Raw genomic sequence first — 461,373 nt, forward strand, 5'->3', positions numbered from 1 at the left:
GTTAAGTTCAGCAGCGATTATTCCCTCGGTAACGCCCTGGTGACACCCGACTTCCAGGATGAATATGGTCAGGGCCTCAATGGCGACTTCACCCACTTCCGCGCCGCCGATGGCAAAGTATATACGATGGAACAGGCCAGGGCACAGGGTTTAAAAGGCATCCCCAAAATGAGCGCCGGCCGCGACAGGATCGCCCGCAGCAGCTGGGGCCCTAAAATGGAGGGACAACAATATGAGGACCAGTGGGGCAACATACTCTCCCTTACACCACAACCCAACACCTATCAGCATTTCTTCAATCAGGAAAAACAATTCGTCAATAATATCAGCGCCGAAGGCGGCAACGATAAAGTCAACTACCGCTTCTCCTATTCCAATACACACGTAGACGGCTATGTCCCCAAAAATACGCTGGACCGTAATACCTTCACCCTTCGTACACAAGCCAACATCACACCGAAGCTCCAGCTGGATGCCAAACTGAACTATATTTCACAGAAAGGTAAAAACCGGCCAACCCTCTCCGACGCGTCCGACAACCCGGCCTACCTGTTTATCAGCCAGCCACGCAGCATGCCGATGTACATCCTGGCAGACTATGCCTGGACCACCAATGATGTGGCCAAACAATTCGGCTACAGCGGCGTAACACCAGGCCTCGAAAAAACCTATGCCACCAACAGTTCCACAGCCAACCCCTACTGGACCATCAACAAAACCTACAATGCTGACCAGCGCGACAGAGTACTAGGTATGCTCCGCCTGTCTTACGACTTCACCAACTGGCTGAAACTCACCGCCCGCGGAGGCACCGACTTCTATACAGAACAACGCCTGCGTTACCGCGCCAAAGGCACCTATCAGAGTCAGAACCGTAACGGTGACATAGAAGAAAGGGTGATCCGTGTAAGAGAAGATAACTACGACCTGTTACTCAACGCCAACCTGCCACTCAACAAAGACTTTACACTGGGACTGAACGCTGGTACCAGTCATCAGAAAAAATTCTATCGCATGACCGGCAATACCGGCAAGGAATTTATCGTGCCCGACCTCCATGTAATCAACAATACCCTCACCAACTCCTATCTCTTTGACCTGCAGGAGTCTGAGATCAATTCTGTATATGGCTTCGGTCAGCTGGCCTTCCGTAACTACTGGTTCCTGGATTTCTCCGCCAGAAACGACTGGTCTTCTACCCTTTCTCCCCAAAACAATTCTTTCTTCTATCCTTCTGTCAGCACCAGTCTTATTATGACTGACCTCCTCAATATCAAAAGCAATGTAGTCAACTACTGGAAGCTCAGAGGTTCACTGGCACAGGCAGGCAGCTCCGGCAATCCCTATCAGCTCACCGGCACCTATAGCCTTGATCAGTTTACACACGGCGGGCAGCCACTGGGATATTTTACCTCCGTAATCCCCGACCCCAACCTCAAAAACGAACTGACCACCTCCGCAGAATTCGGTACCGATCTCCGGATGCTGAATAATCGTTTAGGCGTCAGCTTTACATACTATAACGCCACTACGAAAAATCAGATCCTGGACGTACCACTCCCTCCCTCCAGCAAATTCGAAGCCCGCCGTATCAATGCCGGCGAGATTCGCAACAGAGGCATAGAAGTGTCTGTCAGCGGTACTCCGCTGAAACTGCACAACGGCTTCACCTGGGAAAGTGCCTTCAACTTCTCCCGTAACCGTAACGAAGTGGTGTCCCTCACCACCGGCGTGGAAACCTTTGTGCTGGGCAGTGACCGCGGCATCAACATAATCGCCGCTCCCGGCAAACCCTTTGGTACCATGATCGGTACGGGCTTCGCCTGGCTTAAAGACGAACACGGTAACCGACTCATAGACCCGGCCACCGGCCTTCCACTCCGTACCCAGGGACGGCAGCTGACAGAACTGGGCAATGCACTTCCTGACTGGACAGGTGGATTCACCAACACCTTCCGCTATAAAGGTTTTACCCTCAACACCCTCGTCGATATCCGTCAGGGTGGTATGGTATACTCCCAGAGCAACCGTGAAGAGCTGATCTATGGCACCACCAAAAGAACACTGGCAGGCCGCGACGGCAGCTATGTAGCCAGTGGCGTAATTGCAGCCAAAGACAATAACGGTAACTGGGTAAGCACCGGCAAACAAAACACCATGACCGTAAAAGCACAAGACTACTGGAACGTGGTAGCCAGTGATAAAGAAAACGTAGTATCGGAAGAAATGATGAACGACGCCAGTTATATTGCGATGCGCGAAATAAGCCTCAGCTATCAACTGCCGGCCAGCATGCTGACGGGTAAAATCGTTAAGCGGATCGGTATAGGCATCTATGGCAGAAACCTGTTTTACTTCCAGCGCAAAACAGATGGATTCTCTCCCGAGGCTTCAGGCTTCAATGTCAACAATTCCTCTCTCGGCCTGGAATCTACTGCACTGCCCATGATGCGGAACTTTGGCATCAACCTGAGCCTGGACTTATAATCAGTTGGTCTTTTAAAAAGTAAACAGATGAAAAAACGTACCTTTTCCATATATGCCGCACTGCTGACAGGTAGTCTGACGCTTGGCAGCTGCACCAAAAATTTTAACGAGCTGAATACGCCGCCGACTTCCGTAACCAATATCGATGCGGCCATCCTGCTGTCTAAAGTTCAAAAAGATGCTGCCTTCGCCGAAGGCACGGAAACCGCCAACATACAGGTGGGTTCCTGGGTACAATATTGGGCCGGCGGCCTTGTAGCGCCTACCTCCCGCTACATACAGCAACCCGACAACAACATGTGGGCGACGCACTATACATGGCTGCGCAATCTCGGCCAGATACGCAACCAGGCCCTCAAAGGCAGAGAAAACGATCCCAGTGGCCGTACCAAACTGGCCATCGCCCGTATCCTGGAGATATTTATATGGCAAAGGCTCACCGACCTGTTTGGCGATGTCCCTTTCTCCCAAACAACCGAAGATGCCGGTAATGTCAATAATAAACCAGTATACGACAGCCAGGAATCCATCTACAAACAGCTGATCTCCGATCTGGATGCCGCGATCTCCCAACTGAATGCCAGTGATGTTTCCTATGGTAATGCAGACTTCTATTATAAAGGCAATGCAGACAGCTGGAAAAAATTTGGCAATGCACTCAAACTTCGTTTAGGCATGCGCCTCAAATATGTGGCTCCGCAGCTGGCCGAAAAAACCGTGCGTGAAGCCATGAGCGCCCCGCTGTTTACCGACAATAAAGATAACGCTGCCGTACCTACGTTTAATGATGCGCAAACCACCAACGCCCATCCCATACTGGCACAGTTTATCACCGGCAGCCCTGATCTCCGTTATCTTGCCAGTGCCTTTGTAAGTACACTCAACAACAAAAAAGATCCGCGGCTCACGTTGATAGCTGCTCCCACCGTCAATTCCAAAAACAGTGGGACACCGGTATACCGTGGCATAGGAGTTGCCCTCACCGACGCACTGCTGGCTGGTGTTATCAAAGACGACTACTCTACCGCTGCTACCACCACCTACTTCAACAGAACACTGACCACTCCTATTCCCTGCTATGTACTTACCTATGCCGACGTGTGTTTCTTCAAGGCGGAAGCAGCCTTGATGGGTTGGGGCGCCACACCTGCTGATGCAGAGAAATATTACCAGGATGGTATCAAAGCAGCCATGGCCATGCAACCTTATAATATCACCAGTATACCACAGTCTTACATCGACGCTGAGTTTTCGCTGGCTGGCCTCACTCCCGAACAACAGCTGGAAAAAATCATGACCCAAAAATGGATACAGTTGTTTGGCCGCGATTATGAAGCCTTCGCTGAATGGCGCCGCACCGGTTATCCCGTGCTTACACCCGGACCCAACCCCGGCTCTACGAATGGTACCATTCCCCGCAGGGCTGTATATTCCTCACTGGAAACGCTGCTCAACGCAGACAACTATCAGCAGGCATTAAAAGGATTATCCAAAGGAGATACTTATCTGTCTAAAGTGTGGTGGGATAAAAAATAGGAAATACGGAATACGTATTGAAAAAACGGGACAAGCCTATTATGCAAAAGGCTTGTCCCGTTTTTCTATTTTTAATTTGAAATTTTAGCCCTCTTAATATCCGGATTGTTTGAAGAAGTTAGTCACGGCGGTGCTATCGCTATAGTTGAGCGTTATGATTTCGCGGATGGCTTTGGGTTTATCTTTTTGCTGATTGTAATAGGATTTGCAGATGGTATATCCTACATAGTAGCCCAGATCACCTACTGGTGTATTTTCAGAGGCGGAGTTGTAGAGCCAGTTGTCCCAGGAAGGACTGAGCATTTCGGATTTGAAGCGTTCACGGATGGCCTTATCATTTTTAGGCCCGTATTCCATATAGGGCAGTGGTATCTTTTGGCCGGTCACCAGCTCAGTAATAAAATCACAGGCCCCTTCACAGATCGCCTGTGACAGCAGGTTGTAGCCATAGCATCGCTGCTGCGTGTGTACGTACTCGTGAATATTCAGCAATACAGCACTTTTGATGGGGTTGGTTTTAAAATAATTGCCCAGAAACTTCTGCATGCCTGGTGAGAACTCCGATATATCAATAGTGGAGTCGCCTGTGAGCATTTCACTACCGATAAGCACCATACTGTCTTTGGTGGTACCGCCGGAACGAAGCGCTCCTATGGTGAAATAAATTTGCGCCGGTTTCAGTTCAGGATACAGCTTCTTCAGTTTAGCGATGCTGGGCCCAAACTGCGGCGCCAGTGTTTTTACCTTATAAGTGTTGGCCCTGATGGAATTCCAGAACTTAGGATAATTGCGTATCACTTTCAGATAATAAGTATCCGTATAATTTTTAACTTTTCTGAAACCAGCCAGTCCTGGCGTTCCTTTTTCAATGTATAGTTTATCGAGATATTCCAGCTGTTTCAGGCTATCATTGGTGCTACGGATACTGTCATACGCGTTCCAGAAGTTATCAACATCTGAAGTAAAAACAGTTGGCGCTTGTCGCTGTGCAGATGCAGCGGAGATACAAAGTCCTGCTACGAGCAGAGATAGGATATACTTCATACAATAAGATTACAGCGTATAAGATACAAAATAAACCTACTACCGCTGTCGTCTCATGCTAAAAAGATTGTCCGGTAACGGTATCCATCCCTTCCAGAAAAGGTACTGTCCCATCCAGCTGAACAGGCAACTGTTTGCCATTGGACAACAGGTATACATAACGATTGCCTTTACGACATAACAACGGATATGGAATCACGGCTGAAGTAGCATAGGGATTCGCTGACAAGTCCAGCATTATGCTGGTAAACTTATCCTGACTGACAGGTTTGCCGGTTGCATCTAATACTACAAACTGGCGTTGTGTTTCGGCCAGGAAGCCTGTGCCTTTTTCGCCGATGAATATTTTATCATAGATAACCGGCAGCAATATCTTTCCTTGTCTGTCTGCAAGTCCCTGTATATAACCATAACGGCTATCCGGAGCTGCTTTGAACAATTTGAGATAAGTACTGTCTTCAATGTCTGACAGATAGCTGTTTTCGTCGTAGTCATATTCTACCGGAGTGATCAGCTTACCGGTAGTATCCACATAACCATATTTCAACTGTTCAAGACCATTGACTGTTATATACTTTTTGAGCAGCAATATCTGCCCTGTTTTCACTCCTGCCGCTCCATCGTAAATAAACGGTACTACCTCCTGACCGCTGACATTGATCAAACCTACTTTTCCGTTTTTCACCACCGGCGCAATCCCGTTGATGAAAGGCTGTATAGACACTGTCTGGCTGGTATCCCAATCGTATTTTTTATGCATCGGGAAAGGGGCTGATATTACTTTGGCAGATGTAATATTCCATAGGAAAGAATTTTTTCCATCAGACACGATCAATAAACCCGGGGCACCGGATGGGGAAACTTCTGTATATGGCCAGGTGGTGATCTTAGCATTGGACAGCGCAAACAGTTCAAAATGCTGAATGGAATCCACTTCTGATGTCAGCAGGCACTGGTCTTTATTAAGCGTTGTTATATCTGCATAAGTGGCTGGCAACAGTTCTTTTCCCTGCAGGTCATACAGTCCGTAAATGTACTGATCGTTCTTATGAAGGGTTACTTTGAACAGATTGCTGTCCGGCCCGAAAACATCCACATCATAATATCTGGCAGGAACGATTTCCTGTTGGGCAGCAACGTCATAAACGCCAGTACCCTCCTGTGTTTTCACAGACAGCAGCTTATCGGATATAAAGGAATAACTATCATAACGGACAGGCAGGAAAAGCGTAGCATCCGGTTTGTACAAGCCGGTCTTTTGCTGATAGGTCACCTCCAGCAGCCCGCGGGTCTCCAGCGCTCGTACTTCATGGAACGCTGGCTCCACCAGCTTTCCGTTGGCCGGATTGTAAAAACCATAAAGCGCTTTCCGTTTCAGGCTGAACAGCTGCTCCTTGTCGCCAGTGGCTGTGTTGACCGCCATGCCGGAGATATCGTTATAACCTTGTTTCAGCAAGGGTTTTCCGGTACTGTCATATACGTTGTACAGTCCGTCCTGTGCAGCTATAAAATAATCACCGGCACAGGTCACGCCATCTTCAAAGACAGGTGGAGCAACGACACGGCCGCTTTCTGTTACCACGCCGGTTTTACGATCCTTGGTAAAAGTCAGGAAAGGGCCACTGGTAAAGGTACCGTAGGGATCGGAGATATCTTCATATAAAAAATCCAGCACTACCTTCCCCTGTTTGTTGATCAGGCCAAAGTATCCGTTTTTCTTCAGCCTCAGCAGCCCATTGCCCACTATTTCCATATCGCTGTACTCCGGTGACGCATATACTTTTTTCAGGGGAATGTTAACGATCACTGCTTTTCCCTTTTGCTGAAAACTACATACCCATTCATCGCTTCGCATCATGGAATGACTATGCTGAAACTCAAAAGGGACCAGTATTTCATGACGGGAACTAACGATACCCCACTTCCCGTTTTTTTGTGCATATACATAATCGCTTTTGCTGCCGCAGCCTCCGCAAAAGTCAATAGCATCATAGATAGCGGGGATGACCAGCTTCTTTTGACTGACACTGTAAACACCCCATTTACCTTGTTGTTTTACATCAAAGCGGTCATCATCCAGTATACCGGCATCTTCAAACATCATGGGCAATAACAGTTTCCCCCAGGTGTCCGCATAGGTCATCTTTCCCTGCTGATAAAGGGCCAGATAGGTTTTCCATTTCACTTCGATTTTATCATACAATGGTTTTAATACCCATTTTCCCTGATCGTCTACCACGCCCACTTTGTGGTTGCTGCTCACGATCGCCATCTGTCTGTTTTCATTTTCATGAACAGATTGAAACCCGTTTCGCTGATCGGTAATACTATCCACCGGATGAAAGGTTTCGATGATCTTATCAAAAGCGCGTGCACCTGTGGTATCGATATACCAGTTTTTTCCTTTGTTGGCAATACGGGCAAAACCGTTCACAAAAACAGATCCCTGTTGAGCCAGTAATGTATTGCCGGTCAGCAACAGGCCGCATAAAATAGATATTGCCGGTTTCATGTGCACTGATTTTTAGTTATCGTAACCTTTTTTCTTTTTTGATTTTACCGGCAGTTCTTTTCCATCTTTATCAAGATAAAAATACCATTCACCCTGTTTCACGAACAATGGAAAGATGTCTCCGCCCCAGTCTCTGTTTTTGTCCAGTTCATCGTATACTACAGGGATCACTGTTTTACCGTAAACATCTACCATACCGTTTTTATCGCCCTTTGTGACATCAAACAGCTGAATACCTCTATTGTAGCGGATTTCGTCGTACTCCAGCGGCAACACTTCTTTTCCTGCGGCATTCAGCACACCTTTTTTGCCATTGCGGGTCACCACATAAAAAGTGGTGTCATAAATACGGTTTATATCTTCATATTCAATCGGAAGAAACATTGTACCATCCTTACGCAACAGCCCCAGTTTCCCATCCTTTTTGATCTGCAGCAACTCATCTTCAAAGGAGGCGATATCATCCAGCACTACCGGATATACTTCTTCCTTCTTCGCGTTAATGATGCCATAATGATCATCTTTTTTTCCAACAACGGCCAGTCCGTTATAAAAATCACCCACATAGGCGTAGTCCTCAAATACAAGTGGTTTGCCGGTGCTGTCTACAAAAAGGTTTTCCCGGGAATATCCTCTCACCTTGAGCAGTCCGTTGCTGAACTGAAGCGGTGAATTTTTCCGGTCTTTGGGCATCAGCAGCCGGTTGTAGTTATTCGAATTAAACTCCCAGTATTTATTTTCGTAGAGGATGTTGCCTGCTTTATCTGTCAACAGCGTGTTGCCTTCATTGTTAGTATAACGTTTCTCTACGATCCTGTTGGCTGCTACGGCATCGTAGAATCCATACGGTGTCATGGGCCGGAGTATATTGCCTGACTTATCGGCCAGCGCAGAAGAATCCCCGGCTGACAGATGAAGCATTTCAGCATTTTGCCAGCGGATTTCGGAGTAACGGACAGGGACCACCATTTTGCCGGCAGCCACATTGTAAACACCTACCTTCTCTCCTTTCATCACACCTATAAAATTATTTTTATCATCTCCTGCGTAATCATCGTCATAGCCACCATTCTGGCTTCGTTCTGTAGAAAGTCCATCAAACTGTGCAGGCAGCAGCAGATGACCGGAGAGGTCAGCCAGGCCACATTTTCCGTTTTTCACCACCGCCACGTAGGTTTTACCGTAATAAGGCAGGATCTTAATATCAGTGTATTCGAAAGGGAATAACTGTTTGCCGGTATCATTGTACAAAGCTGCAGTCTTCGCTTTTTTTACGAGCAGGCAATAAGGGCCATTAGCAGCGGTAACAGCAGCAGGAGCCGCATTGTATACACCATCGCCTTTGGCATCCAGCAGGGCAATCTCATCATTTTCAACCGGGATGATTTCTTTCCCTGAAGCATCCACTACTCCACATTTATTTCCTTTCCATACCAGCAGGATATGACCTAATCGCTGTGTGCGGGTATATTGCGGAGGTACTTTCATCACGCCATCAGTTGTCTGGAGGAAGCCGATCTTTCCCTGGACAGTTACGCCTACCAGCTCTTTTGAAGGCCCTCGGCTGAAATCATCATAGAGGGCTTCCGTGACCACTTTGCCCTGTTTGTTCATCAGCCCGCATTTGCCGGCAGTGGTGAAATAGCTGAACAGGTCAGTGTCTTCCTCGCCCAATCCTCTGAAGTCCTTGTATCCCGGAGGCACAATAATGGTACCGTCTTCCAGCGCCAGGCCTATGCGGCCCTGCTCTTTGATCTCAATGACGTTATCGATCACATAACTTTTGTGAATATCTTCATACCGGGGTGCCTGCAGCAGTTTGCCGGTTTTCATATCACAAAAGCCGTACAGACCATTTTGTTTCACTTTAAACGTGCGGGGAGTAAGGGCATCAATCTCATTGTATTCTATAGGACATAATACATTGCCCATGCTGTCTACCGCGCCGGTTTTACCGTTTAGCCGCACGGTGATGAAGCAGTAGTTTTTCTCCGGATGTTCCTTGTCTTTTTCATCGAGGATGTTTACCTCATCATATTTAAACGGGGCGATGATCGTACCCTGATTGTTGATGGCACCGTAGGCATCATGTTTTACCGCTACTACGGTATGAAAGTAGCCGATGCGTTCTACCTTGTCTACCATTATTTTGCCGCTGCGATGCAGGAACTGCGGCTGCCGGTTGACCATGACCGTGGCAAATTCTCCGTCAAAACCATCGATGTAGTCTGCGGTGGCCGGAGCCTGGGCGAAGGCAGTACCGGCTATCAGGAGCCATGCTCCTACGCCAAGGGCTATACGTATTCCTTTCTTCATATACAAAAGGGCTAAAACAGTTGATTATTTTACAGGGTTGCGAAGCACTACCAGGTTGCCTTCCAGCGTTACCGCAGCGGCCAGGCCATCGTGAAAGTCCACGACCTCTTCAAACTGAGGAGTGATCACCATTTTACCGCCGGCGTCGAGGAATCCCCATTCGTTGCCAATCCGAACAGCCAGCAAACCGTCGGAGAAGCGCAGATGGGAGTCTACGATGCAGTGGTCTGCCGTGTCGCACAACGGGACTTTGACAGGAGTGCGGCCATCGGTATTTAAAATATAAATATAGCCATCACGGTTACCTTCTGCTTTACCATTTACCTGTACAAAAAAGATTCCGTTAGAGATCTCATAGGGTTGTCCTCCAAACTGTGCGGGTATCACTATTTTACCTGCTTTGTTCATCATGCCCCAATCTCTATCCTGCTGAAAGGGCGCCCATCCATTCATAAAATCTCCCAGCCCGTCTACATCAACGGTAAACAACAATTTGCCGGTGGTATCGATTATACCGTAGGCATATTCGGGCTCTCCTTCCGGAAGCCTGTTGTATATACGGGCCAGCTCATCGTTGCCGGACAGGGTATCTCTTTTTTTGATCCCGCTGGCCACTACGGCCACACCGTCGGAGAAATCACGGGCATGGGGATAAACAGGCGGTATGATCCATTTACCGGTAGTGTCTGTATAGCCGTACAGGTTACCCCGGCGCACCAGCAGCAGTCCGTTATGAAAAGAATGTGGATTGGGTTTTATTTCATTATAGACGCCGCTATATATTTTGTCTATCAGCGTATCTATGCGAACAAAAGAGCTGTCCAGTGCGGTTTTACCCTGACGATCGATATATTCCCAGGTGCCGTTTTTATTGACAGCGGCACGGTTGCTGGAGAAGTCGCGGGCTTCTTCATAGCGGCAGGGTATCACCAGTTTGCCGGTCCTGTCGATATAACCGTATAGGGTATGATCATCGAAGGACTGCCCTACTACCGCCATGCCTTCACTGAAATCGCCGGCTTCCCCGAAAACGGGCTGTATCACCAGCTGCCCGGAGGTATTGATATATCCGTGTTTGCCGCCGGCTACGCGCGTTCTCGCCAGTCCTTCCGAAAAGGTTCCGATAGTTCGTATATGCTTGTCCGGTGTAAAAGCGGTTTGTGGTCCCTGGGCAAACGCTGACATGACAACAAGCAGGCAAATGAGCAGGATAACAATGTTTCTCATCAGATAGGTCTGGTTAGATCAATGGTGCAAAGATGACAAACTTTACGTGATCCGACCAAATTTTACAGATTACATCACATCTACAATCCTTGAAAAAAAGTATCTACAAAACATATACAAGCGCTTGCAAAACCAGTCTGGTAGCTGATTACCTCCTTGTCAACGGTGACAGTACCCGCCCCATTATCCGTTGAAGCACACTCTGGTCGGCTGTCATAATTTCAGCGGTACCGGTCAGCACCGGCTGGGATGGTATCTCCTGGCCGGTGGTAGAGCGCATGCCCTGTGAGAGCCGGATGTCTACGCGGAAGGAGCTGTCGTTTACCGCTACGGCTTCCGCTGTCACAGTACCCGGCAGCAGTCCATAGGTGTCGGCAGGATAGGCGGCCAGCCGCAGCATCACCGGCTGCCCAGTTTTCACACGCCAGGCCTCTGCTGCCGGAATATTGCCCTGTACGACCAGGGCCTGCGCGCCCGGCGTGATCCTCACCTGGAGCGGCAGCACATCCGGATAACGGAAATATCCGGCCCATACAAAGGCTCCCACAATCAGTACACCAATCAGGCTGATACCACTGCGGATGATCCAGGGAGGCATTTTACCCATGATCTCCTGCACCTCTTCGCTCCGTACCTCCGCTAGAGAAGCATGTACAGGATGCCCGTTTAATGGTTTAATGCTATGGTCCCAATAGTTGTTTTCAGGCATATGCTTATCCTCCCAGTTCCAGTTGATTTTTTACCAGTTCAAAATAATTGCCTTTCAGGGCCGTCAGGGAAGCATGTGTTCCCGATTCCACGATACGTCCTTTTTCCAGTACGATGATCTGATCGGCGTTCTTAACGGTACTCAGGCGATGCGCGATAACGACCACCGTTTTGCCCTGGAAGAACTTTTCCAGGTTATCCATGATCACAAGTTCGTTGTTGGCATCGAGGGCGCTGGTAGCTTCATCAAAGAAAAGGTAACGCGGATTTTTATAGATGGCGCGTGCTATCTGTATCCGTTGTTTCTGACCGGCGCTGATACCACTGCCGGCGTTACCGATTTTAGTCTGATAACCCATTGGCAGGTCTTCGATGAAACCGCGGATGTTGGCCATTTCCGCAGCATGCACCAGCTTTTCCTTGTCCATTTGCTCGTCGCTGATGGCGATATTTTTAGCGATGCTGCCAGAGAAGATAAAGCCATCCTGCATAACGTTGCCACACTGACGACGCCACCACTTGGGCGAAAGGCGCTGCAGGTCTTCCTCCCCCACCAATATCTGTCCGCTGGTAGGCTCATAAAACTGTAACAGCAGTTTCATGAGCGTGGTTTTACCGCTGCCGCTGGTACCTACGATAGCGGTCACCTTTCCTTCCGGTATTACCAGGTCGATATCTTTCAGTACAAACGGTGACTTGGCGCCACCATATTGAAACGATACATCCTGCAGCACAATATCGCCGTTGTTTTTAGACTGGGGAATGATCTGTTCCTGATTTTCTTCTTCCTGACGGTTGTGTATCTCTCCCAGCCTGTCGAGGCTCATTTTGGCATCCTGGGCCGACTGTACGAAGGCCAGCAGCTGGTCCAGCGGGCTGTTCATCTGCCCGATGATATAACTCACGGAGAGCATCATGCCCAGTGTGAGATGGCCGTTCATTACTTCACGGGCGCTGATAAAAGAGATCAGGATATTTTTCAGCTGGTTGAAGAATACGGACCCCAGCTGCTGATACTGGCCGAGGGCCAGACTTTTTACATTGATCCGGTACAGACCTGCCTGCACATGTTCCCATTCCCAGCGCCGCGCCGTTTCACAGTTGTTCAGTTTTATCTCCTGCATGCCGGTGATCAGTTCAAAGAGAATGTTCTCATTATCACTCATCCGCTGAAAGCGTCTGTAATCAAGGGCTTTACGGCGGCGCAGGAAAAAGAATATCCAGGTGATGGCGGCCACGCTGAACAGTACAAACACCAGCAGTATTTTGAGGCTGTACACGGCCAGCACGATGGTAAACACAAACAGGTTTACAAATGAAAACAGTGTGGAGAGCGTGGTACCGGTGAGGAAGTTCTGAATACGGGTATGGTCACCGATACGCTGATGAATATCTCCGATCATTTTGCTGTCGAAAAAGCGGATAGGCAGTTTCATGAGCTTGATGAGGAAATCGGAGATAATGTTGATGTTGATACGGCTGTTCATATGCAGCAGTATCCAGCTTCGTATCATTTCGATAGCGGTGCTGCCGGCAAAGACCAGCAGCTGAGAGATCAGTATCAGGTATACGAATTGAGTATTGTGCCGGTTGATGCCATAGTCTACCAGGCTTTGCGTCAGGAAGGGTGTCACCAGCGAGAGCATACTGGCCAGGGTGAGGCCCAGGAAAAGCTGCGCCACATACTTGCGGTAAGGACGCAGATAATTGAAAAGAAAACGGAAACCGGTGGCGGCCCTGGCGGGGGCCGGCTGCCGGTGGAAACTTTCGGTAGGCTCCAGCATCAGTACCACACCGGTTTGCTGGTTGCCCTGCCAGCATCGCTGGAAGGTCTCCCGGTCAACTTTTACCAGACCATGACCAGGATCTGCTACCAGTATCTTATCGTTCTTCTTATCCCGGTTATAGTTCTGTGGTGGTAATACCACAAAATGCTGCTGGTTCCAGTGCAGGATACAGGGCAGCTCTACGCTTTCATCGAGTTGTTCGAAAGTGATCTTGACAGCGTTGGTGCGGAAACCGATTTTTTCCGCAGCTTCGCTGATACCCAGCAGGCTTACGCCTTCACGGGTAATATTGGCCAGCTCCCGCAGATGGTCCAGCGGGTAGTCACGACCGTAGTGTTTCGCCACCATCCTCAGACAGGTGGGGCCACAGTCCATTGCGTCCAGTTGTCTGTAACAAGTAAATGCCATTATTTAAGCGTTGCTTCCATAGCCAGTTGAGATAAGTAATATTTTTCCAGGAAATGATACAGTACCATTTCGTGTTTACGTTGTTTGGCAACGAATATCCTGTTCAGGAACATGTGTATGTGACTGGCGAGGATATCAAAATAGCGGGCGTCGTTGTTGTACTGTTCCCGTATCTGTCTGGCCAGCGGCACGTTGATCTCCGAGCGTTGCCGGAAGAAGACCACGGCTTCTGTGATTTCGTTGCTTTCATCATTTTCTGCACGCAGGAAAGATGCAATCTCCTGTTGATGTTTACGGTATTTGTCGTTGAGTGGTTTATGCAACAGTTTGGCGCCACCGAATTCGGCGGTAAATCCTTCCCGCAGGCTTGCCAGCAGCGACTTTCTTTCCGCCGGTGTCAGCCCGAAATCTTCCAGCAGCATGTCTGTACCGCGCAGGGCCAGTTTCCAGCGATAATGTTCACCGTCCTCTCCTTCCAGCATGCTGACGATGCCGACTACAGCACGGCTGTCGGCACTAAACAGCTGTTCACTCAGATGGATGGTGGAAGCGCCGTAGCGTTCTATTTCCCTGATATAGGTATCGCATACAATTTTAGATACCTGGCCACTGTGGATGAGCGGTTGCAGCGCCGTTTCTATGCGGTGCAGGATCTCATCGTTATTGGAAGGCCGGCCGCTGTTGAGGAAACGCAGGCGGATATGTGGCTGCGGATCACTATACCGCAGGAAAAAGAAATCTTCAAAAAGGCCATCTTCCTGCCATTCCGGAATATGTTGCGCAAAATAGCCCGCCAGCAGTTCTTCTGCTATGCGATAACCACAATATACTTTCACGAACATCCATTCACTGCCTGGCGCAAAACTGCGGACCGGCAGAGAGGCTGGCACCACAGCCGGTGCGGCGGCAGTCTGAGCAGCCGGACGAGCCTTGTCTGCAGCCTTCACATTACGGAGTGGCAGCAGTAACTCATGCGCATATACGTTGTTTTCCGTATCGCACACAATACCACCGGCATCTTCCAGCAAATACTCCTTGAGTTTTACAGAAGATCCTTTTTTAACCTGATCGATCAGCAGCTGTACTGCCACCGGTTGTGTAAGGTCTATCAGCAACTCGTTATCCGCTTCTGCCAGCAGCACTTTTGACGGTACGCCATACTGTTGGCAGTATTGTTCAAAGAATTTCATATTGGCAGTGGTATCATCACCCAGATGTTCCACATCTTTAGCTGTCAGCGTCCAGTATGCCTTGCTGAGGATGATGTTTTTATATACTACGCGGGGCAGGCGTTTACGGGATCCCAGCACGCCCCAGTCCCAATATACAGCAGAGTTACCGGACTGGTGCTGCAGATCGCACAAAAATTTATAGACAGGCAGGCTGTTGAAGGTATAGTTATGTGCAGAGCTCAGACGTGGTATCACGCGTTTGTTGAGCCTTTTGCTTCTGAGAACGACTTCATTTTGTCTTACGGATACCATCAGATCGGAGATGGGGATCTGGTGGGCTTCCGGAATACCTGCTACTCCGACATATGGAATTTCATAAGGGCGAAGTGCAGGCCGTATCAGCACATTAGCGGCACGGGCTTCAGGAAAGTGCACCACTTCCGCCAGGATCAGGTCGGGATAGGCAGCAGCTTCCTCCTCCAGGATATCTTTTACTTTGGAGGCCAGCTGCGAATCACCGCTACAGAAGCGGCCGAGCAGATTAGCTGCAGAAGGACCGCCCATAGAGTTGAGTGCGAAGCGGTATTCTCCTTTGTCGGCGGCTGCTGCGGAAGGTGCGTGCAGGCTGCCGAAGAGGTAGCAGCTCCGTGCCATCTCTACGGTTTCGTGGTCACCCAGTTTCTTCAGGTCTTCTTCAGTGATGGTCACCTCTTGTAATCCTTGTTGCAGGGCCTGTTCGTATTTATCGAGACTGAGCTGCTGCAGGAGAGACCAGGTGACTGTATTATTTTCAGTACCGGCACCACCCATCACATCTTCCACGAAGGGTGCGTGTACAGCGTTTTCAATACCGGAGCCGTAACCGATACCGGTTTCTCCGTCCAGTACCAGGTTGAGTGGCACTTCCTGCGATTCATACCGTTCCTGGAAACGGCTCACGAAGGAAGCCATTTCGGAATGTCCTTTCGGGAAACCGTGGCAGAGTGCCAGCAGTTGATTGATCTGGGTTACGATATCGTTGACCAGTGGTTCTCCCAGTTCACAATGCTGTGCTGTTTTAAACAGGTCTACCTGTAGCAGGTCTTTGGGAATGCTGATGGGGAAAGCTGTTTCACACAGCTGATGGATGGAGGCCAGGCGGGAACGTTCGTAGTCCTGCTCCTGCAGCAGCTTTTGCAGGGCTAGCAGAGACTCACGAAATTCGCTGGCATCAGGGATAGACAAAAGCCTTTCGGTCAGGGATTGCAGGTTATCATCGCCTGTAATACGGGGTTCTGTTTCAGCGATGAGCAACTGCGAGTCGATCAGTTCCCGTACAAAGGCAGCGGCTTCCTCCTCTGTGATGGAAGCGTCTTCCTCCAGGATCAGCTGCACGATCTGCGCTATCGTCATGCCTGCAGTGGCTTCTGTAATGATCTTTGTCATGAATACGGAGTCTTCCACTGCGGTGAGCAGGTACTTGCGCCGGTTGTTGACAATAGTATATTCCGCGTAGCGGTATTTATCACCGCTTTTATAAAGACTGTTGTTGGGGTAATAACGAAGGGCGTCGCTAACAGCAGGCTGCTGGCTGATATGGGTACTGATGCGGGTATAGTAGTCCATATCCAGGCGTACAAACTGCCGGGCATCTTTCATAGGATGGAGCTGCAGCCAGGTGGTTTCGCCCATGGTGCCGGTGGTACATCCGGCGAAGAGGCCATAGGGGGTGCTTCGGGTACAGGCACGTACCCAGTATTTGTACAGTGATTTACGCAGCTTGTCGGTTTTTTTCCGGTTAAACGATGCCGGGTCGCTGAGGAATCTTTCCAGCTCCTTCAGCAGGTCGCCAGAGGCGATGCACAGGGCATAGAGGAATAAAGGGTTCCTGTCTGCCAGTTCCTGCAAATTGTCCTGTAACACTTCGCTGTACCTGTTGACATCGTACAGCGGACTTCTTAATAGGAAAAATCCTGTATGCGATAATGCCATAATAGTTGTTCCTTTAACGGGTGATCATAAAATTTCAGGAGAGCAGGAAACACTCATCCCATGGTAATGGGGTTGTATTTAATTGTGATAACATTGTCAATCCTACTCCGCTGCTGCCATCGAGCAGGTCCCAGCAGTAATCCCACTGCTTGTCTTTTCCCTGCCACACTCTGATGCCATGCTGACTGCCATCTTCACAAAAGGTTATTCTTTCCATCGCTTTCTGCTGCCAGTGGTTGGCACATTCCAGGAAAGCAGTATCATTTGTCTCGAACCAGAATTTACGGTAAAAAGCAGCAATGCCACCGGAACCATGACAGAAGCAGTTGTCCATTATGCCTGCAGATTCATCTGTATTGCGGCGGGCACTATAGTGCATGATTTCCAGCGCTTCGTCTGTCCATCTTTTTTCGCCGAACACTTTACCACAGTGCCAGAGCGCCATCGCTACGTTCAGGTCGCCGTAGCACCATGACAATCTGCTGCCCACGGATTTTCCATCCAGGATGGCGGGATACAGGGCATGCAGGGAGGTATCATCATAGGTATTTTTATGCCGCAGAATAAAGGTGATGCTTTCTGTGATCAGCTGGCGGCACAACGGTTGCGCGATACCAGCCTGATATATTTTAGCCAGGATAATGAGCAGGGAGCAGGTGCCGTGAGCGAGACTGAAGGAGTCTGTATAAATACCTTCCGGCTGATCATGTGTATAAAAGAAGGGCAGGCTTCTTCCTTTATCAGTAACCACACTTTTGTCCCACAGGCGTTGTACGAACTGTTCGAGATGCTCCCTTACATCGGGGCGGCTGGTAAAGCCCAGCAGGAAATTGCACATACCGGAGCTACCATGCAGGAAATCGAAGTGGAGATGGTCGCTGTGGAAGGAACTCTGGGAGATGGTGGCCGTTACAAAATCGGTAGCAAGATCATTGATATCCATTTCCAGGAACCCGTGACGGCTCAGGTGTTCGAGCAGCCAGAAAGGGCCGGTGTGGCCATTGCAGAAGGAATAGTTATCGCCGATTTCCGGTGTATATTCAGCATACAGTTCTTCCAGCAGCGCAGCAGCATTGTCGGCCTCGGTGTCGGCATATTGTTCGTAATAAAACATAAACAACAAGGCGCCCCAGGGACCTTTGAACAAACTGTTGGCATATTCCGATAAAAACCTACGTTCCCGTAGTGCGGGAATCATATCGTTATACAGACTTTTTAACTGTGTTTCGATGTTATTCATTGGCTGCGATATTTAAAGTGTGCAACAGGGAAAGATCGTGCTCTCCCTGTTGGGAATACGGAAACAGAAGAATGCTCATGCAAAACTATCCCCCTGTATGTCCGCAGGTTGCCGCTGTTGTACCATTATGGTATCTGGCAGCAAGTTGCGTTAGGACTAGGTCTGGTAGCCCTGCAGGAAGATATTGCGCGGGTATCTTCGGTGCAGGTAAGATACAATGTGTTAATACCGCCTACCAGTTGATGTTGCTGGGTAGCATTCAAAGCTGCTACTGTTTCCTTGTTGAGCAGCAGTTTTCTGCCCAGGTCAATTTTTTTCTTTTTCATGATTCAGAAAGTGGTTGAAAATCCTCCCCTGTCTATAGCCGTGGGGCGGTTGTTCGGCTGTTACAGCCCAGGACTTAAGTCCTGGGCTGGTATTGTTATTAACGGGTCCAGACACATCCTTCCGGACAGGTAACTTCATCTGTTTCCACGCAGCAGGAGCTAAACCAGGTGATCGGTACACCCCCGGCCAGTTTGGATTGCTCCTGTGGATTTAAGGTTACAATCTTGTCTTTTTTAAGCAGCAGTTTTTTGTTGAGCTGAATTTTTTTCTTTTTCATAATTGTGAATTTTAAAGGACATCATTTTCCGGTGCCCTGATTATAAAAAGAATACAGGTCGCAGTGAGAATTAAAAGTGTTATTGATATCAGCAAACTTCACAGTGGGAAACATCCGATGGGACACAGCAGATGGTAGTTCTGGTCAAAGGCATTCCACCGGCTATTTTGGATTGTTGTTCCGGATTCAGTTCAACAATCGCATTTTTTTTCAGGTACAGCTTTTTACTGAGTTTGATTTTTGTCTTTTTCATAATAGGGGATTTTCAGGCAGACATACTTATCCTGTTAGCTATAGGATCACAGCTGGAAGCGGGCATATCTACGGTTTAGAAAAAGGGCATTACATTAGTGAATCTCAGATACATTGAGGAGTAAGTGTAACACAGATATCACAAGTTTCACCACAGGAAAGACAAGTTATAAAACGTGTTACAGGTATTGCGCCACCTTCAACAACAGCTTGCTGCTGTGCGTTCAGTGTGACAATGGTAGATTTGTTCAGAGACAGTTTTTTGTCCAGGGAGATTTTTTTCTTTCTCATAACAGGGTTTGTTTACGGGTTAAATGTTTAAAATGCATGGTGGTAACTATCGTTGATGCCAGGTTAACAGCTATCAAACTGATGATAGTGAATGTTTTTACATGCACACCTGATCTGGCTTGGCGTGTGTTTCACAAGTAGCCCATGGATCCCAGGTAATACCACTACAGAATTGGGTATTGACACCACCTTTCAGACCGTTTTTCTGTTGTTCGGAAAGAGAAGCGATGGTTTCTTTGTGGAGTGACAGTTTTTTCTCCAGTGAAATTTTTTTCTTTTTCATAAACTATAGTTTTCATAATATCCTCCCCTGTCTTTAACCAAGCGGTAGCGCCCTGGGGCGGTTGTTCAGCGTACATTCTTAGTGATGGGAATATGATGGTCCGGATTTATGTAAAGTTGAACATAGACATAGTGACAGGTCATTTTGAGCTTTTAAGGCTATTGAAGATAGGAATTTTATCAAGAAAAAAAAATTTTACCTGAGAATGATAAGTTTGGTAAAATTAACCTGTTAAAACGGCACCGACTACACGAATTTTAGCCATCTTTTCAGCGTCCGGCGACGAACAGACGGCGTATCGAAAACGAACAGTTAGTGCCGGGTGATATGTGCAAGTATTTGTTTTTCAAGAATATAAAATATGGCATCTTCTTGGTATCTCACACCGAAACAGCATTACGCATGTTCCTCAATTATCTGAAAATTGCCTGCAGACAGCTACTCAAAAACACCTCCTTTTCCCTGATCAATATATCCGGGCTGGCCATCGGTATGGCTGCCTGCATGTTACTGCTGCTCTACCTCCGGAGTGAATTATCCTTTGACCGTCACCATCAGCACAGCAAGGACTTGTATCTGATCAACAGTGAAGCCACTGTGGCTACCGGCGCCAGAGAAGAATACCCCATGTTGTCGGCACCTTATGCAGAAGCCATCCGGTCGGCCTACCCCGAAGTAGCCGATGTAGCCCGGTTGTATACTATGGAAGATAAAACCCTGTTACAGGTAAAAGCTGCAGGCCGGCCGGTACAGGCCATTTACGAAAGCAGAGGATGTCAGGCAGATCCCTCCTTCTTCCGGCTTTTTTCTTATCAGTTCCTGGAAGGCGATGCCAGCCGTGCTTTAACAGAAACCAACAGCATCGTGCTTTCAGCAGAAACAGCTACCAAACTTTTCGGAGAGGCGCCGGCGTTAAACCAGACGGTGATACTCAGCAATGGCACTGCCTATAAGGTAACCGGCGTATACAAGGCCGAAAGCAGCCGTTCCCATATCGATGCCAGTTTCTTTATTCCATTGTCTGCTGGATGGATGGGCGATTTCCTGCGGTCTTCTCAATCCTTCTCCACCAACAATATTTTCTATACTTATCTGCGGCTGCAACCCGGCACCGATGCACCCGCACTAGATAAAAAACTGGTCGCCTTTATGCAGCGTATTGCCGGCAAAGACATGAGAGAAGCCGGTTTCAGCAAACGCCTCTTTCTCTTGCCCGTCAGCTCACTCCATCTCTATAGCGGACTTCGCAATATCGTCACGCCTACCAACAGCATGCTGTATCTGTATGTAATGGCCTCCATCGCTCTGCTGATACTGATCATCGCCTGCGTCAACTTTATGAACCTGTCTACTGCCCGTTCCTTGCGGAGGGCAACGGAAGTGGGTATACGAAAATCGCTGGGTGCCGGCAAAGGAGCACTGATCAAACAATTTCTGGGAGAATCCTCCCTGCTGGCATTCCTGTCGCTGCTGCTGGCCATCATCCTGGTGATGGCTGCCCTCCCACTTTTTAATACCATCACCGGCAAAAACATCTCCGGTAGCGTATTGCTCTCTCCTTCTGTAGCAGCCATCTTCCCCGGCATAGCCCTGATCACCGGTTTGCTGGCTGGCAGTTATCCGGCTTTTTACCTCTCAGCCTTTAAACCGGTAGACACTTTAAAAGGCAGATATACCAACCGTATCTCCGTAGCCTCTCTGCGGCGCGGACTCGTGGTAGTGCAGTTTGTTATTGCCATCGGACTGATACTCGCCACCCTGGTGATCCATGATCAGATGCAGTTCCTGCGCCAGCAGCCACTGGGCTTTGCTCAAGACCGGCAGATCGTTATCCCCCTGCGCAGTGAAGCCGCCCAAAATGCGTACAACAGCCTGCGTCAACAGATATTACGGAACCCGCAGGTAAAAGACGCGGCCGGTACCCTGTTCTATCCCGGCATCCGGAATAACATGGACTTCAGCCTTTACCGTCCGGACCAAACCGTCAAAGATATCCAACAGGTAAGCATCAACTGGATAGCTCCGGAATTCCTCCATACGATGGACTTTCAGCTGGTCAGTGGCCGTTTCTTTGCCAGCGGTACCATGGCCGATACCAGCCAGCGGCTGATCGTCAACGAAGCCACCCTGCGTAAACTGGCCATCCCGGTAGCCAGCGCTGTCGGACAACGGCTTAACTTCAACTGGCAGGGCCAGATTTTATCGTATGAAATCATCGGCGTGGTGAAAGACTTTCACTTCGAAGACCTTCATCATCCCATACAGCCCTATGCTTTTCTGATGGCACCACATCATCATTTCAACTATCTCATGGTACACAGCAACACAGCCAGCATGAAGCACATCATTGCCTCACTGGAAGACAGCTGGAAGACATTGCTGCCGGAAGAACCTTTTGAATATTCCTTCCTGGATGAAGATTTCCAGCGTAACTATGATGCGGAAAAAAACACCTCCCATCTGCTGACTTACTTTACTTTCATCGCCATCTTCGTTTCCTGTCTGGGTCTCTTCGGACTGGCTGCATTTGATGCCCAACAAAGGACTAAAGAAATCGGTATCCGCAAAGTACTGGGCGCTTCTGCTTTGAGTATTACCGCCCTGTTATCGAAGGACTTCCTGAAACCGGTGCTGCTGGCCTTTCTCATCGTCAGCCCATTGGCCTACCTGGGCATGCAGGAGTGGCTCAACAACTTCGCTTACCATACCCATATTAGTGGTGGCACCTTCCTCGCAGCAGGTGCACTGGCCTTTCTCACCGCGCTGCTGACAGTGAGCGCACAAGCCATCAAAGCTTCTCTGACAGACCCTGCACGCAGCCTCCGGACTGAATAATGAATGATATAAAAACAACAAAGCAGCAAAGAACCGATGAGCGTTCTTTGCTGCTTTGTTATTTAAATCTTTTTTGCGTGCGTTATTTCCAGGCATTACGCAGAAAGCGCAGCCAGTTGCCATGCATGACATTTTCAATGTCAGCGGCGGTATATCCCCGTTTGGAAAGCAATACCGGCAGGGATTGCAGGTCAGCAATTGTTTCCAGGTCATAGGGACACTGTTCTTTTCCGAAGGCTCCATCGAGATCGGAGCCGATGCCTACGTGAAGGGAATTACCAGCGATCTGGCAGATATGATCCAGATGATCGACCATCTTTTCGAGGTTACAGTTCATCGTTTCAGGGGTGGACTGGAACCGGATCCAGCCCGGCACCATCATCCAGGCGTCGAGTGCACCACCGATCACTGCGCCTTTCTGTATCAGCGTTTTGATCATGTCGTCACTGAACTGGCGGTTATGGTTTACCAGTGTGCGGCAGTTGTTGTGGCTGGCCCATACAGGGCCGTTGAAGAGGTCCATGGCATCCCAGAAGGCATCGTCGCAGAGGTGGGTAGCATCCAGTATGATATTGAGCTTTTCCATTTCCTTCAACAGCTGGCGCCCCTGTTCATTGAGATGACCGGTAGCATCGGTGCCGTTGGCATAACGTCCGGGCCCGTAATGCGCAGGACCTACAGCACGCAATCCAGCGTGATAAGCCCTTTCCAGGTGTCCTACGGTTACGAGTGAATCGGCGCCTTCGAGGCTGAGTATATAACCAATCCGTTTTTTATCGTTGGGAGTACCATCATTCCAATAAGCCAGGTGTTGTTCCAACCCCTGTTTATCTTTAATCATGATTATCTCTCCTGCTTCTTCCATGGCTTTATACCAGGCCAGCTGGCCCTGTGTCTGTGACCAGGCCTGCTGCGGAGAATACCATCCCGGCAGGTTGTTGTCCGGCGCTACGTAACGGGCTATCTGAGTGGCCACTACCAGGCCTATATTTCCTTTTCTCAGTTCCGGGAAAGACACGACGCCTTTACCGCGGTCGGGTTTATCGTTTTGTCCGGCTTCCCTGCTACGGATGGCGTCAACAGGCAGCTGCAGGTCCCTGTTCCATTCCATAGCATTCATGCTAAGATCCAGGTGTGCATCGATCGTAAACATAATGTGTCAAATTAGCGAACTATTCTTCCGGACGGGCCGTTGAGCATCAGTTCTGTTACTTCCTGTTTATTGATAAGTGCCCAGTCGCCATGGATGCTTTGTTTGAGCGTACCACAGGCGGTGGCAAAGTCGATGGTCTGTTGCGGCGGATAATTGTTCATCATGCCAAACAGGATGCCTGCTGTAAAGGCATCGCCGGTGCCGATCTGGTCGGTGACCTGCGGGATGGTAAACCCTTCTGCAAAATAATACTGTTCATCCTTGGCCAGTGCGCCGAAGTAGACCATCTGATTGCCCTGTACCTTGCGGAAACTCATGGCCAGTGTTTTCAGACGGGGCATATGCCGGCGCAGCTGTTCATGGCATTGCTGAAACCTTTGTTCCAGCGGCAGCTGTTTGTCTGTTTCAATATTATAATACACGTTTACGGCATCCAGGTCAGCCACAGTCAGATCGCTGTGTTGTAATAAAGCTGGCATGACGGCAGACGGATGTTGTCCGTATTTCCAGAGTGTGGCACGGTAATTAAAATCCGAAGAGATGGTAAGCCCCGCATCAAGTGCTGCTTCCAGCGCTTCCCTGCAGACAGCGGCACTACTGGCAGATAAAGCGGCGGCCACACCAGACCAGTGAAACACATCCACTTCCTCCAGCAACGGCTGCCAGGCGATATCCCCGGGTTGCAGCGTGGCAAAAGAAGAACCAGCCCTGTCATAGATCACACGTCCGGGACGAATACCATTGCCCGATTCTGTAAAATATAAACCCAGCCTGTCTCCTCCATACTGTATCTTTCCGGTACCGACACCATGGCTTTTCAGCAGTTGTATCCCTGTAGCGGCAAGGTCATTATCCGGCACACGGGTGATATATTCCGCTTGCATGCCCAGGCGCGACAACAGCACACATACATTGGCTTCCGCACCGGCATAGTAAGGAATATATCCGTCCGACTGACTGAAACGTTTTCCTGTATTACTGTGAAGTCTTAACAGAAATTCTCCGAAAGCCGCCAACCGGACTGCTGTTTTTCCATCCCGCTTTTGCATGATCCATAATTTAAGGGAAAGATAATATTTTCCCTGTCATCTGCATCCGCTGCAGATGATATTAATACAATTCAAACAAGGCTTCTATCTCCACCGGAATATTGTCAGGCAGTGATCCAAAGCCTACAGCGCTTCTTACGCCGATACCGTTTTCTTCACCCCAGATTGCAGCAAACAACTCACTGCAACCATTGATGATATAGGGATGACGCTCAAATTCCGGTGTACAGTTGACCATGCCCAATACCTTGATCACTCTTTTTACTTTGTCGAGGCTACCCACATGTGTTTTGATGGTAGACAACATAGTTAACCCTACCTGTCTGGCAGCGAGTTTGCCCGCTTCCATATCCAGCTCCCGTCCTATACGGCCGATGATCAGCGACTTATCGGATTGTACCGGACCATGACCTGACAGGTACAGATATTTACCATCTATCAGATAAGGTTTATAAACGCCCAGTGGTGTTGGTGCGGGTGGCAGTTCCAACCCTAATGACGCTAATTTTTCTTCTGCTTTGTTTTCCATATGTACTGGTTTAAAATTGTTTTAACCTGTGATGAGTATATTAAGTGCCAATACTCCCAGCAGTCCCACGATGCCTACTATTGTTTCCATCACGGACCATGAAAGGAGTGTATTTTTTATGCTGATGTTGAAATATTCTCTGAACATCCAGAAACCGGCATCGTTGACATGTGAAAACATCAGACTGCCGGCGCCAACAGACAATACCATCAGATTGGGGTCTACCTGCCCGGCGGCAACGAGTGGCGCCATCATGCCGGCAGCCGTAATACCCGCAACGGTAGCCGATCCTATACAGGCCCGTATCACGGCAGCCATCAGCCAACCCAATACCAGCACTGGTATATGCCAGGAACGCATAGCCACTGCAATCTGTTCACTCACCCCGCTGTCCGCCAGCACCTGCTTTAAAGCACCAGCACCGGCAATAATCAGCATCACCATGACGATGTCTTTTACGGCCTCCGAATAAATGCCCATCACTACCTTTATCGGGCGACGCTGAAACACACCCAGTGAAAAAGTGGCTACCAGCAGACAGAATAACATCACCACCGGCGCATCACCTGCAAACACCAGAAAACTGTGCATCCCAGTGCCCTGACGGGTCAGATGTTGCAGCCCCGTCATCAGTATCAGCAGCAATACCGGCAGCAGTGCAGTGATAAAGCTGTTGGCTGCACCTGGCATCATTGCAGGTTCGTTGTCAGTAGTCTGAAAAAGTGATGAAGGCTCTGCCGGCATTTTTTTCAGATAGCGGGCAAACAAAGGGCCGGCCACCAGTAAAGCCGGAATAGCTACTACCAGCCCATATATGAGCGTCAATCCCATGTCTGCATGAAACTGCGTGACCAGCGCTACCGGTGAAGGATGCGGCGGGAGAAACCCATGCGTGATAGATAAAGCCGCCAGCGTTGGTAAACCGATGTATACCGCCGGCAGCTTATATTGGTAGACCACAGAAAAGATCAAAGGAACCAGCAACACAAAACCCACGCCATAATAAAGTGGTATGCCGATGATAAATCCGGCTATCAGCAAGGCCCATTGTATATAGCGGGTGCCAAACAAACGAATCAGACTACCGGCTATACAACGGGCAGCCCCGCTTTCCGCCACCAGCTTGCCCAGCATAGCACCCAGGGTGATGATGATCAGCAGCCCTCCCATCGTATCACCGATCCCTTTCTGCAGGGAAGCCGTGATTTTGGCAACAGGCATGCCCAGCCACCAGCCCGCCAGCGCCGAAACAATCAGGAAAGCCAGAAAGGCATTGAACCTGGCCAGCGTCACCAGTACAATCAGTACCAGGATGCATAAAACAACGATCAGAAATGCCATGTCGTCAAAATTGTAATGCTAACGTGGAAAAGTTATGTACGACAGCATTTAGTTAACAATAATTTCGTCAGCCAGCAACATACTGTTGCCGCCGGCACCGTAGCCTCCGGCAGGGATAACACCTTTGTTGACAGCGGTCACTTTTATATATCTTGCCTGTACCGGCCTGATGGATAAACGTATTTGATTGATACCATTCACCGGGAAACTATCTGCCACGGCTACACGCTCATAATGTTTTCCGTCTGCAGACACTTCAAACGAAAGGCTGGCCGGCTCCCACATACGCTGCCAGTGATAGTTGAGCACATTGGCGCCCAGCAGCTTTATTTCCTGCTTACTACCCAGGTCAATAAACGCATGCAGATCTCTGGCCGAGAAACCCAGCCACTGCTGATCATTAAAACGATGGGTACCTGCTATACCATTCACCAGCGTAGTAGCATCACCGTTATGTTTTGTATTGGGCGGCTGCTGCAGTGTGATCAGCGCGCCGGTAGATTTATATATCTCAAAAGGCTGATGGAACAAACGCCCTACGGGCTTGCCCTGTACGAAAAGCATGGCCTGAAGGGTACAGCTGCGGGTCAGCAGTATACGGCCCTTGTAAGCCGGACTGGCTGCCACCGGTGTACTGCCATCTGTGGTATAACGGATAGTAGCCCCCTTCAGCTGTGAACGCAATGATACATACAGCTTTCCTTTTGCAAGGCTGTCCAGTGCATAATTAATCTCATGCCAGGTCGTATAGCCGTTGCCGGTAAGGGCTTCCAGCCGCCGGGTAAACTGATCGTAGTTCCGCACCTGCATAGGTGACCAGGCTCTTTCGGCCATTGCCTGCAGACGGGGATAAATCATATAGTTGGCATGTTCAGGTGTAGAAAGATATTCGCTCCAGATCTCTCCCTGTATGCCTGAAATATAGGGCAACAACGCAGTATCGCCTGCTGCTTTCAAGGGTTCATAGGCATACACTTCCTCCAACGGCGTATAACCGCCGGCAGCTGTTTTTTCTTCGGGATATAAAGACTGATAATGATCGAAATACAACTCATCTTCCGGTGTCATGATCACTTGCTGTTGCTGCTTAGCAGCCGATACAGCGCCCTCCACCCCTCTCCAGCTCATCACTACCGCACCCGGTGCCAGGCCACCCTCCAGTATCTCGTCCCAGCCAATAATACGACGACCTTTACTACGTACATAATCGCTGATACGACGGATAAAATAACTCTGCAAGGCCGCTTCATCAGGCAGGTGCTGGGCTTTCATGCGCTGCTGACAGGCGGCGCATTGTTTCCATTTCACCTTGGGGCATTCATCCCCACCTATATGGATATACGTAGAAGGAAACAGGGCGATCACTTCATCCAGCACATCCTGGAGGAAAATAAAGGTGCTGTCTTTTCCCGCACAGAACACATCATCGAAAACACCCCAGAACTCAGCTGTTTTGTAAGGTCCGCCGGTACATCCCAGTGAAGGGTAGGCAGCCAGTGCGGCCAGTGCATGCCCCGGCATTTCTATTTCCGGTATCACATTGATATGTCTGGCTGCGGCATAGGCAATCACTTCTTTGATCTGTTCCTGCGTATAGTAGCCACCGTATCTTTTGCCATCGAAGCGATGAGGCAGTTCCTTCTTATGCCCGATCATGGTTTGTGCGCGCCAGGCGGACACTGATTGCAAAGCGGGATACTTTTTTATTTCCATCCGCCATCCCTGATCATCGGTAAGATGCCAGTGGAAGTTGTTGATCTTGTAAAACGCCAGCTGATCGATGAACTGTTTGACAAAATCCACCGAAAAAAAATGCCGGCCCACATCCAGGTGCATGCCCCGGTATGCAAAACGGGGATAGTCGGTGATAACAGCTCCCGGCACTACCAGCCCTCCTGCGGTGGCAGGGTGCCACAGCTGGCGCAGGGTAGCGATACCATGGCCTATACCGGCCGCATCATGCGCCGTGAGTTTTATCTGCGGAGCGCTGATGTTCAGCAGATAACCTTCCGGCTGTTTTACCTGCACGGTATCCAGCGACAGAATAATAGCAGCCTGACGATTAGCAGATGGCCGGTTGACGGCTGCACCTATGTATTCCCGCAACAGGGCGGCTTCTTTTTCCAGACCTGCCATAGCCTTTATTTCCGCGTTGGCAGTAATAAAAGCGCTGCTGGACGTCCAGGAAGCTGCCACCGGCAAAGGAATCAGGGCCGCCGGTGAGGCGACCCGATTCTTTTGTGCGAAGAGGCATGTATGAACCGTTATGAATACAGAAAAAAGGAAAATGCGTCTCATACTATTTATCCCACCACATTCTGGTTGTTAATAAATCCGGACCCTGTCTTTTCACGGCATCGTTGTAGTTAGTGCCGTTGATACCCTGTTCTGTCTGGGAATAAGGCAGTCTGCGCGGGATAGTGCCGTTGGTAACATTACCGGTGTATTTCACAGGTACCAGTACCGGATAACCGGTACGTCTCCAGTTGGCATAGGCTTCCTGTTCATCGAGCAGCAGGGCAGCCCAGAACTGCGTATGGATCTGTTCCATCTGCTGATCGAAAGTTCCGCCGGTATTGAGTGCGTGCTCTGCTACATACTGATCGATCCTTGCGGGCGCGATCACGCCGGCAGCACCAAACTGGCCCCAGTTGCGGAGTGCCGCGGTAACGCCGTTGTTGTACAGCTGAGCCACATCGCCGGTGCCCCAGCCACGCAGCGCTACTTCACTGAGCAGGAAGTTCATTTCGGCGTTAGTCATCACCAGTAAGGGAGAGCTGTAGTTGAGGATGGTAGCCGGATTGGGCTCAGAGTAAGAAGCCGGGTTGGCTGGTTTTACATCAGAACCGTTGGCCATTCCTTTCTGCAGGGCTGCAGTTGTGTCGGGTGCACCGTTGGTCCACACTACAGATACTACGCCCAGGCGTGGGTCATTATTATTTTTCAGGAAGTCGATAAACGTTTTGCTGAATTTGCCCCATTCCTGATTACTGGCTCCTTTGGAACTGGTAGTATAGTCCTGATTTACCAGTTCAAAAGCAATGGGATTGTTGTTATAGGTCTGTGGTCCGTTGGAGTATCTCATAACAGCAATGTCTGCTGCATCGGTGATCACACCGCCGGCAATGGCTTTCTGGGCCCAGTCTTTGGCGACCACCTTAGTGCTGGTAGCACGCGTGGTACGCATCGCCAGACGCAGCATGAGGGAGTAACCAAATTTTTTCCACTGGGCGATATTGCCTTTGTAGATCAGGTCGGCGTTGCCATAGGTAGGCTTGGAAGGATCAAATGCTTTGATAGCTTCGTCCACTTCTTTCAGCAGGCCGGCATAAATGTCTTCCTGCGGATCGTATTTAGGCTGAAACAGATCATATTTACCGCGGTTAGCTTCGCTGTAAGGCACGTCTCCATACAGGTCGGTGATACGCTGCATGATCAGCGCTCTCCAGATACGGGCTACGGAGAGTTTGTTGACGTTCTCCGGTCCTTTGGCCGCTTCTATGATTTCTGCCAGTGTGGTAACCGTATTCGTATATACGTTACGGTAATAAAAGCTCTGGTAAAAATCATTAACGGCATATTTATCGCCGGCGCCTGAACCAGCGATCTCCTTGGCGATGGCAAAGTGCTGGATATAGGTACCGCAATGCAGGTAAGAGGCGAAGAAGTAGGCGCGGTCCAGCGGCAGGTTGCCTTTCAGCAGACTTTGTGTGAACAGCAGATCGACATTAGGCTTTTCGGAAGCGTTGGGATTGACGTTGAGCGCTTCAAAACCCTTGTCACAGGAAGACAATCCCAGTACAGCCCCTAAAAGAAGAATGAATTTATATCTGGCAATACGTTGCATGAGCTTACAATTTTTAAGAATGAACTAAAGTTTTACCTGCAGGTTGACGCCATAGCTCCGGGTACGGGGCACGCCGAACATTTCAAAGCCTTGTGCATTGGAGTTGCTGAAGGTTGATTCCGGATCGATATTGGGCGCATTCTTATACAGGAAAAACAGATTCCTGGCTACGAAGGACACAGTGGCTGACTGCAGTCTGGCGAAGGAGAACACTTTCGCCGGAACATTATAGCTCAGTACCACCTGACGCAGTTTGATGAAGCTGGCATCGTATACAAATTTCTCAGAGAGATTTTTGAAGTTATCGTAATACTGTTGTAAACCGGTAGCGTAGGTAAAGGTTTTGCTGAAAGGTTTACCATCCTGATCAACACCATTTACCGTAAGACCATCTTCCCTGCCCGGCAGTGTGATCTTGTTGAGACCAAAACGGGTAGCATACAAGTTGGTAGCGGAATACACATGACCACCAAATTTACCGTCTATCAGGAAACTCAGGTTAAAGCGTTTATAGGTAAAGTTGTTGGTGATACCCGCAGAGAAAGGAGATACACCGGTGCCGAGGTCAGTGAGCGCCGTACGCATTTCATAGCCGGTATTTTTATCATACACGGTATTGCCGGCTGCATCTTTCAGCACTTTAAAGCCTTTGATGGTGCTGTATGGTTTTCCGATCTCCGCAAAAATATAGGCGTAACTGTTAACGCTCACATCGAGCTGAAGGCTGTTGATACCTTCCGTGAGTTTCACCACTTCATTTTTATTGTAGGCCATGTTGTAACTCAGGTCCCAGGAGAAGTCCTTCTTTTTGATGGGAACACCGGTGAGCAATACTTCGATGCCTTTGTTGCTCATTTCGCCTACGTTGAGGATGGCGAAGTTATAGCCGGAAGCCGGGGAGATAGCAGCCTGCATGATATCGTTGGTGGTTTTGCGGCTGTATACGGTAATGTCGGCAGACAGGCGATTGTTGAGCATGCGTGCTTCGATACCGGCTTCAAAGGTAGTAGAGAGCAAAGGTTTCAGGTTAGGGTTGGGTGCCTGGAACAGTCCGGAGCCGACACCCTGAGGGGTGGTTGGGGTGGGCGTTTGCAGGGGCTGTCCGAGGTGGCCGCCACCAGACAAAACGGAATAGGTCTGTCTGAGGATGTAAGGCTGCGGAGTGGCGCCGCCTACCTGAGCCCAGGAGGTGCGTACTTTGGCGTAGTTCATCCAGGAAGGCATTTTAATGGCTTCAGACAGGAGGAAGCTGGCGCCTACGGAAGGATAGAAGATATTGTTGTTGTGCGTTGACAAGGTAGAGAACCAGTCGTTACGGCCGGTGGCAGTGATAAACAACATATCTCTGAAAGACAGGTCCACAGAGCCGAAGAGCGAGTTGGTCGCCTGGCGCTGGTTGACATTAGTGGTATTCAGGCTTACCACATTGGAAGGATCATAAAAGCCGGGTGCGAAGAAGTCGGTACCATTGAGGTTCACGGCATCGGAGATGGTTTTGCGTCTGTTACCTCCGGCCATGGCGGTAAGACCGAAATCGCGGCTCAGTTTGCCCTGGTAGTTGATGGTCAGTTCACCGTTAGTTTCGGTGCTGATGGTGTTGTACTGCTGGTATAGGCCTTTTGGAGCGAAGAGTGTTCCGGTAGGCACTATACCAACATAATTGATGTTCAGATAATCATGGCTTACACGACCGCGTACGAACAGGTTGTCCAGCAGGTTGTATTTGATGCTGGCATTACCGATAAAACGTTTGCGGTCATCGTTGTTACGAAAGCGGTTAGCTACAAAGTAAGGGTTGGAGGCAAAACCCGAAGGGTTCCACTCTACTTCCTTGTCATCGGCGTTATAGCCGGGATTGAGATTGCGGATGTCAACAGTGTTGGCCATCATGTAGGTACCCCAGTTGACATTACCAGGCGCGTCAGAAACGCTGCTTCTGTTTTTGGCCTTCTCGATGTTGTACTGAGCATAAGCCTCTATGGTAAGGCGTTTGCTGAGGTTGGAGAAGATGCTGACAGAACCGATTTTTTTGTTGAGTGACTGATTAGGCACCAGACTATGGTTGTTCATATCGGAGAGGGATACACGATATTTTGTGTTTTCGTTGCCTCCGGAGAAAGCCAGTGTGTTGGTGAAAGTGTTGCCGGTTTTATAGAAATTTTTGATGTTGTTTTTCTGGGCTACATAAGGACGTGCTACGCCATCGAACTGCACAACATCGCTGCCATCAATTTTAGGGCCCCAGGAGAGGCGGCCGGCGGCGATAGCTTTGGATTGGCTGGCGGGTTTAATACCATTTTCACCGGAGCCGTATTCGTATTGCCAGTCAGGGATGATGGCAGGTGTCTCTACGGTGAAGGTGGTGTTGTAATCTACGCCAATGCCTTTCTGGGTAACGCCTTTTTTGGTGGTGATGAGGATCACACCGTTGGAAGCTCGGGCACCATAGAGGGCGGCAGCGGGACCACCTTTCAGTACGGTGATGGTTTCGATATCGTCGGGATTGATGCCTGCGATACCATCGCCGCGGTCGTAGTTGAGACCGTTGGAAGCACCGCTGATCACGGCGCTTTGGGTGGTGTTGTCGATAGGCATGCCGTTGACTACATACAGTGGCTGGTTATCGCCGTTGAGGGAGCCGTTGCCACGGATGATTACGCGGCTGGAGCCACCGGGGCCGCTGGCGAGGCTGGAGGCGTTCACGCCGGCTATCTTACCGGTGAGAGCGTCTGCCACGTTGATTTCGCGGGCCTGGGTGAAGTCACTGCCTTTTACTTCTGTAACAGCATAGGCCAGTGCCTTTTTTTCCTTTTTGATGCCGAGAGCGGTGACTACCAGTTCTCCAAGGGCTTTGGTGTTGGTTTCCAGGTGGATGCTGATGTTGGATTGTCCTCTCGTTACTTTTACTTCTTTTCTTTCGAAGCCTACAAAAGTGACGGCGATTGTAAGTTCGCCGGTGAAGGTGGCTGGTATTTTAACGGAGAATTTACCTGTTTCGTCGGTCAGGGCACCGATGCCTTTGGCACCAACGAGTGAGACGGAGGCTCCGATAATTTTCTGACCGTCGGCTGCGCTGGTGACGGTACCGGATATCAGGTCAGACTGGGCATAGCTACATACAGAAAATAACAGGCCTAATAGTGGCAGGAATATCTTCGGTAAGGAGGCCACTCTTATGATATTTTTCATCATGTGGTTTGGTTGATAGTTCTTCAAATAATGCGGAAATTACGGGGTTAAAAATAGCTATTCCTGCCAAAACTGCAAATAATTCGCAAAATTTATTTGCAAATAATGCAAAAAACTATCTTCACAAATCTTTAATTTCTCTCTAAAAAACTACCAATCAATCATTTAATATTATCAAATTCTGCAACAAAAATTATTTTTCGCTCCAAAAGTGCAAAATTGTCTCTGATCTTCTATTTTTGTCCTCAACCCATGTTATGGCATGCAAAAAAGACCCATCGCATTTTTTGCATATACAGTTTTTTTTGTCTATCATCACCTTTTGAATTTATCAGATGCTATGGATAGTATGAATACACAGGACCATGTTCCTCCGGTTTCCCTCACAAAAAAATCCAGGAAACAACTCATCATACAACAAGTGAATATTCACACCCGGATCACTTACAGTGAACTGGTAAGTCTGATTAATGTCTCTGAAGATACCATCCGCCGTGATGTCAACGAACTGGCCGATGACGGGGAAGTAGTGAAGATCAAAGGCGGCGCCATGTCTATCGCCTACCACTACGGCCATGAATCCGAAACCTATGCGCAGAATAACAAACTGGTCATCGCTGAAAAAACGCTGCAGCTGCTGCGTGACGACATGATTGTACTCATCGGCGGCGGCACCACCATCCGTGAGTTCATCAAAAAAATACCGCCCACCCTGCGCGCCACCTTTATCACCGTCAATGTGCTCTCCGCAGTAGAACTGCTGGACAAGCCCATGATCAAAACCATCGTGATAGGCGGACAAATATCTGCCTACAGCCAGATGACTGTGAGCGGCGAAGTATTTGAATACCTCTCCAACATCAAAGCTGACCTCTGCATCATCGGCACCAATGCCATCGATCCTGTCAACGGCCTCACCGATGCCGACTGGGAAACCATCCAGGTGAAAAAAGCCATGATCAAAGCAGCCGACAAAGTGGCCATCCTCGCCATCAGCGAAAAACTCAACACCTCCATGAAAATGAAAATCGCTGACCTGCAGGACATCCACTATCTCATCACCGAATTGCCCGCCGGCAGCGAAGCCCTGCAGGGATATAAAACCAAAGGCCTGCAGATACTGTAAAAAATATGACTACTTTTATGGGATAACATATCCCTACGTGAAATACATCAATTCTATTGAACTCCTCGGCCTTGCCTCCACCCTGTAGTACGGGCACGGTTACACGATACTTCTTTTTTTTTAAAATATAACCCCAACGTCTGTACGCAATCCTCGCGGCGGTCAGGATTTATTATGCCCCCTTACTGTTCTTCGCTAACGGTGCCGTGTATACGCAGTTACATCCATGACATTTTAATGACACACTACTCAACATAACCCTTTCTCTCAATAGTCATTTGTTATATGAATTTTTTGTTATCTTATATTGATTATCAATATATTAAAAACAAATACTGCGATCACATAACAAAACAATAATCATACTTTTATCACTATTTTTAGAAAAAATATGACAATCATAAGAATATCTGGATATTTTTTAAGAATTTAGCGCTTACCTTTAAAATTATAAAAATGAGTAAAATACCCGCTACCTTATTTGACAAAGTATGGGATTCACATGCGGTCAGGAAAATTGAAGACGGTCCTGATGTGTTGTTTATAGACCGTCACTTTATCCATGAAGTGACCAGCCCGGTAGCCTTCCTGGGATTAGAAAACAGGGGACTGCAGGTGATGTTCCCGGAAAAAACCTTTGCCACTGCGGATCACAATACACCTACCATCAATCAGCATCTTCCGGTACAGGACCCGCTGTCGGCCAACCAGCTGAAAGCCCTGGAAACCAATACCGCCAAATACGGCATCTCCCACTGGGGCCTGGGTAATCCCCGCAACGGTATCGTACACGTAGTAGGACCGGAAAACGGTATCACCCTGCCCGGTATGACCATCGTATGTGGAGACTCCCACACCTCCACCCACGGCGCCTTTGGAGCCATCGCCTTCGGCATCGGCACCTCAGAAGTGGAAATGGTCCTCTCCTCCCAGTGCATTATGCAGCAGAAACCAAAGAAAATGCGTATAACCGTTACCGGTACCACCGGCAAAGGTATTACGCCCAAAGATGTGACCCTCTACATCATCTCCCGCCTCACCGCTGCCGGCGCCACCGGCTACTTCGTGGAATATGCCGGTGAAGTGTTTGAAAAGATGAGCATGGAAGGCCGCATGACTGTTTGCAATATGAGTATCGAAATGGGCGCCCGTGGCGGTATCATCGCTCCGGATGAAACCACCTTCGCGTATATCAAAGGCCGCGAAAAAGCACCGCAGGGACAAGCCTGGGATAACGCTCTCGCCTATTGGAAAACATTAAAAACAGACGAAGGTTCCACCTTCGATATGGAATATACTTTTGATGCCAGTGAGATAGAACCGATGATCACCTATGGCACCAACCCCGGTATGGGCCTGGGTATCACCCAACGCATCCCTACCGCCCAGGCTGCCGGCGGCAGTGAAGCCAGCTATACAAAATCATTGCAGTACATGGGCTTCAGCGAAGAAGAACCCATGTTAGGTAAAAAAGTGGATTATGTATTTATCGGCAGCTGTACCAACGGCCGCATAGAAGACTTCCGCGCTTTTGCCTCCATCGTGAAAGGCCGCCGCAAAGCAGATCATGTGACCGCCTGGATCGTGCCCGGATCACATATTGTAGAACAACAGATCAAAGAAGAAGGTATCCTTGATATCCTGACCGCTGCCGGTTTTCAGTTGCGCCAGCCAGGCTGCTCCGCCTGCCTCGCCATGAACGACGACAAAGTGCCCGCCGGCAAGTATGCTGTCAGCACCAGCAACCGCAACTTCGAAGGCCGCCAGGGACCCGGATCCCGCACCTTGCTGGCCAGTCCGCTTGTTGCCGCTGCCGCCGCTGTCACCGGTGTTGTAACCGATCCGCGTGAACTGATCTAATCACTTCTTCATCTTTAACTACTAGCAAAAACATCATGGCTTACGATAAATTTACCGTACTGAAAAGCGCTGCTGTACCCATGCCCATCGAAAACGTGGACACCGACCAGATCATCCCCGCCCGCTTTCTCAAAGCAACAGAGCGCACCGGATTTGGCGACAACCTGTTCCGCGACTGGCGCTATAATACAGACGGCACTCCCAAACCGGACTTTGTACTCAACAACCCGATCTATTCCGGTAAAATACTGGTGGCCGGCAAAAACTTCGGCAGTGGCTCCAGTCGCGAACATGCTGCCTGGGCTATCTACGACTACGGCTTCCGCTGCGTAGTGTCCAGCTTCTTCGCCGATATCTTCAAAAACAACTCCCTGAACATCGGTATCCTGCCAGTACAGGTGAGCCCGGAATTCCTGCATAAGATATTTACCGCCATAGAAGCCGATCCCCAAACCGAACTGGTCATCGACCTGCCTGCTCAAACCATCACTATCACCGCTACCGGTGAAAACACGCAGTTCGATATCAACAGCTACAAAAAACACAACATGACCAACGGCTTTGATGACATCGACTACCTCCAGGCCATGAAAGATGATATACAGGCTTTTGCCGCAAAGAGTATGTATTAACCCCATAATTATTTGCTTTATGCCAGTACCGCAGCGATATGTTGAAATAATGGACACCACCCTCCGCGACGGTGAACAAACCAGCGGCGTCTCTTTTTCTCCCTCGGAAAAACTAACCATTGCCCAGCTTTTATTAACAGAAGTAAAAGTCGACAGGATTGAAATTGCCTCCGCCCGCGTTTCGGAAGGTGAATTTGCGGCGGTAAAGGCCATTACCCAATGGGCTGAGGCAAATGGTTTTATCAATAAAGTAGAAGTACTCACCTTCGTTGATGGCGATGTATCTGTTGAGTGGATGCTGCAGTCCGGCGCCAGGGTCATGAACCTGCTCACAAAAGGTTCTCTCAATCATCTCACCCATCAGCTGAAGAAAAAACCGGCAGAACACTTCGCGGAAGTAGGCGCCGTGATTGCCCTTGCCAGAAAAAACGGACTGGAGTGCAATGTATACCTGGAAGACTGGAGCAACGGCATGCGCCACTCCAGCGACTACGTATACCAGTACCTCGACTTCCTGCAGCACCAGCCTGTCAAACGCATCATGCTGCCCGACACGCTCGGCGTACTCACACCCGCAGAAGTCAGCCAATACATCAGTGCCATCGTGCAACGTTATCCGCAGCTGCACTTCGATTTCCATGCACACAATGATTATGATCTCGGCACCGCCAACGTACTGGAAGGCGTGAAAGCCGGTGCTCACGGCATACACCTTACCATCAACGGTATGGGTGAAAGAGCAGGCAACGCCCCGCTGGCCAGCGCCATCGCTGTGCTCAACGACTTCATGCCCGAAATCAAAACAGCCGTGTCAGAAAAATCATTATACAGTGCCAGCAAACTAGTGGAAACATTCTCCGGCATCCGCATCCCGGCTAATAAACCAGTAGTAGGCGCCAACGTTTTCACACAAACAGCCGGCATACACGCCGATGGCGACAAAAAGAACAAACTGTATTTCAGTGACCTGATGCCCGAACGCTTCGGCCGCCAGCGCCTCTACGCCCTTGGCAAAACAAGCGGCAAGGCCAACATTGAAAATAATCTTCAGCAGCTGGGTATCCAGCTCTCTGATGCCAACCTCAAAAAGGTTACCCAGCGCATCATTGAACTGGGCGATAAAAAAGAAGTGCTCACACAGGCCGACCTGCCCTACATCATCTCTGATATTCTCGACAGCAGCCGGATAGAGGAAAAGGTGAAAATAGAAAACTATGTGCTCTCCCATTCCAAAAACCTCCACCCTTCTGTCACCCTGAAAATATCAGTGGAAGGAGAACTCTTCGAAGAACACTCCCAGGGCGATGGTCAGTATGATGCCTTCATGAATGCACTCAAAAAGGTATACAAAAAGAAAAAACGGGAACTGCCTGCACTCACAGACTACTCTGTTCACATCCCTCCCGGCGGTAAAAGCGACGCTTTATGCGAAACCATTATCACCTGGAACTTCCAGAATAAGGAGTTCAAAACAAGAGGACTGGACAGCGACCAGACCGTGTCTGCCATAAAGGCCACCCAGAAAATGCTCAACCTGATCTGATCAATCATCATTTTATTATCAACAGATGGCAACTAAACATATTTTAATTGTTCCCGGAGACGGAATAGGACAGGAAGTAACCGCAGTAGGTAAAAAAGTGCTGGACAAAATCGCAGCGCGATTCGGACACACTTTCACATATGACGAAGCACTGGTAGGACATGCTGCCATCGAGGCTACCGGCAACCCGTTGCCCGATGAATCGCTGGCCAAAATGCGGGCCTCAGATGCCGTGCTCTTTGGCGCTGTAGGCCATCCCAAATACGATAATGACCCTTCCGCCAAAGTAAGGCCGGAACAAGGTCTGCTTCGCATGCGCAAGGAACTGGGATTATACGCCAATCTGCGCCCTATCAAATTATTCGACGAACTACTCGACGCCTCCAGCATCAAACCGGAAATACTGAAAGGCGCTGACATCCTCTTCTTCCGTGAATTGACCGGCGACATCTACTTCGGCGAGAAAGGCAGAAAAAACGACGGTGACACCGCCTTCGATATCGCGGAATACAGCCGCTTTGAAGTGGAACGTATTGCCCGCAAAGCTTTTGAAGCCGCCCGTACCCGACGCAAAAAACTCTGCTCCGTCGATAAAGCCAATGTCATCGAAACATCCCGGCTCTGGAGGGAAGTCATACAGAAAATAGCACCTGAATATCCTGATGTGGAAGTAGAACATCAGTTCGTAGATGCTACCGCCATGCTGCTTATCAAAGATCCCCGCCGCTTCGATGTGGTAGTTACGGCCAACCTCTTCGGCGATATCCTCACCGATGAAGCCTCACAGATAGCAGGCTCCATGGGCATGCTCGCCTCCGCCTCCATCGGCGATGGCACCGGCGTATACGAGCCCATCCACGGCTCCGCCCACGACATCACCGGCAAAGGTGTAGCCAACCCACTGGCTTCCATACTCTCAGCTGCATTACTGCTCGATATCTCCTTCGGCATGAAGGCAGAATCCAACGCTGTTATACACGCTGTAGACCAGGTACTGAAAGCCGGCTTCCGCACCCGCGACATCGCCAACCCGCAAACACCCGCCCACATGATCAAAGGCACAGATGCCATCGGTGAAGAAGTACTGAAACAGCTGTAAGATATCATCAGAAAATAAAAGCAGCGAAGACCGAACGATCTTCGCTGCTTTTTTGTTTTCTTACGTATCTTCATAATTATAACCTTCAACACATTTCTTATGGGACCACTCATCATTAAAGCTTCTATTCAGATAGCCAAACCTGCACACGAAGTTTACGAAGCAATTGTTGACCCGAAAAAGATGAGCGGCTATTTTATCGCCACAGGCAGCGGCCGCATGGAAGAAGGACAAACACTCACATGGAAATTTCCGGAATTCAGTGAAGAGCTCGACGTGTTTGTCACCCAAAGCAACCCGGACCAACAGGTGACTTTTGAATGGCAAGGCTCTCCCAAACAACGCACCACCACAAACATCACCCTGTCTGCAGGCAAAAATGGCAGCACCCTGGTAAAAATCACAGAAAGTGAAATGCCGGCCAATGAAGATGGTATTACCTGGCTCAGACAAAACACAGAAGGATGGGCTAATTTCCTCGCCTGCCTCAAAGCATACCTGGAATATAATATCAACCTGAGAAAAGGTGCGTTTGATTTTATGACAGCGTAAATATGCAGCTTACGATATACTACCCTGTCAGTCCTAATGTTTTGCGAACAAATTTTTTCTGTTTTTTTCTTAATTCAGTGTTCGCACTAATATTATGGGCTTTTTCCTTCTCCACCAGTTTAAACCAGTGCATAGCCGGGATCATATTATTGGAATGCAGTTCAAGCCTGATGAATAACTCTTCATTAGGCCACTCCTTCCTGTGGATCAGGCGACTCAAACGCGTTTCATCCAGGCTTATTTCCTGCGCAAATTCTTTTTGCTTTTTTTGAATAGCCTGGATATACATAGAGAGAAAATAACCAAAATTAAGCTTGTCCAGAAATTTATCTGCAGCAACTGCATCTTCCATTTGAAACTTGATTTGAAGTAATCTGGACATCAAATGATCTTCCCAGGTCATTTTACTCCTTTTTTCCTTTATGTAGGCTGACAGCTCTCTATCTGCTGCTGCTTTTTCCTCATCTGTAAGCCCATGTGGGAATATATAGGCATCTGCTATTTCTTCATCTGTAAGCCCTTGAAGAAAAGGATATTTCTTCGACAACTCTCTGCTTGCCTCATATTTTTTTTTCATTATTTATTGATTCAGATATTCATGAATTAATGTTCTTGATGCTGTACCATCGACCACCAAATATCTTCCCAAAGGGACAAAACCGCATTTAAAAATATAGTGTGCTACCAGTTTTGTTTTGGGCATCAGCGAAACGAATCCATCAAATCCTAATCTAAAAGATTCTCTGCATGCATACGCTATCAGACAACCGGCAACCCTGTCAAACTCTTTATTCGTCCCAATGTTCTCATCTGACAATTCCAATAACCGGATATCCAGCCTTTGTTCCAGAGAAATAACAGCAATGGACATCAAACCCAATAATCTATCTTCCGGTATCACTGTAAGTTTAAAAATCCCGCGCTGCCATTCCTTCGACCAGTCAAATGAAAATCTTTCCAGAGAACCTTCAAACAATTCTCTCCAGTGTAATAAGGAGATATTTTTACTTTGGGATTAATGATAAGACAAGCAAGGTGAAACAAAGTGGTATCTAATCCACTGGGGAAATTCGTCTGACAGGAAAAACAGCATACTAACAGCCTTTATACATCGATACCAGCCATCCAACATCATGGACCCTTACTACCAGTAAGTAGTCAAAGAAAAATTAAAAGAAGTTTGTTGAATGGTCAGAATTCATAAAAAACTAATTCTCTAAAATATCAAGAGCGGAAAAAAAGAACCTATATTTATGAACTCATTATTTCCCAGAAAAACCATCTCAAAAAAACGCTCACAGATATGCGTGCAATCAAAGTTTCCAACGTTGTATTATTGGCTGTAGTGGCCGCATTGCTATTTATTCCATTCCTCGGGCGGGTGCACCTGTTCGACTGGGATGAGATCAATTTCGCCGAATGTGCCCGGGAAATGATCAAACTGGATGATTACTCACGCATTTACGTCAATTTCAAACCTTTCTGGGAAAAGCCTCCCATGTTCTTCTGGATGCAGAGTACAGCCATGAAGCTGTTTGGCATCAATGAATTTGCCTCCCGCCTTCCCAATGCGCTATGCGGTATCGTTACCCTGGTAACATTGTTCCTGATCGGGTCCAGGCTGTACGACCGGAAATTCGGTATCCTCTGGGCACTGGCTTACGGCGGATCATTGTTTCCAAACATGTATTTCAAATCAGGCATCATTGATCCCTGGTTCAATCTCTTTACTTTCGTTTCCCTGTATTATTTCATTCTTTATCATTGGAAACGGAATGACTATGATAAACCTGGTCTTAACAGGACACCACTGTTCTATGCCGTATGGTCCGGCCTGTTCATGGGACTGGCCATCCTCACCAAAGGGCAGGTAGCGCTGATGGTATTCCTGCTGGTGCTGGGTGTGTACTTTATCTGGAACCGTTTCAGGTTCTTCTTTGGCTGGGGTCATGCACTGCTGTTCCTGGTGGTAGCCACGGCAGTATCCTGTACCTGGTATGGATGGGAGACCTGGAAGAATGGTCCCTGGTTCATCACCGAGTTCCTGAAGTACCAGTACCGGCTCTTCACGACCCATGATGCAGGACAGGCGGGCTTTTTCGGCTACCACTATGTAGTGATCCTGATAGGCTGCTTCCCTTCCTCCATCTTTGCCATCCCTTCTTTCTTCAAAACTACGGCCAGCAGCCGTTATGACAAAGATTTCAAACGCTGGATGGTGATACTTTTCTGGGTAGTGACGATCCTCTTTTCCATTGTACAGTCCCGTATCATCCACTATTCATCGCTGGCCTGGTTCCCGGTCACCTTCCTGGCGGCCTACACCTTCTATAAATGGGATCTGAAAGAGATGCCGTATAAAAAATATATAGGCGTTCTCGTTACCATCCTGGGTGTGCTGGTGGCTGTAGCTTTATTGGGAGTAACACTGGTGGCCCTGAACCTGAAAAAAATCATCCCCTATGTGAAAGATCCTTTTGCACAGGCCAATATGGCTGCTGACGTACATTGGAGCGGCTGGGAAGGCGCGGTAGGCACCCTGATGGTCATTACGCTGATTGTAGGCGTAATGATGCTCCGCAAACAACGCTTCACCCAGGCTGCCTGGACTTATTTTGGCGGCACAGCCCTGGTGATCTTCCTGGCTGCGGCCATCATTGTGCCCAAGGTAGAACGCTACTCACAGGGTGCGGCCATCGACTTCTTTGAGGCCAGACAGGGAGAAGACTGTTATGTGACCGTACTGGGCTACTGGAGTTATGCCCCCTTCTTCTATACCCATAAGGAAAAACCCGCCAATGAAAATGCCTACAGCGAAGAATGGCTACTGAAGGGCGATATCGATAAACCAGCCTATTTCGTTACCAAAATAGACCGTGTAGAAGGATACCTGCAACATGCTGGTATACTGGAGTTATACCGGAAGAATGGATTTGTGTTTCTGAAGCGGGAAAAAGTAACAAAGTAAAAGGATTCCAAACCTACAATGCAAAAGGACCGAAGCGAAGAATACTGATATCTTCACTTCGGTCCTTTTAGTATGGATACTTTATTTTTTTCTGGAGAAGAACCGCAGCACACTGCTCACCAATTTATCATTGGAGCCCAGCCAGCCTTTGATCTCCGTATAAACGGCTACCATGGCATTATCCAGTTTCACCATCAGTTTTTTGGAGCCTTCACCCGGACGGGCCATATAATGGGTAGCTCTGCGAAAAGGTTTATCTTCCTCCGTATAATAATACAAAGCGATAGACCTCCTGAAAGCGTCTTCCGGGCAGGTCATTGGCTCCGGATGCCCATGGTAGGAGTCCGCATCTGTATTGAAGATCACGCAGCGGTTGAAAACGGGCAATACTTTTCTTTTGCAGGCCTTCATGTCCCGGTCCCATAGTTCCAGCTTACCACCCCACTCTTCTTCCCAGTCCTTGTTCAGGTATACCAGTACGTTCACCCTGCGTTGCCAATGCCGGTGATGGGGATGCACCGTAAAATCGGCATGGATGTTTAGGAATCCTCCCCTCCTGGACTGATGAATGCCTCCACCTTCCAGGAAGTCATCTTTTATCAGGTTCTTGATACCTGTCAGTTCACTAAGGAATTGCAGGAACTCCGGCGAATTTAGTTCATGGATGGTTTTTCTGATGGTCGCCGGCAGCATGTCCAGCTTGTTCAGCCCTTTCTTACGCTCATTGTAGTGTGTGTAATTGATCCAACCATCTGACTCATTCAGCTTGTTAAACTCATCAACACACTCATCCAACACCTCCGGGTCCAGGAAATTCTCTAAAACAATATGTGGGTAAGGGTTCGCCCCTTGGTACGATTGACTCAACTCCGACAACTGGCCATTCCATTTCTCAGAGTCAAAAATCTGTGTAGTGGTTTGTGCAAACTGCATCTCGGAAAATATTTAAAGAGGAATATGTAAATATAAGGTAATTCATTTGATACTCCACCCAAACATATTCCAAAATGCAGACTGATAACATAGCCCTTTTCAGCTATACTTTCAGGAATACGTCCTGCAGCACTTCTTCGGCCAGTGCAGGTTGATACAACAACTTTAACGCCGTAGTATATACGTTGCGGCATAAAAAAGCGGAGAACAGGATATGCTCCTGTTCCCCGCTTTGACTATATATATTATCATTAATGAATACCCAGTTCCCTGAGCACATTGTTGACAATCCGGTCGCATCTGATAAGATGGAACGGAAATACATCGTTTTTGTAGAAATTGGCAACATGTTCCCGCAGCATCATTTTGGCCCTGATCTGCCGTACTTTTACATTGACCTTCGAAATATTAAGCACCTGACTGGTTTCTGCTACGTTCAGCTGCTCTATTTCCCGTAATACAAACACGGCCCGGTATTTCTCCGGGATGCTCAGCAGTGCCTTTTCCAGCACTTTACCCAATTCTTTGTTAATAACTGTGTCCACCGGCGTTTCTTTTGTTTTAGGGGTGTCCGGATGATGTTCCATACCCGAGATATCTTCGCCGACAACGTTTTTCCCTTTTTTTAGATACTGGCTGCATTCATTGATCAGAATCCTTTTCAGCCAGGTCCCGAAGGCAGATTCCTGCCGGAATTTGTCCAGATGCTGATAAGCATTGATATAGGTGGTCTGCATCACATCTTCCACATCCATGTCATTATTCAGAAAAGACATCCCAATCCTGAACAGGCTGGTATTGTGGCGACGCATCAGTTGCTCAAACAACCTTTTTTCTCCAGCCAGCACCCTGGCAATGATTTCATTGTCTGTAAGCGTGTCAATAGGCGAAATGATACTCATTGAAGTCGGTTATTAGATGAATAAAGTCTGAATAAGTTACAAAAAAAGTCCACATTTTGTAACCTTTCCTGAAATCTGTACTCTAATCCATATCACCAGGCATAAAGTGCCTGGCTTAACCCAATTAACCTAAATGAGCAAAAATCGAAACAATGACCGTAGGCCAGACTTTTCAGATGACAGGAACTGCATTCCCGGCTCTGACGCATCAGCGTATACAGGAGCTCAAACAGACCCCCAGAGGTCAACTTATCATGAACGAAACTTTTGCCGCCTTCCCGGAACTGGTAAAATCCATGACCAGCTCCCTGCAGGAAGGGCTATCCCGCTATGAAGAGACACGTAAAAGAGAAGGACGTAGTCCGGACCAGCAGCAAACCCTGGCTGCACTGATAGAAGACTATCAGTTCCTGGAATTCGCCCAGCATATTATGTTTATCAAATGGCGGGAAGAAAAAAAGCGTTTTCTGCCCGGTAGTTACCAGGCCAACTAACTGATGCTGTTTTATTCGGCTGTAGCAGCCAACATTATCCCGGAGTTCAGACGGTCCGCAGCATGTACAGGTCTGCATAATCAAAATGCAGGGTATGGTACACCTCAAAGCCGTTTTTCTCGTACCATTGCACGTTTTCCGACATGGATGTTTCGAGGTAGACAGGGCGCCCGCTATGGGCCACCACCTCCCGAAGCAGTTGACGGCCAATGCCCTGACGCTGTGTTCCGGGCATGACACCGATAAACCAGAGATAGTTCATCTTCCCCATAGGATATTTTGCCTTGATAAGCGCCTCCCGGCTGCTTACCTTACGGATATTGCCTGGCCCGATCGCGGCCATCACCAGTCGCAGGTCCTGCAGAATTGTCTTGAGCGTGGTCCTTTTTCGTTCAGGCTGCAAGGTTAGGGCACAGGCCTTCCTGTCGTCCGAATCACTGAAAACAATTTAGCGTAAAACACCCGGACCCTTGTATTAAATCCTGACACTTTTTATTACTTTTGCCGCATCATGAGACAATAATTAAACACATACGGCGGCTCCCGCCTCTTTATCCTGGCCCTCTCCCATTGCCTGGCTTCTTTTCATGACTATTTCCAAACCTATAATTATTATCATCCAACACATGAAATCCGTATATCCGTCTCGTTTATTCTTCGTTATCCTTGTTGTTGTAATTGATACTGCCGGTTTTGGTCTGATATTTCCGGTACTTCCACAGCTGATCAGTGATCTGCTTCATGCAAATATCAGTACAGCCGCCAGGTATGGTGGATGGCTGGCTTTTGCCTATGCTGTGATGCAATTTATTTTCGCGCCGGTGCTGGGCAACTTAAGTGATCACTATGGCAGGCGCCCTGTTTTACTGTTGTCTTTGTTAGGCTTTTCCATTGACTGCCTCTTTCTTGCCTTTGCGCCTAACATTGTGTGGCTCTTCGTTGGCAGGGCCATCGCCGGTATTACCGGTGCCAGTTATGCAGTGGCATCCGCCTGTGTGGCCGATATCAGCACTGATGAGAACAGAACCCGCCACTATGGACTGATCAACGCCGCTTTCGGACTGGGTTTTATCATTGGTCCGGCTATAGGCGGCGCCCTGGGACAGTTTGGCACTCATACCCCGTTTATAGTGGCGGCAGCTATGAGCTTCGCCAATTTTATATTCGGTTATTTCTTTTTTCCGGAGTCGCTGGACAAAACCCTGCGCCGGCAGTTTGACTGGAAGAGAGCCAACCCATTGGGTGCGCTGCGACAGTTGTCGCGCTTCCCCCTGGTAAAATCGCTGATACTTTCCATGATCTTTATATCTATCGCCACGCATAGCATGGAAAGTGTGTGGGCTTTCTTCACCATAGAAAAATTCCGGTGGAGCAATCAGCTGATAGGTTATTCCCTCGCATTCGTCGGTTTACTTTCTATCCTATCACAAACATGGTTGGTAAACAAACTCACTCCCGTGTTGAATGATAAGCAGCTGGCTGTTATGGGGCTGTTGCTGATGACCACCGGTTATCTGCTGTTTGCTTTCACTGCCTGGGAATGGGTGCTTTTCCCGGCATTGATCATCTACATCGCAGGCAGTGTACAAGGTACTGCGATGCAGAGCATTATGGCGGCCACTATGCCAGACAATGAACAGGGAGAACTGCAAGGCGCCCTCGGCAGCCTGATGGGACTGACCACGCTGATTGCACCACCTCTGATGACCAACAGTTTTGCCTGGGCTACCCGTAGCACAGCACCTGTGTACTTTCCGGGCATGCCGTATCTGATGGCCGCTCTCATGACGATCATCAGTCTGGTGTTATTACTAAGAGCTTTCGCGCGCAGGAAGATCAGCCGGTAAGGCCGGATGAATGGTGGCTGATATGATACAATCCATCACTTTCTCTGCCCGGCAGTTGTTGAGGCCTGCACCCCAGCAGGCATTAAATTCCAGGACAAACCAGCCCGTCTGCGGGTTACAGGCAATATCAACAATCACGGCAGCTGGCAGCTGATGACCGTATTCCCGGACAAAAGCGGTTAAGAACAAGGCTCCTGCTGTAAGGTCGGCCCCTCCTTCATATAAGGCGAGGTCGATCAGTTGTTCGTTCAACACAAAACCACGGGCTTCAGCTGTGATAGGCTCCACGACTGCAGCCATCATCACCGCTTCATCTTCCGGCAGTCCGGCTGTTGCCTGGCGGAAGTCTTCCAATGTTGTGAAGATGCCTGCCAGGAATATTTTAGGAACCACCGGTTTAATAAAAACCGGGAAGGCTGTTGCGCTGATTTGCCCTACAGTGCTGAGGGTAATTTGTCGTTGGGTCCATTGATGGTCTAAGGTGGCAATGAGCGTATCGTCCGGAGAAAGGAGCGCTACTCCGTATATCTGGGCCAGCACAAATGCAAAGGCCTGATTGCCATAGATAGCAATCTTGCTGCGGGTCAGTTCTTCATCTTTTATCCAGTATTTACCCAGTCTTTTAACTTGTCCGCCTCTATGGGTCCAGGCGGCCACTATCTGTTCAAATTCAATGTCCGTTTTTTCAGGGATCAGCAGTATTGTGTTGTTCATAGGATGTTAATGCCAGGGGAAAATACAACAAACGTCTTCATCTCCCAAACAACTATTCAATAATTTAATTGAATAGTTGTTTTTTAGTACCTTTAACTGTTAATACGGAACTGTGGCAGTTAGCTGCCGCTACCATAAAGTGATGAGATGAGTTATCTAAAAAATACTTTCCGCGAAGTCAGCAATCCGCAGGATTTTAAGGAGGAATACCTATCCAGTCCGGATCATTCTTTTTGTGATTCCTGCAGTCATACCGGCGGCAGGCAGACCAGTAATTTTCTGGAGATCGCAACACTGGAACAACTCAAGCAACTACATAAGCAGTCATCCTTCAGCAGTACCCGGCGGAAATTTTATACTGCCGTACTCCTGACAGCGGGCAGCGCCCGGGAAACCATCGGCTCCCACACCTATACCTTTAGCGCCGGCATGCTGTACTTTATCCCGGAGTACCAGCTGCATACCATCCATCACTGGAGCGAAGACATCCGGGGCTACCACTGCATATTTGATGCAGACTACTTTCTGTTATGTCTGAAAAACCAGGTGAGGCTGAATGAATATCCGTTTTTTCAGCATGGTCATCCTCCTTTTATTGATTTATCCCAGGAAGAAATGGAAGGGATGGTGGGCCTCTTTCAGAAACTGCAGGCAGAATACTGTCAGCGTCAGCATTTCAATGATGATCTGTTAGTACGTCTGTACCTCAACGTGTTGCTGATAGAAGCAGAGAGAGCTTACAGGTCTCACGAAAACAAAGTCACTACCCCGTTGCCAAGGAAAGAGCAGCTGGTAGCATCTTTCAAAAATCTGGTCTCCCGCCACTATATGGAATGGAAGCAGGTAACGGACTATGCCCGGTTATTATACGTCCACCCTCACTATCTGAATGATACTATTAAAGAGATCACTGGTAGTCCGGCCAGCAGTTTCATTCATCATCAACTGATAACGGAAGCCAAGGCACAACTCATTCAGAGCAATGAGAGCATTGCCGGTATTGCAGCGCATCTGAACTTTGCAGACCAGTCCTATTTCGGTCGTTTTTTCAGGAAACATACGGGTATCACACCAGCGCAGTATCGCCAGCAGCATCGTCACCATGCCTCCTGATAAAAGCTGTCGTTTGTACCAAAAGTCCAGCGGATCGTGTCATTTTTCCGGTAATGTCTGTCCTAATTTTGTTGGTATAAAATGATAAGATATGAGTCAGCAAACAACAGGAGATTCACCTACCTTATTACAGTTTTTTGCGACCTGGTGCCGTCCCTGTAAAGTATTATCCCCGATAGTGGATGCCATCGAAACAAAGATGAGCGCTCAGCTGCAGGTGGCCCGCGTGAATATTGATGAGGAAGAGGGCCTCACTTCCCGTTTTCAGATTATGGCAGTGCCCACGCTGGTGCTGATGAAAAATAACCAGGAAATATGGCGGCATACAGGCGTATTGTCTGAAAGTAACCTAAAGACAGCGCTGGAATCAGCGCTGTCGGCTCATCCATAAAGTATAATGGTTGGTTTGGTTTTTAAAAAGCATAAGATAAGGTGGTTTATCAGGAGGCCGTTGGTAGCGGCCTCCTTTCTTTTACCGCCAATAGCCATGCCCATAGTGATGATGATAATAAGGGCGGTGATAATAGCCTGGCCTGTCATGTACCACCAGACACCCGCTCAACCCAGAGATCAATACTATCGCTATAATGAGAAATTTTAACATTTTCATGATCGTAAGCTTTTGAATAGTTGTGATGTGTTGGCGGAGCCCCTAACCCTGCAGCAGTTTGGGTTCCTGTGAGTATAGATGATAAAAGCGTGCCAGAATGGGGTGAGAAGTGTTATATAGTGTTAAGAGCGCGTACTACAGAAATATGCTAGTCCACAAACCTGTAACCGGTTAAGATAATGATGCGTTTAAACAGAAAAGCCGCAATAACATTGCGGCTTTCTATACAACCATTCTATGAAACTTATAACAATACTATTCCCTGTTTATGGTAACCACTTCATATCTTCCTGGCCTATCAACAACATTTGCTTTCCATTAAAGCTTAAATTACTACTGTTGGCACTTTTCAAAACACCAGTGCCCTGCTCAACAGCATCAAAGAGCTCCTTCGATACACAAATCTTCAACACCTGATGAGGTTGCAACTGAAATTCGAAATAGGGATTATAACTACTTCTTGATAGGGAGGGTATTTCTGAAATTGAATCAATTTTAATTTTGATAAAATAGTTTGTTAGATCGCAATTTTCACAATTGATCTTCTCTATAACGCTACCCTTAAACATAATTTTGTTGATAAAAGCCCGGCTCCTATTAAATCTCATTTCAGCCTGCTCACTGATCGCCTTACTATAATCTATAAGACTACAACCGTTGAAAAACACAACCAAGGGAAAAGCAAGAATAAGGGCAGTTTTATAATTCATATTTACGTTGTTTAATTCTCATGTATCCTTCACGACATGCTATATACTCAAACATCTCCACCTCAGAAAAAATTTGGCCAATGCCACAAAAATACACATCTTGGCACTTTGTTAAATAACCCGTCCACAACGAACCTGAGCGGAAAATAAAAAATATTCGAGATGTCGCACCGTATCTATCTGTACAACTTCAACAACACGGAAAACCATGCCATTCCTGAAGCCCGTGAAAACGGTATCCTGGACCAGCTTTTACCTGTTATCGGTGGCAATGGCAACGATAACCTGATGATGATGGAATGGAAATATGAATTTCCTTTTTTTCTCCATCCTTTGTTTGCCGGCGATCCTTACCTCGGAACACCGTTATACAATGGAGATAGCGGCGGCCTCTATGCGGACGGTCCTGCTGGTATCCGTGCCCCCCGTGCCTTCTACGATTTTATGGACCAACATGCGGATATACTGACCGATGATCCTGTAAACTTCCGTGAGCAAAAAGAAAAAATCTTCCACTTCCTCGATACAAAAGCCTGCTACAACAGCTTTCATCTTGATGCCTGGGATGTGTTTAACATAGACGACGAGCCTCATGCAGAACAGGCAGGCGAATTATTGTCACTTATACAGGAAACCAACGAGTGTATACAAGCTGCTATTAACGCCAACGACCCTGCGCTGCTCAATGAATGCCCGGATGTACGCAAAAATCCTTATGGATTTAAATCTTTCCGGCAGTTTTTCAGCAACAACGTATATGGGTCTGGGTGGGAAGTGATACAGTCAGGATATTATGCTGATGATGAAGAGGAGAAAGAAGATGAGCAGCAGACTTTCACAGAAAACGGCATGATGGGCCTGAAAGACAAAGCAGGGAATATCATCATACCGGCCCAATATGAAGAAGTATTTGTTTTCCCGGGCAATGAAACACTAGCGGTTGTGAAACGGGATGGAAAATACGCCGCCCTGGATGCAGCGGGACAACTAAAACTACCTTTTGATTTCCATTCCGATATGGAGATAACGTATCTGGATGATATGCCGCTACTCAACGCCCGTCATCTTTCCGGCGTATTACATTTTTATGCTCCCTCCTTTGCCAGAATAGGCGATGACAACACGATCCGGGTAGAGTGGACAGGTACCTTCAACCATTCACCGCTACTGCGCACTATACAGGAACAACAATCCGGCAAAAAGAAAATACAGCTGCATGGTCTTGCTACCTCTGAAGGCCAACAGCTGTTGCCCACTGTTTACCAGGAGATCGCACCGGGCCTGGAAGATGGAGTGATTGTCCGTCAGCAGGGCAAATACGGCGTATATTCCGCCTCAAAAGGATGGATACTGGAAATGGGCTTCGATCGTATCAATCATGTCTATCCCAACGCCTATATCATTACAAAAGATAAAAAGGAAGGGCTTTATTTTATTGGTCAGCCACTGGTGCCACCTGCATATCAGGTTGTTGTTTCCGATGTCATCTGGCATGGTGATGATAAATGGGAAACATTGGCCATTAATACTGATGCAGCCTTCCGCATCGATTCCAAAGGACATATCACACCACTGGCACCCACCGACATTGCGGTCCAGATAGGCCCGGATATGCGTTACCGTTATAATGAAAAAGAATTGGCTATGCTCACCGCTCTGGCCGGCGATGCCATCCCCGCCGACCTGCTGTACCAGAAAGGATTTGAGGCATTCGACAAACAACGGTACGAAGAAGCCATCCGGTACTACAAAATGGCGGCCGACAAAGGCAGCGGAGATGCTATGAACGATCTTGGTTATCTGTATGAAACAGCAGAAGGGCATATCGATGCAACCATTGCTTTCGATTGGTACTCCCGTGGCGTACAGGTCGGATCACCGCATGCAGCCAACGGACTGGCCAACTGCTATCAGCATGGCAACGGCACCGCCCCCGACATCCGCAAAGCCATTGACCTGTACGAAACAGCCGCTGCGCATCATGTTCCGCATGCGTATTATAACCTTGCGATGCTTTATTATAAAGGCGAAAAAGTGCCACAGGACTATGATAAAGCATTGCGGCATTTTATATATGCCAGTAGGTTTGGTTATGATTGTTATAACTACGTAGGTTATCTTTTTGAAGAGAAAGAAGATTACAACAACGCCTTTGATGCCTACAAAAGCGGTGTCAAAAACAAAGACGGTTATTGTGCCTACCAGCTCGCCAGGCTGTATGAGCTGGGCCTTGGCTGTAAAGCCGATCCACGCAAAGCCCTTAACTATTACCTCAAAGCCGTGGAACTGGGTGAAGATAATGCCCATCTGGAACTGCACCGCTTATACCTTTACAACGATATCGTAAAAGACGAAGCCAAAGCCCGCGAGCATGAACAGCTGGCACGGGATGCAGGGCTCGATGTCTCCTGACAGCTGCGTCAGGCTTGTATATAAGGCCATTACACTGTATCTTGTGCGGATTCTTTACCGATCCCGGAGGAAAACATGGAAACAGGAACAATGATAACCGAGCAAGTGCAGCCAGCGAAATCGCCTGCCAACAGACAACATTTTGAGATCCTTGACGGGCTCAGAGGAATAGCCGCTGTAGTAGTGGTGATATTCCATTTTATGGAAGTCGTGTTTCCCGATTACAGTAAAAACTTTGCAGGACGTGGATTTCTGGCAGTAGATTTCTTTTTCTGCCTGTCGGGGTTTGTGATCGCATACGCCTACGATGATCGTATGGCGAAGATGAGTATCAAAGACTTTTTCCGGGCCAGGCTGATACGTCTGCATCCACTGGTGATACTGGGCACTGTCATGGGTTTGATCACTTTCCTGTTTGATCCTTTTATGGCTCCGCCCGCGGCCTATGGCTTCGGTAAAACCGCACTGATCCTGCTCACTTCTTTTCTGCTGATACCTTTTCCGGTAATGCCGGAACGGTATTTTAACCTGTTCAGTTTTAACGCACCTTCCTGGTCTTTATTCTGGGAATATGTGGCCAACATTTTCTATGGACTGATACTCTGGAGAGTGAACCGTTATGTGCTGATGGTGCTGGCCTTTGTGGCCGCAATAGCGCTGGGATTTACAGCATATCGCGCCGGTAATCTGATGGGCGGATGGGGGAAAGATTCTTTTACAGATGGCTGTGCACGGCTCTCTTACTCTTTCCTGGCGGGGATGCTGATATATCGTTTCCGGCTGATCATCCGGAGCCGGCTGGGATTTCCGGGTCTTACACTGTTGTTACTCATCGCGCTCTTTCTCCCTTATTTTCCTAATAACTGGGCAGTGGAACTGTTCGTCGTGTTGTTTTATTTTCCGTTGCTGATCTCCCTGGGTGCAGGAGCCAGACTGGTATCCTCACTGCAACGCCTATGTGTTTTTTCCGGAAAGATATCCTACCCATTATACATGACACATTATGGTTTCATCTGGATTTTTGCACACTACCTGGAAACCTGCAAACCAGACCAGACCACACTAACCCTTGTCATTACAGCTTCCGTTGTAATCCTTATTGGCATTGGCTGGGGCGCTATGAAGCTGTTTGATGAACCCATAAGAAACTATCTTAAACGTAAGTGGTAATATATCAGCCATTTTGCACATAACATCAATGTGTTATTCTGTTTAGCGTAGCTTTTTTCTATATTTGGTGTGTCACATACTTAAAAGACCAAAATCTGATATCATTTTCCTTAATGCCCAATAATTCTTAATACCCTATAATTATTAATTAATGAGTTGTTTGGGGACCGAATCTATACTGAGATTAGCAAGTAACAAATATCGTATTTAAAATAAATGTGCTGTTGCTAAGGCCTGGCCAAAGAGAGATTCATTCATCTGATTTAAACCAAAATCTGGACAACCTATGATGAAAGCGTTATTCGGTGCGTCGTAGTAAACTTAGTTTCCTGCACATTTCAATGGAATAATTGCCCAACATACACACTGTCATCATTCAGGCCCTACCTGGCCTGCAGTACTTTTTTTGCCATTTACACAACGTTCCTAGTGAGTGATCAATAACCAGGGGCAGCGGATCCATCTGCCTTTTATTTTCATTACTAACCTCGGAATCATGTACCCGTAAATGGTTGGGGAATTCTTGTCTTTAACAGTTAACTAGGAATAATCAAATCTAAATTGCTCATGAAAAATTTGCTACTCTCATGGCTGCTCATGGCCAGCTGTATTGTGCATGCTTATGCCCAAACACGAACAATCACCGGTAAAGTTACAGATGAAAAAGATGGTTCACCATTACCCGGTGTAACGGTAACCATCGTAGGTACCAAAGTGGGTACCATGACGGGACCTGACGGATCCTACAGGATACAGGCAGGTGAAAATGCCACCTTAAGTTTCTCCTCTATCGGTTATCTTAACCAGGATATATCCACCAAAGGTAAAACAAGGGTGGATGTAGCATTACGCATCGACTCCAAAGGATTACAGGAAGTAATCATAACAGGTGTGGGTGCCGCCACCGATAGAAGGAAAGTAGCGATCTCCGTAGAATCATTGTCGGGGAAAGACCTTCCTAAAGTACCGGCGGCATCTATTGACCAGGCACTGGTTGGTAAAATTGCCGGTGCACAGATATCTTCTGTATCCGGACAACCCGGTCAGCAGGCACAGATCCTCCTTCGTGGTATCAACACTCTGGGAGAAACCCAGCCAATGATACTCCTGGATGGTGTGCAGATAAGCGCCAGCAACAGTACGAACGGTTCAGGCAGTAACCTCTCTTCCAGGTTGTCAGATCTGGACCTTTCCAACATTGAAAGAGTAGAAGTTGTGCAGGGTTCCGCTGCTGCTACCATCTATGGCGCACAGGGCGCCAACGGTGTGATCCAGCTCTTCTCCAAAAAAGGTTCACGCGCGGGTAAAGTGAATGTCAACTTCAGCTCCAGGGCCAGCTTTGACAATGTACTGAAAGGAAACTTCAAACAAATATCCAAACATTACTATCCTACCGACAGTGAAGGATACATCATTGATCCTTCCGGTAAAAGGATCAAACCAGATTACCGGGGAGTATGGACACAACCCAACAGAGACATCACTCCTACTACCGAGACCAATAAAGAATTTAAAGAACCCTTATATGATCACGTTGATCAGATATTCAAAAAAAATGCTCCTACCTACAATAACAGTATCAATGTTTCCGGTGGCCGGGAAGGTTATGATTTTGCGTTGAACCTCTCCAATCTCAAACAAAAAAGTGTTATCAACGGGGATTACGAAAGGACCAACCTGTCCCTGAACCTGGGCGCAGACATTCTGTCCAACCTGAAGATCCGCACCACTACACAGCTCATCACCTCTAAAAATACAACCGGAGGCATCACGGGGCAGAATAATATATACAGCGGTCTGGGTACCGCAATGTCTTCCTATCCATTCGAAGACCTGCTGTTTAAGGACTCTTTAGGTAATTACCCTTTCAACTCTATTCTGTCCAGCAACTCAGTATTCCCTTATTATTCCTTCCAGAACAGGACCTATGAGGCTAAAACCAGCCGTATTATACAGGGCATCGATCTGAATTACCAACCTGTCAAATACCTGGAAATAAATTATAAATATGGAATTGACTATTCCCGTTATGATTTCTCTGACTTCATTCACAACCAGGAAAAAACACTGACTCCCGGTAAAGGTTTAGATCCGTTTAATGGTAAACTGGTATACGACCGGGATAATGAAACCATTCAGAATTCCTTGCTGACCCTCTTCCTGAGAACAGATTTTCAACGCGATTTCAACTGGTCGCTGCCCATCCAGACGACTACACAGGTAGCCTACGACTGGCGTAAAAAAATGTATGGCAACATACGTATGGAAGGTGTTGGTTTTGCACCTTTCCCTCCCTTTACTTTCGCCAATGCAGCTTCCAAAACAAATGATGAAACACAGGAAGAATTTGTCACCTATGGCTACCTGATCAATCAAAGGTTTGATTATGGTAATCTGTTCGGTATCTCTGGTGGCGTAAGGGTAGACTACTCTTCCGCATTCGGCAGAGGCAGCAAGCCATTCTCCTTCGGCCGTGCGGATGCCTACTTCAGACTGGGAGAATTATTAAAAATACCCAGCATATATGACTTCAAAATCAGAGGCGCCTATGGTGCTGCAGGTACTCAGCCCGGTGTATATGACAGGCAGATCACCCTCGATAAGGGAGCCATTGGAGATGCCAATTATCTGAGCCTGAGAAATGACCTTAAAAACCCTGACCTTACCGTAGAAACCTCCAAAGAAACGGAAGTAGGTATTGACTTTGGTATCGAATTAAGTAAAGGAGCCTGGTTAAGAAAACTGGCCTTCCATCCTACCTACTGGACCAGAAGCTCCGGCAGCGTTATCCGTTCTCTTGACGTTCCCCCTTCTACTGGCGCCAGCGGCATCATAACCAATGCACTGACCCTGAAATCCAATGGTTTCCAGTTCTCACTGGACCTGGACGTACTGGAAAGCAAAAAATGGTACTGGAACTTTGGTGTAAGATTTGGCAAACAACGCTCTATTGTTGATTACATCTCCAATCATAGACCGATTACAATCGGCGGGTCCGGTGAAGGTCAGTTTGTGCTGAAAGAAGGAGAAAGCGTAGGTGCGTTCTATGGAGTAACACCGCTCACCAGCCTCGACCAGCTCCCCAGTACTGCAGTGAAAGGTAATTATGAAGTAGGGCCTAATGGATACGTGGTGAACAAAACTTCCAAAGCCGTTATGTTTGGTACTGAGAACAAGAAAATAGGTGACCCTACACCTAAATTCAACATGAGCTTCTCCAACACCGTTACCTTCAACAGTCAGATTACCCTCTCCTTCCAGGTTGACTGGGTCTATGGCGGCGATGTATACAACCAAACCCGTCAATGGCTGTATGCAGACAAAATCAGCAGCGATTTCGAAAAGCCCGTTACAATCAACGGCCAGACAGGTGCTTATGTAGCTTATTATAACAGCCTCTATAACACCAACACTACCAACTCTGTGTTCGTAGAAGACGGTTCCTTCGTAAGACTGCGTGACCTTTCCCTCAACTACAGACTGGATAAATACCTGACCAATAAATTCATCAGCAATGCCCAGATAAGCCTTTCCGGCAGAAACCTCTTCACTGTCAGTAACTATTCCGGCCTCGACCCGGAAGCCAGTTCCAGGGTAAACAACCCGCTTAGAAGAGGTATCGATGTATATTCCTTCCCTAACATCAGGTCTGTACAGATTGGTCTTACGTTCGGTTTCTAACACACAAAAAATTTCGATCATGAAGAAAGTATTTCTCGCAATATTATCAGCATCCCTCTTTTTAAGTTGCAATAAAAAGAGTCTTGACCTGGTAGATCCTAACGCACCCAACCCTGCTGTACTAAAAACAGAAGAGGGATTGATCAGGGGAGCCCTTGGCATATACAGTAAATTCGGTCTTGAATTCTGGTGGCTGACCCTCGCCAATCATGATATTATGGGTGACAGCTACACTATCAGCGCCGGTAACTTCTCCTGGAGATGGGTAAACCAGGTATCTAAAATCACCTTATCTAACGGGACTGTGCTGACCCCACCCCAGGGCGGTTCTCAGAGTACTGAACTTAAAAACCGTAATGACCGTTCATTTGGTGGTGACAATGCCTTCTACAATGAATGGTACTCGCTTTACCTGGTTAACAATCAGGCTAACCTCATGCTGGACGTTACCTCACAAAATGATCTGGTGATGAGTGGTAGTGCCTATGCACAGGCCACCAAAAAAGCACTGATACGTGCTTTTGCCTACTGGTGGAAAGGCTTTGTCTACTCCAGAATCGGCTCTATGTACATCGCCGGTATACAGGCGGATAAATTTGTAGATGGTACCTTACTTAGCCATGATTTCATTACCCATGACGCAGTGGTGAAATTAGGTAACGACAACTTTGATGCCTGTGTCGCTGAGTTGAACAAAGTAACCAATATTGATGCATACAATGCGCTGTTCAAACGTCTCATTCCTGACTTCACCACCAGCGGCAAAGGCGGCATCATCAGCCCTGACGCATGGAAAAGACAAATTGCCACCTATAAAGCCAGAAATCTGCTCGCGAACAAAAAGGTAGCGCAGATGACTGCTGCAGACTGGAACACTGTTTTAACACTGGCCACTGCAGGTCTTGCAAAAGATGACAAAATCTTCACTATGCGCAGCGCAGACGTAAACGATCTGGTGTCTATTACAGCCTGGTCTCCATACAGATTACAGGTAGGTTGGGCTAACCTCAGCGAACGCCTTGTACAGGACTTCAAAGCCGGCGATAAACGTTACGACCGCAACATTGATGGTCCGTACGCACCTTATGGCAACGAAAGGAACAGAGGCGCGCAATATGCTACCAGATGGTACCTCTTTGAGATTTCCGATGGTGGCGACTGGGCTTCTACCACCACCGGCCTGGCCGAACTGCCTGTTGCCTGCACCTACGAAGAAAATGAACTGATGCTGGCCGAAGCCAATATCCACCTGGGCAATATCGACGAAGGCTTAAAACATGTAGACAACGTACGCGACTACCAGAACTCCGGACTCGCTCACGTATCTGGTACAGGTCTTACTCAAACAGACGCCCTTGAAGAGCTGCGTATCGAAAGAAGAATCGGCCTTTTCCTGAAAAACGTGGCCTTCTATGATGCCAGAAGATGGGGTATTACTGCACCTGCTGCACAAGGTGGTGGCCGTAAAAACGCATGGGTTGTAAAACCTGACAACAAACTGGATCAGAATGCAACCATCGAGTATAACTACCTCGACTACTGGGATGTACCGATGAACGAGCTGGACTTCAACACACCCAGCAGCACTTCCGCACCGGTGAAATCCAACTAAAACTATACAACAGACAAATAAGAACGGGGCAGCCTTCCAGCTGCCCCGTTTTTATTCGTGGAGCCTTCCAGCATGGTGGTTGAATTGGGTAAGTACGTTAACAATTTATTAAGTGGCCGAAGACAGATTGGGCCCAATACCATATCCTACAAAATCAACGAGGTAAATATATCCTTGTGCCTTAGCTGCTTCAGACCACTTATCAGCATAACTGGCTTGGTTCTCCTGATCATATTTACAGGTGTCTTCATACGTCCAGACAACAACCTCACTAACCACATAACCATTTAACGTAATAAGGTCCCCAACTAAACCAGCCTTGGAAGACAGCTCCCCAATAACCCTGTTGGTACTGTCAAGGCATAGTTGATATATGCTAAATGTATTACCATTGGCATATCGGTCTACTCTTCGTATACTAACACTGTCACCGCTTTTCACATGCTCGTTGATATATTCATTAATTCCCTGGCTAAAATTGAATGCAGTAGCAGCCCAGCCAATCTTCAGTTTTTGAATACCTGGCGGCATTGGTTTACCTAAGCGGGTAGTATCCGTTTCCGGCAACAGATATTGCCTATTTGCGATCAGTGCCCATTCTCTGTGATATCTGAAAACAAGCAACCTATACCGAGCTCTGGTAAAGGCAACAAACTGCAGTCTTTTCTCTTCTTCCAGCTGTTGCATAAGTTCTGCCGGTAAAATGTTTGTTTGGGCAACCAGCGGCAGATTGGAGAAAGACGGAGGAATCAATACGGCATCAAACTCGAGCCCTTTTACTTTATGCATTGTAGTCAATACTATCTCTGTTTCATGAAGTGCCTCATTCACTTCGTCAATATATTTTTCATATATGCGATATAGTTGTCCATCATCTTTATGAGTAAGTTCACTGATAAAATCAACCAGTTCATCAAATAGTGTATACTCGTCCTGCTCCGCCAGAAATTCCAGTACTATTGCATGAATTACCCGCAGATAAAAATGGTTCCAGCCAGGATACTGTTTAATAAGATCCTGAATGAAATTACCGATATCATACTTAAAACCGGCAGCAATCTCCAAGCCGGACTTACTCCGGATATAAGCCATCACAGCATGGCATTCCCGGATACGGCTAAACTCATAGGGCAGGGCACCCTGAATACGTATTCTGACATGGGGAAGATTTAATTCCTTTACTTTTTGATATCCTCTAAATACTTCATTATTGGTTCTGAATAAAATCGCAATCTGTCTGTATTCCTTACCGGCAACTTTTTCTGCCAGTAATACCGGTATTTTTGACCACCAGGTTATTTTCTCTTTAGTAGTATCTATCAATTCCACATAATTAGTCATAAACCCTGCGTCGGGTATCCTGGTAGGTCTTGGGATCAGGTTCCGGTACTCCTCATTCAGGGATAACATACTGCTGGCGGTATGTAGAATATCGGGATAGGATCGGTGATTATCATTCAGGTAAAAGAGAACAGGTGAAAAAATCTTATTAAACCGGGTATAATATGGCCATGGTCCCATCTCTCCTCCATCCTTTATCCTTTCATACCCATAAATGCTTTGATTCGGATCTCCGATAATAAATAAATAAGCACGGGTATGTTTATACAACTGTTCCAGCAGATTAATCCTTACGTTGTTAATATCCTGAAACTCATCCACCAGTATATATTTCAGCTCACTCATCTGGCTCATCACCAAGCCCGCTGACTGCCTCAGCTTTTCCAGAAGAACATCCTCCCACTGATCAAATGGTTTTCCTTCCAGCTCTTCCCGACAATATCGTTTAGCCAGTCCGTGGAAGGTGAAGATCTTCAAACGCCTGGCTAAACGACCATAACCCAAGGCGTTAAATAGTTTCCCCAACCGTTCCTTCAACTCTGAAACGACTGCTCTATTATAAGCCAGTACCAGTATTTCTTCTGGCTTAATTCCAATATGGTGTACCAGTTTTGCAACCCTTAGTGTGAGTGTATGCGTTTTTCCCGTACCTGGACCAGCCATTACATTAACATGTTGTTTCACCTCCGTATCATAGACAGCTTTCTGTTCTGCATTCAATTTTTTTTCTTCCAACAGAATAGCATCTCCGCGCCATTTTTTGAGTAATGGATCGTTGGGAGGCAATGCTGATTGCAATAACTGTAACAGGCTTTCCAACGAATTACAAGCAAAATAACCTTTGATAAACTGGTCGTGCTGGCTTCTATCCAGGTCCTTCATTACCTGCAGGGCTATCAACTTCAGTTCCCGGATCTTCTTAGTTGTTTCAAATTCGTCAAACACCTTTTTATCATCTGACTGAAGGTCTTTTTCCCGGATATCTTCCACCGACTTCAGATATACTTCGATACCAGAGGGCATCAATCCCTCTGCCCTAATATAGCCGGCTACAGACAGAATATACAACAGGTCGGAGAGGTACTGAACATGTTGTTCAATACCTAATTTGGCGATTATATCCGCCCAATTGAACGTCTTCATGTTTAGATCGAAAGCACCTGTTGCAACCTCATCCACCAGTTTCATACAATCAGCTTCCATCATTTTTAAGCGGCTAACCCATTCTTCCTTCTTATGGTAACCATTAAAGACAGACTGGCGTATACTGATCTTTCTTGCAGCATCCGGTTCTTTATCCATCAGTGTCTCATGCCTCGTTTTTTTCAACAGCTGAATGATGGAAAAAGCATGTCTGACTCTTTTTTTACGGATATCTGTGATATATTTTTCTTTCTCCTTTTTGATAGCCTCTTCCTGTTCCTTCTGTGACCAGGGCAGTTTCTCATCTCCTATTTCTTCTTCCAGCACTTCCCGGAGCATTATATCCAGTTCATCACCATCAAAAATCCTTGCACTGATAGCAGGTACTTGTTGCATGACGCATTTGGCCAGCGCAAACATTGCCCGCAATGCAGGATATTTCCTTTCACGGCTTTGTTGTTTACGACAATAAATAATTTCTTCCTTACGTAATTTTGTAGGCTCGATAACAGCCATTTCAGCCATCATGATTAGTTTTGCCTGATGGGCTCTCAACAGAGAACCGAAAAGGCGCTCCAATCCCATTCCTGAGGTGCTTCTCAATGCAGATATAGCTATCCGTATTTCTTTCTGATCCGGATCTATCTGTTGTTCCATATATAGCTGTAGCAGTGCCTTGCAGATATTCACCACTTCCTTATCCGGACAATCTCTCAACCTTTCCTGAAGCGTATTAATCGGTTCTACTTTAAATGACAGATGTGTAACAGTAAGATACCCAAGGCTGATTCGTTGTAAACGCTCCAGCCAGTGCAGTGCCAAACGAAATCTGGTATCCAGGTCTTCTCCGGTTTTCCCCTTTAAATTGCCATAGAGGTTGAGCGGCACAGCAACTGGTTTGTCCGTATCGGATCTCAGGTTTCTGAACTGGGCAATATAACTTTCCAACAGCATTTTAATCTCTATTACCTCATGCCAGGAAATAGTACTTTCGAGCAACTGGTCCTTTAATCTGGGGAAATCATCAGGGGCTGTCAGGCAAATTGTTTTAATGGGTCGGTCTGTATTATTGAATCCTGCCGCACTACGCTGTTGCTCATTTCTGCCGGCGCGACCTATCTCCTGTAAAAAATCTTCGAAGGTACCCGGAGGAGAGTAATGTGTAACAAAATGAATATTCGGGATATCCATTCCCATCCCGAATGCTTTGGTGGCAAATAACAGAACGATGTCTCCGTTTTTAAACTGTTCATAGCTGCTCTTCCTTTCCTCAGCATCCATACCTGCATGGAAACTTCCTACTTTATGAGCATAATTACAGTTTTCCCCCATTACCTTTTTCAGGATATCCGGCATTTGTTCGGCAGCCTCCTCTGTTCCCTTTCTGCTTTTCACAAAAATAATAGCTCTGCTTTTCTCCGGATTAAACTCGCCCTGCTCCAGATATTTTGCTATCTGATACAAGCGCTCATTCTCTTCCCGTACATGTCTGAACTCCATTTTTATATGGTCTCTTACCGGATTATAACTTTTTTCAGTGCCTTGTACCGCTGTGATACCTGGCATTAACCGGCTAATCTGTTCAAATACCTGTTCGGAGATGGTAGCAGAAAAAAGAAGCTTTCGCAGGGAGAAGTCAGCCCCAAAACCTGCTATCTTTCGCCCTGCATTCAGATAGTCAGGACGGAACTCCTGCCCCCACTGCGAAATACAATGTGCCTCATCAAAAACAGCATATTCCAGTCCTTCATCCACTGACAAACGGGTTAGCAAACAATTCTCAAAAGCGCGTGACCGGAAACGTTCCGGCGTAATGTACAGCAAAGCTATCTCACCTCCAGCCACCCGCCTGTAAATGCTTCTGATTTCCGCTTGTGACTTATCACCACTGATAAAATCCACATTACTATAAAATCCCATCTCCCATAGATTTTCTACCTGATCCTGCATTAAAGCTCTCAGTGGACTAACCACCAACGACAATTTACAGGTAAAAGCAGACCGAAACAAAGCTGGTCCCTGAAACAGTAATGATTTGCCAGCTCCGGTGGGTAGGGAAATCAGTAAATCTTTTTCCGCCGGCAGAATATCATTCAAACAGGGGTGCTGATAGGAGTGCCACTGATAAGGCTCTCCTCCACCTTCCGGCATCAGGAAAATATATCGGAGTACCTCTTTGGCTTCCTCCACATCGAAATCCGCCATTGCATTCTGATGCACAGGAGGGAAAAAATATGCAGCTGCAGCTATCTGTGCTTTATATTCTGTATCACTATGCCACAGAGGCAAATCTATCTTACCTGTTTTTAGATCCTTTTCAATATCATGGTAGTCAGACAACCTTGCATCGAGCATGTATAAGCCCGATTCCGGGTGGTTTTCAATAATCATGCTGTAGTATAAATCAATCAGTGGCCGGTAACTACTAATCAAATCAGATAATGCGGGGCCTTTCTGATCCATTTTGAGTCCCCACTGGAAATCATCCTTGTTATTATTAGTATCTCCTATAGGATACACTCTTCTCAGCATCTGATACTTTTCCTGGAGTAGGAAACTGTCCCAGATAAAGTAAAGAGGGCCCTGATAATTGGAGCTAATCACCTTTTCCAGTTCTCTGAGCGTTGCAATCAACAATTTATGGGAAGATTTGTGCATATGCAGTATTTCCAGTTGCCGGCCCAGAGAGGCGTTGTTATCCGGAATAAAGTATCCCATTTTCCGTGCATATGCCTGTAACTGGGGTAACTCCAGATAATCATTTAAAAGGAGCACGAAACTTTTACCTGCATTCGTAACGACCAATCCTTCCAGTATCTTGAACTGATAGGTCCAATACAATTGCCGATATAACGACTCCGGGTTTACCCTTGCCTGTTCCGCGAGTTGATTGGCCGTCCCGTTACTTCTGACTACAAAAGCATGGGCCTTATCAGACGACTCATCAGTCCAGGAAATATTTTTGAGATTCTTGACAGGTAAAGATTTCAGGAAGGCATCTATATTCAGGTTACACCATACTTTTAACTTGCCCTTACCTATCTTCTCCAACCACATATTATGCATATAGGCAGGAAAATCCTGTATACCCAATAATCCGGCCTGCTCCTTTTCCAGGGCTGCAAAGCTTTTTCCACCCGATAGTTGTAACCATACTGATTCCTTTTTTAGTTTATCATAAATGGTTGCAAAGTCGAAATCATCTCCCAGCTGTTGTTTAAATACATGCCAGTGTAATTCAGTACCCACTATGATCACCTCCAGATCTGGAAACAAATCCAACCGGGCGCTCAATTCAGCCGTATCCAGCAGGGAAATACAGGTTATCGAGGCTTCATTTTCCCCCTGGTCGGAAAGACACAACATCATCGCCTGATCCTCTTTAAGCATTGTCCTGATGGCTATCGGCAAACGTTTATAATAAGGCTTGTTTTTCCCTGCACACTGCCTGACATATTGTAACAGCACACCTGTCAACCATGCGCCTTTTTCTCCGTTAGTCACAATACGCTCTTCGGATAAGCACATCCATCCCCCATTATCTCCCAGTCCGAAATGTAGGTTGAAATGACTCTCCAATGTCTCATGTAATAACGCTGGTGCGACAAGTATCTTGTTAGCGGGTGTTTCCAACGCTTTCTTCAATTTCTTAAAAGTACCATCTGGTATATGCAGCTGCTGAGTAGACGGACGGAAAAACGCATCTGATCTCTTCCCGGCAATATCCGTGTCAGTCTGCTGCCATTTGTTTAGCGCCCGCCATTCATTTATCAGCGCAATACATTGAGAGGGCAGGTATGGTATCACATATTCAGCATCTTCCTTTTTTAAAGTAAGGATACGCAATACCTGATTAAGAAATAATAATTGCGTATGTCTTGCATCTTCTATAGCCGTGTGCGTAGTTTTCAGCGCATAGCTGGATCTTCGTGCGTGAAGCAGCATTTCTATTTTTAATGTATCCCAAACAGCCTCCACATTGGGACTAGCGCCATACGATCGAAGTATGGGCAGATCAAACTGTGTTATATTATGTCCTACAATTAATCTTTGTGTAGTATTAATAGTAGTTGTTAAAGCCTGTATAGCCAGCTCCAGCTGCTGAAAATTCTGGTGACTATAACTCCCTTCCTCTGTTTCCCAAGCCACCTCTGAAATTCTTTCTCCATCAGATTCCAGGTCAAACACCAGGTAACCGGTCTGTAGAAGCTCCTGTTTTAAATTCCTGATAAGGTAATTCTCATATGCAGCAGCCAATACAGCATCATTCTGATAAAAATGATGTAATTGGCCATCAGGCAATGTTTCAATAAATGCGGTGACAGGACCGGCTGTGACCAGGAGTTTCAGCAATACCTGTTGTAAGGTTGCCTGGTCAAGGCTTTGTACAATATCATAACGCCATATGTCTACTTCAGGCTGGCTGGATATGACTGGTAGATTTTCCATAAATCCGCTGTACCAACAGGCAAAACTTAGCTTATTAAACGACAGTAACCAGGGATCCAGCACCTCTTTCGGGATGTTGGCCACTATGCTACTCACTGACAGCAGTAAAACTTCCATCGGCTTTTCCTGCAACTTGTTTAGTGCAATGGAAATGAGTTCTTCTGTCTTATGCTCGTCCAACAGGGGTTGTAATATCTCTATCAGCAAGGCAATATCATCCTTACGATCCTGTGGCTCCGACACATATTTCATCAGCAGTCTATGACCATAATCCTTGATCAGTGCAAGTGCACATGGTCCTTTGTGTACAAGCTTCCAGGTTCCCAAACCAAACATTGGCTCAACTTCCGCCATGATAAAGCCAGGTTCTGTAATACCTTCCAGGCCAACCACCTGCTCCCATTGCCTTTCAATCAGTAAGGAGGCAGTCGAACGATGATCAATAAATAATGGAAGAACAGTATTGATATGATTAGCATAATTTTTTCCACTCAGTGTTTTATGCTGGTATACTAACAACTGACCCTTTCGCAGCCCTTTTTTCAGTCCTGTTCTATCAATAAAGTGTCCATTACCACTGAGGAATGATTTTTCCGACACCTCATTAAATGCTTTAAAAGGAATAACATATCCATGGGTTTGGGCTTCATCAATAAATTTTACAATGCCGGTTGTTTGTTGGTCATGATCTTTAATTTCTTCTCTCTTTTGGGATAAAGTAGCGTTATGATCTGTTGCTGTCCGGTTTCTGCGAGCTGGCAGTTGGGGAAGTTCTATTTTGCCCAACACTTTCGGAGACAGGCCCGGGGAATAGAAATTGCTGAATTTATGCTGCCAGGACTTTCTTTCTGAAGAGGCCAATCCTTCCGCACCTTCTTTCAGCAATAATCGGAAGAGTGCCAGTAATTTCTGCGGAACCACATTATCTACTACAGTAAACATAGATAATTCAAGGCCCAATCTTTCCAGGTGGCTTTGCAGATCGCCAACAGGGATGTTCTCCTCGTTTAGAATCTCTTCTAATTCCATCAGGGTAGCTGTTTGGGTTATGTAATAAGGCTAATGAGATTTCATAGGTTTTGGGTAAGCTGCTACTATACTTTCCATTAAGACTAATATACAATTATTTGTAACACAAGTTTCCTTTGCGGTTTTAAGGTCTCTTATATCTGGTCTTGACAAGTTTATTCCGTACTCAAACGCTATCTGCGCGACTCGATATTTGAATCAACTATTTGATCCGGACATACCTTTAGGAGAACTGAATGAAGAGGAGCTATTTTCATATTTAAATTAATTATAAATTATAATTTAATAAGCAGTAACGATAAAAAAAGTATCATATTGATTCCGTCATTCTCCATCTTACATACAGAATTTTCAATAATAATCCCTAACTTCACTATATGAAAAACGGTGATCTTACTATTCCACTAAAGGAACTTGCCACAATCCGGACCGGGCAAACGTTCAAGACAGCACCACAACCTACGGAACATGGCGACCTGAGTGTTTTGCTACCAAGGGACTTATCAGATGGTAAAATCGTTATTCCTCCTATCATGATAAACAGTGGGGAGGTTCCTGCATTGAACAATCATCTCCTGAAAAAAGATGATGTACTGATTGTCAATAAGGGGTCCAGGTTCGGATCATTCCTTTATTCCAATAGTCCCGCATTTGCCATTGCCACCTCTTCTTTTTTTGTTATCACCCCAGGGCCGGATTTACAGGCTAGCTATCTATACTGGTATCTGAATCAGCCTCCAGCAAGACATTACCTGACTCAACATGCAGCAGCCAGTACTACAATACCTTCTTTTACCAAACCAGTGTTGGCCAATCTCCCCATTCCCATTGTACCGGTAGAAGAACAGGAACATCTGGCAAGTGTATTCAGGGAGTTTCAGCAGGAAAGGGATTTATTAAGTATGCTCATGAAAAACAGGGAGCAGTTGTGTGACAGCTATATCTGGGAACGTATAAAAAAACCTGCATGAACAAAGCGATATCAAAAATAGTCAATGCGCTATATTATCACTATTACAGTCGCGGAGGTGACAGGACGTCTTTTTTTGATTTTACCCTATCTCTTACCGCCTGGAAAATCCTTTCTGATTATCAAGCAAGGATTACTACCGATAATAGTGATCATAATAATATCCCGTATATACCAGAGCAATATCGTTTTTCTTTTGTCATGCAGCAGACTATTGAAAAAACGCAGCAAAGTAAAATAACTGAAACTATTGAAAAGCTGGAACAGTTGCTTCCTCCATCCATGAAAGGGCTACTAGCCCTCGAGCACAAGGAAAACAATCATTTTACTATACATGATTGGTCCTCCTTCCGCCAGCTCTGGCTGGACCTCGCAGATCAGCTGGACAATGTAGCTTTACAGGAAAGAGCAGGCTGTATTACTTCTGCACTTGATATATTAATAACAGGTCCCGAATTAATAAGAACTCCAAAGGAATTAGGGTCAATGATGGCTGCATTACTGAACCCTGCTGAAAATACAACCGTGTTAGATCCTTTTTGCAGGACCGGAGACTTGCTGGAAGCAGTCCAAAAACAGACCCAAAATACAGCCATTATTTCAGGCATTACTGAATCCTCGTTTCTCCGTAAGTGGTCTGCAGTACGGCTCCTTTCCGATCTGCGTGAGGATGTAAATATCTATCCGACTACACTCACAGAGAGCCCTTTCGAGCATTTAAAATTTGACTTCATCATTACTAACCCCCCGTTTGGTATATCTGAACAACTCTTCGGCCGTGTAAACAGACATTTTAAAAGAGAATGGACATCCCTTCTGGAACAAGCAAGCAGGAGTGACATGTCGTTAGCCATCCAGGTACTGAATAGTTTATCGCCAAATGGGAAGGCCGCCATCATCCTTCCGGCCGTATTTTTATCCGGCATGGGGGTATTCAATGAATTCCGGAAACTTATCATTGAAAAAAATATTTTAGATGCAGTAATAAATCTTCCACCTGGCATATTCCCACGTAGCGGTGTAACCACAGCCATTCTTCTGTTCAATAAAAACAGGCACCATGATAAAGTATTTCTCTTTAATGCCGCAACAGATAGCATTAGCAGCTCCGGCTCCCTAAGGTCAGTACAGCTGAATTCAGAGACTACCAATAAATTTATCAGCCAGTTTCTTTCTCAGGATTTTACCCAAAATCCGCATGCAGTAGTCATCAGTACACAGGAAATTACTGCCCAAAAATATGAGCTTCGGTATTCGGCTTACAGAGATCTTCCATACGAGCAGATATTAGAAGACGGAAAATCTGTGAACCAGCTACTGGAGGAATCCCGTGATCTGGAAGAACAACTGAAACAAGCGCGGCGACGCATAGCTTCATTATTAAAGAAACATTAACTCCTATTCTTCTTAATAAAATATATGGCAAAACTGAAAGTCAAGGATATTGAGGGAGAAGCCACAGACATTGATTTTCTTTTCAAAAACAGTAACTGCGATCTCGCCAGTTACTTAGGAGCATCGCCTGCTACCAAGGTAAAAGGAAGATGGCTCTGGATAACAGTAGTCTTATTCATCCTGCTGGCCTGCTGTGCTTCTCTGAATCTCTTTAGTGGATATTATAAACAAACAAGCACTATTGGTTTGTTTTTCCTCTGGTCACTAATCATTTTCTTTATTCACTATAATCACAGGAAATGGTCGCTTACCAGCATTTGTTTTGCAGGAGGATTAATCGTGATATTATTGGCCCTCAAGGTTCATAGCGCAGAACAAATAGCTGAAAAACTGGAAAACATGGCGACCAAAAAATATGATAAACACTAAGCATTTAAAATCAATCCTGTAATTCATTTTGACTTATCTTTAACCCACTATGTTTGAACAGATTGACAAATTTGCAGATCAGTGTATTACCCTCACACCACAGGAAAGGGAGTTGTTTCATTCACTGCTGAAGTTCAGGCGGGTGAGAAAACGTACTTATCTGTTACAGGAAGGAGAGATATGCGACTTTGAAGCATATATCGTGAAAGGGTGCATCCGTACTTATTATTTAAGCGATGATGGCACGGAAACGATTTTGTCCTTTGCTATAGAAGACTGGTGGGTGAGCGATCTGTACAGCTTTACGGAGCAGAAGCCCTCCAATATGTTTATTGAAACTATTGAAGACTGTGAGCTGCTGATCATTGACCACAAAAGTAAAAATGAACTTTACCAGAAGATACCCAAATTTGAAACACTGTTCCGCCTGTTAGTGCAACGATCACTTTTTGCTTTACAGCGGCGCTTTCACAGCCTTGTTTCCCAGACGGCGGAACAGCGTTACCTTGCATTTGTTGAAAAGTACCCGCAGATTGTACAGCGGGTACCTCAAAACCAGATTGCCCGGTATCTGGGCGTATCACCAGAATTTTTAAGTAAGGTGAGAAGTGGTATTCAGAAGAAGAAATAAACATCTTCCTTATCTGAATACCAGTTCATTCGCCAGGTCTATTTCATCGCGGATAATGGTGTGTCCCATGTTATCGTATATCCTTTCGGTCACAGCTGCACCCATACTTCTTAATATGCCGGTGGTATCTTTCACCCGCTCTACCGGCACATGAAAATCAGGATTGCTGGTGCCGATAAAAACAGGCGTGCCCTCAAAAGTTCCCTGGTAATTTTCAGGATAGATTTTATCACCGATTAGTCCACCGGTGAATGCAACAGCACCACCGTACTTCCCGGCATTCCTTGTTATAAACTCCAGCGTCAGACAAGCTCCCTGAGAGAATCCCAGGAAATAAATATCTTCCTGCCGGATGCCTTCTCTCTGTATATCTGCCACCAGTTTCTTCAGTATGTCCAATGCTGAAGACAACCAGGGTTCATTTTGCGCCGGAGGCGCCAGAAAAGACTGCGGGTACCAGCTATGGTTGGTGGCCTGAGGGGCCAGCAAAGCATAATCAGCCACATTCAGATGACCGGAAAGGCCCAGGATATCTTCTGCGGAAGCTCCCCTTCCATGAATCATTATCAGTGCTTTTTTAGCCGTTGCCAGCTCCGCTCCTGCTGTTACAATATTTTCCTTATGCATGATCAAGCTTCTTTTTCTGTTAGTGTAATGGAGGCAACACTTTTTCAATATCGGTCCTCATCGGCTCATACTGTTTGGGCAATTTCAGGTTGCGGCCTAGTTCTGCCAGTGGTTCATCTACAGTAAAACCTGGGTTGTCTGTTGCTATTTCAAAAAGCACGCCTCCTGGTTCTCTGAAATACAAAGAGAAGAAGTAGTCTCTGTCGATCTGTGGTGTAATCTGTAATCCTTTGGCATGCACTTTTTCCCGGTATTTCATTTGTATCTCATTGTTGGCTACCCTGAAAGCCACATGGTGGTTGGTTCCTGCAGCATTATGACCACGGTCTCCGTTCGGTAATTCCAGCAGATCAATCACAGCGGCGTTTTCAACGGCGTCGGTAATAAAACGATACCGGTTGCCTTCCTGTGATAATAAACGGTAACCGAATATATCTGTCAGTATTTTGGCGGTAGGATCTATTCTTTTTAAAGACAAGGTAGTGCTGTGAAATCCTTTAGTAGCCACATCCTGTTTTACATCTGCTGTCTCCCATCCTTTCCGGCTATCGGCTGTCTGAGGTACCAGCAATGAGAGGTTTAATCCGTCAGGGTCAGTAAAGGGCAATAATGTCTCTCCAAATCTTTCCTGTGCTTCAGTGAAAGAAACATTAAAACGGGTAAAACGGTCTTTCCAGAAATCGAGGCTTCCGTCCGGTACAGCGTAGGCTATTTCTGTAGCCATCCCTGTGCCATTGCTGCCTTGTCCGATTCCTTCCCAGGGGAAGAAAGTGAGGATGGTACCCGGTGTACCATTTTCATCACCATAATAAAAGTGATAGGTACCGGGATCATCAAAGTTGACGGTCTTCTTCACCATTCTCAGACCTAATACTTTGGTATAAAAATCATAATTACGTTGTGCATCGCCTGCAATAGCAGTAATGTGGTGCAGGCCTAATATCTGTTCTTTCATGTTTATCTGTTTTTTTATTTTTTATCAAATACGGCACGCAGTTCATTTTCAAGCAAACCGCTGCCGCCTCCGAAATGTCGTATCAGTTTTGCGTCCGGGTTGGATATGGTCATTACCTGATTTAAAGCGGCTTCATCATCTTCTGTAACACCCACACAAAGCAACACCACATCATAAAAACCCGATTGTAGTTTTAACATGCCATCTTCCCTGGACATAGCAACAGTTCCCTGCCAGTTGCCATGGCTATCTATCAGCCGGCTCACCACTTTCATAATAGGCTCATCATAACCAATTGCCAGTATCCTGATTGTATTATCCATAAGCAGATTAATTTTTAAGATGATTAAAATTCCATGGGTACTTCCATGAGTAACAATTCAGCCTTCTCTGTCAGCGATTGAACAGCTATCTCCGTAGTGTCCCAAATGCCCAGCCCATCCCGCGCTGAAAGCTCTTTACCCGCTATGAGGAAGTTGCCAGCGATCACAAAAGCATACACGCCGTTACCATTTTTATGCGTCTGATAAGTGAACTGTGTATCCTTATCAAAGGTTCCGATACTAAACCAGGTATCCTGGCGGATGGTGGCTGTATCTGTTTCCTCGCCTGGTTTTATAAACGCATACAGTTTGTTTTCCTGTGCCCGGGGCAAAGTGATCTGTGTATATTTTGGTGTAGTATTCAGCGTTTCCGGGTATACCCATATCTGTAAAAACTTCGCAGGCTCCGTATCACTGTTGTTATACTCACTGTGAAACAAGCCACTACCAGTGCTCATGACCTGTACCTGTCCGGCAGCAACCACCTTTTTATTACCGGCGGTATCTTCGTGCCGCAGTGCACCTTCCAGTGGAAGGCTGATGATCTCCATATTATCATGCGGATGTGATCCAAATCCTTTCCCTGCTGCCACTATATCATCATTCAATACCCGCAAGGCGCCGAAGTTCATTCGCTTGGGATTGTAATAATCCGCGAAACTGAAGGTCTTTTTGCTATCGAGCCATTCAAAATGGTCATGACCGCGACTTTCGTTCTTATGCAAAATATGTTGTGCCATAGGTGAAATGTTTATGCTACAAAGTTCAGTCATCCTTCGTTTCCGGCCGATGAACTATGTTAAGAAACAGACTTAACATAGATTAAGAAAATGGAGCCTGGTAAAACAAGACGGCCTGAAAATTTCAGGCCGTTCAATCAAACGATTATGCCAGTGCTTTCTTTAATTCACTTCCCACCATTAACATAGCACTACGCGTGCCAGGTATGGTGGCCAGCGGATTGAGCAGTCCCCAGTCGTGGATCATGCCATTGTATCTCATGGCTGTAACTGCTACCCCTGCCTCATCCATCTTGCGGGCATATGCCTCTCCTTCATCTCTCAGTACATCATTTCCGGCCGTAAGCACCACTGCCGGCGGCAGCCCTTTCAGCTGCTCATGGGTAGCCTGTAACGGGGACGCATATATTTGCCGGCGTTCTTTTTCATCTGTGATATAGTTGTCCCAGAACCATTTCATCATGTTTTTAGTCAGGAATCTGCCGGTAGCAAATTCCTGGTAGGAATCGGTGTTAAAATTGGCATCCGTTACCGGCCACATGAGAACCTGTAGTTTAATAGCCGGCCCTTTCATTTCATTGGCCTTCAGTGCGATGACGGCCGCCATATTACCGCCTACGCTGTTGCCCACTACAGCCAGCCTTTTGCTGTCCACACCAATTTCACCGCCTTGGGTGGCCACCCACTGCGTAGCGGCAAAAGCCTGATTGATGGCCACCGGATAATGTGCCTCCGGAGACGGGGTGTAATCAACGAATACAGCGGCTGCTTCTGAAGCCACTACCAGGTCCCGCACCAGGCGCTGATGTGTCGGGAAATCACCCAGTACCCAGCCTCCGCCATGGAAGAACATAAACACCGGCAGTATCCCTGTTTTACCTTGTGGCTTTACAATATGGAGCTTGACCGTTTGGCCGCCATGGGTAATGTTTTTTTCAGAGACTTCGACGCCTGACAGATCTACCTGTATGGATGATTGCGCACCTGTTAAAACGGCTCTGGCATCTACAGGAGACAGTTGTTCTATCGGTTTGCCATCACCGGCATTCAATGCATTCAGGAAGGCTTTGGTATTACTTTCTATCCGCGGATCAGTAGCCGGATCAAGCGGAGTGGCCGGCGCAACGGGGATGGTGGTTTGGTTTTGCATGTCTGATTATTTTAGCTGGTTAGCAATTTTTTTTCTGCTGTTTAACCTACCTGATAACGGTTTTAGATATGATTCGGTTTATTAATTCAATGGGCATGGCTTTTGCTGCAATGGCATCCAAAAAATCCAGATATATAGCGCTATGGAAGAAAAGCACATTTTTTATACAGAAGGCGATGACCCTGCCATGCTCGGGGCTTTTAAAAAAGCTCAGGAAACCTTTAAATACTGCTGGCGGGAGCTATCCTGGGAGTCCCGCAGGATTGTGCCTGCACTGGACTTCGCTTGCGTTAAAGTAGCCTTTTCGGAAGAAACAGATATTCCCGGCAAACCCATCGTTGAATATATGTGGGTAAACGAGATCAGTTTTGACGGAGAGACTGTCCGCGGTGTATTGATCAACGAACCAGACAGATTACAAAACGTAAAGAACGGTGATTATATAGAAGCCCCGTTATCCCGCATCTGCGACTGGCTGCTGGCCACCGAAGGCAGAAGTTATGGAGGTTTTACCGTTCAACTGCTGCGCGCCGGGATGAGCCTTGAAGAACGGCAGCAACATGATGAAGCATGGGATCTCGATTTTGGCGATTATAACGATATACTGATCGTACGCGGTCAAAAAGAACACCCCGACAACCTGACAGAACATCCCATGAGCGTGAATATGAAAGACAGCTTCATCAGCTTTCTGCAGCAGCACCCCAATGAGATCACCCAGCAGGATGATGCCGGATACACCCTCCTGCATAAAGAAACCATCGCCGGCAACAAAACAATAGTAGAAGCACTGCTGGAAGCCGGTGCCGATAAAAATGCAAAGACCCTCCATGGGAAAACAGCCCTGGACTTTGCCCGGCAGCTGAACTGGGAACATATCATTCCATTGCTCAGCCACTGATAAGTTCATTCTTTACCTGTCCGGTTCCCGGACAGGTAAATTTCATATTAAATTAATACTTCAGTAATAATTAATTAACCATTTTTGTAAGGCCAGTATATTCCCTTTTAAGCCTGCAAACTATGAGATTACTAATTATTGAGGACGAAAAACCACTTACCAAAAGCATCCATAGTTATCTGTTGCAAAGCAATTTTTTATGTGATGCTGCCTACAGTTTTCCCGAAGGAAAAGACAAGCTGGACACCTGTTCCTATGATTGTATCGTTTTAGATATCTCCCTGCCGGGAGGCAGCGGTCTGGAGCTTCTGCAGCACATGAAGCGACGTAATGTCTCATCCGGCGTGATCATCATCTCTGCCAGAAATTCGCTGGATGATAAAATAACCGGACTGGAAATGGGTGGAGATGATTACCTCACCAAACCCTTTCACCTCGCAGAACTGACCGCCCGCATCAACTCCATCATCCGAAGAAAAAGCTTTGAAGGCAACAACATCATCTCCTTCGACAAACTAACTGTTAACATCCTCGACAAAACAGTAAAAATCGGTTCTGAAGAAATTCATCTCACCAAAAAGGAATACAAGCTGCTGTTATATTTTATCAGTAACCGAAATCGTATTGTCACCAAAGAAGCCATCGCAGACCATCTGTGGGAAGACTATGCCACACTGGGATACAGCTTCGACTTCATCTATTCCCACATTAAAAACCTCCGGAAAAAACTCATGGACAAAGGCTGTCCGGACTATATCAAAGCACTCTATGGCATGGGATACAAGTTTGTGGAAGAAAACCTGACAGCATGAAGCTGATCGTACATTACAACCGTCACAATTTTTTCTTCCTGACTTTACTGTTTGTTCTTTCAGGTATTGCCAGTTATGTTTTAACCAAAAGCGTGCTGCTCAATGAACTGGACGAAAGCCTGGAAGACACGATGGACAAGGTCAACAGCTATATACAAACCCATCACACATTACCACCATCCACCACCTACGACAATCTGTTGATTTCTGCAGAACCCGCCAACAGCCCCGTGAACAAGCCTTACCTGCTCAACGCCAGTGAACCGATCAGCGTGAAAGGCAAAAAACACATAGGCCGCACCCTGGTTTTTTCTGTCAGCCTCGATCATCAGCGTTACAGGATCATCATCAGTAAGCCGCTTGAAGGAATAAAACATATCACAAAGACCGTCGTATTGATCACCATGACAATGATCCTGTTGTTGATAGTGATCCTGGCCGTTGTTAACCGCTATTTTGTTTCCAGGCTATGGCGGCCCTTTTACAGCACCCTGAACAGCCTGAAAAATTTCAGGCTGAACAACCATCAATCTGTGGAGTTCAAAAAAAGTAATATTGATGAATTCAGTATTATGAATGAACACCTGCAGCTGGTAACCACTAATGCCAGTAAAGAATACCACTTACTGAAAGAATTCACGGAGAATGCTTCCCACGAATTCCAGACTCCGCTGGCTATCATTCGCTCCAAACTCGATGTACTGATACAACAGGACAACTTCACAGAAACGCAGATAGAACTGCTGGCAGAAGCCTACAGTGCCGTCACCAGGCTGTCCGGATTAAGTCAGTCGTTGTTGCTGCTGACCAAAATCGAGAACAACCAGTTCAGCAATCAGCAGGACATTGCATTACACGAAACGATACAGCGGAAAGCCAGCCAGTTTGAAGAAATCTGGGAAGACAGTGAAATTTCGTATAGCCTTCAGGTATGCCACGCTTATATCAAAATGAATGCAGACCTGCTGGAAATACTGCTGAATAATATATTCAGCAATGCCACCCGACATAATAAACCAGGCGGCAACATTGCCATCTCGCTGGATACAAAGGTTGTCAGCATCTCCAATACCGGAACAGATACCGCCCTCGACAGAGAAAAGGTTTTTTCCAGGTTTTATAAAAATACCGTTAACAACGAAAATAACGGGCTTGGACTGTCTATTGTACGGCAGATATGTATCTCCTCCCAGATATCCCCTTCCTACGAGTATAGAGACGGGATGCATCATTTTTCCTTTAACTGGTAAAACTCCCTGCTACAGAAAGCTTCCAGAATTGCCTGCTAATTTGCAGCGTATAATCATGGTAATTTTTATGTCCTTAAGAAAAATAGTGCTGTCAGCAATACTGTTGCTTTTTATTCAATTCAGCTTTGCACAGGTTTCAACATCACTGAAAGTGATCGTACAGGATGCCGGCGGTCACCAGCCACTGGACAGGGCTACTATTATACTGACTGCAGCGGATACTCAAAAAAACTATGCCACCACTTTTACAGATAGTACCGGCATTGCAATACTGGAACACATTCCGGCAGCCACCTATCGCCTTACGGTGGGTTATGCCGGTTATGAGCCCTATCAGGAGCTGGTGACCATCCATACCACTGATAAAGGCATCCTTGAAAAAGCCATACAGCTGCGCTCCGGCAGCAAAACCCTCAACGCCGTTGAGGTAACCGGTAAAAAACAACTGGTCGAAAACAAAATAGACCGTTTGGTTTATAACGTAGACCGCGATGTAACTTCACAGGGAGGCATGGTAACAGATGTACTCAGGAAGATTCCCCAGGTAACGGTAGACGCCTCCGGCAACGTAGAACTGCTGGGCAATCCCAGCGTTCAGTTTCTGATTAACGGTAAGCCCTCTACGATTTTCGGGACCAGTATTGCCGACGCCCTGCAAACCATTCCGGCCTCGCAGATCCAGAGCATAGAAGTGATGTCGAGCCCCGGATCTAAGTACGACGCAAAAGGAACCGGCGGCATCATCAACATCATCCTCATAAGAAACAAAACACAGGGCTTCAGTGGCAGCGTAAATGCTACCGCAGGCAGCAGGCTGGAAAACGGATCTGTCAATCTTTACTATAAAGCCAATAACCTGTCTGTATCCGGTTATTTCAACGGTAGCGCGCAGCTAAGCTCCCAAACCCGGACCACAACAGACCGAAATGCTACCGACTCTTTTTCCACCAACAAATACTACCTGCAACAAAATGGTGTAAATGATTTTCACCGCAACAGCTACCAGACCGGACTGGGAGTAGAATGGGATCCTACAGCTAAAGACAATATTTCCTTCTCCCTTAGCTACAATCATTTTGGCAACAGCAACGAAGGAGTGATTCAACAATATGATAATACAAGAGATATCAACGGCCGCTTGCTGGAAGAAACAGCCAGCATCAGGAATGCCCTCTCCAAAGTAAACAACGGCTCTCTGGACCTTTCTCTTGACTACCGGCATAAGTTCAAAAGAGATAAACAGCAGTTATCCATTGTACTCTACAGCAGCAACGGTAATAATCAGACATCGTATTCTCAGACCCAGCATGGTATCAATGATCAAAATATATTTTCCGGCTCAGGCAGTCACAACCCGGGTACTGACCGGCTATACAGCTGGGCCATTGACTATGCACAACCCGTTACCGCTAATTTTCTGCTGGAGGCTGGTTTGAAGTCAGAGATGGAAACACTTTCCAGTAGTGCAGCGGTCCTCTCCTTTAATCCGGCTGATGGCGGATGGGCACCCGATGATAAACAGTCCTATACTTCCGTTTTTAAACGTCAGGTGTATGCTGGATATGTTTCCGGGAGTATGAACCTGTTTCAGTATTTAAATGTGCTGGCGGGCTTCCGCTGGGAATACACCACCAACCACGCTACCTACGATAAAGCAGGCCAGACTGCTATCCCTGATTACAGCAATGCAGGCCCATCCCTCACCATAGCACATACCTTTAAAAATCAGCAAACGCTTTCCTTTAGTTATGCCTATCGTCTGGAGCGCCCTGATTACCGGGACTTAAACCCATTCGTGAATCTCGCCGATCCGCATAACATCACGATGGGCAACCCTTTCCTGAAACCAGAGATCGGGAATGATTTTAAACTCGCCTATAACCGGAATTTTAATAACGATAATAATTTGAACATCGTGTTGTTATACACACATAATAGTCCGGATATAAAATCCTATACCACCTTTCATCCGGAGTATACCTTTGGCGATGCCGTATATAACAACGTGAACGTAACACAAAGAGACAATATCGCATCCGAGACGAGGATAGGCACCAATATCTCCGGCACCATAGCCCTGGGCCGTATTATTACCATCAGGCCTAATGTGCAGCTGTACAGGCGGGAAACCAATAATATCCATACCAGCCCTTCCAGGATGAGTGGTTTTGAATACCGGATGAACCTGAACACCAGCTGGCAGATCACGAAAGACCTGATTGCAGAAGCTTTTGGTAATTATAAATCAGGGATAAGATGGCAGGGCCGTCAGGCAGACTTTCTCTCCTATACGTTCGCTGTTAAAAAACAGCTGTTTAATAATAAGGGCAGTATCGGCATCGTGGCCGCCAATCCCTTTGCCCCGTATCTGAAACAGCGGACTATTCAGGAAACCACTAATTTAAACGCTACGAGCCTGTTGTATATTCCGTACCGGTCTTTTGGGGTCAACTTCATGTATAAGTTCGGGAAAATAAAGGTGTCCAAATCAAAGGATGCGGAAAACTTTTTAACTAAACCACCGGTAGAGAACTAGTCCCAGGCGCTTTTCCGCTGTTTGGCTGCACTGTATGCATTAAAAAAGGATGACATGGGTCTTTTGGCTATTAGTGCAATATCTGGTAATTTTACAAGCTACAAAGATATGAGCATGAGAATAGCTATCAATGGTTTTGGGCGTATCGGCAGGATGTCTTTACGTATACTACTGCAGAAAACAGGAATTGAAGTAATCGCAATAAATGATCTGGCAGATATTCCGACACTGGCACACCTTTACATGTACGACTCCGTACATGGTCAGTATCAGGGAAGTGTAGAGGCCACCGCCGATTCTCTGATTATTGACGGGAAACCGATCCGTATTTTATCAGAACGTGATCCGCTGAAATTGCCCTGGGCAGACATGGATATCGATCTGGTACTTGAAGCGACAGGTAAATTTACCAGCAGGAAAGCTGCAGAACAGCATCTGCAGGCTGGCGCAAGGCAGGTCATTGTGTCAGCGCCTTCACCGGACAAAGATATTCCTACTATTGTATTGGGCGTGAACGACCATTTAATAGATCTTACTTCACCGGTATTGTCTAATGCATCCTGCACCACGAACAATGTGGCGCCTATGGTAAAAGTGTTAGATGACAACTGGGGTATCAAAGATGGTTACATTACCACCGTTCATTCCATGACAGGAGATCAGAACCTGCATGATGCGCCACATAGGGATCTCCGCAGAGCACGGGCTGCATCAGCATCTATTATTCCTACCAGTACAGGCGCGGCAAAAGCCATCACCTCTATATTTCCACATCTGGAAGGTAAAATGGGCGGCGCAGGCATACGCGTACCGGTTTTAAATGGCTCGCTGACTGATTTCACGTGCATCCTGAAAAAACAACCCGGAAGCGTGGCCGAGATCAATGCCAAATTCAAGGAAGCTGCTGCCACTTCCATGAAAGGTGTACTGAAATATACAGAAGCGCCTATCGTATCCATAGATGTCGTAGATAATCCTTATTCCTGCACCTTCGATGCTTTACTGACCTCCATCGTAGGGGACCTGGTGAAAGTGGTAGGCTGGTACGATAACGAATTCGGATATTCCAACCGCCTCGCGGATTTAGTAGTACGTATTGCTGAATTGAAACATCAGGAGACAACCATCTAGCGGATACAGCCGCCTGCAATAAAAAAGAAAAGGGGGATCTCCTATGTTTGTAAAAACAAGGAGATCCCCTCTTCTTTTAAGCTGTATTTATTTGGTGATGGTAAAATTATCTACTTCTTTTCCTTCTTCCGACAACTGTCTGAATATGATTTTATTTCCATCTACATCCGCTACTGTAAAGGAGTGTGTGCTGGAGATAAATTTGTAGGTGAACTTCTGCCAGGAATCAGTATCCTCCTGTTGATCTTCATTATACAGTTCCTGGCCGCCGGCACCGGTTACCAGATAGATGATGCCATTGGCTTTGGTTTGCGATTGCCCGTTGAAGTTTTTATCCAGCTGCCATTTTCCGGTCACTACCCTACCACGGATGGTTTTGTTGTCTTTGCCACCTACCAGTAAAGTACCTTTTTTATCCGGCCTGAAATGCATGGGGAAACTGCGCTGATAATTATGTACGTGACCATTTAACACCACATCCACACTACCAGCTTCCAGTACGGGAGACAACAAACGCATCTGTTGCTGTTCAAAATGGTCTCTGGAGGAGCTAAACCCCGGATGATGAAACACTACTATCTTCCAAACAGCATCTGTAGCTGATTTCAGGTCATTGGCCACCCATTTCAACAGCGTACTGTCGGTCCAGTCAACATAGGTATCGGAATCAATGAAAGTCCAGTGTGTATTTCCGTAATTGAAGGAGAAATTGCCCATTACAGGATATGCTTTGCCCGCGGCGGTTTCGAAGGCTTTTTTGTTTTCAGGAGTTGCTTTGATCAACGGCACCACCGGCCCCCCTTCTGCGCCCTGCAGACCGTTCAGCGGCTGGTCCCAGAAACTATAATAGGCCAGGGCATCGGGGTAACTGTTAAGATCCCGGGTATCACCGTCATGGTTGCCTAAAGCCGCTACAAAAGGAATGGAACGCATCAGCGGAGCGCCTTCGCTGCTGATGGTATCTGCATTGTACACCGGCCAGAATTTGGTGCGGTATTCAGATATCAGTCCTCTTTCATACACAATATCTCCTGGTACTACCACCAGATCGGGATTCACGCCGTATGCCTGCTGCGCCAGTGTTTTAGCACTGGAGGTGCCGGCACCGATATCACCGAAGGCCACGAAGCGGTAAGGCTGGCCTTTTTCCTTAGGTGCTTTGCCCTGGGCAGTAAATACTACTTTTTTATTTTTTAACACCCGATAATTAAAGCTGTTGCCTGCAGTGAGACCAGCGAAAAGTGTTCTGTATACAAAATGAGTGTTCACATTCGCCACTGCTACTCTGGTAGCTTCCGATCTGGCTGCTTTCTGCCAGCTGGCAGCAGCGGCTGTTTTATACTCCACCTCCCAGTTAGTAGTACTGTCGGCGCTATGCCATAACAGTTCCAGCGAAGTGGCCGAAGGCTGGTACCCTATCTGCAGGTATGGTGGTGTAATAAAGGATTGGTTTGTTTGTGCGTTGATTTCTTTGGTGAGAAGAAATAAACCAAAAAATAAACAATACGTCTTCTTCAACATTATGATTCGCGGTTTTTTAGATTAGTGTTTGTTGCCATAGCCGTTAAACTGATAACATCCCATATCTTTTCCCGGCGGGGTGATTTCGGTAGCACCATAGATAGGATCTACCGGCACATCAGCCCTGGGAGAGAATCCGGTAAAACCTTTACCGATGCAAGGCGAAGTGGGTTTCAGTCTGAAATCATATTTACCTACAAAAGAAATATCTCTCAGGTTAAGACCAGCAGGCAAAGGGCAGGGACCATTCACAAACTGCGGGTTATTGGCCCCGAGTATTGCGGGATTGGCTGCATAGGTAGCACCGGGCGTCCAGTTGGCTGGCAGGAAGGAAGCCGGAGCCGGGAAGTCAGTAGCAGGCGCTTTACTGATACATACACTGATCGCCTGTGTAGGATAAATGCTGTTGGCAACAGACAAAGAATCAGTATACGTATAGTTGTAACCGTAGCGCAGGTTAGCCGTATCGGCGATAGGGTTTTGTACCACCCTCAGACCGAATTTACAGTTAATGATCAGGTTGTTGTAAGCCATTCCCCCGGCACCTTCTTCAAAGTTGATAGAGCCGCCGCGTCCTGCTGACGATCTTCTGTAGCCACAGTTCACGATGGTGTTATTGTACATCCGCATGTTACTGTTAGGCACACCCGCAATGGCACCGGCATTGGAAAGTTTGGGGCCGTTGGTTGCCATACCGATGCAGAGGTTATAGGCAAAATCGCCTCTTAAGCCGGCTTTGCCATTCATGGCTTCTCCACCGGTGTATCCGCATTTCTCAAAAGTATTTCGCATGATAGACACCTTACCACCTAAGATTCTGAGTGGATCGTCTACACTGCCGTATATCCAGGAGTCTTCCATTACAAACACACCGTGAGGATTCTGGAAAAACAGCGGATAGGGACTGGTGTAAATCTGCCGGATGCCGCTGGCCGCGGGGATCGCGGCACCACCAAACTCAATACGGGTCCATTTGATGACCATCAGCGGACAGGTAGGGCCGCCGATGATACCTACCCATTTACCGCGAAGAGCCGGGTCCTGGTTGGGGTCTGCACCATAGGTATCCGTTTTGGTAATACCCGGATAGGTAATCAGATTGGGCTTTTCCTGGGTACCCAATGAAATAAGTGTTCCTCTGACACCTAATCCATAGTTCCCTGTAAACTTGATCGTTACTCCTTCCTGGATGATAAGGGTATCTTTTTCATTGATGAAGATATCACCACATACCGTATAGGTCTTACCCGCCAGCATAGTCCCTTTTACTGCGTTGTTCAAAGGATCTGATCCAAGGCATACCGCATCACTTACCGGGGAAGCTATCGCCTGCGGCGCTTTGTACAGGTCTTTGGTATCTGCCACTTTATTGCATGCCGCAGTACACGCCAATAAGCCCAGAAGAGAAACGATACTGAATATATTATGCTTCATACTGCTTTTTTTAAAGTTTGTATCTGAAACCAAATAAAAACGATGTTTTGTAATAGTCTTTCTGCACAACAATCTTATCATCCGGAGTTGACTGCTGGCTTAATGGCACGCTGGTTTTCTGCAGATAGTTGTTGTAAGGGAGATGCATACTGGTGATAGAAGGTGTGTTGGTCAGGTTATTGATTTTTCCATAGAAAGTCAGTTTTCTATAGATCCTTTGTTCAAAGGAAAGGTCCAGCTGGGTGGTGGGCTGTAGCCAGTAATGCAGGCCGGCATAGGTGTTCAGGATAGCGAGCCTTTCACCGGTATATACTACTGCCACCTGCAGGTCTGTTCCTGTTTGGGTGTTTTTATACAACAAAGACAGGTTGCCGATATGATTTGCCTGTCCCTGCATAGGCCTGGTTTCTGATATGTATTTATCGGTGATGCCTAACTGCGGATCTCTGTATTTATACAGCATACTGTCGTTGGTAATACGGGAATGGGTATACGTATAGTTGGCTGAGATACCGAAAGAACCGATGTATTTGATGAATACCGCTTCAAACCCATAGTTGGTAGCCGCCGTTCCAATGTTAACCGGTTTAAACACCTGGGTATTGTAGCCAAACTTCCTTACAGAAAGTTCGATGGGGTCATCGATTTTTTTATAGAACACGCCCAGCAGGAGCTGGTCTGCTTTACCGGGGAAGAGCTCATAACGGAAGTCGAAGTTATGTGCAGTGGAATGTTGCAGTCCTTCCGGGTTTCCTCTTTCCTTAAACAGTTCATAGTTATCAGGACCATCCGGTATCAGTTCGGAAAACTGAGGTCTGGCAATGGCTTTGTAATAAGAAAGACGCAGTGTTTGATTACGGAACAGCTGATATTTAAGCTGCAGGCTGGGTAAAAGGTCGGTGTAGGAAATGGTACCGTCTTTATAATCCGCGGTGGTCGGCAGTTGTGTATTGTATTGTTGTTGGGTATGTTCTACCCTTACACCGCCCAATGCTTCCAGCTGATGTGTAAGCTGCCATTTGCCCTGCAGGTAAGCTGCAGAAACATCTTCGCTGAACGTATAGTTGTTGCCGTTCAGTTGTGCAGTAGCATCAGAGCCGATGAAGGTAAACCTGGCAGCATCAATGGTCGTGAACAGTTGATTGTTTCCTGAGATGCGCAGCGGGTTCAGGGAATAGTAATTGTAGAAATTATCACGGTGTTTATTCCGGTATAAGGCACCTGCCTTCAGTTCAAAAAACCGGTTCAGTAATTTTGTTTCTTTGGTATAGTTGGCATAAAAGGAAAGGTCCCTGTCGCTGTTTTGCATCCAGCTGCGGTTCATGGCGTTTAAAATATCCTCACCTGCCAGTTGCACTTTGCTGCCGGTCCTGTCAACACTTAATCCGCCATGGGAAAAGGAGGTCTGATCAGGGATACTGTTTTTGGCGATGGAGTATGCTGCGGACCAGTCTATTTTACTGGTGCCGGTTATCTGGTGCTCACCTTGTAAAGTGGCGTTGTAAATGGACTGATACTGCCAGGTGGTCCTGTAAGAGTATGAGAGTGTTTGGTTAATGGCATTGGTCGTATCATACGATTCTCTTACCTGTTTATCATCCAGGTTGACATAGGTGGAGAAAAGGGAAATTTTGTTTCTCTGGTTGAACCGGTAGTCTACCTTACCGCTGACGCCTATACGCTGTGTACGGGTAGAATATTTCCGCTCCCTCAGAAATTCAAAGGATGGGATGTTGTCCACATTGGGCGTGGTAGCAGTGGTAAATACGGAAGTGGCGGTACCTCTGTACTGATTCTGATAACTGCCGGATAAAATAACGCCCAGTTCTTTATTTTTACCAAAGCGGTTACCGATAGTAAGACCAGCTGTGGTATTGATGGGGGTTGATTTAGGGGTATAGTTCATATGTCCCAGCGGGAACTCGGATTCATTGGCAACATAGGCGGGCCCGTTGATCTGGTTGGGCGACCTTTTATTCATGGTGCTGCTGGAGAAGGATTGAAAAGGCTGCTCGCCGAAGATGTTGTTATAACCGCCTGAAAAATTCACCTGCAGCAGTTTGGTCGCAGGAGCATCTTTCATGACCAGGTTGATGGTACCTCCGATGGCATCACCTTCCATAGAGGGCGTCAGGCTTTTGCTGACTTCCAGCCGCTCCAGCAGTTCGGAGGGGAAAAGGTCCAGCGGAATGAAGCGGCTTTTATTATCCGGACTGGGTATTTTAATATTATTGACAAGGGTATTGATATATCGTTTGTCCATCCCGCGTATGATAGGATAACGTCCTTCTCCTGAGCTTCCTTTTTCGATGGTCACACCGCTGACTCTTTGCAGCGCATTAGCGACTGTAATATCAGGCAGCAGTTGCAGTGTTTTGGAAGACAGGATATTGACCACCTGGTTGGCGTTTTGTTCCAGGTGTCTGGCTCCCGACTCATCATTCCTGGAGCTGCCTACCACCGTGATTCCTGAAAGCTCGCTGTGCAAAGGTTTTGCAAGGATGTCCACCACTTCTATATCATTATCCGATTTGATATGCACAGGGCCTGCCTTAGCCACTGAATAACCGATATAGGTGGCCATCAGCTCATAACTACCGGGTTTCAGGTTTTTAAAATGAAAGGAGCCATCCAGCTTCACGATGGCCTTGCCGGAAAGACCTTTTAAAATGACGGTGGCACCTACTAAGGGTTCGCCGGTTACTGCATCTGTTACCCGGCCTTTAATCACTTGCGAATAAGCCTGAAGGGTGAAGGATACAAGAAATGCTGAAAAAATTAGTTTTGTAAATTTTTTTGCAGTGGCCATATGTTGATTTTAACACTGCAAATGTGTAGAGTTATTACCTCAGAATATAGTGGGGACAAAGGATTTCACGTAAACATAATCAATTCATCATGCTTCGTTAACAATTTCTCCAGAATGTTTCCAGAATTTAAATATAGATAGTCATCCAGGACATTTTATGGGCTAAAGGAGGTTTGTATAGGCAAAAATATAGCAAAGGCTTCAAATCATCAATCGTGAAGCCTTTGCTATAATTTTTTGTGGTGTTATATAGATTCCTAAACAGGCATTCCTATTTGAAGAAATTGTTCACATCTGTAGAATACCCTACCAGGAACATAAAATGTCCATCCGCATAATGCGTCGATTTAAACCAGTTTAGTTTAAAGTACACCCCACCTTTATTGGTATAGGAAGGGATTTTATTTGGGTTGAAGAAAATGTTAAGCTCTCCTTTGATAAAATCGTCCTTATTCTCGGACAACATTTTTGCACGGGCAAGATCCTTCACATCATAGTCTCCAGTGACGGATTTCATGTACAGGTTGAAGGGCCGTAACCCAAACGAATAGCCCACATGCAGATCAAACCCGAACTGCGAGATCGGAGTGAACCGGATACGGGATTCCAGCATCCATGAGTAAGAGTATACCGCTTTGGAATAGATGGAATCCACTCCCTTTGCAGGATCTCTCAAAGTAGCGTTACTACCCATGAGTAAAAAGCCTCCATTCAGTTCAAATACACTCCGTAGCTTTTTATTGTCCCAGGCAATGAGATTCACCATCGGATTTAATTGCAAAAAGGAATTGCGTAATAAATCGAGGTTTTTAAAATAGTTTTTATTAGCAGAGATTGTATCCTTCCTGCCACCAGTAGTATCTATACGCATAATTTCACTTACCCTGACCGTTTCCATAGCTCCATCTCCCTGTTTAAAAAGGTTCAGACCAAATGTAACAGGCATGTATACATTTTTTAAAACGCCCCAACCTTTACAGAAGTTTCCTTTGTTAACGTAGTGGTTAAAATACAATTCTGTTATAAGGTTTTTGTTACCGTTATTCTGGTTAAATGCCAGTATATCGAGGAAAGCCGAAGCCGAAAAATAATCCAGCAGTTGCTTTTTTTCAATGAGCTGTGAGGCTTTGGCGGGGTCGTCCGGAATAAAAGTGTATTCTTTATCTTTGATCTCATACTTAATAACCCCCTTCGGAGGCGGCCCAACCTGAAACAGTTTTCCGTAACAAAGATGGTATTTCTGTCCCTGATGGTCAAAGGAGATAGTGCCTGAACCGTCTATCAGAGAACGAAGCGTTATCCCATAATTATCATTGGAGATGAGTGGGGTCTTTTCTCCATTCATCCGCCCGGTAATATCCACCTGATAAATACGGTCTTTCTGTATTTCCAGATGAACCGAGTCTACTTCCAATACATTGACATTACTTACCAATGACTGGCTTTGTGCCATATTGCAGTTAAATTTCCGGTTACCAGCATATACCTCTATCCTCTTATTGACTGTCAGTTTAGCGGCATAGCCACTTTCACTGGCTATCTGAGAGATTTTATCATCATACTTTTTCTGGAACTGTTCTATTATCTCACTTTCTTTCTTTGTTGCAGCCCGCTGATGAATGGCTGCCTGGAGATCACGATAATACAGTTCAACAGCAGCTTGTACGTTATTTCTGCAATCGCTGCTCATATCCTTTAATACAGCCTCTACAAAGGCAGCTTCCAGGTCTGTGTTTTTAAATATCGTATCCTTCTTCCTGGCAGTCTGCAGGAAATAAATCACCTGCCGAAAACTATCCGCGATGGCAGCCGGATAAGTATATGCTCCAAGGACAAAAGACTGGTCGCAGGTAAACTTCCGCTCAGGTATTATCAACTGTTCCTGTTCCTGCTGTTCTTGTTTTTCTTCCTCTCTGGCTGCTTTTGTCCGTACTGGTTGTGGCGTTCCTTTCGATACTGCTCCCTTGATGGTATAAAGCCTACTGCAATTATTGCATGGCAAGGGCGAGATGGCCAACGTATCTCCTTTCAATACATTATAAGTTGCATCCGGAATTCCGGTGATGGTGGTAGAATCCGCTACTGTATTCCGAATATATAATCTCTGTGATGGTAACAGATAGATATCCGGCACGCTGAAATCACCCTTATATTTTTCCGTAATGGCCATAATTTGCGGTAACGCAGCCAGGTAGACCTTCACAGCCGCCACCTCAAACTCATAGGTATCCCCCGTTTTTTTAATGATGTTGCGTGGATCACCTGTTGCCGGAGTTACCGATAACGTATATACGTCATTTAGGAGAAACAACCCTACATCACCAACTCCCTCAACGGTCACTTTTTCCAGGATCTGCACCTTCTCATTAAAATACAGATTGACAACAGATTTTGAGATCCTTTTAGCCTCCTTATCCATCTTTGCAGGATGCATACCAGCCAAACGTTTGCCCAACTCTTGTAATACCTGATTAAAGACAAATTTTTCGCAGTCATCAGCGAAGGCAATCTTTTCAGTTTCAGAGGATTTCTTAACAATTGGTATGGAACCACTATCCGCCTCCACTGTCATCTTTCCTTTAGCGTAAGTAATATCGAATCTAACACTGTCTGATCCAAGTCTAACATGGTATAGCTGGGCATAGACCGTGCTACAGGGAACTAAAAAGAGCATCATCAGCAGGATAGCTCTCAGGGGTTTGGCACTCATCATATAGGGACAAAAAATTGAATAAAAAAATATATTCAATAACCGTACAGTTGACAGTTAATACATTAAACATCAGGAATTACTCAGAACAACACTTCATGCCACTAAAAACAGGAGGAAACAGACATAGGGATTTGCTCGGTTGATTTAATGCCAGTTCATTGGTAATAAACATCTATTCACCTGATAACGAACTTCGTAAAATTTTATGAGAGATGCAAATATTTTTCAAAATTGTGCGGCGGTTGTTTTCATTTCTTCGTCAATTTGTATCTCAAGTGTGTTGTCAGGTTTGATGGTATTACTTCTACAATTTGAATATCATATTTGTCTTTGTCAATGCCGTCAAACAGTCGGATACCACTTCCTAAAAAAAGAGGGGCAATGTGAATGCAAAATTCGTCCACCAGCCCTGAATTGAGGAATTGTTGAATAGTATTCGCACCACCTTGTATTCTTATGTCCTTTCCTTTGGCTGATTGTCTTGCTTTTTCCAATGCACTTTGTATTCCGTCGTTGATGAAATAAAAAGTTGTTGTCCCCTTTTGAACCCAGGGCTCCCGTTTTTCGTGTGTCAGAACATAAACATCTGCTTTGTATAAATCTTCTGCCCAATGGACTTCGCCTTCTTCAAACATTCGTTTTCCCATAATGTAAGAACCTGTTCTAGCAAACACATCATCAATTAACTTACTGTCTGCACCGTATTCTTCACCGCCTTCCATATTGATGTTTTTCCAAAATGCTTTTTGTTTATACATCCAGTTATGAATTGCAGGTCCATTGTTGCCCATTGGGTTGCCAGGACTTCTGTTATCGCCTGCGAAAAAGCCATCAAGTGATATTCCGCTGTCAAAGATAATCTTGCTCATAATTTTTAACGTGTTGTGTTTAGTAGGATATGTTAATAAAAAAACCGGCAGGTGAGTGACTAAAAAGATATTGTGCGGTTGTCTATTTAAGGGACTAAACAGACATACAACAATGTACAACATCCAGACGAATTTCGGTAAATCCTATCGTATGTGCAAACAGTACGCATCAGAAAATGCCGGGCCGTATAAACGAAGAAGCCGTCTCAAAAATGAGACGGCTTCTTCGTACAGGAAAAATGTTTAATTAGATACAAAGAATCTGGGGGGTAGTCTCTGTTAAACAACCTGCATTAGGTAACCAGGTAGGGCAACCATAGGTGGTACGTGCCCCGCCTATTATTTCATGTTGTTGTCCCTGGTTCAGCAGGCTAATAGTTTCTTTTTGGATGAACAATTTTTTGGTTAAGGACAGTTTTTTCTTTTTCATGTTTGTGGATTTGTGGGTTTGGTGATTATTGAAGGTGACAATAAATATCAGAAGGGTTTGGCATAACGACAATTTCTTACAGGATGCTGAAGGTAGGAACATTGACAGCAAAATAACCGCAGTGACATTTTTTGTATTGATTGGCAAACCTGACAGTATCATTCAGTTCTCCGGATGATACGTTATTAACAAATAACATGTTTTATCGATTTTTCCTGATTGCGTAAATCAATTTCCCGCTTCGCAAATGCTACTCTTTTACCGCGGTATACTTTTACACTCAAAAAGAAAAAAAGCCGATGAAACAATTCTATCTGCGCCCGCGGGTAAAACAAGTACTGCTGTTTTTGATGGTCCTGTTAGCCGCCCGGAGCCAGGCAACAGCGGGAGACATACTGTCCGCAATCAAAGGAAAAGTAATGACTTCAGATGGCTTACCTGCACCATACGTTACCGTTAGAATAGATCATTCCAACCATGGCGCGCTCACCGATGCCAATGGTGAATTTGTCATCAAAAAAATAAAACCCGGGAAATACACGCTGGTCATCTCTTTGATAGGATACGAGAAAGTCATTCAGGAGGTGGAAGTAGAAACCGATAAAATTTCCCAGGTAGCCATCAGCCTGGGTGCTTCAGGCCAGCAAATGAAAGAAGTGACCATTGTAGGAGACTATAATAAATATACAGTGCTGACTCCTTCCAATTCATTGCGGTTAAATGCTCCTTTGGTAGAAATACCACAGAGTATTGCAGAAGTTTCCAGAGAAGTACTGGCCGACCAGCAGATCTATAACATGCAGGAGGGCGTGACCAGGAATGTGAGCGGCGCCTCCCGTCTGGGCCACTGGGATATGTATTCCAACATACAAATCCGTGGTTCCCGTGCCAATTCACTCCGCAATGGCATGAATGTGTTTATCAGCTCCTGGAGCCCGCTTACGGAAGATATGAGCATGGTAGACCGTATCGAGTTTATTAAAGGCCCTGCAGGGTTTATGATGTCCAACGGAGAACCCGGTGGCATGTACAACGTAGTCACCAAAAAACCTACCGGTGTGAGTCAGGGTGAAGTCACCTTATCCCTGGGCAGTTACGATAACTACCGCACCACCCTTGATCTGGATGGCAAACTATCCAAAAACGGTGCATTGCTTTATCGCCTCAACCTGGCCGGTGAAATGAAAAACGGCTGGCGTGATTTTGACTATACCAACCGCTACAGCATCTCCCCCGTATTAAAATATCTGATAGACGAAAAAAACAGTATCACCCTGGAATACAACCTGCAGTACATGCAACTACCGGTTATCGGTGGAAACTATTCCTTCTCCAAACGTGGTTATGGAGACCTGCCCGTTAACTTCACTACCATCGAAGGTAACATGGCCCCTACTAAAATCAACGACAACAGTGTCATGGCCTTTTATGAACACAAATTTACTCCGGATTGGAAACTAACTGCCCAGTTCGGATTCTTCCACTATAAACAGATTGGTCAAAGCATGTGGCCTTCCGGGTTTTCCATCAAGGACAATGACAGTCTGCTTCAACGCAACATCAGCATCTGGGATGCACTGGGCCTGAATAAAACAGCGCAGGTGTTTGTAAATGGTACTATCCGTACAGGAGCTGTCACCCACAATATCCTTGGTGGTGTAGATATGAAGTACAGTAATTATTACGCAGACTGGGCACAGGGCGCCACCTTCGGCAATGTCCCTTTCAATATCTACAAACCCAACCATAGTGCCGTTACTCAGCCTAAATGGGACCGTTCCGCGGATATCCGTACCCGTGGTGTTCAATACAACTATGGCTACAATGCAGTATACCTCCAGGATCAGATCGGCTTTTTCAACGATCAGCTGCGTGTAACCCTGGCCGGTAGATATACCACCAACAATGTGGTGAGCCCTTACGATGGCACCAACAAAGACAGCAAATTCACGCCCCGCTTTGGTATCAGCTATTCTCTTGACAGACACAGTGCTGTTTACGGCGTATATGATGTGAGCTTTATTCAGAATCCCGGCCTCGACTGGCAGAAAAAAACCTTCGATCCGATGACGGGTGACAATATTGAATTCGGTGTTAAACGGGATTGGTTCAACGGTCGCTTTACCTCTTCTGTTGCCATCTATCAGATCACTAAAAACAATGTGCTGACAACCGACCTTGAACACAGAGATCCCACTTCCAACCAGTTTATATACAGCCGCCAGAACGGCCAGCAGCGCATTAAAGGCCTGGAAGCCGATTTCCAGGGAGAAGTGGTAAAAGGTCTTAACCTGGTGCTTAACTATGCCTATACCGACGGCATCGTCTCCAAAGACGCAGACGCCAAACTGGTAGGCAACTATGTTCCGGGTATAGCCAAACATATACAGAACACCTGGCTCACCTACACCATCGGAAACGGCGCCTTAAAAGGACTCCGTGCCAATATCGGCTATCAGTACCAGATCGGACGTGTTGCAGGTCAAGTATATGATAAAAGTGAGAACTTCCTGCCCGATTACTTCAGAATGGATGCCGGGCTGGCATATACCGTGAATAAATTCAGCATCAATATGCTGGTCAACAATGTGCTCAACGCATACCTCTACACCGGAGCCCCCTCCGACGATAACTACGGAAACAAAATCTATTACTGGCAAACAGAACCCGGTCGTAACGTGAGAATGAGCCTTGGATATCGCTTTTAATCTTAAATCCTGAAAATAATATGAAAAAACTATTTTTCTCTGCAATGTTATGCTGCTGCATGTATACCGTTTTCGGGCATGCACTCTGGATCGAAACAGCTGTCTACGGCCGTAAGGGACAAGCCCAGGAAGTAAAAATATTCCTGGGAGAATATGCCGACAATGAACGCGACTCCCTACAGCACTGGTTCAGCAACATGAAGGCATTCAACCTTTACCTGATCGATCCTTCCGGTAAAAAACAGCAACTGGAATGCACACCGGCAGGTAATCATTTTAAAGCCACCTTTACACCCGCCACCGATGGCGCCTATATTCTGTACATCGACCACACCGTTCAGGAAATATACGGTGGAAGCAAGATTCATTATTATGCTCAGGGTATTGTCCAGGTAAACAATAACAACAAAGGGGTAAACAACCTGAAAGAAAACGACTTTGTACTGCTGACCAGCGGACCAGCCACTAAAAAGGTGAATGTAGCTGAAAAAGTATCCCTGCAGCATAAAACAAAAAACACGCTGCCTAAAGCGGAACTGACCATCCAATCACCCACCGGCTGGACTAAAAAAATAAAAGGTGAGTCCGGAGAGGCGTTTACGTATGTACCGGCCTGGAACGGAAGATACTTACTGGAAGGCACTTTCACAGAAGATGAAAAAGGAGAACACGGAGGAAAACCTTATGAACGCGTATGGCATTGCATTACCTATTGTAAGGATGTAATTAAATAATCTGTATGCCGTTTAAGAAGACTATCCTACAGATACACCGCTGGCTCGGACTTAGGTCCGGGCTGGTTGTTTTTATACTGGGCTAGTTTTATCAGCATTATGAACAGTACAGACTCGACCCGTATTATACTGGCAGATGCTCAACCCGTTTACAGAGAAGGAATTAAAAGTTTGTTGGCAGATCTTCAAAAGAACTACAGGGTAGAAGAGGCAGGCAACAGTAAAGAACTACGGCCTGCCCTTCTTTCTTTTCACCCGGATATACTCATTCTGGATTATGATCCTGTATACTTTGATGCTGATGAACTACTCAATACCCTGTCTGTTATCCCGGAATGCAAGGTGATCCTCATATCCAGCCAGAAGAAAAAAACGGACCTCTTCAAACTGCTCGACAGTAACGTTTATTGCGTACTGACCAAAGAGTGCAGGAAAATAGATGTCCGCCAGGCCATCATCGGCGCCATTCAGGGCGAAAAGTTCTTCTGTACCTTTGCCCTCGACTTATTACTGGCAGACAGAAAAAGCACACCCACCATTCCTACCTTCCCTCCGGAAGGCTTATCTGTCAGGGAAACAGACATCATCCGGCAGATAGCCAGCGGAAAATCCAATAAGGAAATCGCCGGCGTCATGCATCTGAGCCAACATACCATTCATTCGCATCGCAGAAATATCATGCGGAAACTACAGCTGCATTCTGCCGTTGAACTGTGCAACTATGCGCTCGAATCCGGTATCGTTAAACGCTCCCCATAAGCCATGCCATAGCCACATCACATAAACGGACAAGCCCGGAAGGAGCTTGTCCGTTTTTTTTCCCCTACTGTCATACTGCCGCATTTTATACCATGATCATGGTAATCAGGATACTGTTTCCTACCAGCTTTTTACCAGTTCTAGGCGATTGATAACGTTATCGGGCACACGTACTTTTAACACCCTGCTATCAATTAAATGAAAATGTTATGAACAGAATGATCTATAACTTTGCGGCTGTTGGTGTTGGCCCTTTTAACCTCGGACTGGCGTGCCTTACCCATTCCATTCCTGACCTGAATGGAATATTTCTCGATAAAAGACCTGAATTTAACTGGCATCCCGGTATGCTCATGCAGGACACCACGCTGCAGGTTCCTTTCCTTGCAGACCATGTTACCATGGCAGATCCTACCAATCCCTTCAGCTTTCTCAACTACCTGAAAGAACAGGGACGCATATACGCTTTTTACATACGGGAAAATTTCAAAATACTTAGAAATGAATACAACCAGTACTGCCAATGGGCTATCCGTAAACTACCGGAAGTCCATTTCAATACAACGGTAAAAAGAATTGATTATGATGAAACCGAAAATATTTACCTGCTGACCTGTACAACGCCCACCAGCAACAATGTGGTGATAAAGGCCAGGAAGCTCGTACTGGGCACCGGCACTGTACCTTATGTGCCCGCCAACTGTAAAAGTTTCATGCATCAGGCAGTGCATTCCGCCAACTATCTTCCCAACAAACAGGCACTGCAATCCAAAAGATCCATCACCATTGTTGGCAGTGGACAAAGCGCAGCAGAAATTTACATGGACCTGCTGCAGGACATCGACACCTATGGTTATTCCCTGCACTGGATCACCCGCTCGCCAAGGTTCTACCCGCTGGAATACAGCAAACTCACCCTGGAGATGACTTCTCCGGAATATGTTGATTACTTCCATAGTCTTCCCCAACACAAAAGAGATCACCTGCTGCAGCATCAGAAACATCTCTACAAGGGTATCAACGATGACCTGATCGCGGCCATCTTTGATACCATCTATGCTAAAAAACTGGTATCGGATATCGATATCTCCCTGCGCACCAATGCAGACCTGCGGGAAATATCATACGATGACAACACTGATTCATTCAGACTTACATTTTTCCAGGAAGAAGAAGAAAAACATTATCTCCATCAGACCTCCGGACTGGTACTGGCCACAGGTTATACTTACCAGATCCCTGATTTTATGGAGCCTGTCATGCATAAAATAAAGCTGGATGACAGCGGACGTTATGCCGTCAACAGAAACTACACGATAGACACCAACGGCCATGAAATTTTTGTTCAGAATGCTGAACTGCATACCCATGGCTTTGTAACGCCCGACCTGGGAATGGGCTGCTACCGCAACGCCTGTATTATCAGAGAGATGCTGGGCCGTGAAGTATACCCGATTGAAAAAAGGATTGCCTTCCAGCAGTTTGCGGTGAGTGCCAGAGAGGTATTTAGTTATTGAATTATTTAGTTATTGAGTTTGAGATTTGAACAACGTGATCATGAAAAAAGCAACAGCCCCCATACACATCATGCCTGTCTATCAGGATAACAGTCATCCACTGGGGCTCGCAGAGCTGTGGCCCATGGACCTCACACACGATACGCCGGAGATCTTTCAATGGGTAACACAGCCATATGCCCGCTACTGGGGCATGACTGATAAATCATACAAACAGGTATTAGCAGAATACACCACCATCTGCCACAACGAACATGCCGCAGCGCTGACAGGGAAGATCAATAGCAAAACAGCATTCCTCTGCGAGTACTACGATCCTGCACATGACCCTATCGGCAGTCATTACGATCCCGAGCCCGGCGATGTAGGCATGCATATCCTATTGGGCCCTCCCGAACAACGCATCCCTGGCTTCTCCTGGCAGGTATTCTCCATCGTCATGGACTTTCTGTTTGAAAATCCATATCACGACAGAGTAGTGGTAGAACCGGATATCCATAACGAAAAAATCCATCGGCTTAATAAACGCGCCGGCTTTACTTATGTAAAGGAAATACAGCTACCTCACAAAACCGCTGCCCTGGCTTTCTGTACCAGGTCGCAATACTTTCATGCAAAGAAAAACAACTGAACATGTATAACAACGAAACCATCCTTCACACCCCCGAACAGGTGATCAGCCATCTGCAGCCAGCTATCTGGGCCCGTGTCAACAGACTGCATGTCGCTAAAATCATCAGCGAGTTTTCGCATGAACTGCTGCTGCAGCCGGAATGGATCAGCGACGAACAGGAATGGTCCCATTACCAGCTGCAGGTACCTGAATCAGCCATCACTTATTTTTTCCGGGCCAGCATACTCCACCTTCATCACTGGTCCATTGACCAGGAAAGTATCCGTAAAGTAAACAACGGCCAGGAACAGCCACTGGACAGCCTCCTGCTGATACAGGAATTCAGCAGCCTGCTGAACATCAGTCCGGAAAACCTCCCGGCCTACCTGGAAGAAATTACCAGCACCCTTAACGGCAGCGCCTATATGATGAGCCAGTCCAGGCCCTCCATAGAAGCCCTTGTACAATCGGGTTACCAGGACTTCGAGCATGCCATGACCTCCGGCCATCCCTGCTTCGTAGCCAATAATGGCCGCATAGGCTTTGATGCCCACGACTACAGGAAATACGCGCCCGAAGCTGATCAGCCCATACAACTCATTTGGCTGGCAGGCCACAAAAGCAGAACCCTCTATAATGCCGTGGATGAGCTTCCGTACAATAAACTGATAGAAGATGAACTGGGAACAGCAGTACTGGCAGCATTCAGGAAAAAACTCACTGATAAAGGGCTTTCTGCAGATGACTATTTTTTCATCCCCGTACATCCCTGGCAGTGGTACAACAAGCTGGCCATCATCTGCGCCCCCGATCTTGCCAACCAGCATCTGGTATGCCTCGGTTACAGCCCGGATCAGTTCAATGTGCAGCAGTCCATCCGCACTTTCTATAATCTCACCCATCCGGAAAAACACTATACAAAGACAGCGCTTTCCATTCTGAATATGGGTTTTGTTCGCGGGCTCACCCCCTACTACATGGACAGCACCCCTCCTATTACCAGCTGGATACGCCAGTATGTAGGAGCAGATCCTTATCTGAAACAATGCGGCTTTCACCTGCTATGCGAAGTGGCCACCGTAGGCTACCGTAATCTGTATTACGAGCCTTTCGGCAAACAGGTGCCTTACAATAAAATGCTGGCAGGTTTGTGGAGAGAAAGTCCGGCTAAAGTACTGCAACCCGGTGAACAGCTGATGACTATGGCAGCCCTCCTGCACACTGAGTTTGACGGCAAAGCCTTGTTACCCGCACTGATAGCTGCATCCGGCCTTTCTGTACAGGCATGGCTGCAATGTTATCTGCGTGTTTATCTTACGCCCCTGCTCCACTGCTTTTATGAACACGATCTGGTGTTTATGCCGCATGGCGAAAACCTTATTCTGGTGCTGAAAAACCATATACCGGTAAAAGCCATCATGAAAGATATCACGGAAGAAATCAGCGTATTCCGTATGAATACCGATATCCCGGAGAAGGGAAGACGTATATGCGTCACCGTTCCAGAAGAGTTGAAAATACTCAGTATCCTCACGGATGTATTTGACTGTTTCTTTCGCTTCCTGAATAATATCCTGGTAACAACATGTGATTATCCGGAAGATGCGTTCTGGCAACAGGTCGCCGACTGCGTATATGCGTACCAGGCAGATCATCCGCAGCATGCAGATAAATTTGAACGATACGATATGTTTATGCCGGAATTTATGCTTTCCTGCCTGAACCGGCTGCAGCTGCGCAATCATTATCAGATGGTAGACCTGGCCGATCCGGCTGGCAGTCTGCAACTGGCCGGCATGTTGCAGAATCCTATCGCGCCGTTTAAACGTCCCGCTATCTCCACCGTATTAACCAACGCTCAGGGCGGGATATAACGTACTACCTCTTCTCTTAAACCATAAAACGACGCTATGACACTCCCGCTGCTACTGGGGAAAATAACGAGCACCTTCAGTTACATTGTGCTCGGACTTGTGATACTGGAATGGATAATACTCGTGGTGACCAAAAAGATGGAAAGCAACCGGGAAGGATGGGTCAATGTGCTCTCTTATGTGCTGGACAGTTTCCCTTACTTCTTCCTGGGTAAGTTCATCATTTTTGGTACGATGATGTGGATGTATCAACACCGCCTCTTCACAGCCGGCTATGCCTGGTACGTCTGGATACTGGCTTACCTCTCGTATGATTTTATGTTCTGGCTGGTGCATTATCTGGGACATAAGGTAAGGTTCTTCTGGTGTATACACGGCGTTCACCATACCGCAGAAGAAATGAAACTGACAGTAGCCGTGCGGGGTTCTTTTCTGGGATTTCTTCATATGCCCCTCACCGTTATAGGACTACCGATATTGGGTTTTGATCCGTTTATGATTTTTATATGTGAAGCGATTGCAAGGCTCTATGGGCTGTATGAACATGTGAATGATCATTTTGATGATATAGCCGGTAAACAGCGATGGCTGGAGTTTCTTTTTATCACGCCCTCCGTACACAGAGTACATCATGCCAAAAACCCCATCTATCTCGACAGGAACTATGGCGAAACCTTCTCCATATGGGACAGGATCTTCCGCACCTTTCAGACAGAGATAGACCAGGTTAAACCGGTATACGGCCTGCTGAATGAACATATCAACAGCAAAAACCTCTTACAGGTACAACTACTGTTGTGGCGCGACCTCTGGACCGATATAAAACACGCCCCAGGAGTCAAAAACAAACTCCTGTACCTGATAATGCCTCCCGGCTGGAACCATACCGATGGCGGCAAAATGGCCGCCCAATACCGCGCAGAAGGCCGGAAAGCCCTGCAGGAAGAAAAGAAGAAAAAAAATAATACATATGCATACTGATCAGACTATTTTCGCCGCTTCCGTTCCTGCGACAAGCAGCTCCAATAAATTACTGAAAGATATTTTTTATCAGGAAACAGGCGCCGAATACTTCCAGGCAGTGGAAAAAGCCCGTGAAAAAGTGATAGACTTCCTGTACAATACCAGACAGCCTTTTAGCGGTATTAAGCCCGCAACCATCCGGGATGCTGTATACAGCATCAACCTCGATACCCCGCTGACTGACTATGATGAGCTGCTGACAGAAGTCAATGAAATCTTTATCAAACACGCAACAGCCTTCCATCTGCCTCAATACATTGCTCATCTCAACTGCCCGGTGGTGATCCCGGCACTGGCAGCGGAGGTGATCATCAGTGCCATCAATTCCTCACAGGACACTTATGACCAGAGCGCCGGCGGAACGTTTATCGAGCGAAGACTCATCGACTGGACGGCCCGCGAAATAGGCTACACCAATGCCGATGGCATATTCACCTCTGGTGGCACACAATCCAATCTGATGGGACTTCTGCTGGCCCGTGATCACTTTGCCGTCAATACCCTCGGACATTCGATCAAAAAAGACGGACTTCCTCCACAGGCACAGCGGTTCAGGATTTTTGCTTCCGACAAAGCACATTTCAGTAACCTGAAAAATGCGGCCCTGCTGGGGTTGGGAGAACAGGCCATTGTGAAAATACAAACAGACAAACGTTTTCGCATGGATGCACAAGCCCTGAAAGCCGCCATCGAGGAACAGCTCAGTCAGGGTAACATACCCGTGGCCATTGTGGCTACCGCCGGCACTACCGATTTCGGGAACATCGATCCGCTGAAATCCATCGCTGCCATCGCTGCAGAATACCGGTTATGGATGCACGTAGATGCCGCCTACGGCTGCGGACTACTGCTCTCCAACAAACATCGCCGCCTCCTCGATGGTATAGCACTCGCAGACTCCATTACGATAGACTACCATAAATCCTTCTTCCAACCTATCAGCAGCAGCGCCCTTCTTGTAAAAAACAAATCAACCCTCGAGCTCGTAAAACATCATGCGGATTACCTCAACCCTGAAGAACAGGATTATGACGAACTGCCTGCACAAGTCAACAAATCGATCACCCAAATCACCCGCCGCTTCGATGCGCTGAAACTCTGGTGCACCCTGCGGATCATGGGCAAACACAAACTCGGCATATATACCGATATGATGATCGATACGGCTGCCGCTACTGCAGCCCTCCTCCAACAGGACCCCGACTTTGATCTGCTCAGTAGTTCAGATCTGGGCATACTGGTATTCCGCTTTAAACCGGGCTCCGTGAAAACAGATTTGTCGGCCCTGAACCAGGCAATTAAAAAATCACTCTTCTTTGAAGGCAGCTTCATAGTGGCCGGTACCAAAGTAGACGGGAATTTTTATCTGAAATTCACCATCCTCAACCCTGTTACCACAGTAGCGGATATACGTAAAATACTCGAGGCCATTAAATCCAGAGGATATAGTCTGATAGAAGGGGAATAAAGAAGAAACATTTGCCAATAGGGAACGGGGCTTTTCAAGGACCGGTTCCCTTTTAAATTTAAAAGCCTCCAGGTAACTAAACCTGAAGGCTTTGGCGTCATCATATCCACTAATCACACGCTAATGATTTCTGCCTCTGCGCAGGCCCTTCTCCCCTGTTCCTTCTTCCATCTCTTTCTCATTATCACCGCTGGAACGCAATGTTCCAAACTTCCAGCTGAAGGTCACAGAGAAAGACCGGTTGTAATACCAGGAGGTGGTGTTACTGTTAAAAGAAGGTGCTGTGGCAGTACTACGTTGCAGGAATGATTGCTGGAAAGGGTTGTTGATGCTCAGCGTGACACCGGCTTTTTTATTCCAGAACTCCTTGCGGGCAGAAAAGCGATAGGTGTAGTTGACTGTAGTCCGCCCCTGAAGGGTAACATACCCATTGCTGTAATCTCCCGAAAGCTGCAGTGTAAAATCTTTCGGTAGCTCATAAGCACTGTTGATGCTGATTGAATAAAAGCTGGCGTCATTCCCGATGTTAAGGGCTTTGCTTTTGAACCATACATGGTAGAACTCTGCTCCTAAGGTCGTGGTCCAGCTTTTATTAAACTGCAGGCCGGTAAAGATATTACCACCCAAACGCCTGTTGGAGGCGATGTTTTGCGGCGTTGTACGGGAGATACCCAGACTGTCCACTGTTCTCAGCGATTCAATCGAGTTACTATTGGAATGGAAGTAAAGACTCGAATTCAGATTAAAACCGGAAGGGGCCGTGTAATTGTGTACCAGTTCCAGCATCCGGTTTATTTCGGGCCTTAGCTCCGGGTTACCGAAGGTCAGGTTGCGGGGATCACTGGCATTGACATAAGGATTAAGGTCCCAGATCCAGGGCCGGCGGATACGTTCGGTGTAACTCAGCTTCAGGTCATGGATATCGTTGAGCCTTTTGTTGATCATGACGCTGGAAACAAGGTTATTGAACCGATTCCGGAAAGATGGTTGTGAGCCTTTAAAATCCCCACCGAGGCTGGTATGCTCGTAACGCCCTCCCAGCCTGAACTGCCAGTCCTTCCGGGTTTTGATTCTGAGGTTCAGGTAGGCCGCTGCAATATCCTGAAAATAAGACATGGCATTGGCACGGCTTGGATCTTCTATCAGCTCTGCGCCGCCGGGGGTATCCCGGTTGTTAAAAACAGTATAGTCACTGTTGGAATTGCTTTTACTGTAGCGGCCACCCATTTCCAGCAGATGATTACCGGCATGGTCCAGTGGCTGCACATAATCGGCCTGAAAACTGAAGTCTTTGCTATAGCTTGTATTAGGACTTATTTCCCGGAAATAGTGTCTTCCGGAAAGATCGAACTGGTCTGTCAGATAATTGGCTTGCTCATTGGCCGTGCTATACTGAGTGATCAACTGCAGTTCCTGCGCAGGACGTTTGAATTTTTTCTGGTAGTTCAATGAAAACTCCGTGTAGTTCACTTTTCCGTTCTGATCACTGTACTGGTTATACGCAGTTACTCCTTTCTTATCTGAATAAAGGCTGTTGATCTGGCTTTCAGTGGGCCAATTGACATTCCAGTAGGATACGTTGGCACCAATTTTCTGGGAAGAGTCTATGCGGTATTCCACTCCCAGTCCACCAAAACCACCTTTAGTCTTTTGTGTTTCGTCATTCCCTTGAGTGAGGTGGCCAATGGAGATCCCGTCAGACAAGGAGGTCCTATCCAGGTCAGTAACCGTCCGGGCTTTCTCCATACCACCTTCCAGGTTAAGGTTAACACTGAACTTCCCTTTGGTCATGTTCAGGTTACCGTTTACCATTTGCTCCAGGTTTCCGGCGCTCAGGTCAATGCTGCCACCGGTACCATTCATTTTCTTTTTAGTGGTGATGTTAATCACGCCGGCAGCGCCTTCCGCTTCATATTTGGCAGAAGGGGAAGTGATCACTTCTATCGATTCTATAGAACTGGCAGGGATCATTTTCAGCGCCTCTTTCAGATTCCTGGCGAGCAGACCGGAAGGAAGTCCGTTCAACAAAATTTTAATATTTCCATTCCCCCTCAACTTTATCTCCCCTTCAGGGCTAACGGTAATCATGGGTGCTTTACGCAGCACATCTTCAGCAGAACCAGACTTGTTACCGATATCTGATACTGCATTATAGATCAGCTTATCACCCATACTCTGGATGATGGGTTTCTTTCCATTCACCACCACTTCATTCAGTACCCCTGTCCTCGCTGCCAGATAAATCCGGCCCAGATCAGCCCGGCCGGCAACAGGAACAATTACCGAGCTATAGGTATTGTACCCGATATAGGTGATGTGCAATATCAAACCAGTCTTTTCCGGTGCTTTCAGCAAAAAACTGCCTTTGTCATCCGTTAGGGTAGATTGAATGACCTTCTTATCGGTTTGGGTGACTACTACCGTTGCAAATGGAATGGGTGCTTTTGTTAATGAGTCTGCCAAGGCGCCCTTGATGGTAATAGTTTTTGAGGTAGTCTGACCGTGGGTTAAAGTGCCGGTCAGTAGTAGCATGGTTATAAATACGATCCTAAAGATTCTTAAATTTAACATCTCAGCTTATAATTGATAGATAAAAAACAGCCCAAATAAAGGCCAGTATTCAGACCTGCTGAAATTTAAATGAGCAACCGGGAGGTTTAAATGACCAACTCAGTTCATCATTAATTCTTGCCGGCCGGATAGAAAAATCGTTTCTTTGAAAGGTATAAATGAAAGGCTAATGGACATCGTTGAAAAGGAGAAGTGGTATCACAAGAATATTTTCGTGGAGCTGGTATTTTTTTTATCCATGTATGTATTGACCATGCTGCATGAGATGATGCAGATAGATACATTCATCGGTTTTAGCAAAGGATTGGTCTTCTTTCTGATTTTATATGCCCAGGCACAACTTCATCGGTTCTTTATTTTCCCGCTGTTCCTCGACAAGAGATACCTCCGATATGCACTATTCAGCCTGGCATTCACCATACTCGGGGCGATCACCCTTTTTTTACCTGACTATTACTGGATAGATCCTGAGCTCTATCAAAACACCGCCGTTCTTCTGTCACTCATCTACTGTTGTGCACTGTGCATCATCAGCACCACTACCATCATGTCTTTTTTCCTGATCCGTAAGTATTCCATAGAACTGAGAAAAAGACATGAAGCACAGTTACTGCTCAATGAAATGAATATTAAGCTGCTGCACGCACAGATGAACCCGCACTTTTTCTTCAACACGTTCAATAACCTGTACGGCGTGAGTCTCACTGAGCCACAACGGGTACCGGAACTGATTCTCAAGTTATCTAACCTCATGCGCTATCAGTTGGAAAACGGCAGAAAAACGAATGTCAGCATCTGTGAAGAAGTCAATTTCATTGAAAACTATATTATCATGGAGAAAGAGCGTATCGGCAAACGTTGCGAGATCGCTTTCAGGTTTCCAAAACTGAGTGATCCCATCTGTCAGCACAGGATTGCCCCCATGCTGCTTATTACCCTGGTAGAAAACGCGTTTAAACACAGCCTGACGATCACTAACAAATGGTTTGTGCATATTGATATCACCGTCACCAATAACACTTTAAAACTACACATCGTCAATTCCATAGCAGATGAATCGCTTAAAACCTATTCCACCGGTATCGGTTTGGTGAACATCAGCGAACGAATGGAATTATTATATAAAGGAAGATATCATTTTGAAACATCTTCCACAACACAGGAATACAGGACCTGTCTTACCTTAAAACTAAACCCATACTGAGATGACAGCACCGTTGAAGTGTATTATCATAGATGATGAAGAAGGCGGCCACCTGGTATTGGAGTATTACCTGAAATCCTTCAGCAGCCTTGCCCTCAGCGCATCCTTCTATAATGCAATTGAGGCCATGGAATATCTCCATAAAACACCGGTAGATCTGATATTTCTGGATATCAATATGCCCGGTATAACGGGCATGGATATGCTGGAAGCTATGTCAGACCCGCCACTGGTAGTACTTACCACCGCTTATAGTGAATACGCCCTACAAAGTTATAAATATCAGGTTGTAGACTATCTGGTCAAACCCATTGACCTGCCGCGGTTCACAGCTGCCGTCCACAAAGTATTCAAACGATACAGGCCGGTAAATGCTATCCAGCCAGAGGCTCCTGTCACCGCTGCCCCACCTTCTTCTCTGATGTTAAAAGTAGACGGGGAAATTATCAGGATACAACTGGAGCATATCACACATGTGCAGAGCTGGGGCAACTATGTAAAGGTGCATACCGTAGACAAGGTTTATTTAAGTCCGATGACCACTACGGAAATTGAGCAGAAACTGGACAAACAACGATTTAAAAGGATACATAAGTCCTATATCATTGCACTGGAGCATATTCAGAAAATAACTTACGGAGAACTACACCTCGACAATGGCACCATTTTACCAATTGGTAATACCTACCGCAGGGATCTGATGGAGCATTTCCGGTAAACATGTCAACTGCAGCATATTTGCAGCATCGGATAGTTATTTTTGTACCGGTAAAATCATTCTGTATGAAACCAGTATTCTTTATCCTATCTCTGCTTTTTTCAACGATGGCATTCTCTCAAAACGTACAACTGGTGAACCCTGCTACCCTGGCCACTCCTAAAGGATACTCCCATGCAGCGGTCATCGACCTGGGTCATTGTAAAATGGTCATCACCTCCGGACAGGTAGGCCTGGACGCCAAAGGTAATCTGGCCGGCAAAGATGTGGCCGCACAAACAACACAGATCTTTCTCAATCTCAAAAATATATTGGAAGAAGCCGGCGGCACCCTCAACGATATTGTCAAATTCGGCTATTTCCTGACAGATGTAAAACAGATACAGGCCGTGCGGGATGTACGGGATAAATTTATTAATACCGCGAATCCGCCAGCCAGCACGCTCGTTGAAGTCAGTAAATTATTCAGGGAGGATGTACTGGTAGAGATTGAGGCAACGGCTATTATTCCTAAAAAGTAGGCGGGCAATAGGGAAGTTACCCTAAAAAACCTATCAATTAATTTTCAAAACCAAACACATAATTATTATTTTAAATTTATTATCGTAAGATAAAATCATCGTACGATGATTTTATCTTACGATGATTTCATCTTATATTTGGTCAAAAGTCCATGCGTGTTCCTTACCCCTTATTACCAACACTCGGAACAATCCCCGATGACCAGATTCCTTGCAGGGAAGATGACATTACCAAGCTACTCAGGCTCTTAAAATCACAAAGCGTTTCTGTTGAAGAAATGCGCCGGATGGGTAAATCACTTATGCTCATCAAAATGGCCTACCTCTGTAACCACGGTAAATTGCCTGATGAATTCAAACGACACAACTTTAAAGCCCGTTACATGTCTTTCCAGGGCAGACAAGACCTCGGACAGGTTATTGATCTGATCATGAATAGCCTTAAAGAATTCAAAGAATGGTATCAACTCGATTTTAGGAAAACCTACAAATTTTTAAGAGATTTATTAGATGGAGTCTCTGTGGATGCTTTAGGATCAACGTTTTCTGTTACATTGCCGGAGTTCCGCAAATCCTGGAAAGAAATTCTTTTTAAAGCACTTGACGAAATCGCAGAGGCACAGGAAAAAACAAAGGGCATATTAATACTGATCTTTGATGAGTTACCCATCATGTTATGGGAGTGGTATAAGGAAGGCAAACACAGAGATGCGTTAGAATTGCTTGACATTCTCCGGGAAAGAAGACAGCATTTAGAGAAACGAGGCATTCGCTTTGTTTACTGTGGCTCTATCGGAATTAAGGTTGTGCTCAGTACCTTCCGGAGTGAATTTAAATACACCGGCGAACCAACAAACGAAATGGTTGAATTTACATTAAATCCGTTTTCGAAAGCCGATCATCAGTTCTTATGTGAATGCATTTTACTATCGGGTTTTGAGGTAACTGAGGAAGCAAAAGAAAATTGTTTAACCCTCCTGTATGAATTGACCAATGGTCTGCCATTTTATACCTGTCATCTGTTCAATATCATTCAAACGGATTTTGACTACTCACTTTCTACGGCAACGATCAAGCAAGCATACGAACTGATTATAAACGACACCAAATATCATGGTGCATTCAAGCAATTGGAAGAACGCCTCCAGATCTATTATACAACAGACATCGCGAAATCGATGCAAAAAATATTAACCGTACTGACAATGGAGGACGATTATATAAGAGAGGACCAACTGCTGACAAAAGTCAACATTGAAGATGAACAGAAGTTTAAAGAAGCCGTCTCCACCCTTTATGGGGATCACTACCTCTCACGGGTAATTTCGGATGGCAAACGTACCTATAAGTTCAGATTTCAAATTTTTAAGGAATGGTGGAGAATAAACATAGCGTAAACACAGTTTTATCGTTTGGTGCAAAGAGTGTGAACCCTGACATTCTTGAGCAGTTGTTAGTTGGAAGAAGTGATGCCGCTAATTATTTATTCAATGCAGTAAAAGCTATTGCAGAATATGGAAATAACCAACAGATACTGGTTATTGGTCAACGAGGTATGGGAAAAACCCACCTGATCCGCATCCTTTATCATCGTTGCCAGGAATATATAACTCAGAATAAATTAGCTGTGGCCTATTTTTCAGAAGAAGAATATGGCGTATCCAATTATTTCGACTTCCTGATCAGAATACTGTATGCCTTTATTCGTTGGGACGAAACCAACCAGGATTTTCTGAAGGCTAAACTGGAAATATTACAAAACACCCCAGACACAAGACAAACAGCTTTAGCGGAGCAGATTATTGATGAATACCGGGGTGAGCGTCCATTACTTATTCTGACAGAAAACTTCGGTGATATACTCAATGATATTGGGCTGACCGAACAAGGTAAACTGCGAGCCTGGTTATACACCCATAAACGTATAAACATTATCGCCACCAATCAATCCATCAGTGATGATTTTGATCGGGAAGACCGACCTTTCTATGGTTTCTTTAATCTGTACTACCTGAAACCACTTTCCTTCAAGGATTCGCTAAACTATCTGGTGTCATTGGCTAAGCTGGATGATCGTTCGGATGTTGTTAAACACCTTAAAAACAAAGGAAAATCACAGGTACGCGCAATCCATCAACTCGTTAAAGGAAACCACCGCCTGCTGGTTACCTTCTATCAGTTTTTGAAAAGTGATACCCTTGCGAAGTTATCCAACCATTTTCTCAAGACCATCAACGATCTTAAACCTTACTACGAAACTTTTATCCGCTACCTTCCCCCACAACAGCAGAAGATTCTTCGCTACGTTGCTTTAGCACGGGAGCCGCAGCAAGGCACCAGCATTCAAAAGCATTGTTTTATAGATCAAAGTTCCCTCAGCAAGCAATTGAGTGAGTTAGTAAGGAAGCGGCTATTGGAGAGCATACCCAACCCAAATGACAAACGAAACCGCCTTTATGATATTAATGAACCATTATTACGCATTAGCATTGAGGTTGGAGAACATCGCGAAGGCATCACTGCTCTCTTTGTTGACTTTCTGGCATTGTATTATGATGAATCGGAACTACAAAACAAAATATCCAGATTTAGCGACCTTTTAAAGGATTGTGGAAACACTGAACAGCAAAGGGAATTCCAGTATGAGATCATTGCAATTGAAAAAGCCATTAAGAAAAAACATAAGAGCATTGCTAAAAGTGTAGAACCAATACTTAATCAAGCACTCTTAGCATTAAGAGCAGGGCAAATAGAAGACGCCGAGCAACAAATCAATACAGCCTTACAAAAACATAATCACCCCATTATGGAAGCTATGCTCGGAATCTTTTTGGCTTGTGTGGGCAAAAACTTCGAAGCGAATGAAACATTCAAGAGAATTCCGCATGATTTATTAGTGCAAACCCAGGCCTATGCCATTTGGGGCACTGCATTGGCTATCCTTTCAATAGACAATGACGATGTTACACTATTTGAAGAAAGCCAGAAAAAATTTGAACTGGCTGATATCAAATCAGATGAGTACAAAAACATTCATTACGTATTGGGGAAAGCCTTGATTCATTTTGGGGAGAAACAGGACAATAAAGAAAAAATTTGGAATGGCATAACAGAGTTATCAATAGCAGCTGATCTTGAACAAGGAAAAAACACTTTCCATCGTCTATATTTTGCTAATCAATTATTAATTTGGTCAATAAAAGAGGAAGACAGAGAAAGTACTATTAAAGCCGACGAATTATTTAGTCAATTAACATTCATTGATCCCCAAAACTCTGAAATCTACACTAGCTGGGGATGTTTGTTATCTTTTGCAAATGCTTTATATCCCAGGCAGAAATTTGGAGATAAAGCATTCCACGAAAAATTCAGTATTTTAACTCCTGCAGAAAGATTGATAACATGGAAACAACTTGCGAGGTTTGGTATTCTTTCTCTCCTGAAAAAACTTTCTGGTCTATTTATCGCTGACTTCGCAGAATTACCTGAAGAAATGGCGCCAGTTGCAGTTGGCTGGATTACCAATATTTTAGCAAACAGAAACCTCTCTTTAACAAAGGATGATATAAAAAAAACAAGAACAATCGTCAATAAAATTTATCCATTATACGCTGAAATAAAGCTTATGGAAACCTTTATCAATACCTACGAATCGGTGAAACTGGATAATGATCAGAGTGCCATATTTAAGCTTCCAAAGGAACAACGGGAATTCTTTGAGAATGAAATATTAAACAGAAACAAATTATCGGATTTATCATAACATTTGACACAACGGATAATACCTAACTCAATACACTGGCTTATCCATGCAGGAAATACTAAGGCAACATATAGAAAAGATTGTACCACTGACGGATGGTGAATTTGCATTTGTACACACTCACTTCACCATAAAAAATTTCAGAAAACGCGAATTCATTATTCAGAAAGGAGAAAGAGTCAGGTATGCTTATTTCATTATATCCGGGCTGGTAAAACTGGTATACGACGATGAATCGGGTAACCAGCATATCGTTTCCTTTGCAATGGAAGACTGGTGGGAAAGTGATTTTCTGGCTTACTTCACGCAAACCAAAGCCACCTTGTCTTTACAATGTATCGAAGACACCACGGCGTACTGCCTTTCATTGGATGACTATCGGCAATTATGTGCGGGCCTTCATAAGATGGAACATTTTTTCCTGTGGAAAGCCAATGCCGGCCACATTGCATCGCAACAGCGCATCTTGTCATTCCTGACCTCCAACGCCAAGGAGCGTTATGAACAATTACTTAAACGATACCCTTCGCTTTTTCAAAGAGTGTCTAAAACCCTGCTGGCTTCCTATCTGGGCGTTTCGCGGGAAACCCTCAGCAGACTTAGGCGTTCTTCTTAACCGTTTCATAATTGTGATGTTTGTCACACTAAAAAAATATGCACAGTCCTCATCTTTGCCGGGTACATTTTTTCACTTAAAAACAGACAAATGGAAAAGCGGATAATTAATCCCTGGCAATGGCAGGACCAGCGCAGTTATGTTCAGGCGGTAGAAATAAAACAGGCTGCAGCAACACTCTATTGCTCAGGACAGGCAGCAGTAGACGCCACCGGACGATCCAGTACCGCCGATATGAGATCTCAGCTCATCGAAGCCCTGCAAAACCTGGAACAGGTAATCACTGAATCCGGCTACGAATGCCAGGGTATTGTGCGGTTAAATATTTACAGCACTTCCACTGCAGAACTTTTTACCTGCTTTGATGTTTTTCAGGATTGGATAGCTAAACATGGCATCAAACAAGCATCCAGCGTACTGGAAGTAAAAGGTCTTTTTGAAACATTAAACGTCGAACTGGAAGCTACTGTGGTGAAGTGATTTCGGGAGATGATACAACAAAGGCCTGGTTTTCTTTACCAGGTCTTTGTTTTGGAGACTCATTAATTTATCTGCAGCCTGCTTGCAGGTGCGTACAAAATTCATAAAATGATGGAGCGATTAAAATAGCATCATCAGGATGATCGCTCTCTTCCCATCTTATTAATTTAATAAGCCCTGTTTGAAGATCCAGCCAATAGTCATTATCACTACCATCACCAGCAAAAGGAACATGGGACTTACAAAAATCCTTTAAAGCCGAAGAGTAATTTGCTTTTCGTTCCCATACCACATTCATTGCCTGAAGAAAAGGGGAATCGTCGCCAGGATATCGGGGTATAAAGTGGAATGACTCTACTTCTACAGAAGTATATCCATCTTTGGACACATCATAAAAATGATCTCTATAAATCCTGCATCCCTTTCTAAAGTATCCACCATTGCAGGCAAGATAAAACTTCAAAAAATCAGCGTTACCCTCAAACTCTTCGGGGAACAAGGTATTTATTTGTGCGGGGGTAAGCGGCTCCCAACAATCTTCAAACAGCAGTTCTTCTTTAAAAAATGGGATATCCCGTATCATGGAGGATGCTTTTAATCCTGGAAAATACGTCTTTTATCTAATTTCCATAAAGATACCCTCCTTAGTAAAAGAATTGCTCCAGTATGATTTGACCGTCTTTCACTTCATACAGCATGATCTCGTTCATCTGTATTCTTCCGTGTGGTTCCACAGTTATATCCGTCTCTCTCGTTACCACAAAATGATTACCGGTTACCAGTGGTTCGCTTGTATAAGCACGATGGACCGCAGTGATCCGTTGTACGAAGTCTTCGCCTTTTTTACGAACAGCGGCTTTACCTTCCGCATATCCCATGTACGGTGAGCCGGGAGGGTCTATGCTCTTCACATTTTCCGCAAAAAATTCGTCCTGTATCTCAAACCATTTTTCTTGCTGGGCCAGTTCATGGAAGCGGGCTGCCACTTCCTGTGTAGTCAGTACTTTTTGGGATGTTGTTATCATTGTTCTATTTTTTTGTTGGGGTGAGATAATAATTAACGGGGATCTCCTGTTCCGCTTTCACAAAATGATTTCAGGCTTTTCATAAATATTGCCCAGTCATAACTGCAACCGGCAAATGTATCTGTTACTGTTTTCCAGTCTCCATGAGTAAACCGCAAGACGGTGTTTCCGTTCTTTTCTTCCAGATCAAAAGACACATGTGTCCCCACCCATTCTTCAATGGAATCGATACACTCCCATTTCACCTTTTGGTTGGGGGATAGATCCGTTACTTTCATTTCGTTCCGGAACTGGCCAAAAGTAAATATGTTCACAAACCCTACCGCAGGCTGTGCGGTTGTTTGTTTACACCACCATGATTCAATGCCTTCCTGGGTGGTAATGGCATTGTAAACCTTGTCCGGACTGGTTTTTATCACTAATTTATGTTTGATATCTGCCATGACGCTCTTGATTTTATTGTGAGATATTATTAACAAAACTATGGTTTAAATATTTCGCTGACACGTGGCTAAATGGACATTATTACAGGGTGATCCGGACAAAAAATCCTGGGTCAGTGCAATCCGGTATCATCGGAGATAAACGATATATTATCGTTTCAAAACGCGGACACAACACGTTTGTATTTTATTATTATTGTCATTATCTTGGATAATTGTTACAAATACCTTTAATAAGCTATGGGGGAGCCTGTAGATGAAGCACGACAAACCGGTACACCGGCACAGCATGATGCAGCAGCGCTTGAACCTGTATTTAAAGCGTGTTATGCTGCATTGCTGGCCTATGCCTGTAAGTATGTGACCCGGGAAACCGCAGAAGATATTATTCAGGATGTTTTTATACAATTATACCGGAAGGGCCCCTCTCTTTCTATCAGCACCAGCATCAGGAGTTATCTTTTCCGCAGCGTACATAATGGTTGCCTTGATTATATCAGGCAGCAGGCCGTACATCAGCGTTATGTGAATGCCACCATTCCCGGGCTCAGTGAAGCGGAGCTGGACTATTTCAGTCCTGACGGCCCCCGGCAAAGTCTGCTCCAACAAGATAACCTGGCAGCCAGTGTATGGCAGGCCATAGAGGCCCTGCCTCCCAAATGCCGTGAAGTGGTGAAACTGCGTTACCAGCAGGGTCTCAAAACCGGTGAAATATCAGCAGCAATGGGCATCTCGGCACGTACCGTAGAAACACAGCTGTACAAAGCCATCAAACAACTGCGCGGACTCATACGCAAAGCCAACACTTTCCTCTCCTCCATTACGCTGTTTTAAGGAGCGCTTATATTAACTTTCTCTTCCGGTAAAAAAAATTTAGAAAAAACAGTACGTAGTTTTTATCCCTTTCTCGTCTAAATTATATGAAATGGCACCTAATAATACTAACGGGTTGGATTACACGATATTAATAAAGTTTATCGATGGCCAGGCCAGCCCTGCGGAAACCGCTGAGGTGGCCGCCTGGCTGGAAGCCGCTCCCGGCAACCGTGAGCTGTATTTCCAGGTCAAAGATATACTGGACCAGCTGCGTGTGTCAGAAGTGACCCGGGAAGAAACGGATCAACGCTGGCTGCAGATAGCGGCTCAACTACAGCAGTCCACAGACGTAGCTACCCCGGTACGGCGCCTGCACTGGCTGAAATACGCAGCGGTATTACTGGTGCTGGTGATCGCAGGAGGGATAACCGCCTACGTGCTGACAAAACAGCCCGGGCAGCAGCCCCTCATCACCCTGGTATCACAGAAGCCAACCGTACAGCACATTGTGCTGCCCGACAGCACCCGCATCTGGGTAAAGCCAGGCAGCTCCCTGCAGTACCGCAACGTAAAAGACGGTCTGCGTGAACTGTGGCTGAACGGCAGCGGATACTTTGAAGTAGTGAAAAATACAGCAACGCCTTTCAAAATACATACTCCCGGTATCACCGTAATAGTATTGGGAACCTCATTTACAGTGAACGATGATCAACTCAGCACCAACGTAATAGTCAACACCGGAATGGTAAAAGCCAGCGCCCACAGCCGGGAAATGCTGGTACGGCCCGGACAAAGAGTAACAGTAATCAACAACCAGCTTCAGATGGATAGCGTTAATGCACAACTGTTTGCTGCCTGGAAAGACGGTGATTATAAATTTGAAAACACCTCCATGGAGGAAATCAAAGAATTATTGCAGATCAACTACGGGTATCATGTAGAAATATTACAGCCGCAAAAACTCCGGAATACAAGCATCAGCGGCCGCGTACTGATAACAGATGAACTAAGCTTATGCAAGTCGCTGGCAGGTATGCTGGAAGCCGATGTCAGAAAAGATAGTAACCGGATCATTATTCAACCAAAATAAAAATCGCGCTCAAAACAAAACCAGACTTTAGCAACATCATTTTTTAAGCAGAAAAAAAATATCCGGAAAATCCCGATCGCCGCAGGTCATCCTGCGGGAACAGTGACTTTGTTTTTTCTGATGGAAAGGAATCTTTTCCTGTGGGCTAATGTGCGCCCGGGAAATAATCCTTCAGTATTCATATACCACTTTATGTAGTCTTTAACCTAAATTTTATCCGTTATGAAATTTGGATCTCTACGGCTTTGCCTGAAGGGAATGGCCGGCCTATGCCTGTTACTGGGCATTACAGCATCCTCGTCGCAGGCACAGGATGCCGTGACCAGCGTCCCGGAACAGTATTTCCAGCAACACCGCAAACATATCCCCGCCGATACCGGGCCCGCCAGCCAGGTCATATCCCTGAAAGACGCACTGGAAAAAGTTTATACCAAATACCAGCTGCGTATAGCCATGAATGAAAAATATGCAAAGAATATTTTTCTGCCGGATAAACTCCTCAACACCGGCGCTTCCGCTGCCATCGCCTCTTTACAAAAGATACTCCAGTCATACGACCTCACCCTCAGCATGACCGGTCCCTCACAATATATCATTACACCTGCCGAACCACGCCCCGCCCCTGTTCACAAACCAGCGGTCAAAGTAAAGGTTTCAGGCACGGTGAAAGACAAACTCGGCGCGCCGCTGGTAGGCGTCACCGTTAAAATAATAAGGACGCCTACAGGTACCACCACCAACGACAAAGGTTTCTATGAACTGGACGTAGAACCGACTGACACCCTCGAATTTTCATACATCGGCTATCAGGCGCAACAGATCAGTGTCCGCAACAGAGTAGACATCAATGTGGAGATGTTGGCCAAAGAAGGAGGGCTCAATGAAGTGGTGGTGGTAGGCTTCGGCGCACAGAAAAAGATCAGCCTCGTAGGTGCACAGTCCACCATCAAACCGGAAGAACTGAAGCTGCCGGTGAGAAGCCTGACCAACGCCCTGGGCGGCCGCCTGGCCGGCGTCGTGGCCGTTCAGCGCAGCGGTGAACCCGGCTACGATGGATCTGATATATGGATACGCGGTATCTCCACTTTCGGCTCCAGCCCGCGCGGACCACTCATCATCGTTGACGGTGTGCCAGACCGCAGCATCAACGACCTCGACCCCGAAGATGTGGAAAGCTTTACCGTCCTGAAAGACGCTTCCGCCACCGCTGTATACGGCACCCGTGGCGCCAACGGTGTTATCCTCGTCAATACCAAAGCAGGGCGCCCTGGCAAACCTCAGATCAACATAGAACTTAACCAGGCCGTTACCAAATTCACACAGCTGCCCAAATTCGTAGATGCGCCCACGTTCATGCGTCTCTACAACGAAGGGCTCACCATGCGCGGAAGAACACCCCTCTACACAGAAGACAGGATACAAAAACATATCAGCGGCGAAGACCCCGACCTCTATCCCAACGTAGACTGGTTCAAGGTACTGTTCAATGAATACGGCCAGAACAGAAGAGCCAACCTCAATGTGCGTGGCGGCTCCGAGTTCGCCACCTATTATATATCAGCCGGGTACTACTCTGAAGTAGGTCTGCTGAAACGCGACAACATACAATCCTACAATTCATCCATCAAACTGGACCGCTACAACTTCACCACCAATGTAGACGCCAACATCACCAAAACAACCAAACTGGAACTGGGCGTCAACGGCTTTATCATCAATAGTAACTACCCCGGTATCGGCACAGGTGCCCTGTTTAATCTCGCTACCCAGGTACCTCCACACCTGATACCGCCGCAATATTCCAACGGACAATGGCCCAAGATCCCCGGTGGCAGCTACCCCAGTCCGTACCGCAACCTTACCCAGTCAGGCTACGCGACCGAATACCGCAACACTATCCGTTCCAACATCAGGTTAAGGCAGCAGCTCGACTTCCTGCTGAAAGGACTCTCCTTCACCAGCATGTTTGCATTTGACTCTTACAGCTGGAATAATCTCAACAGAAAGAGGGAAGTGCAGACCTACTACGCTACCGGCCGTGACTCTGCCGGCAACCTGCTCACCAGGATTGTTGATCCCGGCTCCAATGTACTGGGCTTCGAGGTTTTAAGAGGCGGTGACCGCCGCTTTTATACAGAAACAGCGCTGAACTATGCACGAAAATTCGGTGACCACGACGTATCTGCGTTACTGTTATATAATCAGTCTGACTATGTTGATGCAGATGCCGGTGATCTTATCAGCTCTATTCCCTTTCGTGTAAGAGGTCTCAGCGGCAGGGCCACCTATGGCTATAAGAGCCGTTATTTTGCGGAAGCCAACTTCGGATACAACGGCTCCGAAAACTTCACGCCCAGAAAACGCTACGGCCTCTTCCCCTCCTTTGGTGCAGGCTGGGTAGTATCCAATGAAAACTTTTTTGCACCACTCAGCAATGTGATCTCCTACCTTAAGCTGCGCTATACCTATGGGTTGTCAGGCAACAGCAACACCGGGTCCCGTTTCCTCTTCCTTACACGGATAAAGAGTGATAACAACCTGGGCTATACGTTTGGCGTCCCCGGCAACACCACTTCCTACGGTGGTTTGCAGGAAGATCAGATCGGATCGGAGGTGAGCTGGGAAACAGGCAAGCGGCAGAACCTTGGTATCGAAATAAAAGCATTTCGGGATGAACTGTCACTGATTGTGGAACTGTTCAACGAACGCAGAACAGGCATCCTGCTGCGGCAATACGACATTCCCTATTCTTCGGGCTATACCACCGATAATATTCCTTACCGTAATATCGGGATCACGGAAAACAAAGGGATTGATATCACACTCGACTACAACAAGTCATTTTCCAAAAACTACTGGGTGGCCTTCAGGGGTAACTTCAATTTCAACATCAACAAAAACATATATGACGGTCTTCCGCCCTGGCAGTATCCCTGGCTCGACCGCACCGGCCACACCATCGATCAGCGTTTCGGATATGTGGCATTGGGTCTCTTCACCGATTCAGCAGATATCGCCAAATCTCCCAAACAATCAGGAGATGTACGTCCCGGAGATATCAAATATGCGGACCTTAACGGTGATGGCATCATCAACAGTTTCGATCAAAAGGCAATCGGCTATGGCCCTGTGCCCCGCATTGTATATGGTCTCAACTTCAGCGTGGGAGCCAAAGGCTTCGACCTCAGCCTCTTCTTCCAGGGTGTAGCTATGGTGGATTTTATGTATAGCGGCGGTCATGGTACCAACCCCTTCTATGAAGGTCCTACTATCGGGAACCTATATACGGCAGCCACCGACCGCTGGACACCCGATAATCCCAACAACAGGCCTTTCTATCCACGTATGTCTACCCGCCAGGATATCACTACTAACTATTACGAAAGCACATGGTGGCTCAAACGCGCCGATTATATCCGCCTGAAAAGTGCCGAGCTGGGATACACCTTCAGCATGAAGAAACTGCAGCGATACGGCCTCAAAAACCTGCGCGCCTATGTTAACGGCACCAACCTGTTCACCATCTCGCCCTGGAAGATCTGGGACCCTGAACTGGGCGACGGCAGAGGCACCGCATACCCTAACACCACTTCGTACAACTTCGGCATCCGCGCCAGTTTCAAATAAAACATAACATCATGACTCATTCATACCACAAACATATACTACTGTTCCTCCTGCTGTTATTGTCTGCTGCCGGTTGCAAAAAAGGCTACCTGGATACTGTACCCGACAATATCACCACGCTGAAGGACGTATTCACCAACCGCGCCATGACAGAACAATGGCTTGCCAGGCTGTATAACCCCATGCCCGATATGTGGAACCAGCCTTACAGCGTTCCCTGGACCGGACAATGCGACGAAGCCGACTATGCCTGGGTGCAGCCTGGCATCAACTCCGGTGCTATCACACCCGACAATGCCAGCCCCTCCTACTGGAACAGCTATTACCAGACCATCCGGCAGGCAGCCATCTTCCTGCAGAATGCCGATCAGAACCAGGAGATCAAAGCCTTGCCCGGTGGTGACAGACTTTTAAAACAATACAAGGCTGAAGCCCGCTTCCTCAGAGCCTACTACTACTGGCTGCTGATGCGCCAGTACGGCCCTGTAGTGCTGATGGGTGAAACACCCAGGCTGCCTGAAGATAATTTTCAGATACCCCGCAGCACCTGGGATGAATGTGCGGCATATGTGCTCTCCGAAATGGACAAAGCCTTCCCCGATGTGCCGGTACAACATGTGAACCCGGTAGATCCCACCCAGGCTGATGTAACACAAACCGGGCGTATCACACAGCCCATCATCCTGGCCGTAAAATCACAGATATTACTGTATCACGCCAGCCCGTTGTTTAATGGCAACACCGAACTCGCTTCCTTTAAAAATACGGATGGTACCACGTTGTTTAATCAGTCGTATGACAAGGAGAGATGGAAAAAAGCTGCTGATGCGGCCAAAGCCGTTATAGATCTTAACCGCTGGGAATTATACACGGTGGCTGATCCGGATCCTTTCCGTGCCGCGTTCCTCTCCTGCCGCAACCTCTTCTTCGATGGCTGGCAGAAAGAAGCCATATGGATACGTACCTCCTCCGCCCATGTAAGCAACTGGGAACGACACTGCTCTCCGCGCTGCGCCAACGGCCAGGGCTGGAACGGTATTGCCGTCACACAGGAACAGGTGGATATTTTCAGAACGGCCAACGGCAAAGCCATCAGTGATAACAGCAGCGGCTATACGGAGGATGGTTTTACGGGTAGCGCCACACCCTATTATGTGAGCGGAACCTATAACATGTATACCAACCGCGAACCACGCTTTTATGTAGATGTGACCTTCAATGGTGCTGTAGTACCGGTGGTGCCTGAGTCGGGGCAGACAAGGGTCGAGTTCTTCTTCACCGGCAACTCCGGCAAGAACGGCGCCCCGCGTGACTGGCCCTCTACCGGCTATACCGCCCGCAAGAACATCCATCCCAATACTGATTTCCGGACAGGCAGAAATTTTTCAAGACCGGCTATGATGATACGACTTGGTGAGATTTATCTCAACTACGCCGAAGCCCTCAATGAGTACGAGCCCGGCAATCCTGACATCCTCAAATACCTCAACAAAATCCGTAACAGAGGCGGGCTCCCTGATATGCAGCCAGGTTTATCGCAGGAGGAAATGCGCAGACAGATACGCCTGGAACGCCGTATAGAGCTGATGTTTGAAGGCCACCGCTACTGGGACGTCCGCCGCTGGAAAGTGGCCAATGACCCCGACCAGCACCAGGGCGGCGCATTTCACGGCATGAACATAGAAAAAGGAACATCCCTCTCCGATCCGGAATTTCATAAAAGGATCGTGTCTTTCACCAGAGCAAACTGGCAGAACAAATTTTATTTCTATCCCATTCCCCAGAGCGAAATAGACCGAAACAAGGTACTGATGCAGTTCCCGGGCTACTAATAAAACGATAAAGCCGCCTGAATCATACGATCAGGCGGCTTTATTAAATAACTTAGCGTGTATGGATCAGATTCCTTTATCCTGAAATTCAGCAGGAATATTATAACGACCCTTTTTATAGGGCACCATAATTCTGTCCAGTGGCGTATTTCCTCCCATACAACTACCCGGAAAAATCACGAGGTCATAATTTTCCTGCTGGCCGGAATGCTGTAGTACCCATTTATTATTACTGCATTTTTGTATACCATTGCCAGCATCATAAGCATTTTGCGTAACAATATTCATTACCGGAAACAGCTTCTCCTCCTGAAATGCAATCATATCATCCCAGGAAACACTGCTTCCCATATGCGTGATGCCGCCGGATACTACGATACCGGTGGTATGCGTTCCTATCCTGATAAGCTTATCGAAAGAACCGGAATTGCCATACATTCCTCCCCCGCCGGCGTTCAGCAGATACGCAGCGGTTTGCCAGTGTCCATCTGTTTTTTTGAAAGCCCATACATCAACCCAGCCTGAAAACGGTGCTCCACCGCTCTTTCCTCTGTTGGTGAATATAGCTACACAGTAGGTATTATTATCCTGCTGAAAGTACAGGATGGAGTCAAGGTTACGCTCTATCTTTTCTGCGGCGCCTCCACCAATTCCTATTTCTGTGGATACGGTATCGTATACTTTTTTAGTCAGGCTTTCAATATTCCCGGCCAGAAAATCGGTTTGAACAGGCAGTAAACTCAGTTCTCCGGAATAGGCCGTTCCTATTGCAGTCCGCATATACCGCCACAGGTCATCATATGTTTTTGCGGTGCTTAATTTATCCAGAAACTGTTTTACCAGGCGGCCGGTTTTGGTATCACCATGCTGTTGTATAAACGAGAGATATTCAGCCTTATTCTCCGGATACAGTGAACCAAGATCATCCCGATGATCAAATGATGGAGTGTTATCTTCCCCGAAAAGATAATCATAGCAATAACGTTCATGAAGCTCCCTGGCCTCTGCAACAAAGATGCTGTTGGGATGAGTATCCAGGAACTTTTCCCAGTTAAGGGCTCTCTTTCCAATCAGATTGAATGAAACGATCAGTCCCGCATCTGCACTGTATAGCACCGTATCTTCATCGGCTTGTAGCTGCAGGAACATACTATAATCAGCAGGCAGGGAGGTCTTGAATAAATGTGTATAGAAAGAAGGCTCGATACGCAGTTCCGTATACCCTTCTCCGATGCCCCATGGTTCAATACCCGCTGTGGCCAGCAGTTGAATACGTTGCTGTACCTTGGCAGGCGGCACCACGGCCTTCTTTGCTTCCGAGTAATAGTTGACATATTCATCCAGCCATTTAGCTTCATTGCCGGAAATCCCTGCCAGTGCAGTGTCTACATAAAGTGCAAGCGAACGATAAAGTTTGGCGGCCGTTTCCGCATTTATACCCGGCAGCTGAGCAGCAATGGCTTGTCTCTTGCTGACGATGGCTGACACATAAGCTTCGGTAGACAAGGCCGGAATATCCACAGCCTTTTTCGCCGGCCCTGAATCCGTATGGGCTGCGTTTACTCCTTGTTGTTTGTTACCCGGCTTTTTATTACCAAAATTGCATGCTGTCAGCAATATAACAGGAATTAAGAAAACAGTTATTTCCTTTCTGAGGTCCATCAATATATTCTTCATAGAATGAATAAAAAATTAATATAATCCGAGCCGAAGATAATGTAAAAGGACTATTTGTGAAACTAATAAACTGTCTTGTATCACTAAAAAGCCGCATAGATCATACAATCTATGCGGCTTTTTCTCATCTGTACAATCAATCACATATACTACAAGGTAGTTTTCGTAAACCTGAATGCCATTGTGTACTGGGCATCATCATCCACCATATTGCCATTCATCACATAGATCTTATTGGTCTCCAGCTCCGAGAGCCACTTTGTTACATACGTAGTGCCATCATAATAGGTGATATTGCCATGAGGATGGAATCTGAAATCCCCAAGATGATCATCAGAGGAAAACTGGTCCCATTCGAACAGTTCCAGCACCATCTCATTATCCAATACGGTCATCGGCGGCAGATTGATATCCGCAAACACCGCAACTGATCCACGACGCATCACGGTATACTTAGAGGATACAGGCCATATTTTCGTTCCGTTTTTTTTGATATAACATTGGTCATCACTGCCTCCACTGGACACCGCATGGCAAATCAGCTGCACAATAGAAATATGGTAAGAGGCCCGATCCACAGGTGGTTCCGGCAGCGGAGGCGCAGGTAGTGCCCAGGCTTCCATTTTTTGAAAGTAATTGGTATACAGCTCCATGGCTTTGACAGACTCTTCTACGAAATAGGTGAATTCTGACAGCGTAGCCGGATAACAAGGGTAATAATTCTGAGATCCGATACTAAAAGCCTTTTTATCCACCATAATTACTTTGGCATGATTGGAGATTCCCGGCTGACCTGCGGCCAATCCCCAGGTAGAAGCAGAGGGAAAAGAGCGGACACTCAGGTTGTTCAACAGCAGGGTGATTTCTGATCCTGTCTTACCGGTAATTTTGTTTCGCACCTTATCAATAACTTCTGCCGGTGGATCGCCCTTATAAGCTCCTCCGGAAGGATCAGACATAAAAATGGTGATATGAACACCTCTCTTGAGGGCCTCTGCGAGGGAAGTGAGAAAGTCATCCGGCCAATAACGCGGATAAATAGGATCGTGGCTCAATGCCTGGGCAGAAATATAAATAGTTTCCGTTGCTGCATCAAGCAAAGCTATCAACGCCTTATCACTGGCGGCAGCTCCGGCAGCGGTCCCCTCCTCGCGTCCTGCAGAGAGTATAGGCACCCCTGTTCCGGATTTTCTCGAAGGATCGTCAGCCGGCTCGCTGTAAAAATTATTAAAAAGACGAGGAGGAGGTACAGCCGCCTCCGCCCGGGCACGCGTTGAGGGTGCTACATAAGACGCAGCATCATCAATCCAGTAATCCCCATGCGAATTAACCTGCAAAAACCACAGATTATCTGCAAAATGATGCGCATCAACGGCTGCCTTACCAGAAGATAGCTTCATGGAAACATCCAGTACAGGATTTTCTCCCAAATAAGGACCAGCCCACATATTATGCCCTCCTACTAAAGCGCGCTCACCATCTACCGCTATTATCTTTGCGTGGTTCCAGGTAATTAAAGGAACGGATGAAGTATAAGCAATATAGATTTTCATCCTGGAATTAGTGAAGGAGGGAATATCCCGGATAAGTTCCCCTAGTACATCAGCCGCAGGTTTATACGGTCCGGTGCCCTTAATCCAGTGAGTCTCGCCCAGCCATCCCAGCGGCTCACCAAACAAAAACCTGATTGTAATATTTCGTGCCTCCGGTTTGAGGCTCAAATAAGTAATTGCGTTACGGATAGCAGCTAAAAATTCGCCACTGGGTGTATCATCCTTTCTTAACAGACTGAGGATATCAATAAAATTATTACCGGAAATTATTAATTTATACATCTCCTCATAAATGCGGCGGGAGTGGCCAGCGTGAAGCCTGAGCGGTGTACCGCCCGGGGCGTTGACCGAAGAGATCAGAGAAACACAAGGATGTCTGGGATCAGGCGCAGATCCATCACATGGCTTTAAACTAAAATCATTGGCGCCCGCCTGCGGGATAGACATCTCAAAGTCACTGTACCTCCCGAAAGCATTTTCAGGGGTGGCAATGAGCCAGTCGTCGGGTAATATGTTGTTGAAAGAGTAATCCCAGGTAGTTCCTCTCTTGGAAAGCACATCCCTTGTCAATTTACCGGCAATCTGTTTCAGATATACCGTATCATTTAGTGTTTTGGTTTCACCAAGGCCAGACAATGCAACATGTGGATCATGAGGCACTACTGCCCATGACGGAGGAATAACCTGGGTATCTTCAAGAAGAGAAAAAACAGGCAGGTCATCTTTTATCGTTAAAACATGATCGGACTCTGAATGCCAGAAAGAAAGGGTCTTATTATCATCGCTCAAAATCGGACAAAGGTGGGTTGCCTGATTGATATTATCGACCAGTGTAATGGGCTGATCAGTCCCGACCATTCTAATGTATTTGCCGCCTACCGATAAGACATAACCCGCATGAACAGAGGAAGGATTCGGAGCAGACACCCATGCAATGGCAGAGGGATCTGATACTTCTCCCCATGCAAGATTATTGTTGCTGGCATATAAAACCCTATTGCCGGATTTCAAATAAAAATGACGCCCAAGTGCCAGATAAGCCATCTGCAAAATTCTGGCAGGCCAGAGCGGCATTTTAAAAACCTGCTGTATGCCATCCCAGCCAGGAGCATCCTGTCCCGCCAACAAGATCGCCTTTCGGCCATGTATTCCACTGGTAGCCCGGTCCCAGGGTCGTGTCAGTAGTCTTCCATCAGCCATATGCCGGATGAAAAAAGTCTGCGGACCGGTAAAGACCGGCATGTAAACAGAAGCATCTTTAGGATCAGCAGATGTATTCAAACAGTTTGAACGCTCATAAGACCCCATATTTGAGACATAACGATTATCAACATAAATTTTGTACCCTTTGGTATAATCGTTCTGGTCAACTGCAATGAAGCGGAAACGAGCCCACCCTTCCGGGGTAAGATACGATCTCGGCGGATTAGGGTCCTCGCGACTGCGCGTATTTGCAGAAAGCTGCAATGATGAACGATCCCGGTCGGAAAAGGTCAGGGGAAATTCGGCGCGCGCAAAAAACTTGTGCCAGTCTTTCATGGACCTATCGATTTTTTGAGTTTGGGGCATTTTTACATTAGTTTAAGTTATAGATAAGATTAAAACCCGTTTTAGCCTTTAGCGAATCAGAAGTGGTTGTAAGATTCATCTTAGTTATCCACCTGATATGTTTCTTAGGAACGTTCCTGACTGTTTTCCTATTGTAGTTTTCAGTCAAAATTTGTGTTGATTGAGTTGGTTAATTCATGCTGCCCGGCTTTTCCTGCGCATCCGATGTATCTTTTGATAAACTTCCGGCAAAAAATCCCGATTGTGTTAAAACTAATCCCGATAGTACAAATAAAGGAAGCGGATGTAGCTGAAATTTATCAGAAAAAAACAATGAAAGCAATCATCATAGGCGGCGGCATGGCCGGATTAATGGCAGCATACACCCTCGCTGATTTTTATGACGAAATCACCATTATTGAGCGGGACAAAGTTTCTGCATCTCCGGATCCAAGGCCAGGAACACCACAGGCCCGTCATCCGCATCATCTTACTCCCAAAGGAAGGATGATCCTGGAGCAATTATTTCCCGGGTTGAATGAAACACTGTTAAAGCATGGCGCTCATAACAGCAAAGGAAAGGAAATACTGTTTGACTACCCTTTTGGTCATATCAATCTTCAAACGCCAACTGATGATGCTGTCTGCAGCAGATCAATGCTGGAATGGCATATCCGGCAACATGTTCAGCGCCTGGTAAATGTCGTTTTTTTAAACAGCGTGACAGTGACTGATTTAAAATTTGCATCACAGGAAAACAGGATTTGTGGCATCACAGGAAGAGGAGAACAGCAGCAGCATGTTGAGATCAGTGCGGACCTTGTAGTATTTGCAGGAGGCTATCATTCCCATCTGCCGGACTGGTTAAAACGTTACGGATATGAAGTGCCGCAACCAGAGATACTGACCACTGATTTAGGATATAGTACCCGTCACTATTCCGTTCCAGGTGAACAGGTACCGCACTGGGACCTGTTACATATAGAGAAGAAAAAGAACGACAACGGCCCAACCTGCGTAGTTTCTTTCATGGAAGGCGAGGTTATGGAAATCATTCTTGGCAACATAGGAGGCCTTTATCCACCTACCACCGCGGAAGCATTTGAACAGGAATTAAGCAGATTGGACAACGATGTTCTCTCAGATATACTAAGAACGGCCATTCCATTGGAAGCCCCGCGAGGATACCGGATGAAGCAGGTTTTCCGGCAGCATTATGAAAAAATGCCAGACTGGCCGGCAGGACTGCTGGTAATAGGCGATGCATTATGCAGTTTTGATCCAATATATGGAACTGGCATAACCGTAGCAGCCATGCAGGCAGAAACGCTGCAAACAATGTTAAGGGAAAACCAGCTGCAGCCCATCCCTGATTTTGAGGTAAACTACCTGAAAGCAGTACAGCATATTATTGAGCCGGCATGGTGGATCAATGCTGTCTCGGATCTCAGACATCCGGCTGTTCAGCACATCTATTCAGAGCCGCTGAAAGATATAGCGTTTGCACAGGCATTCCTGGACAAGGTCATTGAATTTGCAGTTGAACAAAAGCAATTAGAGATATTTGGCCTGATGTGGCTTGTAAGCACTTCCTTTTACCCTCCTCATGAACTCTTCAATAAAAAAATGTACCAGTTGCTCCAGGATGCGGGCTATGGAGGCGTATGGGAGCAAATGACCAGAGAGGAACAATTTAGCGCCTAAAATTTTTATGAATTTGAATATTCATAAAACTACCTCCAAAAAGTATATTACTTTTTGGAGGTAGTTTACTATTTTTCATCAAAGGCTTTCCACGCTGAATACCAGTATGCTGGACTGTATTATGGATGAAGGGGACTGGTCAACGTCCGGCACCACATACAGATAAAGCCAGTAGCTACCTTTAGGGATTCCTGTCAACTGGTATTGCACTACTTTTTTATCTGCATCGGTTATTTCTCTGATGCCAATGTCAACGGGTGTGTAGTCTTCTCTATGTTCAAGCTGCCTCATATTTTTCTCATCCACTATTTCCGGATACAGCAGTTTTCCTGTTGCTGCAGCATAATTGCTGATGGTCAGGGTCTGGTTTCGGGCAACTAATTTCATTTCCTTCGGAAAATCCTTTCCTGCTACTTTGAAATAATCAATAGAGATATATGGATAACTAAGGAATGTTTGTTTATCCGGTGTTTTATCCAGTAAACTCCATCTGGCACTATTGGGGAAATGGTCACATATGAACTGTTCAGGCGGGGTCAAAAAATAATCATATTTGTTACCCGGCCGTTGAAGGCTGCCCCAGGAAACGTCCATAAGATACCATTTGTTATTTAGCTGTATTGCATTCCAGGCATGCAGGTCTGTACCCAGGTTTGGGCCGAATTTTCCAAGACCAGTAACTATTTCACACGGAATATGGGCCAGGAGACACATTTCTTTCACCAGTTCCGAAAAATTCTGGCATATGCCTTTACGGTCAGTCAGTGTCATCAACGGAGATTTCTCATTAAGGTATGTTTTGCTAATGAAAGCTTGCATATCATATTTGATATTCTCCGTTACCCAATCATAAATTGCCCTGGCCTTCAGCTGGTTGTTGTTAAGGCCAGGCGTAAGTTGGTTCACCAGTTCTGCCACAGAAGAAAAATGACGGCCTTTAAGCGCTAGTGCGGTACTATCTGCACCAGTATAATCAGGTTGCTGAGCAACTGCCAGTGCAGATAATACACAACTACATAACAATATAAAAAGGGTCTTTTTCATGTCTATTGTATTCTTACGTTATAGTTATTTTGTCGTGAACCTGGATTGAGCCTGATAATCACGTTCAATCTAGTCTGGCGGCAGATCATATTTGCGATCAGCTGCAATTGGGCATTCAGGTTCGAAGATGGGGCCAGTAAAAATACCCCTAAAATAAACTGCCTTGTATCACTGTCGGCGCCACCGTTGGTTGAAACAGTCCAACAATCGTAAAAGGCTGTTTGGTACTGGCATGTATATTTTGTGTGGTCCCCAGGAAGAAATGCAGATCGGTGCTCCTGGCATATTCCTGCAGATATTTCTTTTTCACCTCTTTGAGCGCTTTCAGCTCTTTTCCGCTGCCATGCTGCTTTTTCAGGATTTTCCAATACAGGGATGCCAGCTGCCAGTCCTCCACCGGTAAGGTGATCTCTTCATTTCTCTTATCGGTAAATCGGAAGGAAAATTTATAGGGCAGCTTTTCCATTACGGCAAAAGGATCTTCCGGCTGTTCAAACACCCTGCCGCTGTTTTTCTCTTCCTGTAATTTCTCCAGCCGGGTAGCGTCCCATTCCCGCTCTGTTTCCTCTATCACAAAATCGAGTATACGTAACGGTTTGAATACCGCCAGGGAAGTGAAAAAGGCTTCGTGTTTTGCTTCCATCGCCAATGTAGACAGGTCACGATATACAGTCTTCAGCACAATGGCTTTCCGTTCGCTCCAATGATCTTCGGTACCCAGATGCCCTATCTTTTTCACCGGTTCGTCTACCGTTACCGGCCGGAAACTCTCCAGTCTGAAATCCCTGGTGTTGCGCTCTACATCCAGTTCCACCCAGTCATACAGCTGATATTGTTCTTCGTAAGTCTTTTTTGAAAAGGGAATGGGATATATTCTGATAAAAGTACCATCCTCTCTGAACCCGGCGATGCTAAGCTGTTCATCATAATGGGAAGATGTAGTAGGGTAACTTTTAATAGTGATCAAAACTTTCGTCAAGGGCATGCGCAATATGATTTATAAAATATCTGAATACAATGGTTTCGTTTAGTGTATTAATTTTTCATTATGAATCTTCAAAACTAAGATTAATCGTTGATAATACAATAGATCGGCTTTATACAAAAAGAAAATGGGACAAGCCTCTTTACAAAAAAGCTTGTCCCATTTGTGAACGTATCTTAGGTTAGCTCATATCAGCAGATTTGGGGTTTATCTTACTCATCGCTCTTTCTGCTATGGCGGTTATTGTCAGCGATGGATTAACGCCGGGATTGGAGGAAATCATAGCTCCATCACAAACAAACATATTCTCATATCCGAAGACATGGTTATCCTTATCGATTACTCCTTCTGTACTATCACGTCCCATTACAGCCCCTCCCAGCAAATGAGCCGTGGAAGGGATGCCCAGTAATGCTTCTGTACTTAACATGTAGGGTTTCCCTTCCAGTTTCTGTCCATACCGGTTCGCAAACGCACCGACCATTGGCATAAAGGGAGTAGGCTTTGTTCCCTTCCTTAAAACAGATTTTAACCCCAGCCAGCCGCGTTTCAACCGGAGAGACTGTTCACCCTGTTGCATAAAAAGCAGTGCCTGCGTGCGTTTGCCAAAATCATCCACAAACAGGGTCTTTAAATTTATCCATGGATATCTGAGCAGGTCGACAAGTATCTGCCCTACTCTTCCTGCAAACGTATTGCTATGGGTAAAAGGTAATAAAAAAAGACGCCAGGCACCTGAGCCTTTATTATACCGGAAAGGCTCCACATAAGTAGTCTCATCCAGCCTAAGAACAGATCCGATAGCCACGCCCCTGGAAAGGTCCTTGTTCTGTTTATAATTGACCATGGCAACGATACTCTCATTATTGGTGCGGACACCTTCCCCTACCATGGATGATAACCGGGGCAACGAAGTGTTTTTTAGTTTCAGCAATAGGTTTACTGTTCCCAGCACCCCTCCGGCAAATATGACTGCATGTGAAGTTATTGTTTGCCGGCGGCCCTTTGTTTTAAACTTCACCTCATACCCCGTAGCTCCATTTGCGCCATCCAAAGGGACGACATCGTATGCCTCCGTCTCCGCCAATATTTCAACTCCCGCTTGCTGTGCCAGGTACAGGTAATTTTTATCCAGTGAATTTTTGGCATTATGCCGGCAGCCTATAAGACAGCCACCACAAAAAGTACATCCTGAACGATCGGGACCAAGGCCATTAAAATAGGGATCTTTTACCTGCCTCCCGGGTTCTCCTAAGAATATACCAACTTCCGTATGGCTGAAATGCTCCTCTCTTCCCATTTCTGCCGCCAGGTCCTTCATAATATGATCGCCGGTTTCCAACCGTGGATTAAGTGCACTTCCCAACATACGCCTGGCTGTTGTATAAAATGGCTTTAGCTCCTGTTCCCATTCAGCCAGCCCCTGCCAGTGACCGGAATAAAAGAATCCCGTAGGAGGCATTGGTAACGCTGCCGCATACACGAGTGAGCCACCTCCAACGCCCACACCATGCATTACAGCAACGTGTCGAAAGAAAGAGATCCTGAATGCCCCACGGAATTTCAGCAATGGAGCCCACAGCCATTTACGGAGATCCCAGTTCGTTTTGGGAAAATCCTTCTCCTTAAACCGCCTTCCCTTTTCAATGACAAGCACCCTATACCCCTTCTCCGCAAGCCGCAATGCGCTGACAGAGCCGCCGAAGCCGCTGCCAATGATCACATAATCGTATTGTAATGACATGATTTACAAATTAGATCCATCATCAAGATAGACAATACGACTGCGGTCATAGAAACACCGTAAACGGGAGATTTCAGCCTTTGCACCAACAAAAAAGGACGTCTTAAGAGACGTCCCGGTTTTTCTGTGGCGATTATTAACACATGTATGATTAAGCTTGTCTTAAGCGGGAGAAAGCCTGCGGGATCTCAGATAAACTGCTGTCCGGTTCAGGTACGGAAACAAAAGTATCAGCACCAGCGTCAAAACAATTAAACACGACATCAATTCATAATAATCCATAGCGAAACGTATCTGGCCTTGTGTATTCACAGCATTCACCAGTATTTTGTCCGAGGCCCGCATGGCTTTTCCTGCCACCATTCCCTTTGCTTCCAGTTTATGCGCCTGCATACGCAGGGTCTGCCTGACGACCGGGTCCAGTTTGGTAAGATGATCCTGAAATGCGTTGTAATGCCTGCTCTTTCCGAATAACTCAAAGAAATTAATTAATCCGATACTTACGCAAAAGCCCAGATAACGCACCGCCAGACATACCGCTGAAGCCGAAGCCCCCATAACTGTTGGAACAGAAGAAATGGCATATACTATAGTCGGCACCATAATCAGGCCCACACCAAGACCCTGTGCCAACAATGGTAAATAGTAATTAAATTCATCTGCCTGCACATCAAACAGAAAATACATACGGATATGAAACCCCAGCAACAACAGAAACCCAGGCACCCAGATATACCTTATATGTTTCTTCTGCAGAATCAGGGCACAGGCAATAATAACACCCAGTACCAGTCCTGCGATATTGAGCACATTCATATACGAAACATGCATGGGGTCAAACTTCAGCACAACGGCATAAAAAGTATTTGTAATTCCGGATGCAAAACGGCAGATATACATAATAAAAAGCACCAGCAAGCCTACCTTGAAATTCCGGTACCGGAATATCTTCAGGTGTACATAAGGCCGGCGCAGGTGTCGTTGCCTCACGACATAAATCAACAACAACACCACGATTGCAATAACGCTATAGCGTATACGCTGATCTTCCAGCCAGTAATATTCCTGTCCGTAAATCATGATATAACCGAAGAGACTGAGCATAATACTGTACAGGGAAAAGCTCTGCCAGTCCAGATTATAGAGCGGGAACCGGACATTGAGCCTCACCCCGTTCATCGTTATCAGCAAGAGACACAAACATGGCAGATAGGCAAACACTGCAGCCTTGTACACCGCATTAAAATCAACTGCATCGATCAGGTCTGCTGTTACCAGGTTATTGAAAGGCACGGCACAGAGCAGAAATCCAAAGAATACAGAAAAACTGATTTCTCTGGCCCGTTCACTTCTCAATCGGGTAAACATCAATGACAAAGAGAGATTGACGGTACATGCGAACAACATACCCTGGATAAAACGTATTGGCAGAAATATGTGGAGATCGTTGGTCAGATAACAGATATAACAGGTCAGTATCTGCAAAAAGGTAAATACAATAAAGTACTCCTTCGCTGCCATATATACGAAAAACCGGCGTTCCAGGCTATAAAAGCCTACATATCCCGCATAGAACAACGCCACCGCAAATTGTATATCCGCCGGCTCACCGCCATAATATCCTGCAGCCGCATTGATATTGGCCATGGGCAGGAAAAATATCACGATGGAAGGCAATATCAGCAGGAACAGCATGATCTTGATCAGCCATTCCGGTGTCCACGGCCTGAATATGGGAATGGAATTATCCATGATGCTGTTTTTTAGGCAGAAAGACATTCACATTCATCCCTACCTTGAGACGGTCAATATCCTTTCTGTCGCCATCCACCCGTATACGCACGGGTATACGCTGAACAATCTTTACATAGTTACCGGTAGAGTTATCCGGAGGTAACAGGGAAAAACTGGAGCCGGTAGCTGGGGACAGGGAGATGACTGTTCCTTTGAATTGTTCATCGGGGAAAGCATCCGCCACAATATTAACAGTATCGCCTACACGCATATGGGACACCTGTGTTTCCTTATAGTTGGCCACTACCCATTTATCTGTCTCATTATTTACGATATATGCCAGTGTTTCTCCAGCATCGATCATTTGCCCCGGTTCCACTGTTCTGCGGCCCATACGGCCGTCGTAGGCTGCTCTAACCACCGTATATTCCACATCCAGGTTATGACGGTCCAACAAAGCCCGGAGCCTCGTAATCTCTGCTTCCACTACCAGCTTTTCTGCACGGGCATCTGTTATACGGGAAGTAGCTGCTTCAAAATTTTCACGGGCGGATTTATAATCACTGTTATTGATATCCAGCGTTGCCTGTACGTTTTCCAGCTGCTGTTTCGTAGCTGCTTCATCAGCATACATTTCCTTGTAACGTTTGTATTCCAGCTCCTGCTTCCATACGCGGGCTTTAGCACCATCGATCTGGGAACTGGCAGCACTGGCTGTTTTCTCCAGTGTGTGAATATTACTTTCCAGCACCTGCAGCTGGGCTTCTGATTTACGTATAGACGCCACCGTTTGGTCAGACTGCAGGGTATACTCTCTGTTGTCTATGACCAGCAGCGTATCTCCTTTTTTCACGACCTGGTTTTCCTCAAACCTTACCGCAACGATAAAGCCGCCGGCCCTTGCTATGACAGGGTTTACATATTCCTGTACCTGGGCATCATTGGTTTGTTCATACAGATACCAGGAGCGGATAGTGAGCAATCCCCATGCGGCCAGTGCGAGGACAATAATACCGGCCATCCAGCCTGTGATCCTGGTGATCAGTCTGTCTGTGACTAAATGTTTCTTTTTCATTTTGATTATAGCGTACCTGTGATATGCTGGAGTAAGTAGTATTTATTTTGGGAGAGAATCTTTGCCGATGCCAGTTCAAAGCGGGTTTGAAGCAGCTGTACATCTGCATCCAGGAGATCTGTCACGAGGGATGCCTGATGAAAATAAGCGCTTTTAATGATACGGGCATTTTCTTCCGCACGGGTTACATTGGTAGTGGCAACATCAATCTGCACCAAGGATTCCCTGTAACGAAGAAATGCTTCTTTCACCTGTTGACGTACCTTATCTTCTGTATCCTTATGTGTTTCTTCTTCCTTCTCCAGTTCCAGTTTTGCCGCACTCACCTTATGCATATTGTGATACAGGGAAGATATGGGAAAGGACACCTTTACCCCGCCTATGCCCACAGAATACCAACTGGGATTATACGGATACAGGAATATCTGCGGATTGGCATACCAGAAATCCCCGTACAGGCCTACCTTTGGGCGTACATTGGCACGTACCTGCTGCAGGTGAATCCGGCTGAGATCTGTTTGCTGTTCCGAAATATGATATATATAGGAATGATGAAGCGCAGCAGCGAGATAGTCTTTGTAAGACTCCGTATCCGGTGCCATCACCGCATAATCCGGGTGAAGCGGTTTGTCGTCTGGTTCTCCCAGTATAATATTCAGTTTCTGATTTGCGATGAGAATATCATTTTCAACCTTTACCAGGGTGAGCTTGCGTTTGGAGAGGTCCAGCTCTACACGGAGCACATCACTTTTCAGCACCGTTCCGTTACGATGAAATGTTTTGATTTCCGCCAGTTGTTTCTCCTGGTCAGCTATATCGCTCAGGATCAGTTCCCTGAAAATCTGTGCCTGCTGTAAATCCAGGAACAGCGCAGCCGTCTGATAACGTATCTGGGAAACAGATTCCTCCTGACGGATACCCGAGAGCTGATGCAGGACTTTATCCTCTTCAATTTTCAGGTTTAACTTATTCCCATTGTAGATGTTGAGATAAAAATCAGCGCTGGCTTTGTAGAGCGTGTGAATGACTTCATGCTGACTGGTAGGTTTGGAGAAGATACCATTACCATAGATGGGAATATTAGTCGCTTTTTCTGCGCTGCCCATTACTCCCAGTTCCGGTAGTCTTTCCATCTTCGCATCTTTTACTTCTTCTCCGGCGATGTCCGTAGCTTTCTTTTTGATGGCGATTGTGCGGCTGTAGGCTTCTGCTTTCTGCCAGGCTTCCGGCAATGTAATTTTCAGGGTATCATTTACTGCCGTTGTGTGCTCCTGTGCGAAAACGCTTAATGAATGAATTGCCAGGAATAGCCCCATGGCAATAATCCGATGTTTGTGATTCATAAAAAACAGATATCTATCATCAATATCCGGGTGCAAAATTATTACAGGATACAATTTGTCATTTCAGATAAATAGTCAATCTTTTCATCATTCCAGCCAATTTAAATTTTTACCTTTGACGCAGGACAAAAAATGTGAGTTATGGGTCTGATTGCTTCATTACCAGAGATTAATAAACAGCGGAATGCGGTATTTGTCATGCATGAGAAGTCGGAGAAGCTGATTCCGTTACATAAGCATAATAAAGGACAGTTGAGTTATGTGGAGGGAGGCATCGCCTATATTACGATAAATTATAAGACATATGTAGTACCTGCCAGGTATTTTTTCTGGATACCACAGGGAGTGCCGCATATTTTGCGGATAGGCTATTCCGCGACCGTCCTGCGATCCCTGTATTTCTATTCACATGATGACGATTCAGATCCGTTTTACACGCAGCTCGGTATTTACCCCGCCAGTGAGCTGCTGATACAGATGATTAATTACACGGAGCGCTGGGATGGCTATCATGTAACGCGTAAGGATTATAATTTCGAGTTCCTGGTTTCACTGAAAAAGCTGCTGCCACAGCTGAACAACAAGGCATTGCCCATCATTCTGCCCACCACTGATGATGAGCAGATGCAGCATATTATTAAATACCTGGAGAAAAATATAGGGGAACGATTGACCCTGGAGAGTGTGAGCAAACACTTCAATATCAGCCAGCGCACCATGTCACGGCTGTTTCAGTCGGCCTTACAGATTTCCTTTCTGCAGTTTCTGAAAACGCTGAGGATGGTAAAGGCGATAGAGATGATATTGAAGACATCACGTCCGGTGAGTGATATAGCCTACGCCGTAGGATATACCTCTGTCAGCTCTTTCAGCGATACCTTCCAGGAATTTACGCATTCACGGCCTACAGATTTCCGGAAAAACTAAACGCAAACGAATATGAACAACATTGGCAACACCATCGCCGGACTTGAACTCGCCCAAATCGGCTGGGTGGTCCCGGACATTCACGCTGCGGTAAAATTCCTTATGAACGCCTTGGGCATTGCCGGCTTTCCCCCACCGGAACATATCCGCGCGCAGGATCTGGATATGACCTACTATGGCAAGGTTGTGGCTGGTGAATGGCTCACCACTCAGACTTATAACGGAGGCACCTTCATCGAATTGGTCCAGCCTGTTTCCGGCCAAAGCATGTTCCACGACTATCTCACCCGGTACCCTGCAGGCGGAACACAGCACCTTGCTTTCCGTTTGCCGGTAAGTGATTTCGAGAGGGTCACCCATGAACTGCGTGCACAGGGGTATGCAGTCATCAGCGAAGTGGACCACCCCATTGCCCGAATGGCTTTCTTCGACACCTACCAAACGCTGGGCGTTGCTACGGAGATTATGGGCATCACGCCGGAAGGATGGATCGCCCTCGAACAATGCAAAAGGCACGATAAAGATTAAGAACAAATCACATATAAAATTTTATTATGTATAAAATAATGCGGAACTCATCCCGTTAAACTAATTTTTTTATTTAAATTCGGTCAGATCATGATTGTCATAGGCATTTAATTGTTTATTCAAACCCTCCAATAACTACGATAAACATGTTATGTAACTATCCTCAAAATACAGACTGGTGGTAACTTTCCTTCACCATTCATTTTCTTCAGCACTGTAATTTCAAGCACGGAAACTATCTTAATGAGATGAGATCTTACCTCCGCTCATTGTTTTTAATCTGAATAACAATACTTCCTGATCATTTCCTAACAAACTAAATCTATCACTATGACAGAACAAAGACAACCCCTTGGTCCTGATGTAATGGCCGGCGACCCTAATTGTCCCATTTCCATCACTCCTCAGAGTGGAATCCTCAATTATCCGGGCAGTGTATCTAATAGCAATATCGCAGATGCACAAAATGCCATTGGCCAGCTGACATTTGCTGATGTATGGAGACTACCTCCATTCAGGATAGAGTTCGGCACTGTATACCTGGATGTAAGGGGAGCTATTGCTGGCGGCGGCCGTACCTGGCAGATAGATATCAATGGCATGAACGGCAGTTCGACCATTGCCAATATCATTGTGCAGGGCAATCTGGCGACAGCCTCCACGGATGAAAGACGACAGTACGTACAACGGATGGTGCGCAGAGCGCTGGAGGAGAGTCTGTCTAACAGAAACATCATGGATGTGAATGGCCCCTGCAGATAGCGATTCCCCGGATGATCCATCCGCTTTTCTCAAAAATTGAAGCGGTTGCCTCAAAAAGTCATTTGAGGCAACCGCTAGTTCAAAGGACCTTTAGCAGGCGCTTAGTTTGTCATATGCATACTTGAAGACGATACAATTTCAACGTCAGCAAATCTCCATGCTTCATCAAATGCCGACTTTACTTTTTGTGCCTCATCGTTTTTTTTCTGAGCGATTAACGAATGGTATAGCCCTATCAACGCCCATCCGTTCTTTTTCCATGTTTGCAGATCCTTCCGGTAAACGCTTTCCGCTTCATTGTATTTCCCGGCATCCAGGAGTGCTGCGCCCAGGTAATGCCTGACAGAAAAAAACCAGTCAGGCGGTTCATTATAATTCAGATTGTCTTCTATGGCTACCGCTTCTTTAAGCAAAGAAATGGAGACATCCGGATGTTGTTGTTTTGCAGCTATTCCGGCAGACAATACCTTCACGGCTATTTGCACCAAATCAGCCGTGGTATTTATATCCCAAACAGTAAGGTGTTGAAGTGCAGAGTCGGCAGCCAATGTCCGCAGGGTGTCCAGCTCTTTTTGTGCGTCGGGTATCCTGTTCTTTCCCACAAATGCCATACCCCGTGCGTAATGCCGGATTGCCTGCGGATACACCAGATCTTCTGCCGGCGCAGGGATAGAAAGAATAGTATCCCACATTCCAAATTTCACCGCAATGTAATATGGTATAGTATAGTAATGCTGTAAGGTGCCCCATCGGGGCAAACGCATGATATCGGCTGCTGTATGTTCCTGCAGTTTTTTTGCGGCCTTCCATGCCAGCGCAGAATTGCCTTCAAGCGTAGCCAGCGCCGCCAGAAAATGATAATTATGCGGATAATAGGCAAGCGGATACGCCCCCTGCGCATGGCAGGCAACCGTGTAACTACTGTCTACTTCCACAGCATGTATATTAGAAAGGGTGCCTGAATGATAGTCGCCGGTATTAATATAAATATGTGAAGGCATATGAACCAAATGCCCGGCTCCGGGCACCAATGTATCCAGCAATCGGGCGCTTGCCAGTGCTTTTTCAGGAGTGGCAGATGCCTCCAGCGCATGAATATAGAAATGATGTGCCCCCGGATGTCTGGGGTTAATTTTGATCAGGTGTTCCAGCACCGCAAGCAATTCAGGCGTCCAGGCATGGGGCTTCTTTGTTTTCTTTTCATACAAATCCCATGGATGAATATCCATCATTGCCTCAGCATACAACGCTCCAATATCAGGGTCGGTCGGATATTGACCATATACTTTCTTCATGGCCGCTGCATAGGCCATATCCAGGGGCTTTCGATCTGATGGAGCAGGCATTTCATAGCGGGAAGCCAGTGCATGGATAAGTGCCTTTTCCTTTTGAGTGCACGGTGCAGATAGTGACTTTGCTTTAACAGCCGCCTCATAGGCGCGCTGAAAATTATCTTCTTCCATGCCTGCATTGTAATTAGGACCCAGCACATAAGCATATCCCCAATATGCCATGGCACAGGTAGCATCCAACCGTGTGGCTTCGTAAAAAGACCGCGCCGCTTCTGCATGATTAAAGCCATAAAGCAACATCATTCCCTGGTTAAAATATTCCTGCGCCTCCTTGTTGTTTGTTGAAATCCTGAAATTTATACCTTTTAATCCTTCCAACTTAGGCGCCTTTTTACCTGAAGTATACCAGTCCTTGTCTGTTATCCTGGAGGTATAGCAGAGAATATCCGGTGATTTTTTACCGGTTACCTGTGTTCCCCTTGTTTTTGTGCTGTTATGGCATGCAACGAGGAAGATAATTGAGATAAATGTTAGATAGTTTGGTTTCATTAGAAGCTTATTTTGGTTGAATTACTATTTCATAAGCTCCACATTACTTTGAACGTACTACTACAGAATAGGTATCGCGTGTTTTTAGCCCATACTAATTTACAAAATTGATTGTAAAAATGAAATATTAACGGATGAACGCAAATTTCCGATGGAGAACCGTGTCGCAAAGATTTTGGGCGATACGAGTGATGATGACCCCGGCTATGAAGCATAGCTGGGGCTATGGTTTGGACATCACACTATAGCTGCACGAATTTCGGCGCATGGCCAATAAAAGGGATAAATTCGTTCAGTACCCATTCAGTACTAAGTTTGAGATAGCTGGTAGTGGTGCCATCACTGCAACCGTACCATTCCTCCGCAAGAACATCCCTGTCAATCACCAGCTGTACATTCAATTGCTTATCCAGCATCAGGCTGAAGACAGTAACAGCACCAACATCTGTCCCAAGTATGGAATTGAGCAATTCCACAGGCGCAAAGGACAAACGGGAAATCTCCAGTTCTGCACTCAGATCACTTGTTTTAAAAGGCTTTTCTGCAGTGGTAACTACTAAATAGAAGTTTGTTTGCTGACGATTACAGAGAAAAAGTGTTTTTACCGTTTTCACGTTCAGTCTTTGATCTATCCTGACGCAGTCTTCCATAGTGATCGCAGGATCAGTATCTACCCTTTCATATTTTACTTCTTTTTCCCTGAACATTTCATACACCATCCGCTGCAATGGTGTTTTGAACTCAGATGGCTCGGTTTCTTTTATCTCACTAACAAAAAACATATCAATACTATTTCTCAATATTTAATTTACTACCATGTAGCGCCTGTAATTTATTATCATTTTGAGTAAAAAGCTAATTAACCTGTTTATGTATACTCTTCGGAATATTTAAGCAATTTCAAAATAATCCCGCATTTGTTCCATTTAAAGCCTATCTTTAATATAATTACCATCACATTAGGCTACTGCCTCGGCTTCTTCTGATTTAGTCTGGATAACTCCTCTTCTTCCTCAGTCTTCGCTTTTCCAGCTGCCGTATTTTTCATATTTAAAGTTTTACCCTTATGAACCTTTTTGTTGGCAATTTAAGTGGCCAGACAACTGAGCAACAGTTAACAGCCCTGTTTTCTCCATTTGGTATTGTACAAAATGTTAAAGTAATTATTGACAATTACACCGGCCGTTCCAAAGGATTTGGGTTCGTAGAGATGCCGGATGACGCTCATGCAGAGCGCGCTATCCGGAATCTGAACGGCACTTCCGTTGACGCGCAGACTATCGTTGTCAATGAAGCAAGGCCAAAAACGGAAAGGGATCGTTTTCCCAGGACAAGATATTAAGACATTATTTTACATAAATCTTTTATCTCCGATAAGAGATTTGTGTTGGAATCCTGCCTTGTATGGTTTCTGAAAAGGAACTGTACTTTTTTCTATTGTGTTCAGTCTGGTATTATATCGATGTCAAAGGGATGGTGATACACATGGGAAATGATAATGATAACAGCTCTGCCATTAGAAAAGCTTCTGAATACAGAAGCTTGAGTGGCCAGATAGAGAATAATCACGCAATAATGCGATTTAACTAAAACGAAGTAATTATGAGTGAATCTTTTTCAAAAAAAGAAAACAGAAAAAAGAAAGTCAGAGCGAAAGAAGACAAGATGCAAAAAAAGATGGAACGGAAAACCAACAATAATAAAGGCAAGAGTCTGGAAGATATGCTGGCTTACGTGGATGAAGATGGAAACCTGAGCTCCGTACCTCCCAAAGAAACTAAAAGAGCAGAAATAGATTCAAAAGACATCCGGATTGGCGCTACTCCCCGGCCTCCGGAAGATACCACCAGAACAGGAGTTGTTAATTTCTTTAATACCACAAAAGGATTTGGATTTATAACTGATGACAAATCCAGAGAAAGTATATTCTTTCATATCAACGATATATCAGAGCCTGTAAAGGAGAGAGATAAGGTACATTTTATACGGGAAAAAACTCCGAGAGGTTACAGTGCAATTGCTGTAGGAAAGGCTGATTCCAGGACAAAAAATTCCTGACAAAGGAATTATTGGAGATGCAGCCTTTATTGAAATACATCTACAGAAGCCAGTTAACAACATTGCAGCCAGCGGGAATTACTTTTACAGTGCTGCGCATAAATGTTGTTAACTGACTTACGTATTGCGTTTTTAGGCAACAGTCATCTCCTTCCTTGGATTATGTGTCAGCCTGATAACCTTTAAATAAGACAATAACCGGATGATATGATATACCGGATCCACCTCAAACCAACGCCGTCCGAAATTCACAGAAGATGGATGCTTATGGTGATTATTATGATAAGATTCTCCCAGCATCAATACATCCACAAACAAGAGGTTCATGGCTGTATTTCGTAACTTGAAATTGATATAACCATATTTGTGTGCAAACCAGTTAACTATCGCTCCGTGAAATGCACCCATCGACACTACAATTGGCAACAACAAATACTGATATGGATTTGTAGCAAACACAACAAAAAACAATACATAAGCTGCAACCCATAACAATCTGGAAAGACTACTGTTGGCAAACTTGTCAAACCAGATCCACTTTGGCAGATTCCTGGTGTACCGTGCCTCCACTTCCACTCTATTATGGAGAATCTGCTGATATACTGTTCTTGTACCCCACATCATCGAAAATATGTTGGACGAATTTGATGGCGAATGCGGATCCAACTCCGTATCTGTATGCGCATGGTGCAGCCTGTGCATAATAGCATAAGCCCTGGGACTCATATATGATGAGCCTTGTGTGATATAGGTAAATAAAAAGAAAAACTTTTCCCATCCTTTACTCATGGTAAACGCGCCATGAGCGGCATATCTATGTTGAAAGAAAGTCTGAGAGAACAATGAAAGATACCAAATGGTAGCAAAAAAAATAAAGATGGCCATATTTGAAATTTTTAAAAGAAGCGAGGAATAAATCTCAAATATGTCAATAGAATAAATGGAAATATAAAGCGCTACCCAGTGAGTAAGGTTATAAAAGTAGTCTTTTACTTGTTAACAAAATGGTAAATGGTGGTTATCCATGGCAAATATGCTCGCTGACCGAACATGCCATCTCTTACTAGTCAATTAAATTTTGATCTTTTAAAAAGTCAAAAATCAATTTATGACACTATCTCAAAAACTGTGTAAATCATAAAAATCGGGGTTTCGCTCCGATTTTTTAATTTTAAAGCATATACAGTTTTATGAAGACAGAAGATTTTTTATCAGACGACTTTCTGAAGCAGTTTAAAACAGCAGATCAGCTAAATAATTTCCTGGCCCAGATTCAGAAGCGGGGCATTGAAAAGATGCTGGAAGGTGAATTGGATAGCCATTTAGGCTATGATGAGCATGAGCCAAATGAAAGCGAAAATAGCCGTAATGGATACGGTAAAAAGAAGATTAAGACCTGCTATGGTGAATCTGAAATAAAAGTTCCCAGGGATCGTGATGCCAGTTTTAACCCTATGATCGTACCTAAACGGGAAGGCATGGTTCAGGGCCTTGAAGAGATAATAGTGTCTTTTTATGCCAAGGGGATGAGCGTGTCTGACATAGAAGAGCAAATAAGAGAAGCCTATAAATTTGACGTTTCGACGGCCACGATCAGCCGCATCACCAGCCGTGTGACCGAAGATATTGTCGCCTGGCAAAACCGGCCTTTAGAACCAGTTTATCTCATCGCCTGGATGGATGGCATTGTGTTCAAGGTACGGGAGAACAGCAAAGTAGTGAACAAAACCATCTATATCGCTGTGGGCCTAAAGCGGGATGGCCTCAAAGAAGTCCTGGGAATGTGGCTGGGGAAGAATGAATCAGCTGCCTATTGGATGACTGTACTTACAGATCTGAAGGCCCGTGGCCTGGAAGATATTCTAATAACGGCCACGGATAATCTTAATGGCTTTACTCAGACCATCAAATCGGTGTTCCCACAGTCTGCTACTCAGGTTTGTGTCGTACACCAGATACGCAACAGCTGCCGTTATGTAGTCTGGAAAGATAAAAAGGAGTTTACTACGGACATGAAAGATGTTTATGCAGCACCAACCAGACAAGCTGCCATGGCGGCTCTTGACGCCCTTGATGCTAAATGGAGTACAAAGTATGCATACGCCATCAAAAGCTGGCGCGAAAACTGGGAAGACCTCACTGTCTTTTTTGACTTCCCCATGGAGATCAGACAGATCATCTACACGACCAATCTCATCGAAAATCTGAACGGTAAAATTAGAAAATATACCAAAAACAAGCTATCCTTCCCTACTGACGAAGCTGTCCTTAAATCTGTATACCTGGCTTTGCGGGAAGTGTCAAAAAAATGGACCATGCCCATTAGAAACTGGGGCATGATCCTAAATCAGTTTTTAACTATTTTTGATAAAAGGGTGAGAATCTAACCTTTAATTTGATCCCCGATTTTTAAGTTTACACACTTATTGAAATAGTCCCCAATTTATCAACTTCAGAGATTTTCTCTTTATCGGAATATTTTAACCATTTGAAATTTTCTATTTCTGAACATTCTTTTAACGCTCCTTTGTAATTTGCCGTGTAGCAGGTCATTTTCACATAAACACCATCCGGGTGACTGTCTGCCTGCGCTTCAAATGTTCCTATAAATTTTAGCGTTTTCGCTTCAAGTTCAACACTAAGTTCTTCTAAAATTTCGCGACATAATGCTTGTTCATCATTTTCTCCATGTTCTCTTTTTCCACCTGGAATATAATACTTCTGTTTTCCGAGAGATTTTGTAGATAATATTGACTTATTTTTAATTTCTATCCAAGCGAGTTTATCAATTATTTTCATATAATTCTTTCTAATGTAAAATAAAAACGCCTTGTAATTTAACAACAATTACCTTTCATCAAACAGATTTTTATACTGGTCTACTTTCGCATATTGAGCTTTGCAGTGAATCATGCATTTATATTTTCAAAAGACCCATATCTCGTGAGAAGAGCATATTATCAACAACAAAACGTGATACCTGCTTTCCACTGATATCACGTTCTGCTGTAAGCTCGCTCTTAATATGCCTTGCTCAAGGCTTCATTCAGTTTCTGAACGGTTGTGTCCTGACTTGGCCTTGGGGCGTTGTTATCAAATATTTTTCCATCTCTGCCAATAATAATATAATGCGGAACACCACTAATATTAAATGCCTGGCCTACCTGACTTCTAAATCCGCCGGTGGACAAAACATGTACGCCTTCAATTTTGTCTTCTGCAATCGCCTTTTTCCATAGCGTTTCCCGATCATCAATACTTACATAAAGAAAAACCACGTCTTTATTGTCTTTAAACCGGGCATGCAATTTAGGGCTACCTTCTTTCATTTCATATCTGCAGGGACTGCACCAGCTGGCCCAGAAATCCATGTATACTACTTTACCGGCGAAATCTTTTAGCGTCACATCTCTACCATTCACATCCTTGAGGGTGAAAAACGGCGGCACGCGGCCTACGTTTGTTTTGGTAAACCTGTTGTAAGTATCCAACATCGACTTAGCATCTTCGGCGGTGGCATATTGCGCTACATATTGGTCCACCAGTGGTTTAAATACCTCCACGTCTTTGCTCCTGTCAAGTCCTCCTTCCAGTAGGGTACGTAAAGTAATACTACGGATCCTGCCTGTGTAGTTTTTTTCTATCACATGATACTTAAATGCTGTTCGCTCCTCTCTGGACATGGTACTGTCTATGGCTTTCAGGGATTTCAGCTCTTGTAACATCAGGAAATCCAGATAGCTCTGCGTAATAAAACCCAGGTACGCCCGATTAGACAGTAACTGATCATCCACGGTGATATTGTTGGCCAGGCTCCAGTAATTATCCGGAATAGCGGCCGATAATTTCCGTTCTCCGAAATTTTTTAAGTGAAAAGGCAGAAAGAGATCTCTGGATCGTTTCGTGTATAAAAAGTTAATCGACTGCTCCTTAAACTGATAAAGACTTCCTGTACCACATCCTGGGCAACCTGTTCCTGCTGAATAATGTCATAGGCTGTCTGGTACAGCTTTTTCCAATAACGCTTATACAGCTCAGCAAAGGCCTGCTCATCATCGGCCTTCACCAATGCAATCATCTCAATATCACTGAGGCTTGAAAAAGTGGTCATAAGGTTATCTACCCTTAAGTTTAGTTAAAATCAACTTCAATATTATAGATTATAATTGAAACGCAGGTATTCGAAGTTTAAATACGCCACAGCCCTTCGCTGCAGATGACGATACTCCTGGTAACCAAATACAACGTGACCGTATACCTTTGTTGTAACACCTGCCGGCATATCTTTCAAATTGAGACTGGTCCAGTCCTGACTACAAACTAAATTAGATCAAAACCAATTCCAGCTTTAAAAGCTCCAATTTTGTTTCAACTTCACCTATCTGACTCCACTTAACATTAGTCAAACACAATACGGACAAGCACTTCAGGACAGTGTAGGTTAGCATAATTTATTCATTATTCTGCCTACCTTTTCTTTACAAAACTTTACGACAAAAAACAGAAAAGCCTTGTAGAATCTGATTCTACAAGGCTTGAATTACCTAAGAGTATTTCTCTTTACTCTTGGCGGTGATCCCGCTGGTACAAATCACCATTGAATTCATTATGATGATCCAAAAAGATTTATTAGATCTTAGTTAGGGTATCACTGTTTTTACCGGGAGGTAGCGCCATCATGGCCAGTATTTTATTCCCTTTAAGAATCATCATGATGCCATAGGCCGTGGTTGCAGATGCACACCCGATGCTTATGACCGGTGTTGTCACATATGTTGGATATCCTTTGCTGAGCAATACAAATCCTACTATAGCAACCATGCAAACAAATACCCCCATAAAGTAATCAAACTTACGATTAAACACTTTTGCTAAAGGGAAAAAATGTATGCCAACAATTAATGCAATGCCAGGGATGAACCAGTTATCATGACCGGTATTTGCCAATACATTTTTCATTACTAATATTCCAACACCCTCGGCTATAAAAATAATAGTAAACCTTTTGCTCTTGGTTTTCTCATCGCCATTTACAACAACAGGTTCTTCGGGTAATTTTTTAGCCGTGGAATGAAACTTTGCATAAAAAACTAAACCCAATAAAACTATCAGGGTAAACAAGACTCCTATAAGCCAATAATCTCGACCATACAGTGTTACCTCACCAATTATCATCCACCCTATAGTAAATATAATCATAAATGATAATCCACCTAAAACACTTTCAAGCTGGCTTTTGGGGCTATTCGCCATTGTCGGATAACTCATTGTAAATATTTAAATTATTAATAATTCTCATAAATATAATGAGAAAAGAAAAATCTCACACCATTACCATGTTTCTCCACTTCCTTCCGTATGCGGAGTCCAGACAACTAACCTATATTTGCTGCTTACAAACAGTAGTATATGTCAGTACCAAACGAACTGGAATTCATTGCTCACAAATGGTTCGAAGCCTTCAATGAACATGACCTGGAAAAATTATTATCCCTGTACCACGATAATGCGATACATTACAGCCCGAAGTTGAAAATTCGGCAGCCAGCTACGGGCGGCCTTATCAAAGGCAAGGAGGCACTCCGTGCCTGGTGGCAGGATTCTTTTGAGCGATATCCTCACCTGCAATATACCTTGCATACGTTAATCGCCAATCAGGACCGGGTATTTATGGAATATCTCCGTCAGGTGCCCGACGAAGAGGATCTGCTGGTAGGAGAAGTACTGGAGATAAAAGACGGCATCATTACTTCTTCCAGAGTGTATCACGGGTAGGCGGTTAAGGAATATAGGGGCCTCCCGGTTCGCCCCATCCCCCAGCTTGGCATGGGTTGTTCTTCGTTCATTTTCAGCTCCGTTTCGTTGGAGTTGACAACGGCAATACGGGTGCCCCATTCCAGATAGCCCACAAAGGCGGAGCGGAATTCAGGATCATCGAGCAGATTCATTTCATCGGCCGTTTCCACTAGCAGCTGTACCCATCTTTTACGATGCTGTTCTGTAAGATGCTTCCCAATTGTTTTTGTATCATCTTAAAATGTGAGTTCTTTCGTACTGTAACTTAGTCCTAAAACCATTTACTGATAAGCATCTACCAGAAAAATGGATACACTAAAATTAAAACTGTTTTATGTATCCTTTTTTGTATCCTTTCAAATTCGTTTGATATGGTTTACCTTTCTATGGTACAAACAGAAAAGCCGCTTAAATCCTACGATTCAAGCGGCTTTAATATGCTTTGATTTTTTTGTTGTGATCCCGCTGGGACAAAACTCGAACCTTTTTATGTTTGATTTACGAAAATTGGCCGAAATGCGCTAATTCTCCCCAAGAACAGGGCAGCCCCTTTTGCATGCGCCTTTCGCCAGCTTAGTAAATTATTTCCCAGGCCAACCACGCAGAACTGGTAAGCCGACGGTGTACCAGGTTATTGCTTGAACCTTTCGCAAATACATCAATCGTTTGACCATCTATGCTAACAGCTGCGGGCTGTGAGGTAATGTATCCCCCGAGATCTTCCCAGGCAGACCATCCCTGCGAGACAGTATAACTTTTGTGTAGCAGATTGTTGTTGGCCCCTTTGGCGAAAACATTCATGCTCTGCGCATTCTTGCTCACCAATACAGGCGCAGTAGAAATTGTTCCGCCCAAATCTTCCCAGGCAGACCATCCCTGGTTAACGTTATACCATTTGTGCAACAGGTTATTCGCGGCCCCCCGGGCAAACACGTCTATCGTCCACCGGTCTTTGGCAATAGCAGCCGGGGCGGAGGTAAGGCTGCCACCAAAATTCTCCCAGGCAGACCAGCCCTCGTTAGCCGCCTGGTTGATGTCCCACCACTTATGATAAAGTGCATTGTCCTGGCCGGTGGCAAATACGTCTATCGTTCCCACATCTTTGCTGACAGCAGTGGGCGAGTATTTCAGATTACCGCCGAAGTTCCTCCAGGCGGCCCATCCCTGTGAAGTACTGGACCACTTTTGATAAAGGTTATTGTCGGTGCCGATGGCAAAAACATCGACCGTTTGTGCGTCCCTGGAAAGCGTGGCTGGCTGGGACGCGAATGCACCACCGAAATCGCTCCAGGGGAGCCAACCTCCAGTGTTACCATTCCAAACGGATCTATCCCACCAGCGGTAATACAATTTGTTGTCGGTGCCAACTGTAAAGAGATCGATCGAATTCTGATCTTTGGCAGAAGCAACGGGAACCTGTGCAATGTTGCCACCAAGGTCTTGCCAGGTAGACCATCCGAAGGCTTCGCTATACCATTTATGAATAACATTATTGGTGGCCCCGATGGCATATATATTGATCAAATTGCCCCCACTGGCGGGGACGACTTTGGCCGACGGTGCAGAAGTAATGGTGGCAGGGGGATTGGCGCCATACAAATAGTTCAGGGCAATCATATCGTTCGCATTGAACGGGCGGTTTACACCGTTGCCAATACAAGCCAACATCCAGCTGTTGGGATCTTCAGCAGTCGGCGTTCCGGGAATGTTGACGGCACCCATATCACCACCACCTTCATTGGGTTGGCTGGAATAGTAACAACTGTAATTGCGGTTAAAATAATCCGTGTGTCTGAACCCGATACAGTGCCCGATTTCATGTGCAATGACGGTGGCCAGGTATGCCTGATCAGGAGAATTGCCGATATTGGATGCACTCAGCACAATTGGACTTGGAGGGTTGCCACTCCCATCCGGAAAGCCGGCAGACCTTCCCAGTACCCCCGCAGGCAACGCGCCGTTCTGGATATCGATCTGGCCACCGCTGCCCACCCTTATAAAGGAGAGCCTCATCCCCAGAGCATTATACCGTGCAATAGCATCGTCAACCGCCGCAGTATAAACAGTGGGCAGGTTGGTCACAGAAATAGTGATGACCCGAGAGGCACCAGTGGTGATCAATTTAAAGGTATTATACTGTTCCGTTTTAGCGATACGCAATTTGGGAGATTGCGGCATGCTTTCGAGGTCTTTGTCTGGAAGGAAGATATCACCTTCTACTACGTAACCGCCGGCTATCTTCACTACACCATTGGTGTTGAAGCCCATCGCCTTGATCCGGTCGAGCCGATCGGTGGTAATCTCACTCCCGGGATCTTCGCGAGCGGCGTCTTTTTTACAGGAATAAAAAAACAGGGATAGAAATAGAAATGAACTGAGTAGGACACTCATGCAGATTTTCAATGGAATTTTCATACGTTCGGTTTTTTATCGGGTTAAAAATTAGTTGAAAGCTTCCCTCAGACTGTATCGGTTTTAACTAAAGTATCAAATAGTTTGTTTCTGATGTTGATAAAGAAAGTTCATTGGGGGACTTGTATCCCAATGCCTGTTGGGGTCCAGACAGGCATCAATTGTGATACTCAGTACTTCTCTGTTGTAGTCATCGATGATATTAAATGACCTGAATGTAACACCACTGCTGAGGGTATCATGCATAAAATCCATGGGCCAGGCTACATTCGGCTTTATAGGCTACAGTAAATACTCCATTATTCTTGCAGGCAGTCGTTTTTTATATTTACACCTCATATTCAATTCCATCTCTGTATAAACGCGGTAAACCCGCTTATGATTCCATTTGTGATTCAGATTAAGCAGTTAATGATGCGGACATATCCTACCAACTTACGTTTATCCGCAGGCGTTAAAGCTTTTAACTTACTGCCCAGAATATTTAAACTTCCACTAATAAAAAGCCCCTTGGCTTATGCCTTAATCCCCGCAAATATTGGCTACTGATTTGCCGGATTCCTGCTCATTAAAAATGTTGATACACAAATCAAGTAATTTTGATAGGGGAACAATGCTCAATAAATATACGGAATTGAAGAGCTGGTATCTAAAACTAATTTGCTGTTTCTTTAAACCTTAACACGAATATTTCGTATCTCAGCAAATGCTTGTTAAGCTATATAAAGTGCGGGAAGAAAAAAGAGGTTATACAATCTAAACTTGACTAAACGCTCGACTAAAAAAGCAAAACCTGCGACTAGCGCAGGTTTTAGAAGTTGTTTGTGATCCCGCTGGGACTCGAACCCAGGACCCATACATTAAAAGTGTATTGCTCTACCAACTGAGCTACGGAATCTTTAACACCCCGTTTGTTTAACGGAGTGCAAAGATAGGAATAATTATATTTCTTCCAAATTCTTTTGTAAAAAAATTTACTATTTCCCTGTAAACACCACCTTGTAGCGGATCAGCGGGTCATCTTTTTCCTGTTGATCGAAGACGTGGAGCATGTAATAATTACCGGCTACCCAGTCATTGACGGCATTATCATAGTAGGGACTTCCGGGATTTCCGCTCTGTCCGCCGGGATAGATGCCATAGGCTTCTGTTTTATCGGAGAGCTGCACCACCATGCGCCAGGAAGGGCCATGGGTCTTTTGTGTAGCGTTTACGATATGGCGGCCGCCACCGGTGTTCAGGTTCATGGCACTGAAAGCGGGGATGGCGCGGGAGAGGTGACGGATATCTGTACCACGGGATCTGCCCAGCTCCAGTTTGCCGGCTTTGTTCAGCTTGGCCAGCTCTTTGATACTGGTAGCAAACGCGCCCTGCATCAGCCCCGACAGCGTTTCTTTCTGTGGTGTGTTGATATTGTCCACGAAATGTACGGCGCTGTCGCGGAGTAACATCTGAAGGACAGTGGTAGCCTGTGGCCAGGCGAGCACGGAAGAATCTTTAGGCGTCAGCTCATCCCGGAAAATAGTATCGGAGAGATGTTCCCAGAAGTTATTGAAGATGGTAGCTGCTTTGCTATCGGCGCTGCTTACGCAGTTCCATTGCGAGAGCAGTTGCCAGTAAGGCTGTTCAGCTGCGGTGAGCGCTGCCGTATCTAAGTGTTTGCGGATAAGCGGCATGGCGGCGGCGGCAAACAGGTTTTTACTATCGTTCTGCAGCGTCATCATGTCCTGCGGAGTGATCTGGTTCATTTCACCGAGGCGGTTGTTGATACGTTCTCCGCGGAAAAGATCGAATTCACCGTACAGGGCATAAGGATAGGTATTGTCTGTAGGACGCTGATTAGCGGAGCTGACAAAACCACGTTCCGGATTTTTGATATGAGGAACTTCGGCACGAGGGATATATCCTTGCCAGGCGTAGGTGCTGTCGCTGCCCGGCATAATCCATTTACCCTGGTCTTTCCAGCGTAAGGGGAACTGACCATTATGCCAGATACCGATATCACCTTGTTTATCGGCAAATACGAAGTTCTGGGCAGGGCAGGTATAGTGTTGCAGCGCCGCTACATAATCATCGTAATTACGGGCTTTATTGAGTTTATAGAAGGCCACCAGTTCATTGGAAGAGTCCAGTGCTTTCCAGCGCATAGCAAGGAAAGGCTCATGGGAGGCTTTTTCCGGCCAGGTGTTGTCAAATACAACAGGTCCGAAAACCGTATAGGCTACGGTATCATAGATGGGTGCCCTTCCTCTAACCTTGATGGTTTCCACTCTCAGCTCAGCAGGACGATAAGTACCGTTGAACAGATATTCTTTTTTACCATTGCGGAACTGCATACGGTAATAGTCTTTTACATCTTCTTCTCCGTTGGTAACGCCCCAGGCGATATGATCGTTGAAGCCGATGATAACACCGGGAGCTCCGGGCAGCGAGGCACCGTAAACGTTCATATCAGGAGTATGTATCTGTATTTCGTACCAAAGTGAAGGGAGGCTCAGGCCCAGATGCGGATCACTGCAGAGGATGGGAGCACCGGAGCGTGTTTTGCTGCCGGCCACAGCCCAGTTGTTACTACCATTTTCCGGATTGGGTTTGTCCATCTTAAACTTCATATAGGAAGCATCGATGGCCAGCACACTATCAGGAGGAGCTACTGCTTTAGCGGAAGGAGCCGGAAAAGCAGTCCCTTTAGGGATGATAGGGTACAGCGTATCCTGAAAGTCGGGATACAACAGGTTAAAATCGGCCATGGAAAAGAGACGGCGGGCATTGGTAAACTCCAGGTCGTCGCAGAAGCCCGCCAGGTCGGCAGACATATATTTCAACAGCAGTGCCGATTTGATCACATCCCATTTTTCAGGTTTATAATCCAGTATCTTATATTCTACCGGTAAGGTAGCGGGGGTGAGTTGTGCAATGAAGGCATTGATACCATCAGCATAGGAATGGATAGCTGTGCGTGTAGCGGGGTCAGACTCCATCACGGCGACAGCTTTTTCTGCACCATAGATCATTCCGTCGCGGCGTTTGCCCCTGTCATACCTGATCAATCCAGGGCCCAATATCTCCGACAGGCGGCCTGCGGAGGCAAAGGCCTGCAACTCCATCTGCCAGAGGCGATCGCGCGCTGTCACATATCCCTGCACGTAATACGCGTCGGCTTCATTGTCTGCAAATATATGTGGTACAGCACGGTCATCGTACCAAACTTCCACTTTGCCCGTCAAACCGGGTAATACCATCGTTTCATGCGGCCGCTCTCCGATCACTTCGGCATTCTGCCAGAAGCCGGTCTGCGGACTCAATAATTTACCCATCGGGGGTAACTGGCCAAATTTGGTGCTGAACACATAGGAGAGTGACAACGTAACGGCGGCGGTTATAACAGCTGGGATGATTCTCATAAATAAATAGTAGCTCGGATGTATATGTAAAATACATCATTTTTCGTATCAACGAGCTTAACGCAATAAGACTTTTATCAACAGCTCAATTTCCACTGCGGTATTAAAACAGTGGATGACAATCCGCAGCCGCTCCTGCCCTTTAGGCACCGTAGGATGCAGGATGGCACGCACGTCCAGCCCCGCGGACTGTAACATGGCTGCTATAGTACGGGTATTTTCATTGCCTCCGGTGATCACCACCTGGATCGGTGTTTCGCTGGGGAGTAACGCCAACGGACCTACGCCCTCACGAAACTGTTTTATCCGCGCCGACAGTTCCGCCCTCGCATCGTCCATATAGGGGAACAAACTGTAACCGGCCTGAATGGCGGCAATGGCTGTTGGCGGCAACGCTGTGGAATAAATAAGCGACCGGGAGAAATTGATCAGATAATCACGTAAGGTGGATGAGCCCAACACTACCGCACCATGACAGCCCACCGCCTTGCCAAACGTATGCAAACGGGCAAAACAGGCATCTTCCAGCCCCAGCGCCTGCACCAGCCCTGCCCCCCGTTCTCCTACCACCCCCGTGGCATGCGCCTCATCGACGATCAGATGTGCGCCATATTCCTGGCACAAAGACACAATAGCCGCCAGCGGCGCCATATCCCCGTCCATGGAATACACCGACTCTACCGCCACAAAGCAATTACCACTGGCATTGTTGATCTTCTTCCGCAGGTCTTCCATATCGTTATGCCGAAACGAATAGGTCTGTGCATGTGACAAGCGCATACCATCACGGATAGAAGCATGTACCAGCTGGTCATACACCACGGTGTCCCCTTTCTGAGGCACACAGGAGAAAAGTCCCAGGTTGGCATCATAACCGGAATTATATATCAAAGCGGCATCAGCCTGGTGAAAAGCGGCCAGGTCTGCCTCTACATCGTTGATCCATTGATAATTGCCGGCCAGCAAACGGGAACCGGTACTGCCATGCGCAGCCGGACGCTCCTGCATGAGCACATGGACCTTCTCCTGTAAAGCCGCGCTACGCGCCAGTCCCAGATAATCATTGGAACAAAAATCAATGAGGTTGCCCTGCAAACGCAACTCCCGGAAAGCATGCTGTTCCCGCCGCTGCCGCAATGGTTGCAGCAAAAAGGGTTCTGGACTTCTGTGCATAAACGAATGAGCTTTTAGCAATTTAACTGATTCAATACTATCTTCGCACGACAAAAATAACCAATACCTGAAAGTTAAAACATGAGTAAAGTATCCATACTCGGATTAAAATTACCTACTGATCCCCGTTGGGTCAACCTCGCAGCGATCTCACTGCAGGACATCCTAACGGACCATGCCTACTGTGAGCAAAAAGCCGCCTCCTCCGCTATATCCCTCATCCAGCGCAATCCTGAAAGAGAAAGGCTGGTACAGGAACTGGCACCTATCGTTACGGAAGAATGGGGACACTTCAGACAAGTACTCGCCGAACTGAAAAAAAGAGGACTGCAGCTGGGCAAACAACGAAAAGATGAGTATGTAAACGCACTCATGGACAACCGCAGCAAAGGCGGACATGCCGATGATGCCTTTCTCGACGCGCTACTGATCTTCGCCCTCATAGAAGCCCGCAGCTGCGAACGTTTCCGTCTGCTCAGCGAAGGACTCGAAGATGAATACCTGCGCGAGTTCTACCGCCGCTTTATGATCTCCGAAGCAGGACACTACCGCCTGTTCATCGATCTGGCCAACGAATACTTCCCGGAAGAAAAGGTCCGCAAAAGATGGGAAGAATGGCTGAAGATGGAAGCTGAAATACTGAAAAACATTGAAGTCCGCGGTGACCGGATGCATTAATATTTTTTTATTTTTTTATTTTGGGATTTAAGAAAGCGAAATCCCAAAATAAAAAAATAAGAAAATCGTAATTCAAAAGTTAAATCCCATGTTCACATAAAACTTCAGTTTCCCCGACTGATCACTATACATCATCGTTGCCTCTATAGGTCCCAGCCGGCTGCTATACCCCGCTCCCAACCCATAGCCGCTCAGCATCTTGTATTTATCTCCCTTATCCAGTACATCCCTTCCATAAAGGGCCACCCCTACTCTGGGCATCGCATAAATATTTCTTATCACTTCATACTGCCAGGCCGTCTGCACCGCCGCCACTTTAGGAGAAATAACTTCTCCCTCAAACAACCCAATCAGCGGTATCTGATTGCGGATTACATTATTCATACCACCCACCACAAAACCACTGACTACCGATTCATTATAGTTGAAATTCCATCCCAGGTTAGCATCAAATTCAAGAGCCGATTTATGCCCTACAGGGATATAATACTTTGCGGTCACCAGCAGCCGCTGATAATCATTAAAACGGATACCGGCACTATCCAGGTCCAGTGGTACCCCATCGTTACTAACGTTGATGCCTGAATGCTGATTATAGATATACCCTCCTTCTATGTTCAACAGAAACCCTTTGGTAGGATAGACTTTCTGGTTGAGGGAATTAACACCAAAGAAAGCGTATGTATTGAGCTGATTGGTGCTGCCTCTTACCTCCACAAACGGCGAGAACTGGGGTTTATACTTGATATATTCCCAGCGGGAACCGGCACCGAAAGCCATCGTGCTACCCAGCGAGTACTGCAGGTTAATATCTACGTTAGCGTATTTGTTGCGAAAGGGCTGCATTTTGCTGAGATCTTCATTATAGAAGGTAAGCCCTGTATTTTCATAATAGGCTCCCAAACCAAATCCAAAGCTGCGGCTGCGTCCCAGGTATTTAAAGTATTGCGCTGCCAGCCGCGGGTTTTCGCTGATGGCCACGCTCACGAATGAACGGGAATTGGGTATGATAAAATTGCGCTGGGTAAGGTTGAGGATAGCGCTGGCCCCTGTGAGCGTATTATAGTTGAGCGCAAACTTAACATAGGTCAGCGGATTCTCTTCTGCTGTGATATCCATCCTAAACTTACCATATCCTTCGGGCTGCAGGTTGTAGGTGATCAGTTTATAAAAGCGGGTGCCATATACCCGGCGGATGGCTTCACGCAGCTGAGCACTGGAATAACAGCCGTCAGGTTTGATATGCAGCCTTTGTAAAAAAAACTTTTCATCGGAATGTACCAGCCCCGACACATGGATACTGCTCAATTCAACATCAGCGGCAAAAGGCAAACGGCTGGCCACAAACGGGCCTTCGGGCTGCAGTGCATTGAGCGAATCAGCCAGCTGTTTGAATACCGGGTACATCTCCCGCCCCTTGCGCTTCCCGATTTCTATGATGGAGTCCACACTGCCGAAAGCCGCTGCTGAATAGTTTTCCAGCTCTTTATGGATCGGGATGTAGATATCACATTGTTTACGGGCCTTTTCGAAGTCGATAGCATCTTTATAAAACCCCAGCTGGTAAAGGATATCGAAGGGCGTTACCAGTTGATCCGCTTTACGGAGACCTCCACTTACATTAGATCCGATGACGATGTCGGCGCCCATTTCCTTAGCGGTGATAACAGGGAAGTTACGTACCACGCCACCGTCCACTAGTTTGCGGTCACCTATTTTCACGGCAGTGAAAATAGAAGGGATGGCCATACTGGCACGCATACTCGTAACAATTTCACCGCTGTCGAGCGTAACGATCTGGCCCGTAGCCACATCGGTGGCAATACATTTAAAGGGGATATTAAACTGAGAGAAATCTTTTTTATCTTTTACGGGCCAGCTTAACCGGGCCAGCTCCAGCCACAGCGCTTCGCCGGAGATCACGCCAGAAGCCAGTTTGGGCTTGCCATATTCAAAGGGGATCTCGATAATGTATTTGTTGTATTCGTTTTTTTCTTCGTAGGAAACATCCGTGAGTACCGGTTGGTTGGTGAAAAGACTGTTCCAGTCGAGCCTGCGGGCCACTGCTTCTATACTGTCTGCTGAATAGCCCATCGCATACAGCGCCCCAACGATACTTCCCATACTCGTGCCCGTTAGATAATCTATCCGGAGGCCTGCACTATCGATCGCTTCGAGGATACCGATATGGGCCAGGCCTTTGGCGCCGCCACCACTAAGGGTAAGCCCTATTTTCGGCCTGACAGTACCGGCATGCTGTGCCTGTAAACCAGGTGGGAAAATAAACTGGCTAAGTATCAATACAAAAATAAGTCTGCTGAAATACGATAACGGTCCTTGATTCATCTTTTCTTTATTAATTGGGCTACTTACTTAAAGATAAGGCTTTATTCCTTTCAGGAATCCGGCAGCAGGACTTGCACCTGTAATAATTATTCCCTATCTTTTTCGCTTCAATGTTAATAACCCAAAAGCCCAATCGCTTAAAAAATCTCGAAATGCAACAATCCGGAACCAAAAACATCTGGCAGGTCATTATGGCCTCCTCGGCAGGCACACTGATAGAATGGTACGACTTCTACATTTTCGGCAGCCTGTCGGCTATTATCTCTGAAAAATTTTTCCCACCCAGCAACCCAGAGCTGGCCTACATTGCTACCCTGGCCACTTTTGCAGTAGGATTTATCGTTAGACCTTTCGGTGCCATCGTATTTGGCCGTCTGGGCGACCTGGTAGGCCGGAAATACACTTTCCTACTTACCCTGCTTATCATGGGTGGTTCCACCTTCGCCATCGGCCTGATACCCAGTTATCATACCATCGGTGTACTGGCACCCATGCTGGTATTAATATTACGCTTGTTACAGGGCCTCGCCCTTGGCGGTGAATACGGCGGCGCAGCCACCTATGTAGCAGAACATTCGCCCAATGACCGCCGCGGATATTACACCAGTTTTATTCAGACCACCGCTACACTGGGGCTGTTCGTATCTCTGGGAGTCATCCTCATCACCCGCTCAGTGATGACCACGGAAGACTTCAACAACTACGGCTGGCGTATTCCTTTCCTGCTCTCCGTTTTCCTGGTGATCATGTCTTATTACATCCGGAAACGACTGCAGGAATCACCGCTGTTTGTACAAATGAAAAAAGAAGGGAAAACTTCCGCCAATCCCATCAAGGAAAGTTTTGGCAACAAGGAAAACCTGAAACTGGTGCTCATTGCGCTCTTTGGCGCAGCCATGGGCCAGGGCGTGGTATGGTATACCGGCCAGTTTTATGCACTTTCCTTTTTGCAGAAGACGATGAACATCGAGTTTGTACAGTCCAATATTATCATTGCCATCGCACTGTTACTGGGTACACCGCTGTTTATCTATTTTGGCTGGCTGTCTGACCGTATCGGCCGTAAAAAGATCATGCTCGCCGGCATGCTGGTGGCCGCACTGGCCTACTTTCCCATCTATAAAGCCATGGATACGATCGGGGATATAAAACAAAAAACGGAACAAACGGAACTGTTTAAAATAGAAAGTACTCAGTCTAAAAGTGAATCCGGGCAGTTTGTACCGCACACTACCCGCGTGCATAGTTATACTGACGGTAGTATTCTCAGGCAAAGTGAAGGCAAATTGGAGTTAACGGTCAGCAAAAAGAATATGGCCATACTGGTGTTCCTGATATTTATACAGGTGGTGTTTGTGACGATGGTATATGCGCCCATCGCCGCTTTCCTGGTAGAGATGTTCCCTACCAGAATACGGTATACGTCCATGTCGCTGCCGTATCATATCGGCAACGGCGTATTCGGCGGACTGCTGCCTACCATCTCCACCATCATGGTCACCAATACCGGCAATCACCTGGCAGGACTCATTTATCCTATAGCCGTGGCCGTTATCTGTTTCCTGATTGGCCTGATATATATCAAGGACAACAAAGGAAATGATTTATGATTTTTTGATTTCTTGATTTAGGGATTTGAAATGCAGCGAACGTGGTTCCGCCAAAATTTCTAAATCAAAAAATCACAAATTTCCAAAATGATGCAGGAGGTCTTCCCAGTACAGGTGAGGATGTGCCTGCATCAGTTGTTTTACCTTGTCTGCATAGGTGCGCAGAAACTGCTGATGCTGACTGCTTTCCGGGTTAAGCGGCCGGTGTTGTGCGGCCCTGTTCACTTCTGCGATGGTATGCAGCAGTGGCTGGCTGCTGCCATGTACGGCCGCTTTCACCACATGCTCCCATACATAGTTGACAGCTGTTTCATTAGGATGCACCATATCATCTTTATAAAAACGATAATCGCGCAGGTCGTCGATCACCAGTTCATACGCCGGAAAATACCAGAGCCGGGCAAACTTATTGACCATATGATGTACCGCCTGTAGCAATACAGCTTTGCTCAGATTGTTTTCCACCACGCCATCGCGTATATACCGCACCGGACTAACGGTGAAGAGTATATTTAGTTTTTTGTTACGGAAAAACAGCCGGTGCATCACATTATCGAGGGCAGACACCACCTCTTCCACGGTGAGCAGGCGTTTGTGAAAACTGGCTGCCGGCACTTTATGGCAGTTGCCTACCAGCTGATTACCTTCTTTCAGGAAATAGGCATGGGCCGATCCCAGTGTGAGTATCAACCAGTCGGCCTGTTCGATGTTCCGGATAGCCTCCTGCTGGGCAGTATTGATCTGTTCCAGTGTTGCTTCGGGCGTAAGGCCGGAGAAACGGCTGTGATGGTCCCAGCTATGCCAGGTATCCTGATGCTGGAAGAGATCATCTTTTGTATAGATTTTTCCGTCGAGATAAGACGTGATCGCCCTGGTAAGGCTCAACGGATTGAAGAGGATACCATGAGGATTGATGAGGGTGTTAAACCGGTGCTCATGCAGTTTGGCGCCTATTTCTTCCGCAAAACAGGAGCCCATGAGCAATATTTTGTCGCTGTAATGAATACCCGGTTCGATCGCATCTACCGGGAAGTTCAGATGGAATTGCATGTCTTAGTCTTTAAAAACCACGTCAGCCAGCTGCTGTGCCGTGCGCAGGGCGGTCATATCGAGGGTAAGCGGCTCCTGACGCTGCTGACAGAACCAGATCATATTTTCGGTAGCCAGATTGCCTACCAGTTCATCTTTGGCCATAGGACATCCTCCGATGCCTTTGATGGCACTATCGAACCGGCGACAACCCTGGTCCCAGGCAGCCTGCACTTTCTCTTCCCAGTTATGCGGGGCAGAATGAAAATGCGCACCGATCTCTACGCCGGGATAAGCCGGTATCAGGTGTTTGAACAGGCTGGAGATAATGTCCGGACTGGCCACACCTACAGTATCGGCCAGTGAGATGGTGGTAATGTCCATCTTCACCAGTTCATCCACCCAGCGCAGCACGATCTCAGGGCTGTAGGGATCATCGTAAGGGTTGCCAAAACCCATGGAGATATACACTACCAGCTCTTTGCTGTTTTTGATACACAGCTCCTGCATGGTCTGCACCTGCTCCAGTGATTCGGCAATGGTTTTATTCGTGTTTCTCAGCTGAAAGGTTTCGGACACGGAGAAAGGGAAGCCCAGATAGTTGATTTCGTCATATACAACGGCTTCTTCAGCACCCCGTACATTGGCTACAATAGCCAGCAGTTTGCTACGGGTGGCCGACAGGTCCAGCTGTGCCAGCACTTCTTTGGTATCTGCCAGTTGCGGAATGGCTTTGGGAGATACAAAACTGCCAAAGTCCAGGGTATCAAAACCTACCTTCAGCAAGGCCTGCAGATACTCCACCTTCTCTGCCGTGCTGATCATCCGGTGCCAGCCCTGCATGGCATCACGCGGACATTCGATTAGTTTCAGCATAAAAAACGGGTTTAAATCATATCGTTCTTTGTTTCATCGCTTCGTACAAAATAATCCCTGCAGCTACAGACACGTTGAAAGATTCAAAATTGCCGGCCATAGGAATACGGAACAACACATCAGAAGCTTTGATCAGTGCCGGATACACACCTTTGTCTTCAGAACCCATGATCACGGCTACCGGTTCTTTCAGGTCACAGTCATACAGTTTGATTTCTGTTTCCATTTCACTGGCCAGTACCTTGATACCATTGAGATGCAGGGTATCGATTGCCTTCAGCAGGCTGTTGACACGGCAGATGGCAATTTTTTCCAGGGCGCCGGCAGAAGATTTCATCGCTTCTTCGTTGAGGGCGGCAATACCTTTATCAGGAATGATAATGGCCTGGGCACCGCAACAAACGGCACTGCGGGCGATGGCACCGATGTTCCGCACGTCGGTGATACCATCGAGGATCAGGAAAAGCGGTGTTTCTCCCTGTTCGGTCACATGAGAAATTACATCCTGCAGATCCAGATAAGTCACTTGTCCGGTGAGGGCAATAACGCCCTGATGATTGGCCTGGGTCAGTCCGTTCAGCTTCTCTACCGGCACTACATTAATCGGAATATTGTTGGCAGCAGCCTGCTCTTTGATTTGTGGGATAATATCACCAGTGGCACTGCGAAGCATATAGATACGCTCAATCGGCTTGCCACTGTTGAGGGCTTCCATTACCGGCTGGCGGCCGATAATCAGCGAAGACTGTTTGGGTCGGGGGCTGGCGAACCGTTTAGGGCCGCCGCCAGATTTTCTTTCTCCTTTGAAAGCGTTGAATTTTCTTTCCATTTGCTGCAAAGAAACGCTTTTTCTATTAAACACGTATTAAACCAGCTCCCCTTCCAGCAGCATCAGCTTTATTTTCTGAATAGCCGCTACCGAAAGAGAATCAGTAATATCAAAGTTTTTAACCATCTGATAGGCTTCTTCAAAAGGAAGCTTTTTCACCATCAGCTGTTCCGTGTCTTCCGGCTCTGCTGTCCGTTGTTCCAGCTCCCTGGCCAGAAAGACCACACCGGTTTCATCAGTGACAGAGTTGGACAATGCGATTTCACAGATCACCTCCCAGTGGTTGGCCACCAGTCCGGTTTCTTCCAGCAGCTCCCGCTTAGCGGTGTCCAGCGGATATTCGCCCAGCGGACCACCACCTTCCGGTATCTCCCAGCTGAACTTTTTCAATGGGAAACGGTACTGGCCCACCAGATAGATGTTGTGTTGCGCATCCAGCGCCACCACACCGATAGCCAGATTTTTGAAATGGACAACACCGTAGATACCAGGGCCACCAGCCGGGTTCAGCCCTTCATTGTGTACCACACGGATCCATTTGTTTTCATATGTTACCTCGCTGGAGTGAATGATCCAGGGGTTCTTTGTAATATCCATCCTGCAAAGAAAAGGAAAATTGCCTGCAACCTACAGGGCATGATAAAAGTAGTAGGAAGTGGCATCTTTTTTAAAACCTTTGGATGCGTATAACTTCTGCGCACCGGTATTAGCCACATATGTCTGCAACATCAGCCACGCCGCATCTGTTTTGCGACCGTGGTCAATAGCAGCATCTACCAGCGCCCCACCGGCACCTTTGCCCCGGTGTTCTTCCAATACATACACATCATTCAGTAACCAACCCCGCTTCATGCCCAATGAAGTAAACAACGGGTACAACTGCGCAAATCCGATAATCTCATCTCCTTCAAACACCACAAAAATAACACTGTCACCCAACTTTATCCTATCACTCACAAATGCCAGCGCTCCTTTAAAATCAGGCACCTGGTCGAAATAACTGCGGTAAGCATCAAATAATACGGCCACTTCATTTGTATGCATCGCCGATGCCTGAATGACTTCCATATGCTATTATTTATTTTTCGAGAGAACCAGATTAAATTTACTTCATTTCATCATACAAAAAAAAGATGCTCATCCGGTAAACACCGGGGCGAGCATCGGACTTAACTTCTACCTTAAATATTTATTGCAATTGCTTATTCTTGTTGATGGCGTCATTGACAAGATATACGCCTCCAATCGTTACCAGGCTACAGAAACCCATCAGCCAGGTAAGATTTTCCTTCAGCAATACCCATCCCAGCAATACCGCCACAATAGGATTGATATAAGCGTATACTGATGCCAGTGACGGCGGCAAATTATTCAGTGTATATACATAGGCCGAATAACTGAGGAGAGACCCCACCAGAATGAGATACAACAGGCTTTCCCACAACTCTGTGGTAAAACTGCCCGCATCAAAATGTTGCCCCATAAACACGGTTGCAACAAGCAACATCATGATGCCACTGAACAACATCTGAAATCCTGCGCCAAATAGATAATTCACTCCCAGCGCCCATTTAGCCGTCAGCACCGATCCCAGCGCCCAGCAAATACAGGCGAAGATGGACAGCATGATACCAAAGCGGAAATCCGGATTGACCAAACTCGACAAATAATTGTAGAAGATACCTGCCACTCCGGCCAAACCCAGCAGCATCCCCACAATCAGCTGTATGCTGATACGGGTTTTCTTCACCAGGAAATAACTGAAGATAGTGATCCAGATAGGTACGGTAGCGCTGATAATGGCGCCCAGCCCACTGGGTATGTATTGCATGGCCCAGGTCATCAAACCATTACTGCCGCACAACATCAACAGCCCCATCACAAACAGTTTGGACAACACAATTTTTTCCGGCAGCTTATAGCCCTTCAGCATAAAGAAGGCCGTGAGCAGAAACCCTGCTGTGGCCTGCCTGATACCAGCCAGCATGATACCATGAATATGGCGCACCCCAATTCTTGAAGCCAGGTAGGTGGTGCCCCAGAAAATACTTACAATGGCCAGCGCTATATAAGCATTTGTATTTGACTTACGCATATGTATGTTGATTCAAAATCGTATCTGCTATTTCCTTCATCGCCCGATAAGCAATCTGCACATCATCTCCGGTTGTTCTCCAGTTCACCAGCGCCGCTCTGATGGCCGGCTGACCAGCATATACGGTGCGTGTCATACATACCACACCGGTAGCATTCAGCGCCTCTAAAAACTGGTTAACCATTGTTTCCTGTACATCCGCCGTTACGTTTAACGTAAAACACACTACACATAACCTGACCGGTGAAAGCAGGCGGAAATCCGGATTACCCGAAATCAGCTCTCCCAGCTGTCGTGCCAGCATCACATTGTTGTCTACAATCTGCCGGTATCCTTCTTTGCCATAGGCCATCAGGGAAAACCAGGCTGGCAGCGCCCTCTGACGACGTGAGTTTTCTGGTCCGTAGTTGATGAAGTTGAAGTTGGCTGCCGGATCGCCCAGATAGGCAGCACCCGCATTCTGGAACACTTCTACCTGCAGGGAAGGATGCCTTGAAAATATCATCGCCGAATCATACGGCACGTTCAGCCATTTATGTGCATCGATGGTGATGGAATCAGCATGCTCCCAGCCATTCAGCAGGTGGCGGTGTTCTTCGCTGCAGGCTGCAAATCCACCAAAGGCCGCATCTACGTGTAGCCAGAAAGGGTATCGTTGTTTCAGTTCCACCACAGCGGCGATATCATCAAAATCCACTGTATTCACCGTGCCTGCACTGGCCACAAAGATGACCGGTTGCCCTTCTCTCGATGCGAGGAAAGATTCCAGCGCCGCCACGTCTATACTTTCTCTTCCTGGCAGTGCCGGTATTTTCACTATGTTATTACGCCCCAAACCCAGCATAGACATGGATTTGGCGGTACTGGAATGTGGCACACAGGAAACTACCTGCAGGTCCTGCAGTCCGGCCATTCCATCTCTGCCGATGTCTACACCCCGTTGTTTACCCAACCATTGCCGTCCCATTGCCAGACCGGTAAAGTTAGCCATGGTGGCTCCTGTCACGAAACTTCCCAGAAACTCCTCCGGCAAGCCGAAGAGCTGTTTCAGAAAAGCGATGGTTTCCGTTTCTATTGTAAATGTGGCTGAGCCTTTATCTGCTGCGTTGAGGTCCACGGCGGCTGTCAGCCAGTCACCCATCAGGGCTGCCGGCGTAACACCTCCCGTCACAAAGCCCCAGTAGCGCGGACCTGCCGACGCTGTGAGGGCATCACCATACTGTTGCCGGAACAATTCCAGCGCCTCAGCACCTCCCACCCCTTCTTCGGGCATCACCGGCCGCATATCCACCTGCGTTACCTTATCTGCCGCCAATTCATCTAGCGAGGATAAAAATTTACTGCTGAATTCTTTTGTCAACTGTAACAGTAGGTCCGTATGTTTCAAATCATCCTGAAGCTTCGTCATGTGCGGCGGTTTAATTTGGAAAGGATAGGTTTCATCGTTTTCAAAGGTCAAAATTGCACATAAATAAATTCACAAAACAGATTCAGTTTTGTGTTTTTTGAGCATATCAGATTTTTTCTCCCAGGGCTGAAGCCCTGGGCTATAATAGAGGCTATTTGTGAGGATATCTGTGTTTGTGATGTTTGGATGGAGTTTTTTATTTATTTTAAGACCAAACAGTTAACTCCAATGAGCCATTGTTATACCCAACTGAATTTGCAAATTGTATTTGCAGTGAAATATCGTGCTAGCCTTATAGCAGACAGCTTTAAACATGAACTGTACAGATATATGGCCGCTAATATCAACAACAGGTCGCATCATTGTATGGTCATTAACGGAATGCCCGACCATATCCATATATTTCTTCGGATGCATCCTTCAGAATCGCTATCCTCATTGATGCAGATCATTAAAGGGAGTTCATCAAGATGGATCAATGCAAAATATTATCCTCAACAAACCTTTAAATGGCAGGACGGTTATAGTGCTTTTTCGTATTCCCAATCACAAGTACCCATCGTTATCCGGTATATTCAAAACCAGGAAAAACATCACCAGAAACAACCATTTCTCGATGAATACAAAACAATACTCAATAAATTCAACATCCCATACGACCCCGAAAACACCTTTCAAGCGCCCCAGGGCTGAAGCCCTGGGCTATAATTGATGCCAGTCCATATTAAAAGCCCAGTGCCTCTGATAATAATCCTGGGCTTCCGTTCCAACATAGCCCAGGGCATCTAATATAGCCCAGGGCTTTAGCCCTGGGAAAATAAATCAAGCCGTTCGTGGTTCAGCAGCCAGCGTTTGCGCCATAATCCGCCGGCGTATCCAACAAGGGTGCCGTTGCTGCCGATAACACGGTGGCAAGGCACAATGATGGCCAGCTGGTTTTTGCCGTTGGTGGTGCCTACTGCGCGGATGCTTTTGGGATTGCCGATACGGCGGGCCAGTTGCAAATATGAAATCGTCTGACCAAATGGAATGCGTGTGAGTTGTTCCCATACGGTCTGCTGGAAATCGGTGCCAGGTTGTTGAATGGGTACGTCAAATACTTTGCGGTCTCCGGCAAAGTATTCATGCAGCTGCTGTGCACAGTCGAGCACCAGATGCGGAGGTTGCGGAAAAGCTGTTTCCGGTTCTTCCGTAAAGGAAACAGCCTGTATAAAATCATCGGTGCCGCTGATCAGCAGCGGCCCTACGGGAGTGTCTATACGAAGATGAGCCAGTTCCATATTATGATTGAATGGGAGATAATAAGGAGCGCCACAGATAAAAGGTGGCGTAAGCGGCATGTTGATGCCATGAACGTGTGTATTGTTGTAATTCGGCCATAGAAGGTTTGGCAGGGAGTCCAAGCCGGTGGCGGATGGCATTCTGTAAACCCACATCTTCCAGCAGCAAAGCCTGAGGAAACCGGCTGTATTTCATCAGCACATAGTTGGCCGACCAGTTACCGATTCCTTTCAGGGCTACCAGCCTGTCACGGGCTTCTTCGTAGCTAAGTGAAGCCAGTAGCTGCTCTGACAATTCACCGCTGGCCATAACTTTGGCTGTTTCAACAAGATACAACGCTTTACTGCGGGAAAACTGCATCGGAGCGAGATCGGCAGGTGATAATGCGGCGATGACCGCCGGATGCGGGTACAGATAGTAGTCCGTTCCGGCTACAGATTGATGGAAGCCAAAAGCCTGAATGAACCGCTGTCTTAGTGTATAAGCGAAAGACAGGTTGATCTGCTGCCCGATGATAGGCCAGCTGATCGCTTCAAAGAGGTCAGGCATGCCGACCAGCCGCAACCCGCGGTAATCAGCGGCCAGACCGTTGAGCAACGGGTCTGTCAATGTATAGTCATAAAAAGGTTGCAGGTCTGCGTCGAGGTGAAGCCAGCGAGTCACAAACAGCCGTATGTCATCTTCCTGAAATATACTATTCACAGGTGCCAGCACTGTGGCCAACAAGTGATCTGGCCTGGTGCCCGGTTCAACTTCTATTACCACCGGTTCTCCATCTGCCAGCACCATCCGGCGTAATTTTCCGTCTGTAATGTAGTGAAGGCATTCTTTGTCTGATCTGCCCAGAAAATGAAGGCATTCCTGAAAGGAAAAGTTGGCCGGATCATTCACTGCAATCTTTATCTTTTGCCTGGTCATACAACAAAAGTACATAAACACATAAATGCAACAAGCCCGAATCTTGCTATTTAACAAATCAGCTATCCGGATATTGCAGGCCCGTAAAGCAATATCCGGATAACCTTTCAGGCTCAGTCAGGCTGGGTGCGGGAAGTCACCACGATCCTGTTCCAGGCATTGATCACTACAATGCCCATGGTGATCATAGCTACCTCTTCTTTTGTAAAAATGGCGGTAGCAGCTTCATATACCTCATCAGGTACATGGGTGCTGGCCAACAGGGTCACGGATTCTGTCAGAGCCAGTGCAGCCCGCTCCTGGTCTGTATAGAATGGTGCTTCCCTCCAGGCATTCAGACAGTAGATGCGCTGCTCTGTTTCTCCCGCGGCCCTGGCTTCACGCGTATGCATATTGATGCAATAGGCACAGCCATTGATCTGTGATGCCCTTATCTTGATCAGTTTGTATAATTTTTCATCGATGCTGCTGTTACGCATAGCTCCTTCCAGTGCCAGCATTGCATGAAAGCCTTCCGGAAAAAGCTGGGATATATCCATTCTGGGTTCCATCATACTGATTTAAAAACGATAAAAGAATTGTTCCCGGATGATTTTGTTGTCCTGCACTTCGTATACGATAATTTCGTTGCGACTGCGACGGCCCGTCATGCCTTTGATGGTCAGCTCCGAATGAAACTGCACCGCAAAAAAACCATCTGCCACTACCGGATCTGATATCTCCAGCAGATGGATCGTTTCAATATTATCCAGGAAAGCTTTTTCCTTAGCCATGATGGCGGCCTGACCACGGGTGATTCTGCCGTCGGCTTCTATGTTGACTGCCTCTTCGTGTAACAAGGTAGATTGTGCTTCCAGGAATTTCCAGTCCCGGCAAAGTGTTACCAGCTGTTGCGCCAGTTGGTGAATAGGTCCGTTCATATGATCAGTATTTGCCTGACAAAATAATCACAAAAAACCGCACCAGAACAGATACAGAATTATGTAATTTTGACCATAACAGATTTTTTTTAAGAAGATGAACACCAGGAAAGATTTTTTATACCTGCAGCTGGCAGACCGGATAGAAGCACTGATCAGCAACGGCACTTATGCGATTGGCGATAAACTGCCGTCGGTGCGTAGTCTGCATGAAGAACATGGTGTCAGTATCAGTACGGCCCTGCAGGTATATCTTCATCTGGAGCGAAAAGGATGGGTAGAGGCCAGGGAGAAATCCGGGTACTACGTTCATTATTCCCGGGAAACCATGCCCAGGCTACCGAAAGTGTCTGATCCGGCCAAAACCGCGTCTATCGTCAATATCAGCGGACGGGTGGCCATCGTACGCCATACCACCGGACGCAAAGGCATGATATCACTCATTGGTGCTTCACCACATCTTTCCCTGCTGCCGGTGAACAAACTGAACAAAGCATTGCGGCAGGCGGCCCGGGAAGAGAAAACAACGTATATCCCTTATGGTGATATCGACGGGCATCTGCCTTTGCGCCGGCATATTGCCCGGCAGTCGCTCGCCTGGGGCGGCAGCGTAGCTGCAGACGACATGGTGGTTACTAATGGCGCCATTGAAGCGATCTCCATCTGCCTGCGGACAATAGCCAAAGCCGGCGACACCATTGCCATTGAATCACCGACCTTCTTCGGTTTGCTGCAGGCTATCGAAAACCTGGGCATGAAAGCGCTCGAGATACCCACCGATCCTGTCACCGGCATCAGCCTGGACCACCTGGAAGATGCTTTCCGCAGAAAAAAAGTGACTGCCTGCCTGTTTGTTAGCAACTACAGCAATCCCCTGGGCAGCCTTATTCCGGATGATGCTAAAAAACAGCTGGCGCGGATGATTGAGAAATATAATATTCCGCTGATTGAAGATGATGTGTATGGTGATCTGCATTTTAATCCCGAAAGGCCGCGGGCTATTAAAAGTTATGACCGCGCCGACCTCGTGTTGTATTGTTCTTCGTATTCCAAAAATATTGCTGCCGGTCTGCGGGTAGGCTGGATCATCAACCGGCGCTATCATGACCGGCTGGCGCAGATGAAGTTCATGTCTTCCGCAGGTACGGGCCTGTTACCGCAGCTGGTATTCACCAGGTTCCTGGATCAGCAGCGGATGGACCTGCATCTGAAACCATTACGACAGGCCCTGCATGTGCAAACGTTACAGATGACCAGGGCCATACAGCAGTATTTCCCGGCCGATACCCGGCTTACCCGTCCCCAGGGCGGTATGAGCCTCTGGGCAGTGTTACCGAAGAAGGTCGACAGCTGGGCACTGCACCGGCAGGCCCTTGACCATCACATTACCTTCACGCCGGGAACCCTCTTTTCCAGCCAGGAAAAATACAATCACTGTCTGCGGCTTTCCAATGCCAACCCGCTGGATGACGACCAGACCTGGGCTATACAGATGCTGGGCAAACTGATACAAAAACAGCTCGATTCCGGCAGTTAAATATCAGATTACATTCCGTATTTTTGGACCATATCAGATTTTTACGGATATGATTAAGACAGCCGACCATCTCTACCTGCAGGTAGCCGATAGAATAGAGCAGATGATAGAAAAAGACGTCATGAAAATGGGCGAAAAACTACCATCTGTGCGTGTGCTCAGCAAACAGCAGGGCATCAGCCTCACTACTGCCTTCCAGGCTTACTATCATCTGGAGTCCAAAGGACTCATTGAATCAAGGCCCAAGTCGGGGTATTATATCTGCCGCAACAAACGGCATCTGGCCCCCATGCCCGGCACCTGTGCGCCTGTGCGCAAACCGGTCAGCGACGTGACGGTCAGCGATATCGTGCTGGAAGTGTTTAACCACCGCTCCGACGACAGCATCCTGAAGTTTTCGGTAGCCACGCTGCCATCTACACTATTGCCCTCGGCCAAAATGGCTAAAGCGGTAGTACAGGCTATGCGCGACCTCGACGGCAACGGTCTTGGTTACGAAGCGTTGCAGGGCAATGAACTGTTACGTGGTCAGATAGCCCGGCTGTCGCTCGGATGGGGCGAAGTATGTACACCTGACGATATCGTCACCACCCATGGTTGTATGGATGCCCTCACTCTCTGTCTTACCGCCACCACACAGCCCGGCGATACCATCGCACTGGAAAGCCCCTCCTATTACGGTGCCCTGCAACTGGCAGAAGGACTGGGCCTCAAAGTACTGGAAGTACCGACCAATCCTATTACCGGTGTAGACCTCGATTATCTCGACAAAGCCATTCCCCGCCATAAAATCAAAGCCTGTCTTTTTGTGACCAATTTTCACAACCCGCTGGGCTGTTGTATGCCGGATAAAAACAAGCAGGAACTGGTACGCATTGTAGAGAAGTATGATATTGCACTGATAGAAGATGATATCTACGGAGATCTTTATTTCGGAAAACAACGGCCGACCAACTGTAAAACATTCGATAAACACGGACATGTACTGCTCTGCAACTCCCTGTCAAAATCAGTAGCACCGGGCTACCGCGTAGGCTGGACCATGCCCGGTAAATACAAAGACAAGGTACTGCGCATGAAACATCATCATGCAATATCCTGCACTACGCTTACCCATGCGGCCGCAGGACATTTCCTGGAGATAGGCCGCTATGAGTTCCATCTGCGTAATCTGCGTAAGATGCTGCATACCCAGAGCCTGCGCTATTCACAGGCCATCTGCGAATATTTTCCTGAAAGCACGCGCGTTAGCCGGCCACAAGGTGGTTGTGTATTATGGGTGGAACTGGAAGAACATATCAATACCTTCGAACTGTTTCAACAAACTTTAAAACATAAAATCAGCTTCTGCCCTGGGCGTCTCTTTTCGCTGCAAAACCGCTACAACAACTGTTTGCGTATCAGCTATGGTAATCCCTGGAGCAAACAGGTGGATGAAGGCCTTAAAACAATCGGTAAACTGATCCGTAAAATGAACTAGGAGAGATTAAAAACATTGCTGCCGGACACTGGTATCTACCAGCATCCGGCAAGCAAAGAATTGGGTTTTACAATTCAATGGCAACCTGTAACTTAACAACTGTAAATCAAAATATCTGAAAAATCTGAACTGCTGGTTTTTACAGGATTAAACCGGTTTGGATGATTACCGGACTGTTGATCATTAATTCTTCTATTCTTCTTTTAAAACCTGTAATCATCTAAACCAGTCTAACCCTGAAGCCCTGGGTGGACCATTAATCCACCATCTATAGTATATTCTCCGCCGGTAATAAACCTTGCTTCATCTGATACGAGGAAGGACACCAGACTGGCCACTTCTGTTGCCTCTCCCAATCTTCCCAGCGGAATACTGGCCGTCATTTTATTTCTGATAGCGCCGGCCTCTTCATGGCTGACGCCTATTTTTTCAATTAAAGGCGTATCTATGGGTCCTGCGTTGATCGCATTCACCGTGATTTTGCGGGGAGCCAGCTCTCTGGCCAGTGTTCTGGATATCGCGTTGAGCGCAGCCTTGCTGGCTGCCAGCACTGTTGTCCCCGGCATGCCGGCGTAGGCGTTAATGGCTGAAAGAAAAACAATACTGCCGCCATCATTCAATAAAGGAAGTAACTGTTGCGCAGTGAAAAAAGCCCCTTTAAAATTAACGTCGATGACTTCATCAAACAGCTCTGGCGTCACACCTTCAAAAGGCGCAAATTTTGCAACACCTGCGTTGATAAACAGAATGTCTACTTTGCCATAACGACTACGCGCATATTCTGCCAGCTTTTTCGTGTCTTCCAGGCTGGACTGGTCTGCTGTAAACCCTTCCGCCGGAAATCCCAGTTCGTGTACGGCCCGTTGTACCGCTCCAGGATTACGACCCGTTATCAATACCTTTGCTCCCTTCGACAAAAATTCCGCTGCTGTTGCATATCCTATTCCGCTATTACCACCCGTGATAATAGCAATCTTGTTTTTAAGCTGGTCCATGCCTAATTAAGTGTAATTGATTTATTTAAAAGTATCAATATTTCAAGATAAAAAAATAGAGATGCCCGTCTCTACTTATTTATTTATTTAAAAACATCGATGTGTCAGCCGATAAAAAAAGCTGTTTGCGTCCAATAGGTCTGCACTCAGCTCAACTGCAAAAAGAACAACGATAATTGTTTCATCATCTCTTTATTAATGGTCAGCTCAACTATACGGCCATTCTTTACAGAATTCAATACACCGCTGTCCACCAGAATCTTTACGTGATGCGAAACTGTAGGCTGTGACAAAGAACAAAGACAACAAACATCACCGCATACTATGCTGCCCTTTTGGGCAATTTCCATAATAATTGATAATCTGTGTTTATCGGCTATGGCATTTGCTGCTTTTTCTATAATTCCCACATCCATGACACAAAAATAATACTTTTTTTGAAACATCGAAATTTTTCAATGATTTTTTATTCTGCCGCCTCCGCTTTGGCTGCCAGCCGGTTTCGCCGGTATGCCGCCGGACTCACCCCATAATATTTCTTAAACAGCCTGCTAAGGTGGCTTTCATCTGTAAATCCCAGTTCATCAGCAATCTCTCCAATAGTCAGTCCGCTGTTCTCCATCCTTAACTGCACCAGCTTCAGCTTGTAGGAGATAATAAACTGCTGTACACTCTCCCCTGTCTGCTTCTTGAAAAACTCACCGATATAATTCAATGACAGATTAAATTTCGATGCCATTACCTCCAGCTTCAGCTGATCCGGATGATAGATCTGTTGCCGGATATAGGAAATCATCCGTCCTATCAGCGGCTCCTTGTCCTCTTTATCTGTAACACCCACCTCTTCAGATACATTCCGCGCAATAATATTCAGCAGCAAAGACACATAATGCTGGAGATTGGTTTCATAATAAGAACACCTCGACTCAAACTCCTGCGCCATATTAGCGATAAGGGCTGTGATCATCTTGCAGTCATTCACATGTTTTACCAGAATAGGCTGATGCCTGTTGTGATGAAAGAAAACATATTCCAGCTGCTTCAGCCACTCCCCAATCCGGTGGCGCTCTTCAGCCGAATGTTGTTTCTCCAGAAAATGATCCGAAAAACGTACAGAAGTAAAACGCGTAGGTGTCTCTGCTTCAAAACCCCGGCAGTCGCGTGGTGTGAACAATATAATGCTACCCGGCTTGTAGGGGAAACGGTTCTGATTGATCACCCGTACACCATGTCCTTCTTTAATATGTATGATCTCAAAAAAATAATATATCAGCGGGCGGGAGGTCCACTCACTCATGTCTGCCTCAAACAATTCAAAAGGCATATGTAAATTTCGTTGTCCCATAGCCTCCAAAATTACAATAGAATCCCCGAATTATACCTGCTGCACCTTTTCAGGTGCTCTTAATTTTGTGTTATAAAGATTAAAGACATGAAATTACTGGAACCAATTGCCGCCCCCACCCTCCGCTTAAACAACAGAATTGTAATGGCTCCTATGAGCAGACGCAGAGTGACAGGAGAGGGTGTTCCCGGAGAATTAATGAAAACTTATTACAGCCAGCGCGCCAGCGCCGGGCTGATCATAGCCGAGAGCACCGTGATAAGCCCCAACGGCATGGGCATTTCACGCCTCCCCGGCATCTACAGCAAAGCACAGATAGAAGGTTGGAAAAAAGTAACCACTGCAGTACATCAGCAGAACGGAAAAATATTTCTGCAGCTGGTACATGCCGGCAGAATTGCCCATGCACTCAACATCCCCGGTGGCGCTTCTCCCGTGGCACCTTCCGCCATTGCAGCTGCCGGTACTATCAGCACCCCGGCCGGCGTACAGCCGTTACCGGTACCCGCAGCATTATCTCCGGAAGATACAGAAGAGATTTACAACATACATCTGCAGGCAGCCAAAAACGCATTGGAAGCAGGTTTCGACGGTATAGAAATACATGCTGCTCATGGATATCTGCTGGAACAGTTTATTCATCCGGCCTCCAATCAGCGTAATGATGAATATGGCGGCAGCATTGAAAACAGAAGCCGGCTACTGCTTCGTATCACGGAAGGAATCATCGGCATAGCCGGCGCAGACCGGGTCGGTATTCGTTTCTCTCCATTCGCTTCTCTCAATGGACTTTCTGCTTATGAAGAAGAAACCGCTACCTATCTTTATCTTGCCGCTAAACTTAACAAGATGAATATCCGCTATATTCATCTGTCTGATCAGTCTACCAACGGCCACCCTCCTATTCCTCCTGCTTTCATTTCCCTGCTGCGGGAACAGTTTCATCAATGGCTGATACTCGCCGGTGGTTATGATACCGATAGTGCAACAGCAGCGATGCAACGTTTTAACAACGATCTTATTGCATTCGGCAGACCTTTTATCTCCAATCCTGACCTCGTGGAACGTATCGCACAACGGCTACCATTCGCACCTGCAGACAAATCCACCTTTTATGAAGGAGAAGAAAAAGGATTCATTGACTACCCATTTCTGACACCTGCGCAAAAGTTGTAACTGGCATTTTTTTACTTATCTTTACGAGATTGCGTTGTTACATTACGTAACAACGCATTGCTTATATGCCAAACAAATCATTGCCCATGTATTTCATGAAAAATCGCTATTTATTTCCTATTTCTTTTCTGGCCATCGTTGCCTGCCATGAAACCAAAACACCTGTTGAAAGTACTGATGCAGCACCTCCTGCACAGGAAGCGGCTAAAGCCGGCAATGCCACCACCGCATCCAATACCTTACAGATCACAGAACCATGTGCTGTCTTTTATGCTCCAGACAGCATCAAACTGGAAAAAATAAAAAAGGAAAATGGAGAAGAAGCATTTTACACCATCACAGATGACAACCTGAATTACTTTGCCGATTCCAATATTTTCCTTGAAAGCAAAGGCGTAAAAACCGTTACCGCTCAAAAAGGAAAAATATCTTTTACATCCAAAGATGGTAAAACCACCACCATCAACCTCAACGACGAAAAATACACCTGGGAGGTTTTTCTGTTCAACGGCAAAACCGTTACCAATGCTGATATTTCAGACATTGAAAATGAATATGAAAAATATATGAAACCATAGAAATTTTGATATTTTGTTATTTAGCTATTTTGATATTTTGAATAACGAGATCCCAAAATATCAAAATAGCTAAATAACAAAATATCAAAATAAAACATATCCCAGCGTAACAGCCACATATTGCCGATAAGCCTTCAACTGCTCCTTATTCCCCGGATCTTCTATCAATGTGACCAGCCCTCGTACATATCTTACATCAATACTGATCTTTTTTCTGAACGTATAACCGGCACCGATAGTAAACCCAATATCATTTTTAGTAGCATATCCGCTTTGCATACTGCCATTGCCATAATTGTCCGCCCTCAGCAGTATACCGGAGTAAGGCCCGGCAAACAATTCCGCATTGGCCATACGAAATGCCGCACTGATCGGAAAAATATCCAGCCTTGACTGGTCTTTGTTAATGGCCGCCCATACATCATGTTTTAATACAAAATGCCGACTAATTGGCGACACCGCGCTCAAACCGGCTACCAGTCCGGTTTTATTTGTCATTGAAACGCTGTCTCTTTCTTTTCCGTATACACCAGGTAACTGTACACCGGCTTTTACCTGCAGGGAGAAAGATGATATGTCCTGTGCTGCGGCACAAAACACCATACAGATCAATAAAAAAGTGCTGCAAATTTTTTTCATAAAATCAGAATTGAATATCCCAGATAGCTGCAGCCCTTTCCAGTTCTACCAGTGCTGTAGCATGACTATATACACTTTCATAATATTGTTGCTGTACATCGTTATAGGTACGTTGTGCATTCAGTACCTCCAGCAGGGAGGTTTCTCCCCGCTGATAACTGTAACGCCGTCCTTCCAGCACCTTTTTGGCTTCTTCCAGCAGCCCGCTGTCAAACTGATGCAGCTGATGGCCCGCACCCAGATAACTGAAATAGGCGGTAGTTACTTCCGTTTGTACCTGCAACAATGTTTGCCGGTATACCGTTTCCTGTTGTTTCACACCCGCATTGGCAGCCATCAGATCTCCCTTGTTGCGGTTGGAAAACTTCAGCGGCAGGCTGATGCCCGCGGAAACGGTATTCATAGACGGTGTAGGGGCTACCACGTTAGTAACCTGTGTAGCATTATTGACTCCGAGATTAAGCCCCAGATCAATGATACGGGCGGCTTTCGCCAGTTGTAGTGTTTTTACCGATACGTCCTTCTGACGCAGTGCCGCCAGCAGATCAGCCCTTTCATCCTGCGCTTTTGTCACCAGCTCCGGCAGAGCGTAAGCACGCTCAAAACGGCTCACATCCCCCACCGGCGCCACCAGGGTATCCCCCCGATAGGTGCCCATCAGATTGTGCAGCTGCACAAAGGCTGTTTTCATATCTGCTTCCACACCATAAGCCTCATTCAACAGCATGCCCGCTTCAATACGCGACTGACGGGCATCTGTTTCAGTGATAAGGCCTGCTTTAAAACGGATACTGTCGGCCTGCGCCAGCTGTTGCATATAACGATAGGCTTCCATCTTAATTTCGTATAGCCGTTGCTGTTGCATAGCGGTCAGAAAGGCTATGGTAGCATCCGCGCGCAGATTACGGAAATAATCTTCCAGCAGATGCCGGGTTACTTCCTGCTCACTTCTGGCCAGATTGATGCGGGCACGTCTTTTACCGCCCAGCTCCAGCGTGTAACTGATACCACTACTGAGCCCGTATCCTTGCTGCATTCTACGCTGACCATTATCAAATGCGCCGGCACTGATTTCCGGGTCAGGAAATACTTTAGCCATCAGTACATTGGCAGCGGCAATGTCCATATTGAATTTTTCTGCGGCATAGCCCAGGTTGTGCTGTCCCACACCGGACAGATAAGTGGCAAAGTCCAGCTGTTTTTCCTGTGCAACAGCCATAAGACCACTCAGCAGTAATAGTGGCAGCAGCCATCTCCTCTTCATAAAAATTATTTTATTTCGTTAACAGCTTTTTTCTCAGTCAGGTAATACAATGCCGGCAGGGCATACAACGTGATAAGCGTGGAACAGAGCAGCCCATATACAATCACGGTAGCCAAAGGCCGCTGCACATCCGAGCCTATGCCAGTGGCCAACGATGCCGGCAACAATCCCAGCATGGCCACGGTGGCGGTCATCAGCACCGGCCTGAAACGGTCCCTGGCAGCCTGTATCACCGCCTCTTTCAGGGAAGCCATCTCTTTACGCAGCTGGTTCATATGCGATACCATCAACACGCCATTTTGTATGGCCACGCCAAACAAAGCGATAAAACCCACTGCTGACGATACGTTCAGCGTCATGCCCCGCACATTCAGCGCCAGCATGCCCCCAAACAGCGCCAGCGGGACAATAGAGAGGATAAGTGCAGACTGACGCGCCACACCGAAGGCTCCATACAACAACACAAACATCAGCCCCAGTGCTACTGGTACAATGATAGCAAGCCTGCTGTAGGCACGGTTTTTATTTTCAAACTGTCCACCCCAGGCAATCGTGGTTTTGTCCTTATCGTATTTTACATCTTTCTCTATCCGTTCCTGTGCGGTGCGCAGAAAGGTGGTGAGGTCTGTGCCGCGCAGATTCAACCGCACTGTTAGATGACGCCTCCCCATTTCACGGGTGATGGTACTCTCACCAGTGGCCAGCTGCACTTTGGCTACCTGCGACAGCGGTATCTTCACACCATCACCATTGGTCAGCATCAGATTCCCGATCTTCTCAGGCGTATTGCGGGCATCTTCCTGATAGCGACAGCTGATATCATACACCCTGTCGCCCACAAACACCTGTGCGACTGCTTTTCCCCCGATTGCAGTCTCTATCAGCTCAGCCACATCGGCGATATTGAGGCCATAGCGGGCGATGGCTGCCCTGTCGGCCTGTATCTGCAGCTGCGGCAGTGGCGGCTCCTGATCGATGGCCAGGTCCACCGCACCAGGTACGTGAGACAACGTGGCCATCACGACCTCGGCTGTACGCCGTGTTTCCTGAAAATCCTTACCATAGACTTTCACTACCAGTTCACTGTGCGCACCGGCAATTTTATCCATTACGCCGTCAATCATCGGCTGACTAAAGCCCACTGTATAACCTGGCATGGTAGCGTAATCCGCTGCCAGCTCATTAATGAGGTCCTGCTTGTTTTTACCGGAAGGCCATTCCTTGTAGGGCAGCAGGCCAATGGAACATTCATAGTGGGAAGGTGTGAACGGATCCGTACCATCATCATTACGACCGGTTTGTGTCATCATATAAGTCACTTCCGGATGCTGCATGGTGCGAATACGCAGACTGTCCGCCATCTCTCTGGCCTTAGCCAGCGACACGCCCGGCGGCAGCTGCACCTGCAACCAGATAGAGCCTTCATCCAGTGGTGGCAGGAAATCTTTGCCTACCGTGATGGTCAGCCCTGCGGCCGCCACCAGTACCACCGCCAGCGGTACAAACACTTTACGCGGATGCTCCATGATTTTTTCCATCCGGCGCTGGTAAACGCTGGTCAGCTTCTCCAGCCAACGATTGTGATACAATTTCTGAGGCTTACGGTAAAGCATATACGCCAGACCGGGAATCAGCAGCAAAGCCACCGCCAGAGACCCCAAAAGCGCATAACCTACTGTAAAAGCCATCGGCGTGAACAACTTCTTCTCTACCCGTTCAAAAGCAAACAACGGCAGGTAAGCGGTGATAATGATCAACGTAGCAAAAAATACAGGTCGGGCCACCGATTGCGCCTTCTTCATAAAACTTTGTTCTTCCAGCATCTCCAGCGGATGATCTTCCCTTTGCCGCAGCATCGTTTCCGCCATCACAATCGCACCATCCACGATGATACCAAAGTCTATCGCTCCCAGCGACAACAGGTTAGCAGGGATATGCGTGAAATGCATCAGGATAAAGGCAAACAACAGGCTCAGCGGAATAGTGACTGCTACCAGCAAAGCAGCACGCCAGCTGCCCAGGAAAATGATCAGCACCAGCACTACCAATGCCATTCCTTCCAATAGTGTATGCGACACCGTATTCAACGTAGTATTGACCAGCGCAGTTCTGTCGAGGAAGGGATGTATTTTGACACCTGCCGGCAGCAGGCCGTTGTTCAACTCATCTACGGCTTTGTGTACGCCGTCCAGCACCACGGAAGGGTTCTGGCCTTTCAGCAACAATACAATCCCCTCAATGCTTTCGCTATAGTGACGCTCATGGTCTGTAAAGCCCAGTACTCCTTTTCTTTCGAGATTACCATAACGCAGCTGACCGATATCCTGCAGAAACAAAGGCACACCCTGAGGCGACTGTATAACGGTATGGCCTATATCATCCAGTGATTTCAGCAGACCGATACCTCTTACCACATAGCCCAGATCACCGCGCTGGAGCACACTGCCGCCGCTGTTGCTGTTGTTATTATTAATGGCCGCTGTCACCGTACCCAATGGAAGATGGTACTGTTCCAGTTTTTTAGGGTCCAGCTCCACCTGGTATTGCGTGGTAATGCCGCCGAAATTGGTCACGTCGGCCACGCCTGTTACCTGTTTGATTCTGGGGATGATCACCCAGTTTTGCAGATCGGTGAGTGCACGCAGGTCTGCGCTGTCACTTTCGATGATATACCGGTATATTTCTCCTATCGGCGATGTAAGCGGGTCCAGGCCGGGCTTGGCGCCATAAGGGAGGGTCACATCATCCAGTCTCTCCTTGATACGCTGCCTTGCCCAGTAGTCGTCTATACCATCATTGAACACAATAGTGATCATAGACAAGCCAAAGGTGGAGCGGGAACGCATCACATGCATGCCCGGCATGCCGTTGAGCGCACGTTCCAGCGGAATCGTAATCTGTTGTTCTACTTCTTCTGCAGCCAGTCCGGGTACCTGTGTGACCACCTGTGAGGTAACATCAGCAATATCAGGATAGGCTTCCACGGCCAGCTGCTGCCAGCTGTAATATCCTCCTGCGGCGAGTAACACAAATAGGGTTACCATCAGCCAACGTTTCTGTATAGCTGTATTCATCAATTGTTTCATAAGCCTCTTATTTTACTGCTGAGAGATAGAAGGCGCCATCACCTATTATTTTATTCTGCGGCTTCAGACCATTGCGGATAATGAGCTGCTGCCCTTTGGTTTCACCGGTGACGACTTTCCGGCGGACATAGGTACCAGGGGCTACTTCAGCAAACACATAACTTGAATTATTGTCCTGCATCACCGCGCGCGCAGGCACTGCTATTACTTTCTCCGGCGCATCCTGAAAGTTGACGCTGGCATACATACCCGGTTTCAGCTGATGGGCAGGATTATCGCAGATCATCAGCACTTCCGCTGCCCTTGTTTCTTCATTGATAACACGGCTTACATGAAACACCTTTCCACTGAAAGCAGTATCTGGTAATGCAGTCACCTCCATATTCACGGCATCGCCTTCGTGGATAAAACGGAGGTCCTTCTCCTTCACCTGTCCTGCAATCCACACCTGCGACAGCTGCGCCACAACAGCCACTGCACCATCTTCCGCCTTCAGGAACTGTCCGTTGACCAGCTTATTACTGATCACTTCCCCACCGATAGGAGACCTTACGACCAGAGGTTGACCCAGCACCTGCTGCTGAGGATCTATATTAAATACTTTCAGTGCCGCGGCTGCATTCTCCAGCTCCTGCCGCTGCACAGCCAGGTTGGTATTGGCTTCTTCCAGATCGCGAGCAGCGCCTACACCATGCTGATGCAGGTCCTGCTGCCTTTTCTGTGCCAGTACGGCCTGTTCATACAACTGGCGGGCCTGGAACCAGGCCTTCTGCGCATCATAAAAATCGGGCGAGGAAATTGCAAACAAAGGGGAGCCAGCATGTACCTTATCACCCAAACGCACATACGATTTTACCACCCTGCCGGCAAAAGGCGGGGCAATCTCCGCATAGTTATTGGGAATAGCCTTTACGATACCAGCCGTCAGCAATTGCAGCTGATAAGGGGCTTCCGTTATCGTATGCAGGTGTATTTTGGCCGACAACGGAGAAGCGGCTGGCACAATGATAGTATCTCCTCTGCCTTCAAATGTTACGATTTCTTTTCCTTTGTCCGGATGGTGACAGGACGCAGTGATCAACACCACGCCGCAAGCTGCAGTGAACCTTTTCATGACGATATTTTTTTCGTGTATCTGTTACAGTTAACCGTAACCGCGGCAAAAGTATAAACAGCCCGTGGATGCAGCCGTTAGAAAGGATTTAGAATATTATTAGAAACATATTAGAGCCCCAGGGCTGAAGCCCTGGGCTAAGTTTGATTGCGGGATAATGTGGAGGCTAAGCGGGCCTGGACTAATATAAGCCCCAGCTAATGCAGGCACGAGACAATAATGTAAAAGCAAAACACTGTCCAAAACAATATTAACCCAAGCCTGATACAAGAACGAAACAAAAATGTAAAGCCCCGCACCGGCCTCTACAAATATAGCCCAGGGCTTCAGCCCTGGGGCTAAATATGCGGCAATTCCAGCGTAAATGTAGTGCCACTCCCAGGCTTGGATACTACGCTGATATTGCCTTTATGCAGCCGGATGATTTTAAGCGCAAGTGAAAGACCGATACCATTACCATCAGCATAAGGACGGTTATGGCCTCTGTAAAAAGGGGTGAAGATATGAGGCAGATCTTCTTTGGCAATGCCAATGCCTTCATCGGTGAAACGCAGGATAGCATGGCCTTTAAACCAGGTGACGGTAACAGTGGTTTCGGGCGGACGGGAGAATTTACAGCCGTTTTCAAGGAGGTTGATAAATGCCACTTTCAACAGGTATTCGTTACCATTCACAGACACTACATCATCATCATCGGTATCTTCTTCAAACACCACATTGATCTTATATTCGGGGTGTGCCTGCAGGATATCGCCACGGGCATCCATCAGCACTTCATCGAGACGTATTTCACGGAAATTGATTTCTGTGGGGTCGTAGCTGGCCTTGGCCAGGTCTAGCAGACTGTTGGACAGCTTCACCAGCCGCTGTGCATCGGTGATGGCATGACGCATGGACTGACGGTATTCCTCTGCCGGTCGCTCACGGGAAGCGGTGATCTCCAGTTCGGCCATCATAGCGGTGAGCGGCGTGCGCAACTCATGGGATATATTGGAAACAAATTGTTTCTGAGCATCAAAAGATTGTTCCAGTCGGTCCAGCATCCGGTTGAAGGTCTGTGCCAGTTCTGCGATTTCATCTTTCCCTTCTGCGCCTCTCAGCCGAAGGTCAAGGTTGGTAGCGGTAATTTCTTCTACCTTATCCACCATATCAGATACCGGTTTCAGGGCCTGATGTGAGAAAAACTGGGCTGCCAGGAATACAAACACTACAGCCACCAGAAAGGTAATCACCAGCGTCCAGAAGAGATGTTGCAGCTGCCCCAGGCCGTATTCATCCTGGGCTGCGGCGGTGACAATATAGGGCGTTCCGTTATGGTTGAACAGGAATCCTACCACCTGCAGCGGACCTTCATGAAAGGCGATCTGCCGCTGTTCAATGATCTCACGGATCATCTGTTTGGTTTCCTTTACCTTGTCTATGTCTACAGCATCGTGATATAACAGGTGAAAGGCCGTATCATAGACGGCGACCTCCTCCTGGGAGCGGGAACCGCCAGCATTCTTATAGATCAGTTGTAATACTTCAGGGCTTATTTTGGCGTCGAGGAGCAGGTTGGCCTTGGTAATAGCCTGCTGTTGCAGGTTTTTGTAATACTCTTCTTCACGGTCCTGGGAGTACGAAATATACACCACCCATGCAAATACCAGCAGCAGCGCTGCGATCATACCGGTAAATAAGAGGGTCAGCCTGTTACGGATCTTCATGGTCAGCCAGCTTTAAAAATGAATCCCATACCGGGTTTGGTATGGATCAGTTTTACTTCAAATGCCTTGTCTACTTTTTTACGGAGATAGTTAATATAAACATCGATGAAATTGGTGCCGGTATCGAAATGGGTTTCCCATACATTCTCTGCGATCTCGGCTCTGGACAGCACTCTTTCCTTGTTTTGCAGCATGTATTCCAGCAGGCGAAACTCTTTGGGTGTGAGGTTGATCTCCATACCGTTGCGGGTCACACTTTTGGTTTGCAGGTCCATTTCCAGGTCTGCATAACGTAATACGGCTGCTTGTGGCGTTACTACGCCATGGTTACGTTTTAGCAGGGCGCGGATACGCACCAGCAGCTCCCGCAGGTCGAAGGGTTTTACGAGGTAGTCATCAGCGCCGGCATCGAAACCTTCTACTTTATCGTCGGTGGTACCGAGTGCTGTCAGCATGAGGATGGGAATAGAGGGCAGGGCCGCTCTGACTGCGCGGCTCAGCTCCAGGCCATTGATACGGGGCAATACGATATCGGTGATGACCAGATCGAAGCCACCGCCCAATGCCAGTTTAAGTCCCGCTTCACCATCCCAGGCCAGTGTTACGGTATAGCCCTGTTCTTCCAGCCCGCGCCGGATCAGTGTTCCAACGCGTTCTTCATCTTCTATGACTAAAATTTTCATGATGCAGAAAAGTCAAAGCTATCCATTTTTTCCTTTTCTACCGTACAAAATAGTCCCAGGCAGCTTTGCCGATGGAGGCGATAGTACGTTCACGGGTTTCCTGGTCAGCATAGGAGTCTTTTATGAAGATGGTGATAATCAGGTGTTTTCCGTCGGGCAGCGTGATGATACCGGCATCATTAGTGGCGCGGGTAAGGCCGTCCACAGTCCCTGAAGTGCCTGTTTTATGCGCCACCACGGTGCCTTTGGGCAACTGGGCTTTCAGTCTTCTGGCACCGGGTCCTGAATTCACGAGGATGTCCAACAGATAACGATAGCTGCTGTCTGATAAAACATGGCCGGTATAGAATTTTTTAAACAGGGCTGTCATCGCTTCTGGTGTAGACCAGTTCCGGTACTGCATCGGTTCATTGGGCACCTGTACCTGTTCTGTCAGTGCAATCTGCATATCTTTGATCCCGAGGCGGTGCACATATTTGTCTGCTACCTTTACGCCGCCGATGATACGCAATAATACGTCGCAGGCAGAACCATCGCTTTCGGCCACATTGTAACGGAGCAGCTCCGTTATAGACACGTCTATATTACCGGCAGGATGTTCATCTCTGAGCGGACTGTGTCCCATTTTAGGGATATAGTCTGAAGGCAGTACCCGTATCTGCTGATGCATAGAGAGCTTTCCCTTGTCTACTTCGTCCAGTACCGCCATGGCTATCGGGAACTTATACACGCTTTGCATGGGGAATCGCATCTTACTGTTCAATCCCACGGTCTCTCCTGTTTCCAGTATGGTGGCACATACGCCTACTGTGCCTTTGGAGCCGGCAGCGATTTCTTCAAATTTTTTCGTCAGTGGTTGCTGGGTCATGGCAACAAGTGGGCCCAAAAGTACTGCAATGAACAGTGACAAACGTTGGTAAATCATAAATAAATTAAGATAAACTATATATGTAAAAGGATATACAAATATATAAAAAGCGGATCGGCGTAATCCCTTGATTTCATGGTTATTTATCATGCAAGCTCACAATTTTGACAGATGACTGCAGCATCCGGCATTTTGCGCTTAGAATTTAGCTTTACAGATATTATTTTTATCCTCAAAAAGAAAGGCTTTGAGTAAACCAATATTAGTTATAAAATTCGGTACGGCGTCTATCACACATGGCAATGGTGATCTGGACGAGACCGTTATAGCAGGCATAGCGCGGCAGGTAGCCGAGTTGCATCAGCAGTATCATATCGTGCTGGTATCTTCCGGAGCGGTAGCTGCCGGCAAACAATATCTAACACAATATAGTGGCACGATCAGCGAACGTAAGGCTGCCGCCGCTATCGGCAACCCCTTGCTGCTGAGTAAATACAGCCGTTACTTTGCACCCTACAATATTGCAGTGGCACAGAGCTTATGTGAAAGGCAGCATTTCTCCAACAGGGATCAGTTTCTGCAACTGAAACGCACCTACGAAGAATTATGGGCCAGCAACATTATTCCCATCGCCAATGAGAACGATGTGGTGAGCAGCCTGGAGCTGAAGTTTTCTGACAACGATGAGCTGGCCACGCTGATTGCTGTGGGCTTCGGGGCGTCACTGCTGTTGTTCAGTACCAGCGTGGCAGGTGTACTGGACCGCAACGGACAGGTAGTACCACAGATAGATGTAATCGATAAATCCGCCCTTTCCCTGGCCGACAAGGAAAAATCCGCGCTGGGCCTGGGTGGTATGGTATCCAAGCTTACCTTTGCACGCCTGGCCACCCGTATGGGCATCCGTGTAGTGATTTTCGGTATTCGTACTACTGACGGTATCCTCAATGCTATAGCTGGCAAAACAGGCACCTTATGTCTCCCACAGCCGTGCAGCATGCCCGCACGCAGAAAATGGCTGGCCAGCGGTAGTCTGGTGACCGGCAGGATACAGATAGATGCCGGCGCACAGGAAGCAATCGAAAAACGCCATAGTCTGCTCGCAGTGGGTGTTAAAGAGGTACTGGAGAAATTTGAGTGCGGAGAAGTGATAGAGATCGTCAACGAAGAAAAGATCGCCATTGCTGTGGGCAGGACCAAAATATCATCCGACGTACTGGAAAATAATCATAAGGCACAGAATATTGAAGTGGCGCATGCCGATGACATTGTGCTGTTATAAATGTAATATATCATGACTATTCAACCCCTCCTCGAAAAAGCCCGACAGGCCACGGAATCCATCCGCACCCTGCCGGACGCGCAGAAACAGGCACTGCTGCAACATCTGTCACGGTCACTTACCGAAAACATTCCGGCTATCATCGCCGCCAATAAAAAAGATCTGGACCTGATGCCGGACGAAGACCCTAAAAAAGATCGTCTGCTGCTCAACGCCCAACGTATCCGCAGCCTCGCTGCCAGCCTCAACGATATCGCCCGTCTCCCTGACCCGGTCAACCAGCTGCTGCTGGAAAACCACCTGGAAAACGGATTGCTGGTACAGAAAAAAACCGTCCCCCTCGGCGTTGTAGGCGTCATCTACGAATCACGCCCCAACGTAACCGTTGACGTGGCCGCCCTCTGTATCCGCTCCGGCAACGTATGCGTGCTGCGCGGTGGCTCCGATGCCATTCATACCAACACTTGCCTGGTGGCGCTCATACAGGACGCCCTACGCCAGTTTGATGCCGACGAAAACACAGTACAACTGTTGCCTCCCGATCGTGCCCTGGTAACAGAAATGCTCACCGCCGTCAAATACATCGACATCATCATCCCCCGCGGCTCCCAGCAGCTAATAGACTTTGTACGTGCCAATTCCCGCGTGCCCGTAATAGAAACCGGCGCCGGTGTATGTCATACCTACGTGGAACGTTCCGCCAACCTCGAACAGGCCGCTGCCATCGTCACCAATGCCAAAGTATCCAGGCCTTCCGTTTGCAACGCACTCGACACCGTACTGGTGGATACCGCCGTGGCAGCCGACTTCATCGCATTGCTGGCACCACAGCTGGCCGCTTATAATGTAGACATATATGCGGAACCGTTAGCCTACGCCCTGCTGGAGGCCAACCACTACCCTCACCTTCATCCCGCCAGTACAGAAGACTTCGGCCGGGAATTCCTGTCACTCAAATGTTCCATCAAAGTGGTGCCCAATACAGCAGCCGCATTGGAACATATCCAGGAATATTCCTCCCGACACTCCGAAGCCATCATCTCCCGCGACCCGATCGTGAGCGAACAATTCCTCAACACCGTAGATGCCGCCGCCGTATATGTCAACGCCTCCACCCGTTTCACCGATGGTGGCGTATTTGGCCTGGGCGCCGAAATAGGCATCTCCACACAAAAACTTCACGCCAGAGGCCCGTTTGCGCTCGAAAAACTGGTAACGGAGAAATGGTTTGTATATGGCAGCGGCCAAACCAGACTGTGATTCATATGATGCCGCTGATTTTCCTGATGCGCGGAGATTAGTAGGAGGATAAAAATGAAACAGCCATTGATCAAGAGATCAATGGCTGTTTCACTTTTACCAAAAACATCAACGGATGTGTTAATCTCCTCTTCTATCTACGTCCATCAGGAACATCAGTAGTATCAGCATTCATCACAGTTATGGTTTGATGACTTTAATGGTCATCCTGTCATACAATCCATGTGTGATATCAATCAGATAGATACCTGCAGGCAAACCGGACAGGTTCTCCATCTGCAGTCTGTTCATTCCTTTTGTTACCTGGATTCTCTGTTCTTTCTTAACATGTCCGTCGAGACCATACAAACGTAAAGTACCAGGTCCTTCAAAGGTAGACTGGAAGCTGATATTGATCCTGTCTGAGAAAGGATTGGTAGCGATCAGAGAAGGTGTTTCCGTGTTCATCTTCTGCAATGTGGCTGTTCCTCCGCTTATCTTCACGGTATAATCTTCCACTTCTCCCTGGTAACTATCCACACCGCAGGGTTTTACATTGCTGCCATATCCCATTCTCACGCGCATCAGTGTAGCGCCGGTTTTAGCATTGGCCGGTACGGTGATCGTTTGTGTAAATGGACCAGTGCCGCGTTTAACAAATACTTTCTCCGTGGTATCATTCAGTTGTTTATCTCCATTCCAGTCTATCCAGGCGGCTACGGAAATATCAGGCCAGTATTCGATGCCGAGGTTGATCTGCAGCTGATAGGATTGTCCGGCAGTGACATTGGCGGATTGGGCGGTAAAGTCCCTGTAGCCGTCCCATTGTGAACTGTTGTCCAGGTTAGCCAGCCGTACCCTTGTGATGGTATTGTAATTCAGCGCGGTGCTGGCGGTACAGTAATCCTGTACATGCACAACGGAATCAGCCGGAGCTGTAACAGTATCTTTTTGTCCGGCTTTGATGCTGGCACCGGGTTGAGTATTGTAGGCATAATCCATTAAAGTATATGCGTCACCGTTAGCATTCACTTTAAAACGGAACCAGCCATAGTGTATTTCACCGTAAGTGGTAAACGAGAACCCTGCATAACCGGTTTGGCCTTTCCAGACGGTGTAGTTGGTTGTATTCAGGTTATGCTCATCCGGGAAATCACCGCCGACTCTAAAGTTGGATGCGTTACTGATGACGGTGCCTGGCGTCAGCAACGAAATATTTTTAGTAGTACCCTGACATACCATCGGTTTCCGATAGGTTTCAAACCGCAGTCTTCCGCTATCAGACCAAAGGCCAAAGGTAGCCTCCGCAATATTATCTACCCGGAATGGGAACCAGGTATTGGTACCATTAATGGTGTATAACGTATCATTTACATCTATGTATTTAATTCCGTACGGATCGCGGAAGCTGATGCCCAGCTGATTCTGGCTGCCGTCAACTGCCTGTTGAACAGTGAAGGCAGCGGGAAGAATATTAACCGTGATATTGGTGTTGTTGGCAGCAGCATGATTCGTTGCCTTACCAGTAAAGTACAGGCGCGCTGTGGTACCATCTATCGCCGCCAGCTGTACATTGAGGCCGGCAGGCACATTACTCACCGTATAATGTACATTGTTGGTAAAGTTACCGGAGTTGATGGCGAATGTGTTTCCAAGCAGGCTTAGTTTCAGTGTGTCCCCAATACTGCCGTCATTGGCAGCCCCCTCCCGGAACTGGGACCCTGACCATGAAAGGATAGGATTACCCGGATCTCCGGCTTTAATACCAGCATTCGGCGCCTGGTTCCAGGCATAATCCTTAATAGTGTAACTACTTCCATCCGCAGCCACACTAATGCGCATCCAGCCATAGCGGGGCTTTCCGGCCAATGTGAATTTAAGTCCTACAAAAGCGGTTTTCCCGGCCCACTTGGTATAAGTGCTGCTGTAAATATCATGTTCGTCCGGGAACTGGCCACCAGCCACGAAGTTGGAAGCATCACCAATGATGGTGTTGGCCACCAGCGGCGAGATATTACGGGAATTCCCTTCACATACAGCTGACTTCTGGTAGGTTTCTAACCGCAGTTTATTGTTGTCGTACCAACCTCCGAATGCGGCATCTCCCACATTATTAAAGGTAAAATACGTCCAGTTATTGGTACTGTTAACCAAAATATCCGGGATGTCGGCGTAAACGATTTTATAAGGATCGAGGTAACGTATGCCAAATGCAAGGCCGGTACGGTAGAGTGTAGCCACGCCGCCCTGAATAGCTGCATTCAGGAAGGTAACTTTTACACTGTCTGTATTATTGGTTACTGCATGTTGGGTAGCCTGTCCTGTGAATGATAATAAAGCCGTAGTGTTATTCAGTACCTGGATAGCCACGGATAAACCAGCCGGAACATTCTGTGTGGTGAAGTGAGTGCCGGCCACCAGATTTCCGCTACTCATTGTAAAACCGCCACCACCCAGTATCTTCAGCGTATCCACTATTGGAAGGGCTCCATTATTGGCATCACTTTCAAAAAAGAGATTAAAAGCAGGTACAATCCGCTTCATGGAATCGGGCAACAGCGTGGCCGCCAGATTGGCTGCAGACCATAGGTTGCTGCGTTGCGCCACATTACTGTTGAGTGCTGCCATCATCCTGTCTCGCTGACCAATGGTAAACATTTTCGGACAGGAAGAATAGTCCATGTAATTTTCTGTATTGGCTACCACTCCGCACCAGTTGGCATTCAGATTACATCCGCCAAAATTGGATTGGGTAGGTGGTGTATCATCCACCTCATCACCAGGAGCATCACAACCATTTTCAAAAGTATGTTGCAGGTTCAGGAAGTGGCCTACTTCATGCGAAAGTACCCGTTTCATATTAGGTTGTCCGTTTTCAGAGCTTCCTACACCCGGGGCACCGAGGTATCTCCAGTTGTATACCACACCATCCAGATGATTGGAAGCTACCCAGTCGTCCGGAAGATAGGTCCAGCCTGAATTATTAAATACTCCTTTTTGTTCTACTTCGCTCACGATCCATATGTTCAGGTATTTTTCGCCCGGCCAGTAGGAAATACTTTTCACCGCAGCGCCGGAACCATCGGGAGAACGACCATCCAGGTCATTATAGTGATAGGTAACACCATTGGTAGGATTACCCTGCGGGTCAATATCCGCCAAACGGAAAGTAATATGCAGATTGGCTGCCAGCCCGATAAAGCGGGGATCGATGGATGAATAATCTGCGTTCAGGAGGTTATAATCCTGATTAAGAATATCAATCGCAGAACGTATCTGGTCCATCGTTACTTTATACGGATTAGCTGCATCATTAACATGGAATACCACCGGAATAGTATACTGTGTTGGTGCAGATGCCTGTGCTAACCGTTGCTGTTTCATGTTAGCGATAAATTTACGGATATTGACTTCCTGACTGGCAGCTGCTTTCAGGGAAGCAGGATGTTTTTTATACAACTCCTGCATGGCACGGGAAGCCGAACAGTGGTCAGGCAACGGTGCAAGCACCTTGTTTTGAGCTATAGCTCCCATGGTGATGACCAGGCATAGCAATAGCATCATTATCTTTCGTGATAAATGTAGCATATAAATGTTTTAATGTGGAAACTGGAAGAATGAGTTAAACAATAAACAAACAGCTGCCAATGGCAGCAAAATCAGGGATCACCTGAGAAGAGGGAAGAGCTATTTCATAAAATGGTTTTAGTGATAAAAATGGTTAATCAGGATAACATTGCCAGGCACTAAGTACCTGGAAAGCATAGGAAATACAAGTATTGTGGCATTGATTCGTTGTGGTTGATATGACAGGCGTTAATTCATTTGTTGTGCTCTTGGTAAAAACAGCAATTGCTATCACGAATTTAAAAGAGCGTGGGCTAAGTAGCTACCCTGAAATTGATTACTTCTTCCCGGATATTAACCAGGTAGTTTTGTAGGACTCCAAACTTATCCTAAAAAAACGTGTAGCCATTGACAACATCAATGGCTACACGTTTTTAAATATTCGTATTATTATCCACACCCACCACAGTTATGCAACGGTAATGGCTGAACTGAGATATACATCCTGAATAGCATTCAGCAGGGCAACGCCTTCATTCATAGGCCGTTGGAATGCTTTGCGGCCGGAGATAAGGCCTGCACCACCAGCTCTTTTGTTGATTACAGCAGATCTTACTGCATCTGCCAGATCTGCCTCTCCCTGTGAGGCACCGCCTGAATTAATAAGTCCCATGCGCCCCATATAGCAGTTGGCCACCTGGTACCGGCAAAGGTCTATCGGATTGGTGGTGGTGAGTTCGGTATAAATACGTTCATCCAGTTTACCATAGGAGGAGCTGCCGGTATTGAGGGCTTTGTAGCCACCGTTTACTTCCGGCAGTTTCTGTTTGATGATATCCGCCTGTATAGTGACACCCAGGTGATTGGCTTGTCCGGTGAGATCGGCAGCCAGATGATAGTCTACATCCTTTTTAAAAGCTTCATTACGAAGATAACACCAGAGGATGGTGGCCATGCCCAGCTCATGGGCCAGTTCAAAAGCCTGCGACACTTCCACCAGCTGGCGGTCGGCGTTATCGGAACCAAAATAGATAGTTGCCCCAACGGCTGCTGCGCCCAGGTTCCAGGCTTCCTGCACGGTACCGTACATTACCTGATCTGCTTTGTTAGGATAGGTAAGCAGTTCGTTATGATTGATTTTTACGATGAAGGGAATACGATGCGCATACGTGCGGGATACGGCTGCCAATACGCCAAATGTAGAGGCAACAGCATTACAACCACCTTCTATGGCTAGTTTCACAATGTTTTCCGGATCGAAGTAAGCGGGGTTCTTAGCAAAAGATGCGCCTGCACTATGTTCCACACCCTGATCTACTGGCAGGATAGACATATAACCCGTTCCGGCGAGGCGGCCGGAATTAAACAACTGTCCCAAACTACGCAATACCTGCGGGTTGCGGCTGGAAGGCTGATAAATTCGGTTAACGGTATCCGGACCGGGAAGATGCAGTAAATCTCTGGAGATGGTTTTACTTTCGTGTTGTAAAAGTATATCGCTATCTTTACCTAGCAACTCGCTGATTTTTTCCAAGGATAACATAACAGATTCTTTTTTGGTTAGATTAAATGTAAGGATTTAATCCTGCACAAAAACGTAGCCAGGAAAATTCTGAGACTTTCACTTCTACCGCATTATCCACTTAAAAGTAGTCATTAGATGAAAACAGTTTTTATGACCGGCGTCACCGGCTATATCGGCGGCTCAGTAGCGGCCAGGCTGATCAAAGCCGGCTACAGGGTAAACGGACTGGCAAGAAATGAAAAGGACTTTCCCGCATTAATATCAGCCGGTATACAACCGGTAGTCGGCACGCTGGATGATGAAGCCGTTATTGCCTCCGCAGCAGCATCTGCTGACGCAGTCATCAACACCGCTTCGGCAGACAACCCTTATGTAGTGGCCACTATCCTGGAAGCACTGGCCGGCACCGATAAAAAGTTTATCCATACATCAGGCTCCAGCATTGCAGGCGACAAAGCAAAAGGAGCCTATGCCATTATCGAACCATTTACCTTCATCCCTAAAAATCCAAGACTGGAAAAAGCTGCCCGTGTAGCGATAGACAGGGCCGTACTCGCCGCTGGCGGACATTATATGGTCATCTGCCCTACTATGATTTATGGTACCGGTATGGGCATCAAAAAAGAATCTGCACAGGTACCTATGCTTACCGAAGCCGCCAGAGCAACCGCTTGCGGCGTATACATCGGCACCGGTGAAAACCGCTGGTCCAACGTACACATAGAAGACCTGGCCAACTTATACCTGCTGGTATTGGAACAGGCCCCTTCCGGTAGTTTCTATTATGCCGAAAACGGTATCAACTCACTGAAGGAAATAGCTGCTGCCATCAGCAAATCGCTGGGCTTCGGTGGTAAAACAAAACCACTCTCCATCGAAGAGGCCATCACGTTATGGGGAATGGAAGGCGCCCACTTCGGGCTGGGGTCCAACAGCATCGTATCGGCAGTGGCCGCACGCAGCCTGGGCTGGCTACCCTTGCACAACAACCTGCTGTCTACTATTGTGAAGACTGAACATGATTAATATCAATAAGCCCGGGGAGTCTCTTTCTCCGGTCCCTCCTCCCGCTCTTCTGAAACAGTCTCCGTTCCTTCAAATGCACCGCCGGAACCATCATGAATAATCGTTTCAGGGGCTGATGGCTGTGTCTCAGGGTCTATAGGCCTGGAATCGTTCTCTGCTGGTATGATCATCATTTCCATATAGCAAAAATATGAAATATCCTTTGGTTTCCCACAGCAGCTGAATATACCACCATTGTTGTTTATCTTTGCTCCCCGAAAAAACAAAGCAAATATATGGTGACCCGTATCGCAATTATCCGTCATGGCTGTACATCCTGGAACAAAGCCGGCCGCCTGCAAGGGTATTCAGACATCCCCCTCGATGATGAAGGGCTGTCACAGGCACGCAAACTGGGACAACGCCTGGCCAGCGAACAATGGGACGTCGTATGTTCCAGCCACCTGATTCGCGCCCGCCAGACAGCTGCTATCGTAGCCGAAGAACTGGGCATAGACAGCATATGGCAGGATATCCGTATCGGTGAGGCCGGAGGCGGCCAGGCCGAAGGGACCACCGAAGCCGAACGCCTCGCCAAATGGGGACCCGACTGGAAACAAATGGACCTTGGCATGGAACCCAATACCAACGTGCTGGAAAGAGGTATGTCCTTTCTGGAAGACCTCATCACTACCGAAGAAGGCAAACAAATCGTGCTCATCACCCATGGCAGCTTTATCCGCCAGCTGCTCGCCTACCTGCTCCCGGAGATGCCACCACCGCCTCCTATGGGCAACACCTCCGTTACCCGGCTGGAATATGCCAACGGTGAATGGACCTGCAATCTGTTTAACAGCGTGACACACCTGGAAGAAGTGTAAACACTGTTATTTTATAGTGTGCTGCTTAATCCATGTTGCCATAAAAGCCAGTACATCAGGAGCAATGGTTTCTTCTATCTCTTCATATTCAGAGACAGACCCTGTTTTTGCATGCTGAAAGAGATGGTTTTTCCCCTCAAAAAGTTTAATGGTCACCTGTTTGTTGCCTCCCGCACGCAAAGCCTTTTCTATACGCTTCAGCTGCGAAGGCAGTACCTGTATATCTCTACTGCCATTCATGGCCAGCACCGGGCATTTTACCTGTTTAACAATGGCTGCCTGGTCACGGACAAAATCAGCACGACGAGGAACAGATAAAAAATTGAAGAACTCTTCTACATGCAGGGGCTGCGAAAGCTCCATGATGGTGCGGTCTTTGGCCGAAAGTTTTGCCACTTCCCGGTCCAGCTCCAGCAAACGGGCCGCTATCTTCAATTTGGCAATGCTGTCATTGGATTCTGTTTTAATCACATTAAAAACTGCTTCCAGCACTTTCCGGTTTGTTTCGATACCCTGAGGAGTAGCACCATGCAGTCTACCCATTGCTTCACAACCTTCATAATAACCGACTTCCGCAGGGCAGGCACTGCCAGCCATCAGTACAGCAAAAGCCACTTCAGGAGAAAGGGCTGCAATAGGGGCTATTTCTCCGCCCAGACTATGCCCTATCAGGCCCACCGCTTGCGGATTGATTTCACTTCTTGTTTGTAGATACTGTACACCCGCTACTGCATCAGCTGCAAGATCTTCATTAGTGGCCGATTCGTAATCACCAGTACTTTGACCCACACCCCGGTCGTCCACTCTCAGTACAGCAATACCCGCACGGGTGAGGTAATCTGCCAGTACAAGAAATACTTTATGCGTAAAGATAGTTTCGTTACGGTCGTTGGGGCCGGAACCAGAGATAAGCACCACTGCCGGAAAACGACTGCCCGCAGGAGGTAAGCTGAGCGTGCCTGCCAGCGATACGCCTGCAGCTTTATTAGTGAATACAACTTCCTCTTCCCGGTATGGCAGGGGCGGAATAGGCTCCTGTGGCCTTCTCAGCTTGGGCACCGGCAGCGCGGCGGTTTTAGTAAGATTCAATGTGAACTTACGCTTATCATTCATCACCAGAAAACCTGCGATCGTACTATCATTTACCAGATGTCCCTCAAAGTGTGTACTCAGTGTTGGAATATCCATTTGTAAATCCTTACCTGTAACACGGAGGTTTTCTACTTTTATATTGAAGTTCTTCTGATTAATGATGTGCATGAGTGAGTTCAGCCTGCCTTGCATATCTTCAAAGATTTCAAAGGCTACCTGCGGCGGATCTGCTTCTTCCAGTTTTAGCGTACCTATCCAAACACCTTTTACATTTTGCGCCTGCAGAGAGAAAGAGATAGTAACAAGCAACAACAATAATAATGTGCAATTCGATTTCATGTTTTTTTCCACAAACTTAGCTGCCCTCCGCGCATCAATGGTGGCTAATCCGCAAACAACACGCTCCGATATTTACAAAGAGGCATTCTTACTTTCAATGCAGTTCACATAAGAAAAACATATGTTCATCAATTCTTCAAAAGAAATAACAGGAATACCATTATTTTCATCACCCATATGCAGCACTTGAAAAAAAGACGGATTGAAATAGCCATTCATATTGCCATCTGGATAGGCGGCTATTTGTTTTTTGCGCTGGTAGCCAATACCATTGGCGTTTTCAGCAATACACAACAAACACTTTTTTATCCGCTGACAATTGGAACACTGATCAATGCAGTCCTGTTTTATACGGCCGCATTGGTTGTAATTCCCAGGTATGCGGCCGCAAAAAGAATAAAAATGCTGATATTATTGCTGATATTACTTTTTACCGGTATTACCTTCCTGAAGTCCGTCATCGATTTTCTCTTTTTTTCCAGTATTGTATCCACAGAAAAAGAACCATTCATTGAACAGATAGCCATTAATGCCATATTTGATTTTATTCTGCTCAGCATGGCCATGGCATACGGTTTTATCCGTACATGGCTGAAGAAGGAAGCGCAACAACAGGTGATACTGCAGGAAAAGCTGATGACAGAACTGAATTTTCTGAAGGCACAAATCAACCCGCACTTTCTTTTCAACACATTAAATACAGCTTATGCCAGTGCTACCTTGTATGGAGATGAACGCACTGCCGGCATTATAGATAAACTGAGTTACCTGATCCGGTACATGTTGTACGAAAGCAATGAAGACCGGGTCCCACTACAGCAGGAAATCGGATACCTGGAAAATTTAATTGAGCTGCAGCAACATCGGCTCTCCGACGAAATCAATGCTGATATCAGGTTCCAGCATCATGTGGACAATCAGCATTATATTGCTCCGCTGCTGTTACTGCCCTTTGTGGAGAATGCTTTCAAACACGGCATCCGGCTGGATGACCCTTCTTATATTCACATAATGTTGCAGGTGGCTGAAAACAAATTACTGTTCTCTGTAAAAAACAGTATGGGTGCTGTGCCTATGACGGAGCCGCATATCGGTGGTGTAGGACTTGATAACGTAAAAAAAAGACTGGCTTTGCTGTATCCATCCAGCCACCAGCTGCATATCCGTCAGGATGATCAACACTTTGACATATTGCTGGAGATAAAACTGAATACCCATGAAATGTATAGTGGTAGATGATGAGCCTTTTGCCCTGGCCCTTACACAGCGATATATCGAACAAACACCGCTGCTGCAATTGTCGGGCAGATTTACCAACCCATACAAGGCTATGGACTATCTATTGCGGGAAGAAGTGGATCTTTTATTCCTCGATATTAATATGCCGGGCTTATCCGGCATGCATTTGCTGGCGTCATTGCCTGTACCGCCCATGGTGATTTTCACAACTGCCTATCCCGAATTTGGTGCGGAAAGTTATGACTACAATGCACTCGACTACCTGTTAAAACCCATCAACTATCCGCGTTTTCTCAAAGCTGTCAATAAAGCTATTGCAGCAACGAACACCAAACCCGCCAACACCAGACCTTCAGAGGAAATAATCATTAAAAGCGGGCAGCAACTACACAGAATAAAAACAGATACCATTCTGTACATAGAAGCCGCCGGGAACTATATGTGCTTTCATACACAAGAGAAGAAACTACTCGCCCTGATGAATATGAGTGAACTGCTGGAATTATTGCCTGCACAGGATTTCATCAGAATACACAAATCATATGTCATATCCCTGCCTCATGTAACCATGTATGAAAAAAATATGGTGAGCTTACAACAGGTATCATTACCGGTAGGCATGACCTACCGGCAACAGTTTCTGGATCGGTTGAATAAAAAATAAATTACCATTTATTTCTGATAGGCTGTTTTGGGATAAATCATCTTAAATGCATTATACACCGATTGATGCATCATGGTAGCATGTACTTCATCCGGTAAATAATCATAAAACACGGTCGTCTCCGCACCTCCGTATTTTTTCAGCAGATCACGCAAAGCGACTGCATCCTCATGCATGATAATGTTTTCATCCTTGTTACAGGCGCCGATGTATACATTTACCTTCGTTTTGTTTTTTGCTGCCAATAGTGCGGGGGCTTCCTTTAAAAGTAATTCATTTCCCCACCAGAGGCTTGGGCTCATGATGACATAGGTATCAAAAAGGTCTCTATGCTTCAGCAGGATCTCTGTAGCCAGCAACCCCGCAAAAGACTCTCCGATAACAGTTTTATGATGATTGGTTTTGTAATTTCCATCAATATAAGGCTGCAGTTCTGTGGCAATAAATTTGATATAATTGGCAGACCCACCGTAACTTGGCAGCTGCTCTTTTTTAAATCCCATCTTCTTTAAAAAATCCAGATTTTCAACAGCAAAGGAACAATCTCTTCTCCGGTCGGTATTTTCAATGCCTACCACAATTGATTTGGGGAAACGATTGATCCAGGGTTGTGTATTAAACCGAATGATACCGGTGATATGAAAAAAATCTTCTTCAACCCCACCATCAATAATATAAATAACCGGATACTGCGTAGTATCGTTGGGGTTATATCCTTCCGGCAAATAGATATTTATCTTTCTCTTCTCATTTAAAACCTTCGATTGAATTTCCTTGCTGTGGCCGATGACGATGGCATTTTCGGACTGCGCAAAAGAGAAAGTGCTGATGAATAATAACAGAATGATGATACTTCTTTTCATTGATTAATAGTTATTTCTTTCAGAATGTATGGATGCTAAAGTAATTGAATTTACTGTATCTTACATCATTACCCATCTACCTGAAAGTGATATAAAATATAAAATCAAAAAAGCCGCTACCTTACCTGTCAGTTATGATATCCGGACCATCGTGTCTGTATTGGGCAACGGCACCGGTCTCACCGCCCAGGATACAGTACCGTTTGCATTATGGTGCGCCGCCCATCATCTTGACAACTTCGAAGAAGCTATCTGGACCGCCGTTAGCGGGCTTGGCGACAGAGACACTATTGCAGCCATCGTCGGCAGTATTGTTGTTTTATATGCTCCGGAAAATACAGTCCCCGAAGAGTGGACTCAACGTGTGGAAAAGTTCGACACCTCCATGTTCTACAAATAGTCTATCTGCCTGAAACATAAGCTGGCAGGTTCTTCCCCCCAAATTAACCATAACAAAACGGAAGGATGCCTTGTTATTTATAACGTCACAACGATAGTACTCTCAAACACATGCATTTCTTCACCTCAAAATTTTTCATCATGGCAACTGCAGTTAAAACCGATACTATTTACGACACCAAATGGTCATTGGCCACCCTCGAAGGCAGGCCCGTTAATAACAACGACGACCCAATGATGGGCCCGGAAATGCCATTCTTTATCATATCACAGGAAGGGGTATTGCAGGGCCGGTTTGGTCCGGCTCCAATAGCTGGTAATTCCAGGGTCACAGGCAATGACATTGAATTTATGGTAATTTACCCCAGAATATGGGCGGGTGATATCATTATGCGTTTACTGAGTTATATGCATTCTGTCACCAGATTTACGCTCAATGACAGCGAACTAAAGCTGTATAGCGAAGACATGGAATTAGCTACTTTTAAAGCTGTTTAATAACAGAAAAATCCAGTGCCTGTACTTTGTCATCAGTCACTGGATTTTTACTAAAAATAACTATGTCATCTTATGCCAATTTTATCCAGCGTATAATGCTCTCCGTTAATCCCTCTCTCAGGCAAACATTTAATTTTATTTGAATTTTTTTTATGTATCTTGTATAGATCATTGGTAGTTATGATCCGCTCATCCAATAGCAGCAGGGAGGAAGAAATTCTCCGCGGACTGCAGCAGGGAGGCCCCCGAAGACGCTCTTATGAAGAGCAGTTGTACCTGTTGTTTTATTACTTCATCCGTGAAGGGGTGCGTAAATATCGCCTCAACGAGGAAGACAGTGCCAGTGCCTATTCAGACACTATTATCAGTGTGATAGATAATATCGTATATAACCGCTTTGAAGGCAGATCTTCCCTTAAATCATATATTTATCAGATTTTTTCCAATAAATGTGTTGACCTTAAAAGAAAAACTACGACTAATAAAGAAAGGGTTCATCAAACACATGATCTGGATACATTCATTACCATGTTACCGGACAATGCCCGTAATGTAGTACAACAGCTGATAGATAACAGCAATCATTCTCTGCTGGAGAAAAAAATGCAGGAAATAGGCGAGAAATGTAAACAGCTGCTACTGCTTTTTGAAGATGGTTATAGCGACCGGGATATAGCCACTATGCTGGAATACAACTCGGCCGATGTTGCCAAAGTAAGCCGGCGCAGATGCATGGAAAAACTGAAAGAAAAAATGCTCCCTTTTAATCAATACTATGAGTGATCTGGATTATATAGAAGATTACTTTACCGGTGTCTTATCACCGGAAGAGCGGCAGGTGTTTGAACAACGCTGTGCTGCCGAACAGACATTTGCCCGGGAAGTAGCTTTTTATCTGAGTAGCCGCACCCTGCTAAAGCAACAGCTCCACGAACAAAAACAACAGCAGTTTAAAGCGATAACACCTGCCCGCCCAAAAGTGAGACGGTTCCCGGCTTATCTCGCAGCTGCAGCTGTTTTGGCCGGCATACTGCTTGCCAGCTGGTGGCTCTTTATCAAACCGCCTTCCACTCAGCAGCTATCCGCCACCTATATCAGTGAGCACCTGCAGCAACTCAGTGTAACCATGCAGGGTAGTCCTGATAGCCTGCAAATGGGCATCACCGCCTATAACAACAAAGCCTACGACCACGCCGAAAAAATATTCCTATCGCTCACCACACAGGAAGCCAGCGCCCCCGACGCTGTGAAATACCTGGGCCTCCTGTACCTCGTGACCAAAAAATATGATCCCGCTATCGTGCAGTTCGACCGGTTGATACAATACCCCATTTATGCCAACCCCGGGCCCTTTTATAAAGCACTGGCACTGCTGCAACGCGCCCTTCCGGGCGATGAACAACAGGCCGTAGCGCTGCTGCAGAAAGTACGCGACAACCAATTGCCCGGCAACCAACAAGCTATTGAATGGCTTAAACATATATAATCATGACATCTCGAAAGATGAACCCCTTCTTCTGGATTCTGGCAGTGATCATCCTGCTGATTATTATTCTATTGCTCCGGTACTGTAAAAGTCCGGCCACCCCTGGAAATCCCGGCTCACCTGCCGATGCTCCCCGTCATTATACCGATCAGTTGGTGGTCTTCTTTAAACACCGGCCCTCAGCCGCCGCATTAACCACCATCAAAACAAAAATGAAGGAAAACGGGATAGACACCTCCGCTATCACCACCCAACATTGTGATAACTGCGGAGACGCTGAAATAGAACTGTGGCAAGCCCCTAAAATCGAAACATATGCCAATGCAGACCCCGTAAAAGGCGGCGCCAGCACCGGCACCAACAGTAATGGCGTTGGAGAAGACAGTCTCGCTTACTATACCCAGAACTATATCATCAGCTCTCCACCTGATATGCCCACCAAAACCCGGCGCGATTCCCTCTACATAAGACGCGGTACCGGCTCAGGCCCCTCACATAAAAATGATACCATAAAAGTGGCTATCCTGGATACCGGAATAGATCCCTACCTGATGAACTTCCCTGAATTTTTCTGGAAGAACCCCGGAGAAACGCCAGCCAACGGCAAAGACGATGAAGGCAACTGTCTCGCCGATGATATCAATGGCTGGAACTTTGTAGCCCATAACAATGTCCTCACCGACGATAGCTACAATGGCCATGGAACACATATAGCCTTGTTCATCCTCAACGAATTACGCCGCAGCAACACCAACACACTGCAGCTGATGACGCTGAAAACACACGACCATAAAGCCGAAGGAAGCCTGTTTAATATCGTATGCGCACTCCTCTATGCAGCTAATAATGGTGCCAATGTTATTAATGCCAGCTGGGGATTTTATAGTCAGAATGCACCCTGGCATCCGCTGGATTCCGTTATCACACAACTGCTTGCAGAAAAAGGAATCCTCTTCATTACCGCTGCCGGCAATAAAATGGCAGCCGCAGATGACAGCGCCGTAAAAGCCGGTATACCGCTGGCCGCATTACGCAACCTGGATATACATCATTTCTACCCGGCATGTATAGGCGGCAGAAAAAACAACATACTAGTAGTGACTACCACCGTAGATTCAATGGTAAGTCCCACTCAGAACCATTCCCAACAATACGTTGACCTGGGTGTACAGGCAGATACACTGGAAAGTGGCTTCCTCAAATTCCAGGTACCATTTATAACCGGACAACCGGTATTCGTGTCCGGCTCCTCTTTTGCCACCGCTATCGCTACCGGCAAAATCGCCGCCAACTGCTCGCCGGCATTGTTTAAAGGTGGACTGGAAAAAACAACATTTATCGACTCCCTCGGCGCAGACGTATTGCAGTCTGTCAAACTAATGCAAAAAGGACAAGTGAATCAGGGAAGATATATCAAACATCAATAAGGCATGTTATCCCCCCGGCAGATAACGATCATCCTGAAAATATGCTGCAGGCAACTGTTAACACTCAGTTGCCTGCTCTGCTATTGTTATGCCTGGTCTCAATGCCCCGCTGCGACTACCTTCATGGAAAAAATTACCACCATTGAACAAAGCAGCGACCCCAACACCGTAAAAATCCGGCAGCTGGATTCCCTGCGAACGCTTTGTCTGCATTGTTTTCCACAGAAAGACAGCATCTATGCCCGCATCGTTCACCGGATGGGTAACCTCTACCACCTCGAAGGCAACTGGACTCCCGCCATCGCCTATACGAAAGAAGCGATAGCAATAAACAGCAGTGGAAAAGGTGCCAGCACTGCCTTTCTGGCCAACAGTTATTTCAACCTGGGACTGTTTTACAACAAACTTTATCTTTACCCCGAATCACATCGCTACTACGATAGCTGCATCCTCATCGGAACGAAGTATCCCGAAAAAACCGCCATCGCACTGATTGCCGCTGAAGCCAAAGCCTTCTCGTTATATGAAAACGGTAATTACCAGCAGGCTATCGCCACCTCCGAGCTGGGCATACTACTGTCCAGAAACAGACAGGATACCTTGTCGGAAATGATTTTGCTGGCGCAGAAAGCACAGGCCTTGGTAGCTATAGATGATACCTCCGCCGGCACCACCATGAGAAGAGCTTTACAACTGTTACCCACCAACGCTTTACCAGCTCACCAGGTAACCTGTTATACCATTTATGCCAGCATCCTGGGAAAAGAAAAACAGTATAAAGCAGCACTCTCCTATTATCAGCATGCACTGCAGGTAAACCGCACACAACAAAGATGGAATCAATGTGCCCTCAACCTGATCGATATCGGCAACCTATGGGCGGATGATCTCAAAGAAACAACCAAAGCCATCAGCTACTACCACGAAGGCATCGGGTTTGCCCAAAAATCCGGTGACCCTTATCTGCTGGCAGGCGTATACAACAACATCGGCACCGCCTACTGGAAACAACATCAGTACAAAAAAGCACTCGATTATTATCAGCAGGGGCTGAACACCCTCCCCATTCACTTTACAGCTACAGGCCTGGAAAACAACCCCGGTTATGCTCAATTGCGCGAGGCAGGCAATGATTATTTTGTATACACCCTGCTGGCCAACAAAGGCGAATCATTGTTGGCATTATATCATTCCACAAAAAATAACAGCTGGCTACGTGCTGCCCTTGCAGCGTTCCAGGCAGCAGATATGTCGGTAGACCTGATGCGCTGGAAACAATATGGAGAGCCCACCTACCTTTTTTGGAGAAACCGTACCCGGAAAATGTACCAGCAGGCCATCGAAACCTGCTACCTGCTGCAGGATGCACCCGCAGCGCTTCGATTTTTCGAAAAAAGCAGGGCGGTATTACTGAATGATAAATTAAATGAACTGGGCGCCCGTAAATATTTATCGCCGGCAGATCTGGCGCAGGAACAGGAATTACGGATACTGACTGTATCCTTACAGCAGCAGCTGGACGCAGCAGCACCCAACACACCTGCCCATGAAACCCTGTACCAGCAACTACTGAGTGCACGCAATGCACTGGAACGCTTTATACGAAATCTTGAAAAACAACATCCGGCATACTATCAATATAAATATGATACCGCAGTAGTAACAGTAACGGATATACAAAAAAAATTACTCTCAGAGGGTACCACCCTGTTAACCTATTTTACAGGAGACAGCACTGCCTTTGTACTCAGTATTTCTACCAACAGTTACCGGTTGCTGAAAACCGACTTTCATAGCAAGGAGGTACAGGAACTACTGCAGCTCTGCACCCATTCATCTCTGCTGGAAACACAGCATCAGCGGTACCTCCGGCTGGCGCACCAGTTGTATAAACAGCTGTTTGCGCCGTTGCAGCTTTCTGACCGCAGTGTGATCATCTCTCCCGATGAATATCTTCTCCCCTTTGAAATATTACAATCCGACAGTACAAATCCAGGTAGTTACCTCCTGAAACAATATGCTTTCAGTTACACCTATGCAGCCGCCTCTCTCCTGAAAGGCCGGCAGGAAAGAACAGCAGGCGCTCATACCCTGCTGGGCATTGCCCCGGTACAATATGCGGACTATCTGCAGCAGTCACCGCTGCAGGGGGCAGATCAATCATTACGCAGGATTGGTAAAAATTATGATGATATGCTGGGACTGTACACGCAGCATGCCAGCCGGCAGCAATTCCTTGAACAGCTGCCCCGTAGTAGTATTGTACAGCTATATTCCCATGCCAGTGCCGGCGGCGCAGACAAAGATCCTGTACTATACCTGGCCGATTCTGCTCTCTACCTGCCGGAGATACAACTGATGCATAACCCTGTCACAGCCCTCATTATCCTATCTACCTGCGAAGGCGGCGTAGGCAGGCAGGCCCGTGGGGAAGGTGTACTCAGCCTCGCCCGCGGATTTGCACTCACCGGCATCCCAGCCATTGTGACCACTTTATGGCAGGTAGATAATGAAGCCACCTATGCACTCACAGAAAATTTCCACCATTTTCTGCAACAGGGCATGCGAAAGGATGTTGCTCTCCAGCAAGCCAAACTACTATTTCTGAAAAACAATGATAACGGCAAACGGCTACCCTATTTCTGGGCTGCCAGCATCCTGATAGGAGATACTACCCCAATACCCACTGTTACCTCCCAGCGTAACGGACACACGTTTATTTACATGGTGGCCGCCATGGTAGCCATTCTAGTGTCCATCTTCCTGATTTTTAAAAAAAACAGGTAAACGTTGTTTCCCTTTTTTCTTCCTACTCCGACTAATACTATTAACCGGCATTCCGGATATATTATTTACACTCCAAAAAAATTACAATGGAAAATGTTAGCACTTTAGAAAATCTACAGTTCTCCTTGCAGCGCCAGGTATTATCATTCGTAAAGATCCTGATAGATAAATACCCTGACCCCGATGATAATGGCCCCTATGGTCCTTATGGCCCTGTGATCCGTGGCATATTCGGCCACGCATTTTATGCCGGCCATACTGCTGCACATGGTACTCACATTGCACACAGTGGCATCTCCTATGCACGTGCCATTGCCTCCAATGTCATCAACAACGCTCAGGTAATTCATTACAGCAGTCCGCAGTCAGTGTCCAAATTCATGGACGATGTGGTGGATGATCTTTGCCCAAGGCCTAAAAAGCCACGTCCAAAATTCGATGCGCTCGATTATCTGGTGATAGGTTATGAATTAATGACCGCAGCAGAAAACGCCCAGGTAGAAACATTAAAACGTGCCTTTCATTCATCCGCCAATATACTGATCAAAGCCGGTCTGGACCAGCTCTCCCAGTAATTTATCTCAATCGTAAAAGTTAATTAAAATGAGAAGTTTATTCATCTCATGCGTACTCCTCATGGGTATTATCGCCCTTTCACTCAACAGTTGTAAGAAAGGCAATGATGGGCCCGTAGGACCCGCCGGACCTGCAGGGGCTACTGGTCCGGCAGGACCGGCCGGCAGCGCCAATGTCATCTATTCTCCATGGGTAGCCACCGCTACATGGACCGCTTCTACCACCTCCACAGGCACCGGTAAAAAAACCTTCTATTTCGACATAAACGCTCCCAAGGTGACCCAGGATGTCATCGATAAAGGAGTCGTGCTTGTATATATGAAGTTTATAGCGGATCCCGACGGAGCCGGAATAGCAAAACTGCTGCCCAGTATATACTATAACATTGGCGGAGCAGACGTCCAATATCGCTTCCAGTATGGCTTATTCCTGAACATCGTCAGAGTGATCTGTGATGTTGTCCCCAATGGCATTCCCGCCAACACCAACATGGTACGGTATGTAATTATACCCGGTGGAGTAACCGGCGCACGTACCGCTGCCACCGATTATAGCAAAATGAGCTATGAAAAGGTGTGTAGATTATATAATATACCGAATTAACACCCGGACTGAAAAATTGAAGCCGCCTCTCCATCAGAGAGACGGCTTCCCGTTTTAACTAATTACTATATAGCGGCTCCACCAGCCCTGCTGAACAGCCGGAACAGGTATTAACAGCCGTATTTCGTTTTTTGATATGCCGGTAAAGCAGGTAATTCCTGTTATTAATATCCACTCCCTTTTTGATCAGCATGTCTATGGCTGTCACACCATAGGCCTGTTCTTCGGGCAACAGGTGTTGCAGCATGCGCGCTATTTCAGGGAACGGATTCTCTTCCTTAATCAATGCATAAATATGCTTACCCCTGCTTGTTAACGGGTTCCCGTCACCGCAATGCATTGCATACATCGTACTGGTGGATAATTCATTGACCAGGTCGTCCAGTGTTTTCTCTGATCTGTATATCCTGTTTCGTAACCGCAGGAACGTAGATGCACCCACACTATCATATTGATAAAGCCGGAGATGCTTAGGGGCATCTTTGTAATCAGATGCGTTTCCCCACAGGTCCTCACAATTATAGGCCGTCAACATAAATATGGAATCATTTTTCATCAGCACATTTATAAAATAGTTCATCCGCCAGTAAGACACCTGATAACGGATATGATAAAAGCCCACATCCAGTGGTCTATAAATATTTCGTACCACCTGGCTTCTGGAAGGCATATAATGCTTCAGCAACGTGTCCAGCCGTTTAGTCAGGCCGGCTACCGACCTCTCTTCGTTTACGATCAGCGCCAGTTTATTAAACTCAGCCTGCTGGCTCGTCTGCCCGTAGGTTTTGCCAACACAACAAAACACCAATAGTAATAGGATCATCCGGATGATTGGCATAGGGAAACGATTTAGTGCCCTTAAGGTAATTATTTTTCCCTTTTACCGGAGGATGATTGTAGGTAGATGCTTTCCCATTTTCTTTTACCGGATGATGATTATTGAGAGATGATTATAGAGAATTTTCTTTACCGGAGGATGACTACAGAGAGGTGCTTTCCCATTTTCTTCTACCGGATGATGATTGTTGAGAGATGACTATAGAGAATTTTCTTTATCGGAGGATGACTGTAGAGAGATGCTTTCCCATTTTCTTCTACCGGATGATGATTGTTGAGAGACACTCCCCCACTGTTTTTATTTTTTTGGTAGATAAAAATTTCCGCAATAATTTTGTAAGGTAAACTTATTAGTTTATCTACATAACATAAATATGAACACATTAGCAACAGCATCCTCACTACGAACCTGCATTTCTCACCTTACCAAACGGCTGCGCAAGCAGGTGTATTCTACCGTAGAACTGTCTTTCAGTGAAATGACTGTCATGTCTCATGTTTACCACCAGGGACCACTATTTCCTTCTGAACTGGCGGAATTGGTGAAAGTAAAAAACCAGTCCATGTCACAGATGCTCAACAACCTGGAAGCGGAAACACTCATCGTCCGCACGCCTTCTGAAGACGACAAGCGGAAAGTGCTGGTGTCCATTACTGCCAAAGGGAAAAAGATGGTGGAGAAAACACGGTCCGAGCGAGACGAATGGCTGGCCATCGCCATCAACAACACCCTCACCGAAAAAGAAAAAAAGATGCTGGCAGAAGTGTTACCCCTGCTCAGCAAAATAGCAGACTATAAATAAAACAACGGACCATGATAACCCGTATCGACAAAAACACCGCCCTGGCGCTCATCGACCTCCAGATGGGCGTCATCAGCATGACTACAGCACACCCTATGGCCGGCATCGTACACAATGCCGCCCTGCTGGCGGCTGCCTTCCGTAAAGCCGGACTGCCAGTCGTAATAGTACATGTAAACCCGATAGGCTCTCCCGCCATGATGGTAAGAGCTGACGTCAGTACCATGTCTAAAGATCCCGCCGTACAAAAACAACAGCTGGAGGCTATGACTGCCGGCGGATTCTTCAACATCGTGCCGGAAATCAATGTACAACCGGAAGACATCCGTATCACTAAAACCACCTGGAACGCCTTTGCGCACACACCACTGCTCAGCATTCTGCAGGAGAAAAACATCACCGGTATTGTACTGGCAGGTGTTTCTACCAGCATCGGCGTGGAAAGCACCGCCAGAACAGCCAACGAAAACGGACTTAACATCACCTTTGCCACCGACGCCATGACCGACACCCAGCTTGCATGCCACGAAAACAGCCTGCAGTACATCTTCCCACGCATCGGAGAAACAGGCACCACCGCAGACATTCTGCATCATCTGACAGTAAGTGAAAAATAAAGATCGTATATCCGTTAAGTTTATGCTGCCGCTGGTACTCGGCACCATGATGAACCCACTTAACTCTACCATGCTGGCAACAGCGCTCACCACCATCTGCCAGTCATTCGGCAGAAACATCAGCGACGGAGCCCTGCTCATCACACCGCAGTACCTCACTTCCACCATCGGTCTACCGCTGATGGGAAGACTGGCAGACATCTACAGTCCCAGGAAAATAAACCAACTCGGCTTTCTGCTGGTGCTGATGGCCGGCATAACCGGCACCTTCGCACCATCCTTCAACTGGCTCATCGTCTCCAGGGTAATACTGGGTCTGGGCACCTCCGCCGCCTACCCTTCAGCCATGGCGCTGGTCAATAAAAAATACGCAGATGAAGGCCGGGCAGTACCCGGCACTGTACTCGGCATCATCTCCGTATCAGGGCTGGGCAGTATGGCGCTGGGACCTGTACTGGGTGGACTGCTCTCGCAAACACTGGGCTGGAAAGGTATCTTCTTCATCAACATTCCCTGGGTATTGGTATCCCTCTGGCTGGCCCGTGCATTACCAGATACCCCACCTGCAGAACCGATCAGCATACGCCAGCTGCCCGCCAGACTGGATGCTCCCGGAATCCTGCTTTTCAGCGGTACCTTATTAACACTGTTACTGTTGTTACTGAGTCCTGCCTTTTCCTGGAGTGGCACAGGCCTGCTGTTGGCGCTGTTGTTATCACTCGTCATATGGGAGCGACGGCAAAACAACCCATTCATAGATGTACGCCTGTTTGCCCGGCAACCATCTCTGTTAATGGTGTATATCAGTTCCATGGCCGCCAGTTACGTCATGTACCTGCTGTTATTTTCATTGCCGCAATGGATGGAAAGCGTGAAGCATATTTCTCCTGCCCACACCGGCCTCTTGTTATTGCCTATGTCACTGGCATCCGCGGCAGCAGGATTGATCATCTCCCGGTATGAAAGCCTGCTCCTGAAAAATGTGGCTGGTATCCTGTGTACGGCGATGACCTGCACAGCTTTGTTTGCAGTTCACGCAGACATATCTCTTTACCTGCTCACCGGCATCACCCTGCTGGTTGGGCTATCCACCGGTATCAACCCTATTGCCAACCAGGCCTCGTTGTATGCAGAAGCACCTCCCGGACAAATAGGCATATCCTTCGGATTATACCGCACCTTCGGTTATCTGGGGGCCATACTTTCCGGCTCACAGCTGAAAACACTATACCGACAGGGAATCACAGACAGCAGCTTTCACCTGATGGCATGGTTTGCCGTTGCCAGCTGTGTGTTGATGATCCTGCTCTTCATCCCGTCGATAGCCCGCAAAAAACAGCTGGCAGCCGGGGTCCTGCGATAAATGTTTTTATGCCGCAAGTTTGGCGTATTAGCCCCCCGTTGAAACGATTCAGAACCTGTAAGTTTGTAGTCTCAAACATATCCTATGAGAAAGCTGAAACTACAGATGCAGGTGAGCATCGATGGTTTTGTTGCCGGCCCCAACGGAGAAATGGATTGGACCACCTCCGACTGGGACGATGAACTGAAAAACTATGTGATGGAGCTCACAGCCCCGGTAGACCTCATCCTTATCGGCCGTAAGCTGGCCGACCACTTCATTCCTACCTGGGCGGCCCGTGCCGGTGATCCTGATGTGGCCGACATCTTCACCCATAAAATGAATGATACGGAAAAGGTGGTCTTCTCCCGAACACAAACAGAACATGGCTGGAAAAACACCGTCCTGATCAATGAAAATCTGGAAGAAGAAATCAACCGGCTGAAAAGATCTCCCGGAGGAGACATCATCACCTATGGCGGTAGTAGTATGGCCTCGAGTCTTATAACCCGCAACCTCATCGATGAATACCATCTTTTCGTCAATCCTGCTGCTCTGGGAAAAGGCTTGCCCATCTTCCATCTGCTGGGACAAAAGTTATCCATGAAACTGGTCAGTGCCACCTCATTTACGTGCGGCATCGTGGCGCTCTGCTATCAGCCGCAGCACCAGGGGTAGATCTTCCTCCCTGTCGGCAGTAACAAAATCAGGCTGTACACCGGTCCGCTCCCAGGAAATATCTGTCCCGGGAAATACCGGTGCAGCAACAGCTACAGACAGGAAAAAATCATTTCCGGCAGGATACCATTCGTTCATATGTGCAGCCCCGGCTGTGCGCTGCCCTACTACCACCGCCCGTTTCAGCCGCTGCATGGTAAATGGGAAAGCTTCTGCTGCAGAAGCGGTTCTGCCATTGACGAGCACATACAAAGGTTGTTCGTACTTATATTCCGGGCCGGCCGTCACTGCTTTCTCCTGCGTCACAGCTCCTTCCCTTTTCTTCACTTCCAGTAAAGGCGTGCCTTCCGGCACAAAACAGCCTTCCAGCACTAATCCCATATCGCTGCCCCCGCCGCCATTATCACGCAGGTCCAGCACCAGTGCCTGCGTATGCCGCAACAGCTCCATCGCTGCCTTTAACAGCACAATACTCTTCGGGGAAAGATTTATTTCCGACAAACGCAGATACCCCACACCACCCGGCAGGATTTTTATCTCCTGAAAACCATAGTTGTTCTTCTCCGCCCTTTCTCCATAATAAAACGGGTCTGGTAAACTATCCGTATTGCCTTTGGGAGCCTGCAGGTCTTTCACCACCGCAGGATCATACCGCAGGTAGATATGCCCGTCTTTCACGGTTTGCTGCAACAAAGCAGTTACTCCATTGGAAAAAGATTTTACGCTGTCAATAGCAGCATACGCCCGGTCTTTGCCTGCCTTTAACAAGGCCGCAGACAATAACTTCCCTTTGTCGGGGTATACATAATGTTGCTCCATTAATTGTGCGGAACGGACCAGGACCTCCCGTTGCTGTTTTTCAGACAGTGTTTGTGCAGATGCAGTCGATAAGCACAGGCATAGGCTTACAAAGCATGGTAATATTCTCATTTAGATAGCATTGAAATCACAAAACTATCACATGCCTGTGAGGAAAAATTGTATGAGATTAGCGTAACCTCCTTTCATAATTTCCGGAACGCTCCCGGGCGGTAACCGGTGTACTGCCTGAAGCTGCGGATGAAATGACTCTGGTCGTAGAAGCCGCATTGAAAGGCGATATCGGTCAATGAATTTTCTTTATTACGTACGAGTGCCAGTGATTGTGCCACTTTTATTTTCCGGAGATATTCTCCCAGCGTACAATGAAAATACAGCGGGAAATACCTGGACACCGTTACCGGATGCACACCCGCCTGTGCTGACAGGGAGGCCAGCGTAAAGGGAGTATCCCATTGGTCCTGCAACAGCTCCCTGATGCGGATAGCCCATGCCGGCAAACCTTTACCCGGACGCCCTGGCCTTCCCCATAAACTGAGCAGGGATGTATCTCCCAGCGTATCTTCCTCCATGCTGCATGCGTGATACAACTTCAGCACAGCCAGTTGCAGGTCATGCTCCGCAATAGTTTCCCAGGTCATTTCCAGTAAATCATAGGTTTTGAAAAAGGTGGGCTCCAGTTCCAGGTTAAGGTTACGGGAAGGATGCAGCGTGTGCAGGTTACGGTGTACTTCACCAGCAGCATAACGAAGCAGCTGTCCAGGCAGGGCTTCCTGCTGCCGGTACCGGCGGTGCTCAAGATTACCACCTTCCAGGATGAGCGAACAATGTGGATTGGCATGATGATGCCATTCTTCCGATACACGGGAGGTATATACAGTTTCCGACAGCATGATGCCGGAGAGGTGGTAGTTGGCTTTGCTGACACCCAGAAAGGCACCGGTACCCAGTTGGTCCATACAGGTTGTGTTTTAAAAGATTTAGCGGGCGCCGGCTTCCTTATTATATTTTTGGCGGTAGTCGACCGGCAGCATCCCTGTGAGTTTTTTAAAAGTAGCCCCGAAAGCTTTGCTGTCTGACATCACTTCATTGACGTTCATGGTGTTTGTTTCCAGTTTCCTTTTGACAGCCTCCATGTGTACCGGTGGCTTGCCAGCCTCTTCCAATAAGCTGTTGACACCGGCTAGTATCATGTAATGGTTTGCAATACTGGCCACTACGGCATCATGGAGCACATCACAGGAAATATTTAAGCATTGATAAAGTTAAGGAAGTAAAGAGTCGCAAACAAACCTCTTAAATATCATTAAACCACCCGATCCGATTACAGGTGGTAGAGTAATTTTGAATCACCCAAACTATCATTTATGAAAACCAGACCTGGAGCAACAGCCGGCAGGTGAAGGAGAATCTGCAGCGTATTGTGGGTATACTGAAAGCACCGTGTCAGGGGCCGGAGAAAAATATTCTGGTGTATGGCAGCGGGCGGTTGGTGGGTGCATTGATACAGGAGGAGCTGGTCGACGAGTATCAATTGTGGGTGCATCCGGTAGTGTTAGGCAAGGGTGTTCCGTTGTTCCGGAATGAGCAGATGAGGGTGATGCTCGAGTTCCAACAGATGCAAACTTTAAAGTCGGGCGTGATCTGGTTCCGTTTTTTTGTTAACAAAAATCTGTCGCCAGCCGGGGGATAACTCTGGCTGGCGATCCTCATTTATCAGCCATGGTGGCCAATTTTTCATTTATTAGCTTGCTTGTTTCCTCATTTATAGTTTATTAATAAACCACTCTTCATTTTCGGATTAACAATTGCCTTACAACCGCTCAATTTTGGTACTCGTTCCTAGGGTAAAGTGGCACTCAAAAATTTATTCCTGCCACCAAATTATTTTCTTGATATGACGTACACAGAATTAAGTGATAGTGATTTGGTTGCCGGTTATAACAAGGGCAATGTTGGTTGTTTTAATGAGATCTACAATCGTTATTGGGCCATATTATACCGGCATGCGCTGCGGATGTTGCATGACGAATGTGCTTCGCAGGATGTTGTCCAGGAGACATTCCATTCGCTGATCCGGCATGGGAATATTCAGGAAACGATTCCGCTTCGTCTATTATTATATACGACTATCCGGAACCGGATCATTAATGACTACCGGCGGGGAAAGGTGAGGGAGAAATACCTGGCGTCGCTGCGCGCACATACGCCGGTATCTGATTGTACGGATAATCAGGTGCGGGAGCGGGAGTTGCAGCGGCTGATAGAGGCAGAGATATCCAGGTTGCCGGAGCGGATGCGGCTGACATTTGAATTGAGCCGTAAACAGCATTTCGATTACAAAACGATTGCGGAGCAAACGCGTACCTCTACAGAGACGGTGCGTAAGCAGATTCATAATGCGATTCGTATTCTGCGTACGAAGCTCAGTTACTTCTAGGCGGGAATTTCCGAACCAATTGTAAATAAAAAATGCATTGAGCGGGAAAAGTTAAAGATTTGATAATTTAAATGCAACTGTCCTTTAACATACGTGTAGTATAAGTAAGTGAGTGAATGCAAAGATAAAAAGATAAATCGAATCCCAGTTGTTGAGATGAAACAATGTGAATGTATACCATCTAACTTAAACTTTGTATGAGCGACCAGGAAACCAAGGATTTATTAGATCGTGTAGAGCGAGGTGATTGCACACCGGAAGAAAAGGCGCTGGTGGAAGACTGGTACCTTGAGCTTTGTCGGCAGCAGGAACCAGTAGCATATAATGTGGATTACTCCCGGATCAAGAAAGAGATCTGGCATAAGCTGAAGATAGGCAATGGTAAATCACCGGACGCATGGTATCTGATGGCCGCTGCAGTTGTTTTTATGTCAGTATTATCCTATACAAGGTACATGCAGCAACACACCCGGATCCCTGTACAGGAGAAGCTGATGGCCGCGATACGGCCAGGCAGCAACAAAGCTACCCTTACCCTTTCCGATGGAAGCAGGATCAACCTTGATGAGGCAGGAGGCACTATCAATGCCGCACCAGGCATTACCGTTCAACAGAACAAAAAAGGATCATTGAATTATTATATCACCACCAGGCAACCATTAAAACTATCGGAAGACCAGCCTGTGTACAATACGATTACCACCCCTCGGGGCGGTCAGTACCAGGTGGTCCTTCCAGATGGCAGCAGGGTTTTTCTAAACGCTGAGAGCACTATCACCTTCCCTGTACCTTTTACAGGGCCTATACGCCGGGTCCAATTAAATGGTGAAGCTTATTTTGAAGTGGCCAAGAATCGTCAGCAACCTTTTGTAGTCTCCAGCCAAAAACAAAACATTAAGGTGACCGGCACACATTTCAATGTATGCTGCTATCTAAACCAGCCTGATATTACTACACTTGCAGAGGGCAGCGTAGAAATATCCCCGCTCCATTCATCCGCGACCCGCCCACTTAAGCCTGGTCAGCAAGCTATCCTTACAGAGAACAAATTCGAAGTGAAGGAAGTAGACACCGATGATGCAACAGCCTGGAAAGATGGTCTGTTTGTGTTCAACGGTACTCCGATAAAAGAAGTTCTAAAACAGATTGGCAGATGGTATGATGTGGATTTTTCCGACAGCAACCTTCCCAATAGAAGATTCGACGCCGAAATTCCCAGGAGCCTTAACCTCCTGCAAGTAATCAGAATTATAGAAGTGAGCAGCAGACTCAAATTCAGGATCGACGGAAGGAAGGTCTCCGTTCAATAATCAACCAGTATTAACAGTCAAAAATCTATACAGCACAGAACAATCTAAACACAAAAAAACCGGAAGTGCGGGAACACTGCCGGTACGGTCAAACTTTATAAAAATCTTGCTCGTAACAATCATCTTATAACCTTCAACCTTACAAAGATATGGATTATAATGTACCCATCAAGGTGGGAACGGGTTTTTCTTTGCAGAAAATCCCCTCCCTGCTGAGCCGTCACGCGCTAAAAATCATAGTGACTATGAAAATAATCGCATTACTCTTTTTATTCAACCTCCAGGTCACCGCCAGCGTATACTCCCAGCGGATATCCCTTACCGCCAGCAATACACCCCTCCGGGACGTATTACAATCCATCCGCAAACAGAGCGGTTACTCCTTCTTCGTGGAATCGGATAACCTCCGCGACTCCAAGCCGGTCAACCTCGACCTCCAGGAAACCTCTATCACCGCCGCCCTCGAAAAAGTCTTCGAGAACCAACCCTTCTCCTATACTATAGAGAATAAAGTTATTGTTGTCACCCGCAAACGTGATAACCTCTCCGCCACCGATTTCCTCACCTTCAACAACGGCGGTCCAGATTCACTGAAGGTAGTCCATATACAAGGTATGGTTAAGGATGACAAAGGGCAACCGCTGGTGGGCGTGAGCATTCGCGTGAAAGGCGGTGGTACAGGCACTGTTACCAATGTGGATGGGAATTATAATCTGAAGACAAATGCAGCTGCGACTTTGATATTTAGTTATATCGGTTATCTGACGAAAGAGATCAAAGCTTCACAGGGGGAGGTTGATGTGGTATTGCAACAGTTGAATACGGCACTGGATCAGGTGCAGGTGATTGCATATGGTACGACGACGAAACGCTTAAGTACAGGAAACCAAATAACAATAAATGCAGAAACTATTGAGAGACAGCCTGTATCCAACCCCTTACTAGCCTTACAAGGCAGAACACCAGGAGTGTTTATAAAGCAAACAACAGGTTTATCAGCTGGTAATGTAAACATCAATGTTCAAGGCATTAATAGCTTAACTCAAGGTACCGCCCCATTCTTTGTAATTGATGGTGTCCCATATACCCCTAAAAACCTTTTACCTACTTTAATGGGAACAGGGATTACAGGCGGGGGCGGGGGAAGTACGCTTGGCTATATTAATCCTAACGACATAGAGAGTATTACAATATTAAAGGATGCAGATGCAACTTCTATTTATGGATCAAGAGCGGCAAATGGAGCCATTATAATTACGACTAAAAAAGGGAAAGCAGGAAATACAAAAGTAGATCTCGACCTTCAAACAGGATGGAGCACTGTTCCTAAACAAACTAAAATGCTAAATACCAGTGACTATATAGCACTCAGAAAGGAGGGCAAAAAAAATGATAATGCTCCTATCCTCCCCTCAGATTATGATATCAACGGTGTGTGGGACACGACAAGAAATACAAACTGGCAAAAAGAATTAATAGGTGGCACAGCTAGCTTTACAAATCTTCAGGGGTCAATATCCGGAGGTGGACTTAATACACAATTTCTTGTAAGTGGGGGATATCTCAAAGAAACCACTGTATTTCCCGGAGACCTGGCTGATACCAAAGCCAATGTACATGCAAACATAAGTCACATATCCGAGAATCAAAAGTTCAAATATGGCCTAACAATTACCTACCTACAGGACAAAAATAATATGGCTACCTCTGATTTATCCAGCTATGCATTTTCACTTCCCCCGGATGCACCGGCTTTATATAATTCAGATGGCTCATTAAATTGGGGGTTAATTCCAGGCACTTCATCATATAGTTTTGTCAACCCACTAAGCTATTTAAAACGACAATATAAAGGTACCAGTAACAATCTTATTGGTAACTCAAGTATAGGCTATACTATTATACCGGGACTGGAGATAAGAACCTCATTAGGATATAACCGTCTTCAATCAGATGAAACAACCATAATACCACAATCATCATATGATCCAAGCGCAACCTTTAATGGAAGAATGTCTAATGCAGCAAACAAATCAATCACCTCCTGGATAATAGAACCACAGATTGAATATAGAAAAGCTTTAAAATTCGGCCAGTTCAATTTCCTATTAGGAAGCACAGTGAATGAAATAAAAAGCTATGCCCTCGCGATCTCAGGATCCGGCTTTGCAAATGATGCACAATTGATGAATCTACAGGCAGCTCCGGTTCTTTCAATTTCTTCAGCATTACAATCTGACTACAGATACTGTGCATTCTTTGGAAGATTTAACTATATCTATAACAATAAATACATATTAACGCTAGCTGCCAGAAGGGACGGCAGTAGCAGGTTTGGATCTGTAAACAGGTTCGCTAACTTTTACTCTATTGCAGGTGCCTGGGTATTCAGTGAAGAGAATATAGTAAAAAACATGCTTCCAAAACTAAGTTACGGAAAACTAAGAGTTTCATATGGCACAACAGGAAACGATCAGATAGGCGATTATAAATACTTAACGTTATACAACAGTGTAACAACCAATATACCATATCAGCAGACAGTTGGACTGGCACCAACAGGGCATGCCAACCCATACCTTCAATGGGAGCTGACGAAAAAACTAAACTTCGGATTGGATCTGGGTTTTTTAAACAATAGAATACTCCTTACTGCAAACTATTATTACAACACATCAAACAATCAACTCATCTCTTATCCGCTTGGATACATCACAGGATTTCCCCTTATAAATAAAAACATAAATGCAACTATTAAGAATACCGGAGTAGAACTTCAATTAGAGGCGACACCGGTAAAAAACCAATCATTCAACTGGAGCACCTCAATAAACTTTACTGTTGCAAAAAATAAACTAACCAGATTTGATGATCTGGCGACGAGTACTTTAGCAGCATCTTATATGATAGGCCAGCCTGTTAATATTGCATTAGTCTACCCATTCCTGGGAGTAAACCCAGCGACTGGATTCTATCAATATCTCAGTAAAGACGGGAAAGCAACAAGTGACCCGAATTACAATACAGATCGCGTCAAACCAATAAACCTCAATCCTAAATGGTTTGGTGGCTTTTCCAACACACTAACATACAAGAACATATCATTAGACTTAATGTTCCAATTTATGAACCTAACAAATACCAGCGACAAAATGACATTTCTGGGAATACCAGGATCTTCAGTCGGAACACCGGCACTGATAGCCGATCGCTGGCATAATCCGGGAGATCAAGCGCAATACCAAAAAGCGACACTCAATCAACGTACAGCCTATAATGCACTTTTATATAGCGAAGCCAGGTACGCAGACGCCTCTTATCTAAGATTAAAAAATGTGTCGCTAAGTTATAAGCTCCCAAAAAACTGGACACGGAAGGTCAAAATATCCTCAGCAACAATCTTCGTTAATGGTCAAAACATTTTCACCATTACCAATTTCTATGGTCCGGATCCTGAAACCGGCACTTTCTCAACGCTACCACCATTGCGAACAGTAACAATTGGAGGACACATTTCTTTCTAAACTAAAACAGAAAAAATGACACAAAAAAAATACATCACTATTATTCTGGTATTTATTTCCGTCCATATATTTTTCTTTTCAAGTTGTAAGAAATTCCTGGACGTAGGTGCACCCGACACAAGCATGAATGCTGAAAACGTATACCAATACGACAATACAGCGACAGCAGTATTAACTGGTTTATATGCCAAAATGATGAGTGGCGATTTTACCAGCGGAGGTATAACTTCTATATCCCTCCTAACTGACTTATCCGCAGATAACTTAGTACTTTTTGATTTCAACAAAATTGACTATTTACCATATTATCAAAACTCTTTAAGCGCTGATTACTTCAATGCAGTACTAATTGGGAACTATTTTATTAACTTCTATCCCAGAATTTATACTATTAATGCAGCTATAGAAGGAGTCAATAAATCACAATCACTTACCCCCTCAGTAAAGCAAAGAGTACTCGGAGAGGCATACTTCTTAAGAGCATTTTATTATTTCTATCTTGTCAACATTTACGGGGAAATCCCATTGGCCTTAACCACTGATTATACTATAACAGGCATCCTCCCAAAATCATCAACAAAACAAGTTTACAATCAAATATATTCTGATTTACAAAGCTCAATTAACTTACTTGACGACAACTACGTTGACGCCTCGCTTATAAAAACTACTACTGAAAGGGTGCGTCCCAATAAGTCAACTGCAATAGCTTTATTGGCAAGGGCTGCATTATTCAGCAACGATTATCCTACTGCAGAATCATCAGCAACTCTGCTAATCGACAAGAAAAATCTCTATGACACGTTACCTTTAAATCAGGTTTTTAAGAAAAACAGCAAAGAAACTATCTGGTCTCTGCAACCTGTCAAAACCGGATATAATACTGATGAGGGAGCAACCTTCCTACTTACAAGTGCACCTGCAGCAGGAACCCCAAAGGTCTTTTACGCATCTGCATCTTTAATGAAAAGCTTCGAACAAAACGACAACAGAAAATCAGCCTGGACAGGAAGTGTAACATCTGGCGGTATTACATATCCATTTGCTGCCAAATATAAAATAGATGCCAATACCAGCAGCGTATCTGAGTACAATATCGTATTTCGAATATCGGAGCAATATCTAATCAGATCGGAGGCGAGAGCACAGCAAAATAATATCACAGGAGCGCTATCTGATCTAAACATCATCCGTAATCGCGCTGGCCTTCCACTCTTTAACACCAATGACATCAACCAGTTGAAAAATGCAATACTTAAAGAACGCAGGGTTGAACTATTTACAGAATGGGGACACCGATGGATGGATTTAAAACGCAGCAACACTATAGACAATGTCATGTCTGCAGAGGAAATATCCAAAGGCGGGAACTGGGCAACGTATAAGGCGCTATATCCTATACCTAACTCAGAAATAATTAAAGACAAAAACCTTACACAAAATCCAGGATACTAAAACGCCCATAACAACATTAAACTTACAGATCAATGAGAATTCACAGGAAAATATTACTGGCAATAGGCATATTTCTGTCACTCCGCTCAGAAGCCCAAACATCCAATAATATAACATTCAGGAATTATGACAACTGGAAAGAAATCCAAAATATAGCCAGGAAAGAAAATAAACTAATATTCCTTGATGTATACGCCACCTGGTGCGTTCCATGCAAAAAAATGGAACAAGAGGTATATACAGTAGATTCTGTCCATAAATATATAAACGACGAATTCCTATCTGTCAAAATTCAAATTGACAGCAATAAGAATGACAATACCGAAATCCAAAAAATGTATGGACTAGCATCAATGATAAAATCAAGCTACTTCATACCAGCTGTTCCTACTTTCCTATTCTTCGACTCAAATGGAAACCTGATATATCAGGATCAAGGTTACAAATCAGCTACGGCGTTAGTAAAACTTTGTAAAACAGCTAAAACCTCATCAGAGGCTTTAACTGCCAAGCTTGCAAAGTTTCATCAAAACAAACTAACCGACGATGAATTACTTTCATTAGCACAATCTCTCAAGTCACTAAAACAGGATACACTCGCATTAAAAGTAGCAGCAAAATACAAGTCACTCTATATTGACAAATCCGATCCCGAAAAGGTCCTCCCCAAAGCGATGACAATAATTAATGACTTTCTGATTCTTTTCGGGAAAAAAGATTTAATAATAGAATACCTATATCAAAACCAATTACATTCGGATAGTTTGCTAAAAGCGAGAGGCTTTTCAAGAGCTGTTTTGGATATGATAGTACGAAGAGACATAATTGGTCCCGCGCTAGTAAATAGTAAAAAAAGTCCTTCCTGGAATGAAATAAGCAGGAAAGTAGCATCTGAATGGGATAAAGACATTGCAGACCGAACAATACTTGAAAGTAAGATCGCCTGGCATTTACAGCACAATAACTGGGATAGTATTTCCAAATATCAGGTAGAGAAACTAGACAGGAATGGAATCCCTGCTGATCCTTTTTCACTAATCGAAATCAATCGGATAGCCTGGGAGGTCATATTTAAACATAGTAAGGATAAAAAAATGCTCGAAAAAACAGCTGGATATATGAAACAGATAACAGCTAATAATCCAACAGTTTTCGCCTTCATGGATACTTATGCAAACTTGCTATACAAACTTGGAAAAACAGAAGAAGCGATGTTAATCGAAGAAAAAGTAATAAACCTGGCAGAAAAAACAAAAGATACCGAGACAATTGATTCTTACAAAGAAACATTTAAAAAAATGAAAAACGGAGTCTCCACATGGGATTGATATTTAACGCATATAATGCCTTCATAAATAAGATCAAATTTCTATATTCACACACCATATCATCTGTCTCCATTAACTCTCATAAACCGAAAGAAAAGTGGCTTAAACTCGTGTCTAAACACCAGAAAACAATACTACCTTCATAAGTTTATCAGGGCCATCTAAACAAGGAAAAACATATTAATACAATCGTCAACAAATTACACAATGGATAAATATACTAAACTGATTATCAACTGCAACAAAGATGCAGTTTACAAAATCTATACTACATATTTCGTATATTCAACCAGAGTTTAATTTAAACTATTCTTCATGAAAAAAGTACTCCTGTCTTCCCTCATAATTTTCCAGTCAATCTTTTCAAATGCACAAAAACCACCCATTAATATCGAAAGTTATAAAAGCTGGAACTATGTAACTTATGGGAATATAAGTAATAATGGCAAGTACGTATTTTATTCCATTGTCAACTTACCAGTTGGAAAAAATACTTTAGTCATTCAATCAACAAGTAGCGATTTTGAAAAAAAATTCATTGATTTTTCAGCCCCATCATTCTCCGATGATAGCAAAACAGTAGCAGGGAAAATTTTAGACACCCTAATAATATTTGATCTTGAAAAAAAACAGGTTCGAAAAATACCAGGTGTTCAAAGTTATTTTTTTTTCGACAGTGATGGTGTTAAAGGTATAATATACAAGTCTAAATATAAAAACAGGCTAACACTGGAATTAGCTAATGGGAAACTGCTAAAAGAAATTGATTCCGTAAAACAATTTATCATCAGCCCAAACAAAAGTTCGATAATAATTGATCAACAACAACCCAATGCGGCTGTAAGTAGGGTAAGTTTTCTATCTCTAAAGGACCAAAAATCAGGTGAAATATATCATGACACTGGTAGCGTATCCAATTTTTTGTTTTCGAACCGCTGCGATCAAATGGCTTTTATCACTCGCAACCAGTCAAAACGTGAGATCTGGGTTTACAATTTTATGGAGAAGAAAGCGAAAGTATTAATAAACAGCAAAAATATAGACAATCAGTTGATCATATCAGGTGATAAATTCTGGCGTTTTAGTCCCAATGACAGCCTGATCATCTTTACCCTTACGGAACCTGACAGAAAAAAAAATGAATCCAGCAACCCTGAAATATGGTCGTATAAAGACCTATACCTGTCAAGCTATTTTAAAGGATCTTCACTCCTGGGTTTTAAAAATTTCACCCCAAGAAATTATTTATCCGCTATTTCAATAAAGGATGCGAAATTTAAGAAATTACTAAATCCAGGAGAAGAAATAGATGACATAAGTTTTAGTGACAAAGAAAGCCCTTTCTTCGTTTACAAATACAACTTTAATCTGGATACAAATGCATATTATTTATACAACTTCAGCTATGGTTTGTGCGATATTAATACCGGAGAAAAATATCCTATAGATAGTAACTGCCGAAGCAAAGTTACAAACTTCGCCTTTTCATCAGATCATAGATATTTAGTCTATTATAAAGCTGAAACCAGACAATACTATTCTCACAATACAAAAACGCATGAAGAAATATGCCTTAGTAAAAAAGTGGGAACCCTATTAATTGACAAAAACTGTACAGATTTAGCACATCCGGAAAATTATCCTACGGAAGTAGTAGGTTGGATTCAAGACCAGAATCAGGTTCTAATCAGTGATTCCTATGATATATGGGCATTTGATTTAGCAGGGAAAGAAGAGCCTGTCAACCTAACACAAGGCTTTGGAAAAAAAAACAATACAAGCATCTATCCCATTGAAAATAAAAAAAATGGATATGAAAAAAACATTCGTCGCTATAATTCAAAGGATAAAATGACTTTAAAGTCATTTAACTGGGACACAAAAGAAATGGGTTTTCATTCAATGTCCCTTAAAAAACCGTGGGGAATGGTCTTTCTCTCAAAACAATCCAATTCAATAGGACAAGGTTTATTCTATAACTATGAAGGGATTGGATCAATCGAATTGTGTGAATCTCAAAACCATAATGGATATCTAATCAAAAAAGGAACATGTGAAGATGCCCCCAATTACTTCTACAGCAAAGATCTCAGGCAATTCAAAAGACTATCAAATCAGCAACCGCAGGAAAAATACAACTGGATGACATCTGAACTTCATACCTACCAGGATAGTGTTGGGAACAAATGTCAGGGGGTTCTTTACAAACCAGAGAATTTCAATCCTTCTAAAAAGTATCCAATTATCATAAACTACTATAGCAACTACAGCAATCGTTTAAATGTATTCTTTGATCCTGATATTACCGGAGAGTATGCAGAAGTTGCTTACTGGGTAAGCAATGGGTATATCGTTTATCGACCTGACATATATTTGTTTCCCGAAAAACCTGGTGAAGGAGTGTTACAATCACTATATGCAGCACTAAACCACTTATCTACCTATTCATTCATAAATTTAAAAAAAGTTGCCCTGACAGGATCAAGCCTTGGAGGATGGGAAACTAATTACGCCATCACCCACCTCAAATGGCCGATAACTGCCGCAGTATCAGAAGCCGGGGTCAGTGATTTTGTAGCTTTTACATTTACTATAGGCAGAAATGGCACTGATAGATTTTCATTTACTGAAAATGGTATTTTCAAATCGAAAAAATCAATTGAGAATTGTCCAGATATTTATACTGAGAATTCTCCTTTATATTCAGCTCAAAATATCAGCACGCCTCTACTATTATTACATAACCCTCTTGACAGGCAAGTTGAAGTATATCAAAGTCAGGCATTATTTATACAATTAAGAAAATTAGGGAAACCGGTATGGTTTTTATCATATGAAGGAGAGGATCATGGAATGAGAAATCTGGAAAGTATAACAGATTATAAAAAGAAGAAGTACGAATTCATGGATTATTTTTTAAAGGATTACCCGGAACCCAATTGGATGATGAGCCATATTAATTCTACGGACTGAGATTGGCCTGAAAATCTTCCATGGTTTTAATAAAGAATTAATCGTTAAATATAATTGGCGTATTAAGTAAATCGCCTGGCATGCATAATTGCTGAAGATCAGAGCGCAACCTGTATTGGAAATATAAAGAATTGCAGATCACACCAGGCATTAAAACATAAGTCTTCTATCGATTTTCTCTATCAGCATCAGAAAACAAACTGCTTCTCAACTTTTCAGAAGCCACCGAATTTGAAGGGGATACTTCAGAAATCTTTCTCTTTTAATTACATTCTCACATACTTTTTGCAACAACAAAGGAGCCGAAGGAAGAAAAACTTCCATCGGCTCCACATTACACCATTACATTGGTTAGATGGTGGTATAAAGAGTGAAAACATCAGGACAAGGCAGACCCTTATCGAGAGTTGCAAAAGTAGTAGTTATTGGATGTCCATTAGGCTGAAGAGTAGCATTAACAGCTACAACACAACCTTGTTCAGGATGTAAAGTATCGATAACATATACTTTAGCATTAATATCTGCCTGAGCAGCAGCAAAAGCACCACATACTGCAACTACAGCAACAGCTGATAACAATTTTACTTTTTTCATGATTGAAAATTTTGAAGGAAATTAATAATTACCTACTCTTTTATCGGGGTTTTCGGCTTCTCCCCTTCCAATCACGATTATCTTAGGTACCATCAAACAACCGAGATTAGAATATTGTGCATTTCTTATTTCAAGAAAAAACTAGCGGGAACGAAACTATTAACAAACAGCGTCTTACAAAGTGAGCACCAAGAATCCAAGAAAACAAAAACGGACAATAATAACTTGAGTAAAATAGTTCACCAGCCAGAGGTTTCACTTCAGGTTCCTCCAGATGCTCCTTAAAAGTATCAAGGTATATAATAAGGTACATCGCACACCCACCGATGAAATGAAAAGCCCTATTTGTAAAATCCAATACTGGACCTAAGCTAACCATAAACCGTATTATCAGTACCCATTGCAATAATCATCCTGGCCATAGCGATTTCACTCTAGTCAAAACATTACTGTCCAGGGAAACATTCATTCCAAATTTATTTCTGACATACTTTTCCAATAATAAAGGAGAAAAGCATTGATCAGCTCCACATTATACCACTACATTGATTAGAGAGTGGCATAAAGGCGATAAACATCAGGACACCACCCCCACTTATCTAAAGTTGCAAAAGTAGTGGTAATCAGAGATAAATTGGGTTGAAGGGTAGCATTAACAGCTACAAAACAACCTAGCTCAGGACGTAAAGGATCAATAATATATACCTTAGCATTAACATCTGCCTGGGCAGCAGCAAAAGCACCACATAATGCAACTACAGCAACGACTGATAACAATTTTACCTTTTTCATGATTGAAAATTTTGAAGGAAATCAATAATTACCTACTCTTTTATTGGGGTTATCTTAGATACACTTAAATAAGCGAAATTCAGAGCATGGTACACTTCTTATTTCAATAAAAAATAATTACTGCGAACGAAACCATCAATTAATAGCTTTCAAAATGATCTTTGCATCAACAGCTGAAGTAAAAACTTCCTTAAGGCCATGATTACTATAAACCGCTGTATGAGGCACCACATTAATACGATAGAGCGACAAGTACGAAGCCAGAGTATCTCTACCAATATGAACATTAGGATACTGATCAAGATTAAAAGTCTTCTCAAATACCTTTATATCATTAACCGAAGCTATACTTAAAAAACAGAACTGCGTCTTACCAAAATCATCTAAACTTTTCACAATGCTTTCTGTTTCCTTTTTGCAAAACGGGCAATACGGGTCAAAAAAAACAAAAACAACTGAGGAATATTTTGACAAGGACTTAGTATTCATTACAGTAGCCCCATCTAACATCAGAAGATCCACTGATGGAATACTATCTCCGATTTTTACTTTGAGTCCCTCCTTCAATCCATGGCTGCCAGATTGACCACAATAGCAAAAAAAAGCAACAACGATTAACACCCAAGCATATTTCATAGCAAAAAATTAGAACTGAAAGAAAATATTCCCCTAAGAAACAAGAGATTTATCCTTACTATCAGGCGCCTTTAATACATAGTCCAACAACATCAGATTAAAAATAAAACAGAGCATAAAAGGGAATACCTGAAACCTTAATGCAACAGGAGAGGCATAAACACTGAATAATAAATTAATTATCCAAAAAGCAGTCACGAGCATCCAAACCTGAAAGAACCCATTTCCTGATCTTCTTCCGCCAAAAATCAAAAAAACTATACTCATCATAACAAAAATCACATTTGTCGCTCCCACAATAATTGGATAATAGTTTAATACATTAACCTGTTTACCACTAGCCTTTGCACTTATCTTCGTAGACGAGTACCCAAACCAATGTACAGCTACCGGCCTAACAGTATCAATACCGCTATTATAAGCACCTAAGAATTCAATCGGGGGGGCATAATACTTCAAGAAATTAATACATAAATATTTTTTCACAAAAGTGGCAGGATACATTTTAATTAACTCTCTTCCATATGCCTCATAATAAGGTCCCATTTGCGCCCACCTTTTTTGATCACTTATAGTAGAATCATTCTTATATTTTTCGGCCATGTAAATTCGCAATGGGGACTTAGGTGACCACATATAGAGCGTCCCAGCCATGATCATCTCTTCAGGATGTCTGTACCATATTTTTGTGCTATCAAAATAGTTACGAACATCTTTATCTAACTCAGCAAATTTAGCAGGGACCTTTTTACGATCTGCAGAGTCAATAAATTTATACGCATACATCGCATTATTAGCCAACTGCCAGCCGGAAAAGGGAGAAAACTGGGCCTTCCCGGAGAAATTTTTATATTGAAGAGAAGTAAACAGCACAAACACCCCAATCAGTGATCCAGCCACCCCAATCCCTACCAGCTTAAGTTTAAGATGATCCCTTTTTAGAAAGAACGCAAACAGCGAAATAAGAGGGTAAAACAAAGCATTATATCTTACCAAAAACGAAATGGTTACGATCAATGCATGTACAAAAATCAACCACCAGGAAGGACGGTGTAATATCCATATTAAAAGAGTCAACCAACACAAACTTAAACCTAGGAAAATAATATCGCTACTGACATAGTTTGCCAAATATAGAATGACCGGATTCAAAGTCATCAACCCAACTGTCAAAATAAATATCCATTTATAGGGCGGATAAAAATAAAATAAACTAAGTATAAGCAGCAATGCATTAAGCTGTACAAACAAGTACTGAAAAACTACCAATGTTGTATCATCAGAAGAAAATACACTAAACAATCTTAAAAACTTCGGATACCCTATGGGATAAGTATCAATTTTCAAATTATTTGCGGCACTAACTATATATGCATATGAATCTCCATTAATAAATCCAGCGAACGGATAATAATATTTAAATAGTCCAACAAGAAACAACATAGAAAGAATACATACAACAACAACAGACCTATTGAATTTATTCTTCCATATAAAACTACCAAATGAAACTGAATCAGACATTCTTGTAATTTTTGAGGATTCAAATCTTTCTTCCATAAATAAGGAGGTCTTAATACTAATAATGAATTTTATAAAAAAGTAGCATCTAATACCACAGGAAATTACATTATCAGAGTATGTTATTTTAAACAAAGATGATAGGAAAAATTGGCCTTCACCAAATAGGTAAGATTACAATATCCATAAATCTACATTATGTCATAGATAGAATTGCAATTATTTTCAGGAAAAAGACTTTAGAATTCAAACAAAAAGGGCTTCATAACTATACATGGAATACCAGACCACAACATCCAACTACACACATCCTTAAAGGCATTTCAACTTATACAATATTACACAACTACTAAACAGCCACCAACATTAATCAAGCAACAGAAACCGTTATTCAACAACTAAAAACGAATAACATGAGGTATTAATTCAGTTTAACGGCAAAAGTCTCGATTCGACCCAACAGTCGGATTAAAATACGAGGCAGCCGATGGTTTGTTGTCCGGCCGCTCTTCTTTATCTGTAAAGATACCCTTCCAAAGAAATACTTATCTGTATATGTTCCATTACGACTATATTCGTTTATCCTGGCATCAAGGTTATCCCACAGCTATTCCAGTATGTTGTAGATTTTCTTACGAAATAAAATCGTTAAAGAATTCATCCTAGATGATCCAGTTAAATCATTCACAGATACCGTTTGCCTGTGAACTTCTTTTGGTCCTGTTATCATCGACCTCCTCCAGAGCAAGACAGAGCCGGCATTCATGAATAAGTTACTGAACATATCTCATTCCAGGGTAACAACCTAAGCTTTAGTGAGGGTTAGTCTATTTCTTTCTGACATACTTTTTGTAATAAAGGAGCCAAAGGAAGAAAATCAGCCACCGACTCAACATTAGACCAATACATTGATCATATTGTGCTATAGAGAGTAACAAGCTGACAAGGATCACCCGGTATCAGAGTGGCAAAAGTAATAGTCAATGGTGATCCATTTGGCAGAAGAGTAGCGTTAATAATTAAGAAACAACCCTGATCAGGACGGCCGGGATCCTTAACATATACTCTGGCATTAACATCTGCCTGAGCGGCAGCAAAAGCACCACACAATGCGCCTACAGCAACAACTGACAACAATTTTACTTTTTTCATGAGTGAAAATTTAGAAGAAAATTTATTTACAAAGCAGTTTAGCCGAAATGATGCTAAAAAACAGAATTACACTTTATTCCAAAGTACCTCTTAAGAAATCTTTCACTTCTAATTTCTTTCTGACAAACTTTTTTGCAATAAAGGAGCCGAAGGAAGAAAACCTTTCGTCGGCCCAACATTACACTATCACATTGATTAGATAGTGGTATAAAGAGTGAAAATATCAGGACACTCAGCACTCCGATCCAGAGTTGCAAAAGTAGTAGTAAATGGTGATCCATTTGGCGCCAGAGTAGCGTTAACGCTTATAGAACAGTTAGTCCTTTCAGGATGCAGAGGATCCCCAACCCATACTTTAGCATTAATATCTGCTTGAGCAGCAGCAAAAGCACCACACAATGCCACTACAGCAACATCTGATAACAATTTTACCTTTTTCATGATTGAAAATTTTAAAGGAAATTAATAATACCTACTCTTTTATTGGAATTTCCGGTTTCTCCCTTCCTAAACACAATAATCTTAGGTACCATCAAACAACCGAAATTCAGAATATTTTGATTTTTCTATTTTAATAAAAAACAATCACTGCAAACGAAACCATTATTTAAAGGCTTTAAAATAGCTTTACATCAACAGCTGAAGTAAAAACTTCGTTAAAGCCACAATTAGTATAAACCGCTGTATAAGGCACTACATTAACACAAAAAATCATCCAGTATGAAACAATATTATCTCCACCGATATAAACACTAGTACACAGGATTAAAGTCATTCTAAAGCACCTTATATCATTAACTGAATCTATACTAAAAAAACAACTACACTTTCGCAAATATTACTCCCAAAGAATTTTTTCACTTTTAATTTCTTCTCAACATGTTTCTTACTACATATAGGGCCGAAGGAAGAAAACCTTCCATCGGCCCAACATTGCACTATCACATTAATTAGATAGTGGTATAAAGACTGAAAGTCTCAGGACATTCAGCATTCTGATCCAAAGTTGCAAAAGTAGTAGTAAATGGCAATCCACTTGGCAGAAGAGTAGCATTAATGCTTACAGGACAGTTAGTCCTTTCAGGATGTGCAGCATCCCTAATCCACACTCTAGCATTAATATCTGCATGAGCAGCAGCAAAAGCACCACACAATGCAACTACAGCAACAGCTGATAACAATTTTACTTTTTTCATGATTGAAAATTTTGAAGAAAATTAATAATTACCTACTCTTTTATTGGGGTTTTCGGCTTCTCCCTTTCTAATCACGATTATCTTAGGTACCATTAAACAAGCGTGATTCAGAATATTGTGATTTTTCTATTTCAATAAAAATCAATTACTGCAAATGAAACTATCAATTACCTGCCTGCAAACCGGCTTCTCGCCAACAGTTGAAGTAAACACTTATTTAGGACCGTGATTAGTATAAAACACCGCATAAGGCACTACATTAATACAACAGATCAATAAGTATGAAGCAAAAGTATCTCTACCATTATGAACATTAGGCCACGGGGCTAAAGTCCATTCCGAAGCACCTTATATCACCAACCAAGTCTATACTTAAAAAAAACTGTACTTAATCAAACCCCTCTTCCTAAATAATATTTCACTTCTAATTTCTTCCTGACACACTTTTTCAACAAAGAATCCCAAGGAACAAATCCTTCCATCGACCCCGTACTATTACATTGATTAGATAGTAGTATAAAATGTGTAAAGATCAAGGCACTCAGCATTCCGATCCAGAGTTGCATAAGTAACAGTAAAAAATGACCCATTGGGCAACAGAGTAGCATTGACACCTATGGGACACACTGGCACATCAGAATGCATAGGATCCCTAACATACACACGAGAATTAACATCTGCCTGAGATGCAGCAAAAGCACCACACAATACCACTACGACAACCGCTGATAAGAATTTTACCTTCCTCATTATTGAATTTTTTAATAGAATTAATAATCACCTACTCTCTTATTGAAACTTTCGAACTCTCCCTTCCCACAACTACTGCCCTTGATAGTACATCCATGCTAATAGTTTTAAAGGGTCAATAAAAATCGAATACACTTAAAACCAATCCTAACTGCAAGATTAAATCATAGCTATTTCACATCAGGAATTAGGACACAAATGCCTGATGAATTCTCTGAAACAACACCATAAAACAGATTACTTTTCTACCCTTTCAATAAAGCAACCAAAGCAACTTTTTGCCACAACATTTCTGACCACCTAGAATCAAGTCGTAGTATAAACACTATGAATCTCCTCACAAGACGACCCAAACATAACACTGGCATAAGTAACAGTAATAGGCATAGAAAAACCAGTAAGTGTGGCATTAATAGAAAGTATACAATTAAAATTCCAAGGACTATCCGGATCCCTAACATAGACTCTGCTATTCGGGTCAGCACTAATGGTAGTAGTTGTAATAACTACGGTTAAAACAGCGACTGACAACAAAAACACTAATTTTCTTTTCATAATTATGCAATTTAACAGTGAGGGATATTTTGCTCCTTTTCATTACTCATTAAAAAACTATCATCATCAATGAAAGAAAGGCCTAACAAGAAGCATAGTCAATAACTTCAAGGATTACATGAACTCCGAATATAAACTTAAACTATCACTAATTATTAACAGTAAAATATCAGTAAGAAAACCATAAATAGAACTATCTAAATCTGAAAGAAACGGCTCTTATAGCCAGCTCCTATCAAATATTATATACAGAATCACTACCTTCATTGGAAATAGTTAACACAAGTTTATTTTCATTGCAACTTATACTCTCCCGGCCTCTCCTGAAACACTCTATAGAACGCCCGTGCAAAACTTCCGGAAGTACTATACCCCAGCGTTATTGCCACCTCTTTCACCTGATGATTGTCATCTAACAATGTCTTTGCATAGTTCATTGCCTTCTCCAGTTGGTATTGATAAATAGTAGTTTGGTAGAGAATTTTGAATCCTTTTGTAAGTTTGCTTTCACTAAGACCTGAATAACTGACCAGGTGTTGTATATCTATTCTTTTTGGGGGTTCTTCGTCGATAAATGCTTTGGTCTTAATAATAGCTTTCTCCTGGAACTTTGTAAGTTTCATCAATTATGGTTATGAGGGTATTGGCAATAAGTCCGCGATGAGCGTTACTCTAAAGTCTAGCTATAAATCGCAATTAAAAGTTAACACTTTTTTCGTTTATTTTCAACAATCGACACAACTTTTTTAAGCAACCATTTCCGCCTGCATTATAGTCGCACAAAGCGTTTTATCAAACAAATCACACAGCAAAAATAAGGCAGAAAGAGCCCCCTCTTTCACCATAAACAGAGAACAAAGCCATATTGCTCGACATATAGGACTACAGACAATATGTCTTTCTTAGTCGATAGGATCTAACACTGGAGTATAGCTTCTTTCCGTATATTCGTACAAGTACTGTTTGGATAAAACCGGGCATATGCAGACCCGCAACACATTCCCAGTGACTACGTACACTTCCTGATGAAGCCTGACTAATTATACATGGCGTGCTGACTTACGGATCATCATGAGCGACCAACCATATATGCAGGTTGTATATTATCCTCTTTTATTACCAACAGAAAGAAACTTCAGGGAACCCAACAAATCTTAAATATCATTATGTAATCCAAAAAAACTTCATTTAGTTAGGAAAACTTATAACCTAACAAAAAACAATACCACAAAAGGAAAATTTTAACGAGCATCTCCTAAATACAACTTATACAATTACTACAATACTTTTAGCCCGATCTTGTTTGCAAGCCTCATCGCCAACCATTTTATTCCTAATTTATGAAACTGTGGACCACCTTGGCATATGACTTTCCGAATACAGCCATAAAACGCTGATCAAAAAATGTACTATTTCGGTAAAAATCAGCTCCCCTTGCATACGGAACTATAGACATAGCTACTTTTCCGCTAAAGCAGTTGCTCTGGCAACAACTAGAAGACAGCGCGGTAGGGTTACAATCCAACACACTACCTCCTCAGTAATCTATATTGGTGATTGCACCGGCCGAATAGTTACCAACCAGGTCGTTCGCCAAGACATCATCCGGCAAACATCAAAGTCCTTTCAGCAACTTCCATAAAAAATCCCCCGGCACCAACCGGGGGATCTCCCTATTACCAGCAACTATTTTTAATAAACATTATTAATCGTCAGCTCATAGGTGTCTTTTGCATCCGCGATACCGCCCTGGACGACTACTTTTTTTGTAAGCGTAGCACCGGCAGGCATACTGATATGATACTTTCCGTTGCTGTCTTTGGTGACGTCCACAGTAACTGCGGAGGCGCCACCGGCAAAAGCGTAGAGCACAGCACCGGTGTTCACTGCTGTACCAATAGTGCAGCTGATGCTGATGATTTTTGCTGCGGGGCTGGCCACCATCATTTCGGTATTGCCGAGGGTATACTTTCCTTCACCCAGGTTGCTGTAGAAGGTGATGGTGAGGGCGCTGCCGGAGAAAACGCCGTAGCTTCCACCGGTACCTACGGTGCTGGCTGCAATGGCGGTAATGGTGTTACCGTTGCCGCTGGGCCCGGATGTCTGGGAGGATGTTCCTCTCACATAAGTGTAGGCGCCCATTTTCCAGCTGCCATCTCCGTTGGGTGCGGTATCACGCTTTTTTTACTGCAGGAAAATAAAAAGGTAGATAACAATACGAGTAAGAATGGTAAGACTTTTTTCATCGTGAATATTTGGGCTAAAATTTTTCCGGGATATGGGTATAAAAGAAAAAAGCCCCGCTGTTTTGCAACAACTGAGCTTAAAGCTTAGCGGAGAGTCAGGGATTCGAACCCCGGGACCTGTTACAGTCAACAGTTTTCAAGACTGCCGCAATCGACCGCTCTGCCAACTCTCCAGTGGCGCAAATGTATAAAAGGAAATGATTTAAAAAAAATTTTCTGCCCGGTTTTTTAAAAAATTTTCTACCCGGATCATCCGCCCCTGCTAATAAATAGCGGCTAAAACACAACCAACACAGCCATGGTAGCCGATTTGGCCATGACCACATTTTTATCCTTATATAGCAATCTGAATTACAGTCAATTATCTCCGAATGGCCGGTAACCACCCATTTATAGCTATTAGCAGGCGAATGCTGGCATTTTCATTTTCCTTAAATTTAGCGGATGAACAACATATTCTTTGAAGGACCTGTATTATGGTCGCAAATAGACGCCAATATGCACCTGCGTCACTCCGCCTATGCAGACTTTGCAGCACAGGCGAGGCTGGCCCTGCTGGATAAAGTGGGCATGGATGCCAAACAATTTTTGAAACTGCAGCTGGGGCCTATCCTGTTCCGTGAGGAACTGTTATACCTCCGCGAAATAAACCCGAATGACACAGTAAAGGTTTCTTGTGAGATGACCAAATGCAGACCCGACGGCTCCCGCTGGTCTATCCGCCACGAAATATTCCGGGGCGATGGCACCAAATCAGCGGTTGTCAATGTAGACGGTGCCTGGATAGATACCCGCCACCGCAAACTGGGCACACTCCCACCCGAGCTGATGGAAAAATTCAAAGCCATCCCCCGCAGCGAGGATTTTGTGGAAATCACTTCATAATCTTTCAAGGATAAAAGTTACCCTGGCGGCAATGCTGGCTTTAGGGACTACCAGCAGCTCATAGCCGCTGGCAGTATATGCCGCAGTCATGGCCTCGTAAGTGGACACTGCGGTAGCATAATCCTGCTGCCGCTCCGTATCCCTCTGGTAGATCTCTTCCCAGGGTGGAAAGATAAATACTCGCTGGTTATACCGCAGCTGTACGGCATATTGCAGTAATGCTGCCGGCACCGGCAGCTGCTCCAGCCTGGAATAACCTACCAGGTCGGGAATGCCGCGGTCCAAAAACACCGGCCTATCGCTGGTTGTTACTGATTCAAAGTCCTGCAACGCTGTACTGAGCATCCTGTCGCGGAACAATACCTTATCTACCCAAGGCAACGCCCGCCCTCCACTAGCCATCTGTTCCTGTATAATCTGCCTGCCGGATTCCGGCACTACCGGATACCCCAATTCCTCTAAGGCTGTAATCACCGATGTTTTGCCCGCACCAGGGCCACCGGTAAATACATACCCGTTTCGTTTAGTCATAAATAAATGATGAATTAAAGAGAGAGAGACGACTCCAAAGGTAAAAAATAATCGCTACAATATCACCCATATTAGCCCAGGGCTTAAGCCCTGGGAACAAAAATAAAGGGAAACAAACAATGGACGAACATCAATCATCTCTAGATGATAGCTTTGGGGAACAATAATGGAAACAATTGGGGAACAAATAACGGTGAGTTAAAAACAACAGACGGGTGGGTCCTTGCTGCTCCACGTTCTTTAGTAAATACCCGGTTTACCGGATGTTACCGGTTTGGCACTGGAAAACTGACGGTCTGATTCCAGCGCTCTGATAAAGGGCAGATCGTTTTGCAGATATGCTCTGGAAGACTGTTCCAGATAGTTGTCCATTTGAAAAAATTTAGCGGCTCTGGTAGCGCCCAGCAGCTTGTTCATCCGTCGGAAATAACGCATCTGCAGTCGGCCAAATTCAAGATCATTATTAATCAGTTGTTTGGTCAGACTATTCATCTTCTTTTCATCAAGACAGGTGAATTCTTCGTTGTACATTTTCAGTAAAGCAATACGTTCAGTCAGCCAGGGACGTTTTTCATCTTCGTACTCCAGGAAAGCGGCAGTAAAAGCTTTTTGTTCTACAGGTGAGATCTGCAGGAACTCATCAAATAATGCACCTTTGTCTTTTCCAAAGATCTTTGTAACCAGATCGGGCTCGCTATACACCACTGAGTCGGCGAAGGATGGCGATGAGGTTTGGGAGAAGGATTCCAGTCCTGCTATGAGGACCATCAACAAACAAATCGACTTTTTCATGTTACCTGGATTTTTTTAGTGTTATCGGCAATAACTGCACGCCCGCTGCGAAACGTCCATTTCTCAGGTGGTTTTTCATATTGTAACAAATGCACATCTCGACAAATATCCCTGTTCCGTACGTACCTACGGCTGGTATATTCCTAGCGTTGCGGCTGCAGTAGTTATTTAACAATATCTCATTTAAATTTCTTGAAGATGTACCGACTGTATCTGTCAGAACACCGGCCCTTGAGGATGGCAATCAGTTATGAAGATGTAAAAGAAGACAAGGTTACGAAGGTAAGTAGAATAACAATACAAATGAACAAATAGTTTCGGAGAAAAAAAATAAAAAAATAAAAAAGCGATAAGCCCGGCAGTGCCCGACTTATCGCTTTTTTCTTATAATAAGAGCCTTAGTTTTTCATGAATAAAGCATGCGCTTCTCTTGTCCAGAGCTGATAATCTTCCAGGTGAATTCCCAGCTTTTCATCCCGCACTACTTCCTTATATTCTCTGCAATCCCAGTACCCTTTTGCCAATGACTGAATACTGCTGAGGGTGCTGATTTCGGTAGAACTGTACTCCTCCGGATAACTTCTGTAATTACCGATTGCCAGTCCCTGTATTTCACTTTTTACTGCTTGCAATGTTTGTCTAGCCATGGTTAAAATTTTTTAGTACGATGGCTTGAAACAAAAATGAAGCCTTTTATAGCCAGATCTGCGGTTTTAAGATTTTCTTATCATAAAATTTTGTTAAGGAGTCCTAACACAACAGACTGCTATAATAAAATCGACTTTAGATACACCTTCCCATAATCACCCCAATCCTTGAGGGCTTTGGTAATGACATCCTTCAGACCCGTGTTGCTTACCCTATTGCCTTTCACAGATGGTTTCAGGCTTTCCGGCTTCACTTCATCCACCAGCACTTTGGTGGCGAACCAGGTAACATGTTCATGAGGCAACGCCAGCCCCAGTATCATTCCAGGCAAACCAGTAAAGGATTCCGGACCGCCAGGTGTAACAATCCCATCGGTATAAAAAGCCACTACATAAATAGAATCCATAATCACAGCATTGGCCCTTCTGCAGTCAAATCCAGCGATCTTCCGTGTTTCGTCTGTGATCTTCCAGCGTATGTTCCTGGTAGAATCATCCTGCAGAAACAACTTGTCAAACACCTTCTTCTGGGAGATACTGTGCTGCTGACCAAGATCCGTATAAATAATATTTTCCTCAGCAGGCCATTCCCGTTGTTTGAAGTTATCTTCCACTTCACGGCCGGGCTTATAATAGGTGATATTACCGGAGAAATAAAGATCGAAATAGGAAGTCTTGAATTTAGGCATCTGTTTTTTCTGCATTTCGCGCCAACTGGCACTTTCTTCTCCAGACAACATCTCGTCCAGCAGCGAGTGTATATTCTGCCGTTTTTCAAATTCTATTCTTCCTTTATCCAGAAAGATGGTATGTTGTGCCTGTGCTGCACTGCAGAGCAATAAGCAGATATATAAGAGCAGTTTTTTCATAAGCTTAATTTTTTGCAACGGCACCACCACCGGCTTTGTTAAAGTTCCAGGTGAGCGTTACCAGACCATAACGACCGATCGTGGAATAAGTGTTCTGGGTAATAAAGTTACTGTTGACAGACCGACTGAAACCAATGTTCTGGTTAAGCATATCATTTACCGACACATTCACTTCCAATGCATCTTTTTTGCCAAACTTCTTGTTCACACTGGCATTCCAGATAAAGGCATTGTTATTACCGGTAAACACTGCTGTTTGCTGACGGATGTTGTAATTGATTTCAGAACGCAACTCAAACTTTAGTGGCAGGAATATATTGGCGGAATAACCGATGTGGCCACTCCAGTAATTGGTGCTGATACTACGTTGTACAGAAGATTTGCTGGTATTATAGGTAACATCTGCTGCGAGAAATTGATCATACTTTTTTTCCTTACTGGTATATGCATTGAGTCCCAGCGTAGAATTCAGGCTGCGGGTGATGTTCAGCTGATGATCAATGTAGTTGGCATTGCGGTAATAGTAACTCCGCAGATAATAACCAAGATTGATTTTACTCACCTTCCATCCCATGTTGAGGTTCATGCCGGCATTTTCATTACCATCAATATTAACGATCTGTGTTAACCGTTTGCCTTTGGCATCGATGGTAGCCGACTCACCGAAAGCATTGCTGATAGTGCTATAGAACACACTCACCCACAGGTTTCGGTCGGTTATTACCTGGTAGTCACTGTAGGCGATCCTGAAACTATTATTGAAAGAGGGCTTCAGACCGGGGTTACCGACACGCACGTCCTGATCATCTTCATTGGAGCGCAATGGCTGCAACTGAAACATACTGGGCTGTTGCGTATTACCGTTATAGTTGAATGTAAAACGACGCCGCTGATGAAAAATGTATCTGAAGCTGGCAGAGGGAAACCAGTTCACAAAGTTCCGGTCATTTGTGGAGTGAAGGTACCGGTCTTCCTGACGATAGCTGGTGAGTCCAATATTGTTACCCACATTGATGCGCACCTTTTTACCGATGAAAACATAAGCCAGCCCTCCTTTATGTGTCAGCATGTTAAAAGTATAATTATTGCTGAACGCAGAATCCTGTAATTCATATTTGCCAGGAGTGCTCATATTAAAAGAGGTACGGTCCGACCGGCTGTTCGTGATGTTAACGCCATAGTTCACCACCAGACTGGACAATTTCGATAAGGGCTCCGTATAGGTAACATTACCAATCACATTAAGGCTTTCACCGTTAAATACTTTCCGTTGATCGGTCAGATGGGTGGAGTCTATTGTAGCATTGTCGTAGTATGCTGTAAAAGAATACAGATATCCGTCACCGTTATTACGGGAATAGTTTTCAGACAGGTTAACAGAGATGGTACGTCCTTTCTTCTTCAGCTTCTTACGCCACAGCAGGTTACTGTTCAGCTCCCGGGTATCATCTGTTGTAGTGAGCCTGCGGCTGTTACGGTTCACCAGGGCACTGTCACCATCAAGGAACTCCGACTGGAAAATGCTGTTGCTTTTTTTATTGTTTAACCCTCCGTTGAAATCGAATTTGATGGACGAGGAAGAATCCAGCTGCACCTCATACCTACCGTCCATCCGGTGGCGAAGGAGATGATTGTTGAAATGTTCTTTCATGTTGCGGTAGCTGGAAGCATTGTTGGGTAACAGGTTTTTGGTGGCGGTGGTATTATCTCCATCCATAAACAGCTGCATAAACTTATAATTGCCGTTGATGCTCTTATTATCCTGATCCCATTTATTGTTGTAGTGCAGGCCGCCGGTTTGTACCAGCGGATATCCTTTACCGTCATATTTGCCATCCCACCCCACAAATTCCTCGTTGGCGCCACTGAAATAGATATCGCCTGAAGGATCTGCCACGGCATTGTCGGCCATACTCTGTCCATATTTATCCTGTTCCTGCCAGGTGAGTCCCGTTTTGCCAGTATTGGACACGATACCATAGGCAGCCATCTTCATCTTCTTTTTAAACATATTGATCATGGCCTGGCTATCGTGAAATCCCTGCGGACCAGCACCGGCAGCCACTTTGCCGAAGTAGCCGTTTTTCTTGCCATCTTTCAGTTTCAGGTTCAGTGTTTTGGAGGTCTGACCATCATCCACACCGGTAAAAGCAGCCTGATCGCTTTTCTTATCGTACAGCTGTACTTTATCTACCATATCAGCACGGATGTTTTTGGTAACCAGTGTAGGGTCATCTCCAAAAAACTCTTCTCCATCTACCAATACTTTCTTGACGGTCTCACCCTGGGCAGTAATCTGGCCTTTATTATCCACCTGGATACCTGGCAGTTTCTTCAACAGCTCTTCCACAGTGGCATTGGCTTGTGTTTTATAGCTGTCTGCGTTAAACTCGGTGGTATCCCCTTTAATCTTGATGGCAGCCACTTTCTGCTGGATCACTACCTCCTGCAATAGTCTGGATCGGAGTGTCAGCATGATCTTGCCATAATCTACCACGCTGGTATCAGATAACGTTATCGGCTCTACGTAGTCAGCGAAAGCGGGATACGTGATCATGAGGAGATATTTGCCCGCCTTCAGGTTATCCAGTTTAAATTTACCCGACTCACTGGTACGGGTATACCGGTACAGGACAGAGTCCTTTGCATGAAGAAGGGCTACTACCGTGTTGGGGAGTTGGACGTGATTCAATGTGTCAGTCACATGGCCGCCGACAGTTGCGTGCTGGGCCTTACACAGGCCGATAGCGGTCATACAAATAATGAATGCCAATAGTTTTTTCATCGTGGGCTGCTACGGGTTTGGTACTAGATGCTAGGGCAGCCAAATTCCACAATAAAAATGGAAAATAATATATGCCATCTGATAAACATCTGTTAAATACAAAGCCTATTTATCTTGTCCCAGGGCTAAAGCCCTGGGCTATATTGGTGGGGGTTAGCACGGGGGCTTTTAGCAGGCAAAGGGTATTTATTAGCTTGTAGTTATGGCTGGAAGAATACCCTGAGATAAAATCTAATCCAGTCCATTACTTTAACTTAAACCCCCTGTGTTAATAAAAGCCTCCGTGCTAACCCCCACCAATATAGCCCAGGACTTTAGTCCTGGGAAATTTGTATATTAAGCATCATGGAGCAACAAATATTAAGAAGCAGCCAATGGTTTGCCCGGGAAGGCAAAGATGGTTTTATATATCGCGCATGGTTGAAGAAACAGGGTATTCCGGCCCACGAGCTGGAAGGGAAACCTATAATTGGCATCTGTAATACCTGGTCTGAACTAACGCCCTGTAACTCCCATTTCAGGGAGCTGGCGGAATCAGTAAAACGGGGTGTTATAGAGGCGGGTGGTTATCCGCTGGAGTTTCCGGTGATGTCGCTGGGGGAGACGCTGATCAAGCCTACTGCGATGCTGTATCGCAACCTGGTGAGCATGGATGTGGAGGAATCCGTACGGGCCAACCCGTTAGACGGGGTGGTTTTGCTTTGTGGTTGTGATAAGACTACGCCTGCGCTGGTGATGGGAGCCTGTAGTGTCAATCTGCCTACGATAGTGGTGTCAGGGGGTGCGATGCTAACGGGCAGGCATATGGGAAGAAGTATTGGTACCAGTGATATATGGCGGTTCAGCGAAGAATTGCGTTCCGGGAAGATGACCAGCGAGGAACTGGCAATGGCGGAGGCAGGCATGTGCAGAAGCGACGGGCACTGTGCCGTAATGGGCACTGCGTCCACTATGGCTTGTATGGTGGAGGCGCTGGGGCTGTCGCTGCCACAAAACGCAGCCATTCCGGCACCGGATGCGGCCCGCAAAGTACTGGCGCATCTGTCGGGCATGGAGATCGTGAAGATGGTACGGACCAATCGGCGACCGTCAGATATCCTTACCAGTGAGGCTTTTGAAAATGCTATTATGGTTAACGCCGCCATCGGTGGATCAACCAATTTTGTAGTGCATTTGCTGGCTATAGCCGGACGTATAGGCGTTGATGTGACCCTGGAAGATATTGACCGTTGGTCCGCCAACATTCCCCTGCTGGCCAATCTCCAGCCGTCGGGACTGTATTTTATGGAAGACATGTATTATGCCGGCGGACTGCCGGCGGTGATGAATGCCCTGCTTCCTCATCTACACAAAGACTGTCTGACCGCTAATGGCAACACTATTGGTGACAACTACCGCCATGCAGTGAGCTATAATAAAGAGGTCATCACCTCTCTCGATACACCCTTCAACAATGTATCCGGTATTGTGGTCCTGAAAGGTAATATCTGCGAGCAGGGCGCAGTACTCAAGCCATCAGCGGCCACTCCTCGGCTGATGCAGCATACCGGCAGAGCGGTGGTCTTTGAAGATATAGACGACTACAAACGCCGCATCGATGACCCTCAGCTGGAAGTAGATGAAAACAGTGTGCTGGCGCTGAAAAACGTAGGCCCCAAAGGATATCCGGGCATGCCGGAGGTAGGCAATATGGGTCTGCCAGCCAAACTGCTGGCCAAAGGGGTTACCGATATGGTCAGGATCTCAGACGGCCGTATGAGCGGCACCGGCTTTGGCACGGTAGTGCTGCATGTATCTCCGGAAGCCGCAGCCGGCGGTACATTGGCCATTCTGCAGGATGGTGATATGATCACGCTCGACGTAGCCGGACGGACACTCAACGCGGCTATTTCTCCTGAAGAAATCGCCAGAAGAAAAGCAACCTGGCAACCGGCCTATCCGGTAGTACAGCGGGGTTATGTACAGCTCTATCAGCAACATGTGGAACAGGCCCACCTGGGCGCCGACCTTGATTTTCTGAAAGGAAGTTCCGGTAGCGATGTGGCCCGGGATTCTCACTAAATAAATATTCCCGTTATGAAAACAGCACAAAAAGTGGCCATCGTGACCGGCGCAGGCCAGGGTATTGGATTTGAAATATGCCGTCAACTGGCAGCAGCCGGCACTGCAGTCATTTTAAATGATATGGATGCCACACTTGCTCAACAGGCCGCGCAGACTATTACGGTTGAAAATGGCCAGTGCACTGCCTTACCCGGCGATGCCAGCGACTTCCTGTTTATACAGCAAATGGTAAACACCGCCGTTACACAATACGGCCGCCTTGATATTGTTATCGCCAATGCCGGCATCACACTATTCGGCGACTTCTTCACCTATACACCGGAAGCCTTCAACCGCGTGATGCAGGTGAACCTGGCAGGCACCTTTTTCCTGGCACAGGCAGCCGCCAACCAAATGAAAAAACAACAACAGGGTGGCGCTATACTTTTCACCTCCTCTGTAACCGGCCACCAGGCACATAAAGACCTTGCTGCCTATGGTATGAGCAAGGCAGCCATTGAAATGCTTGCTAAAAACCTGGTGATTGAATTGTCGCCCTTTAAGATCACTGTCAATACGATTGCACCGGGGGCCACGCTCACAGAACGGACCTTATCCGAACCTGGCTATGCCGATACCTGGTCGAGGCTGACACCGATGGGCAGACCCGCCTATACAGCCGATATAGCCCAGGCTGCGCTGTTCCTCGTTTCTGACCAGGCCAGGCATATTACCGGTCAAAGCCTCGTGATCGATGGCGGCTGGACCAGCACCAGTCCGCAACCCTAAGCAGGCATCAGTATCCTACCGCAATCAGGTCCATCAGCTCTTCCGCAGAAAGGCGGCCAGACTGATCGCTGCCTTCCAGCAGCCGGTCGGCCAGATCACGTTTGTTATGATGCAGGGCGATGATTTTTTCTTCGATAGTTTGCCGGGCAACCAGGCGGTAGATGGTAACAGGTCTTGTTTGCCCGATACGATGTGCACGGTCAGAGGCCTGTTCTTCAATGGCAGGATTCCACCAGGGGTCCATATGAACCACATAATCGGCTGCGGTGAGGTTAAGCCCTACCCCACCGGCTTTCAGGCTGATCAGGAACAGCTGCCCTTTGCCTGCCTGAAAATCCTTTACACGCTGTTCACGCTGTGATATCGGCGTGGAGCCATCCAGATACAGGTAGGTGATCCCTTCCCTGTCCAGTGCAGCTTTTACCAGCTCCAGGTGACGTACAAACTGACTGAACACCAGTGCCCGGTGGTTATTGGACACCAGCTCCTGTACAATGTCCATAAAAGCATTGAGCTTGGAAGAGATAATATTGCTCTCTCCATCTACCAGCTGAGGATGACAGGCTGCCATACGCAGCCGGCTGATTTCCGCCAATGCTTTCATCTGCCGGCGTCCCAGATTATCTTCAGGTATCTTCAGCGCCTCTACAGCTTTACGGCGTAAGGCTTCGTAAAAAGACATCTCTTCATAGGAAAGATCCACCAACCGGGTGATTTCCGTTTTGGAAGGCAGTTCGTCCAGCACAGCTGTTTTAGTACGACGCAGCATAAACGGCGCCAGTAATCTTCTGAGATGCTGTTTTACAGTGCTCTCCGGATTACGCGCGCTGGGGAATACAAACTGTTCGTTGAAATGGTCCAGTGTTCCAAGCAGGCCCGGGTTGAGGAAGTTAAAGAGGTTCCATATTTCACCCATATGATTTTGTATAGGCGTTCCCGTTAGCATCAGTCTGAAACCCGCCTGCAGGGCCATGGCAGCCTTAGAGGTTTTGGTCTGGTAGTTTTTGATGGTATGTGCTTCATCCAGTACAGCCGTGGTCCACTGGTCAGCGGCGAATAGCTTGGCTTCTGCCTGTAAAATACCATAAGTGGTGATCACCACATCAAAGGCGCCTGCACTTTTGATCAGGGCTGCACGTTTACCGGTAGGTAGTTGTATAATATTGAGTGAGGGGGCAAAACGGTTGATTTCACTGATCCAGTTGGGCAATACCGATGCGGGGCAGACCACCAGCGCAGGCCCTTCTGCAGCTCTGTGCAACAATAACGCGATAGCCTGTACGGTTTTTCCAAGTCCCATATCATCAGCGAGGCAGGCTCCAGCACCCCAGGCTGCCAGGTGGGCCATCCAGCGGAAGCCCTCTTCCTGATACGGGCGTAAGGTGGTTTGTAAGGTGACGGGTACTGCAGGATTTAATTCCATAGCCATATCACGTTTACGGATAAACGCGTTCCAGGCGGCGTCTACTTCCATTCTGCCGACCTCACCCAGCCAATCGTCCAGCATGGAGGCTGCATAGCGGGGGATACCCAGTCCTTTCGGGTCCTGAATGGCGAAACTGGCAAGTTCGTTTAGGCGTTTACGTAAGTCAGCCGTCAGGGCGATGAACTCACCGTTATGTAATGCGAGAAAACGTTTTTTCACGATACGCCGGGTATCCAGCAGTTCGCGGAAAGTAAGTACCAGGTTTTCATCCACCCTTATTTCTCCATCACAGAGGAACCAATGTCCTTTTTCTTTCAGGGAGATGGCCACATGGGAGAAGTTGACTTCTTCCTTGACCTTATACCGTTCTCCCTCCGGCCATTCCGCCCTTACCAGGTCAGGGTAGCTGCGGATCAGGTCCAGCAGCTCCAGACAGTCTACCGGGTCTTCAAAAACAAGTGTGTCGGCCAGCAGCTCCTGTGGTACAATCTGCTGTATCATTTCCGAGAGCCGGGCCTCATTGTTCTTTTCCAGCTCCAGATCACGGGTTGCCTGCCAGCGTTCACCGTTGCTCACACCGATAATATGAGCAGCGCCTGCACCAGGCTTGCAATAAGGTGGATCCATGGTAAAGGGCTTTACAAACAGGGCCGCCTTCAGGCCGGTCCCCAGCGGAAGCAGCTGTATCACTATGCGGGGGTCACCTTCTTTCTTGCGGATGTTAACAGCGCCGTCTCCCAGGTCGGAATGAATAGTGAGATGAGCTCCGATACTTTTCAGTACCTGCATCAGTTTGTCGCGGCCTTCTGCCGGCACCACCGGCACCTGCGACAGTGTTTGCAATACCCGTCGCTGCTGCGGTGTAAGCCGTATGATTTTTAAGCGTGTAGGTGTCTCTCTCACAAAAACTATATCACTGATATAATCTTCCACATTGGCGCTAAACGTATATCCCTTACCGTTATTACTAACGGTTAGTTCCGGCCCGCCTTTCAGAATCTCTACCGGGACAGCGGGATTATCTTCCAGAAAAATATAAGGATGACCTGCAATTTCTTCCCATACAGTATTATCAAAAGAAAAAGCTTCACCGTCGTGATTGTAATAATGGTCTTTCTGTACCGCAGAGCCGATACGACGGTCCTGGTCCGTCATTGCTTCCGCCCTCCCTTCTTTCAGTTTTCTCAATGATACCTGACGGCCGCTACTCCAGGTACCATCACCGGAAGCGGTTTGTAATACAGGTTGCAGCTTATAGTGATCGAAGTCTACAAGATAGATCAATCGTTGGGAGGGTGCGACTTTCGCTTTTGCTCCGGGATCATCCGGCGTAAGCAATGTATTGAGCAAACGTTCCCAGTCAGCCGTATGCCGCACCAATGACAGCGCAGGTGCATAACGCACAGCAGCGGCAGCGGCTGTAAACGCAGGCCCATAACCCGCATAACCGGCATCCCTGAATAAATACAGGTATTCATACGTGAGCAAACGGTAATGTCTTTCCATGCCCTGTCGCAACAGCACATCGGCATTCACCCGGAAGGTGATCAGCAGCTTGCTACGTGGATGCAGCAATTGCAGCGTGATAACGGACAGGTAGCTCAACAGTGGCTGATCATTACGTTCCATCAGTACCAGCAACAGGTTGTCGGCCTTTTCCTTTTTGCCGGCGTGCAGATACAACAGGCATATGGCAGGTGTTACTGCCGGAAAAAGTTTTCTTTCGTAAGCCGTGAGGATTTTAGTGATGAAGGGGTTGCTTTTCTCTCCTGGCAATAATATCAGCGTGAGCGCATAATAGAAAGCAAACAGGGGAGACACTGGCAGCGTGTTCTTTTTATCGTACTGCCGTTGACGTTTGATTCCTTTTTCGAAGATAGTCAGTGCTTCCGCCGGGCTTCCCTTGTAAAGCGCTACGACAGCCTTTCCAAAGAGATCGTCAGCAGTAATGTCTCCGAAGGGTGTATGCAGATCGCCCTGCAGCAGCTGTAATTCCGGAAAACGGTATGACTGTCTTTGTTCAAAAGCCTGCAGCTCCTCCATAGGCGGTAGCTGTAGCAGGTTATACTTCACTGCAAAGGCAAAGATGCTGTCCATGGAAGCTTCGCTGAAAAGCTGCAGCAATCCTTCATAAGCAGGGAAAAAGAGCAGATAGGACAACCATGGCTGATATTCAGACAGCTCCAGTTCCATCCTTCTGATAGGTGGCGACAGCAGATAACGATCGCCTGTGAAATAAGCAGTGAGCAATTGTTGTAAATCCTGCAGCCTGGCATTGAGCGAATAAAACGCGTGCAACGCGCGGCGGGAGCGGTCCAGCACAGTCTGATATTCCGGGCGTATGATATTGGAAGGGAACAGGCCGAAGTTCAGCGCTGAGGCCAGGCTGAAATGACCGTTGATGTTCAACTGTAACAGTTCCTGTTCCCGGAGTTCCTGTATAACCTCTTCCAGCCGCGGCCGCGTCATGGGCGCTACCAGCTGAATGGCATCATACAATGCATGTTTGTCTAACGGATATATATATATGGAGAGCACATCCATCACCAGCCGCACATCGTCCTGCTGTAATTGATACCGCTGCAAGTACCAGGCTTCATTAATCATAGCACCAAAAATAGTGCGTTTTCAGGAAATGAGCCGTACTCCTCCTGCTTTCAGTTGTGCCGCCATGGTGGCGGGGAGCTGGTGGTCTGTCACCAGAAAATCAACCAGGCTGAGGGGTGCATATTTCAGATAGCTGTCTTTTCCGATTTTCGAAGAATCACAGAGAAGATAGACCGCATCTGCCTGTGTGGCCATGGCTTTGCTGATACCGGCTTCTTTTTCGCTGAAAGCGGTAAGACCGTTTTTGACCGATAGTCCATCCGTACCGATAAAAGCTTTGACAGCATGATAACTTTCAATATGCTGTAATGCCCGCTGTCCATGGACTGCTTTTCTTTCCCGGTCTACCTCGCCACCAATCAGGTTTACAGTGATCTGGTCTGTATCCATAAACGCTGCCAGTACCGGTAATGAATTAGTAATGATCCTCAGAGGGCCTGTTTTTTTCAGGTAGGGACACATGGCAAACACGGTGCTGCCGCAGTCCATGAAGAGGGTATCACCGGGCTTTACCTGTGCAGCAGCCAGTTTACCGATATGCTGCTTGTTTTCCTGTGCCACACCGGCTTTATCGGCAAAGGCAGAAAACGGATGCAGCGGAGGCGCTTTCATCGCCCCTCCGTGGGTACGTACCAACAGTCCTTCTGTAGCTAGCTGCTGCAGATCGCGCCGGATGGTGATCGCTGAAATGCCCAGTTTGTCTGCTATCTCCTGCACTTCCCTACTCTCTTCCTGGTCCAGCAGTTTTAAAATTTTGCGTTTTCTTTCCTCAAATCCCATTTTTTACACTACTTTTGATCAAAACAATCAATATTGATCAAATATAATCATTTTTATGACACCCGAAGTAAAAATCATTGATACAGCAGTATTGTCAGACAACTGGTACACGCTCAGGAAAGTGACCTATGATTATAAAAAGCGGAATGGCACCTGGCAAAGGCAGGAAAGGGAAGCATACGACAGGGGCAATGGGGCTGTCATATTATTGTACAACAGCGCACAGCACACCGTTATTCTCACGCGGCAGTTCCGCCTGCCCTCCTTTATCAATGGCAATGAGGATGGTATGCTGATAGAAGCATGCGCCGGCCTTCTGGACAAAAACAATGCTGAAGACTGCATCCGCCGAGAAGCGGAAGAAGAAACCGGTTACCGGATCACTGCAGTAAAAAAAATCTTTGAAGCATATATGTCTCCCGGCTCCGTCACCGAGATCCTGCACTTTTTTGTAGCGGCCTACGACGGCTCTATGAAAGTGGCCAATGGTGGCGGGCTGGAGCACGAACAGGAAGAAATTGAAGTTCTGGAAATATCAGCAACGGAAGCAATGCTGATGATTGAAGACGGCCGTATCCGCGATGGCAAAACCATCATGCTGCTGCAGTACGCACAGTTGCATCAGCTGTTGTAACCCCGATGCCTAAGGTGCTGGCAGATAGGTACAACTTTATTACCTTTATCTGCCGGCACTAAACGGTTTATTCAATGAAATACCAAACCCTTCCCCCATCGGAAAAATTCCGGGACATCGTGCGGTTTTTCTGGGTACTTGAAAGCGACGAGCCTTATACACATTATTCCATGGCCGACATGTGTCCTGAGCTGCTGTTTCACTACCACGGCTGTTTTAATGAATTCCTGAAAGACGGTCGTATTCAATCCTCCTTTACCGCCGGCGTACACGCACAATCGAGCTTCACCCGGAAGTTCCATATTGACCAGGGATTTGGTTTGTTTGGTGTTTATCTTTATCCGCAGGCCATTCCCTTATTGTTTGACATCCCAGCCAGCGAACTTACCAACCAGATGCCCGAACTCTCCGGATTGCTGAAGCCCTCCGGCCGGCAGCTGGAAGAAAAAATCTTTCACGCTGATAGCCACCATCAACGGATAAAAATAATCGAAGAATTCCTGGAAACACGGCTATCCAGGCATTACAATGCGCAGCCACCTGTTTTCCAGGCCATACAAACGGTCATCCGTAGCCGGGGACTCATCAGGGTAAAACAACTGGCACAGGATCATTTTCTTTCGGAAAGGCAGTTCGAAAGACAGTTCCTGCAGTACGCAGGTTTCAGTCCCAAACTGTTTTCAAGGATAGTCCGTTTTCATGCAGCGATCAATCAATATGGCCCTACTCCTCCTTCTCTTACACAGATTGCGCTGGAATGCGGTTATTACGACCAGTCCCATTTCATCCATGATTTCCGGGAGTTTTCAGGAGAACATCCCAAAACTTTTTTCTCCGGACGTTCCGGCGCTACCGCCTGGATGGACTAAAGATGTCGGATTTTTCCAATTTTGCCTGCCGCAACAGATATAGCTTCGCATTATTATTTCACTGTAAATAACACAAATTATGAACATCCCTGCAGGACATCAGGCTATAATGCCTTATCTGATGCTTGAAAATGCCAATGGCTTTCTAACCTTTACCCAACAGGTATTCCAGGCAACTGTCAGCCATCTTCAGTTGCATGATGACAACAAAACCATCAGGCATGCAGAAATACAGATCAGCGGCAGCACGATTATGACCAGTGAAGCCCGGGAAGAATGGAAGGCAGAGCCAGGCAATCTTTTTGTTTATGTGGAAGATGCTGACAGCAGCTACTAGACTGCACTGGACCATGGCGCCACCAGCGTGATGCCACTCAGCGACCAGAGCTATGGCCGCACCTGCGGTGTAAAAGATCCCTGCGGCAATATCTGGTGGATTACCAGCGTAAAATAGATAGTGTTAGCGCAAGCGCCGTCCCAGGGCAGCTACTTTCTGCAAAGCCTTTTCTTTCTGGTTGTCCTTAAAATATTTTACCGGGGATATATAGGTGGTCCCTATAGTTTTAATGCCACAGAAACTTAAGGTCTGGCTACGGAAAGCGCGCATGCCTGTATTCCGGTAAAACAGGTAATGATACCAGATGGGAGTGTCCATTGTACAAATGATACGGGCAGTTTTACCACGCAGTTTCTTTTCTATCATCATGCTGTTTTCCTTATTCGCGAATGCAAACCCCGGCAGGAAAAGCCGGTCAATAAACCCTTTGGTGAGAGCAGGCAGATAGCCCCACCACAAGGGGAATATCCACACAATATGTTCGGCTGATTTTATTTTTTTCCAGGCATCCAGCAGGTCAGGCTCCAGTTCAGAGCGTTTACGGTAGCCGTAACGCAGATTGGGATCAAACTGCAGCTGGCCCAGCATAATTTCTGATACCTCGGCACCAGCTTCCAGCGCACTTGTTTTATAAGCATTGTGCAGGGCATAGTTATAACTTTCCGCATCGGGATGCCCGTTGATGATTAATATCTTTTTCATGCCGCAAAGCTAGCAGCAGCTTCACTTCCGGCTCTGAACAAATGTTAAAAAATCAAACAATGCTTTTGCGCAGGCGGCTGAGATGCTGTGGGGTAATACCCAGATAGGATGCCAGGTATTGTAAGGGCACCTGTTGTATCATCCGCGGATGTTTCCGGACCAGCTCAGCATAACGTTCCTTGGATGAATGCTGCTGAAAGGAACGGATCCGGTGTTCCATCATCACAAATTCCATTTCTCCGAAAACCCTGCCGGTATTGGCCCAGCGGATATTGTTATCATACAGTTGATACAGATCTTCCCGCTCGAGGGTCAACAGTTCACAATCGGTGATGGCTTGTATATGTTCATAGGCAGGCACTCCCATAATGAGGCTGGTGTAGGCGGTTACGATCTGTCCTTCAAAAAGAATACAGTCGGTGATCTCTTCTCCATTATCCTTTACATAATAGGAACGCAGGGCTCCGGACTTAATAAAGGCCAGCTGTTTGCAAACAGCACCCTCGCGGAGGAAGTAATCCTGTTTTCCGAGGTGCACAGGTTTCAACAGGCCGTCCAGCTGTTCAAAGTCTGCTTCATTCAGCAGTGACAGCTGTGATAGTTTTCTGATATTCATGATGGGTAAAAGATCACCTTTTGCTGATGGGCGAAGATCACATTTATTTTTTTGTTTTTGGGTGATAAATACTGCCACCGGGTATTAAGGATGAACAAGATTGTATGAAACATTATACCACACCGGAAGACAAACAGTTTGCCAAAGACCTTTTGCAGGGAGCGCCGCGGCAGGGCAAGGCCTGGCTGGATTTTGATCATATCGTACTGGAGGAACCATCTGCCATTCCCGCCAAATACAAGGAGATGATCGCTATAGCAGTAGCACTGACAACACAGTGCCCTTACTGCCTGGAAAAGCATACCGGCAAGGCCGGTATGCTGGGAGTTACCAATGAAGAAATGGCCGAAGTGATTATGATCGCAGCCGCAGTACGGTCGGGCGCTACACTGGGCTATGGGCTGCTGACCATGAAGTTGTTTTCCGCCGGAACGGAAATCAAATAAACGAACGGACATGGCTGCCCCGAAGCTGCTTAGACTAAATCCGGAATTCAAGAACCACTATGGGATGCAGCTCCGGGACAGCCATTTACCGTTGTGTTGCAACTTTTCTTAGCTGCTGCAGGCATTTATATTTCTGGTTGTCTGCCGTATGTTTGTTCTTCCAGCCCATCCTGCGTGCCAGCAGCGCCATCGGCTGCTGATAAAAAAAGAGAGCTTTCAGTATACGTTTACAGTTGTAGGTGATACGGTCCAGCCAACCATTAATATTGTCTGTAGCAGGCTTCTCCGGGAAAAGTTCTGCGGTACAGGATTGTTCAGGGACGGCATCATCTCCCGGCAAAAACACACGATTGTCTCTGAGCCGCTTGCACCAAAGGTTTCTGGCGATGGCGTATACAAACGTTTTCAGGGAAGATGATAACACAAACCCGGGCTTTTGTATTTGCTGCAACAATACCAGTAAGGTCTCCTGGAAGATATCCTCAGCATCTGCCTGATTACCGCTATTTTGCTGCACATATATGGCCACCATTGGAAAATACTGTTGATATAAAGCCGTTGAAGCGGTCCTGTCACCTGCTTTCAACTGTTCTATTAAAATATCGTCGGCTGTTGTGTTCATTAAAAAAGCTTTTTTCAGCTATTCATACCGGAATCAACGGATTATCACCCATGAAGATATTTTTTTTCCAGGTCCAGCAGCCACTGTTTGCGCCAGATACCGCCGCCATAGCCCGTCAGGCTGCCATCTTCAGAGATGATGCGGTGACAGGGCACCAGGATGGAAATACGGTTCATGCCGTTGGCATGGGCTACCGCCCGTACCGCATCCGGACGCTGCAGGATAGTCGCCTGTTTTTTATAGGTCCGGACTTCTCCATAAGCCACTGTCTGTAGCAGTTGCCATACCGCCTGCTGAAACTCCGTGCCTGGCATCAGCAAGGGTACTGAAAACACTTTTCTTCTCCCCTCAAAATATTCCTCCAGCTGTTGCCGTAGTACGGCAAAATGCGGATGATCACCAGGGATGATATTGGCATTCAAAAGTTGCTTCAGCGCTTTCAGTTCCTGCTCCAGTATTTTACGGTCTGCGAATTCCAGCAAACACACTCCTTCTTCTACTGCCCCGGCAAACATGGTCCCTAGCGGTGTTTCCAGCTGCGTGACATGAATGATACGTTTGTCGCGGCTATGGGAAGGCGACACCCCTATCAGCGCCTTAAAGGACTCCGCAAAACCACTCAGGGATTCGTAGCCGCTGCCAAAGGCCGCATCGGTCACTGTGGCACCATCCTGTATCTTCTTAAAAGCCGCATTAATACGCGACATCCGTTGAAAGGCATGAAAAGTGATGCCATGATTTTTCAGAAACCATCTTCTGATCCTGCTGGGCTCTACCCCTCTCCTGACCAGGTCTTCATCCCTGAACCGCAGTCCGGTATCGGCTTCCAGCTCCTGCAGGATACCGCTGATGAATGCCGGTGTTTCTCCCGGCTTTTCCAGGGGCCTGCACACCTTGCAGGGGCGGTATCCCTTCTGAACAGCCTCTTTGATGGTTGTCAGGAACTCCACGTTTTCCAGCTTAGGCTTTTTGGCGGTACAGGTAGGTCTACAGAATATACCGGTTGTTTTCACCGCCGCAATAAAAGCCCCTTCGTAAACAGGATCTTTATCCACCAGCGCTTTATACATGACTTCGTTTGTGAGCATACCGTAAAGTTAACGGATGCATGATTATTTCTCAGCATACCATTTACCATAGGTCAATCTCCGCCATATCCATTCAACCGGGCCAAAACGAAAATGAGACATCCACCAGGAGCTGATCACCAGCTGTATCGAAAACAACAGCAGCCATATCAGGAAAATGGTGGCCGGGCCGGCATAACCATAGAGGCCGCCGCCAAAACTGTAGTAGATAAACACACAGCAAACCGACTGCATCAGGTAATTGGTAGCCGCCATTTTGCCGGCAGCCTGGAAAGGACGCATCCACTCCTGCCAGCGGGGGGATTGCAGCAGGCGGGCCAGGGTGGCAATGTAAAAGATACCGATAGCCGGGCCGGCAATATAGGTGCTGGCCACCTGTAAATAGTTGAACATAGCATCACCCGGGCCTGGCGGAGTATACAATAGCGTTGCCACCGCCACGGGCCATCCGATAATAGCACCCCAGAGCTGTACTTTTCTGAAAAAAGCCATGTGTACGTCCGGATGACGGAAAAGCTGCCTTTTCCCGCTATACGCACCCAGCAGGAACATAGCAAATATTACCGGGCCCTCCATCAGATAACCGATACGGGTGGTTGTCAGGTCTACTGCATTCTGTGCCCACAGCTGGCGGAAGGAGCCGGAGCGGTATATATCAAGGGCAGTATACCCCACTTTTGCATAGGACGCTTCTTCAAAAAAACCGGGTCCTATGATCATGCCTGCCAGTACAAATAACACAACAGGTATCACCAGCAATCCCAAAGCCCAGATCAGCAAGGTCTCCGGAGACTTATTCCTGAAAAGCAGCAATATGGCCCCGAACACACTGTAAAAACACAACACATCGCCAAACCAGATAAAATGAGCATGTATCATCCCTATCCCCAGCAATACCAGCAGGCGGCGTAAAAACAGGGTTACCGGCGGAAGTCCTTTCTTTTCAGCGCTGCGCAGGAAGAGCGTAAAACCCAGGCCAAACAGGAAAGAAAACATGGAAACAAATTTTCCTTCTCCGATAAAGCTGATAAAAAGCGCCACTCCCTTGTTCCAGTTGCCAGACCAATACTGCAATGGATCGAGGTAAAGTGCCGGGAAGGAAAAAAGCCCCATATTTACCAGCAGCACACCTCCTAGCGCTACCCCTCTGATAGCGTCCAGTGAATCGATGCGGCCGGCTTGTACCGGAATGGCGGGAACTGATAACTGCATAAAAAACATTCATTTTTTCGATGCGGCAAAGTTCTCCGGTAATTACTATAAGGCGTTTGACATATGTCAAATAATCAGCGGGCCCTGATCCGGCTGAGTGTTTCCAGCGTAATACCCAGGTAGGAAGCGATGTGTTTCAGCTGCGCCTTACGGACGATCTCCGGATATCTGTCCACCAGCTGATCATACCGCTCTTTAGCTGTAGCAAACTGCAGGCTGGCCAATCTCTCTTCCAGCCAGATGGCGTAAGCTTCCATACTCAGTGTCCATACTTTTTCAAACACCGGAAAACGTCGGCGCAGCTGCAACAGTTTCTCTATAGACACCACTTCTATCACAGCATCTTCCAGCACTTCAAACGTTTCCGGGCTGGGTGTCTGCCGGGTAGCGCTTTCCAGCGACAAAACCGGGTCTCCCGCAAAACAAAAGGCAGTAGTCACTTCCCGTCCGTCTTTCAGGTAATATCCCCTCACTGAGCCAGACAGGATTTCATAACTGTAACGGCATATCTGTCCCTGTTCCAGCAACAGGTCTCCTTTTTTAAACGCCTTCTCCTGAGCCGCTTCATAATAGGCATTATGCACAGTTTCGTCCTGAAAGGCCGTGGTGAGCAATTGCACAATTTCTGCTTCCTGGTATTTCATGGGTTCAAGATAAGGGATAAGCATAACATTGTTTTAGGACAGGCTTTCAAAAAATTATCTTCTCATCCTGAAAATTTCATTCTCGCTTCATCTTCGGCAGGTAGTTTTGTTCCGAACAATTATTCAACCACCTGAAAAACCGTTTTTATGAAGTTAAATGCATGTATGATTGCCACGCTGCTCTTTTCAGGAGCAGCATTTGCCCAACAGGCCAACATCCAAAGCAGTAGCAGTGCGACTATAAAAAGTCAGCAGGGAACAGCCAATGCTGCCACCAGCACCAATACCAGTGCGACCACCACTACGCCACAGGGGAATGGATCTGTAACTGCCACTCACAGTGGGAATACCACTATCAATGCTGACAAAGCTGTATCGGCTGGTGCCGCCGCCGGGCAACAAACTTCCGGACAAGTACAAACCAGCGGACAGCAAGGTATTGTTGCAGGACAGCAGGCTTCCGGACAGTTGCAGACCGCCGGACAGGCAGGTGTTATCACCGCGCAAAATACTACCGGACAGCTACAGGTTGCCGGCCAGACAATGGTAAGAACAGCAGCAGGCCAGGTACAGACGGCCACTGGTACAGTGATCAGCCATGCTAATAATATTATCCATACGGCCAGCGATGTGGAAGTAGCGGGCCAGCAGGCGGTTAAAGCAGGCAGTAATATGGTCAATACAGGTATCAATGTCAATGGCCAGCAAGCAGCAAAAATAAGGACAGCACCAGTACGGGTAAATACCCGGTTGACCAGTGGTATTGGCCTGGGCATATTGTAATTTCCAAAGAAAAAACAGAATTTTGCCGGCATACAACGGCAAAATTCTGTTCTCATCCGTTCATATGGTTAAAATGCTGATATCTACGTTCCTGTTAATGTCTGCCATGGCATTACTGCAGCCACAAAAAGGCTTCGGACGTGGATATGCTACCAACAGAGAAGAGATGTCCGTTGACCATATCATCATGCCAGCAGACAGTGTGCCACCGGCTCATAGCCCGGCAGACAAACCTGTTGAAAAACCAGTAAACCCGTCGGTTCCGGAAGTAAAATTACCGGAAATAAAAGAGGTGCCTAAATCAAGGCGCGGCGTAAAACCGATGGCAATACCTTCTCCATTGCCTGTCCAACCAATCAGGATTATCAAACCAAAAATTATCATACGAAAGCTGATCTGAGGCTATCAAAAAGATAAATATGAGATATGCACTAATAGTGGCCCTCCTGGCAGGGCTATGTTATCAATCTGTGCAGGCACAAACAGATACTGCACAAAAAACAGAAAAGCCTTCAACTACTTTCACCCTGGGGGCTTTATATTCCAATAACGCCAGCTATTATGGTCAGACAGCGGCCACAGCTATGCCTTATTTAGCAGCCAGCGGCACACTCCAGTTTCCGTTTGGCCTCTATATAAGCAGTACCGCCTACCGGCTGCTGAACGATTCGGCCTCCTTTGTTTCTGCTACCAGCGCCAGCATAGGTATGTCCATTCCTTTCAGTAAAAAAATGACTGCTGACCTGGCGTATAGCCATACCTTTTACCCTTCCAGCTCCTCCTTCCTGCAGGCAGCCAACCCGGACAATGCCATCGCCTCCCTGAAATACAAATACTGGATGACCACCGGCATACGTGGCGATTATGCTTTTGGGAAACAGCAGGACCTGTTCCTGACCCTGAGCAATGAAAAACTCATCCGGCTGGGCAGCCTCTCCAAAAATAAAGACATCATCACCCTTACCCCTGCCATTGAAGTGGTAGCCGGTACCCAACACTTTTATCAGACATATGTAAAGGAACGGTACCTGCAACTCAGTAAACTGGGACTTCCACTTCCGCTGCTGCCAGGAGTACCAGTCAACAGCCAGACTATAACAGAAGAGGCTACCCGCTTCGACCTGTTATCCTACACCCTTCGTGTACCACTGGCCTATAACCGCTCACATTATATGATAGAAGTAGAATATCAGCTGTCCTGCCTCAGCAACAAAGCACTGACAGGCCCCAGTGAAACACACTCTTTTGTGAATTGCAGTTTTTATTATCAGTTTTAGCATGAAAGTACTGATCATAGAAGATGAAAAGTCCATGGCCGCAGAGATGGACGCCTTCCTGAAAAAGGCATACCGTTGCGACCAGGTAACAACAGCCGGCCAGGCACTCGAAAAGCTCGAAGGCAACGAGTATGACTTCGTATTGCTGGACCTGGGACTACCCGACATGGAGGGCCTGCAGCTGCTGCAGAAAGCCCGGAAACTATGTCCGGAAGCTGCTTACATCATCTTAACAGCCCGCGGCCAGCTGGAAGACCGGATCAAAGGCCTGGACCTGGGCGCAGATGACTACCTGCCCAAACCATTTTCCCTGCTGGAACTGCAATCCAGAATGCAGGCAATCGCCAGAAGAAAATTCGGACTGCAGGATGTGCTCGTTCCGCTCGGAGATTTTCAGGTGGATCTGCAGAAAAGAAACATCTACTTCGAAAAAACAGAAATAGCACTGTCCAGAAAGGAGTTTGACCTGCTAAGCTATATGCTCCTGCATAAAAACAGGCCACTCACCCGCCTGCAGCTCAGCACCCACATCTGGGGCGATTTTGCAGATGATGAATACGATTCAAATTATATCGACGTACATATCAAAAACATCCGGAGAAAATTATCCACTCACAGTGCTGTAGACTGGTTGCAGACGATACGACATGTTGGTTATAAAATAAAGATCTGAAAGCGTGAAACTCTTTACCAAACTGACACTTTTTATTACACTGTCTAAAATGGCGGTAGCAGTTCTGTTTGTACTGCTGTTGCCGTTACTGGTAGAAGACATCGCTTATAAATACAATGATTTTTATCTCCGGGAGCAGAAGAAAAAAGTATTGCAGGTCATCCACCAGAATGGCATCGAAGCTTATCTGCAGGGAGAAGATACCTACGGCAGCTATACCATGCTCAAAGAGGAATATATATCCCTGGAACCTGCCGGTGCTTCCCATATGCCCGACACCATTGCCACACTGCAGAGAGTAGTGGAAGGAGATACACTTACCTATCGAGTACTGAGTCATATCCTGCAGGCCAACAACCGTAACTTTATGCTGGAAGTGGGTAAAAAAACAGCTACCATCAGCCAGTATAACCGTCCATTACAACGCGTGGCACTATATGTACTGGGAGGCCTCATCATCATCACCATCCTCATTGACCTTGTTTTCACCAGACTGTTGCTGAAACCACTGGGGGTAATTATACAAACCCGTTTAATCAACAGACGGTTTCCCTTTAAAGAGCATGCCCCTCCCATCCAAACCACTACCGCCGACTTCAGATACCTGGACGATTCCCTGGTAGAACTGATGGCCAGAATTAATGACGCCTTTGAAAAAGAGCGGGAATTTACTTCCAACGCCTCTCATGAACTGATGACACCTGTCAGCATACTCCAGACCAAAATGGAAAACCTTCTGGTCGAAAAAGAAAACGATGACGAGCTGCAGAAAAAAATCATGGGCATGATGAAGACTTTAAATCGCCTGAAAAAAATAGTTCATTCCCTGCTGCTCATATCCCGTATTGAAAATGATCAGTTCCCCAAAAATGATGATATATCACCCCATATACTGGTAGCAGAAGTGATGGAAGAACTGGAACATCGGCTGGAAGAAAAACAATTGCGTTATGCTGCCCGTATCACCCCCGATCTGATACTACACGGACTTAATCACGACCTTATCTTCCAACTGGTGTATAACCTGTTGCATAATGCCATCAAATATAACCGGCCCAACGGCAGTATTACTGTACAGGATGAATTACAGTCCGGCACCTATCGCCTGATCATTGCTGATACCGGTATCGGCATAAATCCACAGGAGATCAACACCATCTTCCGCCGCTTCCGGAAAATACAACGGGGCAATACCGAAGGCTATGGACTTGGATTATCTATTGCCCATACCATTGCCCGGTATCACAACATTCATATTAGCGTGGAAGCAGGCATAGATAGAGGAAGCATCTTTATACTGCATTTCCCGCTATCATGAACCATTCATAAAATAATTTGGTTTGTATTACAAACTACATTTACATTTGTCATAAATGTCCGCATTCTGATGGAAACAATGGAACATAACCTGGAACCCTTACAGGGGTTAAAAATTATTACGGAGGCGATTGCGCAAACGAAGGAGAATATTAAAGGACATAGTTTTCTGTTTCTTTTATGGGGATGGCTGATCGCCGCTGCCAGCCTGCTTTTTTTTGTTTTGCAGTCCTTTACGGCTTTTAAATTATTCTTTCTCCCGTTTCCGATATTTGTGACAATAGGCATTATTATCTCCCTTGTTAATTACAGATCAGGACAACAGGTTTCCCAAACCTACCTGGGTTTTTATCTGAAAAACCTCTGGCTGGTACTGGGCATCGGCTTTATACTGAGTGTACTGATCAATCTGAAACAACAGTATCCTCCTTTTACCTACACCCTGCTGATAGGAGGCGTGGGTACGCTGGTATCCGGATTGGTATTGCGTTTCAGGCCACTGGTGATTGGAGGGATATTGTTTTTTGCTTTCTCAGCAGCCTGTGTATTTACACCTGGTCAATACCAGCCACTGCTTCAGGGAATAGCGGTACTTACCGGTTACCTTGTTCCCGGCTATTTACTTAAACATTCAAACGCATAATCAGGAACTGATGTATAATGAGTTAGATCCTGTTTTAAACACTCCTGTGCGGCTGGCCATTGTATCTGTGCTGGTGAAGTTAAAACAGGCAGATTTTGGCCATCTGATGGAGGTGACAAAAACAACACAGGGAAACCTGAGCCATCAGATAAAGAAACTGAGTGAGGCAGAATATATAGAAGTGATCAAAACATTCAAGGGCAATTATCCGCATACCATTTGCAAACTAACCCCCAAGGGGAGAAAAGCCTTCGAAAAATACGTGGAAGACATCAAAAAATACCTGCACCTGTAACAGGATGTATTTTCATCCGGGAAACAGCTGCAGTTGTTTTTTACCTTTTTAGTTTGCAATACAAACTACATTAATAATTAAATAATGAAAGACAAAGTAGTATTAATCACCGGAGGCACATCAGGACTGGGCGCCGCTACAGCAAAAGCTTTCGCGGCGCAGCAAGCCAGGGTCGTTTTCTGCGGCAGACGTGCCGAACAAGGCAGAGAGCTGGAAGCCGCCATCAGGGCAGAAAAACAGGAAGCCACCTTTATACAGGCAGATGTGACCTTAGAACAGCAGGTGGAACATCTGGTATCAGAAACTGTCCGCCTCTATGGCCGGATAGACGTAGCCTTTAACAATGCAGGCGCCAACCTCTACACAGGCCCCCTCGAGCAGATGAGCAGTGAACAGTTTACTGATACCGTCAACCTGCACCTGACAGGCACCTTCCACGCACTGAAATATGAGATACTAGCCATGAAACAGACCGGCGGCAGTATTATCAATACCGCCAGCACAGCAGGTGTAAAAGGCGTTGGTCAGGGTATAGCGGCCTACGTTGCTGCCAAACATGGCATCATCGGCCTCACCAAAGCAGCCGCACTGGAACAGGCCAGAAACCAGCTACGGATCAACGCGCTGGTAGTCGGCGCTATTCAAACCGAACAGTGGCTGCAGCGGGTATCGCAGCCAGGCATGTTTGAAAAAATAGCCGCCGCCATGCCTACCGGAAAAATAGCAACGATGGAAGACATCATTCCAATGATTACTTTTCTTGCCTCTGATGCCTCCGCATTTATTACCGGTGCCGCACTGGCCATCGACGGTGGCATCACTGCCGGATAATCTCCTTCACCATCAACAATAGTTTTATGAATACCATTGCACTATGGACAGCCACCATCCTGGCTACACTGATCTTCATCGCCGGCAGTTACGAAAGACTGTTCCGGATGCCCAAATGGTTTGAAAATCCGCCCCGCTCCTTCGGGCTGATCACCCAACAAACCAAAAGCTCGTCGAAGTTCTGGATACCACTTCAGATCTTGTTTTTATTATCATTCATCACCACCCTGATCACCAACTGGACATTACCGGCAGTACGATTTTACCTGCTCTTTACCCTCGTCTCTTTTCTGCTGGTAGTGATACCTACCGCCACCTATTTTGTCAGGGAGATACTCGCTTTTGCCAAGATGCCCGCCGATACACCCGCCACTCCCGACCTGTTGAAAAGAAGTAAAACATGGCTGATATGGACCACCTCCAGAAACCTGCTGCAGCTCATCTCCCTGTTAACATTAATCATGGCATTAAAAGCGCTGTATAAATCATGACCAGCATCATTACGGGCTTACTTTTGAAAATTTCTATCTTACACGGAATATCCCAAACTATCAATCAAAACATGGATACATCACTCGTTCCTCAAATACAGGAGACCAGAAAATTTTTCGACCAGCTGGGTAATAGTTATCCTCCGAATGAAACAGTCACCATAACAAATGAATTAATTGATAACGTTCCCTGTTACTGGTTTACGCCACCAACCATCGACAGCCGGGATATTATCCTATACCTTCATGGCGGGTCTTATGCACTGGGCTCCCTTCAGTCGCACAAAGCCATGATCACCCATTTCGCCGCTTCGTTAAAACGGAAAATCCTGTTTGCAGAATATGCACTGGCACCTGAACATCCCTTTCCGCAAGGCAGGAATGACGTCACCAGCGTATATACTGCTATTGCTGCCACCCACCCTGATGTAAACCTGTTCCTTATAGGAGACAGCGCCGGTGGCGGTATTCTGATATCCAGCCTTCACGATATCTACAACAGCCATGTGAAAATTCCTTCCGGCATCGTGCTGATCTCAGCATGGTTGGACCTCAGTTGTGAAAACGAATCCTATCATACAAGGAAAGATCCCATCCTGACACAGGAGGAAATGAAAATATATGCTGGTTATTACGGACAAGATCGTATCCGGGAAGCAGATCCCAGCCAGCTGACGTTTACACAACTCCCACCTGTACTGATCATGGTGGGAACCCAGGAAGTACTGTTTGATGATAGCCTTCACTTTTATCAAAAAATGTCAACCATACAGCCACAAACAAACCTGATGGTATTCGAAGATCAGACACATGTGTGGATGCTCACGGATATCCATTCTGCTGCAGCTATCAACGCGCTGGAAAACATTAAAACATTCATTGAAAAATGATCCTTTCCTTCCGCCATGCTTACCTGAGCCTCTCTCTGACAGGAGAGGTTCAGGTCTTTTTATAGGGTTGTCGTTAAAACCCCTTTTTCTGTCGTATCCTACCCTGGATTTTTAAGTTGAAACATGTATTTTTATACATATATCTTTAATATATGAACACACATTTAATTTCCGCAACAACACTGGTACAAGCACCGATCGAAACAGTATGGGCCTGCTGGACAGATCCCGGACACATCAAAAACTGGAACAATCCATCTGATGACTGGCACACACCACATGCAGAGAACGATGTTCGTCCTGGTGGCAAATTCCTTTTTGTGATGAAGGCAAAAGATGGCAGCGAGGGCTTCAACTTTGAAGGAGTCTACAATGAAGTAATCCGGTACGAGAAACTAAGCTATACCACTACTGATAGCAGAAAAACAACTGACTTGTTTGAAACCGCTGATAATGGCATAAAAATCACAGAGCTCTTTGAGCCGGATGCCAACATGCCAGTAGAAGCACAACAAAAATTCTGTGCAGGCGTATTAAACACTTTTAAAAGATACGTAGAACAATTATAATTCTGTACGGAATCCTAACACAATACAAAAAAAACAGACTCAACACACCTCTGCAATACAACAGTAGGAAACTCCACCTACAACCCGGCCATGTGAATAATATTTTTTTCCAAACTCCGTTTTTTTATTTGAATAATGTATTAACTTCATAAAAGGAGCCTGTATCCGATAACCTCTTTTCGTATACAGGCTCATGGTTTTAGTTACCAGGCCTTCAGAATAGCTGTCACCAATAGTTTATTGCAACGACCTCAGATAACCAGCATGGCCCCATTTTTCACTTCAAAAAGATGTCAGATCAGGCAAGTAATATAATAGCCACTACTGTTGAGCTCTATACTTGCTCTCTGGAAGTAAAGAACGTTACAACTGACACCATTGCTGTCAAGTACAAGGGCTTACCCGGGAACCAGCCTGAATCATACAAAAACTATGTTTCGTTGTGGCCCTCCGCAACGATACCCTGGAATGTAGAACCGGCAAAGCGTGTACCTGTACCCCATAACTATGAAGAAGGTGATTTTGTAATACACGACGTGACGGTAAAGCCGATCAATTATACACTGGGATATGGCGTGGGTCCTATGATAACGGACATTTGCACTTGTGCCCAGATCCTATCTGTGAACTATATGGAAATAGTGCCCTTAACTGTTACCATATCGATAGTGAGTGTAGATAAAAAATCAATCATACTGAATTATATCACATTGCCCGGTTATTTGCCAGGGCTGTATCAGAATTGGGTAGGGCTATGGGAAGGCTTTGCGTCTCCATTTAATGCTCCTCCTCCGCTAGGGCAAACAATCATCAGCAGCAATGCCAGTCAGGGTTCTATCGAAATCAAAAATGTAAGGATTGAAACAGGCGCCGCCTATACACTAATCTATTTCATGGGCCCTTTAGGACCTCCCAATTGGCCGCTGTGTATTAGCAATGCTGCCGCCATGCTTTATTTCAAAACAGCGTAAACTGGTAATAAACAGGAGTATCTTATTTCTCACAACTAAACTATCATCATCATGGAACTCACACAGGAAACCCTAGAGCAAAAAAAGGCCCAGCTGGCCAAAGACTCTGTTCGTGTTCTGGACGTCTCTGGTAAAGGGATCACCCTGGGCATAGGTCAGGTGGGACAAAACTTCGTTTCTATTTACTTTGACACACTCCCGGGCAACAAACCTTCTACCTACGGAAACACTGTCTCCATCTGGCAAAACGCCGATGAAACCATTCCCTGGGACAGCCCTGCCTACAAGACCAAAAAAATAGACAAAGACACCCCCAACGGGGATGCTATCTTCGATGGTCTCAACCTCGACAAATTCAGTTATGTATTGGGTTATTCAGTAGGCCCCGAACTGGGTTCCGGCCAGCAGAAATTCGGTAACGTTTGTGCTACAGCGTTTGTACCGGAAATTGGCGGAGATCCAATACCTCCCTTCTCTTCTTCCGTAAAGGTGGGTTATATTGGTGGCAACTCGCTGACCGCTGATTTCATTCTGCCTCCGGGTGTATTTCCTAAAACAAATGGCGCCTGGATCGGTGTATGGGAAGCTTCACAGGCATCCTACACCCGTCAACCGGATTATAGTAACAACATTCAGGTAGACAAAGCCAGAGGCAGTGCCTATATCAACGGCATCACCATCGGCCGTGGAGCTACTTACACCATCGGTTTGTTTATGAGCGGATGGGCAGGAGGCGGCAGACCCAATGTCCTCACCGCGATGGCCTGCACCTTTACCTTTACAGCGCCCTCCTGAGCACGCTGAACATCCTCTCAGACAGGAAATTCCCCTGATGAAAACTAATCCGGGGCTGTACATTGTACAGCCCCTACATATCAATTTTTTAAACTGATGGACTTCAGGAAAACGCTGACGGATAAACTGTTTGTTGCCATTGACGCAGCAAACGACAGAGGCTTCATGGCCTTTGTCACACCAGACACCCCACCAGATAAAGATGTGATCAGCCTCAGCGAGGCACTCACCAATAACAGCTGGGCCGGTTCCTTTGTAATAGGCGCCAAAGGACCTGATCTCAAAAACAAAGATGATGCTGACAAATTCCTGGAGAAGATATTTAATATCGTGGGCACTACACGGCAGTTTCTCTGGGTACCGGATATGCAACTGGTAGATGTGGTGTATAACGGCCGGTTTACGGCAAACGGCGACGCCGCATCCTTCGATACTTCCGTCAATCTCGTTCTTACCCCTTCCCTTAATTTTGTAATCAGCAGCGGTGTTAATATCAAGCCGGATGATGATGGCAACAACCTGCTATTGGATAGCGGCCGGCTGGCCTTCGACGGGCCAAGCTCCCCACAGATGCAGAAGGTAGTGAATGCTGCCATACCCTGTATAGGAAGCTACCGTGGCTGTGTACAGTTTACCGGTTTTATTGAACGTACCTCCCTGCTCAATAACCTGCAATGGGGATTCCAGTTGCTGATACCATCAGAAGGGGTCACAAATACCCGCTCCGAATGGATACCTTTCGCCAACCCCAATATAGGACCTACCGAATACATCGGGTTTAATATCTCCCTGGACGCCACCGATACCTGGAATGAAGTATTTGATCCCTGTAACACGGAGGATTGCAGCATCGCCACAGCCTATCCCACGCGAAGAACATTTTTTGATTTCACCGGTAAGAACTTCCTGGAGCAGGATGTTGCCTTAACCAGCTACTTTACTACCGTATTCGGGCAAAGCCTGGTATTAATACCTGGTACGCCTGCCAATGCTGCATACAATGCGAGATTGGTATTCAGTCTGAGTGACCGTAACGCTAATGCTTTTGATGAATTCCATCTCTGCCCCGAGGGCGATTTCATCATCACAATACCCGCCACGCAAATCGCTTCCAACTACTGTCTGCTTTGTGGTATGTCCGGCACAGAATTTTTCAACTTTACACCGCAAACAACCAGTCAAAAAGGAGATGTACTGCGCTTTTTATCCCGCAAACCCGCATATGCACCTGTATTCCCGATCCCTTCTTCCTCTCCGGTGGCAGCTCCGACAGATTTCAATCAATCACCGCTGAATACACGTTTCCGTACTTCATGGGCCACGCTCATCAACAACTCTGGCAACAAACTGATGTACGTTTCCCAACCAGATGGTGCAGCGTTCTATGGAATCGATGCGCTGATAGAGCCAAAGTTCAACGATCTGTTGGGACACACGGCACCAGGATTTCAATTTATGTCGTGTGAAAAAGCGTTCTTTCCCATGTTTCCCTACGCCGGCATGATCCAGTCGGGTAGTACCATGCCGGCAGCCACCGTCAACGATATTGAAAAAACAATTGTAGCCCCGATGAGAAGAAAGATCATTGCCGGCTGTACCGCACCACCAGCCAATCCCGGCAATGACACAGAAAAAGACACTACACCTGATGGTATAATTGTCGATATAAGACCCATTCCTGGCGGAGGCTCTCCCAAATGGGACGAGATCCTGCTGGGCTGGAACATAGATAACGGTATTAAATACACGCTCTCTTTCAAAAACCCGGCAGATCAGCTGGTAACGGCCTTTCAATCCAGTGAAGTGATGCTCGTTATTGCCAACAACCGCTACACCGGCAATTTCCAGAATGATATGAGCATCAACGACTGGGGCATGAAGATCAATACCGGTGTGAATCAGCGGTACAACGACTACCGTAACGTGATCATCATCAAAGGCCGTAAAGGCAAATTATATGATGCAAAAAATCAGGAGAACAGCCTGGTGGCCAATCCCCTGAAATGGACACAGGCCAGGGATTTCGCCATCCCTTCCACCATCTCCGGCAACGATGACGAAGCGGAATTGACCATCCTCTCCCAATGGCTGCAGACTTATTTCCAAAAGGCAGCTGCCAATACCGGCAACCCTTATTTCAAACGGTTCAATGATATCGCACAATCTGACAGCTGGACAGGTGTGCTGTTTCTCCGTGTGGACGTAACCCATGTACCCGTCAACCTAAACGGGATGCTGGCCGGGATTGTATACCCTGCCGGTTTCAACGTACACCACCTGGGAATAGATATCAGCCCGGTCCGCAAAGGCGCTGACGGTCCTCAAGTAGATAAACCTTCTTCCATATTCGGCCTGATCTATTATGTAGATTCCGACTTCCGGGATGTGCAACCGGTAAAGACCATTGCCCCTTCCAGCAACGAGGACTATAATTACCGGCTGTTATCTTTAAAAGTGTTGTTTGAGAATACAACGGTAAAAAGCTTCGAAAGCAATGCCCAGCTGACACTCAATAAAATTTTCGGTTCGCCGGTACAACGAATGCGCGACCCCGAAAACATATACAAGAATGTATTACTCACCGGCACCATGCAGATAACCAACGGCGTGCCGCTGTATATCCTCAGCAGCCGCAGTGATGATGCATTCTACCTCGACAGTAATATCATCTCAAAAATAGAAGTCAACAACGTCACCCTGTCTACCCGCTCCGGCAGGAACGATGCCATCACCACCTGCTGGTTTTCGATAGCTGGTTTCATTGATTATTATCCGCTCAAAGATCCGGACACGGGTGCTCCTTTTGATATTTTCTCCTTTGGAAATTTACCGGAACAAGACCTGCTGCGCAAAGGACTTAACTTCTCCAACCTTGGCCTGCTGATGACTTTTGCAGCCGCCAATCCTGCTATCAGCACGCTGGTGTTTAATGCTTCGGAAATAGCCTTCGACCTTTCTTTGAGCACAGCCAGAAGGAACAGTTTATATAACAATCTGTTGCTGGACCTGGACTCGCTGGTAGCCGGCACAGACCAGGCCACACCCAAGGAAAGCGGTTATCTGGAAGTACTACCGGACCTGCGTATGAACGGCGTATCGGGTAAACCCTGGTGGGGGCTCCGGATGAAACTGAACATGGGCAGTCCCGGTGAGCTGGCAGGGAAGATCAATCTCAGCTCCTGGCTGCTGGTAGCCTGGTCCCCCGACAGTGTAATCGATACAGGATTCAATACTGCTATTGGCATTTCTTTGCCAGGTACAGAAAGCGGAGCCAGGATGATCAGTTTGCAGAATGTGATGAAACTATCGATCGGGCAAATCCGGTTATTGTATATCATAGACAAAGAGTCCTTCCTTTTATTATTTACAGATATCGCCTTACGTTTCCTCGGATTACTCAAGATACCCCCCAACGGCAATACGCTGTTTTATCTTTTCGGCAACCCCGACGCCGGCGGAAAGGCTTCAGGACTGGGCTGGTACGCCATGTACGCCAAAGCCTGAATATAATACGGAATGAATAATACCATAAATCGTTAACTATGATCTCTGAGGAAATAGATAATCTTTCGGAAGCCTCCGATAACTCCAATAGTGAGGTATTTCAACTATTGCTGGATGATATTCAGGAATTTCTTAACCAGCAAACAGAGATAAGAATACTCATTACAGGCAGTCGTAATTACGGGCATCAGGCATCTTGTGTGAATATTGTAAAAAGACTGGTGTCCATTAGTTCGAATGTATTATACAGTTTCTGCCTGTATTACCGTAGCCAGGAGGAAAAGCGGATACTAATCAGCGTATTGCAGTTGTTAATGCCACAATTTACGGCATTGGACCAGCCATTCAAACTACTGGCGAACAACAACACCAATAATGTGCAGGTAATCGATATAATGACGAATGTTCCGCAGGAAATCTATTTCGGTCTGACAGGTGGCTTTGATGAGCATGAACGAAATGACCAACTGGAAGCTGTACGAGCCTGTAGGGTAGAATACTTCATGCAGTTGCAGCCTTATATGTGGTATACCGGAGATGAAGAGTTTATAGTGGTAAAAACAGAGACTGCACATCAAATGGATGCGTATGCCCGGCAGCGGGGCGTATTTCTGCACAGGTCTTCCTATTTCTGTCCCATCCCCATAACACTCAGCCCTTTTGATATACAGGTCTTAACCAACTCTCCCTATCAGGAAAAATTACAGATTGTACAATATCTGGCTGGCAGGATTGATACAAATGCACTAAATCTCTGCTCCGTATATGGTATCGGTACGCTTGGGGAAAGCGCCGGACCGCTGTATAATATGTGTGCTTCCATTTCCTATGCACAGGATGCAGAAGACCTGGAGCCCAATGTGAAGCTGCCTTGCGTAGTATTGTTATTCCAGGAAATAGAGCTGGTACAATGGACCACCTGCCAGCGTCTTGTAAATCAGCAGTGGAATTTACTAGCTGGAACTGACAAGCCTTCAGAGCCATTCAAAGCCTTTCACAGAAAATACAAGATCAACCAGCGCGTACTTTTTCTGGGAGGGCCGGATAACATTCTCAGTTTAAATATAGTTCAGCAGCAGGTAAACACCCTGCAAAACGGACAAACGCTCATCATCTATTTCGGGAAAGCACCACAGGTACTTTTTGATTATTGCTATTACAAATCCACCTTCCCCCCCTTTTGTGAAGGACAGGCTACGGCCGCCACCGTATTTAATTTTGGATGCCCGTTCTTTAAATACTCTAAAGGACAACAGGATATCAGAATTGATTACCCCACCCTGCCACTTAGCCGGGATGACTCATCCGCAGGAGCAGAATCAAGAAGAGAATCTTCTGCGGCCCTTTACTGTTGCCCATCCCAATGGAGACAGGAAGAAGGATATGGTGAGGATAATGACGCACCAGTAGAGTTTTTTCCTGTCATTGAAATCTCCAGCATTATCGTAGCTGCCTTTGATGAAGACGACGATCCTTTTTTTAGTGCACTGGGAGAATTCTTTAACGATCAAGAAAACGACAAACTACTACTGGGGCTCGATATTGTATTAAGAATATTAGGAAAAAGAAAGGTTGACTTCAACACAAAACTGTTACGGGCAGATGACAACAGCAAACTGATTGAACTATATGCCAAACTGGAAGGACAAACGACTGTAGATCTTCCCACTGTACTGGGTCCGGGATTTCTCACCAACTGGTTGGTAAAAGCCGGCAACTTTGGAACGGTGGTTGTCAACAGTGCTACTTCTGCCATCAATGATGATAAAACACAGGTAACCCTGGATGGCCAAACCTCTTCCTTTACTTTCCCCGGACTGACCGCCAATTTCATCTTTACAGAAAACAAAGAGCAGCTGGCCCTGGCATTTACATTGCAGTTTCCCGGCCTCAACTTTTCAGGCGCACAATGGTTCCAGTTCCCCAACAACTCCACTGTCAGTATGACACTGGACCCTACCGCTCTATTGCCTGCACAGGGAAAACTAAGCACTACGCTGAAGGCAGGCATTACGATGACGGTTTCTCTCACCATCCCATGCAATAAAGGTGTATGGGCCATGCAGACCGTATTTGCAGATGATATGCCCGACCTCAATGACATCTTCCAGTTTGTAGGAGGTATCAACCTGCGGGCTTTATTACCAGCCCAGCTGGGCGCCATCACTGCCATTAAACTGAACAGCCTCGGATTTCAATATAACTATAACACCAATACCCTGGAAGATATTTCCATGGCAGCCTCCACTCCTGATACAGCAACGTGGAAACTGGTGCCCGGCGTAGAACTCCGGAAACTGTCGATGAACATAGGAGTAGCTAATCCGGGTGATCTCAAAAAAAGAAAGGCCATTTACGGGCTCGGAGGAATATTTGGGATTGGCGATGGCACCGTATCTGTTGCCGCCAGATTTCCGCCGGTGCGGATTACCGGTCAGATGGCGCCCAACAGCAAACCCATTGCCATTAAAACCATTATTGCCGACTACCTGGGTGAAGACTTTGCAACAGCATTGCCGGCATCTATCAGAGATATTGCCATCATCGAATTGGTATTCGGACTGGACCAGGCAGCAGGCTCCTACAATTTTGCAATGGGCGTGGCTGCCAACTGGACTATCCCCGTGGCAGGTGTCGATATTTTTACCATCACACAACTGTCTTTTTCCATATCCGCCGTTTCCCAACTGATAGACAACGACAGCACGGCCTCCGCCATGGCCCTGGCTGTCAGCAATCAGAAATCCACTGAAATCACCGGTACTTTCGGCGGAGCTGTCACAATACTCCCCGGCACTGCCAGCGAAATCGCCCTGACTGTTGCTGCCGCCTATCTGGGTACCGGTAAAGGCTGGACATTCACCGCTACACAAACAGCCGGACAGATCAGCCTGATAGAACTGTTTACCTTTTATCTGCCTCCGGCCTGGAAACCGGATACCAGCCAGTTTGATATTGCCATCAATGGCCTCGGTATCACCATTGCGACCATTACCAACTCCTGGATGTTCACCGGGAAAACGGCCACGCCTATACGTATTCCCGGCCTCAATATCGACATCAACCTGATACTGACAGCCGGTTACAACGGAGGCCCCAAACCGGAAGAAATTGGTTACTTCGGCGCCCTCAGCGCTGAAGTCAAATGGCAGAACATCGCCCTCACGGTATTCTATAATTTCAAACCCGGCTATACCTCCTATGGCATCCGCTGGGGCAAGCTGGAAGGAAAGATCGAAAACAAGAACGGAAAACAGATAGCTACCCTTTCGTTTACAGAATCCACCACCATCGGCAGTATCGTGGAACTGATGATAGGATGGGCTACCGGCTCTACCTTCACGCTGAGCTCTCCCTGGAATATCCTCAATGCCATACCACTCAACAACCTGTCTCTCGAATATAATTTCACAGACAAACAAGTGGGCATCAATGTAAACATTGGTCCTATTGAAATGGGCTTTGCCAGAATTGAAGCGATTAAGGTGACCTATAAATCCAATCAGCCCAATCCCGAAGATAATGGTGTGATCGTAGAGCTCACAGGCTCTTTCCGCTGGCAGGACGATCCCAAAAAACCACTGGGCTGGGATGCTGCCCGCCCGGAAACCACGCCGGCACCGCAAGGACAGGGCAACAAATACCTCGACCTGCGCCTCCTCGCCATGGGACAACATGTTACACTCCCCTGCTTTGCTTCAGCAGAGAATGTACAGATGGCCATTGCCTGCATGAAACAACTACCCAAACCTGATAATAATAACATCACCATTCCGCCGGTAACCCTCGATGCCAACAGCTCCTGGATCACCGGTATGGACTTTGGCATCCTGCGTTTTGGCGATGACAAAAAAGATAATGGCGCCCCTCCCGCCAAAACCGGTTATCTGCTCACCATGCAGATCATCTTCAATGATCCTAACCTGTACGCACTGAGGATCAAACTCGATGGCGAAGCCGCCAAAGTGTTCCAGGGTCTGGACTTCCAGATCATGTATAAAAAAGTGACGGATACGATCGGATTATACAAAGCCGAAATAGCCCTGCCCGACAAGATGCGTTTTATCCGCATGGGGCAGTTCAATATCACCTTGCCTATATTCGGTATAGAATATTATACTAATGGTGATTTTCAGGTAGATCTTGGTTTTCCCTGGAAAGCCGATTTCTCCCGTTCCTTTTCCTTCCAGGCGCTCATCTGGACACCCATCGGTATACCCATTCCCGTGATGGGTTCTGTGGGTATCTATTTCGGTAAACTGTCCAGCGCCACTACAAACAGAGTACCCAAAACCGATGACGGCACATTCAACCCTGTACTCGTATTTGGGTTCGGGATACAGTTCGGGCTGGGATACAGCTTTGATGCCGGTATCCTGAAAGCAGGATTCAGTCTCACACTCGTGGCTATTGTGGAAGGCCTGCTGGCCAAGTTCAACCCATACAGCCTTACCGCAGGCGGTGGCACCACCGATCAGCTGGAAACCAGTTATTACTTTAAGGTAACCGGTACCGTGGGCATTATCGGCAAGTTGTTCGGTACCGTGGACTTTGCCATCATCAAAGCAGAGGTAAACGTAGACATCCGTATACTGGCATCTTTCACCTTTGCTCCATACGAAGATATTCTGCTGAATCTTTCAGCATCGGTGGATATCTCAGTATCTATATCCATCAATCTTGGTCTCTTCAAAATCAAGATCAGCTTCAGCTTCTCCGCGAAAATATCTCAGACCGTTAAGGTCAAAGGTATTGGTGGCACACCACCCTGGCGTATTGCATCCACCAATGGCACCGTGTTGCTGGCCAACCGCCGTATCCGTGTACGTCAGGCCCGCATGCTGCAAAGTGTGGTTACCCTTAACTGGCGTAATCTCACAGCCGCCACCGTTCCTTATAAGCTGACTGCGTATCTTGGTCTGGGCCTTACCATGGCCGGCGATCAGGCTACCCAGGTATCACAGCAACTGGCCTGTTATGTAGCCATGTTGTTTATCCAGTCAGTACCTGGTCCTGAAAGAGAAACCAAGGTTGCCGCCGCTGCCGGAGACACTTCTTTTGAAACACTGGCAAAAATGGTGTTCCGCTGGGTAGTAGCAGCCATGCAGCCTGCACCCGTATCACCGGAACAGGTAGACGAACTGCTCATCCATATCACCGATCTGCAACAGGTGCTGGCTATTCTGAACGATCCTGATACCACTGCCGCCTTCAGCAACGATGACATCAGTTATTTCCTGAAGAGCAGGTTCAACATGGAAATATCTCCTGCTACAGGCGACCAGGAAACAGATGCTACCTACTTCCCGCTGGCACCCGATATGAAACTTTCCCTGCCGGCCTATGGCAGCGGCTATCCGGAATTAAGCTATACGTTTGAAGAATACAACAAAACATCTTCCGACTACCGTAAATTCCTGCGTAACTACTTCGACCAGCTGGCGGTAAACGCCAGGAAGGAAAGCGACCGGACAGCCTTGCTGGCGCTGAATGACGCCAACAGTCCATCGATGGGCAGCTTCGTATTTAATGATTATTTCCTGATGATCTCCAGACAGATCATTCAGACAGCCATCGATTCACTGCAGGAATTCAAATATTTACTGAAAGACACCCAATCTGTACAGGATATTATCAATACCATCAACAGAGGCGCCGGTCTTTCCGGTAGCGAGTCTTTCACCGTAGAAGAGCTGTTTGCAGACAACAACACGGTAGTGCTGAATGCAAACAAAAAAATCGTCATCAGCGGAGCCACTTATCTGGTGCAGGCAAAAGATACATTTAACAGTATTGCCGGCAACAGTAACTTCGCCGGTTCCTTCACTGGTGCGGCACTTGCCACGCTTAATCAGGCTATCGACAATACTTTAAATCCCGGTGTAGTGATCAGCTATCCCGGTAAAGATCCTTATGTGGTATTGCCCAGCCAGTCGCTCAACGCGGTTGCAGCCGCGATGAAGATTTCCACCGCAGATCTTATCAGCAAAGGTGGTGTACCTGGTCTGGCTGATCTGCCTTTACCAGTGGCTACACTGCTGCTGCCGGACTTTACCTATACTACCCAGGCCGGTGATACGCTGCAAAGCATTGCCGCTAAATTCCACCTGGACCCTGTCCTGCTGGCCGCTCCGGCAGCCAACAGCCAGATAGTGGCCCTGTTCGACAGCAGCACTACGCCTGCTTTGGACATCGCCAACCTCACACGCTATAAAGTGGGAGACCTCCTGCAGGAAATACAGGACACCCGCGGCTTACAGCAGTTGTCCGGTATGACGTCCAGGTATTATATGGCCGGTTTACGTTTACCCACCAGTGGTATCACACCGGAGAAAAAAGGTATGTGGGTTAGCGGAGACCAGGGCAGCTACCAACTGCCTGACTTTGCAGGGCTTTACGCATTAACAGGCCAGCAATTCCCTATCCCCGGCCTCAACAGCACCGATGCATTTGATATCAGCATGCTGAAGAATGGTGTTGACTGGATCAGCTTCACCGGAACAGATCCGCAAAAACTGACCATCTCCATCAAACCCAACAGCGATGAAGCCAAACAGATAACGCTGGTCAAAAACTATGCTATTGCCAATAAACTGCAGACAGGCATGGTGTTTAACGGCACAGAAGGCATGTTCAACACGAAAAAAGCCACCTGGTCGTTTACCACCGAAATTGTATGGAGTGCCGCCTCTCTTTTCAGCATGCCTTATAGCATACAGCCTCCGGGCACACCAGGTATGCAGTTATGGATGATGCCCGACCCGCTGATGGAACTACCGGACCCGGATACACGAAAAATAAATCCCCGGATAGCCATGAAGATCGGGGAATATAATGATGCGCTGAGAGGCATGGTAGACACACCACTGACAGCATATGGATATGCATCTGTAGTAGCCTTTACGGTGAAACAGGTACCGGTCAACATTGCCGCCCCCGCTACCCAAACCACCTATGAAGTAATGGGAGCCGATGGCAACAGTGCCAATATACTGGAACGTATCGTGAGTGGTGTCGGTAATAACAATCAAAAGATCCATTCTCTGATACTTGCCTATAGTGCAGACCCCAACAGCACCACGGCCAACGGTATACAAACAGACAATGCCGCTGCCATCACCATGGGGCTGGCACAGGTAAACCTGTCTACTGATACCCGGCCGGACACAACGCTGCTCACCCGCAAACTGAGCCTGGGCCCCAGTGACAACATGACGCTGCTGAATGATAAAACAGGCTTCATCCGGCTGCTATGGGAAGCTTCCATTACCAGGGCCGGCGGATTCTATCTGTATTACTACAACAGCGACAATAACAGCGGTCTGCCGGACAGGATCTTCAATGACAAAGGAGAAGCCGCATTATCACTGATAGTACTATACGAAAAAGAAGCGGATACCAACACACAGAATACAGTCACCAATTACATGAATGCCGTGGTGACTACTCAAAGCATAGATCCCAACAGGGCGGTATTGTACGCAGAAGCAAACCCGGTGGCCAATCTCAGCATTGCTGCCGACAAGGTACAGACACTCGCACTGTTATCTCAGGCATATTATGCCAATGCGGCAACATTGGCGAAAGACAACGACCGGCTGTTATTAAGACAGATCATCCGGATCCTGGTAACAGCAGGCACCTATGAAGTAGGGCCCGATGCACCTGGCGGCGGCCTCAGCTCCATTGCTGCTTTCTTCGGTACTACAGTCGATGCTATCAAGGCAGCCAACCCTGCACAGCAAAACTGGCCGGACCCGCTGCCCATGTATACGGCCATTTACCTGCCCGCCATCACTGTTTCAGTCAATATCAATATGACCCTCGCTGATATCGTTCACAAGTATGGTGTAAACCTTACTTCCCTGGCTAACAGCAACAGTGATGTAGCAGGTCTGTTTGCAGACAACCAGCAGATAAAAATCAACAGTGGTCCATTCATCACCTCCTCCACAGTACCACAAGGCGTGATCAGCTGGCAGTCTGTAAGGCCCAAACCAGCGGACATTCCGGACAATCTCAATGCACCCGACTACGGCAGGATCTTCCTGCTGAATATGTTCAGCCTGTTGTCTTACCAGGTATATGCCAACGTATATTTTGAAGAGAGTAAGCTGGGACTGCCCGCCAATCCGGCTACGCCACAGGACGAACAGCAAACACTGTCCAAGGTAAGAACACCCAGGCTGCTGGCCGAAGGAGAAGACTGGTTATTTAATGTACAGGTGCCTTACAGCCAGTTCACCAAAAAGGCGATGGCTAATCTGGCTGCAGGCCTCCCCGATGCCAGCCAGAGCCCCTATAAAGGTTTGGGCAATCTGCTTCAGATAGATTTTGCATGGCAGGACCTGTATGGTAACCGGCTCATTACCGAGCTTTCCAATCCTGCTGCCGGTGCCGCCACACCATTAAACCGGCCACCGGTGATCACAGGTTACAATGATGCCCTGCTGGCATTAACCCAATGGCCATCCGTATCATCAGTATACAATGTGCAGAAGGTCCCCAACACCTCACAACCTGCAATCCTGTTGGCGCTGACCTTCGATGCCAGCGTATACCAAGGCATGATCAGCGCTTCGGCCATCAGCAGCACTGTTATCAAAGCGGTGTTTACACAGCCGCTGGATAAAGTATCTGCCGAAACGAAAGATCGCTACCAGCTGGACCATGGCATCACAGTCGTGAGTGCCGTACTCGACACGGATCAGGTGACTGTTACCCTCACCGTGAGCAACATCCCTGAAAAAACACCGGTACAACTCAGCATCAACAATATCACCGATCAAAGCGGTCAGCTTACCTTCCAGGGCACGGCCACATTCTTCCATCCTTCCGATGCAGGCGCTTCCACGTCCTCCATCCGCGACAAGGCAGCGGGAGATCTGCAAACCTACACCCAGCTATGGTATCAACTCACCGACCCTGCGGGTATCCGTTACCGTGTGATCACCAGCATGACAGAAGAAATGTTTGTACTCGGTACCAGCGACGTCACATCGCTGGTAGACGGATGGCTTGCAGACATCTGGAAGTTTGTCAATGACCGCGCACAGGCACAGACCAATGTAGCACCTCCTTCCGCTGCACACAACATCCTGTTGCCGATGAACACCAGCAAGCTGAATAAAGCAGAAACCTATCCGTTGCAACTCAGCTTTACCATTGAACGCACCGGTGGTGTAGTGATGGGTGATCTCTCTACTACCGGTAATATCCGGCTGGTGAGCAGTGTGCTGTCACCGTTTGCAGGTAAAGCCGGTGACCTGGCTGCAGGCCTCGCTGAATTTGCAGCGAGCTTCGAAGCCGCCATGCAGCAGACGGGTGTATATCAACTCAAAGTGGCCGCAGGCACAGACCGGGAAGCCAGTCTCACCAACGCCGCTGGCAACCAGTTATGGGTAGTAAGGCTTGGCCTGAACAAGGATACCAGCATCTCCTACTCCATCAATCAAAAAACACCACCGCTGCTCTTCGCACCTAAGCCGGTGTCTACACAGCTCCAGACCAGAAACGCGGTACCCATATGGGACTTCAACCCCGACAAGGGAATCAACTTCAATGCTCCGCCAGACAGAACACTGGACTTTTCCGGCATTGATATGGACGTATGGACCCAGAGCGTTTTCGGAGACATAGATAACCTGCTGACATCGGAATATGTGGCAGCGATACAACTGGTAGATAATCAGCAACAGGGGACTTTCCTGCAGACCATGCTGGACAACAAATCAGCCCTCGCAAACCTGGTAAAATCATGGATGACCTTTGTCTTTGAAGGGGAATCCGGCAGCCAGCTGGAGATACAGGAAGCATTCCGGCAACAGCTGCTGGTAAGGTTAAGTAATGCGTATACCGTAAAAGCCGGCGTTCAATATGCTGCTACGGTAGTAGCCGGTGACTTCCGCCTCTTCTTTGTAAACATCGATCCGAAAACAACCAATACCATCCTTGTACAATTTACAAGCGACATCAGTAAAACGGTAGCGGAAGATATATCGAACTATCAACTGACTGGTGGCCTTAAGGTAGTAACAGCAACAGCAGATACGCAGAATGCACAGTTTGTGACTTTACAACTAAGCGCGCTGCCTGTGGCCGGCACTACGCAGTTATCGGTAAAATCCACTTACACCAGTGCAGGAGGAGCTGTCATTACCGGTCCGCTTACGATGACGGTAAGTGCCGGCGCCGCAGCCACACCTTCCCTGATGGGTAATGTGATACAGGTATTCCGGCTACTCGGTGCCGTTAAGAATGCGGAAGATCCGAAGAAGCTGCTGCTGTTCTTCTCTGAAGTACCGGATCCATCCTACGCCACCAACCCTGCCAAATATGTGGTAAGCGGAATAACCGTTAATTCCGCCATGGTAGATCCAGGCAATGCACAGATAGTAGTACTGCTCTTAGCTGCAGAGCCGATCGTTGGAGAAACAATGGTCAATGTGCTGACGCCCTACCTCGATACCAACGGCGATGAATTAATGCCTCGGAAAGATACTGTGGTAACCGCTGAGATTGATGTGAGCCATCGTACCGAAGGTATTAATATCACCTCCGCAAGGTTAAACCTCAAAAACAGTAATGCCGTTCCTTTACCATTCCTGGTTACAGCGCCACAGCTGATCCGTAATGATGCGGGAGCAGTAATATCCTACATCGATCTGGATACGGTATTCTCCGGCAGTTCCATAGAGCACCAGATTGCTTATCTGCCGAACATTGCAGACTATCGCGCATCCAGCTGGCTCAACTTCATGGATATTCCAGCCAGTTTACAGGCTGACCTGGGCACTGCAAGAGTACCCATGATACTACGGGCCTTTCCTGTAGCGCCGGCAATGACTGACCAGACCGGGGACTATCTGGTGAAAAACAATACAGACCTGAGTGATATTCTCTTCTGGAGTTATAATATTCACTATTCCCGTAACTTCCACTACCCTCAGGATGAAATATTCTTCACCGTTAGTTTTAATGTCATAGAAGATGAGCAGAGCCGACTCGCTGCCATGCAGGATGCCTTTGCGGAACTGGCGGAATTTATTACCGTTTACCCACAGATAGCGGTTGTATTTTCTGATGTGCTGATGAAGATAGATGCCGCCACCACGGATGTCACTGCCTTCCAGCGTTCTGCTGTTGCACTGAAATCCTTTAATACGATGACCGGCAGGATCATCCAGGCTGCTTCAGCCAACGGCCTGTCGATCTTTAATGCACAGGGTGTGCTGTATAATGCTACCGAAGTATACCAGTTCCGGTTACAGGAAGGTACCGGTACAGTTGGCACTTTCACGGATATACTGGTGATAACCATCACCGGCCTGCCGGCTTCTGGCATGGACAAACCCAAAGTGATGATACCGGGCTTTAAAACCGAAGTATACCCCGGCGATCCATTACCAGATAGTATCAGCTATTATTTTGAAGCCAATGGAAAACCGCTGGATGCAGCCACTGGTCAAACGATCAGTGCCCGTACTGTACAGCTGCCTTTACTGAATCTGTTTGCCAAACAGAATATTCGCACGGTTGCTGAAATGAAACGCAACAACGAGCTGGTGCCAGGCCGCCCTACAGCTCCCGATTTCATTTACACCACCGGTGAAGTAGGCTTTACGGATATCTTTAATCCATTATTGGAATACAATCTTTCGGTAGACATTGCCACCGCTACCGGCAGCAAACAAAAAACTACCCTTAAAGGCCAGCTGCAATCCTTGTTTGATGTACTACTGAAAAACAACAAACAGGACCTTCTCAGCTTCCTGATGACCTGCAGCTATGCATATCAGCTGAACAGCGATATCAGCGAGCTGTCTGGTGTACAGCTGCCTGTAGTGATGCAGCCGTTGCAAACCATCCGGGTAATACCGCAGGCCGGCAATGATACATTTAAATCACTTGACGCCATGATCGATAACTGGACCAATAGTATCAAGCTATGGGCACAGACACATCAGCCCGATATCATCAACGGTGTACTGTTCTTTAAACTGTCTGTCTTCTCTAACCTGAATGAGGATGTTACAACAGTGCGGACATTGCCGTTGTTAAGGATGGGAGGGCTGTTTCTATCGTTGAATGATGTCACTGACTGGCCCTCCTGAGTTGGTAACGGGCATTCCTTCATCAAAATGAAAAACAATGATTTTTTATTTTGATGAAGGAATGGGGTCATGTTTTACCATGGGCTTTCTTCTCCACTTCTATCGTTACTGAAATACTTGCCTGTGGGGCCATCTGCCTCCAGCGTGGCAAACCGCACCAATAATGCAGCAGCGCCTTCCACAGAGCCGGTACCGGAATGGTTATTGAAATCGGTGGCCGTATATCCGGGGTCCACCGCATTCACTTTGAATGCAGTATCCCGCAGTTCGTAGGACAGCGCCAGCGTATAAGCGTTGAGGGCCGTTTTGGAAGGTCCATATGCAGCTGATTTTATAGGATAGTACACCCATGCCGGATCGCTGTGCAAGGTCAGCGAAGCAAGACCGGACGTAACATTTACAATTCTTGGCTGTTCAGCTGCTTTCAACAGGTCCAGAAACGTCTGCGTTACATTGATGACACCAAAAAAATTCGTTTCAAATACTTCACGAATGGCAGCCTGGGGCGCTGCAGAAGGAGTTTGCGGTAATTGGCCGAGGATGCCTGCATTGTTAATCAGCACATCCAGTTGCGAAGTAGTACGGCCGATCTCTTCCCTTGCTTCGATAATGGAATCTATATTGGTTACATCCAGCGGAATCACTGCTGTATTGGTATTACCCAGCAGCGCGGCTGCTTCCGCTCCTTTTGCGGCATCGCGGCAACCGATATATACGAAATAACCTGCGTTCAGTAGTTGTCTGGCTGTTTCCAAGCCTATGCCTTTGTTGGCCCCTGTAATCAATGCTTTTTTCATCGTATCCGTATGATTTAATGTTGTAGCACAAAATTAACTGTGGGCTGCCATTTGAAACTGCACACATTACGGGATCAATGGTACATTTTCCGGGTGGCGGTACGGAAGGCAAGCGGGGTCTCGTTGCAACCGCGTTTAAAGAAACGGTTAAAATAGGAGGCATCTTCAAAACCCAATGTATAGGCGATCTCTTTAATAGAGTGATCGGTATGAAAAAGCAGCCGTCTGGCTTCCAGCAACAAACGCGTATGAATATGTGCTATCGCAGGTTTACCGCTCTGCTGGCGTATCACATCGCCCAGGTGACCAGCTGTAATGTTCAACTGCTCTGCATAGGCCGCCACTTCATGGTGTATGGCATGGTTGGTCTCTATCAGACCGAGGAATTTCTTCAGCAGCACACGGTCTGGTTTATTTTCTTCTGCGGTAAATTTTTCGGTATATAACCTGCTGAGATAAATCAGCAATACATGCAGGTATGCCTGCAACATACTGTTATGCCAGTCTGGCCGCTGCTCATACTCTGAAGCCATCATCAGCATCGTATCCCGGAGATAGGCCACCTCTGCTGCCTGCAGCAGCATCTCATGTCCATTGCAAGGATTTTGCAGGATGGGCAGCGTTCTTATGGGCTGATACGCGGTGGCGGCAAGAAAAGCATCCGTAAAACAAAGTACGATTCCACGCATGGGTTCCGCATGTTCTTTTACATGCACCTGCTGTGGGGCCGTAAAATAAAAAGTATCAGGCTTCAGTGTATAAGGTTGCATATCCACCCAGTGCTTGCTGCTACCCTGTTCCACCAACACCAGCATATAAAAGTCTTTCCGGTGTGGCGCCAGAAAAAAAGATGGATGCTCCCTGGATTTCCCATCAACGATACGAATATCAAAAAGGTTATCCTTGCCACCCGATTGCTCCAGCGAATATTTTGGAATAACGGAAGATGAGAATGATGTATGCATATCACAAATGTAACAATTGTTTCATATTACAGTAAATAAGAGAAATGCATGACCCTATCTTCCTGTGATGGCTTTGTCCGGCGATAAATATCACGTACAACAGCAGTGTCCCCGATTCCGGAGACACTGCTGTTGTAAAACAATTTATGTTATGGTTTGGTCCAGAAGAGATCCGGATTGTTGGTCACATGGGTAATATAGGAAACCTTCTTGGGGCTTTCTAATGTCTGGTTCTGCTGATTAAGGGCATCAAGCGGTACCAGCTGTATATAGTTGAGTTGTTTGCCGGCAACAGGTGTTTCTGTATCGTACATACTGGCCACAGGACACTCCAGGCGATAGAGGTTTTTAGCCATATAGTTATCCAGATACATTTCTTTGGTTTGTGAATTTTTCTTGTTCCAGTTGGCATCAGGATTGAGGATCAGTGTCTGACCATTGATCAGCCGTTCCCGTACTTCTTTGAGTCCCAGCAGTTCTCCTTTTTCATTCATAACATAGGCACCAAAAGTAGGGTCCATCCAGACCCATCTTTTCAGCTCATCTGAGTAGACCATGTTGATAACATGACAGTCATCAAACTTCAGCTCTTTGGGCATACAGGTTACAAAGCGAGACTTGAAACCCATCGCCAGGTAACATTCATTCAATACGGTAGCCATCATGCGGCAGTTGAAAGGCCTACCTTCTTTCTGGCAGATGCGGATAATATCGATAGCATTCCTTAAGGTGGGGTTATTACTGTTGCCATCATGCCGGATGATATTATGTACCCATTGCATCAGGTTGATCATTTTGGAGGCATCGTTGCCGGTGCCGGCAATGGAATCCAGTTTAAGATCGTGCCGGATACGCTTTAAGGCAGTATCGTTAGCTGGCTGATAGGTAAAGGCAGGCTGTTCTCTTTTGTCGTTATAGTTGTATTGTTTGGCCTTCTTTAATATCTCCAGCCGGGATGGCTCATACCGGACTCTCGTCAGGGCGGAGTCTTTGCCATTCAGCAGGATATAGAAGTCCTGGGGATGCTCTGGTTTTACGGTGATTGAAATGGAATCCACATCCGTGTAAAAGGTCACTTTCTTTGCAGATGTAGGATAGATGTCGGGTTTGGTTTCTGGCTCAATGGTCCAGGCATTCTTTCTAAAGTTGGGCCCATCCTTTATGCTGACTGTTTTTGAAGTAGCCCGGATAACGGGTAATTTCTGTTGGGCGAATACAGTACAGACAGGTAAAATTCCCAAAAAGACGAGTACAGTTGATAACTTCATGGCATATCGATTTTAACGCGGACAATACATTATTTGATAAAGACGATTGAGGTTGATAAAGGTTGCAACAAATTTCTATTTATTTTCAAATAAAACATATTATAAAAATAAACATATCAAACAATCAGTAACTATCTGGTGTAAAAGGTAAGAAACAACATGTAATGTTGGCAGGCTGATGCTAAGATCATTTAAAATATCCCGGAAATGGTGGATGCTAATATACAGTGGCATCGGAATACTTTTTATACTAGCTACAGCAAACATCATTTTAAACAGGGTTATTCAAAATAAGGTCAGTGAAAAACTGCAGCATCTTTCTCCTCAGTTAAAAGTTAGTTTTTCATCCATCAAAAGTAATCTATTCGCCTCCTCCCTTTCATTGAACAATCTTACAATAGATTATACCCCTGACAGCAACAAGACCCAACATCAACACACCTTTCATTTTTCAGCAGTTGAACTACATGGTATTAATTTTCTCCTGATGCTGTTTCGCCGAACACTTTCCATCAATAATTTAAAACTCAGTAATGGAGAAGTGAATCTGGACCGGTTCTTAATGAATAAAAAAGATACTGCACAAAAAAATCTGTTTGCTCACGCTCCTTTCAAAAGTATATCGGTGAATCATTTTGAACTAACCACTATCCATGTATGGGAGCATACTGATCAGGACAATAAGCTACTGCTAAAGGGAAACATTGGTATTGATGATATCAATATAAATGATGTAAAGAAAGCATTCACTACCGATAATTTTCATTTCGGTGCTATCAAAAGCAGTTTATCCGAAATCAATTATACCATACCGAATGCTCATCATACGCTGATGATAAAACAGGTAACCATAGATAGTCCCCAGGGAATACTGCAGATAAATTCCATCAAACTACTTCCACAGTACAGTAAATCCGACTTTTTCAGGAAAACCGACAACCAGCCCTTATACATTGAGTCAAGCATTGCGAACATATCCATCCTAAAACCGGATATCCGGAAGTTGTTTGATAAAAAGCTGGAGGCTGAAAAAATAATTTTTAACAACCCTGATTTTAATATCTACAGTGAAGCGATTGGGGCACAACAAACATTATCCCGGTCATTTCTTTTTATTGACCTGAAAAAAATTCTTTTAGCGATACGAACAGATTTGTTCAGGATGAATCACTCTTCCATTACTTATGAAGAAACAACAGGAGCGCAATTAAAACTAAATGGCAATGCTGAAATGAATAAAGTAAAAATCAATATAACAGATAGCCTTTTCAGCAATAATGACATTCATTTTAAAACGCTCACCTGCGCCTTAGCCGATATTCATGCTGCTATACCTGGCAGTTATCATGACATTCAAATAAAGAAGCTGGATATTGATCATAAAGGAACATTACAGGCTACTTCTTTGAGGATTAGTCCGCAATACAACAAGTTTGAGGTGGGACAAAAAGCAGGGCGGCAGACAGATGTTGTTGATGCTACCATTTCCGGCATAACCATCACCAGACTGGATATTAGCAAGTATTTTCAGCAAAAAATAATAGCGGAACAAATATGGATAAAGGAAAGCAACATCTATATTTTCCGGGACAGAAGATTACCTCGTATATCACAATATAAACCACTACCGGTTGCATTTCTGAAGAGTATTCCGATTCATATCCGGGTACATCATTTCAAGGTGTCTGAGTCAACGCTGTCGTATGAAGAATTTCCCAAAGACGGATTACAAACAGGTTTGCTGAAGATAGAAAAACTTCAGCTTTCCCTATCTCCGATTATCAGCCATCCCGGCCCATCCGACCCTGATCATATGGACCTGAGTATGGAAGGTTCTATAATGGGGTCAGGAACAATCAAGGCGTCTGTTTATTTACCGTTTAACCCTGGTAAGGATTATTATGTCAGCGGAGCGATTGACAATTTAGATCTTACCAGCTTAAATTCATCAGCAGAAAATCTTGGTAAATTTCATATTGAATCGGGCCTGCTTAATAATTTATCATTTCAATTCAGTCTGAATGATGAAAAAGCAAGTGGAAAGGTTGAGGGAGAATACCATAATCTTGTGGTGGACAAATTAAAAGGGCAGCAAAAAAAAATAGCAAAGTTCCCATCCTTCCTGCTGAAACATGTGATCATTCCTAAGAATAAGGATCAATCAGTGCCTGTGGCCCGTCGTACAGGTACTATAGATTATAAGTTTGACCATACACGTTTTATTTCCTTCTACCTTTTGAAATCACTGCTATCCGGTATAGAGTCCAGTTTTACATTCGGATTTCTTCTTCCCAAGTAATCATTTGTATTTTCGAATCAGAGGCCCTATCGGGCCCCTGATTGAAATTTATCATTCCTGAAAACACTGATGTTCTAATAGCACCTCCATTACCCCTGTACCTTTCCCGATTAAATATTTCCCCAAACAGACCACCCGCTGGTACTTATCCAGTAAGTACTGGTTATGACAGTGCCATTGGCAGCAAAAACATCGATATAGTTAGCTGCACGCGAGGTGACTGCAGGGATCGCGTTGATAGGTCCGCCAAGGCTTACAGAAGACGACCAGCCTGTTGTACTTGTCCAGCTGAAACTTACCAGTGCACTGCTGTTCCTGGCAAAAACCTGCAGATTGTTTGCATCTCTGGCCACAGCAACAGGATCAGACGAGAGCGAGCCACCCAGATCACTCCAGGTGCCCCAACCGGTACTTTCCACCCAGTCAAGTGTAACCAGGCTGTTGGTGGCACTTTTGGCAAAGACGTTCAACAGCTGCGGCGCCCTGGAATTAACTGCCGGTGCGCCGGCAATATTACCACCCAGATTGTTCCATGCCGACCATCCACCGCTGGTAGACCAACTGATATGTGTCAGATTATTATTGATAGTTTGGGCAAAGACATGCAGGTTATTGGCATCTCTGGAAGCTACTGCCGGCTGCGATGTAAGATTACCACCCAGATCTTCCCAGGCAGACCATCCACCGGTACTGGTCCAGGTTCTGGTAACCAGGGTATTACTGGCGCTTCTGGCAAAAACACTGATCACACCAGGCGTTCTGGAATTCACTACCGGTGCATCGGTAATATTACCGCCCAGGTCTTCCCAGGTTCCCCATCCTTTTAATAGGGTCCAGGAAATGTGTATCAGATTATTGGAAGGCCCTTTGGCAAAAACATCCATGAAACCGGCAGCCCTCGATACAGCAGCAGGGAGAGAGGAAATAGGACCGAGTAGCTGCCATTTCGACCATCTACCGCCGCTATTCCAGGATTTATGCATCAGATTACTGGCAGGTCCTATCCCAAAAACACTCATATTACTGGCATCCCTGGAAATAGCCACGGGCGGGGAATAACAAGGTGTTTCCTTGGGAAGACGATACAAATATTCCAGTGCGAGGCGATCATTGGCATTAAAGCTGGCAGTGGTGTCGCCAATAGTACCCAGGCTGTAACATTTCAGCATAAAAGAGCCAGCATCCGGCCCTGTAGGGGTACCGGGAATTGCTATAGCGCCGACACCAACAGCTCCTTCATTGGCACTACTACCACCACAACTATAGGCGGAATTCATCCAGTCTGTATGCCGCAACCCTATAGTATGGCCCATCTCATGTTCTACTACATGCCGTATAAAATCTACGTTATTACCCAATTGGGAAGAACAGGTATTGATAGTAATGGTAGGATATGGATTACCGTTAGCAGGGAATCCGGAAAAGCCCAGCGCGCCCCCTGGCTGACAGTACCCCTGTACCGTAATGTTCGCTGAAGTGCTGGTCACATATATAAACTTCAGATCAAGGTCCAGCGCATTGTAGTTATCTATCGCCTGCCGTACTGCTATCACAAAAGGAGTGCTGAGCCCAACAGTCCGTACAGTCAGCGTGCGTGGCAAACCAGTTACCACCAGCGTGGTCCTGTATTGCTCCACCTCCGCAATCCGGAGAGAGATACCGGCCGGTCTCAAGTCACGTTCATACAACAGGATATCCCGCTCTACCAGATAACCACTGTCGATACGTTGTACATCTTTGATACTGAAGCCTGCTGCCTTGATACGGTCAAGGACAGAAGCAGGAACAGGACCTGTATTATTGTCCTGTGCAGGATGTTCCTTCCTGCAGGAAATGCTCAAACAGAGGAGCAGACAGCATAGGAAAAGAAAAAATTTGTTTAGCATAGATGACAGATTTTTTTTTTGCTACATCAAATAATGAATACAGAGCCAGGCTTTCGGGGAAGGGTAATACCGTGGGGATGCGGTATCTGTGCCATAGAATAGTTTATCAGATAGTACCGTAAATATATAGAGGAATGCTGCTGCCTCACAGCTGGCAGACATACACATTATCAATATAAACAATTAATTTGTTTACTGACAAAATTGCTTCATTAACTCCACCAGATCTGATGTGATCTTTGTTTTATCATAAGCCAGATACAGCGTATTCTCAGTAGGTACCCTACCGCTCCAGATTATCTTCAGGTCGTCGTCCAACAGGTAATCTGCCGCTACTGTCAAAGCCGGGCAGTGCTTCAGCGATTTTAAGATAAGATTCATGTCTGGTATTACACAGTATGGTTTAATATCCGGACGTTTGTAGAAGTTCTTTTGCCAGAATTTACGAATGATAGCAAGATCTGTCGTATATGCAAACCATGACTGCGATAATAGCCATGCTTCTCCGCTTTCCCAGTCTTCTTCACTGATGTAATTATCAAATTCAGTGGTGTCAATTGTTTTGCTGCCTGCAATGATAAAAGTCTCCTGCCGGATAGGTTCAAAAACAAGGTTCTTATAATCGGCCAACTTAGTAGCTACCACAAAATCCAACGTCCCTTTGTGCAACCTGCCAAGTAAATCTCTGGTGCGCCCAAAAGACAAAATAAGATTTGTATCAATGGTGGTTATATTTTCAGATAATACAGCTTGAAAATACTCTTGCACAACACCTAGCCGGATGATGGGCAACTGCTTTTTTAAGCAGACAGCATTAAAACTCGCCTCCACTTTCTCCAACTTCTCCAGTGGCCCGACTACCTGTGTATAAAACAACTTACCATACTCTGTAGGCACTATTTTGGGCTTCCGTTCAAATAATGTCTTTCCTACATACGCTTCCAATGCGGATAGATGCTGGCTCACATTGGGCTGTGATATAAACAAAGCCTTTGATGCAGCTGTCAGCGATCCTGTTTGATAGACGGCTTTAAATGTTCTGTACCATTCCAGATTTACCATACAATAAAGGTATAATTGTTTTTATAACGGCCCATAAATCAACCTATTTTATTTATAAATCCCTACTGCGGACATTTGCTATCAAACGATAATAAAATGGAGATTTTACCACAGGTACAGGAAGTATTGACTTACATTCAGTCAGTTAAGCCTACCCATATCGAAGACAAATTGCAGTCTTCAAGAACGTTCTACGAAAGGTTGATACCACTTGCAGGAGAGCAGGAAACTGTATTTGCAGTCGAAGACAAAACCATCGGATTTACCGACCGGAAAATTAACATCCGGATTTACAGGCCTTGTGACAAAAAAACATTACCGGCAGTAGTCTATTTTCATGGCGGCGGGTTCTTCAAGGGAAGTCTTGAATCACATGACCGTCCCTTGCGGCAGCTTGCTAATTTAGCAGAGGTAGTCATTATTTCAGTTGACTACAGACTTGCTCCTGAATACCCATTTCCTCATGGTTTGAATGATTGTATCGACACTACTGAATGGATTATCAACCATGCAGCAGAACTGGGAATAGATCCCCATTGCGTGGGCGTAGCCGGAGATAGCGCCGGAGGTACATTAGCTACTGCTGTAGCTGGAAGGGTGAATAACATTTTATGCCAGGTACTCATCTACCCTGCTACAGACTCCTCTCTTGCAACTCCCTCCTGGTCAGCGTTTGCAGAGGGTCCTATTTTGACCTTGAAACAAGGTATTGAATTATGGGAGTATTATACAGAAGATAAAATCAATGCAGCCCCCATATTCAATGATAATTTGTCAGGTATGCCAGATACATTCATTATAACAGCAGAATATGACCCAGTGCGGGATGAAGCTATGACCTATGCAGAAAAACTGCGCCATGCAAATGTGCAGGTAACTGAAAAGCTCTACCCGAAAATGATACATGGGTTCTTTCAAATGGGAGGCCTAATAGATCAGGGCAGAGAGTCAATTGCAAGAATAGCAGCGTATATCAGATATAAATTAGTAAAATGAGGGGTATATAAATAATCAGCTTTGAGCAGTTTGTCAATAGCAACATGGTGAATGAAGCAATGAACTAACATTGTACAATATTCTTTATACATTTGTATTGATTTAATTAATCTTCATCCCCTCAATGCACAGTAACCTTTTTGCTTATATCAACCGGTATATTTCATCGCCACTTACAAGCGAAGAAGAAGCCTTAATTGAAGCCGCCTTTCAACCTAAAAAGCTGAGAAAGAAACAATATTTTCTGCAGGAAGGTGCTGTATGTAAATATGTTGGTTTTATTGTTAAAGGCGCTATGCGGCAATACAGCATAGATGAGAAAGGCGTAGAACACATCGTACATCTATACATTGAAAATTACTGGGCATCCGACCGCGAAAGTTCTATTATGCTTACCCCTTCCAAATATAATATTGATGCATGGGAGGACACGGAGCTACTCATTATTACAAGAGCAGAAATGTTGGATTTGATGGGAAAAATACCCTCCCTGGTGGAAATGATACGATTGATGGATGAAAGAAATGCCATTGCTAACCAACGCAGGCTAAACGCTACTATTAGTAATACCGCTGAAAAAAATTATGAAGAATTTGCTGAAAACCACCCACAATTTACCCAGCGATTTCCGCAACACATTATTGCTTCTTATTTGGGTATTACCAAGGAAACTTTAAGCAGAATCAGAAAACAGGCAAGGAAGTAATCATTCACTATACATTTTTTTCTGTACAAAAGCGTTGATAAATATCAACGCTTTTTTTTATCATTTCTCGTCGTTGCATGAGTTGCATACGATGCAACTTTACATTGTTAAACCAATAAAGAAATAACATTGAAAAATTTAAAGAAATGAGCAATACAAATTTAAAGAACGCACCTGCTACTCAACTCCTCCGCAAAAGTTTAGACACATTTCTCGCAAAAGACATGAAAGGTTGGTCAGAGCTTTGTGCAGATGATGTCGTAGCTGAATTTCCTTTTGCTCCCGAGAGTACGCCAGCAAGATTTGAAGGTCGCGACGCACTTTACGCTTATTTGAAAGATTACCCAAGCTATATAGATGTGAAATCTATTCCTACTTTAAAAATTTACCCGACTGATGATGAAAATGTAGCCATTGCAGAATGGAGTGTTTCAGGCGTTGTAATAGGAAATGGTAATCCTTATGAAATGAGCTACGCTACTTTTGTAACATTCCGTGACGGCCTTATCGCAAACTATCGTGAATATTGGAATCCGCAGGCATTTATGAAGGCAATGAGTGGTGGAAATTTTACTGCTGAATAATACTTACAAAGGCATTCTCAAACGCGTGTATGTCATACCTGTCATTTGCGAGCGGTCTTTTGAAAAAGAATTTTAACGTGACAAAATTCTAATTACTGTATCACTCTTAATTTAAAAAAATCATGAAAAAGATATTCACATTACTTATAGCAATTTTGTTTGCAATGGCACTGAAAGCGCAGTCTAACGAAGTGTTTGCCGGTGCAGATCTGATTGTTTATAATGCAAAAATTACTACACAGATCCAATCACAACCGCAAGCCTCAGCGCTCGCAGTAAAAAGAGGAAGGATCTATGCCGTGGGTACAGACTCCGAGATACTTAGTCTGAAGGACAACAATACAAAGTTGATTAATGCAAACGGAAGGCGTCTTATCCCAGGATTAAATGATGCACACACCCATATCCTAAGCGAAAGGAGTTTCAATTATAATGTCAGATGGGAGGGTGTGCCCACACTGCAACAGGCATTGGAGATGCTAAGCGAGCAGGCAAAACGAACTCCGGAAGGACAATGGGTGAAGGTAATTGGTGGCTGGTCGCCTTACCAGTTTAAAGAAAACAGGTTCCCAACCATGGACGAACTTAAGAAAGCAGTTCCTGATAGACCGCTGATCGTTCAATATGCCTACAACCAGGCTTTTTTGAATGAGCTGGCGATGAAAGCATTCGGTGTAGGAACCGACCAGTTTCCAGGTATGCCAGGTACCGAATTTGAAAAAGATAAAGAAGGACATTACACAGGTATTGTGCATAGCTATACGTTCACCTTTATCTCGCTGGAATATTTGGTACCTCAGGCTTCCTTCGAAGAGCAGGTGAGTTCAATAACAAATGTAGTTCACGAACTAAACCGTTTCGGCATCACCACAGCTCTTGACGCAGCTGCCGCCAGCGGATATGCCCAAGGGCACGCTCCTATAGACTTTTTGGCAAAGGAAAATCGGCTGAACATACGATTTCCTTTTATCGACATTCAATTTGGCGATGTCAGCGCCCCTACTATGGTAGATGCAGAGATCGACGCTATAACAAAAAGATCCCCCATAAGCCCGAGAGAAAATATTGATCCCACAATGGCACATGGTCACGAGTATGAAGGCACAGGTGAAATGCTGAGGTTGGTACTGCACGATCACGAAAACTTCGATAAACCGGCTATCATCGTCAACAAAGATTCGATGCGTCTGTATATAGAAGAAGACGTTACCAAACTGGTGAAGAAAAGAATACCCTTCCGTATGCATATCAGTTATAATGAAAATATCACACCCTTTCTGGACGCCCTGGAAGAGGTGAACCGAAAGACACCTTTGGAGGGGTTGCGCTGGAGCATAGAACATGCTGAAACGATAACGCCGGAAAATATTGCCAGGGTAAAGAAACTCGGCGGAGGTATAGCGCTGGACGGTAAAATGGCCTTGCATGGTGATGGTTTTATAAAAACATATAGCCGGGAAAAAGCATTGCAAACACCACTGTTGCGGCTGCTGGTAGATAGCGATATTCCGCTGGCAATGACGACGGACGCATTCAGAGCCTCCTCATTCAACCCATGGACAAGCATTAGCTGGATGATTACAGGGAGGTCTGTATCGGGATCTGAAATACTCGCAAAAAACAACCGTTTGACCCGTGATGAGGCGCTTAAATTATTTACTATCGGCCCCGCATGGTTCGAGCATCAGGAAGATGAGAATGGCAGGATTGCTCCGGGGTATCTGGCAGATTTTGCTTTACTAAACAAGGATTTCTTTGCCATATCCGACAACGAAATAAAATCTATTTCTTCCGTATTAACAATTGTTGATGGCAGAGTTGTATTTGGTGCTCAGGAATTTAGCAACTTGTCTCCGAAATTGCCTGAAACGATTCCTTCGTGGTCTCCGATAAAGTACTTTGGGGGTTACTACAAAGAGAATTGACATTTAATACAAAAATCGAATTAAGCAACAACATATAAAAAGCCATTGACAAATGTCGACGGCTTTTTATATCGTCGGGAGATTTGTAATTGATGCAATACTAAATCATTCAATAGTGAAGAAATGAAAAAACAAATGAGTTTTTCTACAAAAGGAAACAGGGCTGATTTAGGTTCGTTAGCCATACAACGAATGTTACCCAACCGGCATACCAATATAGTTGGTCCATTTGTATTTCTTGATTATGTTGTTCCTGCTATTAAAGAAACGATTAACAAAAATGGCATGGGAGCACACCCGCACAGGGGCATTGCTACATTAACCTATATTTTGCAAGGCGAAGTGGAACATACTGATAGTGCTGGCAACAACGGTAAAATTTATTCAGGGGGTGCACAATGGATGAAAGCGGGCAATGGAATCATTCACGACGAAAATTTTAATTACGATAGCCAAACCGATAGTAAATACATTCACGGTTTTCAGTTTTGGATAAATCTGCCTGCAAAAAATAAGGCTGAAAAACCTGCACACATCTCTGTTCAAGCCAATGAAGTGCCTCAAAAAATTTTGCCGGATAAAAGCGGCTGGCTCAAAGTTCTTGTTGGCAATTATGAAGAATTAAATTCAAAAATCCCGAATTACTCCAGGCTGTTTTTGTATCATATACATTTGGAAGCAGGCAAACAGTTTTTGATACAAATGGAAAATAAACTTGAAGTAGCCGCTTTCTTAATCACAGACAATGTGATGCTAAATGAAACAACATTTCAAAAGAACGAATTTGTGGAATTTGATAGAAACGCGGGTGAAATTGAAATAAAAAGTACTTCCGAAGGTTCTGCTGACATTATACTATTTGGTGGCGAAGAATATACAGATCCTATTGTGGCAGAAGGCCCCTTTGTAATGAACAACCAGGCGGAAATTATAGATGCCTACCGTGATTTTTATGCTGGGAAATATGGAAAAATTATTCAGGCAACTAAAATTTGAAAATAAACATTATGGAAAAAGCAATGAATAAAGTAGCACTGGTAACTGGTGCAGCAACCGGGATTGGTCGCGCGATTGCCATTCGTTTGGCAAAAGACGGAATTGCGGTAGCCGTTAACTATGTGGGCAATTCGAAAGAAGCTGATGAAGTAGTGAATGAAATCAAAAATGCTGGCGGCACTGCAGCAGGCTTTCAGGCAGATGTGAGTGTAGTGGAAGAAATCGATAAACTTTTTAATGCCGTAAGTGCAAAATTTGGCGGAATTGATATTGTAGTGGCCAATGCGGGAATTGCTGTAATGGGTATTCCCATTATTGATGTTACAGAAGCAGACTTCGACCGCATCAATGCTGTAAACTATAAAGGAACCTATTTTGTATTGCAACAAGCAGCCAAACACGTTAGGGATGGTGGACGCATTATTCAAATATCTTCAACGAGTTCACTTTATCCTGCAGCAGGACTCGGAATTTATGCACCAAGTAAGGCTGCAGGTAAAGTGATTACCGAAATCCTGGCACAAGAACTTGGGCATCGTAAAATATCAGTCAACAGCGTTTTTCCAGGACCAACAACGACACCTCTATTACAAAAGGAGATTTCAAAGGAAGAAATGGAAAGAATCAGCCAAAATATGAACTTAGGAAGAATGGGAGAGCCTGAAGACATAGCGGGTGTAGTTGCATTCTTAGCCGGCCCTGAAGGGGCCTGGATAAATGGACAACAAATAATTGTAAATGGAGGTGGTAGAATATAACTTGTATCAAGTCTTTAACGCGCTTACATTTTCCAGGAATTTCAGAATTCTTTCAATTGATTTATCTAAATTAGGTGAGATTTTTTTTCATCTAACATAAACAGAGCATATATGAACAAACTAATTCTGGAAACTCAGATTAGTATAGACGGCTTTATAGCAGATAAAAATGGTGGCACAGATTGGATGATTTGGAACTGGGGGCCAGAATGGAATTGGGATGAAGATTTACAATTGTATCACACTAATCTGAATAAATCCGCCAGCACAATTATCATCAGCGGCCAAATGGCAAAAGAAGGTTTTAACGCGCATTGGCATAATGCTGCTTCTAATCAAAATGATAAGCGGTACGATTTTGCCCATCATATTCATAATGCATCTAAGTATGTAATTTCAGCTACTTTAACTAAAGATGTTGAAATACCAGGAGGATGGCATAAGACCGATATTTTAAATGGTGATTTAAAGGATGCCATTACAACATTGAAAAAATCTGAAGCTGGTAATATAATTGTCTATGGAGGTGCAACACTTGTTTCTAACCTGATAAATGAAGATTTGATTGATGAGTACCATTTAATGGTGAATCCTGTTGCTATAGGAAGCGGCTTATCCATTTTTCAAAAACCGAAGCATTTAAAACTGATAAAATCTACTTCATTTACATGTGGAGTTATTGTCAATCAGTATTGTAAATGATTTTGCAACGCGCAGGGAAAGAAAAGAGCCAAATAGCAGATTCCTGTAGGCTCCCAAAATACATTGAAATACTTAGATAACGATGTTTTTGATAACATGCAGGTAAGTTTTGCTGATCCTATGGATATCATTGTTTTGCATAATTACCTGGTAACCGCCTGCGTCCCTGATCACTTCCCTGATGTAATTGACGTTAATAATGGAAGAACGGTGTATCCTGGAAAAAATGACGGGATTTAGTTTCTGTTCTAATGCACTGATGCCATAGTTACTAAGGTAGCTCTTATTGTCTTTTGTACACAACCTGGTGTAGTCGCCTTCTGCTTCAAAATATACAATATCATTTGTTGATAAGCTAATCAGCTTGTTGCCTTTTTGTACAAATACCTTTTCAGGATAAAGTGCCTGGCTTAACTGTAATTTGTCACTTAATGATTTAATATTTTCCAGGTTCCAGTTTGTATTAAGTAAGACTTTATTTACTGCCAGGTTAAACCGTTCTTTAGTATACGGTTTCAGCAGGTAGTCAATAGCATTGCTTTCAAATGCTTTCAGTGCATAGTTGTCATGGGCTGTTGAAAAAATAACCTGTGGTATATGGACAATCTTTTGTAATACCTGGAAACCATTGGCACTGGGCATTTGTATATCCAGGAAAACCAGATCGGGTTCAAGGGTATTAATGGCCGAAATAGCTTCCAGCCCATTTCTGCATTCTGCAATTACTTCCAGATCTTTGAAGTCTTCGAGATACTGGTTTAGCAGTATACGGGCATCTACCTCATCATCACAAATAATCACTTTTCTTTTGAGCATATATTTACACAATAGGTATTGCGAATGAAATTTTCAGACCACTTGGCTTGTTTTTTTCAATCAGCAATGTTTCGTTATACAATTTTTCTATACGCTGACTCGTATTTCTTAGGCCAATTCCTTTGGTGAATATTTTCTTATTCAGTTCTTCCGGGTATCCAACGCCGGTATCACATATGGATATCTGCATTTTCTGATGATGTTTGTTGATATCAATACTGATATGACCACCGTTAATACTTGGGGCAATACCATGTTTAATAGCATTTTCAATAATGGGCTGTAACAACATGGGTGGAACAAAAACATTCCGTAAAGAATCGTCCACCGTACAACTAAAGGTAAGCCTGTCTTTAAATCTTTCCTTCTCCAGTTCCATATACGTTACAATGAAATCCAGTTCACGGTGGAGAAAAATCCATTCTTCCTCACTGGCCTGAAGACCATAACGAAAGGTGTCGGCCAATCTGGCGATCAATACCCGTGTTTTTTCCAGCTGAATGGGAACAGATGCACTGATGGAATTCAGGGTGTTAAACAGAAAATGAGGCTGTATCTGTGCTTTTAAAGCACTTATTTCAGACTGATATGCAATACTCATCAATAGTTTCTCCTTTTCCTTGTGTTTCTCACTTTGTGTCCAGTAATCATACATATGGAAAATGGCGAACTGTAAGAAATAGAATAAACTGGGAATATAAATATCCCAGATGATGGAAGAACCATAAAGGTAGTTCCAGTGCAAAAGCTTTAATATAGCATGGTTAGAGTAGAACCATATTGCAACAAATGCAGGCCAGGTAATGAAGTGTATGGCAAGTTTGAATTTAATAGATTTTTGTGCCAGCAGCCTGAAAAAAAGATACCAGAAAGGTAGGGTGATAATGGCCTTCCCCAGGTAATCAACAATCATTTCCTTCCACATATTTGTGCCGTCCATATAATAGGCAAACCAGTACAAAAGGCCGAAAAAAGTATAAAAGGTCAATATGGCGAGTAGTTGCCAATACTTAATATTCCAGAAGATGGATCTATGCCAGATTGGGTGCCCCAAACTCATATAATAAATATCTAAATAAAATTTAAGACCTCCAAGATATAATATCAATGGCAATCCCGATGATCGTTCGGCGACGATTTGGGCAGTTCGGCGATTCCCTTCATGTAATCGTATCGTTTAAAATGATCTTTACTCATTACCGGTATTCAACCATCATAATGATTTTAATTTAACAATTATGTACCTAAGAATCAAAGTATTAATGCTGATAATTATATTGGCCCTGATAGGCAAAGTAAGTGGACAGCCCGTCAGTAACCGCATAACAGGCTCTGTGATTGATGAAAATAGTAATCCCATTCCCTTCGCTGTTTTACAACTTTATAAAGAGCATGATACAGTACCGGTAAAAGGAGTGATCGCCAGTGAAAGAGGGATTTTTGAACTTGTAAATGTACCAGCGGGCAGATATACCCTGCGCGCCTCTGGTATGGGGCAGAAGCCATTCAATACCCCTGGTTTTGAAATAAAGGATACCGGCACAGTAACTTTTAACAGCTTATTGTTGCAGCCTTCCGGGAAACAGCTGACAGAAGTAGTGGTAAAAGGACGCAAACCGGTGGTAGAACAAAAAATAGACATGACAGTGATCAATGTACAGGGAAGTGTATTGGCTGAGGCCAATAATTCACTGGAAGTTATCCAGCTGGCGCCGGGGGTAAAGATCTCAGACAATGAAGACCAGATTACCATGAATGGAAAAGAGGGCGTGGATGTGATGATTAACGGAAAGCTCTCGAAATTATCAGGAAGAGACCTGGTAAAATTTCTTAAATCCATGCGAAGCAATACTTTGCAGTCTGTCGAGGTAATCAGTAACCCTTCTTCCCGTTATGATGTTAGCGGGAACAGGGGTATACTGAATATTAAAATGAAAAAAGTACAGATGGAAGGCGTGAACGGCAGTGTAAATACGGAGTTGAGCCAGGGAGAGCATACACGTGGTGATGTAGGGGGAGAAATAAACTATGCCAGAAACAATTTTAATGTGTATGGATACCTGGGATATCATTTCGGGAAATACAGGACTACCTATATACAGGACCGCCAGGTGAGTATGGACAGAAAGGCTAAAACATTTAATCAGCAAAATAATGCAGTAGACCAATGGAGTGATCCGGTGGTGAGAGTTGGTGCTGATTATAATATTGACAAATTCAGTTCTGTTGGCATAGTGGTAGAACTGGAACATAGTCATAACAAAAAGAGATATGATACCTATAACACGATACAACCTTTTGGCAGCAGCTCAACGGACAGTACCATATATACTGGCAGTTATGCTCCCAATGTGCGCAAATGGAATACTTACAACCTGAATTATCATTATACAGATACATCGGGTACAGCATTTAATGTCGATATTGATAATTCTTTTTATGGGTATAATGTAGATAATTATCTGTCAAACCGTACGCTCACCAGGCGCGAAGATTCCAGTCTTTTTTATACCAATACTAAAATTAATATCCTGACTTTTAAAGCAGACTACTCCAGGGAGTTTGCCAGTAATATTAAACTGGAAGCCGGCATAAAGTTTTCGCTGGTTACCAGCAGAAATCAATTTTCGACAAGTAATACCAGGGAGGGCATATATCAGCCGGACAGCAGTCGTACCAACAATTTTAAGTACGACGAAAATGTGAATGCAGGTTACTTAAATATAGGCAAACAGATTGGGAAATGGGGACTACAGTTGGGGGTACGGGTGGAACAAAGCAATGTGAAAGGAATCTATAGAGATTTATCGGATAAACAAACGGTGAAACCCGATTCTACTTATTTGAATATTTTGCCAACTGCATTTTTAAGTTATTTGCCCCATGAAGACCATGCTTTCCGACTGTCTTTCAGTCAGAGGATCAAGCGTCCGGACTATGAAAGTCTGCAGCCGGTATTTTATCAACTGGATGCCTATTCCTATTTTGTAGGAAATCCTTATTTGAAACCACAAAAGAATTCCACCGCAGAATTTTCTTATACCTATAAGAGTAAAGTAACTTTTACTGCCTCCTATACCAGGACAACGGATTATTTTAATCCACTTGTGTACCAGATTGGCCAGGTTATCTATCAAACAGAACAGAATACCGGTAACATGGACAGCTGGAACTTCACCGCGAATTATCCCTTTTCAATTACAAAATGGTGGAGCTGCCGCAACATGGTAACAGTCTTTTATAATTCTTATAAAGGTCAATTACTGCAGGGATATCTGAATAACGGGCAATGGAGTGGTGGTTTTACAACAACTCAACGGTTTATTTTACCAGAAAAATTTATACTACAGATTACTGCCAGGTATAATTTGCCGGTTCAGCGCCTGATTTATTATGAAGAAACTTATGGTAGTGTGGGATTCTCTGTTAATAAAAAAATGATGGGTGGTAAGGGTATGCTTCGTGTAGGTTGCAGTGACCTTTTCCATACCATGAACAAAAATACGACTGTTGATTTCGGCGATCTGAAATATACACAGAACAATAAGTGGGAAAGCCGCTCTGCATTTATTGAAATGAGCTACAGATTTGGTAATACCAGGATAAAACAGCCTAAGGAAAGAGAAACAGGCAATACCGATGAAAGAGAGCGGGCAGGAAAATAACACAATAATATTTATGCCCTCAAAGGTAGGACCTTGAGGGCATATGCTGAATTTTTGCGGGGTGCCAGTCAATTTTTTCATTTCGGGCATTGCCCCCATGTGTCGTAATATGCTTGTGTGCTTAAAAGTATCCTGATATCATCAGGTTTGAACCCAAAGCCTCAATACTGGCCTTAATCATGGGTGCAGAGGCCGCCAATCCTGTATTGATGAGTATAATAGTAGGCTATTTTTCACAAACATATTGTATGTGTTGTGGATGAAGTCCAATGTACGACATGAACTCCCATTCCGGACAATACTGATTCCTTTAGTTTATTGTAAAAAATTATTCAAGTAGGTCAGGATTGTTGTCGTCTGCTTCATCAGGCTGACATGTCCTTGCCCAGGAACAATGGCCAATTGTGATTTTGGCATTGCGCCAAAATCTGCAGTAACAGCGCCTCCTAATAATTTATAGGTTTTTATCAATTCAATTTTATCCAGGCCATCATTGTCACCGGCTATGATCAATACCGGTGCAGCAATTTTCGAAATATTGGAGTCACCCAGGTCGAATGGCGTCGCACCTGAAGCAATCATCTGCTCTAAGAACTTTGTCCATTTTGTTTTATCAGGTGCTACCGCATCGTATGCGGCTTTCATAGGCGTGTTCGTAAAAAGCTCAGGCTTCATATTTTTAAACGCATTGATTACCTCGGGTTCCCAACCGCTACTCTTATAAGAAGAAGAAATGATAACTAATTTTTTTAGCCGTTTCGGGCTTTGAATAGCGAACTGGTAAGCCACTTTGCCGCCAAAACTATATCCTATTATATCCGCACTGTCAATTTTCAGATAATCCATTACTCCTTCCACATCACTAGCCAGGGTACCAAGCGATAATTTTCTGTCTGAAAACGGTGTATGTCCATGCCCCTGCAGTTCAATAGCAATTACTTTTCCTGATTTTGATAGCTCAGGGATTAGCTGGCCCCAGTTCAAATCTATTGTCATATAGGCACCATGTAATAAAACGATAGGCTGACCCTCGCCATACACCTCGTAATAAACTTTGATGCCATTGACAGGTGCATAGCCATTTTCAGAAGGCTTGATGTGTTGTCCGTAAGATTGAGATGCTGTAAACATAACGATTGAAATTAGTAATATTAATTGAAGGAGATCACGTGTTTTGAATAGATTTATTGACAATACAAAGATGGATTTCTTTGCAGGATTTAATGCAGTGTGGAAACGACAATTTAGGGGTTATTTCCGCCTAAATAGAGGATGCGCTGTGATTCACTTCTTCCATCAATAATTTGTTGCAGAGCCAGCCGTTCCGGATTGATAGTAAAAGCATTTTTGGAAATTTTTCTTTTTGTTCCCGCGGTGCTGGTCATAGTACAGGTATCGTGTATTTTATAACTATTTCCCATTTCATAGGCCGGCTGATCGGTTTATGATAGCTCCCTGTCTCCTATATAATTGGAACCTTTGTATTAAACCTTATTTACTTCAAAAGTGATCAGTCCCGAAGCCGCTTCATACTGTATGCAATGACATTGGCTACTTTGACAATGATAATTTTTACTGCAGTTTGTGTCTATCAGTTTAGTCCGTCTTTCTATTTTATGTTTACGTTTGAAATGGGGATATATTTCTTTTGCTGGCTTTTGTTGGGTGCAATAATACAAAGTATGGGATTCCATTTAATGTCGAGGCAATGAAAAAGGGAAAGAACAAGGGCATTTCGACCCTATAAATAATTGACAATTAATTTATAGGGCAAGGAGTAAAAAATGGGCAAAATTCTTCGAACTAAAAAAGCCTTCAAATCTAACGACTTGAAGGCTCTTTACATTTTCAGCGGGGCGAAGGTTACAACTTTCGACACTTCTTGCTAAAGATTTGGGAAGAATTATGCAGTTTATTGAGAAATATTGTAAGAAATGACCATAATGCGCTACCCGAATTTTAGGCCCGGTATTGACTAGAAAAGGCCGATTAATGAGGTCCTCCGTTTTTTCTGGTTAAATTATAACCCTATGGACGATTCTTTGTTATCCAATCGATAATTTCTTTGATCTTCTCGGCTATTAACTCCTTAATGGGGTTAAAAGGGCTGCCATCGAAATACTGTGCAGGTCTTCCTTCCCCGGTAGGGCTGCCATGATCCACTTCAATTGATTCCCGCCATCTCTCTGCATGGGTCCTCCATTCCTCCTGGTCAACCAAGCCGGGCTCCGTGAACCAAACATTCCAGGACAGTACATTGCCTAACTGTAACATGTTGCCGGAAGCCAGGTTGAACAGGTCTAGGACCAGTTGGTTAAAGGCATCGACACGCGCGTTATTTGTCTTTTCGATTGGGCCGATCTGCACTTCCACATTTCCTACTCCCCATGCTTCCGGGTGCTTTGCAAAGTCCGGACTTACAAATGACGCAGATTCGCCTTTACGTACCAGAAAGATGGGCTGATCAGGGGCTTGAGGCTTGTGGGTGGTAACTCTGATTGCGTTTGCTTTGTCTGAAGGAAAGGGCAGATTGCTGTTGCGAAACATAGGCCCTGACATCTGAACGAGTTGGCTTCGGTTCGCAGTCGGACTAAACCAAATCTTACCTACAACGGTCATATCAGCTGCAAGATTGTTCTCCCTGTCAGACTCGTCAACCCATCCCCCTTGTCCGGTAACGGTAACTTCTATATTCATAGTACCTATGCCGGGAATCCAGATACCTTGCTGTGGACATATAATGGAATATACCCTTCCAGAATTGTCGTAGCCGATCCTGGAAATGTCGGGAGAAAACATCACAAAACACCTCTTGGGATCAGGTTGCCCTTTTCGGGCCTCCCAGCTAAACTCGGGCCACTCCACTCTCTGCTGGCGTTCGAGTAAATGAATGTTGTCCATGTTATCTAACATGGGCAACGATGAAAGGTCTGGGTCTGGATAGGCAAATTGAGGATTTGACTGGGCGAATCCGCCTACCCATCCCGGAGGAATGTTCGAATACTGATTGGAAGCCATAGAATTTTTGATTATTTTTTTTGAAATTGGGGTTTATCTATCTTATGATAAACCGGGGAATAAATGCTAGCCTATTACAAAAGCAACCTGTCAATTGTTCTGTGACTTTTTGAAAAAAAAGAATCATGATAATTTAACCCGCCTTCATCTTTCCGGCCCCTGTCACGAAATGTTTCTTTATTGAAAAGGGTGTATTTAAAGGAAACGAGTATTGCGCCGAAGAATTATGAGAAATTGAGACCAGCATAGCTAACCTGGATCAGGTTCCAGACATTAAAAAAGCAGTTCTGCATAAACAGAACTGCTCTGTATATAAACCTTTGAATATGTAAAATGATGTCAGCGGCTTATTGTACCTGAATGGTTGGATCCCAGTAGAAGTAGCCATAAAGCACCTGGTTCTCCCCGATTTCATCCAGCTCATATAGAGCAAGATATATGGTGAAGCTTTCTGTACCTTTATTTCTTATCTTAGAATCAAATGAATAAAATGTCAGGGAGTCAGTTGCTGCCGGAACACCATTGGGTGATGAAGGCACCACTGAACCAGTCCTGGTGATCGCATTTGTCAGAAAAGGGTTAAATACATTAACTGAGTCGTTGGCCTTTATTTTATAGACAATAACAGCATTTTCTGAATTACCGGAAATAGTGGTCGCCCTGAAAGAAACGGAGTCTTGCAAATTTGCCTTGAAGGTAATATTCCCCGGGCCAGGTTCCGCCACAAAGTGGTCATAAGGGCATCGCATTGTGACACCCTGGTTGTAATGAATAGGCTGGGGTTTTTCCGGGTCCTGACTTGGATTGGGATTGAGTGACTTAATCTGTTCAACGTCAACGATCGTTAATACACTGATGTTGTTAGCTACCGATCTTTGAGCAGTTCTTGAATGGTTGGGAGCTTGCGCTGTGTTTGACATACGATGTGGTGTTAAAGTTTTACCTACTCTGTTCTGGCTTTTCGGTATCCGCCATAGATTGTATATATGTATATCAGAAAAAAATGCTGATCATCTCCGGAAAGAGAAGCCAAATGTGAGTAGATAACACCCGGAATGAGATGATATTGGTCAGTTACTGCCCTTTTAAGTGGTGCATTAATGTTATGGTATTTGTGGTTAGGAACCGGTTATTTGAGCTCGTAAGTTTTTACGCTATTGGATAACAGCGCTTAATTGGATTTTGTTCATGGATGGGAAATAATATCAAAAAAGGAATTTTCTAATAGAAAATGTAATAGCTCTTTATTAGTATCTTGTTGGCATGCTTAGATTTTTATCTATGGTGTTTGCGTTTTAAGAATGTCGCTCCTGGTCGCAAAGTGTTTTGTTATTGGCCTGGGTATTTTCCAGCGTTGTTTTAAAGGTCTGATACTGGCGGTTGCCCAATCCCAGACAATCTGCCCTCTAAGGATACTTTCTTGCGTTCTTACTATCACAGACGTAAACGGTTGTGGAGTTCGTGCATTTAATGATCTCAAAAAAAGGGAAACACTAATAAGCACCATTTCATGTTTGGGCAGATTACGGGGGGAGGGATAAATTATCTGGTATGACATGCCTGTGAGTAAATCTTCTTCCTTTCGGAATGCATTTGAAAGCTGTTTCGGTTTCCAAGAACCAATTACTTTAACCTTTGATGAGATAAGGGATTACGATCAACTGCTCACTATACTTATATCGCAAAACACACCTTTTTGAATTTATATTATGACAAGCATATTGAAGCTGCCATATGGAAATTGCCGGGGCAATCTAATCTGGATGCTACCGCACCAGTTAGTAAAGCATAAAGTATCCATTTGTACATCTCTAGTTCGGTAGGTTGAAACCCATCTGCAAAGCTTGATATAAATTTATTGTAACGGATATAGAAAAACTTGAGAAAGGATTTCGCAGGAGTGAAATAAATGAAATCATAACAAGTAAGCACCCTCGGGGGAGTGATCTAAATCCTGGCAATTTAACCCAAACATTGACTTCTATAGCCTCTTTACAAGTACGAGCAGGAATAACGCCGATTATTGTTGATTATGATTCGAGCAATAAAAGAGTAAATATAGTAGACAAGGGTTTTATTATATGGTTACACAATCAAGATTTAGAGGAATTGCTTGAAAATGCTGGTTTACCTGCAAAAAATTTGTAATGATGTTGATCTAATGTCTGTATAAAAAACACAAATGTTTTTTCTCAATTATTCCACTTTTTTTCTGTAATTGAGAGGTGCAGATTACAACACTCTCGACACTTTGGGGAGCCATTTAACCTACGCATATGCCATCGAGCAAGTGCAAATTTTCTACTTACATCTTTATAAAAAGATAAAGAGCCAAATGGAAATATTTGATTCCATTTGGCTCTATTCGAAAAGTGCGGGGCGAAGGTTACAACTTTCGACACTTTTTGCTAAAGATTTGGACAAGATTATGCAGTTTGTTGCCAGATATTGCGAGAAAGAATGAGAATTTAAACTCAATATTGAAGGAAAGGGTTTTCTAAAATTATCGTAATTTGTAAATTGTTAATTATATATAATATATAAAATCTAACATTAGATATCTTAATAATTCATAAATGAGTAAAATAATTGTAAATAGGATAAAAAGTTATCTTGACAAAACGTTCAAGGGAAAAATTGATCTAACTGATATTTCGACTAAACCTAAAGATGAACAACAACGAAATTTTCTTTCTAGAGCTTTAGCTGCATATGCCTTAACTATGGAAGCTGGGGCAACTGTTGAAAGTGCAGGACAATCTGTAACTGACGGTTATGATGATAATGGGATTGACGCAATTTATTTTGATAGACCTGCAAGGACTCTTTGGTTAGTTCAATCAAAGTATATTGAAAATGGTGCAGGTGGTGTTGACAATGGAGATATTGAGAAATTTTCTAAAGGTGTAAAAAAACTCATTGACGGTGACTTTTCTAGGTTCAATGACAAAATAAAGGCAAAGCAAGATGAGATATTAGAAGCATTGGAAGATGCTACTGTAAAAATTCAAATATTATTTTCTTATACAGGAAAGCAACTTTCAACACACAACTGGGTATCAATTAATGATCTTCTGGAAGAACAAAATGACACTGAGGAAATTTTATTCTTCACAGATTTTAATATTGATAAAGTTTATAAAGGATTAGAAACAGGTATAGGTAACACACCTATAAATGAAGATGTAATGATTTCCAATTGGGGGCATATTGATGAGCCTTACAAATCCTACTACGGACAAATTACAGGAACAGACTTGGGCCTTCTATGGGAGAAATACGGAAGACGATTATTTACAGAAAATATTCGCAGTTTTCTAGGAACATCAACTGTGAATGAAGAAATTATTAAGACGGTTAAGTCAGAACCCAACAATTTTATATACTTCAACAATGGAATAACCATTCTATGTGATAGCATAAAAAAGAAGCCAATTGGCGGAAGCGATAAGACAATTGGAGCATTTACCTGCAATGGTATTGCTGTTGTAAATGGAGCACAGACACTTGGGGCAATTGGTTCACTATATAATTCAAAGACAGACGAGTTAAGTCGGGTAAAAGTTCTGGTTAAATTTATTTCTCTTGAAGAAAGTCCTGAAGGTTTCGGACCAAGAATAACTGTGGCCACCAACACCCAAAATAAGGTCGAAAAAAAGGACTTTGTATCCCTTGATACAGAACAGGCACGTCTTAAAATTGAGCTTAAACTTGATAATATTGACTATCATTATAAGAGAACGGATGAAAGAGTAATTCCCGATGTAAATAATTTTCTATTAGAGGAAGTTGCATTTAGCCTTGCTGCACTTTATGATAACGTTGATTATTCAACGATGGTTAAGAAAGAATCGGGCAAATTATGGGAAGATGTAACTAAACCGCCTTATACAGATTTGTTTAATCAAAACGTTTCTGCACAGAAAATAATTAAGGCATTAAACATATATAGATATGTTTCTGAGAAAATGAATGGAATGGCTTTGGCTACAGAAGGAAGGGAACGTAGCATATATCGTTATGGTAATGCCTTTGTAACGCATATTGTCTGTCAAAAAATGAATAAAGCTATTTGGGCTGACAGCAACACAAGCTTTGAAACTTTTTGCAAGAATGATTTGCCTGTAATGGTTGATGACTATATAGAACAACTTAAAAAAATTATTGAGGTCGAATATCCGGACTCAATGATAGTTTATACTCTTAGAAATTATACTAAATGCAGACATTTAAAAGCACTAATGAGATAGGTAATATTAATGATGATGCAGAGGTTGGTGTATTAGCCCAAGTACTAATCGCTTCTACACCTATTGGGTTAAACTCATCACTGATCTTCCAATAGATCAGGAACAATGAGGGATTCGAATTGTAATTGATTCATAACGAATAATGTACGGAAGTAGACTTATTGAAACGAAAAAAGAAACCCGCACTGAGTGCGGGTTTCTTTTTTCTTGCGGAGAGGAGGTTACAACTTTCGACACTTTTTGCCGCCGATTTAGCCAAGATTTCGCAGTTTATATCCAGATATTGCCAAAAAAGACCAGAATTTAAATTTAGGTAAAGAGCCAATCTTGATTGCAGCTCGTAACTGTTTTGCTATAATATGGCATCTGACTCTCGCTAATAGAATTACAAATGCCCAAAAATACTTACCTTAAATAGGTTAAATACAAAAAAGCACAATTTATATGGATACTTCAGAAATTAGAGGCATCGCCATCGATAGTGCAGAAAAATACTACCAATACCTAGAACAAAATAACAAAGGAATCCAGGAAGTCGAGGTATATGATATTGCAGCACAAAAGGAGAAAGATGTTTATAAACTGCGGCTGTCTGCCAAACTATTCGATATTGATGCAGTCTTTTTCAAACTCTATACCCAAAACCGCCTTTATACGACTGGAGAGATTAAAATTATAGAATATGATGCGGACAAGAATGTACTCTTGATAAAGCCGAAAGAGGACCTAATCGCTGCTTTCGAAAAGTTAGCTGCTAGGGATATTAAAGTTATTTCCGATTTGAAATTTCTGGTCGAACGCATCAAAAAATGGTACGAGATAAAAGGAGCTGAAGTAACCTTTCCCTCCAATCAATCAGTATTGCAAGATTCTTTTAGACACTTGCGTTATTTACCGGGTCTAGAGCCATCGGAGAAGCAAAAAAGTGCGTTGCAGCTTATTTTTCAATCTCCCTTTTCATATATATGGGGAGCACCCGGCACTGGTAAAACACAGTTCGTTTTGTCTTATGCTATTTTACATTACCTCTCCCATCGGAAACGGGTAGCTATTTTTGCACCCACCAATAACGCGATTGAGCAGGTATTGCGCGGAGTATTAAAAATGACGGATAAGGCGGGCATTGCGCGATCCAGAATATTGCGGCTTGGTGTTCCCTCTAGAAAGTTTGCTGAAGAATATCCAGAAGTTTGTGAGGAACGAGGAATTATGAAGAAATTGGAGGAGCTGGATAAACAAATTGCGCTATATAGAAAGATTATTGCCATTGCCCAAGAGAGGGATCGGTTAGAACAGGCACAAGACGGATTGTCAATTTTTTCAAGCTTTCCTTCCCTGGAAGAAAGACTCGCTGGGTTACGGCCAGAGCTGGAGAAAAGTAGAGAGGTATACTTATCAGTACAAACTGAAGTAAAACGAATTCGCAGTAACGTAGCGCAAGCCAATACAGATAAAGAAGCCGCACAACGCAAAATAAATTCTTTGAGTCATCGGGTCGGTAAGTGGTTCTCCAATAAGCTTACAGGACCAGAAACACAGTTGCAGAAGGCTGATCAAGTATTAATCGAGTTACATGTGAGACTGCAACATTGGATCCAAGAACTAAATGAAAAAGAAGGAGACTTTCAGGCAAAGAAAGAAGCAGTAGCTAACGAAGATCGTAAATGGAATCAAGTTGTCTCCCTTGTAAAAGAGCGATTTAGGATAACGGACGACTTACAAACACTTGTTGCAAATTGGCATGGAGAAAATTGGGCTGCTATGAAATCTAAACTGTATTCACAGATACAGACTGAACTGGAAAAGAACATAAACACTGAAGAAAAATACCAGGAGTATAAATCTCATCCGCTAGTAGACTTGCAACAACAATTGGAAAAATTGGAAACGACTCGCGAACGAATGGCTGCTTTTTCTACAGAAGAGAGGTTAAAGGAAGTGAGTGTAGTAGCCTGTACCCTTGATGGCTATGTTGGCCGATTTACCGAAACTAAATTACAGGCTGATCATGTTTTTATGGACGAGGCAGGATACGCCAACATTATTAAGGCTCTCACACTATTTAATATGCGAACCCCAGTTACTTTCTTGGGAGATCATATGCAACTACCCCCCGTGTGTGAGATAAATGACAGTGATATCAAACAAAATCCAGCCTATAGCAATATATTCTTATGGGCGCAGTCGGCAATTTTTCTGGAAGGTGTCTTTGCAAAGACAAGGGATGCTATGCTATTAGAATACCTAAACAATGCTCCAATGGTTGCCGCTCGTATGCAACAGGCAGACCTCATACATACCTTTCGGTTTGGCAAAAAACTGGCAGCCATTCTGGATACCCACGTATATGCGAATGGTTTTACATCTTCTCGTGAGGATGGAGACACAAAGGTATACTATGTTCATGCTCCAAAAATAGAACCATTTAAGAGTCGATTAAGCGCAGGGGAAGTTCAGGCGATCCGCACTATTGTAGAACATTTGCTGCCAGAAGAGGATTTTGTCATCTTAACGCCATATAAAAAGCAGGTACAGGCATTGGGCAAAGCACTACCCAAAGAACGCAATGAGTTGAAAATTTTAACGGTGCATGGCTCACAGGGGCGAGAATGGGATACTGTAATTCTCAGTGTTGTGGATACTGGGGACAAATGGTTCGTTGATTCGAAATCACCTCTTTCCAACGGTCTTAATCTGCTAAACACTGCAGTAAGCCGTCCTAAACATCGCTTGATCATTGTTTGTGACTACAGATATTGGCAAAGCCAAAATGGTCAGTTAGTATCGGATTTATTAGCAGTAGGAGAAAAGTTCCAATAAAAGCCATGACCTGTAAAATCGTTTTAATTACGTACTTTCAATTGATTTTAAACGTCCTCCTTATTCTCATGATTAGCTAATTGTTGTTGAACAGCAAACCCACATAAAACGCGAGCAAACCTTCTAATCGACCCAATAATTTCTTTGGCTTCTTCATCAGACAAGTCAAGACCCGACAATTCTCTTAGTTTTTCAGGAGTAAGTGGCTCATTATTGGGATTTAACCTTTTCATCTCGTCGATATTGATGTCCATTTGACTTGTTTTTTGGGGTAAACAAATAAGAAAATGAGGCATTTCGACCCTACAAGTAATTGACAATTAACCCATAGAATAAAAGAGGAGAAATTAAGAAAAATTCTTCGAACTTAAAAAGCCTTCAAATCCAATAATTTGAAGGCTTTTTAAGTTCTGCGGAGAGTCAGGGATTCGAACCCCGGGACCTGTTACAGTCAACAGTTTTCAAGACTGCCGCAATCGACCGCTCTGCCAACTCTCCAAGTGGAGCGCAAAGGTATGTAAGAAATTCCAAAATAAAAAAACATTTCTCTATAAATATTTTACCGGCTGATCATTTTACTCTGAAACCGGAAGTGGTGGGTGATAATATCACGCTGTTGCTTACACGTAAATATATACGCTATCAGCGTGGAATACTACAGCAAAGCACTAAAGTTTATCGTTAGAAGGAATAAGTATAATTCAGGGTGCTGGTCAATTCATTGTACCCAGGCTGTGTGCCGCTGGCACTGCGCAACAGCCACATCACAGTAGCACCGATGTTATGCGATTGTTTGTTGTTGAATAATTTTTTCTTCCCCTCTCCTCCCATACTTTCATTTTTCTGTTTTGTTTTGGGGGAATAATTGATATTGAAGCCGGTATTAAAAAGCGTACTGTTACTGGTGGTGGCAACGCCGGCCTGTTGTGAAGTAGCCTGCGTCATGTTATAGGTGGCTGTGAGGCCGGTGCGCAGCGTTTTATCAAAATACTGTTTGTTGATGTTTACACTGGGCCCCATAAAAGTGGTGTTCAGGTTGGCGGCTGTATTACGATAATAGTTCACCGCACCCCCCATCGACAAGGCCTGTGGTTGCAGGCTGTAGGAATAACTCAGGTTAGAGGTAAAAAATTTGTTGAGGTTTTCTGTGGCGTCTTTGGCGCTGCTTTTATCACTGGCAAACTGGTAGGAAGTATTGAGGGAGATGGAATGCTGCACCTTTTTGTTACCGGTGCGATACATAATCATGCCGTTGTAGTTGTTGTTGACCTGATAAAAATCCAGTGTATCCAGTGGGTTGGTGAAATAAGGATCTACCAGCGGGCGGATGCGGGTGTAATTACTGAAATTGGAATAACCGCCGTTGATGGCCCAGTGATCGTTAGGCACCACATTCATGTTGATGTTGGCTACCAGCCGTTTGGCATCGCTGTTTTTGCTGTTGTCCAGATTATTGACCTGCATTCCGGCGTTGGCAGCGATGTTCACCCGGCCGCCGAGTAACTGAAAGGCCGGTGCGATCGTGATGTTGCGCATATCATTGACCACGTTGTAGGCGCCCAGCGTTACATAATCGGGGGCTACTCTTTCGTAACGCAGCTGTATAGTATAAAAACTACCTGTATAGCCCAGGCCGGCCTGTATGGCATCAAAATAACGGGTACTGCCGGTGGGCGCCAGAAACTTGCCCAGGAAGTTGGATGTACCGCGACTGCTGTCGAAAGCGTTTTTTTCAGAACGGGTATCACGGTTGAGGGCTGATACGGAATATTCTACGTCCACGAATACACGCTTTAGAATGGTCTGCCTTACATTGAAGGCCATGGCCACATTCTCCCGGGGCGTGATGGTGGCATCATCCGGGATATAGGGAATAGAGCCTGCATTGTCTTTCGCTTTGAACAAGGAAATACTGTAGGCATTGCCTTCATTTTCATATCCCATCTTCACACCATAACCAATACGCTCAAAGGCAGCACGGTTGTAGCTTTCCGGGTTCAACACATCAAAGGGCACTGCTTTCAGTAGTTTGCCATACATGGCAGATAAACGCCATTTTCCGGGTGTCAGTTCTACACCTAATCCGTCAAACATATGCCCCGCCAACGTGTAGTTGCTGAAGTTCATGCTGGTAGTGCCAATATAGGCCCTGGCCCATTTGTAGGAAGGTGCAAAACGAAACTGGTTGAACGGCTGGGAATAGTTTCTCCCCTGATTACTGTAACTGAAGGAGAAAGGCATGTCATAGCCAAACAGGTTGATATTGAGATTGCCGTTGAGATACCAGGCGAGAGGATCGCGGCGGCTGTCGATACCGCTGGCACTGTAGGCTGTTGTACTGGCACTGATAGAACCACTCATGCTCACTCCTTTTTTGACGCCCAGCTGGTCTAGTGCCTGGGAATAGGCTACGGACGACACTAACAGCAACAGAAGGATGAACCACGTCGTCGGGTAACAGCGTTTTCTACACATGGATATAGGGATAGGGCCTTAAATATATTATGTTCATCAAATATATAAATATTATACATTTTATGAAAAAACAATAATCAAACACCCTTTAAAAAGAAAACCCCGTCCGGTAAACACCGGACGAGGCCCCTCTTTCTATTTCGGCTTACTGTTCTTGCGGCTAGTCTTTATTCATCTGTTGATTCCTATATTAATCTTGTAGTTGTTTATCTGCAATCATCGCTGGATTCAACATCCTTTCGATCGTCTGTATCCGGTCTATAGTATATATTCTTTATCATTATTTCCATCCACCACCGAGTGAGCGGTACAGATCAACCATAGCGCTCAGACGCTGGCGGTCTACATCTGCCTGCCCCAGTTCAGCCTGCAGGGCACGACCCTGAGCAGTGATGACTTCGAGATAGGTAGCCATACCGCTGCGGAACAGCAGCTGTGCCTGTTGTACAGCCAGCTGGGTTGTTTTCACCTGGTCACCGGCAATCTGTTGCTGTGATTTCAGCTTATCCAGTTTCACGAGGGCATCGCTTACTTCACCTACGGCGTTAAGGGTAGCCTGGCGGAACTGGATCACGGCCTGTTCTCTTTGTATTTTGGCCACTTCCAGCTGTGTTTTGAGAGCACGGCGCTGGAAGATAGGCTGGGTAATGCTTCCAGCCACTGTACCAAACAGAGAAGCCGGGAGGCTAAACCAGTTGCTGGCTTTAAAGGCATTCACACCACCATTGGCAGTAATACTCAGAGAAGGATACATGTTACCCTGTGCGGCACCTACCTGGGCGTTGGCTGCTACCAGTCCCATTTCCGCGGCTCTCACATCCGGACGGCGGCTTACCATGGCAGCCGGAATACCGGTTGGCAGGGATTCACTTACCTGGAAATCATGCAGATGGCTGTTTCTGCCTATCGGAGCAGGCAGTTCGCCTGTCAGAATACGGATCGCATTTTCCTGAATGGCAATACCCTGTTCCAGTTGTGGTACCAGCAGGGCTGCTGTTTGTTTCTGGGAGATGGCTTGTTGTACGGCCAGTTCAGTTACTTCACCGGCAGTTTTCTGCAAACTGATCATCTGCACAATCGTATCACTAAGTTCCACATTGCGTTTGGCGATGGCCAGCTGGTTGTCGAGCATCAGCAGGTTAAAATAACTATTGGCAATAGCAGCCACCAGTCCTGTTTGTACGGTCCGTTGTCCTTCGTAGGATTGTAACAGGGTAGCCTGGGCTGCCTCCCGCTGACGGCGGATCTTACCCCATACATCTATCTCCCATGACATACCGGCACCGAGATTATAATCTTCGATATGATCGCCCATACCAAAGTTGGCCAGGTTCATACCGGTAAAACTTTTCTTGGACGGGAAGTTGGTGTTGGCAGTCGCCTGTGCATTAAATGCCGGCAGCCATGCAGCTTTGGCCTGCTTCAGATAGGCTTGTGCTGTCTCCACCCGTTTTACGGCCAGCTGCAGATCGTAGTTGCCTGTCAGCGCTTTGTCGATCAGCTGTTGCAAGGTGGCATCCGTAAAAAATTTCTTCCATTCCATTTCTGCGATGCTGCTGTCGGATGGTGCCACATTTCCGAATTGTGAGGGCAGCGTCACCGGGGGCCGCTGATAATTGCGACCTACCCGGCAAGCTGCTAACCCTACAACTAAGGACAACAACAAAAATAAAAATGAGCTATATCTAGTTTTCATCTGTCTTTTTTCTGTTTCTGATAATTGATGTTACAGGTCCGTTAGTGCATCATTTCTGCAAACGCTTCCTCTTCTTTTTTCTCCACTATCGGTTTACGGCTTACTTTCTCCTGCAGGTACTGGAAGATCACAAACAATACCGGTATCGCAAACACACCCAATATCACACCGGTAAGCATACCGCCGGCTGCACCGGTACTGATGGAACGGTTACCCAGCGCAGACGATCCGGTAGCACGCATCAGCGGCAACAGACCTGCGATAAAGGCAAAAGAGGTCATCAGAATAGGGCGCAGACGCAGGCGGGCCGCACGGATACCGGATGCTACCAGTCCCATGCCACTGCGTCTTCTCTGTACCGCATATTCTACGATCAGGATAGCGTTTTTCGCCAGCAGCCCTATCAACATGATTAAACCAACCTGTACATATATATTGTTGTCGATGCCAAAGAGGTTGATGAACACAAACACACCGAAGATACCCAACGGTATAGAGAGGATCACCGCCAGTGGCAGGATATAACTTTCATATTGCGCAGCCAGCAGGAAGTATACGAATATCAGACACAGGGTGAAGATGATGGTGGACTGGCTACCAGCACTGATCTCTTCTTTGGACATACCCACCCATTCGTAGGCGTATCCTCTGGGCAGATATTGTGCCGCCACCTCTTCTACTGCCTTGATGGCATCACCACTACCGTAACCTGGTTTCACCGTACCGTTAATGGTAACAGCGTTGAACAAGTTGTTACGGGTCACTGTCTCTGGTCCGTATACGCGTTTCAGTGATACAACGGTATTGATCGGCACCATTTCATTGTGCTGATTTTTTACGTATACCCCATCCAGTGTGGACAGATCTTTACGCTGCGAAGCCTCTGCCTGTACAATCACACGGTAGTATTTGCCAAAACGGTTGAAGTCAGAAGCAAACATACTACCGTAGTACACCTGCATGGTCTGCAGAATGTCGCTCACAGCGATACCCAGCTGTTTGGCTTTACGGTCGTCAATTTCTATTTCATATTGCGGGTGACCATTATTGAAGGTGGTGAAAGCAAAAGCAATCTCTTTGCGTTTCATCAGCTCACCAATGAATCCCCACGCAGTGTTACCCAGTTTGCTCAAATCCCCGCTACCGGTACGGTCTTGCAGTACTACCTCAAAACCGGCGACATTACTGAAGCCTGGTACGGTAGGCATGCTCATGCCGAACACCCTCGCTTCCGGAATAGTAGCAAACTTGGCCTGCAACATGCCCATGATCGCGTCCATGTCTTTGATCTTACCACGTTCGGCATGTGGTTTCATTTTGATGAAACCTACACCGGAAGTGGAGCTACTGGAGTTGCTCATGAAATTGAAACCGGACACACTCAGGTATGAATTGGTCCCTTCCAGGTCTTTGATCATATGCTCCACTTTATCTACCACCTGACGGGTGCGTTCCAGTGAGGAACCGGGAGGCATGCTCACTACAAACACGGCAAAACCCTGGTCTTCCGTGGGGATAAAGCCGGTAGGTGTTTTCCGCATCATCCAGAAAGTAGCGCCACCAATAACAACCAGTGCGGCAATGGTGATCCATTTACGTTTGATGAGGAACTGCAGGCTGCGGGCATATTTTTCTGTCATGGCATTAAAGCCTACGTTGAAAGCGGCAAAGAAACGTTTGCCAAAGCTTTTCGGCTGCGGTGCATGACCGTTCAGTTTACCATGTTCCTCTCCGTGACCGGCATGATTATTTTTCAATATCAGGGCACAGAGCGCAGGACTAAGCGTCAACGCGTTCAGCGCCGAGATCAGGATGGCGATGGCCATGGTAAAGGCAAACTGCCGGTAAAACACGCCCACAGGGCCTTCCATGAAACCTACCGGGATAAACACGGCAGACATCACCAGCGTAATGGAAATGATCGCACCGGAAATCTCCTGCATGGATGACAACGTGGCAATACGCGGATTGGCCCCTTTCTCCATTTTCGAATGGACCGCTTCCACCACCACAATGGCATCATCCACTACGATACCGATCGCGAGAATCAATGCGAACAGCGTCAGCAGGTTGATAGAGAAGCCGAACAACTTCATAAAGAAGAAAGTACCAATAATAGCCACTGGTACGGCAATTGCCGGAATCAGGGTGGAACGGAAATCCTGCAGGAAGATGAACACTACGATAAACACCAGGATGAATGCCTCAATGAGCGTATGTTTCACCTGATCAATGGATTCATCCAGGTATTCTTTTGTGCTGTAAATGTTAAAGTACTCGATACCGGTAGGAAAAGATTTTTCCGCCTTTTTCATCAGCTTGTTGATCGTTTCCTGAATTTCATTCGCATTGGAACCAGCGGTCTGGTTAATGGCGATACCGATACCATATTTACCGTTTACCCGGGTATCACTACCATAGGTAAAAGAACCAAATTCAACGCGGGCAACATCTTTCAGACGCAGCACAGAACCATCGGCATTCGAACGAAGAATGATGTCTTCGTACTGTTTGTCCTTGTTGAACTTGCCTTTGTATTTAAGTACATACTCGAAAGACTCCTGACTGCCTTCGCCAAAACGGCCGGGGGCAGCTTCCAGGTTCTGGTCGCGGATGGCGCCCAGTACTTCCTGGGGAGACATGTTGTAAGCTGTTAAACGATCAGGGCGCAGCCAGATACGCATAGAGTAATCTTTTGCACCAAACACCATAGCCTGACCTACCCCTTTTACACGTTGTATCTCCGGGATGATGTTGATCTTCGCATAGTTCTGCAGGAAAGTCTCATTATACTCCTCTTTGTCACTCTGCAGGTTCACTACCATGATCATACCATTCTGTACTTTCTGGGTGCTCACACCTGTCTGTATCACTTCCGCCGGCAGCTGGCTGGTGGCTTTAGACACACGGTTCTGCACATTCACCGCCGCCAGGTCCGGGTCAGTGCCCAACCGGAAGTAAACAGTGAGCGCCATGGAACCATCGTTGTTGGATTGAGAAGTCATGTAAGTCATGTTCTCCACCCCGTTCACCGCCTCTTCAATAGGCGTGGCCACGGAACGGGCCACCACTTCTGCGTTGGCGCCCGGATAAGAGGCCGTTACAGACACGCTGGGCGGTGCGATGTCCGGGAACTGGCTCATCGGAAGGGTGACCAGCCCCAGTATTCCCAGCAAGACCAGGAGGATGGATATAACGGTAGCCAATACTGGCCGTTCTATGAATTTTCTAAACATAATGTCAATAGTATTTAAGCATCATCCGGAAAAGGATGAGGGAATGAGGATTATCCGCAAAGCGCAACACCATTAATGGCTGGCACTCCGCTTTGCGGATGCATCACGAAACATTAGAGCGGTCTTACTTTCAGCAAGCTGTCAAGTGACATCTGTTGCGGAGCAATCACAGCGCCGTCCTGCAGACGGTCCAGACCGGAGTAAACGATCCGTTGGCCGGCCTTCAGGCCTTTCTCCACAAAATAGTAGTTACCACTTTTACCGGATATAGTAATGGGAACACCTGCCACTTTGTTGCTGTCAGCTACTACAAACACCATCACTTTGTCCTGCAGCTCGAAAGTAGCTTCAGTCGGAACCACCACAGCATCGGAGAATTGTTCAGGGATACGGATCTTACCGGTATTGCCTGTACGCAGCAGACCAGTCGTATTAGGGAAAGTAGCCCGGAAGCTGATAGCACCCATGGTTTTGTCAAACTGACCTTCCATGGTTTCGATCTTTCCTTTCTCAGTATAAATGCTGTTGTCTGCCAGTTTCAGTTCTACTGCCGGCAGCTGTTTTACTTTTTCAGCGATGCTGCCACCTGCTGTTTCATTTTTAAATTTCAGGAAGTCTGTTTCGCTCATGGAGAAGTAAGCGTACATCTGGTTTACATCAGACAGTACAGTCAGTGGCTGAGGTTCAGCCCTGCCTACTAATGCGCCTACTTTATACGGTATCCTGCCGATATAACCGCTTACCGGAGCGGAGATCAGCGTATAGCCGACATTGATACCGGCACTTCCCAGTTGAGCCTGTGCCTGCGCTACAGCTGCTTTTGCAGCCTGATAGGCGGCCTGCGCTGTTTTCAGCTGCACATCACTCACTACATTGTTTTTTACCAGCGGTGTAAGTCTGTCCACTTCCAGCTGTGCTTTTTCCAGGTTAGCTTTCGCAGCCAGCAGGGAAGCGCCGGCATTGCTCTGTAACTCGGTATACACGCGGTCGTTGATCTTAAACAGCGGCTGGCCGGCTTTTACGTAAGCACCTTCGTCTACAAAAATTTTATCTAGTACACCTTCTACCTGCGGACGTATTTCCACATTGGTACGGCCTTCGAGGGTGGCGCTATATTCACGGAAAGTGGTGGCAGGCACTGCTCCCAGCTTCAACACGGGCAGAGCGGCAGCTTGTTGGCCTTCCTGATGCTGATTGGCTGAAGATGCACCGCAACCAGACATAACGGAAAGGATGATAACACTATAAAGTAAGCCTGCCGGCAAATTTGCAAAAACGGATCTCTTTGATTTCATACTTGTTTTTTAAATCATACGACAATAAATCACATCCCTGGTGTGAAGGCAATACAACTCACATTGCTTCACAGCAGCAGTTTTAGTAAACAGCGTACGGGTGTGAAAATACAGGCAGTAAAAGTCGCGGCTTCGGGCCACGCATAACGCCACAGCATGTTATACGTAAGCACGCAACAAAATGTTACTACTGTAAAAAAAACTTAAAAGAAGGGCATTACGGAATTTCCGCTAATAAGTCCATGGTTTTCAAATTTTATAATGATGTACGGGCAACATCATTTTATTGATAACGACGCAAAATTAAAATAATAATGTTAACGGACGTTTAAATTATTACGGGTTTAATTGTACTTTTCACGGGTTGACTTTTGAAACGCTGCCGGTGTTTGTCCGGTATGTTTCTTAAAAAAGCGGTTAAAATAAGCGTCATCTTCAAAATTCAACCTTGCGGCAATCTGTTTAACAGAGTGTTCTCCCCAGTACAGTAGCCGCTTTGCTTCCATCGTTCTCTTTTCATCAATCACATATTTGGCATTTTTGCCCAACAAACTTTTCACGGTATCATTCAGATGTCCGGGTGTCACAAATAACATTTCAGCATAATCTGACACCTGCGTTTTCTCGAGGAAATGCTGATCTACCAGTACCTTAAACTGGCGTGTCATATTATACTGGGAATTCTCCGCATTCAGCCAGACAGTGGTAGGTTCGGATATACGTCCACAGGCAATCACAAAGGCGTTGAGCACGTTGCGGATCACCGCTTCCTTCCGTAGTTTGTCGCCCTGATATTCTTTGAGCAGCAGGCCGGCATAACCCATCAGTTCTTCCAGCTGCTCTTCATTCAACGGTATCAGGCCGGAGTTAAATACACAACGCCAGCAGCTCACTACACCCTGCATCTCCGGCACGAGGAAATCCGGTGAAAAAAAAATATTAATCATCTCTACGTCCGCATCCATATCATGCTGATGGACCTGGTCTGGCTCCATCAGCATGATAGCGGGCGCAGTCACTTTATATTGTTTAAAATCAATAGACTGCCGGATAGCACCTTTGAGCAGTATATCAATACTATAACCATTATGTCGGTGCGGTAACCCCATCTCCCGGCATTCCATCTCATACCCTTTCATTTCTCCAATGAAAAAAGGCATTCCTGCGATACAATCTTCCAGGCGGTATAATGGTATCTCTGCTATGCGTCCTGCTTTTGTTACTTCCATGATTTAAACATTTATGAAGTTATCAGTCAACCGATTCTGTCGGCTTCTCCTGTACTACCACCAGGTCGCTCAACTTCACGTTGATCGGAATATTACCCAGCTGTACAATGCCGCGTTTGTCACGGATCTCTATCAGGCGACCTACCTGGCGATTGGTCAGTATTTTCACCTGATCACCCACCTGACATTGACCGCCTACCTCCTCAAACTTATCCTGCACCTTTTTATTGTGCTTTTCATTGATCTGTTTTTCGCGGCGGCGGAACAGCAGTATTTCTGCTTGTTTCATCACCTTTTCTTTTTCATTGCTGTCGTTGGCACGTTTCCATTCCACCACTACCTGCTTCAGCTTGCGCTCCATGTCTTTCAGATAGGTCAGGTCAGCTTCCTTGATCTGGTTCTGCAGTTTCATGAAAGTGATCTGCTGGTGTTTTTTCTCTTTATCAGCCAGTATTTCGTACTCGCGTTTCAGTTTTTCGTTTTCCTTCAACAGCTTTTGCAGATCTTTTTCTTTGGCCTCCACTTTTTGCAGGTCCTGTTCTGCCTTGTTGAGCAACTTATCCAGCTGGAAGTGCCCTTCATCCACCAGCTTTTTGGCGCGGGCGATGAGCGCGGGATGAAGACCGATACGCTCAGCAATGGAGAAGGTGTAGGAACTACCAGGTTTACCGATCATCAGTTTGTACATGGGCATCAGGGTTTCTTCGTTGAATCCCATAGCTCCGTTGATGATTCCTTTTACCTTGTTGGCCATCACCTTCAGGTTAAGATAGTGGGTGGTCACAATACCGAAGGAATGTTTTTTGGCCAGTTCTTCCATGATCACCTCAGCAAAAGCACCGCCCAGATTGGGATCAGAACCACTTCCCAGCTCGTCGATGAAGAACAGGGTCCTGCCATTGGCATTCTCCATAAAATATTTCATGTTCTTCAGGTGTGAGCTATAGGTACTCAGTTCAAATTCCAGTGACTGTGTATCACCGATATGGATCATCAGCTGTTTGAAAATACCCAGCTGGGAAGACGGATGTACCGGCACGAGCAGTCCGGATTGCAGCATCAGCTGTATCAGGCCTACTGTTTTGAGAGTCACCGTTTTACCACCGGCGTTAGGACCGCTGATTACGAGGATATGCGCGTCTTTGTCCAGGCTGATATTCACCGGGATGGTGGGCTTATTATTCTGACGGTTATATATTAATAACAGCGGATGATATGCCTGTACCAGGTGCAGTTGTGCCTGTGGCACCACAGATGGGTAGTTGGCATCCATGTCCAGCGCCAGTTTGGCTTTGGCCCGGATAAAATCGTAGGTACCCAGGATCTCGTGATAGCCGTTGAGCAACACTTTATAGGCGCTCAGGGAGGCAGTCATCGCTTTCAGGATACGGTATACTTCGCGTCCTTCTTCCCTTTCGAGCGACTGGATATCATTATTCAGTTCGATCGTTTCTTCGGGTTCGAGGAAGGCGGTTTTACGGGTGTCAGACTCACCGTGGATGATACCTTTTACCATCCGTTTGTTTTCGGCGTAGATGGCCACTACCCTTCTGCCGTTCAGGAAGGCTTCTTCCTGGTCGGCCAGATAGTTGAGTTTCTGCAGTTTCTGCAGAATGCGGTCAAATACGCGGCGCAGTTCTGTCCGCTTACGGAACAGGGCGGTCCGGATACGGGACAGTTCAGGGGAGGCATTGTCACGCACCTGTCCGGTTTCGTCCAGTACCTCGTCAATAATGGCGGAGACCTTTTTCTCGTAATAGGTGTCATTGATCACCTCAGCCAGGCCGCTGTACTGAATTCGGCGATCGTGGTCAAAAAAGCGGAAAATGCTATGCATGCTTTCCGCCAGTCTGCGCAGGTTCATCGCCTGTTCCCCTGTCAGATAGGCCCCCTCGATCTCCAGCATACGCAGTTCAGTATGCAGGTTCAGTACATGATCATTGGGAAAATGCTCCTGCATCAGTATCAGCTGTTTAAATTCATGAGCCTGTTGCAGGGCGGCTTTTACGTAATCTATATGCGTGTGCAGGCGGAGGTTCACGGCTTTCTGATAGCCCAGCTCCGTTTTACAATGTAACTGGAGCAATGCCTGTACTTTATCGAATTCCAACTGCATCAACGCAGATTCAGGAAAATATTTCAAGTGATTATATATTTAATTGAACGGCACAAACTTACAACAACAGAAGTTAGCTGCCTGTTAAAAAGAAACGGCCATCGGCTTACGCCGGAGCCAATAAATAATACATAAGTATGCTGCTACGCTATGCACTGGTAGCTGCTGGTGAAGAAGATGCTGGGAAAAGTTATTAATTCTTTCTCATCGGTTTTGTCATTATACTATCCATAGTATCCGGTTGCCCGGTTTTTCTATATTGTTGCTGCTGACTGCTTTTTTGAGGGCTTTCAGGGCCCTGATGGGTACCTTCTGGCTACAAAAGAATGTTAAAGTTAAAAACTTTGAACGCGTTTTAAAAGATCTCAATACCACATTGTTTTTGAAGTGGTCACTAAACGCATTATGACTATTTTTATGACTTATTTCTGTAGTTCAAAAAGTGAACAAAGCTACAAAATTTAACAATTCTCTGCAAAGATAAATTAATGGGTTTCTTAATATTAATACTGCAGCCCGGTGTTACTTACTCTTTGCTAGCAGGTCCATGTCTGGAACTATGTTGGGAATGACAGGAATAATTTATTCCAATTTACCCAGCTACATCTTATATTTCGATTTAAAGAATCTCCCAGGATGGACTTCCAGCGAAGGGATACAAATGCTAAATTACTTAGCATTTACTACATATAACTCACTGTCCAAGGATATAAATGTGCTAAAGTTATATTCAAAGCGGTGGCAATAAGGATCAGGTTGGATATTTGAAAATCCACGAGACCATTCTCATAGCTACTTATTGTTGTAGATGGAATTCCTGTCGCAATCTCCAGATCCACCTGGGTCCATCCTCGTGCCTCACGATAAAACTTTATTTTCTGCCCGACGGCTAAGAGTACTAACGCCTTCTGTTCCTCCGTAAATTTCATGGCCAGAAATTGAAGTATTACTGGCGACTAAAAATTAGTGAATTCGCTAAGTCTAGTTTGAAATTGTTATATTCGTTTATCTTTGCACTCCCAAAAGGATTTTTGCAGAGGCATCGCTGTTTTGACTGGTCCTGTCGCCAAATATACCGGTACCAGACTCAACGGTGAGGCCCGCGTGTTATTGCGCGGGCTCTTTCGTAGTACGTCTACCGGTTGTGGCGACAGGAGGCGGAAAGGTTAGGGTCCGCGCATCTTTTTTATGGCTCTGCGCGGTATTGTAAACAATTTTTCCCAAAATGACCATGCAGCAAAAGCCGTACAAAAAACTCCTTTGGGTTGATGACGACCCCTTTTTTCTGAGTTGGATAGTCCCCCAAGTAGTTATCCCACATGATTTTATTGTCGACCCTTTCTTAAATGCCAAGTATGCCCTTGCCGTTTGGGAGACTGCCAGCCCGGATATAATCCTGACCAATCTGGTAATGCCCAAAATGTGTGGACTGGAATTTATCGCTACTCTTCGGCTCCAGGGCTATTCCAGTCCAATCGTAGTGGTTTCCAACCGATTTGGTGAAGAGCAGGCTGCCTTGGACGCTGGAGCAGACCGGTTTATCTCTAAAGTAGGAATAAACGGAGAAATAATTGTATCAGCATTATCGCCGTTTTTTAAAGACTATCCAGTTAAGCAAAACTGGTATTCATAATCCTTCATAGCGCCCTGGATCTCCATCCGGGGTAAATTTTTAAACAATGAATCCAGACGATAACGATATATTACACAACCTGTGGATGGCTGTATTTGTATTTGCTATTGTAGGTATAATGCTATTGGTGTTTATTGGGCTCGCGGAGCAGATAGGGAAATAAAAAACCGCCCTGGAAAGAGCGGCCTGGTTGTTTATGGTTAATTACGAAATTATAAACTATAAACGCGCATGGTAGCGAAAAGGTACTATCCTCCTACAAAAAAATCCGCTCCAGGTAGAGCGGATTTTTGCATTATATTGAAAAACAAAACCCACCAAGAATAGTGGGTATATATATATTGTTATGTGATATTTGAAAATAAATTCCGACCAATACAAATCTATGTGATCAGTACGCAGCGTATATGCGTTGTGGTTAAATGCATAAAAAGCCTTTCATGCTTGCAATCTTCCTGGTACGCCTATAAACACCATCCCCTTCTCGGCTTCCGCCACTATTCGTGTTACCTTCTATAGTGTCGATCACATCGCCGCGAACAGCTACAACAAAGCCAGTGTGTCCAGCTCCTTTCCCATAATCCATAATAAATATGTCACCTGCCGCCGGGGTCTGTACACGGAGCCCGGGACGTTCGTTCCACTGGTAAAGGACACCTCCCGTACACTTTAAAGGGTTGGCCACCTTCTGCGCTATTGCTGCCTGTTGCACACACCAGTAGACAAAGGCCATACACCAGCTGTAACCGGCAGGGAGGCCAACACTTTTAAGATACTTTTCTACAGCAGGGCCATCGTTTTTACCGGTAGCCTCCCGTACCCCTTCCTGCGAAAGTGCGATCTGCATTGCTTCTAAGCCTATAGCCATGGTATTAACTTTTTAACTTTTAAGAATATGCCCAACCCAAGCACTACGCAGATAACACCATGGACAACCCAGTGCTTTACTATTTCTGTCTGTTGTTCTGCTATGGTAACCTGCTGCTGGCTGATCTTTTTGTCTCTATCGGAAAGCTCCTTAACGTGTGCGGCTTCCTGTTCCTGTAGCTTTTTCTGTAGTTGGGCAATTAATTCCAGTTCCGCGTAGCTCCGGACCGGATATGGAGCCGGCACAGTATCCGGCTTACACGGTTGATAGGCGTGCTGCAGACTATCTACGGCAGTAAGCAACCCAACCACCTGCCGTGTCAATCTGGTTACCAGGTCTGTGCACTGCCGGCCGATGCTGTCTGCCGCATATTGCCTAGCCTGTTCAAGCCGGCGCGCCACACTATCTCCGGCCTCTTTGGCAAGTCGGATATCGCTGGTATAATCCCGATTGCCTGCCGGCTTATACTGTGGGATCTTTCCAGCACTATCCGGAACACATGGGAAGTATCGCGCAGAGAGCACTGCGAAGCTATCCGGATGTTGTATAAATACCTGTCTGGCCTTCGGGATTGTAACGCAGCTGGAGAGGAAGGTTGCCACCATTAAAACAGCAGCTACCTTTGTTCCATTATTCGTGTAGTCCTGCCCGTTACCGAGTACCATCCCAATAGCCTTCAACACAGCAGGAATAAATGTTAAAACGGATAATATTCTTGCAAGGGTACTATCTGGGAATCCCCAGGTACTAACCAATTGCCCTACTGCTGGAACTATAAATATTATCGCATTACTTAGCCGGCGATACCACAGTGGCGCCGGTCTTTCAAGTTGGCTTAAGCCTATTTTAGTTTCTGCCATCTTTTTTGTTTTTACGTTCGTAATAAGCTTTCCCCGCCAATCCCATGTAGCCCCCAACAAAACCGACGATGGCAGCAACTATTATTTTAGCAACTGCATCTACTAATGCTGGAGGAATAGTAAGGCCGGTAACAAAAGCTGGTATGTATCCGCTTACAAAGGCGATGAGGTTTGTTTTCATGTTGGCGGTTTAATATGGATCTTTAATTTCCCATGCAACAGTGCAACCCATAACGGTATTAACACCAATCTTAAAACTAGTACCAGCTGTACGAGAGATAACACCAGCGGTTATTCCTGCAGCACCGGATTGCACTGTTAAGAAAATTCTGCTATTTGCAGTTACGGCTGTTGTATTTACAACTACATTATTTACATCGGCGGCTATTGTAGCCAATCCCATTTTTGCGGCCGGTCCACCTTCCATAACCCCAAAACCGTTGTCTGCGCGGAATATACCCTGTACCTTCGCAATGCCATTTGTGGGAATAATTGCAACACTGCCATCTGTCGCCCAGAGCATTTGTCCTTTAAGCAGGTTGTCTGTACCAACATAAGACATTATACCACCTACACCAGGTGCTGCATAAATATTCATACTACCAGGATAAACTTTATTAAGGTTGCCGGTGACTGTGATCTGTCCGGTAAAGTAACCATTCCCTGCTACGTGTAGCTTGTCAGTTGGTGCGGTTATCCCGATGCCCACGTTCCCTGTAATGCTACTATATATATCGCTACCGCTGGCAGTCCACAGATTCGGCTGCCAGCTACCGACACCAGCGCCATCTGATGTGAACACTTTACCATCTCCAGGATTACCACCTACTACCTGTAATTGGTTACTTACTACAACTTTGCCGGTGGTCCCTGCAGTAGTGATGCCTGCACCTGTTTTAAGGTTTATGTTGGCATCTGTGCGATTGGTAGCGATATTAAAATCGTTGGCAGTATTTCGCCAGAACAATCCGGAATATGTAGAATCCGCTTCTTTTGCAAAATACAAGGTAGGTGTTTTTGTATCCCCAGCAGACTGCATAATCTTCACCGATCCTTCACTCTTAATATTTAAGTCCGCGGCATTAACTGGACCTACTTTACTTGCCCATATTGCAGAGCGGTCAGCGGCGGACCCACCTCCTGCTTCAAAGAGCACGCGATATGACAATAAACCGGCGGAGCTTTTCTCTAAGAATAAGCCAGAATAAGTATTCGTGTAAGTTCTCGTACCAACCCCTACATATGGTTTCCCCCAGTTAAATGCAGTATCCGGCAGCAATGTATAGGGTATTTTCCCATTTACATCTACCAGCCCAGAAACAGCAGCTACATTAAGCAGGAACGGTTGTACTCTTCCTGTTGTACTATTCCGCCCTAATGGAGTGTAACCAGAAGATAAAACGCCGGCTGATGTGCGCATATAGAAGCTATCTGCCTTTACGCCATGGTAGTCCCAGTTGTAAGGAGATAAACGCCATTCTGTCTGCGCCCAGGCAGTAGGTGTAATTAAAAGTAAAAACGCAATTAGTCTTTTGGTATAACGCATCTGTTAAGTGGATTTGGATCTTTTATAGTTATAGAAAGTACAACCCCGGCGGTAAGATCGCCATCGTGTTCTGTGAAGTAATCAATGTTGGCGGTGCCATCAGTCGTAAACTCGAATTCTGGATTATCTGTCAGATATGAAACAGTATCTAAAGCAATAGATTGCTGATCAGACCACACTTCCAGCTCGTTTTTACCATCTTCGTAAATCAGGTCAGCAAAAACGATCTGCAGGCTGTAGTTCATTTCCTTTCCCTGGTATCTGGAAGGGTTCAATACTACCCACATTAACGGATATACCTGGTCGCGCCCCTTGGCACCTATTCCGGAGATATTACCATACCCGAAATCATTTATCTGCTGGTGTCCTACGGCATACTTTTGTAACAGGTCTATCAGGTTGTTTAGCGTCATTCTTCTCTATCTTTTGCAGGTATTCTAACAGTTTTTTTTCGTTCTTCTTATAGGCCATTATCAATATGGTTTACGGTAATTGTTCCCCTGGTATTTCTCTTCGAGTGTTCTGTGATCTTCCAGATGTCCACCCAGGTAAATACCACAATCGTACTGTGTCCTGTCAGGATGCACGGTATCAACAGTGCTCCCGGGATTTATATATTCCGGATATAAAGTGGGATGTGCACACAGGTAATCAATAGCCCTCTGTGCGTAAAACTTAGCCTTTACCAGACAGTCATCCTTCATGCTTTGCACCTCCTGGAAGGTGCTGGTCTGCATATATTCTCCATTACGGAGCATAACACCTTTATTCAAAAGCTTATACTGCAATACCATGGGCATATTCGCCAGGACATAGTATACAAGAGCATCTGTTATGTACTCATCCAGCAACAGTTTATATGGGCCATCTGGTACTGGTGGCGCTGATACCATGCCCTGTAGTTTGTTGTATAGAGCAGTGCCCAACAGCGGCAGAATATACATATCCTGGACAGCCTTTACTGTTGGCAGCAGCTGTTTAGGGTCTACATTATCGCTCAGGAAGGTGGTATCTTTTAACTTTTGCTCGCTTATAAATAGTATGTTCTTACTCATGTATTGCTTTCTTTTACAACCACATTAGATACCCAGCTATGCCGGCAGAAGGGGCGATGTGTATTAGTACCAGGGATGGTATACCAGCCCCCTCGGCGCGCCCATACAGAGTAGCCAAGGCGCTCCGAAATTGATTCGATATCCTTTCGGGAGTATAACCGATCCAGTTCCAGCATCTTCGCGCAGAAAGGACGGTTTTTACTATCCTGCGGGCCTTCGTAACTGTACATTACCTGTATGGAGCGTGTGGATGGATTGGCTTTTTTAAGGATACTCTTGGCATCCCGGACCGGCTTGCGCTCTGTGACTTGCTGCCCTCTAACAGTTTTTTCTTTAACAGTCAGTAATCCATCATCTGCCATAGTAGAAATGGCATCAGAAATGACTGGTATATCCACACCAATTTTTTTGCTGATAGCATCGATTGGGGCAAGCGGGTCCTTCGTCAACAAGTCGAGTATATCTGCCTGTAAACTGGAAATGTCTGCCACTTCTCTTGCAAAATGTTCTTGTTCCTGCTGATCATCTTGAAACAACACCTGTTTTGACTTCACGATGCGGAAGTGGGATCTGTCTGCACCATATTCAGAGAAAACAGCAACATCATGGTCATCATCTTCAGCTGAGAATTGAGAAACAGTTGAAGGAATACTGCCCGGCGCAGCAGGCTGTAAGCCGATAAGTGCGCGCAGCTCGTCGCTCGTAAGATTTTCCAGCACTTTATTGGCAACCAATGGGGACAGGCTGTTAATGGCATTGATGGTGTTTTGTGACTGCGTGTTCTCCTGCTTAACCTCCGGCGCCATCCCCATTTTTTCACGGATCTCGTCTTTGCTCATATTCTGGGCCTGTGTCGCTTCTGAAAATTCAAACCCGATAGGTTCAGCAGGCTGTATGCGGATAGGTACCTGAACACCGGCAAAGCGAGCCAGCCGGTTAAAAACCTTTTCCAGCCACTGCTGCATGCTGTTAACATATGTGTTCTGAAAAATCTCGTAGGCATCACGCATCTCCTGCCGGCCACCAAGTTGCCCCTCCGTCTTAACACCAAACAGCATTGGCGATGTGATACGGTGCCCGGTGAATATTTCCTGCTGGGTGGTTTTATTAAGCTGGTCAAATAGCTTGTCGCTTTCGGATACATTCAAATCCAGAACGGTAGCGGCCTTTGTGCTATCGGCATTGAATGCCAGCATGTACTTTTGCCCACGGACGCCGCCGAACTTGTTGGCGAACATCTTTTCAATCTTCTGCTGTTCATCTGGTCCAGGCTTACCATTGTTAAAGTTGATTAGCTTATTCACAAAGAAGCCACTCTTCACGTTATTAAGATGGTAATTACCTATCTCAACATCCACTGATATCCAAGTCAGGGAGCCGCGGTAAGTAGGCAGTGTGTAGATATCAATACCAGGATGGTACTTTTTTATGTACAGTATCTGCGTGCCGTTCTTGTTGTTTGGATTGAAAGCCTGATATGGAGTGAAATCAGGATTGGATGCGGCTTTATAACTACCATCAGGCTGGTACTTAACCCACTCGTTTGAAACAAAGAACTTACTATTGTCCTTATTGCTTCTCCCAGTTGTATAATCCAGGTGATATATCTCCGCAATCTGCCCTACCTTGTTCCATGTAATCTGAAGATATGCGCCGTTGAATATTTCCAGGTCCAGCTCCACCTTCTCGCTTACATCATTGAGGCTTTCACCATCGCTATTCACTCGGTTGATGAAGGTGCAGGCCTTTACCGCTTCTGCTGGCGGAATAGATTCATCAGCAACAACCCATCCCTTCCCGCAGACATAGTCACGCTTCCCGTTGATTATGGCTGAGTGCTTCGCGCTGTTGTTGTAGAGGTATAACAGGTAATCAGGGTAACAGTTATCTTCACCGTACAGGATATACTCCTTGCCTTTCTTCTCCACGAACGCAGGCTGTGCTGCATCATCAAAGACCAAGCTAAGAAGGCCATCGCCTATATTCACCACATTCATTCGCTGTATGTTTTATATTCTGTTGGGGTGTCCTGATATTGTGTCATTACCGGCTTTTCTCCTACCAGCTTCATTTTGCCGACTTCGAGAATGTTGCCATCCTGATCTGTAACCCAGTAGGAGTGAAACCCATTGTCCATATCCGAAAAAATGGCAGTATCAATGGCGAACTGATTGTACCGGTCGGGAGACGGACTGATATCCACTGCAGGGGATATTGTAACCTCCAACTTAGTAAGGTCATTCCGGAAACGGATGTTGTACACAGTTGGAGATAGTACTGCTTTTTCTGAAACAGTAACAACAACAGATTTTATTTCACCGCGATTTAAAAGGATCACACTTGTATATATCAGAAAACACGATTCTGTTCCAAAAAAATGGCCTGATGTGATCATCAAGCCATTTAAATAATAATAGTAGGATTATGCTGCCGGGGATAACAAAGTAGGGATAATACTGGCCTGCACTTCTACAGCCATATGCGGCTCCTGCCCTGTAAACACACGCGTATATCCGTTCCTGTCGCCGGATGCAGTGCCAGTGCCACCTTCGCCTCCTGTCATATCCATGGCATTTTTTTGCCCCAGCATCCAGTAGGTGCCGTTCTTATCTTTTACGATAAAAATAAGGCGGTTCTGTCCAAGCAGAAGCAGCTCATTGCGCACGTTGGTGCGCATCTTGTTAAAAACGATGGTAAGCTCCTGCTGGTAGAATATGGTACCATTTTGCACGTTGGCATTGGGGGCATCTGTAAAGAAGCTGGCGTCCTTCGGCATCTGATACCGGCGGAATTGCTTTGCTGTTTCGAGTGTAATAGCTGTAACAACACCGGCTGCTTCGGTTATAGTTTTTACGTTGTCGAACTCGCAGGCCATTACCTCCAATACGCCACCAATACTATCCTTACAGTCCTGCGTTAAATTTTGGGTTAACTCACAAGGCATTTTTGTACAGATTTAAAGAGAAAGAAAATGGGCCGGATAGCAGGCCCTATTTTATCAGATTAGTTTAAAGCTTACCACTTCATCCGGGAAGGCTGTGTTAATACCAGTCTTCCATTCAGCCACAAACCTCACTTCATCAGCTTCTTTGGCAAAAAAGATTTCCCATTTTTCTTCCTCATTCAGCATGTCTACACCGAGGAAGATATTGGACCAACGGAATGCAAAGAGGCGTTTGGTGCCGTTCAGACCAGCCAGGGCAACCAGTTTGATGTTGGTGCCAGGAATCTCGATTTCACCACCAGTATTATCGGCGTCGTAGGCGTACAGATTGGCATCACGGAGTGCGAGAATATACAAACGGAAAGTGTCCCATCCGCAGACGATTTCGATATCTTCCTTATCTACCAGGTTTTCAGGTATGGCCAGAAACATTGCATCTACAATGGATCTCACGTTTGCTTTTGTAATCCCGTCTGCAACAACTATAGGTGTGCCGATGTAAGGCGCTGTATTGGCAGCCACGACACCCGCGGCAGCGTCAATAAGTTTAATAAGGCCATCGAACTTGTTCAGGTTAGCATTCGCGCTACCTGTATCTCCCTGCCACAGGGCCTTTTCAATCTGTGCAGCGATACGGGCCGCTTTCTTGTCGGTATACTCCTGCTCAAACGGAATGGATTCATACCGGCTACCGATCTGCAGGGCTTTCTGTGTGTATTTGGATTCCAGTGTTTTGGGGCAAAGGGCTTCGTTCACCTTTATTTTCCCCACGGTAACAGGGCGCTGTGTGATGGCTGTAGTACCCTGTGCATTAAAGCCACATGACCCGCCAGCCTGGAATACTGCATCAGTGTCGATGCGGTTGATTTGTTCAGAGCTTTTAACGCCGGTCATGACGTTACCCTGACTCTGGATTTTTTGCTGCGTCTTCGCATTGAAGATGCTGGAAGTAACAAGCAACTGCTCGTTCTCCTTAGTGTAGTTGGATAAGGCACTTACGTCGAATGACATAGGTTAACAAAATGTGGGGTTAACAATACTTTGGATTACTTAGCCAGCAAGGACTTCTTATAGGCTTCAGCGCCGGCTTTCAGCTTCGCAAGGGCACTAGCCTTTTTATCGCTCTGATCTGCAAACAGCGTTTGCTTTGGCTTCTGGATAGTTTCGCCATCTCCACATGCAGCCATCGCCTCTACGGCAGACAGCATGCTGAACATGGTGTTGGCAGTTTGTGTACGGAAATCCTCGGCTTTCTTTTCAAGCGCGGTTACGCGGGCATCCAGCGCGGTAATAGCGTCCTGAAGAGAAGTAATATCTGCCGGTGCAGATGGTGCATCTTCCATCTCCTGCTCTTCAGCAGGCGCTTCGGAGGCGGCTACTACTTCGGCGATTACACCCGGCTCAGTGACAACGATAACAGTCCCGTCTTCCAGTTCGTAATTACCCACAGCAGCAGGCTGTTGATTACCATCCGCATCTACTACGAAGATGTTGCCACCGGGTTCCAGCGTGGAGTATTCCACTTTAGAACCATCCTTAAGGGTGGCAGAGTCGAAAGACTGTTCGCCGAAAGTCTGCTTTAACAGCTGCTTTACTTTATCTATCGCTTGTTTAGGCGTCATATGTGCGTGTTTCTACATGCACATATAGAAAACTGGCGTTTTGTCCCATTTCATGCAAGAAAAAAAAGAGATAATGGCACGATTTGCGATGCAAAATTCAGTATGAACAGTATTAAATTTATTGACAAGCGAGGCCGTAACGTAGAGCTGTCAAAGCCTTACGGTAGTGGAGGAAACTCATACCACCTAAACGTAAATGGATACCATTATGGGCAGATTGTAAAAAATTCTGGTGGTGAATGGATTGCATATCCCAACAAACGTGGTGAAGAACTTCCTAAATCGTATTGGGATGCACTAATAAGATGGATATACGAAAACGAACAGAATGCAAAAGGTTAATATATCTCCGAAATTATTTTCTGTATCTCTTTCAATAGGGTCTCTTCCAGAGAAACTTCGGCAACTGGTTTAAAATCAAAGAGCCCTTCCACAGAAAATCCCCGGTACTCGCCGGCCTTAATAGCAGTCCAGGTATCAGCATTATTTATCTTCGCCGTAACGAACCACGTACCATCTGGCATATCTTCGAATCCGGCCATAGGCAGCTTCCCCTTACTCCGATCAACAAGCCAGCTCTCAAAGAAAACACTGTCATCTACCAGTGTCCCAGATTGATGCTGTAGGTTGATATTACCCTGGTATCCTTTCTTAAAAAACCGGTAGGCGATCTTTGCAATCGTATCTGCAGCAAACACTACATAATACTCTCCGTTCTTATCCTTCCGGTAGATAGGTGCATCCGGCACCATAGCCGGCCCAGTGATAATATGCTGATCATTGTCCTGAACAGCAAATCCCTGCCGGGCGGAGAAGGCAAGGAAATCCCGCTGGATAGCTGGACGATCAACCAAAGAAATAAAATCCACTTCGTTATTATCGCCCTCGTCATCGGAAATGAGTAATTGATATACTGGTAATTTCTGCATGGTGTTAAAATTTTGCGGCTTCTTCTATGCTGGCCACGCGTTTCTGTTTATCGGTAATGTCGGATTCCAGGACGTATACACGCTGTGCCCCTGCAGCGGATTGTTGTTGTATTTGTTGCTGCAATAGCGTAGTTGCATTTGGTTGTATGGTGGGCATAGGAGGGGATGGCATCGGAGCAAGATTTGCACCGGCACCACTCCCCGCCCCAGGTACTTGAATGCTTACTATTTTTTTTACCCTTGCGATACCCGCTACCACAGCTGCAGCAGCAGCGATCGCACCCAATGCAGGACCTACGATCGGGATAGGTGAAAGGGCTGTAAAAGAAGATTGCGCCGCCTGATAAGTACTTATTGTCGCATCTGCGATAGCTACACCCTTACCTATGGCCGTCTGTTGCCCAAGGATTCCGGTAGCCGTTTTTAGGACAGTCCCTGTCGCCTGTAACGATTCCTGTTTTGACACCTCGTCCGCGATCATACTCAATGCTAATGCGGTACTTGCAGCTTGCTCGATTTCACTTCGTTCTTCTCCGGCGACAGCAGATTGTTGTAAAACATATGTTGTATTCTGAATTGCCTGCTGCTTCTGCCTTTCAATATCATCGTGAGCTACAGCCGCTTCAGCATTACGTTTTATTGTCTCATCATTCAGCTTTGTTTGGAACTCACCTGTATGTATCAGGCCATTCTTATTCTTTTCGATGAGTTGATCTGTATACTTCCCAAGTGAATCATTTAGCTTCTGCCGTTCCTGCAATGTATTAGCCGAAATTTGCTTTTCCAGCTCGATCGTGGAGTATCCATATTTCTGGTATAGAGCCAACTGTGCTTTAAGCTGCTGATCACGTACGTGGAAAAGGTTTTTCCCGGATACAGTAGCTGCCTGCAATTCCAGGTCCTGAGCTGCTTGCATGGTTTGCAGCTCCTTATCAAAAGCCCCTTTCCTGTCAGACAGCCGGGACTGAAGTAGCTCCTGTTCCGTAGCCTTGGTATCCAGCCCATACTTCTTTTCCAATGCCAGTTGTGCACGCAGCTGCTGCTCACGTATCCCGATAGTGCTTTTGCCAGAATCGGAGACGGCTTGTAACTGTAATGCCTGCCTATCCTGCAATACTTTTAGAAGACGTTGTCCTTCCTTCTGTTCCTGCTGTATCCGGAGTGCTTCCAAATCTGCCATGGCCGCCGCCTGCTGCTCTCTCCCTTCTTTGTTACTGGCATCTATTACCTTTACCTTATTCTTGGCAATATCCATTTCCAGTGCCTCTGCCTCTTTCTCCCGGGTAGCGCCATAAGCACGAAGCACTTTAAGGTCGTTCTCCTGCTTTTTAAGCAGCATCTCTGTGGCCTTCCGCGCGGCTTCGGCAATCTGATCCTGAACTTCGTCTGCGAACCCCTTAGCGTATGCATCTCCCAGGCGCTTGCCCGCTTCCCCTGCAGTCTTTATTGCACCTTTAAAGTCTCCGGTAAATATATCGCCCAATATATCGCCGACAATCTTAAAGCCCTCTATTATATAGTTTAGTGCACCCATGGCATAAGCCTTAACCTTATCGAACAGCTTACCAAATCCTTCGAAGGCAGGGAATAGTTTTTTAATCCAGGCTTCTATTTTTTCGAAGTTGGCTATCACCAGGCCGATAGCCACTACCAGGGCGCCGATGCCGGTAGAGATTATAGCAGATCGTAGTGTACTGAAAGCACCTACGACGTTGGTCTTTATAATAGCGCCCAGCCGCTGGAAGTCTTTCCAGCTATCAGCCATCGCTGATAAGCTTTGCGATAGAGCCAGCGCCCCCTGTAGCTTAACCAACTGCTTCTGCAGATCTTCGCTTTCTGATCCGAATACGGCCATGGCACCCTGCGCTGCTGCAAATCCAGCAGTAACTGCAGATACAGCATTGCCAAATGCCTGGAACTTTGCACCAGGATCGGCGAGAGCGACACGCTCATTAAGATCTGCTACTTCGTCGCGCAGTTCTGCTACATGCCGTACCGCTGCCTGGGCCTGTGGGGATAACTCACCGAACTCCCTGGATAGCCGGAGGGCTTCGGCCTGTGCTTCCCGGATCTCTTTCTTTATATTACGGACACTGTTAGCCGCGCTACCATCTCCTGTTACCCGGACCTGTACTTCTACGTTTTCTGTGGGCATGTTATAAGGAATAAATTATGGTTATGCGAGTGCCGGCTGGTACCGGACTCCCAAATATTATTTTGCCGGCTATTGGATTAAAATCCCATTCGTCGAAGGCCGGGGTGGTGCCGAAATCTCCGACACCGATAAGAGCATCCGCCTCCACCCAAACAGCCGTAGGTATGGCATTCGATAAAGATGCATTGGTGTAAGATTTACCATCAGCCGCCAGGCCCCCACTGCCATAGGCTGCAGTAAACCGGATACGGTCCACACCACCTGTACCGGAACTACTGTAGGTATCCTGCAGCATCCAGGTGCCGGTAACTTTTTGGTATATGGCATGGCCCTGTTTATCAAAACACACGTCTCCATCTACGCCGAGACTAGCAGCTGGCACACCAACGGTAAAGTATATACGCGCACCAGCATTTGCCCCACCGAGGACAAACTGGCGTAGCGCACCGGCTGTGGACTGTAGAAGCTCCCCGGTGGCCTGATTCTGGCAGACCATTACCAAATCATTCGCAGAAATGGCAACTGCCTGGGTTAACTGGGTTATCTTTTTATCTGCCATTATGCATATGGTATTCTGGCGGGTGATTGATCGGAGTGCAGCAAGTATCCGTCATCACTCCATTTTATAAATCCAGGGCGCTCAATCTCCACACGGACGGAACTTTTAAATAGCTCCACCTGTGTAAGCTCATTCCCCAGCGGGTTGTAACTGGACACTTTGTTTAGCCGGAAATAGGTATTGTCAATTTTAACCAGTTTCTTAAAATCGAGCTGGCTGATATCTGCCGGGGTTAAAAGCAGATACCCTTTCCATAGTTTACTGTCTTTGTCGGTTATCTCTTTTAGGTAATCTTCCCAGTAGTAACGGAACATGCCCACATCCGGGAACGGATTCTGTGCGGCATAGAACATTTCAACAGGAGGGCCAAAACATAAATCGCGTGTTACATTCTGGGGGTCATCCTGCATACCGGCGTATGGATAAAAAACAAAGCTCCTTATCAGCACACCATCGGTATCCGAAATATTCCAAGTTGCATACCCGCTGTTGCCGGACGCGGTTAGCATACTTGGCTTTAGCCCAGCCCATTGCAGTATCCGGATATTAAAAGCATCCACCTGTTTTATCCCGTCCTTGTTAACCTTGTATATATGTGGTATTACGCGCTGGCTGATATCCGGGATCTGCACAGACGGCGTAGGACTAAATACAACCTCTACTTTTGTTTCATCCTTCTCAAAATCATTATCAGCAATAAACCTCTTCTGCCCATATACTTCATTATACTTTTTGAAGTATCTATCATCGTTGTAGTAATCGCTGTCTTTTTTATACGACAGTACAAAATCCTTGCTTCCTAATTGCCCCATGGGCGTTATCTCAATCTCCTGGCTGTAATCCACTTTGTTGGTCCAGTCAACGGCATTACCGGCATAATTATCGTAAAACCAAGACTGCGGAAGTATAAAAAGGTTTTTATTATTTGTCTGATCTGTAAACACATAGAGGTTGTGCATGGTGATTATGGACTTAAAAAAGTCCTTCTGTGTAACACTGGTGCTTATTGTCTTCCACATTTCAACCTCAGCTCCTTTCACTATCGGATATGGGTCTTCGTCAGTTGGAGATGGAGCCACAACAAAACTGCCTGGATGGAAGGTGCAGACATTCCCAGGTGATATATCCATACTCATGGTTATTATATCTCCGGGATTCCACTTCTGTTTGGGGATCTCTATAAACACATCCTCAGCGGGCCGTCCATCATAGGGCACAGCGTTCAACTCTTTATTTGCGATTACCGTATCTCCATTCTTACGGATATTCAGGTAGGCACCAGCCTTTTTAAGCAGGTAGGTGCACCGGAATTGGAAGCTGGTGGTTATGGGCCGGTTTATGGTTATGCGTGAACCGATGTTCTCATCAACTGAGATGGTAATAAATCCATAATCATCTTTATTTTTTGGAGGTCCCCATTGATTCCAAACCTCACGCCACTGCCCAACCCTGCGATTTACTACATATGTTTCCTTACTATAACATTCCAAGAACCGAGATTTCACAGCGTTTTGGGTATATTCCACCTTTTCTGTTGTTGGGATAATAAGGCTCTTGAAGTATGGTTGTGCGAAGAATACGCAGTTATATGTAAATCCTGCCTGGGCGAACATCCGGTTTATGTATTCCAGGGCATACACCGCTGGCCGGAAGCCGGTAATGGGGTAGTTGATTCCATCGACGGACAGACCGTAATCGATAAGCGGGTAAACATATCCGGCCCCCGGTTGCCGGTACCAGCTGGCCTGTATTTCGTCTACAGTAAGGGTGTGGTTAAGGTTGGAGAAGTCCAGATCTGACAGTTTCTTGTCTCCAAGGGCGAAGAGAATATCCGACAAGCGCCCCAGTACGCTTGTTTCGTATGTAACCACACCTTTATCTATTCTGGCCTTTATAACACGCAGGACCCCACGAAAGACTTCTATCCCATCTACCAACACAATAGCCTTCGCGGCTTTATTGGGATTAAAGTTATAGCCGATATTGGGCAATGCGGGGTTGTAATCATTTTCGATGTTGATGTCGAACAGACTTGCAAACAGGGCATTGTTCCGGGCGGTTCCCGGGATCTCTATCGTTTTGCTAAAATCCGTCTTCCGTTTATCCGGCTCCCTGATATCAGCAATGGTATATGTAAAATCAGTGCTGATATCTTCCAACAGATCCAGAACAGAATCCTCTACAATTACGGTGCTCCTTATCATACACCTGTATATATCAGAAAAGCCGATTCTGTTCCGGAATTTTTATAGCCCCTGGGCAAAATTGGTGGTGGTAAGCTCTACATCCAATTCCAGGTTAAACATTTTATCAACCCTGGTCTTTTTTATGGTATAGTCCTGCAACTTAACATCCACAGGGACCAACACCATCGGCCCATTTGGACCTCCATATTCTGCAGCTGGCACCTCCATATAAACCAATGGGGCATACATCAACCCGCCCAGCAGCTCAGCCTCCTGATCTGTAAGGTAATCTGAAACCAGCTTCCGCTTCTCTGTATACTTCGTGTAGTAGTTTCGGGTAGTAGCCTCAAATCTGCGTGTTACTGGATCGTATCCTGTGCGTTTATCAGATGGCTGCCGCTGGTAGCTTTTCTTTTCGTTGGTCTGCTCCCACCTATCTGCCAGCATAAAGTTAAAGGCATCAAACCCGCCGTACTGGTTAAGGAAATACAGGCGCACACCTGGAAACCGTTCGCACTGGCTGTATAAATCTATCCGCATTGTGTTGCCACTAGGCGCAGTAATAGTATAGTAAGCAGCGTTATTGTACGCTACTACCGGAAACGAAAGAGAGGCAAACAGGTGGTCAAAACCGACATGCAGATGCAGCGCCCGGTTATTGGTAATAGTTGTGCTATTGTATGGGTTAGGGATGCTGCCAGAATGCAACATGGTGCCTGTTATATCGAAAATGGAGAGGCTGAACGCGGGTATTGCAGCCGTGTCGGACTGCAGCATGGTTATTATAATACTATCCCGCTTCCGGGCCACCTGCCGGTTAAACCCAGTTAGGAACTGCTTGTTAAGGTAGGCAGCCTGAGAGTAGAAAGCAAAACGTTTGTTGTTCAGCGCACCGTTAAAGGCATAACCAGAAAAAGAATTAAGATTACCATGCAGAACTCCGCCATACTGTTCTCCGAACTGGACACTATATCCGGCCAGGGCGCCGGCGGCGGTGGTAACAATGTCAACGCCCATAGTGTCGTTTGCCCTGCAATAGTTTGGTGCCACCAGTTCATGCAGCACCCTGTTTATATCGATATCTATAGGCTGGCTCCCGATCACCTGCGGCTGATACTTAAGGGTGGCCAGCAGCTGGCCGGTGCCGTTGTACACATCAGCAACAAACTTAAAATCTGGCTGCAGGTAATTATTTGAGCTGATCCGGAAATGTACCGGATTGAAAGCCGGCGTGAATTTATCTGGGCTGGCCTGTATCGTTATTGCCATTATCTTAATAGATCTGTGTTAATGTTTATGCGGATATCCTTCGCCATGGCGGCAGCCAGCTCCCGCTTCATGCCGTCCATAATTTCATCCACCGAAATCTGTTTGAAGTTGGTCGCCCGGGTACCGTGCCTTTTTATAGAAATACCCAATGCAATGGCCAGGGTGTTCCGGCGGACTTTATTACGCAGATATCCGCGTGTATTACGCCCCATCAACCCGCGTGGAGCAGTGGCATCTGAAAGAACATGCTTCTGTCGTACCCACAGTATAAGTGCGTTCTGCATGTCTTTACTGGGGAAGGCCGTTTTGAATTTATATGGGCTGGTGGTGTTCCGGCTGTTGGGTCCTATGCCCTGGACACCTTTGTCCACATAGTCCGCGTAGTCCGCCATATATACCTCTCCGATATAATCCCGGCCAGACACCCGGTATTCAAACCGGATGCTTTCACTCAGGTTGCCACCGGCGTTTATCTCCCGCCCACCGTTTACTGCGTGCAGGTTACGCTGTAATGCCTCAACCAGGAGCCCCATCCACTTAACAAATATCTGCTCGACATTATTAAGCTGTAACGGAGTAGTACGGGCAGCCCCGACATTATCGAGAAAGCCACTATCTATAATGTTGCGCTGCCGCTGTGCTTCCGTAGCCATTTTTGCTGCTCTTCTTTTTCAAAATTGGCCTTGTCTTTAAGATAGGCCATGTCGTTAAGAAAATTTATTGTGCTGAGGTCATAAACTTGTGCCAGCGGAATCCGCTCCATCTCCGCAACATTGCAGGCATTTATAAGCCATCCCCAGCGGCTTCCATAACCTGTGTCCACATGTCCAGGCTCTCCTTCGGCATCATCTCCCCCTTCTGTTCCAAATAAGCCGGCATACCGGTTAAGAAGCTGCTCCATAGCTTGCAAAAAAAAACAGCAGCGGCATTAGCCTGTACGATAGGGAGATCCAACATGTCTTCGGCCACCTGATCAAACGGGGTAGCTCCATAAGGTAACACCTTCCGACCACGCCACGTGCGCTTCGTTGGCCGGGATATTGCTGCCAGCATGCGGTGCAGGTTGGATATAAACTCCCCCGGTTCCTTGGCGCAGGTGATGGCGTCAATAAACTGCCCCGCTACCAGGTTACGGAAATCGTACAACGGCTGGTACCGGCGGCCATTAACAGTAAAATATCGCGGTGCAGCAGATACTGGCAGATCCTTGGTGTCCAGGAATGCCAGCCGTTTCGTTTCCTGTTTCAGCTCTGGCATCGGCATGCTTTCGTAGTGCTCTACTGGCTTATCGAACAGGCAGGACAGCAGATGGATACTGCGGTCGATCTCATGCTCGAAGTCGTCAGCCGATATGATACCGTACAGTTCCTGGTATTTGCGCACTGTAATCTTATCCCACATAGCTAACCCCTTTGCCTGTTTTCACTTTACCCTTTGGCACTGCCTGGGAAGCGGCCTTGTGCGCCGCAAACGCGTTCAGCAAGTCGATTAGGGCTGCTGATACGATGTTCCCTGCATTCACAAAACGAACGTTCTCGTCTGCTGGTTCCCCATATTGGGCAATGAACTCCTTTGCTTCCATATTGTCTATTTTAAATAAGCGTATATACGCCACTGTTACTGTTTGCCAGATGATTCAGCCCAACATATCGCAGAGGATCGATTAAATGGTTCATGAAATCCACAGGCTCATTCATCGGCTTCCCATTCTTATCGACCCGCCATTTATAGTTATTCAGCTCCTTCCGGAGGTTCACGCTGCAGCGGGTTACGTTTAGCCGCCACCGTTTTATAATATCGATGCTATTTTTCACACTGTCCGGTCCTTTCAGTGCCGGCATAACAAGCAGTCCCTCGTTATTTATCTCCATTATGGACTTAGGCTCACTGCTGTCTGCCACTATTTCCTGATATGGTGAAATACCTGCGGCATATGCCTTCTGTGCAATAGCCGGGTTGGTCAGTCCTGTTTCGTACAGTAACTCTTTAAGCCACAGCTCACCGTCCTGCTTCCACACTCCCAGCAGCCCGGTCTCGTCATTGGTGAAGCCGAAGTCCAGACCGTATGCTACCAGCTGCGCATCCTCTGGAATATCATCCACGATTGTCCAGTTTCGGAATATCAACCCCTCTATCTTACCGGTAAGGCCGCGGGCATAAACGCGAAACAGTTCAGGGTCTTTGTGCCGAAGCGCCTCAATCTTCCGCCGAATCTTATCTGGGCAGAATGGATTGTGCCGGTGATCTGATATAAGCATCTGTACGCCCTTATCCTGCAAGACCTCCGTGTGTACCCAGAATTCAGAGTTAGGGTTATAGTCGATAAATATCTGCCGCTTTGTGCGCATGGCCAGCTCTGAATACACAGAGTACAGGATGCCGTTAGCCTCGTTGATAAACAAATAGTCACGCTTCCCTGACTTCGCGTCCTGCTGTGTGAGGTAGCTGGTAAACTCAATTATACTTCCATTCCAGAATCTTAAAACGCGGTCAGTCCTGTTGTACTGGACGACCAGCTTTTGCAGCTCCGGGCTTCCGGCAAGAATCGTCTCCGCGTCCCTTAACGCTCCCTTCTTCAGGTTGGGCATATCCTGACCGACCACGGTAATGACCAGGTTAGGAGCCTGTATTGCCTTCGTGAAAAGAACTTGTAATATGCTGTATGTCTTCCCGCTGCTGGTGCCGCCTTGATTTACGACGATATCAGCGCGGGCTAACAGATTCGCTTCATATAATGGGCCAACGTCAAACATTTATTGCAGGCTATCCTCTACTTCCTTTTCAGATGTGGCAATGGTCATGGCAGTAGCCGGCACGAGCTTAACCTCAACCGACGTAACATCCACTTTAGCTTCTATCTGCTGTTTATCTATCCAGTTGTGGTTGCACTTAAGATCGAATATAATACCGGCAGTACTACCTCTACCATTTAGAAGGGCAGATCCTTTACAGGCAAGAACTTCCTCCTCAATCCCCGTGATCACTTCGGCATACTCAGCCCGATCCCTGTAGTCGCTCCATGTTTGGCGGGTAGTCCCAATAAAAACCTGAAAATCTGCCAGAGTGTATACCTGTGGGCATGGCACGCGCAGTACTTTCCCAGCGCTCACCTCGAACTTTACAGCGGCCTTACATTCACTCTTATACCTCTGCCACGCATCCTGTATCTCCATCACAGTGTATTTATAACTACCCTCCGGACGGCCGGGCTTCTCATGCTTCTTTTGCTTAGCCATTGTATCCCTGTTTGCCTTTACTCGTTAAATGAAATGCGCAGCACTCACTGCACCAGTAATGTCTGCATTCGTTCCGGCGGCGCATTGCCTTGCGATTACGGTGGTACCGTATCCAGTATAGCGCATTCTGCGCTTCTTGGCGGGTGAGTGTGCGCTTTGAACACATACTACCTGCGTTTACGACGGCTATGCCCACGGCCGCCATGGTCCACTACCTGCGCTACCAGTGTAAGCGGAGTGACATCCGGCGCCTTAGTTTCGTCAACTGGCAACTGCGTGTAAAGCTGTCGCACCATATCCGCCACGCAGTCATTACACCACAGTGTAAACCGGGTACTGCCAACGGCCTCCCAATATATTTCCTGCATCCGGCGCTTTACTGGCTCGTCCAGGTTCTTCATATACCCGGCTGTAACCAGCGTATCATAATGCCCACGATGCTGATCCAGGTATTCAATATGTTCTTCTGTGAAACTCATTTCGATAAATGTTTGTGCAACAGCACGGCCACTATAGAAGCAATGGCGCCAGTGAGTGCCGACTGTACACATGTATATATCGAAAAAGCCGATTTTGTTCCGAAAAAGTTTATGGCTATACCCAACCACCAAGCGAGGCACAGGTGGCAGTCAAACGGCTTTAAACGGTGCCTATACGCATCCCGTCCCCATATGCGCACCTTGATCCAGTGCGGTACGCCGGATTCGATAAATACCAGGGCAAGGCAGGCGGCCCCCAGGGCGGTGATGATATTACTTATTTGCATGGGCGAGTTTCTTTTTTATCTGCTTCCGCGCACCAGCTATGGTGTGGTGCACACTGTTTAACGGAATGCCTGTGTCGCTGGCGATGGCCCGCATAGTACCCGCGTCGGCGTACAGTTCCAACAGCTTACTGTCATACCAGTACATCCCCGCCATGGCTTCCTGCACATCGGCAATCAGATCGCTGGCGTCAGCATCGTCTGGAATATCTGGCAGGTAATCACCTGCATTCTCGGGCAAATGCACTACACCTGGCTGCCTGAACTTACGGTGGTAGGCGCTGGTCTTACTGTTGTACTGCTTCTGCGCCATGCGGAAGAAAAAGCACTTCAGACAGGTTTCGTTTAGCCTTGCCAGTTTGTCCTCTGGTATCTCCAGGATAAACAGCATAAGCTCCTGGTAAAGGTCGTCTGCATCGGTGCGCGCTACCTGTCGGCATATGGTGTGGTACTCCGGATCGTGGGCAAGCTGGTTAATTATCTGTTCTCTGTTCATGGTGTAGTGGTTGGTGGTGATGATAATGGCTTCCAGAATGTAGGGGTAATATCATAGGCGAGATCATTAATGGTTCCCATGCACTGCAATGCCTTCCAGTATTCGCTTTCGTACATCCCTACAGTGGCATGTCCATGCCATATGATCTGTACGATCTCCCCTGTGGCTGGCATACGATCAGATGGGCGTACCCATTCTGATTCGTTGAATAGCTGTAATAGCTCGTCTGTCGCCTGCTCCACTGATTCGTCATCGAGGACAGTATCGTACATAACGACACTAACAGTTCCGTGTATAATTGTCAATATCTGCTCTCTCATCTGGTATGTGTTATACCGCCTTACGGGGCGGCGGTGATGGTTATATCTTCTCGAATATGGCAAGGGCCATAACAAATGCTGCACTCTTATAGTCGCCAATTGCGAACAGAATGCATGCGATAAGGCAAAATATAGTTGGCGCTAGGCCCTTATAAAATCTTAAACGATCCATCTGGTTTTTATTATGCGGAGTTACGGCGCCGCTGGTGATTAATTATTGTTGTTGTCGTAGTCAATGCGCTGATTCCAGTCAGGTGAGCCATCGGGGCGGGCCAGTATCTCTGCCACGATCTCATTCCCGATGCGGCAGTAGCCCATCCCATTGGCCTGACAGTATTCATGCGCCAGCTGCTGGCTGGGCGCCTGGATGTTAGGGCCACCGAACGTTTTAAGCTCTCCGGTAACCGGATCGGTGGCCCTAATAATTGTTTCCCAGGTGCGCATATTAAAAAGGGAGATCGTCGTTAGCGGATACAGGTGCTGCGGCCTGTGCTGACTGATGGGTGGACTGGGTCTGCGCCGGCGTGTTGGCTGACAGCTTCTTAATACGCCACCCTTGCAGGCTGTTGATAACACCAGCCTTCCCGTTCTTTTCGTAGTGTCGTCCGCGTAGGTTAATGCCGATCTCCACTACGTCACCAGGGTTATAAGAATCCAGTTCGTTACCCTTCCCCTGGGTAAATTCTATGCTGTAGTGCTGCGGGTAGTTCTCTGTGTTCTCTTTAAGCCACAGTACACGCTTTTCAAAGTTGCCGTATACTTCAGCTGGGAAGATATCTGTGATAGTACCTGTAAGGGTGATCTTAGCTTGATCGCTCATGATAGAATTGTTTTTATAAGTTGTTGAAATGTGGTTTCGTCTCGCACCAGGTACACCTCTATGCCGGCGCCCTGCCACACCTGATGAACCTGTTCCTGTGCTGGTGATGTCCTGCCGGCATTGGTCTTAAACTCGATCCCTACCGGCTTCCCATTGTACAGACAGATCATATCTGGTATTCCCGGCACCACGCCAGTAGCCTTCAGCGTCATAGCCTCACGTGCATGTCGCGTGCCACCGTTGGGTACCGCGAACAGCAGGCCGCGGAGCTGCGGGTACGTGTTGTGTGCCCACTTGTAGCAACGTGATTGGAGCTGCGCCTCTGACATCGACGTCTTACCCTGCCCACGGCCGCCATATGATAATGCTTCGGTCATCTGTTACCGCCCTCCTGCGCAGGTGGTTCCGGTGATGGCATCCAGTGGGAAGCATTCCACCAAGCTCCAGGGGTAGAGAATATTTTTCTCAGGTGTCGGCTATCTGGATCACCTGTATAAATGCCGCCCATAACCTTACCGTGGAGCGGACCGTCTACATCATCAATGACGAATAGACAATACGATAGCGATTCTGGCAGTGCCTCGTATACCGGTATCCACCGCATCATTTGCGCTATTTCTTTCGCAGCATCCGGCATGCCATAGATAATGCGATTATCATTTGTTGATAACCATTTTTTTAGGATATCCATTATTTTTTCAGTCATCGCTCTCGACCTCCCTGCCGATAATTTCATCTATTACTGAATTGATAAATTCTATCTCATCTTCCCAATACTTCCCGTGTCCTGGCAGATGTTCTAACTTACCGTCGGGGTGAACTACCAATACATATAGCCAATCACCCTTTACAACATAAAGCAGATGCCCAAGGACGACAGCCGCCATAATATGCCAACTGGAATTTATCCTATCCCTCAGCGTGGCGAATTGAACAGGTGTTAGTCTCATATCACTACTGTTGTTAACTGTGAAAGAATCGTTACCGGCAATCCTGGGTACTTTTTAGCCGCTTTCTCCTGCGCGTCGAGGTAGTCCTTCGCCAACAGGCATACCTGCGATTTATAGGCGGAGAAATCGACCTCAATAATGAATGGGCGATACGCTCGCAGCCACTCCAGCATTTCTTCGTGTTTTGTTTTACGGGGCATATATTCCTTTTTTAGTGTCAGTTTTATGATGTTTTGTCAGTTTTGCCTGTTTTGGCGATCACACTGTTACCATCTGTTACCACGTAAATCAGCCATAGTAGCGAAAGGTAACAGCAGGTAACAGGTAACACCACATTTTCAAAACTTTCTTATAACAAAAACTATTTTGAAGTTATAGGATATATAGGCTATATATACTGTATATATCGTTTATATATTGCTCTATTACTATACTCCTATCTATATAACTTTATAATATTTAGTGTTACTACTGTTACCTACCTTTAAAACCCTTTACCGTAGTGCAATAGCGTGGTAACACCATACTGTTACCTACCTGTTACCACTGTTACCTGCTTCTGTATCAGGTAAATACGTCTCGCAGTATCTCTGCCAACCTTTTTCAGTTTTGACTTCCAGCCCAGCCGATTCGTTTCTTTCATCAACTGCTCCCGGCTTAATCTTATAGTGGAGTATCTTTCCAGATAGGAAATAATATCTGCATAGGTCATCCATATGGCAGATGGGTTATAATCTGTAGTGACATATTCAAAATGAGTTATGAGCAATTCATATTCGGATGAGTAATTTTCAAACCCGGTGGTGTGAGCGTTTAACAGCTGTACGTCTGTTTTTGACAGCTCCCATTTAAAGCCATCTTTCCACAGCCAGTATGCTTCCATTATTAACTGTATGCGGTCCACCTGATCGATGCGATTAAAGTCTATTCCCAGTACATTTACCGGGATGATACGCCGGTTGCCGGTAGGGTCACGCAGTATCTCACGATGGTTGGTCGTGCCGGCAAAGGTGCAGATACGGCGCATTGTTACGGAGGCATGCCCGTATGGTTCCCTGACGGTTATGTTCTGTTTGGACAGGATAGATTTAAGCTTAGCCTCTTCCTTCTTATTCTTCCCGGAAAGCTCGTCATCGAAAATGATAAGCTTTTTACACATAAGTATTTCATCATCTTTATCCTTGTCCATCTTACACTCAGCAAAGTAGCTTTGCAATTCAACGGGGAGTAGTCGCTGGAAAAATTCAGTCTTCCCGGTTCCGATTTCACCAGACAGTACCATCATCAGCGGTGACGGCTTACCGAATAGAGTTGCAATCATTCCCACGAGCCACCGCTTCCCGTAGTACTGTACGAAATCAGGAAAAAACTCACTTCCTTCCTCCATACCCGTATCAGAGTTGACACAGGCAAAATATTCGTCGATAACGCCTGACGGCCTGATGTGCTGGTACTTTTCGAAAAACTCATCAAACGGATTATAATCCGGTGTGAAGTTTGAATGGATTATGTTCCGCACCATGTCCTTACTCACCTTGTCATATACTTTAGCTGTCTCTTTCCAGATGGTATTTATATCCCTGTCTTCGATAGGCTTACCATCCAACTCGATGAAACGGGTGATAACGTTCCTTCGCAGGCTGTAGTTATACCGCAGCCACTCCTCCACCTGGGATATCAGGCTTTCGTCAGTCTCCACATGTGCACCGGCAAATACCTGAGCGATGATGGGGCCAGATTCATCTGAAGAAATACCGTCGGCATCCTGGAGCATCCTGGCAGCCTCCTGCTGTGTGCTGCCGGACTTCTTTATGTTCCGGGCAACGGTAGCAATTTTCTGCGTCCGTGCAGATACTGTCTGCAATCCAGCCTGCTTAGCATAGTAGTAGAAGGTGGCAATGGTTACCCCGCTACGTCCGGCTTTCAGACAATTATTATACTGCCGATCACACAGGTCTGGTTTATATCCGGTATTGAACTGGCTGAGGCGATGGAAGTACTGGCGTCCGTTGTGACTGAACTTATCAGCCAGGGCAAAGCCAATGCGTAACCATGCCTGATAGTTATAGGTGAGATCAAGGCGCTGTGCTTCTATTTCCCGCACGATATCTTCAAAATCGTTTTGCACATAGACCACTTCCGCCACCTTCTTAAGCGCTGCCGGCTCCTTTTTCGGGTACTGGGTAAACTTGTCGGCATGTTCGTTTAAGAACAGATGCGGGTCCCAGGATACAAACCTGGCACGGGATACATCCCGGCAAGAAGGATCGGCGACAAGCTGATAGTTTTTGTACAGATATTCCTGCAGACCTTCGAAAGCCTCCGCATGCTTATCCGGATTGATTTTAAACATAACAGCAAGTCCGCGCCCACCTGCTGATACGAAAGCGGCATATACATGCCGGTCAGCACAGATAATAGATTTGGTGTCTTCCGGATCGACGTCGTCCACGTCGATGCAGATAAAGCCAGAATGCTTAACCAATCCGGTTATCCGGCGTTCCGAAAACTTGCCAGACAGGCAAACAGCAACAAGTGTGTCCTTTTCTTTCTGCCCGTTACGTACTGCAAGCACATCATCCTGGTATTTACCATCGCGAATGTGGTCCAGCAGTATATCCACTGGTATTTCGTTTGTACCTGTTACCTGCCTTATATTACTGTAGATACTTACTGTCGTCATGCTGCTACTACTTTCTGCTGGTAATTAAAAACACGCTGTAACTCTTCGTCAAACCACTGGGCGGTAGTGTCTTTATGCCATTGGTTATATCGCTTACCCTGGGCTTTACACCATTCCCTTACCTTGTCCTGGTACATACTCCGGAGCTTTTCGGCGATAGGGTCAGTAAGCTCCCTGACTTTCCAGTCACGCTTCGCGGTCTGGATAATAGAACTTTTAATCTGGTGCAGGCCAGCGTAAAGTTTCCACCCGGCTGTTTCCGTCTTCTGCACGACATCTTGAACGGCTACACGTAGTGGGCGTTCTTCAGTTAGCAGCTCGAACTCCGCCAGAGCCGAATCTATCTGCATCTCCTTCTTTACATTGGCACCGCAGAACGGGCAGGTGGTGGCAGAGGCGTGAATAATGGCATCGCATTCCGGACAGCCTTTTACAGGTGCTACCCCGTCACTATCGCAGGGCTTCTCCGGATAATGGAACATATCTGACCAGTCCCGGCTCGCACACCAGTCACCATGGTGTAGCGCATTGCCTCCCATGTCCAGGATGGTGAAAAAATCTTTCCCAGGGAACGGACGGGATCCGCGGCCAGTCATCTGCAACCATAGGGGCAGACTGGTAGTAGCTTTGTTGATGATCACCGTTTCTACAGATGGCTCATCAAACCCGGTTGTCAATATGCCGACGTTGTTAAGAATGGCACCAGGTGTTTCCTTTAACCAGACAAGACACTCCTTCCGGTATGCATCCCCGCTGGTAGCATCCAGGTGTCTGGAAGGGTAGCCAGCATCGAGGAACGCCTTATTTACAATTTGGCTATGTTCTACATTACAGTTAAAGACAACGGCCTTAGTGCCTTTACAGTGCTGTTGGTATCCTTCCACCGTATTACCTACCTGCTTCGCCTTTGAAAACTCATTGCCCATCTGCCTGTCGTCAAACTCGCCGCCCTTTATCTTAAGCGTTTTTCGGTCGATGTTCTTTACATGGTAGGTCCGGTTGCGCACAAGGCTGCCAGAAGCAATCAGGTCGGGTATGTCGATCCCGCAAACGATATCGTCGTACTGGTCTTTAAGTGGCTCCTTTTTACTGGCGCTGATAGGCGTGGCAGTAAATCCAACAATCATGCTGCTGTGGAAGTGCTGGTGCATCTTCTTAAAGTTGCCAATATGGCATTCGTCTATAATTACCAGGCCAACGTCGCCAAAGTGTTTCGGATTCTTACGGAGACGGTTATACGCTGTTTCCACCATAGCAGTATATACAGGTACGTTGGGCAGATACTTCTGCCCGGCAACAACAGGGTGCCCAATGATCTCGTACCAGTCATACAACGTCCGCCGGGCCTGCTGTAACAATTCCTCCCGGTGTACCAGGATAAGGACTTTTTTGTTGTTACGGGCCAGATACCGGTTTATCAATCCGGAGAATGTTACTGTCTTTCCGCCCCCAGTAGCCAGCTGAAAAACAACCTTACGCTTCCCATCCGCCACCTTCCTGGCCACCGCTGTTATTGCATCTTCCTGGTATTGTCGTAGTTGTTTCATTATCTAACAATATTTTCCGGCTCGCAGAATATACCACACTCAAATTGCATTGATTTCAACGGGGCGCCAAATGCTGTTTCCGGAAGTTCGTCGAGAAACATCCTTTGTCCCTTGTATCTCACCAGCCGAACGCCTAACCTACGGGATTGCTCAGACCGTGATTTGAAAACCTGCGGGTCAACACGCCGTACGTGATTCCAATACGTAGCAGATGTGGATTTTACACAGCCAATACAGTTTGCGTTAGGATATCCACGCTGATAAATATTCGGAAGTGCAATGCCGGCGTTAAGCAAAACCGTATAACATTCTGCCTTGGAAATTCCAGCATCTATAAGCGTTGGGATTACATTCGATCGCTCGCTTTTAATAAAATTATTATGCCTTATTTTTTCGTCGGCAGTGAACCCAAATACATGCCAATCCGGGTTATGTTGTTTCTCCCACAGATAACGCGCTTCCTTCTTCAGCTCTTTTGTGCATGGAGCACCATAGATACCAGACATATACTGTCTCTTTTCCCATACTTCTGCAGCAGAACAGTTAGGATACTTCGGATTAATTGCGATTTCTATTGGCCTCCCTATCCACTGCGAAACATCTTCAAGGAACCTGCGATTATCCACGTCCTCTTCAGCAACAAAGGTGTTAACGACACGTATATTATTATCGTTCCCATATTTCTCAATAGTTAGCTTTGCAGCTACAGCGCTTGCAGCACCACAAGAAAACCATACAACTATATTTTCTCCATTCATATTGTTTCTATCTGAAAGTGAAGTATCCGTGGATATTCGGGAGCATTGCCCGATTTAGCGTCATGACGCCACAGTTTTTATCCAGCACGCTTAGCTGATGCAGGTCTTCTGCCACCTGTGTGGTAACATTCCTGACAGGATTTAACTGTGCATCAACAAGCCGATAGCATTGCGATCCAGATGGCTTCACATGCTTGCGAAGAGTTCCATTGTGCAGAATAATAGACTCCACAACGTCTTTCTGTGCAGTGGTTAGAGTTATTTTACCCATGGCTATTTGATTTGAAGGTTACTCTTCTCCTGTATGCTGGCACCAGGGATCTCGATCCCTCCTTTTAACATATCAGAAATGCGTGTTTTGTTCGGGGTGATCTTAATGTCGAAGCAGTTAAAAGTAAGATCCATTATGCCGGATTCTTTGGCTTCTGCTTCCAGGTCAGGACGCATCTCATATGATATCTTGAAGTATTTAAGGATGCTATCCTCGAAGCCATCCACCAGAGAAAGGGATTTAGATCTGCGGTAGACTATTTTAAGCAGGTCCCCATCCACCTTATCCATACCAAACTGCTGCATGCCTTCATCCAGCATCTTCCGGAACAATTCCCCCTTCCGGTCAGACTGCTGTTTAAGCTGCTGCAGGCGTTTAATCTCTGCAGCGATTGTATCGCTTTCCGCTTCTGCTTTACGGATTACAAAGCCATAGCTAATGGCCTTCTCCTTAAACCCGTCCTCTGTTAAGCGTAGGCGCTCTTCCAGCTCCGGTGTCAACAGGCCGTCTGCATCTTCGATTTCAGTCAACAGGGAAAGGTGATCCTGCCTGATGTTGAAAAGGGATTTTTTACGCTCCTGGTATGCCCCAGCAGATTCAAAAGGTTCTCTTGTAGCTCCCATGGTTATGCAGTTTTTTTACTGCTGTTAAGCATAAGATCATCAAGCTGCTTACGCTGTCCAGTAGTTAAGGTGAAGTATTGAATTGTTTTATGGTAGGCATTCGCGTCTCCTGTCCCAACACGTGTACATGCCTGAAAAAATTGGGCATCGGTTATTGCCGGCAGAGTATCTGGTGCCAATGGTCGGGCAGGTGGTGTAGTCGTTTCAGACTGGCCATTAAGATCTAAAGGTGTAGTCGTTGCACCAGGAATTGCATCCACCTCTGTTTCATCTAGAATGCCCAGGCCAAGCAAATCCAATGTTGCCCTGCGTTTCGCCTTTGTCTCTGCTTTCATCATGGCATTGCAAAGATTTTCACCTTTAAGTCCGATGATAGAAACTGCACCTATGCTTTCTGTATGCCTGCCCGTTGGATCAATTGCCTGAGCTGTAACCACATAGCAATCGGATATAATTTCCCGGCCACGGATCTCGTGTGAAATGGAATGCTTTTTGTTTAACTGCTGGGTGCCGGACCGATCACAGTACAGGACTTCTTTTCCATTCAACTTCAGTAATTTAAATGGCTGGGTAAATGGATCAAGACCGATCCGTTCACAGAACTGTTTGTAATACGTCACTTTCATCTGCGGGTCCATTTTTGATAGATCACCATTCAGTACCAGGCTTTGTATTATGCTCTGGTCCAGTTGTGCAGGTTGAATAGTTGTAGACATGGTAGTTTCGTTTTGAGATTAGTAAAAGTGGAGAGACAGGGAATCGAACCCTGGGACCTGTTACAGCCTACCGGTTAGCAACCGGCTGCATTACCACTCTGCCACCTCTCCTTTCGCCCAGCTTTTAACTACTATGGCGGAGCCGCCTAAATGGCGCTGCTGGGCCCCGTCCGGTCTTTCCCGGATGCCATCCCAAAACTATTTTTCAAGCAAGAAAAGAACGATGGGGATTGTCATCGCCGCGAAGATGATGGCGCCTAAGATCAGCACTATAAGCTCCTTCCTGCGAGCTGATGCCGGCGCTTTCTGTATCTGCGCATTCATCAGGTATAATCGTAAGAGTATATTCTTTTGCATTGTAGAGAGCATTGTAAAGTGAAAGAATAGCCTTCCGGCCGTTTGCCGTTTCGTACCTGGTTGTGGCCACAGTTACGCCTGAAATCTGTATTTTCATCATGCCAGGCATCAGTTCAACTGCTCGTCTGTCAAGTGCGGATACTCACCGACACGGCTATCCTGGGTAATATTATGCGTCCGGTTGTATACCCAGCTTTCAGCCAACCAGATGAGGATAACAATAGCCGCACATGCCAGGTGAAGAAATAACAGAGTCATTTTTTTTTTGCGGAATAACCAGGTGAAGAAATCTGTAGCGTACCATATAAGTGCCATAAGACCAGCGAACATGGCGATACCAGCGGCGATGCATTGGGTTATAAAGTATGCTGTTACCATGGCCTATTGTTTTACTTCTTCCAGTTCATTGCTGGAATTAAGCTGATACCAGGTGTTAGCCTTAATGCCATTTTCCCCTGCATACCCGATTACATGCCGGCGACGGTTACCATCCCAATATGACAGAATCAGGGCGCCGTTTTCTCCACAGCGCGCTTTGCATCTATATCCCAATGCGACAGCGTGCGCAGATTCACCGGTGGTAGAAGCGTCCGCATAGTTACCGGTGGTAGAAGCGTGCGCAGATTCACCGGTGGTAGAAGCGTGCGCAGATTCACCGGTGGTAGAAGCGTGCGCAGATTCACCGGTGGTAGAAGCGTCCGCAGAGTTACCGGTGGTAGAAGCGTCCGCATAGTTACCGGTGGTAGAAGCGTGCGCAGATTCACCGGTGGTAGAAGCGTGCGCAGATTCACCGGTGGTAGAAGCGTGCGCAGAGTAACCGGTGGTAGAAGCGTCCGCATAGTTACCGGTGGTAGAAGCGTGCGCATAGTTACCGGTGGTAGAAGCGTGCGCAGATTCACCGGTGGTAGAAGCGTGCGCAGATTCACCGGTGGTAGAAGCGTGCGCAGATTCACCGGTGGTAGAAGCGTCCGCAGAGTTACCGGTGGTGTCTTTTTGTGCTGCCTTACGCAACCAGTACCATTTTATTACAAGATCATAAGCCTCCCTGAAGCTACCAGTAAGCAGCACAACACCTGACCCGAATTTCACCTTTCCGCCAAGATCACTTATATCATCCTCCGAAACTTCAACTACAAGCCACTTTGCCTTAGGATCTCTACTTTTAAGTCCAAAATCTCCATGCGCCCACAGCCATCCATGCAGTCCGGCACCACAACTGGCGTCTTTACTCCACCCCAGCTTTATATCATAAGGCTTTGGCCCCCATTCGCTATTCCATTCAGTCGGGGCTTCAACAGGACCAGACACGGGCCACTTGAAGCCGCCATAAGCAGACATGTCTGAATTACAGCTGCGCAGAATAAGAACCTTGCCATCAGGTAATTGATAGTTTTGCATAACTTTGTTTTTCGTTTTGAGATTTATAATAGCGGTCGGCATTGGTAGTGCCGGCCGTTGTTTGCTTTAGGAAGCCAGCGCCAGGAATAGCGCCGGGGAAGCATAGATTGTCATGTGTGTGCTAACTTCGAAATGTTTTTAAAGCTCATGGCAACACAGGCAGCAGCATAGAAGTTCCGGAACGGATCGCGGGCGTTCTTGTTTATGGTTTCGTAGAACCATTCCCGTTGTTCGTCTCCATCAAACCGGATTCCCTGGTCCTGCATAAGGGCTTCCGCCATCAGCGCGTACTGCTCGATGCAAGTCCTGGTATCGGGAGCCATCCAAAGGGCGTAGAGCTGTTTGATAAATGCTTTCTTGTCCATATAGAGAGTTATTTAAATTGCTTTATGGTGCTTGATTTTTTCGAGCCATCTCCGTTTTATCGCAACATCTCTTCCTAGCTTAACAGTAGGTACCATGTGTGCTTTTATCCGTTTCGAAATAGTCAGCTTCGAACACCCCCACATCTTGGCAATCTGCGAAATGGTTATTTCTTCATTCTGGTCCTCTTTAATCTTGACGTAAGCTGCCACAGCTTCATCAGCTGCTTGTTTCGCGCACTCCTGTAGCATCTCCCTGAACTTTGGTAGAGGTAATGATATAAGCTGTAATGCTTCCACTGTATAATATTTTATGCGGTTATTAACTTCTGATCTTACTTTCTTTGTATGCGACGCACATTGCTCTTACATTGTGAAAGCTCTTTCCTTGCTGCTTCGGCAGCCGCTTCTACTTCTTCGTACCGACTTGACTCTCCAGCAAGTACCGCGTATATCACCCGGCGATTAAGTCCGTTCTCTTCACAGATAAGAGAAATATTAACTTTTCTGAAAAGTGCTCTGTAGTCGGCTATTTGTCCTGGTAATAATGCCATTGTCAAACTGATTAGAGAAATTGCGTATTTATACTGTTGGTATCTTTCGTACATGTCGTACATTTGTTGTACGATTGTGATACAAATAGACGAAGTTTCGCCGAAATAAACAATTATTTTTCGTTGAAATTTCGTTATTTATTTCATCATTTTGTTAAAAATTCTCTAACAGATGGGAGATTTTAAAGACTACATAAAAAATAAGCGAATAGAATCAGGCCTTTCGCAGGAGGATTTGGCGAAATATCTAAAAGTAGATAAAAGAAGTGTTCAGTACTGGGAAAGTGGAGAAACCACTCCCAGGGCGGCTAAAATAAGGATTATAGAGAAGTTTTTCGAAGACTACAACTCTGAAGAAAATATAATGATTGACAGCGAAAACTTCGTCGAAGCGTCCCTAATTGCGAACAGGGCTATGGGATTCACGATACTAAGTCGTCTTTCTCGGATACAGGCTTTGATTGAGAAACGACCTTTTGCTGCCGTACATCAAGAGGCCCTTGAAGAATTGCGCGGATTTGAGAACGAGGGATAAACTTGTAACGAGGCTTGATCTCATGTTTGCATCTATTATTCTTGTTCATGCTTCACAGGTTTTGCAGGTTGATACGTGGGTTGATACTGAGGGCCAGGTGCAGTAGGAAGCTGAAGTTATATTTTCACTACGCAATCTATTTACGTAATAAAAATACACCACAATGAAAACATTTTTACTCCTGATTATTGCTTTTATACCAGCGGCGTTGTCCGCACAGATAGATACAGCTATAACTTACTCCCGTATTAATCCTGTTGAAAACACAAGTAAGGATGAACTTTATTCCAGGGCACATGCATGGTTTAATGCAACCTTCAAGAACGCAAAGGATGTTTTACAAATAACAGACAGGGAATCCGGACACCTTGCAGGGAAAGGTATAGGTATAATGTCCTTTAATCAAAAGGCGGCACTGGGAGTGAAACAAACAGTTACCACAATGTTAAAATTTAATATCGATGTGTGGGTGAAGGATGGCAAATACAAATATGTAATAACAAGCATAGACGCAACAGATCAATCCGCAGCCAAATACCATTATGGCATTTTAACAAGTTCTGACCAAATGCCAATAAAAATGTCTTTTGTTGGGCAAAAGAAAGGAGACGAGTTCTGGGCCAGATTAAAAAATGAAACAGAATCGTATATGGACGATTTTGCAAAGACCTTGGAGGTATCTATGCAAAAATCAGCTTCCGGCACCGATTTCTAATTTAGGCAGCTCCTCCCTCCCTTTAAAAAATGCATGCCCCAATAACTCCTGCGCATTTTCTTCTGCTTCTATTTTTATATAGCGCATAAACGAGGATTCCGATTTATGGCCGGAAATAAGCATTATACGGGCAATTGGAATACCGGCTTTATAAGCATTGGTACAAAAACAACGCCGCCAGGTGTGGCTGCTGACCATATCGTATTTATGGTAATATTCTGATGTTTTAACCCCTCCCCTTGTTATCGTTACCAAACGTTGTTCCTTGAAGCTTTCACATATATCTGCAGCTTTAAGGCATATTTTTGGAAGCATTAGATTCATCCCACTGCGAGCAATAACAGGAAGATTGCCATCCCCATATTTTTCAATTATCTGCTTAACCAGAGGGTGCAATGGGATAACGACTTTAATACCTTTTTTGGCAGTTAGAACTTCGATTAAATTACCTCCACGTACTTTATACTCATTAACCCGCCGCATATCTTTGCTTCTCAAGCCAACATAACACCCAAAAACAAAAATATCTCTCGCCCTAGTTTGAGCCTTATTTAAGTTCAGACCCAAAAGGGCATTGATCTCCGCTTCTGTCAAATGGATATTATCACTTTGTTCCGGTCTAAATGAGAAGCATTCATGCTTGAAAATTTGATTTTTATGCTTCCCTAACCGGTAGGTGATACCAAATAAATTTCGAATACCGCCCCCAAAGCTGGCTATCGTATTTTTGCTCTTACCATTATCAGTAAACCACCTGACAAGCGCTTTAACCCATTTGACATCTATATTGTAGGTTAGCGGGTTTCCGGTAGTTTTTGAAAATTCTTCGAGGTACCAAAGGCACTGGTTGAACATATCCACGGTCCCTTCACTATACCGCTCTTCTGATTTGTGTTTTAGTAATTTACCGGTCTTTGCGTCTTCAACAACCTGCTTAAAGTCGGCAAACATACCCTTTTTGAATTTTATCTCCCGCCCAATGGCCTTTATAACAACCTCTTCAAGTTCACTTTTTAAAAGTGGATCACCGGATCGTTCGCAGCTTTCAACATGCTTAGTTGCAGCAGCGTCCACTCTATTAAGTAACAACTGTTCGGATTTTTTTAGGGAATCCCTATCTATTGGGCCATCAGTCTTTATGCCGGTGCTGGCTTTTGCTCTACCATCAGAGCAGTATTTGGAGAAGTAAATGTATCCGTTGGAGCGAACAAACATGTTATGACTAAAATTATGACTGAAAATAACAATTATAGCAACATCAAACAACATAAAGTTTAAAGTACAGCCACCAAAAAAGACGCTGTAACATTGGCATGGTTAACATTTATGGCTTTAGGAGAATATTAACAGAAAGAATGTGTTAAATTTAAAAAACTTGTCGTTTATCTGCATCATTTTTTACGTAAATTATTATTGACACAGCAAATGTAAAAGTACGAAAACACCCTGAAATGCCGCTACAGTGCTGTATTTTACATATGTTAAAAACGCAGTATCTTTAAACTTTAATTTTATGCGAAAGTACTCAATATTCATCTTTTTCGTAACATTGGCCTTGTTCGCCTGTGCGCAGAACAAGACAGATAAAGTTCCCGGAGATATGGAAGTAAGTAAAAATACCCATGTAGAAAAAGCCACTTTTGGAGGCGGTTGCTTCTGGTGCACGGAAGCACAGTTTCAATACCTCGATGGTGTGATCAAAGTAGAATCCGGCTATGCCGGTGGCCATGTTGCCAACCCCACCTACGAACAGGTATGTGAAGGCAATACCGGCCATGCAGAAGTGATCCAGGTAACCTACGACCCTGCCAAAATCAGCTATGAAGAGCTGTTGCAGGCCTTCTGGGTGAGCCACGACCCTACCCAGCTTAACCGCCAGGGCAACGATGTAGGCACCCAATACCGCTCCGTTATCTTCTATCATAACCCGGAGCAAAAGGAAAAAGCGGAGTATTATAAGAAGAAACTACAGGAGTCCGGCGCCTACGATAAACCTATCGTAACCGAAATAGCTCCGCTGACCAATTTTTATATAGCAGAAGATTATCACCAGAACTACTACAATCTCAATGGAAGGCAGCCCTACTGCACCTTTGTGATCAAACCTAAACTGGAAAAATTCAAACAGGTATTCAAAGGCCACCTGAAAAAACAATAAAACAAGACAATTTTATCCAGAAGAAGCCCCGTCAGGCATACATTCATGGCCTGCCGGGGCTTCTCCTTTTTTCTTAATTCGTAATTTTTTCCTATTTTAAAGAGTCCTAAAAACTATTAATGACGCTAATTCCACCAGCTACCTGCCCCAATTGTGGTAGCACACAACTGATACGTACTGTTCCCGAGAAAGATCCATTCAATGTAATGGTTATTTGCCATCACTGCCAACGGGTTATTTCAGAGGATACTCCCGCCGGCAAACCTGGCAAAGACATAAACACCACCGTTAAAGCCATTAACGAACGGTCCATACAATTATGCCTGAACAGCGGGAAGGTCCACGGGATCAAACATTACTACACAGAAATGAACAAACTTCCCGGCAGCCCCGGCACCGACCTGATGCAGGCTAAAACCGCCGTGGAAGAACTCCTGCAGGCCCGTGGCCTTACCAATGCCGTTAAAAAGCCCAACCGTAATGGTTGTGTGATCACCCTGATTGTCATACTGCTTATTATCGCCAGTATCGTCTATTTCTATAGCCAGCGGTAAACGACAGGCACTGCCATCAGGATAAAGTTTTACTTTCCCACCGATTTGGTGTATTTTTGTACTGTAATAAAGTAGATTACAGAATGAATAATGCCCGGTTTCCCATATCGTTACATATACTTACCCTCATGGCGAGGGAAAGCGGGACACTATTGTCTTCCGACTACATTGCCGGCAGCATTAACATCAACCCGGTACTGGTCAGAAAAGAGATCAGTAACCTGCGCAACCACGGCCTGATAGAAAGCAAGGAAGGTAAAAACGGAGGTGCCACACTCGCCAAACCCGCTGCCAGTATCTTGTTGTCCGACATTTATCATGCCGTACAACAGGCCTCCCTGCTGGGCAACAGCCGAAACCAGCCCAACCCGGCCTGCAGCGTGGGTAAACAGATAAACGCACACCTCAACAGTCTGTATGAAGACATAGAAGGAGCCCTGTTGCGTAAACTGGCAAACATTACGCTGGCCGATTTTTCAGGAAGATTTGAATGACATTTCGGATTTAGGGATTTATTGATTTAGGGATTTGAGTATATCCCCCAAAATCCCTGAATTTTTAAATCTCTAAATCAATAAATTTCTATGGACTTACACGGATTTCACCATATCACCAGTGACCTGAAAACCACTGATATAGCCATGCCCGTTATGTTTATCGGACACGGCAACCCAATGAACGGTATCAGCGACAATGCCTTTACCAAAGCATTGGCCAGCATGGGCCAGACCCTGAAAGACAAGCCCAGGGCTATACTTGTCATCTCCGCCCACTGGCTTACCAAAGGCACGCACGTGCTGGTAGCCCCACAACCTGAAACCATACACGATTTCGGCGGCTTCCCCGAAGCGCTGTACCAGGTGCAATATCCGGCACCCGGCGCACCGGAAGTGGCCAGAGAAACGAAAAACCTCATCACCTCCACCCAGGTAGTGGAAGATGAGCAATGGGGCCTCGACCATGGCGCCTGGACCGTTTTAAAACATATGTACCCGCTAGCGGATATCCCCGTGTACCAGCTGAGCATCGACTATCACCAACCACCCGAATACCATTTCAAACTGGCCGCCGAGCTGCAGGCACTGCGTCGTAAAGGCGTACTGATCATGGGCAGCGGCAATATCGTTCATAACCTCCGCCAGATCATCTTTACAGATAATGCCAAACCATACGACTGGGCTGTTTCCTTTGATGCGCTGGTAAAAGAGAAGCTGGAAAAAGGAGCTTTCCAGGACCTGATCAACTATCATACCCTCGGACAGGCAGCCCAGCTGTCTATCCCCACCAACGATCACTATCTCCCCATGTTATATACACTGGGACTGGTCAATAAAAACGAACAGATCGCATTCACCTACGAAGAAATCCAGAACGGCAGCATCAGTATGCGCTGCTTCCAGACGGTTTAATCTGATCAGTCAGCCCGCAGGCTCCGCACTGGATTGGCCAGCGCCGCCTTCAGCGCATGGTAACTGACAGTAAGCAGCGCTACTACGGTAACGCCTATACCGGTCAGTACAAATATCCAGATGCTGATGCCGGTACGATAGGCAAAATGCTGTAACCAGCGGTCCATCATCCACCATGACAACGGAAATGCCAGCAAAGCGGCTATCAGCACCAGCTTCAGAAAATCCTGCGATAACATTTTTACAATACTGCCTGTAGAAGCGCCCATGGCTTTGCGCACCCCGATTTCCCGGGTGCGCTGTACCGCCATAAAAGCCGCCAGTCCGAACAATCCCAGACAGGCAATAAACAAAGCCAGCACAGTGAACATCAGGAAAATCCTTTCCTGTTGTTGTTCTCCTTCATATTGCCTGGCAAAATCCTCATCTGCAAAATGATAGCTGAAAGCATGGTTGGCATCAAAACGTTGATATACTTTTTCAATATGTGCCAGTGCGGCCGGGATATTCTGCGGGCTTATCCGCACGTACAGGTTATCTTCCATCGCAGGGAAAGGCGCCATCTCCATTACCAGCGGTGCTATCTTATGTTGCAGGGAGTAGGTATGAAAATCCCGGACTACGCCCACGATTACACGTTCTGCCCTTGTGCCCTTGTTATCGATTTTAAACTGTACTTTTTTGCCCAGCGGATCTTTCAGGTTGAAGTTTTTCACCAGCGTTTCGTTGATCAGCGCGGCATGAAAACGGTCGGTATTACCCGTATCAGAGAAGTTACGACCGCTCCGCAGGGAGATACCCATCGTTTTCAGGAAATCGGCATCTACCATCAGACTTTGGGCCAGGATAGATGACTCAGAAATACTACCATCGTTTTGTTCAAAGAAGAAGCCGCTGGTCCCCAGATCGTTCCGGCCTATGGGGTTGCTGACAGCCGATACATCACGTATCAGCGGATTACCCAGCAGCTGCTGTTTGATGGCTGGAATGCTGCTGCGTGCATTCACATCATTCAGATGGAAGTACAGCATCTGTTCTTTATGAAAGCCCAGATCCTTGTGCATCACGTACTGTAGCTGATCATACGCCACCAGTGTGCTGGCCGTGAGTACAATGGCAATCATAAACTGAAAAGTGACCAGTCCTTTGCGGAAACCAGTATGACTGCTTCCACTTAAGCGTCCTTTTAGTGCATACACCACCCTAAACCCCGACATAAACACCGCCGGATAGATACCTGCCATCAGCCCCGTAAACAATACCAGTAACAACGCCGCTCCTATGGTACGGGCCACGCCAAACTGCCACAGCTGCAGCTGCCGGTGGGCAAATGCGTTAAAGTACGGCAATGCCATCGTTACCAGCCCCCAGGCAACAACTGCGGCGATCAGTGTCAACAGGAAAGACTCCGCCAGAAACATACGGGCTATCTCATCCCGCCCCGATCCCAGCGTTTTACGGACACCCACCTCCCGCACTCGTCCTGCAGCCCTTGCCGTAGCCAGGTTCATATAGTTGATACAGGCAATGGCCAATATCAGCAGCCCTACAAACAGGAACACATATACGTAGAGAATATTGCCATTGGCTCCCATTTCATATCCCAGACGGGAATACAGGTGGATAGCGGTAAGCGGCTGCAGCTCCATCTTATAGGCCACATCGCCCATATGCGGTTTTACATATCGTTCCCCGAAAGAAGGCAGCTTGTTTTCCAGCGTTTTTATATCCACGCCCGGGCGTAATAACAGGTAGGTATATACGTCGAAATTCTGCCAGCCGTCGGCATTGTAGTTGGCAGGCAGCACCCGCAGTGCGCTGAAGGCAAAGTGGGAATTGGCAGGCACATCTTCCATCACAGCACTCACCTGAAAAACGGTGGTACTGTCTTCCGTACGGATTGTTTTGCCCATGGCCAGCGCCGGGTCCCCGAATATTTTAGTCGCCAGTTTTTTTGTGAGCACAATAGCATTGGGCTGCTGTAAACAGCTGCCTGCATCTCCCTGCAAAAGAGCAAATGGCAGGACTTTCAGAAACGTGCTGTCTACAAAAAACAGGTCTTCCACCTGCAGCTTTTTCTCTCCATACTGAAGCATGCTACCACCATCCGTCAAAACACGGGTTACTTCTTCTATCTCAGGGTAATCCTTTTTTAACAATAATGCAAAGGGGGCTGAAGTAGTAGCCACATTGAGACTACCGCCGGCCCAGGTGGCGCTGTTTACCGCGCGGTATACCCGGTCTTTATCCGGAAAAAAATTTTCGTAACTGGTTTCTCCCAGCACATATAACAACAACAGCCAGCAGGTGGCCAGCCCAATGGCCAGCCCGGCAATGTTGATCAAAGCGTAATATTTATACCTGACAAGGTTGCGCCAGGCTATCAGTAGAAAATTACTGAACATCTTACTTCAGATTAGGGTGAAGAATACGTCTGCTCTTCTTTACCATCCTCACTGTTAGCCTTGTATCAAAAATATGCCACTGGTAGCTACCTATAAAAAGAAAGGACATATGTATAATTAAAATATACATATGTCCGTTTCCGATACACTTCCTGTTCGTTTATACTTTGAGAAGATCTCCCTCCTGTTGCACTACGTTATTGGCAATATTAACATCGATCGCTTTCAGGATCTCTTCTTTCATTTCTTCTGTAACACGGCTATAGCCAAACATCTTCGCAATAAAAGGCACTGCCTCTTCGCGTTGGATGGCAATAGCATCTTTAACTACTTTTTCAAGGGCTACCCCGATTTCTTCTACAGAAATATAACTGATTTTTCTGGCAGCAGCGGGTAGCTGGCTACGGTTGCGTACCACGGGCTCGGCCAATGCGGTCTCCCAGAGGAACTGCCCTTTAATTTTGATTCGTTTGCTGGCATCCGCATGTCTGACGGCATGGCGCAGGACTTCCCGGATACGGGGGCCTACGCGGGTAATACCGGCAGCTTCCACCATGCGACGGGCTACTTCATCAAAATGTACCGGGCTTTCAACGGCCACTACCTGTTCTATCCAGTCACACAGGCTGCCTATCGGAGTAGCATGAAATTCCTGGTCTTTGATCGTCTCCGGCAGTTCGGCTATTTCATACAACGGTGCATCTGTATCTTCTGTTTCCACGGTTTCTCTTTTCAGCAGCGGGGTAGCTTCTGCGATCACGTCAGCATCCACCTGATCGTTTATGGAAAGATCGGCACGTGCTTTTTCGATGGCTGCTACCAGACGGTCCAGTTCCTTGCCGGGATTACGGAACCAGTCGGTGCTCCAGATGCGGTGCATCTTCCAGCCGATGGCTTCCAGCATCTGCTGCCGCAGCCGGTCGCGGTCGCGGGCAGAGCGGGCCGAATGATAGGCGGCGCCATCACATTCGATACCCAGCACATAGCGGCCCGGAAGGTCCGGGTCTACAATGACCAGATCGATATAAAAGCCGCGGGAGCCGACTTGTTTTCTGACGATATATCCCAGCGCTTCCAGTTTGGCGGCCACATTTTCCTCAAACGGGCTGTCGGCCGGAAGACCTGTCTCTATCGTAGTGTTCAGCCTTCCATGCTGTGCATAGTAGAGGAAGTTTTTCAATGCCATGATACCAGTGCTTTTGGCCCTGTTGAGATCTATATCATCTGCAGTGATATTGGTAAACACCTCACAGCGTGATTTGGCGCGGGTGATAAGTACATTGAGACGACGCTCGCCCCCGTCGTTGTTGAGCGGACCGAAAGACATAGCCACATATCCTTCCTCCGTACGGCCGTAACCGATAGAGATAAAGATGACATCTCTTTCATCGCCCTGCACATTTTCGAGGTTCTTTACAAAGAAAGGCTCATCAGCATGTTGACGGAAAAAGGATTCCAGCTCAGGATTGTTGCGGCGCCGTGTTTCCAGCGCTGTGGTAATAGCTTCACGCTGGGAAGTGCTGAAAGCCACCACACCCAGGCTCAGGGCCGGATGACGGCGGGCATGTTCCATCACCGCATCTGCCACTATCTCCGCCTCCTTAGGGTTGGTACGGGTTTTTCCTCTGTCGTAGGCAGTATCTTTCAGATGATTGAACACCAGGCCACGGCTTTCTTTGGAACCGGGGCTGGGGAAGATTACCAGTTTATTTTCATAAAATTCATGATTGGACAACGTGATCAGCGATTCGTGGCGACTGCGGTAATGCCAGCGTAACATCCGCTGAGGCGCTCCCTGCGCATCACAGAGACCCAGAATACTCTGCATGTCGGCGGTAATATTTTCTTCGTCTTCCACTTCTTTGGTGAGCGTATCGAAGAAACTGGTAGGCGGCAGCTGTTTGGTATCTCCCACCACTACCAGCTGTTTACCACGCAGAATAGCGCCCAGGGCTTCCACCGGCCTTACCTGGCTGGCTTCATCGAAAATCACGAGATCAAACTCCAGCGAACCTGGTGGCAGGAAATTAGCGATAGACAAAGGGCTCATCATAAACACCGGCTTGATGGCCTGTATGGCCAGCCCGGCTTCTTTCATGAGTTTGCGCACCGGCATATGCCGCGCTTTTTTGTTGAACTCGGTGCGAATGATGTTTACCTGTCCGCCGGCATCGATACGGGGCATCTGCTCCCAGTGGCTGAGAGCGGCACGGGCACGGTTATATTGCAGGTTCGTAGTGTCGAGGCGGCGGAACTGCTGTACCAGTTCTTCATGACCGGCTCTGTCAAACCGGCGAAGCGCCGGCTGTGCCTTCACGGCTGTTTCCAACAGGTATTCGTACCATGTTTTTTGTAGAACAGTCTTCAGCAGGCGTGCTGCTTCCGGCCACTCCATCGAGGGGCTGATAAGGCAGGAAAAGTTTTCCTGTGTAGCCGTTTCCGTTATATTGTTCCAGGCAATGTTATGGTGTATTTCAGGCAGACGGTCTTTCCAGCTGACCAGTTGTTCAGCGGTGGCTGCAAAAGATTCCGGCCATTGATAAACCGGCATGTCCAGCTGCTGTAATACGCCGGCCTGCAATGAGGCAGTGCTGTTCAGCTGTTGCTGCAGACGATCCCTGTCAGTAGCCGCAGTGGCAGGGTCTATCTGCTGATGCAGGCAGTTCAGTATCTGCATAGGGCAGGTACCGGCAGCAATACGTTTATGCATGTCCGTTACATACGCTGCTGCAGTGTCCAGTGCGTCCCAGTCGGTTTGGTGTTTCTGCCAGCGTATACCGAACAGTTCACGGGCCAGGGCCGCATGTTCCTGTATCAACGCATCATGACGGCGATATTCCATGATGCTGTCTACATATTGCAGTTTGGTAGCATTATCTTTTGGCAGGGGTCCTTTACACAGGGCTGCCAGTTGTTTATTGCTGCGGTTATAAGCACCGATGAGGAACTTGTACCATTTGCCGCCATGTGCCAGCAGGTTCTGACGGACTTCCATCAGGTCCTGTGTGAAGGCTTCAGGGATCAGGGTATCCTGACAGGCAGCGTGAATAGCGGTATGCCGGCGGCCAGCTTCCAGCCAGGCAGCGATGTCCTGCTGCCGGATCAACCAGGATTGGCTGGCCGTGTTCAGTCCGTTAAGGTCAGGCTTGCGGGAAAGCAGGTCACAGATATTTACCAGCTGTGCAGCTGTTTTCATATCTGCTGGTGGGGTCATTCCCAGACTGCCGGCGATGGTAGCCAGCAGCTGCTGCAGCGTTTGCAAGGCCGAAGTGGTATCCTGCAGCTGTCTTTGCAGTGCGTCCTGCTGATGAGGCAACAGCACGGTCAATCGGCTGCCGCGGAATGCCAGTTGCGAAGGCATGCCGGCTTCCCGCAGGCAGGCCTGTATTCGCAGGGCCATTGCGGTGGCTTTGTTCATGGCTGCAGCATCCCAGGAGGCCATGTCCGGCGGGGTGATCGCTGGCAACTGCCTACCGGCTGTTTCTTCGTTTATCCGTAACAGATAGCCCGTTATTTGATGAACGGTAAGACCGCTCTGCCCAATCGGTTCATTCACCGACTGGCAATACTCATTCAGTTCCTGGCGGTGAGTATTGAGCAACATCACTTCTTCCCGAAGCTTATGCACAGAAGGACGTCCCAGCTCCAGCACGCGGCGGAGTTCCTGATGCAGCTCTTTTTTGCTGGCCTTATGGCTGTGCAGCTCCAGACAAGCTTCTCCCAATTGTATATTGTCCAGTCGGCGCTTTACTACTTCGAGTGCAGCCATCTTCTCCGCTACAAACAATACTTTTTTGCCTCTGCCTACGGCATCTGCAATGATATTGGTGATCGTTTGTGATTTACCGGTACCGGGAGGACCTTGTATCACCAGATGCCTGCCCTCCTGTACAGCCAGCATGGCTAATATCTGTGAGCTGTCTGCATCTACTACCTGGTACAGTTCATCTGCACGGGGCACATCATCGATAAAAGTATCTTCCGGCACACCGGGCTGATTATCTGAAAAGCCGCCGCCAAAAAGGCTGTTGATCACCGGATTTGTAAGCGGACCATTGTCTGATGGCCAGTTGCCTGCATCCAGATCGTTATAGATCATGAATTTGCCGAAGGAGAAAAATCCCAGTTCAATAGTGTTGGGTTCCACCTTCCAGCCAGACATACCTTCTATGGCCGCAGATACGGCGGTAAAATATTCGTTGACATCAAAGTCTTCTGTTTCCGGTAGTCCTGGTATCCCGATATTAAAATCTGCCTTCATCTTCGCTTCCAGCGATATGTTGGCTTCCACTTCTTCCAAAGTATATTTTAAGCGGAAACGTTCACGGACATCGGAACGGTCCAGCTGTACCGGTACCAGCAACAACGGCGCCTGACGCGCTTCTCCGCTGCTATCCACTTCATACCAATGCAACATGCCGAGAGACAGATACAGGATATTGAAACCCTGTTCTTCAATGCTAATCCTCGCTGCATAATAAGTATTGAGCAAACGCGTGTGAAGATTAACCTGCGATTCGTTGGTCTGTAACCGGGTATCATGAACCGCGTCTTTAGCAGTAGCTGCTTGCTGTTCTTCCTGGTATACTACTTCCTGTTGTGCAGTCTTTTTATCCGGACGGTCCAGGAAAGTCAGTGTTCTGTTTTCTTTCACCAACAGCTCATAAACAGCTGCCGATGATTCATCAACAATGTGTAACCCTTTGCTGGCCGGCAATTTATAATTTAACAGGGGATTTTTCAGACCCAGATCCAGCAGCTCTTTTCGGGAAGACTCCAGTCTGGTTAATATGGATGCAATCATAATAGCGCTAGAGAAATAAAAACGTTGCAAATATACTCCTATTAACGGTGCATAGCAGTAAATATTTGATGGTTATCTTATTTGATGTTATGAAATCAATCTTTCACCATCTCCCTGTCTATAAATCGAATATTTTTTAATACTTTGGTGCATTATCAACAAAGCATTACGAGATGCAAGTTCAACCCGGTAACCCGATAGACCACCGAAGAATACTGGAAGAAGTGACCCGTACCAGCATAGCACTATTGATGCAGGAACCTTTTTATTCCCACTTTTTTGCTGCCATCAACAAAGAAGTCACCAGCCCCGATGCAGAGGTACAAACAATGGCTGTAGGGCTTCGTGAAAGAGGACATACACTATACATCAATCCTGTATTCTGGGATCAGTTTTTTACGGATAAGCGGCACCGTTATGGTGTTGTAAAACATGAAGTATTACATATTGTATTTAAACATACACTGGTAAATGAACCGCAGGCCGACCGCCTGCTGGTCAATATCGCCATGGATATTGTCGTGAACCAGTACATAGACCCTACATTGCTGCCCACAGAATCTGTCTTCATGGAAAAATTCCCTGAACTAAACATGATTGCAGGTCAGACATGGCAATACTACTACGAGAAACTGGTACATCTGCGCGATAACCCGGATCAATACAAGGACTGTGAATGTGCCCGCACACTCTGCTCCATCACAGAAAACTCGCATGGCATGGAGCGACACAAAAAATGGAAAGAGATTTACGAACGCAACAAACTGTTGAAAGATCTCACGGATGTGGAGGTGGACAATCTTATCCGTATTGCCCGCGCAAAAACCAGCGAAAAAGGCTACGGCAGCCTGCCTTCCTCTTTCAGAAGTTATCTGGAATCTATCCTGATAAAAAACAAACCACTGGTAGACTGGCGCAGAGTGATACGGCTCTTTTCAGAGAGCAGCAGCAAAACCAAAGTACGCAATACGCTCAAACGCCCGTCCAGACGCTATGGCACCAACCCTGGCATCAAAATCAGAAAACAGAAAAAACTCCTTGTGGCGGTTGATACTTCCGGAAGTATCAACATAAAAGAGCTGGCCGTTTTTTTTAATGAGATACATCATATCTGGCGGCAGGGTGCAGAGATCATGGTACTGGAATGCGATGCCGCCGTACAACAGGTGTATACCTATAAAGGCATACCACCTGATTTTGTGATGGGATGCGGTGGTACCGACTTCAATCCGCCTATTCAATACGGTAATGAAACATTCCGGCCTGATGGACTGATCTACTTTACCGATGGTGTTGCACCAGCACCGGAGGTAATACCCCGCTTTCCGCTGCTATGGGTGATCTCCAGCGATGGCATCACACCTGATTCAGAAACATTCCGCCAACTACCTGGCAGAAAAGCCAGACTGATAGCTTCCTAAATAATTATTCGAGAAAACAGTATGTCAACAAAAACACCGCAATTCAACTACATCACCTACGGATCAAAAGTAAATGCCAGCCAGGTAGAGAAACTGCTGGAGCATGTGACCCATCAGCATTTCGACAACCCTGAACATGCCGGCAAACGCAGGCCCACCCCCGTTTGTATCTGGGGCATGCACGGTATCGGTAAAACGGAAATGGTACGCGATTTTGCACTGAACAAAGGTTACCAGTTTGTTTATATAGCCCCCGCACAATTTGAAGAGATGGGCGACCTGCTGGGGATGCCCAAAATATCCCACCAGGGAGACAATACAGCCACTCAGTTTATCGCACCCGACTGGGTACCCAAACAACCCGGCCCCGGCATCTTCCTGATAGACGACGTAAACCGTGCCGACGACCGTATCCTGCGAGGCATCATGCAGCTGCTGCAAAACTATGAACTGGTCAGCTGGCGCTTTCCACCGGGATGGATGATCATTCTTACCGCCAACCCCGACGGCGGTGATTATTCCGTATCTACCATGGATGATGCAATGCTCACCCGCATGATGCACATGACCATGGAATTTGATGTCAAAACATGGGCACGCTGGGCAGAAACAGCCGGTATCGATCCCCGCGGCATCGACTTCATCCTCACCTATCCGGAAGTCATCACCGGAGCCAGAACCACACCACGTTCCCTGGTACAGTTCTTCCAGTCACTCGAAACCATTCCTGACCTACAGGCAGAACTGGACCTGGTGAAAATGCTGGGCGATGGCTGCCTCGACGAAGCCACTACCACTGCGTTTATCACCTTCGTGAACATGGACATGAACAAAATCATCTCCCCGCAGGAAGTACTGGGTGCACCTAAATTCCAGATCATGGAAGCACAGATAAAAGCATTGGTAGATGGTCAGACAAAACGAATGGACATCCTTTCCGTGATGATGACCAGGCTTACCAACTATCTGCTCAACATCAAAGAAGATCTGACAGAAAAAGAGTTCGGTAATCTGAAAGCATTTATCCTGCTGGCATTTATTCCTAACGATCTGCGGCTGGCAATGGCGCAGGAACTGGTGAATGCTCCCAATAAGAGCCTGAAAAAATTATACAGCATTCCTGAAGTGGCCAAACTCTTACTCGCAAAAATGTAACCTTATGAGCGATCAGCATCAACATATCAGATACCATAACGAATCACTGGAGATCCTTGACTTTCAGGGAGAGATCGACAGTCTGCCGGATGATTTTTTCCTGCAATATCCATCCATCAAAAGCCTGCGGATAAGTGTCAAAAACCTCACTACACTTCCTTCCTCCTTCGGTACCCTGCAAGCGCTGGAAGCATGCTGGCTGTCTGATTGTAAAATCAAAACTTTACCTGAAAACATCGGGCTGCTGAAAAATCTGGAATCGGTGACGCTCGGCATCGGTAATATGGATATCAACAAGGAAGCCCTGAAACTCGCTACCCTCCCTCAGCTCAGCTCCCTGCAGCTCAGCAACTGGAGAGGCAACGACTTCCCGGAAAACCTTCGTCTGCTGACACACTTAACCAATCTCGATCTCAGCAACGATAAAAAAAATGAAGGGAAAGCGCCCGCCATCATGGCACTGACAGGAGCACTTCCACAACTTGCACGGCTGACCCTCACGCTTCGCGAAAAAGATATACTGGAGCTGCTCACCCCTGAGCATATGCCAGTCCTGGACAAACTGGAAGTACTTAACCTCGGTTACTTTGGAATCTATAGAAGCCAGGAGCTCAAATTGCCCATATGCGTCGCCGTTACCCGGAATGTAAAAATCGTCAGTGCCTACGAAAAAACGCTGCCGGAATTCCGTCAATTAACAGCAGGTAAAAACTATACAGCAGAGCAGCTGCAACTGTTGTTCGGACTACATTTACAAAACATCCCGGCAATCAACAGGTTATTGGACAACCAGCTGGCCAATGCTATCACGCAACAACAGCGACCAGTTCTCCGCCTGCTGGACAAGCCTAAAGGAGAAAGCCAAAAGTCCATACAGGAAAAGCTGTCTAAGTATGGTATCACGGTCAACAACAAATCAGCGGATACCAACACCATTGTCGTCGTAGGTACCAAAACAGTTATGGAAGAAGTACTGCCATTGCTCGATGCCGGTTGTCAGGTGATTACTGTAGACCAGCTGAATGAAATACTGATCCAACAAGATGACCACTGGCTATTGCAGGACGATAATGAGGAGGCCAATACACAATTACTCCGGTTGTTTACCTCCAATGATGCAGACAACTACCACCTGGCATTTCAAATCATTGAAACCGGTGGCGCCAACAAAACCGTACAAACCTTGCTGGCAGTGGTGATGCTGGCACATCCTGATAAAGCAGTCGCAAAAAAAGCGGAGAAGCTTTATGATAAATTCGGTTCCCAGGGTTTCAGGCAACATATAAAAAATCTCCGTCCGTCTTTACGTGTAGGCGGCAATACAGAGTGGAAACTCCGTAATACGCTGACCAATAAAGATGTGGACGAAGTGATGTTCCGACTCATGTACCAGGTGATTGCCGGTGCCAACAATAATATGGCGAAAATAACAAGCGATTCCTTCAGCATGAAAGGCATCGCCAATATTACCTTACCGCCGGAAATTGTTTATTTCACACAGATCACCGACTGGGACTTCGAAAACTGTGAAGGTTTTAACCTGGAAGCTGCTATTCCCATCTTCAAAGAAATGCCCAACCTCAAACATCTGCGGCTGAACGGATGTCATATCGAGATACCGGCATCCATCAGCGGGCTTACGCAGCTGCAAACCCTGGAGATAGCCCACAATACATTGGTTGCAGATAGCTCCCTGCAATCCATGCATTCATTACAATACCTGGATGCCACCGGACTCAAGATAAAAAACTGGAGCTGGCTGGGCTCACTGAAAGGACTGACAAAACTGATACTGAATAATAATCAGCTGAAAGAAGTTCCTCCGCCTGTTTTTGATATGTCTCAGCTGACAAGATTAGAATTAAAACAAAACAAACTGGCTGCTATCCCTGAAGAACTGGCCCGGCTGAATCATCTCAGTTACCTCGACTTTAGCAATAACCTGATCAGTGAATTTCCCTACTTCCTTGGTCGATACCAACTGAAAGCTCTCCTGTTGCGTTCCAACCAGATACAGGAAGTAGATACGCATAAACTGGCTGCTTTCGCCAACAACCGGCAGGTAGACTGGCAGGAGTTTAATCTGTCACGCAATAAGTTAAAGGAATTGTCTTTTACCAGCTTCAAAATGATAGTGCGTGATTTCGATATCTCCTACAACCAGCTAACGGTACTGCATCCTTCCCTCTTTGCATCAAAACCACAGAGCTTCTATGCCCAGCACAATCAGATCACCGAAATCCCTGCACTGGAGCCAGGTACCCGGTTATCTCATTTATGGCTGCAAAACAACCTGCTGACGGAACTGCCTGCTCATTTTGCCCATGTAGTGGTTGGTAACTGCGACCTGAGCAGCAATCAGATCAGCACCATTCACCCCGACTTTCATAAGTTTGGTGCAGACAGATATCAAAGGCTATACTGGAAACTGCATAATAATCCTATCCCCAGCGGGCGCATTGGAGATAAGTATTTCTAACTAACTATAAAAAGCAAAGCGGAAGTGTCTGGACACTTCCGCTTTGCTTTTTATATGAAACATCTTTTAGTATCCGATACAAGCCAGTTTCCCGTCCATAGTACTTACCAGCACTTTGCGGTTGCCGATTGGCAGCACGGCATTTACGAGGCAGTTGGATAATTTATGTTTCCACAACAACGTATAGTCGTTACGGTTTACTGCATATACCACACCGGAATGAGTAGGTGTAAAGATCACCCCGTCGCGCTCTACCGGTGCTGCGGGATTCAGCTCATAGCCCATTGCAATAGGTGACTGCCACAGTACCTGCATAGTATCAGCAGTAGCAGATACACCGTATAGGTTACCCTCCATAGTTTTGATAAAGGTCTGGCTGCTATCTGCTGACAGGCCGATAGATTCCCGCATTCTGATGTTGGGTACTGTTTTGCGCCAGATCACATTGCCGGTCAGGCTCTCAAAAGCGGTCATATAGCGGTCCGGTGCCACGATAAACACCTTGCCATGTGCGGCTACCGGATAACAGGCTGCCGGAGAATACATCCTATTAGAAGCGCCGTTGTTCCATTTCCATTTGAGTGCGCCGGTGGCGGCATCCAGTGCGTAAAAATCATTGCCCCAGCTGCCGAAGTAAACGTTGCCCTGATAAAACAGTGGTTTATCTTCCACAAAACCTTTCACCTCCGTGAACTCCCAAACGAGTTTGCCGGTGGCTACGTCGATAGCCCTGAAATGCCCGTCGGATGAGCCTATATAGGCGATACCGTTAGTAATCTGTGCGCTGGCCACTACCGGTTTGCCGGTTTCAAAGCGCCAGCGTTGTTTTCCATTGGAAGCCTGGATGCAGTAGATATAATGATCTGAAGAAGCCACAACGATATCATTACCGGCTACAGCAGGCGTAGCATATATTTTGCCGCCGGTTTTGAAAGTCCATTTCTTTTTACCGTTGTTTACCTGTAACGCATATACTTCACCAGCTGTATTGGTGGAGATCACCAGATCTTTGGCCAGTGTCATGCCAGAGCCGATATCACTGTTATCCTGGAAAGTCCACAGGGCTTTTACACCTGGGAAAGAATCGTTCATAGCAAAAGACGGACGTTCAAAAGGAGTTACATCATAACGGGCATGATGATTTTTCAGCTGCTGTACAGTCCATTGTCTGTTTTTACCGATCAGAGGCGTTCTTTCTTCGAAGGTAGCCTGGTTGTTGGCAACAGTGACGATGTTGTAACCGCCGATGCTGTCTTTGGCGCGCAGGTTGGAGCGGCACATCACACCAGGGATGTTTTCAAAATCAAAGACTTTGTTGGTATGACCATGCCCGCAAAGGGCCAGCTGGATATTATGCTGTTTCAGGCGATCGAGCGCTTCATACCAGTTGTTGAGGTCTGCATTCTGCGGATAGTGATTGATATAGATGATGGGCGTAGTGGTATCTTTTGTTTTCAGCAAATTATCCAGCCATACCACATTCTCTCTGGGCACCTGGCCGGGGCCCATGCGCATATTGGGGCCGCAGTTGGTACCGATGAACCAGTAACCGCTGTATTTAAACGAAAATGTTTCATTGCCGAATACGCGGCGGAAAGTGTTGCCTCCGCTTTCAGACCATTTGGTATCGTGGTTACCCGGGATGATATACCAGGGTTTATTAAGTTTGTCGAGCAGGCTTTTGGCCAGCTTCAATTCTTCATCTGCACCAAATTCGGTAATATCTCCGGAAATAATCACAAATGCGATGGAAGGGTTCTGGTTGATGTCTGCAACACTGCGCTGTACGTCTTCTGCTGCGTTATCACTGCCCACGTGGATATCTGTCATCAGGGCAAACTTAAAGGTGTTTTGTGCCATTGTCATTGTTCGGCATAGGATCAGCATGGTAAAGCTGCATAGCAGGAAAAAGTATTTCATCATTTAGTCTTTAGGTGCATAGAATTTCGTTTTTTCCAGCCAGGAGTTAAAGATGGTATAGAAGACAGCCAGGATAATAGCACCTTTGAACATACCGGTGAAACCCCACGCCACCATTCCGCCGATGACTCCCAGGAAAAGCACAAGAAACGGAAGTTTTCCGCTTTTTGCAATGAGAATCGGTTTTAATACACCGTCCATCACCAGCACACCTGCACCGTAGATAGCAAGGAAGACGGCCCAGCCAGTATGTCCCTGCACCGCCATCCAGATCACCACAGGCACCCATACCCATAGTGGCCCTACCTGTATCACCACCAGAAAATATACTACTGCCGCCAGGGCCAGGGCAATAGGTACACCTGCTATGATAAAGCCAATCCAGGAAACAGCAGCCGCTATCAACGCCGTGCCCATCACGCCGATGGAGACACCTTTTACAGCCTGCGCCGTGGCCGCCAACAGGGCATAACCATCTTTATCCCCAAACATATGCGTCATGGTAGCCCGCACAGGGCGCATCAGCTGCTCACCGCTCACCAGGAAAATAGCAGACACAATAATACCCAGCACCACCTGCAACGCCATGCCCAGAACGCCCACACCCGTAGTAACAATCTGATGAATGGCCTGCATGATCTGTCTTTCATAGATACCGGCCATTTCCCTCGGCCGTAGCTGCAGCTCTTTCCAGAATGCCGCGATATCTTTGCCTGCGAACGGAACATTGGTAATCCATACAGGCAGATCGGGTATCCCGTTTTCCCGAGCCGCGGTTATCCACTCACCAGCTTCCTTCAGACGTTCATTGACAGTGGAAACAGCATATCCGAAAGGCAATGCCACCAACGCTATCAGCACAATGGAATAAAGCACTGCCACCAGCTTGCGCCTGCCACCCATCCATTTACAGCATCGTTCATACAGCTTCGAAAACGACACCGAAAAAATGATCGCAAAAGTGAAAACCCCGAAGAATATCTTCAGCACGTCATACAGGGCATACATCAGCCCCAGCAGTAACAGCAGCACAATGACGGTTTCTATGATCCTGCGCGAGGTGGATGGAATACGGGTAGTCATATCGGGAGCCTGTTTTGGGTGATTCGAGGATGATCATCTTTCGGTCTTAACAATTTACTAAAAGATAAGGGAATTGCCAATGATCTGCGTCCACTTGTATTTATTCAGACGGAGCAACACACATCACCTGCTTAACATTGTTTCCCCCCAATCGCTTTGAGCGAAAGCTTCGTTGTTAAAAAACAACCTGACAAAGTATTTTATAACAGTATTATTACCGATGAATGGTACTAAATCCTGGTAAGGAACTTCCATGTAAAGATCGCTGTAATAACCCGAATTATAGGCCGCAGCATCGTAGGAAGGAGTAAAGTATTGGCTATATGCCAAAACGCTTCCATCATCCTTCTTTAAAAAATTTCCGCCTGCATCACAGAAATAAACTTTCGCCTGGCAATTAAGCTTCAAAGCATTTTCGACAGTGAACTTAGGGATAATGTACATGCGTTGGTTTTCAACTTCATCTTGTATGGACAGATCTATCTTTTTACATATAGGTCCGTTCCGCATAGTAAAGTATGAATAGGCACTACGGGCAATTTCATTCTTATTATCATCCCATACTACAAAAAGTAATTTTAACTTGCTCTCCCCGTTCTTTATTTTAAACTGATTATACGGGAAAAACAACCTGTAATTCTCAAATTTAGTATTAGAGTAGGCAGGAGTAAACTTTTCAACAGAACAGGCGTCACCAGTATTAGTTTGATACTTAACATCCATAGCCGGAACCCTTTTAGCGTCATGGGTGAAGAAATAGATACCGGCAATGCAGTTTTTATTCTTTGCATCCCAAATATTGAAGTTGGCAGCCACCTCCATACCATTGACACCATTTCTTGTTACGTTATGGGTTGTCTTGATATTGAAGACCGATGCAGAAGGTTTAACAACGATACCAGACAAGGTGTCAGTACTGGGCACTTTAGTGAAAGTCTTTGGGTATTTCTCTGAAATGATCTTTCTGTCTCCGGCAGACAGCCCTGTATTCCAACCTACTCCTTTGTGATCCAGCGTTAACTCAGCGGGAATCGGATAATGCATAATAGACTGTGGGTCATAGGTGCCGTTGGATAGTGTTACACTATAGTGATTAAAGACTTGTTGGTCTACTTCGGCAGGAAGCCAGCCATTTGTTTTATAGTAGTAATTATAAGCGAGTGGTTTATTCCACTTAATAGTACTATTTGCGCATTGATGCTCATGATTAAGCCCCAATGCATGTCCAAACTCATGCAGGATTGTTCTTTGGAATTCAATTTCTTCTGAATATTCATTAAACCATCCATAATGCATACTTGCAATCCCTTGGCGCGTATTATACAAAGATTGCCGTCCAATTTGACTCCACGAAGCCTGGTCATTTGAAAACTCTATTAGTATATCAGGTTTGGCATTCTGCTCAAAGTTGAAATGAATATTTGCATATTTTTCCCAAACCTGTGCGTATTTTATTACCTTATTCCGTAGAAATGAAGAACCATTAGAAAAAACTACATTAAGAATAGCACCATTATCCCATTGAAAGTCCGATTGAAAAACATAACTCCCAGCGCCATGCGGAGCAGTATTAACGGCTGTTTTTTCAATACACATACGAACTTGCCCGTAAGAGCCTGTATACACAATAAGAAATACAAACAGGTAAAGTACCTTTTTCATAGATAGTGAGATTTTAAAAAAGATTGCTCAATTCAAAATAGGCTTATACATCCGCTACTCCTGTAACACTCGGCTCAATGAAACCATTAGATGGTTATGCTTGGGAAAAGAATTCTCGTAGAAATAAGAAAGGACAAACCGGGAAGAATTCCGATTTGTCCTTTTCGTGTCCCGGATTGGATTCGAACCAATGACCTACTGCTTAGAAGGCAGTTGCTCTATCCAGCTGAGCTACCGAGACTTATCTTTTGTTTTTCCCGTTAATGTGAAATAAATTGCTATATTTATCTATCATTTTGGGAGTGCAAATTTATGGAAATATTTTCCAATAAATCAAATTTAATTTAATTTTTCTTTAAAATACTGATTGAAATATGGACGTTCAGATCGAAGACAGCTGGAAAGAGATACTCAAGGACGAGTTCAACAAAACCTATTTTGCGGAGATTGTCATGCACCTGAAACACGAGAAGGCATTGGGTAAAACCCTTTACCCTGCTGGCAATAACATCTTCAACGCATTCGAGAAAACCCCTTTTAGTAATGTCAAAGTGGTGATACTGGGACAAGATCCCTATCACGGTCCCGGACAAGCACATGGCCTTAGTTTTTCCGTGCCCGATGGCATCAAACCGCCCCCTTCCCTCGTCAACATTTACAAGGAAATGAAAACCGACCTGGGTCTGGAAATCCCGCAAAGCGGCAACCTCACCAAATGGGCTGAACATGGCGTACTCCTGCTCAATGCTTTCCTGACGGTAAGGGCCGGCGAACCTGCCTCCCATAGCAAAATAGGCTGGGAAAACTTCACCGATGCTGTCATCCGTAAAATATCCGACCAAAAAAGAGATGTGGTGTTTCTCCTCTGGGGACGCTTTGCCCAGGACAAACAAATCCTGATAGATGCCACCAAACACCATATCCTGAAAGCGGCTCATCCCTCCCCTTTCAGCGCCGCCAATGGCTTCTTCGGTTGTAAACATTTTTCCAAAACCAATGAGCTCCTGCTAAAAGCTGGCATCGAACCGGTAGACTGGCGTCTCTAAAATAACTATCTGTATCTTTACCGTAAGTTATCAGTTATGTTAAAAAATATACTGGGAAGAATTTACGCACTATACGCATTGTTATTGTTTGCTGGTATGATGCTGATAGTTCTTATCCCTGTCTCGATTGCCTCATTTTGGCCAGAGCCTGTACCTACACGTGTTTTTATCGCTATAGGCCGCAGATGGATGAACATATACCTGCCGTTGATCGGCTGCCCTACAAGGCTGAAAGGAATGGAAAACTTTGCCTCCGGTCAAACCTATGTGATTGTATGTAACCACAACTCAATGATGGACGTACCGATCACCACCGGTTATATACCTGGTGCCAATAAAACCCTGGCCAAAGCCTCCATGGGTAATATTCCGCTGTTCGGTATACTGTACAGGATCGGTGGCATACTTGTGGACCGCAGCAGTGAAGCCAGCCGTAAACAAAGTATTTTGGACATGAAAGAAGCGCTCAGCAAGGGCATCCACATGCTCCTATATCCGGAAGGCACCCGCAACCGCACCGCAGACCCGCTGAAATCGTTCTATGACGGCGCCTTCGCACTGGCCATAGATACGCAGATGCCGCTGATGCCTTCGGTACTGTTTAATACCAAAAAAATCCTGCCACCCGAAAAAACATTCTTCGCCTGGCCGCATCGGATCGAGTACCATATACTCCCACCCATCCCCACCACCGGGATGACCCGCGATGATATGCCCGCATTAAAAGAAAAAGTATTCCGGCTGATGTGGGATTATTACGAGGCAAATAATAAAGACTAAGCATAAACGAAAGAACCCGTTTGAATCAAATCAAACGGGTTCTTTCGTTTCAGTAACTACTATATTGGGTATACAGCACCATACCAGAATATCCCAACGACGGACATCATAAAAGCAGCCCCTTCAGATGCCTCTCTGCGGTGCATTCGCGGCGTATCAGCTCCTGCAGTTTATCTACGGTTGCATCGACTACGGGCACGCCTGCACGCGCCCGATATCGTTCAGATGGTTCAATATCTCCGGGTTCTACCAGTCGCCCGGCAATACGATCGGATATCCCATAAAAAAAATGCAGCGAAGCCATTTTAACTGCTTCGCTGCATTTCTATGAAATATCGCTAAAAATCGTAAAACTGTCGCGATCGGTTGATTCGCAAATCCCGCAGGATACCTGCTTTGGGATTGATGGTGATGCTGAACTGCCGGAAAGTACCAAACGGTATCAGGTTAATCGACATCTGCCAACAGTGAAGGTCACGCGAAATATACATGTTCGTATAGGCGATCTGCATATTGGTAAAATCGAAACCACTATTCAGACCTATCTTCCATTTCGGTGTCAGGCTGAAGTCTCCGTTGAAGTTAACGTACTGGGTTATACGTCGTACTACGCCTCCGGAGTCGGGTATGACCTGGTTGGTATAAGACAAGCTATACGACAGGTCCACGCGCCAGGGGATATCGAAGTCCACATATTCTCCGGGGTTGTTACGCACCATCTGCAGCTGTCGTTGCTGGGCAGCCAGTGCGGCGTCTGCGTTAGTGATATTCTCCAGAGAGTCCATGGCCTTGCGTTTGTCCTGACTCTTCTTGTTGTCCTTCGACTGGAAGGAAGTACTCAGGGAGATGCTGGCATTGGTAAGGCGCCCCAGGCTGATCTTACCCTGCTGCCATACATATTTATCCAGACGGTGCCCACGGTTATCTACCTGATAGGGGTCGATGTTACCGCTGGCGGAGATATTGATTTTATCAAACAGGTTGGTACGGGCATAGATGCTGAAGGTGGAGAGCTTGAAGGAGTCGGCCACCAGGTTGTAACTGCCGTTGATACCAAAACCATCCAGGAGCTTCACTTTTTTCTCATGGTTGCCTGTGGTGTCTTTCCGGGAGAAGACTTTCATTTCCAGGTTATTGTCCAGGCCGAAGTTGAGACCTCCAAATGCCCCCGCCGATGGCACCCCTATAACGGAACCATCAAAGTAGGATACTCTTGTAAGATCTTTAGGATTGCCGCTGTACTGGTATGTATAATAGTAGGCGCTGGAAAGGTCCGGACGGTAGCTGGCGCTGAGTGTAGGGCGCACCACGTGGCGGATGGCTTTCACCTTGGAATGTTTGCTGAAGGCATACATTCCATACACAGCAGTAGACAGGGAGACGCTGGCACTGATGTCGCGGGCTGCATAAAAACCGGGGACGTAGGTAGTGTCTACACCGCCAACGGAATCCTGGGATACCCGTTTTTTAGGGTCCCATGATCTCACCACCTTTTTAGTGTACCAATATTCGCTATAGTTGATACCAGGTGATAAGGTCAGTGTTTTCAGTATCGGGATGGAGAACGATATCGGCACGTTGTGCTGCATACCGGTCTGCATGGCGTCCCACATCTGTTTTTTGCCGAACAGGGAGTCTTTGAAGTTAGCCTGGTTACGTAAAACAGCATTATAGGATACACCGATTTTCTGGTACCATTTGGGAGTGCCCACCATTTCCTTTGGCTGGAAAGGATAGATGGTGTTCACGGTGAAGGTACCGTCCGGGAAGGAGATAGACACATCACGCGTGCTCAGGTTCTGAGAGTGGTTCAGGCCCAGGGTAAGGTTATAAGGCTTGCCCTGCCAGGTTTTGGAAAAGGTGATAGACGACCCGATGTTGTTGTTAACACGGGTATTATAATCGAATACGTTATATCTGTTATATGAAGATGTTCCGAAGTTAACGCTGGCGCCAAAGTTTACACCAGGACGGGCTTTGCTGTCCATGCTGTGGTTCCAGGTTACCCGGAAGTCTTTGGAAGTCTGGAACTCGGACTTAACGGCCGGGTCTCCAAAGCGGGTATTGGCAAAGCTCAGGTTGAGGCCACCGTTGTATTTATAGCGTTTCCGGTAGGTAGGACTGGCGGTGAGGCTCCAGCTACCGTAGGAGTAAACATCACCCCGCAGGGTCAGGTCCATATGCTCCCCCATACCAAAGTAATATCCTCCGTTTTCGAGGCCCATCCCTTTCTGCTGGTTCACCACATACTGCGGTGGCAGGATACCGGAGCGCTGGCCCTGGGTGATAGGGAAGATGGCAAAAGGAATATAAAGTGGCGTGGGGATACCCATAATTTCCAGGTTAGCCGGACCGGAAATTACCAGTTTGTCCGGGATAACCTTTATTTTGCGGGACCTGAAGCTGAAGTGCGGTGTGTCCAGATTACAGGTGGTATAACCGTTTTTGTAACCGAAAATGGTATTATCCGCTTCTTTTTTGGTTAGTTCACTATGAATGTAACCTTCGCCGTACTGGGAGCGGGTATTGTAGATCTTTGCTTTCTGAGAGGTAAAGTTGTACCGGAGTGTATCCGATTCAAAGCTTTGGCCGCCGTCGTTCATCACGGGGCGTCCGATAAGTTTACCGGCAGTATCTTTGGCATTGGTAGCTTCCAGCACGCCGGTAGCCTGGTCAAAGTTCATTTTTTCTGCCGAGAGATCGATACTTTTATACTTTGTGTTGGCAGCACCATACAGATAAAAACGCTTGTCGGGCACCATCAGAATAATGGAATCTTTGGCTTTGTAGTTTACCGGTGCGTCCAGTGTATCTTTGGAGACCTTGGGCACAAAGATGGTATCCACCGTTACGTGTTTGGTGGTGTCCTGATCCCGGGAAACCACATTGGTATCCGAAGTAGGTTTAACCGCGGCTTTGCCGGCCTTGGGTTTTACCGTATCTTTCCGGGCGGGAACAGTATCTGCCAAATTTTTGTTAAAAGTCAGCGATGCGTGTGGCCTGGAGCCTCCGGACGCATCTATAATAAAGGGAACGGCAATAACCACACCTGCAAATACCAGGTATGTCTGCCGTAAAAACTTTTTATAATTATTTTTGTAACTAGAACTCATGTGTTAAGGCGGGCACAAACCTACAAGAAATTATACAAATTATTACAAAAGACAACTTGTAAAGTTTGGTGCCGTTCTGTGGGAAAGGTAGTGTAAACACGCATGGAGCAAAGGAATGATTAATTTAAACAGATAAACTTATTTTTTTATTTTTTGTGATCACAGCACCCATTAAAATGAGAATCATGCGCTGGAACCGATTTTGGATCTTAGGACTGGGAACATTATTCACCTGTACCTTTTTTATTCAGGCAAAAAACAATCCAGTTTCCAGGAAACAGGAAAACCCTATCAGAACTATTGTAATTGATGCGGGACACGGTGGTGAAGACCCCGGGGCTAAAGGAAGCTATTCCACAGAGAAACAGGTGACACTGGCAGTAGCCCTGAAACTGGGCAAGATACTGGAAGACAACCTCCCTGATGTAAAGGTGGTGTATACACGAAAAGTGGACCGTTTCGATGATCCCCGCAGAAAAGCACAAATCGCCAATGATGCCAAGGGGGATCTCTTCGTTTCCATTCACTGTAACTCTACCGGCAAAATCCGGAAGGTGACCGGCTACAAAACCGTTTACCGCAAGAAAGGCAAAAGGAAGATTGCAACACAGCAACCGGTATATGGCTATTTCGCCAGCAACGCAAAAGGTACGGAAACGTATATATGGGCTACCAGTAAGAACAACGCCAAAATGGAATCCCTGAAACAAAACTCCGTGATCGTACTGGACGCCAATTCAGAAGAAACCAAACAGCTGATGGATGATACCGACCCGGAAACATTCATTTTGCTCAACACCCTGCGTAACGCCTACTTCGACCAGAGCCTGCGCCTCTCTACCCTCATCGAAGATGAATTTACCAAGGTAGGTCGCATCAGCCGCGGCGCCAGACAAAGGAATGAAAAAGGGATCTGGGTACTGTCTGCCACTGCAATGCCAAGTGTACTGGTGGAACTGGGCTTCATCAGTAACCCGGAAGAAGAAGACTACCTGAACTCCGCCAACGGACAACAGGAACTGGCCATGGGTATCTTCAAAGCCATCAAACGGTACAGGGATGAACTGGAGCGCTTTACCAACAGCCGCAACTCTTCCCTGGGAGAGGAGACGACCGCCAGCCGCCCGCAGGCATACCACAAGGCAGGTAAATCCGGTAAAAAACCGGCTGCCCCCCGCCCCGATGATGAATACTGCGTGCAGCTGATGATATCAGATAAACTTTATACACCGGGAGCTTCCATTTTCAGGAAGCTCCATGGTAATATCGCCAGGGAGCAAATTGTCATGAATAAAAAAAAAATGCACAAATACACCTGGCGGCATATTAAATCAGACCAGCAGGCCACCACGGCTGTACGAAAAGCCCGGAAGCTCGGCTTCAAAGACGCTTTCGTAACTTCCTGCTAACCATACGTTCTCCCCAATACTTCCCCCCTTTTACCCCACTTTTCCCCTTTTTATTTCGAACATTTTCTGTCTGCGACTTCCCGTGCACGCTTTTTGATTATTTTTGCGTGAACGTATACGAATCTCATGCTCAAATTATCTAATGAAACCAAGGTTGGCATACTTACCGTGTTGGGTATAACCTTACTCGTACTGGGCTTTAATGTATTGAAGGGAAAGAGCCTGTTTTCACGCAACAAAACCATATATGCAGTCTACAAACAAGTAAATGGACTGCAGCCATCCAACGCTGTACAGGTAAACGGCCTGGTGGTAGGTAGCGTTTCAGAACTGAATGTAAAGGATAATGATCCCTCCCAAATACTGGTAACGATCATCCTCACCAAAAAAATAGATATCCCGCGCAACTCCGTAGCCCGCATCAGCAGCGATCTGCTGGGCGTTAAAACCGTACAGATGGAACTCGGCAATGCTACAGAATACCTGAAAAGCGGCGATACCATCTATGCTGCCACAGTAGACGGCTCCATGACAGATGCCCTGAAAGAACAAATCAGCCCGCTCGTGAAAAAGCTGGAAGGCACCCTGTCCAATATCGACTCCGTACTGCTCGCCGTAAACGATATCCTCGACACCACCGCCAAAGGTAACCTCCAGGAAACCATGCGCAATCTCAATACCAGCATGCGCCACTTTTCCCACACCTCCGCCTCTCTGAGCTCCCTCATGGACCCACAGAAAGGCAGTGTACACGCTACTTTCAACAACCTGGCCGCCGTTACCGGCAACATCAAAAACAATAACGAAAAAATCAGCGGCATCCTCGATAACGCTAAAAAAACCACCGATGCGCTGGCCAATGGCAATCTCGATAAAACATTGCTGCAATTCCAGCAAACAGTGACCAACCTCAACGCTACCATCGCCAAACTCAATACCACCGATGGTACCGCAGGACTCATGCTGAATGATAAAAAGGTGTACAACAACCTCCAGAACTCACTCGGCAGCCTGAACAAGCTGTTGGAAGACCTCCGCGTCAACCCGAAACGTTATGTGCATTTCTCCCTGTTCGGCAAAAAAGACAAAACGAAACCACTGCCTTCTGATACTGCAGCGGTACAACAATAAGCACTCATGAATCAACATATCAGATCAGTCCTTTTACTGGCAGTCATATGCCTGGCAGCTATATTGCCCGCCAGCGCGCAGATCCCTGCGCAACCCGCCCCTAAAAAAGGTACCGTGATCGAAATCCTGGGTGCAGACACACTGCAGCTCATTGAGAAAGACACGATCAATATCACCCGCTTCATCGGCCACGCCAGATTTAAACAGGGTACCACCCTCTTCTTCTGCGACAGCGCCGTCAAAAACAATAAAACCAATATCGTTGACGCATACGGCAACGTACATATCAATCAGGCCGACAGCATTCATATCTATGGCAACTACCTCAACTACGACGGTAACACCCGGCTCGCCATCCTCAGAGAAAATGCCCGGCTCACCGATGGAAAAGTAACCATCACCGGCCCGGAACTGCAATACGATATGAACGCCAAAATAGGCAGCTACCTGAAAACAGGCCGCCTGGTCAACGGTAAAAGCGTCCTCACCAGCGATGAAGGCTACTACTACACCGAAACAAAGGAAATGCACTTCCAGCGTAACGTGGTACTGGTAGACCCGGACTACACGCTCACTACAGACGCCCTGCTCTATAACACGGAAACCAAAATTGCCAACATCATCGCTCCCACCACCATCAATGAAGGTAAGCGCATCATGTACGCCACCAGCGGTTATTATAATACCGACAAAGGTTATGGCAACTTCGGCAACCGTCCTACTATCGAAGACAGCACCGGCACCCTCACCGCCGACAATATAGAAATGGACAAAATCACCGGTATGGCCTATGCCACCGGCAACATGGTATATAAAGATACCGTCCGCAAAATGTCGCTGCTGGCTAACCATGGCATTGTGAACCAGAAGGAAAAGACCATCCTGGCCACACAAAAGCCGCTGCTGATCATGGAGAAAAACAAGGATACCATGTACCTGGCCGCCGACACCCTTTTCTCCGGTATTATCCGGCCTGGCGACAGCCTCTCCATCCCCTCCGTGAGCGGCCTCAAAAGAGAACCGGTCAAGGAACAGCTACGCCCTCTTAAAACCATCCGGCCAAAGGAATATATACCCATCAACATCTCTCCGGTCAATAAAGGCGACTCCCTCGCCAAAAAACAACTGGACAGCGTTCCCGGAGCTATCATGATGTTTGTGGCCGACAGTGTACTCGCCAAAACCAAAAATAAACTCGACTCCAACCGGGTCAAACTGGTTAAAATGGCGCCGGCACCCGATATTATCGCGAAAGACTCCCTGCCTGGCATCAAACACCATGCAGACAGTATAGCTCTCTCCACACCGAAGGATACCGCAGACCAGCGCTATATCCTGGCCTATCACCATGTACGGATGTTCTCCGACTCCCTCCAGGGTGTGGCCGACAGTGTATATTACTCTAGCAAAGACTCTATCTTCCGGTTCTTCCGTAATCCGGTATTATGGTCCAACAATACCACACAGCTCAGTGCAGACACGATGCTGATGTTCACCAAAAACCAGACTGCCGATAAAGTGCTGATGATCAAAAACGCTTTTATCATCAACGAAGCCGGCCCTGAAATGTATAACCAGGTGAAAGGCAATACCATCACCGGCTACGTGGCAGGCGAATCACTCGACTGGATGCATGTGGAAGGAAACGCGGAAACCATCAACTACATAAAAGATCAGTCGGGCGCCTATATGAGCGTCAATAAAGCACAATGTGCTATCATCAACATCTTCTTTAAAAAGGGAGAAGTAGATAAAGTGGTAATGATTAAAGATCCGGAAGGAACAGTATTTCCTTTCACCCAAAGACCCAAAGAACAACTGCAGCTGGAAAACTTCCACTGGGATATCAAACGGAAGCCCAAAACGAAGTACGAGCTAATGCAATAAATTCATTTGATTATTGGGTTATTTGATTATTTGGTTGTTGCCCGATAATCAAATAACCCAATAATCAAATAATCTAATAACTAAATGTATTTATCTTGATCAGAAGCGCATTCAAAACCCTCCTGTCCCCCCTCCACACCTTTTTAAAAGACAGCCGTGCCGTAGGCATTATACTGATCCTCTGTACGATCATATCTATGGTACTGGCCAATTCTTCCCTGCAGGAAGGTTATGTTGACTTCTGGAACGCCCTTTTCAATCCTGCCGGCGGGCACCATTATCAGTACCGCTCCCTTTATCTTCCCAACTCCTATCTGTTATGGATAAACGACGGCATGATGGTACTGTTCTTTTTTCTCGTAGGCATGGAAATCAAACGGGAATTGACTGTAGGTGAACTCTCTTCTATTCGTAAATCCATACTCCCCGTACTGGCAGCTATCGGCGGCATGCTCTTCCCCGCTCTCATCTTTACCTTATTTAACGCCGGTTCCGACTATTCCCATGGCTGGGGCATCCCCATGGCCACCGACATTGCGTTTTCCCTGGGTATCCTCTCCCTGCTGGGCAAAAGAGTACCGGTATCCCTGAAAATATTCCTGATGGCACTGGCCATTATCGATGACCTGGGCGCCATCCTTACCATCGCCATTTTTTACACCCCGCATCTGGACATGCACTACCTGCTCATGGCGGGAGCCGTGTTGCTGATTCCGATATTACTCAATGTCCTGAAAGTAAAACGCCTGATATTATATTATATACCCGGTGTGGTTTTGTGGTATTGCCTGTTCAACTCCGGCGTACATGCCACCATCGCCGGCGTTCTGCTGGCCTTCTGTATCCCGCAGGAAAAAATTGCTGACCTGGTACACGATCTGCATGACCCGGTGAATTTTATTATCATGCCCCTCTTTGCATTGGCCAATACCGCGATACAACTGCCATCAGATGTAGTGGGCGCCTTGCATAATAATATCAGCTACGGTATTATTGCGGGCCTGGTGCTGGGCAAACCCCTCGGTATTTTCATCTTGTCATTTACAGCTGTAAAACTGAAGCTGGCCAGTCTGCCTTCCAAATCAGGCTGGATGCAGCTGATCGGCGTAGGCCTTATTGCCGGTATCGGTTTTACCATGTCTATTTTTATTTCTTCCCTGGCTTATGAAGAAAGAGAATATCAGATCATTGCCATTATTTCTGTTATCGCAGCTTCACTGATAGCGGGCATTGCAGGGTTTATTTTCCTCCGTATGCTGAAACCGGCCCCTCTCATCAAAAAAGGCAGTTGATAGCTGATTGGCACTGTTATTGTAAGCCTACTCCGAATTTTTGGATAGTCGTATATACTTTAGAGTGATTAGCCAACGTTAATAGACGCATACATTTTTTGTATCAATTCAAATAGCAACAATCTATGAAAAAAGTCGTGTTATTATTCAGTCTGATTGCCCTGCTGGCAGTACAGGCTAACGCGCAGAAAAAGAAAAGTTACGGTAGCAGCGTAGAAAACTACAATACCGCACTCGGTATCCGTGTGAACCCATGGGTGGTAGGTTTCACTATCAAGCATTTTATACAGGGCCCTCACGCCATTGAAGGTCTGGTAACCACCAACCACGAGCATAGGGCCAATGTTACTGTCACTGGTCTGTACGAATACCACTGGAACATCGGTAAGCCTGAGCTGAACATGTACGCTGGTGGTGGCGCGCACATTGGTTTCTATGACCGCCGTGACTATGATTGGGACCGTTATATAGACAAGGGCAAAGGTACTTACGTATCTCCGGGTCTGGATGGTATCATCGGTATCGAATATACCTTCAAGAATATTCCTTTAAACCTGAGTGCTGATCTCAAACCTTATGTACAGTTTGTTGGACCAACCAACTTCATTGGTGAAGAGATTGGCGGTTTATCTGCAAGATTCACTTTCTAACAGGAAATAAAACACTAATAACCCGTAAACGGATCATGGCTCACCATGATCCGTTTTTTATGTTCCGTCATTTTAAAGTACTTTTATTGTTCAACTGCTGGCTATGAAAATCTTCTCAGCTGCCCAGATCCGGGAGGCCGACGCTTTTACGATAGCGCATGAGCCTGTGAGCAGCACCGACCTGATGGGACGGGCTGCAGGCAAATGTGCTGACTGGCTGATGGAACACTATCCCCCTTCCTATCCTTTTTATATTTTCTGTGGTAAAGGCAATAACGGTGGCGACGGGCTGGTGATAGCTCAAAAGCTGCTGGATGAAGGTTATCAGGTAACGGTTTGTCTGCTGGAATACGGTAGCAAAGCCAGCGAAGATTATATCTATTACTACCGGCGGCTGCAACAGCAATATGCAGGCCGTATCCGTGAAATCGCTGATGTAACCGGCTTTCCGGAGTTGCCCGCATCTGCTGTGATTGTGGATGCCATCTTTGGCACGGGTCTCAACAAACCGATAGAAGGCTGGCTGGCGGGTATTATTCACAAGATCAATGACCAGCATCCCCGTCATGCCATTGTGGCCATCGATATGCCCTCCGGACTGAAAGCGGATACCAGTTCCCGTAACACACCGGTCATACAGGCCCATCATACCCTCAGTTTCGAGTTTTACAAACTGGCTTTTCTGTTGCCCGAAAATGCAGCCGTGGCGGGGCAGGTGCATATTCTGCCTATCGGCCTGTCACCGGACTATATAACGCATACGTCTACACGTTACCATCTGACAGATCTGGACATGATGCGTACCATTTATATGCCGAGGACACCATTTTCTCATAAAGGCACCTACGGTCATGCTTTGCTGATAGCCGGCAGCCGGGGCAAAATGGGCGCCGCAGTACTCAGCGCCAAAGCCTGCATCCGGGCTGGTGTAGGGCTGCTCTCCTGTCATATCCCCGGTTGCGGGTATGATATTATGCAGATCAGTGAGCCCTGTGCCATGTGTATTACTGATGAACTGCCCGACCACAGTACCCATTTTCACGAACAGGCCGATGCCCGCTATAAAACCATCGGCATAGGCCCGGGGCTGGGCACCGCTACAGCTACTGCCAGCTCCCTCGAAAAACTGCTGGCCACCTATAAACGCCCTATGGTCATTGATGCCGACGCACTGAATATGTTGGCCGTATATCCCTCCCTGTTATACCAGGTGCCGGCAGGTTCTATCCTGACACCTCACCCCAAAGAATTTGAGCGCCTTTTCGGACCTTCTGCCAATGATGTGGAACGGCTGGAACTGTTGTCCAAACAGGCTGTGCGCCTGCAGTTGTATATTCTGCTCAAGGGCAGGTATACCGCTATCGGCTGCCCCGATGGCGCAGTTTATTTTAATGCCACCGGCAACCCCGGTATGGCCACCGGCGGCAGCGGCGATGTACTGACAGGGATCCTTACCGGTTTGCTGGCCCAGGACTATTCTCCCAAAGCAGCTGTATTACTCGGTGCCTGGATACATGGCTATGCCGGCGACCTGGCCGCAGCACATCTCTCGCAGGAAGCCATGAGCGCGGCAGACATTATTTCCAACCTTGGCAACGCTTTTATGGAGTGCTTTTATTGACAGCCAAAAGTGTAAATCACACCCCCATGAGCAGATATTAACAAATATCTCCCCTCCCCTTTTAATTCATCATTCGTAATTCGTAATTCAAAATTTTATTATTTATATTTATTGGATAACATTTACTCAATACGCTATTTTTTCAACCGAGCAATTTAAATACGCTTCTATGAATATTGTTTTCCTCGTTCCTTGTTTTGGATTACTGGCTTTGTTATTTACTGCTATCCGAAGTTCCTGGGTTACCCGCCAGGATGCGGGTAATGAAAAGATGAAAGAAATAGCGCAGCATATTGCAGAAGGCGCTATGGCATTTTTAAAAGCGGAGTATAAAGTCCTTATTTATTTTGTTGTTGTTATCGCCCTGTTATTGGGATACATGGGATCGTCGCACCATACCTCTCACTGGTTTATTGGTGTAGCCTTTGTGATGGGCGCAATTTTCTCCGCTACGGCCGGATTTATTGGAATGAGAATCGCTACTAAAGCTAACGTACGTACAGCGCAGGCCGCACGTACCAGCCTGGCCAAAGCACTGGGAGTATCCTTTACCGGTGGCTCCGTGATGGGCATGGGTGTTGCCGGTCTGGCAGTATTGGGCCTCGGTTCCCTGTTTATTGCTCTCAAAGCGTATTTCGGCGCTGCAGCCAATACTGCAGAAATGGTAAAGACCATTGAAGTGCTTACCGGTTTCTCACTGGGTGCAGAAAGCATAGCCCTCTTTGCCCGTGTAGGTGGTGGTATCTATACCAAAGCAGCCGACGTAGGTGCTGACCTGGTAGGTAAAGTGGAAGCCGGCATTCCGGAAGATGATCCCCGCAACCCTGCCACCATTGCCGATAACGTAGGCGATAACGTAGGTGACGTGGCTGGTATGGGCGCCGACCTTTTCGGTTCTTATGTGGCCACCGTACTGGCTACCATGGTATTAGGCTCTGAAACCACCTCCCAGGACCTGTTTGGCGGTATCGCTCCTATCCTGCTTCCCATGTTGATTGCAGGATCAGGTATTATCTTCTCCATGATCGGTACCTTCTTCGTAAAAATAAGCGACAATGCCGGACTCAATACCAGCGTGGTACAGCGGGCACTCAATATGGGCAACTGGGGTTCTATCGTGCTCACCGCCATCGCCTCCTGGTTCCTGGTTAACTGGATACTGCCCGACGGACCTATGGTACTGCGTGGCCATGAGTTCACCAAAGGCCAGGTTTTTGGTGCTATCGTGGTAGGTCTTGTAGTAGGTACCCTGATGAGCATTATCACCGAATATTATACGGCCATGGGTAAACGCCCTGTGCGCTCCATCATCCGGCAGTCTGCTACCGGTGCAGCTACCAATATCATTGGTGGTTTGTCTGTAGGTATGGAATCCACTGCCCTGCCTATCCTGGTACTGGCTGGAGGTATCTATGGCTCTTATGCGTTTGCAGGCCTCTATGGCGTGGCTATCGCGGCAGCCGGTATGATGGCCACTACAGCTATGCAGCTGGCCATCGATGCTTTTGGCCCTATTGCCGACAATGCCGGTGGTATTGCGGAAATGAGCGAACTGCCTAAAGATGTAAGAGAAAAAACCGATATCCTGGATGCTGTGGGCAACACTACTGCTGCTACCGGTAAAGGTTTTGCCATCGCTTCCGCCGCCCTTACCGCACTGGCACTCTTTGCTGCCTTTGTAGGCGTGGCCGGTATCCAGGGAATCGATATCTATAAAGCCGATGTGCTGGCAGGCCTGTTCATTGGCGGCATGATCCCCTTTATCTTCTCCTCCCTCGCCATCGCAGCCGTAGGACGTGCCGCCATGGCCATGGTGGAAGAAGTACGTCGCCAGTTCCGGGAAATACCTGGTATCATGGAAGGCACCGGCAAACCGGAGTACGACAAATGCGTAGCCATCTCCACACAAGCCTCTATCCGTGAGATGATCCTGCCAGGCGCTATTGCCCTCACATCCCCACTGCTCATTGGATTCCTCGCAGGCCCCGAAGTACTGGGCGGATTCCTCGCCGGCGCTACTGTCAGCGGCGTATTAATGGGTATCTTCCAGAACAATGCCGGCGGCGCCTGGGACAACGCTAAAAAATCATTTGAAAAAGGCGTGGAAATCAACGGCGAAACCTACTACAAAAAATCAGAGCCACATAAAGCTTCTGTTACCGGTGATACCGTAGGAGATCCCTTCAAAGATACTTCCGGCCCGTCTATGAACATCCTGATCAAACTGATGTCCATCGTTTCGCTGGTAATCGCCCCTACCCTGTCTGAAAAATTCCATACCAAGGAAGTGCCTCCGGTGGTGAAAATGAAAACCGTCACCCCTCCGGCAGCTAAAGCTTCCGTTTATGTAATGAAATAATTTAAATAGCGGACAACACCCGGACCAATTTTTTACTTTCTCATTTTCTTATTTTTTGACAAAATCCCAATAAGAAAATAAAAAATAGGAAAATGAGAAAATTGATCCCGGTTCGTTGTCCGCTAATTTTTTAAATTTTACTGTAATTTTTTTTGTTACAGTAAAAAAGAACTGTACTTTTGTCCTACAAACTGTAATAAAAAATAAAACAGTTAAACAATAAGCCTTGCGGGGCTGTAATTATATCACTACAAAAACGCATTGACATGAAAGTAGCTATCATCGGAGCATCCGGATTCATCGGCTCCGCCCTTTTAAACGAAGCGCTCAACAGAGGCCATCAGGTGACTGCCATCGTACGCCATCCTGAAAAAATTCAACTTAAAAACGACCATCTGACTATCAAAAAAGGGGATGTAACCAATGAAGCTGAAGTAGCGGACCTGGTAGCCGGCAATGAAGCTGTTATCAGCGCTTTCAACGCTTACGATACTGCTACCTATGTAAAAGCCATCCGTGCTATCATTGGCGGCATTAAACAAGCCGGCATTAAAAGACTGATTGCCGTAAGCGGAGCAGGCAGCCTGGAAGTAGAGCCCGGCGTTCAACTGATCGACACTCCGGGATTTCCGGCAGAATATAAAGAAGGAGCCGCTGCCACCCGGGAAGCTTATAAAATCATCAAACAGGATAAAGACCTGGAATGGACCGTGTTAAGTCCTGCTGCCATGATCGCCCCCGGCGAACGTACCGGCAAATTCCGCCTTGGCGGCGACCAGCTGCTGGCTGACGCCAACGGTGAAAGCAAAATATCCACCGCCGACTACGCCGTAGCCCTGATCGACGAGCTGGAAAAACCACAGCATATTCAGCAAAGGTTTACAGTAGCTTACTGAACTGTGATTAATCCTGATACTACTGATGTTCCTGATAGGCGGAGATTATAGCGGAGATTAAATATAAAAGAGAAGAGCCTGTTGATACAAAATCAACAGGCTCTTCTCTTTTTAGTTATCTCTTTTAAAAATGTGCTCCTCTTTCATCTCCGCTTAGATCTTCGCCCATCAGGAGAATCAATGACATCAAAATCAATCATAGTTCCTTGGGCTCACACCAAACTTCTTCTTAAACGCATTACTGAAGTGCTGCGGAGAAGAATAACCGGCTTCATCCGCGATGATAGCCAGTGATTTACCGCCGGACAAAATCAGTTCTTTGGCCAGGTTCAGCCGGTGATCGTTGAGATAGCCGAAGACAGTGGTTTCAAAAATAGCTTTGAAACCGGATTTGAGTTTAAACTCGTTCAGGCCGGTCATACGTGACAACTGTTCCAGGCTGGGAGGGTTATGCATATTGTCCAGCAGCAGCTGCCGGGCATGGTGCAGTTGCTCTATTTCTCTGGCTGGGATCTTACGGCCTCTGATGGTAATACCGTTATCGCTTTCAACCTGGTCACATTGCAGAGCCAGCAGCTCCATGATTTTGGACTGAAGGAACAACTTTTTCAAACCGCCTTTATACTGACACTGGCGTATCTCGGCCAGCACCGTTTTCATCTTTGGTGTGATGAGGGGGTTCCTTTTATCCGCCAGGATAGCGCTCTGTTTGTTCGCCACCCGGTCAGCCAGTTTACCCAGCACCTGTACATTATTGTCGGCCAGTTCAAGAAAACGCTCAGGTATGAAATTTAATCCCATTATCTGAATCCCCGGCTGTTTCTTCAGCTCGGCAGATTCTTCCCGGTGAGGAGAGTAGACAATGTTGTGTTGTAGCGAGGAAAACCGGAAATTGTCCCCCATACCTTCCACAGAAGTACAGATATCGCCCTTTTCCATAAAAAGCATAGACACATGGGGGATCACATCACCCGTGGCAACAAACAGATCTTCATATACTTCTGCTTCGCATATCACCAGATGAATGCCATCAAATTTCGACTCCTGTATGTTATAAGCACCAAAATCCAGTCTCCGTTCGGTGCTTTCCTCGATAATAGTCCTTGATGTGGACAAAGTTCCGGGAGAAAAAGGAAAGTCTTCCTGCAGCAATATCTCCCTGAGCTCATTTCTTATCACTACAGTCATAAAATAATCCGTTTCGTATAAGTTATAATCCTTTTCGTGTAACAGCTATACGGATAAACAGTAGCAAATTTGCACAAATATATTCCGCAAAATTCAAATTTAAACGCCATGATTGGGATATTCCGTACAAATATTAACACTGTTAAGGATAAAGATAACGTCATTCAAGCTATTTCAACCGCCTTTTTCGTAAACGCCTGCAGTGTGGATATTGAGGACTGTGACAAGGTATTGCGGGTGATCAGCCCCCAACAGGTGGCCGAAAAATCCATTATCGAATTTGTGACCCGGCTGGGCTTCCATTGCGATATTCTCGATTGATCCCCCGAAACGTATGCCAATAGCGAATATTGAGTTTGAGGGTACCCCTGCTTCAATCTCAATATTCCTTTTTCAGTTTTCCCCACTATCTTAGCCCCAATTATTACCAAAAAAAATAATCTATCCCGAATAGGGGTATTGATTCCCTGTTACGTCTTATTAGCAATGTCAGACAAATCTGGAATAAATTATCTCAAAATCACGATTTACCTTTTATGAAAACTACGGTCACCATGTTGATGACCTTGCTGGTATTAATGCTGGCAACGCGTCCAACGATAGCACAACAACGTTTTACGGTTAGTGGCTATGTAAAAGACAAACAAAACGGAGAAAGTCTGGTTGGGATCTCTATAGGTAAACCAGGTACTTCCGTCGGTACCGTTACCAACCAATACGGCTTTTACTCCCTTACCCTCCCTGCCGGGGAACATGAACTTCAGTTTTCGTATATGGGATATGCTCCTGTTAAGACAACAGTAAGTCTCAATAGCAACAAAACACTGGACATCAAGCTGGAAAGCAGCAGCAGCCAGCTCAATGAAGTCACTATCAACGGGCAGAAACAGGAAAGAGCGGTAAACACCCTCAACACCAGCATCAACAGACTGGACATCGCGCAAGTGAAAAAAATGCCCGCTTTTATGGGAGAGGTGGATGTAATCCGCTCTATCCAGACGCTGCCGGGCGTAACTACCGTGGGTGAAGGCTCTTCCGGCTTTAACGTACGCGGTGGCAACAGCGACGAAAACCTCATCCTGCTGGACGAAGCACCTGTTTATAACTCCAGCCACATGCTCGGCTTCTTCTCCGTATTCAATCCGGATGCGGTAAAAGGTATCAACCTCATCAAAGGTGGCTTCCCCGCTGAATACGGTGGCCGTACCTCTTCTGTACTGGACATTCGTATGAAAGACGGTAACAACCAGAACTTCAATATCAACGGTGGTATCGGCAATATCTTCAGCCGCCTGTCAGTAGAAGGTCCGCTGGTAAAAGACAAATCATCCTTTATTGTGGCTGCCAGAAGATCTTACATCGACATCCTCATGAAACCCTTTGTAAAAGGTGACATGAAGGATACCAAACTGAACTTCTACGACCTCACCGCCAAAGCCAACTACAAATTCGATAAAAACAATACCCTCTTCCTCAGTGGCTACTTTGGCAGAGACAAATTCGGCCTGGGCAAAGACGTTGACATGAACTGGGGTAATGCTACCGCTACCCTGCGCTGGAACCATGTGTTTTCCAACCGCCTGTTCCTCAACCTCACCACCTACTACTCTAAATATGATTATAGCCTCAACTTCAGCAATGGTTCCAAAAAACAGGACGACGAACAGCTGCAAGGCTATAAATGGACTTCCGACATTGTAAACTACGGTCTGAAACCATCCTTTACCTACTACCTCAACTCCGCTAATATCCTGCATTTCGGCGTACAGGGCATCTATTATACCTTCCGTCCGGGTACCGGCACAGGTACCGAAGGGGATATCAAACGTATTAAGGAACTGACAGATAAACATGCACTCGAGTCTGGCGTATATTTAGATCATGAGTGGAAGCCTACAAAGAAATTCGGTATTCAGTACGGCGGCCGCTTCTCTGCCTATCAGCTGATCGGTAAAGGTACTGCCTACTATTTCAACGATACCACACCTGGTATCCGCAAAACCCTCATCGGCAGCAAAACCTATGGCGCCAATGAGCTGATCAAAGGCTACTACTACTTTGAGCCTCGCCTCAGTGCCCGTTATGCCTTCAACGATCAAAATGCCGTGAAAGTAGGTTACAGCAAAACTACCCAGTTTATGCACCAGCTCTCCAACACCGCATCCCCTACCCCACTGGATATCTGGACACCCAGCACCAACAACATACAACCCAGCCTGTCTGACCAGTATACCATCGGGTACTTCTACAATTCCCCCAACGACTCCTATGAGTTCTCTGCAGAAGCTTTCTATAAAACCACCAAACACCAGCTGGACTATATAGACAATGCAGACCTGCAGCTCAACCAGCTTATCGAAGCGGATCTGCTCCCTTCAGAAGGACGCGCCTACGGAATTGAACTGTACGCTAAAAAAGATATCGGTAAAACCACCGGCTGGATCAGCTATACCCTTTCCCGCTCAGAAAGAAGAACACCTGGTATCAGCCTGGATGAGTGGTTCCTGAACCGTTACGATCGTACACACAACTTCAACCTGGTACTCACACATACCTTTACCAAAAGGACTTCCCTGTCTGCCAACTGGGTATATGCTTCCGGTACACCCGGCACTTATGCTGACAACAGGCTGCAGTTCCAGGACTGGGACATCCCGTATAACAGCACTGAACAACGTAATAACTACCGTCTGCCGGCGTTTCACCGGCTCGATCTCTCCCTCACCCTCAAAGGCAAACAGCTGAAACGCTGGAAAGGAGAATGGGTATTTTCACTGTATAACGTGTATGCACGCAGAAACGCCTACAGCATCTACTTCAAACAAAATGAAGATGATCCCAACAAACGGGAAGCTGTTCGTCTCTCTATCATCGGTTCCATCATACCGGGTATCACGTACAACTTCAAATTTTAATCTGTCTAAAAAGTAATTACATGAAAAAACTGTCATTGCTCATCATATCAGCATTAGTAGGCCTTACCGCCTGCGAAGACAAAATAGACCTCGACATCGCTCAGGGTAAATCTTTGCCGGTGATGGATGCCTGGATCACTACAGAAGCGGGACTGCAAAAAATCAAATTCACTATGTCTGTACCTTTTACAGACAACAACCCTGCACCAATTATCAACGATGCCGCCATCACTCTGTTTGATGAAACTGCCGGCAAATCTTATGCATTTGGCTTTAAAGACGGCATGTACAGCTATGATGCCACCAACCAACCTATCGGCGTAGTAGGCCACGCCTACAAATTGCATGTGGAATATAAGGGAGAGATATTTGAAGCATACGATACTATCAAAAGAGTGACCACCATCGATTCCATCACCCTGAAGTATAAAACCAAGGAAGAAACGATGAACGGTAAAGAAGGCTACTACGCTACTATGCACGCTAAAGATATAGAAGGGGCTACCGATTATTACTGGATCCGCTCTTATCGCAACGATACGCTCAGACGCCTGCGCGACGGCTTCTCCATCGACGGCTCCTATGACGAAGGCGTTTCTGACGGTGCCACCTTTATCCTGCCAATCGCAGAAGGCATCACCGACTGGAGCAAACCATTCCAGGCCAACGAAAAAGTGATTGTGAGGCTGATGTCCGTTACCCGCCGCAGCTTCGACTTCCTCAGGCAGGTAGACCAGCAGGTGAATGCCGGCGGTCTCTTTGCCAAAGTGCTGGAGAATGTAAGATCCAATGTCAATAATGTTACGCCTTCCGGCAAAACGAAAATACTGGGCTGGTTTGGTACTTCCGCCGTCAGCCGGTCGGAGAAACTGGTTAAGTAAACCGACGAATTTTATTAAAAGGGGGATTTCCGGTGTCGGAAATCCCCCTTTTTTTGTAAATTAAGGTGAAAGAAAGAATCCATATGCCTCCTAACCTGATTATGTATGCCATCCCCGGTTTTGTGCTGCTGATACTGCTGGAGATTATCATTACCACCATAGATCACAGACACCTTTATGAGCCCAAAGATGCCCTCAGCAGCATTGCGATGGGACTTGGCAACGTATTCATCGGCCTATTCACCAAAGGTGTTATTCTGGGCATCTATCTTTTTCTGTATCAATACCGGTTTTTTACCCTTGGCTTTACCTGGTGGGCATGGGTATTATGTTTTTTTGCAGACGACTTCAGCTACTACTGGTTTCACCGCAGCAGCCATACCGTGCGTTTTTTCTGGGCATCACATGTAATTCATCATTCTTCTCAGAAATATACACTGGCTACAGCGCTGCGTCAAACATGGACCGGCAACCTCACCGGTACTTTCGTTTTCTGGCTCTGGATGCCGCTGGCAGGCTTTCATCCGGTGATGGTACTGAGTATGCAGGCCATCAGCCTCATTTACCAGTTCTGGATACATACAGAAGTGATCCATAAACTACCCAAACCAATAGAATACATCTTCAACACCCCTTCTCATCATCGGGTACATCACGGCTCTGACATCGAATACCTGGACCGTAACCACGCAGGCATCCTCATTGTCTGGGACCGTCTGTTCGGCACTTTTACACCGGAACGGAAACGACCGGCATATGGGCTTACCAAAAACATTCACACCTACAATCCTCTGCGCATCGCTACCCATGAGTGGCTGGACATATGGCGCGATATCCGTCACGCCCGGTCTTTACGGGAGGTATGGCACTATCTGCTGGGGGCTCCCGGCTGGAGCCCCGATGGAAGCCGTCAAACCACCCGCCAGCTAAGAAACCGTTAAACTATTGACCGGATTTTTTCTGGCTGCGTTCATACTTTGTACGCTGACCGTCAGCATTGCCACCAGCACAGCTCCCATGCTGGCTGCCGCAAAGATCCACCAGGAAAGGGTGGTATGGTAAACATATTGCCCCAGCCAGCGCGTCATACCATAGTATCCCAATGGCATGGCAATGAGAATCGAAATGAAAATCAGCCGGATAAAATCACCGGATAACAAGGCCCAGAGATTAAAAACAGAGGCCCCCAATACTTTCCGGATACCAATCTCTTTGGTCCGGCTCGACACGATAAAAGCCGACAATCCAAATAATCCCAGACAGGAGATAAACACGGCCAGCCCCGCAAATATGGCTGCCAAATGGCCCAGGCGTTTCTCGTCAGAGAACTTTCTGGCATAGTTGTCATCAATAAACTTACATTCAAAAGGAGCCGCAGGATTGTATCGCCTGAACACCTGTTCTACTTCGGCCAATGCCGCTACTATCCCGGCTCCCGGCCTGATGCGCACGGTGATAAAATTATGCCATTCGTACCCCAGTATAAAAAGCGTAGGGGCTACCGGCTGGTAAGGTGATTCCATAATCATGTCTTTCACGACACCCCGGATCTGACAAGGTTTTCCACCGTAAAGTACCGTCTCGCCCACCGGATGGGCAAAGCCCAGCAACCGGGCAGCCGTTTCATTGATCACCAGAGAACCTGTATCGGTAGCATATTCCCGCGAAAAGTCCCGTCCATCCTGTAACTGCCAGCCCATGGTTTTGCCATAGTCATGCGTAACGGCTATACATTTAAACTGCGGTACCATATTGGGATCTTTACCCTTCCAGCTGATATCCTTTACATTTTCCGGCACTTCCGTAGCTGCTACGGATGAATAAGCCATATCCGCTACAGCACCGGATTCCAGGAGATCCTGCCGCAGTCTGTTGTAATTGGCCTGATATAATTGCGGGGTATTTATTCCCAGTGTGATCAAACCTTCCCTGGTATAACCCGCAGGCCGGTTGCGTGCATATTGCAGCTGGCGGAAAACGACCATGGTCCCGATCACCAGCGTGATAGATACCGTAAACTGTAACACAATCAGCACCTGCCTGGGCAATCTGGATGTTTTACCTGCTGCGAAATTACCTTTCAGCACTTTGACAGGCTCAAAGCGGGATAACAGAAAAGCCGGATAACTGCCTGCCAGCAAACCTGTGACCAATGTAAAAAGCAGCATGCCAGCCCAGAAAAGCGGATTCCCCCATGGAAGTGCCATATCCTTTTCTGTAAGTGTATTCAGGGCAGACAGACCACCCTGTACAATCAATACACTCAGCACCAGTGCAAACAAAGCTACCAGTATAGATTCTGTCAGGAACTGCCCTATCAGCTGGCTGCGCAAAGAACCAATGGCTTTACGTAACCCTATTTCCTTCGCGCGATGCTCACTCCGGGCTGTCGCCAGGTTCATAAAATTGATCACTGCCAGCAGCAATACAAACAAACCGATGGTAGCTACCAGCCTGACCATACGGATACGGCCACCGGTATTAAAACCATCGGTAAACTCACTGTAAAGGTGCCATTTGTTCATAGGATGCAGTGAAAATGTCTCTTTACCGGCCTTATCATGTCCCTGCGCGAGGTCCCTGATTTTGGCAGATACTGTTGACAGCGAAGCCTGATCATTCAGCTCCACGATCAGGTCCCAGTGGTGGGAGCTCCAGTCTTTTTCGGCATCTTTCAGCCATACCAGCTCCCGCTCAGCTTTTGTCCAGGGCAGGAATAACCGGGTGTCATGGAAGGAGGTATTGTTGGGAAGATCTTCGTAAACGCCGGCCACTTTCAGGTCCATGCGGTTATCCATGCGCAGTATTTTGTTTATGGGATCTGTGTCCCCGAAAAGTGCTTTCGCCAGTGATTGAGTCAGTAATACCGAAGAAGGATCGTTCAGGGCATCCTGGCGGCCGGCAATCATTTTAAGAGACAGCATCATCGGAAGATCGGGCTGCGTCCATCTACCGGCGGCGGATATCTTAGTATCCCCGTTGGCCAGGGTATGGGTATAGTTGGGAAACGCCACCGCGATCCGTTTAAAGTCAGCCCCGTATTTACTGCGCAACTCGTCAGCCAGTGGAATGGGGACACCCGGACTGGTGACCAGCGCCCCGTTGTTCTGTTCTGTGCTCACCATACGGGCCAGGTGGTCATGACGTTCATGATAGTAATCAAATGACCATTCATCCCATACCCACAGGCCTATCACTAAAGCTACGGCCATACCCATGGCCAATCCGATCATGTTAATACCGGTATACAGTTTATGATAATAAAATTGGCGGAAGGCTATTTTGATATAGTTTTTTATCATATGCTGTTAATGAATTATCTATCCGCACCAAGGAGATGCCAATAAATATATATCTAAAAGTTACAACAATACACATATACTATTTTCATCTTTGTTCGGTTTTAAGACATAAATTGTTCGTTTTTGCTGACTTTGTTCGTTTTCCGTTCATCCCGGTTAAAAACCACTTTATCACTTTCCCTTGCGATTTTTTTGGAATTACGAAAACAATCGTACATTTGTTTACGAAGATATTCGTACAACAATAATCATTCTGAGCAAACCATGACTGGGAAACATATAAAGCCAACTGAAAGCGAACTTGAGATTCTGAGTATCTTATGGGAGAAAGGTCCCTGCACTGTACGGGAAGTGCATGATATCTTATCTGAAACCAAAGATGCCGGTTATACTACTACGCTGAAGTTAATGCAGATCATGCATGAGAAGGAGTTGCTGGAACGAGATACCAGCAGCAAAACGCATGTATACAAAGCAGCTGTTTCGCAGGAAAAAACGCAACAGCAACTACTGAATAAAATGATTGATACTGTCTTTGGCGGATCGGCATCCAAACTGGTATTACAGGCATTGGGGCATCATCGTTCTTCCGAAGCGGAGCTGGATCAGATCCGGCAATATTTGTCTGAGATGGAAAAACAACAAAAGCGATAACAGGTAAAAAAACTGACTATGCACTTATTACCTATTACCGGTGATCTGGTACGGGCACTGGGCTGGAGTATTCTCCATGCCATCTGGCAAGCTTTTTTCGTATATGCCTGCCTGAAAGTAGTATTGAAACTATGGCCCATGGCCAGTGCCAGGATCAAATACAACCTGTCGTTTTTTGCACTCACTGGGATATTTGCCTGGTTTCTGATTACCTTTTATCAGCAGTTGCAAGCTATTTCTGCTACCCGTCAATTGGTGGTACAATATAGCGCCACTGATCTGGCCTTACTGGCCGGGCAACCTGCCGCCCCCTATCCCGGGCAGGCAAAGATGGCACTGTTATTTCCCAGCCTGGAGCTGTGTTTTCCAATACTTGTTACCTTATACCTCGCAGGCATGCTGATCATGGCGATCAAGTTGGCATCCGACCTGCTGCAATTGCACAGAATCCGCACTACCATGGTAGAACCTATGGGTGAAGCATGGGAAAAACATCTCCACAAACTGATGGCACAGTTACAGTTGTCCCGTAAGGTGCAGCTACTGCTGTCCCGTTATGTCCAGGTCCCGGTGATGATGGGTTTCCTTAAACCCGTGATCCTGCTGCCGGTGGCCATGGTCAACAATCTGTCGGAAGAACAGCTGGAAGCCATCCTGCTGCACGAACTGGCACATGTTAAACGCAATGATTATCTGTTGAATATCTTCCAATCCGTTGTTGAAACCATTCTTTTCTTCAATCCCTTCGTATGGCTGATTTCCCGTATCATCCGCCAGGAAAGGGAACATTGTTGCGACGACCTCGTTATCGCGGGGACCGTTCAACCCCTGCATTATGCCCGGGCACTGGTTGCATTGGAAGAGTACCGGTTAAATTCCAATCCCCTGGCCATGGCTGCTGCAGATGACAAACAACATCTGTTTTACCGCATCAAAAGAATCATGGAGATGAAAACAAAACATCTTAACTATAGCCAGAAACTCATGGCAGTCCTGATCATTGCTACTGCACTCGTTTCCATTGCATGGCTCAACCCTGCCAAAGGAAAGAGCCAGGACCAAAAACAACATCAGGAAAAAGCTGCAGCTGATACCAGCATCCGCCAAACAGTTATTTATACCGGTCCGGCCACACCCGTTCCGCCTCCACCACCGGCGCCTTCCACCATCCCCGGACCAGGCCAGCCTGTTCCTCCGGATGCTCCACCACCGCCGCCGGACGCACCGCCAACACCAGATGCTCCGCCTCCACCACCGGATGCTCCCGATTTATCAGATCCTGATGTTCTTACATTTGTCTACAATACCGTAGGTCCCATGGTAATGGCTCCCAATGCTGCTACCCACATCTCACCTCTATCAGCCTTCTTTACTGACAGCGTTCCTGGCCGTTCCCGCACCAGCGATTCACTCATGATCAGAAAGCAGCTGCAGGCCGCACAAAGAAGCGTGGAAAAAGCCATGCAGCAGCTTAAAGAGGTAGACATGAAGAAGATACAGGCAGAAGCCAAAGCTGCTACCGACAAGATTGACTGGAAAGCACTGGCCCAGGAATCACAGGCTGCCCAGCAAGCTGCCCGCGAAGCACTGAAAAGCATCGACTGGGCCCAGCTTCAGAAAGACATCAAGACTGCCTACGAGGAAACCCGGAACAGTGAGGAATGGAAGAAGGCTAGTGCAACCATGCATAAAAAAATGGCAGAAAACAGGCTTATCATGCAGAAAAGTATGCGCGAAGCCAACAGTAAACTGATGGCCCTCAATCAGCAACGGATGATCGTTATGCGTGACTCCTTCAGAGCCCGCGGAGAGGAAATGCATAAACTGATGGATGAAAAAAGAACCGCGGAAAATGCCCACAGGCAAGCGGAACGCGCAAAAGTGCAGGCCGAAATCGCGGCACGAAACGCTCATGGTGCCAGTGAAAGAGCTGCCACCACTTCTAAAACGTACCGCGAAATGATCAACAAAATGGCCGATGATAAATTGATTGATACCAAACAATCTTTCTCCATCGAGAAGAATGAAAACGGTCTCTATATCAACGGTGTCAAACAACCAGACAATGTGGCTGACAAATACCGTGGATACATGCAGAGCAAACGGATGAATATCAAACAGCAGGCTCCCGGCAATCTCAATATTGACATAGAAAACTAATCGTTCGTTCGTACCAAATAAGAAAGCGCAAAGAATGATACGGCTGGAGTTGCTAACAGCGGCCCGTCGTATTCTTTGCGCTTTCTGCATTTCAGGATTACCGAATAGGGGTCCTAAGGTAATCCAGGCATAGGAATGAACACCATAACCTGTTATTTAACCAGGTTTATATAGAAGGATAGTAACAATAAAGGCGATAGGCTGTTTCCTCTATTGATATCTAAGTTCAACAACTGAGTACCAATCAAACTGATACCCACTTATGACAGGATGATCAACATAGACAACCTTATAGATGAGCATATGAACATCTATAGACTAAAAATTGAACTGTGATGATAGTGATGAATCTGATGAGGCTAGACGAACAAACACCAACAATTGAGCGCTATTAATCCGCTGAATGTAAAATGGTAAAACCGACTACTTGCAGCACTGGCCCCACGATGATTTCCATTTCCGTAACTTTGGCCATGGCAGGCCCTTTACGGCACCAGGTCAAAAATTCTTCCATCACCGTCTCTTCCGCTTCTGCCAGAATCCATACTGCCTTGTCCTGCGTATTTTTGATCTGTCCCTGCACACCCAGCAGGTCCGCCATATGCTTTGCATTAGCCCGGTAACCAACTCCCTGTACGCGGCCTCTCACAATGATTTCTTTATGCACGATTGATTTGGTTGTCATAATATCAATGGTTATCGCTAAAAAATGTCTGAATCAGGATAATACAGATTGGTAAGACTCATTGGTGTATCTACCGATGATCGAACGAATGTAACGATTAATCCTGTGGCACTGAAATACATTTATCCTTATCAGTCCGGTACTCAACACCCGGTGCATACAGCTACTATGGCCGATATACCAGCGGATAATCATTTTATCCGGAATATCACCTGTACCTGCACACTGATAACTGCGTAACAGTGTAGTAAGTAAAGAAAAGACAGAGAATGGTTAACTTGGGGGAAACAAACTACAGATGATAAATTGAAGAAACAGGGGTAACAAAATAAGTATCTGCAATCTTTACTGCAGCATAATGTGATTCGTTCAATTTTCATCCAATGCATCTCCAACTGCCCTTCCCGATTCAGACAATGATCTACATGATACAATATAAATGATTCAACTGCTTATGCAGCATAGTTGAATAATGATCCGGTCATATGTTCAATATCACCAAACACAATGTCTCTCACTCTTTCATATTTGCCTCCTGTCACGGGTCTTCTCATCAGCGTTAAACAGTGGCAATTGAAACTCCGTACAAACAGCCGTTGTGTTAAAGCCGGTAAAACTTTGGCTACTGCCGTGTCATCCAGTCCCCTGGCTACTGTCATGTAAGGTTTGAAATTCTGTGGCTTCAGATCAAAACACTGCATAATACTTTTGTGCAGGTCCATCAGCGGTTTGGGATTGGCCACATTTACACAGATACTCTGCCGTCCGTCTGCATGTTTCAGCGCTTCCAGCCGGGAGGTATAGATCGCAAAACCTGACTGCCGCTTTGCTACTGATTCCACCATATCAATAAAGTCATCTTCAAAACGTTGCGGAAACTCAGATCTGAACAATGGGATATATACCGGTGCCGTAATTACAGCTGCATCCTTTAAAGAGGTTGCTATAAACTGACGAATCCGATTTACATCTTTCGATACTACTACATCCGGATTCACCACCAGTAAATAATCAAATAACGCTTCCGAAACTTCATAATTCGTATTCATAACCTGATATTTTAATTCTTCCTGTTAGAATGACAATACGAATATACAACCTTTTCCCAGAAATACTAATTTTTTTAGTATTTTATACTAAAAAAATACGCAGAAATATTTCCCGCGTACAACCCAAATATCTCCAAACGCAGCGTAGATACACCTTTCGATGTATCTACGCGTTATTTTTTTTGCTAAAAAATACTAACTCAGGTGCTGAATGATAGCCACAAAATCGCCGGCCACCAGAGAAGCACCACCAATCAGGCCGCCATCCACATCGGGGTTGGCAAACAGTTCACCAGCATTGCCTGGCTTGGCGCTGCCACCGTACAGGATAGTCAGGTGCAGTGCAGCCTCACGGCCGTATTTGGCGGCAATCTGGGAACGGATAAATGCATGCATATCCTGTGCCTGTGCTGCACTGGCGGTAAGACCGGTGCCAATAGCCCAGATCGGCTCATAAGCAATCACCACATCTTTGAACTGTTCTGCTGTGAGGTGGAACAGGCTTTCCTCCAGCTGTTTGGCTACATAAGCATTCTGGGTTTCTGCCTTCCGGATATCCAGCGGCTCACCGCAACAGAAAATAGGCTTGATGCCAGCTGCCAGGGCCTGATCTACTTTCCGGGCCAGCACCCCGTTGCTTTCCTGAAAATACTCCCTTCTCTCAGAATGCCCCAGGATCACGTAATCCACACCTACAGACTGCAGCATCTCTGCGGAAACCTCGCCAGTATAGGCGCCGGATTTTTCGCTGGCACAGTTCTGCGCCGCCACATAAAAGCCCGGATAGTTCTTCAGCAGCGATTTAGCCCTGGTCAGATAAGGAAATGGAGTGGCTACCACTACTTCCTGCCCTTCCGCCAGTTTCAGTCCGGCCTGCAGAATGTCGTTGATCAGCTGTTCACCCTGTGCCAGTGTAAGGTTCATCTTCCAGTTACCTGCAACAATTTTCTTTCTCATAGATTATTGTGATATTAAGTTTTAAGGTCGTTGTGCATTGGTTTCGTTAAATACCGCCTCCAGTATCTTCCTGTCTGTATCCTCCAGCTGCCGGCCTTTAAAGGCCATCCACGCGGCAGCATCACGCAGCGCTTCCGGCAGCCGGTACGCGGCCATGCCCACCTGGTGGCCCCAACTGAATGATGGCAAAAACACCGGCGGGAAACCCGCACCAAAAATATTACAGGATACACCCACCACCGTACCGGTGTTGAGCATCGTATTAATACCACAGCGGCTGTAATCACCCATCAGCACACCACACTTCTGCCCTGCTGTAGCAGTTGACTGCAAGGCTTCCATCCATATCTTTACAGGGGCCGCATTATTTTTCACGTTGGAACAGGAGGTATTAGCCCCCAGGTTGCACCATTCACCGATCACCGCATCGCCAACATAACCATCATGTGACTTGTTGGAATACCCGAAAAAGACACTGTTCTTGATCTCTCCGCCTCCAATGCAATACGGGCCCAGCGTAGTAGCCCCATATACTTTTGCTCCCATCTTCAGTACTGCGCCCTCTCCCAGTGCCACAGGCCCTCTCATGGCACACCCTTCCATCACAAGGGCATTACGGCCAATATAAATAGGCCCTGTAGACGCATTCAGGATACTGCAGTTCACCGAAGCTCCCGGCTCCAGGAAAATATTCTCCGGCGCCACTACCTGGTTGCCTTCCGGCAACGGAGCAGAAGTCCTCCCCCGCGTCAGCAGAGCAAAGTCCTCCCGGATAGCCTGATCGTTCAACATAAATATGTCCCAGGGCTTAAAAATCCCTTTTACCGGGCCATTATAGTTTTTACGATCGGCAGATGCCAGCAGATGTACTTCACTGCCCTGGCTCGCTTTAGCAATAAGGTGATTGTCTTTATAGAGTTCCTGGTCTGGCTTCAGGGCAGCAACTGCTGCTACCAGCTCCTCATCCGGCAGGATATGTCCATTTAATAGCACGTTTATCCCGGCCTCACTGGCACGGTTCAACGGAAACTTTTCCTGTAAATGCGGTACAGTGAAATGACTTACTCCTGTACCCAGCCAGTACGCCCATTTCTCCTGTATGGTAAGTATTCCTACTCTGCAGGCGGCAATGGGTCTTGTATATGTAAAGGGGTATAACAAGTCACGTACGGGCGTGTCGAAAAGAATGTAATTACGCTCCATAGGGGTTAAAAATAAAAAATCCCATCGATAAGCCGATGGGATTCTTTAAAAATATCTCTGCAAACACTTATGCTTTCTTAGCGTAGCGTTTGTTGAATTTATCGATACGTCCTGCGGTATCCACCAATACGTTCTTACCAGTATAGAAAGGGTGAGAAGTATTGGAAATTTCCAACTTGATCAACGGATATTCATTGCCGTCTTCCCATTTAACGGTTTCTTTGGAAGGAGCAGTGGAACGGCTTAAAAAGCTGTATCCGTTTGACATATCTTTAAATACCACAAATCTGTAACTTTCTGGATGGATTCCCTGTTTCATATCAAATATTATTGTAAATACAGGGTGCAAAGGTAACCAAAAATCTTTAACACCCAAAGTTTATTGTAAAAAAAATCAGGATTTCATATTTACATACTGTAAAGCGATACCCAGGTTGGCTTCCCGGCACTTTTGTATAACATCCTGTAAATCATCTATTTTCTTAGCGGTTACCCGTACCATGTCGTCCATAATGGCGGCTTGTACCTTTAAACCGGAATCTTTGATCATCTTTACGATCTTTTTGGCATCTTCCTGCTTGATCCCGTTACGGACAGGAATATCCTTCTTATACACTTTTCCGCTCTGGTAACCTTCCTTGCTCTGGTCATAGATAGCAGCGTCCAGGCCCTGACGCATGGAACGGGAAATCAGCACGTCCAGCACCTGACCCAGCTTCATATCACTGTCTACTTCTATGTTCAGCACCAGATCTTTCTTATTCAGCTCTATTACCACATGAGAACCCTTGAAATCAAACCGGTTGGTGATCTCCTTCTTCACTGTGTTAATGGCATTATCCAGTGTCTGTAAATCTACTTTGCTAACAATATCAAAGGACGGCATAACGCAACTTTTTTTTATATTCGGACGACAAATATAAAAAAGAAAAAGCAGGTAGTGAACTACCTGCCGATATATAAATCTAAATCTAAAAAAATTAGAGCTTACGAACTCTTCCCATACCAGAAACAGACTGGGTAATGGAAGGCTCGCCTTTATATTTTACACGGCCCGTTCCGGACGCGTTGGCATTCAGTTTTTTATCTACCTGCACACTGGCCTCCCCACTACCGGAAACCCCTACTTCTGCCTGCTCTGTCTGCAGATCCAGCGCATCGGCGTTGGCAGCACCGGAAATCATATATTCTCCCTTGTTGCATTTACCTTTCAGCATTACTTTGCTGGCACCGGACAAACCCACTTCCAGCTCTCCGATATTCAGGTCCAGATCGGCATGAGCCGCCCCGCTGAAAGACAGGGTCAGGTTTTTGGATTTAAGAGTCCCTACCCCTTTGAAAGAACTGGCACCGCTGGCAGTCAGTTTCTTCACATCCTGCAGGGTAACGTATACTACCATATCTTTTGTAGGATTAAGGTTCACATTGTCGCCGGTGGTAATTTCCAGTTCTCCATGGGAGACTTCGGTTTTAATATAAGGCAACAGGTTTTCTTCTGCTTCTACTTTTATACTATTGGAACTGCCCTGCTGCACCACTACTCTATAAACACCGGAAGTGCTGATATCGGTAAAGTTGCCGGCTGTTCTGTTCTCTGTTTTTATGTTTCCATTGCCCCTGATTCTCTCTGTACGATGGATGGTAAAAGATACCAGTAACGCGAAGAGAACCATAAAAGAGGTAGCAGACACTACATACTTGATCGTTTTCATGTGGATTTTTTTAGAGAGATTTATAGTTTAAGGTTTTAGAATGGCCGAATATTAATAGGCGTCAAGGCTGGCGTCTGCGTTGGTACCTTTTATTTTGATTCGGGGCGAACTTTCATTGCCATTACCTGCCTGGGCGGTGTAGCTCAGTGAGGAAGACGTTTTATTGGACACCACGTTTTTCAGTTCCAGCCCGCCCGTGCGGAGATCACCATTGACCAGGAGAATATCCAGCTGTAGAGGCAGTTTGCGGGGCACCGCTACTTTCAGGTCCGAAAAGGTTAGTACCAGGTCGGCTCCTTTAAATCCGGGTACCACTTTTTTTATGGTCAGGTCACCATAGGTGATTTTCATGTTGATATCCTGTACGACCTCACCCAGGTTGGCATCGGAGAAGGTAACGTGACCGGCTACACTGTTTACCCGTTGAATTTTATAGTTATCGTAGTTGGCAGACAGTTTCAGGTCTCCCAGATTGGTAACGGTATAATTACTATAGTTGGAAGATACGTCCAGGGTTTCCAGCTGTTCTGCACGCAGCTCTGAATAGTTGCCTTTCACCACTACCTTGTTGGCTTTGCCGATACGGCCCTTGTCACAGTAGTTGATACGCAGGGTCAGGTCCTGGGCATCACGGACATCATACGAACAATAGTTCATGGTCAACTCTGCCGGGAAACTGAATTTATCTGCAATCACATCGCCGAAAACGTTGTCTACCTTCAGACGGGAAAGACTTTGCGGGATATACACGTCATAATCGATGTTCACATATTCCTTGGAGTCTTTTTTGCTTCCAAAAGAAAACCAGGAACCTGATTTGGAGGAATTGTACACGGTAGTCAGAGATACCGCCGCACCGCTTTGCTGGGTGGCAATTTCCACCATCTCTGTTATACCCTGCGCTTCCTGATCATTTTTACCAAAGCCGGTAACGCTTACCACGGCTTTGATTTCATTTTTATTCCAGGCGTGAAATACCACTTTACCATATTTGTTGCTCAGGTTAAACGAAGCACCCGCGTTAACGGTAAATTCCTTTGTGATGACTTTCTTATAGGTAACTTCACCCTTTTCAGCACAAGCGAACAGCGGAAATAACAAGCAGAACAAGAAATTAAATCTCAGCTTCATATCGTTTTTTTAGGTGAGTGGGAGCTGCGTGTTTATCCTGCAGCTCTTCGAGAATTTTATCGAGGAGGTCGAGTTTGAGCTGATAATAGCGTATCATGGCGCCCCGGATTCTTTCGTTACCCGGATTATTTTTCAGTTCATTCTCCAGTGTTTTATAGGTATCATTACGGAGCTGCAGTTCCTGGCGGGCTGCGCTGTCCAGGCCCAGTTCATTGGCCGGATAGGCATTGATCAGCTCCAGTTTTTCGTTGATGCGTGAGGTATAGTATAATTTGGCGTCCTGCATCTCAGGCAGGACGTTGGCTAGTTCCTGCTGATGTTGTTTATGTCTGGTCATATAAAACAGTGCGGCTGCGTTAACCAGTAATACTGCTATGACGGCGGCTTTGAACCAATTTTTGCTCAAAAGCTGTACCACCTTGCCTTTACGGCTTCCTCCCAGCTCTTTTTCCAGCGCTTCCCATACTCTTGGCGAGGGACCGGGGACTTCAAAGGCATCCCGGTGCTGTTGGATAAAACTTTCGAAATTGTCCGGCATTAACGAATTAAGTTTTGCTGTTTTACAATCTGTCTTACCTTTTCCTTCGCCCGCATATACTGCGTTTTGACGGTAGATTCGGTAATACCCATCATCTCCGCAATCTCCCGGTGAGAATACTCTTCAAACAGATAGAGATTCAGCACCGTACGATAACCCTGTGGCAGCCCGTGAATGGCTGACTTTACGGCTGATACAGTCCAGGTAAAGGAATCTTCATCGATACCTGGTTCTTCCACTACCTCTACCTCCTCTACTTCTTCATAGTACACTTTCTTTTTTCTAAGATTATTCAGACAGTGGTTCACCACAATCCTTTTAATCCAGGCGGTTACGCTGATATTACTTTCCAGCTTACCGATGTTCCGGTGTACCTGTATGAAGGCTTCCTGTAGCGTATCTTCCGCATCACTAACGTTACCGGTCATACGCAAACAAATGTTGTACATCGCCGCGGCATAAGCATTATACAGTTCGCGAAATGCGCGAACATCCCCTCTTTTGCAGCGGTCTATTACATTCCCGTCTATTTGCGTCTGATTCAAGTTATTGGCTGATGCTTTCATTATAAAGACAATGATTGTAAAAAAGGTTGCATGTGGTTGGGCCTTTCTCTGGAATTTTTGTTCTGCTTTGGGATAGGGCCTGTTAACAAAAAGCGATTAAATATTTAATTATTAATTATTTATATAGATAAATACTATTTATGCTTCTTGAAATTTTTTTTGTAAAATTAATTGGAGCGATACCTTTTCTGTTCTAAAATTCCACCAAACCCTGCTTTTTTGTGACGAAATGATGTTTTTTGAGGGAGAGAAACGCAGCCCTGACGAAAAGGGCCGCGTTTTTCCATCCTTATATATACCTAAAAAACCATCTTAATACAAGGTTATATTGTTATTGTGCTGATTTTACACGGTTCTGTTCTGCTTCCAGTCCGGTCTGACGGTTGCGGGCTGCCTTTACATTGGTATTACCGAAGCGGTAGTTAAAGGAAAGACGCACCTGCCTTGAATCCCATGAGTTAAACAGTGCAATGGTTCTGCCTGCATTTTCAAAGTCGGCGCGGAAATAGTTGGTACGGAAGATGTCTGATACTCCCAGTTTCACCAGACCTTTTCCTTTCAACACTTTCTGTTGTACACCCAGGTCACAGCTGAACATAGATTTCATTTTAAACAATCCTTCCTGAGTCACCTGCGGAGAAACATATTCAAAAACTGCTTCTGCACTCAGGTCCTTTGTGATCGTAAAAGACTGCTGGGTCCGGCCATAGAAGGCCATAGAAGACAGTTTCACGTCGTTTTTGTCCACCACTGTTTCAAACATATTGTAGGAAGCGCTAAGGGTGGTGAAAGAGCTCCACCATTTGGTGATAGGCATTGGCATAGAGATATTCAGGGTGAAGTTATTAGCCTTAGCCACGTTCTGGTAACGATAACGGGTAACGGTAGTATCTCCGGTGGCCTGATCTACGGCTGCTTCCAGAATTCTGGTCATCATATTGGTCGTATGACTGTAACCCAGTGAAGTGATAAGGAACTGTTTGAAGGTATGGCTGATCTCGAAGTTGTTGGAATACTGCGGTTTCAGGCCTGGATTACCGGACTGCATGGTATAACGGTCCAGATAAAATTCAAACGGGTTCAGCTCTTCATAGTCCGGACGCTGGATGCGGCGGCTGTAGGTAAAGCCCAGGGTATTGTCTTTGTTCAGCTCATAAGTCAGGGCAGCACTAGGGAACAGGTTAAAATAGCTGGAATCGTTCTTCACAATCTTTTCTTCGTTATTTCTGGTAGACTGGGAATTACCGCTGATGGTTGTCTGCTCACCTCTCAAACCTACCTGCACATTCAGTTTTTTGAATTGTTTGTTGAAATTGATATAGGCTGCATTCACATTTTCCTTATAGATAAAGTGGTTGGAGCGACGTTCGTCCTTAATCCAGCTATCATTGCGCAGCGAGTCAAAACGGGCGTCATTGTCGGTGGTTACGAAGCTCAGCTTAACACCGGCTTCCAGTTTGGCCTGGCCTTTCAACGGATGTACATAATCTATCTTAGCTGTTTTGATTTCGATGGTAGACGGCTGAATGTTACGGGAAGTATCGCTGCTCAGTCGCTTCATATCTGCAGCATCTTTGGTAAGGGCGATAATGGATGAATGCTGTTGATTGGTGTTGCGGGCATAGTCCAGATCAATATTCAGCTCTTTACCTGTGCTGTCGAGGATACCGCGATAGTTAAGGTTGTAAGCACCCCGTTTCCATTTACTGGGGTTATTCGTGTTGGTATGCAGAATAGAGTCAATTATGCCCGCAGTACTGATTTTGGTGGTAGCATCGCTGGGGATTTTACGATTATTGCTGGTCAGATCTACCATCACACCCAGGGTGTGATTTTTGGATACAAAGTAATCCATACCGATTTTTCCGCCATGGTACTCACTATTAGGTATCATGAGATTCTGCTGATCAAACACCCGACTGCCCCCTTCACCGTTAAGGGTACGATAAACGCCCAGCTCCTGGTAGTTATCGCGGTTGCTGTAGTTATAGGAACCGAATATGTTCATTTTTTCATTCCGGTGGTTGAGGTTGAGCCCTCCACTAGCACGGCCTCTGATACCATAGGCAGCGGCCAGGTTCACACTACCGTTGGTTCCGTAGTTTTTGTTCTTTTTCAGTTTCAGGTTGATGATACCCGCATTACCGGCAGCATCATATTTGGCGGAAGGATTGGCGATCAGCTCAATTTGTTCCACGTTGGAACTGGGCATGCTTTTGAGCAGCTCAGTGATTTCCTGGTTAGACATGTTGGTAGGTTTGCCATCAATCATGATCACTACTCCTCCTTTACCTTTCATAGAAATGTTACCATCCTTGTCTACATTGATGGTCGGGGATTTTTCCAGTACCTCCATGGCGGTGCCGCCGGCAGCGGAGATGCTGCTTTCCACGTTTACCACCATTTTATCGGCTTTCTGTTCTACAAAAGGTTTGCGGGCTGTCACGTCTACAGCTTTCAGGTTTTTGGAAGCTCCTTCCATGGTGATAGCCGGAACGTTTACGCTGGAACCGTTCACTTCAAAAGGTTTGCTGTAGGCTTTTGACATACCTACCGCTGCGGCAGCGATGAGGTATTTACCCTGTTTGATCTGTTCGAACTCATATTTACCGCTGATGTCTGCAATGGCTCCTTTTACGAGTGAGGAGTCGCCTGCTTTTAATAAGGTAACGGTAGCAAATTCTACCGGCTGGTCTCCGGTACGGACAATCTTACCTGCTACTTTGGTTCCGTTTTGTGCTTGGGAAGTTAACGCAGCGCCTACTATTCCTGCTGTTAAGGTAAACGCTTTAAAAATTGATTTCATATAAGGGCGGATTTAGATTATTTAGTGGTTTTTTAGACTTTTTTGTTCCTGGTTGCTTTCTCTTCACGACGTTTTTTGAATCCTTTCTTAAAGAACCTTGGTTAATATACTACAGTAGCTCATATACTACAGTAGCTTATCAACTACATTGTAAAAGTAGGTATCATGCATTACATAGTACCAAATCTTTACACAAACGGTTTATAGGAAGTGATGAACGGTAAAGTGTGACAGGAACAACAAGAAGACGACGGATAAAAGGAAATGTTTCAAAAAAAGCGGATTAAAAGGCACAGACTGGTTTTAAAGGTAAAATGACGGGCACAGGCGGTTAAAATAAGGTACCGACCGGCCCAAAAGCACAAATACAAGTGGGGTTATCCTTTTTTTCAGCATTACTGGAATACATCACCTGACATCATAAGCCAACAAATAGACGGAATATCTCCCTTTTACCCCTATCTGTGGTTCCGGAAAAAGCTACCTAAAGAACAAAAAAGAGCGGACATCTCCCCTAAGAGACATCATTGGTGGTAAACATCTTCAGAAAAGGAAGGACAAAACTGAAGGCCAGGGCTCCGACACAGCGCATCGGAGAGCGGATGTCAATTTAAACGCTCATCAATCCGAAAGAATTGTTTGGGAATATCTCTCCGGCGATGAAAATATTGCATCGTATATATAAATAATACAATTAATAGGGAAACCAATATAAACAGCCAGGTATTGAGTACTGACCGAAAAAAGTAACGGGCACTCAGGATCTTCCCCACCATCAGCACCTGGCTGGACCAGGAGGCGAATGTATCTGTGCGGGGGTTAAAATCGCGGTAGTTTTGTCCGGCCGGTAACGTGATTTTTTTTACCAGGGCCGGCATCAGCTGACGTATCGTTTTTAGCTGCCCGGCGTCAGCCACAGCAGTAAGGCACAGGGCTCCCTTACGGGTGAGGATACGCATTTCATAATTCAGCAGCGGCTCACCACGATCCACATACAGGAGGCGGGCCAGGTGCAGGGTATTGTTTCCCGGCTGATAATATGGAGGGATGACCCAGTCCATGCCGGTCACTATACAGAAGCCATTCCGTTTTCTCCACCTGTTTTGTTCATCCAGGTGCTGTTTCATTTCCTGCAAAAGAGCGGTATAATTAAGCTGTCGGGCTTCCGGCTCACTCACATACCCGGCAGAATCGGCGGATATCTCTATTCCCAACACATCTTTATCGAGGGGGCCGGATTGTTTGGGCAGCAACACTCCCAGGAAACCGGGATTTTCAGGATTTCCCCAGAGTCGTTGCACCAGGATGCTTCCCTGGCCGGCGTCCAGAAAACGAAAACCCTCCGGCACTTTCAGCAAGGCACCATTATTTAATACCACGGCTCCTTCCTGATAGGAAAATGAGGCACTGATCTTTTCCTTGAGATCCAGCTTGTCGTATTTATTCAGACTGTCTTCACGGGCAAGGGCCATAACCTTCGGGGCTCCCGACAAACAGATTAATAACAAGCATGTAAAATACATCCGCATAAAACCGGATTGAAAGGTTTCAGATTTGTGATTAACAGCTCAACAAAAATGGATAGTAGCAAAGGTTGTTAACAGGATCAGGTTAAAATAATATAGGCAACTACAAAATGAAGCGGTCAGCATCTTAGTGCTCTTGTTACAGCAGGTAAAACAAGTCGACTACTTTACCTGCTGTAATGCGTTCATTGTTCCGTGTACAACAAGATAAAAAAAATTTTACTTCTCTAATTGAATATTTTCGAGCATATCAGGTAATTCTTTCTGCAACAGCTCAAAAAACACCCGTTCTTCTTTTCGGATATGTGTTTCCAGGCTGGTGGCTATTTTATCCATATCATCTTCCAGATTGGTGCTTTCCGTGATGGCGCTGTACATAGAAGAGATAGCACGATGTTCTTGCTGCAACTCAGCGATGAGGGCATCTACTGCTGTATTTCTACCGGCGCATTTTTCAAAAAGATATTCTTCTTTCTGAATATGGGGAACCATGAGTTCCTGAAACACTTTCACCATATATTCAAACCGGGCTTGTGTTTCCAGCGGAAACCCTTCATAGGGAGCCGCATCCTTTTTCAGGTAGCGGCATACAAATAACAGACGCTTATGCTCATGCGATAAGGGTATTAGTGCTGAATGACGTTGCATAAATGATTCTCAGGAAGTCGTAGTTACAGGTGTATTTTTTTTACGGCAGTACAAGATCCAGATAATACCTCCTATCACCATAAGTGCAGAGATGATCTCGGCCTGAGTAGGGTGAAAACCGAAGATGTTGTATTTCGTGTTTACGCGGATCTTTTCAATGAAGAATCTTTCCAGACCGTTTAATACAAGATAGATACCGAAGATGACGCCTGGTACAGTTACTTTTTTGCGGATGGCCCACAATACGCCAAACAGTATGAGACAGGCGATAATCTCATATAACGGCGTAGGATAAACGCCAACAGGTAATACATGGCAGTATTGTCCATCGCAGCCTGGCAAAGGCACCCCTTCATTCACTACGTTATGCGCATACCCGGAAGCAAAAAACCAGTCCGGCAGGAAGCTCAGGGCAGCAGGTTTGGCAAAAGGCGCATGTGGAATATGGGCAGTATCACTGTATTGTTGCTGGAAGAAGTTGATGTTTTGTTGTACTGCCTTGTTAAATTCTGCAGGAGACACCTGTACCATATGTCCGGTATTATCGGTCACGTAGGCGCTGTTGTATATACCCCAGTCGCCATCACCTGCAAACTGACACCCCATTCTGCCCACTGCGTAGGCCAGCATGAGGGCTGGTGCTGCACTATCGATCAGATGTTTGATGCTAACCTGTTTTTTACGGGCATATCGCAGAATCACGATGGTGGCTACAATAAGACCACCGTAAAAGGTAAGGCCGCTGAAAGACAACAGGGCATCTATCGGGTTCTGTACAAAATCGTTCCAGTTCTCCAGATTGTGGAATACTTTGGCACCCAACAATCCGGCGATGGCTGCCATCACAATAATATCCGGCACCCGCTGGTGAGGCCAGACGCTCACAGTTTCTTTTCTGGCAGGTGCTCCTTTTTTGCCTTTGGAGCTGTTGTATTTCAGGAAAACCAGCAAGGCGGCTCCCGCTAGGCCGGCTAAAAAATTTCCATCACCGGAGAGGATAAAACCCTGGAAGTTCTGGGAAGCAGTAGCCCAGTTCAACATCAATCCAATACCTTTCCATCCCAGTAAAAAACCAAGTACACCATTGCCAATATATTCACCGGTAGTAGCAGGGCCACCTACCAGGATATTTTCTGTAACTGGCTTCAGCCAGCCCAGTTTTTCCCGACGTTTCAATTCATTTGTCAGCACATATGCACCTGCGAGGAAAGCAATGGCTACGAAAAAGCCAAATGTTTGCAGGATTTTAAACAGGGGTATTTCCAGACCGAACAGATCTCTGAAAGCGTAATATAAATTAGGATACATAGCCAAAAAAAAATTGGTGATCTGAGTTTTCCTATGAACAAAGCCGAATTATCAACAGGAAAATCAAACCACCAAAGTACGATGCAATTTCGAAATTCGAAATTTGAATTTCGGAATTAAAGTATTAGCAATATTGTTCAAACGCGTCGTTGAGGTTAGCAGCAATCATCTGTGCTGAGCGACCTTCAATCATATGACGTTCAATGAAGTGTACCAATTGTCCGTCTTTAAAGAGGGCAATAGAAGGAGAAGACGGAGGATAAGGCAGCAGGTGGGTACGGATCTGCTGAACTGCTTCCACATCAAAACCGGCAAAGCTGGTCGTCAGTCTGTCTGGTTTTTTTTCACTGCCGGCCAGTGCCATCAGCACACCCGGACGGGCTGTAGCGGCTGAACAACCACATACAGAGTTAATCACAACCAAAGTGGTTCCTTCTTTTTTCAGGGTTTCATCTACACTGGATGAAGTCAGTAACTCTTCGAACCCGTTATCCGTTAACTCTGCCTTTCTAGGCATAACTAATTCCGCTGGATACATATAATTATAGTTTTTTCTGTTAAGATTTTCAACAAAGTTAAAGATATAGGAGCAAAAAGTAAAAAAACGACCTCACAAAAAGACTTTTTGACACAAACCAAACAATCAAAATGCCATATTGTCATTATCTGTAACCTTTTTACTAACAAAATAGCAGTTTTACTGGCATGGTATCCCATTTGATCTGTAACCGGTGTTGAACAAAAAATTGATTTCACACAAAAAATTGATAAAAAACTATGACACACGTAAAATTCAACCACAGCCCGCTCCCCAGATTAGTTGAAGATATTTTCAACGGTGGATGGAATAAATATGTAAAAGATGACTTCCTGACCAGCGATTTCTTTACCACCCATCCGCCGGTAAATATCACAGAAACCAAAGACGCCTACCTGCTTGACGTGGTAGCGCCCGGTTTCTCCAAAGAAGATTTTAAAATCAGTGCCAACGATAAAGCTATTACCATTAGCGCTGAAAAGAAAGCCGAAACCAAAAACGAAGGCGACAAACAGGTACGCCGCGAGTTTAACTTCAAATCCTTCAAACGCTCCTTCAGCATCACCGATGCAGTAGACGCGAACAGGATTCAGGCAAAATATGATAATGGTGTTCTGAAAGTGACCCTTTCCAAAAAGGAAAACAAACAGGATGCTCCCAAAGACATCGTAGTAGAATAAGGGATACATATCGGCTTCCTCCGGGAAGCCGGGAATAACATGGGGGTTTATAGGAGGCATCGAAAGGTGCCTCTTTTCTTTATGTGTATAATTCACACAAACGTTGAATCCAGCGAAGCCTATTAATACAATAATTTGCTTCCTTAAGCAAAGCGCTAATGGCAAAGCATTTCAGGAACGCCTGGTTATTCACTAAAAACATTTACCTCAGCTCAGAGAAAGCAGTGATTGGACAGGTATTGCTCCGTACAGATGATACATACGAACAGGCAAAACTCCGGCTACTCTTTGATTATCTCTTTTTTTACATACTGCTGTTGTTTCCCATCCTGTTACTGGCCATGATCAGCCAGAATGAAGTCAACCTGGTACTCATCCCCTGTCTGGCCGGCGTCTTGCTGGGCTGCCTGTATCTATTAAAAAGAGGAGTCCCTGCCGGCATCATAGGAATGATCACTTCCTTTGGGACCCTGTTACTGTCTACATCCTCCTCCTTCTTTAATCATCAGGATCTGTCACCCAGATATGCCATTGCATGGGCCATGAGCATATTACTGGCTTATATCACGGTCAACCTGCGCACCTCACTGATCCTCTGTGGCTTACTTTGTGCATACCTCAGCGGGGTGGCCTATATCCGGATCAATGATGTCTCAATATATGTCAGCTCCGGCTATTCCGATTCCTTTCAGTACCTATCCAACCCAATCACTGTCATCCTCTATATGCTGTTTCTGATCCGGGCGCTGGGCCAGTATTATCGCAATATTATATCGATGGAACAGCAACGCGCCCACGAAAAGCAGAAACAACATCTGTCGCTGATCAACCAGAACCTTACCAAACAGTTCCTGCTGGTGAAAGGCTTCTCCCGGTCAGGCAAATCTGCCTTCATAAAAGGAGAAATGGAACTGCTGGAGGCCTGTTTTACTGAAATAGAAAAACAATGTGGTACAGCTATCGGATACCTCAATGAAGCCCAGGAAGATTAACCACTACACGTTCGTGTGAGATATAACATTTTTTTGTTTTTCAATATTCCCCCTTTAACCCGGAAAAGCCCCGAACTTCATTTTGTGCAAGTCCCCGTAAATGTTAATAATTTGTAAATGCCATAATAATAAATTGGCTTTAAAAAATACAAACTTTACAAGAACCGCTTAAAAAAAATTACAACTTTTAGGGCTTATCTATCGTAAACGGCTACCCTATATTTGTGATATCAAAATTATTTCCTATTGTCCTTATGCTAGTGGACATCATCTAACCTATGCCATGGATTGGGCTTTCAGCAATGAAAGCCTTTTTTCATTTGTGATAAAAACAAAAAAGGGGCTCTGGTTTCCCCGAGCCCCTGGTAGGATTACTAACCCATTTTTTTAATAACCCAATATCTTCAACATACTTTGAGAGGTTTGTTCTTTTGCGTACAACCAATCTTTCAGCTGGCCATTTTTGTCGTAGCCCACGATCACATGTTTGGGTGAAGGAATAAGACAGTGTTTGATACCGCCATATCCGCTCAGTTGATCCTGGTAGGCGCCTGTATGGAAAAATCCGATATACAGTGGCTCACCGCTGGGCTGCTGTTTAGGCAAAAACACCGCGTTGATATGCTCTTCAGATGTATAAAAGTCGTAGCCATCGCAGGTGAGGCCCCCCAGGTGAACTTCCTGGTATTCCTGATCCCATTTATTGATAGGCAGCATCAGGAATTTCTCACCGATACCCCAGGTATCCGGCAGGGTGGTAATGAAAGAGCTGTCAATCATATACCAGGATTCCCTGTCGTTCTGCATTTTTTCACCTACTACACTGTAGATCACGGCACCGCTCTCTCCTACAGTAAAGGAACCGAATTCTGTATAAATGTCCGGTACCGGTACTTTATTCTTTTTACAGGTACTTTTGATGTTGGCTACAATCTCGTTAACGATATAATTATAGTCATAATCAAAGCCCAGAGAGTGTTTAATCGGGAAACCGCCACCGATATTAATGCTGTCCAGTTCAGGGCAGATCTTTTTGAGCTGGCAGTACAAGTTGATCACACGGTTGAACTGGGACCAGTAAAAGATATCATCTTTAATACCCTTGTTCATAAAGAAGTGCAGCATTTTCAGCTCAAACTTCTCATTACCCTTGATTTTGTCAACATAGTACTCCAGGATATCGCGGGGAGGTACGCCCAGACGGGAGGTATAGAAGTCGAAGCTGGGCTCTTCTTCTGCCGCCACCCTGATGCCGAGTTTCACCTTATCTTTAATCCGGATATTCCGTTTGTAATCTTCCAGCTCCTCCTTGTTGTCCAGTACCGGGATCACATTTTTAAACCCGCTGTTGATCAGCCTGGAAATGGCTCTGGTATAGGCTTTGGTCTTAAAACCATTGCAAAGCACAAATGTTTCCTTGTTGATCTTTTTCTTTTCATACAGTTTGTTTACGATATCGATGTCGTAAGCAAACGATGTTTCGATGTGCACACCGTGTTTCAGGGTTTCCTCCATAATAAAGGAGAAATGCGAACTTTTGGTGCAATAGCAATAAAAATACTTCCCGTCGTACCTGTTCTTCTTGAAGGCATCATGGAACATCTTCTTGGCTTTGTTGATCTGCATTCCGATCTTGGGAAGGTAGGTCAACTTAAATGGCGTTCCGTACTTGTCAATCAGCGCCTTAATGTCCAAACCGTTAAACTCCAGGTAATTGTCTTTGACTTCAAAGCCCTCCTGGGGGAATTCAAAAGTCTGTTTAACGAGGTCGGTGTAGGTGTTGTTCATTTAAATCTGCAAATGAATTAGTAATAAAATAAACTACAGGATAAATGCTCCTTTTCCTCGCTGGAAACTCCTGGTTTACACACCTACGTCAGTTCGAAACCCAGCAAAATTGGTTGCAAAGCTAAATATTTTGTTGATTGCTGCAGTAATTTTTTTCAAGTGATGCCCTCTTGAAACAGACGAACACCAGAACAAATATACAAACAATTACAAATCAACAGATTAAATAAATTTATTTAATATTTATTTCCCATCATTAATGATGTTTATTGCCTGTTTTCCTTCGCAAAAAAGCAGGTCCAGGATACTGAGATCGGGAAGAAAACCGATTCTTTCCTGGAACACCTGGGTATACTGAAGTGTATCTTCCCCAGCAGGTATATTGGGGAGGATACGATCTCTGGCATCGGTAACACCGGGTACCTCCTTCTGGTAATTTTCCGTAAAGGTAATCGTGGGGTCAATGCCGAGTTTACTGTTTACCCATTCAAAGCAGGCCATGTTCCAGTCCAGCAAAAAGTTAAAGGGTTTCTCAAACAATTCCTGTAAATCTTCCTCATAATATTCAAACCAGGGGGAACGGCGGTAAGCAGATACCAGCGTTTTCCAGTGCAGCGCCTGCCATTTCTCTTCATTACTGATCCGCACGTCTTTGATAACGGTGCGCTGATTCTTTCCGCGGGTCAGTGGCACACTTAAAATCATACGGCCATTTGGACCAGCGAGGTAACAACGGTTTCTGAAACTGAGCTTTTGATAGTGCTCATATTTCTCAATCTGTAATATATCGTGTTGGGCTAGTGTTTTATAAAAGCTAATAGGCGGAAAATACTGCGTCTCAATTAGTAATACCTCGCTTTTTGCATGCTCTGTCATAATATCAAAATTTTAAACCGCCTAATAAAGTTAGTACCCAGCCAGTTAAAGCAAAATATCAGGCAAACGCAAAAATACTAAAGAAATTAGTTGCTTAGCGGATCAATTTAAGCGGACTCAGAAAAGGTACCTGGTTTCTCCCCTACTTTATATAAGAAAACCGCCGTTAAATGTTTCCCAATTCAGGCCCGGTTTTTTGATAAATAAAACCTTTGCAGTAGGTTTGAAAATAAAAGTTCACCGATCACAATGAAAATAATCCGACTCTTCGTCATCATATTTGCCATCTGGGGATTAGCAAGCTCATGCGAAAAAATGAAAGATCTGCAGTTTGTCAGAGTTGCCAATCTGCAAATGGATGAGCTGGGTATGTCTAAAAGCACCGTACGGCTCACCCTGGCATATTACAATCCCAACAATTACCGCCTGCAATTAAAAGATGCCAACTTCAACGTATTTTTTGATGATACCGAAGTAGGGCATTCTATACAGGACACCTTGATCAATATTCCGGCAAAGGATACTTTTTATTTCCCGGTAAAACTGGAAGTGAATATGGCCAATGTGCTCAAAAACGCCTTTACCGCTTTCTCCAATAAAGAAGTGACCATCAAAGCCACCGGTAACTGTAAGGTCGGCAAAGGCGGTATCTACCTGCCCTTCCCGATTAAATGCGAAACCAAACAGGCCTTAAATTTCTTCTGATACCTTACAACCTATTAGTGTCAGTATTTTTTTGATGTGGTGAAGATCTTCCAGCTTTCTGACGGGAGATAATGCGGCTATTGTTCTTACCTGGTTGATATCATCGAGCAGTATTCCACTCAATTGCCCCATGCGGACGGCCGCTTTGTAGGCCATCGCTGTTTTCAGCGCTGCTGCCTTAATACGCAGTGAATGGGGGCTGTACCGCCCGGGATGCAGGTGGATGTACCGCTCCGGATCATCTGCCAATCGTAGTATCCACCGGGAAGTGTCGGTCAGCACAATGTCCATATATCCCTCCCTTATATTCAGATAAGCAGCAAATGCCTCCGGGGCTTCGATACCCTGTTCCTGCAATGACGCCAGTATCTGCTGGTAAATCTCTTCCGGCGTGAGGCTGCCAGTATACATGTCCATCTGGGAAGTACCGATTTTTTTGAGTGCTGCAGGAAGATCTGCCGGCAGTACTTCATCCAGCAACTGCTGTAATACACCTAAATGGTGCTTGAAAGGGTTAAAAAGAATGCTGGAAATGGCAGGAAGATTAAATTGAAGAATACAGGGGTACAACAAGCATGACAAATCCTCATTAACACGGGAAGAGCCAGGCCCCTCCCGCGTAATGATATAATAGTTTAGTTCTTTTTCTTTTCCATGCCGCCGCCATCTTCAGGCTTTTTGCAGCATTTAGGCAGCTTATCGTAGCTTTCCTTGTTGGCAGTTACGTTGTCTGCATCATAACCGGCATTGGCAATAGCGGTTTTGACATTTTCGATATTCGTACGGTCGTCCCAGTATTTAACGGTGGTGATATGTTTTTTAAAGTCCACTTTGGTAGACTGTACACCCTCTTCGCGAGCCATATACCTTTCAATGCGGTTTTTGCAGGACTCACATTGTACGGTTGGTGTGCTGATTTTAGCGGTCACCAGTGCTTTTTTCTTCTGCTGTGCCACGGCCATACCAACACTGGCCATCAACAACAGCATGACTAATTTTACGATACGCATAGTATAGATTTTGACATCCGAATATACAAAAAAAGTAATATTCAATCCCTATTTACCCCATTGGTCGGGAGCGCTTCTCCAGGCTTGCAGTGTGCTGATTTCTTCTGCAGACACAATACCTTTTTCCTCAGCCAGGGTGATCATAGCGTTGTAGTTGCTCAATGATTTGAATGGTACACCTGCAGCTTCGAAAGCTTTTACTGCCACATCAAAACCGTAGTTGAAGATAGACACCATCCCGATCACTTCGCCACCAGCGGCCCGTATAGCTTGTACAGCTTCCAGGCTGCTTTTGCCGGTAGAGATCAGGTCTTCCACCACCACTACCTGCTGGCCAGGTTGCAATACACCTTCGATCTGGTTGCCCATACCATGTTCTTTTGGTTTGGAACGAACATAGATAAAAGGCAGCTTCAGCTGGTCTGCTACCAGTGCTCCATGAGGAATACCGGCGGTAGCCACCCCTGCAATCACTGCTGCATCCGGGTAGGTTTCAAACACGGTATTACACAGTTCGGATTTGATATAGTCCCGTACATAAGGATACGATAATATCTTCCGGTTATCGCAATAGATCGGAGATTTCCATCCGGAAGCCCACGTGAAGGGCTGGGCAGGGCTCAGTTTTACTGCCTGCACCTGCAGTAATTTCTCTGCAACTTGTTTTTCGCTTATTGTACTCATACAAGCGCCAAAGTTAATCCATTTAAAGATTGGGTATTTAGTTATTTGGTCACAATCAAATATCAAATGCTTATTACATTTGCAACTATGCAAGCAAACATTACTATTTACCTGAATGAGCGCCCCCTCATTATCAGTGAAAGTGAAAACAATATCCCGGGAGGAATCAATGGGGCCAGGGTTTACCAGAATCCTGACACAGAGAAGATAGAAAAGGTACTGGAGAAAATGGAGTCAGGCAAAACAGAAGCAGCGGTTTTTATCACCGAAGATGTAAAGCAGCTTTTTAAACGGGTATCTCTTCATTTTACCGTGCTGGTGGCGGCCGGTGGCCTGATCACCAATCCCAGCGGAGAAGTGCTGATGATGTTCCGCAGAGGCAAATGGGACCTTCCCAAAGGCAAACAGGACCCGGGCGAAGACCTCGAAACCTGTGCCATCCGTGAAGTAGCCGAAGAAACCGGCCTGCACACCATCTCCCTGGAACATAAGATCACGGAAACGTTCCACTACTACCCCATGAAAACCAAAAAGGTGCTGAAACATACATATTGGTACCGGATGCAGTTCACCGGTACTGAACTCACCGTTCCGCAGATTGAAGAGGATATCCAGGATATTGAATGGGTAAAACCGCAGAACCTGGATAAATTCCTGAAATACTCCTACGAAAACATCCGGGAAGTATTTAAGGCAGAGAAGTTGATTTAATGAATAACGAATTATCCATTACGAATTACGAATGATGAATCCGAAATCCGCCATTCGTAATTCGTAATCTATCGTTTAGCCAATATAGCCATTGTAAGCCGGCTTACACAAACCAGTTTGTGGTGGTCGTCTGTAATCCGGATATCCCATACATGGCTGGTGGCGCCTATATGCAATGGTTTGGCCTCGGCATGTACATATCCTTCTGTTACCGACCGAAGGTGATTGGCACTGATTTCCATTCCCACACATATTTGTTGTTCCGGGTTGATGATCAGTGCGGATGCCATACTTCCTACTGTTTCTGCCAGCGCCAGGGATGCCCCTCCGTGTAACAGTCCGTAAGGCTGTTTGGTGCGGTGGTCTACCGGCATCATCGCCTTCAGATAGTCCGGACCTATTTCCGTAAACTCCATGCCCAGGTGGTCGGCCATAGTCGTTTCTCCTATTTCATTCAGCGTATCCAATGAAACATCAAGGGAGTGCCAGATCGTTTTCATAGTAAAAACTTTAAAGAGTTATCGCTTGTGCTTTTTGATACCTTCCAGTACCGCTGCCGGTAAAAAGGGTTTCACATCTCCCCCGTGGCGGTAAATATCCCGTACCAGGGTAGAAGCCACACTTGAATACTGGGGTGTGGTAGTCAGAAAAATCGTTTCTATATGCGGCGCGATGGTACGGTTTACATCGGCAATCGCTTTTTCATATTCAAAATCGCTCACATATCTTATTCCTCTCAGGATAAAGGCAGCATCCATCTTTTTGCAAAAATCGATGGTCAGTCCTTCATAGGCAGCCACTTCTACCCTGGAATCATCTTTATATATCTCCCTGATCCAGGCAATACGTTCCTCCAGCGTAAACATGGGTGTTTTACTGCTGTTGGTGCCAATACCTACCACTACTCTGTCAAACAGGGTAAGTCCGCGGTCAATGATATCGGTATGGCCCAGGGTAATAGGATCGAAGGTGCCTGGAAATAAACAAGTCCTCATGGAAGTTCGAATGATTTAGTAATTGATGGATCAACGTTTCAGCTCTTCCCGGTTAATAAAGATCGAGAAGGTGGTACCACCATAGCTGCGCTCTGAGCGGTAGTAACTATAGTCCCGGAAATCGTTCTGTCGGGTATGCTCTATCACCAGCCACCCTTCCGGGTTGAGCAGCTGTTGTTCAAAAATAATTCCCGGCAGCTTATACATGGCCTCCATGGCATAAGGCGGGTCGGCAAAGATAAAATCAAATTTTTCTGTACACTGCTGAAGGTATTTAAACACATCCATCCTGATCACCTTCAGGGTGGTAATCTCCAGCATCTGAGCAGTTTTGGTGATAAACTCGGCCATGGCCGGGTCTTTTTCCACGATTGTCATGTCCGTAGCCCCTCTGGAAGCCAGTTCATAGGTGATGCTGCCGGTACCGCCAAAAATATCCAGTGTTTTTAAGGAAGGAATATCCAGATTGTTCTCAATGATATTAAACAGTCCGCCTTTGGCAATGTCTGTAGTAGGCCTGGTATTAGGCATTTTTGCAGGCGGTTGTATCTTTCTGCCCCCACGTTCTCCTCCGATTATACGCATAATGCTAACGCATACAAGTTATAAAAATAGTATCCGGGCGTTTCCTGCATGGCTGCAATATAGTGGAAGCCCGGAAGTCGTTGCACCCATTCCAGGTGCGGAATAAATTTATACATCTCCTGATACACCGGACTATCTGTGTTCACAATCCCTCCCAGCTTCACTTTCACCTGTTGCTCGTTGAGCCCCAGCTGACGCAGGGTGTTTACCAGCTGGTATACCACGTCAAGAGCGGCCAGATACTCCCCTTCCTGCTGGATGATCAGTTTACCGTCTATATAAAGAGTGATGTTAAATGTTTGTCGTTGTACCTGAACAAAAGCAATGCCTTCCGCAGCCCGGAAATCCAGATCCTGCGGATAAGCCTGTAACAAGGCAGAATGGGCATGTACTACCCTGTCTGTTGAAAATTCCTTACGCAGAAATCCCAACAAGTCCTTGTCCACAGCGTAGATATTCACCATTGGCAGTCCTGGCAGCAGATCTGACATAACGGCTTCCTGCATCTTTTCCGGTTGTGACAGGTGCAGGTATTCCTTTTTAAGGGAAGGCATATAATACAGATGTGGCACCAGTGCTCCGCTCCCCGTATCAAAGGCGAGCAGCACGGATTTAAAGGCGGTAAACAGCAGTTTGTCTGCGTCAAACACCTCCTCTATCATCTCCAGATCGGCCAGGGCCAGCTTCTGTGGCTCGAAATGATAGGATTTTAATGCCAGGAATTTTTTAGCTCCCGGTTCAAACACCACGTAACTGAAAGTACCATTCCCTACCAGTACAAGCAGGTGACAAGCAGTAAGATCTGTCTCCAGTAATGTTTCATCATCTACTGTAAATGCAGGATGGATGTTGTAAGCCACGGGCATAATTTACATTTCAAATGAAACACAATAATAATCTTTTTAGTGGATTGGCAACGGGTTTTATTATGATTATATTATAGCAGAGGGAGGATTAGCAGATAACTATATCTTTGTTTTTTGATGATTATCAGACACACTTTACGATGCAACTGGAAGTTCATAACCGGCAGATCATAAAAATTGCCGCCCCTATATGCCTGGCACTGATTATCCCTCAGTTTAACCATATGACCAACACGGCCTTCCTGGGCCGGCTGGGCGAGCTGGAGCTGGCAGCCAACGGCATCGCCGGCATTTATTACCTGGTGATGTATATGATCGCCTACGGCCTCAACAACGGCATGCAGGTACTGATAGCCCGGCGAGCAGGGCAACGGCATTATGAAGGTATAGGTCAGGTATTTTCCAACGGCCTGCAAACAGGTGTCTTTTTTGCCTTGCTGGCTATCCTGCTCACGCTGGCAGCCGCACCCTGGTTTTTCTCCAAAAACCTACATAATCCGGACATCCTGGCCGCAGCCATTTCCTTCATCCGTATCCGCATATGGGGACTGCCTTTCCTCATGATGCTCAGTATGGCCAATGCATTTTATATCGGCAGTGGTCATTCCCGTGTGCTGGCCATCACGTCCTTGTGTCAGGAAGTGATCAATATCTTCTTCGACTATACGCTGATATTTGGTAAACTGGGCCTGCCCGCGATGGGCCTGAACGGCGCTGCCACGGCCTCTATCATTGCCGAAGTGACCGGCTGCTCCGTAGCTTTCAGCATCCTCTTTTTAAAACGGTACAATATCACCTATAGCCTTTTTAGCTATCTGCGCCCCAGCTGGCAGATGATTAAAAACATCCTGAATGTATCTGCCCCGCTGATTTTTCAGTTTCTCTTCAGCACCGGCAGCTGGTTCATCTTTTTTATTTTTATAGAACACCTGGGAGAAAGACCACTGGCCGTGTCCAACATGCTCCGCAGCATATTCGGCTTCTTCGGTATTTTCACCTGGGCACTGGCCGCCACCTGCAATACCATGGTCAGCAACATTATCGGGCAGGGCAAGGAAAACCTGGTGTTTGGGGTGATCACGCGGATATCCGTTATCAGCCTGGGCTGCGCCACTGTTATTTGTATACTGGTCAACCTTTTCCCTTATACACTCCTGCATATTTATACCAACGATGCATCGCTGATTGCAGCAGCTATTCCCTCTATCCGGATCATCACCCTCAGCACGTTACTGATGGCTATAGCGGCGGTAGTGCTCAGCGGCGTCACCGGTACCGGCAATACCAGAATGAACCTTTTCACCGAATGCCTTGCAGTAGCCGGTTACCTGGTCTATTGCGATATAGTGATAGAAAGGATGCGCAGCCCGCTGCACCTCGCATGGGGAGCAGATTTCATTTACTGGGCAGTCATATTCGGACTGAGCGTATGGTATCTGAAAAGCGGTAAATGGAAAGGGAAAGTGATTTAGCCGATGAGGAGTGCTATTGCAGGTCGTCCAGCATTTTTTTACAGTCGGCTTTGATTCCGGGGTCGTCCTGGTAGATGGGGCGAAGCACGAGGGCTTTTTTCAGTACTTCGATAGCTTTTTCCTGCTGATCGTCGGCTTTATAAGCGCGGGCCAGTTCGATGTAATTGAGGAGGAAAGCTGGATCTAGTTGGCGGCATTTTTCGTAGTTGGCGATTGCATTCTTAAGGGAGCCGTCAGGCAGGCCGCCGAACAGCATTTTAGCGGCACCTCTTTCAAACACGTTGAGGTTGGCCACCTCATAGTTCCATTTGCCCAACACATGATAGGCCTGGGCCAGGTTTGGATTGAATTTGATGGCCAGTTCCGCATATTTTTTGACATCTTTGGAGGAAGCTACTTTTTCCTTGGCGCCAGAGATCAGGGCCATACGTCCCATTGCCACAGCCATGGCCAGATTGGCGTCTGCATTGCTGGAATTCACTTTCAGTGCTTGTTCCGCAAAACTCTTTGCCTGATTGAAATAACTGGCTTTTGAGCTCTTATCTTTCTGACGGTTGCCTATGCGGGAGCACATCTGGCTGGCCTGGTTGAGTGCTCTTATTTCATTGGGCTGTATTTTCAGGATGTCCTTGTCTTTTTCAAGCGCCTCACTTTCCTTCATCTGTAATTCCAGTTGCCTGGCCTGTTCCACCATTTCATCCACTGACTGGGCTTTTACGAATAATACAGCGCTGAGCAGGAATGAAATTGCCAAAATCCGTTTGATCATAGGACTGGTTTTTAACAGGTAAGAAATTATTGATTAGCTTATAGATATAAATCTACGAAAAAACGTAAATAATTAACAAGGGCTAACGGTAAAAGTTTGTCAGTATTCCTTTTCCAGCGACACCAGTGAGTTCCGGATGGGAGCGCCCATGGGAGGATTCAGTTTGCGAAGGGTGACGATGCTTTTGAGGATGGAAGGGTAACGTTCCTTCAGGGCATCGGAAAGGGCATATACGACTTCTTCCAGCAAGGGTTTGGGTACGGCCATTACTTCTTTGGCGATTTCATACAGCCCCTGATAGTTGACTGTTTCGGAAAGGTCGTCTATAGCTACGGTACCGGGTATACGTACAATGATATCGAGGAGGAAATCGTTACCTATCACAGCTTCTTCCGGGAAATAGCCATGATAGGCACGGAAGGCCGCTTGTTCGAGGGCGATGGTCAGCATGAGTTTATCAATTACGAATTACGAATTACGAATTACGAATTGTGATCCACTTGATCATTGTAATTCGTAATTCGCAATTCGTAATTCAGTTATTTATTGGTGTTCTTTGGCAGACAGGTATCTTTCTGCATCGAGGGCGGCCATACAACCGCTGCCGGCTGCAGTAACAGCCTGACGATAAATTTTATCCTGTACGTCGCCGCAGGCAAATACGCCTTCTATGCTGGTACGGGTGGTGCCGGGAACAGTTACGATATAGTCCTGTTCATCCAGCTGCAGGTATTCCTTGAAGATAGCGGAGTTAGGCTGGTGGCCGATGGCAACGAAGAATGCGCTGACAGCGATATCTTTTTTCTCGCCGGTCTGGTTATTCTTTATTCTTACGGCTTCCACCTTTTTGTCACCCAGTACTTCATCGGTTTCGCTGTTCCAGTACACGATGATGTTGGATGTTTTGAGCACACGGTCCTGCATTACTTTGGAAGCGCGCATTTCGTGTTTGCGTACGAGCATATGTACGGTGCTGCACATTTTAGAGAGGTACAGTGCTTCTTCGGCAGCAGTGTCGCCGGCACCTACGATCGCTACTTCTTTTCCACGGAAGAAGAAGCCGTCGCATACAGCGCAGGCAGAAACGCCGCTACCATTGAGGCGTTGTTCGGAGGGAAGGCCTAGCCATTTGGCGGAAGCACCGGTAGCGATAACAATAGCGTCGGCAGTAATTTCCTTTTCTTCGTCGATCGTCACTTTATAGGGCTGTTTGCTGAAATCCACGGAGGTAGCCATACCGTAGCGGATATCGGCGCCCATGCGGGTAGCCTGTTTTTCAAAGTCCACCATCATTTCCGGGCCCTGAATACCTTCGGGATAGCCGGGATAGTTTTCTACTTCGGTGGTAATAGTCAGCTGGCCTCCGGGTTGGATACCCTGATACAATACTGGTTTAAGGTTGGCTCTTGCGGCATAGATGGCAGCGGTGTAGCCGGCGGGGCCGGAACCGATAATCAATAAATGCACATGTTCTTGTTGCTTGTTTTCCATACTTTGTTTGCTGTATAATTATTTCTTGACAATGATTCTTCTGTAGGTTACTTGATAACCGCCCCAGTAACCGAGGGCTCCCGGCACATTCCCCAGTATTTTGGTGGGAGATGAGAACGGATTACCGTTGCTGTTGTATGCAAAATCGATGGCTCGCCAGAAGCTGAAGGTAGCTTTATCGATGTTGCAGAATTTGAGTGTCACCGTATCACCTTTGTTAAAAAGATAAGCTGTATCCAGATTTACCTTAGGTTTATTCCTGTCTATGCCGGCGTCCACAAGGATTTCAAATGATGTGCCATTCACTATCTGGTCGTCGAGTGTGGAGTTGAGGCTTGACAGGAAGGGGTCACTGTTCCTTCTGGTAAAATACCGTGCATAGTTGCCTGGTTCGGAAGGATCCGTAATCCTGGCGTACAGGCGGGCTCTGATACTATCATCTACTCTAACGAGCTTCCACCAGATGGAATCCACCTGGAATCCCATCTGCGGAATGGTTGTCACTGACTCATATGACTTATTGTCAGCGTTGATGCGTAAAGTGTATTTATCGCCGGGTTTTCCTTTGAAAGCGGCGAAGGGTATGGAGGTATCGGGGATATAGGCGAAAATGTTACCTATACCCTGGATATTCACCACAGTTTCCTTAAGTGTCATGGTTCGGGTGCTGTCGGACACCGTTACCACGGCCTTATGCACAAAGGAGGCCAGTAAGATGGCGGGATCCAGGTGAGAGAAGTAACCGAGGCTATGGGTGAGTATTACCTGCGGGTATCGGTTACTTTCGAACTTACCTTCCACTACAAGCATTTCCTCCTGCTGCTGCAGGTTGACGCTGATATCCTTCTCGCAGGCGAGGAGGCAAATGGCAGCAGCCACTATGATCATCAGGGGGTTGCGCATACTGCAAAAATAAGGGGTGTTATCAATATAAAAACACCGGCCATGTATTTACAAGGCCGGTGTTCTTATAGAATAAGAGGATTTATAATCTGATTTCTTGATTTATGGATTTACATATTTATTAAAACCGAAAATCTGTAAATCACAAAATCGAAATATTAACCCAGGTAGGATTTCAAGGCGCCGCTATAACGGGCTTTCTGCAGCCGTTTTATAGCACGTTCTTTGATTTGCCTGATTCTTTCTTTGGTCAGATCGTACTTCTGTCCGATTTGTTCGATTGTTGCGCCGTTTTCACCATCCAGACCGAAATAGGCATTCACAATTTCCGCTTCGCGTGGGCTCAGGGATTTTAATACCCGGCGGATTTCTTCGCGAAGGGAATCTCTCATCACGTCATCGTCGGTAATGTCGCCGCCTTCCAGCAGGTCACCCATAGCTACGTCTTCAGCTTCATGTACTGGAGCGTCCAGTGACATATGGCGGGTATTGCTCTGGAAGATGTTGTTGATTTCCGATTCAGACATTTCCAGGATTTCAGCGAGTTCCTCGGTAGAAGGCTCACGCTCGTTTTCCTGCTCAAATGCCATGTAAGCTTTGTTCGCTTTATTATAGGTGCCAATTTTATTCTGCGGCAGACGAACAAGACGGCCTTGTTCGGCTAACGCCTGCAAGATGGATTGGCGAATCCACCATACAGCATAAGAGATGAATTTGAAACCCTTCGTTTCATCGAAACGTTGCGCTGCTTTGATCAAGCCTAAATTGCCCTCATTGATGAGGTCGCTGAGGCTAAGCCCCTGGTGCTGATACTGCTTTGCAACGGAAACCACGAAACGCAGGTTTCCTGTAGTCAATCTTTCAAGAGCCTTCTGATCGCCCATTTTTATGCGCTGCGCCAAAACGGTCTCCTCCTCAGGTGTTAACAAAGGGATCTTCGAGATTTCCTGCAGGTACTTTTCTACCGCCTGCGAATCACGATTGGTGATCTGGGTGGCAATTTTAAGTTGCCTCATATGAAAAATTGTATTGGTTTATAAATAAGAATAACAGTGGAAGAAATATTTTGTTTGAAATTTGAAATTTAATTAACTTACAAAATTTCCCACACCCTATTCGTTTGTTTTAATTAGCCTGCAAAGATCGTGCTAAGCTCTCACTCTACCAAATCCTTCTTTTTACGTCTTCCGCTATAACAAAGTACAGTTTTATAACGAAATTTTATAGTGCTTTAGTCCCTGTTGCGCCATGCTTTATGCAAATTTTAACAATTGATAAATAATCATTATTAAATTAGCATCTTAACTAATTTAACGACACTGACATTGCAAATTTTCCAATAATATGATAGACTATCGCAGCGATACTTTTACACGCCCCGGTCCTGGCATGTTACAGGCCATGTTACAAGCTGAAACAGGAGACGACGTTTTTGGTGAAGACCCCAGTATCAATAAGCTGGAAGCCATGATGGCAGATTACTTTGGCAAAGAGGCAGCCCTTTACTGCCCTTCCGGCACAATGAGTAACCAGATAGCCATCAAAGTACATACGTTGCCAGGGGATGAAGTGGTTTGCAGCAACACCGCACATGTTTATATTTATGAAGGCGGAGGCATCGCTTTCAACGCCGGAGCCCAGGTACACGCCATCGCCGGCGACCGGGGCATGATTAACGCCGCCCAGGTGGAAGCTGCCATCAACCCTGACGATGTACATAAAGCCCGCACCAGTCTCGTATGCCTTGAAAACACCTCCAACCGTGGTGGCGGATGCTGCTACGACTGGGAGGAAATACTGAAGATACAGGCTGTTTGCCGCCAGCATGGCCTCGCACTACACCTGGATGGCGCCCGCCTCTTCAACGCACTCGTAGCCACCGGACAGGATCCCAAAACATACGGACAGGCATTTGACAGCATCTCCGTTTGCCTCAATAAAGGTATGGGCTGTCCTATGGGTTCCGTACTGCTGGGCAGTGCCTCCTTCATCAAAGAGGCCAGAAGGATCCGCAAAAAACTCGGCGGTGGCCTGCGGCAGGCAGGTTACATGGCCGCCACCGGCATCTACGCCATGGAACATAATATCCAGCGCCTGGAAGAAGATCACCGTCATGCCAAACAGATTGCAGCAGCTTTGCTCAAAAAAAGCTTCACAGGCCATATGCTCCCGGTGGAAACCAACATCCTCATTTTTGAAGTGACCGGTGACTGGACACCTAAAACACTGACAGCACATTTTAAAAATGAAGGCATCCTGGCTATGGCCATCTCCCCTACACAGGTCAGAATGGTCACCCATCTGGATGTTACTCCTGACATGGTGGAAAAAACCTGTCAGGTGATAGAGGCTATGTAATATTGATCATATAATTAATAATGGGTTATTGGAAATACGGTATCGTTCATCCAATAACCCATTTTATTTTTCCGCCTTAAAATGCTGCCCGGCAGCAAAAATTAGTAACCGGCCATTATTTCCGGATAACTGACTGCGGTAGTAGTAACTATTCTTTCCCATAATTTCCTTCTCTGGTCAATCTCCTTTATTTTTGCAGACTTATATTATGAATAGCATGGAACTTTCGAAAAATTACCTACCTGCAACGGTTGAAGAAAAATGGTACCAACACTGGATGGACAAAGGTTATTTCCGCTCTACACCGGATAGCCGCCAGCCCTTTACTGTAGTGATCCCTCCTCCTAACGTCACCGGGGTCTTGCATCTTGGCCATACCCTCAATGAAACTGTCCAGGACATACTGGTGCGCCGCGCCCGTATGAGCGGTTTCAACGCCTGCTGGGTACCTGGTTCCGACCACGCTTCCATCGCCACCGAAGCCAAAGTGGTAGATATGCTAAAAAGGGAGAAGGGCATTGAAAAATCTCAACTCACCCGCGAAGAATTTCTGAAACATGCCTTCGAATGGAAGGATAAATATGGTGGCATCATCTACCACCAGATCAAAAAACTCGGCTGCTCCTGCGACTGGGACCGGGTTACCTTTACCATGGATGACCACTACTACAAAGCAGTGATCAACGTGTTTGTAGAACTATACAACAAAGGCCTGATCTATCGTGGTGCCCGTATGATCAACTGGGACCCCAAAGCCAAGACAGCTTTGAGCGACGAGGAAGTAGAATATAAAGATATCCAGGGCCACCTGTATCACGTGAAGTACGCTATCACTGATGCAGCCGGCAATGCTACCGGTGAATTTATCACCATCGCTACCCAGCGCCCTGAAACCATCATGGGTGATACTGCCATCTGCGTAAACCCGGAAGATGAAAGATATGCCCACCTGAAAGGACATTTCGCCACCGTTCCGCTGGTAAACCGCCGTGTGCCTATCATCTTCGACACTTATGTAGACAAGGCATTTGGTACCGGCGCGCTGAAAGTTACGCCGGCACACGATATCAACGACTATAACCTCGGTCTGAAACATAACCTGGAAATCATCGACACCCTCAACGACGATGGTACCCTGAGTGCCGCTGCTGTTGTATTTGTTGGCGAAGACCGTTTCGTAGCCCGTAAGAAAGTATTAGCCGCGCTCGCAGAAGCCGGCCTGCTGATAAAAGAAGAGGAATACACTACCCGCCTGGGATACAGTCAACGTAACCCTACCACGGTAGTAGAACCCCGTATCTCCACCCAGTGGTTCGTGAAAATGGCCGACCTGGCCAAACCCGCACTGGACGCAGTAGTTAACGGTGATGTAAAAATACATCCCGGCGACCGCTTCCTGGCCACCTACAAATATTGGATGGAGAACGTAAAAGACTGGTGTATCTCCCGCCAGCTCTGGTGGGGCCAGCAGATCCCTGCCTGGTATGCACCGGACGGCACTTTTGAAGTAGCTTCCACCGCAACAGAAGCAGTAGCACAGTTTGCGCAGAAAGGCGTTACCCTCGCTGCTGCTGACCTGAAACAGGATGAAGACTGTCTGGATACCTGGTTCTCTTCCTGGCTGTGGCCTATGGAAGTGTTCAACGGCGTCTCTTCACCCAACAACGCCGATGTGAACTACTACTACCCTACTTCTGTACTGGTAACCGGTCAGGATATCATCTTCTTCTGGGTAGCCCGTATGATCATGGCCGGTATGGAATTCAAGGGCGTGAAACCTTTCAGCGACGTGTACTTCACCGGTATGGTAAGAGACAAGGAAGGCCGTAAGATGAGTAAGCAACTGGGTAACTCCCCTGACCTGCTTGAACTCATCCACAGCTATGGCGCTGACGCTGTACGCTTCGGTGTAATGATCAGCTCTCCGGCTGGTAACGACCTGCTATTCGATACTTCCAGCTGTGACCAGGGCCGTAACTTCAACAATAAAATCTGGAACGCCCTGAAGCTGGTGAAAATGTGGGAAGCCCGTCAAGCTACCGATAACGTGGACGCCTCCAGCCTCTTCCCCATCAGATGGTTCCAGAGCCGCCTGAACGAAGTACAGGCTGAAGTAGCCACCCTGCACAAAGACTTCCGCCTGAGCGAAGGTCTGAAAGCCATCTACAGCCTTATCTGGGATGATTTCTGCGGCTGGTACCTTGAATGGATAAAACCAGGTTTTGAACAACCGATCTCCGCTGCGGTATACGCACAAACGGTGTCCTTCTTTGAACAACTGATGCAACTGCTTCACCCCTACATGCCGTTCATCACCGAAGAGATATACCAATTGCTGAAAACACGCGATGAATCCGATGTGCTGATGATGAAACAGTTCACTACCCCTGCCGCGCCGGTACACGCCACTCTGTTGGAAGGTGTACTGACACAGGAAGTGATCACCAGCATTCGTGATGCCCGTGTTAAAAACCAGATCAAACCAAAAGATCCGATCGTACTGCATATAGAAACCAAACACGAGAATGCCTTCAAACAGATTGAAGACACCATCGCCAAACAGGTAAATGCCAAAGAAGTACACTATGTACAGGAACCAGTTGCCGGCTGTATCACCCTGGTAGTACAGAAAGACAAATTCTATCTGGGCACCGAAACAGTACTGGACACTACTGCACAGAAAGAAAGTCTGCTTAAAGACCTGGCCTACCAGGAAGGCTTCCTGAAATCAGTGGAAAACAAACTGGCCAATGAACGCTTTGTTCAAAATGCCAAACCAGAGGTAGTGGAAGCGGAACGACGCAAAAAAGCCGATGCCGAAGCTAAAATCCAGGTAATAACGGAAAGTTTGAAATCACTATAATTTTTGCAATCGCCCGGTCGTTAGTATACCGGGCGATTTTTTTATCCCTTCACTATCATGCTGAAACACCTGTCCGCATTTGTTTTTTTCCTGTTGATGATCAACATGGCCACTTTTGCACAATCCGGCAAAAAGCCCGCTCCTGCCAAACGTCCGATGAAACTACGCAGTAGCTGGGGCCTTTTCCTCAGCGATACCCTGCCCAAAAGCCAGGTTGTAAAACTCCTGGACTCCGTCCTTTTGGTACGTGATGAAAAAAATAATCTGTATCCGGTGATTTCATTTGCTTTCACCTACGAACAACATCAACCCTACCTCAACGACACCACCGGACTTCCCGCCATCTATAAAGACTATACCGGCGATAACTTCAAAACCTCCCATCTCCCTAAACTCTGGAGTAACCGCCTCAAAGAAAGCCTGCAACAAGGCGATGTACTCTACTTCGACGAAATCATCATCAAATACACCGAAGACAAACTCTATAAAGCACCATCACTACGGATCGATATCAAATAAGTACATAAATTGTATCTTAGTTGTCGTCCATGATACGTTAAAACATCACCAATACATTTATCCAATCTTTGTTGCAAAGAATAATTAATTGATTTTCATTGAATAAGAGTAGTCGTCGATCCCCCGGGGAAATCATATGATTACACATCGACGACTTTTGCGACTTAAAAACATAGCTTAAAACAATGATAAGCTATTGATTATAAGGATTTTTTGTAGCTTTTGATTTGGGGTTTTAATCGGACCATAGAGGAATTGAAAGTTGAATACAGGGGCTTGCACGGTGCCGTCTTTGTACGTTTTAATCGGACCATAGAGGAATTGAAAGGCGGAAACAAGGCTGGTATTGAGTTTTGCTAGTTGGTTTTAATCGGACCATAGAGGAATTGAAAGTTACTTTTTACAATACACTATAATTCCAACTTACGGGGTTTTAATCGGACCATAGAGGAATTGAAAGTGGCAGGAAATGCACTGGAAATATTCTCCTTCCGAAGTTTTAATCGGACCATAGAGGAATTGAAAGATAAATCTGGTAATGGTATTCCGGCGTAAGCTGTAGTTTTAATCGGACCATAGAGGAATTGAAAGTTGAAAAAATACAGCCAGTACTGTTCTGCCAGGCTGTTTTAATCGGACCATTGAGGAATTGAAAGGAAACTAAATGTGAATGGATTTCGGAAATAAAAGCCCGTTTTAATCGGACCATTGAGGAATTGAAAGTTGTTTGTATGTTCTCCTTCTGCATTTTCTTTCCCTGTTTTAATCGGACCATTGAGGAATTGAAAGAAGTTAAATATGGCAGAAATTGGTGCCGGGAGGTTGTTTTAATCGGACCATTGAGGAATTGAAAGCCTTTATGGTAAGTGTCGAATCCATTTGCGAAAACAGTTTTAATCGGACCATTGAGGAATTGAAAGTTACACCTTTAATAGCCAAACCATGACAGCCCATTTGTTTTAATCGGACCATTGAGGAATTGAAAGACGTTCACTGTGTACAAAAAAGGCATGTAACGAAATTGTTTTAATCGGACCATAGCGGAATTGAAAGTTTAATTGCTCTGCGAGATCATGGTAAATATTGTCGTTTTAATCGGACCATAGCGGAATTGAAAGGCTAATGTTAATGCCTGAAGATGCAGATATTCCGGTTTTAATCGGACCATTGAGGAATTGAAATTTTTTTGCGAAATAACCAGGTGAAGAAATCTGTAGCGTTTTAATCGGACCATTGAGGAATTGAAATAATTCACTACTATGGTTCTCGAAAGATGTGGTATGGTTTTAATCGGACCATTGAGGAATTGAAATTTGAATATCTTCACCTGTTTAGAAGTCACACCCATGGTTTTAATCGGACCATTGAGGAATTGAAATGGATAGCATGTTTCTGCACCCGTACAACGGCAAACAAGTTTTAATCGGACCATTGAGGAATTGAAATCCGGCATATTTTTTCAACGTTACCACCTCTTCATTATGTTTTAATCGGACCATTGAGGAATTGAAAGAGGTCAAAACCCGTCGTTTCAGGTCTGGTCGCTGTAGTTTTAATTGGACCATAGCGGAATTGAAATACATCTTGAGGATATCCATCTACTTCATCTAGTATAATTTTTAAATGGACCATAGAGGAATTGAAATGTTGCCGGGAATATCGTACCTGTTGCACGTTTTAAAAGTTTTAATCGAACCATGGAGGAATTGAAACCGACCTGATTGACAAGATCAACAACCTAAAACCGGGGATTAATTGCACCATGTAGGAATTGAAACTAGTCTTTTGTTATGTCCCTACTTTCGTCGTGTGATGGATTAATTGCACCATAGTGGAATTGAAAGGTTGTCCACAGCACTCCACATTGCGCATCTGTGTAGTTTCAATCGGACCATAGCGGAATTGAAAGTTTGACAATGGCCCGGGCACAGCCCAGAATACTTTGGTTTTAATCGGATCATGTAGGAATTGAAATACTTCTGCCGGATCGGTACTATTAAACCAATATGCGGATTAATTGAACCATAAAGGAATGAAACATGAAACTTTTCCATCCTACTTTAATCGGTAACCCAATGGCAAAACGCATGTACCAGTGTCATGTTGACAGAAGTCTCTATGTCAATAGATTTTTTACATAGGGAATTTTCCAAAATGGCATGTATTCTGGCCAATTTAAAAAAAACGAAAAAAAGAAATGTATAAATGGTGCTGACAAAAAGCTAAATATCAAATATAGAATCGTCTTTTTAGAACTATCGGAGGTAAAAGAACATTCATTAACATTGGTACAGGGTAATATATCCACCATTTCAGACCCCAATTTGCTCCATATTTCCCAAATAACATTCCAACGATTACGGTAAAAATTGAAAGTATAAAGATCAGATGGAATTTACGGGCAAACTCCTGTTTACCTAATACTATCCAAATAATTAAATAAAATACAATGAATGATGCAAAAATCATTACTGGAAAATGCCAAATTGCATTTAAGCGCTGCTCCATGTTTAAAATTGTATTAATGCAAGTCTCTTTCCAGGTAGCAATAATTAATTGAAGTTTTCTGGTATACTTTAATAATTAAACAACTGCTGCAGCGGCAGTATAAAATCCACTCTGTTTTGCGCATTATCCGACGGATCTTTATCAAAAAGATGGCTGAAGCGTACCCCGCAGGTAAACGGTAAGGTATTACCAATTCGGGTATCGAGGAACAACTCTGCACCAGCGGAGGTATACCGGTTGTCTTTCTTCGCGATGAAATCGTGCGCTATGCTGTAATCATAGAACAGGTTGCCCCGGATACGGTTGAAATACAGGATCTGGGCAAAGCCCCAGTCAGGGTAAGCTAATGGCAGATGGTAGTTGGCTCCCAGCTTATAGATACGGTCATAGAAGGGGGTATTATACCCTCTTGCATAAACGAAGTTGTCTGTAAAGCTATAGTTAAACTGCTGATCGCGTTGTTGATAAGCGGCCTGCAATACCAGGTTGTGGTTCTGCCATAAACCTGGCAGATACTGGTCCAGCCGGCCATAGAACTGCTCTGCAAAAGGATCACCCAGGGAGTGGTTGTATTGTATGGCGATGTACTGGCCAAAATGGCTGAAGATATTCTGACGGGCTTTTATCCGCATATTGCTGAATACAATGCGGTTGCTCAGGTATTGCAGGTTGTTGTTTCTGAACTTAAAATTACCCTGAGGATATCGGTGCAGGATGTTGTAGTTGCTGCCGAAAGCGATACTACGGTTATACAGGCCAGATGACAGGTTGAGCGGAACCGAGAAACCGGCATGCCAGGTGAGCTCATTCCAGTAGAGGCGGCCCATGTTAGGCACCAGCGCGTTGCGATCTATCGTATAATCGATGCCTGTAGTCAGGTATGGGAACCAGCCAGCAAAGGTAAAGCTGGCGTTCAGGTCAGAACTTCCTTCGTTGCGGTTGTAGCTATAGCCGATGGAAGTATTGGTGGTGTTGAGAATATTTTCTCCCAACAGGGAAATACTATAGTTAGGATCATTAAAAGACGGCACCCAGCTGTGGAAGTTAAAAGGTCTTGTAAACAGCGCATATTTTCTGACCGGTAACGAATCGTGCGGCACTTTATCCAGGATATTGGCGCCTTCTTCCGCTGGTGGCTGCAACCATTTGCTGTGCTGTGGCTCGCTGACCGCTATCTCCTTCCAGGGAGCTGTTTTCAGCGGAGCATGGTAGAGGCGGTAACCATCGGCGGTAAACTCACTGAACACCAGGCTATCCTGCTGTGGTGCGGGCGCCATATGCAGGGCGCTGTTACCTCTATCCGTAATGGCATAGGTTTTACGGTCTGCCAATGTCAGCGCATATACGTTGTTTACATCTTTAGTGGAAGCAGTAAAATAAACGGTATCTCCCTGTACTGCCGGTATGCCCAGTACGATAAAGCTGAAGGGCGTAAGCGGTGTGATTTCTCCGGAAGCCAGTGACTGCTGCACCAGGGCCATCTCCCCTTTTCCATTGCGTACCGCGCTGATCACAGCTTTGTCGTCGGCAGTGAAGCGAGGGAAGGTATAATACAGATTATCGGGATTGGGCAACACTTTTTCTATAGTGCCTGTGGTGGCATTGATCAGCTGGAGGCTGTACTGCATACCGGGTGTGGTGGCTACGGCCACTACCTGCTGCCCGTTGGCGCTGATATCGGGAGAGAAAAATCTGCCACGGGGAGATATAGTTTTCGTAGTACCGTTGACGTTATCATGCACACGTATTACAGAAAAGTCTTTCCATCCCCAGCGGGCATCAAAACGGGCAGCAGCCCATACGATGCGCTGGTTGCGATAGCTGAAAAAGTCGTTGTATACGATACCGGGCCTTACCAGCAAATGCTCTTTTCCGGCGCTGTTGATACGATAGATACCAGGCACTTTGTTAAAGGCGTCTTTCAGTACAATCCATTCGTTGTTACCGGCAGCATATACATATTTATAGTTGGTAACTGTACGGGAAGCGGCTGTCATGGGCACGGCTGGCGTAGTGTCGGGGCGGGCTGCGTACTGGTTCCATTGTGGCTGGTATTCCTGCAGCATGGCCTGATAAAAAGCGGTGATATTTTTTCCGGTTCTTCTTTTCAGACTTTGGGAAAAGGGATAAAAGACGCCCCGGTAACGTACGGCATCGCTGGTGACACCTTTCCAGAAGTCGTTACCATAATGTTCACGACCATAGGTGGAAAGCAGGTAGCCCAGCGGGTAATGATCCGGTATAAAATCGCGGTAAGAACCGTTGCGTATTTTCATATAGTCGTACCGTTTACCGGCAAGAGACAATGCGCGGAATCCGTCAAAGAAGGCAGGCAGACGACCGCGGCCCTGAGAACTGAAAGCCGTTTCGTTAATTACGGCATCCCCTTCCCAAAACCAGTTAGGCACAGCTACATTGGTAGCGGCAGCCTGTCCGAGCTGTCCACCGAGATAAGAAAACACTTTCGATACACCCTGCCGGAAGTTCATGTTTTGCAGAACATGTCGGTATTCGTGGAGCGACAGCTGTTCTACCCAGTCAAGGGAGCCCAGGTCTTGTGAAGATGGTGACGGGGCAAGATAAAACTCAGAGCGGAAAGGGCCGAGCTGCACATATCCGTTGGATTGCATTGTCTGATTCTGCAGTACGATATCTACTTTACGTTCCAGGTTGCCGATAGAAGAGCGGGTATATTTATTGAGCCAGGTAACGATATTGACTACACGTTCTCCCTGCATATTCATTCCCCAGGGAAAAATAACGCGGACGGTATCAGTATTGATCTGTTGCCATTTCAGGGAGGGAGGATTCCCGCCGAACTGCTGTGCAGCTACGGAAGTTGACAATAAGAGGAGGCAAAGAAGTAGACGCATAGATAATTACGGATTACATGTTGCGGTACTGAGCGCAGAACGAAAATATGTTTCTTTTGTAATATAATCATATTTAAATCTATGCTCAGTACCACAGGTATGGTATATCCGTGAAGTGTCTATGACATTAGCATTCACTCAGACTGATAGGAATGTTTACTGCGAGGCCACCATCCGAGGTCTCCTTGTATTTGGAGTTCATGTCCAGTGCGGTTTCCCACATGGTTTTTACGACTGCGTCGAGAGAAACCTTTGCCAGCTCAGGATTACTCTGCAGGGCCAGCTGGGAGGCCGTGATGGCCTTGATGGCGCCCATGGTGTTTCTTTCGATGCAGGGTATCTGCACCAGTCCGCCGATAGGGTCGCAGGTAAGGCCCAGGTGGTGTTCCATGGCTATTTCCGCGGCCATAAGCACCTGGCGCTGGGAACCACCAAGGCATTCTGTCAGGGCAGCAGCGGCCATGGCAGAGGAGACGCCTATTTCGGCCTGACATCCACCCATCGCAGCAGAGATGGTAGAACGTTTTTTGAAGATACTGCCTATTTCGGAGGCAGTGAGCAGGAACTGGATGATTTTGTCGTCATGCAGCCCATCGCAGAAAGCGATAAAATACTGCAGTACGGCGGGTATTACGCCTGCGGCACCGTTGGTGGGTGCTGTTACTACGCGGCCGAAGGAAGCATTTTCTTCATTCACGGCGAGGGCGAAACAGCTTACCCAGTCGAGTGTGTAGGTGAAATGGGCGCCACCGGCACGGATGGCTTCTATCCAGGAGTTATAGTCGGTGTAAGTGCGGCCTTTCAGCAGCTTTTTATTGAGTGCGGCGGCTCGGCGGGCCACTTTCAGGCCACCGGGCAGTTCACCGGTAGTATGACATCCACGGTAAGTACATTCCTGCATTACACGCCAGATGTTGAGCACACCGCTGCGGGTTTCTGCTTCCGGCCTCCAGGCCAGTTCATTTTCCATAACGAGCTCAGAGATGCTAAAGCCGGTTTTGATGCACCATTGCAGCAGCTGACGAGCTGTATCGATCGGGAAAGGCAGATCTACGGAAGTGGTGCCACCTCCGATCTCTCCTTCCTGTACCACAAAACCGCCGCCGATAGAATAATAGGTGGCAGCGCGTTTGTCGCCGTCAGCGAAGGATACCAGAAATACCAGTGCATTCGGATGGAAAGGCAGAGATTCTTCAAAGAGGAATTCAATATCTTCCACCGGATCGAAGTCTATTTCAAATTTCCCTGCCAGCATCATTTTACGGGTGCGGCGCAGGTCATCTATTTTACTGTTGATTTTGCTGACATCGAAGGTAACGGGATCATCTCCACAGAGCCCGAGCAAAACAGCTATGTCGGTACCGTGACCATGGCCTGTTTTAGCGAGAGAGCCATATAACAGTACCTGTAAACCGGTAACCGCAGCTAGTTTGCCGTCGGCTTCCAGATCGCGCAGGAAACGTTGTGCGGCCCTCCAGGGGCCTAAAGTATGAGAGCTGGACGGACCAATGCCAATCTTAAAAATGTCAAATACGGAAATACATTCGTGTGCCACTACATTATTGATTTACCTGTAAAAGTAGGCCATTTTGGGATTTGGATATTTAGTAATGCAGATATTTAACGATTTACATTATTCCGACATGGCCGCGCGTACATAAAAAAAGCAGCGGTGGCCTGAGGCTCCGCTGCTCCTACTTATATATTGATAATAGATAACTATTTTTTGACAAAGTCTTTCAATGTCACATCAAACACCAATACTGTATTGGGCGGAATACCAGGTCTACCACCTCGTCCGTAGGCATAATAGGACGGGAGAAATAACTGAATACGGCCACCTTTTCCAATCAATGGTATACCTATCTGCCAGCCAAAGATAACACCATTCAGGTCGAAGCTGATATTGTCATTGCTGTCGAAAGATTTGCCATCCAGGAAGGTACCGGCGTATTTTACGGTCACATTGCTGGTGATGGTAGGTTTGCTGGCCACAACACCACTGTCGATGATTTTGTAAAAAATACTGCGTGGATCGTGAGAGGCAGTAATATTGTTGGCCTTCAGGTAATTGACAATCAGGACACTGTCTTTATCAAACTGAGCGTTCGGATCGAATGTGTCGGTATTGTTGTCGTTTTTGGAACAGGCGGTCAGCAGCGCGATACACGCCCCGACCAGTAATAAAACTTTCTTCATTCAGTGACTTTGGATTTTTATGGTCATACAATAAGTGACTATCTGATATCTACCAGTTCCACATCAGAGATGAGGATAGCATTGGGAGGGATGATGTCTGGTACGCCCATGGAGCCAAAAGCGAGGAAAGGCGGGATATACATCCTTATTCTACCTCCTTTGGATATTTTCCGCAGGCCTAGCTGCCAGCCGGGAATATGATTTTTCAGCGCCCGGTTGTTGAAGTTGGTTACATCAAAAGAGGCATCTACAGTGGTGCCATCAATAAGTTGATTGGTATAGTTTACGGAAACAATGGAGTTGTCCCTGACAAAATGGATACTGTCACCGGGTGTTATGATCTTATAGTACAGGCCGAAGGAATCGCGGATAGCAACCTCGTTGTGGGCAAAGAGATAGCGCTGTATGGTGGCATCTACCATTGCCATCGGAGCCATGCTTTGGTCTTCTGTTTTTTTGGAACAGGAAAAAAGCAGTAATACAGGCAGACAGGCTATTATTATTCTGAGCAATAGCTTCATTCAGTGTTATTTAATTTAAGTCTGTGGGGTACCAGTGTAACGGTATACAGGCAATAAAGTTACAACCGGCAGACCATACAAGATAAAAAAAACTCCTACAGGAAAGCCTGCAGGAGTTTTTTTCTTTATGGTAATAAGACTGATTAGTAGTCCATGCCCATACCGTGTCCACCGCCTGGCATAGCAGGAGCAGCAGATTTAGGTTCTGGTTTGTCAGCGATTACGCATTCAGTAGTCAGCAGCATACCAGCGATGGATGCAGCGTTTTCGAGGGCAATGCGGCTAACTTTAGTTGGGTCGATAACACCCGCAGCCAGCATTTTTTCGTAAACTTCGGTACGAGCGTTGAAACCGAAATCACCTTTACCTTCTTTTACTTTCTGTACTACGATAGAACCTTCGATACCAGCGTTAGCAGTGATCTGGCGCAGCGGCTCTTCCACAGCGCGTTTAACGATCTGGATACCAGTTTGTTCGTCGTCGTTTTCGCCTTTCAGTTTTTCCAGGGATTCGATAGCGCGGATGTAAGCCACACCACCACCAGGAACGATACCTTCTTCAACGGCAGCGCGGGTAGCGTGTAATGCGTCGTCTACGCGATCTTTTTTCTCTTTCATTTCCACTTCGGTAGCAGCACCTACGTACAGTACAGCAACACCGCCGCTCAGTTTAGCCAGGCGTTCCTGCAGTTTTTCGCGGTCGTAGTCGGAAGTAGTTACTTCGATCTGCGCTTTGATCTGACCGATACGGCCCTGGATGTCTTTTTTCTGACCTTTACCACCTACAACGGTAGTGTTGTCTTTATCGATAGTGATGGATTCTGCTTTACCCAGGTAAGTGAGGTCAGCATTTTCCAGTTTGTAACCTTGTTCTTCGCTGATAACGATACCACCGGTGAGGGTAGCGATATCCTGCAGCATGTCTTTTCTTCTGTCGCCGAAGCCAGGAGCTTTAACTGCAGCTACTTTCAGGGTACCACGCAGTTTGTTTACCACCAGGGTAGCCAGTGCTTCACCTTCCAGATCTTCGGAGATGATTACCAGTGGAGCGCCCTGTTGAGCAACTTTTTCCAGGATGTGCAGGATGTCCTTCATGGTGCTGATCTTTTTATCGTAGATCAGGATGTAAGGGTTCTGCAGTTCAGCCTGCATTTTTTCGCTATTGGTGATGAAGTATGGAGACAGGTAACCGCGGTCGAACTGCATACCTTCTACTACTTCAACAGTAGTGTCGGTACCTTTAGCTTCTTCTACAGTGATAACGCCGTCTTTGGTAACTTTTTTCATTGCTTCAGCAATCAGTTTACCGATTTCGGAGTCATTGTTGGCAGAGATGGAAGCAACCTGTTCGATTTTTTTGTTGTCGTTACCAACTTTTTCAGATTGTTTTTTCAGGTTTTCGATAACGGCTTTAACCGCTTTATCGATACCGCGTTTCAGGTCCATTGGGTTTGCACCTGCAGCTACGTTTTTCAGACCTTCGCCAATGATAGCCTGAGCCAGAACGGTAGCAGTAGTAGTACCGTCACCTGCCAGGTCAGCAGTTTTGGAAGCTACTTCTTTTACCATCTGGGCGCCCATGTTTTCGATAGGATCTTCCAGTTCGATTTCTTTAGCAACGGTTACACCATCTTTAGTGACACCAGGAGCACCGAATTTTTTCTCGATAACAACGTTACGGCCTTTAGGTCCGAGGGTTACTTTTACCGCGTCAGCCAGGGTATCCACACCCTTTTTCATTCTGTTGCGGGCATCTATATTGAAGAATAATTGTTTTGCCATAATTCTTAGCGTATTTTAAAAATTTTGTTTACGATAACAACCTACTGTAATTAAACGATTGCCAGGATATCAGACTCTCTCATGATCAGGAAGTCTTCGCCGTCGATAGGCAGTTCCTGTCCGGAGTATTTACCATACAGTACAGTATCACCTACTTTAACAGTGATCGGCTCATCTTTTTTACCAGGACCGGCGGCCACCACGGTGCCTCTTACAGGTTTTTCTTTTGCAGTATCCGGGATAATGATACCACCTGCGGTTTTCTCTTCTGCGGCTGCAGGTTTAACAATTACCCTGTCAGCTAAAGGTTTAATACTTAATTTCTTAGCCATAGTAGTTTTTATTTAAAGAAAGTAGTTGATTTTAGAATGCTGTTCGCCCACGAGAATTATGCCAATAGGCGTTTATCGTCAAATTTGGCAGATTGCGAATGTACTGCAGGCTTTTATTACTGACAAATCATGACAAGCAACAGGAAAAAATGACAGTTCATTTAAATATTTGAAAATTTCATTATCTAATTATGACAGGCGGTCTTCATCGCTTTGGTAATTCTCTCAAAACCAATTGTGAAATATCAACCCAATAACCCTTCATCAAATGTCAGATTTTTTGTCTAGTTTTGCGCCCTTATACCAGTTCTTTTTTATACGATGATCAGTAGAAGAAATATCCGGGTAAAAGTGATGCAAACACTTTACGCCCTGGAAACGATGGAGCAAAGTAACATCAAGCCGGGCACGGCCACCAGACTTCTGAACGAAAAGCTGGACCAGACGTGTCAGATCTTTACGTATCTGCTTTATACAGTAGTGCAGGTAGGACAATATGCGGAAACCGATGCACAGACCCGTGCTTCCAAACACTTACCCTCTGCCGAGGACCTGCAGGTGAACACCAAGATTGCAGGAAACGAATTCATTTATCAGATTAAAAATGACAGAGGTTTTCAGGTAAACCTGGAACAATGGAAAATCCGTCCGTTGACCGATAATGACCTGATCAGAAAACTTTATAATATACTGGTAGCTTCAGACACCTACAAAGCCTACATTGCGGACGAAAACCGCACCAAAGCTGGTGAAAAGGAAATGCTGGAATATATCTATAAGGAAATACTGGCCAAAAACGAGCTGTTCATCCAGCACATGGAAGATACTTTCCTTCACTGGAGCGATGATGAAGAAATGATGACCATCCTGATCGGCAACTATTTCAACAAACCGCATCTGTTCAACTTCCTCCAGCTGATCAGCAAGGAAAAACTGGACTACGCGAGAGAACTGCTGCTGACCGTGATCGACAAAAAGGAATACTGCCTGGAGCTGATCAAACCAAAGCTGCAGAACTGGGATCCGGAACGTATCGCCGCCGTAGACATGCTGCTGATGGAAATGGGGGTTTGTGAATTCCTCTACTTCCCCACTATCCCTACCAAGGTGACCATCAATGAATACATTGACCTCGCCAAGGCTTACAGCACTCCTCAAAGCGGACAGTTTATCAACGGTATCCTCGACAATATCCTGAAAGACCTGGAAAAAGAAGAGCTGGTACAAAAACAGGACCGTCCAAAAAAGTAAGTGGAAAGCAGTATTTTTAAGCAAAACAACATTTTTATGAAAACACTGCTCTTTTTCCTTACCTGTGGCACCCTTTTATTGGCTGCCTGCAACAATAACCAACCGGCAAAAAGCAGCAATGCTGCTGGTCAATCATCCGCCATCAGCAACCCAGCTGATGCGGGTAAAGCTACAGATCTTACTTTTGAAGAAAAGGTGCATAACTTTGGGGACATTACCCAGGGTGAAAAAGTGGAATATTCCTTTAAGTTTAAAAACACCGGCACCCGGGACCTGATTATCGAGGATGCAATCTCCAGTTGCGGCTGTACCGTACCGGAATGGCCCAAACAACCAATCAAACCGGGAGAATCAGGTTTTATGAAGGTAATATTCGACAGTCATGGGAAATCCGGCTATACCGAAAAAGAAATATCCATCAAAACCAACCGGGAAGGTGGTTATCAGGTAGGCCCTAAGATCCAGTGTAATATCATAACTAAATAAGCGCTGAACTAGGCAAACTCTTAAATCAATTTATAGATGAACATCACGAACATTTTACTGATGGGACCGGCACAAGGTGGTGCACAAGGCGGTAGCCCAATGGTTTCTATCCTGTTTTTTGGCGGTATGATCCTGGTTATGTGGCTCTTTATGATCCGTCCTCAAACCAAAAAAGCCAAACTCCAGAAACAATTCATAGACAACCTCAAAGAGGGCGACAAAATTGTTACGATCGCCGGTATTCATGGTAAAGTGAAAAAAATAAACGATAACAATACCATTCTGATTGAAGTAGCCCCAGGCACCAACTTCACCATCGAACGTTCTGCTATCAGCATGGAATACACTTCCGCTCAGCAGAAACCGAACGAAACCAAATAATACAGACCACACTGTATATAAAAGATCCCGGCCATTACGTCCGGGATTTTTTATATACTTAGGTTTTAATTGTTGAATCAAGTACCCGGATTTATGTTAAAGGTAGGAATCACCGGTGGTATCGGTTCCGGTAAAAGCACCGTCAGCAGAATATTTGAATTACTCGGCGTCCCTGTGTATTATGCAGATGACCGTGCCAAAGACATCCTGGTAAGGGACCAGGAGCTGGCAGAAGCCGTGCGCACGCACTTCGGCAAGGAAGTATATGACGATAACGGTGCCCTTAACCGCAAATACCTGGGCAACATCGTTTTCAACGACAAAAACAAACTCGCCCTGCTCAACTCCCTGGTACACCCCGCCACTATCCGGGATTCCAATATCTGGGCCAGCCAGCAAACCACCCCTTACGTACTCAAGGAAGCCGCCCTCCTCTTTGAAACCGAGTCTTTCCATCACCTCGACAAAATCATCGGCGTATACGCCCCTCAGCCCCTGCGCATACTCCGTGTCATCAAACGCGATAAGGTTACCCGGGATGAAGTACTGGCACGGATGCATAAACAAATCGACGAAAGGATCAAAATGCGTTTGTGCGACTACGTTATCCATAACGACGAACAACAGCTGGTCATCCCACAGGTACTGGCCCTTCACGAAACCCTGCTTCAACTGGCAGCTACCACTGTCTGAGGTTACCTTCCGGATACCACTCCTCCCCGATCCTGCGTCATTTCCCTACCTTTGCGGAAAATAAAGGATTATGGCCACTGGATTTACTGCCCCCGTACAACTGACCAACAATGCTGCCGCTGTACTGAAAAAACTGCTACAGGGGGATGTGGAAGCGCCCTATCTGCGCATCGGCATAAAAGGCGGGGGATGTTCCGGCATGTCGTTCATGCTGGGATTTGATGCCCGCCATGAAGATGACGACCTCTTCGATATCGATGGTATTCCTGTGATCATCAAAAAAGCCCATGGCATGTACCTCGTAGGCATGGAAGTGGATTACCAGGACAATACCGGCGCCAGCGGATTTGTATTCAACAAATCACTTTAATTCTCCCCACACTCCTTTACCATTCCCCTCCTCCCGGCATTACTGTTACATTTAACCGCATAAAAAAGGGGCTGACCAGTGGTCAGCCCCTATCAAACATATTCTTCAGCTATCCCTTACTTATTTTTCAGCAGGTGTTGCTTTTTTAGTAGTAACAGCGATAGCATCGCCTTCGTTGGACAGCTGGTTTTTCTTGTCGAAGTCTACCAGTACTGGTGCAGCTACGAAGATAGAAGAGTAAGTACCGGTGAGTACACCTATCAGCATAGCGAAGGCGAAACCGCGGGTTACTTCACCACCAAAGATGAACAACACCAGGATGGTCAGGAACACAGTCAGAGACGTCATGATGGTACGGCTCAGGGTATCGTTGATCGCTTTGTTGATCACAGTATCCCTGTCTTTACCATGAGCACCGGTTCTGAAGTATTCACGGATCCTGTCGAATACGATCACGGTATCGTTCATGGAGAAACCGATCACGGTCAGGATTGCAGCGATAAAGTGCTGGTCGATTTCCAGGGTGAAAGGAACGATGTCCTTAAACCAGGAGAACACAGCCAGGGTGAGCAATACGTCGTGCAGCAGGGAGAAGATAGTACCGATAGAGTACTGCCATTTGCTGAAACGGATCAGGATATACACGAAGATCACCAGGATAGACAGTACGGTAGCTTTTACCGCTCCGGCGCGCAGGTCATCGGAGATGGTAGGCGACACTGTCTGGGAACCAATTACGTAGCGGGTGTTGAACACATCCTGTGTAACGGAAGCTTCGTAGTAAGGCTTCAGACCGTGGTACAGTTTGGTGATAACTTCCTGATCAACCGCCAGACTCTGCTGCTCAATTTTATAAGCAGTAGTGATGTTCAGCTGGTTGGTGTTACCAATAGTTTTTACAAATACTTCGCTTTCAAATTCTTTCTTCAGCACGTCAGCTACTTCCTGTCTGTTCATCGGTTTTTCGAAGCGAACAGTGAAGCTGCGACCACCGGAGAAGTCGATACCGTGGTCGAAACCATGGAAGAAGGAAGACACACCCGCAACCATTACGACAGCGGAGATGATGTAAGCATATTTACGTTTACCAACGAAGTCGAAGGCAGCGTGTTTAAATACTTTGCGGGAAATAGGCGTAAAGTATTCGAAGTGTCTCTTTTTGTTGGTCCACCAGTCGGTTACCATACGGGATACTAGGATACCGCAGAACAGGGACAGGAGCAAGCCGATGATCTGGGTGGTGGCGAAGCCGAGTACAGGACCTAAACCGAAGTAGAACAGGATAAATGCAGTGAGCAGGGAAGTAACGTGACCGTCGAGTACAGGAGCATAAGAGCGTTTGTAACCGAGGGAGATCGCGTCAGGGTAAGACTTGCCATGCGTGAGTTCGTCCTTGATCCTTTCGAAGATGATTACGTTGGTGTCCACAGCCATACCGATGGTCAGTACCAGACCTGCGATACCAGCCATGGTGAGGGTAGCACCCAGGGATGCCAGGATACCGAAGGTAAACAGCAGGTTGAGGACCAGAGCGATATTAGCTACCCAGCCGGCGCTGTTGTAGTACACCAGCATGAGTACGAAGATGATCACGAAGGAGATCATGAAAGATTTACCACCAGCGGCGATAGATTCAGCACCGAGGGTAGGTCCTACGATCTGTTCCTGTACGATGCGTGCAGGGGCAGGCATTTTACCGGATTTCAGGATATTGGCCAGGTCATTCGCTTCTTCGATGGTAAAGCTACCACTGATAGAAGAACGGCCACCGGCGATTTCACCCTGGATAGACGGAGCAGAGTAAACGATATTATCGAGTACTACAGCTACGAAGTTCAGTGTAGAAGGATCTTTCGGGTTGGAAGGAGCCAGTTCACCGGTCAGTTTTTTCCACTCATGGGCACCGATGTTGTCCATGGTCATGCTGATTTCCGGCTGGTTGTTCTGGTCCATGTCCTGGCGTGCGTCTACGATCCTTTCGCCACCTACACGGGGAGCAGGGTTCGCAGGGTTTACCTTCAGCACGTATACAGACAGCGGGCCGTATTTGTCTTCCTTGTTTTCAGGACCGAAAGCGAATACCGCATCTTTAGGCAGGATGGCCTGAACAGCAGGCATTTGCAGGTACTGACGGAAGGTGGCAGTATCTTTAGGCAGGATACGACCGATGGAAGGGCTGGGGATCAGCGTTCCGGACTGCGGGTCGATCATTGGGAACAGTACAGTGAACAGCGGATTTTGTTTGCGTTGTTCATTGAGGAGTTCTTCTTTGTTTGCTTTACTGCTGTCTTTTACGGTTTTGCCGGTATCTTTTTTAGCCAGGTAGTCGCTCAGTTTACCTTCCTTGGTGGTATCAGCAGGGTTGGCAGCGGCAGTGGCATTAGTAGTGTCAGGAGTAGCTGGTTTTGCAGCAGCGCCACCGTGTGCGTTCCTGATGGCTTCGTTCATTGGATTCAGCACATTCTGGAAGAAGTCTGGGCTGTTTTTGTAAACTTCCCTGAATTCCAGGTTGGCGGTAGCCTGCAGGTATTTGCGTACGCGTTCTGCATTGTCAACGCCGGCCAGTTCCACGGAGATCAGACCTTTATTCTCGTCCAGGCTGATATTGGGCTGGGCCACACCGAATTTGTCGATACGTTTTTGCAGTACGATGTAGGTGTTTTTGATGGCAGCACGGGATTCTTTACGAATCATGTCCAGCACCTGCTGGTTGGAGGAATTAAAGTTGATATCTTTCTGGTAGGCGTTAGCGAAGATAGTTGCCAGACGGCCCTGAGGAGCCACTTCAGCGTAAGTTTGCCCGAACAAAGTAACAAAATCAGCCTGGTTAGTCTTTTTGCGTTCTTCAGCCAGGTCCAGCGCTTTGTTAAAAGCGGGATCCTTGGACTGTCCGGAAAGGGCGCGGATCACATCTTCCACACTCACTTCCAGCACTACGTTCATACCACCTACGAGGTCGAGGCCGAGATTCAACTCTTTTTCTTTGGCCTTGTTGTAGGTAACGTACCATGGAAACCCGGCAATCTGTTTATTGCTGGTGCTGTCCACGATCTCTTGTCTTCTTTGTTTAATGAATCCTTTCAGCGTGTCTGAGTAAAACGCCTGCAGTTCTTTACTTGCAGGGTATTTCTGCTCAGGGGTAGGGAATTGTTTGGAGACATCGGTCTCAGCCTTCTGCTCGATCTTCTTCTCATAGTTCCGCACCAAAAACGTGAAGGACAGTTGATACAAAGAGATAAGGATCAGTGCGATGGCAAAAAATCTTACCAGTCCTTTTAGTTGCATGTTGTTTGTTTCGGGTTTATAATAAAAAATTTTTAAGAGTTGCAAAGATAGAATTTAAATTGATATATTAAAGCCCTTGTTAAAAGAGGCGCAAAATCAATATGTGATTGACTTTACGGGCTTGGTGACACCCTTTTTTTCTAAATCTGCGATCCTGGTTTTTTACTGTTTTTAAGAATATATCTTTGCTTTACACTCAGTAATACCGACAAATATATGCAAACCCAACATTATCCGACAAGAGATAATTTCCTTTTGGCTTTGCTGAAAAGTCAGAAAGGCCCTGTGGCCAAGGTATTCAGGGATGCTACCGGTCACCGGCTGCAGATTCTTTACACCCGTATAGACCGGGATGAGCTGCAAAGGCCGCATTTTACTGATTTCCACTATGGTATAGGCCAGCCATGTTATTGTTATCCGGCATCTACGGTCAAGCTCCCTGCGGCACTGCTGGCACTGGAAAAGCTGAACGATCTCCGTATCCCGGGGCTGGACCGTCATACGGCCATGTTCACCCGGCCGTTGCCAGGGATTAATCCCGGAGTGCTGCACGACTATTCTGCAGCAGGCAAGCTACCATCGATATCTCATTATATCAAAAAAATTTTTTTGGTCAGCGACAACGACGCCTTTAACAGGCTGTATGAATTTATAGGTCAGGAGCCCTTTAACAGGCGTCTGTGGGAGCTGGGATATACCGGCACAGAGATACGGCACCGGGTAGGTCTCCCCCTTCACATAGCGGCCAATATGCATACCAACGGTGTCTATTTCCAGACTGAGAAGAAGTTGCTGTACGATCAGCCCGATATGGTAAGCAGTCTCCGCTTTACTCCGCGTCACGACCTCGCCGGTGAACAGCATATCAACCATCAAGGGAAAGTGGAAAAAAGCCCTATGGACTTCTCCCACCGCAACAGATTACCGCTGGCCGAGCTTCACTGCATGATGCAGCAGTTATTTTTTCCGGAAACTGTAACAAATCCTCTCAAGCTCCGTTTAACGGATAATGATTACAGTTTTTTGTATCGTTGTATGTCCCAATACCCTGGAGAATCAACAGATCCGGTGTATGACCCGGGGCAGTATCATCCGGCATATGTGAAATTTCTGCTTTTTGGCGGACAACGTACAGCACATATACCCGACCATATCAGAATTTTCAACAAACCGGGATGGGCCTACGGTTTTTTGACAGATACGGCGTATATAGCGGACTATGCCAATCATGTGGAGTTCCTGCTCTCTGTTAGCCTTCTGGTGAACAAAAACGGGATTCTGGGAGATGACCAGCAATCATTTGAAGAAACAGGTAAACCTTTTCTGAAGGCCATCGGTGAACTGATATATGAAGAAGAATTACAACGAAAAAAAATGAATCAACCAGACCTGAGCCGCTTCAGGAAACATAGTGGAACACAAATTTTATAAAAAACATACTAAAAAACTGAGAGCTAATGCTGATCAAAAAAAATCGCATATGGGCGGTAGCTGCCCTGCTAGGAGGAGTAATCGGATTTTCATCCTGCCTGAAACAGAACGATGTCACTCCTCCACGGATGAATTACACCGCTGCTATCATTAACGGCGCTTACCTTCCCTCCAGCCTGGACATCTTCAACAACAACGGCAAGATGAATACAGGTCCTTACAAAACCGGCAGTTCCGCTCCATTCCAGGATCAGCCCGGTGTACACACCTTCTCCTTCCGGAGAACCAACGGTATCGGACTGGACTCTGTAACTCAGCAATTTGACTCCACCAAGTTCTACACCATCATCACCTATAACGATGCCGCTAAAAACTTTGTGGCCAGGTACCAGGAGGAAAGTTTCGCCGGCCTGTCCAACAGCAAGGTGAACTTCCGCTTCCTTAACCTCAGTCCCAATGTAGGTCCGGTAGACCTGTACATCAACAAGAAAAAGGTTGCCAGCAATCAGGCATTCGCGCCAAGCGCCCCCTGGAATGCTGATGATCCGTATAGTGGTATGGTGGAATATTATGTTACCCTGCCCGGAGAAACCACTCCGTTGGTAAAAGGTACTTCCCGCCAGGATGCCGGCGCTACACAAGTACCTTTCCAGGCCGGATATGCTTATACCATTTACCTGGCCGGCGCCAAAGACAGCACCGGTGACAACAAACTGCAGCTGTATTATCTGTCACATACTTCCAGCTACTAACATTTTCATACCATAAAACAGAAAGGCAAAGGAGCGAAGACCCGGGTGGTCTTCGCTCCTTTGTTTGATCCCTGGCCATTTTCCTGTCCCCCGCACTCCTCCATGACTTTACGGGAACACTGTTACTGCTTTTCTAGTTTTTTTATGTAGGTTTGTTGCGGTCAATCCAATGATTAGATATGAATCAATTAGCAGAAAGGCTGTCACGGATTTCCGAGCCGCAAACAATTAAAATGGCCAAATTAGGCCGAGAGCTGAAAGCACAGGGGATAGATATCGTAGACCTGAGTATTGGAGAACCTGATTTTGACACACCGGAACATATCCGGGAAGCCGCCAAAAAGGCCATTGATGAAGGGTTTACGCACTATACACCTGTAGCCGGTTATGCCGAAGTACGACAAGCCGTGGTGCACAAACTGAAACGTGATAACGGGCTTGACTATACGCCGGAGCAGATTGTTGTTACCACCGGTGCCAAACAAAGCCTGGCCAACGCTGTACTGAGCATTGTGAATCCCGGTGATGAGGTAATTATCCCAACGCCTTACTGGGTGACCTATTCCGAGCAGGTAGCCCTGTGCCAGGGTGTGGTTGTATTTGTGCCCTGCAGTATTGAGAACAATTACAAAATCACGCCGGAACAACTGGAAGCGGCCATCACGCCTAAATCCAGGCTGTTTATGTTCTCCTCCCCCTGCAACCCTACCGGTTCTGTATATTCAAAAGAAGAACTGGAAGGACTGGCAGCCGTATTTGCCAGACATCCGCAGATCTTTATCATCTCCGATGAGATTTATGAATATATCAACTACGTTGGCAAACATGAAAGTATTGCACAGTTCGGCGACCTGAAAAACCGTACTATCGTCATCAATGGCCTCAGTAAAGGTTTTGCCATGACCGGCTGGCGTCTTGGCTATCTGGCTGCTCCCCTGGAAATAGCCAAAGCCTGTGATAAAATACAGGCCCAGTTTACTTCCGCCACCTGCTCTATTACACAGCGTGCCGCCATCACCGCCCTTACCGGTGACCTGAGCACCGCAGAAGCCATGGTAGCTGAATTCAAAAAACGACGCGCCTTCATACATGAAGCACTGAAAAATATCCCGGGCATGAAAGTGAATGACCCCGAAGGAGCCTTCTACATGTTCCCTGATATCAGTGCCTTCTTCAATAAATCTTATGAAGATACCCATATCAAAAATGCAGATGACCTCTGCATGTACCTCCTGCACAAAGCAAATGTGTCTGTGGTGACTGGTTCCGCTTTCCAGCAGCCGGACTGCATTCGCCTCTCCTATGCCACCACCATGGCTAACCTGGAGAAAGGCGCTGCCAGGATAAAAGAATGGTTGGGCAAATTGAAATAATTACGGATTACGAATTACGGATTGAGTGAATCATTGCCACTTCAATTCGTAATTCGTAATCATAACAAATTTATTTTATATACATTTGCGCTTCAAAACGTTCCGATAAGATGAATTCCCAACAGCTGTTGTATCTGGCACTTGCCATCGGCGCCTGCGCCGTTGTATACATGACCGTCCGTGATTTGTTCAAGAAAAAAAAGGAAGCACCTGCAGAAGACAAACCTTCTCCTGTGAACCAGGCCGTGTTACCACTTCAATTACAGGCCTATGAAAGACTTGCGCTGTATGTAGACCGTATCACGCCACAAAGCCTGATAGGACGCATCTATCAGCCAGGCATCAGCGCCGTGGACATGCAGATATCCATGGTACAGAGCATCAAAACGGAATATGAACACAATATCACCCAGCAGATCTATGTATCAACCATGACCTGGGAAGCTGTAAAAACGCTGAAAGAACAAACCATCTCCGTTATCAATCAGGTAGCGATTCAGTTGCCACCCGATGCACCCGCGCTGGAGCTCAACCGCCAGCTGCTGGAAGTGTTTATGCAGGCCGGCGAATCTCCAGCAGAGCTGACTGCCCAGATCATCAATTCAGAAGCCAAGAAACTGATGAGATAATTATTTTACGCTGATCACTTCGTTCAGCAGGTATCCTTTTCCATTAAACAACATGTATAAAGGCGGGGCCTGATACCAGGGCACGCCTGCTTTTTTTTCGTGCGCCTGTATATGCAGATGTGGTTCGGTACTGAAGCCGGAATTGCCCACACAGCCCAGTGCCTGTCCCTGTTTTACATGCTGTCCTTCATGCACTACCACGCTGTTGCGTTTGAGATGTCCGGCAAAAAAATAACAGTCGGCTCCTTCCAGCAATACCTGGTTGGTGTTTTTAGGTCCCCTGTCCATTGCGGGCGGGATATTGTCGGGGTTATCACCATAGGCTCTCCTGACGATGCCATCACAGGGAGCATATACGGTATCGTTGAAAATCCAGTAATCACTGAGTTTGCGGGAAAAGACACCGGCCCCGCGGGTACCACGGTCATCAATCTTTACGATATCCATCGCATATATTGCGCCACGCAGGCTGAAATGGAAGACATTGGTGGGGAGTCCTTTTCCGCCCTGCAGCACAAAATACCGTCCTGATTTAAGCGGGAAAGCCAGATTGACCGTATGCGGTGTGCCAGTAGTACCGGTGAAATAAAGCGCTGTTATCATCAGTAATAATCCTGACAACAGGAGGTTAGCGTTTCTCTTCCATACGGGCAGTAGAGGACTGGTATCTTTTTTTCTGCCGAAAGGCAGCATGATCAGCATCACCATCAGTAACACACCAAAAACATATTTGGTATAGACAGACAGGTATATCCAGGTACCATAGAGGTAAAGGAAAATTCCCAGCGACAGGCCCAGCAAAAGGATAGTATAGGAGCGGGCCAGCGGGCGATGACCTGCGCGATAAAGCAGATACAAGCTAAACAAGGCCAGCGCCAAAGTAATACATAATAAAGACCAGATGATCATAACAGGG

At 46.1% G+C, this 461,373-nt stretch carries 383 protein-coding genes, 5 tRNA genes, 1 pseudogene and 1 CRISPR repeat array (1 of these 390 only partly in view); of the genes and pseudogenes, 161 read left to right on the plus strand and 228 right to left on the minus strand.

Features of this window, described 5'->3' with window-relative positions:
- A protein-coding gene (locus tag KD145_RS08665; protein WP_212005499.1) for a SusC/RagA family TonB-linked outer membrane protein crosses the window boundary here: on the plus strand, nt 1-2,487 show its 3' portion. Its footprint begins 1,092 nt before the window's first position; 2,487 of the gene's 3,579 nt are visible here — the last part of the coding sequence; its start codon lies off the left edge, out of view; the stop codon is at nt 2,485-2,487.
- Between the two features lie 27 nt (nt 2,488-2,514).
- Nucleotides 2,515-4,023: a SusD/RagB family nutrient-binding outer membrane lipoprotein gene (locus KD145_RS08670; protein ID WP_212005500.1), complete on the plus strand. Its 1,509-nt coding sequence runs from the start codon at nt 2,515-2,517 to the stop codon at nt 4,021-4,023.
- Between the two features lie 93 nt (nt 4,024-4,116).
- On the opposite strand, the gene KD145_RS08675 is transcribed toward KD145_RS08670, so the two are convergent.
- The 13 genes from KD145_RS08675 to KD145_RS08735 all read right to left on the minus strand — a co-directional run bounded on the left by KD145_RS08675 (nt 4,117) and on the right by KD145_RS08735 (nt 19,838).
- Entirely contained in the window at nt 4,117-5,067 is a 951-nt protein-coding gene (locus tag KD145_RS08675; protein ID WP_212005501.1) for a DUF2268 domain-containing putative Zn-dependent protease, read from the minus strand.
- Nucleotides 5,068-5,125: 58 nt separating this feature from the next.
- Nucleotides 5,126-7,579: a WG repeat-containing protein gene (locus KD145_RS08680; protein WP_212005502.1), complete on the minus strand. Its 2,454-nt coding sequence runs from the start codon at nt 7,577-7,579 to the stop codon at nt 5,126-5,128.
- Between the two features lie 12 nt (nt 7,580-7,591).
- Nucleotides 7,592-9,895: a WG repeat-containing protein gene (locus KD145_RS08685; RefSeq protein ID WP_212005503.1), complete on the minus strand. Its 2,304-nt coding sequence runs from the start codon at nt 9,893-9,895 to the stop codon at nt 7,592-7,594.
- 24 nt (nt 9,896-9,919) lie between these two features.
- Complete coding sequence (locus KD145_RS08690; protein ID WP_212005504.1) at nt 9,920-11,122, minus strand: WG repeat-containing protein; 1,203 nt, start codon at nt 11,120-11,122, stop codon at nt 9,920-9,922.
- Nucleotides 11,123-11,270: 148 nt separating this feature from the next.
- Nucleotides 11,271-11,831, minus strand: coding sequence for a hypothetical protein (locus tag KD145_RS08695; protein ID WP_212005505.1), 561 nt, complete (start codon nt 11,829-11,831; stop codon nt 11,271-11,273).
- A 4-nt stretch (nt 11,832-11,835) separates the two neighbouring features.
- The gene (locus KD145_RS08700) at nt 11,836-14,025 is read right to left on the minus strand and encodes a peptidase domain-containing ABC transporter (protein WP_212005506.1); all 2,190 of its coding nucleotides are present in this window, start codon (nt 14,023-14,025) and stop codon (nt 11,836-11,838) included.
- Nucleotides 14,025-17,168: a lantibiotic dehydratase gene (locus KD145_RS08705; RefSeq protein ID WP_212005507.1), complete on the minus strand. Its 3,144-nt coding sequence runs from the start codon at nt 17,166-17,168 to the stop codon at nt 14,025-14,027. Before KD145_RS08705 ends, KD145_RS08700 begins: the two co-directional genes overlap by 1 nt.
- A 34-nt stretch (nt 17,169-17,202) precedes the next feature.
- Complete coding sequence (locus tag KD145_RS08710) at nt 17,203-18,408, minus strand: lanthionine synthetase C family protein (RefSeq protein ID WP_212005508.1); 1,206 nt, start codon at nt 18,406-18,408, stop codon at nt 17,203-17,205.
- A 125-nt stretch (nt 18,409-18,533) separates the two neighbouring features.
- Complete coding sequence (locus tag KD145_RS08715; RefSeq protein WP_212005509.1) at nt 18,534-18,734, minus strand: class I lanthipeptide; 201 nt, start codon at nt 18,732-18,734, stop codon at nt 18,534-18,536.
- A gap of 98 nt (nt 18,735-18,832) precedes the next feature.
- On the minus strand, nt 18,833-19,012 hold the full coding sequence (locus KD145_RS08720) for a class I lanthipeptide (RefSeq protein ID WP_212005510.1): 180 nt from the start codon (nt 19,010-19,012) through the stop codon (nt 18,833-18,835).
- Between the two features lie 88 nt (nt 19,013-19,100).
- On the minus strand, nt 19,101-19,265 hold the full coding sequence (locus KD145_RS08725; RefSeq protein WP_212005511.1) for a class I lanthipeptide: 165 nt from the start codon (nt 19,263-19,265) through the stop codon (nt 19,101-19,103).
- A gap of 104 nt (nt 19,266-19,369) precedes the next feature.
- A complete protein-coding gene (locus KD145_RS08730; protein WP_212005512.1) occupies nt 19,370-19,555 on the minus strand; it encodes a class I lanthipeptide in 186 nt (61 codons plus the stop codon).
- Between the two features lie 97 nt (nt 19,556-19,652).
- On the minus strand, nt 19,653-19,838 hold the full coding sequence (locus tag KD145_RS08735; RefSeq protein WP_212005513.1) for a class I lanthipeptide: 186 nt from the start codon (nt 19,836-19,838) through the stop codon (nt 19,653-19,655).
- Nucleotides 19,839-20,210: 372 nt separating this feature from the next.
- On the opposite strand from KD145_RS08735, the gene KD145_RS08740 reads away from it, so the two are divergent.
- The gene (locus KD145_RS08740; RefSeq protein ID WP_212005514.1) at nt 20,211-22,673 is read left to right on the plus strand and encodes an ABC transporter permease; all 2,463 of its coding nucleotides are present in this window, start codon (nt 20,211-20,213) and stop codon (nt 22,671-22,673) included.
- 82 nt (nt 22,674-22,755) lie between these two features.
- On the opposite strand, the gene KD145_RS08745 is transcribed toward KD145_RS08740, so the two are convergent.
- From KD145_RS08745 to KD145_RS08775, 7 genes are all read right to left on the minus strand, one after another.
- The gene (locus KD145_RS08745; RefSeq protein WP_212005515.1) at nt 22,756-23,826 is read right to left on the minus strand and encodes a dipeptidase; all 1,071 of its coding nucleotides are present in this window, start codon (nt 23,824-23,826) and stop codon (nt 22,756-22,758) included.
- 11 nt (nt 23,827-23,837) lie between these two features.
- Nucleotides 23,838-24,875: a sugar kinase gene (locus KD145_RS08750; protein WP_212005516.1), complete on the minus strand. Its 1,038-nt coding sequence runs from the start codon at nt 24,873-24,875 to the stop codon at nt 23,838-23,840.
- Nucleotides 24,876-24,936: 61 nt separating this feature from the next.
- The gene (locus tag KD145_RS08755) at nt 24,937-25,404 is read right to left on the minus strand and encodes a RidA family protein (RefSeq protein WP_212005517.1); all 468 of its coding nucleotides are present in this window, start codon (nt 25,402-25,404) and stop codon (nt 24,937-24,939) included.
- 21 nt (nt 25,405-25,425) lie between these two features.
- Nucleotides 25,426-26,745, minus strand: coding sequence for a gluconate:H+ symporter (locus KD145_RS08760; RefSeq protein ID WP_212005518.1), 1,320 nt, complete (start codon nt 26,743-26,745; stop codon nt 25,426-25,428).
- Between the two features lie 48 nt (nt 26,746-26,793).
- A complete protein-coding gene (locus KD145_RS08765) occupies nt 26,794-29,043 on the minus strand; it encodes a family 20 glycosylhydrolase (protein WP_212005519.1) in 2,250 nt (749 codons plus the stop codon).
- A gap of 1 nt (nt 29,044) precedes the next feature.
- A complete protein-coding gene (locus KD145_RS08770; RefSeq protein ID WP_212005520.1) occupies nt 29,045-30,592 on the minus strand; it encodes a SusD/RagB family nutrient-binding outer membrane lipoprotein in 1,548 nt (515 codons plus the stop codon).
- A 24-nt stretch (nt 30,593-30,616) separates the two neighbouring features.
- A complete protein-coding gene (locus KD145_RS08775; RefSeq protein WP_212005521.1) occupies nt 30,617-33,784 on the minus strand; it encodes a SusC/RagA family TonB-linked outer membrane protein in 3,168 nt (1,055 codons plus the stop codon).
- 337 nt (nt 33,785-34,121) lie between these two features.
- Here KD145_RS08775 and KD145_RS08780 point away from each other — a divergent pair, with 337 nt between their 5' ends.
- The 6 genes from KD145_RS08780 to KD145_RS08805 all read left to right on the plus strand — a co-directional run bounded on the left by KD145_RS08780 (nt 34,122) and on the right by KD145_RS08805 (nt 40,593).
- Nucleotides 34,122-34,907: a DeoR/GlpR family DNA-binding transcription regulator gene (locus tag KD145_RS08780; RefSeq protein WP_249219771.1), complete on the plus strand. Its 786-nt coding sequence runs from the start codon at nt 34,122-34,124 to the stop codon at nt 34,905-34,907.
- A gap of 456 nt (nt 34,908-35,363) precedes the next feature.
- Nucleotides 35,364-36,767 (plus strand): 3-isopropylmalate dehydratase large subunit, encoded by a 1,404-nt coding sequence (gene leuC / locus KD145_RS08785; RefSeq protein ID WP_212005522.1) that lies wholly within the window; start codon nt 35,364-35,366, stop codon nt 36,765-36,767.
- Between the two features lie 35 nt (nt 36,768-36,802).
- On the plus strand, nt 36,803-37,399 hold the full coding sequence (leuD, locus tag KD145_RS08790) for a 3-isopropylmalate dehydratase small subunit (RefSeq protein ID WP_212005523.1): 597 nt from the start codon (nt 36,803-36,805) through the stop codon (nt 37,397-37,399).
- A gap of 19 nt (nt 37,400-37,418) precedes the next feature.
- A complete protein-coding gene (locus tag KD145_RS08795) occupies nt 37,419-38,942 on the plus strand; it encodes an alpha-isopropylmalate synthase regulatory domain-containing protein (protein WP_212005524.1) in 1,524 nt (507 codons plus the stop codon).
- A gap of 25 nt (nt 38,943-38,967) precedes the next feature.
- Nucleotides 38,968-40,041 (plus strand): 3-isopropylmalate dehydrogenase, encoded by a 1,074-nt coding sequence (gene leuB, locus KD145_RS08800; RefSeq protein ID WP_212005525.1) that lies wholly within the window; start codon nt 38,968-38,970, stop codon nt 40,039-40,041.
- 99 nt (nt 40,042-40,140) lie between these two features.
- Entirely contained in the window at nt 40,141-40,593 is a 453-nt protein-coding gene (locus tag KD145_RS08805; protein WP_212005526.1) for an SRPBCC domain-containing protein, read from the plus strand.
- Between the two features lie 19 nt (nt 40,594-40,612).
- Here the strand turns inward: KD145_RS08805 and KD145_RS08810 are convergent, their stop codons facing one another.
- Nucleotides 40,613-41,170 (minus strand): hypothetical protein, encoded by a 558-nt coding sequence (locus tag KD145_RS08810; RefSeq protein ID WP_212005527.1) that lies wholly within the window; start codon nt 41,168-41,170, stop codon nt 40,613-40,615.
- A gap of 3 nt (nt 41,171-41,173) precedes the next feature.
- Nucleotides 41,174-41,569: a hypothetical protein gene (locus tag KD145_RS08815; protein ID WP_212005528.1), complete on the minus strand. Its 396-nt coding sequence runs from the start codon at nt 41,567-41,569 to the stop codon at nt 41,174-41,176.
- Between the two features lie 327 nt (nt 41,570-41,896).
- Between KD145_RS08815 and KD145_RS08820 the strand changes: the two genes are divergently transcribed.
- Nucleotides 41,897-43,561, plus strand: a complete 1,665-nt coding sequence (locus KD145_RS08820; protein ID WP_212005529.1) for a glycosyltransferase family 39 protein — start codon at nt 41,897-41,899, stop codon at nt 43,559-43,561.
- An 81-nt stretch (nt 43,562-43,642) separates the two neighbouring features.
- Here KD145_RS08820 and KD145_RS08825 read toward each other — a convergent pair whose 3' ends face one another.
- Nucleotides 43,643-44,494, minus strand: coding sequence for a 2OG-Fe(II) oxygenase (locus KD145_RS08825; RefSeq protein WP_212005530.1), 852 nt, complete (start codon nt 44,492-44,494; stop codon nt 43,643-43,645).
- A gap of 251 nt (nt 44,495-44,745) precedes the next feature.
- A complete protein-coding gene (locus KD145_RS08830; RefSeq protein ID WP_212005531.1) occupies nt 44,746-45,396 on the minus strand; it encodes an RNA polymerase sigma factor in 651 nt (216 codons plus the stop codon).
- A gap of 152 nt (nt 45,397-45,548) precedes the next feature.
- Here KD145_RS08830 and KD145_RS08835 point away from each other — a divergent pair, with 152 nt between their 5' ends.
- Nucleotides 45,549-45,890 (plus strand): hypothetical protein, encoded by a 342-nt coding sequence (locus KD145_RS08835; RefSeq protein WP_212005532.1) that lies wholly within the window; start codon nt 45,549-45,551, stop codon nt 45,888-45,890.
- A 46-nt stretch (nt 45,891-45,936) separates the two neighbouring features.
- On the opposite strand, the gene KD145_RS08840 is transcribed toward KD145_RS08835, so the two are convergent.
- Nucleotides 45,937-46,293: an N-acetyltransferase gene (locus KD145_RS08840; protein ID WP_212005533.1), complete on the minus strand. Its 357-nt coding sequence runs from the start codon at nt 46,291-46,293 to the stop codon at nt 45,937-45,939.
- Between the two features lie 223 nt (nt 46,294-46,516).
- Here KD145_RS08840 and KD145_RS08845 point away from each other — a divergent pair, with 223 nt between their 5' ends.
- Nucleotides 46,517-47,737 carry a TCR/Tet family MFS transporter gene (locus tag KD145_RS08845; RefSeq protein WP_212005534.1) on the plus strand — a complete coding sequence of 407 codons (1,221 nt, stop codon included), beginning with the start codon at nt 46,517-46,519 and terminating at the stop codon, nt 47,735-47,737.
- Here KD145_RS08845 and KD145_RS08850 read toward each other — a convergent pair.
- A complete protein-coding gene (locus KD145_RS08850) occupies nt 47,702-48,451 on the minus strand; it encodes an ATP-grasp domain-containing protein (protein WP_212005535.1) in 750 nt (249 codons plus the stop codon). The two genes, KD145_RS08845 and KD145_RS08850, sit on opposite strands and share 36 nt — an antisense overlap.
- A gap of 147 nt (nt 48,452-48,598) precedes the next feature.
- On the opposite strand from KD145_RS08850, the gene KD145_RS08855 reads away from it, so the two are divergent.
- Entirely contained in the window at nt 48,599-49,564 is a 966-nt protein-coding gene (locus tag KD145_RS08855; protein ID WP_212005536.1) for an AraC family transcriptional regulator, read from the plus strand.
- Between the two features lie 91 nt (nt 49,565-49,655).
- A complete protein-coding gene (locus KD145_RS08860) occupies nt 49,656-49,955 on the plus strand; it encodes a co-chaperone YbbN (RefSeq protein WP_212005537.1) in 300 nt (99 codons plus the stop codon).
- A 485-nt stretch (nt 49,956-50,440) separates the two neighbouring features.
- On the opposite strand, the gene KD145_RS08865 is transcribed toward KD145_RS08860, so the two are convergent.
- Nucleotides 50,441-50,884, minus strand: a complete 444-nt coding sequence (locus tag KD145_RS08865; RefSeq protein WP_212005538.1) for a hypothetical protein — start codon at nt 50,882-50,884, stop codon at nt 50,441-50,443.
- A gap of 162 nt (nt 50,885-51,046) precedes the next feature.
- On the opposite strand from KD145_RS08865, the gene KD145_RS08870 reads away from it, so the two are divergent.
- From KD145_RS08870 to KD145_RS08885, 4 genes are all read left to right on the plus strand, one after another.
- Nucleotides 51,047-53,296 (plus strand): SEL1-like repeat protein, encoded by a 2,250-nt coding sequence (locus tag KD145_RS08870; protein WP_212005539.1) that lies wholly within the window; start codon nt 51,047-51,049, stop codon nt 53,294-53,296.
- Between the two features lie 75 nt (nt 53,297-53,371).
- On the plus strand, nt 53,372-54,466 hold the full coding sequence (locus tag KD145_RS08875; RefSeq protein ID WP_212005540.1) for an acyltransferase: 1,095 nt from the start codon (nt 53,372-53,374) through the stop codon (nt 54,464-54,466).
- A 567-nt stretch (nt 54,467-55,033) separates the two neighbouring features.
- Nucleotides 55,034-58,147: a SusC/RagA family TonB-linked outer membrane protein gene (locus KD145_RS08880; RefSeq protein ID WP_212005541.1), complete on the plus strand. Its 3,114-nt coding sequence runs from the start codon at nt 55,034-55,036 to the stop codon at nt 58,145-58,147.
- A 19-nt stretch (nt 58,148-58,166) separates the two neighbouring features.
- Nucleotides 58,167-59,759 (plus strand): RagB/SusD family nutrient uptake outer membrane protein, encoded by a 1,593-nt coding sequence (locus tag KD145_RS08885; protein WP_212005542.1) that lies wholly within the window; start codon nt 58,167-58,169, stop codon nt 59,757-59,759.
- Between the two features lie 108 nt (nt 59,760-59,867).
- On the opposite strand, the gene KD145_RS08890 is transcribed toward KD145_RS08885, so the two are convergent.
- Nucleotides 59,868-67,721, minus strand: a complete 7,854-nt coding sequence (locus KD145_RS08890) for a UvrD-helicase domain-containing protein (protein ID WP_212005543.1) — start codon at nt 67,719-67,721, stop codon at nt 59,868-59,870.
- 377 nt (nt 67,722-68,098) lie between these two features.
- On the opposite strand from KD145_RS08890, the gene KD145_RS08895 reads away from it, so the two are divergent.
- The 4 genes from KD145_RS08895 to KD145_RS08910 are packed head-to-tail and all read left to right on the plus strand — an operon-like array spanning nt 68,099 to nt 71,146.
- Complete coding sequence (locus tag KD145_RS08895) at nt 68,099-68,692, plus strand: restriction endonuclease subunit S (protein ID WP_212005544.1); 594 nt, start codon at nt 68,099-68,101, stop codon at nt 68,690-68,692.
- Nucleotides 68,689-70,086, plus strand: a complete 1,398-nt coding sequence (locus tag KD145_RS08900) for a class I SAM-dependent DNA methyltransferase (protein ID WP_212005545.1) — start codon at nt 68,689-68,691, stop codon at nt 70,084-70,086. Before KD145_RS08895 ends, KD145_RS08900 begins: the two co-directional genes overlap by 4 nt.
- Before the next feature lie 24 nt (nt 70,087-70,110).
- A complete protein-coding gene (locus KD145_RS08905; protein WP_212005546.1) occupies nt 70,111-70,515 on the plus strand; it encodes a hypothetical protein in 405 nt (134 codons plus the stop codon).
- A gap of 49 nt (nt 70,516-70,564) precedes the next feature.
- Nucleotides 70,565-71,146: a Crp/Fnr family transcriptional regulator gene (locus tag KD145_RS08910; protein ID WP_212005547.1), complete on the plus strand. Its 582-nt coding sequence runs from the start codon at nt 70,565-70,567 to the stop codon at nt 71,144-71,146.
- 9 nt (nt 71,147-71,155) lie between these two features.
- Here KD145_RS08910 and KD145_RS08915 read toward each other — a convergent pair whose 3' ends face one another.
- The 5 genes from KD145_RS08915 to KD145_RS08935 all read right to left on the minus strand — a co-directional run bounded on the left by KD145_RS08915 (nt 71,156) and on the right by KD145_RS08935 (nt 74,941).
- Complete coding sequence (locus KD145_RS08915; RefSeq protein ID WP_212005548.1) at nt 71,156-71,773, minus strand: alpha/beta hydrolase; 618 nt, start codon at nt 71,771-71,773, stop codon at nt 71,156-71,158.
- Nucleotides 71,774-71,792: 19 nt separating this feature from the next.
- Nucleotides 71,793-72,728, minus strand: a complete 936-nt coding sequence (locus KD145_RS08920; protein ID WP_212005549.1) for a ring-cleaving dioxygenase — start codon at nt 72,726-72,728, stop codon at nt 71,793-71,795.
- Between the two features lie 14 nt (nt 72,729-72,742).
- Complete coding sequence (locus tag KD145_RS08925; protein ID WP_212005550.1) at nt 72,743-73,051, minus strand: hypothetical protein; 309 nt, start codon at nt 73,049-73,051, stop codon at nt 72,743-72,745.
- A 23-nt stretch (nt 73,052-73,074) separates the two neighbouring features.
- Entirely contained in the window at nt 73,075-73,791 is a 717-nt protein-coding gene (locus KD145_RS08930) for a pirin family protein (protein WP_212005551.1), read from the minus strand.
- Between the two features lie 145 nt (nt 73,792-73,936).
- Entirely contained in the window at nt 73,937-74,941 is a 1,005-nt protein-coding gene (locus KD145_RS08935) for an alpha/beta hydrolase (protein WP_212005552.1), read from the minus strand.
- A gap of 142 nt (nt 74,942-75,083) precedes the next feature.
- Here KD145_RS08935 and KD145_RS08940 point away from each other — a divergent pair, with 142 nt between their 5' ends.
- From KD145_RS08940 to gap, 5 genes are all read left to right on the plus strand, one after another.
- Complete coding sequence (locus KD145_RS08940) at nt 75,084-75,842, plus strand: DUF2314 domain-containing protein (RefSeq protein WP_212005553.1); 759 nt, start codon at nt 75,084-75,086, stop codon at nt 75,840-75,842.
- A 122-nt stretch (nt 75,843-75,964) separates the two neighbouring features.
- Nucleotides 75,965-76,654, plus strand: coding sequence for a response regulator transcription factor (locus KD145_RS08945; protein WP_212005554.1), 690 nt, complete (start codon nt 75,965-75,967; stop codon nt 76,652-76,654).
- Nucleotides 76,651-77,904 carry a HAMP domain-containing sensor histidine kinase gene (locus tag KD145_RS08950; RefSeq protein WP_212005555.1) on the plus strand — a complete coding sequence of 418 codons (1,254 nt, stop codon included), beginning with the start codon at nt 76,651-76,653 and terminating at the stop codon, nt 77,902-77,904. The genes KD145_RS08945 and KD145_RS08950 overlap by 4 nt, the downstream gene beginning before the upstream one ends.
- A gap of 67 nt (nt 77,905-77,971) precedes the next feature.
- On the plus strand, nt 77,972-80,440 hold the full coding sequence (locus KD145_RS08955; protein WP_212005556.1) for an outer membrane beta-barrel protein: 2,469 nt from the start codon (nt 77,972-77,974) through the stop codon (nt 80,438-80,440).
- Between the two features lie 108 nt (nt 80,441-80,548).
- Entirely contained in the window at nt 80,549-81,571 is a 1,023-nt protein-coding gene (gene gap / locus KD145_RS08960; protein ID WP_212005557.1) for a type I glyceraldehyde-3-phosphate dehydrogenase, read from the plus strand.
- Nucleotides 81,572-81,658: 87 nt separating this feature from the next.
- On the opposite strand, the gene KD145_RS08965 is transcribed toward gap, so the two are convergent.
- The 7 genes from KD145_RS08965 to KD145_RS32480 all read right to left on the minus strand — a co-directional run bounded on the left by KD145_RS08965 (nt 81,659) and on the right by KD145_RS32480 (nt 91,546).
- Nucleotides 81,659-83,092: a metallophosphoesterase gene (locus KD145_RS08965; RefSeq protein WP_212005558.1), complete on the minus strand. Its 1,434-nt coding sequence runs from the start codon at nt 83,090-83,092 to the stop codon at nt 81,659-81,661.
- A 21-nt stretch (nt 83,093-83,113) separates the two neighbouring features.
- On the minus strand, nt 83,114-84,526 hold the full coding sequence (locus tag KD145_RS08970; RefSeq protein ID WP_212005559.1) for a hypothetical protein: 1,413 nt from the start codon (nt 84,524-84,526) through the stop codon (nt 83,114-83,116).
- A 10-nt stretch (nt 84,527-84,536) separates the two neighbouring features.
- A complete protein-coding gene (locus tag KD145_RS08975) occupies nt 84,537-87,335 on the minus strand; it encodes a TonB-dependent receptor (RefSeq protein ID WP_212005560.1) in 2,799 nt (932 codons plus the stop codon).
- A gap of 271 nt (nt 87,336-87,606) precedes the next feature.
- Nucleotides 87,607-90,048, minus strand: a complete 2,442-nt coding sequence (locus tag KD145_RS08980) for a hypothetical protein (RefSeq protein WP_212005561.1) — start codon at nt 90,046-90,048, stop codon at nt 87,607-87,609.
- Between the two features lie 248 nt (nt 90,049-90,296).
- Nucleotides 90,297-90,917 (minus strand): dihydrofolate reductase family protein, encoded by a 621-nt coding sequence (locus KD145_RS08985; RefSeq protein WP_212005562.1) that lies wholly within the window; start codon nt 90,915-90,917, stop codon nt 90,297-90,299.
- 247 nt (nt 90,918-91,164) lie between these two features.
- Nucleotides 91,165-91,347, minus strand: a complete 183-nt coding sequence (locus tag KD145_RS08990; protein ID WP_212005563.1) for a class I lanthipeptide — start codon at nt 91,345-91,347, stop codon at nt 91,165-91,167.
- Between the two features lie 76 nt (nt 91,348-91,423).
- Nucleotides 91,424-91,546 carry a hypothetical protein gene (locus tag KD145_RS32480; protein WP_256441287.1) on the minus strand — a complete coding sequence of 41 codons (123 nt, stop codon included), beginning with the start codon at nt 91,544-91,546 and terminating at the stop codon, nt 91,424-91,426.
- 100 nt (nt 91,547-91,646) lie between these two features.
- Here KD145_RS32480 and KD145_RS08995 point away from each other — a divergent pair, with 100 nt between their 5' ends.
- The 8 genes from KD145_RS08995 to KD145_RS09030 all read left to right on the plus strand — a co-directional run bounded on the left by KD145_RS08995 (nt 91,647) and on the right by KD145_RS09030 (nt 102,043).
- The gene (locus KD145_RS08995; protein ID WP_212005564.1) at nt 91,647-94,055 is read left to right on the plus strand and encodes a TonB-dependent receptor; all 2,409 of its coding nucleotides are present in this window, start codon (nt 91,647-91,649) and stop codon (nt 94,053-94,055) included.
- Nucleotides 94,056-94,075: 20 nt separating this feature from the next.
- The gene (locus KD145_RS09000; protein ID WP_212005565.1) at nt 94,076-94,789 is read left to right on the plus strand and encodes a hypothetical protein; all 714 of its coding nucleotides are present in this window, start codon (nt 94,076-94,078) and stop codon (nt 94,787-94,789) included.
- A gap of 99 nt (nt 94,790-94,888) precedes the next feature.
- A complete protein-coding gene (locus KD145_RS09005) occupies nt 94,889-95,548 on the plus strand; it encodes a response regulator transcription factor (protein ID WP_212005566.1) in 660 nt (219 codons plus the stop codon).
- Between the two features lie 209 nt (nt 95,549-95,757).
- Entirely contained in the window at nt 95,758-97,065 is a 1,308-nt protein-coding gene (locus KD145_RS09010) for a lysine N(6)-hydroxylase/L-ornithine N(5)-oxygenase family protein (protein WP_212005567.1), read from the plus strand.
- Nucleotides 97,066-97,105: 40 nt separating this feature from the next.
- Nucleotides 97,106-97,696 carry a GNAT family N-acetyltransferase gene (locus tag KD145_RS09015; RefSeq protein ID WP_212005568.1) on the plus strand — a complete coding sequence of 197 codons (591 nt, stop codon included), beginning with the start codon at nt 97,106-97,108 and terminating at the stop codon, nt 97,694-97,696.
- A gap of 2 nt (nt 97,697-97,698) precedes the next feature.
- Nucleotides 97,699-99,552: an IucA/IucC family siderophore biosynthesis protein gene (locus KD145_RS09020; RefSeq protein ID WP_212005569.1), complete on the plus strand. Its 1,854-nt coding sequence runs from the start codon at nt 97,699-97,701 to the stop codon at nt 99,550-99,552.
- Between the two features lie 36 nt (nt 99,553-99,588).
- Nucleotides 99,589-100,533, plus strand: coding sequence for a sterol desaturase family protein (locus tag KD145_RS09025; protein ID WP_212005570.1), 945 nt, complete (start codon nt 99,589-99,591; stop codon nt 100,531-100,533).
- The gene (locus tag KD145_RS09030) at nt 100,523-102,043 is read left to right on the plus strand and encodes an aspartate aminotransferase family protein (RefSeq protein WP_212005571.1); all 1,521 of its coding nucleotides are present in this window, start codon (nt 100,523-100,525) and stop codon (nt 102,041-102,043) included. The genes KD145_RS09025 and KD145_RS09030 overlap by 11 nt, the downstream gene beginning before the upstream one ends.
- Nucleotides 102,044-102,163: 120 nt before the next feature.
- Here KD145_RS09030 and KD145_RS09035 read toward each other — a convergent pair whose 3' ends face one another.
- Nucleotides 102,164-104,575: a TonB-dependent receptor domain-containing protein gene (locus KD145_RS09035; RefSeq protein WP_212005572.1), complete on the minus strand. Its 2,412-nt coding sequence runs from the start codon at nt 104,573-104,575 to the stop codon at nt 102,164-102,166.
- Between the two features lie 208 nt (nt 104,576-104,783).
- Here KD145_RS09035 and KD145_RS09040 point away from each other — a divergent pair, with 208 nt between their 5' ends.
- The 7 genes from KD145_RS09040 to KD145_RS09070 all read left to right on the plus strand — a co-directional run bounded on the left by KD145_RS09040 (nt 104,784) and on the right by KD145_RS09070 (nt 111,916).
- Nucleotides 104,784-105,818 (plus strand): sensor histidine kinase, encoded by a 1,035-nt coding sequence (locus tag KD145_RS09040; protein ID WP_212005573.1) that lies wholly within the window; start codon nt 104,784-104,786, stop codon nt 105,816-105,818.
- A gap of 1 nt (nt 105,819) precedes the next feature.
- Entirely contained in the window at nt 105,820-106,536 is a 717-nt protein-coding gene (locus tag KD145_RS09045) for a LytTR family DNA-binding domain-containing protein (RefSeq protein WP_212005574.1), read from the plus strand.
- Nucleotides 106,537-106,601: 65 nt separating this feature from the next.
- Entirely contained in the window at nt 106,602-107,057 is a 456-nt protein-coding gene (locus tag KD145_RS09050; protein WP_249219773.1) for a RidA family protein, read from the plus strand.
- A gap of 152 nt (nt 107,058-107,209) precedes the next feature.
- Nucleotides 107,210-108,454 carry a hypothetical protein gene (locus tag KD145_RS09055; protein WP_212005575.1) on the plus strand — a complete coding sequence of 415 codons (1,245 nt, stop codon included), beginning with the start codon at nt 107,210-107,212 and terminating at the stop codon, nt 108,452-108,454.
- Nucleotides 108,430-110,820 carry a hypothetical protein gene (locus tag KD145_RS09060; protein WP_212005576.1) on the plus strand — a complete coding sequence of 797 codons (2,391 nt, stop codon included), beginning with the start codon at nt 108,430-108,432 and terminating at the stop codon, nt 110,818-110,820. Before KD145_RS09055 ends, KD145_RS09060 begins: the two co-directional genes overlap by 25 nt.
- A 46-nt stretch (nt 110,821-110,866) precedes the next feature.
- On the plus strand, nt 110,867-111,436 hold the full coding sequence (locus KD145_RS09065) for a Crp/Fnr family transcriptional regulator (protein ID WP_212005577.1): 570 nt from the start codon (nt 110,867-110,869) through the stop codon (nt 111,434-111,436).
- Nucleotides 111,437-111,526: 90 nt separating this feature from the next.
- Entirely contained in the window at nt 111,527-111,916 is a 390-nt protein-coding gene (locus KD145_RS09070) for a RidA family protein (protein ID WP_212005578.1), read from the plus strand.
- 67 nt (nt 111,917-111,983) lie between these two features.
- Here KD145_RS09070 and KD145_RS09075 read toward each other — a convergent pair whose 3' ends face one another.
- From KD145_RS09075 to KD145_RS09085, 3 genes are all read right to left on the minus strand, one after another.
- Entirely contained in the window at nt 111,984-112,499 is a 516-nt protein-coding gene (locus KD145_RS09075; protein ID WP_212005579.1) for an SMI1/KNR4 family protein, read from the minus strand.
- Nucleotides 112,500-112,560: 61 nt separating this feature from the next.
- On the minus strand, nt 112,561-112,941 hold the full coding sequence (locus KD145_RS09080) for a nuclear transport factor 2 family protein (RefSeq protein WP_249219774.1): 381 nt from the start codon (nt 112,939-112,941) through the stop codon (nt 112,561-112,563).
- Nucleotides 112,942-112,973: 32 nt separating this feature from the next.
- A complete protein-coding gene (locus KD145_RS09085; protein ID WP_212005580.1) occupies nt 112,974-113,384 on the minus strand; it encodes an SRPBCC domain-containing protein in 411 nt (136 codons plus the stop codon).
- 240 nt (nt 113,385-113,624) lie between these two features.
- On the opposite strand from KD145_RS09085, the gene KD145_RS09090 reads away from it, so the two are divergent.
- From KD145_RS09090 to KD145_RS09105, 4 genes are all read left to right on the plus strand, one after another.
- Nucleotides 113,625-114,218 (plus strand): RNA polymerase sigma-70 factor, encoded by a 594-nt coding sequence (locus tag KD145_RS09090; protein ID WP_212005581.1) that lies wholly within the window; start codon nt 113,625-113,627, stop codon nt 114,216-114,218.
- Nucleotides 114,219-114,309: 91 nt separating this feature from the next.
- Nucleotides 114,310-115,290: a FecR domain-containing protein gene (locus tag KD145_RS09095; protein WP_212005582.1), complete on the plus strand. Its 981-nt coding sequence runs from the start codon at nt 114,310-114,312 to the stop codon at nt 115,288-115,290.
- A gap of 222 nt (nt 115,291-115,512) precedes the next feature.
- The gene (locus KD145_RS09100; RefSeq protein ID WP_212005583.1) at nt 115,513-118,917 is read left to right on the plus strand and encodes a TonB-dependent receptor; all 3,405 of its coding nucleotides are present in this window, start codon (nt 115,513-115,515) and stop codon (nt 118,915-118,917) included.
- Between the two features lie 11 nt (nt 118,918-118,928).
- Nucleotides 118,929-120,749 (plus strand): RagB/SusD family nutrient uptake outer membrane protein, encoded by a 1,821-nt coding sequence (locus KD145_RS09105; RefSeq protein ID WP_212005584.1) that lies wholly within the window; start codon nt 118,929-118,931, stop codon nt 120,747-120,749.
- A gap of 66 nt (nt 120,750-120,815) precedes the next feature.
- Here the strand turns inward: KD145_RS09105 and KD145_RS09110 are convergent, their stop codons facing one another.
- Both KD145_RS09110 and KD145_RS09115 read right to left on the minus strand, forming a co-directional pair.
- Nucleotides 120,816-122,426, minus strand: coding sequence for a hypothetical protein (locus tag KD145_RS09110; RefSeq protein ID WP_212005585.1), 1,611 nt, complete (start codon nt 122,424-122,426; stop codon nt 120,816-120,818).
- 149 nt (nt 122,427-122,575) lie between these two features.
- Complete coding sequence (locus tag KD145_RS09115) at nt 122,576-125,518, minus strand: phospholipase D-like domain-containing protein (RefSeq protein ID WP_212005586.1); 2,943 nt, start codon at nt 125,516-125,518, stop codon at nt 122,576-122,578.
- A gap of 342 nt (nt 125,519-125,860) precedes the next feature.
- Between KD145_RS09115 and KD145_RS09120 the strand changes: the two genes are divergently transcribed.
- Nucleotides 125,861-127,231, plus strand: a complete 1,371-nt coding sequence (locus KD145_RS09120; RefSeq protein WP_212005587.1) for an NAD(P)/FAD-dependent oxidoreductase — start codon at nt 125,861-125,863, stop codon at nt 127,229-127,231.
- A gap of 78 nt (nt 127,232-127,309) precedes the next feature.
- On the opposite strand, the gene KD145_RS09125 is transcribed toward KD145_RS09120, so the two are convergent.
- From KD145_RS09125 to KD145_RS09150, 6 genes are all read right to left on the minus strand, one after another.
- Nucleotides 127,310-128,275, minus strand: coding sequence for a transglutaminase domain-containing protein (locus tag KD145_RS09125; protein ID WP_212005588.1), 966 nt, complete (start codon nt 128,273-128,275; stop codon nt 127,310-127,312).
- Nucleotides 128,276-128,423: 148 nt separating this feature from the next.
- Nucleotides 128,424-129,260 carry a hypothetical protein gene (locus KD145_RS09130; protein WP_212005589.1) on the minus strand — a complete coding sequence of 279 codons (837 nt, stop codon included), beginning with the start codon at nt 129,258-129,260 and terminating at the stop codon, nt 128,424-128,426.
- 181 nt (nt 129,261-129,441) lie between these two features.
- Entirely contained in the window at nt 129,442-131,004 is a 1,563-nt protein-coding gene (locus tag KD145_RS09135) for a GMC oxidoreductase (RefSeq protein ID WP_212005590.1), read from the minus strand.
- Between the two features lie 162 nt (nt 131,005-131,166).
- Nucleotides 131,167-132,756, minus strand: coding sequence for a beta-carotene 15,15'-monooxygenase (locus KD145_RS09140; RefSeq protein ID WP_212005591.1), 1,590 nt, complete (start codon nt 132,754-132,756; stop codon nt 131,167-131,169).
- Nucleotides 132,749-133,813 (minus strand): HlyD family secretion protein, encoded by a 1,065-nt coding sequence (locus KD145_RS09145; RefSeq protein WP_212005592.1) that lies wholly within the window; start codon nt 133,811-133,813, stop codon nt 132,749-132,751. Before KD145_RS09145 ends, KD145_RS09140 begins: the two co-directional genes overlap by 8 nt.
- Nucleotides 133,814-133,818: 5 nt before the next feature.
- Nucleotides 133,819-135,156, minus strand: coding sequence for a TolC family protein (locus KD145_RS09150; protein ID WP_249219775.1), 1,338 nt, complete (start codon nt 135,154-135,156; stop codon nt 133,819-133,821).
- 141 nt (nt 135,157-135,297) lie between these two features.
- Here KD145_RS09150 and KD145_RS09155 point away from each other — a divergent pair, with 141 nt between their 5' ends.
- From KD145_RS09155 to KD145_RS09165, 3 genes are all read left to right on the plus strand, one after another.
- Nucleotides 135,298-136,083, plus strand: a complete 786-nt coding sequence (locus KD145_RS09155; protein ID WP_113618192.1) for an AraC family transcriptional regulator — start codon at nt 135,298-135,300, stop codon at nt 136,081-136,083.
- 12 nt (nt 136,084-136,095) lie between these two features.
- Nucleotides 136,096-136,611, plus strand: a complete 516-nt coding sequence (locus KD145_RS09160) for a VOC family protein (protein ID WP_256441289.1) — start codon at nt 136,096-136,098, stop codon at nt 136,609-136,611.
- Nucleotides 136,612-136,941: 330 nt separating this feature from the next.
- Nucleotides 136,942-137,373: a hypothetical protein gene (locus KD145_RS09165; protein WP_212005594.1), complete on the plus strand. Its 432-nt coding sequence runs from the start codon at nt 136,942-136,944 to the stop codon at nt 137,371-137,373.
- Between the two features lie 101 nt (nt 137,374-137,474).
- Here the strand turns inward: KD145_RS09165 and KD145_RS09170 are convergent, their stop codons facing one another.
- Both KD145_RS09170 and KD145_RS09175 read right to left on the minus strand, forming a co-directional pair.
- Nucleotides 137,475-139,214, minus strand: coding sequence for a tetratricopeptide repeat protein (locus KD145_RS09170; protein ID WP_212005595.1), 1,740 nt, complete (start codon nt 139,212-139,214; stop codon nt 137,475-137,477).
- Nucleotides 139,215-139,456: 242 nt separating this feature from the next.
- On the minus strand, nt 139,457-139,996 hold the full coding sequence (locus KD145_RS09175) for a prolyl-tRNA synthetase associated domain-containing protein (protein ID WP_212005596.1): 540 nt from the start codon (nt 139,994-139,996) through the stop codon (nt 139,457-139,459).
- A 284-nt stretch (nt 139,997-140,280) separates the two neighbouring features.
- On the opposite strand from KD145_RS09175, the gene KD145_RS09180 reads away from it, so the two are divergent.
- Together KD145_RS09180 and KD145_RS09185 are read left to right on the plus strand one after the other, a co-directional pair.
- A complete protein-coding gene (locus tag KD145_RS09180; protein ID WP_212005597.1) occupies nt 140,281-140,556 on the plus strand; it encodes an RNA-binding protein in 276 nt (91 codons plus the stop codon).
- 260 nt (nt 140,557-140,816) lie between these two features.
- Nucleotides 140,817-141,272, plus strand: coding sequence for a cold shock domain-containing protein (locus KD145_RS09185; protein ID WP_212005598.1), 456 nt, complete (start codon nt 140,817-140,819; stop codon nt 141,270-141,272).
- A 132-nt stretch (nt 141,273-141,404) separates the two neighbouring features.
- Here KD145_RS09185 and KD145_RS09190 read toward each other — a convergent pair whose 3' ends face one another.
- Nucleotides 141,405-142,157, minus strand: a complete 753-nt coding sequence (locus tag KD145_RS09190) for an acyl-CoA desaturase (RefSeq protein WP_212005599.1) — start codon at nt 142,155-142,157, stop codon at nt 141,405-141,407.
- Between the two features lie 305 nt (nt 142,158-142,462).
- Here KD145_RS09190 and KD145_RS09195 point away from each other — a divergent pair, with 305 nt between their 5' ends.
- The gene (locus tag KD145_RS09195; protein ID WP_212005600.1) at nt 142,463-143,659 is read left to right on the plus strand and encodes an IS256 family transposase; all 1,197 of its coding nucleotides are present in this window, start codon (nt 142,463-142,465) and stop codon (nt 143,657-143,659) included.
- 28 nt (nt 143,660-143,687) lie between these two features.
- Here the strand turns inward: KD145_RS09195 and KD145_RS09200 are convergent, their stop codons facing one another.
- From KD145_RS09200 to KD145_RS09215, 4 genes are all read right to left on the minus strand, one after another.
- A complete protein-coding gene (locus KD145_RS09200; protein WP_212005601.1) occupies nt 143,688-144,071 on the minus strand; it encodes an NUDIX domain-containing protein in 384 nt (127 codons plus the stop codon).
- A gap of 221 nt (nt 144,072-144,292) precedes the next feature.
- Nucleotides 144,293-145,066: a TlpA disulfide reductase family protein gene (locus KD145_RS09205; RefSeq protein ID WP_212005602.1), complete on the minus strand. Its 774-nt coding sequence runs from the start codon at nt 145,064-145,066 to the stop codon at nt 144,293-144,295.
- Nucleotides 145,067-145,137: 71 nt separating this feature from the next.
- Entirely contained in the window at nt 145,138-145,383 is a 246-nt protein-coding gene (locus KD145_RS09210) for an RNA polymerase sigma factor (RefSeq protein WP_212005603.1), read from the minus strand.
- Nucleotides 145,384-145,901: 518 nt separating this feature from the next.
- The gene (locus tag KD145_RS09215) at nt 145,902-146,540 is read right to left on the minus strand and encodes a hypothetical protein (RefSeq protein WP_212005604.1); all 639 of its coding nucleotides are present in this window, start codon (nt 146,538-146,540) and stop codon (nt 145,902-145,904) included.
- Between the two features lie 141 nt (nt 146,541-146,681).
- Between KD145_RS09215 and KD145_RS09220 the strand changes: the two genes are divergently transcribed.
- Complete coding sequence (locus tag KD145_RS09220) at nt 146,682-147,047, plus strand: nuclear transport factor 2 family protein (protein ID WP_212005605.1); 366 nt, start codon at nt 146,682-146,684, stop codon at nt 147,045-147,047.
- Here KD145_RS09220 and KD145_RS09225 read toward each other — a convergent pair.
- The 6 genes and pseudogenes from KD145_RS09225 to KD145_RS09245 all read right to left on the minus strand — a co-directional run bounded on the left by KD145_RS09225 (nt 147,038) and on the right by KD145_RS09245 (nt 154,057).
- Nucleotides 147,038-147,220, minus strand: coding sequence for a hypothetical protein (locus tag KD145_RS09225; RefSeq protein ID WP_212005606.1), 183 nt, complete (start codon nt 147,218-147,220; stop codon nt 147,038-147,040). The two genes, KD145_RS09220 and KD145_RS09225, sit on opposite strands and share 10 nt — an antisense overlap.
- Nucleotides 147,221-147,641: 421 nt before the next feature.
- A complete protein-coding gene (locus tag KD145_RS09230) occupies nt 147,642-149,483 on the minus strand; it encodes a M57 family metalloprotease (RefSeq protein WP_212005607.1) in 1,842 nt (613 codons plus the stop codon).
- Nucleotides 149,484-149,615: 132 nt separating this feature from the next.
- A pseudogene (locus tag KD145_RS32250) lies at nt 149,616-149,873 on the minus strand (IS3 family transposase); the annotation flags it as partial.
- A gap of 432 nt (nt 149,874-150,305) precedes the next feature.
- A tRNA-Lys gene (locus KD145_RS09235) sits at nt 150,306-150,378 on the minus strand.
- Between the two features lie 79 nt (nt 150,379-150,457).
- Nucleotides 150,458-152,884 carry a penicillin acylase family protein gene (locus tag KD145_RS09240; RefSeq protein WP_212005608.1) on the minus strand — a complete coding sequence of 809 codons (2,427 nt, stop codon included), beginning with the start codon at nt 152,882-152,884 and terminating at the stop codon, nt 150,458-150,460.
- A 57-nt stretch (nt 152,885-152,941) separates the two neighbouring features.
- Complete coding sequence (locus KD145_RS09245) at nt 152,942-154,057, minus strand: pyridoxal phosphate-dependent aminotransferase family protein (RefSeq protein ID WP_212005609.1); 1,116 nt, start codon at nt 154,055-154,057, stop codon at nt 152,942-152,944.
- 81 nt (nt 154,058-154,138) lie between these two features.
- Here KD145_RS09245 and KD145_RS09250 point away from each other — a divergent pair, with 81 nt between their 5' ends.
- Nucleotides 154,139-154,735, plus strand: a complete 597-nt coding sequence (locus KD145_RS09250) for a tRNA-(ms[2]io[6]A)-hydroxylase (protein ID WP_113618154.1) — start codon at nt 154,139-154,141, stop codon at nt 154,733-154,735.
- 72 nt (nt 154,736-154,807) lie between these two features.
- Here the strand turns inward: KD145_RS09250 and KD145_RS09255 are convergent, their stop codons facing one another.
- Entirely contained in the window at nt 154,808-157,081 is a 2,274-nt protein-coding gene (locus tag KD145_RS09255; protein WP_212005610.1) for a patatin-like phospholipase family protein, read from the minus strand.
- 152 nt (nt 157,082-157,233) lie between these two features.
- Between KD145_RS09255 and KD145_RS09260 the strand changes: the two genes are divergently transcribed.
- On the plus strand, nt 157,234-158,691 hold the full coding sequence (locus KD145_RS09260) for an MFS transporter (protein ID WP_212005611.1): 1,458 nt from the start codon (nt 157,234-157,236) through the stop codon (nt 158,689-158,691).
- 72 nt (nt 158,692-158,763) lie between these two features.
- Here KD145_RS09260 and KD145_RS09265 read toward each other — a convergent pair whose 3' ends face one another.
- From KD145_RS09265 to KD145_RS09295, 7 genes are all read right to left on the minus strand, one after another.
- Nucleotides 158,764-159,741: a GSCFA domain-containing protein gene (locus tag KD145_RS09265; RefSeq protein ID WP_212005612.1), complete on the minus strand. Its 978-nt coding sequence runs from the start codon at nt 159,739-159,741 to the stop codon at nt 158,764-158,766.
- Between the two features lie 3 nt (nt 159,742-159,744).
- Nucleotides 159,745-160,596, minus strand: coding sequence for a hydroxymethylglutaryl-CoA lyase (locus KD145_RS09270; protein ID WP_249219777.1), 852 nt, complete (start codon nt 160,594-160,596; stop codon nt 159,745-159,747).
- Nucleotides 160,597-160,612: 16 nt separating this feature from the next.
- Nucleotides 160,613-161,425, minus strand: a complete 813-nt coding sequence (rlmB, locus tag KD145_RS09275) for a 23S rRNA (guanosine(2251)-2'-O)-methyltransferase RlmB (RefSeq protein WP_212006740.1) — start codon at nt 161,423-161,425, stop codon at nt 160,613-160,615.
- A 36-nt stretch (nt 161,426-161,461) separates the two neighbouring features.
- Complete coding sequence (locus KD145_RS09280) at nt 161,462-162,022, minus strand: NUDIX hydrolase (RefSeq protein ID WP_212005613.1); 561 nt, start codon at nt 162,020-162,022, stop codon at nt 161,462-161,464.
- A gap of 30 nt (nt 162,023-162,052) precedes the next feature.
- The gene (locus KD145_RS09285; protein ID WP_212005614.1) at nt 162,053-162,493 is read right to left on the minus strand and encodes an N-acetyltransferase; all 441 of its coding nucleotides are present in this window, start codon (nt 162,491-162,493) and stop codon (nt 162,053-162,055) included.
- Between the two features lie 121 nt (nt 162,494-162,614).
- The gene (locus tag KD145_RS09290) at nt 162,615-163,520 is read right to left on the minus strand and encodes an EamA family transporter (RefSeq protein WP_212005615.1); all 906 of its coding nucleotides are present in this window, start codon (nt 163,518-163,520) and stop codon (nt 162,615-162,617) included.
- Nucleotides 163,513-164,928: a pyridoxal-dependent decarboxylase gene (locus KD145_RS09295; protein WP_212005616.1), complete on the minus strand. Its 1,416-nt coding sequence runs from the start codon at nt 164,926-164,928 to the stop codon at nt 163,513-163,515. The genes KD145_RS09290 and KD145_RS09295 overlap by 8 nt, the downstream gene beginning before the upstream one ends.
- 228 nt (nt 164,929-165,156) lie before the next feature.
- Between KD145_RS09295 and tnpA the strand changes: the two genes are divergently transcribed.
- Nucleotides 165,157-165,621, plus strand: a complete 465-nt coding sequence (gene tnpA, locus KD145_RS09300; protein WP_212005617.1) for an IS200/IS605 family transposase — start codon at nt 165,157-165,159, stop codon at nt 165,619-165,621.
- Nucleotides 165,622-165,731: 110 nt separating this feature from the next.
- Here tnpA and KD145_RS09305 read toward each other — a convergent pair whose 3' ends face one another.
- The 4 genes from KD145_RS09305 to KD145_RS09320 form a co-directional block, all read right to left on the minus strand.
- The gene (locus KD145_RS09305) at nt 165,732-166,208 is read right to left on the minus strand and encodes a methylated-DNA--[protein]-cysteine S-methyltransferase (RefSeq protein ID WP_212005618.1); all 477 of its coding nucleotides are present in this window, start codon (nt 166,206-166,208) and stop codon (nt 165,732-165,734) included.
- Between the two features lies 1 nt (nt 166,209).
- Nucleotides 166,210-167,127 (minus strand): DNA-3-methyladenine glycosylase, encoded by a 918-nt coding sequence (locus KD145_RS09310; protein ID WP_212005619.1) that lies wholly within the window; start codon nt 167,125-167,127, stop codon nt 166,210-166,212.
- A gap of 113 nt (nt 167,128-167,240) precedes the next feature.
- Complete coding sequence (locus KD145_RS09315) at nt 167,241-167,681, minus strand: carboxymuconolactone decarboxylase family protein (protein WP_249219779.1); 441 nt, start codon at nt 167,679-167,681, stop codon at nt 167,241-167,243.
- Nucleotides 167,682-167,687: 6 nt separating this feature from the next.
- A complete protein-coding gene (locus tag KD145_RS09320) occupies nt 167,688-168,047 on the minus strand; it encodes a nuclear transport factor 2 family protein (RefSeq protein ID WP_212005620.1) in 360 nt (119 codons plus the stop codon).
- A gap of 97 nt (nt 168,048-168,144) precedes the next feature.
- On the opposite strand from KD145_RS09320, the gene KD145_RS09325 reads away from it, so the two are divergent.
- Entirely contained in the window at nt 168,145-169,584 is a 1,440-nt protein-coding gene (locus tag KD145_RS09325; RefSeq protein ID WP_212005621.1) for a PLP-dependent aminotransferase family protein, read from the plus strand.
- Nucleotides 169,585-169,633: 49 nt separating this feature from the next.
- Nucleotides 169,634-171,064: a PLP-dependent aminotransferase family protein gene (locus KD145_RS09330; protein ID WP_212005622.1), complete on the plus strand. Its 1,431-nt coding sequence runs from the start codon at nt 169,634-169,636 to the stop codon at nt 171,062-171,064.
- 230 nt (nt 171,065-171,294) lie between these two features.
- Here the strand turns inward: KD145_RS09330 and KD145_RS09335 are convergent, their stop codons facing one another.
- From KD145_RS09335 to KD145_RS09345, 3 genes are all read right to left on the minus strand, one after another.
- On the minus strand, nt 171,295-172,059 hold the full coding sequence (locus tag KD145_RS09335) for a glucose 1-dehydrogenase (protein ID WP_212005623.1): 765 nt from the start codon (nt 172,057-172,059) through the stop codon (nt 171,295-171,297).
- Between the two features lie 146 nt (nt 172,060-172,205).
- Nucleotides 172,206-172,505 carry a helix-turn-helix transcriptional regulator gene (locus tag KD145_RS09340; RefSeq protein WP_249219780.1) on the minus strand — a complete coding sequence of 100 codons (300 nt, stop codon included), beginning with the start codon at nt 172,503-172,505 and terminating at the stop codon, nt 172,206-172,208.
- Between the two features lie 20 nt (nt 172,506-172,525).
- Nucleotides 172,526-173,404: an AraC family transcriptional regulator gene (locus KD145_RS09345; protein WP_212005624.1), complete on the minus strand. Its 879-nt coding sequence runs from the start codon at nt 173,402-173,404 to the stop codon at nt 172,526-172,528.
- An 87-nt stretch (nt 173,405-173,491) separates the two neighbouring features.
- Here KD145_RS09345 and KD145_RS09350 point away from each other — a divergent pair, with 87 nt between their 5' ends.
- Both KD145_RS09350 and KD145_RS09355 read left to right on the plus strand, forming a co-directional pair.
- Nucleotides 173,492-174,580 (plus strand): alkene reductase, encoded by a 1,089-nt coding sequence (locus tag KD145_RS09350; RefSeq protein ID WP_212005625.1) that lies wholly within the window; start codon nt 173,492-173,494, stop codon nt 174,578-174,580.
- Nucleotides 174,581-174,666: 86 nt separating this feature from the next.
- The gene (locus KD145_RS09355; protein ID WP_212005626.1) at nt 174,667-175,158 is read left to right on the plus strand and encodes a hypothetical protein; all 492 of its coding nucleotides are present in this window, start codon (nt 174,667-174,669) and stop codon (nt 175,156-175,158) included.
- An 84-nt stretch (nt 175,159-175,242) separates the two neighbouring features.
- Here KD145_RS09355 and KD145_RS09360 read toward each other — a convergent pair whose 3' ends face one another.
- The 7 genes from KD145_RS09360 to bla all read right to left on the minus strand — a co-directional run bounded on the left by KD145_RS09360 (nt 175,243) and on the right by bla (nt 184,575).
- On the minus strand, nt 175,243-175,797 hold the full coding sequence (locus KD145_RS09360) for an outer membrane beta-barrel protein (protein WP_212005627.1): 555 nt from the start codon (nt 175,795-175,797) through the stop codon (nt 175,243-175,245).
- Between the two features lie 4 nt (nt 175,798-175,801).
- Entirely contained in the window at nt 175,802-177,061 is a 1,260-nt protein-coding gene (locus KD145_RS09365) for a TolC family protein (protein WP_212005628.1), read from the minus strand.
- Nucleotides 177,062-177,066: 5 nt separating this feature from the next.
- A complete protein-coding gene (locus KD145_RS09370) occupies nt 177,067-180,147 on the minus strand; it encodes an efflux RND transporter permease subunit (RefSeq protein ID WP_212005629.1) in 3,081 nt (1,026 codons plus the stop codon).
- 7 nt (nt 180,148-180,154) lie between these two features.
- Complete coding sequence (locus KD145_RS09375; RefSeq protein WP_212005630.1) at nt 180,155-181,261, minus strand: efflux RND transporter periplasmic adaptor subunit; 1,107 nt, start codon at nt 181,259-181,261, stop codon at nt 180,155-180,157.
- 338 nt (nt 181,262-181,599) lie between these two features.
- A complete protein-coding gene (locus tag KD145_RS09380) occupies nt 181,600-182,967 on the minus strand; it encodes a HAMP domain-containing sensor histidine kinase (protein ID WP_212005631.1) in 1,368 nt (455 codons plus the stop codon).
- Nucleotides 182,968-182,969: 2 nt separating this feature from the next.
- Nucleotides 182,970-183,650, minus strand: a complete 681-nt coding sequence (locus tag KD145_RS09385) for a response regulator transcription factor (RefSeq protein ID WP_212005632.1) — start codon at nt 183,648-183,650, stop codon at nt 182,970-182,972.
- 37 nt (nt 183,651-183,687) lie between these two features.
- On the minus strand, nt 183,688-184,575 hold the full coding sequence (bla, locus tag KD145_RS09390; protein ID WP_212005633.1) for a class A beta-lactamase: 888 nt from the start codon (nt 184,573-184,575) through the stop codon (nt 183,688-183,690).
- Nucleotides 184,576-184,765: 190 nt separating this feature from the next.
- Here bla and proB point away from each other — a divergent pair, with 190 nt between their 5' ends.
- Nucleotides 184,766-185,800, plus strand: coding sequence for a glutamate 5-kinase (gene proB / locus KD145_RS09395; protein ID WP_212005634.1), 1,035 nt, complete (start codon nt 184,766-184,768; stop codon nt 185,798-185,800).
- Nucleotides 185,801-185,812: 12 nt separating this feature from the next.
- Nucleotides 185,813-187,060 carry a glutamate-5-semialdehyde dehydrogenase gene (locus tag KD145_RS09400; protein WP_249219781.1) on the plus strand — a complete coding sequence of 416 codons (1,248 nt, stop codon included), beginning with the start codon at nt 185,813-185,815 and terminating at the stop codon, nt 187,058-187,060.
- A gap of 180 nt (nt 187,061-187,240) precedes the next feature.
- Here the strand turns inward: KD145_RS09400 and KD145_RS09405 are convergent, their stop codons facing one another.
- Nucleotides 187,241-190,627, minus strand: a complete 3,387-nt coding sequence (locus KD145_RS09405; protein WP_212005635.1) for a M43 family zinc metalloprotease — start codon at nt 190,625-190,627, stop codon at nt 187,241-187,243.
- Between the two features lie 448 nt (nt 190,628-191,075).
- Entirely contained in the window at nt 191,076-192,149 is a 1,074-nt protein-coding gene (locus KD145_RS09410; protein WP_212005636.1) for a class I fructose-bisphosphate aldolase, read from the minus strand.
- Between the two features lie 117 nt (nt 192,150-192,266).
- Between KD145_RS09410 and KD145_RS09415 the strand changes: the two genes are divergently transcribed.
- Nucleotides 192,267-193,157: an NAD-dependent epimerase/dehydratase family protein gene (locus KD145_RS09415; RefSeq protein WP_212005637.1), complete on the plus strand. Its 891-nt coding sequence runs from the start codon at nt 192,267-192,269 to the stop codon at nt 193,155-193,157.
- A gap of 2 nt (nt 193,158-193,159) precedes the next feature.
- Here the strand turns inward: KD145_RS09415 and KD145_RS09420 are convergent, their stop codons facing one another.
- Nucleotides 193,160-193,336, minus strand: a complete 177-nt coding sequence (locus KD145_RS09420) for a hypothetical protein (RefSeq protein WP_212005638.1) — start codon at nt 193,334-193,336, stop codon at nt 193,160-193,162.
- A gap of 96 nt (nt 193,337-193,432) precedes the next feature.
- On the opposite strand from KD145_RS09420, the gene KD145_RS09425 reads away from it, so the two are divergent.
- Nucleotides 193,433-194,017: a histidine phosphatase family protein gene (locus tag KD145_RS09425; RefSeq protein WP_212005639.1), complete on the plus strand. Its 585-nt coding sequence runs from the start codon at nt 193,433-193,435 to the stop codon at nt 194,015-194,017.
- 6 nt (nt 194,018-194,023) lie between these two features.
- Here KD145_RS09425 and KD145_RS09430 read toward each other — a convergent pair whose 3' ends face one another.
- Nucleotides 194,024-195,448, minus strand: coding sequence for a S9 family peptidase (locus KD145_RS09430; RefSeq protein ID WP_212005640.1), 1,425 nt, complete (start codon nt 195,446-195,448; stop codon nt 194,024-194,026).
- A 177-nt stretch (nt 195,449-195,625) separates the two neighbouring features.
- On the opposite strand from KD145_RS09430, the gene KD145_RS09435 reads away from it, so the two are divergent.
- Nucleotides 195,626-196,687 (plus strand): sensor histidine kinase, encoded by a 1,062-nt coding sequence (locus KD145_RS09435; RefSeq protein WP_212005641.1) that lies wholly within the window; start codon nt 195,626-195,628, stop codon nt 196,685-196,687.
- Entirely contained in the window at nt 196,665-197,351 is a 687-nt protein-coding gene (locus KD145_RS09440; protein ID WP_212005642.1) for a LytTR family DNA-binding domain-containing protein, read from the plus strand. The genes KD145_RS09435 and KD145_RS09440 overlap by 23 nt, the downstream gene beginning before the upstream one ends.
- Nucleotides 197,352-197,359: 8 nt before the next feature.
- Here the strand turns inward: KD145_RS09440 and KD145_RS09445 are convergent, their stop codons facing one another.
- The gene (locus tag KD145_RS09445; RefSeq protein WP_212005643.1) at nt 197,360-198,214 is read right to left on the minus strand and encodes an alpha/beta hydrolase; all 855 of its coding nucleotides are present in this window, start codon (nt 198,212-198,214) and stop codon (nt 197,360-197,362) included.
- Between the two features lie 28 nt (nt 198,215-198,242).
- Between KD145_RS09445 and KD145_RS09450 the strand changes: the two genes are divergently transcribed.
- The 8 genes from KD145_RS09450 to KD145_RS09485 all read left to right on the plus strand — a co-directional run bounded on the left by KD145_RS09450 (nt 198,243) and on the right by KD145_RS09485 (nt 205,990).
- Nucleotides 198,243-198,614 carry an ADP-ribosylglycohydrolase family protein gene (locus KD145_RS09450; RefSeq protein ID WP_212005644.1) on the plus strand — a complete coding sequence of 124 codons (372 nt, stop codon included), beginning with the start codon at nt 198,243-198,245 and terminating at the stop codon, nt 198,612-198,614.
- Nucleotides 198,615-198,754: 140 nt separating this feature from the next.
- Nucleotides 198,755-199,111 carry a hypothetical protein gene (locus KD145_RS09455; protein WP_212005645.1) on the plus strand — a complete coding sequence of 119 codons (357 nt, stop codon included), beginning with the start codon at nt 198,755-198,757 and terminating at the stop codon, nt 199,109-199,111.
- Nucleotides 199,112-199,291: 180 nt separating this feature from the next.
- Nucleotides 199,292-199,894: an RNA polymerase sigma factor gene (locus tag KD145_RS09460; protein ID WP_212005646.1), complete on the plus strand. Its 603-nt coding sequence runs from the start codon at nt 199,292-199,294 to the stop codon at nt 199,892-199,894.
- A complete protein-coding gene (locus KD145_RS09465) occupies nt 199,887-200,597 on the plus strand; it encodes a tol-pal system YbgF family protein (RefSeq protein WP_212005647.1) in 711 nt (236 codons plus the stop codon). The genes KD145_RS09460 and KD145_RS09465 overlap by 8 nt, the downstream gene beginning before the upstream one ends.
- Before the next feature lie 2 nt (nt 200,598-200,599).
- The gene (locus tag KD145_RS09470) at nt 200,600-202,024 is read left to right on the plus strand and encodes a S8 family serine peptidase (protein ID WP_212005648.1); all 1,425 of its coding nucleotides are present in this window, start codon (nt 200,600-200,602) and stop codon (nt 202,022-202,024) included.
- Nucleotides 202,025-202,027: 3 nt separating this feature from the next.
- Entirely contained in the window at nt 202,028-204,811 is a 2,784-nt protein-coding gene (locus KD145_RS09475) for a CHAT domain-containing protein (protein ID WP_212005649.1), read from the plus strand.
- 86 nt (nt 204,812-204,897) lie between these two features.
- On the plus strand, nt 204,898-205,386 hold the full coding sequence (locus tag KD145_RS09480) for a hypothetical protein (protein ID WP_212005650.1): 489 nt from the start codon (nt 204,898-204,900) through the stop codon (nt 205,384-205,386).
- Nucleotides 205,387-205,414: 28 nt separating this feature from the next.
- Nucleotides 205,415-205,990 carry a collagen-like protein gene (locus tag KD145_RS09485; protein WP_212005651.1) on the plus strand — a complete coding sequence of 192 codons (576 nt, stop codon included), beginning with the start codon at nt 205,415-205,417 and terminating at the stop codon, nt 205,988-205,990.
- A 58-nt stretch (nt 205,991-206,048) separates the two neighbouring features.
- On the opposite strand, the gene KD145_RS09490 is transcribed toward KD145_RS09485, so the two are convergent.
- Complete coding sequence (locus KD145_RS09490) at nt 206,049-206,828, minus strand: hypothetical protein (RefSeq protein WP_212005652.1); 780 nt, start codon at nt 206,826-206,828, stop codon at nt 206,049-206,051.
- A 373-nt stretch (nt 206,829-207,201) separates the two neighbouring features.
- On the opposite strand from KD145_RS09490, the gene KD145_RS09495 reads away from it, so the two are divergent.
- The 4 genes from KD145_RS09495 (at nt 207,202) to KD145_RS09510 (ending at nt 210,267) form a co-directional block, all read left to right on the plus strand.
- On the plus strand, nt 207,202-207,630 hold the full coding sequence (locus tag KD145_RS09495; RefSeq protein ID WP_212005653.1) for a MarR family winged helix-turn-helix transcriptional regulator: 429 nt from the start codon (nt 207,202-207,204) through the stop codon (nt 207,628-207,630).
- An 11-nt stretch (nt 207,631-207,641) separates the two neighbouring features.
- Nucleotides 207,642-208,247: an isochorismatase family protein gene (locus KD145_RS09500; RefSeq protein ID WP_212005654.1), complete on the plus strand. Its 606-nt coding sequence runs from the start codon at nt 207,642-207,644 to the stop codon at nt 208,245-208,247.
- Nucleotides 208,237-209,610 (plus strand): MFS transporter, encoded by a 1,374-nt coding sequence (locus KD145_RS09505; protein ID WP_212005655.1) that lies wholly within the window; start codon nt 208,237-208,239, stop codon nt 209,608-209,610. Before KD145_RS09500 ends, KD145_RS09505 begins: the two co-directional genes overlap by 11 nt.
- Nucleotides 209,611-209,694: 84 nt before the next feature.
- On the plus strand, nt 209,695-210,267 hold the full coding sequence (locus KD145_RS09510) for a dihydrofolate reductase family protein (protein ID WP_212005656.1): 573 nt from the start codon (nt 209,695-209,697) through the stop codon (nt 210,265-210,267).
- Here KD145_RS09510 and KD145_RS09515 read toward each other — a convergent pair.
- The 3 genes from KD145_RS09515 to KD145_RS09525 all read right to left on the minus strand — a co-directional run bounded on the left by KD145_RS09515 (nt 210,214) and on the right by KD145_RS09525 (nt 212,321).
- Entirely contained in the window at nt 210,214-211,197 is a 984-nt protein-coding gene (locus KD145_RS09515) for a S41 family peptidase (RefSeq protein WP_212005657.1), read from the minus strand. The two genes, KD145_RS09510 and KD145_RS09515, sit on opposite strands and share 54 nt — an antisense overlap.
- Nucleotides 211,198-211,271: 74 nt before the next feature.
- Nucleotides 211,272-212,045, minus strand: coding sequence for an AraC family transcriptional regulator (locus KD145_RS09520; RefSeq protein ID WP_212005658.1), 774 nt, complete (start codon nt 212,043-212,045; stop codon nt 211,272-211,274).
- A 21-nt stretch (nt 212,046-212,066) separates the two neighbouring features.
- Complete coding sequence (locus KD145_RS09525) at nt 212,067-212,321, minus strand: AraC family transcriptional regulator (RefSeq protein WP_212005659.1); 255 nt, start codon at nt 212,319-212,321, stop codon at nt 212,067-212,069.
- 164 nt (nt 212,322-212,485) lie between these two features.
- Here KD145_RS09525 and KD145_RS09530 point away from each other — a divergent pair, with 164 nt between their 5' ends.
- The 7 genes from KD145_RS09530 (at nt 212,486) to KD145_RS09560 (ending at nt 224,116) form a co-directional block, all read left to right on the plus strand.
- Nucleotides 212,486-212,779 (plus strand): dihydrofolate reductase family protein, encoded by a 294-nt coding sequence (locus KD145_RS09530; RefSeq protein ID WP_249219782.1) that lies wholly within the window; start codon nt 212,486-212,488, stop codon nt 212,777-212,779.
- A 204-nt stretch (nt 212,780-212,983) separates the two neighbouring features.
- A complete protein-coding gene (locus KD145_RS09535; protein WP_212005660.1) occupies nt 212,984-213,526 on the plus strand; it encodes an RNA polymerase sigma factor in 543 nt (180 codons plus the stop codon).
- Between the two features lie 197 nt (nt 213,527-213,723).
- Nucleotides 213,724-214,836, plus strand: coding sequence for a FecR family protein (locus KD145_RS09540; protein ID WP_212005661.1), 1,113 nt, complete (start codon nt 213,724-213,726; stop codon nt 214,834-214,836).
- A gap of 149 nt (nt 214,837-214,985) precedes the next feature.
- On the plus strand, nt 214,986-218,360 hold the full coding sequence (locus tag KD145_RS09545; RefSeq protein WP_212005662.1) for a SusC/RagA family TonB-linked outer membrane protein: 3,375 nt from the start codon (nt 214,986-214,988) through the stop codon (nt 218,358-218,360).
- A gap of 15 nt (nt 218,361-218,375) precedes the next feature.
- Complete coding sequence (locus tag KD145_RS09550) at nt 218,376-219,815, plus strand: RagB/SusD family nutrient uptake outer membrane protein (RefSeq protein WP_212005663.1); 1,440 nt, start codon at nt 218,376-218,378, stop codon at nt 219,813-219,815.
- 32 nt (nt 219,816-219,847) lie between these two features.
- Complete coding sequence (locus tag KD145_RS09555) at nt 219,848-221,143, plus strand: thioredoxin family protein (RefSeq protein WP_212005664.1); 1,296 nt, start codon at nt 219,848-219,850, stop codon at nt 221,141-221,143.
- A 315-nt stretch (nt 221,144-221,458) separates the two neighbouring features.
- Nucleotides 221,459-224,116 carry a S9 family peptidase gene (locus KD145_RS09560; RefSeq protein ID WP_212005665.1) on the plus strand — a complete coding sequence of 886 codons (2,658 nt, stop codon included), beginning with the start codon at nt 221,459-221,461 and terminating at the stop codon, nt 224,114-224,116.
- Between the two features lie 351 nt (nt 224,117-224,467).
- Here the strand turns inward: KD145_RS09560 and KD145_RS09565 are convergent, their stop codons facing one another.
- The 10 genes from KD145_RS09565 to KD145_RS09610 form a co-directional block, all read right to left on the minus strand.
- A complete protein-coding gene (locus tag KD145_RS09565; protein ID WP_212005666.1) occupies nt 224,468-224,710 on the minus strand; it encodes a hypothetical protein in 243 nt (80 codons plus the stop codon).
- A 549-nt stretch (nt 224,711-225,259) separates the two neighbouring features.
- Complete coding sequence (locus tag KD145_RS09570; protein ID WP_212005667.1) at nt 225,260-225,502, minus strand: hypothetical protein; 243 nt, start codon at nt 225,500-225,502, stop codon at nt 225,260-225,262.
- A gap of 135 nt (nt 225,503-225,637) precedes the next feature.
- A complete protein-coding gene (locus KD145_RS09575; RefSeq protein ID WP_212005668.1) occupies nt 225,638-226,138 on the minus strand; it encodes a thioredoxin family protein in 501 nt (166 codons plus the stop codon).
- A 33-nt stretch (nt 226,139-226,171) separates the two neighbouring features.
- Nucleotides 226,172-227,698 carry a hypothetical protein gene (locus tag KD145_RS09580; RefSeq protein WP_212005669.1) on the minus strand — a complete coding sequence of 509 codons (1,527 nt, stop codon included), beginning with the start codon at nt 227,696-227,698 and terminating at the stop codon, nt 226,172-226,174.
- Nucleotides 227,699-228,571: 873 nt separating this feature from the next.
- A complete protein-coding gene (locus KD145_RS09585; protein ID WP_212005670.1) occupies nt 228,572-228,811 on the minus strand; it encodes a hypothetical protein in 240 nt (79 codons plus the stop codon).
- Nucleotides 228,812-229,006: 195 nt separating this feature from the next.
- Complete coding sequence (locus KD145_RS09590; protein ID WP_212005671.1) at nt 229,007-229,252, minus strand: hypothetical protein; 246 nt, start codon at nt 229,250-229,252, stop codon at nt 229,007-229,009.
- Between the two features lie 509 nt (nt 229,253-229,761).
- Nucleotides 229,762-230,007, minus strand: a complete 246-nt coding sequence (locus KD145_RS09595; RefSeq protein WP_212005672.1) for a hypothetical protein — start codon at nt 230,005-230,007, stop codon at nt 229,762-229,764.
- A gap of 1,598 nt (nt 230,008-231,605) precedes the next feature.
- Nucleotides 231,606-231,935: an AraC family transcriptional regulator gene (locus KD145_RS09600; RefSeq protein WP_212005673.1), complete on the minus strand. Its 330-nt coding sequence runs from the start codon at nt 231,933-231,935 to the stop codon at nt 231,606-231,608.
- A 1,069-nt stretch (nt 231,936-233,004) separates the two neighbouring features.
- Complete coding sequence (locus KD145_RS09605) at nt 233,005-233,454, minus strand: hypothetical protein (RefSeq protein WP_212005674.1); 450 nt, start codon at nt 233,452-233,454, stop codon at nt 233,005-233,007.
- Nucleotides 233,455-233,646: 192 nt separating this feature from the next.
- Nucleotides 233,647-233,731: transfer RNA gene (locus KD145_RS09610), tRNA-Ser, on the minus strand.
- A 271-nt stretch (nt 233,732-234,002) separates the two neighbouring features.
- Between KD145_RS09610 and KD145_RS09615 the strand changes: the two genes are divergently transcribed.
- Nucleotides 234,003-234,443 carry a thioesterase family protein gene (locus KD145_RS09615; protein ID WP_212005675.1) on the plus strand — a complete coding sequence of 147 codons (441 nt, stop codon included), beginning with the start codon at nt 234,003-234,005 and terminating at the stop codon, nt 234,441-234,443.
- On the opposite strand, the gene KD145_RS09620 is transcribed toward KD145_RS09615, so the two are convergent.
- The 5 genes from KD145_RS09620 to KD145_RS09640 all read right to left on the minus strand — a co-directional run bounded on the left by KD145_RS09620 (nt 234,438) and on the right by KD145_RS09640 (nt 240,067).
- Entirely contained in the window at nt 234,438-234,974 is a 537-nt protein-coding gene (locus KD145_RS09620; protein ID WP_212005676.1) for an AAA family ATPase, read from the minus strand. The two genes, KD145_RS09615 and KD145_RS09620, sit on opposite strands and share 6 nt — an antisense overlap.
- A 240-nt stretch (nt 234,975-235,214) precedes the next feature.
- Nucleotides 235,215-235,766 carry a hypothetical protein gene (locus KD145_RS09625; RefSeq protein WP_212005677.1) on the minus strand — a complete coding sequence of 184 codons (552 nt, stop codon included), beginning with the start codon at nt 235,764-235,766 and terminating at the stop codon, nt 235,215-235,217.
- A gap of 398 nt (nt 235,767-236,164) precedes the next feature.
- On the minus strand, nt 236,165-236,413 hold the full coding sequence (locus KD145_RS09630; protein WP_212005678.1) for a hypothetical protein: 249 nt from the start codon (nt 236,411-236,413) through the stop codon (nt 236,165-236,167).
- 119 nt (nt 236,414-236,532) lie between these two features.
- Nucleotides 236,533-237,282, minus strand: coding sequence for a GLPGLI family protein (locus tag KD145_RS09635; protein ID WP_212005679.1), 750 nt, complete (start codon nt 237,280-237,282; stop codon nt 236,533-236,535).
- Between the two features lie 4 nt (nt 237,283-237,286).
- On the minus strand, nt 237,287-240,067 hold the full coding sequence (locus KD145_RS09640; protein WP_212005680.1) for a TonB-dependent receptor: 2,781 nt from the start codon (nt 240,065-240,067) through the stop codon (nt 237,287-237,289).
- Between the two features lie 345 nt (nt 240,068-240,412).
- On the opposite strand from KD145_RS09640, the gene KD145_RS09645 reads away from it, so the two are divergent.
- The gene (locus KD145_RS09645) at nt 240,413-242,128 is read left to right on the plus strand and encodes an IlvD/Edd family dehydratase (RefSeq protein ID WP_212005681.1); all 1,716 of its coding nucleotides are present in this window, start codon (nt 240,413-240,415) and stop codon (nt 242,126-242,128) included.
- 15 nt (nt 242,129-242,143) lie between these two features.
- Complete coding sequence (locus KD145_RS09650; RefSeq protein WP_212005682.1) at nt 242,144-242,899, plus strand: SDR family NAD(P)-dependent oxidoreductase; 756 nt, start codon at nt 242,144-242,146, stop codon at nt 242,897-242,899.
- 7 nt (nt 242,900-242,906) lie between these two features.
- Here the strand turns inward: KD145_RS09650 and KD145_RS09655 are convergent, their stop codons facing one another.
- Entirely contained in the window at nt 242,907-246,932 is a 4,026-nt protein-coding gene (locus tag KD145_RS09655; RefSeq protein ID WP_212005683.1) for a DEAD/DEAH box helicase, read from the minus strand.
- Between the two features lie 21 nt (nt 246,933-246,953).
- Nucleotides 246,954-247,712 (minus strand): DeoR/GlpR family DNA-binding transcription regulator, encoded by a 759-nt coding sequence (locus tag KD145_RS09660; protein WP_212005684.1) that lies wholly within the window; start codon nt 247,710-247,712, stop codon nt 246,954-246,956.
- A 55-nt stretch (nt 247,713-247,767) separates the two neighbouring features.
- Between KD145_RS09660 and nudK the strand changes: the two genes are divergently transcribed.
- From nudK to KD145_RS09675, 3 genes are all read left to right on the plus strand, one after another.
- Nucleotides 247,768-248,346 carry a GDP-mannose pyrophosphatase NudK gene (gene nudK, locus KD145_RS09665; protein WP_212005685.1) on the plus strand — a complete coding sequence of 193 codons (579 nt, stop codon included), beginning with the start codon at nt 247,768-247,770 and terminating at the stop codon, nt 248,344-248,346.
- Nucleotides 248,347-248,420: 74 nt separating this feature from the next.
- Complete coding sequence (locus KD145_RS09670) at nt 248,421-249,215, plus strand: helix-turn-helix domain-containing protein (protein ID WP_212005686.1); 795 nt, start codon at nt 248,421-248,423, stop codon at nt 249,213-249,215.
- Between the two features lie 79 nt (nt 249,216-249,294).
- Nucleotides 249,295-249,552: a glyoxalase/bleomycin resistance/extradiol dioxygenase family protein gene (locus KD145_RS09675; RefSeq protein WP_212005687.1), complete on the plus strand. Its 258-nt coding sequence runs from the start codon at nt 249,295-249,297 to the stop codon at nt 249,550-249,552.
- Between the two features lie 123 nt (nt 249,553-249,675).
- Here the strand turns inward: KD145_RS09675 and KD145_RS09680 are convergent, their stop codons facing one another.
- Nucleotides 249,676-250,254: an NAD(P)H-dependent oxidoreductase gene (locus KD145_RS09680; RefSeq protein WP_212005688.1), complete on the minus strand. Its 579-nt coding sequence runs from the start codon at nt 250,252-250,254 to the stop codon at nt 249,676-249,678.
- Between the two features lie 52 nt (nt 250,255-250,306).
- Nucleotides 250,307-250,870: a Crp/Fnr family transcriptional regulator gene (locus tag KD145_RS09685; protein WP_212005689.1), complete on the minus strand. Its 564-nt coding sequence runs from the start codon at nt 250,868-250,870 to the stop codon at nt 250,307-250,309.
- Between the two features lie 104 nt (nt 250,871-250,974).
- Between KD145_RS09685 and KD145_RS09690 the strand changes: the two genes are divergently transcribed.
- Nucleotides 250,975-251,316, plus strand: coding sequence for a carboxymuconolactone decarboxylase family protein (locus KD145_RS09690; protein WP_212005690.1), 342 nt, complete (start codon nt 250,975-250,977; stop codon nt 251,314-251,316).
- Between the two features lie 85 nt (nt 251,317-251,401).
- Here KD145_RS09690 and KD145_RS09695 read toward each other — a convergent pair whose 3' ends face one another.
- From KD145_RS09695 to KD145_RS09710, 4 genes are all read right to left on the minus strand, one after another.
- Entirely contained in the window at nt 251,402-251,938 is a 537-nt protein-coding gene (locus KD145_RS09695; protein ID WP_212005691.1) for an RNA polymerase sigma factor, read from the minus strand.
- A gap of 44 nt (nt 251,939-251,982) precedes the next feature.
- Complete coding sequence (locus KD145_RS09700) at nt 251,983-253,026, minus strand: bifunctional transcriptional activator/DNA repair enzyme AdaA (RefSeq protein ID WP_212005692.1); 1,044 nt, start codon at nt 253,024-253,026, stop codon at nt 251,983-251,985.
- A 24-nt stretch (nt 253,027-253,050) separates the two neighbouring features.
- Nucleotides 253,051-254,238, minus strand: coding sequence for a DUF418 domain-containing protein (locus tag KD145_RS09705; protein WP_212005693.1), 1,188 nt, complete (start codon nt 254,236-254,238; stop codon nt 253,051-253,053).
- A gap of 74 nt (nt 254,239-254,312) precedes the next feature.
- A complete protein-coding gene (locus KD145_RS09710) occupies nt 254,313-254,906 on the minus strand; it encodes a Crp/Fnr family transcriptional regulator (protein ID WP_212005694.1) in 594 nt (197 codons plus the stop codon).
- Between the two features lie 123 nt (nt 254,907-255,029).
- Between KD145_RS09710 and KD145_RS09715 the strand changes: the two genes are divergently transcribed.
- The 15 genes from KD145_RS09715 to KD145_RS09785 all read left to right on the plus strand — a co-directional run bounded on the left by KD145_RS09715 (nt 255,030) and on the right by KD145_RS09785 (nt 280,034).
- Nucleotides 255,030-255,665, plus strand: coding sequence for a hypothetical protein (locus tag KD145_RS09715; RefSeq protein WP_212005695.1), 636 nt, complete (start codon nt 255,030-255,032; stop codon nt 255,663-255,665).
- 73 nt (nt 255,666-255,738) lie between these two features.
- A complete protein-coding gene (locus KD145_RS09720) occupies nt 255,739-256,065 on the plus strand; it encodes a hypothetical protein (RefSeq protein WP_212005696.1) in 327 nt (108 codons plus the stop codon).
- A 19-nt stretch (nt 256,066-256,084) separates the two neighbouring features.
- Entirely contained in the window at nt 256,085-256,942 is an 858-nt protein-coding gene (locus KD145_RS09725; RefSeq protein ID WP_212005697.1) for a hypothetical protein, read from the plus strand.
- A gap of 1 nt (nt 256,943) precedes the next feature.
- Nucleotides 256,944-257,615: a response regulator transcription factor gene (locus KD145_RS09730; protein WP_212005698.1), complete on the plus strand. Its 672-nt coding sequence runs from the start codon at nt 256,944-256,946 to the stop codon at nt 257,613-257,615.
- Between the two features lie 4 nt (nt 257,616-257,619).
- A complete protein-coding gene (locus KD145_RS09735; RefSeq protein WP_212005699.1) occupies nt 257,620-258,933 on the plus strand; it encodes a sensor histidine kinase KdpD in 1,314 nt (437 codons plus the stop codon).
- A gap of 69 nt (nt 258,934-259,002) precedes the next feature.
- Entirely contained in the window at nt 259,003-259,575 is a 573-nt protein-coding gene (locus KD145_RS09740; protein WP_212005700.1) for a hypothetical protein, read from the plus strand.
- A 10-nt stretch (nt 259,576-259,585) separates the two neighbouring features.
- Complete coding sequence (locus tag KD145_RS09745; protein WP_212005701.1) at nt 259,586-259,870, plus strand: transcriptional regulator; 285 nt, start codon at nt 259,586-259,588, stop codon at nt 259,868-259,870.
- Between the two features lie 84 nt (nt 259,871-259,954).
- Nucleotides 259,955-260,701: an SDR family NAD(P)-dependent oxidoreductase gene (locus KD145_RS09750; protein ID WP_212005702.1), complete on the plus strand. Its 747-nt coding sequence runs from the start codon at nt 259,955-259,957 to the stop codon at nt 260,699-260,701.
- 26 nt (nt 260,702-260,727) lie between these two features.
- The gene (locus tag KD145_RS09755) at nt 260,728-261,192 is read left to right on the plus strand and encodes a hypothetical protein (protein ID WP_212005703.1); all 465 of its coding nucleotides are present in this window, start codon (nt 260,728-260,730) and stop codon (nt 261,190-261,192) included.
- A 71-nt stretch (nt 261,193-261,263) separates the two neighbouring features.
- On the plus strand, nt 261,264-262,082 hold the full coding sequence (locus KD145_RS09760; RefSeq protein WP_212005704.1) for an alpha/beta hydrolase fold domain-containing protein: 819 nt from the start codon (nt 261,264-261,266) through the stop codon (nt 262,080-262,082).
- Between the two features lie 152 nt (nt 262,083-262,234).
- A complete protein-coding gene (locus KD145_RS09765; protein ID WP_212005705.1) occupies nt 262,235-262,651 on the plus strand; it encodes an SRPBCC domain-containing protein in 417 nt (138 codons plus the stop codon).
- 290 nt (nt 262,652-262,941) lie between these two features.
- On the plus strand, nt 262,942-263,622 hold the full coding sequence (locus KD145_RS09770; protein ID WP_212005706.1) for a hypothetical protein: 681 nt from the start codon (nt 262,942-262,944) through the stop codon (nt 263,620-263,622).
- Between the two features lie 51 nt (nt 263,623-263,673).
- Complete coding sequence (locus tag KD145_RS09775; RefSeq protein WP_212005707.1) at nt 263,674-264,417, plus strand: hypothetical protein; 744 nt, start codon at nt 263,674-263,676, stop codon at nt 264,415-264,417.
- A 96-nt stretch (nt 264,418-264,513) separates the two neighbouring features.
- Entirely contained in the window at nt 264,514-267,921 is a 3,408-nt protein-coding gene (locus tag KD145_RS09780; RefSeq protein ID WP_212005708.1) for a hypothetical protein, read from the plus strand.
- Nucleotides 267,922-267,959: 38 nt separating this feature from the next.
- Nucleotides 267,960-280,034 carry a LysM peptidoglycan-binding domain-containing protein gene (locus tag KD145_RS09785; protein WP_212005709.1) on the plus strand — a complete coding sequence of 4,025 codons (12,075 nt, stop codon included), beginning with the start codon at nt 267,960-267,962 and terminating at the stop codon, nt 280,032-280,034.
- A 74-nt stretch (nt 280,035-280,108) separates the two neighbouring features.
- Here the strand turns inward: KD145_RS09785 and KD145_RS09790 are convergent, their stop codons facing one another.
- The 3 genes from KD145_RS09790 to KD145_RS09800 form a co-directional block, all read right to left on the minus strand.
- Entirely contained in the window at nt 280,109-280,831 is a 723-nt protein-coding gene (locus KD145_RS09790; RefSeq protein WP_212005710.1) for an SDR family NAD(P)-dependent oxidoreductase, read from the minus strand.
- A 74-nt stretch (nt 280,832-280,905) separates the two neighbouring features.
- Nucleotides 280,906-281,796 (minus strand): helix-turn-helix domain-containing protein, encoded by an 891-nt coding sequence (locus KD145_RS09795; protein WP_212005711.1) that lies wholly within the window; start codon nt 281,794-281,796, stop codon nt 280,906-280,908.
- A 149-nt stretch (nt 281,797-281,945) separates the two neighbouring features.
- Nucleotides 281,946-283,064, minus strand: a complete 1,119-nt coding sequence (locus tag KD145_RS09800) for a transglutaminase family protein (RefSeq protein WP_212005712.1) — start codon at nt 283,062-283,064, stop codon at nt 281,946-281,948.
- A 1,003-nt stretch (nt 283,065-284,067) separates the two neighbouring features.
- On the opposite strand from KD145_RS09800, the gene KD145_RS09805 reads away from it, so the two are divergent.
- Nucleotides 284,068-285,363: a DUF748 domain-containing protein gene (locus tag KD145_RS09805; RefSeq protein WP_212005713.1), complete on the plus strand. Its 1,296-nt coding sequence runs from the start codon at nt 284,068-284,070 to the stop codon at nt 285,361-285,363.
- Between the two features lie 110 nt (nt 285,364-285,473).
- Here KD145_RS09805 and KD145_RS09810 read toward each other — a convergent pair whose 3' ends face one another.
- Together KD145_RS09810 and KD145_RS09815 are read right to left on the minus strand one after the other, a co-directional pair.
- Nucleotides 285,474-287,249: a M57 family metalloprotease gene (locus tag KD145_RS09810; RefSeq protein WP_212005714.1), complete on the minus strand. Its 1,776-nt coding sequence runs from the start codon at nt 287,247-287,249 to the stop codon at nt 285,474-285,476.
- Nucleotides 287,250-287,441: 192 nt separating this feature from the next.
- On the minus strand, nt 287,442-288,311 hold the full coding sequence (locus KD145_RS09815; protein WP_212005715.1) for a LysR family transcriptional regulator: 870 nt from the start codon (nt 288,309-288,311) through the stop codon (nt 287,442-287,444).
- Between the two features lie 96 nt (nt 288,312-288,407).
- Between KD145_RS09815 and KD145_RS09820 the strand changes: the two genes are divergently transcribed.
- The 7 genes from KD145_RS09820 to KD145_RS09850 all read left to right on the plus strand — a co-directional run bounded on the left by KD145_RS09820 (nt 288,408) and on the right by KD145_RS09850 (nt 294,978).
- A complete protein-coding gene (locus KD145_RS09820) occupies nt 288,408-289,307 on the plus strand; it encodes an alpha/beta hydrolase (protein ID WP_212005716.1) in 900 nt (299 codons plus the stop codon).
- A 124-nt stretch (nt 289,308-289,431) separates the two neighbouring features.
- Complete coding sequence (locus KD145_RS09825) at nt 289,432-290,013, plus strand: Crp/Fnr family transcriptional regulator (protein WP_212005717.1); 582 nt, start codon at nt 289,432-289,434, stop codon at nt 290,011-290,013.
- Between the two features lie 146 nt (nt 290,014-290,159).
- Nucleotides 290,160-290,597: a nuclear transport factor 2 family protein gene (locus KD145_RS09830; RefSeq protein WP_212005718.1), complete on the plus strand. Its 438-nt coding sequence runs from the start codon at nt 290,160-290,162 to the stop codon at nt 290,595-290,597.
- A gap of 122 nt (nt 290,598-290,719) precedes the next feature.
- A complete protein-coding gene (locus tag KD145_RS09835; RefSeq protein ID WP_212005719.1) occupies nt 290,720-292,522 on the plus strand; it encodes an amidohydrolase in 1,803 nt (600 codons plus the stop codon).
- 123 nt (nt 292,523-292,645) lie between these two features.
- The gene (locus KD145_RS09840; RefSeq protein WP_212005720.1) at nt 292,646-293,518 is read left to right on the plus strand and encodes a pirin family protein; all 873 of its coding nucleotides are present in this window, start codon (nt 292,646-292,648) and stop codon (nt 293,516-293,518) included.
- Nucleotides 293,519-293,529: 11 nt separating this feature from the next.
- Nucleotides 293,530-294,276 (plus strand): glucose 1-dehydrogenase, encoded by a 747-nt coding sequence (locus KD145_RS09845; RefSeq protein WP_212005721.1) that lies wholly within the window; start codon nt 293,530-293,532, stop codon nt 294,274-294,276.
- 111 nt (nt 294,277-294,387) lie between these two features.
- Nucleotides 294,388-294,978 carry a dihydrofolate reductase family protein gene (locus KD145_RS09850; protein ID WP_212005722.1) on the plus strand — a complete coding sequence of 197 codons (591 nt, stop codon included), beginning with the start codon at nt 294,388-294,390 and terminating at the stop codon, nt 294,976-294,978.
- A 72-nt stretch (nt 294,979-295,050) separates the two neighbouring features.
- Here KD145_RS09850 and KD145_RS09855 read toward each other — a convergent pair whose 3' ends face one another.
- Together KD145_RS09855 and KD145_RS09860 are read right to left on the minus strand one after the other, a co-directional pair.
- Complete coding sequence (locus tag KD145_RS09855) at nt 295,051-295,794, minus strand: LytTR family DNA-binding domain-containing protein (RefSeq protein ID WP_212005723.1); 744 nt, start codon at nt 295,792-295,794, stop codon at nt 295,051-295,053.
- Nucleotides 295,795-295,798: 4 nt separating this feature from the next.
- On the minus strand, nt 295,799-296,707 hold the full coding sequence (locus KD145_RS09860; protein ID WP_212005724.1) for a sensor histidine kinase: 909 nt from the start codon (nt 296,705-296,707) through the stop codon (nt 295,799-295,801).
- A 325-nt stretch (nt 296,708-297,032) separates the two neighbouring features.
- Here KD145_RS09860 and KD145_RS09865 point away from each other — a divergent pair, with 325 nt between their 5' ends.
- Entirely contained in the window at nt 297,033-299,459 is a 2,427-nt protein-coding gene (locus KD145_RS09865; protein WP_212005725.1) for an outer membrane beta-barrel family protein, read from the plus strand.
- 315 nt (nt 299,460-299,774) lie between these two features.
- Here the strand turns inward: KD145_RS09865 and KD145_RS09870 are convergent, their stop codons facing one another.
- From KD145_RS09870 to KD145_RS09885, 4 genes are all read right to left on the minus strand, one after another.
- Nucleotides 299,775-300,590, minus strand: coding sequence for an alpha/beta fold hydrolase (locus KD145_RS09870; RefSeq protein WP_212005726.1), 816 nt, complete (start codon nt 300,588-300,590; stop codon nt 299,775-299,777).
- A gap of 113 nt (nt 300,591-300,703) precedes the next feature.
- Nucleotides 300,704-300,844, minus strand: coding sequence for a hypothetical protein (locus KD145_RS09875; RefSeq protein ID WP_212005727.1), 141 nt, complete (start codon nt 300,842-300,844; stop codon nt 300,704-300,706).
- A 643-nt stretch (nt 300,845-301,487) separates the two neighbouring features.
- On the minus strand, nt 301,488-302,477 hold the full coding sequence (locus tag KD145_RS09880; RefSeq protein ID WP_212005728.1) for a hypothetical protein: 990 nt from the start codon (nt 302,475-302,477) through the stop codon (nt 301,488-301,490).
- 347 nt (nt 302,478-302,824) lie between these two features.
- Entirely contained in the window at nt 302,825-303,397 is a 573-nt protein-coding gene (locus tag KD145_RS09885; protein ID WP_212005729.1) for an inclusion body family protein, read from the minus strand.
- Nucleotides 303,398-305,053: 1,656 nt separating this feature from the next.
- On the opposite strand from KD145_RS09885, the gene KD145_RS09890 reads away from it, so the two are divergent.
- Nucleotides 305,054-306,727 (plus strand): AIPR family protein, encoded by a 1,674-nt coding sequence (locus tag KD145_RS09890; RefSeq protein WP_212005730.1) that lies wholly within the window; start codon nt 305,054-305,056, stop codon nt 306,725-306,727.
- Nucleotides 306,728-307,171: 444 nt separating this feature from the next.
- Nucleotides 307,172-309,547, plus strand: a complete 2,376-nt coding sequence (locus tag KD145_RS09895; protein ID WP_212005731.1) for a DEAD/DEAH box helicase — start codon at nt 307,172-307,174, stop codon at nt 309,545-309,547.
- Between the two features lie 47 nt (nt 309,548-309,594).
- Here the strand turns inward: KD145_RS09895 and KD145_RS09900 are convergent, their stop codons facing one another.
- The 9 genes from KD145_RS09900 to KD145_RS32565 all read right to left on the minus strand — a co-directional run bounded on the left by KD145_RS09900 (nt 309,595) and on the right by KD145_RS32565 (nt 322,523).
- A complete protein-coding gene (locus KD145_RS09900; protein ID WP_212005732.1) occupies nt 309,595-309,801 on the minus strand; it encodes a hypothetical protein in 207 nt (68 codons plus the stop codon).
- Nucleotides 309,802-309,960: 159 nt separating this feature from the next.
- Nucleotides 309,961-310,045 (minus strand) — tRNA-Ser (locus KD145_RS09905).
- A 183-nt stretch (nt 310,046-310,228) separates the two neighbouring features.
- The gene (locus KD145_RS09910; protein ID WP_212005733.1) at nt 310,229-312,022 is read right to left on the minus strand and encodes a hypothetical protein; all 1,794 of its coding nucleotides are present in this window, start codon (nt 312,020-312,022) and stop codon (nt 310,229-310,231) included.
- Nucleotides 312,023-312,302: 280 nt separating this feature from the next.
- A complete protein-coding gene (locus KD145_RS09915) occupies nt 312,303-313,718 on the minus strand; it encodes an efflux transporter outer membrane subunit (protein WP_212005734.1) in 1,416 nt (471 codons plus the stop codon).
- A 41-nt stretch (nt 313,719-313,759) separates the two neighbouring features.
- On the minus strand, nt 313,760-316,954 hold the full coding sequence (locus KD145_RS09920; RefSeq protein ID WP_212005735.1) for an efflux RND transporter permease subunit: 3,195 nt from the start codon (nt 316,952-316,954) through the stop codon (nt 313,760-313,762).
- 113 nt (nt 316,955-317,067) lie between these two features.
- Nucleotides 317,068-318,249: an efflux RND transporter periplasmic adaptor subunit gene (locus KD145_RS09925; protein WP_212005736.1), complete on the minus strand. Its 1,182-nt coding sequence runs from the start codon at nt 318,247-318,249 to the stop codon at nt 317,068-317,070.
- Nucleotides 318,250-318,593: 344 nt separating this feature from the next.
- Nucleotides 318,594-319,478, minus strand: a complete 885-nt coding sequence (locus KD145_RS09930; RefSeq protein ID WP_212005737.1) for a helix-turn-helix domain-containing protein — start codon at nt 319,476-319,478, stop codon at nt 318,594-318,596.
- Between the two features lie 22 nt (nt 319,479-319,500).
- Nucleotides 319,501-321,621 (minus strand): endonuclease MutS2, encoded by a 2,121-nt coding sequence (locus KD145_RS09935; RefSeq protein WP_212005738.1) that lies wholly within the window; start codon nt 321,619-321,621, stop codon nt 319,501-319,503.
- A gap of 656 nt (nt 321,622-322,277) precedes the next feature.
- Complete coding sequence (locus tag KD145_RS32565; RefSeq protein ID WP_212005739.1) at nt 322,278-322,523, minus strand: helix-turn-helix transcriptional regulator; 246 nt, start codon at nt 322,521-322,523, stop codon at nt 322,278-322,280.
- Nucleotides 322,524-322,819: 296 nt separating this feature from the next.
- On the opposite strand from KD145_RS32565, the gene KD145_RS09945 reads away from it, so the two are divergent.
- Nucleotides 322,820-323,227, plus strand: a complete 408-nt coding sequence (locus KD145_RS09945) for a response regulator (protein ID WP_212005740.1) — start codon at nt 322,820-322,822, stop codon at nt 323,225-323,227.
- A 418-nt stretch (nt 323,228-323,645) separates the two neighbouring features.
- Here KD145_RS09945 and KD145_RS09950 read toward each other — a convergent pair whose 3' ends face one another.
- From KD145_RS09950 to KD145_RS10145, 40 genes are all read right to left on the minus strand, one after another.
- The gene (locus KD145_RS09950; RefSeq protein ID WP_212005741.1) at nt 323,646-324,095 is read right to left on the minus strand and encodes a CHAP domain-containing protein; all 450 of its coding nucleotides are present in this window, start codon (nt 324,093-324,095) and stop codon (nt 323,646-323,648) included.
- A complete protein-coding gene (locus KD145_RS09955) occupies nt 324,086-324,778 on the minus strand; it encodes a hypothetical protein (protein WP_212005742.1) in 693 nt (230 codons plus the stop codon). Before KD145_RS09955 ends, KD145_RS09950 begins: the two co-directional genes overlap by 10 nt.
- Before the next feature lie 163 nt (nt 324,779-324,941).
- Nucleotides 324,942-325,136: a hypothetical protein gene (locus KD145_RS09960; protein WP_212005743.1), complete on the minus strand. Its 195-nt coding sequence runs from the start codon at nt 325,134-325,136 to the stop codon at nt 324,942-324,944.
- Between the two features lie 9 nt (nt 325,137-325,145).
- The gene (locus KD145_RS09965; RefSeq protein WP_212005744.1) at nt 325,146-326,501 is read right to left on the minus strand and encodes a hypothetical protein; all 1,356 of its coding nucleotides are present in this window, start codon (nt 326,499-326,501) and stop codon (nt 325,146-325,148) included.
- Nucleotides 326,480-326,914, minus strand: a complete 435-nt coding sequence (locus KD145_RS09970; protein WP_212005745.1) for a hypothetical protein — start codon at nt 326,912-326,914, stop codon at nt 326,480-326,482. Before KD145_RS09970 ends, KD145_RS09965 begins: the two co-directional genes overlap by 22 nt.
- 60 nt (nt 326,915-326,974) lie before the next feature.
- Nucleotides 326,975-327,556 carry a hypothetical protein gene (locus tag KD145_RS09975; RefSeq protein ID WP_212005746.1) on the minus strand — a complete coding sequence of 194 codons (582 nt, stop codon included), beginning with the start codon at nt 327,554-327,556 and terminating at the stop codon, nt 326,975-326,977.
- Nucleotides 327,553-329,553, minus strand: coding sequence for a hypothetical protein (locus KD145_RS09980; protein ID WP_212005747.1), 2,001 nt, complete (start codon nt 329,551-329,553; stop codon nt 327,553-327,555). The genes KD145_RS09975 and KD145_RS09980 overlap by 4 nt, the downstream gene beginning before the upstream one ends.
- A complete protein-coding gene (locus KD145_RS09985) occupies nt 329,550-329,894 on the minus strand; it encodes a hypothetical protein (RefSeq protein WP_212005748.1) in 345 nt (114 codons plus the stop codon). Before KD145_RS09985 ends, KD145_RS09980 begins: the two co-directional genes overlap by 4 nt.
- An 84-nt stretch (nt 329,895-329,978) precedes the next feature.
- On the minus strand, nt 329,979-330,500 hold the full coding sequence (locus KD145_RS09990; protein ID WP_212005749.1) for a hypothetical protein: 522 nt from the start codon (nt 330,498-330,500) through the stop codon (nt 329,979-329,981).
- 54 nt (nt 330,501-330,554) lie between these two features.
- Complete coding sequence (locus KD145_RS09995) at nt 330,555-331,511, minus strand: hypothetical protein (RefSeq protein ID WP_212005750.1); 957 nt, start codon at nt 331,509-331,511, stop codon at nt 330,555-330,557.
- A gap of 35 nt (nt 331,512-331,546) precedes the next feature.
- Nucleotides 331,547-332,122 (minus strand): hypothetical protein, encoded by a 576-nt coding sequence (locus KD145_RS10000; protein ID WP_212005751.1) that lies wholly within the window; start codon nt 332,120-332,122, stop codon nt 331,547-331,549.
- Between the two features lie 338 nt (nt 332,123-332,460).
- Nucleotides 332,461-333,051, minus strand: a complete 591-nt coding sequence (locus tag KD145_RS10005; RefSeq protein WP_212005752.1) for an XkdF-like putative serine protease domain-containing protein — start codon at nt 333,049-333,051, stop codon at nt 332,461-332,463.
- Between the two features lie 4 nt (nt 333,052-333,055).
- Entirely contained in the window at nt 333,056-335,206 is a 2,151-nt protein-coding gene (locus KD145_RS10010; RefSeq protein ID WP_212005753.1) for a hypothetical protein, read from the minus strand.
- Between the two features lies 1 nt (nt 335,207).
- Nucleotides 335,208-335,765, minus strand: coding sequence for a hypothetical protein (locus KD145_RS10015; protein ID WP_212005754.1), 558 nt, complete (start codon nt 335,763-335,765; stop codon nt 335,208-335,210).
- A complete protein-coding gene (locus KD145_RS10020) occupies nt 335,765-337,756 on the minus strand; it encodes a hypothetical protein (protein ID WP_212005755.1) in 1,992 nt (663 codons plus the stop codon). Before KD145_RS10020 ends, KD145_RS10015 begins: the two co-directional genes overlap by 1 nt.
- A gap of 255 nt (nt 337,757-338,011) precedes the next feature.
- The gene (locus KD145_RS10025; RefSeq protein ID WP_212005756.1) at nt 338,012-339,220 is read right to left on the minus strand and encodes a hypothetical protein; all 1,209 of its coding nucleotides are present in this window, start codon (nt 339,218-339,220) and stop codon (nt 338,012-338,014) included.
- Nucleotides 339,220-339,873 carry a hypothetical protein gene (locus KD145_RS10030; RefSeq protein WP_212005757.1) on the minus strand — a complete coding sequence of 218 codons (654 nt, stop codon included), beginning with the start codon at nt 339,871-339,873 and terminating at the stop codon, nt 339,220-339,222. Before KD145_RS10030 ends, KD145_RS10025 begins: the two co-directional genes overlap by 1 nt.
- A 130-nt stretch (nt 339,874-340,003) precedes the next feature.
- Nucleotides 340,004-340,621, minus strand: a complete 618-nt coding sequence (locus tag KD145_RS10035; protein ID WP_212005758.1) for a hypothetical protein — start codon at nt 340,619-340,621, stop codon at nt 340,004-340,006.
- Complete coding sequence (locus tag KD145_RS10040; protein WP_212005759.1) at nt 340,611-340,802, minus strand: hypothetical protein; 192 nt, start codon at nt 340,800-340,802, stop codon at nt 340,611-340,613. Before KD145_RS10040 ends, KD145_RS10035 begins: the two co-directional genes overlap by 11 nt.
- Before the next feature lie 10 nt (nt 340,803-340,812).
- Entirely contained in the window at nt 340,813-341,973 is a 1,161-nt protein-coding gene (locus KD145_RS10045) for a PBSX family phage terminase large subunit (RefSeq protein WP_212005760.1), read from the minus strand.
- Nucleotides 341,974-342,456 carry a terminase small subunit gene (locus tag KD145_RS10050; protein ID WP_212005761.1) on the minus strand — a complete coding sequence of 161 codons (483 nt, stop codon included), beginning with the start codon at nt 342,454-342,456 and terminating at the stop codon, nt 341,974-341,976.
- Nucleotides 342,457-342,623: 167 nt separating this feature from the next.
- On the minus strand, nt 342,624-342,935 hold the full coding sequence (locus KD145_RS10055; RefSeq protein ID WP_212005762.1) for a hypothetical protein: 312 nt from the start codon (nt 342,933-342,935) through the stop codon (nt 342,624-342,626).
- 273 nt (nt 342,936-343,208) lie between these two features.
- Nucleotides 343,209-343,715, minus strand: a complete 507-nt coding sequence (locus KD145_RS10060) for a sigma-70 family RNA polymerase sigma factor (protein WP_212005763.1) — start codon at nt 343,713-343,715, stop codon at nt 343,209-343,211.
- Nucleotides 343,712-344,035, minus strand: coding sequence for a DUF551 domain-containing protein (locus KD145_RS10065; RefSeq protein WP_212005764.1), 324 nt, complete (start codon nt 344,033-344,035; stop codon nt 343,712-343,714). Before KD145_RS10065 ends, KD145_RS10060 begins: the two co-directional genes overlap by 4 nt.
- Nucleotides 344,036-344,245: 210 nt before the next feature.
- Nucleotides 344,246-344,479 (minus strand): hypothetical protein, encoded by a 234-nt coding sequence (locus tag KD145_RS10070; RefSeq protein ID WP_212005765.1) that lies wholly within the window; start codon nt 344,477-344,479, stop codon nt 344,246-344,248.
- A gap of 1 nt (nt 344,480) precedes the next feature.
- Nucleotides 344,481-344,855 carry a DUF3127 domain-containing protein gene (locus KD145_RS10075; protein WP_212005766.1) on the minus strand — a complete coding sequence of 125 codons (375 nt, stop codon included), beginning with the start codon at nt 344,853-344,855 and terminating at the stop codon, nt 344,481-344,483.
- Entirely contained in the window at nt 344,852-345,067 is a 216-nt protein-coding gene (locus tag KD145_RS32255; RefSeq protein WP_249219783.1) for a hypothetical protein, read from the minus strand. The genes KD145_RS10075 and KD145_RS32255 overlap by 4 nt, the downstream gene beginning before the upstream one ends.
- 161 nt (nt 345,068-345,228) lie before the next feature.
- Nucleotides 345,229-345,591 (minus strand): DUF551 domain-containing protein, encoded by a 363-nt coding sequence (locus KD145_RS32570; RefSeq protein ID WP_374223515.1) that lies wholly within the window; start codon nt 345,589-345,591, stop codon nt 345,229-345,231.
- Nucleotides 345,554-345,805 carry a hypothetical protein gene (locus tag KD145_RS10090; RefSeq protein WP_212005769.1) on the minus strand — a complete coding sequence of 84 codons (252 nt, stop codon included), beginning with the start codon at nt 345,803-345,805 and terminating at the stop codon, nt 345,554-345,556. The genes KD145_RS32570 and KD145_RS10090 overlap by 38 nt, the downstream gene beginning before the upstream one ends.
- Nucleotides 345,802-346,005 (minus strand): hypothetical protein, encoded by a 204-nt coding sequence (locus KD145_RS10095; protein ID WP_212005770.1) that lies wholly within the window; start codon nt 346,003-346,005, stop codon nt 345,802-345,804. The genes KD145_RS10090 and KD145_RS10095 overlap by 4 nt, the downstream gene beginning before the upstream one ends.
- A gap of 329 nt (nt 346,006-346,334) precedes the next feature.
- Entirely contained in the window at nt 346,335-348,488 is a 2,154-nt protein-coding gene (locus KD145_RS10100) for a VapE domain-containing protein (protein WP_212005771.1), read from the minus strand.
- Nucleotides 348,485-350,035 carry a DEAD/DEAH box helicase gene (locus KD145_RS10105; RefSeq protein WP_212005772.1) on the minus strand — a complete coding sequence of 517 codons (1,551 nt, stop codon included), beginning with the start codon at nt 350,033-350,035 and terminating at the stop codon, nt 348,485-348,487. Before KD145_RS10105 ends, KD145_RS10100 begins: the two co-directional genes overlap by 4 nt.
- The gene (locus KD145_RS10110) at nt 350,035-350,793 is read right to left on the minus strand and encodes a hypothetical protein (protein WP_212005773.1); all 759 of its coding nucleotides are present in this window, start codon (nt 350,791-350,793) and stop codon (nt 350,035-350,037) included. The genes KD145_RS10105 and KD145_RS10110 overlap by 1 nt, the downstream gene beginning before the upstream one ends.
- A 273-nt stretch (nt 350,794-351,066) precedes the next feature.
- On the minus strand, nt 351,067-351,687 hold the full coding sequence (locus tag KD145_RS10115) for a siphovirus Gp157 family protein (protein WP_212005774.1): 621 nt from the start codon (nt 351,685-351,687) through the stop codon (nt 351,067-351,069).
- A 2-nt stretch (nt 351,688-351,689) separates the two neighbouring features.
- Nucleotides 351,690-352,403 (minus strand): hypothetical protein, encoded by a 714-nt coding sequence (locus KD145_RS10120; protein ID WP_212005775.1) that lies wholly within the window; start codon nt 352,401-352,403, stop codon nt 351,690-351,692.
- 28 nt (nt 352,404-352,431) lie between these two features.
- A tRNA-Ser gene (locus KD145_RS10125) sits at nt 352,432-352,514 on the minus strand.
- A 354-nt stretch (nt 352,515-352,868) separates the two neighbouring features.
- A complete protein-coding gene (locus tag KD145_RS10130) occupies nt 352,869-353,138 on the minus strand; it encodes a hypothetical protein (protein ID WP_212005776.1) in 270 nt (89 codons plus the stop codon).
- A gap of 3 nt (nt 353,139-353,141) precedes the next feature.
- Nucleotides 353,142-354,158, minus strand: a complete 1,017-nt coding sequence (locus tag KD145_RS10135; protein ID WP_212005777.1) for a hypothetical protein — start codon at nt 354,156-354,158, stop codon at nt 353,142-353,144.
- Nucleotides 354,159-354,268: 110 nt separating this feature from the next.
- Complete coding sequence (locus tag KD145_RS10140) at nt 354,269-354,523, minus strand: hypothetical protein (RefSeq protein ID WP_212005778.1); 255 nt, start codon at nt 354,521-354,523, stop codon at nt 354,269-354,271.
- Nucleotides 354,524-354,535: 12 nt separating this feature from the next.
- Nucleotides 354,536-354,820: a hypothetical protein gene (locus tag KD145_RS10145; RefSeq protein WP_212005779.1), complete on the minus strand. Its 285-nt coding sequence runs from the start codon at nt 354,818-354,820 to the stop codon at nt 354,536-354,538.
- Nucleotides 354,821-355,246: 426 nt separating this feature from the next.
- Between KD145_RS10145 and KD145_RS10150 the strand changes: the two genes are divergently transcribed.
- Both KD145_RS10150 and KD145_RS10155 read left to right on the plus strand, forming a co-directional pair.
- On the plus strand, nt 355,247-355,609 hold the full coding sequence (locus KD145_RS10150) for a helix-turn-helix domain-containing protein (protein ID WP_212005780.1): 363 nt from the start codon (nt 355,247-355,249) through the stop codon (nt 355,607-355,609).
- A gap of 163 nt (nt 355,610-355,772) precedes the next feature.
- The gene (locus KD145_RS10155) at nt 355,773-356,324 is read left to right on the plus strand and encodes a DUF4468 domain-containing protein (protein ID WP_212005781.1); all 552 of its coding nucleotides are present in this window, start codon (nt 355,773-355,775) and stop codon (nt 356,322-356,324) included.
- Here the strand turns inward: KD145_RS10155 and KD145_RS10160 are convergent.
- Nucleotides 356,301-357,593, minus strand: coding sequence for a tyrosine-type recombinase/integrase (locus tag KD145_RS10160; RefSeq protein ID WP_212005782.1), 1,293 nt, complete (start codon nt 357,591-357,593; stop codon nt 356,301-356,303). The two genes, KD145_RS10155 and KD145_RS10160, sit on opposite strands and share 24 nt — an antisense overlap.
- A 244-nt stretch (nt 357,594-357,837) precedes the next feature.
- Here KD145_RS10160 and msrA point away from each other — a divergent pair, with 244 nt between their 5' ends.
- The 4 genes from msrA to ygiD all read left to right on the plus strand — a co-directional run bounded on the left by msrA (nt 357,838) and on the right by ygiD (nt 360,445).
- Nucleotides 357,838-358,482, plus strand: coding sequence for a peptide-methionine (S)-S-oxide reductase MsrA (gene msrA, locus KD145_RS10165; RefSeq protein ID WP_212005783.1), 645 nt, complete (start codon nt 357,838-357,840; stop codon nt 358,480-358,482).
- Between the two features lie 119 nt (nt 358,483-358,601).
- A complete protein-coding gene (locus KD145_RS10170; protein WP_212005784.1) occupies nt 358,602-359,036 on the plus strand; it encodes a hypothetical protein in 435 nt (144 codons plus the stop codon).
- A gap of 83 nt (nt 359,037-359,119) precedes the next feature.
- Nucleotides 359,120-359,530 (plus strand): Rrf2 family transcriptional regulator, encoded by a 411-nt coding sequence (locus KD145_RS10175; protein ID WP_212005785.1) that lies wholly within the window; start codon nt 359,120-359,122, stop codon nt 359,528-359,530.
- A gap of 90 nt (nt 359,531-359,620) precedes the next feature.
- Nucleotides 359,621-360,445 (plus strand): 4,5-DOPA dioxygenase extradiol, encoded by an 825-nt coding sequence (gene ygiD / locus KD145_RS10180; protein WP_212005786.1) that lies wholly within the window; start codon nt 359,621-359,623, stop codon nt 360,443-360,445.
- Between the two features lie 5 nt (nt 360,446-360,450).
- Here the strand turns inward: ygiD and KD145_RS10185 are convergent, their stop codons facing one another.
- Nucleotides 360,451-362,850, minus strand: coding sequence for an ABC transporter permease (locus KD145_RS10185; protein WP_212005787.1), 2,400 nt, complete (start codon nt 362,848-362,850; stop codon nt 360,451-360,453).
- Between the two features lie 160 nt (nt 362,851-363,010).
- Complete coding sequence (locus KD145_RS10190) at nt 363,011-367,654, minus strand: DUF3320 domain-containing protein (protein WP_212005788.1); 4,644 nt, start codon at nt 367,652-367,654, stop codon at nt 363,011-363,013.
- A gap of 173 nt (nt 367,655-367,827) precedes the next feature.
- Here KD145_RS10190 and KD145_RS10195 point away from each other — a divergent pair, with 173 nt between their 5' ends.
- Genes KD145_RS10195 through KD145_RS10205 form a run of 3 tightly spaced genes read left to right on the plus strand, consistent with a single transcriptional unit; the run spans nt 367,828 to nt 372,709 of the window.
- On the plus strand, nt 367,828-369,075 hold the full coding sequence (locus KD145_RS10195) for a VWA-like domain-containing protein (protein ID WP_212005789.1): 1,248 nt from the start codon (nt 367,828-367,830) through the stop codon (nt 369,073-369,075).
- A gap of 21 nt (nt 369,076-369,096) precedes the next feature.
- The gene (locus KD145_RS10200) at nt 369,097-370,230 is read left to right on the plus strand and encodes an AAA family ATPase (RefSeq protein WP_212005790.1); all 1,134 of its coding nucleotides are present in this window, start codon (nt 369,097-369,099) and stop codon (nt 370,228-370,230) included.
- Nucleotides 370,231-370,234: 4 nt separating this feature from the next.
- Nucleotides 370,235-372,709, plus strand: coding sequence for a leucine-rich repeat domain-containing protein (locus KD145_RS10205; RefSeq protein ID WP_212005791.1), 2,475 nt, complete (start codon nt 370,235-370,237; stop codon nt 372,707-372,709).
- Nucleotides 372,710-372,775: 66 nt separating this feature from the next.
- Here KD145_RS10205 and KD145_RS10210 read toward each other — a convergent pair whose 3' ends face one another.
- From KD145_RS10210 to KD145_RS10225, 4 genes are all read right to left on the minus strand, one after another.
- Entirely contained in the window at nt 372,776-374,569 is a 1,794-nt protein-coding gene (locus KD145_RS10210; protein WP_249219785.1) for a PQQ-binding-like beta-propeller repeat protein, read from the minus strand.
- 63 nt (nt 374,570-374,632) lie between these two features.
- On the minus strand, nt 374,633-375,712 hold the full coding sequence (locus KD145_RS10215) for an AI-2E family transporter (RefSeq protein ID WP_212005793.1): 1,080 nt from the start codon (nt 375,710-375,712) through the stop codon (nt 374,633-374,635).
- A 123-nt stretch (nt 375,713-375,835) separates the two neighbouring features.
- Nucleotides 375,836-377,374: a M12 family metallopeptidase gene (locus tag KD145_RS10220; protein WP_212005794.1), complete on the minus strand. Its 1,539-nt coding sequence runs from the start codon at nt 377,372-377,374 to the stop codon at nt 375,836-375,838.
- 167 nt (nt 377,375-377,541) lie between these two features.
- Nucleotides 377,542-377,615: transfer RNA gene (locus tag KD145_RS10225), tRNA-Arg, on the minus strand.
- A gap of 133 nt (nt 377,616-377,748) precedes the next feature.
- Here KD145_RS10225 and ung point away from each other — a divergent pair.
- Nucleotides 377,749-378,420 carry a uracil-DNA glycosylase gene (gene ung, locus KD145_RS10230; protein WP_212005795.1) on the plus strand — a complete coding sequence of 224 codons (672 nt, stop codon included), beginning with the start codon at nt 377,749-377,751 and terminating at the stop codon, nt 378,418-378,420.
- Between the two features lie 36 nt (nt 378,421-378,456).
- Complete coding sequence (locus KD145_RS10235) at nt 378,457-379,200, plus strand: 1-acyl-sn-glycerol-3-phosphate acyltransferase (RefSeq protein ID WP_212005796.1); 744 nt, start codon at nt 378,457-378,459, stop codon at nt 379,198-379,200.
- A gap of 106 nt (nt 379,201-379,306) precedes the next feature.
- Here KD145_RS10235 and KD145_RS10240 read toward each other — a convergent pair whose 3' ends face one another.
- Both KD145_RS10240 and KD145_RS10245 read right to left on the minus strand, forming a co-directional pair.
- Nucleotides 379,307-379,504 (minus strand): hypothetical protein, encoded by a 198-nt coding sequence (locus tag KD145_RS10240; protein ID WP_212005797.1) that lies wholly within the window; start codon nt 379,502-379,504, stop codon nt 379,307-379,309.
- A 34-nt stretch (nt 379,505-379,538) separates the two neighbouring features.
- Entirely contained in the window at nt 379,539-382,313 is a 2,775-nt protein-coding gene (locus tag KD145_RS10245; protein WP_212005798.1) for a putative LPS assembly protein LptD, read from the minus strand.
- 185 nt (nt 382,314-382,498) lie between these two features.
- Here KD145_RS10245 and KD145_RS10250 point away from each other — a divergent pair, with 185 nt between their 5' ends.
- From KD145_RS10250 to KD145_RS10285, 8 genes are all read left to right on the plus strand, one after another.
- The gene (locus KD145_RS10250; RefSeq protein ID WP_212005799.1) at nt 382,499-383,722 is read left to right on the plus strand and encodes an N-acetylmuramoyl-L-alanine amidase; all 1,224 of its coding nucleotides are present in this window, start codon (nt 382,499-382,501) and stop codon (nt 383,720-383,722) included.
- Between the two features lie 126 nt (nt 383,723-383,848).
- The gene (locus KD145_RS10255) at nt 383,849-384,853 is read left to right on the plus strand and encodes an MlaD family protein (RefSeq protein WP_212005800.1); all 1,005 of its coding nucleotides are present in this window, start codon (nt 383,849-383,851) and stop codon (nt 384,851-384,853) included.
- Between the two features lie 6 nt (nt 384,854-384,859).
- Nucleotides 384,860-386,740: an OstA-like protein gene (locus KD145_RS10260; protein WP_212005801.1), complete on the plus strand. Its 1,881-nt coding sequence runs from the start codon at nt 384,860-384,862 to the stop codon at nt 386,738-386,740.
- 95 nt (nt 386,741-386,835) lie between these two features.
- Complete coding sequence (gene nhaA, locus KD145_RS10265) at nt 386,836-388,032, plus strand: Na+/H+ antiporter NhaA (protein ID WP_249219786.1); 1,197 nt, start codon at nt 386,836-386,838, stop codon at nt 388,030-388,032.
- Between the two features lie 125 nt (nt 388,033-388,157).
- Nucleotides 388,158-388,682, plus strand: coding sequence for a hypothetical protein (locus KD145_RS10270; protein ID WP_212005802.1), 525 nt, complete (start codon nt 388,158-388,160; stop codon nt 388,680-388,682).
- A 103-nt stretch (nt 388,683-388,785) separates the two neighbouring features.
- Nucleotides 388,786-390,303, plus strand: a complete 1,518-nt coding sequence (locus tag KD145_RS10275) for an NAD(P)H-hydrate dehydratase (RefSeq protein WP_212005803.1) — start codon at nt 388,786-388,788, stop codon at nt 390,301-390,303.
- A 169-nt stretch (nt 390,304-390,472) separates the two neighbouring features.
- Nucleotides 390,473-392,662: a sodium-translocating pyrophosphatase gene (locus KD145_RS10280; RefSeq protein ID WP_212005804.1), complete on the plus strand. Its 2,190-nt coding sequence runs from the start codon at nt 390,473-390,475 to the stop codon at nt 392,660-392,662.
- A 266-nt stretch (nt 392,663-392,928) separates the two neighbouring features.
- Nucleotides 392,929-393,558, plus strand: coding sequence for an NAD(P)-dependent oxidoreductase (locus KD145_RS10285; protein ID WP_212005805.1), 630 nt, complete (start codon nt 392,929-392,931; stop codon nt 393,556-393,558).
- A 192-nt stretch (nt 393,559-393,750) separates the two neighbouring features.
- Here KD145_RS10285 and KD145_RS10290 read toward each other — a convergent pair whose 3' ends face one another.
- Nucleotides 393,751-394,746, minus strand: coding sequence for a helix-turn-helix transcriptional regulator (locus KD145_RS10290; protein ID WP_212005806.1), 996 nt, complete (start codon nt 394,744-394,746; stop codon nt 393,751-393,753).
- Nucleotides 394,747-395,282: 536 nt separating this feature from the next.
- On the opposite strand from KD145_RS10290, the gene KD145_RS10300 reads away from it, so the two are divergent.
- The 3 genes from KD145_RS10300 to KD145_RS10310 all read left to right on the plus strand — a co-directional run bounded on the left by KD145_RS10300 (nt 395,283) and on the right by KD145_RS10310 (nt 399,483).
- Nucleotides 395,283-397,661, plus strand: coding sequence for a TonB-dependent receptor (locus tag KD145_RS10300; protein WP_212005808.1), 2,379 nt, complete (start codon nt 395,283-395,285; stop codon nt 397,659-397,661).
- Between the two features lie 20 nt (nt 397,662-397,681).
- A complete protein-coding gene (locus KD145_RS10305; RefSeq protein WP_212005809.1) occupies nt 397,682-398,542 on the plus strand; it encodes a DUF4249 domain-containing protein in 861 nt (286 codons plus the stop codon).
- A 65-nt stretch (nt 398,543-398,607) separates the two neighbouring features.
- Complete coding sequence (locus KD145_RS10310; RefSeq protein WP_249219787.1) at nt 398,608-399,483, plus strand: sterol desaturase family protein; 876 nt, start codon at nt 398,608-398,610, stop codon at nt 399,481-399,483.
- On the opposite strand, the gene KD145_RS10315 is transcribed toward KD145_RS10310, so the two are convergent.
- Nucleotides 399,469-401,844 (minus strand): ABC transporter permease, encoded by a 2,376-nt coding sequence (locus tag KD145_RS10315; RefSeq protein ID WP_212005810.1) that lies wholly within the window; start codon nt 401,842-401,844, stop codon nt 399,469-399,471. The two genes, KD145_RS10310 and KD145_RS10315, sit on opposite strands and share 15 nt — an antisense overlap.
- A 264-nt stretch (nt 401,845-402,108) precedes the next feature.
- Between KD145_RS10315 and KD145_RS10320 the strand changes: the two genes are divergently transcribed.
- Together KD145_RS10320 and KD145_RS10325 are read left to right on the plus strand one after the other, a co-directional pair.
- Nucleotides 402,109-402,498, plus strand: coding sequence for a BlaI/MecI/CopY family transcriptional regulator (locus KD145_RS10320; protein ID WP_113617989.1), 390 nt, complete (start codon nt 402,109-402,111; stop codon nt 402,496-402,498).
- Between the two features lie 18 nt (nt 402,499-402,516).
- Nucleotides 402,517-404,658 (plus strand): M56 family metallopeptidase, encoded by a 2,142-nt coding sequence (locus KD145_RS10325; RefSeq protein WP_212005811.1) that lies wholly within the window; start codon nt 402,517-402,519, stop codon nt 404,656-404,658.
- A gap of 391 nt (nt 404,659-405,049) precedes the next feature.
- On the opposite strand, the gene KD145_RS10330 is transcribed toward KD145_RS10325, so the two are convergent.
- From KD145_RS10330 to KD145_RS10400, 15 genes are all read right to left on the minus strand, one after another.
- Entirely contained in the window at nt 405,050-405,343 is a 294-nt protein-coding gene (locus KD145_RS10330; RefSeq protein ID WP_212005812.1) for an acylphosphatase, read from the minus strand.
- A 452-nt stretch (nt 405,344-405,795) separates the two neighbouring features.
- On the minus strand, nt 405,796-406,392 hold the full coding sequence (locus KD145_RS10335) for a 2'-5' RNA ligase family protein (protein ID WP_212005813.1): 597 nt from the start codon (nt 406,390-406,392) through the stop codon (nt 405,796-405,798).
- Between the two features lie 195 nt (nt 406,393-406,587).
- Nucleotides 406,588-407,349 carry a triose-phosphate isomerase gene (gene tpiA, locus KD145_RS10340; RefSeq protein ID WP_113617984.1) on the minus strand — a complete coding sequence of 254 codons (762 nt, stop codon included), beginning with the start codon at nt 407,347-407,349 and terminating at the stop codon, nt 406,588-406,590.
- A gap of 21 nt (nt 407,350-407,370) precedes the next feature.
- The gene (locus KD145_RS10345; protein ID WP_212005814.1) at nt 407,371-408,552 is read right to left on the minus strand and encodes a putative sugar nucleotidyl transferase; all 1,182 of its coding nucleotides are present in this window, start codon (nt 408,550-408,552) and stop codon (nt 407,371-407,373) included.
- A 67-nt stretch (nt 408,553-408,619) separates the two neighbouring features.
- The gene (locus tag KD145_RS10350; RefSeq protein WP_113617982.1) at nt 408,620-408,871 is read right to left on the minus strand and encodes a type B 50S ribosomal protein L31; all 252 of its coding nucleotides are present in this window, start codon (nt 408,869-408,871) and stop codon (nt 408,620-408,622) included.
- A gap of 75 nt (nt 408,872-408,946) precedes the next feature.
- Nucleotides 408,947-409,438 (minus strand): YajQ family cyclic di-GMP-binding protein, encoded by a 492-nt coding sequence (locus KD145_RS10355; RefSeq protein WP_212005815.1) that lies wholly within the window; start codon nt 409,436-409,438, stop codon nt 408,947-408,949.
- Nucleotides 409,439-409,532: 94 nt separating this feature from the next.
- A complete protein-coding gene (locus KD145_RS10360; RefSeq protein WP_212005816.1) occupies nt 409,533-410,264 on the minus strand; it encodes a head GIN domain-containing protein in 732 nt (243 codons plus the stop codon).
- Nucleotides 410,265-410,315: 51 nt separating this feature from the next.
- Nucleotides 410,316-411,395 (minus strand): hypothetical protein, encoded by a 1,080-nt coding sequence (locus KD145_RS10365; RefSeq protein ID WP_212005817.1) that lies wholly within the window; start codon nt 411,393-411,395, stop codon nt 410,316-410,318.
- On the minus strand, nt 411,379-411,933 hold the full coding sequence (locus KD145_RS10370; protein WP_212005818.1) for a hypothetical protein: 555 nt from the start codon (nt 411,931-411,933) through the stop codon (nt 411,379-411,381). The genes KD145_RS10365 and KD145_RS10370 overlap by 17 nt, the downstream gene beginning before the upstream one ends.
- Complete coding sequence (locus tag KD145_RS10375) at nt 411,933-412,478, minus strand: RNA polymerase sigma factor (protein ID WP_212005819.1); 546 nt, start codon at nt 412,476-412,478, stop codon at nt 411,933-411,935. The genes KD145_RS10370 and KD145_RS10375 overlap by 1 nt, the downstream gene beginning before the upstream one ends.
- 352 nt (nt 412,479-412,830) lie before the next feature.
- Nucleotides 412,831-415,305 carry an outer membrane beta-barrel family protein gene (locus KD145_RS10380; RefSeq protein WP_212005820.1) on the minus strand — a complete coding sequence of 825 codons (2,475 nt, stop codon included), beginning with the start codon at nt 415,303-415,305 and terminating at the stop codon, nt 412,831-412,833.
- A 605-nt stretch (nt 415,306-415,910) separates the two neighbouring features.
- Entirely contained in the window at nt 415,911-416,777 is an 867-nt protein-coding gene (locus tag KD145_RS10385) for a DUF2167 domain-containing protein (protein WP_212005821.1), read from the minus strand.
- Nucleotides 416,778-417,050: 273 nt separating this feature from the next.
- Nucleotides 417,051-417,479: a hemerythrin domain-containing protein gene (locus tag KD145_RS10390; RefSeq protein ID WP_212005822.1), complete on the minus strand. Its 429-nt coding sequence runs from the start codon at nt 417,477-417,479 to the stop codon at nt 417,051-417,053.
- Between the two features lie 9 nt (nt 417,480-417,488).
- Entirely contained in the window at nt 417,489-418,787 is a 1,299-nt protein-coding gene (locus KD145_RS10395; RefSeq protein ID WP_212005823.1) for a prolipoprotein diacylglyceryl transferase, read from the minus strand.
- A gap of 124 nt (nt 418,788-418,911) precedes the next feature.
- Complete coding sequence (locus KD145_RS10400) at nt 418,912-419,325, minus strand: BrxA/BrxB family bacilliredoxin (protein WP_212005824.1); 414 nt, start codon at nt 419,323-419,325, stop codon at nt 418,912-418,914.
- Between the two features lie 239 nt (nt 419,326-419,564).
- On the opposite strand from KD145_RS10400, the gene KD145_RS10405 reads away from it, so the two are divergent.
- A complete protein-coding gene (locus KD145_RS10405) occupies nt 419,565-420,005 on the plus strand; it encodes an Hsp20/alpha crystallin family protein (RefSeq protein ID WP_212005825.1) in 441 nt (146 codons plus the stop codon).
- 158 nt (nt 420,006-420,163) lie between these two features.
- Nucleotides 420,164-420,997, plus strand: a complete 834-nt coding sequence (locus KD145_RS10410; RefSeq protein WP_212005826.1) for a hypothetical protein — start codon at nt 420,164-420,166, stop codon at nt 420,995-420,997.
- A 387-nt stretch (nt 420,998-421,384) separates the two neighbouring features.
- Here KD145_RS10410 and KD145_RS10415 read toward each other — a convergent pair whose 3' ends face one another.
- Together KD145_RS10415 and KD145_RS10420 are read right to left on the minus strand one after the other, a co-directional pair.
- Nucleotides 421,385-422,785 carry an arginine decarboxylase gene (locus tag KD145_RS10415; RefSeq protein ID WP_212005827.1) on the minus strand — a complete coding sequence of 467 codons (1,401 nt, stop codon included), beginning with the start codon at nt 422,783-422,785 and terminating at the stop codon, nt 421,385-421,387.
- 243 nt (nt 422,786-423,028) lie between these two features.
- Complete coding sequence (locus KD145_RS10420; RefSeq protein WP_212005828.1) at nt 423,029-423,661, minus strand: WbqC family protein; 633 nt, start codon at nt 423,659-423,661, stop codon at nt 423,029-423,031.
- A gap of 249 nt (nt 423,662-423,910) precedes the next feature.
- Here KD145_RS10420 and KD145_RS10425 point away from each other — a divergent pair, with 249 nt between their 5' ends.
- Nucleotides 423,911-424,366 carry an LEA type 2 family protein gene (locus KD145_RS10425; protein WP_212005829.1) on the plus strand — a complete coding sequence of 152 codons (456 nt, stop codon included), beginning with the start codon at nt 423,911-423,913 and terminating at the stop codon, nt 424,364-424,366.
- Here KD145_RS10425 and KD145_RS10430 read toward each other — a convergent pair.
- The 3 genes from KD145_RS10430 to pyrE form a co-directional block, all read right to left on the minus strand.
- Nucleotides 424,352-424,939, minus strand: coding sequence for a hypothetical protein (locus tag KD145_RS10430; protein WP_212005830.1), 588 nt, complete (start codon nt 424,937-424,939; stop codon nt 424,352-424,354). The genes KD145_RS10425 and KD145_RS10430 overlap by 15 nt on opposite strands.
- A gap of 62 nt (nt 424,940-425,001) precedes the next feature.
- Complete coding sequence (locus KD145_RS10435) at nt 425,002-425,376, minus strand: heavy-metal-associated domain-containing protein (protein WP_113619687.1); 375 nt, start codon at nt 425,374-425,376, stop codon at nt 425,002-425,004.
- A 48-nt stretch (nt 425,377-425,424) separates the two neighbouring features.
- Nucleotides 425,425-426,060: an orotate phosphoribosyltransferase gene (gene pyrE, locus KD145_RS10440; RefSeq protein ID WP_212005831.1), complete on the minus strand. Its 636-nt coding sequence runs from the start codon at nt 426,058-426,060 to the stop codon at nt 425,425-425,427.
- Between the two features lie 87 nt (nt 426,061-426,147).
- Between pyrE and KD145_RS10445 the strand changes: the two genes are divergently transcribed.
- Entirely contained in the window at nt 426,148-426,771 is a 624-nt protein-coding gene (locus KD145_RS10445; RefSeq protein ID WP_212005832.1) for an NUDIX hydrolase, read from the plus strand.
- Between the two features lie 68 nt (nt 426,772-426,839).
- Here KD145_RS10445 and KD145_RS10450 read toward each other — a convergent pair whose 3' ends face one another.
- From KD145_RS10450 to KD145_RS10465, 4 genes are read right to left on the minus strand one after another with little or no spacing between them, the layout of a single operon-like run.
- Entirely contained in the window at nt 426,840-427,271 is a 432-nt protein-coding gene (locus KD145_RS10450) for a hotdog fold thioesterase (RefSeq protein ID WP_212005833.1), read from the minus strand.
- Between the two features lie 18 nt (nt 427,272-427,289).
- Nucleotides 427,290-427,766: a pantetheine-phosphate adenylyltransferase gene (gene coaD, locus KD145_RS10455; protein WP_212005834.1), complete on the minus strand. Its 477-nt coding sequence runs from the start codon at nt 427,764-427,766 to the stop codon at nt 427,290-427,292.
- Nucleotides 427,767-427,796: 30 nt separating this feature from the next.
- Nucleotides 427,797-428,351 (minus strand): RsmD family RNA methyltransferase, encoded by a 555-nt coding sequence (locus tag KD145_RS10460; RefSeq protein ID WP_212005835.1) that lies wholly within the window; start codon nt 428,349-428,351, stop codon nt 427,797-427,799.
- Nucleotides 428,342-429,217, minus strand: a complete 876-nt coding sequence (locus KD145_RS10465; RefSeq protein WP_212005836.1) for a DUF3822 family protein — start codon at nt 429,215-429,217, stop codon at nt 428,342-428,344. The genes KD145_RS10460 and KD145_RS10465 overlap by 10 nt, the downstream gene beginning before the upstream one ends.
- 140 nt (nt 429,218-429,357) lie before the next feature.
- Between KD145_RS10465 and KD145_RS10470 the strand changes: the two genes are divergently transcribed.
- Entirely contained in the window at nt 429,358-430,689 is a 1,332-nt protein-coding gene (locus KD145_RS10470; protein WP_212005837.1) for an MATE family efflux transporter, read from the plus strand.
- 13 nt (nt 430,690-430,702) lie between these two features.
- Here the strand turns inward: KD145_RS10470 and KD145_RS10475 are convergent, their stop codons facing one another.
- The 5 genes from KD145_RS10475 to KD145_RS10495 form a co-directional block, all read right to left on the minus strand.
- Nucleotides 430,703-431,458 (minus strand): hypothetical protein, encoded by a 756-nt coding sequence (locus tag KD145_RS10475; RefSeq protein WP_212005838.1) that lies wholly within the window; start codon nt 431,456-431,458, stop codon nt 430,703-430,705.
- Nucleotides 431,459-431,557: 99 nt separating this feature from the next.
- Nucleotides 431,558-431,908: a dihydroneopterin aldolase gene (locus KD145_RS10480; RefSeq protein WP_212005839.1), complete on the minus strand. Its 351-nt coding sequence runs from the start codon at nt 431,906-431,908 to the stop codon at nt 431,558-431,560.
- A 93-nt stretch (nt 431,909-432,001) separates the two neighbouring features.
- Complete coding sequence (trxB, locus tag KD145_RS10485; RefSeq protein ID WP_212005840.1) at nt 432,002-432,949, minus strand: thioredoxin-disulfide reductase; 948 nt, start codon at nt 432,947-432,949, stop codon at nt 432,002-432,004.
- A gap of 18 nt (nt 432,950-432,967) precedes the next feature.
- Nucleotides 432,968-433,852, minus strand: a complete 885-nt coding sequence (locus KD145_RS10490) for a DUF4249 domain-containing protein (protein ID WP_212005841.1) — start codon at nt 433,850-433,852, stop codon at nt 432,968-432,970.
- Nucleotides 433,853-434,010: 158 nt separating this feature from the next.
- The gene (locus KD145_RS10495) at nt 434,011-434,868 is read right to left on the minus strand and encodes an RNA polymerase sigma factor RpoD/SigA (protein WP_012793808.1); all 858 of its coding nucleotides are present in this window, start codon (nt 434,866-434,868) and stop codon (nt 434,011-434,013) included.
- Nucleotides 434,869-435,196: 328 nt separating this feature from the next.
- Between KD145_RS10495 and KD145_RS10500 the strand changes: the two genes are divergently transcribed.
- The 3 genes from KD145_RS10500 (at nt 435,197) to KD145_RS10510 (ending at nt 439,592) form a co-directional block, all read left to right on the plus strand.
- Nucleotides 435,197-436,210 (plus strand): low specificity L-threonine aldolase, encoded by a 1,014-nt coding sequence (locus KD145_RS10500; RefSeq protein ID WP_212005842.1) that lies wholly within the window; start codon nt 435,197-435,199, stop codon nt 436,208-436,210.
- A gap of 217 nt (nt 436,211-436,427) precedes the next feature.
- Entirely contained in the window at nt 436,428-439,073 is a 2,646-nt protein-coding gene (locus KD145_RS10505; protein WP_212005843.1) for a valine--tRNA ligase, read from the plus strand.
- Between the two features lie 57 nt (nt 439,074-439,130).
- Nucleotides 439,131-439,592 (plus strand): hypothetical protein, encoded by a 462-nt coding sequence (locus tag KD145_RS10510; protein WP_212005844.1) that lies wholly within the window; start codon nt 439,131-439,133, stop codon nt 439,590-439,592.
- A gap of 232 nt (nt 439,593-439,824) precedes the next feature.
- Nucleotides 439,825-441,566: direct repeats of the CRISPR family, unit length 29 nt; unit sequence GTTTTAATCGGACCATTGAGGAATTGAAA.
- A 255-nt stretch (nt 441,567-441,821) separates the two neighbouring features.
- On the opposite strand, the gene KD145_RS10515 is transcribed toward KD145_RS10510, so the two are convergent.
- From KD145_RS10515 to groES, 7 genes are all read right to left on the minus strand, one after another.
- Complete coding sequence (locus tag KD145_RS10515) at nt 441,822-442,100, minus strand: hypothetical protein (RefSeq protein WP_212005845.1); 279 nt, start codon at nt 442,098-442,100, stop codon at nt 441,822-441,824.
- Between the two features lie 68 nt (nt 442,101-442,168).
- On the minus strand, nt 442,169-444,973 hold the full coding sequence (locus tag KD145_RS10520) for a hypothetical protein (protein ID WP_212005846.1): 2,805 nt from the start codon (nt 444,971-444,973) through the stop codon (nt 442,169-442,171).
- A gap of 127 nt (nt 444,974-445,100) precedes the next feature.
- A complete protein-coding gene (locus KD145_RS10525) occupies nt 445,101-446,528 on the minus strand; it encodes an L-serine ammonia-lyase (protein ID WP_212005847.1) in 1,428 nt (475 codons plus the stop codon).
- 164 nt (nt 446,529-446,692) lie between these two features.
- Nucleotides 446,693-447,172, minus strand: coding sequence for an FKBP-type peptidyl-prolyl cis-trans isomerase (locus KD145_RS10530; RefSeq protein WP_212005848.1), 480 nt, complete (start codon nt 447,170-447,172; stop codon nt 446,693-446,695).
- Between the two features lie 38 nt (nt 447,173-447,210).
- Nucleotides 447,211-447,693 (minus strand): FKBP-type peptidyl-prolyl cis-trans isomerase, encoded by a 483-nt coding sequence (locus KD145_RS10535; RefSeq protein ID WP_212005849.1) that lies wholly within the window; start codon nt 447,691-447,693, stop codon nt 447,211-447,213.
- A gap of 143 nt (nt 447,694-447,836) precedes the next feature.
- Entirely contained in the window at nt 447,837-449,474 is a 1,638-nt protein-coding gene (gene groL / locus KD145_RS10540) for a chaperonin GroEL (protein ID WP_113617946.1), read from the minus strand.
- 50 nt (nt 449,475-449,524) lie between these two features.
- Entirely contained in the window at nt 449,525-449,806 is a 282-nt protein-coding gene (gene groES / locus KD145_RS10545) for a co-chaperone GroES (RefSeq protein ID WP_113617945.1), read from the minus strand.
- Nucleotides 449,807-450,127: 321 nt separating this feature from the next.
- Between groES and nusB the strand changes: the two genes are divergently transcribed.
- The 5 genes from nusB (at nt 450,128) to KD145_RS10570 (ending at nt 452,987) form a co-directional block, all read left to right on the plus strand.
- Nucleotides 450,128-451,057: a transcription antitermination factor NusB gene (gene nusB / locus KD145_RS10550; RefSeq protein WP_212005850.1), complete on the plus strand. Its 930-nt coding sequence runs from the start codon at nt 450,128-450,130 to the stop codon at nt 451,055-451,057.
- 36 nt (nt 451,058-451,093) lie between these two features.
- The gene (locus KD145_RS10555; RefSeq protein WP_212005851.1) at nt 451,094-451,543 is read left to right on the plus strand and encodes a DUF1573 domain-containing protein; all 450 of its coding nucleotides are present in this window, start codon (nt 451,094-451,096) and stop codon (nt 451,541-451,543) included.
- Nucleotides 451,544-451,579: 36 nt separating this feature from the next.
- Nucleotides 451,580-451,924 (plus strand): preprotein translocase subunit YajC, encoded by a 345-nt coding sequence (gene yajC / locus KD145_RS10560; RefSeq protein ID WP_249219789.1) that lies wholly within the window; start codon nt 451,580-451,582, stop codon nt 451,922-451,924.
- 93 nt (nt 451,925-452,017) lie between these two features.
- Nucleotides 452,018-452,617 carry a dephospho-CoA kinase gene (coaE, locus tag KD145_RS10565; protein WP_212005852.1) on the plus strand — a complete coding sequence of 200 codons (600 nt, stop codon included), beginning with the start codon at nt 452,018-452,020 and terminating at the stop codon, nt 452,615-452,617.
- A 70-nt stretch (nt 452,618-452,687) separates the two neighbouring features.
- On the plus strand, nt 452,688-452,987 hold the full coding sequence (locus KD145_RS10570; RefSeq protein WP_212005853.1) for an iron-sulfur cluster assembly accessory protein: 300 nt from the start codon (nt 452,688-452,690) through the stop codon (nt 452,985-452,987).
- Between the two features lie 120 nt (nt 452,988-453,107).
- On the opposite strand, the gene secDF is transcribed toward KD145_RS10570, so the two are convergent.
- A complete protein-coding gene (gene secDF, locus KD145_RS10575; protein ID WP_212005854.1) occupies nt 453,108-456,272 on the minus strand; it encodes a protein translocase subunit SecDF in 3,165 nt (1,054 codons plus the stop codon).
- A 216-nt stretch (nt 456,273-456,488) separates the two neighbouring features.
- On the opposite strand from secDF, the gene KD145_RS10580 reads away from it, so the two are divergent.
- The 4 genes from KD145_RS10580 to KD145_RS10595 all read left to right on the plus strand — a co-directional run bounded on the left by KD145_RS10580 (nt 456,489) and on the right by KD145_RS10595 (nt 460,457).
- Nucleotides 456,489-457,703 (plus strand): serine hydrolase, encoded by a 1,215-nt coding sequence (locus KD145_RS10580; protein WP_212005855.1) that lies wholly within the window; start codon nt 456,489-456,491, stop codon nt 457,701-457,703.
- 26 nt (nt 457,704-457,729) lie between these two features.
- Nucleotides 457,730-458,455, plus strand: coding sequence for a DUF4397 domain-containing protein (locus KD145_RS10585; RefSeq protein ID WP_212005856.1), 726 nt, complete (start codon nt 457,730-457,732; stop codon nt 458,453-458,455).
- Between the two features lie 179 nt (nt 458,456-458,634).
- Complete coding sequence (locus KD145_RS10590; protein ID WP_249219790.1) at nt 458,635-459,828, plus strand: pyridoxal phosphate-dependent aminotransferase; 1,194 nt, start codon at nt 458,635-458,637, stop codon at nt 459,826-459,828.
- A gap of 110 nt (nt 459,829-459,938) precedes the next feature.
- Nucleotides 459,939-460,457 (plus strand): hypothetical protein, encoded by a 519-nt coding sequence (locus KD145_RS10595; protein ID WP_212005857.1) that lies wholly within the window; start codon nt 459,939-459,941, stop codon nt 460,455-460,457.
- On the opposite strand, the gene KD145_RS10600 is transcribed toward KD145_RS10595, so the two are convergent.
- A complete protein-coding gene (locus KD145_RS10600) occupies nt 460,458-461,366 on the minus strand; it encodes a M23 family metallopeptidase (RefSeq protein ID WP_212005858.1) in 909 nt (302 codons plus the stop codon). It abuts the gene before it with no gap.
- Between the last annotated feature and the right edge of the window lie 7 nt (nt 461,367-461,373).

The sequence above is a fragment of the Chitinophaga sp. HK235 genome, assembly GCF_018255755.1.
Classification (GTDB): domain Bacteria; phylum Bacteroidota; class Bacteroidia; order Chitinophagales; family Chitinophagaceae; genus Chitinophaga.

Coding starts and splice junctions, on each gene's coding strand:
- KD145_RS08670 (WP_212005500.1), top strand. CDS start 2,515: ATGAAAAAACGTACCTTTTCCATATATGCCGCACTGCTGACAGGTAGT.
- KD145_RS08675 (WP_212005501.1), bottom strand. CDS start 5,067: ATGAAGTATATCCTATCTCTGCTCGTAGCAGGACTTTGTATCTCCGCT.
- KD145_RS08680 (WP_212005502.1), bottom strand. CDS start 7,579: ATGAAACCGGCAATATCTATTTTATGCGGCCTGTTGCTGACCGGCAAT.
- KD145_RS08685 (WP_212005503.1), bottom strand. CDS start 9,895: ATGAAGAAAGGAATACGTATAGCCCTTGGCGTAGGAGCATGGCTCCTG.
- KD145_RS08690 (WP_212005504.1), bottom strand. CDS start 11,122: ATGAGAAACATTGTTATCCTGCTCATTTGCCTGCTTGTTGTCATGTCA.
- KD145_RS08695 (WP_212005505.1), bottom strand. CDS start 11,831: ATGCCTGAAAACAACTATTGGGACCATAGCATTAAACCATTAAACGGG.
- KD145_RS08700 (WP_212005506.1), bottom strand. CDS start 14,025: ATGGCATTTACTTGTTACAGACAACTGGACGCAATGGACTGTGGCCCC.
- KD145_RS08705 (WP_212005507.1), bottom strand. CDS start 17,168: ATGGCATTATCGCATACAGGATTTTTCCTATTAAGAAGTCCGCTGTAC.
- KD145_RS08710 (WP_212005508.1), bottom strand. CDS start 18,408: ATGAATAACATCGAAACACAGTTAAAAAGTCTGTATAACGATATGATT.
- KD145_RS08715 (WP_212005509.1), bottom strand. CDS start 18,734: ATGAAAAAGAAAAAAATTGACCTGGGCAGAAAACTGCTGCTCAACAAG.
- KD145_RS08720 (WP_212005510.1), bottom strand. CDS start 19,012: ATGAAAAAGAAAAAAATTCAGCTCAACAAAAAACTGCTGCTTAAAAAA.
- KD145_RS08725 (WP_212005511.1), bottom strand. CDS start 19,265: ATGAAAAAGACAAAAATCAAACTCAGTAAAAAGCTGTACCTGAAAAAA.
- KD145_RS08730 (WP_212005512.1), bottom strand. CDS start 19,555: ATGAGAAAGAAAAAAATCTCCCTGGACAAAAAACTGTCTCTGAACAAA.
- KD145_RS08735 (WP_212005513.1), bottom strand. CDS start 19,838: ATGAAAAAGAAAAAAATTTCACTGGAGAAAAAACTGTCACTCCACAAA.
- KD145_RS08745 (WP_212005515.1), bottom strand. CDS start 23,826: ATGTTTACGATCGATGCACACCTGGATCTTAGCATGAATGCTATGGAA.
- KD145_RS08750 (WP_212005516.1), bottom strand. CDS start 24,875: ATGCAAAAGCGGGATGGAAAAACAGCAGTCCGGTTGGCGGCTTTCGGA.
- KD145_RS08755 (WP_212005517.1), bottom strand. CDS start 25,404: ATGGAAAACAAAGCAGAAGAAAAATTAGCGTCATTAGGGTTGGAACTG.
- KD145_RS08760 (WP_212005518.1), bottom strand. CDS start 26,745: ATGGCATTTCTGATCGTTGTTTTATGCATCCTGGTACTGATTGTACTG.
- KD145_RS08765 (WP_212005519.1), bottom strand. CDS start 29,043: ATGAGACGCATTTTCCTTTTTTCTGTATTCATAACGGTTCATACATGC.
- KD145_RS08770 (WP_212005520.1), bottom strand. CDS start 30,592: ATGCAACGTATTGCCAGATATAAATTCATTCTTCTTTTAGGGGCTGTA.
- KD145_RS08775 (WP_212005521.1), bottom strand. CDS start 33,784: ATGATGAAAAATATCATAAGAGTGGCCTCCTTACCGAAGATATTCCTG.
- KD145_RS08780 (WP_249219771.1), top strand. CDS start 34,122: ATGGATAGTATGAATACACAGGACCATGTTCCTCCGGTTTCCCTCACA.
- leuC (WP_212005522.1), top strand. CDS start 35,364: ATGAGTAAAATACCCGCTACCTTATTTGACAAAGTATGGGATTCACAT.
- leuD (WP_212005523.1), top strand. CDS start 36,803: ATGGCTTACGATAAATTTACCGTACTGAAAAGCGCTGCTGTACCCATG.
- KD145_RS08795 (WP_212005524.1), top strand. CDS start 37,419: ATGCCAGTACCGCAGCGATATGTTGAAATAATGGACACCACCCTCCGC.
- leuB (WP_212005525.1), top strand. CDS start 38,968: ATGGCAACTAAACATATTTTAATTGTTCCCGGAGACGGAATAGGACAG.
- KD145_RS08805 (WP_212005526.1), top strand. CDS start 40,141: ATGGGACCACTCATCATTAAAGCTTCTATTCAGATAGCCAAACCTGCA.
- KD145_RS08810 (WP_212005527.1), bottom strand. CDS start 41,170: ATGAAAAAAAAATATGAGGCAAGCAGAGAGTTGTCGAAGAAATATCCT.
- KD145_RS08820 (WP_212005529.1), top strand. CDS start 41,897: ATGCGTGCAATCAAAGTTTCCAACGTTGTATTATTGGCTGTAGTGGCC.
- KD145_RS08825 (WP_212005530.1), bottom strand. CDS start 44,494: ATGCAGTTTGCACAAACCACTACACAGATTTTTGACTCTGAGAAATGG.
- KD145_RS08830 (WP_212005531.1), bottom strand. CDS start 45,396: ATGAGTATCATTTCGCCTATTGACACGCTTACAGACAATGAAATCATT.
- KD145_RS08835 (WP_212005532.1), top strand. CDS start 45,549: ATGACCGTAGGCCAGACTTTTCAGATGACAGGAACTGCATTCCCGGCT.
- KD145_RS08845 (WP_212005534.1), top strand. CDS start 46,517: ATGAAATCCGTATATCCGTCTCGTTTATTCTTCGTTATCCTTGTTGTT.
- KD145_RS08850 (WP_212005535.1), bottom strand. CDS start 48,451: ATGAACAACACAATACTGCTGATCCCTGAAAAAACGGACATTGAATTT.
- KD145_RS08855 (WP_212005536.1), top strand. CDS start 48,599: ATGAGTTATCTAAAAAATACTTTCCGCGAAGTCAGCAATCCGCAGGAT.
- KD145_RS08860 (WP_212005537.1), top strand. CDS start 49,656: ATGAGTCAGCAAACAACAGGAGATTCACCTACCTTATTACAGTTTTTT.
- KD145_RS08865 (WP_212005538.1), bottom strand. CDS start 50,884: ATGAATTATAAAACTGCCCTTATTCTTGCTTTTCCCTTGGTTGTGTTT.
- KD145_RS08870 (WP_212005539.1), top strand. CDS start 51,047: ATGTCGCACCGTATCTATCTGTACAACTTCAACAACACGGAAAACCAT.
- KD145_RS08875 (WP_212005540.1), top strand. CDS start 53,372: ATGGAAACAGGAACAATGATAACCGAGCAAGTGCAGCCAGCGAAATCG.
- KD145_RS08880 (WP_212005541.1), top strand. CDS start 55,034: ATGAAAAATTTGCTACTCTCATGGCTGCTCATGGCCAGCTGTATTGTG.
- KD145_RS08885 (WP_212005542.1), top strand. CDS start 58,167: ATGAAGAAAGTATTTCTCGCAATATTATCAGCATCCCTCTTTTTAAGT.
- KD145_RS08890 (WP_212005543.1), bottom strand. CDS start 67,721: ATGGAATTAGAAGAGATTCTAAACGAGGAGAACATCCCTGTTGGCGAT.
- KD145_RS08895 (WP_212005544.1), top strand. CDS start 68,099: ATGAAAAACGGTGATCTTACTATTCCACTAAAGGAACTTGCCACAATC.
- KD145_RS08900 (WP_212005545.1), top strand. CDS start 68,689: ATGAACAAAGCGATATCAAAAATAGTCAATGCGCTATATTATCACTAT.
- KD145_RS08905 (WP_212005546.1), top strand. CDS start 70,111: ATGGCAAAACTGAAAGTCAAGGATATTGAGGGAGAAGCCACAGACATT.
- KD145_RS08910 (WP_212005547.1), top strand. CDS start 70,565: ATGTTTGAACAGATTGACAAATTTGCAGATCAGTGTATTACCCTCACA.
- KD145_RS08915 (WP_212005548.1), bottom strand. CDS start 71,773: ATGCATAAGGAAAATATTGTAACAGCAGGAGCGGAGCTGGCAACGGCT.
- KD145_RS08920 (WP_212005549.1), bottom strand. CDS start 72,728: ATGAAAGAACAGATATTAGGCCTGCACCACATTACTGCTATTGCAGGC.
- KD145_RS08925 (WP_212005550.1), bottom strand. CDS start 73,051: ATGGATAATACAATCAGGATACTGGCAATTGGTTATGATGAGCCTATT.
- KD145_RS08930 (WP_212005551.1), bottom strand. CDS start 73,791: ATGGCACAACATATTTTGCATAAGAACGAAAGTCGCGGTCATGACCAT.
- KD145_RS08935 (WP_212005552.1), bottom strand. CDS start 74,941: ATGCAAAACCAAACCACCATCCCCGTTGCGCCGGCCACTCCGCTTGAT.
- KD145_RS08940 (WP_212005553.1), top strand. CDS start 75,084: ATGGAAGAAAAGCACATTTTTTATACAGAAGGCGATGACCCTGCCATG.
- KD145_RS08945 (WP_212005554.1), top strand. CDS start 75,965: ATGAGATTACTAATTATTGAGGACGAAAAACCACTTACCAAAAGCATC.
- KD145_RS08950 (WP_212005555.1), top strand. CDS start 76,651: ATGAAGCTGATCGTACATTACAACCGTCACAATTTTTTCTTCCTGACT.
- KD145_RS08955 (WP_212005556.1), top strand. CDS start 77,972: ATGTCCTTAAGAAAAATAGTGCTGTCAGCAATACTGTTGCTTTTTATT.
- gap (WP_212005557.1), top strand. CDS start 80,549: ATGAGCATGAGAATAGCTATCAATGGTTTTGGGCGTATCGGCAGGATG.
- KD145_RS08965 (WP_212005558.1), bottom strand. CDS start 83,092: ATGTTGAAGAAGACGTATTGTTTATTTTTTGGTTTATTTCTTCTCACC.
- KD145_RS08970 (WP_212005559.1), bottom strand. CDS start 84,526: ATGAAGCATAATATATTCAGTATCGTTTCTCTTCTGGGCTTATTGGCG.
- KD145_RS08975 (WP_212005560.1), bottom strand. CDS start 87,335: ATGGCCACTGCAAAAAAATTTACAAAACTAATTTTTTCAGCATTTCTT.
- KD145_RS08980 (WP_212005561.1), bottom strand. CDS start 90,048: ATGATGAGTGCCAAACCCCTGAGAGCTATCCTGCTGATGATGCTCTTT.
- KD145_RS08985 (WP_212005562.1), bottom strand. CDS start 90,917: ATGAGCAAGATTATCTTTGACAGCGGAATATCACTTGATGGCTTTTTC.
- KD145_RS08990 (WP_212005563.1), bottom strand. CDS start 91,347: ATGAAAAAGAAAAAACTGTCCTTAACCAAAAAATTGTTCATCCAAAAA.
- KD145_RS32480 (WP_256441287.1), bottom strand. CDS start 91,546: ATGTTATTTGTTAATAACGTATCATCCGGAGAACTGAATGATACTGTC.
- KD145_RS08995 (WP_212005564.1), top strand. CDS start 91,647: ATGAAACAATTCTATCTGCGCCCGCGGGTAAAACAAGTACTGCTGTTT.
- KD145_RS09000 (WP_212005565.1), top strand. CDS start 94,076: ATGAAAAAACTATTTTTCTCTGCAATGTTATGCTGCTGCATGTATACC.
- KD145_RS09005 (WP_212005566.1), top strand. CDS start 94,889: ATGAACAGTACAGACTCGACCCGTATTATACTGGCAGATGCTCAACCC.
- KD145_RS09010 (WP_212005567.1), top strand. CDS start 95,758: ATGAACAGAATGATCTATAACTTTGCGGCTGTTGGTGTTGGCCCTTTT.
- KD145_RS09015 (WP_212005568.1), top strand. CDS start 97,106: ATGAAAAAAGCAACAGCCCCCATACACATCATGCCTGTCTATCAGGAT.
- KD145_RS09020 (WP_212005569.1), top strand. CDS start 97,699: ATGTATAACAACGAAACCATCCTTCACACCCCCGAACAGGTGATCAGC.
- KD145_RS09025 (WP_212005570.1), top strand. CDS start 99,589: ATGACACTCCCGCTGCTACTGGGGAAAATAACGAGCACCTTCAGTTAC.
- KD145_RS09030 (WP_212005571.1), top strand. CDS start 100,523: ATGCATACTGATCAGACTATTTTCGCCGCTTCCGTTCCTGCGACAAGC.
- KD145_RS09035 (WP_212005572.1), bottom strand. CDS start 104,575: ATGCTACTACTGACCGGCACTTTAACCCACGGTCAGACTACCTCAAAA.
- KD145_RS09040 (WP_212005573.1), top strand. CDS start 104,784: ATGGACATCGTTGAAAAGGAGAAGTGGTATCACAAGAATATTTTCGTG.
- KD145_RS09045 (WP_212005574.1), top strand. CDS start 105,820: ATGACAGCACCGTTGAAGTGTATTATCATAGATGATGAAGAAGGCGGC.
- KD145_RS09050 (WP_249219773.1), top strand. CDS start 106,602: ATGAAACCAGTATTCTTTATCCTATCTCTGCTTTTTTCAACGATGGCA.
- KD145_RS09055 (WP_212005575.1), top strand. CDS start 107,210: ATGCGTGTTCCTTACCCCTTATTACCAACACTCGGAACAATCCCCGAT.
- KD145_RS09060 (WP_212005576.1), top strand. CDS start 108,430: ATGGTGGAGAATAAACATAGCGTAAACACAGTTTTATCGTTTGGTGCA.
- KD145_RS09065 (WP_212005577.1), top strand. CDS start 110,867: ATGCAGGAAATACTAAGGCAACATATAGAAAAGATTGTACCACTGACG.
- KD145_RS09070 (WP_212005578.1), top strand. CDS start 111,527: ATGGAAAAGCGGATAATTAATCCCTGGCAATGGCAGGACCAGCGCAGT.
- KD145_RS09075 (WP_212005579.1), bottom strand. CDS start 112,499: ATGATACGGGATATCCCATTTTTTAAAGAAGAACTGCTGTTTGAAGAT.
- KD145_RS09080 (WP_249219774.1), bottom strand. CDS start 112,941: ATGATAACAACATCCCAAAAAGTACTGACTACACAGGAAGTGGCAGCC.
- KD145_RS09085 (WP_212005580.1), bottom strand. CDS start 113,384: ATGGCAGATATCAAACATAAATTAGTGATAAAAACCAGTCCGGACAAG.
- KD145_RS09090 (WP_212005581.1), top strand. CDS start 113,625: ATGGGGGAGCCTGTAGATGAAGCACGACAAACCGGTACACCGGCACAG.
- KD145_RS09095 (WP_212005582.1), top strand. CDS start 114,310: ATGGCACCTAATAATACTAACGGGTTGGATTACACGATATTAATAAAG.
- KD145_RS09100 (WP_212005583.1), top strand. CDS start 115,513: ATGAAATTTGGATCTCTACGGCTTTGCCTGAAGGGAATGGCCGGCCTA.
- KD145_RS09105 (WP_212005584.1), top strand. CDS start 118,929: ATGACTCATTCATACCACAAACATATACTACTGTTCCTCCTGCTGTTA.
- KD145_RS09110 (WP_212005585.1), bottom strand. CDS start 122,426: ATGAAGAATATATTGATGGACCTCAGAAAGGAAATAACTGTTTTCTTA.
- KD145_RS09115 (WP_212005586.1), bottom strand. CDS start 125,518: ATGAAAGACTGGCACAAGTTTTTTGCGCGCGCCGAATTTCCCCTGACC.
- KD145_RS09120 (WP_212005587.1), top strand. CDS start 125,861: ATGAAAGCAATCATCATAGGCGGCGGCATGGCCGGATTAATGGCAGCA.
- KD145_RS09125 (WP_212005588.1), bottom strand. CDS start 128,275: ATGAAAAAGACCCTTTTTATATTGTTATGTAGTTGTGTATTATCTGCA.
- KD145_RS09130 (WP_212005589.1), bottom strand. CDS start 129,260: ATGCCCTTGACGAAAGTTTTGATCACTATTAAAAGTTACCCTACTACA.
- KD145_RS09135 (WP_212005590.1), bottom strand. CDS start 131,004: ATGTCATTACAATACGATTATGTGATCATTGGCAGCGGCTTCGGCGGC.
- KD145_RS09140 (WP_212005591.1), bottom strand. CDS start 132,756: ATGGATAATTCCATTCCCATATTCAGGCCGTGGACACCGGAATGGCTG.
- KD145_RS09145 (WP_212005592.1), bottom strand. CDS start 133,813: ATGAAAAAGAAACATTTAGTCACAGACAGACTGATCACCAGGATCACA.
- KD145_RS09150 (WP_249219775.1), bottom strand. CDS start 135,156: ATGAATCACAAACATCGGATTATTGCCATGGGGCTATTCCTGGCAATT.
- KD145_RS09155 (WP_113618192.1), top strand. CDS start 135,298: ATGGGTCTGATTGCTTCATTACCAGAGATTAATAAACAGCGGAATGCG.
- KD145_RS09160 (WP_256441289.1), top strand. CDS start 136,096: ATGAACAACATTGGCAACACCATCGCCGGACTTGAACTCGCCCAAATC.
- KD145_RS09165 (WP_212005594.1), top strand. CDS start 136,942: ATGACAGAACAAAGACAACCCCTTGGTCCTGATGTAATGGCCGGCGAC.
- KD145_RS09170 (WP_212005595.1), bottom strand. CDS start 139,214: ATGAAACCAAACTATCTAACATTTATCTCAATTATCTTCCTCGTTGCA.
- KD145_RS09175 (WP_212005596.1), bottom strand. CDS start 139,996: ATGTTTTTTGTTAGTGAGATAAAAGAAACCGAGCCATCTGAGTTCAAA.
- KD145_RS09180 (WP_212005597.1), top strand. CDS start 140,281: ATGAACCTTTTTGTTGGCAATTTAAGTGGCCAGACAACTGAGCAACAG.
- KD145_RS09185 (WP_212005598.1), top strand. CDS start 140,817: ATGAGTGAATCTTTTTCAAAAAAAGAAAACAGAAAAAAGAAAGTCAGA.
- KD145_RS09190 (WP_212005599.1), bottom strand. CDS start 142,157: ATGGCCATCTTTATTTTTTTTGCTACCATTTGGTATCTTTCATTGTTC.
- KD145_RS09195 (WP_212005600.1), top strand. CDS start 142,463: ATGAAGACAGAAGATTTTTTATCAGACGACTTTCTGAAGCAGTTTAAA.
- KD145_RS09200 (WP_212005601.1), bottom strand. CDS start 144,071: ATGAAAATAATTGATAAACTCGCTTGGATAGAAATTAAAAATAAGTCA.
- KD145_RS09210 (WP_212005603.1), bottom strand. CDS start 145,383: ATGACCACTTTTTCAAGCCTCAGTGATATTGAGATGATTGCATTGGTG.
- KD145_RS09215 (WP_212005604.1), bottom strand. CDS start 146,540: ATGAGTTATCCGACAATGGCGAATAGCCCCAAAAGCCAGCTTGAAAGT.
- KD145_RS09220 (WP_212005605.1), top strand. CDS start 146,682: ATGTCAGTACCAAACGAACTGGAATTCATTGCTCACAAATGGTTCGAA.
- KD145_RS09225 (WP_212005606.1), bottom strand. CDS start 147,220: ATGAATCTGCTCGATGATCCTGAATTCCGCTCCGCCTTTGTGGGCTAT.
- KD145_RS09230 (WP_212005607.1), bottom strand. CDS start 149,483: ATGAAAATTCCATTGAAAATCTGCATGAGTGTCCTACTCAGTTCATTT.
- KD145_RS09240 (WP_212005608.1), bottom strand. CDS start 152,884: ATGAGAATCATCCCAGCTGTTATAACCGCCGCCGTTACGTTGTCACTC.
- KD145_RS09245 (WP_212005609.1), bottom strand. CDS start 154,057: ATGCACAGAAGTCCAGAACCCTTTTTGCTGCAACCATTGCGGCAGCGG.
- KD145_RS09250 (WP_113618154.1), top strand. CDS start 154,139: ATGAGTAAAGTATCCATACTCGGATTAAAATTACCTACTGATCCCCGT.
- KD145_RS09255 (WP_212005610.1), bottom strand. CDS start 157,081: ATGAATCAAGGACCGTTATCGTATTTCAGCAGACTTATTTTTGTATTG.
- KD145_RS09260 (WP_212005611.1), top strand. CDS start 157,234: ATGCAACAATCCGGAACCAAAAACATCTGGCAGGTCATTATGGCCTCC.
- KD145_RS09265 (WP_212005612.1), bottom strand. CDS start 159,741: ATGCAATTCCATCTGAACTTCCCGGTAGATGCGATCGAACCGGGTATT.
- KD145_RS09270 (WP_249219777.1), bottom strand. CDS start 160,596: ATGCTGAAACTAATCGAATGTCCGCGTGATGCCATGCAGGGCTGGCAC.
- rlmB (WP_212006740.1), bottom strand. CDS start 161,425: ATGGAAAGAAAATTCAACGCTTTCAAAGGAGAAAGAAAATCTGGCGGC.
- KD145_RS09280 (WP_212005613.1), bottom strand. CDS start 162,022: ATGGATATTACAAAGAACCCCTGGATCATTCACTCCAGCGAGGTAACA.
- KD145_RS09285 (WP_212005614.1), bottom strand. CDS start 162,493: ATGGAAGTCATTCAGGCATCGGCGATGCATACAAATGAAGTGGCCGTA.
- KD145_RS09290 (WP_212005615.1), bottom strand. CDS start 163,520: ATGCGTAAGTCAAATACAAATGCTTATATAGCGCTGGCCATTGTAAGT.
- KD145_RS09295 (WP_212005616.1), bottom strand. CDS start 164,928: ATGACGAAGCTTCAGGATGATTTGAAACATACGGACCTACTGTTACAG.
- tnpA (WP_212005617.1), top strand. CDS start 165,157: ATGAGCCATTGTTATACCCAACTGAATTTGCAAATTGTATTTGCAGTG.
- KD145_RS09305 (WP_212005618.1), bottom strand. CDS start 166,208: ATGGAACTGGCTCATCTTCGTATAGACACTCCCGTAGGGCCGCTGCTG.
- KD145_RS09310 (WP_212005619.1), bottom strand. CDS start 167,127: ATGACCAGGCAAAAGATAAAGATTGCAGTGAATGATCCGGCCAACTTT.
- KD145_RS09315 (WP_249219779.1), bottom strand. CDS start 167,681: ATGATGGAACCCAGAATGGATATATCCCAGCTTTTTCCGGAAGGCTTT.
- KD145_RS09320 (WP_212005620.1), bottom strand. CDS start 168,047: ATGAACGGACCTATTCACCAACTGGCGCAACAGCTGGTAACACTTTGC.
- KD145_RS09325 (WP_212005621.1), top strand. CDS start 168,145: ATGAACACCAGGAAAGATTTTTTATACCTGCAGCTGGCAGACCGGATA.
- KD145_RS09330 (WP_212005622.1), top strand. CDS start 169,634: ATGATTAAGACAGCCGACCATCTCTACCTGCAGGTAGCCGATAGAATA.
- KD145_RS09335 (WP_212005623.1), bottom strand. CDS start 172,059: ATGGACCAGCTTAAAAACAAGATTGCTATTATCACGGGTGGTAATAGC.
- KD145_RS09340 (WP_249219780.1), bottom strand. CDS start 172,505: ATGTTTCAAAAAAAGTATTATTTTTGTGTCATGGATGTGGGAATTATA.
- KD145_RS09345 (WP_212005624.1), bottom strand. CDS start 173,404: ATGGGACAACGAAATTTACATATGCCTTTTGAATTGTTTGAGGCAGAC.
- KD145_RS09350 (WP_212005625.1), top strand. CDS start 173,492: ATGAAATTACTGGAACCAATTGCCGCCCCCACCCTCCGCTTAAACAAC.
- KD145_RS09355 (WP_212005626.1), top strand. CDS start 174,667: ATGTATTTCATGAAAAATCGCTATTTATTTCCTATTTCTTTTCTGGCC.
- KD145_RS09360 (WP_212005627.1), bottom strand. CDS start 175,797: ATGAAAAAAATTTGCAGCACTTTTTTATTGATCTGTATGGTGTTTTGT.
- KD145_RS09365 (WP_212005628.1), bottom strand. CDS start 177,061: ATGAAGAGGAGATGGCTGCTGCCACTATTACTGCTGAGTGGTCTTATG.
- KD145_RS09370 (WP_212005629.1), bottom strand. CDS start 180,147: ATGAAACAATTGATGAATACAGCTATACAGAAACGTTGGCTGATGGTA.
- KD145_RS09375 (WP_212005630.1), bottom strand. CDS start 181,261: ATGAAAAGGTTCACTGCAGCTTGCGGCGTGGTGTTGATCACTGCGTCC.
- KD145_RS09380 (WP_212005631.1), bottom strand. CDS start 182,967: ATGAAGATCCGTAACAGGCTGACCCTCTTATTTACCGGTATGATCGCA.
- KD145_RS09385 (WP_212005632.1), bottom strand. CDS start 183,650: ATGAAAATTTTAGTCATAGAAGATGAAGAACGCGTTGGAACACTGATC.
- bla (WP_212005633.1), bottom strand. CDS start 184,575: ATGATTTACCAACGTTTGTCACTGTTCATTGCAGTACTTTTGGGCCCA.
- KD145_RS09400 (WP_249219781.1), top strand. CDS start 185,813: ATGACTATTCAACCCCTCCTCGAAAAAGCCCGACAGGCCACGGAATCC.
- KD145_RS09405 (WP_212005635.1), bottom strand. CDS start 190,627: ATGCTACATTTATCACGAAAGATAATGATGCTATTGCTATGCCTGGTC.
- KD145_RS09410 (WP_212005636.1), bottom strand. CDS start 192,149: ATGTTATCCTTGGAAAAAATCAGCGAGTTGCTAGGTAAAGATAGCGAT.
- KD145_RS09415 (WP_212005637.1), top strand. CDS start 192,267: ATGAAAACAGTTTTTATGACCGGCGTCACCGGCTATATCGGCGGCTCA.
- KD145_RS09420 (WP_212005638.1), bottom strand. CDS start 193,336: ATGGAAATGATGATCATACCAGCAGAGAACGATTCCAGGCCTATAGAC.
- KD145_RS09425 (WP_212005639.1), top strand. CDS start 193,433: ATGGTGACCCGTATCGCAATTATCCGTCATGGCTGTACATCCTGGAAC.
- KD145_RS09430 (WP_212005640.1), bottom strand. CDS start 195,448: ATGAAATCGAATTGCACATTATTATTGTTGTTGCTTGTTACTATCTCT.
- KD145_RS09435 (WP_212005641.1), top strand. CDS start 195,626: ATGCAGCACTTGAAAAAAAGACGGATTGAAATAGCCATTCATATTGCC.
- KD145_RS09440 (WP_212005642.1), top strand. CDS start 196,665: ATGAAATGTATAGTGGTAGATGATGAGCCTTTTGCCCTGGCCCTTACA.
- KD145_RS09445 (WP_212005643.1), bottom strand. CDS start 198,214: ATGAAAAGAAGTATCATCATTCTGTTATTATTCATCAGCACTTTCTCT.
- KD145_RS09450 (WP_212005644.1), top strand. CDS start 198,243: ATGGATGCTAAAGTAATTGAATTTACTGTATCTTACATCATTACCCAT.
- KD145_RS09455 (WP_212005645.1), top strand. CDS start 198,755: ATGGCAACTGCAGTTAAAACCGATACTATTTACGACACCAAATGGTCA.
- KD145_RS09460 (WP_212005646.1), top strand. CDS start 199,292: ATGATCCGCTCATCCAATAGCAGCAGGGAGGAAGAAATTCTCCGCGGA.
- KD145_RS09465 (WP_212005647.1), top strand. CDS start 199,887: ATGAGTGATCTGGATTATATAGAAGATTACTTTACCGGTGTCTTATCA.
- KD145_RS09470 (WP_212005648.1), top strand. CDS start 200,600: ATGACATCTCGAAAGATGAACCCCTTCTTCTGGATTCTGGCAGTGATC.
- KD145_RS09475 (WP_212005649.1), top strand. CDS start 202,028: ATGTTATCCCCCCGGCAGATAACGATCATCCTGAAAATATGCTGCAGG.
- KD145_RS09480 (WP_212005650.1), top strand. CDS start 204,898: ATGGAAAATGTTAGCACTTTAGAAAATCTACAGTTCTCCTTGCAGCGC.
- KD145_RS09485 (WP_212005651.1), top strand. CDS start 205,415: ATGAGAAGTTTATTCATCTCATGCGTACTCCTCATGGGTATTATCGCC.
- KD145_RS09490 (WP_212005652.1), bottom strand. CDS start 206,828: ATGCCAATCATCCGGATGATCCTATTACTATTGGTGTTTTGTTGTGTT.
- KD145_RS09495 (WP_212005653.1), top strand. CDS start 207,202: ATGAACACATTAGCAACAGCATCCTCACTACGAACCTGCATTTCTCAC.
- KD145_RS09500 (WP_212005654.1), top strand. CDS start 207,642: ATGATAACCCGTATCGACAAAAACACCGCCCTGGCGCTCATCGACCTC.
- KD145_RS09510 (WP_212005656.1), top strand. CDS start 209,695: ATGAGAAAGCTGAAACTACAGATGCAGGTGAGCATCGATGGTTTTGTT.
- KD145_RS09515 (WP_212005657.1), bottom strand. CDS start 211,197: ATGAGAATATTACCATGCTTTGTAAGCCTATGCCTGTGCTTATCGACT.
- KD145_RS09520 (WP_212005658.1), bottom strand. CDS start 212,045: ATGGACCAACTGGGTACCGGTGCCTTTCTGGGTGTCAGCAAAGCCAAC.
- KD145_RS09535 (WP_212005660.1), top strand. CDS start 212,984: ATGACGTACACAGAATTAAGTGATAGTGATTTGGTTGCCGGTTATAAC.
- KD145_RS09540 (WP_212005661.1), top strand. CDS start 213,724: ATGAGCGACCAGGAAACCAAGGATTTATTAGATCGTGTAGAGCGAGGT.
- KD145_RS09545 (WP_212005662.1), top strand. CDS start 214,986: ATGGATTATAATGTACCCATCAAGGTGGGAACGGGTTTTTCTTTGCAG.
- KD145_RS09550 (WP_212005663.1), top strand. CDS start 218,376: ATGACACAAAAAAAATACATCACTATTATTCTGGTATTTATTTCCGTC.
- KD145_RS09555 (WP_212005664.1), top strand. CDS start 219,848: ATGAGAATTCACAGGAAAATATTACTGGCAATAGGCATATTTCTGTCA.
- KD145_RS09560 (WP_212005665.1), top strand. CDS start 221,459: ATGAAAAAAGTACTCCTGTCTTCCCTCATAATTTTCCAGTCAATCTTT.
- KD145_RS09565 (WP_212005666.1), bottom strand. CDS start 224,710: ATGAAAAAAGTAAAATTGTTATCAGCTGTTGCTGTAGTTGCAGTATGT.
- KD145_RS09570 (WP_212005667.1), bottom strand. CDS start 225,502: ATGAAAAAGGTAAAATTGTTATCAGTCGTTGCTGTAGTTGCATTATGT.
- KD145_RS09575 (WP_212005668.1), bottom strand. CDS start 226,138: ATGAAATATGCTTGGGTGTTAATCGTTGTTGCTTTTTTTTGCTATTGT.
- KD145_RS09580 (WP_212005669.1), bottom strand. CDS start 227,698: ATGGAAGAAAGATTTGAATCCTCAAAAATTACAAGAATGTCTGATTCA.
- KD145_RS09585 (WP_212005670.1), bottom strand. CDS start 228,811: ATGAAAAAAGTAAAATTGTTGTCAGTTGTTGCTGTAGGCGCATTGTGT.
- KD145_RS09590 (WP_212005671.1), bottom strand. CDS start 229,252: ATGAAAAAGGTAAAATTGTTATCAGATGTTGCTGTAGTGGCATTGTGT.
- KD145_RS09595 (WP_212005672.1), bottom strand. CDS start 230,007: ATGAAAAAAGTAAAATTGTTATCAGCTGTTGCTGTAGTTGCATTGTGT.
- KD145_RS09600 (WP_212005673.1), bottom strand. CDS start 231,935: ATGAAACTTACAAAGTTCCAGGAGAAAGCTATTATTAAGACCAAAGCA.
- KD145_RS09605 (WP_212005674.1), bottom strand. CDS start 233,454: ATGGGCGCCTACACTTATGTGAGAGGAACATCCTCCCAGACATCCGGG.
- KD145_RS09615 (WP_212005675.1), top strand. CDS start 234,003: ATGAACAACATATTCTTTGAAGGACCTGTATTATGGTCGCAAATAGAC.
- KD145_RS09620 (WP_212005676.1), bottom strand. CDS start 234,974: ATGACTAAACGAAACGGGTATGTATTTACCGGTGGCCCTGGTGCGGGC.
- KD145_RS09625 (WP_212005677.1), bottom strand. CDS start 235,766: ATGAAAAAGTCGATTTGTTTGTTGATGGTCCTCATAGCAGGACTGGAA.
- KD145_RS09630 (WP_212005678.1), bottom strand. CDS start 236,413: ATGGCTAGACAAACATTGCAAGCAGTAAAAAGTGAAATACAGGGACTG.
- KD145_RS09635 (WP_212005679.1), bottom strand. CDS start 237,282: ATGAAAAAACTGCTCTTATATATCTGCTTATTGCTCTGCAGTGCAGCA.
- KD145_RS09640 (WP_212005680.1), bottom strand. CDS start 240,067: ATGAAAAAACTATTGGCATTCATTATTTGTATGACCGCTATCGGCCTG.
- KD145_RS09645 (WP_212005681.1), top strand. CDS start 240,413: ATGGAGCAACAAATATTAAGAAGCAGCCAATGGTTTGCCCGGGAAGGC.
- KD145_RS09650 (WP_212005682.1), top strand. CDS start 242,144: ATGAAAACAGCACAAAAAGTGGCCATCGTGACCGGCGCAGGCCAGGGT.
- KD145_RS09655 (WP_212005683.1), bottom strand. CDS start 246,932: ATGATTAATGAAGCCTGGTACTTGCAGCGGTATCAATTACAGCAGGAC.
- KD145_RS09660 (WP_212005684.1), bottom strand. CDS start 247,712: ATGGGATTTGAGGAAAGAAAACGCAAAATTTTAAAACTGCTGGACCAG.
- nudK (WP_212005685.1), top strand. CDS start 247,768: ATGACACCCGAAGTAAAAATCATTGATACAGCAGTATTGTCAGACAAC.
- KD145_RS09670 (WP_212005686.1), top strand. CDS start 248,421: ATGAAATACCAAACCCTTCCCCCATCGGAAAAATTCCGGGACATCGTG.
- KD145_RS09675 (WP_212005687.1), top strand. CDS start 249,295: ATGAACATCCCTGCAGGACATCAGGCTATAATGCCTTATCTGATGCTT.
- KD145_RS09680 (WP_212005688.1), bottom strand. CDS start 250,254: ATGAAAAAGATATTAATCATCAACGGGCATCCCGATGCGGAAAGTTAT.
- KD145_RS09685 (WP_212005689.1), bottom strand. CDS start 250,870: ATGAATATCAGAAAACTATCACAGCTGTCACTGCTGAATGAAGCAGAC.
- KD145_RS09690 (WP_212005690.1), top strand. CDS start 250,975: ATGAAACATTATACCACACCGGAAGACAAACAGTTTGCCAAAGACCTT.
- KD145_RS09695 (WP_212005691.1), bottom strand. CDS start 251,938: ATGAACACAACAGCCGACGATATTTTAATAGAACAGTTGAAAGCAGGT.
- KD145_RS09700 (WP_212005692.1), bottom strand. CDS start 253,026: ATGCTCACAAACGAAGTCATGTATAAAGCGCTGGTGGATAAAGATCCT.
- KD145_RS09705 (WP_212005693.1), bottom strand. CDS start 254,238: ATGCAGTTATCAGTTCCCGCCATTCCGGTACAAGCCGGCCGCATCGAT.
- KD145_RS09710 (WP_212005694.1), bottom strand. CDS start 254,906: ATGCTTATCCCTTATCTTGAACCCATGAAATACCAGGAAGCAGAAATT.
- KD145_RS09715 (WP_212005695.1), top strand. CDS start 255,030: ATGAAGTTAAATGCATGTATGATTGCCACGCTGCTCTTTTCAGGAGCA.
- KD145_RS09720 (WP_212005696.1), top strand. CDS start 255,739: ATGCTGATATCTACGTTCCTGTTAATGTCTGCCATGGCATTACTGCAG.
- KD145_RS09725 (WP_212005697.1), top strand. CDS start 256,085: ATGAGATATGCACTAATAGTGGCCCTCCTGGCAGGGCTATGTTATCAA.
- KD145_RS09730 (WP_212005698.1), top strand. CDS start 256,944: ATGAAAGTACTGATCATAGAAGATGAAAAGTCCATGGCCGCAGAGATG.
- KD145_RS09740 (WP_212005700.1), top strand. CDS start 259,003: ATGGAAACAATGGAACATAACCTGGAACCCTTACAGGGGTTAAAAATT.
- KD145_RS09745 (WP_212005701.1), top strand. CDS start 259,586: ATGTATAATGAGTTAGATCCTGTTTTAAACACTCCTGTGCGGCTGGCC.
- KD145_RS09750 (WP_212005702.1), top strand. CDS start 259,955: ATGAAAGACAAAGTAGTATTAATCACCGGAGGCACATCAGGACTGGGC.
- KD145_RS09755 (WP_212005703.1), top strand. CDS start 260,728: ATGAATACCATTGCACTATGGACAGCCACCATCCTGGCTACACTGATC.
- KD145_RS09760 (WP_212005704.1), top strand. CDS start 261,264: ATGGATACATCACTCGTTCCTCAAATACAGGAGACCAGAAAATTTTTC.
- KD145_RS09765 (WP_212005705.1), top strand. CDS start 262,235: ATGAACACACATTTAATTTCCGCAACAACACTGGTACAAGCACCGATC.
- KD145_RS09770 (WP_212005706.1), top strand. CDS start 262,942: ATGTCAGATCAGGCAAGTAATATAATAGCCACTACTGTTGAGCTCTAT.
- KD145_RS09775 (WP_212005707.1), top strand. CDS start 263,674: ATGGAACTCACACAGGAAACCCTAGAGCAAAAAAAGGCCCAGCTGGCC.
- KD145_RS09780 (WP_212005708.1), top strand. CDS start 264,514: ATGGACTTCAGGAAAACGCTGACGGATAAACTGTTTGTTGCCATTGAC.
- KD145_RS09785 (WP_212005709.1), top strand. CDS start 267,960: ATGATCTCTGAGGAAATAGATAATCTTTCGGAAGCCTCCGATAACTCC.
- KD145_RS09790 (WP_212005710.1), bottom strand. CDS start 280,831: ATGAAAAAAGCATTGATTACAGGGGCCAACAAAGGCATAGGCTTGGAA.
- KD145_RS09795 (WP_212005711.1), bottom strand. CDS start 281,796: ATGCATACATCATTCTCATCTTCCGTTATTCCAAAATATTCGCTGGAG.
- KD145_RS09800 (WP_212005712.1), bottom strand. CDS start 283,064: ATGAAGTTATCAACTGTACTCGTCTTTTTGGGAATTTTACCTGTCTGT.
- KD145_RS09810 (WP_212005714.1), bottom strand. CDS start 287,249: ATGCTAAACAAATTTTTTCTTTTCCTATGCTGTCTGCTCCTCTGTTTG.
- KD145_RS09815 (WP_212005715.1), bottom strand. CDS start 288,311: ATGGTAAATCTGGAATGGTACAGAACATTTAAAGCCGTCTATCAAACA.
- KD145_RS09820 (WP_212005716.1), top strand. CDS start 288,408: ATGGAGATTTTACCACAGGTACAGGAAGTATTGACTTACATTCAGTCA.
- KD145_RS09825 (WP_212005717.1), top strand. CDS start 289,432: ATGCACAGTAACCTTTTTGCTTATATCAACCGGTATATTTCATCGCCA.
- KD145_RS09830 (WP_212005718.1), top strand. CDS start 290,160: ATGAGCAATACAAATTTAAAGAACGCACCTGCTACTCAACTCCTCCGC.
- KD145_RS09835 (WP_212005719.1), top strand. CDS start 290,720: ATGAAAAAGATATTCACATTACTTATAGCAATTTTGTTTGCAATGGCA.
- KD145_RS09840 (WP_212005720.1), top strand. CDS start 292,646: ATGAAAAAACAAATGAGTTTTTCTACAAAAGGAAACAGGGCTGATTTA.
- KD145_RS09845 (WP_212005721.1), top strand. CDS start 293,530: ATGGAAAAAGCAATGAATAAAGTAGCACTGGTAACTGGTGCAGCAACC.
- KD145_RS09850 (WP_212005722.1), top strand. CDS start 294,388: ATGAACAAACTAATTCTGGAAACTCAGATTAGTATAGACGGCTTTATA.
- KD145_RS09855 (WP_212005723.1), bottom strand. CDS start 295,794: ATGCTCAAAAGAAAAGTGATTATTTGTGATGATGAGGTAGATGCCCGT.
- KD145_RS09860 (WP_212005724.1), bottom strand. CDS start 296,707: ATGATTGTTGATTACCTGGGGAAGGCCATTATCACCCTACCTTTCTGG.
- KD145_RS09865 (WP_212005725.1), top strand. CDS start 297,033: ATGTACCTAAGAATCAAAGTATTAATGCTGATAATTATATTGGCCCTG.
- KD145_RS09870 (WP_212005726.1), bottom strand. CDS start 300,590: ATGTTTACAGCATCTCAATCTTACGGACAACACATCAAGCCTTCTGAA.
- KD145_RS09875 (WP_212005727.1), bottom strand. CDS start 300,844: ATGACCAGCACCGCGGGAACAAAAAGAAAAATTTCCAAAAATGCTTTT.
- KD145_RS09880 (WP_212005728.1), bottom strand. CDS start 302,477: ATGGCTTCCAATCAGTATTCGAACATTCCTCCGGGATGGGTAGGCGGA.
- KD145_RS09885 (WP_212005729.1), bottom strand. CDS start 303,397: ATGTCAAACACAGCGCAAGCTCCCAACCATTCAAGAACTGCTCAAAGA.
- KD145_RS09890 (WP_212005730.1), top strand. CDS start 305,054: ATGAGTAAAATAATTGTAAATAGGATAAAAAGTTATCTTGACAAAACG.
- KD145_RS09895 (WP_212005731.1), top strand. CDS start 307,172: ATGGATACTTCAGAAATTAGAGGCATCGCCATCGATAGTGCAGAAAAA.
- KD145_RS09900 (WP_212005732.1), bottom strand. CDS start 309,801: ATGGACATCAATATCGACGAGATGAAAAGGTTAAATCCCAATAATGAG.
- KD145_RS09910 (WP_212005733.1), bottom strand. CDS start 312,022: ATGTGTAGAAAACGCTGTTACCCGACGACGTGGTTCATCCTTCTGTTG.
- KD145_RS09915 (WP_212005734.1), bottom strand. CDS start 313,718: ATGAAAACTAGATATAGCTCATTTTTATTTTTGTTGTTGTCCTTAGTT.
- KD145_RS09920 (WP_212005735.1), bottom strand. CDS start 316,954: ATGTTTAGAAAATTCATAGAACGGCCAGTATTGGCTACCGTTATATCC.
- KD145_RS09925 (WP_212005736.1), bottom strand. CDS start 318,249: ATGAAATCAAAGAGATCCGTTTTTGCAAATTTGCCGGCAGGCTTACTT.
- KD145_RS09930 (WP_212005737.1), bottom strand. CDS start 319,478: ATGGAAGTAACAAAAGCAGGACGCATAGCAGAGATACCATTATACCGC.
- KD145_RS32565 (WP_212005739.1), bottom strand. CDS start 322,523: ATGAAATTTACGGAGGAACAGAAGGCGTTAGTACTCTTAGCCGTCGGG.
- KD145_RS09945 (WP_212005740.1), top strand. CDS start 322,820: ATGACCATGCAGCAAAAGCCGTACAAAAAACTCCTTTGGGTTGATGAC.
- KD145_RS09950 (WP_212005741.1), bottom strand. CDS start 324,095: ATGGCTATAGGCTTAGAAGCAATGCAGATCGCACTTTCGCAGGAAGGG.
- KD145_RS09960 (WP_212005743.1), bottom strand. CDS start 325,136: ATGAAAACAAACCTCATCGCCTTTGTAAGCGGATACATACCAGCTTTT.
- KD145_RS09965 (WP_212005744.1), bottom strand. CDS start 326,501: ATGCGTTATACCAAAAGACTAATTGCGTTTTTACTTTTAATTACACCT.
- KD145_RS09970 (WP_212005745.1), bottom strand. CDS start 326,914: ATGACGCTAAACAACCTGATAGACCTGTTACAAAAGTATGCCGTAGGA.
- KD145_RS09975 (WP_212005746.1), bottom strand. CDS start 327,556: ATGAGTAAGAACATACTATTTATAAGCGAGCAAAAGTTAAAAGATACC.
- KD145_RS09980 (WP_212005747.1), bottom strand. CDS start 329,553: ATGAATGTGGTGAATATAGGCGATGGCCTTCTTAGCTTGGTCTTTGAT.
- KD145_RS09990 (WP_212005749.1), bottom strand. CDS start 330,500: ATGCCTTGTGAGTTAACCCAAAATTTAACGCAGGACTGTAAGGATAGT.
- KD145_RS09995 (WP_212005750.1), bottom strand. CDS start 331,511: ATGTCATTCGACGTAAGTGCCTTATCCAACTACACTAAGGAGAACGAG.
- KD145_RS10000 (WP_212005751.1), bottom strand. CDS start 332,122: ATGACGCCTAAACAAGCGATAGATAAAGTAAAGCAGCTGTTAAAGCAG.
- KD145_RS10005 (WP_212005752.1), bottom strand. CDS start 333,051: ATGCAGAAATTACCAGTATATCAATTACTCATTTCCGATGACGAGGGC.
- KD145_RS10010 (WP_212005753.1), bottom strand. CDS start 335,206: ATGCCCACAGAAAACGTAGAAGTACAGGTCCGGGTAACAGGAGATGGT.
- KD145_RS10015 (WP_212005754.1), bottom strand. CDS start 335,765: ATGGCAGATAAAAAGATAACCCAGTTAACCCAGGCAGTTGCCATTTCT.
- KD145_RS10025 (WP_212005756.1), bottom strand. CDS start 339,220: ATGGCAATAACGATACAGGCCAGCCCAGATAAATTCACGCCGGCTTTC.
- KD145_RS10030 (WP_212005757.1), bottom strand. CDS start 339,873: ATGGCTACGGAAGCACAGCGGCAGCGCAACATTATAGATAGTGGCTTT.
- KD145_RS10035 (WP_212005758.1), bottom strand. CDS start 340,621: ATGTGGGATAAGATTACAGTGCGCAAATACCAGGAACTGTACGGTATC.
- KD145_RS10040 (WP_212005759.1), bottom strand. CDS start 340,802: ATGGAAGCAAAGGAGTTCATTGCCCAATATGGGGAACCAGCAGACGAG.
- KD145_RS10045 (WP_212005760.1), bottom strand. CDS start 341,973: ATGTTTGACGTTGGCCCATTATATGAAGCGAATCTGTTAGCCCGCGCT.
- KD145_RS10050 (WP_212005761.1), bottom strand. CDS start 342,456: ATGGCTAAGCAAAAGAAGCATGAGAAGCCCGGCCGTCCGGAGGGTAGT.
- KD145_RS10055 (WP_212005762.1), bottom strand. CDS start 342,935: ATGAGTTTCACAGAAGAACATATTGAATACCTGGATCAGCATCGTGGG.
- KD145_RS10060 (WP_212005763.1), bottom strand. CDS start 343,715: ATGAACAGAGAACAGATAATTAACCAGCTTGCCCACGATCCGGAGTAC.
- KD145_RS10065 (WP_212005764.1), bottom strand. CDS start 344,035: ATGAGAGAGCAGATATTGACAATTATACACGGAACTGTTAGTGTCGTT.
- KD145_RS10070 (WP_212005765.1), bottom strand. CDS start 344,479: ATGCGCACCTGGGAAACAATTATTAGGGCCACCGATCCGGTTACCGGA.
- KD145_RS10075 (WP_212005766.1), bottom strand. CDS start 344,855: ATGAGCGATCAAGCTAAGATCACCCTTACAGGTACTATCACAGATATC.
- KD145_RS32255 (WP_249219783.1), bottom strand. CDS start 345,067: ATGACGCTGAAGGCTACTGGCGTGGTGCCGGGAATACCAGATATGATC.
- KD145_RS32570 (WP_374223515.1), bottom strand. CDS start 345,591: ATGAAATTATCGGCAGGGAGGTCGAGAGCGATGACTGAAAAAATAATG.
- KD145_RS10090 (WP_212005769.1), bottom strand. CDS start 345,805: ATGAGACTAACACCTGTTCAATTCGCCACGCTGAGGGATAGGATAAAT.
- KD145_RS10095 (WP_212005770.1), bottom strand. CDS start 346,005: ATGCCCCGTAAAACAAAACACGAAGAAATGCTGGAGTGGCTGCGAGCG.
- KD145_RS10100 (WP_212005771.1), bottom strand. CDS start 348,488: ATGACGACAGTAAGTATCTACAGTAATATAAGGCAGGTAACAGGTACA.
- KD145_RS10105 (WP_212005772.1), bottom strand. CDS start 350,035: ATGAAACAACTACGACAATACCAGGAAGATGCAATAACAGCGGTGGCC.
- KD145_RS10110 (WP_212005773.1), bottom strand. CDS start 350,793: ATGAATGGAGAAAATATAGTTGTATGGTTTTCTTGTGGTGCTGCAAGC.
- KD145_RS10115 (WP_212005774.1), bottom strand. CDS start 351,687: ATGGGAGCTACAAGAGAACCTTTTGAATCTGCTGGGGCATACCAGGAG.
- KD145_RS10120 (WP_212005775.1), bottom strand. CDS start 352,403: ATGTCTACAACTATTCAACCTGCACAACTGGACCAGAGCATAATACAA.
- KD145_RS10130 (WP_212005776.1), bottom strand. CDS start 353,138: ATGGTAACAGCATACTTTATAACCCAATGCATCGCCGCTGGTATCGCC.
- KD145_RS10135 (WP_212005777.1), bottom strand. CDS start 354,158: ATGCAAAACTATCAATTACCTGATGGCAAGGTTCTTATTCTGCGCAGC.
- KD145_RS10140 (WP_212005778.1), bottom strand. CDS start 354,523: ATGGACAAGAAAGCATTTATCAAACAGCTCTACGCCCTTTGGATGGCT.
- KD145_RS10150 (WP_212005780.1), top strand. CDS start 355,247: ATGGGAGATTTTAAAGACTACATAAAAAATAAGCGAATAGAATCAGGC.
- KD145_RS10155 (WP_212005781.1), top strand. CDS start 355,773: ATGAAAACATTTTTACTCCTGATTATTGCTTTTATACCAGCGGCGTTG.
- KD145_RS10160 (WP_212005782.1), bottom strand. CDS start 357,593: ATGTTGTTTGATGTTGCTATAATTGTTATTTTCAGTCATAATTTTAGT.
- msrA (WP_212005783.1), top strand. CDS start 357,838: ATGCGAAAGTACTCAATATTCATCTTTTTCGTAACATTGGCCTTGTTC.
- KD145_RS10170 (WP_212005784.1), top strand. CDS start 358,602: ATGACGCTAATTCCACCAGCTACCTGCCCCAATTGTGGTAGCACACAA.
- KD145_RS10175 (WP_212005785.1), top strand. CDS start 359,120: ATGAATAATGCCCGGTTTCCCATATCGTTACATATACTTACCCTCATG.
- ygiD (WP_212005786.1), top strand. CDS start 359,621: ATGGACTTACACGGATTTCACCATATCACCAGTGACCTGAAAACCACT.
- KD145_RS10185 (WP_212005787.1), bottom strand. CDS start 362,850: ATGTTCAGTAATTTTCTACTGATAGCCTGGCGCAACCTTGTCAGGTAT.
- KD145_RS10190 (WP_212005788.1), bottom strand. CDS start 367,654: ATGATTGCATCCATATTAACCAGACTGGAGTCTTCCCGAAAAGAGCTG.
- KD145_RS10195 (WP_212005789.1), top strand. CDS start 367,828: ATGCAAGTTCAACCCGGTAACCCGATAGACCACCGAAGAATACTGGAA.
- KD145_RS10200 (WP_212005790.1), top strand. CDS start 369,097: ATGTCAACAAAAACACCGCAATTCAACTACATCACCTACGGATCAAAA.
- KD145_RS10205 (WP_212005791.1), top strand. CDS start 370,235: ATGAGCGATCAGCATCAACATATCAGATACCATAACGAATCACTGGAG.
- KD145_RS10210 (WP_249219785.1), bottom strand. CDS start 374,569: ATGGCACAAAACACCTTTAAGTTTGCCCTGATGACAGATATCCACGTG.
- KD145_RS10215 (WP_212005793.1), bottom strand. CDS start 375,712: ATGACTACCCGTATTCCATCCACCTCGCGCAGGATCATAGAAACCGTC.
- KD145_RS10220 (WP_212005794.1), bottom strand. CDS start 377,374: ATGAAAAAGGTACTTTACCTGTTTGTATTTCTTATTGTGTATACAGGC.
- ung (WP_212005795.1), top strand. CDS start 377,749: ATGGACGTTCAGATCGAAGACAGCTGGAAAGAGATACTCAAGGACGAG.
- KD145_RS10235 (WP_212005796.1), top strand. CDS start 378,457: ATGTTAAAAAATATACTGGGAAGAATTTACGCACTATACGCATTGTTA.
- KD145_RS10240 (WP_212005797.1), bottom strand. CDS start 379,504: ATGGCTTCGCTGCATTTTTTTTATGGGATATCCGATCGTATTGCCGGG.
- KD145_RS10245 (WP_212005798.1), bottom strand. CDS start 382,313: ATGAGTTCTAGTTACAAAAATAATTATAAAAAGTTTTTACGGCAGACA.
- KD145_RS10250 (WP_212005799.1), top strand. CDS start 382,499: ATGCGCTGGAACCGATTTTGGATCTTAGGACTGGGAACATTATTCACC.
- KD145_RS10255 (WP_212005800.1), top strand. CDS start 383,849: ATGCTCAAATTATCTAATGAAACCAAGGTTGGCATACTTACCGTGTTG.
- KD145_RS10260 (WP_212005801.1), top strand. CDS start 384,860: ATGAATCAACATATCAGATCAGTCCTTTTACTGGCAGTCATATGCCTG.
- KD145_RS10270 (WP_212005802.1), top strand. CDS start 388,158: ATGAAAAAAGTCGTGTTATTATTCAGTCTGATTGCCCTGCTGGCAGTA.
- KD145_RS10275 (WP_212005803.1), top strand. CDS start 388,786: ATGAAAATCTTCTCAGCTGCCCAGATCCGGGAGGCCGACGCTTTTACG.
- KD145_RS10280 (WP_212005804.1), top strand. CDS start 390,473: ATGAATATTGTTTTCCTCGTTCCTTGTTTTGGATTACTGGCTTTGTTA.
- KD145_RS10285 (WP_212005805.1), top strand. CDS start 392,929: ATGAAAGTAGCTATCATCGGAGCATCCGGATTCATCGGCTCCGCCCTT.
- KD145_RS10290 (WP_212005806.1), bottom strand. CDS start 394,746: ATGACTGTAGTGATAAGAAATGAGCTCAGGGAGATATTGCTGCAGGAA.
- KD145_RS10300 (WP_212005808.1), top strand. CDS start 395,283: ATGAAAACTACGGTCACCATGTTGATGACCTTGCTGGTATTAATGCTG.
- KD145_RS10305 (WP_212005809.1), top strand. CDS start 397,682: ATGAAAAAACTGTCATTGCTCATCATATCAGCATTAGTAGGCCTTACC.
- KD145_RS10315 (WP_212005810.1), bottom strand. CDS start 401,844: ATGATAAAAAACTATATCAAAATAGCCTTCCGCCAATTTTATTATCAT.
- KD145_RS10320 (WP_113617989.1), top strand. CDS start 402,109: ATGACTGGGAAACATATAAAGCCAACTGAAAGCGAACTTGAGATTCTG.
- KD145_RS10325 (WP_212005811.1), top strand. CDS start 402,517: ATGCACTTATTACCTATTACCGGTGATCTGGTACGGGCACTGGGCTGG.
- KD145_RS10330 (WP_212005812.1), bottom strand. CDS start 405,343: ATGACAACCAAATCAATCGTGCATAAAGAAATCATTGTGAGAGGCCGC.
- KD145_RS10335 (WP_212005813.1), bottom strand. CDS start 406,392: ATGAATACGAATTATGAAGTTTCGGAAGCGTTATTTGATTATTTACTG.
- tpiA (WP_113617984.1), bottom strand. CDS start 407,349: ATGAGAAAGAAAATTGTTGCAGGTAACTGGAAGATGAACCTTACACTG.
- KD145_RS10345 (WP_212005814.1), bottom strand. CDS start 408,552: ATGGAGCGTAATTACATTCTTTTCGACACGCCCGTACGTGACTTGTTA.
- KD145_RS10350 (WP_113617982.1), bottom strand. CDS start 408,871: ATGAAACAGGGAATCCATCCAGAAAGTTACAGATTTGTGGTATTTAAA.
- KD145_RS10355 (WP_212005815.1), bottom strand. CDS start 409,438: ATGCCGTCCTTTGATATTGTTAGCAAAGTAGATTTACAGACACTGGAT.
- KD145_RS10360 (WP_212005816.1), bottom strand. CDS start 410,264: ATGAAAACGATCAAGTATGTAGTGTCTGCTACCTCTTTTATGGTTCTC.
- KD145_RS10365 (WP_212005817.1), bottom strand. CDS start 411,395: ATGAAGCTGAGATTTAATTTCTTGTTCTGCTTGTTATTTCCGCTGTTC.
- KD145_RS10370 (WP_212005818.1), bottom strand. CDS start 411,933: ATGCCGGACAATTTCGAAAGTTTTATCCAACAGCACCGGGATGCCTTT.
- KD145_RS10380 (WP_212005820.1), bottom strand. CDS start 415,305: ATGAAATCAATTTTTAAAGCGTTTACCTTAACAGCAGGAATAGTAGGC.
- KD145_RS10385 (WP_212005821.1), bottom strand. CDS start 416,777: ATGGCCCTTGCCCGTGAAGACAGTCTGAATAAATACGACAAGCTGGAT.
- KD145_RS10390 (WP_212005822.1), bottom strand. CDS start 417,479: ATGCAACGTCATTCAGCACTAATACCCTTATCGCATGAGCATAAGCGT.
- KD145_RS10395 (WP_212005823.1), bottom strand. CDS start 418,787: ATGTATCCTAATTTATATTACGCTTTCAGAGATCTGTTCGGTCTGGAA.
- KD145_RS10400 (WP_212005824.1), bottom strand. CDS start 419,325: ATGTATCCAGCGGAATTAGTTATGCCTAGAAAGGCAGAGTTAACGGAT.
- KD145_RS10405 (WP_212005825.1), top strand. CDS start 419,565: ATGACACACGTAAAATTCAACCACAGCCCGCTCCCCAGATTAGTTGAA.
- KD145_RS10410 (WP_212005826.1), top strand. CDS start 420,164: ATGGCAAAGCATTTCAGGAACGCCTGGTTATTCACTAAAAACATTTAC.
- KD145_RS10415 (WP_212005827.1), bottom strand. CDS start 422,785: ATGAACAACACCTACACCGACCTCGTTAAACAGACTTTTGAATTCCCC.
- KD145_RS10420 (WP_212005828.1), bottom strand. CDS start 423,661: ATGACAGAGCATGCAAAAAGCGAGGTATTACTAATTGAGACGCAGTAT.
- KD145_RS10425 (WP_212005829.1), top strand. CDS start 423,911: ATGAAAATAATCCGACTCTTCGTCATCATATTTGCCATCTGGGGATTA.
- KD145_RS10435 (WP_113619687.1), bottom strand. CDS start 425,376: ATGCGTATCGTAAAATTAGTCATGCTGTTGTTGATGGCCAGTGTTGGT.
- pyrE (WP_212005831.1), bottom strand. CDS start 426,060: ATGAGTACAATAAGCGAAAAACAAGTTGCAGAGAAATTACTGCAGGTG.
- KD145_RS10445 (WP_212005832.1), top strand. CDS start 426,148: ATGCAAGCAAACATTACTATTTACCTGAATGAGCGCCCCCTCATTATC.
- KD145_RS10450 (WP_212005833.1), bottom strand. CDS start 427,271: ATGAAAACGATCTGGCACTCCCTTGATGTTTCATTGGATACGCTGAAT.
- coaD (WP_212005834.1), bottom strand. CDS start 427,766: ATGAGGACTTGTTTATTTCCAGGCACCTTCGATCCTATTACCCTGGGC.
- KD145_RS10460 (WP_212005835.1), bottom strand. CDS start 428,351: ATGCGTATAATCGGAGGAGAACGTGGGGGCAGAAAGATACAACCGCCT.
- KD145_RS10465 (WP_212005836.1), bottom strand. CDS start 429,217: ATGCCCGTGGCTTACAACATCCATCCTGCATTTACAGTAGATGATGAA.
- KD145_RS10470 (WP_212005837.1), top strand. CDS start 429,358: ATGCAACTGGAAGTTCATAACCGGCAGATCATAAAAATTGCCGCCCCT.
- KD145_RS10475 (WP_212005838.1), bottom strand. CDS start 431,458: ATGATCAAACGGATTTTGGCAATTTCATTCCTGCTCAGCGCTGTATTA.
- KD145_RS10480 (WP_212005839.1), bottom strand. CDS start 431,908: ATGCTGACCATCGCCCTCGAACAAGCGGCCTTCCGTGCCTATCATGGC.
- trxB (WP_212005840.1), bottom strand. CDS start 432,949: ATGGAAAACAAGCAACAAGAACATGTGCATTTATTGATTATCGGTTCC.
- KD145_RS10490 (WP_212005841.1), bottom strand. CDS start 433,852: ATGCGCAACCCCCTGATGATCATAGTGGCTGCTGCCATTTGCCTCCTC.
- KD145_RS10495 (WP_012793808.1), bottom strand. CDS start 434,868: ATGAGGCAACTTAAAATTGCCACCCAGATCACCAATCGTGATTCGCAG.
- KD145_RS10500 (WP_212005842.1), top strand. CDS start 435,197: ATGATAGACTATCGCAGCGATACTTTTACACGCCCCGGTCCTGGCATG.
- KD145_RS10505 (WP_212005843.1), top strand. CDS start 436,428: ATGGAACTTTCGAAAAATTACCTACCTGCAACGGTTGAAGAAAAATGG.
- KD145_RS10510 (WP_212005844.1), top strand. CDS start 439,131: ATGCTGAAACACCTGTCCGCATTTGTTTTTTTCCTGTTGATGATCAAC.
- KD145_RS10515 (WP_212005845.1), bottom strand. CDS start 442,100: ATGGAGCAGCGCTTAAATGCAATTTGGCATTTTCCAGTAATGATTTTT.
- KD145_RS10520 (WP_212005846.1), bottom strand. CDS start 444,973: ATGCGTCTACTTCTTTGCCTCCTCTTATTGTCAACTTCCGTAGCTGCA.
- KD145_RS10530 (WP_212005848.1), bottom strand. CDS start 447,172: ATGAAGAAAGTTTTATTACTGGTCGGGGCGTGTATCGCGCTGCTGACC.
- KD145_RS10535 (WP_212005849.1), bottom strand. CDS start 447,693: ATGAAGCTATTGCTCAGAATAATAATAGCCTGTCTGCCTGTATTACTG.
- groL (WP_113617946.1), bottom strand. CDS start 449,474: ATGGCAAAACAATTATTCTTCAATATAGATGCCCGCAACAGAATGAAA.
- groES (WP_113617945.1), bottom strand. CDS start 449,806: ATGGCTAAGAAATTAAGTATTAAACCTTTAGCTGACAGGGTAATTGTT.
- nusB (WP_212005850.1), top strand. CDS start 450,128: ATGATCAGTAGAAGAAATATCCGGGTAAAAGTGATGCAAACACTTTAC.
- KD145_RS10555 (WP_212005851.1), top strand. CDS start 451,094: ATGAAAACACTGCTCTTTTTCCTTACCTGTGGCACCCTTTTATTGGCT.
- yajC (WP_249219789.1), top strand. CDS start 451,580: ATGAACATCACGAACATTTTACTGATGGGACCGGCACAAGGTGGTGCA.
- coaE (WP_212005852.1), top strand. CDS start 452,018: ATGTTAAAGGTAGGAATCACCGGTGGTATCGGTTCCGGTAAAAGCACC.
- KD145_RS10570 (WP_212005853.1), top strand. CDS start 452,688: ATGGCCACTGGATTTACTGCCCCCGTACAACTGACCAACAATGCTGCC.
- secDF (WP_212005854.1), bottom strand. CDS start 456,272: ATGCAACTAAAAGGACTGGTAAGATTTTTTGCCATCGCACTGATCCTT.
- KD145_RS10580 (WP_212005855.1), top strand. CDS start 456,489: ATGCAAACCCAACATTATCCGACAAGAGATAATTTCCTTTTGGCTTTG.
- KD145_RS10585 (WP_212005856.1), top strand. CDS start 457,730: ATGCTGATCAAAAAAAATCGCATATGGGCGGTAGCTGCCCTGCTAGGA.
- KD145_RS10590 (WP_249219790.1), top strand. CDS start 458,635: ATGAATCAATTAGCAGAAAGGCTGTCACGGATTTCCGAGCCGCAAACA.
- KD145_RS10595 (WP_212005857.1), top strand. CDS start 459,939: ATGAATTCCCAACAGCTGTTGTATCTGGCACTTGCCATCGGCGCCTGC.
- KD145_RS10600 (WP_212005858.1), bottom strand. CDS start 461,366: ATGATCATCTGGTCTTTATTATGTATTACTTTGGCGCTGGCCTTGTTT.